Origin of the sequence: Microbacterium sp. OR16 (assembly GCF_047306725.1) — a bacterium.
In the GTDB taxonomy this organism is placed as follows: domain Bacteria; phylum Actinomycetota; class Actinomycetes; order Actinomycetales; family Microbacteriaceae; genus Microbacterium.
This window is the reverse complement of sequence record NZ_JAZEXK010000001.1, coordinates 1,586,953-2,044,907: the sequence shown is the minus strand read 5'-3', so window position 1 is coordinate 2,044,907 and position 457,955 is coordinate 1,586,953. Positions and strand designations below refer to the sequence as shown.

Annotated in this window: 429 protein-coding genes, 2 tRNA genes, 2 pseudogenes and 1 riboswitch (2 of these 434 only partly in view); of the genes and pseudogenes, 252 read left to right on the top strand and 181 right to left on the bottom strand. The window is 69.4% G+C overall.

Annotated features, from left to right (window positions below):
- The 4 genes from V2S05_RS09945 to dnaA all read right to left on the bottom strand — a co-directional run.
- A protein-coding gene (locus V2S05_RS09945; protein ID WP_413634992.1) for a DUF721 domain-containing protein crosses the window boundary here: on the bottom strand, positions 1–269 show its 5' portion. 244 nt of this gene lie to the left of the window's left edge; the window shows 269 of its 513 coding nt (coding positions 1–269); the start codon lies at positions 267–269; its stop codon lies off the left edge, out of view.
- Complete coding sequence (recF, locus tag V2S05_RS09940; RefSeq protein WP_413634991.1) at positions 247–1,422, bottom strand: DNA replication/repair protein RecF; 1,176 nt, start codon at positions 1,420–1,422, stop codon at positions 247–249. Before recF ends, V2S05_RS09945 begins: the two co-directional genes overlap by 23 nt.
- Before the next feature lie 895 nt (positions 1,423–2,317).
- Entirely contained in the window at positions 2,318–3,460 is a 1,143-nt protein-coding gene (dnaN, locus tag V2S05_RS09935) for a DNA polymerase III subunit beta (RefSeq protein ID WP_271639017.1), read from the bottom strand.
- Between the two features lie 417 nt (positions 3,461–3,877).
- Positions 3,878–5,272 (bottom strand): chromosomal replication initiator protein DnaA, encoded by a 1,395-nt coding sequence (gene dnaA / locus V2S05_RS09930; protein ID WP_271639018.1) that lies wholly within the window; start codon positions 5,270–5,272, stop codon positions 3,878–3,880.
- Between the two features lie 343 nt (positions 5,273–5,615).
- Here dnaA and rpmH point away from each other — a divergent pair, with 343 nt between their 5' ends.
- From rpmH to V2S05_RS09875, 11 genes are all read left to right on the top strand, one after another.
- Positions 5,616–5,753 carry a 50S ribosomal protein L34 gene (rpmH, locus tag V2S05_RS09925; RefSeq protein ID WP_022879826.1) on the top strand — a complete coding sequence of 46 codons (138 nt, stop codon included), beginning with the start codon at positions 5,616–5,618 and terminating at the stop codon, positions 5,751–5,753.
- A 7-nt stretch (positions 5,754–5,760) separates the two neighbouring features.
- Complete coding sequence (gene rnpA, locus V2S05_RS09920; protein WP_413634988.1) at positions 5,761–6,111, top strand: ribonuclease P protein component; 351 nt, start codon at positions 5,761–5,763, stop codon at positions 6,109–6,111.
- Positions 6,108–6,458, top strand: a complete 351-nt coding sequence (gene yidD / locus V2S05_RS09915; protein ID WP_413634986.1) for a membrane protein insertion efficiency factor YidD — start codon at positions 6,108–6,110, stop codon at positions 6,456–6,458. The genes rnpA and yidD overlap by 4 nt, the downstream gene beginning before the upstream one ends.
- A gap of 3 nt (positions 6,459–6,461) precedes the next feature.
- Positions 6,462–7,469: a membrane protein insertase YidC gene (gene yidC / locus V2S05_RS09910; RefSeq protein WP_271639027.1), complete on the top strand. Its 1,008-nt coding sequence runs from the start codon at positions 6,462–6,464 to the stop codon at positions 7,467–7,469.
- Complete coding sequence (locus V2S05_RS09905) at positions 7,469–7,957, top strand: protein jag (protein ID WP_413634985.1); 489 nt, start codon at positions 7,469–7,471, stop codon at positions 7,955–7,957. Before yidC ends, V2S05_RS09905 begins: the two co-directional genes overlap by 1 nt.
- A gap of 80 nt (positions 7,958–8,037) precedes the next feature.
- On the top strand, positions 8,038–8,664 hold the full coding sequence (rsmG, locus tag V2S05_RS09900) for a 16S rRNA (guanine(527)-N(7))-methyltransferase RsmG (RefSeq protein ID WP_413634983.1): 627 nt from the start codon (positions 8,038–8,040) through the stop codon (positions 8,662–8,664).
- Positions 8,665–9,660: 996 nt separating this feature from the next.
- The gene (locus tag V2S05_RS09895; protein WP_413634982.1) at positions 9,661–10,023 is read left to right on the top strand and encodes a GIY-YIG nuclease family protein; all 363 of its coding nucleotides are present in this window, start codon (positions 9,661–9,663) and stop codon (positions 10,021–10,023) included.
- A 1,851-nt stretch (positions 10,024–11,874) separates the two neighbouring features.
- Positions 11,875–12,756, top strand: a complete 882-nt coding sequence (locus tag V2S05_RS09890; protein ID WP_271639032.1) for a ParA family protein — start codon at positions 11,875–11,877, stop codon at positions 12,754–12,756.
- Entirely contained in the window at positions 12,756–13,739 is a 984-nt protein-coding gene (locus tag V2S05_RS09885) for a ParB/RepB/Spo0J family partition protein (RefSeq protein ID WP_413634980.1), read from the top strand. The genes V2S05_RS09890 and V2S05_RS09885 overlap by 1 nt, the downstream gene beginning before the upstream one ends.
- Before the next feature lie 269 nt (positions 13,740–14,008).
- On the top strand, positions 14,009–15,457 hold the full coding sequence (locus V2S05_RS09880) for a sugar porter family MFS transporter (RefSeq protein ID WP_413634979.1): 1,449 nt from the start codon (positions 14,009–14,011) through the stop codon (positions 15,455–15,457).
- 9 nt (positions 15,458–15,466) lie between these two features.
- Positions 15,467–15,757, top strand: coding sequence for a tryptophan synthase subunit alpha (locus V2S05_RS09875; RefSeq protein WP_177243789.1), 291 nt, complete (start codon positions 15,467–15,469; stop codon positions 15,755–15,757).
- Positions 15,758–15,852: 95 nt separating this feature from the next.
- Here V2S05_RS09875 and trxA read toward each other — a convergent pair whose 3' ends face one another.
- The 4 genes from trxA to V2S05_RS09855 all read right to left on the bottom strand — a co-directional run bounded on the left by trxA (position 15,853) and on the right by V2S05_RS09855 (position 21,104).
- Positions 15,853–16,176 carry a thioredoxin gene (trxA, locus tag V2S05_RS09870; RefSeq protein WP_204974995.1) on the bottom strand — a complete coding sequence of 108 codons (324 nt, stop codon included), beginning with the start codon at positions 16,174–16,176 and terminating at the stop codon, positions 15,853–15,855.
- A gap of 65 nt (positions 16,177–16,241) precedes the next feature.
- Positions 16,242–17,216: a thioredoxin-disulfide reductase gene (trxB, locus tag V2S05_RS09865; RefSeq protein WP_413634976.1), complete on the bottom strand. Its 975-nt coding sequence runs from the start codon at positions 17,214–17,216 to the stop codon at positions 16,242–16,244.
- 154 nt (positions 17,217–17,370) lie between these two features.
- Entirely contained in the window at positions 17,371–18,990 is a 1,620-nt protein-coding gene (gene murJ, locus V2S05_RS09860; protein ID WP_413634974.1) for a murein biosynthesis integral membrane protein MurJ, read from the bottom strand.
- Positions 18,987–21,104 (bottom strand): DUF6049 family protein, encoded by a 2,118-nt coding sequence (locus V2S05_RS09855; protein WP_413634972.1) that lies wholly within the window; start codon positions 21,102–21,104, stop codon positions 18,987–18,989. The genes murJ and V2S05_RS09855 overlap by 4 nt, the downstream gene beginning before the upstream one ends.
- Positions 21,105–21,186: 82 nt before the next feature.
- Between V2S05_RS09855 and V2S05_RS09850 the strand changes: the two genes are divergently transcribed.
- From V2S05_RS09850 to V2S05_RS09835, 4 genes are all read left to right on the top strand, one after another.
- The gene (locus V2S05_RS09850; protein ID WP_413634970.1) at positions 21,187–22,704 is read left to right on the top strand and encodes a methyltransferase; all 1,518 of its coding nucleotides are present in this window, start codon (positions 21,187–21,189) and stop codon (positions 22,702–22,704) included.
- Between the two features lie 29 nt (positions 22,705–22,733).
- A complete protein-coding gene (locus tag V2S05_RS09845) occupies positions 22,734–23,792 on the top strand; it encodes an LLM class flavin-dependent oxidoreductase (protein ID WP_413634968.1) in 1,059 nt (352 codons plus the stop codon).
- Positions 23,793–23,930: 138 nt separating this feature from the next.
- Positions 23,931–28,841, top strand: a complete 4,911-nt coding sequence (locus V2S05_RS09840; RefSeq protein ID WP_413634967.1) for a metallophosphoesterase — start codon at positions 23,931–23,933, stop codon at positions 28,839–28,841.
- Between the two features lie 81 nt (positions 28,842–28,922).
- Positions 28,923–30,350 carry a CCA tRNA nucleotidyltransferase gene (locus V2S05_RS09835; protein WP_413634965.1) on the top strand — a complete coding sequence of 476 codons (1,428 nt, stop codon included), beginning with the start codon at positions 28,923–28,925 and terminating at the stop codon, positions 30,348–30,350.
- Positions 30,351–30,490: 140 nt separating this feature from the next.
- On the opposite strand, the gene V2S05_RS09830 is transcribed toward V2S05_RS09835, so the two are convergent.
- Positions 30,491–31,126, bottom strand: coding sequence for a TetR/AcrR family transcriptional regulator (locus tag V2S05_RS09830; protein WP_413634964.1), 636 nt, complete (start codon positions 31,124–31,126; stop codon positions 30,491–30,493).
- A gap of 61 nt (positions 31,127–31,187) precedes the next feature.
- Here V2S05_RS09830 and V2S05_RS09825 point away from each other — a divergent pair, with 61 nt between their 5' ends.
- From V2S05_RS09825 to V2S05_RS09810, 4 genes are all read left to right on the top strand, one after another.
- Positions 31,188–32,486, top strand: a complete 1,299-nt coding sequence (locus V2S05_RS09825; RefSeq protein WP_413634963.1) for a glycosyltransferase — start codon at positions 31,188–31,190, stop codon at positions 32,484–32,486.
- Between the two features lie 81 nt (positions 32,487–32,567).
- On the top strand, positions 32,568–33,899 hold the full coding sequence (locus tag V2S05_RS09820; RefSeq protein ID WP_413634962.1) for a GAF domain-containing protein: 1,332 nt from the start codon (positions 32,568–32,570) through the stop codon (positions 33,897–33,899).
- A gap of 107 nt (positions 33,900–34,006) precedes the next feature.
- A complete protein-coding gene (locus tag V2S05_RS09815) occupies positions 34,007–35,554 on the top strand; it encodes an aldehyde dehydrogenase family protein (protein ID WP_413634961.1) in 1,548 nt (515 codons plus the stop codon).
- 73 nt (positions 35,555–35,627) lie between these two features.
- Positions 35,628–36,023, top strand: coding sequence for a DUF779 domain-containing protein (locus V2S05_RS09810; protein ID WP_413634960.1), 396 nt, complete (start codon positions 35,628–35,630; stop codon positions 36,021–36,023).
- A gap of 61 nt (positions 36,024–36,084) precedes the next feature.
- On the opposite strand, the gene V2S05_RS09805 is transcribed toward V2S05_RS09810, so the two are convergent.
- Together V2S05_RS09805 and V2S05_RS09800 are read right to left on the bottom strand one after the other, a co-directional pair.
- Positions 36,085–37,119 carry an NAD(P)-dependent alcohol dehydrogenase gene (locus V2S05_RS09805; RefSeq protein ID WP_413634959.1) on the bottom strand — a complete coding sequence of 345 codons (1,035 nt, stop codon included), beginning with the start codon at positions 37,117–37,119 and terminating at the stop codon, positions 36,085–36,087.
- A gap of 111 nt (positions 37,120–37,230) precedes the next feature.
- Positions 37,231–38,403, bottom strand: coding sequence for a hypothetical protein (locus V2S05_RS09800; protein WP_413634958.1), 1,173 nt, complete (start codon positions 38,401–38,403; stop codon positions 37,231–37,233).
- Positions 38,404–38,432: 29 nt separating this feature from the next.
- On the opposite strand from V2S05_RS09800, the gene V2S05_RS09795 reads away from it, so the two are divergent.
- A complete protein-coding gene (locus V2S05_RS09795) occupies positions 38,433–38,792 on the top strand; it encodes a hypothetical protein (protein WP_413634957.1) in 360 nt (119 codons plus the stop codon).
- 14 nt (positions 38,793–38,806) lie between these two features.
- On the opposite strand, the gene V2S05_RS09790 is transcribed toward V2S05_RS09795, so the two are convergent.
- Positions 38,807–39,394: an Lrp/AsnC family transcriptional regulator gene (locus V2S05_RS09790; protein ID WP_271639058.1), complete on the bottom strand. Its 588-nt coding sequence runs from the start codon at positions 39,392–39,394 to the stop codon at positions 38,807–38,809.
- Positions 39,395–39,543: 149 nt separating this feature from the next.
- Here V2S05_RS09790 and V2S05_RS09785 point away from each other — a divergent pair, with 149 nt between their 5' ends.
- The 14 genes from V2S05_RS09785 (at position 39,544) to rplI (ending at position 52,359) form a co-directional block, all read left to right on the top strand.
- A complete protein-coding gene (locus tag V2S05_RS09785; protein ID WP_413634956.1) occupies positions 39,544–41,130 on the top strand; it encodes an ABC transporter substrate-binding protein in 1,587 nt (528 codons plus the stop codon).
- 14 nt (positions 41,131–41,144) lie between these two features.
- Complete coding sequence (locus tag V2S05_RS09780) at positions 41,145–42,206, top strand: ABC transporter permease (protein WP_413634955.1); 1,062 nt, start codon at positions 41,145–41,147, stop codon at positions 42,204–42,206.
- Positions 42,203–43,108, top strand: a complete 906-nt coding sequence (locus V2S05_RS09775; protein ID WP_413634954.1) for an ABC transporter permease — start codon at positions 42,203–42,205, stop codon at positions 43,106–43,108. Before V2S05_RS09780 ends, V2S05_RS09775 begins: the two co-directional genes overlap by 4 nt.
- Positions 43,105–43,899, top strand: coding sequence for an ATP-binding cassette domain-containing protein (locus V2S05_RS09770; protein WP_271639063.1), 795 nt, complete (start codon positions 43,105–43,107; stop codon positions 43,897–43,899). Before V2S05_RS09775 ends, V2S05_RS09770 begins: the two co-directional genes overlap by 4 nt.
- On the top strand, positions 43,889–44,728 hold the full coding sequence (locus tag V2S05_RS09765; protein ID WP_413634953.1) for an ABC transporter ATP-binding protein: 840 nt from the start codon (positions 43,889–43,891) through the stop codon (positions 44,726–44,728). The genes V2S05_RS09770 and V2S05_RS09765 overlap by 11 nt, the downstream gene beginning before the upstream one ends.
- 64 nt (positions 44,729–44,792) lie before the next feature.
- Entirely contained in the window at positions 44,793–45,770 is a 978-nt protein-coding gene (locus tag V2S05_RS09760; protein WP_413634952.1) for a glycosyltransferase family 2 protein, read from the top strand.
- Positions 45,767–47,128 (top strand): polysialyltransferase family glycosyltransferase, encoded by a 1,362-nt coding sequence (locus tag V2S05_RS09755; protein WP_413634951.1) that lies wholly within the window; start codon positions 45,767–45,769, stop codon positions 47,126–47,128. The genes V2S05_RS09760 and V2S05_RS09755 overlap by 4 nt, the downstream gene beginning before the upstream one ends.
- Positions 47,125–48,288: a cytidylyltransferase domain-containing protein gene (locus V2S05_RS09750; RefSeq protein WP_413634950.1), complete on the top strand. Its 1,164-nt coding sequence runs from the start codon at positions 47,125–47,127 to the stop codon at positions 48,286–48,288. The genes V2S05_RS09755 and V2S05_RS09750 overlap by 4 nt, the downstream gene beginning before the upstream one ends.
- Before the next feature lie 114 nt (positions 48,289–48,402).
- Positions 48,403–49,275, top strand: a complete 873-nt coding sequence (locus V2S05_RS09745; RefSeq protein ID WP_413634949.1) for an N-acetylneuraminate synthase family protein — start codon at positions 48,403–48,405, stop codon at positions 49,273–49,275.
- On the top strand, positions 49,272–50,603 hold the full coding sequence (locus tag V2S05_RS09740) for a DUF6716 putative glycosyltransferase (protein WP_413634948.1): 1,332 nt from the start codon (positions 49,272–49,274) through the stop codon (positions 50,601–50,603). Before V2S05_RS09745 ends, V2S05_RS09740 begins: the two co-directional genes overlap by 4 nt.
- Before the next feature lie 120 nt (positions 50,604–50,723).
- On the top strand, positions 50,724–51,089 hold the full coding sequence (rpsF, locus tag V2S05_RS09735; RefSeq protein WP_413634947.1) for a 30S ribosomal protein S6: 366 nt from the start codon (positions 50,724–50,726) through the stop codon (positions 51,087–51,089).
- Positions 51,090–51,094: 5 nt separating this feature from the next.
- Positions 51,095–51,595 carry a single-stranded DNA-binding protein gene (locus tag V2S05_RS09730; protein ID WP_413634946.1) on the top strand — a complete coding sequence of 167 codons (501 nt, stop codon included), beginning with the start codon at positions 51,095–51,097 and terminating at the stop codon, positions 51,593–51,595.
- 45 nt (positions 51,596–51,640) lie between these two features.
- Positions 51,641–51,895, top strand: a complete 255-nt coding sequence (gene rpsR / locus V2S05_RS09725) for a 30S ribosomal protein S18 (RefSeq protein WP_071641238.1) — start codon at positions 51,641–51,643, stop codon at positions 51,893–51,895.
- Positions 51,896–51,906: 11 nt separating this feature from the next.
- Complete coding sequence (rplI, locus tag V2S05_RS09720) at positions 51,907–52,359, top strand: 50S ribosomal protein L9 (protein ID WP_271639075.1); 453 nt, start codon at positions 51,907–51,909, stop codon at positions 52,357–52,359.
- 236 nt (positions 52,360–52,595) lie between these two features.
- Here the strand turns inward: rplI and V2S05_RS09715 are convergent, their stop codons facing one another.
- Together V2S05_RS09715 and V2S05_RS09710 are read right to left on the bottom strand one after the other, a co-directional pair.
- Positions 52,596–53,972, bottom strand: a complete 1,377-nt coding sequence (locus V2S05_RS09715) for a chaplin family protein (RefSeq protein ID WP_413634945.1) — start codon at positions 53,970–53,972, stop codon at positions 52,596–52,598.
- 83 nt (positions 53,973–54,055) lie between these two features.
- Entirely contained in the window at positions 54,056–55,072 is a 1,017-nt protein-coding gene (locus V2S05_RS09710; protein WP_413634944.1) for a hypothetical protein, read from the bottom strand.
- Between the two features lie 132 nt (positions 55,073–55,204).
- Here V2S05_RS09710 and V2S05_RS09705 point away from each other — a divergent pair, with 132 nt between their 5' ends.
- The 8 genes from V2S05_RS09705 to V2S05_RS09670 all read left to right on the top strand — a co-directional run bounded on the left by V2S05_RS09705 (position 55,205) and on the right by V2S05_RS09670 (position 65,954).
- Positions 55,205–56,236, top strand: a complete 1,032-nt coding sequence (locus V2S05_RS09705) for a Gfo/Idh/MocA family protein (RefSeq protein ID WP_413634943.1) — start codon at positions 55,205–55,207, stop codon at positions 56,234–56,236.
- Between the two features lie 178 nt (positions 56,237–56,414).
- Positions 56,415–57,710 (top strand): extracellular solute-binding protein, encoded by a 1,296-nt coding sequence (locus V2S05_RS09700; RefSeq protein WP_340088672.1) that lies wholly within the window; start codon positions 56,415–56,417, stop codon positions 57,708–57,710.
- 82 nt (positions 57,711–57,792) lie between these two features.
- On the top strand, positions 57,793–58,794 hold the full coding sequence (locus V2S05_RS09695; RefSeq protein ID WP_413634942.1) for a carbohydrate ABC transporter permease: 1,002 nt from the start codon (positions 57,793–57,795) through the stop codon (positions 58,792–58,794).
- Positions 58,791–59,711 (top strand): carbohydrate ABC transporter permease, encoded by a 921-nt coding sequence (locus tag V2S05_RS09690; RefSeq protein WP_271639081.1) that lies wholly within the window; start codon positions 58,791–58,793, stop codon positions 59,709–59,711. The genes V2S05_RS09695 and V2S05_RS09690 overlap by 4 nt, the downstream gene beginning before the upstream one ends.
- Before the next feature lies 1 nt (position 59,712).
- A complete protein-coding gene (locus tag V2S05_RS09685) occupies positions 59,713–61,152 on the top strand; it encodes a GH1 family beta-glucosidase (RefSeq protein ID WP_413634941.1) in 1,440 nt (479 codons plus the stop codon).
- Positions 61,153–61,247: 95 nt separating this feature from the next.
- Positions 61,248–62,276 carry a LacI family DNA-binding transcriptional regulator gene (locus tag V2S05_RS09680; RefSeq protein ID WP_413634940.1) on the top strand — a complete coding sequence of 343 codons (1,029 nt, stop codon included), beginning with the start codon at positions 61,248–61,250 and terminating at the stop codon, positions 62,274–62,276.
- 293 nt (positions 62,277–62,569) lie between these two features.
- Positions 62,570–65,254: a replicative DNA helicase gene (dnaB, locus tag V2S05_RS09675; RefSeq protein ID WP_413634939.1), complete on the top strand. Its 2,685-nt coding sequence runs from the start codon at positions 62,570–62,572 to the stop codon at positions 65,252–65,254.
- Between the two features lie 49 nt (positions 65,255–65,303).
- Positions 65,304–65,954, top strand: a complete 651-nt coding sequence (locus tag V2S05_RS09670) for an LON peptidase substrate-binding domain-containing protein (protein WP_413634938.1) — start codon at positions 65,304–65,306, stop codon at positions 65,952–65,954.
- Positions 65,955–65,963: 9 nt separating this feature from the next.
- Here V2S05_RS09670 and V2S05_RS09665 read toward each other — a convergent pair whose 3' ends face one another.
- The 6 genes from V2S05_RS09665 to V2S05_RS09640 all read right to left on the bottom strand — a co-directional run bounded on the left by V2S05_RS09665 (position 65,964) and on the right by V2S05_RS09640 (position 71,543).
- Complete coding sequence (locus V2S05_RS09665) at positions 65,964–66,461, bottom strand: DUF427 domain-containing protein (RefSeq protein WP_413634937.1); 498 nt, start codon at positions 66,459–66,461, stop codon at positions 65,964–65,966.
- Between the two features lie 38 nt (positions 66,462–66,499).
- Positions 66,500–67,273 carry an alpha/beta fold hydrolase gene (locus V2S05_RS09660; protein ID WP_413634936.1) on the bottom strand — a complete coding sequence of 258 codons (774 nt, stop codon included), beginning with the start codon at positions 67,271–67,273 and terminating at the stop codon, positions 66,500–66,502.
- 52 nt (positions 67,274–67,325) lie between these two features.
- Complete coding sequence (locus V2S05_RS09655) at positions 67,326–68,513, bottom strand: AI-2E family transporter (protein ID WP_413634935.1); 1,188 nt, start codon at positions 68,511–68,513, stop codon at positions 67,326–67,328.
- A gap of 97 nt (positions 68,514–68,610) precedes the next feature.
- Positions 68,611–69,903 (bottom strand): FAD-dependent oxidoreductase, encoded by a 1,293-nt coding sequence (locus tag V2S05_RS09650; protein ID WP_413634934.1) that lies wholly within the window; start codon positions 69,901–69,903, stop codon positions 68,611–68,613.
- A 20-nt stretch (positions 69,904–69,923) separates the two neighbouring features.
- Positions 69,924–70,580, bottom strand: coding sequence for a histidine phosphatase family protein (locus tag V2S05_RS09645; protein WP_413634933.1), 657 nt, complete (start codon positions 70,578–70,580; stop codon positions 69,924–69,926).
- A 48-nt stretch (positions 70,581–70,628) separates the two neighbouring features.
- A complete protein-coding gene (locus tag V2S05_RS09640; protein WP_413634932.1) occupies positions 70,629–71,543 on the bottom strand; it encodes a J domain-containing protein in 915 nt (304 codons plus the stop codon).
- Positions 71,544–71,578: 35 nt separating this feature from the next.
- Here V2S05_RS09640 and V2S05_RS09635 point away from each other — a divergent pair, with 35 nt between their 5' ends.
- On the top strand, positions 71,579–71,767 hold the full coding sequence (locus V2S05_RS09635; RefSeq protein WP_271639093.1) for a hypothetical protein: 189 nt from the start codon (positions 71,579–71,581) through the stop codon (positions 71,765–71,767).
- A gap of 3 nt (positions 71,768–71,770) precedes the next feature.
- Here V2S05_RS09635 and V2S05_RS09630 read toward each other — a convergent pair whose 3' ends face one another.
- From V2S05_RS09630 to V2S05_RS09620, 3 genes are all read right to left on the bottom strand, one after another.
- Positions 71,771–72,568, bottom strand: a complete 798-nt coding sequence (locus tag V2S05_RS09630) for an alpha/beta fold hydrolase (protein ID WP_413634931.1) — start codon at positions 72,566–72,568, stop codon at positions 71,771–71,773.
- A gap of 84 nt (positions 72,569–72,652) precedes the next feature.
- On the bottom strand, positions 72,653–72,868 hold the full coding sequence (locus tag V2S05_RS09625) for a hypothetical protein (protein WP_413634930.1): 216 nt from the start codon (positions 72,866–72,868) through the stop codon (positions 72,653–72,655).
- 68 nt (positions 72,869–72,936) lie between these two features.
- Positions 72,937–73,911 (bottom strand): DNA topoisomerase IB, encoded by a 975-nt coding sequence (locus V2S05_RS09620; protein ID WP_413634929.1) that lies wholly within the window; start codon positions 73,909–73,911, stop codon positions 72,937–72,939.
- 184 nt (positions 73,912–74,095) lie between these two features.
- On the opposite strand from V2S05_RS09620, the gene V2S05_RS09615 reads away from it, so the two are divergent.
- The 5 genes from V2S05_RS09615 (at position 74,096) to V2S05_RS09595 (ending at position 79,368) form a co-directional block, all read left to right on the top strand.
- Positions 74,096–75,586 (top strand): MATE family efflux transporter, encoded by a 1,491-nt coding sequence (locus tag V2S05_RS09615; protein ID WP_413634928.1) that lies wholly within the window; start codon positions 74,096–74,098, stop codon positions 75,584–75,586.
- A gap of 198 nt (positions 75,587–75,784) precedes the next feature.
- Positions 75,785–76,231: a hypothetical protein gene (locus V2S05_RS09610; protein ID WP_413634927.1), complete on the top strand. Its 447-nt coding sequence runs from the start codon at positions 75,785–75,787 to the stop codon at positions 76,229–76,231.
- Positions 76,232–76,446: 215 nt separating this feature from the next.
- Positions 76,447–78,015, top strand: a complete 1,569-nt coding sequence (locus V2S05_RS09605) for a hypothetical protein (RefSeq protein WP_413634926.1) — start codon at positions 76,447–76,449, stop codon at positions 78,013–78,015.
- Between the two features lie 292 nt (positions 78,016–78,307).
- The gene (locus V2S05_RS09600) at positions 78,308–78,976 is read left to right on the top strand and encodes an acyl-CoA synthetase (protein ID WP_413634925.1); all 669 of its coding nucleotides are present in this window, start codon (positions 78,308–78,310) and stop codon (positions 78,974–78,976) included.
- Positions 78,973–79,368, top strand: coding sequence for a hypothetical protein (locus tag V2S05_RS09595; RefSeq protein WP_413634924.1), 396 nt, complete (start codon positions 78,973–78,975; stop codon positions 79,366–79,368). The genes V2S05_RS09600 and V2S05_RS09595 overlap by 4 nt, the downstream gene beginning before the upstream one ends.
- Before the next feature lie 6 nt (positions 79,369–79,374).
- Here the strand turns inward: V2S05_RS09595 and V2S05_RS09590 are convergent, their stop codons facing one another.
- Positions 79,375–80,457, bottom strand: a complete 1,083-nt coding sequence (locus V2S05_RS09590) for a PQQ-dependent sugar dehydrogenase (RefSeq protein ID WP_413634923.1) — start codon at positions 80,455–80,457, stop codon at positions 79,375–79,377.
- 102 nt (positions 80,458–80,559) lie between these two features.
- On the opposite strand from V2S05_RS09590, the gene V2S05_RS09585 reads away from it, so the two are divergent.
- Positions 80,560–81,984, top strand: coding sequence for an MFS transporter (locus V2S05_RS09585; RefSeq protein WP_413634922.1), 1,425 nt, complete (start codon positions 80,560–80,562; stop codon positions 81,982–81,984).
- A gap of 6 nt (positions 81,985–81,990) precedes the next feature.
- On the opposite strand, the gene purB is transcribed toward V2S05_RS09585, so the two are convergent.
- Both purB and V2S05_RS09575 read right to left on the bottom strand, forming a co-directional pair.
- Positions 81,991–83,364 (bottom strand): adenylosuccinate lyase, encoded by a 1,374-nt coding sequence (purB, locus tag V2S05_RS09580; protein WP_413635266.1) that lies wholly within the window; start codon positions 83,362–83,364, stop codon positions 81,991–81,993.
- Positions 83,365–83,401: 37 nt separating this feature from the next.
- A complete protein-coding gene (locus tag V2S05_RS09575; RefSeq protein ID WP_413634921.1) occupies positions 83,402–83,914 on the bottom strand; it encodes a low molecular weight protein-tyrosine-phosphatase in 513 nt (170 codons plus the stop codon).
- A gap of 112 nt (positions 83,915–84,026) precedes the next feature.
- Between V2S05_RS09575 and V2S05_RS09570 the strand changes: the two genes are divergently transcribed.
- Together V2S05_RS09570 and V2S05_RS09565 are read left to right on the top strand one after the other, a co-directional pair.
- Positions 84,027–84,287 carry a hypothetical protein gene (locus V2S05_RS09570; protein ID WP_413634920.1) on the top strand — a complete coding sequence of 87 codons (261 nt, stop codon included), beginning with the start codon at positions 84,027–84,029 and terminating at the stop codon, positions 84,285–84,287.
- Complete coding sequence (locus tag V2S05_RS09565) at positions 84,284–85,582, top strand: hypothetical protein (protein WP_413634919.1); 1,299 nt, start codon at positions 84,284–84,286, stop codon at positions 85,580–85,582. Before V2S05_RS09570 ends, V2S05_RS09565 begins: the two co-directional genes overlap by 4 nt.
- Before the next feature lie 34 nt (positions 85,583–85,616).
- On the opposite strand, the gene V2S05_RS09560 is transcribed toward V2S05_RS09565, so the two are convergent.
- Positions 85,617–86,018: a phage holin family protein gene (locus tag V2S05_RS09560; RefSeq protein WP_271639117.1), complete on the bottom strand. Its 402-nt coding sequence runs from the start codon at positions 86,016–86,018 to the stop codon at positions 85,617–85,619.
- Positions 86,019–86,079: 61 nt separating this feature from the next.
- On the opposite strand from V2S05_RS09560, the gene V2S05_RS09555 reads away from it, so the two are divergent.
- From V2S05_RS09555 to V2S05_RS09535, 5 genes are all read left to right on the top strand, one after another.
- Positions 86,080–87,135, top strand: a complete 1,056-nt coding sequence (locus V2S05_RS09555) for a histidinol-phosphate transaminase (protein WP_413635265.1) — start codon at positions 86,080–86,082, stop codon at positions 87,133–87,135.
- Positions 87,136–87,218: 83 nt separating this feature from the next.
- Positions 87,219–88,346: a thiamine pyrophosphate-dependent enzyme gene (locus V2S05_RS09550; protein WP_413634918.1), complete on the top strand. Its 1,128-nt coding sequence runs from the start codon at positions 87,219–87,221 to the stop codon at positions 88,344–88,346.
- Positions 88,346–89,326, top strand: coding sequence for an alpha-ketoacid dehydrogenase subunit beta (locus V2S05_RS09545; protein WP_413634917.1), 981 nt, complete (start codon positions 88,346–88,348; stop codon positions 89,324–89,326). Before V2S05_RS09550 ends, V2S05_RS09545 begins: the two co-directional genes overlap by 1 nt.
- Before the next feature lie 22 nt (positions 89,327–89,348).
- Positions 89,349–90,662 (top strand): dihydrolipoamide acetyltransferase family protein, encoded by a 1,314-nt coding sequence (locus V2S05_RS09540; RefSeq protein ID WP_413634916.1) that lies wholly within the window; start codon positions 89,349–89,351, stop codon positions 90,660–90,662.
- Between the two features lie 76 nt (positions 90,663–90,738).
- On the top strand, positions 90,739–91,074 hold the full coding sequence (locus V2S05_RS09535; protein ID WP_413634915.1) for a hypothetical protein: 336 nt from the start codon (positions 90,739–90,741) through the stop codon (positions 91,072–91,074).
- Positions 91,075–91,104: 30 nt separating this feature from the next.
- Here the strand turns inward: V2S05_RS09535 and V2S05_RS09530 are convergent, their stop codons facing one another.
- Positions 91,105–92,322: an ROK family protein gene (locus V2S05_RS09530; protein ID WP_413634914.1), complete on the bottom strand. Its 1,218-nt coding sequence runs from the start codon at positions 92,320–92,322 to the stop codon at positions 91,105–91,107.
- A gap of 100 nt (positions 92,323–92,422) precedes the next feature.
- Here V2S05_RS09530 and V2S05_RS09525 point away from each other — a divergent pair, with 100 nt between their 5' ends.
- The 12 genes from V2S05_RS09525 to V2S05_RS09470 all read left to right on the top strand — a co-directional run bounded on the left by V2S05_RS09525 (position 92,423) and on the right by V2S05_RS09470 (position 105,111).
- Positions 92,423–93,727, top strand: a complete 1,305-nt coding sequence (locus V2S05_RS09525; protein ID WP_413634913.1) for an ABC transporter substrate-binding protein — start codon at positions 92,423–92,425, stop codon at positions 93,725–93,727.
- Positions 93,724–94,635 (top strand): carbohydrate ABC transporter permease, encoded by a 912-nt coding sequence (locus V2S05_RS09520; protein ID WP_271639125.1) that lies wholly within the window; start codon positions 93,724–93,726, stop codon positions 94,633–94,635. The genes V2S05_RS09525 and V2S05_RS09520 overlap by 4 nt, the downstream gene beginning before the upstream one ends.
- Positions 94,635–95,537, top strand: a complete 903-nt coding sequence (locus tag V2S05_RS09515) for a carbohydrate ABC transporter permease (protein WP_413634912.1) — start codon at positions 94,635–94,637, stop codon at positions 95,535–95,537. Before V2S05_RS09520 ends, V2S05_RS09515 begins: the two co-directional genes overlap by 1 nt.
- 105 nt (positions 95,538–95,642) lie before the next feature.
- Entirely contained in the window at positions 95,643–97,316 is a 1,674-nt protein-coding gene (locus V2S05_RS09510) for a glycoside hydrolase family 13 protein (protein ID WP_413634911.1), read from the top strand.
- 145 nt (positions 97,317–97,461) lie between these two features.
- The gene (locus tag V2S05_RS09505; RefSeq protein ID WP_413634910.1) at positions 97,462–98,448 is read left to right on the top strand and encodes a metal ABC transporter solute-binding protein, Zn/Mn family; all 987 of its coding nucleotides are present in this window, start codon (positions 97,462–97,464) and stop codon (positions 98,446–98,448) included.
- On the top strand, positions 98,445–99,281 hold the full coding sequence (locus V2S05_RS09500; protein ID WP_413634909.1) for a metal ABC transporter ATP-binding protein: 837 nt from the start codon (positions 98,445–98,447) through the stop codon (positions 99,279–99,281). The genes V2S05_RS09505 and V2S05_RS09500 overlap by 4 nt, the downstream gene beginning before the upstream one ends.
- Complete coding sequence (locus V2S05_RS09495) at positions 99,278–100,141, top strand: metal ABC transporter permease (protein WP_413634908.1); 864 nt, start codon at positions 99,278–99,280, stop codon at positions 100,139–100,141. The genes V2S05_RS09500 and V2S05_RS09495 overlap by 4 nt, the downstream gene beginning before the upstream one ends.
- 80 nt (positions 100,142–100,221) lie before the next feature.
- On the top strand, positions 100,222–100,638 hold the full coding sequence (locus V2S05_RS09490; protein WP_413634907.1) for a Fur family transcriptional regulator: 417 nt from the start codon (positions 100,222–100,224) through the stop codon (positions 100,636–100,638).
- Positions 100,635–101,669: a permease gene (locus V2S05_RS09485; RefSeq protein ID WP_413634906.1), complete on the top strand. Its 1,035-nt coding sequence runs from the start codon at positions 100,635–100,637 to the stop codon at positions 101,667–101,669. Before V2S05_RS09490 ends, V2S05_RS09485 begins: the two co-directional genes overlap by 4 nt.
- Positions 101,662–102,516 carry a TIGR03943 family putative permease subunit gene (locus tag V2S05_RS09480; protein ID WP_413634905.1) on the top strand — a complete coding sequence of 285 codons (855 nt, stop codon included), beginning with the start codon at positions 101,662–101,664 and terminating at the stop codon, positions 102,514–102,516. Before V2S05_RS09485 ends, V2S05_RS09480 begins: the two co-directional genes overlap by 8 nt.
- Positions 102,506–104,443, top strand: coding sequence for a hypothetical protein (locus V2S05_RS09475; protein ID WP_413634904.1), 1,938 nt, complete (start codon positions 102,506–102,508; stop codon positions 104,441–104,443). Before V2S05_RS09480 ends, V2S05_RS09475 begins: the two co-directional genes overlap by 11 nt.
- Positions 104,440–105,111, top strand: coding sequence for a DNA-3-methyladenine glycosylase (locus V2S05_RS09470; protein WP_413634903.1), 672 nt, complete (start codon positions 104,440–104,442; stop codon positions 105,109–105,111). Before V2S05_RS09475 ends, V2S05_RS09470 begins: the two co-directional genes overlap by 4 nt.
- 63 nt (positions 105,112–105,174) lie before the next feature.
- On the opposite strand, the gene V2S05_RS09465 is transcribed toward V2S05_RS09470, so the two are convergent.
- Together V2S05_RS09465 and V2S05_RS09460 are read right to left on the bottom strand one after the other, a co-directional pair.
- On the bottom strand, positions 105,175–106,149 hold the full coding sequence (locus V2S05_RS09465) for a LacI family DNA-binding transcriptional regulator (protein ID WP_413634902.1): 975 nt from the start codon (positions 106,147–106,149) through the stop codon (positions 105,175–105,177).
- 16 nt (positions 106,150–106,165) lie between these two features.
- Positions 106,166–107,374 carry a Gfo/Idh/MocA family protein gene (locus V2S05_RS09460; RefSeq protein ID WP_413634901.1) on the bottom strand — a complete coding sequence of 403 codons (1,209 nt, stop codon included), beginning with the start codon at positions 107,372–107,374 and terminating at the stop codon, positions 106,166–106,168.
- Between V2S05_RS09460 and V2S05_RS09455 the strand changes: the two genes are divergently transcribed.
- The 6 genes from V2S05_RS09455 (at position 107,361) to V2S05_RS09430 (ending at position 111,109) form a co-directional block, all read left to right on the top strand.
- Positions 107,361–107,477: a hypothetical protein gene (locus tag V2S05_RS09455; protein WP_413634900.1), complete on the top strand. Its 117-nt coding sequence runs from the start codon at positions 107,361–107,363 to the stop codon at positions 107,475–107,477. The two genes, V2S05_RS09460 and V2S05_RS09455, sit on opposite strands and share 14 nt — an antisense overlap.
- Positions 107,478–107,735: 258 nt before the next feature.
- A complete protein-coding gene (gene rpmB / locus V2S05_RS09450) occupies positions 107,736–107,972 on the top strand; it encodes a 50S ribosomal protein L28 (protein ID WP_413634899.1) in 237 nt (78 codons plus the stop codon).
- Complete coding sequence (gene rpmG / locus V2S05_RS09445; RefSeq protein WP_045250846.1) at positions 107,972–108,142, top strand: 50S ribosomal protein L33; 171 nt, start codon at positions 107,972–107,974, stop codon at positions 108,140–108,142. Before rpmB ends, rpmG begins: the two co-directional genes overlap by 1 nt.
- A 2-nt stretch (positions 108,143–108,144) precedes the next feature.
- Positions 108,145–108,450 (top strand): 30S ribosomal protein S14, encoded by a 306-nt coding sequence (gene rpsN, locus V2S05_RS09440; protein WP_099195867.1) that lies wholly within the window; start codon positions 108,145–108,147, stop codon positions 108,448–108,450.
- 302 nt (positions 108,451–108,752) lie between these two features.
- Complete coding sequence (locus V2S05_RS09435; RefSeq protein ID WP_071645077.1) at positions 108,753–109,040, top strand: HU family DNA-binding protein; 288 nt, start codon at positions 108,753–108,755, stop codon at positions 109,038–109,040.
- Positions 109,041–109,111: 71 nt separating this feature from the next.
- Complete coding sequence (locus tag V2S05_RS09430) at positions 109,112–111,109, top strand: cytochrome c oxidase assembly protein (RefSeq protein WP_413634898.1); 1,998 nt, start codon at positions 109,112–109,114, stop codon at positions 111,107–111,109.
- 4 nt (positions 111,110–111,113) lie between these two features.
- Here V2S05_RS09430 and V2S05_RS09425 read toward each other — a convergent pair whose 3' ends face one another.
- A complete protein-coding gene (locus V2S05_RS09425) occupies positions 111,114–112,214 on the bottom strand; it encodes a hypothetical protein (RefSeq protein ID WP_413634897.1) in 1,101 nt (366 codons plus the stop codon).
- A 69-nt stretch (positions 112,215–112,283) separates the two neighbouring features.
- On the opposite strand from V2S05_RS09425, the gene V2S05_RS09420 reads away from it, so the two are divergent.
- The 6 genes from V2S05_RS09420 (at position 112,284) to V2S05_RS09395 (ending at position 118,801) form a co-directional block, all read left to right on the top strand.
- Entirely contained in the window at positions 112,284–113,702 is a 1,419-nt protein-coding gene (locus V2S05_RS09420) for an ATP-dependent DNA helicase (protein WP_271639138.1), read from the top strand.
- Positions 113,703–113,761: 59 nt separating this feature from the next.
- Complete coding sequence (locus V2S05_RS09415) at positions 113,762–115,048, top strand: serine hydrolase domain-containing protein (protein ID WP_413634896.1); 1,287 nt, start codon at positions 113,762–113,764, stop codon at positions 115,046–115,048.
- 122 nt (positions 115,049–115,170) lie between these two features.
- Positions 115,171–115,758: a hypothetical protein gene (locus tag V2S05_RS09410; RefSeq protein ID WP_413634895.1), complete on the top strand. Its 588-nt coding sequence runs from the start codon at positions 115,171–115,173 to the stop codon at positions 115,756–115,758.
- Between the two features lie 87 nt (positions 115,759–115,845).
- Positions 115,846–116,424 (top strand): copper resistance protein CopC, encoded by a 579-nt coding sequence (locus V2S05_RS09405; protein WP_413634894.1) that lies wholly within the window; start codon positions 115,846–115,848, stop codon positions 116,422–116,424.
- A 99-nt stretch (positions 116,425–116,523) separates the two neighbouring features.
- A complete protein-coding gene (gene corA, locus V2S05_RS09400) occupies positions 116,524–117,540 on the top strand; it encodes a magnesium/cobalt transporter CorA (protein WP_413634893.1) in 1,017 nt (338 codons plus the stop codon).
- A 64-nt stretch (positions 117,541–117,604) separates the two neighbouring features.
- Positions 117,605–118,801, top strand: coding sequence for a MalY/PatB family protein (locus tag V2S05_RS09395; RefSeq protein ID WP_413634892.1), 1,197 nt, complete (start codon positions 117,605–117,607; stop codon positions 118,799–118,801).
- Between the two features lie 15 nt (positions 118,802–118,816).
- Here V2S05_RS09395 and V2S05_RS09390 read toward each other — a convergent pair whose 3' ends face one another.
- A complete protein-coding gene (locus V2S05_RS09390; RefSeq protein ID WP_413634891.1) occupies positions 118,817–119,284 on the bottom strand; it encodes a MarR family winged helix-turn-helix transcriptional regulator in 468 nt (155 codons plus the stop codon).
- A 119-nt stretch (positions 119,285–119,403) separates the two neighbouring features.
- Here V2S05_RS09390 and V2S05_RS09385 point away from each other — a divergent pair, with 119 nt between their 5' ends.
- The gene (locus tag V2S05_RS09385; protein WP_413634890.1) at positions 119,404–119,763 is read left to right on the top strand and encodes a hypothetical protein; all 360 of its coding nucleotides are present in this window, start codon (positions 119,404–119,406) and stop codon (positions 119,761–119,763) included.
- Complete coding sequence (locus tag V2S05_RS09380; protein ID WP_413634889.1) at positions 119,760–120,170, top strand: hypothetical protein; 411 nt, start codon at positions 119,760–119,762, stop codon at positions 120,168–120,170. Before V2S05_RS09385 ends, V2S05_RS09380 begins: the two co-directional genes overlap by 4 nt.
- Positions 120,171–120,179: 9 nt before the next feature.
- On the opposite strand, the gene V2S05_RS09375 is transcribed toward V2S05_RS09380, so the two are convergent.
- The 3 genes from V2S05_RS09375 to V2S05_RS09365 all read right to left on the bottom strand — a co-directional run bounded on the left by V2S05_RS09375 (position 120,180) and on the right by V2S05_RS09365 (position 123,915).
- Complete coding sequence (locus V2S05_RS09375) at positions 120,180–120,521, bottom strand: protein-L-isoaspartate carboxylmethyltransferase (protein WP_413634888.1); 342 nt, start codon at positions 120,519–120,521, stop codon at positions 120,180–120,182.
- A gap of 143 nt (positions 120,522–120,664) precedes the next feature.
- Positions 120,665–123,052, bottom strand: a complete 2,388-nt coding sequence (gene ppsA, locus V2S05_RS09370; RefSeq protein ID WP_413635264.1) for a phosphoenolpyruvate synthase — start codon at positions 123,050–123,052, stop codon at positions 120,665–120,667.
- A 17-nt stretch (positions 123,053–123,069) separates the two neighbouring features.
- On the bottom strand, positions 123,070–123,915 hold the full coding sequence (locus V2S05_RS09365) for a pyruvate, water dikinase regulatory protein (RefSeq protein ID WP_271639148.1): 846 nt from the start codon (positions 123,913–123,915) through the stop codon (positions 123,070–123,072).
- Positions 123,916–124,046: 131 nt separating this feature from the next.
- Here V2S05_RS09365 and V2S05_RS09360 point away from each other — a divergent pair, with 131 nt between their 5' ends.
- Complete coding sequence (locus V2S05_RS09360) at positions 124,047–124,241, top strand: hypothetical protein (RefSeq protein ID WP_271639149.1); 195 nt, start codon at positions 124,047–124,049, stop codon at positions 124,239–124,241.
- A 19-nt stretch (positions 124,242–124,260) separates the two neighbouring features.
- Here the strand turns inward: V2S05_RS09360 and murQ are convergent, their stop codons facing one another.
- The 9 genes from murQ to V2S05_RS09315 form a co-directional block, all read right to left on the bottom strand.
- Positions 124,261–125,196: an N-acetylmuramic acid 6-phosphate etherase gene (gene murQ, locus V2S05_RS09355; protein WP_413634887.1), complete on the bottom strand. Its 936-nt coding sequence runs from the start codon at positions 125,194–125,196 to the stop codon at positions 124,261–124,263.
- Positions 125,186–126,085 (bottom strand): N-acetylglucosamine kinase, encoded by a 900-nt coding sequence (locus tag V2S05_RS09350; RefSeq protein ID WP_413634886.1) that lies wholly within the window; start codon positions 126,083–126,085, stop codon positions 125,186–125,188. The genes murQ and V2S05_RS09350 overlap by 11 nt, the downstream gene beginning before the upstream one ends.
- Before the next feature lie 42 nt (positions 126,086–126,127).
- A tRNA-Gly gene (locus V2S05_RS09345) sits at positions 126,128–126,201 on the bottom strand.
- A 91-nt stretch (positions 126,202–126,292) separates the two neighbouring features.
- On the bottom strand, positions 126,293–127,522 hold the full coding sequence (locus V2S05_RS09340) for a sensor histidine kinase (RefSeq protein ID WP_413634885.1): 1,230 nt from the start codon (positions 127,520–127,522) through the stop codon (positions 126,293–126,295).
- Positions 127,515–128,228, bottom strand: a complete 714-nt coding sequence (locus tag V2S05_RS09335; protein ID WP_271639153.1) for a response regulator transcription factor — start codon at positions 128,226–128,228, stop codon at positions 127,515–127,517. Before V2S05_RS09335 ends, V2S05_RS09340 begins: the two co-directional genes overlap by 8 nt.
- Before the next feature lie 56 nt (positions 128,229–128,284).
- Positions 128,285–130,123, bottom strand: coding sequence for an Ig-like domain-containing protein (locus V2S05_RS09330; RefSeq protein ID WP_413634884.1), 1,839 nt, complete (start codon positions 130,121–130,123; stop codon positions 128,285–128,287).
- 150 nt (positions 130,124–130,273) lie between these two features.
- A complete protein-coding gene (locus tag V2S05_RS09325; RefSeq protein ID WP_413634883.1) occupies positions 130,274–130,804 on the bottom strand; it encodes a signal peptidase I in 531 nt (176 codons plus the stop codon).
- 105 nt (positions 130,805–130,909) lie between these two features.
- A complete protein-coding gene (locus V2S05_RS09320) occupies positions 130,910–131,479 on the bottom strand; it encodes a TasA family protein (protein WP_413634882.1) in 570 nt (189 codons plus the stop codon).
- Positions 131,480–131,622: 143 nt separating this feature from the next.
- Positions 131,623–132,144: a 2'-5' RNA ligase family protein gene (locus tag V2S05_RS09315; RefSeq protein ID WP_413634881.1), complete on the bottom strand. Its 522-nt coding sequence runs from the start codon at positions 132,142–132,144 to the stop codon at positions 131,623–131,625.
- Positions 132,145–132,189: 45 nt separating this feature from the next.
- Here V2S05_RS09315 and dcd point away from each other — a divergent pair, with 45 nt between their 5' ends.
- The 3 genes from dcd (at position 132,190) to V2S05_RS09300 (ending at position 134,625) form a co-directional block, all read left to right on the top strand.
- Complete coding sequence (dcd, locus tag V2S05_RS09310) at positions 132,190–132,795, top strand: dCTP deaminase (RefSeq protein ID WP_413634880.1); 606 nt, start codon at positions 132,190–132,192, stop codon at positions 132,793–132,795.
- A gap of 1 nt (position 132,796) precedes the next feature.
- Positions 132,797–133,195: a hypothetical protein gene (locus tag V2S05_RS09305; RefSeq protein WP_413634879.1), complete on the top strand. Its 399-nt coding sequence runs from the start codon at positions 132,797–132,799 to the stop codon at positions 133,193–133,195.
- A gap of 215 nt (positions 133,196–133,410) precedes the next feature.
- Positions 133,411–134,625 carry an NAD(P)/FAD-dependent oxidoreductase gene (locus tag V2S05_RS09300; protein WP_413634878.1) on the top strand — a complete coding sequence of 405 codons (1,215 nt, stop codon included), beginning with the start codon at positions 133,411–133,413 and terminating at the stop codon, positions 134,623–134,625.
- 6 nt (positions 134,626–134,631) lie between these two features.
- Here V2S05_RS09300 and V2S05_RS09295 read toward each other — a convergent pair whose 3' ends face one another.
- Positions 134,632–137,010, bottom strand: coding sequence for a glycoside hydrolase family 65 protein (locus V2S05_RS09295; protein ID WP_413634877.1), 2,379 nt, complete (start codon positions 137,008–137,010; stop codon positions 134,632–134,634).
- 161 nt (positions 137,011–137,171) lie between these two features.
- Complete coding sequence (locus tag V2S05_RS09290; RefSeq protein WP_413634876.1) at positions 137,172–138,608, bottom strand: MFS transporter; 1,437 nt, start codon at positions 138,606–138,608, stop codon at positions 137,172–137,174.
- A gap of 261 nt (positions 138,609–138,869) precedes the next feature.
- On the opposite strand from V2S05_RS09290, the gene V2S05_RS09285 reads away from it, so the two are divergent.
- From V2S05_RS09285 to V2S05_RS09270, 4 genes are all read left to right on the top strand, one after another.
- Positions 138,870–140,237, top strand: coding sequence for a DUF222 domain-containing protein (locus V2S05_RS09285; RefSeq protein WP_413634875.1), 1,368 nt, complete (start codon positions 138,870–138,872; stop codon positions 140,235–140,237).
- 287 nt (positions 140,238–140,524) lie between these two features.
- A complete protein-coding gene (locus tag V2S05_RS09280) occupies positions 140,525–140,986 on the top strand; it encodes a DUF3817 domain-containing protein (protein ID WP_413634874.1) in 462 nt (153 codons plus the stop codon).
- A 125-nt stretch (positions 140,987–141,111) separates the two neighbouring features.
- Positions 141,112–142,872 carry a maltose alpha-D-glucosyltransferase gene (gene treS, locus V2S05_RS09275; protein ID WP_413634873.1) on the top strand — a complete coding sequence of 587 codons (1,761 nt, stop codon included), beginning with the start codon at positions 141,112–141,114 and terminating at the stop codon, positions 142,870–142,872.
- Positions 142,869–144,305 carry a maltokinase N-terminal cap-like domain-containing protein gene (locus tag V2S05_RS09270; protein WP_413634872.1) on the top strand — a complete coding sequence of 479 codons (1,437 nt, stop codon included), beginning with the start codon at positions 142,869–142,871 and terminating at the stop codon, positions 144,303–144,305. Before treS ends, V2S05_RS09270 begins: the two co-directional genes overlap by 4 nt.
- 10 nt (positions 144,306–144,315) lie before the next feature.
- Here V2S05_RS09270 and V2S05_RS09265 read toward each other — a convergent pair whose 3' ends face one another.
- The 12 genes from V2S05_RS09265 to V2S05_RS09210 form a co-directional block, all read right to left on the bottom strand.
- A complete protein-coding gene (locus tag V2S05_RS09265; protein ID WP_271639167.1) occupies positions 144,316–145,236 on the bottom strand; it encodes an NAD(P)/FAD-dependent oxidoreductase in 921 nt (306 codons plus the stop codon).
- Complete coding sequence (fdxA, locus tag V2S05_RS09260; protein ID WP_271639168.1) at positions 145,233–145,568, bottom strand: ferredoxin; 336 nt, start codon at positions 145,566–145,568, stop codon at positions 145,233–145,235. Before fdxA ends, V2S05_RS09265 begins: the two co-directional genes overlap by 4 nt.
- Complete coding sequence (locus V2S05_RS09255; RefSeq protein ID WP_413634871.1) at positions 145,565–147,127, bottom strand: FAD-dependent oxidoreductase; 1,563 nt, start codon at positions 147,125–147,127, stop codon at positions 145,565–145,567. The genes fdxA and V2S05_RS09255 overlap by 4 nt, the downstream gene beginning before the upstream one ends.
- Positions 147,124–148,053 carry a uroporphyrinogen-III C-methyltransferase gene (gene cobA / locus V2S05_RS09250; protein WP_413634870.1) on the bottom strand — a complete coding sequence of 310 codons (930 nt, stop codon included), beginning with the start codon at positions 148,051–148,053 and terminating at the stop codon, positions 147,124–147,126. The genes V2S05_RS09255 and cobA overlap by 4 nt, the downstream gene beginning before the upstream one ends.
- Positions 148,050–148,958: an ABC transporter permease gene (locus V2S05_RS09245; protein ID WP_413634869.1), complete on the bottom strand. Its 909-nt coding sequence runs from the start codon at positions 148,956–148,958 to the stop codon at positions 148,050–148,052. The genes cobA and V2S05_RS09245 overlap by 4 nt, the downstream gene beginning before the upstream one ends.
- Positions 148,948–149,784 (bottom strand): ABC transporter ATP-binding protein, encoded by an 837-nt coding sequence (locus tag V2S05_RS09240; RefSeq protein ID WP_413634868.1) that lies wholly within the window; start codon positions 149,782–149,784, stop codon positions 148,948–148,950. The genes V2S05_RS09245 and V2S05_RS09240 overlap by 11 nt, the downstream gene beginning before the upstream one ends.
- Positions 149,784–150,851, bottom strand: a complete 1,068-nt coding sequence (locus V2S05_RS09235) for an ABC transporter substrate-binding protein (RefSeq protein ID WP_413635263.1) — start codon at positions 150,849–150,851, stop codon at positions 149,784–149,786. The genes V2S05_RS09240 and V2S05_RS09235 overlap by 1 nt, the downstream gene beginning before the upstream one ends.
- A 55-nt stretch (positions 150,852–150,906) precedes the next feature.
- Positions 150,907–152,256, bottom strand: coding sequence for a sulfate adenylyltransferase subunit 1 (locus V2S05_RS09230; protein WP_413634867.1), 1,350 nt, complete (start codon positions 152,254–152,256; stop codon positions 150,907–150,909).
- Entirely contained in the window at positions 152,256–153,224 is a 969-nt protein-coding gene (cysD, locus tag V2S05_RS09225; RefSeq protein WP_413634866.1) for a sulfate adenylyltransferase subunit CysD, read from the bottom strand. Before cysD ends, V2S05_RS09230 begins: the two co-directional genes overlap by 1 nt.
- A complete protein-coding gene (locus V2S05_RS09220; protein WP_413634865.1) occupies positions 153,221–153,973 on the bottom strand; it encodes a phosphoadenylyl-sulfate reductase in 753 nt (250 codons plus the stop codon). Before V2S05_RS09220 ends, cysD begins: the two co-directional genes overlap by 4 nt.
- Positions 153,970–155,688, bottom strand: a complete 1,719-nt coding sequence (locus V2S05_RS09215) for a nitrite/sulfite reductase (RefSeq protein WP_413634864.1) — start codon at positions 155,686–155,688, stop codon at positions 153,970–153,972. The genes V2S05_RS09220 and V2S05_RS09215 overlap by 4 nt, the downstream gene beginning before the upstream one ends.
- Before the next feature lie 255 nt (positions 155,689–155,943).
- The gene (locus tag V2S05_RS09210; RefSeq protein WP_413634863.1) at positions 155,944–156,630 is read right to left on the bottom strand and encodes a sirohydrochlorin chelatase; all 687 of its coding nucleotides are present in this window, start codon (positions 156,628–156,630) and stop codon (positions 155,944–155,946) included.
- A 198-nt stretch (positions 156,631–156,828) separates the two neighbouring features.
- On the opposite strand from V2S05_RS09210, the gene dnaK reads away from it, so the two are divergent.
- The 4 genes from dnaK to V2S05_RS09190 are packed head-to-tail and all read left to right on the top strand — an operon-like array spanning position 156,829 to position 160,781.
- On the top strand, positions 156,829–158,688 hold the full coding sequence (gene dnaK, locus V2S05_RS09205; protein WP_413634862.1) for a molecular chaperone DnaK: 1,860 nt from the start codon (positions 156,829–156,831) through the stop codon (positions 158,686–158,688).
- 2 nt (positions 158,689–158,690) lie between these two features.
- Positions 158,691–159,329 carry a nucleotide exchange factor GrpE gene (locus V2S05_RS09200; protein ID WP_413634861.1) on the top strand — a complete coding sequence of 213 codons (639 nt, stop codon included), beginning with the start codon at positions 158,691–158,693 and terminating at the stop codon, positions 159,327–159,329.
- 13 nt (positions 159,330–159,342) lie between these two features.
- Positions 159,343–160,326, top strand: a complete 984-nt coding sequence (locus tag V2S05_RS09195) for a DnaJ C-terminal domain-containing protein (RefSeq protein WP_413634860.1) — start codon at positions 159,343–159,345, stop codon at positions 160,324–160,326.
- A gap of 2 nt (positions 160,327–160,328) precedes the next feature.
- Positions 160,329–160,781, top strand: a complete 453-nt coding sequence (locus V2S05_RS09190) for a heat shock protein transcriptional repressor HspR (protein WP_413634859.1) — start codon at positions 160,329–160,331, stop codon at positions 160,779–160,781.
- A gap of 3 nt (positions 160,782–160,784) precedes the next feature.
- Here V2S05_RS09190 and mgtE read toward each other — a convergent pair whose 3' ends face one another.
- Positions 160,785–162,140 (bottom strand): magnesium transporter, encoded by a 1,356-nt coding sequence (mgtE, locus tag V2S05_RS09185; protein ID WP_413634858.1) that lies wholly within the window; start codon positions 162,138–162,140, stop codon positions 160,785–160,787.
- 298 nt (positions 162,141–162,438) lie between these two features.
- Between mgtE and V2S05_RS09180 the strand changes: the two genes are divergently transcribed.
- Positions 162,439–162,915, top strand: coding sequence for a hypothetical protein (locus V2S05_RS09180; RefSeq protein ID WP_413634857.1), 477 nt, complete (start codon positions 162,439–162,441; stop codon positions 162,913–162,915).
- A 74-nt stretch (positions 162,916–162,989) separates the two neighbouring features.
- On the opposite strand, the gene V2S05_RS09175 is transcribed toward V2S05_RS09180, so the two are convergent.
- Genes V2S05_RS09175 through V2S05_RS09155 form a run of 5 tightly spaced genes read right to left on the bottom strand, consistent with a single transcriptional unit; the run spans position 162,990 to position 167,955 of the window.
- Positions 162,990–164,492, bottom strand: a complete 1,503-nt coding sequence (locus V2S05_RS09175) for an FGGY-family carbohydrate kinase (protein ID WP_413634856.1) — start codon at positions 164,490–164,492, stop codon at positions 162,990–162,992.
- 30 nt (positions 164,493–164,522) lie between these two features.
- Positions 164,523–165,536 carry an NAD(P)-dependent alcohol dehydrogenase gene (locus V2S05_RS09170; protein ID WP_413634855.1) on the bottom strand — a complete coding sequence of 338 codons (1,014 nt, stop codon included), beginning with the start codon at positions 165,534–165,536 and terminating at the stop codon, positions 164,523–164,525.
- Between the two features lie 30 nt (positions 165,537–165,566).
- Positions 165,567–166,622 (bottom strand): LacI family DNA-binding transcriptional regulator, encoded by a 1,056-nt coding sequence (locus V2S05_RS09165; protein WP_413634854.1) that lies wholly within the window; start codon positions 166,620–166,622, stop codon positions 165,567–165,569.
- Between the two features lie 29 nt (positions 166,623–166,651).
- Positions 166,652–166,984 (bottom strand): DUF6385 domain-containing protein, encoded by a 333-nt coding sequence (locus tag V2S05_RS09160; RefSeq protein WP_413634853.1) that lies wholly within the window; start codon positions 166,982–166,984, stop codon positions 166,652–166,654.
- Between the two features lie 5 nt (positions 166,985–166,989).
- Positions 166,990–167,955: a DUF6772 family protein gene (locus V2S05_RS09155; protein ID WP_413634852.1), complete on the bottom strand. Its 966-nt coding sequence runs from the start codon at positions 167,953–167,955 to the stop codon at positions 166,990–166,992.
- 276 nt (positions 167,956–168,231) lie between these two features.
- Between V2S05_RS09155 and V2S05_RS09150 the strand changes: the two genes are divergently transcribed.
- From V2S05_RS09150 to V2S05_RS09120, 7 genes are read left to right on the top strand one after another with little or no spacing between them, the layout of a single operon-like run.
- Positions 168,232–169,155 (top strand): ABC transporter permease, encoded by a 924-nt coding sequence (locus V2S05_RS09150; RefSeq protein WP_413634851.1) that lies wholly within the window; start codon positions 168,232–168,234, stop codon positions 169,153–169,155.
- Positions 169,152–170,030, top strand: coding sequence for an ABC transporter permease (locus V2S05_RS09145; protein ID WP_413634850.1), 879 nt, complete (start codon positions 169,152–169,154; stop codon positions 170,028–170,030). The genes V2S05_RS09150 and V2S05_RS09145 overlap by 4 nt, the downstream gene beginning before the upstream one ends.
- Positions 170,027–171,034, top strand: coding sequence for an ABC transporter ATP-binding protein (locus V2S05_RS09140; protein WP_413634849.1), 1,008 nt, complete (start codon positions 170,027–170,029; stop codon positions 171,032–171,034). The genes V2S05_RS09145 and V2S05_RS09140 overlap by 4 nt, the downstream gene beginning before the upstream one ends.
- Positions 171,027–171,848, top strand: a complete 822-nt coding sequence (locus V2S05_RS09135) for an ABC transporter ATP-binding protein (RefSeq protein ID WP_413634848.1) — start codon at positions 171,027–171,029, stop codon at positions 171,846–171,848. The genes V2S05_RS09140 and V2S05_RS09135 overlap by 8 nt, the downstream gene beginning before the upstream one ends.
- Positions 171,845–172,510 carry a histidine phosphatase family protein gene (locus V2S05_RS09130; RefSeq protein WP_413634847.1) on the top strand — a complete coding sequence of 222 codons (666 nt, stop codon included), beginning with the start codon at positions 171,845–171,847 and terminating at the stop codon, positions 172,508–172,510. Before V2S05_RS09135 ends, V2S05_RS09130 begins: the two co-directional genes overlap by 4 nt.
- Positions 172,510–173,292, top strand: a complete 783-nt coding sequence (locus V2S05_RS09125) for a hypothetical protein (RefSeq protein WP_413634846.1) — start codon at positions 172,510–172,512, stop codon at positions 173,290–173,292. Before V2S05_RS09130 ends, V2S05_RS09125 begins: the two co-directional genes overlap by 1 nt.
- A 53-nt stretch (positions 173,293–173,345) precedes the next feature.
- On the top strand, positions 173,346–174,878 hold the full coding sequence (locus V2S05_RS09120) for an ABC transporter substrate-binding protein (RefSeq protein WP_413634845.1): 1,533 nt from the start codon (positions 173,346–173,348) through the stop codon (positions 174,876–174,878).
- Between the two features lie 74 nt (positions 174,879–174,952).
- On the opposite strand, the gene V2S05_RS09115 is transcribed toward V2S05_RS09120, so the two are convergent.
- A complete protein-coding gene (locus V2S05_RS09115; protein WP_413634844.1) occupies positions 174,953–175,537 on the bottom strand; it encodes a hypothetical protein in 585 nt (194 codons plus the stop codon).
- 94 nt (positions 175,538–175,631) lie between these two features.
- Here V2S05_RS09115 and V2S05_RS09110 point away from each other — a divergent pair, with 94 nt between their 5' ends.
- Complete coding sequence (locus V2S05_RS09110) at positions 175,632–176,810, top strand: glycosyltransferase (RefSeq protein WP_413634843.1); 1,179 nt, start codon at positions 175,632–175,634, stop codon at positions 176,808–176,810.
- Positions 176,811–176,886: 76 nt separating this feature from the next.
- On the opposite strand, the gene allB is transcribed toward V2S05_RS09110, so the two are convergent.
- The gene (gene allB / locus V2S05_RS09105) at positions 176,887–178,233 is read right to left on the bottom strand and encodes an allantoinase AllB (RefSeq protein ID WP_413635262.1); all 1,347 of its coding nucleotides are present in this window, start codon (positions 178,231–178,233) and stop codon (positions 176,887–176,889) included.
- 254 nt (positions 178,234–178,487) lie between these two features.
- On the opposite strand from allB, the gene V2S05_RS09100 reads away from it, so the two are divergent.
- The 5 genes from V2S05_RS09100 (at position 178,488) to pucL (ending at position 181,816) form a co-directional block, all read left to right on the top strand.
- A complete protein-coding gene (locus tag V2S05_RS09100; RefSeq protein ID WP_271639191.1) occupies positions 178,488–179,345 on the top strand; it encodes an HpcH/HpaI aldolase/citrate lyase family protein in 858 nt (285 codons plus the stop codon).
- A gap of 79 nt (positions 179,346–179,424) precedes the next feature.
- A complete protein-coding gene (bcp, locus tag V2S05_RS09095) occupies positions 179,425–179,892 on the top strand; it encodes a thioredoxin-dependent thiol peroxidase (protein WP_413634842.1) in 468 nt (155 codons plus the stop codon).
- Positions 179,893–180,071: 179 nt separating this feature from the next.
- The gene (uraD, locus tag V2S05_RS09090; protein ID WP_413634841.1) at positions 180,072–180,560 is read left to right on the top strand and encodes a 2-oxo-4-hydroxy-4-carboxy-5-ureidoimidazoline decarboxylase; all 489 of its coding nucleotides are present in this window, start codon (positions 180,072–180,074) and stop codon (positions 180,558–180,560) included.
- Between the two features lie 11 nt (positions 180,561–180,571).
- Positions 180,572–180,913 carry a hydroxyisourate hydrolase gene (gene uraH, locus V2S05_RS09085; protein ID WP_271639194.1) on the top strand — a complete coding sequence of 114 codons (342 nt, stop codon included), beginning with the start codon at positions 180,572–180,574 and terminating at the stop codon, positions 180,911–180,913.
- Positions 180,914–180,922: 9 nt separating this feature from the next.
- Positions 180,923–181,816 (top strand): factor-independent urate hydroxylase, encoded by an 894-nt coding sequence (pucL, locus tag V2S05_RS09080; protein ID WP_413634840.1) that lies wholly within the window; start codon positions 180,923–180,925, stop codon positions 181,814–181,816.
- 38 nt (positions 181,817–181,854) lie between these two features.
- Here the strand turns inward: pucL and V2S05_RS09075 are convergent, their stop codons facing one another.
- The gene (locus tag V2S05_RS09075; protein ID WP_413634839.1) at positions 181,855–182,604 is read right to left on the bottom strand and encodes an SDR family oxidoreductase; all 750 of its coding nucleotides are present in this window, start codon (positions 182,602–182,604) and stop codon (positions 181,855–181,857) included.
- A gap of 21 nt (positions 182,605–182,625) precedes the next feature.
- Positions 182,626–183,393 carry an IclR family transcriptional regulator gene (locus V2S05_RS09070; RefSeq protein WP_413634838.1) on the bottom strand — a complete coding sequence of 256 codons (768 nt, stop codon included), beginning with the start codon at positions 183,391–183,393 and terminating at the stop codon, positions 182,626–182,628.
- Between the two features lie 195 nt (positions 183,394–183,588).
- Here V2S05_RS09070 and V2S05_RS09065 point away from each other — a divergent pair, with 195 nt between their 5' ends.
- The 7 genes and pseudogenes from V2S05_RS09065 to V2S05_RS09035 all read left to right on the top strand — a co-directional run bounded on the left by V2S05_RS09065 (position 183,589) and on the right by V2S05_RS09035 (position 191,893).
- A complete protein-coding gene (locus tag V2S05_RS09065; protein WP_413634837.1) occupies positions 183,589–184,986 on the top strand; it encodes an NAD-dependent malic enzyme in 1,398 nt (465 codons plus the stop codon).
- 5 nt (positions 184,987–184,991) lie between these two features.
- A complete protein-coding gene (locus V2S05_RS09060) occupies positions 184,992–186,257 on the top strand; it encodes a DUF6986 family protein (RefSeq protein ID WP_413634836.1) in 1,266 nt (421 codons plus the stop codon).
- Positions 186,254–187,066, top strand: coding sequence for a bifunctional allantoicase/(S)-ureidoglycine aminohydrolase (locus V2S05_RS09055; protein WP_413635261.1), 813 nt, complete (start codon positions 186,254–186,256; stop codon positions 187,064–187,066). The genes V2S05_RS09060 and V2S05_RS09055 overlap by 4 nt, the downstream gene beginning before the upstream one ends.
- Before the next feature lie 182 nt (positions 187,067–187,248).
- Positions 187,249–188,034, top strand: coding sequence for a hydroxypyruvate isomerase family protein (locus V2S05_RS09050; protein WP_413634835.1), 786 nt, complete (start codon positions 187,249–187,251; stop codon positions 188,032–188,034).
- 19 nt (positions 188,035–188,053) lie between these two features.
- A pseudogene (locus V2S05_RS09045) lies at positions 188,054–188,938 on the top strand (2-hydroxy-3-oxopropionate reductase); the annotation flags it as partial.
- Between the two features lie 19 nt (positions 188,939–188,957).
- Entirely contained in the window at positions 188,958–190,745 is a 1,788-nt protein-coding gene (gcl, locus tag V2S05_RS09040; protein ID WP_413634834.1) for a glyoxylate carboligase, read from the top strand.
- 17 nt (positions 190,746–190,762) lie between these two features.
- On the top strand, positions 190,763–191,893 hold the full coding sequence (locus tag V2S05_RS09035) for a glycerate kinase (protein WP_413634833.1): 1,131 nt from the start codon (positions 190,763–190,765) through the stop codon (positions 191,891–191,893).
- A 71-nt stretch (positions 191,894–191,964) separates the two neighbouring features.
- Here V2S05_RS09035 and V2S05_RS09030 read toward each other — a convergent pair whose 3' ends face one another.
- A complete protein-coding gene (locus V2S05_RS09030; protein WP_271639204.1) occupies positions 191,965–192,111 on the bottom strand; it encodes a hypothetical protein in 147 nt (48 codons plus the stop codon).
- 134 nt (positions 192,112–192,245) lie between these two features.
- Positions 192,246–192,959, bottom strand: coding sequence for an NRDE family protein (locus V2S05_RS09025; RefSeq protein ID WP_413634832.1), 714 nt, complete (start codon positions 192,957–192,959; stop codon positions 192,246–192,248).
- A 95-nt stretch (positions 192,960–193,054) separates the two neighbouring features.
- Between V2S05_RS09025 and coaBC the strand changes: the two genes are divergently transcribed.
- The gene (coaBC, locus tag V2S05_RS09020; protein ID WP_413634831.1) at positions 193,055–194,284 is read left to right on the top strand and encodes a bifunctional phosphopantothenoylcysteine decarboxylase/phosphopantothenate--cysteine ligase CoaBC; all 1,230 of its coding nucleotides are present in this window, start codon (positions 193,055–193,057) and stop codon (positions 194,282–194,284) included.
- A gap of 11 nt (positions 194,285–194,295) precedes the next feature.
- Here the strand turns inward: coaBC and moaA are convergent, their stop codons facing one another.
- On the bottom strand, positions 194,296–195,375 hold the full coding sequence (gene moaA / locus V2S05_RS09015; protein WP_271639207.1) for a GTP 3',8-cyclase MoaA: 1,080 nt from the start codon (positions 195,373–195,375) through the stop codon (positions 194,296–194,298).
- Between the two features lie 298 nt (positions 195,376–195,673).
- Between moaA and V2S05_RS09010 the strand changes: the two genes are divergently transcribed.
- Both V2S05_RS09010 and V2S05_RS09005 read left to right on the top strand, forming a co-directional pair.
- Positions 195,674–196,189 carry a nucleoside deaminase gene (locus V2S05_RS09010; RefSeq protein WP_271639599.1) on the top strand — a complete coding sequence of 172 codons (516 nt, stop codon included), beginning with the start codon at positions 195,674–195,676 and terminating at the stop codon, positions 196,187–196,189.
- A gap of 28 nt (positions 196,190–196,217) precedes the next feature.
- Positions 196,218–197,813: an NCS2 family permease gene (locus tag V2S05_RS09005; RefSeq protein WP_413634830.1), complete on the top strand. Its 1,596-nt coding sequence runs from the start codon at positions 196,218–196,220 to the stop codon at positions 197,811–197,813.
- A gap of 189 nt (positions 197,814–198,002) precedes the next feature.
- Here the strand turns inward: V2S05_RS09005 and xdhC are convergent, their stop codons facing one another.
- The 3 genes from xdhC to V2S05_RS08990 are packed head-to-tail and all read right to left on the bottom strand — an operon-like array spanning position 198,003 to position 202,670.
- Entirely contained in the window at positions 198,003–198,824 is an 822-nt protein-coding gene (gene xdhC / locus V2S05_RS09000; RefSeq protein WP_271639209.1) for a xanthine dehydrogenase accessory protein XdhC, read from the bottom strand.
- 1 nt (position 198,825) lies between these two features.
- Entirely contained in the window at positions 198,826–201,189 is a 2,364-nt protein-coding gene (gene xdhB, locus V2S05_RS08995; protein WP_413634829.1) for a xanthine dehydrogenase molybdopterin binding subunit, read from the bottom strand.
- A complete protein-coding gene (locus V2S05_RS08990) occupies positions 201,186–202,670 on the bottom strand; it encodes a xanthine dehydrogenase small subunit (RefSeq protein ID WP_413634828.1) in 1,485 nt (494 codons plus the stop codon). The genes xdhB and V2S05_RS08990 overlap by 4 nt, the downstream gene beginning before the upstream one ends.
- A 439-nt stretch (positions 202,671–203,109) precedes the next feature.
- On the opposite strand from V2S05_RS08990, the gene V2S05_RS08985 reads away from it, so the two are divergent.
- Positions 203,110–205,266 (top strand): ATP-dependent Clp protease ATP-binding subunit, encoded by a 2,157-nt coding sequence (locus V2S05_RS08985; protein ID WP_413634827.1) that lies wholly within the window; start codon positions 203,110–203,112, stop codon positions 205,264–205,266.
- Between the two features lie 248 nt (positions 205,267–205,514).
- Positions 205,515–206,981, top strand: a complete 1,467-nt coding sequence (locus V2S05_RS08980) for a nucleobase:cation symporter-2 family protein (protein WP_413634826.1) — start codon at positions 205,515–205,517, stop codon at positions 206,979–206,981.
- 129 nt (positions 206,982–207,110) lie between these two features.
- On the opposite strand, the gene V2S05_RS08975 is transcribed toward V2S05_RS08980, so the two are convergent.
- Positions 207,111–208,496, bottom strand: coding sequence for a glucose-6-phosphate dehydrogenase (locus V2S05_RS08975; protein WP_413634825.1), 1,386 nt, complete (start codon positions 208,494–208,496; stop codon positions 207,111–207,113).
- 76 nt (positions 208,497–208,572) lie between these two features.
- Between V2S05_RS08975 and V2S05_RS08970 the strand changes: the two genes are divergently transcribed.
- Together V2S05_RS08970 and V2S05_RS08965 are read left to right on the top strand one after the other, a co-directional pair.
- The gene (locus V2S05_RS08970; protein WP_413634824.1) at positions 208,573–210,369 is read left to right on the top strand and encodes a glycoside hydrolase family 15 protein; all 1,797 of its coding nucleotides are present in this window, start codon (positions 208,573–208,575) and stop codon (positions 210,367–210,369) included.
- Positions 210,370–210,455: 86 nt separating this feature from the next.
- Positions 210,456–211,355 carry a hypothetical protein gene (locus V2S05_RS08965; RefSeq protein ID WP_413634823.1) on the top strand — a complete coding sequence of 300 codons (900 nt, stop codon included), beginning with the start codon at positions 210,456–210,458 and terminating at the stop codon, positions 211,353–211,355.
- A gap of 63 nt (positions 211,356–211,418) precedes the next feature.
- Here V2S05_RS08965 and V2S05_RS08960 read toward each other — a convergent pair whose 3' ends face one another.
- From V2S05_RS08960 to V2S05_RS08930, 7 genes and pseudogenes are all read right to left on the bottom strand, one after another.
- The gene (locus V2S05_RS08960; RefSeq protein WP_413634822.1) at positions 211,419–212,006 is read right to left on the bottom strand and encodes a nitroreductase family protein; all 588 of its coding nucleotides are present in this window, start codon (positions 212,004–212,006) and stop codon (positions 211,419–211,421) included.
- Positions 212,007–212,126: 120 nt separating this feature from the next.
- Positions 212,127–213,194, bottom strand: coding sequence for an ABC transporter permease (locus V2S05_RS08955; RefSeq protein ID WP_413634821.1), 1,068 nt, complete (start codon positions 213,192–213,194; stop codon positions 212,127–212,129).
- The gene (locus V2S05_RS08950; RefSeq protein ID WP_413634820.1) at positions 213,191–214,081 is read right to left on the bottom strand and encodes an ABC transporter ATP-binding protein; all 891 of its coding nucleotides are present in this window, start codon (positions 214,079–214,081) and stop codon (positions 213,191–213,193) included. Before V2S05_RS08950 ends, V2S05_RS08955 begins: the two co-directional genes overlap by 4 nt.
- A gap of 104 nt (positions 214,082–214,185) precedes the next feature.
- Positions 214,186–214,554 (bottom strand): annotated as a pseudogene (locus V2S05_RS08945) (benzoate/H(+) symporter BenE family transporter); the annotation flags it as partial.
- A complete protein-coding gene (locus V2S05_RS08940; RefSeq protein ID WP_413634819.1) occupies positions 214,551–215,255 on the bottom strand; it encodes a response regulator in 705 nt (234 codons plus the stop codon). The gene V2S05_RS08940 and the pseudogene V2S05_RS08945, both read right to left, overlap by 4 nt.
- The gene (locus V2S05_RS08935; protein ID WP_413634818.1) at positions 215,252–216,586 is read right to left on the bottom strand and encodes a sensor histidine kinase; all 1,335 of its coding nucleotides are present in this window, start codon (positions 216,584–216,586) and stop codon (positions 215,252–215,254) included. Before V2S05_RS08935 ends, V2S05_RS08940 begins: the two co-directional genes overlap by 4 nt.
- A gap of 117 nt (positions 216,587–216,703) precedes the next feature.
- Positions 216,704–217,489 carry an HAD-IIA family hydrolase gene (locus tag V2S05_RS08930; protein ID WP_413634817.1) on the bottom strand — a complete coding sequence of 262 codons (786 nt, stop codon included), beginning with the start codon at positions 217,487–217,489 and terminating at the stop codon, positions 216,704–216,706.
- 89 nt (positions 217,490–217,578) lie between these two features.
- On the opposite strand from V2S05_RS08930, the gene V2S05_RS08925 reads away from it, so the two are divergent.
- Entirely contained in the window at positions 217,579–218,202 is a 624-nt protein-coding gene (locus V2S05_RS08925) for a dihydrofolate reductase family protein (protein WP_413634816.1), read from the top strand.
- On the opposite strand, the gene V2S05_RS08920 is transcribed toward V2S05_RS08925, so the two are convergent.
- From V2S05_RS08920 to V2S05_RS08910, 3 genes are read right to left on the bottom strand one after another with little or no spacing between them, the layout of a single operon-like run.
- Positions 218,154–219,086, bottom strand: coding sequence for a Cof-type HAD-IIB family hydrolase (locus V2S05_RS08920; RefSeq protein ID WP_413634815.1), 933 nt, complete (start codon positions 219,084–219,086; stop codon positions 218,154–218,156). The two genes, V2S05_RS08925 and V2S05_RS08920, sit on opposite strands and share 49 nt — an antisense overlap.
- A gap of 43 nt (positions 219,087–219,129) precedes the next feature.
- Entirely contained in the window at positions 219,130–219,975 is an 846-nt protein-coding gene (locus tag V2S05_RS08915; protein ID WP_413634814.1) for an exodeoxyribonuclease III, read from the bottom strand.
- Between the two features lie 42 nt (positions 219,976–220,017).
- On the bottom strand, positions 220,018–220,554 hold the full coding sequence (locus tag V2S05_RS08910) for a YbhB/YbcL family Raf kinase inhibitor-like protein (RefSeq protein WP_413634813.1): 537 nt from the start codon (positions 220,552–220,554) through the stop codon (positions 220,018–220,020).
- Positions 220,555–220,630: 76 nt separating this feature from the next.
- On the opposite strand from V2S05_RS08910, the gene pyrE reads away from it, so the two are divergent.
- The gene (pyrE, locus tag V2S05_RS08905) at positions 220,631–221,191 is read left to right on the top strand and encodes an orotate phosphoribosyltransferase (RefSeq protein ID WP_413634812.1); all 561 of its coding nucleotides are present in this window, start codon (positions 220,631–220,633) and stop codon (positions 221,189–221,191) included.
- Between the two features lie 31 nt (positions 221,192–221,222).
- On the opposite strand, the gene V2S05_RS08900 is transcribed toward pyrE, so the two are convergent.
- The 4 genes from V2S05_RS08900 to V2S05_RS08885 are packed head-to-tail and all read right to left on the bottom strand — an operon-like array spanning position 221,223 to position 223,623.
- A complete protein-coding gene (locus V2S05_RS08900) occupies positions 221,223–221,387 on the bottom strand; it encodes a hypothetical protein (RefSeq protein WP_413634811.1) in 165 nt (54 codons plus the stop codon).
- A gap of 17 nt (positions 221,388–221,404) precedes the next feature.
- A complete protein-coding gene (locus V2S05_RS08895; protein ID WP_413634810.1) occupies positions 221,405–222,010 on the bottom strand; it encodes a metal-dependent transcriptional regulator in 606 nt (201 codons plus the stop codon).
- Positions 222,011–222,012: 2 nt separating this feature from the next.
- On the bottom strand, positions 222,013–222,339 hold the full coding sequence (locus tag V2S05_RS08890) for a hypothetical protein (RefSeq protein ID WP_413634809.1): 327 nt from the start codon (positions 222,337–222,339) through the stop codon (positions 222,013–222,015).
- A gap of 48 nt (positions 222,340–222,387) precedes the next feature.
- Positions 222,388–223,623 carry an Nramp family divalent metal transporter gene (locus V2S05_RS08885; protein ID WP_413634808.1) on the bottom strand — a complete coding sequence of 412 codons (1,236 nt, stop codon included), beginning with the start codon at positions 223,621–223,623 and terminating at the stop codon, positions 222,388–222,390.
- Between the two features lie 135 nt (positions 223,624–223,758).
- Between V2S05_RS08885 and V2S05_RS08880 the strand changes: the two genes are divergently transcribed.
- The gene (locus V2S05_RS08880; RefSeq protein WP_413634807.1) at positions 223,759–224,379 is read left to right on the top strand and encodes a TrmH family RNA methyltransferase; all 621 of its coding nucleotides are present in this window, start codon (positions 223,759–223,761) and stop codon (positions 224,377–224,379) included.
- A 101-nt stretch (positions 224,380–224,480) separates the two neighbouring features.
- The gene (locus V2S05_RS08875) at positions 224,481–226,196 is read left to right on the top strand and encodes an acyl-CoA dehydrogenase (RefSeq protein ID WP_413634806.1); all 1,716 of its coding nucleotides are present in this window, start codon (positions 224,481–224,483) and stop codon (positions 226,194–226,196) included.
- Between the two features lie 112 nt (positions 226,197–226,308).
- On the opposite strand, the gene V2S05_RS08870 is transcribed toward V2S05_RS08875, so the two are convergent.
- Positions 226,309–227,229, bottom strand: coding sequence for a hypothetical protein (locus V2S05_RS08870; protein ID WP_413634805.1), 921 nt, complete (start codon positions 227,227–227,229; stop codon positions 226,309–226,311).
- Positions 227,226–228,560, bottom strand: coding sequence for an MATE family efflux transporter (locus V2S05_RS08865; protein ID WP_413634804.1), 1,335 nt, complete (start codon positions 228,558–228,560; stop codon positions 227,226–227,228). The genes V2S05_RS08870 and V2S05_RS08865 overlap by 4 nt, the downstream gene beginning before the upstream one ends.
- A gap of 143 nt (positions 228,561–228,703) precedes the next feature.
- Between V2S05_RS08865 and V2S05_RS08860 the strand changes: the two genes are divergently transcribed.
- Positions 228,704–229,264, top strand: a complete 561-nt coding sequence (locus tag V2S05_RS08860) for a DUF1992 domain-containing protein (RefSeq protein WP_413634803.1) — start codon at positions 228,704–228,706, stop codon at positions 229,262–229,264.
- Positions 229,265–229,267: 3 nt separating this feature from the next.
- On the opposite strand, the gene V2S05_RS08855 is transcribed toward V2S05_RS08860, so the two are convergent.
- On the bottom strand, positions 229,268–229,717 hold the full coding sequence (locus tag V2S05_RS08855) for a hypothetical protein (RefSeq protein ID WP_413634802.1): 450 nt from the start codon (positions 229,715–229,717) through the stop codon (positions 229,268–229,270).
- 107 nt (positions 229,718–229,824) lie between these two features.
- Here V2S05_RS08855 and V2S05_RS08850 point away from each other — a divergent pair, with 107 nt between their 5' ends.
- The gene (locus V2S05_RS08850) at positions 229,825–231,789 is read left to right on the top strand and encodes a M13 family metallopeptidase (RefSeq protein ID WP_413634801.1); all 1,965 of its coding nucleotides are present in this window, start codon (positions 229,825–229,827) and stop codon (positions 231,787–231,789) included.
- Positions 231,790–231,905: 116 nt separating this feature from the next.
- Positions 231,906–232,838, top strand: coding sequence for a serine hydrolase (locus V2S05_RS08845; protein WP_413634800.1), 933 nt, complete (start codon positions 231,906–231,908; stop codon positions 232,836–232,838).
- Between the two features lie 24 nt (positions 232,839–232,862).
- Here the strand turns inward: V2S05_RS08845 and V2S05_RS08840 are convergent, their stop codons facing one another.
- From V2S05_RS08840 to V2S05_RS08830, 3 genes are read right to left on the bottom strand one after another with little or no spacing between them, the layout of a single operon-like run.
- Positions 232,863–234,305 (bottom strand): MFS transporter, encoded by a 1,443-nt coding sequence (locus V2S05_RS08840; protein ID WP_413634799.1) that lies wholly within the window; start codon positions 234,303–234,305, stop codon positions 232,863–232,865.
- Between the two features lie 45 nt (positions 234,306–234,350).
- Entirely contained in the window at positions 234,351–235,820 is a 1,470-nt protein-coding gene (locus V2S05_RS08835) for a peptide MFS transporter (protein ID WP_413634798.1), read from the bottom strand.
- A gap of 42 nt (positions 235,821–235,862) precedes the next feature.
- Positions 235,863–236,651 (bottom strand): TspO/MBR family protein, encoded by a 789-nt coding sequence (locus tag V2S05_RS08830; RefSeq protein WP_413634797.1) that lies wholly within the window; start codon positions 236,649–236,651, stop codon positions 235,863–235,865.
- 106 nt (positions 236,652–236,757) lie between these two features.
- Here V2S05_RS08830 and V2S05_RS08825 point away from each other — a divergent pair, with 106 nt between their 5' ends.
- Complete coding sequence (locus tag V2S05_RS08825) at positions 236,758–237,447, top strand: GNAT family N-acetyltransferase (protein WP_413635260.1); 690 nt, start codon at positions 236,758–236,760, stop codon at positions 237,445–237,447.
- Between the two features lie 45 nt (positions 237,448–237,492).
- Here V2S05_RS08825 and V2S05_RS08820 read toward each other — a convergent pair whose 3' ends face one another.
- Entirely contained in the window at positions 237,493–237,912 is a 420-nt protein-coding gene (locus V2S05_RS08820) for a VOC family protein (RefSeq protein WP_413634796.1), read from the bottom strand.
- 110 nt (positions 237,913–238,022) lie between these two features.
- On the opposite strand from V2S05_RS08820, the gene V2S05_RS08815 reads away from it, so the two are divergent.
- The gene (locus tag V2S05_RS08815) at positions 238,023–239,408 is read left to right on the top strand and encodes a glycine--tRNA ligase (protein ID WP_413634795.1); all 1,386 of its coding nucleotides are present in this window, start codon (positions 238,023–238,025) and stop codon (positions 239,406–239,408) included.
- A gap of 123 nt (positions 239,409–239,531) precedes the next feature.
- Positions 239,532–240,212, top strand: a complete 681-nt coding sequence (locus V2S05_RS08810) for a hypothetical protein (protein ID WP_413634794.1) — start codon at positions 239,532–239,534, stop codon at positions 240,210–240,212.
- Between the two features lie 388 nt (positions 240,213–240,600).
- Here the strand turns inward: V2S05_RS08810 and V2S05_RS08805 are convergent, their stop codons facing one another.
- Positions 240,601–243,606 (bottom strand): alpha-mannosidase, encoded by a 3,006-nt coding sequence (locus V2S05_RS08805; protein WP_413634793.1) that lies wholly within the window; start codon positions 243,604–243,606, stop codon positions 240,601–240,603.
- A gap of 288 nt (positions 243,607–243,894) precedes the next feature.
- On the opposite strand from V2S05_RS08805, the gene V2S05_RS08800 reads away from it, so the two are divergent.
- Positions 243,895–244,368, top strand: a complete 474-nt coding sequence (locus V2S05_RS08800) for an adenylyltransferase/cytidyltransferase family protein (protein ID WP_271639243.1) — start codon at positions 243,895–243,897, stop codon at positions 244,366–244,368.
- Positions 244,369–244,525: 157 nt separating this feature from the next.
- Here the strand turns inward: V2S05_RS08800 and V2S05_RS08795 are convergent, their stop codons facing one another.
- Both V2S05_RS08795 and V2S05_RS08790 read right to left on the bottom strand, forming a co-directional pair.
- Positions 244,526–244,951, bottom strand: coding sequence for a DUF1801 domain-containing protein (locus V2S05_RS08795; RefSeq protein ID WP_271639244.1), 426 nt, complete (start codon positions 244,949–244,951; stop codon positions 244,526–244,528).
- Positions 244,948–245,520, bottom strand: a complete 573-nt coding sequence (locus V2S05_RS08790) for an HhH-GPD-type base excision DNA repair protein (protein ID WP_413634792.1) — start codon at positions 245,518–245,520, stop codon at positions 244,948–244,950. The genes V2S05_RS08795 and V2S05_RS08790 overlap by 4 nt, the downstream gene beginning before the upstream one ends.
- Positions 245,521–245,627: 107 nt before the next feature.
- Between V2S05_RS08790 and V2S05_RS08785 the strand changes: the two genes are divergently transcribed.
- The gene (locus V2S05_RS08785; RefSeq protein ID WP_271639246.1) at positions 245,628–246,290 is read left to right on the top strand and encodes a DUF3887 domain-containing protein; all 663 of its coding nucleotides are present in this window, start codon (positions 245,628–245,630) and stop codon (positions 246,288–246,290) included.
- Here the strand turns inward: V2S05_RS08785 and V2S05_RS08780 are convergent.
- Both V2S05_RS08780 and V2S05_RS08775 read right to left on the bottom strand, forming a co-directional pair.
- Positions 246,287–247,198, bottom strand: coding sequence for an oxygenase MpaB family protein (locus V2S05_RS08780; protein WP_413634791.1), 912 nt, complete (start codon positions 247,196–247,198; stop codon positions 246,287–246,289). The two genes, V2S05_RS08785 and V2S05_RS08780, sit on opposite strands and share 4 nt — an antisense overlap.
- Positions 247,199–247,247: 49 nt before the next feature.
- Positions 247,248–248,525: a glutamyl-tRNA reductase gene (locus tag V2S05_RS08775; RefSeq protein ID WP_413634790.1), complete on the bottom strand. Its 1,278-nt coding sequence runs from the start codon at positions 248,523–248,525 to the stop codon at positions 247,248–247,250.
- 102 nt (positions 248,526–248,627) lie between these two features.
- Between V2S05_RS08775 and hemE the strand changes: the two genes are divergently transcribed.
- The 11 genes from hemE (at position 248,628) to V2S05_RS08720 (ending at position 258,216) form a co-directional block, all read left to right on the top strand.
- Positions 248,628–249,641 carry a uroporphyrinogen decarboxylase gene (hemE, locus tag V2S05_RS08770; RefSeq protein WP_413634789.1) on the top strand — a complete coding sequence of 338 codons (1,014 nt, stop codon included), beginning with the start codon at positions 248,628–248,630 and terminating at the stop codon, positions 249,639–249,641.
- A gap of 272 nt (positions 249,642–249,913) precedes the next feature.
- Positions 249,914–251,380, top strand: a complete 1,467-nt coding sequence (locus V2S05_RS08765) for a protoporphyrinogen/coproporphyrinogen oxidase (protein WP_413634788.1) — start codon at positions 249,914–249,916, stop codon at positions 251,378–251,380.
- A 138-nt stretch (positions 251,381–251,518) separates the two neighbouring features.
- Positions 251,519–251,932, top strand: a complete 414-nt coding sequence (locus tag V2S05_RS08760; RefSeq protein WP_413634787.1) for a hypothetical protein — start codon at positions 251,519–251,521, stop codon at positions 251,930–251,932.
- A 3-nt stretch (positions 251,933–251,935) separates the two neighbouring features.
- Positions 251,936–252,346, top strand: coding sequence for a phage holin family protein (locus V2S05_RS08755; protein WP_271639252.1), 411 nt, complete (start codon positions 251,936–251,938; stop codon positions 252,344–252,346).
- The gene (locus tag V2S05_RS08750; RefSeq protein WP_271639253.1) at positions 252,333–252,641 is read left to right on the top strand and encodes a hypothetical protein; all 309 of its coding nucleotides are present in this window, start codon (positions 252,333–252,335) and stop codon (positions 252,639–252,641) included. Before V2S05_RS08755 ends, V2S05_RS08750 begins: the two co-directional genes overlap by 14 nt.
- A gap of 80 nt (positions 252,642–252,721) precedes the next feature.
- The gene (hemQ, locus tag V2S05_RS08745) at positions 252,722–253,399 is read left to right on the top strand and encodes a hydrogen peroxide-dependent heme synthase (protein WP_271639254.1); all 678 of its coding nucleotides are present in this window, start codon (positions 252,722–252,724) and stop codon (positions 253,397–253,399) included.
- Entirely contained in the window at positions 253,396–254,382 is a 987-nt protein-coding gene (hemC, locus tag V2S05_RS08740; protein WP_413634786.1) for a hydroxymethylbilane synthase, read from the top strand. Before hemQ ends, hemC begins: the two co-directional genes overlap by 4 nt.
- Positions 254,383–254,393: 11 nt before the next feature.
- Positions 254,394–255,191, top strand: a complete 798-nt coding sequence (locus V2S05_RS08735) for a uroporphyrinogen-III synthase (RefSeq protein ID WP_413634785.1) — start codon at positions 254,394–254,396, stop codon at positions 255,189–255,191.
- On the top strand, positions 255,188–256,168 hold the full coding sequence (hemB, locus tag V2S05_RS08730; RefSeq protein ID WP_271639257.1) for a porphobilinogen synthase: 981 nt from the start codon (positions 255,188–255,190) through the stop codon (positions 256,166–256,168). Before V2S05_RS08735 ends, hemB begins: the two co-directional genes overlap by 4 nt.
- Positions 256,169–256,207: 39 nt before the next feature.
- Positions 256,208–257,521, top strand: a complete 1,314-nt coding sequence (hemL, locus tag V2S05_RS08725; RefSeq protein ID WP_413634784.1) for a glutamate-1-semialdehyde 2,1-aminomutase — start codon at positions 256,208–256,210, stop codon at positions 257,519–257,521.
- A gap of 242 nt (positions 257,522–257,763) precedes the next feature.
- Positions 257,764–258,216 (top strand): hypothetical protein, encoded by a 453-nt coding sequence (locus V2S05_RS08720; protein ID WP_413634783.1) that lies wholly within the window; start codon positions 257,764–257,766, stop codon positions 258,214–258,216.
- 122 nt (positions 258,217–258,338) lie between these two features.
- Here V2S05_RS08720 and V2S05_RS08715 read toward each other — a convergent pair whose 3' ends face one another.
- Positions 258,339–260,672, bottom strand: coding sequence for an ATP-binding cassette domain-containing protein (locus V2S05_RS08715; protein WP_413634782.1), 2,334 nt, complete (start codon positions 260,670–260,672; stop codon positions 258,339–258,341).
- Positions 260,673–260,805: 133 nt separating this feature from the next.
- Here V2S05_RS08715 and V2S05_RS08710 point away from each other — a divergent pair, with 133 nt between their 5' ends.
- Positions 260,806–261,864: an enoyl-CoA hydratase/isomerase family protein gene (locus tag V2S05_RS08710; protein ID WP_413634781.1), complete on the top strand. Its 1,059-nt coding sequence runs from the start codon at positions 260,806–260,808 to the stop codon at positions 261,862–261,864.
- 180 nt (positions 261,865–262,044) lie between these two features.
- Here V2S05_RS08710 and V2S05_RS08705 read toward each other — a convergent pair whose 3' ends face one another.
- A complete protein-coding gene (locus tag V2S05_RS08705) occupies positions 262,045–263,208 on the bottom strand; it encodes a glycosyltransferase family 4 protein (protein WP_413634780.1) in 1,164 nt (387 codons plus the stop codon).
- 70 nt (positions 263,209–263,278) lie between these two features.
- Here V2S05_RS08705 and V2S05_RS08700 point away from each other — a divergent pair, with 70 nt between their 5' ends.
- The 3 genes from V2S05_RS08700 (at position 263,279) to V2S05_RS08690 (ending at position 267,674) form a co-directional block, all read left to right on the top strand.
- Positions 263,279–263,560 carry a hypothetical protein gene (locus V2S05_RS08700; RefSeq protein ID WP_413634779.1) on the top strand — a complete coding sequence of 94 codons (282 nt, stop codon included), beginning with the start codon at positions 263,279–263,281 and terminating at the stop codon, positions 263,558–263,560.
- Between the two features lie 140 nt (positions 263,561–263,700).
- A complete protein-coding gene (locus tag V2S05_RS08695) occupies positions 263,701–265,428 on the top strand; it encodes an ABC transporter ATP-binding protein (protein ID WP_413634778.1) in 1,728 nt (575 codons plus the stop codon).
- Positions 265,425–267,674, top strand: a complete 2,250-nt coding sequence (locus V2S05_RS08690; protein WP_413634777.1) for an ABC transporter ATP-binding protein — start codon at positions 265,425–265,427, stop codon at positions 267,672–267,674. The genes V2S05_RS08695 and V2S05_RS08690 overlap by 4 nt, the downstream gene beginning before the upstream one ends.
- Before the next feature lie 183 nt (positions 267,675–267,857).
- Here the strand turns inward: V2S05_RS08690 and V2S05_RS08685 are convergent, their stop codons facing one another.
- Complete coding sequence (locus tag V2S05_RS08685; protein ID WP_413634776.1) at positions 267,858–269,441, bottom strand: D-alanyl-D-alanine carboxypeptidase; 1,584 nt, start codon at positions 269,439–269,441, stop codon at positions 267,858–267,860.
- Positions 269,442–269,515: 74 nt separating this feature from the next.
- Positions 269,516–269,625: riboswitch (TPP riboswitch) on the top strand.
- On the opposite strand from V2S05_RS08685, the gene V2S05_RS08680 reads away from it, so the two are divergent.
- The 3 genes from V2S05_RS08680 to V2S05_RS08670 all read left to right on the top strand — a co-directional run bounded on the left by V2S05_RS08680 (position 269,618) and on the right by V2S05_RS08670 (position 272,630).
- A complete protein-coding gene (locus tag V2S05_RS08680; protein WP_413634775.1) occupies positions 269,618–270,262 on the top strand; it encodes an ECF transporter S component in 645 nt (214 codons plus the stop codon). Its footprint overlaps the riboswitch before it by 8 nt.
- A 2-nt stretch (positions 270,263–270,264) precedes the next feature.
- On the top strand, positions 270,265–271,815 hold the full coding sequence (locus tag V2S05_RS08675; protein WP_413634774.1) for an ABC transporter ATP-binding protein: 1,551 nt from the start codon (positions 270,265–270,267) through the stop codon (positions 271,813–271,815).
- Entirely contained in the window at positions 271,812–272,630 is an 819-nt protein-coding gene (locus V2S05_RS08670) for an energy-coupling factor transporter transmembrane component T family protein (protein ID WP_413634773.1), read from the top strand. Before V2S05_RS08675 ends, V2S05_RS08670 begins: the two co-directional genes overlap by 4 nt.
- 45 nt (positions 272,631–272,675) lie before the next feature.
- Here the strand turns inward: V2S05_RS08670 and V2S05_RS08665 are convergent, their stop codons facing one another.
- Complete coding sequence (locus V2S05_RS08665) at positions 272,676–272,822, bottom strand: hypothetical protein (protein WP_413634772.1); 147 nt, start codon at positions 272,820–272,822, stop codon at positions 272,676–272,678.
- A 63-nt stretch (positions 272,823–272,885) separates the two neighbouring features.
- On the opposite strand from V2S05_RS08665, the gene V2S05_RS08660 reads away from it, so the two are divergent.
- From V2S05_RS08660 to rlmN, 4 genes are all read left to right on the top strand, one after another.
- Positions 272,886–273,647, top strand: coding sequence for an SDR family NAD(P)-dependent oxidoreductase (locus V2S05_RS08660; protein WP_271639269.1), 762 nt, complete (start codon positions 272,886–272,888; stop codon positions 273,645–273,647).
- A gap of 94 nt (positions 273,648–273,741) precedes the next feature.
- Positions 273,742–274,572: an SDR family oxidoreductase gene (locus V2S05_RS08655; RefSeq protein WP_413634771.1), complete on the top strand. Its 831-nt coding sequence runs from the start codon at positions 273,742–273,744 to the stop codon at positions 274,570–274,572.
- Positions 274,573–274,593: 21 nt separating this feature from the next.
- A complete protein-coding gene (locus V2S05_RS08650; protein ID WP_413634770.1) occupies positions 274,594–275,130 on the top strand; it encodes a DUF1643 domain-containing protein in 537 nt (178 codons plus the stop codon).
- A gap of 79 nt (positions 275,131–275,209) precedes the next feature.
- Positions 275,210–276,481, top strand: a complete 1,272-nt coding sequence (gene rlmN, locus V2S05_RS08645; protein ID WP_413634769.1) for a 23S rRNA (adenine(2503)-C(2))-methyltransferase RlmN — start codon at positions 275,210–275,212, stop codon at positions 276,479–276,481.
- 9 nt (positions 276,482–276,490) lie between these two features.
- Here the strand turns inward: rlmN and V2S05_RS08640 are convergent, their stop codons facing one another.
- Positions 276,491–276,967, bottom strand: a complete 477-nt coding sequence (locus V2S05_RS08640; protein ID WP_413634768.1) for a SixA phosphatase family protein — start codon at positions 276,965–276,967, stop codon at positions 276,491–276,493.
- Between the two features lie 104 nt (positions 276,968–277,071).
- Here V2S05_RS08640 and V2S05_RS08635 point away from each other — a divergent pair, with 104 nt between their 5' ends.
- The 3 genes from V2S05_RS08635 to V2S05_RS08625 are packed head-to-tail and all read left to right on the top strand — an operon-like array spanning position 277,072 to position 280,237.
- Positions 277,072–278,676 (top strand): DUF4407 domain-containing protein, encoded by a 1,605-nt coding sequence (locus V2S05_RS08635; protein ID WP_413634767.1) that lies wholly within the window; start codon positions 277,072–277,074, stop codon positions 278,674–278,676.
- Between the two features lie 12 nt (positions 278,677–278,688).
- Complete coding sequence (locus tag V2S05_RS08630) at positions 278,689–279,180, top strand: hypothetical protein (protein ID WP_413634766.1); 492 nt, start codon at positions 278,689–278,691, stop codon at positions 279,178–279,180.
- 43 nt (positions 279,181–279,223) lie between these two features.
- The gene (locus V2S05_RS08625; protein ID WP_271639275.1) at positions 279,224–280,237 is read left to right on the top strand and encodes an aldo/keto reductase family protein; all 1,014 of its coding nucleotides are present in this window, start codon (positions 279,224–279,226) and stop codon (positions 280,235–280,237) included.
- Positions 280,238–280,312: 75 nt separating this feature from the next.
- Here V2S05_RS08625 and V2S05_RS08620 read toward each other — a convergent pair whose 3' ends face one another.
- Genes V2S05_RS08620 through V2S05_RS08610 form a run of 3 tightly spaced genes read right to left on the bottom strand, consistent with a single transcriptional unit; the run spans position 280,313 to position 283,874 of the window.
- A complete protein-coding gene (locus tag V2S05_RS08620) occupies positions 280,313–280,822 on the bottom strand; it encodes a glycine cleavage system protein R (RefSeq protein WP_271639276.1) in 510 nt (169 codons plus the stop codon).
- Positions 280,823–280,840: 18 nt separating this feature from the next.
- Positions 280,841–281,890, bottom strand: a complete 1,050-nt coding sequence (locus V2S05_RS08615; protein ID WP_413634765.1) for a PLP-dependent cysteine synthase family protein — start codon at positions 281,888–281,890, stop codon at positions 280,841–280,843.
- Positions 281,891–281,939: 49 nt separating this feature from the next.
- Positions 281,940–283,874: a DUF2264 domain-containing protein gene (locus tag V2S05_RS08610; protein ID WP_413634764.1), complete on the bottom strand. Its 1,935-nt coding sequence runs from the start codon at positions 283,872–283,874 to the stop codon at positions 281,940–281,942.
- A 106-nt stretch (positions 283,875–283,980) separates the two neighbouring features.
- On the opposite strand from V2S05_RS08610, the gene V2S05_RS08605 reads away from it, so the two are divergent.
- Positions 283,981–285,387, top strand: coding sequence for a sulfatase (locus V2S05_RS08605; protein WP_413634763.1), 1,407 nt, complete (start codon positions 283,981–283,983; stop codon positions 285,385–285,387).
- 56 nt (positions 285,388–285,443) lie between these two features.
- On the opposite strand, the gene V2S05_RS08600 is transcribed toward V2S05_RS08605, so the two are convergent.
- The 4 genes from V2S05_RS08600 to V2S05_RS08585 are packed head-to-tail and all read right to left on the bottom strand — an operon-like array spanning position 285,444 to position 290,424.
- Positions 285,444–286,880 carry a sulfatase gene (locus tag V2S05_RS08600; RefSeq protein WP_413634762.1) on the bottom strand — a complete coding sequence of 479 codons (1,437 nt, stop codon included), beginning with the start codon at positions 286,878–286,880 and terminating at the stop codon, positions 285,444–285,446.
- On the bottom strand, positions 286,877–288,292 hold the full coding sequence (locus V2S05_RS08595) for a sulfatase (RefSeq protein ID WP_413634761.1): 1,416 nt from the start codon (positions 288,290–288,292) through the stop codon (positions 286,877–286,879). The genes V2S05_RS08600 and V2S05_RS08595 overlap by 4 nt, the downstream gene beginning before the upstream one ends.
- Positions 288,289–289,284: a Gfo/Idh/MocA family protein gene (locus V2S05_RS08590; protein WP_413634760.1), complete on the bottom strand. Its 996-nt coding sequence runs from the start codon at positions 289,282–289,284 to the stop codon at positions 288,289–288,291. Before V2S05_RS08590 ends, V2S05_RS08595 begins: the two co-directional genes overlap by 4 nt.
- A 15-nt stretch (positions 289,285–289,299) precedes the next feature.
- On the bottom strand, positions 289,300–290,424 hold the full coding sequence (locus V2S05_RS08585) for a substrate-binding domain-containing protein (protein ID WP_413634759.1): 1,125 nt from the start codon (positions 290,422–290,424) through the stop codon (positions 289,300–289,302).
- 230 nt (positions 290,425–290,654) lie between these two features.
- Here V2S05_RS08585 and V2S05_RS08580 point away from each other — a divergent pair, with 230 nt between their 5' ends.
- The 9 genes from V2S05_RS08580 (at position 290,655) to V2S05_RS08540 (ending at position 300,102) form a co-directional block, all read left to right on the top strand.
- Complete coding sequence (locus tag V2S05_RS08580; protein ID WP_413634758.1) at positions 290,655–291,947, top strand: ABC transporter substrate-binding protein; 1,293 nt, start codon at positions 290,655–290,657, stop codon at positions 291,945–291,947.
- The gene (locus V2S05_RS08575) at positions 291,944–292,903 is read left to right on the top strand and encodes a carbohydrate ABC transporter permease (RefSeq protein ID WP_413634757.1); all 960 of its coding nucleotides are present in this window, start codon (positions 291,944–291,946) and stop codon (positions 292,901–292,903) included. Before V2S05_RS08580 ends, V2S05_RS08575 begins: the two co-directional genes overlap by 4 nt.
- 8 nt (positions 292,904–292,911) lie before the next feature.
- The gene (locus tag V2S05_RS08570) at positions 292,912–293,835 is read left to right on the top strand and encodes a carbohydrate ABC transporter permease (protein ID WP_271639286.1); all 924 of its coding nucleotides are present in this window, start codon (positions 292,912–292,914) and stop codon (positions 293,833–293,835) included.
- Entirely contained in the window at positions 293,832–295,181 is a 1,350-nt protein-coding gene (locus V2S05_RS08565) for a sulfatase (protein WP_413634756.1), read from the top strand. The genes V2S05_RS08570 and V2S05_RS08565 overlap by 4 nt, the downstream gene beginning before the upstream one ends.
- A 71-nt stretch (positions 295,182–295,252) precedes the next feature.
- On the top strand, positions 295,253–295,612 hold the full coding sequence (locus V2S05_RS08560; RefSeq protein ID WP_413634755.1) for a VOC family protein: 360 nt from the start codon (positions 295,253–295,255) through the stop codon (positions 295,610–295,612).
- A gap of 172 nt (positions 295,613–295,784) precedes the next feature.
- Positions 295,785–296,444: a GntR family transcriptional regulator gene (locus tag V2S05_RS08555; protein ID WP_413634754.1), complete on the top strand. Its 660-nt coding sequence runs from the start codon at positions 295,785–295,787 to the stop codon at positions 296,442–296,444.
- Positions 296,441–297,967, top strand: a complete 1,527-nt coding sequence (locus V2S05_RS08550; RefSeq protein WP_413634753.1) for an MmgE/PrpD family protein — start codon at positions 296,441–296,443, stop codon at positions 297,965–297,967. Before V2S05_RS08555 ends, V2S05_RS08550 begins: the two co-directional genes overlap by 4 nt.
- Positions 297,967–298,875, top strand: a complete 909-nt coding sequence (gene prpB, locus V2S05_RS08545) for a methylisocitrate lyase (RefSeq protein ID WP_271639291.1) — start codon at positions 297,967–297,969, stop codon at positions 298,873–298,875. Before V2S05_RS08550 ends, prpB begins: the two co-directional genes overlap by 1 nt.
- Positions 298,876–298,911: 36 nt before the next feature.
- Positions 298,912–300,102: a bifunctional 2-methylcitrate synthase/citrate synthase gene (locus V2S05_RS08540; RefSeq protein ID WP_413634752.1), complete on the top strand. Its 1,191-nt coding sequence runs from the start codon at positions 298,912–298,914 to the stop codon at positions 300,100–300,102.
- Between the two features lie 108 nt (positions 300,103–300,210).
- Here V2S05_RS08540 and V2S05_RS08535 read toward each other — a convergent pair whose 3' ends face one another.
- A complete protein-coding gene (locus V2S05_RS08535) occupies positions 300,211–301,056 on the bottom strand; it encodes an NAD-dependent epimerase/dehydratase family protein (protein WP_413634751.1) in 846 nt (281 codons plus the stop codon).
- 76 nt (positions 301,057–301,132) lie between these two features.
- On the bottom strand, positions 301,133–301,951 hold the full coding sequence (locus tag V2S05_RS08530) for an aldo/keto reductase (RefSeq protein ID WP_413634750.1): 819 nt from the start codon (positions 301,949–301,951) through the stop codon (positions 301,133–301,135).
- 100 nt (positions 301,952–302,051) lie between these two features.
- On the opposite strand from V2S05_RS08530, the gene V2S05_RS08525 reads away from it, so the two are divergent.
- The 5 genes from V2S05_RS08525 to V2S05_RS08505 all read left to right on the top strand — a co-directional run bounded on the left by V2S05_RS08525 (position 302,052) and on the right by V2S05_RS08505 (position 307,947).
- Positions 302,052–303,053 (top strand): LacI family DNA-binding transcriptional regulator, encoded by a 1,002-nt coding sequence (locus tag V2S05_RS08525; protein ID WP_413634749.1) that lies wholly within the window; start codon positions 302,052–302,054, stop codon positions 303,051–303,053.
- Between the two features lie 100 nt (positions 303,054–303,153).
- Positions 303,154–303,885, top strand: coding sequence for an L-ribulose-5-phosphate 4-epimerase (locus V2S05_RS08520; RefSeq protein ID WP_413634748.1), 732 nt, complete (start codon positions 303,154–303,156; stop codon positions 303,883–303,885).
- Complete coding sequence (locus V2S05_RS08515) at positions 303,882–305,450, top strand: xylulokinase (RefSeq protein ID WP_413634747.1); 1,569 nt, start codon at positions 303,882–303,884, stop codon at positions 305,448–305,450. The genes V2S05_RS08520 and V2S05_RS08515 overlap by 4 nt, the downstream gene beginning before the upstream one ends.
- Positions 305,451–305,500: 50 nt before the next feature.
- Positions 305,501–307,024, top strand: a complete 1,524-nt coding sequence (araA, locus tag V2S05_RS08510; protein ID WP_413634746.1) for an L-arabinose isomerase — start codon at positions 305,501–305,503, stop codon at positions 307,022–307,024.
- Positions 307,024–307,947, top strand: a complete 924-nt coding sequence (locus tag V2S05_RS08505) for an aldose 1-epimerase family protein (protein WP_413634745.1) — start codon at positions 307,024–307,026, stop codon at positions 307,945–307,947. The genes araA and V2S05_RS08505 overlap by 1 nt, the downstream gene beginning before the upstream one ends.
- Positions 307,948–308,055: 108 nt before the next feature.
- Here the strand turns inward: V2S05_RS08505 and xylB are convergent, their stop codons facing one another.
- From xylB to V2S05_RS08490, 3 genes are all read right to left on the bottom strand, one after another.
- Positions 308,056–309,453 carry a xylulokinase gene (gene xylB, locus V2S05_RS08500; protein ID WP_413634744.1) on the bottom strand — a complete coding sequence of 466 codons (1,398 nt, stop codon included), beginning with the start codon at positions 309,451–309,453 and terminating at the stop codon, positions 308,056–308,058.
- Positions 309,454–309,580: 127 nt separating this feature from the next.
- Entirely contained in the window at positions 309,581–310,771 is a 1,191-nt protein-coding gene (xylA, locus tag V2S05_RS08495; RefSeq protein ID WP_413634743.1) for a xylose isomerase, read from the bottom strand.
- A gap of 105 nt (positions 310,772–310,876) precedes the next feature.
- Entirely contained in the window at positions 310,877–311,875 is a 999-nt protein-coding gene (locus tag V2S05_RS08490) for a LacI family DNA-binding transcriptional regulator (RefSeq protein ID WP_413634742.1), read from the bottom strand.
- Between the two features lie 139 nt (positions 311,876–312,014).
- On the opposite strand from V2S05_RS08490, the gene V2S05_RS08485 reads away from it, so the two are divergent.
- The 9 genes from V2S05_RS08485 to pulA all read left to right on the top strand — a co-directional run bounded on the left by V2S05_RS08485 (position 312,015) and on the right by pulA (position 329,454).
- Positions 312,015–313,301: an extracellular solute-binding protein gene (locus V2S05_RS08485; protein WP_413634741.1), complete on the top strand. Its 1,287-nt coding sequence runs from the start codon at positions 312,015–312,017 to the stop codon at positions 313,299–313,301.
- 7 nt (positions 313,302–313,308) lie between these two features.
- A complete protein-coding gene (locus V2S05_RS08480; RefSeq protein ID WP_413634740.1) occupies positions 313,309–314,322 on the top strand; it encodes a carbohydrate ABC transporter permease in 1,014 nt (337 codons plus the stop codon).
- Positions 314,323–314,351: 29 nt separating this feature from the next.
- The gene (locus V2S05_RS08475) at positions 314,352–315,215 is read left to right on the top strand and encodes a carbohydrate ABC transporter permease (RefSeq protein WP_413635259.1); all 864 of its coding nucleotides are present in this window, start codon (positions 314,352–314,354) and stop codon (positions 315,213–315,215) included.
- Position 315,216: 1 nt separating this feature from the next.
- A complete protein-coding gene (locus V2S05_RS08470) occupies positions 315,217–317,649 on the top strand; it encodes a beta-glucosidase (RefSeq protein WP_413634739.1) in 2,433 nt (810 codons plus the stop codon).
- Complete coding sequence (locus tag V2S05_RS08465) at positions 317,646–319,202, top strand: family 43 glycosylhydrolase (protein WP_413634738.1); 1,557 nt, start codon at positions 317,646–317,648, stop codon at positions 319,200–319,202. The genes V2S05_RS08470 and V2S05_RS08465 overlap by 4 nt, the downstream gene beginning before the upstream one ends.
- Before the next feature lie 58 nt (positions 319,203–319,260).
- Positions 319,261–320,439 (top strand): ROK family transcriptional regulator, encoded by a 1,179-nt coding sequence (locus V2S05_RS08460; protein WP_413634737.1) that lies wholly within the window; start codon positions 319,261–319,263, stop codon positions 320,437–320,439.
- A gap of 46 nt (positions 320,440–320,485) precedes the next feature.
- On the top strand, positions 320,486–321,664 hold the full coding sequence (locus V2S05_RS08455) for a thiolase family protein (RefSeq protein WP_413634736.1): 1,179 nt from the start codon (positions 320,486–320,488) through the stop codon (positions 321,662–321,664).
- A 194-nt stretch (positions 321,665–321,858) separates the two neighbouring features.
- Positions 321,859–322,935, top strand: coding sequence for a ScyD/ScyE family protein (locus V2S05_RS08450; protein WP_413634735.1), 1,077 nt, complete (start codon positions 321,859–321,861; stop codon positions 322,933–322,935).
- A gap of 549 nt (positions 322,936–323,484) precedes the next feature.
- Entirely contained in the window at positions 323,485–329,454 is a 5,970-nt protein-coding gene (gene pulA / locus V2S05_RS08445; protein ID WP_413634734.1) for a pullulanase-type alpha-1,6-glucosidase, read from the top strand.
- Positions 329,455–329,549: 95 nt separating this feature from the next.
- Here pulA and V2S05_RS08440 read toward each other — a convergent pair whose 3' ends face one another.
- On the bottom strand, positions 329,550–332,327 hold the full coding sequence (locus V2S05_RS08440; RefSeq protein ID WP_413634733.1) for an immune inhibitor A domain-containing protein: 2,778 nt from the start codon (positions 332,325–332,327) through the stop codon (positions 329,550–329,552).
- Between the two features lie 284 nt (positions 332,328–332,611).
- On the opposite strand from V2S05_RS08440, the gene V2S05_RS08435 reads away from it, so the two are divergent.
- From V2S05_RS08435 to V2S05_RS08415, 5 genes are all read left to right on the top strand, one after another.
- Positions 332,612–334,114 carry a CoA-acylating methylmalonate-semialdehyde dehydrogenase gene (locus tag V2S05_RS08435; RefSeq protein ID WP_413634732.1) on the top strand — a complete coding sequence of 501 codons (1,503 nt, stop codon included), beginning with the start codon at positions 332,612–332,614 and terminating at the stop codon, positions 334,112–334,114.
- Between the two features lie 11 nt (positions 334,115–334,125).
- Positions 334,126–335,316, top strand: coding sequence for an acyl-CoA dehydrogenase family protein (locus V2S05_RS08430; RefSeq protein ID WP_413634731.1), 1,191 nt, complete (start codon positions 334,126–334,128; stop codon positions 335,314–335,316).
- Entirely contained in the window at positions 335,313–336,200 is an 888-nt protein-coding gene (mmsB, locus tag V2S05_RS08425; RefSeq protein WP_413634730.1) for a 3-hydroxyisobutyrate dehydrogenase, read from the top strand. Before V2S05_RS08430 ends, mmsB begins: the two co-directional genes overlap by 4 nt.
- Before the next feature lie 85 nt (positions 336,201–336,285).
- Positions 336,286–337,062 (top strand): enoyl-CoA hydratase-related protein, encoded by a 777-nt coding sequence (locus tag V2S05_RS08420; RefSeq protein WP_413634729.1) that lies wholly within the window; start codon positions 336,286–336,288, stop codon positions 337,060–337,062.
- An 8-nt stretch (positions 337,063–337,070) separates the two neighbouring features.
- Positions 337,071–337,508: a putative immunity protein gene (locus V2S05_RS08415; RefSeq protein WP_413634728.1), complete on the top strand. Its 438-nt coding sequence runs from the start codon at positions 337,071–337,073 to the stop codon at positions 337,506–337,508.
- A gap of 211 nt (positions 337,509–337,719) precedes the next feature.
- On the opposite strand, the gene V2S05_RS08410 is transcribed toward V2S05_RS08415, so the two are convergent.
- The gene (locus tag V2S05_RS08410; protein WP_413634727.1) at positions 337,720–338,256 is read right to left on the bottom strand and encodes a MarR family winged helix-turn-helix transcriptional regulator; all 537 of its coding nucleotides are present in this window, start codon (positions 338,254–338,256) and stop codon (positions 337,720–337,722) included.
- Positions 338,257–338,372: 116 nt separating this feature from the next.
- On the opposite strand from V2S05_RS08410, the gene V2S05_RS08405 reads away from it, so the two are divergent.
- From V2S05_RS08405 to pntB, 5 genes are all read left to right on the top strand, one after another.
- Positions 338,373–339,149 (top strand): electron transfer flavoprotein subunit beta/FixA family protein, encoded by a 777-nt coding sequence (locus tag V2S05_RS08405; RefSeq protein ID WP_413634726.1) that lies wholly within the window; start codon positions 338,373–338,375, stop codon positions 339,147–339,149.
- 1 nt (position 339,150) lies between these two features.
- Positions 339,151–340,122 carry an electron transfer flavoprotein subunit alpha/FixB family protein gene (locus tag V2S05_RS08400; RefSeq protein WP_413634725.1) on the top strand — a complete coding sequence of 324 codons (972 nt, stop codon included), beginning with the start codon at positions 339,151–339,153 and terminating at the stop codon, positions 340,120–340,122.
- A gap of 2 nt (positions 340,123–340,124) precedes the next feature.
- Positions 340,125–341,846 (top strand): cytochrome b/b6 domain-containing protein, encoded by a 1,722-nt coding sequence (locus V2S05_RS08395; RefSeq protein WP_413634724.1) that lies wholly within the window; start codon positions 340,125–340,127, stop codon positions 341,844–341,846.
- Positions 341,847–342,050: 204 nt separating this feature from the next.
- Positions 342,051–343,604 carry a Re/Si-specific NAD(P)(+) transhydrogenase subunit alpha gene (locus tag V2S05_RS08390; RefSeq protein WP_413634723.1) on the top strand — a complete coding sequence of 518 codons (1,554 nt, stop codon included), beginning with the start codon at positions 342,051–342,053 and terminating at the stop codon, positions 343,602–343,604.
- Complete coding sequence (pntB, locus tag V2S05_RS08385; RefSeq protein ID WP_413634722.1) at positions 343,601–345,001, top strand: Re/Si-specific NAD(P)(+) transhydrogenase subunit beta; 1,401 nt, start codon at positions 343,601–343,603, stop codon at positions 344,999–345,001. Before V2S05_RS08390 ends, pntB begins: the two co-directional genes overlap by 4 nt.
- A 132-nt stretch (positions 345,002–345,133) precedes the next feature.
- Here pntB and V2S05_RS08380 read toward each other — a convergent pair whose 3' ends face one another.
- A complete protein-coding gene (locus V2S05_RS08380; protein ID WP_413634721.1) occupies positions 345,134–345,643 on the bottom strand; it encodes an N-acetyltransferase family protein in 510 nt (169 codons plus the stop codon).
- Positions 345,644–345,763: 120 nt separating this feature from the next.
- Between V2S05_RS08380 and V2S05_RS08375 the strand changes: the two genes are divergently transcribed.
- From V2S05_RS08375 to rocD, 6 genes are all read left to right on the top strand, one after another.
- The gene (locus tag V2S05_RS08375) at positions 345,764–346,324 is read left to right on the top strand and encodes an acyl-CoA thioesterase (protein ID WP_413634720.1); all 561 of its coding nucleotides are present in this window, start codon (positions 345,764–345,766) and stop codon (positions 346,322–346,324) included.
- A gap of 91 nt (positions 346,325–346,415) precedes the next feature.
- Positions 346,416–346,850 carry a hypothetical protein gene (locus V2S05_RS08370; RefSeq protein ID WP_413634719.1) on the top strand — a complete coding sequence of 145 codons (435 nt, stop codon included), beginning with the start codon at positions 346,416–346,418 and terminating at the stop codon, positions 346,848–346,850.
- The gene (locus tag V2S05_RS08365) at positions 346,850–347,065 is read left to right on the top strand and encodes a helix-turn-helix transcriptional regulator (RefSeq protein WP_413634718.1); all 216 of its coding nucleotides are present in this window, start codon (positions 346,850–346,852) and stop codon (positions 347,063–347,065) included. Before V2S05_RS08370 ends, V2S05_RS08365 begins: the two co-directional genes overlap by 1 nt.
- Before the next feature lies 1 nt (position 347,066).
- Entirely contained in the window at positions 347,067–348,050 is a 984-nt protein-coding gene (locus tag V2S05_RS08360; protein WP_413634717.1) for an NAD(P)-dependent alcohol dehydrogenase, read from the top strand.
- Positions 348,051–348,220: 170 nt separating this feature from the next.
- Positions 348,221–349,099 carry a dimethylargininase gene (gene ddaH / locus V2S05_RS08355; RefSeq protein ID WP_413634716.1) on the top strand — a complete coding sequence of 293 codons (879 nt, stop codon included), beginning with the start codon at positions 348,221–348,223 and terminating at the stop codon, positions 349,097–349,099.
- A complete protein-coding gene (rocD, locus tag V2S05_RS08350; RefSeq protein WP_413634715.1) occupies positions 349,096–350,316 on the top strand; it encodes an ornithine--oxo-acid transaminase in 1,221 nt (406 codons plus the stop codon). Before ddaH ends, rocD begins: the two co-directional genes overlap by 4 nt.
- Before the next feature lie 121 nt (positions 350,317–350,437).
- On the opposite strand, the gene V2S05_RS08345 is transcribed toward rocD, so the two are convergent.
- The 4 genes from V2S05_RS08345 to V2S05_RS08330 all read right to left on the bottom strand — a co-directional run bounded on the left by V2S05_RS08345 (position 350,438) and on the right by V2S05_RS08330 (position 354,452).
- Positions 350,438–352,297, bottom strand: a complete 1,860-nt coding sequence (locus V2S05_RS08345) for a BCCT family transporter (protein ID WP_413634714.1) — start codon at positions 352,295–352,297, stop codon at positions 350,438–350,440.
- Between the two features lie 29 nt (positions 352,298–352,326).
- Complete coding sequence (locus tag V2S05_RS08340) at positions 352,327–352,593, bottom strand: hypothetical protein (RefSeq protein ID WP_413634713.1); 267 nt, start codon at positions 352,591–352,593, stop codon at positions 352,327–352,329.
- A gap of 75 nt (positions 352,594–352,668) precedes the next feature.
- Entirely contained in the window at positions 352,669–354,024 is a 1,356-nt protein-coding gene (locus tag V2S05_RS08335; RefSeq protein ID WP_413634712.1) for an MFS transporter, read from the bottom strand.
- Positions 354,021–354,452: a MarR family winged helix-turn-helix transcriptional regulator gene (locus V2S05_RS08330; protein ID WP_413634711.1), complete on the bottom strand. Its 432-nt coding sequence runs from the start codon at positions 354,450–354,452 to the stop codon at positions 354,021–354,023. Before V2S05_RS08330 ends, V2S05_RS08335 begins: the two co-directional genes overlap by 4 nt.
- Positions 354,453–354,549: 97 nt before the next feature.
- Here V2S05_RS08330 and V2S05_RS08325 point away from each other — a divergent pair, with 97 nt between their 5' ends.
- Genes V2S05_RS08325 through V2S05_RS08305 form a run of 5 tightly spaced genes read left to right on the top strand, consistent with a single transcriptional unit; the run spans position 354,550 to position 358,915 of the window.
- Positions 354,550–355,293, top strand: coding sequence for a copper homeostasis protein CutC (locus V2S05_RS08325; protein ID WP_413634710.1), 744 nt, complete (start codon positions 354,550–354,552; stop codon positions 355,291–355,293).
- Positions 355,294–355,340: 47 nt separating this feature from the next.
- A complete protein-coding gene (locus V2S05_RS08320) occupies positions 355,341–356,222 on the top strand; it encodes an alpha/beta fold hydrolase (RefSeq protein ID WP_413634709.1) in 882 nt (293 codons plus the stop codon).
- Position 356,223: 1 nt separating this feature from the next.
- Entirely contained in the window at positions 356,224–356,931 is a 708-nt protein-coding gene (pnuC, locus tag V2S05_RS08315; protein WP_413634708.1) for a nicotinamide riboside transporter PnuC, read from the top strand.
- Positions 356,932–356,975: 44 nt separating this feature from the next.
- Positions 356,976–358,025 carry a biotin/lipoate A/B protein ligase family protein gene (locus V2S05_RS08310; protein ID WP_413634707.1) on the top strand — a complete coding sequence of 350 codons (1,050 nt, stop codon included), beginning with the start codon at positions 356,976–356,978 and terminating at the stop codon, positions 358,023–358,025.
- Positions 358,004–358,915: a DNA-methyltransferase gene (locus tag V2S05_RS08305; RefSeq protein WP_413634706.1), complete on the top strand. Its 912-nt coding sequence runs from the start codon at positions 358,004–358,006 to the stop codon at positions 358,913–358,915. The genes V2S05_RS08310 and V2S05_RS08305 overlap by 22 nt, the downstream gene beginning before the upstream one ends.
- Before the next feature lies 1 nt (position 358,916).
- On the opposite strand, the gene V2S05_RS08300 is transcribed toward V2S05_RS08305, so the two are convergent.
- Both V2S05_RS08300 and V2S05_RS08295 read right to left on the bottom strand, forming a co-directional pair.
- On the bottom strand, positions 358,917–359,561 hold the full coding sequence (locus V2S05_RS08300; RefSeq protein ID WP_413634705.1) for a DUF6226 family protein: 645 nt from the start codon (positions 359,559–359,561) through the stop codon (positions 358,917–358,919).
- A 32-nt stretch (positions 359,562–359,593) separates the two neighbouring features.
- A complete protein-coding gene (locus tag V2S05_RS08295) occupies positions 359,594–360,487 on the bottom strand; it encodes a LysR family transcriptional regulator (RefSeq protein WP_413634704.1) in 894 nt (297 codons plus the stop codon).
- Between the two features lie 226 nt (positions 360,488–360,713).
- Here V2S05_RS08295 and V2S05_RS08290 point away from each other — a divergent pair, with 226 nt between their 5' ends.
- From V2S05_RS08290 to V2S05_RS08275, 4 genes are all read left to right on the top strand, one after another.
- Positions 360,714–361,088 carry a hypothetical protein gene (locus tag V2S05_RS08290; protein ID WP_413634703.1) on the top strand — a complete coding sequence of 125 codons (375 nt, stop codon included), beginning with the start codon at positions 360,714–360,716 and terminating at the stop codon, positions 361,086–361,088.
- On the top strand, positions 361,085–361,366 hold the full coding sequence (locus V2S05_RS08285) for a hypothetical protein (protein ID WP_413634702.1): 282 nt from the start codon (positions 361,085–361,087) through the stop codon (positions 361,364–361,366). The genes V2S05_RS08290 and V2S05_RS08285 overlap by 4 nt, the downstream gene beginning before the upstream one ends.
- Before the next feature lie 66 nt (positions 361,367–361,432).
- A complete protein-coding gene (locus V2S05_RS08280; RefSeq protein WP_413634701.1) occupies positions 361,433–361,729 on the top strand; it encodes a hypothetical protein in 297 nt (98 codons plus the stop codon).
- Positions 361,730–361,849: 120 nt separating this feature from the next.
- Positions 361,850–365,302: a bifunctional proline dehydrogenase/L-glutamate gamma-semialdehyde dehydrogenase gene (locus V2S05_RS08275; protein WP_413634700.1), complete on the top strand. Its 3,453-nt coding sequence runs from the start codon at positions 361,850–361,852 to the stop codon at positions 365,300–365,302.
- Between the two features lie 150 nt (positions 365,303–365,452).
- Here the strand turns inward: V2S05_RS08275 and V2S05_RS08270 are convergent, their stop codons facing one another.
- The 3 genes from V2S05_RS08270 to galT all read right to left on the bottom strand — a co-directional run bounded on the left by V2S05_RS08270 (position 365,453) and on the right by galT (position 369,402).
- Positions 365,453–366,952: a carboxylesterase/lipase family protein gene (locus tag V2S05_RS08270; RefSeq protein WP_413634699.1), complete on the bottom strand. Its 1,500-nt coding sequence runs from the start codon at positions 366,950–366,952 to the stop codon at positions 365,453–365,455.
- 87 nt (positions 366,953–367,039) lie between these two features.
- A complete protein-coding gene (gene galK / locus V2S05_RS08265) occupies positions 367,040–368,221 on the bottom strand; it encodes a galactokinase (protein ID WP_413634698.1) in 1,182 nt (393 codons plus the stop codon).
- Positions 368,218–369,402 carry a galactose-1-phosphate uridylyltransferase gene (gene galT, locus V2S05_RS08260; RefSeq protein ID WP_413634697.1) on the bottom strand — a complete coding sequence of 395 codons (1,185 nt, stop codon included), beginning with the start codon at positions 369,400–369,402 and terminating at the stop codon, positions 368,218–368,220. Before galT ends, galK begins: the two co-directional genes overlap by 4 nt.
- Positions 369,403–369,474: 72 nt before the next feature.
- Between galT and V2S05_RS08255 the strand changes: the two genes are divergently transcribed.
- Positions 369,475–370,449, top strand: a complete 975-nt coding sequence (locus V2S05_RS08255) for a LacI family DNA-binding transcriptional regulator (protein ID WP_413634696.1) — start codon at positions 369,475–369,477, stop codon at positions 370,447–370,449.
- 25 nt (positions 370,450–370,474) lie between these two features.
- Here V2S05_RS08255 and V2S05_RS08250 read toward each other — a convergent pair whose 3' ends face one another.
- The gene (locus V2S05_RS08250; RefSeq protein WP_413634695.1) at positions 370,475–371,497 is read right to left on the bottom strand and encodes a zinc-dependent alcohol dehydrogenase family protein; all 1,023 of its coding nucleotides are present in this window, start codon (positions 371,495–371,497) and stop codon (positions 370,475–370,477) included.
- Positions 371,498–371,559: 62 nt separating this feature from the next.
- Here V2S05_RS08250 and V2S05_RS08245 point away from each other — a divergent pair, with 62 nt between their 5' ends.
- Together V2S05_RS08245 and V2S05_RS08240 are read left to right on the top strand one after the other, a co-directional pair.
- Positions 371,560–371,928, top strand: a complete 369-nt coding sequence (locus V2S05_RS08245; protein WP_271639357.1) for a YidH family protein — start codon at positions 371,560–371,562, stop codon at positions 371,926–371,928.
- The gene (locus tag V2S05_RS08240) at positions 371,925–372,299 is read left to right on the top strand and encodes a DUF202 domain-containing protein (RefSeq protein WP_413634694.1); all 375 of its coding nucleotides are present in this window, start codon (positions 371,925–371,927) and stop codon (positions 372,297–372,299) included. Before V2S05_RS08245 ends, V2S05_RS08240 begins: the two co-directional genes overlap by 4 nt.
- A gap of 25 nt (positions 372,300–372,324) precedes the next feature.
- Here the strand turns inward: V2S05_RS08240 and V2S05_RS08235 are convergent, their stop codons facing one another.
- A complete protein-coding gene (locus tag V2S05_RS08235) occupies positions 372,325–373,278 on the bottom strand; it encodes a formylglycine-generating enzyme family protein (protein WP_413634693.1) in 954 nt (317 codons plus the stop codon).
- Positions 373,279–373,445: 167 nt separating this feature from the next.
- Between V2S05_RS08235 and V2S05_RS08230 the strand changes: the two genes are divergently transcribed.
- From V2S05_RS08230 to V2S05_RS08190, 9 genes are all read left to right on the top strand, one after another.
- Positions 373,446–375,113, top strand: coding sequence for an MDR family MFS transporter (locus tag V2S05_RS08230; RefSeq protein ID WP_413634692.1), 1,668 nt, complete (start codon positions 373,446–373,448; stop codon positions 375,111–375,113).
- A 1-nt stretch (position 375,114) separates the two neighbouring features.
- Positions 375,115–375,552: a MarR family winged helix-turn-helix transcriptional regulator gene (locus V2S05_RS08225; protein WP_413634691.1), complete on the top strand. Its 438-nt coding sequence runs from the start codon at positions 375,115–375,117 to the stop codon at positions 375,550–375,552.
- A 131-nt stretch (positions 375,553–375,683) separates the two neighbouring features.
- Positions 375,684–376,157, top strand: coding sequence for a MarR family winged helix-turn-helix transcriptional regulator (locus V2S05_RS08220; protein WP_413634690.1), 474 nt, complete (start codon positions 375,684–375,686; stop codon positions 376,155–376,157).
- Positions 376,158–376,266: 109 nt separating this feature from the next.
- Positions 376,267–377,421 (top strand): Gfo/Idh/MocA family protein, encoded by a 1,155-nt coding sequence (locus tag V2S05_RS08215; RefSeq protein ID WP_413634689.1) that lies wholly within the window; start codon positions 376,267–376,269, stop codon positions 377,419–377,421.
- Positions 377,418–378,587 carry a dihydrodipicolinate synthase family protein gene (locus V2S05_RS08210; protein WP_413634688.1) on the top strand — a complete coding sequence of 390 codons (1,170 nt, stop codon included), beginning with the start codon at positions 377,418–377,420 and terminating at the stop codon, positions 378,585–378,587. Before V2S05_RS08215 ends, V2S05_RS08210 begins: the two co-directional genes overlap by 4 nt.
- Before the next feature lie 92 nt (positions 378,588–378,679).
- A complete protein-coding gene (locus V2S05_RS08205) occupies positions 378,680–379,540 on the top strand; it encodes a sugar phosphate isomerase/epimerase family protein (protein ID WP_413635258.1) in 861 nt (286 codons plus the stop codon).
- Between the two features lie 49 nt (positions 379,541–379,589).
- Positions 379,590–380,390 (top strand): sugar phosphate isomerase/epimerase family protein, encoded by an 801-nt coding sequence (locus V2S05_RS08200; protein ID WP_413634687.1) that lies wholly within the window; start codon positions 379,590–379,592, stop codon positions 380,388–380,390.
- Positions 380,391–380,399: 9 nt separating this feature from the next.
- Positions 380,400–381,425, top strand: a complete 1,026-nt coding sequence (locus tag V2S05_RS08195; protein ID WP_413634686.1) for a LacI family DNA-binding transcriptional regulator — start codon at positions 380,400–380,402, stop codon at positions 381,423–381,425.
- Positions 381,422–382,534 carry a glycerate kinase gene (locus V2S05_RS08190; RefSeq protein ID WP_413634685.1) on the top strand — a complete coding sequence of 371 codons (1,113 nt, stop codon included), beginning with the start codon at positions 381,422–381,424 and terminating at the stop codon, positions 382,532–382,534. Before V2S05_RS08195 ends, V2S05_RS08190 begins: the two co-directional genes overlap by 4 nt.
- 106 nt (positions 382,535–382,640) lie before the next feature.
- Here V2S05_RS08190 and pgm read toward each other — a convergent pair whose 3' ends face one another.
- Positions 382,641–384,284 carry a phosphoglucomutase (alpha-D-glucose-1,6-bisphosphate-dependent) gene (pgm, locus tag V2S05_RS08185; protein WP_413634684.1) on the bottom strand — a complete coding sequence of 548 codons (1,644 nt, stop codon included), beginning with the start codon at positions 384,282–384,284 and terminating at the stop codon, positions 382,641–382,643.
- 123 nt (positions 384,285–384,407) lie between these two features.
- Between pgm and pheA the strand changes: the two genes are divergently transcribed.
- On the top strand, positions 384,408–385,349 hold the full coding sequence (gene pheA, locus V2S05_RS08180) for a prephenate dehydratase (RefSeq protein ID WP_413634683.1): 942 nt from the start codon (positions 384,408–384,410) through the stop codon (positions 385,347–385,349).
- Positions 385,350–385,663: 314 nt separating this feature from the next.
- Here the strand turns inward: pheA and V2S05_RS08175 are convergent, their stop codons facing one another.
- Positions 385,664–386,602, bottom strand: coding sequence for an endonuclease domain-containing protein (locus V2S05_RS08175; protein ID WP_413634682.1), 939 nt, complete (start codon positions 386,600–386,602; stop codon positions 385,664–385,666).
- Between the two features lie 501 nt (positions 386,603–387,103).
- Complete coding sequence (locus V2S05_RS08170; RefSeq protein WP_413634681.1) at positions 387,104–388,147, bottom strand: LLM class flavin-dependent oxidoreductase; 1,044 nt, start codon at positions 388,145–388,147, stop codon at positions 387,104–387,106.
- A gap of 71 nt (positions 388,148–388,218) precedes the next feature.
- Here V2S05_RS08170 and V2S05_RS08165 point away from each other — a divergent pair, with 71 nt between their 5' ends.
- The gene (locus tag V2S05_RS08165) at positions 388,219–389,913 is read left to right on the top strand and encodes a cation:proton antiporter (RefSeq protein WP_413634680.1); all 1,695 of its coding nucleotides are present in this window, start codon (positions 388,219–388,221) and stop codon (positions 389,911–389,913) included.
- 112 nt (positions 389,914–390,025) lie between these two features.
- Here the strand turns inward: V2S05_RS08165 and V2S05_RS08160 are convergent, their stop codons facing one another.
- The gene (locus tag V2S05_RS08160; protein ID WP_413634679.1) at positions 390,026–390,241 is read right to left on the bottom strand and encodes a DUF2795 domain-containing protein; all 216 of its coding nucleotides are present in this window, start codon (positions 390,239–390,241) and stop codon (positions 390,026–390,028) included.
- A 62-nt stretch (positions 390,242–390,303) separates the two neighbouring features.
- Positions 390,304–390,726 (bottom strand): Hsp20/alpha crystallin family protein, encoded by a 423-nt coding sequence (locus V2S05_RS08155; protein ID WP_271639373.1) that lies wholly within the window; start codon positions 390,724–390,726, stop codon positions 390,304–390,306.
- A 127-nt stretch (positions 390,727–390,853) separates the two neighbouring features.
- Between V2S05_RS08155 and V2S05_RS08150 the strand changes: the two genes are divergently transcribed.
- On the top strand, positions 390,854–391,144 hold the full coding sequence (locus V2S05_RS08150) for a MerR family transcriptional regulator (RefSeq protein WP_271639374.1): 291 nt from the start codon (positions 390,854–390,856) through the stop codon (positions 391,142–391,144).
- A 154-nt stretch (positions 391,145–391,298) separates the two neighbouring features.
- Here V2S05_RS08150 and V2S05_RS08145 read toward each other — a convergent pair whose 3' ends face one another.
- From V2S05_RS08145 to V2S05_RS08130, 4 genes are all read right to left on the bottom strand, one after another.
- The gene (locus tag V2S05_RS08145) at positions 391,299–392,726 is read right to left on the bottom strand and encodes a dicarboxylate/amino acid:cation symporter (protein ID WP_271639375.1); all 1,428 of its coding nucleotides are present in this window, start codon (positions 392,724–392,726) and stop codon (positions 391,299–391,301) included.
- A 241-nt stretch (positions 392,727–392,967) separates the two neighbouring features.
- On the bottom strand, positions 392,968–393,207 hold the full coding sequence (locus V2S05_RS08140; protein ID WP_340086089.1) for a helix-turn-helix transcriptional regulator: 240 nt from the start codon (positions 393,205–393,207) through the stop codon (positions 392,968–392,970).
- Complete coding sequence (locus V2S05_RS08135) at positions 393,204–393,950, bottom strand: hypothetical protein (protein WP_413634678.1); 747 nt, start codon at positions 393,948–393,950, stop codon at positions 393,204–393,206. Before V2S05_RS08135 ends, V2S05_RS08140 begins: the two co-directional genes overlap by 4 nt.
- On the bottom strand, positions 393,950–394,573 hold the full coding sequence (locus tag V2S05_RS08130) for a DUF2975 domain-containing protein (RefSeq protein ID WP_413634677.1): 624 nt from the start codon (positions 394,571–394,573) through the stop codon (positions 393,950–393,952). Before V2S05_RS08130 ends, V2S05_RS08135 begins: the two co-directional genes overlap by 1 nt.
- 211 nt (positions 394,574–394,784) lie before the next feature.
- On the opposite strand from V2S05_RS08130, the gene V2S05_RS08125 reads away from it, so the two are divergent.
- Complete coding sequence (locus tag V2S05_RS08125) at positions 394,785–397,304, top strand: ATP-dependent Clp protease ATP-binding subunit (RefSeq protein ID WP_271639379.1); 2,520 nt, start codon at positions 394,785–394,787, stop codon at positions 397,302–397,304.
- Positions 397,305–397,368: 64 nt separating this feature from the next.
- On the opposite strand, the gene V2S05_RS08120 is transcribed toward V2S05_RS08125, so the two are convergent.
- On the bottom strand, positions 397,369–398,169 hold the full coding sequence (locus tag V2S05_RS08120) for an SDR family oxidoreductase (protein ID WP_413634676.1): 801 nt from the start codon (positions 398,167–398,169) through the stop codon (positions 397,369–397,371).
- Positions 398,166–398,690: a MarR family winged helix-turn-helix transcriptional regulator gene (locus V2S05_RS08115; protein WP_413634675.1), complete on the bottom strand. Its 525-nt coding sequence runs from the start codon at positions 398,688–398,690 to the stop codon at positions 398,166–398,168. The genes V2S05_RS08120 and V2S05_RS08115 overlap by 4 nt, the downstream gene beginning before the upstream one ends.
- A 101-nt stretch (positions 398,691–398,791) precedes the next feature.
- On the opposite strand from V2S05_RS08115, the gene V2S05_RS08110 reads away from it, so the two are divergent.
- The 4 genes from V2S05_RS08110 (at position 398,792) to V2S05_RS08095 (ending at position 400,828) form a co-directional block, all read left to right on the top strand.
- Complete coding sequence (locus V2S05_RS08110; protein WP_271639380.1) at positions 398,792–399,295, top strand: amino-acid N-acetyltransferase; 504 nt, start codon at positions 398,792–398,794, stop codon at positions 399,293–399,295.
- A gap of 9 nt (positions 399,296–399,304) precedes the next feature.
- Positions 399,305–399,949 (top strand): hypothetical protein, encoded by a 645-nt coding sequence (locus V2S05_RS08105; RefSeq protein WP_413634674.1) that lies wholly within the window; start codon positions 399,305–399,307, stop codon positions 399,947–399,949.
- Between the two features lie 235 nt (positions 399,950–400,184).
- The gene (locus tag V2S05_RS08100) at positions 400,185–400,595 is read left to right on the top strand and encodes a dehydrogenase (RefSeq protein WP_413634673.1); all 411 of its coding nucleotides are present in this window, start codon (positions 400,185–400,187) and stop codon (positions 400,593–400,595) included.
- The gene (locus V2S05_RS08095; RefSeq protein ID WP_413634672.1) at positions 400,592–400,828 is read left to right on the top strand and encodes a hypothetical protein; all 237 of its coding nucleotides are present in this window, start codon (positions 400,592–400,594) and stop codon (positions 400,826–400,828) included. The genes V2S05_RS08100 and V2S05_RS08095 overlap by 4 nt, the downstream gene beginning before the upstream one ends.
- Before the next feature lie 6 nt (positions 400,829–400,834).
- Here the strand turns inward: V2S05_RS08095 and radA are convergent, their stop codons facing one another.
- The 5 genes from radA to V2S05_RS08070 form a co-directional block, all read right to left on the bottom strand.
- Positions 400,835–402,220, bottom strand: a complete 1,386-nt coding sequence (gene radA / locus V2S05_RS08090; RefSeq protein ID WP_413634671.1) for a DNA repair protein RadA — start codon at positions 402,218–402,220, stop codon at positions 400,835–400,837.
- Positions 402,221–402,286: 66 nt separating this feature from the next.
- Complete coding sequence (locus tag V2S05_RS08085) at positions 402,287–402,994, bottom strand: ATP-binding cassette domain-containing protein (protein WP_413634670.1); 708 nt, start codon at positions 402,992–402,994, stop codon at positions 402,287–402,289.
- Complete coding sequence (locus tag V2S05_RS08080) at positions 402,991–403,794, bottom strand: ABC transporter permease (RefSeq protein WP_413635256.1); 804 nt, start codon at positions 403,792–403,794, stop codon at positions 402,991–402,993. The genes V2S05_RS08085 and V2S05_RS08080 overlap by 4 nt, the downstream gene beginning before the upstream one ends.
- 53 nt (positions 403,795–403,847) lie before the next feature.
- The gene (gene modA, locus V2S05_RS08075) at positions 403,848–404,645 is read right to left on the bottom strand and encodes a molybdate ABC transporter substrate-binding protein (protein ID WP_413634669.1); all 798 of its coding nucleotides are present in this window, start codon (positions 404,643–404,645) and stop codon (positions 403,848–403,850) included.
- Entirely contained in the window at positions 404,642–405,046 is a 405-nt protein-coding gene (locus V2S05_RS08070; RefSeq protein ID WP_413634668.1) for a TOBE domain-containing protein, read from the bottom strand. Before V2S05_RS08070 ends, modA begins: the two co-directional genes overlap by 4 nt.
- A 145-nt stretch (positions 405,047–405,191) precedes the next feature.
- On the opposite strand from V2S05_RS08070, the gene V2S05_RS08065 reads away from it, so the two are divergent.
- From V2S05_RS08065 to V2S05_RS08045, 5 genes are read left to right on the top strand one after another with little or no spacing between them, the layout of a single operon-like run.
- On the top strand, positions 405,192–406,298 hold the full coding sequence (locus tag V2S05_RS08065; RefSeq protein WP_413634667.1) for a ThiF family adenylyltransferase: 1,107 nt from the start codon (positions 405,192–405,194) through the stop codon (positions 406,296–406,298).
- Complete coding sequence (gene glp / locus V2S05_RS08060; RefSeq protein ID WP_413634666.1) at positions 406,295–407,521, top strand: gephyrin-like molybdotransferase Glp; 1,227 nt, start codon at positions 406,295–406,297, stop codon at positions 407,519–407,521. The genes V2S05_RS08065 and glp overlap by 4 nt, the downstream gene beginning before the upstream one ends.
- On the top strand, positions 407,521–407,994 hold the full coding sequence (gene moaC / locus V2S05_RS08055) for a cyclic pyranopterin monophosphate synthase MoaC (RefSeq protein WP_413634665.1): 474 nt from the start codon (positions 407,521–407,523) through the stop codon (positions 407,992–407,994). The genes glp and moaC overlap by 1 nt, the downstream gene beginning before the upstream one ends.
- Entirely contained in the window at positions 407,991–408,875 is an 885-nt protein-coding gene (locus tag V2S05_RS08050; protein ID WP_413634664.1) for an NTP transferase domain-containing protein, read from the top strand. The genes moaC and V2S05_RS08050 overlap by 4 nt, the downstream gene beginning before the upstream one ends.
- A gap of 1 nt (position 408,876) precedes the next feature.
- A complete protein-coding gene (locus tag V2S05_RS08045) occupies positions 408,877–409,125 on the top strand; it encodes a MoaD/ThiS family protein (RefSeq protein WP_271639391.1) in 249 nt (82 codons plus the stop codon).
- A 65-nt stretch (positions 409,126–409,190) separates the two neighbouring features.
- Here the strand turns inward: V2S05_RS08045 and V2S05_RS08040 are convergent, their stop codons facing one another.
- Both V2S05_RS08040 and V2S05_RS08035 read right to left on the bottom strand, forming a co-directional pair.
- Positions 409,191–409,616, bottom strand: a complete 426-nt coding sequence (locus V2S05_RS08040; RefSeq protein WP_271639392.1) for a molybdenum cofactor biosynthesis protein MoaE — start codon at positions 409,614–409,616, stop codon at positions 409,191–409,193.
- Positions 409,613–410,089: a MogA/MoaB family molybdenum cofactor biosynthesis protein gene (locus V2S05_RS08035; RefSeq protein ID WP_413634663.1), complete on the bottom strand. Its 477-nt coding sequence runs from the start codon at positions 410,087–410,089 to the stop codon at positions 409,613–409,615. Before V2S05_RS08035 ends, V2S05_RS08040 begins: the two co-directional genes overlap by 4 nt.
- Before the next feature lie 98 nt (positions 410,090–410,187).
- On the opposite strand from V2S05_RS08035, the gene V2S05_RS08030 reads away from it, so the two are divergent.
- On the top strand, positions 410,188–410,802 hold the full coding sequence (locus V2S05_RS08030) for a helix-turn-helix transcriptional regulator (protein WP_413634662.1): 615 nt from the start codon (positions 410,188–410,190) through the stop codon (positions 410,800–410,802).
- On the opposite strand, the gene V2S05_RS08025 is transcribed toward V2S05_RS08030, so the two are convergent.
- Positions 410,799–411,575: a hypothetical protein gene (locus V2S05_RS08025; RefSeq protein WP_413634661.1), complete on the bottom strand. Its 777-nt coding sequence runs from the start codon at positions 411,573–411,575 to the stop codon at positions 410,799–410,801. The genes V2S05_RS08030 and V2S05_RS08025 overlap by 4 nt on opposite strands.
- 123 nt (positions 411,576–411,698) lie before the next feature.
- On the opposite strand from V2S05_RS08025, the gene V2S05_RS08020 reads away from it, so the two are divergent.
- From V2S05_RS08020 to V2S05_RS07965, 12 genes are all read left to right on the top strand, one after another.
- On the top strand, positions 411,699–412,382 hold the full coding sequence (locus V2S05_RS08020; RefSeq protein WP_413634660.1) for a GntR family transcriptional regulator: 684 nt from the start codon (positions 411,699–411,701) through the stop codon (positions 412,380–412,382).
- Between the two features lie 124 nt (positions 412,383–412,506).
- Positions 412,507–413,691 carry a branched-chain amino acid ABC transporter substrate-binding protein gene (locus V2S05_RS08015; RefSeq protein WP_413634659.1) on the top strand — a complete coding sequence of 395 codons (1,185 nt, stop codon included), beginning with the start codon at positions 412,507–412,509 and terminating at the stop codon, positions 413,689–413,691.
- Positions 413,692–413,806: 115 nt separating this feature from the next.
- Positions 413,807–414,694: a branched-chain amino acid ABC transporter permease gene (locus tag V2S05_RS08010; RefSeq protein ID WP_271639610.1), complete on the top strand. Its 888-nt coding sequence runs from the start codon at positions 413,807–413,809 to the stop codon at positions 414,692–414,694.
- Between the two features lies 1 nt (position 414,695).
- Positions 414,696–415,853 (top strand): branched-chain amino acid ABC transporter permease, encoded by a 1,158-nt coding sequence (locus V2S05_RS08005; RefSeq protein WP_413634658.1) that lies wholly within the window; start codon positions 414,696–414,698, stop codon positions 415,851–415,853.
- On the top strand, positions 415,850–416,776 hold the full coding sequence (locus tag V2S05_RS08000; protein WP_099195808.1) for an ABC transporter ATP-binding protein: 927 nt from the start codon (positions 415,850–415,852) through the stop codon (positions 416,774–416,776). The genes V2S05_RS08005 and V2S05_RS08000 overlap by 4 nt, the downstream gene beginning before the upstream one ends.
- Positions 416,773–417,483 carry an ABC transporter ATP-binding protein gene (locus tag V2S05_RS07995; RefSeq protein WP_413634657.1) on the top strand — a complete coding sequence of 237 codons (711 nt, stop codon included), beginning with the start codon at positions 416,773–416,775 and terminating at the stop codon, positions 417,481–417,483. The genes V2S05_RS08000 and V2S05_RS07995 overlap by 4 nt, the downstream gene beginning before the upstream one ends.
- A 53-nt stretch (positions 417,484–417,536) precedes the next feature.
- Positions 417,537–418,697: an NAD(P)/FAD-dependent oxidoreductase gene (locus V2S05_RS07990; protein WP_413634656.1), complete on the top strand. Its 1,161-nt coding sequence runs from the start codon at positions 417,537–417,539 to the stop codon at positions 418,695–418,697.
- Positions 418,694–418,939: a (2Fe-2S)-binding protein gene (locus V2S05_RS07985; RefSeq protein ID WP_271639402.1), complete on the top strand. Its 246-nt coding sequence runs from the start codon at positions 418,694–418,696 to the stop codon at positions 418,937–418,939. The genes V2S05_RS07990 and V2S05_RS07985 overlap by 4 nt, the downstream gene beginning before the upstream one ends.
- Complete coding sequence (locus tag V2S05_RS07980) at positions 418,936–420,345, top strand: FAD-dependent oxidoreductase (protein WP_413634655.1); 1,410 nt, start codon at positions 418,936–418,938, stop codon at positions 420,343–420,345. Before V2S05_RS07985 ends, V2S05_RS07980 begins: the two co-directional genes overlap by 4 nt.
- 100 nt (positions 420,346–420,445) lie before the next feature.
- Positions 420,446–421,762, top strand: a complete 1,317-nt coding sequence (locus tag V2S05_RS07975; protein ID WP_413634654.1) for an MFS transporter — start codon at positions 420,446–420,448, stop codon at positions 421,760–421,762.
- Between the two features lie 152 nt (positions 421,763–421,914).
- Complete coding sequence (locus V2S05_RS07970; protein ID WP_413634653.1) at positions 421,915–422,916, top strand: proline racemase family protein; 1,002 nt, start codon at positions 421,915–421,917, stop codon at positions 422,914–422,916.
- Positions 422,917–422,962: 46 nt separating this feature from the next.
- Positions 422,963–424,435, top strand: a complete 1,473-nt coding sequence (locus V2S05_RS07965; protein ID WP_413634652.1) for an aldehyde dehydrogenase (NADP(+)) — start codon at positions 422,963–422,965, stop codon at positions 424,433–424,435.
- Between the two features lie 132 nt (positions 424,436–424,567).
- On the opposite strand, the gene V2S05_RS07960 is transcribed toward V2S05_RS07965, so the two are convergent.
- From V2S05_RS07960 to V2S05_RS07950, 3 genes are read right to left on the bottom strand one after another with little or no spacing between them, the layout of a single operon-like run.
- Positions 424,568–425,755, bottom strand: coding sequence for an amidohydrolase family protein (locus V2S05_RS07960; protein WP_413634651.1), 1,188 nt, complete (start codon positions 425,753–425,755; stop codon positions 424,568–424,570).
- Between the two features lie 25 nt (positions 425,756–425,780).
- Complete coding sequence (locus V2S05_RS07955) at positions 425,781–426,764, bottom strand: proline racemase family protein (protein ID WP_413634650.1); 984 nt, start codon at positions 426,762–426,764, stop codon at positions 425,781–425,783.
- 41 nt (positions 426,765–426,805) lie between these two features.
- Positions 426,806–427,735, bottom strand: a complete 930-nt coding sequence (locus tag V2S05_RS07950) for an ornithine cyclodeaminase family protein (RefSeq protein ID WP_413634649.1) — start codon at positions 427,733–427,735, stop codon at positions 426,806–426,808.
- A gap of 107 nt (positions 427,736–427,842) precedes the next feature.
- Between V2S05_RS07950 and V2S05_RS07945 the strand changes: the two genes are divergently transcribed.
- Positions 427,843–427,933: transfer RNA gene (locus V2S05_RS07945), tRNA-Ser, on the top strand.
- Between the two features lie 89 nt (positions 427,934–428,022).
- Here V2S05_RS07945 and V2S05_RS07940 read toward each other — a convergent pair.
- From V2S05_RS07940 to V2S05_RS07900, 9 genes are all read right to left on the bottom strand, one after another.
- Positions 428,023–428,451 carry a hypothetical protein gene (locus V2S05_RS07940; RefSeq protein ID WP_413634648.1) on the bottom strand — a complete coding sequence of 143 codons (429 nt, stop codon included), beginning with the start codon at positions 428,449–428,451 and terminating at the stop codon, positions 428,023–428,025.
- A 93-nt stretch (positions 428,452–428,544) separates the two neighbouring features.
- Positions 428,545–429,222: a GntR family transcriptional regulator gene (locus tag V2S05_RS07935; RefSeq protein ID WP_413634647.1), complete on the bottom strand. Its 678-nt coding sequence runs from the start codon at positions 429,220–429,222 to the stop codon at positions 428,545–428,547.
- A gap of 117 nt (positions 429,223–429,339) precedes the next feature.
- Entirely contained in the window at positions 429,340–430,245 is a 906-nt protein-coding gene (locus tag V2S05_RS07930) for a dihydrodipicolinate synthase family protein (RefSeq protein ID WP_099195817.1), read from the bottom strand.
- 54 nt (positions 430,246–430,299) lie between these two features.
- Complete coding sequence (locus V2S05_RS07925) at positions 430,300–431,787, bottom strand: aminopeptidase P family protein (RefSeq protein ID WP_413634646.1); 1,488 nt, start codon at positions 431,785–431,787, stop codon at positions 430,300–430,302.
- A 56-nt stretch (positions 431,788–431,843) separates the two neighbouring features.
- Entirely contained in the window at positions 431,844–433,145 is a 1,302-nt protein-coding gene (locus V2S05_RS07920) for an alpha/beta fold hydrolase (protein WP_413634645.1), read from the bottom strand.
- A 117-nt stretch (positions 433,146–433,262) separates the two neighbouring features.
- Positions 433,263–434,228, bottom strand: coding sequence for an ABC transporter permease (locus V2S05_RS07915; protein ID WP_071641670.1), 966 nt, complete (start codon positions 434,226–434,228; stop codon positions 433,263–433,265).
- Positions 434,225–435,184: an ABC transporter permease gene (locus V2S05_RS07910; RefSeq protein ID WP_313480026.1), complete on the bottom strand. Its 960-nt coding sequence runs from the start codon at positions 435,182–435,184 to the stop codon at positions 434,225–434,227. Before V2S05_RS07910 ends, V2S05_RS07915 begins: the two co-directional genes overlap by 4 nt.
- Positions 435,181–436,851: an ABC transporter ATP-binding protein gene (locus tag V2S05_RS07905; protein WP_413634644.1), complete on the bottom strand. Its 1,671-nt coding sequence runs from the start codon at positions 436,849–436,851 to the stop codon at positions 435,181–435,183. The genes V2S05_RS07910 and V2S05_RS07905 overlap by 4 nt, the downstream gene beginning before the upstream one ends.
- Before the next feature lie 74 nt (positions 436,852–436,925).
- Positions 436,926–438,695 carry an ABC transporter substrate-binding protein gene (locus tag V2S05_RS07900; protein WP_413634643.1) on the bottom strand — a complete coding sequence of 590 codons (1,770 nt, stop codon included), beginning with the start codon at positions 438,693–438,695 and terminating at the stop codon, positions 436,926–436,928.
- 738 nt (positions 438,696–439,433) lie between these two features.
- On the opposite strand from V2S05_RS07900, the gene V2S05_RS07895 reads away from it, so the two are divergent.
- Genes V2S05_RS07895 through V2S05_RS07885 form a run of 3 tightly spaced genes read left to right on the top strand, consistent with a single transcriptional unit; the run spans position 439,434 to position 441,978 of the window.
- Positions 439,434–440,642 (top strand): fibronectin type III domain-containing protein, encoded by a 1,209-nt coding sequence (locus V2S05_RS07895; protein WP_413634642.1) that lies wholly within the window; start codon positions 439,434–439,436, stop codon positions 440,640–440,642.
- Positions 440,643–440,690: 48 nt separating this feature from the next.
- Positions 440,691–441,236 (top strand): YaeQ family protein, encoded by a 546-nt coding sequence (locus tag V2S05_RS07890; RefSeq protein ID WP_413634641.1) that lies wholly within the window; start codon positions 440,691–440,693, stop codon positions 441,234–441,236.
- Positions 441,237–441,273: 37 nt separating this feature from the next.
- Positions 441,274–441,978: a TetR/AcrR family transcriptional regulator C-terminal domain-containing protein gene (locus tag V2S05_RS07885; RefSeq protein ID WP_413634640.1), complete on the top strand. Its 705-nt coding sequence runs from the start codon at positions 441,274–441,276 to the stop codon at positions 441,976–441,978.
- A 56-nt stretch (positions 441,979–442,034) separates the two neighbouring features.
- On the opposite strand, the gene V2S05_RS07880 is transcribed toward V2S05_RS07885, so the two are convergent.
- The 12 genes from V2S05_RS07880 to V2S05_RS07825 form a co-directional block, all read right to left on the bottom strand.
- The gene (locus V2S05_RS07880) at positions 442,035–442,610 is read right to left on the bottom strand and encodes a DUF3618 domain-containing protein (RefSeq protein ID WP_413634639.1); all 576 of its coding nucleotides are present in this window, start codon (positions 442,608–442,610) and stop codon (positions 442,035–442,037) included.
- Positions 442,607–443,020 carry a phage holin family protein gene (locus V2S05_RS07875; protein WP_413634638.1) on the bottom strand — a complete coding sequence of 138 codons (414 nt, stop codon included), beginning with the start codon at positions 443,018–443,020 and terminating at the stop codon, positions 442,607–442,609. Before V2S05_RS07875 ends, V2S05_RS07880 begins: the two co-directional genes overlap by 4 nt.
- Entirely contained in the window at positions 442,998–443,819 is an 822-nt protein-coding gene (locus V2S05_RS07870; protein WP_413634637.1) for a hypothetical protein, read from the bottom strand. Before V2S05_RS07870 ends, V2S05_RS07875 begins: the two co-directional genes overlap by 23 nt.
- 103 nt (positions 443,820–443,922) lie before the next feature.
- Complete coding sequence (locus tag V2S05_RS07865) at positions 443,923–445,395, bottom strand: phytoene desaturase family protein (protein WP_413634636.1); 1,473 nt, start codon at positions 445,393–445,395, stop codon at positions 443,923–443,925.
- A complete protein-coding gene (locus V2S05_RS07860; RefSeq protein ID WP_413634635.1) occupies positions 445,392–445,940 on the bottom strand; it encodes an SRPBCC family protein in 549 nt (182 codons plus the stop codon). Before V2S05_RS07860 ends, V2S05_RS07865 begins: the two co-directional genes overlap by 4 nt.
- 115 nt (positions 445,941–446,055) lie before the next feature.
- Complete coding sequence (locus tag V2S05_RS07855; protein ID WP_413634634.1) at positions 446,056–446,901, bottom strand: transposase; 846 nt, start codon at positions 446,899–446,901, stop codon at positions 446,056–446,058.
- Between the two features lie 25 nt (positions 446,902–446,926).
- Complete coding sequence (locus tag V2S05_RS07850; protein WP_413634633.1) at positions 446,927–447,187, bottom strand: hypothetical protein; 261 nt, start codon at positions 447,185–447,187, stop codon at positions 446,927–446,929.
- A gap of 65 nt (positions 447,188–447,252) precedes the next feature.
- A complete protein-coding gene (locus tag V2S05_RS07845) occupies positions 447,253–447,876 on the bottom strand; it encodes a DUF2238 domain-containing protein (RefSeq protein WP_413634632.1) in 624 nt (207 codons plus the stop codon).
- Positions 447,873–448,727 carry an endonuclease/exonuclease/phosphatase family protein gene (locus tag V2S05_RS07840; RefSeq protein WP_413634631.1) on the bottom strand — a complete coding sequence of 285 codons (855 nt, stop codon included), beginning with the start codon at positions 448,725–448,727 and terminating at the stop codon, positions 447,873–447,875. The genes V2S05_RS07845 and V2S05_RS07840 overlap by 4 nt, the downstream gene beginning before the upstream one ends.
- A gap of 2 nt (positions 448,728–448,729) precedes the next feature.
- Entirely contained in the window at positions 448,730–449,521 is a 792-nt protein-coding gene (locus V2S05_RS07835) for a nitroreductase family protein (protein WP_413634630.1), read from the bottom strand.
- Positions 449,522–449,528: 7 nt separating this feature from the next.
- Positions 449,529–449,885: a hypothetical protein gene (locus V2S05_RS07830; protein WP_413634629.1), complete on the bottom strand. Its 357-nt coding sequence runs from the start codon at positions 449,883–449,885 to the stop codon at positions 449,529–449,531.
- 142 nt (positions 449,886–450,027) lie between these two features.
- The gene (locus V2S05_RS07825; protein WP_413634628.1) at positions 450,028–451,437 is read right to left on the bottom strand and encodes an MFS transporter; all 1,410 of its coding nucleotides are present in this window, start codon (positions 451,435–451,437) and stop codon (positions 450,028–450,030) included.
- 120 nt (positions 451,438–451,557) lie between these two features.
- On the opposite strand from V2S05_RS07825, the gene V2S05_RS07820 reads away from it, so the two are divergent.
- Positions 451,558–451,959, top strand: a complete 402-nt coding sequence (locus V2S05_RS07820) for a hypothetical protein (protein WP_413634627.1) — start codon at positions 451,558–451,560, stop codon at positions 451,957–451,959.
- Positions 451,960–452,047: 88 nt separating this feature from the next.
- On the opposite strand, the gene V2S05_RS07815 is transcribed toward V2S05_RS07820, so the two are convergent.
- From V2S05_RS07815 to kynA, 6 genes are all read right to left on the bottom strand, one after another.
- Positions 452,048–452,392, bottom strand: a complete 345-nt coding sequence (locus V2S05_RS07815) for a hypothetical protein (protein WP_413634626.1) — start codon at positions 452,390–452,392, stop codon at positions 452,048–452,050.
- A gap of 108 nt (positions 452,393–452,500) precedes the next feature.
- A complete protein-coding gene (locus V2S05_RS07810; protein ID WP_413634625.1) occupies positions 452,501–453,145 on the bottom strand; it encodes a DsbA family protein in 645 nt (214 codons plus the stop codon).
- Positions 453,146–453,163: 18 nt separating this feature from the next.
- On the bottom strand, positions 453,164–453,982 hold the full coding sequence (locus V2S05_RS07805; RefSeq protein ID WP_413634624.1) for a PaaX family transcriptional regulator C-terminal domain-containing protein: 819 nt from the start codon (positions 453,980–453,982) through the stop codon (positions 453,164–453,166).
- Positions 453,979–455,205 carry a kynureninase gene (locus V2S05_RS07800; protein ID WP_413634623.1) on the bottom strand — a complete coding sequence of 409 codons (1,227 nt, stop codon included), beginning with the start codon at positions 455,203–455,205 and terminating at the stop codon, positions 453,979–453,981. The genes V2S05_RS07805 and V2S05_RS07800 overlap by 4 nt, the downstream gene beginning before the upstream one ends.
- Position 455,206: 1 nt before the next feature.
- Entirely contained in the window at positions 455,207–456,115 is a 909-nt protein-coding gene (locus V2S05_RS07795) for a hydrolase (protein WP_413634622.1), read from the bottom strand.
- Between the two features lie 138 nt (positions 456,116–456,253).
- On the bottom strand, positions 456,254–457,108 hold the full coding sequence (gene kynA / locus V2S05_RS07790) for a tryptophan 2,3-dioxygenase (RefSeq protein WP_413634621.1): 855 nt from the start codon (positions 457,106–457,108) through the stop codon (positions 456,254–456,256).
- A 132-nt stretch (positions 457,109–457,240) separates the two neighbouring features.
- On the opposite strand from kynA, the gene V2S05_RS07785 reads away from it, so the two are divergent.
- Positions 457,241–457,955, top strand: partial view of a glutamate-cysteine ligase family protein gene (locus V2S05_RS07785; RefSeq protein WP_413634620.1) — the 5' end (the start) only. Its footprint extends 785 nt past the window's final position; only the first 715 of its 1,500 coding nucleotides appear in the window; its start codon is at positions 457,241–457,243; the stop codon falls past the right edge of the window.

Below are 457,955 nucleotides of genomic sequence, written 5' to 3'. Positions count from 1 at the left end.
CCGGCCAGCTCGGCCCACTGCCTGACGAGATCCTCGGCGGCGAGGGTCTTCTCCCATCCCGAGTCCTTGGTGAGCTTCGCCAGCACATCGCCGAGCATGCCCGGGTCGCGGCCCTTGGTGAACGGGGCGTTGTCGTCATCGACCTCGATGCGCTTCTTGCGCTTCCAGTTCTTCGCACTCGGCTTCAATCCGCGCAGGCGCAGGTAGGTCGCGATCGTCTCGGGAGGGTGCGGCCCGTCGACGGGCTCAGGGACCCGGCTCATCGGCATCCTCCCGCTCGTCGGTGATGGTGCCGGCGCTGATCCGCACGACGTGACGGTGCAGCGGCTCGGGGATGTCGGCCTCGACCGCGGCCGTGACGATCACCTGCTCGTATCCGGCGGTCAGCGCCGCCAGCCGCTGCCGGCGGTCGGCATCGAGCTCGGCGAAGACGTCGTCGAGGATCAGCACGGGGTCGCCGGCCGGTGATTCGGTGCGCAGCAGCTCGGCGGATGCCAGTCGCAGCGCCAGAGCGACCGACCACGATTCACCGTGGGAGGCATAGCCTTTCACGGGAAGGTCGCGCACGCGCAGGATCAGATCGTCGCGGTGTGGACCGACGAGAGTCAGGCCGCGCTCGATCTCCCTGACCCGCTTTGCCTGCAGTGCCGCGCGGAATTGGTCGGCGATCTCGCCGCGCGGATCGGCGTCGCCCTCGTCGTCGGTCTCGTCCTCCGGATCGGCACCACGCACCGACAGCGCCCAGTCGAGCTGCGGGCGATGGTCAGCACCGGCGATCGCCGCGTAGGCATCCGTCACCGGACCCTGCAGGTCCGCGGCGAGACGCAGCCTGGCGTGGATGATCTCCGACCCGAGTGCGATGAGCTTGTCGTCCCACACGTCGAGGGTCGACAGCCCCTCACCGCGCACGCCTCGCGCCCGCGCCGACTTCAACAGCGCGGTGCGCTGGCGCAGCACACGCTCGTAGTCGGCGATCACGCCGGCCATTCGGGGGGTGCGCTGAATCAGCATCTGATCAGCGAATCTTCTGCGCGCTGATGGGTCTCCGCGCACGATCTGCAGATCTTCCGGCGCGAACAGCACCACATGCGCGTAGCGCGGCAGCTCGTTGGTCTTCGACGGGGAGCCGTTGATCCGCGCCTTGTTCGACCCCTGCCGATTGAGCTGCACCTCCACGAGCACCTTGCGCTCACCGTGCGCGAGACGCGCCCGGATGACGGCGAAGTCCTTCGTGTCCTTCACCATGGGCGCATCGGATGACACGCGGTGCGAGCCGAGCGTGGCGAGGAAGACGATCGCCTCGGCGAGATTGGTCTTGCCCTGCCCGTTGCTGCCGACCAGCACGTTCGGGCCGCGGTGCAGGGCCAGGTCGGCGGTCGCGTAATTGCGGAAATCGACCAGGTTCAGGTGCTCCACAATCACCGCTACAGCCTACCTTCGGGCCCCGACATCGGCCCGCTCTCAGGGCTTGTGCCTGCCGGTCGTTGAGCGAGCCTCCGCGAACTGAGACCAAAAGAAAAACTCGGCCCCAGAGGGACCGAGTGGTATGTGTCATACGCTATCACGTTCTGTAAAGAACTCTCACCATCCTGAAGGCCGTACCAAGCGCCCGATATTGGCAGGCAACTGTGCGGATCTCAGTTCGGATTCTGCCAGCTGATGCCACCAATGTCCCCCGACCCCGTCAAGCGGAGTCCCGCCGAGGGCGCCCGCTCGATAGGCCGGAGTGGGGTTGATCGTGCCTACTGGAACGCGCTTACGAGCTTCGGCAATGGGGAGAGCAAGATCACTGTCGTTACTGATGACCATGGCACCGTCGATCCGACCCTCCAACACGTCGAGAAGGAGATGGGATGCGACGTTGACATCGGATCCCTTTTCCTCCCGACGAGCCACTGACACCATGAACGTCGAGCCTGGCATGTCGTTCCCCTGGGAATCTCTGGTCATGATCGGCCAGTGGGGCGTGGTCAGCACGGGACGTCCGCGTCTGTCGGGGGTAGCCAATGGAGCGGTAGCGACGCGGGAGACGTAGCTTCCCATCTCCATGACATCGATGGCGCCGTGCGCCGACAGGGCTCGCAGATATGTGTCCTGATCGCGCTGTCCTGCGGGGTTGTCCGCACCGCTGACCCTTGCCGAGCAGTACACGACTCGTTCGATCGAAGCTGAACTCCACCGAGCGCCGGGGCCGGCTAGTAGCCCCTGGGCGAGAGCCCTGAGGTCGAGCCACCGCCATCCAGAAGTTCCACGGCCGCACAGTCGGCGCGCTCCGTAGTACAGGTTGAAACCGTCGACATAGACCCCGACGCGCATTTCAGCGCAGCAGCAGGTTCGGCTGCAGCAGGTACTTGAACGAGTCGAGGCCGGCCTGATCGACCGAGGTCTGGCTGGTGATCAGCACCGGGCTGAGCTTGTTGGCGTTGTCGCTGGAGGTGAACGTCACCCGCGTGAACTCGCTGCGCACTGCGCCCAGCGCTTCGAGCAGGTACTGCGGGTTGAGCCCCAGGGTCACCTCGTCGCCGCCGTTGAGGTGGGCGTCGACCGATTCGGATGCCCGCGCCTGCTCGCTGCCGGAGGCATCCATCGTCACCCCGTCGGCGCCGAAGGTGAATCGCAGCGGCGCGGAGCGGTCGAGCACCAGCGCGACGCGACGGACGGCCTCGATGAGCTCAGCCGTGTTGACGACCGCGTAGTGGTCGGTCTGCTCGGGGAAGAGCCGGCGCACAGGCGGGAAATTTCCCTTGATCAGGAGAGATGTGACCGTCTTGTTGCCGGCGGTGAAGGCGATGATCTCGCGATCCCCTGCACCCGAGAAGGCGACCTCGATCGTGCCGGCGTGAGCGAACGTCTTGCCGACCTCGGTCAGGGTGCGCGCAGGCACCAGCGCGGACTGCTCGGCGACCTCGCCGTCCCACGGCACGTCACGCAGCGACACGCGGTAGCGGTCGGTGGCGACCAGGCTGAGGTTGTGATCCGCGACCTCGAGCTGCACACCAGTGAGCACAGGGGTGACGTCGTCGCGGGAAGCGGCGAACGCGACCTGTGCGATCGCGGTCGCGAAATCCTCGGCGGGAACGACGCCGGTCGCCCCGGTGACCTCAGGGATCGAGGGATATTCCTCGACCGGCATGGCGGCGAGGGTGAATCGGGCCGACCCGCACGTCACCGCGACGCCGCCGTCGTCCTCGACGGCGATCTCGATGGGCGCGTTGGGCAGGCGGCTCGCGATGTCGGAGAGCAGACGTCCGTGCACGAGGATCGTGCCGGGATCGTCGACCGTCGCCTCGATTGTCGTGCGTGCGGACGCTTCGTAGTCGAAGGCCGAGAGGGTCAGTCCCTCACCGGATGCCTCGATGAGCACACCCGCGAGGATGGGCTGCGGATTGCGCTGCGGGAGCAGCTTGACGACGAAGGACACAGCCTCGCTGAACACATCGCGGTTGACCTGGAACCTCACGGGCGCTCCCTCGTTGCCTCTGCTCACTGCAGCGGGCGCACTGCAGGCGATCCCATGCTAGCCGCAGGTGACGAGCCGTCCACCACCGGGAATCCGTCGACGAGGGCGGTTCGTCCACATCCGTCTGGTCATCGGATGAGCCCTGTCCTGATGGAGTTCTCTTAACGGTGTTAACAACTGTGGATTCTGTGGATAACTCGGTGGATATCAGCGGAGAGTAGGAAACTACAGACGTGTCACATGTGGAATCCCTGAGGAATCCGCGGGATGCGAGGGTGTGGGGGTCTCTAGCGCAGGTGCCGCTTATCCACAGGCAGGCGGTGTCGCGGGCATCCGGAGGCTGTTGTTTCCACAACTTATCCACAGGGCCTGCGGACAACCGTCGGGAATTCGCGTGGGATCAGGCGTGTCGTCCGATCAGCGGCGGCTGATCTGAGTGGTGATCTCGGTGACCTGGTTGTAGAGGGATCGACGCTGCTTCATGAGCTCGCTGATCTTCTTGCAGGCGTACATCACGGTGGTGTGATCGCGGTTGCCGAAGAGCTGGCCGATCTTCGGCAGCGACAGGCTCGTGCGCTCACGGCACAGGTACATCGCGATCTGACGCGCGGTCGCGATCTGCTGCGACCGGCTCGATCCGTACAGGTCGTCGACCGTGAGCTTGAAGTAGGCCGCCGTCGCCGTGATGATGTCGGTCGGCGAGATGATGTTGTCTTCGGTGGTGTCGACGATGTCGCGCAGAACCGTCTGGGCCAGCGAGATGTCGAGCATCGAGCGGTTCAGGCTGGCGAACGCCGACACGCGGATGAGAGCGCCCTCGAGTTCGCGGATGTTCGAGGACACGACGGTCGCGATGTATTCGAGCACCTCATCGGGGATGTGCAGCGACTCGCTCTGCGCCTTCTTGCGCAGGATCGCGATGCGGGTCTCCAGGTCGGGCGCCTGCACGTCGGTGATGAGGCCCCACTCGAACCGGCTGCGCATGCGATCCTCGAAACCGGTGAGCAGCTTGGGAGCCACGTCACTGGTGATCACGACCTGCTTGTTGTGATCGTGCAGCTGGTTGAAGGTGTGGAAGAACGCCTCCTGCGTCTCGGCGCGACCCTGCAGGAACTGGATGTCGTCGATCAGCAGGATGTCGACCTCGCGGTAGCGGCTCTGGAACGCGGCACCGCGGTTGTTGGCGATCGAGTTGATGAAGTCGTTCGTGAACTCCTCGCTCGAGACGTACCGCACCTTCACTCCGGCGTACAGCGACTGCGCGTAGTCGCCGATCGCGTGCAGCAGGTGCGTCTTGCCGAGACCGGAGTCGCCGTAGATGAACAGGGGGTTGTAGGCCTTCGCCGGCGCCTCGGCGACGGCGACGGCCGCTGCATGAGCGAACCGGTTGGACTGGCCGATGACGAAGTTGTCGAAGGTGTACTTGGGGTTCAGACGCGACTCGTGGCGGACGGGAGCGGGCTGCTGCTCCATGGGGGACTCGACGCGGGCCGGCTCGGCGAGCGGGAAATCAGAGACGGCGATCGGGGCGGTGGGCTGATCCACGAGTTCGTGATTCACGACGGTGCGGTACGAGGCGACCTCGTCGCCGATCGCGGAGAGCGCCTCCATCATGGGCACGCGCAGCCGCTTGTTGATCTGCGCTGCCGTGAGGTCGTTCGGGACGTCCAGGTACAGCACTCCGCCCATCACGCCGGCCGGCACGACCAGGCTCAGAAAGCCGTGCAGCTGAGGACTGACGCGATCATCCTCGGCGAGTCGTTCGAGCAGGGTCGACCAGATGGGCACATCGGGATGGGCGGCAGAGGTCATGGTGCTCCGGGCGAAGTTGTGGAAAACGCGCCGTGAAGCGTGATCTTCCCCTGTGGATAACGTCGGATGCCACGGTAGTCACCGGGCCGGTTAACAGCAAGCCGCCCCTGGAAACACGCGGGTGTGTCGTGTGTGACCGAGATCTTCACAGTTGTGGATAATGGGTGTGCGCAACTCGACAGCCGCGGCGTGGTGATCCGGTGGATTCGACCGCGGCATCCGGGCGCGGATTTGCCCTGCGTCGCGGCAGGTCGTACCCTTAATCGGTTGACTTATGCCATTCAGGCAGTACCCCCCGTCTCCGGTTGATTAGACCCGGTGACACCATTCCCGGAGTGATTCCATGAGCAAGCGCACTTTCCAGCCCAACAACCGTCGTCGCGCCAAGAAGCACGGCTTCCGCGCCCGTATGCGCACCCGCGCCGGCCGCGCCATCCTGTCGGCTCGCCGCGCGAAGGGCCGCACCGAGCTCTCGGCCTGACAGCCCAGTGCTCGCCCGGTCGAATCGACTGACCCGTGGCGTCGACTACCGACAGGTGGTCCGCCGGGGAACGCGATGCGGCGGCCCGCGCCTGATCACATCCGTGCTTCACGGCGCGGAAGACCGGGCTCCCCGATTCGGGTTCATCATCAGCAAGCAGGTAGGAACCGCAGTGGTTCGCAACACCGTTCGCCGACGCCTCAAGGCCGTGTGTGCGGAGTTCATCGACATGGTTCCTGAGGGCACGGATGTCGTCATCCGTGCCCTTCCTGCATCAGCCGAGGCCGACTTCTCGTCTCTGCGCACCGATGTCGAGCGCTGTCTGCGTCGCGTGCTCGTCGGATCGGCGCGCGCATGAGCGCGCTGCCCTCCTACTCCTGCGGAACGGCACGGTTTCGAGCATCCGATCTGCTGCGCGGCATCCTGCTCGTGCCGCGCAACGTCGTTCTCTCGATACTCACCCTCTACCGCGCGGTGATCTCCCCGCTCTATGGGGACGTGTGCAGGTATTACCCGTCCTGTTCCGCGTACGCTGTAGGAGCGGTTCAGCAGAACGGCGCCGTCTGGGGAGCAGTGCTCTCCGCCTGGCGCATCCTGCGATGCAATCCGTGGAGCAAGGGCGGCGTCGATGACGTCAAGCCCCACGCTCATTTCCGATACGACCTGACCCCCCGGGGGTTCGTCGTACCTGCTCGAAAGGACTGAACAGTGGACCTCCTGGGAACCATCCTGTGGCCGCTGAAGTGGGCTGTTGAGCTCATTCTCGTCGCCTGGCACTGGCTGTTCACGACGATCGGCATGGCGCCGGCCGATGGCCTGACCTGGGTGCTGTCTATCGTCGGTCTGGTGATCGTGGTGCGCGCGGCGGTGTTCCCGCTGTTCGTGAAGCAGATCAAGAGCCAGCGGAAGATGATGGAAATCGCTCCTGAGCTGCGAAAAGTTCAGGAGAAGTACCGCGGCAAGAAGGACCAGCTGTCTCGCGAGGCCATGAGCCGCGAGACGATGGCGCTGTACAAGAAGCACGGCACGACGCCGATGTCGAGCTGTCTGCCTCTGCTGGTGCAGATGCCCATCTTCTTCGCCTTGTTCAGCGTGCTGAACGATGTGACCAAGCACCACAACGACGGCATCGGCGGCGTGGGTCTGCTGAACGCCCGGCTCACCGAGCAGTTCTACGACGCGAAGGTGTTCGGGACCGTGTCTCTGCACGAGACCCTCGGTGAAGCATGGAGCGCCGGCAACACCCCGGCCATCGTGCTGCTCGCGATCCTCGTCGCGCTGATGATCGGCTCGCAGTTCTACACGCAGTTGCAGATCATCTCGAAGAACCTGTCGCCCGAGGCCAAGACCGGCCAGGCGTACCAGATGCAGAAGATCATGCTCTACGTGCTGCCGCTGGGCTTCATCTTCTCGGGAGTCTTCTTCCCCCTCGGTGTCGTCATGTACTGGTTCGTCTCGAACCTGTGGACCATGGCGCAGCAGTTCCTCGTCATCCGCGAGATGCCGACGCCTGGATCCGAGGCGGCCAAGGCCCGGGAGGAGCGCCTGGCTCGCAAGGGCAAGGCGGTCAACGCGCAGGGAAAGGTCGTACCGATGTCGGTGTTCGAGGCCGAGCAGCAGCGCAAGCTCGAGGAGATCGAGAAGGCCAAGGCCGAGGCTCCTAAGCGCGAGCAGCCGATGAGCAAGAAGCGCGCCAAGAAGAAGGGCTCGAACTGATGACCACCGAAGACGTGAAGACCGCTCCCTCTGTCGAGGAGCTGGAGCACGAGGGTGACGTCGCTGCGGACTTCATCGAAGAGCTGCTCGATATCGCCGACATCGACGGCGACCTGAACCTGGATGTCCGTCAGGGCCGTGCGTACGTCTCGGTCGAGGCGGAAGGCGATGGCCTGTCGGTGCTTTCGGAGCCCGACACCGTTCAGGCTCTTCAGGAGCTCACCCGCCTGGCCGTGCAGAGCCGCACCGGAAGCTTCTCGCGGCTGATCCTCGACATCGGAGGATCGCGTGACACGCGGCGGCGTCAGCTGGAGCAGCTGGTGGATGCCGCGGTCGCCAAGCTCGACGAAGGAGCAACTCAGGCATCACTGCCCTCGATGTCGAGTTATGAGCGCAAGCTCGTGCACGACATCGTGTCGGAGCGAGGCCTCACGTCGGAGTCGTACGGAGACGGTGCCGACCGTCACACGGTGATCTCGCGCGGCTGACGTATCTGCGCTGACGCATCTGTGCGCTTCGATCACGGCGAATTCAACGTCGTCACCCCCTTATCTCTAGGATTTGCCTCATGACCAGCTCTTTGGTTGAGACTGAACCCGCGGCGGCCGTGGATATCTTCGGTGATCGCATTGAATTGGCCCGATCGTTCACGAAAGCGCTAGTTGCCGAGGGCGAGCTTCGCGGGCTGATCGGGCCGCTCGAATTGCCTCGGATCTGGACGCGACACATCCTGAACTCCGCCATCGCCGCACCTCTGTTCTCAGGGTCGGTCGCGGACGTTGGGTCCGGCGCGGGGCTCCCCGGTGTCGTTCTCGCTATCAGCCGGCCGGATGTGCAGTGGACCCTGATCGAACCGATGGACCGGCGGGTCACCTGGCTGAACGAGCAGGTCGAGGCCCTGGGTCTCGACAACGTGAAAGTCATGCGGGCTCGGGCGGAGGACGTGGGTCTCGAGTTCGACGTCGTCACGGCGCGCGCCGTCAGCGCCATGCGCACACTGGTGCCGATCACCGCTCCCCTCGTCAGGGACGGCGGCGAGCTGATCCTGCTCAAGGGTCACAACGTGCCGGCGGAGATCGAGTCGGCGCAGAAGGTGCTGAAGAAGCACAAGGTGACGGACGTGTCGGTCGAGGTGCTGGGGGAGGGCGTACTGTCTGAGCCCACTCGAGTCGTCCGAGCCCGCGTCCGCGCCTGACGCGGCGTCCCGCTCCCCGGTCGTCGAGCGAGCGAAGCGAGTCGGAACGCGCGCGTCCCGCTCGGTCGAAGGCGTCTTTACCGTTTCGATGATGGTCCGCTTCCCGGTCGTTGAGCGAGCGAAGTGAGTCGAAACGCGCCCGTGATCTCGTGCATGTATTCTCCTTCCCTGTCGTCGAGAGAGACCAGCGAGTCGAAACGCCTGATGCCTGTTGACGATGTCCTCCTGCTGATTCGCCGTACCCGGAGACCGCCGGCGACGTTTCACGTGAAACGCTGCACCCCGTGGAGCACAAGGCCCCGGTTACGCAGAGCACGCATCCGCAGCCCCGCACTGACCGGCCCCCTAACCCAACGCCTGGTGTCGCGGTTCCCGACGCAACATGAGCGTTTCACGTGAAACGCTGCACGGGAGACGCCGGTGAGCAGCAGAGATCCACCTGCGTGCTCTGCGGTTCAGTCAGCAGCGCGTCGACGAGACTCGGAGAACCATGCCTAGAACCCGGGCCCGGCGATCAATCCGACTTTTGTTTGACGATGCGGCGCGGCAGACAAGAGAGTGATGTGTGACTGAGTGTGCGCCACGCATTCTGCAGCGAACAATCTGTCACCGGACCACGCAGAAGTGCCGCTCCATCTGAGTGAACCCATCGCAGGCGGCCCCCACGTTCGCGGCGGAGGTCTAGCCGCCGTGCGCCGCCTGAGCTGTGAGAGGGGTGTTGAGTGCTGGCCGAGGTCGCTCGCAGTGGATGCGACAACCGACGGTGCTTCTGCTGAATGATGTGCAGGTGCGGGCGTTGGAACCTATAGGTGTTCTCTCGAGATGTCGCTTACGCGGGTTGGACGCATGGGCATGCGATCGGTGCGCCTGCCCATCTGGCCGGCCCGCCGCCCTCGCGAGGTAAAGAGTTCCTGCACAGGTCCGCCCGGATGCAACTTCTCCACTAGCGCGGTTCAGCGCTCAACCACCAACGGCAGGGATCCGAAAAGTTCCTGGATGCATGGGTATATCCTGCGGTGTGCTGATGGAACGTTCTACGCGGGGAGCGCCAAGTATCTGGATGACCGCGTTGCGGCTCATCAACAAGGTCTGGGGAGCGCCTATACGACGAGCCGCCGGCCGGTGGAGTTGATCTGGTGGCTTGAGCTCGATTGTATCGACGAGGCCTTCGCTTTGGAGAAGCAGATCCAAGGATTGAGTCATGTCAGGCGCCTAGCCTTCGTGGAAGGTGGCTTCGATGCCATCAAGGGTGGACTGCTCGAGAGCGAGCCCTGCGAAAGAAGGTGTCAAGCCAGGATGACCGTTTCACGTGAAACATGTGGCGATCGCGGGCATGTGGGGGAGGTTGCCTCCACGTGATTGAGACCTCAGCGGGGCGCTCGCGGGATCGATCGAAGCAAGACGGTCGAATCAGGCTTGTCGTTGCGCTGCTTTGTGGCTGAATGTTGCTGCGGATGAGCATGACAGCCGCGCGCACATGTTTCACGTGGAACGGGAAGCGGACGTCACGCCGGAGACCAGGAGCGCTCGGCGGGCACCTAGCGCATCATTTCGAGGCGCCCTGAACGACGAGCTGATTTATGCCCAGCGCGGTGGTCTGTCCGTGAGCGGTGGGGCGCGAAGCGTCCCGCGAGGGTGATTTGGGGTGCCGCGAACCGACGACAACTGAGTACGTCGGGTGTCGCAACGCGGTCGCGCGTGTAAACGCTACCTTGCGGCAAGCGGGAGGGTACCGGCGGCAGCAGTGTTTCACGTGAAACGGTGACCGACGAGCGTGCGCACCGATGCCGACGGCGTTTGTGTGCCCCGCGACCCTCGGTGCCCTTCTCATTCAGCGACCGGCTTTGAGTGTCGCAGCGGGGGACCGGTCGAGTAGGACGTCGCGCGCGAGACGGTCGTGCGCGCGTCGGGCGGCGCAGAGTCGCAACGCAGCCATTGCGGGACCTCGCCTCTGTGAGGCGAGTAGGAAGGCGGCGCCCATCCGGCACCCGCTGGGGTGCGGCTCAGCCCGCAGTGTCGAGCCTGTCGGGAGCTTCTCGCAGTGGTCATGAGTGGATTCCGGTTGTGTCCAGGTGCAACGGTGTGCCCAAAGGGATCTAGGGTCAGGATCGGCTGTCTCTGCATCTGCTGACCCCGTCGAGCCAGTGCTCGTGCAACGCCCGACGATCGCACGCTCGCGGGAAAGTAGCGAAGCGCGTTTCACGTGAAACGGCAGTGAGCAGTGGCCGAAGCTTTCCCGGGCGGCCGCTACGGCGAGCACGTCTAGTATCCGCTCAACGACCGGTGGGTGGTGCTGCGTCCGTGAAGCTGCCTGGTCAGGGCGATCGAGAGCCGCGGGGGAATCTCGCGTCGTCGCTGCCCTCCTCGCTCAGTGACCCGGCTGTGGGTCGTCCACCGCGGACATCGTGCTTAGTGGTTGCGCATCTCGCTCTCATTGACCGCGGAGGAGCCTTCTTTGGTGCAGCTCGCATTTCGTCTCGTCGCTGCGCTCCTCCCTCAATGGCCAGAGGGGCTGGTTGCATGTTTCACGTGAAACGTGCGTTCTGGTTCGTGACTGAGCTCCTCGGTCGGCAACTGGGAGATGTTCCTGCATCCGTCAAGCTGGCTAGCCAGGCGGCGGATCGCTGCGGACCATTTCGTCTGGTCGCTGCGCTCTTCGCTCAATGACCGCGTCGGGGCGTCGGGGGTTGCGGAACTTGTTCGCCGCTTCGCTCTGCGATCAGTGACCTGCGGGGCGTCGTGGATCGGACCATTTCGTCTCATCGCTGCGCTCCTCGCCCAATGACCGGACCGTGGGTTGTCGACCGGGTACATCGTGCCGCGCGGCTGTGCGTTTCGCTCTCATTGACTCGCGAGGAATGCGCTGGAGTAGCGAACATTCGACTCGTCGCTGCGCTCCTCGCTCAATGACCGAGCGGGGGAGTGGGACGGCATGTTTCACGTGAAACAAGCATTTCGACTCGTCGCTGCGCTCCTCGCTCAATGACCGAGTTTGGGGCGTCGTGGGTGGGACATCTCGTCTCGACCCTTCGTTCTTCGCTCGATGACCGTGGCATTTCATCCCCTCGTTGCGCTCCCTGGTTTATGACCCGGGGGTGGCACGGACGGGGGAGTGGTGGAGGGATCACGTAGAGTGGATGGCGGTCCCGAAAGGAGTCGATGTTTCACGTGAAACCATCCGACAATGCATCGCCGAACCAGGATTTCGGGATGGATACCCCGCTCGCTCGGGAACTGGCCGACCTGTCCTCACGACGCAAGGCGCTCAAGACCGTCGAGGTCCGATTCACCGGAGATACGCGCGTCTTCACGGTGTCGAATCAGAAGGGTGGGGTTGGCAAGACCACGACCGCCGTCAATTTGGCATCCGCTCTTGCTGATCTAGGTGCCAAGGTGCTCGTGATCGACCTCGACCCGCAAGGAAACGCCTCGACGGCGCTCGGCGTGACGCATTCCGCTGACACGAAGAGCATCTACGACGTGCTGATCAACGACCTCCCGTTCGGAGAGATCGTGCAGGACAGCCCGGAATCCGAGAACCTGCGCTGCGCGCCCAGCACGATTCACCTTGCCGGCGCCGAGATCGAACTCGTGTCGCAGGTCGCGCGAGAATTCCGGCTGCGCCGTGCGCTCGAGGAGTATCTGCGCGACAACCCGGTCGACTTCGTCATCATCGACTGCCCGCCATCCCTCGGCCTGCTCACCATCAACGCGTTCACCGCGGCATCCGAGGTGCTCATCCCCATCCAGTGCGAGTATTACGCGCTCGAAGGCCTGAGTCAGTTGCTCGGCAGCATCCAGATGATCCAGAAACACCTCAACCCCGAGCTTCACCTGTCGACCATCCTGCTCACGATGTACGACGCGCGCACGCGCCTCGCCCAGCAAGTGGCCGACGAGGTGCGAACCCACTTCCCGCAGCAGGTGCTCAAGGCCGTGATCCCGCGCTCGGTGCGGGTATCCGAGGCCCCCAGCTTCGGACAGACCGTCATTTCGTACGACGGCACGTCGGCGGGGGCGGTCGCCTACCGGGAAGCAGCAGTCGAGATCGCGCAGCGCAAGGAATCCGCCGCGCAGAACAAGGGAGCATGATGGCCAAGCGCACTGGACTCGGTCGGGGAATCGGCGCACTCATTCCGACGACGGATCAGGCTGAGCGCCCGGTCGACGTCTTCTTCCCGGGCGCGGCGAAGGTGAAGACGGATGCCACACCCCCGCAGCCTGAGGAACTCACGCCCACCCCCGATGAGGCGGAGCTCTCGCAGGTGCCCGGGGTGCGTCTGATTCAGGTCGACCCGAACCGCATCGTCCCCAATCCCCGTCAGCCGCGCACGCATTTCGACGAGGACCACCTCGCTGAGCTCGTGCACAGCGTGAAGGAGTTCGGCGTCCTGCAGCCGGTGATCGTCCGGCAGAACTCCGATGGCGAGTACGAGCTGATCATGGGCGAGCGTCGTACCCGCGCCGCTCGCAAGGCCGGCCTCGCCACGATTCCCGCGATTCTGCGCGAGACGGCAGACGAGGACCTGCTGCGTGACGCGCTTCTTGAGAATCTGCACCGCTCCCAGCTGAACCCCCTCGAGGAGGCCTCCGCCTACCAGCAGCTGCTGGAAGACTTCGGCATCACGCAGGAAGAGCTCGCTGCCCGCATCGGTCGCTCGCGACCGCAGATCAGCAACACCATCCGACTTCTGCGTCTGCCGGTCCCGGTGCAGCAGCGCGTCGCTGCCGGAGTGCTTTCGGCCGGCCATGCGCGTGCCATTCTGTCGGTCGAGACGCCGGAGCAGATGCAGCGCCTCGCTGACAAGGTCGTGAACGAAGACCTCTCCGTCCGAGCCACCGAGGCCGCGGCCAAGTCCATGCCCACCGCGGCCGGCTCGTCGACAAAGCCCACTGCCGGCGCGCGCCGCGCCTACCTCGACGAGGTCTCCCACAAGCTCGGTGATCGCCTCAACACTCGGGTCAAGATCGACCTTGGCGCACGAAAAGGCCAGCTCAAGATCGAATTCGCGTCGATCCAGGACCTCAACCGCATTCTCGCCGAGATCGGTGAAGAGGAGTTCGGATCGCGCTGATCCGAGAAGATCGCGCTGATCCGAGAAGATCGCGCTGATCCGAGAAGATCGCGCTGATCCGAGACAGTCAGCACGACAGCAGATGAGCACCGGGTCCTCCCGGTGCTCATCTGCTGTTTCGGCGCAGCGCTCCCGGCGGATGAAGTCCGCCGCACCAGCCAACCAGACCCACCTCGCACCCCTACCTGTTTCTCCGCCCGTGCGCACGCCCCTTTCTGACCGCACTGCGCACCGGATAGCATCCGGAGCACCGGAAGAGGAGGGGCATCATGACACACGCAGCAGGCACAGGCCCGGCGAAAGGCATACGCGGACGCGTCATCGGGGTGAGCATCGCCGCGGCACTGGGAGGATTCCTCTTCGGCTTCGACACCGCGGTGATCAACGGAGCGGTCGACGCACTGGCGGGCGCATTCGATCTCGGCGTCGGGCTCAAGGGCTTCGCGGTGTCGTCGGCGCTCATCGGCTGCGCCGTCGGTGCGTGGTTCGCCGGCCCCCTGGCGAACCGGTTCGGGCGCATTCCGACCATGATCGTCGCGGCCGTGCTCTTCCTCGTCTCGGCAGTCGGCTCGGGGCTCGCCTTCGGGGTGATCGACCTGATCATCTGGCGTGTCGTCGGCGGTCTCGGTGTCGGTGCGGCCTCGGTGATCGCCCCGGCTTACATCGCCGAGGTGTCACCCGCACACGTCAGAGGGCGCCTCGGTTCACTGCAGCAGCTCGCCATCGTGACAGGAATCTTCGTCGCCCTGCTCTCGGATGCTCTGCTGGCGAACGTCGCGGGCGGCGCGGCGGAGCCGCTGTGGGGTCTGGATGCCTGGCGCTGGATGTTCATCGCCGAGGCGATCCCCGCGGTGGTCTACGGCATCATGGCGATGCGCCTGCCCGAGTCGCCACGGTACCTCGTGGCGCGCGGCGATGTCGACAAGGCGGCTGAGGTGCTGACCCTGGTCACCGGCACCATCGACGTGAAGACGAAGATCACCGAGATCACGGGCACGATCAACACCGAGCGCACCGAGTCGCTCAGCGACCTGCGCGGCCACCGCTTCGGGCTCAAGCCGATCGTCTGGGTCGGGATCCTGCTGAGCATCTTCCAGCAGTTCGTCGGCATCAACGTGATCTTCTACTATTCGACGACCCTGTGGCGTTCGGTCGGATTCGACGAATCGGATGCCCTGACGATCACCGTCATCACCTCGGTGACGAACATCGTCGTGACGATTATCGCGATCCTGCTGGTCGACCGCGTCGGGCGGCGCCTGATGCTCATGGTCGGATCGATCGGCATGACGGCTACGCTGGGACTGATGGCGGTCGCCTTCTCGTTCGGCACGCTGGATGCCGAGGGCGCGGTCACCCTGCCCGACCCGTGGTCGACCATCGCCCTGATCAGCGCCAACGCGTTCGTGGTCTTCTTCGGCGCGACCTGGGGGCCCCTGGTGTGGGTGCTGCTGGGGGAGATGTTCCCCAACTCGATCCGGGCCGGCGCTCTCGCGGTGGCCGCCGCGGCACAGTGGGCGGCCAACTTCTTCATCTCCACGACCTTCCCTGCGTTCGCCGAGATCGGTCTCACCTTCGCCTACGGCTTCTACGCGTTCTTCGCCCTGCTGTCGTTCTTCTTCGTGTACTTCAAGGTCGCCGAGACGAAGGGCAAGGAGCTCGAATCGATGACGGAGGATGTGACGATCGAGCGCCGTGCACGGGCTCCGCGCTCGTAGAATTGTCTGGTGATCCCCTCGTTCCCGCGCCGCGCCAGCCTCGAAGTGCTGCGTGCGGAGGCGGGCGACGAGCGCTCGGTGCTCGTGCACGAGCGTCTGCGCAGCGGAGAGGACCCCTGGGACTTCATGTCGGAGCTGCCGTCGGTCGACGAGCTCGTGGTGCTGCTGCTGCGCACCGACGTGTACGAAGACAGAGGCGGCAACCCGCGCGACCCCCGCTGGAACGACTCGGTGCTGCGCAGCATCGCGCACGAGTACCCCGAGCTCAGCACCACGGTCTGGCGGATGCTCGCGGCGTAGCGACTCGTTTCGACGCGCTTCGCCTGCTCAACGACCGGGGAGATGCAGAAGAGCCCGCCACCGCGATGGGGTGACGGGCTCAGGCCTCGGCGGGCTCAGCCGATGAACGGGGCGAGGTCCTGCTCGAGGGCGAACTTCGGCTTGGCGCCGATGATGGTCGTCTTGACCTCTCCGCCCTGGAACACCTTCATCGCCGGGATCGAGGTGATCTGGTACTTCATGGCCAGATCGGGGTTCTCGTCGACGTTGAGCTTGAGGATCGTGATCTTGTCGGGGTTCTCGGCCTGGATCTCGTCGAGCACGGGCGCGACCATGCGGCACGGTCCGCACCACGCGGCCCAGAAGTCGACCAGCACGGGTCCTTCGGCCTGCAGGACATCCTGCTCCCAGGTGGCCTGCGTGGTTGCCTTGGCAGTCATACGAATACTCCTTGTTCGGTGTCACCCGTACCAACGTCGAGTGAGCGGAAAGTGTTCCCGGTGTCTCAGCCGACGATGATCTCGGCTGCCAGCGCCGCCGGCTCTTCGACCGACGCGTCTTCGAGGTCGGCGATGAAGTGCTCGGCATCGAGCGCCGCGACGACGCCTGATCCGGCTGCGGTGGCGGCCTGACGGTACGTCGGGTCGATCACGTCGCCGGCGGCGAACACACCGGGAACCGAGGTGCGCGACGAGCGCCCGTCGACCCAGATCGTGCCGGCGTCGGTGAGCTGCAGCTTGTCGTGCACGAGGTGGGTGCGCGGGTCGTTGCCGATCGCGACGAACACGCCGTCGACGGCGAGCTCGCGGGTCGAGTCGTCGACGGTCGAGCGCAGACGCACGCCGCTGACCGAGTCGCCGCCGAGGATCTCGTCGACCGTGCTGTTCCAGATGAATTCGATCTTCTCGTTGGCGAACGCCCGCTCCTGCATGATCTTCGATGCGCGCAGGGTGTCCTTGCGGTGGATGACGTACACCTTCGAGGCGAAGCGGGTGAGGAAGGTCGCCTCTTCCATGGCCGAGTCGCCGCCGCCGACGACCGCGATCTCCTTCTCGCGGAAGAAGAAGCCGTCGCACGTCGCGCACCACGAGACGCCGTAGCCCGACAGACGCTCTTCGCCCTCGACCCCGAGCTTGCGGTAGGCCGAGCCGGTCGCGTAGATGATCGTCGACGCCTCGTGCACCGCACCGCTGCCCAGAACGACCTTCTTGACGGGTCCGTCGAGCTGAAGCTCGGTGACGTCGTCGTACAGCACCTCGGTGCCGAACTTCTCGGCCTGCGCCTGCAGCTTCGCCATCAGATCGGGGCCCTGGATGCCCTCGGGGAAGCCGGGGAAGTTCTCGACGTCGGTCGTGTTCATCAGCTCGCCGCCGACCTCGACGGTGCTGGCGACCAGCAGCGGCTCGAGGTTGGCGCGCGCCGCATAGATCGCGGCCGTGAATCCGGCCGGGCCGGAGCCGATGATGATGACCTGACGCATGTGCTCTCCTAAGGCTGCGGGTGTCCGGCAGGCGCGGGATGATCCGCGTCGTCTGCTTCAACCCATGGTAACCGCGCCGCATTCCCCCGCGTCGGGAGAGCCGCTTCGCGGAAGACGCGTCCGGATGCCCGGCGCGGGGCGTGCTCGATGAGGATCAGCGCTTGGGCAGGAAGCGGGTGACCAGTCCACGGGCAGCGCTGGTCTCGGGCGCTCGCAGCACGAGCAGCGCGAGCGCATAGACGAGGACGGCGACTAGGCCGATGACGCCCGTGCCGACCGCACCGAGCAGCTTGTCTATGAAGGTCGATCCGGTCTGCCCGACCGTCCATCCCCGATCGGCGCCGAGCAGCAGGTACGTTCCCCATCCGGCCAGGCCCGCCGGCACGGCGGCGACGACGAAGCGGCCGATGGAGAGAAGCGTCTGCGGCAGCTGGAGCCCGCCCAGCCTGCGGCGCAGGATGAGCACGGCGATCACCGTCTGCACGAGACCGGCGATCGACTGCCCGAGCGCCACGGCGGCGGCGAGCTGACTGAGCGGGGCGACCGCGGCGGCGAGATACGAGAAGCCGATGATCAGCCCGACCTGCACGAGTGTGAACACGAACGGTGTGCGGGTGTCGCCGAACGCGTAGAACGCTCGCTGCACGATGAACAGCACCGACAGGGGCAGCAGGCCGACGAGATAGCAGACCAGCACGGGGGCCGCAGCGACGGCATCCGCAGGGCTCTGGGTGAAGATGCGCGTGGCCGGCACCGCTGCGACGGCGAGGGCGATGCCCGAGCCGACGATGAACAGCGATACGACCCGGATGCAGCGGGCGACGTCGGCGCGCACCGCGTCGCGACGGTTCTCGTGCGCATGCTCGGCGATCTGCGTGAAGTACGGGGTGCCGATCGAGATCGCGAAGATCGAGTACGGCAGCATGAACACCAGCCAGGCGGCCTGCATCATGAACACCGAGGGGTAATCGCCTGATGAGTCGGTGACCACGCGCGTCTGGATGAGGCCGGCGATCTGGCCGGCGATCACCATCAGGAAGGTCCAGCCGGCGAGCGTGCCGATCTGGCCGAGGCCGACGCCCTTCCACCGGAAGTCGGGGCGCAGGCTCAGCCCGGTGCGTCGCCAGGCGAAGAGCAGCATGAGGGCCTGCACGACGATGCCGAGCGTCGCGGTGCCGCCGAGCACGGCGATCATGGTCGGATCCCAGACGTCCACGCGGCTCTGATCCCCGCCGAACAGGGCGATGAAGACCAGGAACCCCGCGATCGAGATGATGTTGTTCGCCACGGGGGTCCACGTGTACGGACCGAAGACGCGCTTGGCGTTGAGCGTCTCGCCGATGAGCGCGTACAGGCCGTAGAAGAAGATCTGCGGCAGGCACCAGTACGCGAACGCGGTGCCGAGAGCCAGCTGCTCGGGGGTGAAGTTCGGTCCGTACAGCGCGACGAGCCAGGGGGCGGCCAGCATGGCCAGCGCGGTCGCGCCGAGGAAGACCACGGTGCCCAGCGTGAACAGCTTCGAGATGTACGCGCCGCCGCCGTCGGCGTGACTGGCCGACTTCACGATCTGCGGGATGATCACCGCGGTGAGGATGCCCGTCTGGATGATCGTGAAGACGTTGTTGGGCAGCTGGTTCGCGACACCGAAGGCGTCACCGGCCTCTCCGATCGTGCCGATGGCTGCGACCAGCACGATCGTGCGGATGAGACCGGTGATGCGCGAGATGAGCGTCCCCGCCCCGAGGATGGCGCTGGCGCGGCCGAGACTTGTCACTGCTCTCCTTCTGCAGACCCGTTCGTGCCCTGAGCCTGGTGCAGGGCATCCGCTCTGCGTCGACGCACCATCCGCACGCTGCCGACGATCAGCAGCACGACGATCACCGCTCCGAGGATTCCGAGGCCGATGCCCTCCCAGTCGGCCCGCAGGGTGACATCGGCGACCTCGGGCTGCCCGATGGGCACGCCCGTGGGGCTCTCGAGCCGGAAGCGCACGTCGACCTGACCGCTCGCGACGCGGGCCTCGATCGGGACGTCCACTCGGGTCGAGCTCGAGGCGAGGGCGGTCACCTCGGTCGCGGGCTGGATGTCGAGACGGTTGTCGGACGGCGTGCTGTACAGGGTGACGGTGACCGGCCAGGGCAGGTCGTTGCGCACCCAGACCGGAAGCGGTGCGGCCGAGGTGAACAGCTGCACGGGCTTGGGCTTGACCACATTCACCGAACTGAGAGTGGTGGTGGCACGCTCGGCGTGTTCGGCGACACGCTCGGTGAACACGTCATCGTCCAGGCCGACTCCGATCACGCGCAGCATGCGGATGCGATCCGGGACGAGCAGCACGGCCGGCTCCTCGAGGATCGTCGCGAAAGCGGTGAGCCGGTCGGCCGCGGCGAGCATGCTGTTCAGCTCGCCGACGCGCGCACCGGCAGTGGTCGTCTCGGCGAGTGAGACGGATGCCGGTTCTGCGGCGCGCAGCGTGCTGAGGGTCGCGCCCGGATCGGCGAAGGCCAGCAGGGCCGCTCGCAGCGCGTCGGGGGAGCGGGTCTCGGATCGCTCCAGCGCGACCGCCGTGAGTGGGCTGCGCTGTTCGGCGAAGAAGAGATGCCCGGCGACTGCGGCCATCCCGGCTTCCGCGGCGGCGGAATCGGCGCGCTCCACCGCCGCAGACAGGCGCGCCGAGGCTGCGGCGTCGGTGATGAGCAGGTCGTGCGCGGCGACCCTGCTGTGCACGACCGCGCCGTCCTGCACAGAGGTGGAGGGCAGGATCGTCGTGGTCTTGTCGCCGAGGTACGCGCCGAAGGCCGCGAGGTCCTGCTCGGTCACCGACGGGCGGGGCCAGAGGATGCTGCCCTGCGCGCCCCGAACGGCCGTCAGCTCGCTGCTCTCGGGCAGCTCGGGTTCGGCGGTGGGAAGGGGAGTCGGTGTGGGCTCCGAGGTCGGCTCGAGCTTCGGGTCCACGGCGGGGAAGTCGGCAGGGTCGAGCAGCGGGGTCAGATCGGGCGTTCCGAGCAGCTCGGAACGCCCGCTCTGCGCCTGCACCGTGGCATCCGCATCGCCGAACTGCAGCGTGAACATGTCATTAGGCAGTGCCTCGAACCGCTCCAGCCATCGTGTGGCGCCGGCGGGCGCGCGATCGCCGAGCACACGGATCGACGCGGGGATCGCGGGGTCGATCGCCAGGATCGCTCCGGTGCCGGAGACGGCATCGATCAGCTCGGCGAGGTCGCCCCCGTCGGAGGTGAGGGCGGTGAGCTCGTCAGCGGTGAGCAGGGCGCCGTTCTCGGGCGTCGCCGTGACCGGAACGATCACAGCCGTGCGCGCGTCGGTCGGGGCGGGAACGACCAGCACCGACGCTGCCGTGATGCTCAACGGCACGGTCTTGCCGTCGGCATCGGTCGTGGTCGCCCCGGTGAGACGGGCCTTGAGCGGATAGACGCCGGGTGCCAGCTCGCCGAGCGCAGCGGGCTCGACGCTCAGTTCGATCGTCTCGTCGGACCCGTCGCCGACGGCTGGAGAGCTCTCGGCGGCCACGGTGCGGAAGGCGCCGCCTGCGGTGTCGTCATCAAGCCAGGCGTCGAGTGCGGTGCCGTCGGCGAGGGGTGTGGTGTTCAGCTCGACGCTGACGCTGCCGGAGGTGATGGTGCCGTCGGTGGGATTCTCGATCGTGACGCTGCTCAGCAGCGGCGCGCCGGGCGTGACCTCGCCGGCATCGCCGGCCGAGAGGAACATCTCGACGACCGCGTCGGTCTGCTGCTCGGCATCCGCATCATCGGCGGCCGTCGCCGGAGCGATGCCGAGACCGAGAGAGCCGACGACGAGCGCCGCGGCGAGGCGGCCCAGCAGCCGACGCGCGCGCGGACGTCGGCCTTCGCGATGCAGTGTCGAGATCATGAGTGCGGGTCGTCGGATGCCAGCACCGACGACGCCCCCGATTCTAGGGCGCAGAGCGCGGTGAACCCTGAAGGCGCGTAGAGTGACCGCCGTGCCAGATCGCGCTCAGCCTCGCCCGGACGCCCCTCTGACGCGGGCGCTCGCCGCCGATCTCGACTCCGCCGACTTCCGCTCCGACCCGCTGCGGTCGCTGTGGGGCGAGGAGGCCGACGACGCGCTGGGGCGCGGGCTGCGCGAGCCGATCCTGCGGGCCCTGCACGGGCGTAACGACGTGCTCTCGATGCTCGGCCGGCTGTGGGTGCTCGGGATGCCGCAGCCGCAGGCCGCCGTCGAGCGGGCGCTGCCGGGAGTCGGCGTCGCCGGAGTCGTCGCCCTGGGCCTCGCGCGCCTGCAGGGCGAGAGCGTGCATCCGCAGGCGCTGATCCGCCCGCAGTCCTTCGTGGATGCCGACGGTGTCGGGGAATGGTGGATCGCCAGCGACCTCGACGAGATCGCGCTCGGCACGGCGCTGCCCGCCGATCATGTGCTCGGCGTCGGCGGTGCATCTCGCACGCTGGCCGAGCTGGTCATCCCGGTGCCGGTGCAGCGGGCACTCGACCTCGGCACCGGATGCGGCATCCAGGCGCTGCTCGTGTCACGGCATGCCGGCGCGGTCGTGGCGACCGACATCTCGGCACGCGCGCTCGCCTATGCCGAGCTGAATGCGCAGCTGAACGGCGTGCACAACATCGAGTTCCGACTCGGCAGTCTCTTCGAACCCGTCGCGGGGGAGACGTTCAATCTGATCGTGTCGAACCCGCCGTTCGTGATCACGCCGCGCGCCACGGGCGTGCCCGAGTACGAGTACCGCGACGGCGGCCTTGTGGGCGACGCTCTCGTCGAGGAGTTCCTGCGCGGCGTTCCCGCGCATCTCGCTCCTGGCGGCATCGCTCAGCTGCTGGGCAACTGGGAGTCGCGCGCCGGAGTCCGCGGGCTCGATCGTGTGGGCTCTTGGGTGGACGCCGATCTGGATGCCTGGGTGATTCAGCGCGAAGAGCTCACGCCGCTCGGATACGCGGAACTCTGGATCCGGGATGGAGGCACGCTGCCGCGGGACGCCCAGTTCACCCGTCTGCTCACCGCGTGGCTCGACGATTTCGACCAGCGCGGGGTGACGGCGGTCGGCTTCGGGTACATCCTGCTGCGCCGATCCGGCTCGGGCGCCGGGGTGCTGCGTCGCTTCGAGACCGTCTCGCAGCCCGTGTCGAACCTCGGTCGCGCCCTCGGGGCGGGTCTTGCCGCACACGACGCGCTGGCTGACGGCATCCCGGATCGCCTCGTCGTCGCGCCCGACGTCACCGAGGCGCGGCACCACATGCCCGGGGAGGACGACCCGAGCGTCATCGAACTGCGCCAGGGCGGCGGGTTCGGGCGCACGATCGGCGTCGACAGTGCGCTCGCGGGGTTCGTCGGCGCGTGCGACGGCGAGCTGACCGTGGCTCAGATCGTGGGCGCGCTCGCCGACCTGTTCGACGTGCCGCTCGCCGACCTGTGGGCCGATATCGAACCGCGCATCCGTCGTCTGGTGCTCGACGGGCTGCTGCTGCCGGCTGCGGAATAGCCGGCGACTTTTATGCGTTTGCATACGACATGAAGGCATTCGGCTTCCTCTCCTTCGGGCACTACGCAGACGTGCCCGGATCCCTCACCCGCACCGCGGGCGACATGCTGCGCCAGACCATCGAGATCGCGGAAGGCGCCGACGAGATCGGTGTCAACGGCGCGTACGTGCGCGTGCACCACTGGGCACGCCAGGCCGCATCGCCCATGCCGCTGCTGTCGGCCATGGCCGCGCGGACGAAGCGCATCGAGGTGGGCACGGGCGTGATCGACATGCGCTATGAGAACCCGTTCCAGTTCGCCGAGGAGGCGGCTGCGCTCGACCTCATCGCCGACGGTCGCATCGCACTCGGAGTGAGCCGCGGGTCACCCGAGACGGCGCTGCGCGGCTACGAGACCTTCGGGTTCCACGATGAGGAGGACACCGAGCGCGGCAGCGTGCTGGCACGCGAGAAGTTCGACCTCTTCCTCCGCGCGATCGACGGGGAGCGGGTCGCTCCCGGTGATCCGCGCATAGTCGGCGAGGGTCACTACCTGGCCATCGAGCCGCAGTCGCCCACCTTGCGCGACCACATCTGGTGGGGTGCCGGCTCGCGGGCGACGGCCGAGACGACCGGGCGCATGGGCTTGAACATGATGAGCTCGACCCTGCTCACTGAGGCGACCGGTCAGCCGTTCCATGAGCTGCAGCGCGAGCAGATCGATCTCTTCCGCACGGCGTACCGGGAAGCGGGTCATACCGGCGCACCCCGGGTGTCGGTGAGCCGCAGCGTGTTCCCGCTGGTCAGCGACCGCGACCGGGCGTACTTCGGCCTGCGCTCGCGCGAGAACAGCGACCAGGTCGGCATCATCGACGGGTATCGCTCGACGTTCGGCAAGACGTACGCTGCCGAACCCGACGAGCTGATCGAGCAGCTGAAGGCCGACGAGGCCGTGATGGCGGCCGACACCCTCATGCTGACGATCCCGAACCAGCTCGGCCCCGAGTACAACCTGCACGTGCTGCAGGCTTTCGCCGAGCACGTCGCCCCGGCGCTGGGCTGGAAGCCGAACACAGAGGGCCCGGTGCAGGGCGACTCCATCGCCTGACCGGAGCGGTCACGAAGTTCACCGAGGGTTCACGAAACGGTCGAAGACGGGCGCGTTCGGACACCTGGGCGTCATGTGGGGTGACTACGAAGAGAAGCGGCACTCGCCGTTCCCCCTTCGTGAAGAGGTTCCCCTCCCATGCCCAATCCCTCACTTCGCCGTTCCGGAGCCGGAGCGCTCGCCGCGGTGATCGTGGCCACAGCGCTGGTGTCCGGCGGTGTACCGCAGGTCGCCTCGGCCGCCGATGTCGACGACTCGACCTCGACGATCCCGTCGACGCCTGCTCAGAGCACCGCCTCGCCGTCGCCGACGCCCGGCGTCCCGCAGCAGACTCCTGAGCCCGAAGTTCCTCCCACGCCGGAGGACACGACCAGGCCAGCTCCGGATGCCACGGCTCCGGCTTCCCCGGAACCGGTCCCCACCGATCCCACCCCGGCCGACACCGCCCCCGCAGACCCCGTTCCGAGCCCTGATGACGCGGCGTCCGAGGCATCCGATCTCGCTCCCATCACCGGCGAGAGCGGAAACGCCGCCGAGCACTGGCCTCTGGCGATCACCGAGATCAACGGCGACAACGCCGGCACCGACCACTACGAGTTCGTCGAGATCACGAACACGACCGCAGAGCCGATCGATCTCACCGCCGAGGGCCTGCAGATCCGCTATCACACGAGTCAGTGGAACGCGGGCGCCGTGCAGCCGCTCATCCACCTCGACGGCGAAGACGACAGCCCGGCGGTGATCCCTGCCGGCGGCACCGCCGTGCTCTGGATGAACTACGCCGATGGCGACGCGCGTCGCGGCCTCACGAAAGAGCAGTTCCGCGCCTTCTACGGGGTGGCCGAGACGGTGCAGGTGCTGCGCTTCGGTGCGCAGGGCGGGTTCGCGAACAGCGGTTCGCGCGGCTTCAGCCTCACGGATGCCGAGGGAAACGCCCTCGCGCGCGCATGGGTGCCCGCCGATGACGGGGTGAGCTCGACGCCGTGGAACGCTCAGTTCGCCGTGCCGAACCAGATCGGATCGGCCGACGCCCGCCTGCTCGGCTTCGACCCGACCGGAGCGACCGCCGCACCCACGCCTGGCACGATCACGGTCGAGCAGGTGACCAGCGAGCTGATCCCGGCACCCAAGCCGACCGACCCCGACGCCAAGGGTCCCATCCTGCAGATCACCGAGGTTGCCCCCGACACGGCGAACGTCGCGGGCTCCGACGCCTTCGAGTTCATCGAGGTGTACAACGCCTCGGACGCGCCCGTCGGCTTCGGTGACTACGCGCTGCACTACCTCACGACCGACAACGCCCTCAGCGGCCCGACGACGAACGCGTCGACACTGTGGCCCGCGGGCCCGGGAGAGCCGGCCATCGAGCCGGGCGAGACGCTCGTGCTGTGGATCCAGAATCCGGCCGTGCTGCGCGCGGGATACACGGTCGCCGACTTCAACGCCGCCTTCGGCACCGAGCTCGTGCTCGGCGAGAGCATCCTCACCATCGCGTCGGGCGGCATGGCCAACGGTGGCTCGCGCGGCCTGCAGCTGATGACGAAGAGCGGTCACGACATCTCGCGCGCCTACTACTTCGACGACGGCCAGACGACCGCATCCACGGCGATCCAGTACGGCTGGAACCCTGCTGATGCCAGCGGCGCACTGTGGGTGCCCGCCGACCCCGCCGGCACCAGCCAGAGCATGCTCGGTCTCGCGACCCCGACCCCGGGGGCCGTCAGCGCGGACCAGGTGGCCGACGCCTACGTGCCGCACCCGGAGGGGGGCACCGCTCCGAAGATCGTCGACCTGACGGGCGGCTCCGAGCTGCCGCAGGGTGACGATGTGGCGCTCGGGTTCGACGTCACCGACGACGTGCTCGTCCGCCGCGTCACCCTGACGCTGACCGACGACCTGGGCGCGACGGAGACGCGCGAGCTCGCGTTCACCTCTGCCGGGCGATACGAGTACAGCATCCCCTCGGTCGACGTCTTCGGCAAACGCTGGCTGGAGTACTCGGTCACGGCAGGCGACGGCCTCCAGACCACCACCCTCGGACCGGTGCGCCTCACTCTCGACAGCAGTCCCGACGACCCGGTACGGCTGAACGTCGCCGACGGCCAGTTCGTCGGCGGGCAGACGCCGCTCGTCGCGACGACCGACGGCGACCCGGCATCCCTCTCTCTGTCTGTCAACGGTGAGCCGGTGGGCGAGACCATCGCTTCTCTCGAGCGTGCGCCCCGTTTCGCCATCGAGGCGACCAGCACCGACGCGTTCTTCCGCAACGGGCTGAAGCTCGGCGACACGGTGCTGACAGTTTTCGACGAGGGCTACTACGACCGCGTCGTGACGGTCGACGCCGAGGTCCCCGTTCAGGAGGTCGTGCGCGGCGAACAGCTGACGCTCGGGGTCTACGCCGGGACGAAGGCGTGGCCGCAGCCCGATCCGAACGAGAACAACGACGATTTCACGGCGATGAACCCGCGCCTCGTTCTGCCCGATGGGCGGGTGCTGCGCCCGACCTCCTGCTCCGGTGCCGGAGAGGGCAAAGAGCCCACCGCACGCAGCTGTCCCACGACCTCGACCGAGCGGATCAACTTCAGCGACGCTGATCTGGTGTACTTCCTCGCGACGTTCACCATCCCCGACGATGCGTTCGACTCGGTGTCGACGCTGTGGGACACGACTGCCGTAGCCGACGGCCCGCACGTGGTCACCGCATCCGAGCACGCTGGGACGACTCGCGCCGGGGCTGCGGACGCACTCACGGCCACCCGCACGGTGGTCGTCGACAACACCGCTCCCCGGATCGACAGCACGCTCACCGATGGCCGGCAGTACCGCGGCGAGTTCACCATCGACGCGACGGTCACCGACGCCGGCTCCGGCTTCGAATCGGTCACGGCCACCCTCGACGAGAAGGAGATCGCGCTTCCGCTGACGACGTCATCGCTGACGCTGGCGCCCGGTGACCACACTCTGGTCGTCACTGCGAAGGACGCCGTCGGCAACGTCTCGACGAGCACGATCGCGTTCTCGACGGCCGACGAGAAGCCGCGCACACAGCTGATCAGCCCCGATCACGGCGCCGAGCTGACCGGCGACCAGGTCGACCTGGTCGCTCGACCCGGTTCGCAGATCGACGATCGTCTCGAACTGTGCTTCGCGGAGGGGTACTCGTACACCTCGCTCGATGCCGAGGTGCAGGTCGTCGCCGGAACCACGTCGAGCTCTCGCACGACCGACCGCGGCGATGCGAAGCCGCTCAGCGAGGACGAGCTGGCACGCATCGCGCGACTGGACGGAATCGAGGTCGCCGCGACCTCCGACACGGCCATGCCGTACCAGCTGTTCACCGTGCAGGTTCCGGCACGCGTCGGCACCGGCGCGCAGATGCGCGTCGGCTGGGAGGGGTCTGCCAACGCGGATGCCAAGGTGCTGCTGTACGTGCAGAAGACGAACGGCTCGTGGGAGGAGGTCGACCGCCACGTCACCACAGGAGGCGCGCCGACCAGCTTCGCGCTCGAGGCCGAGGTGCCCGTCGACGGGCACGCGAAGCGAGGGGAGCTGACCGTGCTCGTGCAGCACTCCGAAGGTTGGGCCGGGGCCGACTCGAGTTCGCGCGACTCGCAGGTCACACCGTTCAACGCCGGCGCCACACCTCGTGACCAGTATGACTTCACGCTCGGCTGGCTGTCTGACACGCAGTACTACAACCGCAACGAGGGAGCCCTCGCCGGTGCCGGCGGATCGGACGTCTGGTATCAGCACCAGGTGAAGATGAACGACTTCCTGGTGGCGCAGCGCGATGCGCTGAACCTGCAGTACGTGACGCACACCGGCGACATCGTCGACAACTACGACCAGCCGCACCAGTGGAAGAACGCAGACGCGGCGTACCGCAAGCTGGATGATGCGGGAATCCCGTACGGCGTGCTCGCGGGCAACCACGACGTCGGGCACTGGGACGGCGACTACACCGCGTATAGCGCCAGCTTCGGCGAGGCGCGCTTCGCCGAGAATCCCTGGTACGGCGGGTCGTATAAGGACAACCGCGGCCACTACGACCTGGTGACCGCCGGCGGGATCGACATGCTCATGATGTACATGGGCTGGCCGGACCCCAACGACGAGGCGTCGAATTCCGAGGACATCGCGTGGATGAACTCGGTGATCCGGCAGTACCCCGAGCGCAAGGTCATGATCAACCTGCACGAGTACATGCTCACCACCGGCGGGCTCGGGCCGTTCCCACAGCGGATCTACGACGAGGTCGTGGCGCCGAACGCGAACGTGATCTCTGTGGGTTCCGGCCACTACCACGACGCCTACACGCGCCTGGACGAGTTCGACGACGACGGTGACGGCACTGCTGATCGCACGGTGTACTCGATGCTGTTCGACTACCAGGGTCTGCCGGAGGGCGGTCAGGGGTATCTGCGCCTGCTGCACTTCGACAACGAGCAGGAGCGGATCATCGTGCGCACCTACTCGCCGTCGCTCGACGACTTCGATTCGGACGACGCGTCGTTGAACAGTCCGGCCGGCATGCAGGAGTTCGAGATCCCGTATGCAGCCGGCGGTATCGCCCCGGTGACGAAGGTGCTCTCGACGGATTCGTTCCGCGCTGACATCCTCACCACGAACGAGATCGACTGCGTGCAGGACGTCGTGAGCGGAGAGCAGACCGCAGTCGCGTGGACTGAACTGGATGCCGGTGAGCACGGCTGGTACGTGCGCACCACCGGTCCGTTCGGCGGTGTCGAGAGCACCGAGGTTCGCTCGTTCACGATCGATGGCAAGGGCACCACCGGGCCCGGCGAGGGCGGCCCGGGCGAGGGTGGTGCCGGCGACGGCGACCCCGGCGACGGCGGCACGGGTGGCGGCACGGGTCCGGCAGCCAGCGGATCCGACGCGGGAGAGCAGGAACCGAGCGTCGTGCGACCCGGTCACCCGCTGGCGACCACGGGCTCGTCGGCATCGTGGACGCTCGGCCTCGGGATCGTCGCGTTGCTCGCGCTCCTGGCCGGGGGCATCCTGCTGCGCGGCGGTCGACGCCGGACATGACATCGATCGCACGAGAACCCCACGGGCACCGCCTGTGGGGTTCTCCGCGTCGGCCCGCTTCGCCCCGGTACCCTTGAATCCATGCTCAATATGGCCGAGGGCCTGTCCCGACTCGGCGCGCTCGCCGCGAACCCCGTCGTCGCCACCCTCGCGACCGCCTTCGCTGAGGCGGGCTTCGACCTCGCCGTCGTCGGTGGTCCGGTGCGCGACGCGCTGCTCGGCCGCGAGACACATGACCTCGATTTCACGACGAACGCCCGCCCCGACGACATCCTCGCGATCGTCAAGCCGATCTCCAGCACCCAATGGGACATCGGCCGCGCCTTCGGCACCATCGGCGCACGCGTGCAGGGCGAACAGGTCGAGATCACCACCTACCGCGCCGACAGCTACGACGGCGTCACCCGCAAGCCCGTCGTCGAGTTCGGCGACACCATCGACGGAGACCTGCTGCGGCGCGACTTCACCGTCAATGCCATGGCGCTGCAGGTTCCCGCCGTCAAGCTGATCGATCCGACCAGCGGGGTCGAAGACCTCGTCTCGGGCATCCTGCGTACTCCCATCAACCCCGAGATCAGCTTCGGCGACGATCCGCTGCGGATGCTGCGGGCGGCGCGATTCAGCGCCCAGCTCGATTTCGCGATCGAAGATGCCACTTTCGCCGCCATCGAGAAGCTGCGCCAGACGCTGACGATCGTCAGCCCCGAGCGCGTGCAGGGTGAGCTCGTGCGGCTGATGCAGACCGATGACCCGATCCGGGGCATCCGGGTGCTGGTCGAGAGCGGACTGATCGACGAGTTCCTGCCCGAGGTGAGCGCGCTGCGACTCGAGGTCGATGAGCACCACCACCACAAGGACGTCTACGAGCACTCGCTCACCGTGGTGCGCCAGGCCATCGACCTCGAGAAGGCCCGAAACCCCGGTGCGGCTGCCGATGTGCCGCTGCGGCTGGCCGCGCTGCTGCACGACATCGGCAAGCCGCGCACACGCAAACTCGAGAACGGGGGAGGGGTCACCTTCCATCACCACGACGTGGTCGGCGCGCGCATGGCGCGCAAGCGCCTGCAGGCGCTGCGCTTCGACGGCGACACGATCGACGCGGTCGCGAAGCTCATCGAACTGCACCTGAGATTCTTCGGCTACGCCGAGGGCGCCTGGACCGACAGCGCCGTGAGGCGGTACGTGCGCGACGCCGGCGACGTCGTCGAGCGACTGCACATCCTCGTGCGTGCCGATGTCACCACGCGCAACAGGCGCAAGGCCGCTCGCCTCGCCTCGGCATACGACGACATCGAGCGGCGCATCGTCGAGCTGCGCGAGCAGGAGGAGCTCGACAGCATCCGCCCCGAGCTCGACGGCAATCAGATCCAGCAGATCCTCGGCATCAAGCCCGGTCGCGAGGTCGGCGAGGCGTACCGCTTCCTGCTCGAGGTGCGGCTGGATGAGGGTGTGATCGGCCCGGATGCCGCCGAGCAGCGCCTGCGCGAGTGGTGGGCCGCTCGCGGCTGAGCTGCGCGGTTTTGCCACGTTTTCGCAATCTCCGTCGCGAGACTTGGCTTGCAGCACGAGACAGGGCTTACACAGGCAGGTCTCGTGCTGGAACGGAAGTCTCGGCGCCGCCCGCACGCGCGGCGCTGCGCGGGCGGGGGTCAGCGGGCGAGCTCGGCCGCGACCGCCCCACGCAGCCACTGCATATAGGTGCCGGCGTCCCATCCCGACTGTGCGACAAGCTGCTGATAGCTCTCGGGCGAGAGCAGGAACGACAGCGTCGCAGCGGTCGCCTGGGGGTCGGCCTTCGGGGCGGCCAGACCGCGGGCGATGAGTTCGTCGACCAGGCGTCGGTAGTCGTCGGCGCGACGATGCAGGATCTGCGTGAGCACCTCGTCCACCCGCTCATCCGACAGGGCTGCGCCCAGCAGCACCGTCCACAGCCGATGCCCGCGTGCGTTCGCGTCGGTGATCTGAGCCAGCACGGAGTCGAGGAACACATCGTCGGGCAGCTCGAGCACGCCGGCGGCGACATCCGTGTCCGTGAGCGACTCGGCGCCCTCGTATCCCGAGAACGTCACCTCGAACGCCGCGATCAGCAGTTCGGCCTTCGAGGCGGCCGTCTTGACGGTCTCACCGGAGACGCCGGCCGCGCGCGCGATCGCGGCGATGGTGGTCGCCTGGTACCCCTGTCGGGCGAACAGCTCCCCGGCCGCGGCGATGATCCGGGCGCGCGTCTCACGTGCCTGGCGGGCACGGAGTTCGGAGCGGTAGACGCGAGCGGTCGATTCCGTCATTGACTTTCCTTGCAAGCAGATGAATACTGTCTCGGTATATCGATCTTAGAGAAGGAGTGCCATGTCCAGCCACCTCATCGCCTGCACACCGGCGCACGGGCATGTCATGCCGCTGCTGCAGATCGCTCGCCATCTCATCGAGCGCGGTGACGATGTGACGTTCCTCACCAGTTCCCGCTACGGCGAACGAGTCGCGAGCACGGGAGCCCGGTTCGTCGCTCTTCCTGCTGCGGCCGACATCGACCTCGACGACGCCGACGCCGCGTTCCCGGAGCGCGTGGGGCTGACCGGAGCGGCAGCTCTGCGCTTCGACATGAGCAATCTGTTCGTGAGGCCGGGAGTCGCTCAGCTCGCCGCTGTGCGCGCCGTGCTGGCAGAGCAGCGCATCGACACCGTGCTCGCCGAACCGCTCTTCCTCGGCGCCGCTCTGCTGCAGCAGCTGCCGCGGCACGACCGGCCGCCGGTGATCGCGCTCGGAATCTTCCCGCTCGGGGTCCGCAGTCGCGATACGGCGCCGTTCGGCCTCGGCGTCACGCCGATGGCCGGTTCCCTTGGGCGACTGCGCAACGCCGCGCTGCGGACCATCGCGGAGCGGCTGATCTTCCGCCGCGTGCAGCGGGAGGCCGATCGGCTCGCCGCTCGCGAGACAGGTCGTGGCCTCGGAGGGTTCGTCCTCGACTGGGCCGGGCGAGCCGACGCCTACATCCAGTTCACCGTTCCCGAGTTCGAATACCCCCGATCGGATCTGCCCCCGACGGTGCACTACGCCGGAGCGATTCCCGCCGTGATCTCCACTCCCGCTCTGCCGGAATGGTGGAGCGATCTCGACGCCGGCGCACCCGTCGTGCACGTGACCCAGGGAACCATCGCGAACCGCGACTTCTCGCAGCTCGTGTTGCCGACCCTCGAGGCGCTGCGCGACAGCGATGTGCTCGTCGTCGCATCCACCGGGGGGCGTGCCCTCGGAGACCTGGCATCCGATCTGCCGGCGAACGCCCGAGTAGCCGAGTACCTTCCGTACGATCAGCTGCTGCCCAAGGTCGACGCCATGGTGACCAACGGCGGCTATGGCGGTGTTCAGCAGGCGCTGCGGCACGGCATCCCACTGGTCGTAGCAGGACGAACCGAAGACAAGGTCGAGGTCTGCGCGAGGGTCGGCTGGTCGGGAGCGGGGATCGACCTGCGCACGCAGACGGCCGATGCGCCGAAGATCCGGGACGCCGTGCACCGCGTGCTGAACGAGCCCGCGTTCCGGGCGACCGCCGCGCAGATCGGTCACGCCCTGCGCGCCGCCGATCCCTGGCGGACGCTCGACGAGGTCATCGACGCGAGCATGATCCAGCGCACCGCCCTCACCTGATCCGGGTGCGGTGAAACGCGTGACCGAACAGGTCGCGCACACATACACTGGGCACACCCATCAGCGCCGATCGGAGCCAGCGTGCCGTCCCCCTGGTCGTCATCGCGTGACGCCTCCCCGGAGGTCTCGCGCCTTCTCATCGAGCGCGCACACGAAGAGCTCGTCGCCGGGAACCTCGACGATCGCCGCCTGCAGCAGGTGCGCCCGCTCGTGCGGGCGTCCTGGGAGCGCGCGTGGCAGAGACGCGTCGGCGCCGAGGGACTGCCGCCGCTCGACTTCAGTGAGGACGCTCTCGAGGCGTACCGCACCGGGCATCCGCTCGCCGGGGTGATGGACCTCATCCGCTCGCTGCTGCTGCCCGGCAGTGCCGAGGACTCGGGAGTCGTCGTCGCGGTCGGCGACCACGCCGGCCGGCTGCTGTGGGTCGAGGGCGACCTTCGACAGCGCGTGCTCTCGGGCGAGATGGGATTCGTCGCGGGCGCGAACTGGTCCGAGCAGACCGTCGGCACCTCCGCCCCCGGCACGGCGCTTGCCCTCGGCGAGTCGGTGCAGATCCACCACGCCGAGCACTACAACCGACTCGTGCAGCCGTGGTCGTGCACGGCGGCCCCCGTGTTCGACCCCGAGACCCGCCGCATCCTCGGGGTGATCGACGTGACCGGCGGGGCCGAGGCCGTCACACCGCAGGCCCGGATGCTGGTGGATGCCACGGCGCGAGCCGTCGAATCCGAACTGCTCGTCGCGCGTCTGCGGGCCCGCAGCGAGGCACCCCGCGGGTCGGAGCGCTCGCCGCGCCGCTCGCCGCGTGACACCAGGCATGCCCGCCTGCAGGTGCTGGCACGCGACCGTGCCCGCCTCGAGGTCGACTCCGCCGAGGGCGAGACGACGATCGAGCTCAGCGCCAGGCACGCCGAGATCCTGCTCATGCTCGCCGTGCACCGGCAGGGCCTGTCGGCCGAGCGGCTCAGCGAGCTCGTCTACGGCGAGGGCGCGTCCCCCGACACCCTGCGGCCCGAGATGGTGCGTCTGCGCAGGGTGCTCGAGCGGGTCTCGCCAGACCTCGCGCCGCAGTCCCGGCCGTATCGGCTGACCGCACCGCTCGAGACCGACGCGCAGAACGTGCTCTCGCTGCTCGACCGCGGTGCGCACCGCGTCGCGCTCAGCGCCTATCCGGGTGCGGTGCTGCCCGAGTCGGCATCACCCGGCGTCGAGGAGTTCCGCGAGACGGTGCGCGCGGCCCTGCACGAGGTGATGGTCAGCGAGGCCAGTCTCGACGTGCTGCTCGCGTACGCCGAGATCCCCGAGGGGCAGAATGACGCCGAGGCGCTGCGTCTCGCCCTCGAGATGCTTCCCGCCCGCTCGCCGAGACGCTCGGGTCTCGTCGCGCGGATCGAGCGTCTCGACGTCGAGTGACCGCAACCGACTGCAACGTTGCGCACGGGGGCGCAACCTGACGCCCCCTACCTTCGAACCCAACAGCCGCGCAGCATCGAGGCCGCGGCCCGTCGAAGGAGTCAACGATGACCATCGTCGAAGAAGACGTGTCCACCGCGTACGCCGCCCCCGGCCAGCCCGGCGCCGTCGCGAACTACCGCGCCCGGTACGGCCACTACATCGGCGGCGAGTTCGTCGAACCCGCCAAGGGCCAGTACTTCGAGAACATCAGCCCGGTCAACGGCAAGCCGTTCACCGAGGTCGCCCGTGGCACCGCCGAAGACATCGACCGCGCTGTTGACGTCGCCTGGAAGGCGTTCGAGTCGTGGAAGCGCACCTCACCCGCTGAGCGGTCGGTCATGCTCAACCGGATCGCCGATCGCATCGAGGAGAACCTCGAGGCGATCGCCGTCGCCGAGACGTGGGAGAACGGCAAGCCCGTGCGCGAGACGCTCGCCGCCGACATCCCGCTCGCCGTCGACCACTTCCGCTACTTCGCCGGCGTGCTGCGCGGACAGGAAGGCGGCATCAGCCAGCTCGACGAGAACACCGTCGCCTACCACTTCCAGGAGCCACTGGGCGTAGTCGGGCAGATCATCCCGTGGAACTTCCCGATCCTCATGGCGACCTGGAAACTGGCTCCTGCGCTCGCCGCGGGCAACTGCATCGTGATCAAGCCGGCCGAGCAGACCCCGGCATCCATCCTCTTCCTCTTCGAGATCATCGGCGACCTGCTGCCGGCCGGTGTCGTGAACATCGTCAACGGCTTCGGCATCGAAGCCGGCGCTCCCCTCGCGCAGCACAAGCGCATCCGCAAGGTCGCATTCACCGGCGAGACCACCACGGGCCGGCTGATCATGCAGTACGCCTCGCAGAACCTCATCCCGGTCACACTCGAGCTCGGAGGCAAGTCACCCAACGTCTTCTTCGAAGACGTGGCCCGCGCCGACGACCCGTTCTACGACAAGGCGCTCGAGGGCTTCACGATGTTCTCGCTCAACCAGGGAGAGGTGTGCACGTGCCCGTCCCGTGCGCTCATCCAGCGCTCGATCTACGACGGCTTCCTCGCCGACGGACTGGAACGTGTCGGCAAGGTCATCCAGGGCAATCCGCTCGACCCCGCCACGATGATCGGCGCGCAGGCGTCGAACGACCAGCTCGAGAAGATCCTCAGCTACATCGACATCGGCAAGCAGGAGGGCGCGAAGCTGCTCACCGGAGGCGGGAGGGCAGACCTCGGCGGCGACCTCAGCGAAGGCTTCTACGTCGAGCCGACAGTGTTCGAGGGCAGCAACAGCATGCGCATCTTCCAGGAGGAGATCTTCGGCCCCGTGCTGTCGGTGACAAGTTTCAGCGACTTCGACGACGCCATCTCGATCGCCAACGACACGCTCTACGGTCTCGGCGCCGGCGTGTGGAGCCGCAGCGGCGACACCGCGTACCGCGCAGGCCGTGCCATTCAGGCCGGTCGCGTATGGACGAACACGTACCACCAATACCCGGCCCACGCCGCGTTCGGCGGGTACAAGCAGTCGGGCGTCGGCCGCGAGAACCACAAGATGATGCTCGATCACTACCAGCAGACGAAGAACCTGCTGGTGTCGTACGCCGAAGGCCCGATGGGCTTCTTCTGATCGGCCTCCCCAGTGCCGGGCGGGCGTCGCGTGACGTCCGCCCGGCAACCGTTCCCGAGCGAAGGAGTCGCAGATGGTCAGCATCGGAAGGTACGAGCGGGTGGACGTGTCGGATGCCGCGGCCGAGCTGCTGCGCGAGCTGACGGCGCAGCACGGGCCGTTGATGTTCCATCAGTCGGGCGGATGCTGTGATGGCTCGTCGCCGATGTGCTACCCGATCGGCATGTTCATCACCGGACCGAGCGACGTGCGCCTCGGTGAGCTCGACATCGCGGGCCTCGAACCGATCGAGGTGTTCATGTCGGAGGCGCAGTTCGAGTACTGGAAGTACACGCACCTCACGATCGACGTCGTGCCCGGCCGCGGGGCGGGTTTCAGCGTCGAGGGTCCGACGGGCATGCGCTTCCTCATCCGGTCCCGGATGCTGAACGATGCCGAGCTGGAGTACTTCGGCCTCTCTCCGGCCTAGGCATCCGGATCAGAGCATCCGACCATCTCGGCGTACCGCGTGCCGACGCGTCATACCGCCGTCAGGGCACGACGACCGCGCGTCCCTGCACCCTCCCGTCGTGCAGCCGCGTGTACGCCTCCACCGCCTGGTCCATCGAATAGCGCTCGACGTGCACACCCACCGATCCGCCGCGGGCCAGTGCCAGCACCTCCATGAGTTCGCTGCGGGTGCCCCAGTACGGGGCACGAACCGATGCGCCGAACGGGGTGGAGAAGAAGCCGGTCGGCAGCAGGCCGCCGCCGATCCCGACGATCTGGATGTCGCCGTCGACGGCGACGACCTGGCGCGCGATGTCGAGAGTCGGCTGCACGCCTGTGAAGTCGAACACGGCTTCGGCTCCCCGACCCTCGGTGAGGCGGCGGATCTCATCGACGGCCGACTCGTCCGACATCAGCGCGTGATGGGCTCCGACATCCCGCGCCAGCGCGAGCTTCTCCTCGGCGATGTCGAGAGCGATGACGGTCGCGGATGAGATCGCGCGCAGCAGCTGGATGCCGACGTGGCCAAGTCCGCCGGTGCCGATGACGACGGCCGTCGACCCGGCGACGAGCTTCTCCCTCGCCGACATGATCGCGTGGTACGGAGTCAGACCGGCGTCGGTCAGCGACACCGTCTCGACCGGGTCGAGGTCGCCGATGGGAACGAGATGGCGCGCGTCGTCGACGATCAGGTACTCCGCCATCGCACCCGGCGAGCCGAGGCCCGGAGGCTGGATGCCGAGTTCCGCGGCCCTCGTGCAGTAATTCTCCGCACCCCGTGCGCAGGCGTGGCACTGCCCGCACCCCCATGGGCCGTAGACGGCGTACGAGGCCCCGAGCTCGATGCCCTCCACGCCGTCGCCGAGCTTCTCGGCCACACCCACTCCTTCGTGCCCGAGCGTGAGGGGAAGGCCGTACACATACTGCTCGGTCGGGAGGTTCATGACGAACCAGTCGGAGTGGCACAGGCCGGCGGCGGTGACCTTCAGACGGATCTGGCCCGGCCCGGGTTCCGGCGTCTCGATGTCGACGAGCTCCGGTCCTCTGCCGATCGTGCGGTACTGGATGGCCTTCATCGTGCAACCTCCTGATCGAGCTGCGGCGGCGGGCGCGGCCGCATGCTCGTCCAGCATCCTCCATCCGGGGATCGACCGAAAGCCCGCCGCCCCGGATATATTCCGGCCGTGTCAGCGGAAGAAGACGAAGGACAGCAGGCCGAGGAAGTGCGGCAGAAGCGTCACGCCGAACACGACGATGATGATCACGAGCGTCACCCACGAGAAGCCCTTACGCAGGCGGCGGCCCTGCGGTGCGACCCCTGCCGGCGGCCGCAGCATGGCAGCAGGCGGGGCGAAGGGCAGCGCCGCGGGCGAAGCCGGGGGCGGCGGCAGCCGGGTCGCCGGATGCGGCGCGGCAACGTGCTGCGCCGATCGCAGCCGGTCGTCGCGCCAGCGCGCCCATTGATCGAACTTGCCCAGCAGCGCACCGACCGTGCCGAACAGCCAGGCCCAGGTGCTGACGTCGGTGGTCGAGGCGGGCCGTCGCATGTAGAGGAACAGCCAGTCGTCCACGATCTCGACATCGAGCTGCGCCGCATGGTCGATGAAGCGCGCCATGATGTCCGGCGTGAACAGGTAGAGCGCGTCGGCCTCGTACCCGCTCGGGCAGTACAGCGTGAAGTGCCGGTCGAAGTCGCCCTCGAGTGAGAGGCGCTGGTCCTTCGAGAACGTCGACGGCAGATTCGACCCGAGCCCATTGTTGCCCAGGGCGTCGAGGACGATGTTCGGCAACGGCACATCGAGCTTCACGGCGACGTAGCCCCAGCTGTGCGTCGTCTTGTTCTTGCCCGACCCGGTCGTGTACCGGTAGTTGCCGAACTCGACGAAGCGCGGCTCCTGCCCGCGGACGAGCTGTGACGCGATGCGCGAGTGGCCGAGGTGGAAGATCATGCCCGGAAGCGGCGGGTCGCTGACGAACGGGCGGAACGTCATGCCGTTCGCCTGCGCGAACCGGGCTATCCGGTAGGTGCTCTCGCGTGTGCGGCGGCGAGAGATCACGAGAAGCGGGATGGCGATTGCGGCGATCACGAACGGGATCAGCGCCGGCAGGGAGAACAGCGCCCCGACCCCCGCGTCCCCGGAGGCGATGCCTGCGATCAGCCCGAACAGGGTGAAGCCGATGGTCGGCAGGAACACCAGGCCGAAGACGACCGCGACGATCACGCCGATGACGATCTGGGCACCCGACGTCGGATTCTGCGCCTTGACCGTCCGCCAGAACGCGCTCACGGCACGGGCGTCGACCGGTTCAGTGAGGGGGCGCGTCTCGAACGGGTGCTGCGGAGGCGGCGCCGGGATCATGGGTCAACGGTACCTGCCATGATCGATGGGTGACTCAGACCCGAACCCTCCCCAGTCTCAACGGCCGCACGTTCAAGATGGTGTCGTCGACGACGTCCGTCGTCGACCACGATGCCCCGAGCGTCTTCCACTATTTCGAGCAGGACGGTGTGATCTGGGGCGACTACACCGGTGACACGGTCACGATCGGCCGCTTCGTGGGAACCCGCACCGGCGACACCATCTGGGTCTCGTTCGTGCACGTGCTGGCCGCCACGGGCGAGGTCGTGACCGGCGACGGCGAGAGCGAGATCGAGATCGGCGACGACGGGATGCTGCGCCTGGTCGAGCATTACGAGATGCACGGCGCCGCGCAGCTCAGCGTGTGCGTCGAGACCGCCGCGGCCTGATCCGGTCGTCGCGGTCACCGCGGCGGCAGGGCGCCTCTTCCCGCCGTCGCCGGCGTCCACTGCGTCATGCCCAGCGGCACATCGAGGCTGCGCTCGGGCAGGTCGGGGGGAAGCACGAACGGCCGACGGATCACCTCGTCGAGTACGACGACGCTGACCACCGTGCGCACCTCGGGAAGCTGAGCGATGACCCCGGTCGAGAACTCGTGCACACCGCTGACGTCCGTCGCGCGGATCAGCAGCATGGCGTCGTGCTCTCCGGTCGTCACGGCGCAGTACTCGATGTCGGGCATCTCGGCGATCTGCGCCCGGAACGACGCCCACGCCTGCGGATACACCGTGACGAAGATCAACGCCCCGATCGAGAGTCCCGCCTTGGCGGGGTCGACCCGTGCGCTGAAGCCCGTGATGACACCGTCCGACACCAGCCCCTCCACTCGGGTGTACGCGTTGGCTCGCGAGATGCCGACTTTCTCGGCCAGCGCGGCGATCGAGATGCGCCCGTTCTCGCGAAGAAGATCGAGGATCCGATACGAGACCGGATCGAGGGCAGCGGCACTTCGTCCAGAATCCCGGGTATCTTCAGCGTCAGTGCTGGACATTCTGCATCCTAATCTCCATCGTCCGGACAGGTTTTGTCTACATGACGCAATGTCATTGGACAAATCGTCGCACACCATGGGAATCTGATCACGGTCGTCCAGCATTGGATGCCCAGGACTCCCGATCCACCCTGCCAATGGAGGTACCCATGCTGTCGACGCTGCGCACGCCGGCGATCGCCCTCGGAGCGATCGCGCTCCTCGCCCTGACCGGATGCTCGGGAGGAAACTCTGCGAACAACAACGGCGGGGCGAAGTCCGGTGGTTCCCTGGTCATCGACACCGCGTTCTCGGTCGAGACCGCCGACCCCGGGCACACCTACGACCCGACCGGCAACATGCTCGCCAAGGCGATGTACGAGACGCTCGTCGACTTCAAGGGCTCGGACGTCTCGACCCCGATCCCCGGGCTCGCCTCGTGGAAGGCCAACGACTCCGCCACCGAGTTCACCTTCACACTCGAAGACGGCCGCGTCTTCTCGGACGGCACCCCGATCGAGGCGAAGGACGTCGTCTTCTCGCTGCAGCGTATCCAGGGCATGGCCGACGCCAAGCCGAACTTCCTCCTCTCCGGCGTCACCATCACGGAGGTCGACGAGAAGACGATCCTCTTCACCACCGAGACGCCCCTGCTGCAGCTGCCCGCCATCCTCGCGAACCCCGCTCTCGGCATCGTCAACGCCGACGTGGTGATGAAGAACGGCGGCAGCACCGACGGCTCCGACTCCGCGCAGAAGTACTTCGACGGTGCCTCCGCAGGCTCCGGCCCCTTCGTGCTCGACACTCTCGACCTCAGCTCGCAGATCGTGCTGAAGAAGAACGACGAGTACAACGGCGACGAGAAGCCCGCCTACGACCGCGTCGTCATCCGCAACGTCTCCGAGAGCGCCACCCAGCTCGCCAACCTCAAGGGCGGCGACTCGATGGTCGCCATGGATCTCAACGGCGACCAGGTCAGCGGTCTCGGTGACGGCCTCAACGTCGACTCGGTGCCGTCCGGGCAGACCATCTTCCTGCTGCTGAACCAGTCGACCGGCGTCGCCGGCGACCTGGCCAACGTGAAGCTCGCCGAAGGCATCAGGTACGCACTCGACTACCCGGCTCTGCTCGAGCTCGCCGGCGCCGGTGCCGAGCAGGCCACCGGCGTGATCCCGCCCGGATTCGAAGGCGCCCTCGACGAGGGCGTCACCCAGGACCTCGGCAAGGCGAAGGCGGCCTTCGACGCCGCCGGCTACACCGGTCAGACGCTGAAGCTGCAGTTCCCGAACGACTACCCCGTCGGCGGGGTGGAGTTCACGCCGCTCGCGGAGCGCATCCAGGCGCAGCTGAAGGACGCCGGCGTCACGGTCGAGCTCGCCCCCGCTCCGTTCGCCACCGAGCTCGACGCGTACGTGAACGGCACCGAGGGCTTCGGCCTCTGGTTCTGGGGCCCTGACTACGCCGACTCCGCCAACTTCCTGCCCTTCGGACCCGGTCTGAAGGTCGGTCTGCGTGCGGGCTGGGAGCAGTCGGCCAACCCCGAGATCGCCGCCATCGCCGCGGATGCCGCCAGCGCGACCGATCCCGACGAGCGCACCGCCGCGTTCACGAAGTTCGCTGAGACGATGCAGGCGAGCGGCCCGTTCGTGCCTCTGATCGTGCCCGGCCGCAACATCGCCACCTCTGACAAGGTCGACGGCGCCGTCTACAACTCCGTGTGGGAGATGGACATCGCCGAGATCACGCCCGCCGGCTGAACGGAACGACCGTGATGACGACAGTGGCTGTGCAGACACAGGCGCAGCGCAAGAAGTCGCCCCTGGCGGGGTACCTGCTGCGCAGGGCCGGCACCTCGGTGCTGCTGCTGATCGGCGTCACGGTCGTGACGTTCCTGCTCACCAACCTGGTGCCAGGAGACCCCGTCTCCGCGGCGCTGGGTGAGGGGGCGTCTCAGAACCCCGCGACGCGTGAAGCCTTCATCAAGGCGCAGGGGCTCGACCAGCCCCTGTTCGTGCAGTACTTCATTTACATGGGCAAGCTGCTGCGCGGCGACCTCGGCACCTCCCTCGTCACCGGGCAGCCGGTGACCGCGGATCTCGCCACGGCCGTGCCCGCCACGATCGAGATCGCGCTCTGCGCGATCGTCCTGAGCCTCGCGGTCAGCCTCGTCCTCGGCACGCTCGCCGCGTACCGGCGCGGCATGGTCACAGACCAGATCGTGCGAGTGGTCACTCTGATCGGGCTCAGCGTGCCGACCTTCTGGCTCGCACTCGTGAGCTTCTACGTGTTCTTCCTCAACCTGCGCATCGCGCCCGGGTCCGGTCGCATCTCGCCGTCGATCATCCCGCCGCCCCGGGTGACCGGGCTGTACACGATCGACTACCTGCTGAACGGCGACGGCGTGGGCTGGGCCGACGCCATGGCGCACCTGGCGCTGCCGGTGATGGTGCTGTCGCTGGTGACGATCGGTCTGCTGACCCGGTTCATCCGCACGTCCGTGCTCGAGGTGCTCGACAGCGACTACGTGCGGGCGGCTCGCGCGAAGGGTCTGCCGGCCATGCGGGTGGTGCTCGACTACGTGCTGCGCGGAGCTGCTCTGCCGGTGCTGACCGTGGTCGGCGTCGCCTTCGGCTCACTGCTCTCGGGCACGGTGCTCGTCGAGTCGGTGTTCGCCTGGCCCGGCCTCGGCACGTACGCCTACAACTCGGCGGCCAACCTCGACCTGCCAGGGATCATGGGCGTCGGCCTCATCGTCGGCGTCATCTACCTGGTCATCAACTTCGTCGTCGACCTGCTGTACGGCGTGCTCGACCCGAGAGTGAGGATCGCATGACCCCTCGCGAACCCCGCATGCCGGGGCGGCTCAAGCTGCGCTGGCCGCGTGCCTGGCGCACGCCGCTCGGCGTCATCGGCAGCGTCGTCGCCGCAGCCTGGATCATCGTCGCCTTCACCGCGCAGTGGTGGGTGCCGTTCGAACCGAACGCCCAGGTGCTGCCCCGCCTGCAGGCCCCCGGCATCGACACGCTGCTGGGCACCGACGGCAACGGGCGCGACATCTTCTCGCGCCTGATGACCGGCGCGACCGTCACCATCCCGCTCGCGCTCACCCTCGTCGTCGCCGCCCTCGTCATCGGCGCCGTGATCGGCGCGCTCGCCGGGTACTTCGGCGGCTGGGTCGACGAGACGCTCATGCGCATCACCGATCTGTTCATGGCGTTCCCGACCGTGATCCTCGCGATGGTCGTCGCCGCGTCGCTCGGCCCCTCATTGTTCAACGCCGTGATCGCGGCGGTCGTCGTGTCGTGGCCGCAGTACTCGCGCGTCACCCGCAGCATCGTGCTGTCGCTGCGCAATCAGAACTACGTGATCGCCGGTCGTCTGCTCGGCCACTCACCGACACGCACCCTCGTCGTCGATATCCTTCCCAACGTCGCCGGTCCGCTGCTGGTGCTGGCGACGCTCGACATCGGTGCGGCGATCCTGCTGCTGTCGGGGCTGTCGTTCCTCGGTCTGGGCGCACAGCCCCCAACGCCGGAATGGGGCTCGATGATCTCCGCCGCAATGCAGAACTTCGATGCGTGGTGGCTCGGGGTCTTCCCCGGCCTCGCCATTCTCACGGTCGTGCTGGCATTCAACTTCCTCGGCGATGCGCTTCGCGACATCCTCGACCCGACCGCCGAGGTGACGCACGAGAAGCAGACCGAGCTGGTCGCATCGAGCGGAGGCGGCGCATGAGCATCCTCGACATTCGCGACCTCACGGTCGATATCGGTCGCCCACTCGTGAAGGGCCTGTCGGTTCAGCTCGATGCCGGGCGCATCCATGGGCTCGCCGGGGAATCGGGATCGGGCAAGACGCTCACCGCCATGTCGGTCCTCGGTCTGCTGCCGCGCCACGCGCGCACCGGTGGCTCGGTCCGGCTCGGCGACGCCGAGCTGCTCGGACTCGGCAGGCGGGCGATGAACCGCATCCGCGGCAAGCGCATCGCGATGGTCTTCCAGGATCCGTCGGCGTCTCTGCACCCGCAGATCCCCGTCGGTCGTCAACTCACCGACCACATGCGCGTGCACCTCGCGCTGCGCGGGACGGCAGCCAGACAGCGTGCAGTCGAGCTGCTCGAGCGGGTGCAGGTCCCGAACCCCGAAGAAGCACTGCGACGCTACCCGCACCAGTTCTCGGGCGGCCAGCGGCAGCGCATCGCGATCGCGTGCGCGCTCGCCTGCGATCCCGAGGTGCTGCTCGCCGACGAGCCGACGACGGCACTCGACGTGACCGTGCAGGCCGGCATCCTGAAGCTGCTGCGCGACCTCGCCGACGAGCGCCAGATCGCCGTTCTGCTCGTCACCCACGATCTCGGTGTGATGAGCGCGATCGCCGACGTCGTCACGGTGATGAAGGACGGCAGGGTCGTCGAGCACGCTGATCGAGCGACGCTGTTCCGTCACCCGCAGCACGAGTACACCAGGCAGCTGCTCGCGGCTCTGCCCGGATCACGCATCGAAGGAGGCGACGAACATGGCGCATGAGACCGTCCTCGACGCTCAGGGCATCGTCGTCCGCTACCCCGGCAACCCGCCCGTCGTCGCAGTCGACGACGTGTCGCTTCAGGTGCGCGCCGGTGAGACCGTCGCCCTCGTCGGAGAATCCGGCAGCGGCAAGTCGAGCCTCGCCCGCGCCGCCGTCGGCATCGAGAAGCTCGCGGGCGGCACGGCACGCTTCCTCGATGGGGAGGTGACCCCGCTGCGCGTGCGCCGCCGCCCGAAGCACCTCACCGGAATCCAGATGGTGTTCCAGGACCCGTCGACCTCGCTCAACCCGCGCCGTCGGATCGGCGACCAGATCGCCGACGGCATCGCCACCGCGCGAGCGCGCGGTGCGGAGGGCTCGACGGTCGAGGAGTGGCTCGAGAAGGTCGGCCTGCCCACGGCATCCGTCTCGAAGTTCCCGCACCAGTTCTCGGGCGGTCAGAAGCAGCGCATCGCGATCGCGCGGGCGCTCGCCGCCCGCCCGCAGCTGCTCGTCGCCGACGAGCCGATCTCGGCTCTCGACGCGTCGACCCAGACGAGCGTGGCCGCGCTCATGCGCGATCTCGTCAAAGAGGCGGGCGCCGGGATGCTGTTCATCTCGCACGACCTCGCCGTCGTGCAGCGCATCGCCGACCGGACATTCGTGATGTTCGGCGGGCGCGTGCTCGAGTCCGGGCCGACCGCGCAGCTCTGGGCCGACCCGCAGCACCCGTACACGCAGGCGCTGCTGGCGGCGATACCCGAGCCAGACGGCGCGGGCCGCATCCCCGCGGCGCCGTCGGGCGCCGAGCGTGCGATCTGGGCCGACGTGCCCGCCATCCAGCGCTGACGACGTCACCCGCTGTTCACCGGGCGGACCGACGCCCGTAAGAGCGGCCAGGCACGATGACACCGTGCCCGCACCGTCGATGACCGTGATCGTCCCCGCGAAGGACGCCGGCAGGTTCATCGGCACGGCTCTCGAGACCCTCGTCCGCCAGTTCCCCGACGATCATGCGCTGAAGCTCGTCGCGATCGACGACGGCTCGAGCGATGACACCGGGGTGATCATGCGCCGGTACGCCGAGCGGTTCGCGCATGCCGAGGTGATTCGCAACGGCACCCCCAGAGGGCTCGCCACCGCCCGAAATCAGGGCCTGGCGTACGTCGAGGGCGACTCCTTCTGCTTCCTCGACGGTGATGACTGGATGCAGCCCGGCCGGTTGCCTGCCCTGCAGAGCGCACTGCGCGACCTCGGCTGCGACTTCGTGCGCACCGATCACGTCACGGTTCAGGGTGCGCAGCGGCGGCTCGTGCGCGCCCCGTTCACCCATCGCGGGATCGTCGCCGATCCGCGAGAGGCGATCCTGCCCGTCGAGGACCGCACGATGGTCGACTATCCGTTCGCGTGGGCGGGTCTGCTGCACCGCCGGATGCTCGACAGCGGCGCCGCCGCGTTCAGCGATGGTCTGTTCACCGCCGAGGACCGCCCCTGGATCTGGCGGCTGCACCTGCACGCGCGGTCGTTCGCCGTCGTCGACGCCCCACACCTGCTGTACCGCCGGGGTCTCTCCGACTCGCTCTCCAAGACGCTCGATCGGCGCCAGTTGCACTTCTCCCGGGCTCTGAGCGAGGTACTCGATCTCGTCGAGGCGGATCGGGATGCCGATCACCTGCTGCCCAAGGCGGTGTTCAGCGTGCTCGCGCTCAGTTCGCATCACCTCGTGCGCGCTCGCCGCATGCGGCCTGCCGTGCGGAGAGAGCTGCGTGCCGGCATCCGGGATCTCCTCGCTCGCCTGCCTCGCGACCAGGCGCGGACGGCGATCGACCGCATCGGCGGCTCCCGTAGGCGGGTGCTCGCGCGGGTGCTCCGGGACGCGGATCACGCATGAGCGGGACGATTCAGCTGTTCGCCCTGCACAGCGCCTACGGGCTGATGACGGCAGTCGCCGCCATCGACGCAGGGCTGCTGGGAGATGACGATGTCGAGCGCATCCTCGTGCCGATGAACACCGCCGCGGTGCCCGAGACCGCACCCGATCTCGAGAGCGTGCCCCGGCTGGCCCCGCTGCGCGCACGATTCGACCGCATCGAGCCGCTGAACCCGCTGCTCGATCCGCTGCACCCGACCACCTGGCACCCCGATGAGCAGGATCTGCCGATGCTTGAGCGGCTGCTGAGACGTGCGTGGGCCCTCCACGACGCCCGGCTCGAGCTGTTCGTGCAGTCGCCGCAGGTCGCACCGGCGCGCACGCTGATGGCGCTGTTCTCGCAGGCGCAGCTGAATGTCATCGGCGACGGGCTCATGACGTACTCGCCGATCCGCAGCGCCATGCCACGGCAGGTCACCGAGCGCGTCGCCCGCGTCGTGCACCCCGATGTCGTGCCGGGCGTCGTACCGCTCGTCTTCGCCGAGACCGGCGCGATCCCGGTGTCGGTCGACCCTGCGGATCACGGGCGGGTGCTGTGCGAGGTGGGGCAGGCGCAGCCGGATGCCGCTCTAGATTCCCTCGTGTCGCCCGACGTCCCGACGGCGCTGGTCCTCGGGCAGTACCTGTCGGCTCTCGGGCTGATGAGTCAAGACGACGAGACCTCATTGCAGACGCGGATGATCGACCGGGCGGCGGATGCCGGCGCGCAGCGCGTCGTGTTCAAACCGCACCCCTCCGCGCCGCCTGCGCTCTCGGATGCGCTCGGGCAGCAGGCATCCGCTCGAGGGCTCGCCTTCGCCACCTACGCCGGCGACCAGCCGGCGGAGTACGTCGCGCACCGCCTGGGGGCAGCGGCGGTCATCGCCGGGTTCTCGACCGCCCTACCGACAGCGCGCACGGTGTTCGGCATCCCCGGACACGCCGTGGGCTCCGACACGGTGCTCGCACGACTCACACCGTACGAGAACAGCAACCGAGTGCCCGCCGCCATCGTCGACGCCCTCGAGCGCGGCGTCGCGACGGATGAGCTGCAGGGCATCGTCGACGCCGTCGGATACGCCATGCAGCCCCACATCGTCGGGCATCTTCGGCCGCGCGCGATCGCGGCGCTGGCGGCCATGACCGGCCGCGACCGTGAGCGATACGTGCCATCCGGCCGACTGCGCGCCCTCGACCTGCCCGGTGCGCCCGCGCGGGGTCGGTGGCAGCGGCCGGGTCGCCAGGCCGGGGGAGTCGGGCGCTGGGAGGAGCTGCAGCTCACCGCAGCCGGCGCGAAGCGCCGCGCCCGCAGAGTCTGGAAGGCGGCAACCGGCCGATGACCGAGAACGAGCTCACTGTCGCGATCATCCCCGCGCGCGGCGGGTCGAAGGGCGTGCCGGGCAAGAACCTGCGGCGGGTCGGCGGGATATCGCTGGTCGAACGCGCGGTTCGCGCTGCTGCAGAGGCTCGAGGCGTGGACCTGGTGGTCGTCAGCACCGACGACGCCGAGATCGCACGCGTCGCCGCCGCGGCGGGTGCACGGGTCATCACGCGCCCAGCCGGTCTGTCGAGCGACACCGCGACGTCGGAGAGCGCGGTGCTGCACGCCCTCGACGCGCTCGCCGCCGACGGCGTCCTGGTCGGCACCGTGGTCTTCGTGCAGGCGACGTCCCCCTTCATCCCGAGCGAGGGCATCGCCGAGGCCGCCGCGCACATCGCGACCGACCGCTACGACAGTGTTTTCTCCGCTCACGAGACCTATGGCTTCCTCTGGCGACGGGATGCCGATCAGCTGGCCACCGCGGTCAACCACGACGCGTCGAACAGACCGCGCCGGCAGGACCGCGAGCCGCACCACTTCGAGACCGGGGCGTTCTACGCCTTCACCGCCGATGGCTTCCGCGCGGCGGGTCACCGGTTCTTCGGCCGCATCGGCATCGTCGACGTGCCCGAGACCTCCGCCATCGAGATCGACGACGAGCACCAGCTCGCCGTCGCAGACGCTCTCGCGGCGCTCGACCCCGCACCGGATGCCCCGATCCCGGCATCCGTGCTCGTCACCGACTTCGACGGGGTGCACACCGACGACACGGCCACGGTCGACACCGAGGGCCGCGAGTCGGTGCGGGTGAGCCGGGAGGACGGTATGGGCGTCTCGCGGCTGCGCCGCGCGGGTATCCCGATGCTCATCCTCTCCACCGAACTGAACCCCGTCGTCGCTCGTCGGGCTGAGAAGCTGCAGGTGCCGGTGCTGCACGGCATCGAAGACAAGACCGCCGCTCTGGAGTCGTGGGCCGCCGAGAACGGCATCGCGCTCGCCGACATCGCCTACGTCGGCAACGACGTGAACGACCTCGCCGCCCTCGACATCGTCGGCTGGCCGATCGCCGTGGCGAACGCCCACCCCGCCGTGAGGGCGGCCGCGCGCGTCGTCCTGACTCGTCGCGGTGGCGAGGGAGCGGTGCGCGAGGTTGCCGAGCGCATGCTCGCCGCGCGCTGATTCCCGCCGCCCCGGTTCGCCGTACGAGCGTCGGCAGCCGGTCACCGGCTCGACGCCGCAGGTTCACCCGAGCCGCGTAGACCGGGAGGACACGACCGGAAACGGAGGGTCCTCATGACCGTCACCATCGCAGACCGCGTGATCGGCGGAGGCCGTCCCACGTACGTCATCGCCGAGATCGGCCTGAACCACAACGGCGATGTCGAGATCGCCAAGCAGCTCATCGACGTGGCCCGCGCCGCCGGCGCCGACGCCGTGAAGTTCCAGAAGCGCACTCCGGAGATCGCCACTCCCGAGCACATGCGCGACGTGTCCCGCGAGACGCCCTGGGGGACCATGAGCTACCTCGACTACCGCCGCAGGGTCGAGTTCGACCGTGAGCAGTACATCGAGATCGGCGACTACGCGACGATGGCAGGCCTGCACTGGTTCGCCTCGCCGTGGGATGTGCCGAGCGTCGAGTTCCTCGAGGACCTGAACGTGGTCGCCCACAAGGTGGCATCCGCCAGCCTCACCGACACCGAGCTGCTGCAGGCGCTGCGCGCGACCGGCAAGCCCGTCATCCTCTCCACCGGCATGTCGACGATCGAGCAGATCGACCGGGCGCTCGACACGCTGGGCACCGACCGCACGATCCTCATGCACGCCACGTCGACGTATCCGATGGAGTCGGGCGAGGCGAACCTGAAGATGATCGCCACGCTGCGCGACCGCTACGCGGGCGTGCCGGTGGGCTACTCCGGCCATGAGCGCGGCCTGCAGATCTCGCTCGCCGCCGTCGCGCTCGGCGCAGTGGCGGTCGAGCGCCACATCACACTCGACCGCGCCATGTGGGGCTCGGATCACGCCGCGTCCCTCGAACCGGCGGGTCTCGAGCGCCTGGTTCGCGACATCCGCGTCATCGAGGAAGCACTCGGTGACGGAGTCAAGCGCGTCTATCCGGGCGAGCTCGCTCCCATGGCCAAGCTGCGTCGCGTCGGGGCATGACTTTCCCCGGCAGCCGGCCGCCCCGCCTGCGGGTGGTCGCCATCGGCGACGCCGACTCGTTCGTGAAGTGGGCCGCCCACCTCATCGACCAGGTAGACGACATCAGTCAGCACCTGCTGCTGGTGCACACGCCGCTGGTCGTGAGCGATGCGCAGCGGGATGCCGCGGTCGCCGGCACCCGCTTCGCTGACCACCCCGCGTCGATCACGCGGATCGCCTTCGACGACGTCGCCGACTGGCTCGCCAGAGACACTCCCGACGTCGTCGTGCTCGCGGGTCGCGCCCCGTTCGTGCGTCTGCTCGGACGCGAGATCGACCGGCTCACCCGCCGCCCTGTCGTGGTCAGCGGTCTGCCGGGCATGTCGATCCCCGCGCTGCGCGGCGCACTCGAGTATCGCCGGCACTGCGACCTCGTCGTGGTGCACTCGCGCCGCGAGGTCACCGCGTACACGCGCCTCGGCCGTGCCCTCGGCGCCACGGTGCCCGTGGGGCTCGCGACGTTTCCGTTCGCAAAGCCGGATCGGGTGGCGAGCACAGGCACCGACCTCGTGTTCGCCGCGCAGGCGCTCGTGCCGGGTGATCGTGCCGAGCGGCGCCGCATCGCCGAGGTCCTGCGCCTCGCGGCGGTGGCCGACCCGTCGCGCCGCGTCGTCATCAAGCTGCGCTCGCGGCCAGGTGAAGTCGAAGCGCATCAGGAGCGCGACGGCTACACCGACCTGCTCGAGAACGCCCCCGAGAACCTCGTCTTCTCGTTCGCGCCGATGGCCGAGGCGCTGGCCACTGCCGAAGGCCTCGTCACGGTGAGTTCGACGGCGGCCGTGGAGGCGCTGGCCGCGGGCGTCCCGGTGATCGCACTCGACGACTTCGGCATCCGGCCCGACCTGCTCAACCGCGTCTTCGACCGCAGCGGGCTGCTCGGCGGCGGAGATGACGTGGTGGCGCGGCGCTTCCGGCATCCGGACCCGCAGTGGGCGGCGGCCAACTACTTCCACGATTCGCGCGAGTCGCGATGGTGGGAGCAGGTGCGCGCGCTGGTCGCGCAGCGACGCCGCGGCGCCCTGCCCGCGCGCACGGTGCCATTGCCGCGCGGCGGAGCCCTGCACGCAGCGTGGCACCGCCGGATGGTGCTCGGCGACGCCGACCGCACACCGTCGGGACGCATCGCGGCCGTGCTGGTGACGCCGGCGATCGCAGCGCTGGCCGCGCTGAAGCGCCGCCATAGCCGACCGGCTGTTCCGGATGCCCTGGCAGCGGACTTCACGCTCGCGCCGAGCCCGCTCGCAGAGCCGGTGCGACGACGGTCTGCGGCATACGCGTCGATCCGGTAGACTGTTGTGGTTGTCTGCCCGCCGGCATCCATTCGGGAAGCCGCGTCAGACGACGTGCTACACACCCTCCTGCTTCCGGGAAAGTCCCGGGAGCCGTTCTAGTCCGAAGGAGGTGGGTAAGTGACGCACCAGTACGAGCTCATGGTCATTCTGACCCCCGAGCTGGACGAGCGCCAGGTTGCCCCCAACCTCGACAAGTTCCTGAAGGTCATCACCAACGATGGTGGCTCGATTGACAAGGTCGACATCTGGGGCAAGCGTCGTTTCGCCTACGAGATCAACAAGAAGAACGAAGGCATCTACGCCGTCGTCAGCTTCACCGCCACCAGCGAGGCCACGCAGGAGCTCGACCGTCAGCTCGGTCTGAGCGAGCTCGTGTTCCGCACCAAGGTCCTGCGTGCCGAAGAGGCACAGGCCATGGTCGCCGCCGAGGCCAAGCGCGCAGCCGACAAGGCCGCTCGCAAGCCCAAGGTCGCAAAGGCCTAAGGCTCATGGCCGGCGAAACCGTCATCACCGTGGTGGGCAACCTCACGGCAGATCCCGAGCTGCGTTACACGCAGAACGGTCTGCCGGTGGCGAACTTCACCATCGCCTCGACCCCGCGCACGTTCGACCGTCAGGCCAACGAGTGGAAGGACGGCGAAGCGCTGTTCCTCCGCGCGTCGGTATGGCGCGAGTTCGCCGAGCACGTGGCAGGCTCGCTGACCAAGGGCATGCGCGTCATCGCGCAGGGCCGTCTGCGTCAGCGCTCCTACCAGGACCGCGAAGGCAACAACCGCACGGCTATCGAGCTGGAGGTTGACGAGATCGGTCCGTCGCTGCGATACGCGACGGCACAGGTCACGCGGGCCGCATCCAACGGCGGTGGGCAGTCGCGTCCGCAGCAGCAGCAGCAGCAGCAGGTCTCGGACGAGCCGTGGTCGACGCCCGGCTCCTCGAGCGCTGACGCCTGGAGCACTCCGGGCAGCTTCGGCGACGACACCCCGTTCTGAATTCCGGATGCCCAGGCATCCGATCTCATCTCTTAAGGAAGAAACATGGCTGGAAAGTCGAGCGGCGATCGCCGCAAGCCGCGGAAGGGTGGCAAGCCCACCGCTCCCGCGAAGTCCATCCGCGTTGGCGTCATCGACTACAAGGATGTCGCGACGCTTCGCAAGTTCATCTCGGAGCGCGGCAAGATCCGCGCCCGTCGTATCACCGGTGTCTCGGTGCAGGAGCAGCGTCTGATCGCCAAGGCGATCAAGAACGCTCGCGAGATGGCTCTCCTGCCCTACGCCGGCGCTGGCCGCTGAGGGGTACCGACATGGCAAAGCTGATTCTCACGAACGAGGTCGCCGGGCTGGGTAGCGCCGGTGACGTCATCGAGGTCAAGAACGGGTACGCCCGCAACTACCTCGTCCCCAAGGGCTACGCAGTGGCGTGGACCCGTGGTGGCCAGAAGCAGGTCGAGTCGATCCAGGCAGCCCGCAAGGCCCGCCAGATCCACGACCTCGACGAGGCGACCGCACTCAAGAACAAGCTCGAGGGCACCAAGGTGCGTCTGACTGTCAAGGCCGGCGCCGAGGGGCGCCTGTTCGGTTCGGTGAAGACCGCCGACGTGGCCGACGCCGTCGCCGCTGAGGGCCTCGGCTCGATCGACAAGCGCAAGGTTCACTTCACCGCTCCGATCAAGACGACGGGCGAGCACGAGGCGTCGGTTCGTCTGCACGACGACGTCACCGCCGTGATCACCCTCCAGGTCATCGCCGCGAAGTAATCTCACTGCACCAGCAGGCCCCCGACATCTCCGGATGCCGGGGGCCTTCTGCATGCCGCGACCGCGAAGCCGGGGCGATGAGGGGCGGTGCGGGGTCGACTATGCCCGCTTCGGGGCTGGATTTCGTACGTTTCTGACCCGGGGCGGGTGCGAGACGGATGCGGGAGATATCCCGTCAGGGCATGCCTCTGCGGCGGATGCGCCTGTCGAGGTCGCATCCGCCGCAAGGGCTGGTGTCAGGCCGCCGCGCGAGCGCGACCGATCAGCGCTACCCCGAGGAGCAGCATCAGACCGGCGAGCAGGGCGAATGCCGGAGCCATCTGTCCGCCGCCGGTCACGGCAAGCGCCGGAGCGCTGGTCATAGTCGACGTCATGGCTGCCACGCGAGGCGATGCCGTCGCCGCGGTGACGACGCCGAGAGTCGTCCCCCGGTCGCTGCCGGATGCGTCCGTTCCAGGCTCCGGGTCGGTCCCGGGCTCGGTTCCCGGATCGGTGCCGGGCTCGGTTCCCGGGTCGGTGCCGGGCTCGGTTCCCGGGTCGGTGCCGGGATCCGTGCCGGGGTCGGTGCCGGGGTTGGCGCCGGGAACCTCAACGGTGCTGTCGCCGATCAGCGAGATGCCGTTGCCGCCGATGGTGATGGGTGCGGTGATGGGTGCGAGCACCTGGGTGCCGCTGAGGATCCCGTTGTCTCCGCCGGTCGTGGCGTCGGTCGCGGGTGCTCCGGTCGTCGGAGCGTTCGCCGACCCCTGGAGCACGGTGGAGTCGCCCAGGAGGGAGATGCCGTTGCCGGTGACCGTGATGGGTGCGGTGATGGGTGCGAGCACCTGGGTGCCGCTGAGGATCCCGTTGTCTCCGCTGGTCGTGGCGTCGGTCGCGGGTGCTCCGGTCGTCGGAGCGTTCGCCGACCCCTGGAGCACGGTGGAGTCGCCCAGGAGGGAGATGCCGTTGCCGCCGATGGTGATGGGTGCGGTGATGGGTGCGAGCACCTGGGTGCCGCTGAGGATCCCGTTGTCTCCGCCGGTCGTGGCGTCGGTCGCGGGAGCCTGGGCTGCGTCGGCTCCCTGAGCGACGGTGGAATCGCCCAGGAGGGAGATGCCGTTGCCGGTGACCGTGATGGGTGCGGTCACCGACATGAGACCCTGCGTTCCCGCCAGGATGCCGTCAGACCCCGAGGTGCTGGTTGGTGCCGGGGCCGGTGCGGGCGCCGGCGCGGGAGCAGCCGTATCCGCCTGAGTCGCGGACGACCCGAGAACACTCACGGCGTTCCCCGACACGGTCACCGGAACGGCCACGTCGATGAGCGCCTGCGTGCCCGACGCCACGCCGTCGTCGCCGCTGGTCTCGGCCGGTGCCGGGGCCGGAGCCGGGGCCGGGTCGGGAGCCGGTGCCGGTGGAGCGGCATCCGGAATCGTCCCGACGACCCCATCGCCGAGTACCGACACCGCGTTGCCGACGACGTCGATGGGCGCGGTGATGGGTGCGAGAACCTGCGTCCCCGAGAGGAGACCTTCGTCTCCGTTCGTTTCAGCCGCATTCGCGGCCGTGGCGCCGAGCAGCGAGACGCCGCCGGCGATGAGCACGCCCCACATGGCGTGCTTGACGATAGTGCGCATGAGAATTTCTCCTGATCTGTACGAGGTGAAGATCACACGGTCGTGTGATCCGGCGTGCCGATGCAGAATCGGCCGCCCTCTCGTCAGTCAGGGGAGATGTCGGTGCTGCCCGCCGGAGACGCCGGCAGAGCGGCATCATCGGGGATGCCCGTTCGTGAATACGCCGCATCGTCGAGACGCGCGGAGGATGGAGCGTCAGAGCTCGTGCCCGGCGCGGGCCCCGTGCCGCCTACGGCAGCTGTCGGTGTCACGACGCCCGGGCCGCTCGCGGGCGCACCGTGCGGGTTGCCGGATGGTGCGGCCGGCTGAACGGCGGCGTCTCGCGCCGGCGGCGACGCGTCTGCGCTCGTGGAGACGGCGAAGGCGAAAGTCGATGGATGCGCCGAAGTCGCCTCAGCGGTGAGCGCCTCGGGCTCGGCATCGGGTTGGGCATCGGCCCCCACAGCGGGGCCGGCTTGCGAGGAGTCAGTGTCGAACGGAACCTCGGCATCGGGAAGCGCCGTGTCGCCCGTGGTCGGGATGCTCGGCTGCAGTCCGTCGATGACGGGCTTGATCGTGCTGTCGATCACAGGTGGCACGACCTCGAGAACGCCATCCACGCCTGTCGCGACTTCCCCGACGAGGTCGGTCGCGCCGAGTCCGTCGACGACCGCACCGACCACGGGAACGCTGCCGATGACATCGGTCACCGGAGTCACGATCGCGCTGACGGGAGTCGACCCGGCGACCGCTCCGACGGTCTGCGTAACACCCGAGACCGTGTCGCCCGCAGTGGCGATCACCTCGGCCGCCGGTGCTCCCACCACCGGCACGGATGCCACGGCGGCGGTCGTCTTCTCGACCGCCTTCTCGACGGTCGAGACCACGGGCGATGCGATCTGCTCGACGGTCGACGTCGCCGTCTTGGCGACCGGGGCCACGACATCGCCCAGCGTGTCGCCCACGAGTGACGTCAGCCCCGACAGAGGCGCCGGAGCTTCGTCATCCGCTCGGGCGTCGCCGCCGGAGAACACGGCGCTGAGCAGCGCCCAGGCGAGCACGAAGAGCGCGCCCCAGAGGTACACCGCAGATCTGCGGACCCCTGTCGTCTCCACGTTCACGCTCAGCCCCCCGTGCAATCTGAGAAGTCTCCGATCGTGCCCAGGACGATACCCGACGACCTCGAGATCGTCCACCCCCGCGTCAGGACTCGCGTGCGGGGCGGGCAGCTCGGTGCATTAGGTTCAGGACTCATGACCGCGCCCGTCCTGACCATGCCCGCTCCGCGCACGACACCGCTGAGGGGCGGTCCCGCTCTGCGATGGGGTGTCGTCGCGCCTGGCGGCATCGCGGCGGACTTCGTGCACGCCCTCCACGCGCACACCGACCAGCGCGTGATCGCGGTCGCCTCGCGATCGGTCGACCGAGCGCGTTCGTTCGCGCGGCGTCACGACATCGCCAGGGTGCACGACGACTACGCCGGGCTGTACGACGACGAGCAGGTGCAGATCGTGTACATCGCCGCACCGCACAGCGAGCATCGGCGACTCGCGATCGATGCGATCGCCGCCGGCAAGCACGTGCTCATCGAGAAGCCGATCGGGCTCTCCGCCGACGAGGCGCGCGAGGTCGCCGCCGCTGCCGGCGCCGCCGGGGTCTTCGCGATGGAGGCGATGTGGACCCGCTTTCTTCCGCAGACGGATGTCATGCTGCACCTGCTCGAAGACGGCATCATCGGGGATCCGCGACTTCTCCTCGCCGATCTCGGCTTCGCGGCCGACCCCGCCGACGGCGGCCGGCTCTTCGACCCGGCCCTGGGAGGCGGGGCGCTGCTCGACCTCGGCGTGTACCCCGTCTGGCTCAGCCACCTGTGGCTGGGAACGCCGACGGCCGTCACGGCCGTCGGCACTCTCACCGATTCGGGCGTCGATCAGCAGAGTGCGCTCGTGCTCGACTACGCGTCGGGCGCTCAGGCTCTGCTGAGCACGAGCATCCGGGTGACGTCGCCGGGCGCGGCATCCATCTCCGGATCCGACGGCTCTGTGCAGATCGACCCGTCGTTCGTGTTCCCGGGGGGTTTCTCCGCGCAGCGCGGGGATGCCCGAGGTCGGTTCGTCGACGAGTCCGGCCTGGGCCACCGCGAGGGGATGGCCTGGCAGGCCGTATCGGTGGCGGAGCACATCGATGACGGGCTCCTCGAGTCGCCGCTGCATCCGCTGCGGACGTCGATCGAGGTCGTGACGATCATCGACGAGGCGCGTCGGCAGCTGTCACGCACGCGCTGAGCCGCGTCGCTCGGTGAGGTGAAAGAACGTGACTTCGCCGTGGGAGCGCGCCCACAAAACTCTTGACAGGGCTCGACGCGCGAGCGTAACGTGAACGCCGAAGCCGCTGGGAGCGCTCCCACGTCGAGTCATGGGAGCGCTTGCATACTTCAGCCGAAGCGCACACAAGGGAGTGACCGTGAAATCAGCACGAAGCAAGATCGCCGCATCCGTCGCCGGCGTCGCAGCCGTGGCCCTCGTCGCCACCGGATGCTCGAGTGGAGGTGGTGCCGAAGCGAGTGACGACGAGATCACCCTGTCGATCACGACTTTCGGCACGATGGGCGTCGATGCGAAGTACGCCGAGTACATGAAGCAGAATCCGAACATCAAGATCGAGGCGACCAACCTCGAGGGCGGTGGAGCTGCGCGCGACGACGCCTACGCGAAGATCGCCGCCGGCACCGGCCTCAGCGACATCGTGGCGATCGAGGAGGGCTGGCTCGGCACGATCGCCGAGGTGTCCGACGCGTTCGTCGACCTGCGCGACTACGGCATCGAAGACGTCAAGGACTCCTGGCTCGACTGGAAGTACGAGCAGGGCACCACGGCCGACGGCAAGGTGATCGGCGCCGGCCTCGACATCGGCCCGCAGGGCCTCTGCTACCGCGGCGACCTCTTCGAGGCCGCGGGGCTGCCCAGCGACCGTGAGGAGGTGGCGGCCTACTTCGGCGGCGAGGATGCCACTTGGGATCGCTTCTTCGAGGTCGGCAAGGAGTACGTCGACAAGTCGGGCAAAGCGTTCTACCACAGCCCGCGATTCTTCTGGAACTCCTTCGTCAACCAGCAGAAGGAGGGCTACTACAAGAAAGACGGCGAGACCCTCAACATCGACGACAACGAGGTGCTGAAGGAGCACTTCGCCAAGATCGTCGAAGCCGAGAAGGACGGTCTCGGCGCAGGCCTTCCCGGCTGGGAGGTCGGTCCCGAGGCCAAGGCCGGCGACTTCGCCGTCTACATGTGCCCGAGCTGGATGCTCGGCATCGTGCAGGGCTACTACGACGAGGGCACGACCGACAGCGGCTGGGACTTCGCGAACGTGCTCCCCGGCGGCGCGGCCAACTGGGGTGGCGCATTCCTCGGTGTCGCAGAGTCGTCCGAGCACAAGGAGGAGGCGGCGAAGCTCGCGCTGTGGCTGGCATCGCCCGAGCAGCAGGCGTCGGCGTTCGAGAAGGCCGGCCCGTATCCCAGCACGATGGAGGGTCAGAAGCTGGTCGCCGACACCACCAGCCCGTTCTTCAACGACGCCCCGATCGGTCAGATCTTCGCTGAGCGCTCGAAGGGCGTCGTGGCGCAGGTGAAGGGACCGGAGGACTCCAACATCCAGGACAACGTCTTCGGCCCCATCTTCGACCGCGTCAGTCAGGGCGAGGTCACCGACGCCGACGAGGCCTGGGATGCCGCCATGGAGCTGCTCGACCAGTTCCGGAGCTGACTGCCCGGGCGGCTCGACGCGTCACGCCGTCGAGCCGCCCGTGCATCCATCTCTCCCCACCCATCTTGCGATTGGTTCAACGATGAGCATCACAACCAGCAGAGCGCCCCGGACGGAACTGACGTTCCGGCAGAAGGTGAGTCGCTTCGACCACACCTTCTCCCCTTACCTGTACATCGCGCCGTTCTTCATCCTCTTCGCGTTGATCGGCGTCTTCCCCATCGCCTACACCTTCAACGTCTCGCTGTACGACTGGCATCTGCTCAAGGGGCAGGGCGACTTCGTCGGATTGCAGAACTACGTCACGGTGCTGAGCGATCCGTTCTTCTGGAACGCCTTCCGCAACACGTTCAGCATCTTCCTGCTCTCGGCGATCCCGCAGCTCGTCATCGCCACAGGGGTGGCGGCGCTGCTGAACCAGGCGATCCGCGGCAAGACGTTCTGGCGCATGAGCATTCTGCTGCCGTACATCGTCGCTCCGGTGGCCGTGACCGTCATCTTCCTGCAGGTGTTCAACCAGTACCACGGACCCGTCGCCGGTCTGCTCGAGCTGCTGGGTCTCGACCCGATCCGCTGGACCTTCGACGTCTTCCCCTCGCACGTCGCGATCGCGACCATGGTCAACTGGCGTTGGACCGGCTACAACGCCCTGCTTCTGCTCGCCGCCATGCAGGCGGTGCCGCGCGACATGTACGAGTCGGCGACCATCGACGGGGCGAGCAGGCTGCGCCAGTTCTGGTCGATCACGATTCCGCTGATCCGCCCGACTCTCATCTTCGTCGTCATCACCGCGACCATCGGAGGGCTGCAGATCTTCGCCGAGCCGAGGTTGTTCGACAGCCGCACCTACGGCGGCAGCGACCGCCAGTTCCAGACGATCGTCCTGTACCTCTACCAGCTCGGCTTCCCGTTGCGCGACTTCGGCCGGGCGTCGGCGACGGCGTGGATCCTGTTCGTCATCATCATGCTCGTCGGCCTGCTCAGCTTCGCGGTCACCCGGGCCATCCGCTCGGCTGACGCGAAGACCGCGCGAATGCGCACTGCGCGCGCCCGTTCGGCCCGCGAGCAGCAGGGAGCATCATGACCGCCATCCTCACTCGTCCCGTCGCGCCCGGTTCGCCCGAGTTCGATCAGCGCCGCGCCGAGGCATCCGAACGCCGTGCCAGACGCCGCCGCGCGTACGAGCGCCCCGGCATGCTCACGTATGCGCTGCTCATCGCCTACTTCGTGGGATCGGCGTTCCCGCTGTGGTGGTCGTTCGTCATCGCCTCACGTCAGTCGTCCGACATCAACCTCGTGCCCCCGGCAGTGCTGCCGGGACCGAACTTCCTCACCAACGCCGGCAAGGCATTCGAGAGCGTGCCGTTCCTGCTCTCGCTGGTGAACAGCGCGGTGATCTCCGCCGCGATCACGATCTCGGTCGTCTTCTTCTCGACCCTGGCCGGATACGCGTTCGCCAAGCTGCGCTTTCGGGGGCGCACCGGCCTGCTCGTGACGGTGATCGCCACCATGGCCGTTCCGACTCAGCTGGGCATCATCCCGCTGTTCATGCTGATGGCCGAGTGGCGCTGGATCGGCACTCTGCAGGCGGTCATCATCCCCGGGATGGTGACCGCTTTCGGGGTGTTCTTCATGCGCCAGTACCTGGTCGACGTCATCCCCGATGAGCTCATCGAAGCGGCGCGCGTCGACGGCGCGAGCATGTGGGGCACGTTCTGGCACGTCGCCCTGCCTGCCGCGCGCCCCGCGATGGCCGTGCTCGGACTGTTCAGCTTCATGGCCGCCTGGACCGACTACCTGTGGCCGCTGCTGGCATTGAGCCCTCGCAATCCCAGCGTGCAGACCGCGCTGGCGGCGCTGAGCGCCGCCGGCGGGCAGAACCCCGACAATGCGATGGTGCTCGCCGGTGCGGTGCTCTCGGTGATCCCCCTCCTCATCCTCTTCTTCGTCGCGGGAAAGCAGCTCGTGACCGGAATCATGCAAGGCGCAGTGAAAGGCTGATATGACGATCCAGATGCAGGCCCACACCAGAGACAGCCCCGACTACCGGGACGCCGGACTCGACTTCCCCGCCGGATTCGTCATCGGCGCGGCTACTGCGGCGTATCAGATCGAGGGCGCCGCCACCGCCGACGGACGGGGGCCCTCCATCTGGGACACGTTCAGCGCCACGCCGGGCAGGGTCGTCGACGGGGACACGGGCGACGTCGCCGTCGATCACTACAACCGGCTCGAGCCCGACCTCGACCTGATGGCTCAGCTCGGCATCGAGGCGTACCGGTTCTCGATCTCGTGGCCGCGCATCCAGCCGACCGGATCCGGACCGGTGAACGTGGCGGGCCTGGCCTTCTACGGCCGCCTCGTCGATGGTCTGATCGCCCGCGGCATCCGTCCGATCGCGACTCTCTATCACTGGGACCTGCCGCAGGCGCTCGAGGATGCCGGCGGCTGGACCAACCGCGAGACCGCCTATCGCTTCGCCGAGTACACCCGCCATGTCGCCCGAGCGCTCGGCGACCGCGTGCCGGTGTGGACCACCCTGAACGAGCCCTGGTGCAGCGCTTTCCTCGGCTACGGCTCGGGCGCGCACGCTCCCGGCCGCACCGACGGTGCCGCGGCGCTTCAGGCGATGCACCACCTGAACCTCGCCCACGGCCTCGCCGTGCAGGTGCTTCGGGAGGTCGCGCCGCACGCACAGGTGTCGGTGACGCTGAACTTCCACGTCGTGCGGGGTGCAGACGGGCAGCGATCCGAGGCGGTGCGACGCATCGACGCCCTGGCCAACAGGTCGTTCACCCACCCGATGCTCGTCGGCGGCTACCCGGCGGATCTCATCGATGACACCGCGCAGGTCACCGACTGGCTGTTCGTGCGCCCGGGCGACGCCGAGATCATCCATCAGCCGATCGACTTCCTCGGCGTCAACTACTACTCGACCACGCGGGTGCGCATGTGGGACGGCTCCGCCCCGCGCGAGCGCGCCGACGGCCACAAGGACGTCGGCGGCTCGGCCTGGCCGGGCAGCGACATCGTCGAATTCCTCACGCAGGACGGCCCGTACACGGCGATGGGGTGGAACATCGCTCCCGACGGACTCGAGGAGCTGCTGCTGAGGCTCAGCCGCGAGCATCCGGGTCTGCCGCTCGTCATCACCGAGAACGGAGCCGCCTTCGACGACGAGCGCATCGGCGATCGAGTGCACGACGACGCCAGGCTGGACTATCTGCGCCGTCACTTCACTGCGGCGCATCGCGCTCTTCAGCAGGGCGTCGACCTGCGCGGCTATCTCGTGTGGTCGCTGTTCGACAACTTCGAGTGGGGCTACGGGTACAGCAAGCGATTCGGCATCGTGCACGTCGACTACGACACGCAGGAGCGCACGGTGAAGGACAGCGGACGGTGGCTGTCGCGACTGATCGAGGAGCACCGGATCCCGGAGTGATCACCGGGCCCGCGTGGCGTACGGTGAAGAGGTCCGCCCTCGAGTGGCGAGGTCCACGATCGCGCTGGATGCGCAGCAGGAGACGAAGAGTGACGATGAAGCCGTCTCACAGCGCGAAGCCGTGGATCCCGACCCTCGAAGAGGTCGCGGCGCTCGCAGGGGTGTCGAGCTCGACCGCGTCGCGGGTGATCAACGGGTCGCCGCGGGTCACCGAGAACACCGTCGCGCGAGTCAATGCGGCGATCGCGAAGGTGGGTTACGTGCCCAATCGTGCGGCGCGCAGCCTCGCCCGCCGCAGCACTCAGACGGTGGCCATGGTCATCCCCGAGCGCACGGCGGAGTTCTTCGCAGACCCGTACTTCGCCGAGGTGATCCAGGGCGCCGCGATGTATGCGTCGTCGACCGAGTATTCGCTCACGCTGCTCATCGAGTCGGAGAAGGACCCGCAGAAGACCCATCAGCTGCTGCGCCGCGGCAATGTGGACGGAGCGCTGATCCTCTCGCATCACAGCGCATCGTCGTCGTATCGAGAGCTGGCGCGCACGCTGCCGGTCGTCTTCGGGGTGCGCCCGCCGGGCGAGACCGGTGAAGAGATCCACATCGTCGACGTCGACAACACCGCCGTCGGCGCGCTCGCCACGCGGCATCTCATCGAGCGGGGGCGGCGGCGGATCGCCACGATCACCGGACCGCTCGACACGTCGGCTGGGCAGGAGCGTCTGCAGGGGTGGCGCGATGTGCTCAGAGCTGCGGGCCTCGACGAGGCCGGCAGCGAAGAGGGCGACTACACCCCGACCGGCGGAGCGGCGGCCGCGCGTCGGCTGCTCGATGCGGGGGTGGAGATGGATGCCCTGTTCGTCGCGTCGGCGCAGATGGCGGCCGGCGCGCTGGGCGTGCTGAAGGAGCGCGGAATCAGGGTTCCGGATGACGTCGCCGTCGCCACGGTCGACAACAACGTCTTCTCGACGAGCGCGTCTCCGCAGCTCACGACCGTCGATCTGCACACCGCGGACAAGGGCGCGGCGATGATGGCGGCGGTCGTGCGTCTGATTCGCGGCGAACAGCTCGGCGCCGATTCTCCGCTGCCGCTCGACCTCGTGATCCGCGAGTCCACGGGCGCGTGATCCGGCGCGGCGCGCCCGGGCGCGATTCCACTTGACTTTCCCCAGGTTCTGCACATCGGCGCCGACTCGCCGAAACCTTCAATCTCACGTTGAAGCGGAAATCCCTCCACAGGGTGGGGAACCGAAGAAAACCTGATCAAACGCAAGAAAATTCGACGACGTTGAAACTCTCCACCGAGTTGTCCACACCCGTTCTGCACAGACACTCCAGAGTTCTTCGCACACTCTCCACATAGTTATCCACAGCCCTGGTTGCATGGGGATAACCCGGCTTCTAGCTTGGGGGAGACCGGATGTCGGTGGCGCGTGTTCTGCTTGCGCCTGAGGCCGACGACCCGCCGGTCGCAAGCGCCGGTGACGTGTGTCGAGTCGCGCCGGCCGGGAGGAGCACGGTGTCGATCGCAGATATCTCTAACGAGCGTCTGGGTGGTTCGCGCACGCCCGAGCGCACCCCGCCGCACGACCTTCTGGCTGAGCAGAGCGCGCTGGGCGGCATGCTGCTGTCGAAGGATGCCGTCGCCGATGTCATCGAGATGCTCAAGGGCGCCGACTTCTACGTGCCCAAGCACGAGCTGATCTTCGAAGCGATCCTGTCGCTGTACTCGCACGGTGAGCCGACCGACGTCGTCGCGGTCACCGATGAGCTGATCAAGACCGGCGAGCTCGGGCGCGCCGGTGGTGCCGACTACCTGCACACGCTCACCTCGATCGTGCCGACCGCCGCGAACGCCGGCTACTACGCCGGGATCGTCGCAGAACGCGCGATCCTGCGCCGTCTGGTCGACGCGGGCACGCGCATCGTCCAGCTCGGCTACGCGGGCGAGGGCGACGCCACTGACATCGTCAACAACGCGCAGGCCGAGATCTACTCGGTGACCGGCTCCGAGACGGCTGAAGACTACGTGCCGCTGACGATCGCCGTCGACGCGGCTGTCGAAGAGATCGAGGCGGCAAACGGCCGTGACGGCACGATGACCGGCATCCCGACCGGATTCCGCGAGCTCGACGAGCTGACCAACGGTCTGCACGGCGGCCAGATGATCGTCGTGGCCGCGAGGCCGGCCATGGGCAAGGCGCTGGCGCTCGACACCCCACTGCCCACCCCGACCGGGTGGACCACGATGGGCGCGGTGCGGGTCGGCGACGAGCTCTACGATGCGCATGGTCGCCCCACTCGGGTGGTCGCGGCGACGGATGTCATGCTCGAGCGTCCTTGCTACGAGGTCGAATTCTCGGACGGATCGGTCATCATCGCTGACGCACAGCACCAGTGGGTGACCGAGACGCGCGCGACGCGTCGTTCACCGGCGGGCGGATCGGTGACGGTCACCACCGAGCAGATCCGCGACACCCTCACCGTCGGAGCCGACGCCCGCGCCAACCACTCGGTGCAGAACGCGGCGGCGCTGCGCGCACCGGATGCAGCGTTGCCGATCCCTCCGTATGCGCTGGGTGCCTGGCTCGGCGACGGACACAGCGACGGTGCGCGCATGACGAGCGAGACCGAGGAGATCCCTGGACTCATCGCAGCGACCGGGATCCGCGCCGAAGCACGCGGCAACATGCTCTACGCGCTGAAGCTCCCCACCCAGACCATCGTGCGCGACTGCGAGGTGTGCGGCACGTCATTCACTGCCCGTCATCCGCACGTGCGCACGTGCGGCCGCACCTGCGGACCGAAGAACAAGGGAGCTCACCCCGAGCGGCTGCGCTGCCCCGACTGCGGTTCGCCGTTCTCGGGGGAAGCGCAGCGGTGCGCGGACTGCTATCGCGATCACGGCTCGTTCACCGCCCTGCTGCGCGGTCTCGGTGTGCTCGGTGACAAGCACATTCCCACGCAGTATCTGCGCGCCTCGGTCAGCCAGCGTCGCGAACTGCTCGCGGGTCTGATGGATACCGACGGCACGGTCGTGCGCGGTGTCGGGTCATGCCAGTTCGCGGTGACGAACAAGCGGCTCGCCGACAGCGTGTATGAGCTGATCGTGAGCCTCGGATACAAGTGCGGGCGCACGTCCAAGCGGGTGGCCGGACGGTCCGAATCGTCGTCGACGTGCCACATCCTCAATTTCTCGACCGTCGACGACGTGTTCCGCCTCGAGCGCAAACGTCGCCTGCACGAGCAGGAGCGGCCGGTCAGCGTCGCCCGGATCGGCCGTCGCTATGTGAAGGCCGTGCGCCCGATCGCCAGCGTGCCGGTGCGGTGCGTTCAGGTCGACAACGCCGAGCATCTCTACCTCGCCGGCGACTCGATGATCCCGACCCACAACTCCACGCTGGCTCTGGATTTCGCCCGCGCGGCAGCCATCGGTCACAACGAGCCGTCGATCTTCTTCTCGCTCGAGATGGGCAAGAGCGAGATCGCGATGCGCCTGCTCAGCGCCGAGGGAGCGATCCCGCTGCAGAACATGCGCAAGGGAACGCTCGACCCTCGCGACTGGACCACCGTCGCTGCCACCCGCGGCCGCATCAACGACGCACCGCTGTACATCGACGACAGCCCGAACATGACGCTCGTCGAGATCCGGGCCAAGTGCCGCCGGCTCAAGCAGCGCGCCGGCCTGCGGCTGGTGGTCATCGACTACCTGCAGCTGATGACGAGCGGCAAGCGCGTCGAGTCGCGTCAGCAGGAGGTGTCGGAGTTCTCGCGTGCGCTCAAGCTGCTCGCGAAAGAGCTGCAGGTGCCGGTGATCGCGCTGTCGCAGCTGAACCGTGGTGCCGAGCAGAGATCCGACAAGAAACCCGCGATCAGCGACCTGCGCGAGTCCGGCTCGATCGAGCAGGATGCCGACATGGTGATCCTGCTGCACCGCGAGGCCGCCTACGACAAGGACATCCGTCCGGGCGAGGCCGACCTGATCGTCGCCAAGCACCGCAACGGTCCGACGGCGACGATCACCGTCGCCTTCCAGGGCCACTACTCGCGGTTCAAGGACATGGCGCCGGGTGACTTCGGCGGCGGCGGGGGCGACTTCAACTGACGCACGCGAGCCGGGTGACGCAGCGCGGCCATAGTGGTTTACTGGCGCGATGGCAGCCACTGCGATGTTCCCGCTCGAGACGGTGCTGTTCCCGTACACGCCGCTGGCCCTGCGCGTCTTCGAAGAGCGCTACCTGAAGATGCTCGGCGCAGCGCTCGAATCGCACGAGCCGTCGTTCGGCGTGGTGCTCATCGAGCGCGGATCCGAGGCCGGGGGAGGGGATACCCGGTTCCGCACCGGCACCATGGCTCGGATCGTCGAGGTCGCGGCGACCGAGCGCGACATCGAGCTGCTCGTCGTCGGCGGGGAGCGCATCGAAGTGGGCGCGTGGTGGAACGACGAGGCGTATCCGACCGCCGAGGTGCACGCCATCGGCGAGCTGAGGTGGGATCCGGCACTCGCGCCGCTGCGCGACGAGGCGGAGAAGCACGTTCGTCGCGTGCTCACGCGCGCAGCGATGACTTCCGGCAGCCGGTGGGATCCGAACATCGAGATCTCGGACGACCCCCTGGAGTCGTCATGGCAGCTCGCCGCGATAGCGCCGCTGGGGCCGATCGACCAGCTCGAGCTGCTGCGCGCCACCTCCCTCGGAGGGCTGCTCGCCCGCATCATCGATCTCACGCTCGAGGCCGAAGAGCTGCTCAAGGCCACGTTCGACCATGGCGGCGGTGCCGGCGACGAACCGGGCCTCACCGCCTGATCAGCGCATTCACCAGCCCATCGAGCCCGGCGCGCCCTTGAACGGACCGCGGATGCGGGACGTGATCCAGCCGCCGTAGAACCGGCCAGGCTGCGGTGTTACCTGCTCGTCGCCGACGGTGCATGCATCCATGTCGCCCGCGTAGACCGCCACGCGTCCGCTCAGAGACTCGAACCCTCGTGCCGGGCGCGGGTACGTCCAGGCTGCTCCAGGCACAACCCGCTCGCCGCCGTGCACGTCGAAGTACGCGGCCTCCCCCTTGAACTCGCAGAACGACGACCCCTCTGCCGGGATGAGCGCTCCGTCGACGAACGACGCGATCGGCAGGTAGTAGACCGGCGGATGACTCGTCTCGAGCACGCGGACCGCGTCAACGGTGTCGGCGATCAGCACACCTCCCAGGCGGATCGTGACTCGCTCTCGCACCGGCTCGGCACGCGGCGGCCGCGGATAGTCCCACACGGACTCCTCGCCTGGACGGATGGGATCGGGTACGGGCCGTCTCATACCCGCGAGGGTACTCGTTCACCGCGACGCGACTGCCGTCAGACCCGCTCGGCGATGACCCGTGCGGTCGCCGCGGGATCGGGACGGTGCATGACCGACTCCGGCACGATCACCAGGTCGGCGTTCTCGATCTCGGCGGCGAGCCGGTCAGACGACGCGACCAGGAAAGGGAAGGTCTGCGCCCCGCGCAGCACGGTCACCGGCACATCGACGTCGAGCAGCGCGGCATCCGGACGCCGATAGCGCAGCGTCAGCCGGGCGTCGTACACCGTCGACTGCGCGAGCGGGGCCAGCGCGGCGAGCTGGCCGCTCGCGCGGCCCGCCTCCACCATCTCCGCCGGCAGTCCCACGGCGTCGCGCTGGAACATCGCGACGGTCTCATCATGGCGGCCCGCGTCGACCAGCTCCTGCAGACGTCGCGGCAGCTCCTCGCCCCAGCCCTCGCCGTCGAAGTCGATCGGCGGCTCCGACAGGAACAGCGCACCGGTCGGCACGCCGCGCGACGCGGCGAACAGGGCGAGGATGGCCCCCGACGAGTGGCCGAGCACGGCATCCGCTCCACCGACGGCCGCGATCACGGCAGCCAGGTCGTCGGCTTCGTCGGCCGGCGCGGAACCCGGGCTGTCGCCGCTCGCACCCCGCGCGCGGCGATCCCAGGTGACCGCGCGGAAGCCGCTCTCGGCCAGCGCCTCGGCCAGCGGCCCGGCATCCGCCGCCGTCGACAGAGCGCCGTTCACGACGACGACGGCCGGCCCTGCCCCGGTCGTCGTGTAGGAGATCTCGGTTCCGTCTGCGGAGGTCGCGATGCTCATGACGCCATGCAACCACCTCGACGTCTTCGGCGCGACGGGTCGTCGATGATGCTCAGGCGACCTCGACGGCGGTGCTCTGCGACGCGCGGGGCTCTCGTGGCTTGCGCCGTGCCCACTTCGCGGGCAGGTTCTCGCCGTCCCACACCTGGATGATGCCCCACACGGCGGCGGTCGTCGGCACGGCCAGCACGGCGCCGACCAGGCCGCTCAGCGCCGTTCCCACGGCCAAAGCGACCAGGATCACGAAGGCGTGCAGTTTCATCGTGCGCCCCATCAGGAACGGCTGCAGGAGGTTGCCCTCGAGCTGGTTGACGAGCACGACGACGCCGACGACGAGCAGCGCGCTCACCCAGCCGTTCGCCACCAGGGCGACCAGCGCCGCGAGCACACCGGCCAGCGTTGCACCCACGATCGGGATGAACGCCAGAAGGAAGACGAGGACGGCCAGGGGAATCGCCAGCGGCACCTGCAGGATGAGCAGGCCGATGAGGATGCCGACGGCATCCACCAGCGCCACTGTCGCCGTTCCGCGCACGTACGACCCGAGCACGCCCACGGTCTTGTGGCCGATCCGGCGCACCCGGCGCTCGTTCTCACCGTGGAAGGGACGCAGCAGGAACTCCCACATCTGCGGGCCGTCCTTGAGGAAGAAGAAGAGGATGGTGACCAGCAGCACGAATCCGGTGACGAAGCTCGCGACCGCGCTGACGCCGGCGAGGGCGCCGGAGCCGAACTGCGAGCTCGTGACGAAGTCGGTGAGCGTCTTCGTCCACTCCTCGATCTGGTCGGGGGTGAACAGCTGGAACGGCAGCGTGTCGATCCAGTCGATCACGTGGTCGATGCCCTGCTGCGCCTGCGCGTACAGGTCGTCCCACTGATCGCGGACCGCCCACACGATCAGCCAGCTCAGTCCGCTGAGCACCGCGACGATCGTCAGAAGGGTGATGATCGTCGCCAGCAGATCCGGCACGTGGTGCCGGCGCAGCCAGTTCATCGCCGGAGCGAACGCGCACGCGAGGATGAGGGCGATCGCGAGCGGGATGGTGACCAGGGTGAGGTACTGGATGACGTACACGATGCCCGCCGCGACGGCCACCACCAGCAGGATCTGAACCGAGCGGATGCCAAGGCGTCCGAACGCGTCGGCCCAGAGACTCCACGGCGGGCGAGTCGCGCGGGGCTCCACCGTCGTCTGATCGAGCTGGATGCGACGGGGACGATCGCTGCGGAACAGGGTCATTCCGCGAGCCTAGGCTCCGGGGTGCATCCGCGGCGAGTGGTTGACCGCGAGCCGCGGATGTCGCACACTGCCCGCGACGTGCCCGCACCCACGCCGCTCACCGGCGTCGAGCCGCCCGATCGGCGAGCAGCATGCGCGCCGCGCGGTCACCCGAGACGAGCGCGCCTTCGATCGACGGGCTCGTGCGATGATCGCCGGCGAGGTAGACCACCTCACCGGCGCGCACCGGTGAGGGCCGCAGCGGGGGCGGCTGGTCCGGCAGGGCATGACGGATGTCGTCGCGGCGCAGCAACGGCCAGCTGCGGGCATCCGTGCGCCAGATCTCGCCGAGCTGGGTGCGCACCTCCGCCTCCGACCCGCCGCTGTCGGAGAGCAGGCAGGTGGCCTGCACCAGGTGGCGTCCGGCAGGAGCGTACGTCGGGGCGGTACGCGAGATGATCGCCGTGTTCACGATCGGCCCCCGCCGGCGTCCGTCGACGGCGAGCATGCCGGATGCGGAGGGCGCGGCATCGGGCGCGAACCACCACGTCTGCAGTCCGCGCATCGGCGGGGCGGCGACACCGGTCAATGGGGCCAGATGATGCGCGTCCACGGCGACGATGGCGGCGGCGGCGCTCGCCGGATCGGCACCCGAGATGTCGACCTCGACGTGCCCCCGCCCGGCGCGCACGCCGGTGACGCGATGGTGGAGTCGGATGTCCGCGCCCGCCGACCGTGCGCGTGCCGCCGATTGGGCGGGCAGCGCCTGGATACCCTCTGCCGGCAGCCCGGGCGCATCGCGAAGGAACAGCCCCACCAGCCACCGCACGAAGACGTCGGACGTGTCGAAGCGGCCATCGGCGAGCACACCCGAGAGGAACGGCTCGATGACCTCCGTGCGCAGCGCCCCGTGAAAGCCCGCCGCGTCCCAGCCCTCTCGCGCGGCGCGGTCATCACCCGCTGCGGCTCGCCTCAGCAGCCGTCGGGGCGTGAGCACCGACGGGGCGGTCCAGCGAGCCAGAGCGACCAGAGCGCCGGGGTCGAGCAGCCCGCTGCGCAGACTCGTGCGGATCGACAGCGGATGGCGGCGCGGATCTGCCAGCGTCGCCAGCCCGACGGGGTCGCCCGCGACGTCTTCCGCCCGGCGCACATGCACGCCGACCGGGAACGGCTGCAGGCGCAGCGCCGGCACGTCGGCCCACCGTCGGACGGAGCGGTAGGCGGGGTTGAGCACCTGGAATCCGCGATCCAGTCGGAACCCGTCCACGATGTCGGTGCGCTGGCGCCCGCCGACGTCGTCCGACGCCTCGAGCACCACGGTGTCGAGCCCCGCCTCGGCGAGAACCGTCGCCGCGCGGAGGCCGGCGAGGCCCGCGCCGATGACGATCACGTCGTGGTCCACTGCCCTCATGCGGCCTCTCCCGTCCCGTCTCAGGATTCCGCAGGCTGCATCGGCAGATGCGGGCCGTGGTTCCAGGCAAGGATCGCGGGCTGTTCGCGGGCGAACCCGAGAACAGACACCGATCCGGCATCAAGCGAGATCGATGCCCCGAATCGCGGCGCCTGCCGCAGGAAGACGGCGGTGAGGATGCGCAGGTAGTGGCCGTGCGCGACGAGCGCGACATCTCCGGATGCCATCGCCGGCAGCACCCTGGTGAGAACGCGGGATGCGCGTGCGGCGACCTCCTCGACCGTCTCGCCCGGTGTGTCGCCGCGGATCACCCCGTGCGCGAAGGTGGTCCAGTTGTAGCCGAGCTCGGCCCTGATCTCCTTCGTCGTGCGCCCCTCGTACCCGCCGTAGTCCCACTCCACGAGCAGCGGATCGATCTCGGCCTGCAGGCCGGCGAGTTCGGCCGTTCGACGCGCGCGCTGCAGCGGCGAGCTGAGCACGAGCCGGAAGTCGTAGCCTTTCACCAGCTCGCCCGCAGCTCGCGCGAGGTCTTCGCCGTGCGGGGTGAGCGGGATGTCGGTCAGCCCGGTGTGCCTGCCCGTTCGCGACCATTCCGTCTCGCCGTGGCGCAGCAGCACGAGCTTGCCTTCCGGGGCATCCGGAGCGGGGTGATCGGGCAGCGGGTCGACAGCATCCACGCTCTCACCGTAGCCCCCGCGGCAGCATCCCGGCCTCCCCGCGTTGCTTCACGGCGAGAGCACGCGTGCGCTGTGCGTCAGCCGGCTGCGCACGTCGAACGCCTCGTTGCCGCCGAGCGCCCGCGCTCCCGGCACGCCGCCGCGCAGCACCGTGCGCAGCGCGCTGCGGCGCACGACCACGACCGGCACGCCTCGGACGGAGCCCAGCGGCGCGATCGTGTCGTCGAGGTCATCGTCGGGAAGGATGAGGATCGCTCCTCCGAAGCGCACCCGCGCACGGCGCGCCACGGTGCGCATGCGGGCGAGCAGTTCGCGGATCGGAGCGGCGCCGCCGACGTGGGCGCCGATGACCTCGCCCTGACGGAATCTCACCGGCCCGCCGAAGTCCTCCGACATGAGGCCGTACAGTCCGGTCGGACTGAGCACGACGTGGTCGAGCTTCGCGTCGTCGGCCTCGCCGACGGCGACATCGTGCCAGGCGGTGAACCCGATGCCGAGCTCTTCGATCGCCTCGGCCGTGGCCTCTTCGGCCAGCGCGTCGGCGAGCATGCGACGCGCCTCCCACGGCGCCGCGCGCACGACCAGCGGGTCGTACGCCTCGGCATCCGTCACCTCGTGGCCGAGCTGGTCGGACAGCAGCTCGCGGTAGCGGCGACGGCGCCACGCGCCCGCCCGGCCGTACGAGCGTCCGCGCGGTCGGGTGCCGGTCGCGCCGGCAGTCGTCGGGCGCTCGGCCCAGGACGCCGTTCCCCGCCCGCGGTCGTACGCGGCGCGTGCCGCCGCAGTCCCGACGAGCTCCCAGGCCCGCTGCACACGGACGAAGACGGCGGCATCGCCCCCGGTGTCGGGATGCGTCTGGCGCAGCCGCAGGCGGTAGGCACGGCGCAGCTCGTCGTCCGAGACCGTGGACTCGACCCCGAGCAGCTCGTACGCGGATGCCGAGAGCGGGCCGTCGAAGGTCACCATCACACGTTAGACGCTTCTCCTAGGCTGAAGACATGAACAAGAGCACCATCTGGACCATCGTCGCCGTCGTCGTCTCGGTCGTCATCGCGTTCTGGATCGTGAACGCGCTGTTCTCGCTGATCTGGTTCATCGCCAAGCTCGCGATCGTCGCCGTCGTCGCCCTGATCGTCTTCGTGGTCATCCGCTCGCTGCTGGCGCGATCCGGCGGCGAGCGTCGCTGAGACTCAGCCCTTCAGAAACTGCAGGGCGGCCAGACGGAATGCCTTCGACCCGGGAGCGTTGAAGTGATGCCGACCCGGGATCTCGAAGAACGTCGCCTGTGCGGCCGCCTCGGCCAGCCGGCGTGAACCGTCGAGCACGGCATCCTGCGATCCGGTTGCGAACAGCACCGGCTGCTGTGGGGCGTGGGCGGGATCGGGGTCGATCGAGCGCGAGTCGCGCATGCCCTCGGCAAGCGCGAGCAGCGCGCGCATGTCGTTCCCCGCCACCCGCTCGGCCAGCGCGATGTAGCGCTGCGTCACCGGATCGGTGACCGCCGTGCCGTCCACGGCGTACCGGCGCACCTGGGCGGTGTCCAGCCGATCGAGCGGGATGCCGTCGGGCACCCCGCCGAGCACCGCCCGCGTGATGCGCTCGCCGAGATCGAGCGCCACCTGCCAGCCGACCCGCGCGCCCAGGGAGTACCCGACGTACAGCGCCTCGTCGACGAGGAAGGTGTCGAGCACCGATTCGATGTCGCGGGCGAGACTGCGCACGGTGTAGCCGGCGGAGTCGTGCGGCTTCTGGCTCGCGCCGTGCCCGCGCTGGTCGACACCGAGGATGCGGAAGCCCTCGCGCTCGAGCATCCGCACCCACCCCGTGTGCACCCAGGTGTCAGCGGTGCTCGACGCGAACCCGTGCGCGAGCACGACGGGGGGCCCGTCCGCCTCGCCCCAGGAGTATGTCGCGAGCGCGACGCCGTCACCCACCTCGACGTACTGGGGCTCGGGCATCGTCGAGAGTGCGGAGAGGATGTCGACCACACCTCCATCATGCTCCTGTCGGCGGTCGCAGGGTGGCTGCGCTCGTGCGCTTGCCTGCCGCACGCCTGCGTGCGGGCCCCGATCTCAGCCCTCGGCCTGGGAGGGGTGCCCCGTCGTGTCGGGGTCGGGCCGCGCGGGCGGGTTCTCCGGGTCCTCGCCCTCGGCCTGGCTCGGGTGATCGCCGCCGCCGGAGCGGCCGCTGGTGTCCGTCGCCTGCCCGGTGTCGGCGCCCTGCGGGGCCTCGTCCCGCCGTTCGCGGTCGTCGGCGCCGCGCTCGTCTGTCGTCATGTCGTCGTTCATCGCTCCTCCTCCATCGTTGCGGGCGACGCTAGCCCGTGCATCCGGTACTGCCCACCGGGTTGACAGAGTCAGGCCAACAGCGTCACCAGCTGCCCCTCGACCCGGCGCGTCGGGTCGACGACCACGCCTTCGTCGTAGAGGTCGAACACGCGCGGGTCGATGTAGCTCGCCCGGGCGACGGCGGGAGTGTTGCCGAGGGCGGATGCCGCAACGCGCACGGCCTGGGCGGCCGCCCGCGATCGTGCCGTCGCCGTCGGCTTGAGGCCGATCTGGGCCAGGGCGACGGCGGCCGAGATGGTGCCGTGCAGGGTGCGGAAGTCCTTGGCCGTGAAATCGCCGCCGGTGCGCAGTCTGACGTCGTCGTTGATGTCGGCCGCGCGAAGCGGATGCCATGCGGCGGCACGCGCCGTGTCGTCCTGCCAGCTCAGCAGCAGTGAGCGGCCGCCACGGCGTTTCAGGCCAGCGATCAGCCCGGCGAGATCGGCGTCGTCGACCTCGGACTCCCACGGCTGGCCGCTCTTGCCGGGAAAGCGCAGCTCGACGATCCTGCCGCCGCGCACGCGCGCGTGCGACCCGCGCAGGGTGACCAGCCCGATGCTGCCGTGCGCCCTCGCGTACTGCTCCGATCCGACGCGCAGCAGAGCGGAGTCCAGCATCCGGAACGCACCGGCGAGCAGCCGCGTGCGGCTGAACCCGTCGGTGCGCAGGTCGCGGGTCACGCCGCCACGGGCGGCGGGGAGCACCTCTGCGAGCTGCAGCATGCGATCGAACTTCTCGCGCGCCATCCGCTCGTGCCAGGCCGGGTGGTAGATGTACTGACGCCGGCCGGCCGCGTCGATGCCGGTCGCGAGGATGTGGCCGTTCGCGTACGGGCACATCCACACGTCGGACCAGGCGGGTGGCACGACCAGCTCGCGCAGTCGCCCGAGCACCTCGGGGTCGTCGACCGCGGCGCCGTCCGCGCCGAGGAACCTATAGCCGCGACCGTGACGCACGCGCCGGATTCCGGGGGCATGCGGGTCGCTTCGACGCAGGCGGGTCATGCATCCGGACTACCCAACGGTACGGGTCGCGGGCAAGCCCCTGGCGGCGTGCGGCGGAGTGGAATAGATCGCCGGGTGTCGACCTCTTCGAAACGATTCGATAGACTGTCGGAAGCGGCGCCGTGACGATCCACGGTGCCGCCGTCTTTTTTGCCGGCATCCCTTCTCCCGTCCCCGGATCATCATGGCCACCACACTCATCACCGGTCGCCCCTGGCGCGTCATCCTGCTCTTCTCCGTGCCGCTGCTCATCGGCAACGTCGTGCAGCAGCTCTATCAGTTCGTTGACACGATCGTCGTCGGACGCCAGCTCGGCGTCGATTCGCTCGCCGCGGTCGGCGCGACCGGCAGCCTGATCTTCCTCATCATCGGCTTCGCGTGGGGTCTGGCCAGCGGCTTCGCGATCCCGACCGCCCAGGCGTTCGGCGCGGGGGATGCCAGGGGCGTGAGCCGGTCGGTGGCCACCGGCACGCTGCTCACCGGTGTCACCAGCCTGATCCTGACGGTGCTCGGTCCGCTCATCGCACGCCCGTTCCTCGAGCTGCTGCAGACGCCGTCCGAGCTGCTCGCCGAGGCCACGACCTTCACTCAGGTCACATTCATCGGCGGCAGCACGATCATGTTCTTCAACTACCTGGCCGCCATCATCAGGGCGATCGGCGACTCGACCACTCCGCTGGTCTTCCTCACGATCTCGTGCGGGCTGAACGTCGGACTCGTGATCCTCATGGTCGGGCCGCTCGGCTGGGGCGTCGCAGGTGCGGCTCTGGCCACGGTGATCGCGCAGGCCATCTCGGTGCTGCTCTGCCTCGGATACCTGTGGCGGAAGCTGCCCGTGCTGCACGTGCACCGCGACGACTGGAGGGTGCGTCGTGCCGACGCCCTCGAGCACCTCAGGCTCGGCCTGCCGATGGGCTTCCAGGCATCGATCATCGCGATCGGCGCCCTCGCGGTGCAGGTGGCGCTGAATACGCTCGGCGCCGACGCGGTCGCCGCGTACACCGCCGCATCCCGTATCGACGGTCTCGCCGTCGCGCTGCTCGCCTCTCTGGGGCTCGCGTCGTCGATGTACGCCGCGCAGAACCTCGGTGCTCGCCGCCCCGACCGCATCCGCCGGGGAACGGTCCAGGCGCTGTGGATGTCGATCATCACCTCTGTGCTGCTCGGTGTGATCATGATCGCCTTCGGCGCCTCGGTTGTGCGGCTGTTCGTCGGTGACGAATCAGAGCGGGTGGTCGACCTCGCCCATCAGATGCTCATCATCAACGGCGTGAGCTACGCGGCCCTCGGTGTGCTGTTCGTGCTGCGTGGTGTGCTGCAGGGTGTCGGCCGGGTCGCCATCCCCACCATCACGGGCGTGGTCGAACTGGTCGCCCGCGTGATCGCCGCTGTCGCGCTGGGTGCCTTCTGGGGCTTCGGCGGCGTCGCGCTCAGCAACCCGCTGGCATGGATCGGCGCAGTCGCGATCCTCGTCCCCGCGTACGTCTCCGCGCATCGGGCGTTCGGCCGCATGCCGGTCGAGCCGGTCGAGACGACGCTCACGACGCCCATGCCGGTGATCGGTCCGACCGAGGGGTCGCGGATGGTGGATGCCGTGTTCACCGCCCCCGTGCCCGTCGTAGTCGGCCGGTTGAGCGCGCTGCGCCTGCCGCGGAAGGTGCGCCGCCCGCGCTGACCGCGCGCGGGCGCCCGTCCGGGAGGTCGGCAGGTCAGTATCCGGGTTCCAGCCGTTCACGTGTCATCCGTCAGGATGATGCCGAATCGTTCCCCTGGCTGACGCACAAGCCGGATCTCCCCGCGTAACGTGGCTGTCACGAGCACGCCGCGATGCGGTGTGCGGATGACCGGGGGGTCAGCGATGTCCAGTCTTGCAGTGGCCAACACGTTGGCAGCGGTGCTCGTGCCGATAGGCAACGCCGGTGCAGTTCTCGCGGTCGTCTGTGCGCTCGTGACCGCAGTCGCGCTCGCGCGCGGCGCGGCGGGGCTCGCGGGAGGCGGGGTGGGCGTGTGGATCCTCGGCGCGCTGCTGAGCCTGTGCGCCTCGTTCGCCGCGGAGTGGACGCCGGTGCTCGTGTCGCTGGGCGCGCTCGCGGCGGCCTTCGTGGTCGGAGCTCTCGCACGGGTGCTGCTCCGTGCCGTGCGCCGCCCGAACCCCGTGACGGCAGCGGCTGTGTCATCCGCAGAGCCCGCACGCGAGACGGCAACGGCTGCGTCATCGGCAGAGCCGGCACGCGAGACGGCGAAGACGGCCGCCCCGCGCCTGACCGGGCGCGGTACACCGGCGCGGACGGCGGGCGAGACTGTCCGCGTCGCCTCCTGATCCCCAGGCCGCGCTGGATGCCGTACACCGCGTGGCCGCCGTGTCTTTGTAGGCGATAAACAGAAACCGAGTGTCACCGAGTAGGGAACTTGGTGTCGGGATTCAAGGTACCGTCGCGGCTGAGCATCCGCCCATACGCTCACCGAGGGCGACGAGGCCCCCCGACCCTGGAGTGCTCAATGACGAGTGGTACCCCTCACGCGCACGGAATCGGCATGCGCGTCTTGGTCATCGTGCTCAGCATCATGCTGGCCGCGATGGTGTTCCTGTATTTCGCGACGACCGGCCGCATCGCCGCCGGTGCCGCCGAGCTCGCCGACGGATCGTCGGCCGCGCACGACGGCTCGACGCAGCTGGCGACCGGGGCGAGCACGCTCGCCGACGGCGCCGGTGAGCTCGCCGACGGCACCTCCGCTCTCGCGCAGGGCGCGACGGATGCCGACGCCGGCGCGACAAAGCTCAGCGAAGGAGCCGCGAGCGCCGCGACAGGCGCGCAGACCCTCGCCGAGGGAGCCACCTCGCTGAGCGCCGGTGCCTCGAGCGCCGCGGTCGGAGCCGCCAAGCTCGACGCCGGCGCCTCGTCGGCATACGGCGGTGCTCTCAAGCTCTCCGGCGGCGCGAGCAGCGCCCACGCGGGCGCTCAGAAGCTGGCGGACGGATCGCAGGAGCTGGCCGCGAAGTCCGCCGAACTCGCGAAGGGTGCGGCCGACGTGATGAACGGCGCCAGAACGCTGAACGCGGGTGCGAGCGAACTCGTTGCGGGAACCGCGGGCGCTCACACGATCGCAGGCGAGGTGCTCGGCGGGGCGAAGACGCTGAGCACCGAGCTCTCCAAGGGAGTGACCGCTGACGTGACCGCGCTCGCGGACCCCGCGACGCTGACGGCGCTCACCGGCCTCGCGACCTCCGCATCCGACAACTCCAAGACGCTCGCCGAGAAGCTCAAGGCGCTCTCGGACGCCACTCCCGCCGACGCCAACCTGAAGACGCTCGCAGCTCTCGCGGCCGGTGTCAACCAGCAGGTCACCGCGATGTCGGGTCCGACCGTTGCGGCTCCCAAGCTCGCGAAGGGTCTGACCGATGCATCCGCCGGCGCCACCCGGGTCCTCGGCGGGGCGAACCTCCTGGTGAACGGCGGAGAGGTCACGAGCGATGGAGCCACGATCCCGTGGCCGGGAACAGGCGTTGTCGCCGAGGGCGCCTCGAAGCTGAAGGCCGGGGGAGACCAGCTCGTCGCCGGTACCTCCGCCGTCGCATCTGGCGCTGCCCGGCTGTCGGCGGGCGCCGGAACACTGGCCGCGGGCGCGGGCGATCTGCGCGACGGCACGGGCAAGCTCTCGACCGGAGCGAACGATCTCACCACCGGACTCGGCACCCTGTCGTCCGGCGCCGACCGGTTGAACACCGGTGCACAGAGTCTCAGCGCCGGAGCCGCCAAGCTCGACGCCGGTGCGGGAGACCTCGCCGCGGGCACGTCGACTCTCAGCACCGGGGCATCCGACCTCAGTGCGGGCGTGAGCAAGCTCTCCGACGGCGCCGCCGCGGTCGACGAGGGAACCGCGAAGCTGGCCGCGGGTGGTGGCGAGCTGTCGGGCGGCGCGGCAGACCTCAGTGACGGGAACGGCAAGCTCGCGGCGGGCTCTGTGCAGCTCGCCTCGGCCACCGCGGGCGCGGCGCCGTCGATGCTGCCCTGGATGCTGGGTGTAGGCCTCGCCGGCCTCATCGCCATCGGCTTCTGGGTCGGGCATCGCATCAGCCACCGCCGCACCATCGCCGCGGCGTAGCGATCCGAGCCCGAGCGGATCCCGCTTCCACGGGCCGCGGTCGGAAGGCGCTCATTCACGAAGCGTCCGACGGTCGCGGCCCGCTTGCGTGCTGTCGCCCCCGCTCTCGGCAGCCCCGGCCGCTCGCGGCAGGCTCGGCCGCGCTGCGGGGTCGATTGCGTACGGCCTTGGGGCGTCGAACCGTACGGGAGTGACCCCGCACGCCGACCGACCCCTCCCGCGCCCACCCACGTCGAGGCGGCGCAAAGGCGGCGCGACGTAGACTGGTCGGGTCACCGATCTGAGGACTGTCATGCCCGCCGCTTCCCGCTCGCGCACCGCGCGTCCCGCTACGGGGCGCCCTTTCACCGTGCGCACCGTGCAGCTCGCGCGCGCCCTGATGGCGGCCGTGGCCGCCCTCATGATCACCTTCTCTCCCGATCACTCCGCCGCGATCGGCCTGTCGGTGTTCGGCGGCTTCGCGATCGTCACCTCTCTGGTGCTGATCGTCGCCGCGATCATCGTGCACCCTGCGGGGCAGCGTTGGCCATCGGTGCTGATGGGCGCGATCACGCTCGTTCTCGGCATGGCCGCGAGCATCCCAGCCTGGCGCACCGACGCGCTGTTCTTCGTGCTCGTGATCACGTGGGCGGCGCTGACGGGCGTCGTCGAGCTGGTCTCGGGCATCCGATCGCGCGGGCAGGATGGCTCTCGCGACGCCATCACCGTCGGCGCGCTGGGGCTGCTGCTCGCGGCGCTGCTGCTGATCGTCCCCGTCGGGTTCGTGCAGGACTACGCGGTCGAGGGGCACGCCATGTCGCTCACCGGCATCATCATCGGTGTGGGACTGTTCGGCGGCTACGCCGCGATCGTGGCGGTCTTCCTCGGCATCGCGGGACTAGCGCCCGCCGCGAAGGGAACCGCGACGAGCGAGACGACCGCCGGGGCCGACCGCCTGGCCGACCACCGAGGAGAGGCATGACCGACAACAAGCCGACGCGCAAGGAGATCCTGCGCCCGCTGCACCTCGTGGGCATCGCCCTCGCCGCCGGCGTCTTCGCCACCGTCGTGACCCTCGTCTCGACCGGGGCCTTCACCGAGCGCGTGAACCTCTCCATCGCCAAGGGCACCTACGAGGGACTCACCCCTCTGGGGCTGGGTCTCGTCATCGGCGGCGCCTCGTTCATCGTCACCCTGCTCGGGCTGGCGATGCTCATGCTCGCGGTCGATCCGGCCGACGTCACCAGGACCATTGATCGCCCCGTGCTCTTCGACCACGACCCGTCGTCGCCCGACTCCGGTCGTAGCTCGACCGGCGAGCCGAAGAGCGGTGAGCGTCCGGATGCCGGCGACGGGCCGGCCGCGGCATCCTGACCCGCCTCATCCCTCCGGCAGCGTGAGCTGCAACAGCCGGTCGTCGTCGCGCCCCGGTGATCCTCGCCCGTCGGTGTTGTTCGTCAGCACCCAGAGGGTGTCTCCGGGTCCCGGGGTCACGTCGCGGAGCCGGCCGAACTCGCCCGTGTGCACCGGCCAGGGTTCGATGCTCGGTGTCGTCGTGTCGTAGATCCAGAGCCGCTCACCGCGCAGACCGGCGACGTACACGACGTCGTCGATCACGGCGATGCCGCTGGGGCTCGCCTCGTCGGGCGCCCACACGGCGACCGGTTCGATCGCGTCATCGCGCGCGAACCCTTCATGGTCGGGCCAGCCGTAGTCGCCGCCCACCTCGATCCGGTTCAGCTCGTCCCACGTGTCCTGCCCGAACTCGCTCGCCCAGAGGGTGCCGTCGTCACCCCACGCGAGTCCCTGCACGTTACGGTGGCCGAGGCTGTACACGGCCGAGCCGAACGGGTTCCCTCGAGCCGGCTCTCCCTCAGGTGTCACCCGCAGGATCTTCCCGCCGAGGAAGTCGCGATCCCGAGCACGATCGCGCTGCCCCGCGTCGCCGGTGGCGATGTACAGCATCCCGTCCGGCCCGAAGGCGATCCGTCCGCCGTCGTGATTCGATGCCCGCGGGATGCCGGCGACCACCACCTCGGCCGCGTCGACGTCGAGCGTCAGCGAGCCGGGCTCGCCGGTCAGCCGCATCCGTACGACCCGGTTGTCGTCCGCCGCGCCGTGGTAGGCGTACAGCCAGCGCGTCTCGCCATCGGCGAGCAGCGCGAGGCCGTGCAGGCCCGACTCGCCACCCGAGACGACACCGGGCACGACGCCCGCCTCGCGCAGGTCTCCGGATGCCGTCAGCTCGAGCACTTCGCCGCCGTCGCGCTGCGAGATCAGCGCCCCGCCGCCGTCGAGGCGCACCACCGACCACGGCGCGGCCAGCCCCGACGCGAGGGTGACCGGCTCGGTGTTCGCCGTATCGGTCGGGTCGACCGCGGGCGGCGTCGGGATGCCGGGGGTCGAGCACCCCGCAAGAACGAGCGCGCCGAGCGCCAGCGCGGGTGCGATGCGTCGTCTCATCGGCCGCTCCTCTCAGGGCTGTGCCCTCAAGCATCCGTCACTTCACGCCGTCGATCCACCCGCAGCGGGAATACATCCGACCAGCAGCGCCTTGGCCCTGTCATGACCGTCTCCGTCGATCGCGCCTCTGTCGGCCTGCGATCGGAGCGCGGCCCCGTGCTCGGCGCGCTCATGCTCGCCACCGGACTCATCGCGATCGACACGACGATCCTCGCCACGGCCGTCCCGACGATCGTCCGGGATCTCGGCGACTATCAGCTGTTCCCGTGGCTGTTCTCGGTCTACCTCCTCGCGCAGGCGGTGAGCGTGCCGATCTACTCACGCTTCGCCGACACGATCGGCCGCAAGCCGATCATCCTGATCGGCATCGGTCTGTTCCTGGCCGGCTCCGTGCTGTGCGGCTTCGCATGGAGCATGCTCACGCTCATCCTGTTCCGTGTCGTGCAGGGGCTCGGCGCGGGTGCCGTGGGCCCCATGGCCATGACGATCGTGGGCGACATCTACACGGTCGCCGAGCGGGCCAAGGTGCAGGGCTACATGGCGAGCGTCTGGGCGATCTCGTCGGTCGTGGGACCGTCGCTCGGCGGGATCTTCGCGCAGCTGGATGCCTGGCGGTGGATCTTCTTCGTCAACGTGCCGCTGTGCCTGCTGGCCGGATGGATGCTGGTGACGAGATACCACGAGAACGTGGAGCGGAAGCGGCACCGGATCGACTACCTCGGCGCGGTGCTGCTGACGCTCGGACTGACGGGCATCATCCTCGGTCTGCTCGAGGGCGACAGCGCCTGGGCCTGGCTCTCGTGGCAGAGCGCGATCTGCTTCGGCGGAGGCGCGCTGCTGCTCGTCGTGTTCGGATTCGTCGAGAAGCAGGCCGACGAGCCGATCATCGACTTCGCCCTCATCACCCGCCGTCTCATCCTCACCTGCACCGCTGTCGCCTTCGGCATCGGGGCGCTCACGATCGGCGTGACGAGCTTCGGCCCCGCCTATCTCGAGGGCGCGGGCGGCGCCATTCCGCTGATCTCCGGGCTCGCTGTCGCGGCGCTGAGCATGGGCTGGCCGCTCGCGGCATCCCTCGTCGGCAGGCTGTACCTGCGCATCGGATTCCGGCGCACGGTGCTGATCGGCATGTCCATCACGACCATCGCGGCCGCGGGTCTGGTTTTCATCGCGCCCTGGCCGAACCCGCTGCTGTTCGCCGCCGTCGCGTTCGTGCTCGGATTCGGCCTCGGGTGGACGGCGGCGCCGACGCTGATCGGCGCTCAGTCCGCGGTCGGCTGGGGGGAACGCGGAGCCGTCACGGGAATGAACGGCTTCGCCCGATCGGCGGGAAGCGCCGTCGGTGTGGCCGTCCTCGGCGCCATCTCGAACTCCCTGCTCGACGCCGGAGAGGGCGCGGGCGACCCCGCGACCGTCGTGTGGGCCTCGACGTGGGTGTTCGTCGGTGCCGCCGTGTTCGCCGCGCTCACCCTGCTCGCCGCGGCGCTGATGCCGCGCGACGACGCGCCGGACCCCGACGCGCTCTGAGGCTCGTCATCGAGCCAGGCGCTCGGCGATTCCCGTGTAGGTCGCCGGCGTCAGCGCGAGCAGGCGCTGCTTCGCGGCGTCGCCGATCTCGAGCTTCTCGACGAACTCGGTCAGTTCCGCCGCTCCCACGCGATGACCGCGGGTGAGCTCCTTGAGCAGCGCGTACGGGTCGCTGATGCTCGAACGCCCGGCGACGACCTCCGCGCGGATCACGGTCTGGATCGCCTCGGCGAGCACCTCCCAGTTGTGGTCGAGGTCGTCGAGCAGCACCTCGCGGCGCAGCGAGATCGCGTTCAGGCCGCGACGCAGGTTGTCGAGCGCGAGCAGGGAGTGCCCGAATGCGACGCCGATGTTGCGCTGCGTGGTGGAGTCGGTGAGGTCGCGCTGCAGGCGCGAGGTCACCAGCGTCTGCGACAGCGAGCCCAGCAGCGCACCCGAGAGCTCGAGATTCGCCTCGGCGTTCTCGAAGCGGATCGGGTTGATCTTGTGCGGCATCGTCGACGAGCCGGTAGCTCCGGCGACGGGGATCTGCGCGAAATAGCCGAGCGAGATGTACGTCCAGATGTCGGTCGCGAGGTTGTGCAGGATGCCGCCGGCGTGACGCACCCGGTCGTACAGCTCGACCTGCCAGTCGTGCGACTCGATCTGCGTGGTGAGCAGGTTGAAACCGAGGCCCATTCCCTCGATGTACTCGCGCGCGATGGTCGGCCAGTCGGCATCCGGATCGGCCGACAGGTGCGCCGACCAGGTGCCGGTCGCGCCCGAGAACTTCGCCAGGTAGTCGGATGCCGCGATCTGACCGCGCACCCGCTCGAGACGCCACGCGAAGACGGCGAGCTCCTTGCCCATGGTCGAGGGCGTGGCGGGCTGCCCGTGCGTGCGGGAGAGCATGGCCGCGTCGGCGTGCTCGACGGCGAGCTCGCGCAGCTTCGCGATCACCTGGTCGAGGGCGGGCAGCCAGACCTTCTCCACCGCGCGCTTCACGGTGAGCGCGTATGAGGCCGAGTTGATGTCCTCGCTCGTGCAGGCGAAGTGGGTGAGTTCGGCGATGGCATCCAGGCCCAGCGCCTGAAGCCGATCGCGCACCAGGTACTCGATGGCCTTCACGTCGTGCTGGGTGACGGCCTCCTTCTCGGCCAGCCAGTCGATCTCCGCCTGACCGAAGTCGCGGTACAGCGCGCGCAGGCGCTCCTTATCGGCGTCCGCCAGCGGCGTCGTCTCGAACAGCGACCGGTCGGTGAGGGCGATCAGCCACTCCACCTCCACCTCGACGCGGGCACGGTTCAGGCCCGCCTCCGAGAGGTAGTCGGCGAGGCCGGACACGGCGGCCTGGTAGCGGCCGTCGAGAGGGCTGAGCGGCTGGGTCGGGAGCGAGGGCAGAGAAGTCAGGGCAGGTCCTCCTGCTCAGGGTCCCGCGTCACGCGAGACGGCGATGGGATGCCCGCACGGCCGGTTCGAGCTGCGCGAAGAGGCCGCGGGTGGCGGTCTCAATCATACCGAGCACCGAATCGAACATCTCAGGGCCGGCGTAGTACGGGTCGGGCACATCCATGCTCGACGCGTGCGGGTCGTACGCGCGCAGCAGCGTGACCTTGCCCTCGTCGTCCTCGTTGCGCGCCCAGGCACGCAGGATGCGCTCGTGGGTGCGGTCGAGGGCGACGATCAGGTCGTTGTCCGAGAAGGACGCCGCGCTGAACTGCTTGGCCCGGTGCGTCGACCCGTCGAGTCCGCGGCGGCTCAGCGCCTCGATGGTGCGCCCGTCCGCGCGCTCGCCGACGTGCCAGTCGCCCGTCCCCGCGCTGCGCGAGATGACTCGCGCGCCGAGGCCGTGCTGCGCGGAGAGCGCGCGAAGCACCACTTCGGCCATCGGGGAGCGACAGATGTTACCTGTGCAGACGAAGATGACGCGGAAGGGATCCGGGTCGGTCATCACACCATTGTGCCCGCAACCACTTCGGTCCCCAATCGCCGATCCCGTCGACTTATGCACAGCCGCCGGGTTCGGAGCGGGCCCGCGAGCCGTGGTCTCGCAGGCTGGAGGCATGCTCACGCTCACCCCGCCCGAGTCCGCGTCGGCCGACGAGCTGGCCGCGCTGCTCGTGGGCGTCCGCCTGCTGGACGATGCCCTCGACACTCTCACACAGGTGCGGGGCGAGCTGGATCGGCTCATCGACGACTCCCACTGGGAGGCGGCCGCGGTGCGGATGCTGCGTGCCGCATTGATCGGGCGTGCCGGCCGGGTCGACGTCGCCTGCGCAGACATCGCCTCGTACCGCGACGGATGCCTGGCGGCCCTCGCATGAGCGTCGAGATCACCGGCGGCGGGGCGATCGCCGTCGACCCATACGAGATGCGTGCGGTCGCCGATCGGATGGCGGCGACCGTCGCGCGGCTGAGTGCGGCAGCCGATGACCTGCGCCGCGCGCACCATTCCCTGTCATCGACGCGGGGCGCTGGCATCCGAGTCGTTGTCGACGGGCTGTGGGCCGCGGCTCAGCGCCTGACCGACGAGGCGAACGAGCTCGCCGACGACGCGCGCGGCACCGCCACCATGGCGGATGCCTTCGAACTGGCCGACCTGCGCTCCGAACAGCAGCTTCTCGCAGTGGAGCGCCCCGTCGAGGCGGCGCAGCTGCAGGATCGGATCGACGAGCTGGTCGCATCCCACCCCGCCCTCGACGCGATGGCGCTGCAGCTGACGGCCGCATGGGAACGCTCGTCGGTCGCGGGGATGCTGGACGCACCCGTCGACCGGCTGGTGGAGGTTCTTCTCGACAGCGCGATGGGGGTGCCGCTGTGGCTGCTCACTCCGCTGCTCGCACGCGTCACGACGAGTGCGGGCACGATCATGAACGGAACGCGGCTCAGCGGAGTGGCGCCGCCGGTGCTGGTGCGGCCGGTATCGACGAAGAGAATCGACGGCGCGGCGACGACCCTCGCTCAGCTCACGAAGCGTCTGCCGGGCGGAGACGCGCAGGTCGCGGTCGAGAAGCGCACCCACGCCGACGGCGCCGTGTCGTTCGTCGCGTACGTCGACGGCACCCGCACCCTCCGCAGCGGATTCGAGGAGCCCTGGGACTCCGGGTCGAACTGGGATCTCTACGTCGACCGCGAGCAGAGCGCCGCGTACGCGGCGACGATGGAGGCACTGCGGCAGGCGGGCGCCGAGCCGGGCTCGCACGTCGACCTGGTCGGATATTCGCAGGGCGGGGCGATCGCTGCAGCGGTGGCTGTGAGCGGTGTGTACAGCACCTCCCGGGTGATGACCGTGGGGAGCCCCACGGTGCCGGTGCTCGGCGCCGAGCAGACGCTCATCCGGGTCGTCCACCCCGACGATCCCGTCGGCGCCGGACTCACCTCGGGCGCTCCGGCCGCGAGCATCGGCTCGTCCGACAGCATGACCATCTCGCGCGGCGACGCGTCGGACTGGAAGCCGTCGACGTTCGGCGCGCACTTCCGCGATGCCTACGACGAGACGCTCGCGCGCGCCGACGCGTCGGGAGACGTCCGCGTCGAGCGCATGCACGAGACACTGCGCTCAGAGGCCGACGACATCGTCGCGGTCGAACGCACCGAGTTCCATGCGACCAGACCGTGACACCTCGCGGCCGGGCCCGCGCCTCCGCTCCGCGTCAGCGGCGCTTCTTCTTCTCCTGCGGCCGCAGGATGGCGCCGAGGATCGCGTTGATCACCGAGATGAGGAACGCGGCCACGACCGCCCACCAGAACGACTCCACCGTCAGCCCCCAGCTGAACGCGCCGGTGATCCACGCGGTGATCCACAGCAGCAGACCGTTGATGATGAACGAGATCAGCCCGAGCGTCAGGATGTACAGCGGGAACGCGACGATGCGGATCACCGTGCCGATGATCGAGTTGACCAGAGCGAACACCGCGCCGACGGCGAGCAGGGTCAGCGCGACCTGCAGGTCGCCCCCCGGGGCGAACGGCCGGATGCCCACGCCGAGAACCGGGATCAGCGTGACGATCCAGATGGCGAAGGCGTTGATGACGACGCGGATGAGGAATCGCATGTGCTGATCCTGTCACGTCAGGGGCCGATGCCGCTCTTAGACTGATGCCGTGACCGAGCCGATGCTGCCCCGAATCCGTCCTGAGATCGCCGCCCTGCCGCCGTACCGCCAGGGCAAGCAGGCCGGCCCCGAGGCGTTCAAGCTCTCGAGCAATGAGAACCCCTTCGAGCCGCTCCCGTCGGTACTGGAGGCGCTGCAGGCGACCACGCCGGTGAACCGCTATCCCGACGCCTCCGCGGCGGCGCTGCGCGCCCGCCTCGGCGAGAGGTTCGGCGTCGAGTCCGACGCCGTGCACGTCGCCGCCGGGTCGGTCTCGATCCTGCACCAGCTGGTGCTCGGCACCTCGTCGGTCGGCGACGAGGTCGTCTACGCCTGGCGCTCGTTCGAAGCGTATCCCAGCCTTCCGCTGGTGGCCGGCGCGACGGGCGTGCAGGTGCCCCTCGCCTCGGGCGCCAGGCACGATCTCGACGCGATGGCGGATGCCGTAACCGACCGCACCCGCGTGGTGATCGTCTGCACGCCGAACAACCCGACCGGCCCGATCGTCACGAGCGCCGAGTTCGCGGCATTCGTCGACCGAGTGCCGCGAGACGTGCTGATCATCCTCGACGAGGCGTACGCCGAGTTCGTCACCGCGCCTGACGCGGTCGACGGGCTCGCCGAGCGCCTCTTCGATCGGCATCCGAACGTCGTCGTGCTGCGCACCTTCTCCAAGGCCTACGGGCTCGCCGGTCTGCGCGTGGGCTATGCGATCGGGCATCCGCGGGTGCTCGACGCCGCCCGCACCACCGGCATCCCCCTGTCGGTGACCAGCGCGGCCGAGCGGGCGGCGATCGCCAGCCTCGACGCCGAGGCCGAGCTGCGCGAGCGCGTCTCGGTGATCGTCGAGCGGCGCACGCGCCTCGTCGGCGGCCTGCGCGCGCAGGGCTGGCAGGTGCCCGACTCGCAGGCGAACTTCGTCTGGCTGCCCGCCGGCCAGCGCACCGACGAGGTCGCCGCCGCATTCGACGCCGCCGACCTGATCGTGCGCCCCTTCCCGGGCGACGGGATCCGGATCTCGGTCGGTGAAGAGGAGTCGATCGACCGCGTGCTGGCCGTCGCCAAGTCGCTGCTCTGACACGAGAAGTCCAGGTGCCGGGCACTTACTAGGGGCCCCTAGGTATGCGTGACCTGGCATGCCGACGTGGGTAGCGTGGTTGGGTGACCCCGATCGAAGCACCCCTCGTTCGCGTCCTCGCCGACGACGGCAGCTACGCCCCCTCGGCTGCCGCCGAGCGCTATCTGCCGCTCATCGACGCGCTCACCGACGCCGAGCTCGAGCAGTTCTACCGAGACATGGTCGTCATCCGCGCGATCGACACGCAGGCGACCAACCTGCAGCGCCAGGGCCAGCTCGCCCTGTGGCCGCCGAGCCGCGGCCAGGAGGCAGCTCAAGTCGGATCCGCCCGCGCCGCGCGCGCGCAGGACACGCTGTTCCCCTCGTACCGCGAGCACGCGGTCACCCGCATCCGCGGCGTCGACCCCGTCGACATCCTCAAGGTCATGCGCGGCACCTCGCACGGGGGCTGGAACCCCACCGACGCCAAGAACGGCAACACTCGCATCTACACGCTGGTGCTCGGGTCGCAGACCCTGCACGCCGCCGGATACGCGATGGGTCTCACGTTCGACGGCCGCACCGGCACGGGTGATGTCGAGCGCGACGAGGCCGTGGTCGTCTACTACGGCGACGGCGCCTCCAGTCAGGGCGACGTGCACGAGGCGATGGTGTTCGCCGCCAGCTACGACGCCCCGGTGCTGTTCTTCCTGCAGAACAACCACTGGGCCATCTCGGTGCCCGTCGAGACGCAGTCGAAGGTGCCGCTGGTCGGCCGTGGCGCGGGGTACGGCATCCCGTCGGTGCGAGTCGACGGCAACGACGTGCTCGCCAGCTACGCCGTCTCGCGCGCGCTGCTCGACGAGACCCGCAGCGGCCTCGGCCCGCGCGCGATCGAGGCGGTGACGTACCGCATGGGCGCGCACACGACCAGTGATGACCCCACGAAGTACCGCGGCTCCGACGAGGAGCAGCGGTGGGCGCAGCGCGACCCGATCGCACGCATGCGCGTTTTCCTCGAGGGGCGGGGCGCGCCGGCATCCCTCTTCGAGCAGACGGATGCCGAGGCGGCGGACGCCGCCGAAGACCTGCGCAGCCGCGCCGTCACCCTCACCTCACCGGAGCGATCACTGATCTTCGACCATGTGTACAGCGACCCGCACCCGCTGATGGCGGAGCAGAAGGCATGGCTGAACGACTACGAGGCCTCGTTCGAGGGAGGGGCGCACTGATGACCATCGAATCGATGCCGATGTCGAAGGCGCTGAACGCGGGTCTCCGAAAGGCGATGGAGGACGACCCGCGGGTGCTGCTGATGGGGGAGGACATCGGTCGCCTGGGCGGCGTCTTCCGCATCACCGAGCACCTGCAGCGCGACTTCGGCGATCGCCGCGTGCTCGACACCCCGCTCGCCGAGTCCGGCATCGTCGGCACGGCGATCGGGCTGGCCATGGCCGGATTCCGTCCCGTGGTCGAGATCCAGTTCGACGGGTTCGTGTTCCCCGCCTTCGACCAGATCACGTCGCAGCTCGCCAAGCTCACGAACAGGCACGAGGGTGCGCTGTCGATGCCCGTCGTCATCCGGATCCCGTATGGCGGGCACATCGGCGCCGTCGAGCACCACCAGGAGAGCCCCGAGGCGTACTTCGCGCACACCCCGGGCCTGCGGGTGGTCTCGCCGTCGACGTCGAACGACGCGTACTGGATGATCCAGGAGGCGATCCGCTCGAACGATCCGGTGATCTTCCTCGAGCCGAAGAGCCGCTACTGGCAGAAGGGCGAGGTCGAGTTCGAGGCATCGGCTCTGCCGCTGCACGCGTCGCGCATCGTGCGCCGCGGCAGCGACGTGACCCTCGTCGGCCACGGTGCGATGGTCACGACGCTGCTGCAGGCGGCCGCGCTCGCCGAGGCCGAGGGCACGAGCTGCGAGGTCGTCGACGTGCGCTCGCTCTCACCCGTCGACTACGGGCCGATCCTCGATTCGGTGCGCTCCACCGGGCGCATGGTCTACGCGCAGGAAGCCCCGGGGCACACCAGCGTCGGCGGCGAGATCGCCGCGACGGTCATGGAGCGCGCGTTCTACGCGCTTGAGGCCCCGGTGCTGCGGGTGTCGGGCTTCGACGCGCCGTTCCCGCCCGCCAAGCTCGAGGGCACCTACCTGCCGGATGCCGATCGCATCCTCGACGCCGTCGACCGCTCGCTCGCCTACTGATCCCCGACGGAGGACATCTCTCATGACCACCGAAACCTTCACTCTTCCCGACGTCGGCGAGGGTCTCACCGAGGCCGAGCTCGTGGCATGGAAGGTCGCGCCCGGCGACGCCGTCGCGATCAACGACGTCATCTGCGAGATCGAGACGGCGAAGTCGCTGGTCGAGCTGCCCTCGCCGCACGCCGGTGTCGTCGGTGAGCTGCTGGTCGCCGAGGGCGTGACGGTCGAGGTCGGGTCGCCGATCATCACGTTCGTGTCGGAGGCCGAGGCGGCGGATGCCGGTATCGCGGCGAACCCCAAGGATCCCGCGGCTCCGCCGGCTACCGACGAGGGCGGCGGGTCGGTGCTCGTCGGCTACGGCACCGGGGGAGGGGCGACCTCGCGCCGCCGCAAGCCGGCCGAGCGTCCTGTGCGCTCGTCGGTCGGCGTGATCGCGAAGCCGCCGATCCGCAAGCTGGCACGCGACCTGAACGTCGAGCTCACCGAGGTGATACCGACAGGCGCCGACGGCGAGGTCACCCGTGACGATGTCGTGAAGCACGCCGAGCAGGCGAGCGTGTTCCGCAACATCGAGACGCCCGCGCGCAGCGCTGTCCGCGAGGAGAAGCTGCCGGTCGCACCGCAGATCGATGAGGGGCGCTCCGAATCGATCCCGGTCAAGGGCGTGCGCAAGGCGACGTCGTCGGCGATGGTGCAGAGCGCGTACTCCGCCCCGCACGTGACGGTGTGGAAGGAGATCGACGCGACCCGAACCATGGATCTCGTCAAGCGGCTGAAGGCCTCGCCCGACTACGCCGACATCCGCGTCTCACCGCTGCTGATCATGGCCCGTGCCGTGATCTGGGCCGCCCGCCGCACTCCGATGGTCAACGCCGCCTGGGTCGACACCGATTCTGGTGCCGAGATCGTCGTGCGCCACTACGTGAACCTGGGTATCGCGGCCGCGACTCCGCGCGGTCTGCTGGTGCCGAACATCAAGGATGCGCAGGACCTCAGCATGAAGGATCTCGCGCGCTCGCTGAACCGACTCACGCTCACGGCGCGCGAGGGCAAGACGAGCCCCGCCGACCAGCAAGGTGGCACCATCACGATCACCAACATCGGCGTCTTCGGCATGGACGCGGGCACCCCGATCATCAACCCCGGCGAGGCCGGCATCGTCGCCATGGGCACGATCGCCCAGAAGCCGTGGGTGGTCGACGGCGAGGTGCGCCCGCGCTGGGTCACGACGGTGTCGGGATCGTTCGATCACCGCGTCATCGACGGCGACGGCATGAGTCGGTTCATCGCCGATGTCGCCTCGATCCTCGAGGAGCCCGCACTGCTCGTCGACTGAGTGCGCCGGCTATCCCATCACAAGAGGAATATCAACCCAGGCGGCGCTCGGCGCATCGCTCTGGCAGTGTTTCGGCATGAAACTCGTCTCCTACGCCGGCCAGCAGCTGATCACCACCGATGATGTCGCAGACGCGCTGGTGGAGCTCGCGGCTGCCATCGCGCGGGAGGGCGAGACGGAGGCGCTGCACATCCCCGTCGTGATCAACGGCGTCAAAGACAGCGCCGACCTGCTCGTCGGTGTCGGCAACGATCTCCTCGTGGGCCCGCAGACGTCCGACGGAGCGGATCCGGACTTCTCGGTCGAGGCCGAGAAGCTGCGCTCGCACCGTCTCTATCCTCGGCCCAGGGACGAAGCGGACGACGACGAGTTCGACGCCGGCCTGAATGCGAGCTTCGATCCCGATCTCTGACGCGGCGCACTCGAGCGCGTCGACGCGCGATCACACCGTCGCGAGTCTGCGCTCGGCCAGCAGAGGCACGGCGCGCTCGCGCGCCGCCCGCCGTGCCGTGGCCACCGCGCCGAGCGAGACGACCTCGGCACCGAGCGATGAGGCGAGCAGATCGGGGGCCGGGAGGTGCATCTGAGCGGGCAGCATCGCACGAGCCGCTGTGATCACCGGTTGGATGCTCTCGGCGATCGCGCCGCACACGATCACGCGAGCCGGGTCGTACATGCTGCCGAGCACGCCCACGATGCGCGCGAGCTTCTCGCCGACCCGTGAGCAGACGAGCACGGCATCCGGGTCCCCCTCGGCAGCCGCGACGAGCACCACGCGGGGGTCGATGCGCGCCCCGTCCGAGAGGCGCCCCACCGGCCCACGCCAGTCGATCTCGTCGCTGGTGACGGCGGCGCGCACCTCGTCCTGCACCGCGTAGCTGAGGCCGAAGGCCGAGCCCACGCCGATGATGTGGTCGAACACCACGCCCTCGCCGACGCCGCCGTGCGCTCCGTGCAGCAGGTGACCGTCGACGACCACTCCGCCGCCGAAGCGTTCGCCGGCGAGCAGGGCGACGTAGTCGCGGCATCCGACCGCGGCGCCCAGCGAGCCCTCCGCGACGGCGGCGAGGAGGGCGTCGTTCTTGACCTCGACGACCGGCGCCCAGTCGCTGAGCGCCGTCGCGAGAGCCGGGTTGGTCCGCTCCCAGAACCCCTGGCGGTGCGGGGGAGAGGTGCCGTCCCGGTCGACGGGGGCGGCGACGCCCACGCAGATCGACAGCAGCGACTCGCGCGTGCGCCCGGCGTCGGCCAGGGACTGCTCGAGGTGCTGCAGGATCGTGGCGCGGCGCTCATCAGGCGTCTGCTCGGGATCGAGGTCGACGCGGCGATGCGCGAGGGAGGTGTCGAGCAGGTCGGCGATCGTGACAGCGAGGTGCGTGTCGCCGGCGTCGATGCCGGCGACCACGCCCAGATCGGGGCAGAGCGTGAAGCGGCGCGCCGGCCGGCCCGCCCGGTACGCGCCGGCCGCCCGCGCATTCGGCAGCTCGGTGAGGATCCCTGCGCCGACCAGCGTCGCGAGCGCCTCGATGGCGGTGGATCGGGTGATGGCGGTGGATGCCATGGCATCCGTCGCCGTGAACTCTCCCGCGGTCCAGGCGTAGTCGAGCACCGCTCCGACGCTGGCTCTGCCGGTGCCGAGATCTGCGGAGATATCGCTCACAGCTCTTGACCTCTTCCCTTCCCTCTGAGAGAGTACCGGGCAAGCGACTAAATCTAGTCACTAGATTTACTCTCCGGATATTCAGGTCGGAAGGACGACGGTGTCTGCCACATCTCCTCGCGCGGTGCGCATCGCGGCGAGCGCCGCGACGCTCGCGCTGCTCGGCTCGGCCCTGGTCGGGTGCTCGTCGGACGGCCGCGAGACCATCCGCTTCACCTTCAGCAAACGCGAGGCGATCGAGTTCATGACCAAGCTCGTCGCCGACTACAACGCCTCGCAGGACGACGTGCGCGTCGAGATCGACACATCCGGCGTCGACGTCGTCTCGGCCAGCTTCGTGCGCGGAAACCCGCCCGACATCATGCTCGCCAACTACAACTACGAGGTCGCGCGCTTCGTGCAGCGCTGCGCGCTGAGCGATCTCGGCGGCACCGACGCCGCGAAGAGCGTCCGCGAGGATCTGCAGCCGCTCATGGAGCAGTACGGGTCATGCGAAGGGCGCACCAGCGCACTGCCCTATTCGGTGATGGCCGCGTCGGTCATCTACAACAAGCAGATCTTCGCCGAGCAGGGCCTCGAGGTCCCGCGCACCTGGGACGAGCTGCTGCAGGTCGCCGATCAGCTGAAGCAGGCCGGCATCACTCCGTTCTACGGCACCTTCAAAGACGACTGGACGGTGGGTCAGGGCTGGTACGACTACTCGGTCGGAGGGTCGCTCGACGTGCTCGAGTTCTTCGACGCCCTCGCGAAGGAGGGCACCGAGGTGGGCCCCGAGTCGGAGGTCTCGTTCCAGAAGGACTTCGCTGAGCCGATGGACCGGATGCTGACGCTCGCGTCCGAGTACACCAACGACGACGCCCCCAGTCGCGGGTACGGCGACGGCAACCTCGCCTTCTCGAAGGGGGAGGCGGCCATGTACCTGCAGGGGCCGTGGGCGTTCAGCGAGATCGCCAAGACCGCCCCCGACCTCGAGCTCGGCACCTTCCCGCTGCCGATGACCGACGACCCCGACGACCTCGCCGTGCGCGTCAACGTGGACCTCGCGGCGATGATCCCCGAGGAGTCTCGCCACAAAGAGGCTGCTCGGGACTTCCTCGAGTACCTCTACCAGCCCGAGCACATCGAGGAGTACAACGCATCGCAGCTCGGCTTCACCCCCCTCGAAGACGCCGCCGCGCCGGATGATCCGCGCATCGAGGGGATGATCGAGTACTACGACGAAGGCCGCGTCTACCAGGGCCCCTCGGTTCTCGTTCCCAAGACGATCCCGGTGTTCAACTACGCGCAGGCCATGGTGCTCGGGGCCGATCCCGACGACATCCTGCGCACGATGGACGCCGACTGGGCGCGCATCGCCTTCCGCGCCCCTGCGCCCACCAGCCAGACGAAGGAGTCGGCAGAATGAGCACCACGTCCACGGTCATCACGCAGGGCGATCGCACCCGCCGACGCAGCAGTCGTCGGGTCGAGCCGATCTACTACTTCTTCCTCGTCCCCACCCTCGTGCTGTTCACCCTGGCGATCACCGTCCCCGGCGTGATCGGCATCTTCTTCAGCTTCACCGACTCGATCGGGCTCGGCGACTGGAGCTTCAACGGCCTGACGAACTACATCGCGATGTTCAGCGACCCGGCCATCCTCCAGAGCTACCTGTTCACGTTCGGGTTCTCGATCGCGACGGTGATCGTCGTGAACTTCGTCGCGTTCCTGCTCGCCGTGGGCCTCACCTCGCGCATCCGGTTCAAGACGGGCCTGCGCACGATCTTCGTCATCCCGATGGTGATCTCGGGCATCATCATCGCCTACGTCTTCAACTTCCTCTTCTCGAACTCGATCCCCGCCGCCGGCGCGGCGACGGGCATCGGCTGGCTGCAGACCAGCCTGCTGGCCAACCCCGACCTCGCCTGGGTCGCCATCGTCATCGTCACGGCGTGGCAGGCGATCCCCGGCACGATGCTCATCTACATCGCGGGACTGCTCTCTGTGCCCGGCGACGTGTACGAGGCCGCGTCGATCGACGGTGCGACCAAGACGCAGCAGCTCATGCGCATCACCGTCCCTCTCGTGGCCGGCTACGTGGTGATCAACGTCATCCTCGGGTTCAAGGGTTTCCTGAACGCCTACGACATCATCGTCGGCCTCACCAACGGCGGCCCGGGCACCGCCACCCGCAGCGTCGCGATGACGATCATCGCGGGCTTCAACGGCGGCGACTACGCCTACCAGATGGCGAACGCGACGATCTTCTTCATCGTCGCCGTGCTCATATCCCTGCTCCAGCTCTCGCTGACGCGCGGAAGGAATGCGCTCTGATGACCACCCAGCCCGCTCTCACCTCGGCCACCCCGGGCGCACTGACCGAGCGCACACCGACCACGCCGTCGCGCACGGCGATGGAGCGCGTCAACTGGTCGGGCACCATCATCCTCATCCTGTGTGCGGTCACCGTGCTGCTGCCTCTGTACGTCACCATCTCGATGGCGTTCAAGACCACCGGCCAGGCCGTCGACGGCAACGCGTTCTCGCTGCCGGCGCCGTTCAGCGTCGACGGCTTCGTGCAGGCGTGGACCCTGACGAAGTTCCCCGTCGGCGCGGCGATCTCGATGCTCGTCACGGCCGGGACGGTGATCGCGACGATCGTGCTCGCGGCCTTCGCGTCGTACGCGATCGTGCGCAACTGGGACCGGCGGTTCTTCCGGTACTCCTTCTTCTATCTGCTCGCGGCGATGTTCATCCCGTTTCCCGTCGTCGCGCTGCCGCAGATCCAGCTGACCGGCCGAGTCGGGCTCGACAACCCCATGGGCGTGATCATCCTCGCCACGATGTTCCAGCTCAGCTTCAGCGTGCTGCTGTTCACCGCGTTCCTGCGCTCGATCCCCATCGAGCTCGAAGAGAGCGCCCGCATCGACGGCGCGACGACATGGCAGACGTTCTGGAAGCTGATCTTCCCGCTGCTCGCGCCGATGAGCGCCACGGTCGGCATCTTCGCGTTCCTCTACGCGTGGAACGACTTCATGATGCCGTCGTTGATCATCTCCGATCCGAACCTGCAGACCCTTCCCGTGCGGCAGAACCTGTTCCAGAACCAGTTCAGCAACAACTACAACGTCGCCTTCGCCTCGTACCTCATGGCCATGGCGCCCGCGATCGTCGCCTACCTGTTCACGCAGCGCTGGGTGATGGAGGGCGTCACCCAGGGCGCCGTGAAGGGCTGATGCTTCGGCAGGCTCAGCTACCCAGGGGAGCAGGCTCAGCAATCCAGGGGAGCAGGCTCCGCAACCCACCAGAACACCGACCCAAACCCCCAGTCAAGGAGATTCATGACCGACCCGTCCCTCGCCGAGCAGAGCACCGTCGACCCCACCACGTGGTGGCGCCAGGCCGCCGTCTACCAGATCTATCCCCGCAGCTTCGCCGACGGCAACGGTGACGGCATCGGCGACATCGCCGGCATCCTCTCCCGCGTCGACTACCTCGCCGAGCTGGGCATCGACGCGGTGTGGCTCAGTCCCTTCTATCCCTCCGCGCTCGCCGACGGCGGCTACGACGTGGCCGACTATCGCGACGTCGACCCCCGCATCGGCACGCTCGAGGAGTTCGACCGGATGGTTCAGGCGCTGCACGAGCGCGGCATCCACGTCATCGTCGACATCGTCCCGAACCACTCGTCGAACCTGCACGAGTGGTTCCAGGAGGCGCTGGCCGCCGGGCGCGGGTCGGCAGCCCGGGAGCGGTACATCTTCCGCGAGGGCACCGGTCCCGACGGCAGCGAGCCGCCCACCGACTGGCTGTCGGTGTTCGGCGGCGGGGCCTGGGAGCGGGTGGAGGACGGGCAGTGGTACTTCCACCACTTCGCCGTCGAGCAGCCCGACCTCAACTGGTCGCACCCCGAGGTGCGCGCCGACTTCCTGAAGACCCTGCGGTTCTGGTCGGACCGCGGTGTCGACGGCTTCCGCATCGACGTCGCCCACATGCTCACCAAGGACCTCACCGAGCCGCTGCCCAGCCGCGCCGAGCTCGAGGCCATCGACAGCACCACCGGTCAGCACCCGATCACCGATCGCGACGACGTGCACGAGGTGTACGCCGAATGGCGCCAGGTGTTCAACGAGTACGACCCGCCGCGCACCGCCGTCGCCGAAGCCTGGGTTCAGACGCCAGAGCGGCGCGCCCGGTACGCGTCGGCCGAGGGGCTCGGCCAGGCGTTCAACTTCGATCTGCTCGAGGCCGACTTCGACGCCGAGCAGTTCCGCCGTCTCATCACGGTCAACCTCGCGCAGGCCGATGCAACGGGATCGTCGACGACGTGGGTGCTCTCGAACCACGACGTCACCCGGCATGCCACACGCTACGGGCTGCCGCCGCTGAACGGCCGGCCGGTCAAGCAGGGCACGGAGTGGGTGGCCGCCGGAGGTCCCGAGGACCAGCTCGATCGCGCGCAGGGGCGCCGGCGCGCGGAGGCGGCCACGATGCTGCTGCTCGGCCTGCCCGGCAGCACCTACCTGTATCAGGGCGAGGAGCTCGGGCTGCACGAGGTGGCCGACATCTCGCCCGAGCAGCGTCAGGATCCCGCGTTCTTCCGTGGCGCGGAGTTCGACGGACTCGGCCGCGACGGATGCCGAGTGCCGTTGCCCTGGAGCGCCGAGGGGTCGTCGTTCGGCTTCGGCTCCGACGGCGCGCATCTGCCCCAGCCGTCGTGGTTCGCCGAGTACGCGGTGGATGTCGAGGCGGCGGATCCGGCATCCACCCTCTCGCTCTACCGGAAGGCGCTGGGACTGCGCCGTCGCCTGCAGACGGAGGAGAGGCTCGAGTGGCGTGAGACCGGCCGGCCCGACGTGCTGCGCTTCGCTCGACCGAACGGCTGGCAGGTCGTGACGAACTTCGGCACCGAGCCGTTCGATCTCGGCGCGGATGCGGATGCCGTGCTGCTGAGCACCCAGCCGCTTCGCGGCGGCGCCCTGCCGGCGGAGGCGACGGCCTGGCTGAGGGCTTGACGCTCGCACTCGTATGAGGTCGGAGACGTTCGCGAATCGTGAATTCGCGTACGTCTCCGACCGCAGGTCGGTCTCGCCCTGTCTCATGTGTGGGAACTTCGTCGCCAAGTTGAGAATGGTTCTCATTAGCAATTAGCATGGGCACATGCACTCCTCACGCTTCGCCCTCGCAGTCGCCCTGTCCGCCGCCTCCGCCCTCGCCCTGACCGGATGCTCGGCGCCGGCGGAGACGAGCGATGACGGCGCGCTGCAGGTCGTCGCGTCGACCAACGTCTACGGTCAGCTGGCGGCCGAGATCGGCGGAGACCGCGTCGAGGTGACCAGCCTGATCGACTCGGCCGCGAAGGATCCGCACGGTTACGAGGCCACCGCCCGCGATCGCCTCGCCGTGCAGAAGGCCGACCTCGTCATCGCGAACGGCGGCGGCTACGACGCTTTCATGGACGAGCTGATCGACGGATCGGATGCCGTCGTGATCACTGCGGCGGAGTTCTCGCACGACTACCCGGACGCCGCGGTCGACGACCACGGCGACGCCGACGCCGAACACGCCGACCACGCCGACGCCGACCACGCCGACGAGCACGAGGGCCACTCGCACATCGAGGGCTTCAACGAGCACGTCTGGTTCGACGTGCACACGGTCTCGCACGTCGCCGAGCAGATCGCGGCCGATCTCGCCGAGCTCGACCCGGCGGGCAAGGCGGATTACTCGGCCGCCGCCGAGACGCTGGCCGGCGAACTCGAGGCGATCGAGGGTGAACTCGACGAGCTGCACGCGAAGCTCGAGGGCACACCGGTGTTCATCACCGAGCCGCTGCCCGGCGCGCTTGCCGCCGCGGCCGGTCTCGACGACGTCGCCCCCGAGGGGTTCGCCTCGGCGGTGGAAGAGGGCAACGAGGTCGCCCCCGCGATCCTGCTCGAGTCGCTGTCACTGGTCGAAGACGGCGGCGTGCGCGCGGTGCTCGCCAACGCGCAGACCGGCGGCACCGAGACGAGCCGCATCGAAGACGCCGCGCGCGGCGCGGGCATCCCCGTGATCACCTTCCATGAGCTGCTCAGCGCCGACCAGCCGTACGCTGAGTGGATGCGCTCTGCGATCTCCGACCTCGCCGCCGCACTCGACGGATGAGCGGCGCTCCATCCAGCGTGCTCGAGATCCGCGGTGCCGCGCTGCATCGCTCCCGCCGCGAGCTGTGGTCGGGACTCGATCTCGACGTCGCGCCGGGGGAGTTCCTTGCCGTGCTCGGGCCGTCCGGATCGGGCAAGACGACTCTGCTGCGCAGCATCCTGGGCCTGCAGCCGCTCTCGGCCGGCAGCATCCGGGTCGGCGGGCGGCCCGCTCGGCGCGGTGACCGCCGCATCGGCTACGTGCCGCAGCAGCGACCGCTGCCGCCCGACACGAGCATGCGCGCGCGAGACCTCGTCGCGCTCGGCGTGAACGGCACCCGTTTCGGCCTGCCCATCCCGCGCCGCGGCGATCGCGCCCGCGTCGACGCGTTGCTCGAGGGAGTGGGCGCGGCGCACTACGCCGAGCGGCCGGTCGGACTGCTCTCGGGCGGCGAGCAGCAGCGACTGCGGGTCGGCCAGGCTCTCGCCGACGATCCCGCGCTGCTGCTGTGCGACGAGCCGCTGTCGGGTCTCGACCTGGCCAACCAGCGCGGCATCACCGGCATCATCGACCGTCAGCGACGACAGGGCGCAGGAGTGCTGTTCGTCACCCACGACGTCAACCCGATCCTGGGACTCGTCGACCGCATCCTCTACATCGCCGGCGGCAGGTTCGTGCTCGGCACTCCCGACGAGGTGCTGCAGAGCCGAGTGCTCACCGATCTGTACGGCACGGCGGTGTTCGTGCTGCGCGCCGGCGACCGGCTGGTGGTCGTCGGTGCGCCGGATGCCGAGGGCACGCACGCGCACGAGCACTCCGAAGACGGCGACGCGCACCGGGGAGCGCACGCATGAGGCCGCTGCTCGAGTGGGGAGACGTCTTCTCGTTCCAGGACTACGGCGAGCTGCTGGCCCTGCTGTCGAACTCGCTGATCGCGGGCGCCGTGCTGGGCGTGGTCGGCGGGCTGATCGGCGTCTTCGTCATGCAGCGCGACCTCGCCTTCGCGGTGCACGGGGTGAGCGAGCTGTCGTTCGCCGGCGCCGCCGCCGCCCTGCTGTTCGGCGGCAGCGTCGTCATGGGGTCGTTGGGCGGGGCGCTGGTGGCCGCCGTCCTCATCGGCGTGCTCGGCGCGAGAGCGCGTGACCGCAACTCGATCGTGGGCGTGCTGATGCCGTTCGGACTGGGCCTGGGCATCCTGTTCCTCTCGCTCGTGGAGGGACGCACCGCGAACCGCTTCGGTCTGCTCACCGGCCAGATCGTGTCGGTCTCGAACCCCGACCTCGGCTGGCTTATCGGCATCTCGGCGGTCGTTCTGATCGGACTGCTGCTGATGTGGAATCCGCTGCGCTTCGACTCGCTCGACGCCGAATCGGCCGCCGCCCGCGGCGTGCCCGTGCGCGCGGTCAGTCTCATCTTCATGGTGCTGCTCGGGCTGATCGTCGCGGTCAGCGTGCACATCATCGGCGCCCTGCTCGTGATGGCGCTGCTGGTCACCCCGGCGGCCGCGGCGATGCGCCTGTCGAGCGGACCCGTCGCGGTGCCGCTGCTCGCGGCGCTGTTCGGCTTCACGGCCGCAGTGGGGGGCATCCTGCTCGCGCTCGCCGGAACGCTTCCGGTGAGTCCGTACATCACCACCATCTCGTTCCTGATCTACGCCGGATGCTGGACCCTGCAGCGGGTGCGGTCTAGGGTGCGTCGCGAGGCGCGCGGATGAGCCCAGATGCCGGCAGCAAGACCCCGCCGGGTGCTGTGCGCGCTGACCGTCCGCACAGGCTCCCGGCCTAGACTCGAGGCATGGCTCAGCGGAACACCTGGCAGCGCGAACGCGTGCGCGATGCGCTCGCCGACGCGCGCGGCTTCGTGAGCGCGCAGTCGCTGCACGCCGAGCTGCGCCAGGCGAACACCGGAATCGGTCTCGCCACGGTATACCGCGCGCTGGCCGGCCTCGCCGCCTCGGGTGAGGCGGACTCGCTGCAGAGCCCCGAGGGTGAGGCGCTGTACCGGGCCTGCTCGACCGAGGGCCACCACCACCACCTCATCTGCCGATCGTGCGGTCTGACGGTCGAGATCGAGGCGAAGGATGTCGAGCAGTGGGCTCAGCGCACGGCATCCCTGCACGGGTTCCGCGACGCCGAGCACGTCGTCGACATCTTCGGTCTCTGCGCCAGCTGCGCCAACAGGCAGGATGCCGCCTCCGAGGCGGCGCAGTGACATCCACGGCCCCGCCAAAGGTGCCGCACGCGCACCGGCAGCCGCCTTCCCGGGTGCCGACGGGCAGGGCCGTCGTGATCGGAGCGGGTGTCGTCGCCGTGCTGGTGCTCATCGACCTGTTCGCACCCGCGCTCTTCCCCGAGACGCTGCCCGCCCGTGCTCAGGACGGCCTGACCCTCGCGCTCAGCGTGCTGATCGAGGCGCTGCCCTGGGTGATCCTCGGCGTCGTGCTGTCGATCGTCGTGCAGGTCTGGCTGCCGTCAGACGCCGTGCAGCGCTGGCTGCCGCGCAACCCGTGGGCGCGGCGGGGCGTACTGTCGCTGCTGGGCATGTTCATCCCGGTCTGCGAGTGCGGCAACGTGCCCTTCGCCCGAGGGCTGATGATGCGCGGCCTCGCGCCGGCCGAGGCGATGACCTTCCTCATCGCCGCTCCGATCGTGAACCCCATCGTGATCCTCACCACCCACGCCGCGTTCGGCTGGGACGGCGGGATCCTCGTCGCGCGTCTGCTCGGCGGCTTCGTCATCGCGAACCTCATCGGGTGGATCTTCAGCCTGCGCCGCGATCAGCAGGCGCTGCTCACCGAGCGATTCGTCGACACCTGCGCGCACGTGGCGCACGAACCGGGCAGTCCCGCACGCCGCAGCCTCGTGCAGTTCCTCATCGAGCTGCGTGCCGTGATGCCGGCTCTCGTCATCGGCTCCGCTCTCGCCGGGGCCGTGCAGGTGCTCGTGCCGCGAGACGTGCTGCTGGCGATCGGGTCGAATCCCGTGCTGTCGATCCTCGCCATGGTCGCGCTCGCGATGACCGTCGCGATCTGCTCGAACGTCGACGCCTTCTTCGCCCTGTCGTTCGCCTCGACCTTCTCGTCGGGTGCGATCATCGCGTTCCTCATCGTCGGACCGCTGGTCGATGTGAAGATGCTCGCGCTGCTGCGCACCACCTTCACCGCCCGCGTACTGACCGCCGTCGTCGGCGTGGTCGTGCTGTCGGCCTGCGTGATCGGGATCGGGGTGAACGTCTTTGGCTGAGAGCGCGAACGCCCGACGCGACCTCTGGCGCGCCGTGGCGACCCGCTGGCTCGGGGTGGGCCTCGCCGTAGTCATCTCGGTGGTCACGCTGATGCTGGCACTGACCGGCCGCCTCACCCTGTACATCAGCCCCGAGACGGTCTGGTTCGCTGCGGCGGCTGCCGTGGTCACGCTCGTCTTCGCCGTCTGGTCATGCACCCTCCCGCCCGGCGCGGAGGGCGAGCACGACCACGCGCATACCGCGCCGGATGCCCGCGCGCACACTGCGTCGGATGCCGACGCGCACACTGCGCCGGATGCCGACGCGCACACTGCGCCGGATGCCCGGGGGGATCGTCGACGCCGGATGCAGACCGTCGCCGCCGTGAGCGGCGGGGTGATCGCCTCTGCTGTCGTGCTCGCAGGGCTCGTGCTGCCGCCGGCATCGCTCTCGGCGCAGCTCGCGCTGTCGCGTGCCGGGGAGTCGCCCACGCTGTTCGCCGGCGCCGACGACGTCGCGCTCGGCGTCGCCGACACCACGAGCTTCGGGGTCGGCGACTGGTCGATCGCGTTCGCCAACTCCACCCGGCCCGAGAAGTACGACGGTGCGGCGGTCACCCTCACCGGATTCGTCACCCCCGCCGAGGACGGCGACGTGAACCTCACCCGCATGGTGATCTCGCACTGCGTGATCGATGCGCAGCCGGCATCCGTCCTCGTGAGCGGCGGCGGGCTCGACGGCGACTACGAGACCGGACAGTGGGTCGAGGTCACCGGCACCGTCCGCGCCGGAGCCGACGGCGAGCTGAGCATCGAGTCGGCGACGGTGAAGCGGATCGACGAGCCGAAGGACCCGTATGAGTACTGACGGCCCGAAAGACGGCGGCACCGGCGAGCAGCCGCTCACCCGCGCGCAGCTGCGCGCTCTGCGCGCTGCGGAAACCCGCGACGAACACGCGGCGTCGCCCGGGGCATCCGCCGCGGCGCCGGATCCCGCGGTGCTCCCCACGCCGCAGCCCGGCCACGCCCCCGACGCCGCCGCCCCCGACCCCAACGCACCCGCCGCCTCCCCACCCGCCGCCGCCTCTGCACCCGACCCCAACGCACCCGACGCCGCCCCACCCGCCGCCGCAGCCTCCTCCGCATCCGATCCCGGCGCACCCGCCGCCGACGCCCCACCCGCCGCCGCCCCCGCACCCGATCCCGGCGCACCCGCCGCCGACGCCCCACCCGCCGCCGCAGCCTCCTCCGCATCCGATGTCCCTCAGGCACCCGGCGCCCCTCCCACCGTTGACGAAACGGGGGCCGACACTCCAGATGTCGGACCGATTGCGGGGAACCGTCCGACATCTGGCGTGTCGGCCCCCGAAGTGCAACCGCAACCGCACCCGCACCCGCAACCGCAACCGCACCAGGGCCCGGCACGCCGCGACCGCCGGTTCACACTCACGCTGCTGTCCGTCCTCGGTGTCCTGACGCTGGTCGCCGGCGTGCTCGCGGTGGTCAGTCTCGTGCAGGGCCCGCGCCTCAGTCAGGTGCAGGTCGACCCGGCGCAGGCGATCGAGGCATCCGGCAGCCGGCTCATCCTCACCGCCAACCAGGGCCTCGACGAGATCGATCCCGCCCAGGTCACCGTCGAGCCCGTCGTACCGTTCACGGTCGATGCGGGCGGGCGCAGCGTCGGCATCCGGTTCACCGTCCCGCTGCACGACGACACGACCTACCGGGTCTCCGTCGCCGGGGTCACCGCCGCCGGCGGGGGCACCGCAGCCGACCTCGAGACGAGCTTCCGCACGCCTGCCTCGAGCATCATGCTGCTGCAGCGCTCGACCGACGGCGTCGACAAGATCTTCCTCTCCGACCTGAGCGGCGAGAAGGCGGCGCCGGTCTTCGAGCATCCGCGCATCAGCGACTACCGCGCCACGACCGATGTGCTGGTCGTCGCCGTCGAGGAGGATGACGGGTCGCGGCTGCTCGTGATGAACCGCGACGGCTCCGACCAGCGCGAGCTCGAGCTGCCGGGCGAGGGGTACGTCTCATCGGTGCAGGTCTCCGACCGCGCCGGCCTGGTCGGCTACAGCTACTCCGACCGCGATCTCACCGAGACGACCGGTCGCGCCAGTGTGCTCGTGACCCAGTCGCTGAGCGGCGGGGACGAGCCGCGCATCGTGCGGATCGACGACAAGGAGGCGAACGTCGCCGAATGGCGCTTCGTGCCCGATTCGTCAGCGCTGCTGTTCATCGACTTCGACGGATCGCTGACCGTCGAGGACCCGACGGGTGACGCAGGCGCGCAGCCCATGGGCACTGCGGCGAGCATTCTCGGCGTGAACCGAGGCACCTACACGGCGCTCATCGAGCGCTCCGACGGCAGCTTCGTCGTGCTCGACCTCACCGACGGCACCGAGCAGCCGCTGCCCGCCTCCGATCCCTATTACGGCGACGCGGTGGGCATCGAGGCGTTCCCCGGCGGAACCCTGCGTCACGTGGTGCAGCGCGACGAGCTCGGCATGCCGACCGGCCAGGCGGTCGTGCGGGTCGATGACCAGGGCGCCGCGACCATGATCGCCGAGGTGAGCGGCGAGGACTCGATCCTGCAGACCTGCGTCTCGCCCAGCGGCCAGTACGCCGCCGTCACGATCGCCCCCGACCTCGCCACCAACGAGTACGACGACCTGCTGCTGCCGCTTCCTGTGACCCTGCACACCAGCCTGATCGATCTTGTCGGCGATCGCGAGCTGCCGACCCTGAGTGGCTTCGACATCTCCTGGTGCCGCACAGCCCCGCTGCCATGACGATCGACCGTCGAGATCTGCTCGGACTGCCGGTCGAGGTCGCTCCGCGCCTGCTCGGAGCCCAGCTGCGCACGGTCGTCGACGGCGTCGAGACAGCTCTGCGCATCACCGAGGTCGAGGCGTACCACGGACGCGGCACCGGAGACGTGCCCGACCCCGGCTCGCACGCGCGCATGGGGCCGACCGCACGCAACGCCACGATGTGGGGCCGGCCGGGGCACCTCTACGTGTATCTGAGCCACGGCATCCACTCGTGCATCAACGTCGTCTGCGGGCCGGAGGGAACGGCGGGGGGAGTGCTGCTTCGCGCCGGCGAGGTGGTCGACGGAGCGGATGCCGCGGCGCACCGTCGCGGGGTCTCGCCGCCGCTCTCGCGCATCGCGCTGCGCGACCTCGCGCGCGGACCGGGGCGGCTCGGGCAGGCGCTCGGCCTGCGGCACGCGCTGCACGACGGGATCGACTTCGTCACGGGCGAGGAGCAGAACGGAGCGATCGCGCAGCTGAGCTGGGGTGAGCCGGTGGGGGATGTCTCGGCCGGGCCACGCGTGGGTGTCGCCGGTCTCGCCGGGACCATGGCGTTCCCCTGGCGGTTCTGGATCACCGGCGACCCGACCGTGTCGCCGTTCCGCTGGGGGCGCGGCGCTCGGGAAGCCGCCGAGCAGGGCTGAACGCCGGGTCGTCACGCGAGCGCGGCGGTCACGGCTGACGTCTGCGCAGGATGGCGGGTCTGGTCAGGCGGCGGTGCACCCGCACGACTCGCGCACCCGCAGCTCGGTGGTGAACTCGTGGTGGCGGCGCTGGTCTCCCGGCTTGAGCAGAATGTTCACCGCCGCATGCGCCATCTCCTCCAGCGGCTGCACCGCGGTCGTGAGGCGCGGCCACACGAAGTCGGCGGCGACCGTGCCGTCGAACGACGCGATGGCGATGTCGTGCGGCACTCGCACGCCGTGCTGGCCGAAGGCGGCGAGCATGCCGATCGCGATCTGGTCGGATGCCGCGAGCACCGCCCGTGGCCGGTGAGGGGCCCTGATCAGCTGAATCGCCGCGTCGTAGCCGCCCTGGTGGGTGAACGGCACGTGCACGAGTGGCCCGAGCGGCAGGCCGGCGGCGCTCAGCGCATCGCGCCAGCCTCGTTCGCGCTCGTCGTATCGCGCAGCGCTTCCCACGAACGCGATGTCGCGGTAGCCGTGTCCGATGAGGTGCGCGGTCGCGGCGCGCGCGCCGACGGCGAAGTCGACGCCGACGCTGTGCAGGCCGTCCGTCTCGCCGAACTGGCCGATCACCACGGTGGTGATGCCGAGGGCTTCGACCAGCGACTGCTCGCGCGCGGTCAGCACGTCGGCGATGATCAGGCCGCCGATCTGGCGTGAGACGAGATCGCGGATCTGCTCCGAGGTCGGCACCTGCTCGCGGTCGGAGTTCACGATCAGGAGCGATCGCCCGTTGTCGGCGCTAGCCTGATCGAGGGCATGGCAGAGCTCGGCGAAGAACGGGCTGCGATTGTCGTGCACGAGCAGGCCGAACATGTCAGCCGAGCCCATCGACAGCGCTCGAGCGGCGGCATTGGGCCGATAGCCCAGCACCCGCACCGCATCGAGCACCCGTTCCCGGGTGAGGGGCGCCACGGCCTTCGGCCCGTCGTTGAGCACGTAGCTGACGACGGCCGTGCTGACGCCGGCATAACGGGCGACGTCGGCCCGGGTCACAGACCGCGGTCGGCGGTCAGCGTGCATTCGGCTGTCCCATATCGGGAATCATAAGCCGCTCGCCGCCCCGACGCGCGGACTCGTGCGCCATCACGCCCGGAAGCGTGAAGCGCGCCGCCTGCCACGCGTTCACCGGAGGCAGCGTCTGATGGGTCACCGCGCGCACGAAGTCGTCGACGAGGAAGTGGTGGCTGCCCTCGTGACCGTTGGGCAGCTTCTGCAGCTCAGCGGGGATGCGGGCGCGCTCCTGCTCGTGGATGGCCGCGTACCCCGAGACGAAGGCGTCGCGCAGCGCCGGCGCGATGCCCGACAGCGCGGGGTCGTCGATGGATGCCGAGGCGTCGGTGTCGATGAGATGCGAGATGTCTTCGATGCCCTGGCGGGTCTGCCACACCGTCGTGCGGGCGAGCTGCTCGAACGACCCCTCGGTGCCGAACCAGCGGAAGCGCGATTCGCGCAGATGCGTGGGGTAGCCTACGCGGCGGAACTCGTTGATCCGCATCGAGCCGCCGCCTGCGACCTCGAACAGGGCGGTGGCGTTGGAGAAGTCGTTGTCGAACTGACTTACCTCGCGCTCGAAGACCCCGTCACCGCGCCGGTCGGTCACCCCGATCGCCGAGACCGCGACGGCGTGGGTGGGCCACGCGCCCAGCACGCCCCCGATCGAATGCGTCGGGTACAGCAGAGGCGGATAGCTCGCCGTGCTCTTCCAGCCCTCGCCGCCGGAGTACTGGTACGCCTCGTAGAAGCCCAGATCCATGTCGTGGATGTAGTCGCCCTCGCCGTAGAAGAGCTGCCCGAATTCGCCGGAGGCGAGCTTCTGCCTGGCGTAGACCGTGGCCGGGTTGTAGAAGCTCGTCTCGCCCATCATGTAGGTGAGGCCCGTCTCGCGGACGGCATCGATGATCGCGCCGATCTCGTCGACGGTGATAGCCATGGGCACGGCCGAGTAGACGTGCTTGCCGGCGCGCAGCGCCTGGACGACGAGCGGTCCGTGCATCCACCGCTGCGTGAAGATCGCGATCGAGTCGATCGCGGGCGACGCGATCATGTCCTCGAAGGTCTCGAAGGTGCCGGCGAGGCCGGCGGATGCCACCAGCTCGCTCGCACGGGCCGGCACGACGTCTGTGACGTGGACGGCCGAGATCCCGGGATGGTGGTGGAAGAGGGTGGCGAACTGACCTGCGAACTGGCCCGCGCCGACGAGCCCCATGCTGAACGCCATGTGCCGCAGTCTTCCATCCGTCGTCAACGGGTGTCAACAAAGGGAAGGGGCCTCGGAACCGTGCCCCTCAGAACGGTTCCGAGACCCCTCGGTTCCCCAGTGATCTACGCGGGTAGAGTACCACGATACGAGAGTCTGCGCACTACCTCACTTCGGAGATCGCGGCGCGGAACGGCTCGGCGCCTCGGCCGTGCTAGACTGACTCCTTGTCTGTGCACACTCCTGTGCGCAGTTCGTATCCCGTTTCCCTCTTCTCGGTCTCGAGCCCTGTCATGGGGCCGGAGCCGTGCCTGCGGGTGGGATGCAGACAAGGGATCTTGGGTGAGGCCGTCCGGCCTCACGGTAATGAAGGAGTCACAACATGGCAGCAGTGTGCCAGGTGACCGGTGCTGTTCCCGGCTTCGGTCACAACATCTCGCACTCGCACCGCCGGACGAAGCGTCGCTTCGACCCGAACGTGCAGAAGAAGACCTACTACGTGCCGTCGCTCGGTCGTAAGGTCACCCTGAACGTGTCCGCCAAGGGCATCAAGGTGATCGACGCTCGCGGTATCGAGAAGGTCGTCGCGGGCCTCAAGGCGAAGGGTGTGAAGCTCTAATGGCCAAGAAGGCTCAGGACATCCGTCCGATCATCAAGCTGCGCTCGACGGCGGGCACCGGTTACACCTACGTGACCAAGAAGAACCGCCGCAACACCCCGGACCGCCTCGTGCTGAAGAAGTACGACCCGGTCGTTCGCAAGCACGTCGAATTCCGCGAGGAGCGTTAATCATGGCGAAGAAGAGCAAGATCGCTCGCAACGAGCAGCGCAAGGTCATCGTCGAGCGCTACGCCGAGCGTCGCGCCGAGCTGAAGAAGACCCTGGTCGACCCGAACGCCACCGACGAGGCCCGCGAGGCCGCACGCGTCGGCCTGCAGAAGCTGCCGCGCAACGCGTCGCCGATCCGCGTCCGCTCGCGCGACGCCATCGACGGCCGCCCCCGTGGCGTGCTCACGAAGTTCGGCATCTCGCGTGTCCGCTTCCGTGACATGGCTCACCGCGGCGAGCTGCCCGGCATCACCAAGTCGAGCTGGTAAGCATCCCCTGAGCTCGTCGAAGGGTTGTGAGGGGCGAGGATCTTCGGATCCTCGCCCCTTTCGCATCCCCGCCCCGCGCGCATCACGTGCATTTCGAGTCCGCCCGAGACGCCGCCGCAGGGCCGGATCTGTGACTGAAGTGACCAAAGTGACCGAAATCGCCGGGAAATCGCGCCAAAACCCGCGAAATGACGCGGAATGCCGTGCGCTGGTTGGTACATTCGAGGCGGTCGAACGACCGACGGGGGTCTCTCCCTCGAAATCAACACGATGCGACGGACCTTCGTCGCTGGAGGAGTGACATGGCTGACAAGTCCATCACCAAGACCGAGCTCGTCGCGAGCATCGCTTCCGCCACCGGCGAGAGCCAGGCCACCGTCTCGCGCGTGCTCGACTCGCTGTTCACCACCGTCTCGGACGCCGTTGCCAAGGGCAGCAAGGTCTCGATCCCGGGCTGGATCGCGTTCGAGCAGGTCGACACCGCCGCTCGCACCGGCCGCAACCCGCAGACCGGCGCCGAGATCAAGATCCCGGCCGGCAAGCGCGTCAAGGTCACCGCTGGCTCCAAGCTGAAGGCAGCCGTCAAGTAAGACCGCTCGCCGTACGTGAAGGCCGTCCCTCCGGGGGCGGCCTTCCGTCGTATCGGCCGTAGGCTGGAAGGGTGAACCCGTACCGTCTCGCTGGCCTGGCGATCCTCGTCGTCAGCGGGGCCGCCGGCCTCATCGCCGCCCTGCTCGTCGGCGGCGGCGCGGTGCCCCCCAAGCTGCTCGATCCGGGGCCCATCGTCATGTGGGGCCTGCCGGCCGTGAAGCTCGTCGCCAACCTCGGCGCCGCAGCGATGCTGGGCTCACTCGTGCTCGCGCTGTTCGGCCTGCGCGCGGGCACCCGCCCGTTCGAGCTCGCGATCGACACGGCATCCGTGGGAGCTGCCGTCTTCACGATCGGGTCGGGGATCACCGCCTTCCTCACGTTCATGGCGGCCTTCAACCCGAAGCTCACCGCCGATCGCGGCTTCGGTGAGCAGTTCGGCCGCTATCTGCTCGAGCTGCCCCTCGGGCAGGCCTGGCTGATCACCACGCTGATGGGCGCCGTGATCACCCTGCTGCTGTTCGGATGGCGCAGCTGGACCGGCACGATGCTCACGGCGGTGCTCGCCGCCGCATCGTTCCTGCCCATGGCCACGCAGGGTCACTCGGGTGACGTCGCCGGTCACACCGTCGCCGTGAACGCGATCCTGCTGCACACGATCGGCGCGGCGGTGTGGGTGGGCGGTCTGCTGCTGCTCGTGATCCTCCGGCAGGTCGACAGTGCCCCTCAGTCGAAGACGCCGAAGACGGATGCCCGGATCGACCTCCCCGTGCTCGTCGCGCGCTACTCGTCTCTCGCGCTCGCGGCGTTCGCTGTCGTGGCGTTCTCGGGCGTCGCGCGCACGGTCGTCGCGCTGGGGGAGTGGAGCGAGCTGCTCTCGCCGTACGGCCTGATCGTCATCGCCAAGGCGGTCGCCCTCGTCGGCCTCGGCCTGTTCGGCGCCTGGTACCGCCGCCGGCTCATCCCGAATCTCGCCGGCACGCGCCAGAAGCGCGCATTCTGGTCGCTGATCCTCGGCGAGCTCGCGCTGATGGGCATCGCCTCAGGTGCCGCCGCCGCCCTCGCCCGCACGCCTCCGCCGCTCGGCGAGCAGGCCCCGGCAGTGCAGACGCCGGCGCAGCGGCTCACCCGGGAGCCGCTGCCGCCCGAGCTGACCCTCGATCGCTGGTTCACCTCGTTCGACCTCGACGTGCTGTGGATCGCCGCCGTCGGCTTCGGAGTCTTCCTCTACATCGTCGGGATCGTCCGGCTGCGCCGCCGGGGGGATGCCTGGCCGGTGCACCGCACGATCTTCTGGATGCTCGGCCTGGCGCTGCTGCTGTGGGTGACGAGCGGTCCGATCAACGCGTACCAGGACTACCTGTTCAGCGTGCACATGGCGGGGCACATGCTGCTCAGCATGGCGATCCCGGTGCTGCTCGTCGCTGGCGCCCCGATCACACTGGCGCTGCGCAGCATCCACAAGCGCGACGACGGCACCCGCGGCGGTCGGGAGTGGATCCTCTGGGCGGTGCATTCGCCGTACTCGCGGTTCATCACGCATCCCTTCGTCGCCGCCGGGATCTTCGCCGTGTCGCTGTGGGCGTTCTACTTCACCGACCTCGTGCGCTGGGCGATGTACGACCACCTCGGTCACGAGTGGATGATCATCCACTTCCTCATCTCGGGCTACCTCTTCGCGATGACCCTGATCGGTGTGGATCCGATCCCGTACCGGCTGCCGTACGCGGGCCGGCTCATCACCCTGATCGCGGTGATGGCGACGCACGCGTTCTTCGGCATGGCGATCATGATGCAGTCGGGACTGTTCGTCGCCGAGTGGTTCGGAGCGATGGGTCGCACCTGGGGGCCGACGCCGATGGAGGATCAGTACATCGGCGGTGGCATCGCGTGGTCGGTCGGTGAGATCCCCACGCTGATCCTGGCGGTGACGGTCGCGATCCAGTGGTCGAGATCTGATGTCAGGCTGCAGCGTCGCCGTGACCGGCACGCCGACCGCACCGGGGACGCCGAGCTGGAGGAGTACAACGCGCGGCTCGCGCGCATGGCCGAGCGCGACAGCGTGCGCTGAGCGATCAGTCCTCGAGCGTCGGCTGACCGCCGTTCGGCGACCCGACCCGGATCGACACCGATCCGTCGGGCAGCACCGTCGCGGTGCCGTTGACCTGGAAGGGAACATCCTGCGACACCTTGCGCACGGTGCCGTCGAACAGCGACTGGATCTTCACCTCGATGTGCGCCATCGCGTCGGTGGGCGGCAGAGCCCAGGCGCCGCCGTCGGGCACGAGGCTGACCACGGGCTGCGTGGTGATCGACCACTTCGGCACGGTGTCCGGCGCCAGCCGGTTGTGCAGCTGCAGACCGAACGGGCACCGGGTGGGCTGCAGCACCTCCTGCGTGGCGCATTCGGTGAGGAACTGCTCGACCTGCTGCTGCACCACCTCGACGAACTTCTCGGTCGGCTGAGCCTGGACGTCGATGGGCGTGCGGGCCAGCGCCTTGTCGGCGAGCACGCTCACACCCGGCGTAGACGAGATCGCCGTGTCGACGGTCACCGAGTACCTGCCCGGCGTGAACACGAGCAGGTGGAGCGGGTCGAGGGGAGCGGCCTCGGCGCCGTCCACCGAGACCTGCCGCCGGTCGATCGCGAAGCCGTTGACGGCGAAGACATCGGCTCCGCGCACGGTGAGCTCGATCTCGGCCAGCGGGCTGGTGGTGAATCGCCAGTTCGGGGTGACGCCGACCCAGCCGTCCTGCGCGACGGTGAAAGCCGAGGTGCCGCTGACCCCGCCGGCACGGTAGTCGACGACGATCTCGTGCACGCCGTCCTTCGAGCCCTTCTCGGTGACCGTCACGTCGGTGAGCGGGGCGAGAGCCGCTCGGCGCAGCAGAGCCTCGGAGGCGGATGGGTCGATGTCGGCCTCCTGCAGCACAGCGAGGTCGAGCGAGACGCCGGGCACCCGCAGCGCCTCGACGGCGCGCCCGCTCGAGAGCAGATCCATGTACCGCTGCACGAAGGCGGAGGGGCTGTAGAACGACTGGTACAGCGACATGCCGCCGGCCGCGATCGCGGCGAACAGCAGCACGCCGATGACGGCGAGCAGGGTGAGATCGGATCGCAGGCGGGAACGCGCGCGCGGGCGCGCTCGCCCCGGTGACACCCGCCCCTGCATCATGGCGCAAGTCTAGGCAGTCGGCCCTGGGACGATGCCGTACGAAGCCGTGGTGCACTTAACATAGGGGGCGTGTCCGTCGCCCTCTCCGAAGAACAGCACGCGCTGTTCCGACTCATCGAGGACACCGACGAGCACGTCTTCGTGACGGGCCGCGCGGGCACGGGCAAGTCGACGCTGCTGCAGCACTTCGCGTGGAACACCAAGAAGCAGATCGCGATCTGCGCGCCGACCGGAGTCGCGGCACTGAATGTCGAGGGGCAGACGATCCACTCGCTGTTCCGCCTGCCGATCGGACTCATCGCCGAGAGCGAGATCGAGCAGTCCGACGCGACCCGGCGCCTGCTCAATGCCATCGAGACACTCGTCATCGATGAAATCTCGATGGTCAATGCCGACCTGATGGATGCCATCGACCGGTCTCTGCGGCAGGCGCGCGGCAAGCGCGGCATCCCGTTCGGAGGAGTGCAGATCGTCATGTTCGGCGATCCCTACCAGCTCGCGCCGGTGCCGCCCCGCGGCGACGAGCTGCGCTACATCCAGGATCACTACCGCTCGTTCTGGTTCTTCGACGCGAAGGTGTGGACCGGCGGACGGGACGACGGCGGCGGCATGCTCGACATCGGCACCTATGGCGCGAAGCTGCACGTGCACGAGCTGGTGCACATCCACCGTCAGTCCGACGACGGCTTCAAGGCGATGCTGAACGCCGTGCGCTACGGACGCGTCACCGCCGACATCGCCGGCGTGCTCAACGAGAAGGGCGCGCGAACCCCGCCCGAGCCCGAGCCGGGCGAAGTGCCCATCATCACGCTCGCGACGCGCAACGACATCGTGAACAGCATCAACCGGCGTCATCTCGCGGCGCTCCCCGGCCGCGAGCAGACCGCGCACGCCGAGGTCTCGGGCGACTTCGGGCGCGGCGAGGCGAACTATCCCGCTGACGCCGAGCTGAAGCTGAAGGTGGGCGCACAGGTGATGTTCCTGCGCAACGACGTCTCGATGCAGGGCGAGCCGCCACGGTGGGTGAACGGGTCGATCGGCACGGTGACGCGCATCCTCGGCGGCACCGTGCGGGTCGAGGTGGACGGCGACGAATTCGATGTCGAGCCGGCGGTGTGGGAGAGATTCCGCTACGCCTACAACCCGGGCACCAAGACCCTGACCCGCGAGGTCGCCGCGGAGTTCACGCAGTTCCCGCTGCGCCTGGCCTGGGCGGTCACCATCCACAAGTCCCAGGGCAAGACGTATGACCGCGCGGTCGTCGATCTCGGTTCGGGCGCCTTCGCGCCGGGGCAGACGTACGTCGCACTCTCCCGACTCACCTCGCTCGAGGGGCTCTACCTCTCGCGGCCGCTGCGGCCGAGCGACATCCGCGTCGACGAGGACGTGCGCCGGTTCATGCGCGAATCGTGGGAGGCCCGTCAGGCCGAGAGAGCCGGAAGCGCCGAGACGAACCCGAAGACCGAAAAGGGCATCCGGATGCCGTGACGGGCGGCCTTTCAGTCTCGTCGCCCTAGACTCGGAGAGTCCATCCCCGGGAGTGTCCTATGCATCTTCGTTCGTCGCGCCGCGTGCGCGCTGCCGTGGGCGGCGCGCTCGCCCTGGCCCTCGCACTGACCGGCTGCACCGGGTCGGATTCCGAGTTCAGCTACACGCCCCCCGCGCAGGTCGACGCGACACTGCCCGAAGACATGACCGGACAGCTGCAGGCCGCCGTCGAGCAGGCGATCGCCGCGAGCGGTTCGTCTGGCGCGATCGTCGGAGTCTGGGTGCCATGGAGCGGCCAGTGGGTCGCCGGCCTGGGCACGCAGGGCCCGGAGGGCGCCGAGGTGACCGCCGACATGTCGTTCCGAGTCGCCGACGTGACGCGGCTGATGACCTGCGACGTGCTCTACGGCATGGCCGACGCCGGCGAGGTCGAGCTCGACGCCCCGGTGCCCAAGTACGTCTCGGGTGTCGCCGACCTCGCCGACATCACGCTGCTCGACCTCTGTAACGGCACCAGCGGCGTCGGATCGTCCGAAGCCGTGGTGAAGCCCTACTGGCTGAACACCCCGGGTCGGGAATGGGCGCCCATGCAGCTGGCGAGCTTCGGGCTGGGCACCGGACGCACTCCGGCGCACACCGAGTACCGCGAGTCCGATGCCGGATACCTCATGCTGGGCATGGCTCTGGAGCGCATCTCCGGACGCAGCGCGGCAGAGCTGATCGCGAAGTACGTCACCACGCCCCTCGATCTCGCCTCCACCTCGCTTCCGTCGCGCGAGTCGGCCGAGCCCACCCCCTCGCCCGCGCTCAAGGGCACCTTCCTGCCCGCAGCCGAAGGCGGCGGCTACGACTGCGCCGCGCCCGTCGACATCACCAAGAGCTCGTCGAGCATCGGCTTCACCGACTCGGGCGTGGTGTCGACCATCACCGATCTCGGACGCTACGCACAGGCCGAGGCACGTCAGGCGCTGCGGCCGAAGAACGCAGAACCGGCGCGCTTCGGCGCTCCCCTTCCGGTCAGCGCCGATGCGCCCACCTGGTACCAGGCGACGGGCGGCGGCTACCTCGTGGGGTCGATGGTCGGACAGCACGGCTGGGTGCCCGGCTACGCGACGGCGGCGTACTCCGACCCGGCCACGGGGTTCACCGTGGCGGTCACACTCAACGGCTCGTCCGCCGGCGGATCGATGGCGGCGTACCTCGCCTGGCAGCTCGCGGCGATCGCCTCGAAGGCCCCCGCGGCCGAGGGGCAGACCGCGCCGGAGTTCGGGCTGCCCTTCACGGCTGAGCAGTACGCGCAGAGCATCGCGGATGCTGCGATCTGCGCGCCGCCCGCCGCGGAGTGAGCCGCGCCACCGTCCGAGGCGACCTGCTCGCCAGCGCCGGTGCGGTGTGGGCAGGGCGGCAGCGCCGGCCCCGCGGCATCATCGACGCCGACGTGCCACCCATTCCGTGAAAGGATCGACGGGTGCGCACGTCTGGTAGATCTCGGCTCCTCCGCGGCTTCGCGGGCGCGTCGATCTCGACCTTCGTCGCCCTCGTCTCCCACGTCTGGGTCGGCGGTCAGATGCCGGGGATGCTCGGCATCGGCGTACCGTGGCTGCTGTCGTTCATGGTGTGCACGCTGCTGAGCGGCATCCGGCTGTCGGCCATCCGGCTGACGTTCTCGGTGGTGGTGTCTCAGGCGCTGTTCCACGCCCTGTTCGTGCTCGGGGCGATCGCACCGCGCGGGGGCATCGCGCCGCACGTGCACGGTCCGCTGATGCTCCCCGCCGGGAGCAGCGCGGTCGTTCACGAAGACGCCGGCATGTGGCTCGCACACGGCATCGCCGCTCTGATCACCGTGGTCGCCCTGCACCGCGGTGAACGCCTGCTCCAGGCGCTCGCGGCGGTTGCCTCCTCCGTCACGCGGTGGCTGACGCGCATCGTCGCCGCCGCGCCGTTGCCTCCCGGCGCCCCGGCCCGGCCACGCTGGGCAGTGCTCTCGGCCCCGCGTCGCACCGAGCCGCGCCTGTCGACCCTTCGCCGTCGCGGCCCGCCTCTTCCCGTCATCTGATCCAGTGCGGCCCCCCCAGGGCCGCGTGGGCGCGGCGCGCCCGTCCCGATGACTCGCCGCTTCGCGGCATCCAGAAAGAGGTCTCCCATGTTCCGCATCCGCACCACCATCGCAGCCGTCGCCGTGGCGACGGTCGCCGCACTCGCCGTCGCCGCGCCGGCGTCGGCTCACGACACCATCGTCTCGAGCACACCGGCAGCCGACTCGCAGCTGACCGCCGCGCCGGCCGAGGTCGTCCTCACCTTCTCGAACACGCTGCTGTCGCTCGACGAGAACAGCGGCACCGCCATGACCGTCATCGACGAATCCGGTGAGGACTGGGTCGCAGGGCCCCCCGTGGTCGCCGCCGACACCGTCACGGTTCCGCTGGCCGAGGGGATGCCGGGCGGCGCCTACACGGTGACCTGGCAGGTCGTCTCCAGCGACGGGCACCCGACGTCGGGGGAGTACGGGTTCTCGCTCACCCTCCCCGAGGCATCCGCCGAGCCGAGCGCGACCCCGAGCGAGACGGCCGCGGCAGAGCCGACCGACCCGCCCTCCGACGCGGCGCAGCCGGCGCAGCAGTCCGATGACTCGATGCCGTGGCCGCTGCTGATCGGACTCGGCGTGGTTCTGCTCGCCGCCATCGTCACGGCCATCGTGATCGCGGTGCGGCGCAAGCGCTGACACCGACTGCCGGACCGGGCCCCGTCGTGCATCGGCGGGGCCCGCTCGCGGTGATACGTTCGGCGACAGCGCCCGACCGGGGCATACAGGAGGCATGGCATGGCGATCGTCGACAACGGCATCTACGTCGGCGGCACGCGCACGGCGAATCCCGACAGCATCGACGAGACGTTCGAGCTGATGCGCGAGCGCGGCGGGATGGGCTGGATCGGCCTCTACCGACCGGACGCCGACGAGCTGCAGGTCGTCGCCGCTGAATTCCGACTGCACGAGCTCGCGGTCGAAGACGCCCTCCGCGGCCACCAGCGGCCCAAGCTCGAGCACTACGAGGACCACCTCTTCGTCGTGCTCCGTCCCGCCAGATACCTCGACGCCGAGGAGGAGGTGGAGTTCGGCGAGGTGCACGTGTTCGTCGGACGCGACTTCGTCGTCACCGTCCGGCACGCCGAGGAGCCCGACCTGGGGCATGTGCGTCGGCGCCTGGAGAACGACCCCGAGCTGCTCGCGCATGGGCCTGAGGCGGTGCTGTACGCGATCCTCGACGAGGTCGTCGACAGGTACGCGCCGGTTCTCGTCGGGCTCGAGAACGACATCGACGAGATCGAGAATCAGCTGTTCGTCGATGACGTCGACGCCACGCAGCGCATCTACGAGCTCTCCCGTGAGGTGCTCGAGTTCCAGCGCGCGGCGCAGCCGCTGACGGACATCGTCGGCGGCCTGCTGCGCGAGGGTGAGAGGCGGGGAGCGGATGCCGAGCTGCAGCGTCGCCTCCGAGACGTGCACGACCACGCGATCAGGGTCGCCGACCGGGCGGCCACGTTCCGGGCGGTGCTCGAGAACGCGCTCACCGTCGAGTCGACGATCGTGGCGCGCAGGCAGAACGAGGAGATGCGGCGGATGACCGAGGAGAGCATCCGCCAGGGCGACCAGATGAAGCGGATCTCGGCCTGGGCGGCGATCCTGTTCGCGCCGACGCTGATCGGCTCGATCTACGGCATGAACTTCCGCGACATGCCCGAACTGGACTGGCCGTACGGCTACCCGCTGTCCATCGCGGCGATGGCGGCACTCGGCGGCGCCCTCTATCTCGCCTTCAAGCGCAAGGGCTGGCTGTAGCGTCGTGTGACGTCGCGCGGCGACGGCTGCCCACGGTGTCGCGGGAGCACAGCAGAATGGATGCATGAGCCTCGCCGATCCCGCCGCCATGCACCCGTACGACGCGATCACCGAGGCCGATCTGCGGCAGGCGGGAAGCGTGAAGTGGACCCGCTTCCCCGACACCATCGGCACGTTCATCGCCGAGATGGACTTCGGCGTGGCCCCGGCGATCTCGGACGCCGTCGTCGATGCGCTGCAGGCCGGGTTCACCGGGTACCTGCCCGTGCCCACCGCCCGCGCGCTGCAGCAGGCGGTCGCCGACTGGTACGCCGACCGGTACGGCTGGGCGGTGCCGAGCGACGACGTGCGGCTGGTCGCCGACGTGATCGCGGCATACGAGTTCGCGATCACCACGTACACCGAGCCGGGAGCCGCGGTCATCGTGCCGACGCCGGCGTACATGCCGTTCCTCGATGTGCCGCTGCGGCACGGACGCCGCGTGATCGAGGTGCCCAGCCTCGAGGTCGACGGGCGCTGGACGATGGATCTCGAGGCGGTCGCGTCCGCGTTCGCCGACGGTGGTGAGCTGCTCGTGCTCTGCAACCCGCACAACCCGCTGGGGACGGTGGCGACCAGGGAAGAGCTGCTCGCGATCGCTCAGACGGTGGCGGATGCCGGCGGCAGGGTGTTCTCCGACGAGATCCACGCTCCGCTGGTCTACGAGCCGGCTCGGCACATCCCGTACGCGTCGGTGTCGGATGCCGCGGCCGCGCACACGCTCACGGCGACTTCGGCGTCGAAGGCGTGGAACCTCGCCGGGTTCAAATGCGCGCAGCTGATCCTGTCGAACGACGAGACCCGCCAGGCGTGGGATGCCGACGGCGGCTGGGCCGGTCACGGCACGGCGACGATCGGAGTGATCGCGCAGCTCGCCGCCTACACCGGCGGTGCGCAGTGGCTGGCCGAGGTGACCGAGTACCTCGACGGCAGTCGCCGACTGCTCGCTGACCTGGTGGCCGAGCACCTTCCCGATGTGCGAGTCACGGTGCCCGAGGGCACGTACATCGCCCTGCTCGACTTCCGCGGCACCCGGCTCTCGGCCGAACTCGGCGCGGATGCCGACCTCGGCACGTGGTTCCGAGAGAACGCCGCGGTGTCGATGACAGATGGTGCGCTGTGCGGTCAGGCCGCGATCGGCTGCACGCGATTCGTGTTCGCCACCCCGCGCCCGATCATCCGCGAGGCCGTGCTGCGCATCGCCGAGGCGCTGAAGGCCTGACGCGGCTTATTGCTCTCAGCCGCCGACGGTGCGGCTCGCCTGGTCGACTGCGCTGGTGAGTCGGCGAAGGAAGCGGACGACGGCTGCCTGCTCGTCTTCGGTGAGGTCGGCCGCGATCTCCTGAGTGGCCTGCTGGAAGGCGACCACCGGCGCACCGACAGTCTGCTCTGCGAACGGCGTCGCGGTGATCACGAGGCTTCGTCGATCTGAGGGGTGCCGCACGCGCTCGATGGCGCCCGCCCGTTCGAGACGGTCGAGCAGCGCGGTCATCGACGCGGATGTCACGCCGAGGTGCTTCGACAGCGCGGTGGGGGTGACGGTGTGATTGTTGCCCGCGGCGGTCAGGAGGAACTGGATGATGCGGATCTCGTTGTCGGACATCGACGACGCCTGACGGGCACGCGCGTGCATCGCACTGTCGGCCTCTTGGTACTGCCGAAGGGCATCGATGATCTCCGTCGCGGCATCGATCTGAACGCTCATAGCCACCTCCTGAACTCGAGTATAACAAACCATGAAGCGTGGCAGATATGTAGTTTGACAAACTAGTTTTGACCTGAGTAAGTTTTCCTACATCGGATCCCCTGACCTGAGGAGTTGAAATGGGCACGCTGCACTACGGAGCCACCGGCGAAGCAATCGAGATGCCGGATCGCATCCTCGCTCACCTGAAGGTTCTCGTCTCGACCAAGCTGCGGCGCAACGAGAGCTTCTCGCTCTCGTGGGACCGCCTCACCGACGGCAGCGTCGAGCGGTCCAGCATCTGGCTGCACTGCTCCATCCCGCTGCAGTTCAAGATGGATGCCGAGGCCGCCAAGCAGCTGGATCGCAGCTACCTGCAGCAGCTCGCCGACCAGGCGAACTCGTCCGCAGGCGTCGTCATCGATCTCTGCGACCAGGTCGCCGAGCGCGAGATCTCCGAGCTCGACGTCCGCACCCCTGCACTGGCGCGTGTGGCATGACCATCGCAGATCACCCCGCCGGCCGCCTGTACAACCCGGTCGCCCCCGACGCTCCGCTCGCTTCCGCTCTGCCGCAGGCGCCGACCGCCACGATCGTGCCGCGATCGGTGACGTGGAGCAAGGTCGACACCGGTTTCTACGTCGCCTCGAAGGCCGGCGAGTACGTCGGATCCGTCGACACGACGCCGGACGGGCACTTCGTCGCGTTCGACGCGACGAGCGCCCCGATCGGCCGCTACGCCGAGCTCTCCGCAGCGAAGACGGCAGTGCTGTCGTGGAAGCCCGAGAATGCGCGCATGCGCGATCGTCGGGTCGGCCGCATCGTGCACCCCATCGCCGCATCGGCGGGCCTGGTGGCAGGCGTCACCGCCGCATTCGGCGCGCTGCTCACCGTCTTCCCGGCCTGATCGCCGCGGTCAGTGCGCGAGCACGACCGCGTCGGTCTTCTGCTGCAGGAACGTCCGCAGCTCGGTGAGCGCGGTGAGGTCTTCCGCGAGCTGGCGAAGCGCCACGTCGTCGAGATCGAGCGTCTCGTTGCGCTCCTCGAAGGTGACGATCCAGATCGGTGATCCCCGACGGATCTCGGGGTGCAGGAAGGTGATCGTGCTGGCCGTGCGCAGCGTGACGACCACTATCCCGGAATCGGGGCCCGCCTCGAAGTTCTTGTCGAGCACCGCGACGCCCAGCGAGTCAGCGCTGTGCGACTCGATGTACTCGTCGACCCAGCTCTCCACGGTGGTCCGATCGCGATATGGCATTGAGGCACCTGCATTCGTTCGAGGAGCGCGGACGCGCTCCTTCTGAACCGTAGTCGACTGTGCTGAGGGAGGGGCCGAAGGCCCCCCGGGGATACACAATACGCACCCTTGTTTCGCCGCATGTCACGCCCGGCGCGGTAGGATCACGCCTCCACGCTCTGCAGTCGTGCCAGCCGCAGCCAGGTCTCGACGACGGTGTCGGGGTTCAGTGAGACCGATTCGATGCCCTGTTCGACCAGCCACTCCGCGAGCTCGGGGTGATCACTCGGGCCCTGACCGCAGATCCCCACGTACTTGCCCTGCCGGCGGCACGCCTCGATCGCCATCGACAGCAGCTTGAGCACGGCGGGATCGCGCTCGTCGAAGGTGTCTGCGACCAGGGCGCTGTCGCGGTCGAGGCCGAGCGTCAGCTGGGTCATGTCGTTCGAGCCGATCGAGAATCCGTCGAAGTGCTCGAGGTAGTCGTCGGCCAGCAGCGCGTTGGTGGGCACCTCGCACATCATCACGACCTTCAGGCCGTTCTCTCCGCGGCGCAGACCGTTCTCGGCGAGCAGCTCGACGACCGCCTGCCCTTCGGCGACGGTGCGCACGAACGGCACCATCACCTGCACGTTGGTGAAGCCCATCTCGTCGCGCACGAACTTCAGCGCCTCGCATTCCATCTCGAAGCACTCACGGAAGTCGGGCGAGATGTACCGCGAAGCGCCGCGGTACCCGATCATCGGGTTCTCCTCGTGCGGCTCGTAGCGCTCGCCGCCGATGAGATTGGCGTACTCGTTCGACTTGAAATCGCTCATCCGCACGATGACCGGCTCCGGCGCGAACGCGGCGGCGAGCATCGAGACGCCTTCCGCGACCCGCTGTACGAAGTAGTCGCGCGGTGACGGGTAGGCGGCGATGCGGGCGTCCACCTGCCGACGAAGGTCGTCGGGTAGGGCGTCGTGCTCGAGCAGGGCGCGCGGGTGGATGCCGATCTGCCGGTTGATGATGAACTCCAGCCGCGCGAGGCCGACCCCGCGGTGCGGCAGTCGCGAGAACGAGAAGGCCTGATCGGGCGTTCCGACGTTCATCATGATCTTGACCGGCGCCTCCGGCATGCTGTCGAGAGCCGTCTCCTCCTCGGCGAAAGGCAGGATGCCCTCGTAGACGACACCCGTGTCGCCCTCGGCGCACGAGACGGTGACCGGCTGACCGTCGGTGAGTACCCGCGTCGCGCCGCCGGTTCCGACCACGGCGGGGATGCCGAGTTCGCGGGCGATGATCGCGGCATGGCAGGTGCGGCCGCCGCGGTTGGTCACGATGGCCGATGCGCGCTTCATGATCGGCTCCCAATCGGGATCGGTCATGTCGGCGACGAGCACATCGCCGGTCTGGAACTCGCTCATCTGCGTCGCATCACGCAGCACGCGCACCGGACCTGCGCCGATCCGCTGCCCGATCGCGCGACCCTCGACGGCTACCGGCCCCTTCTCCTGCAGGCGGAAGCGGCGCATGACCGTGGACGACGCCCGCGACACGACTGTCTCAGGACGCGCCTGCAGGATGTACAGCCGGCCGTCGACGCCGTCCTTGCCCCACTCGATGTCCATCGGGCGGCCGTAGTGCTCCTCGATCACGAGCGCGTGTCGGGCGAGCTCGGTGAGCTCGGTGTCGGTGATCGAGAACAGCGGGCGATCCGCGACGGGCACGTCGACGAATGCGGTGCTGGCCCCTGCCTCCCTGCTGTCGGTGTAGCGCATGGCGATCGCCTTCTCGCCGACCGATCGCTTGAGGATGGCGGGCCGCCCGGCGCGCAGCGCCGGCTTCGAGACGTAGAACTCGTCGGGGTTCACGGCGCCCTGCACGACGGCCTCCCCCAGACCGTACGAGCTGGTGACGAACACGGCGTCGTCGAAGCCGGATTCGGTGTCGATGGTGAACATCACGCCCGACGAGCCGATGTCCGAGCGCACCATGCGCTGCACGCCGGCCGAGAGGGCGACCTCGTCGTGATCGAAGCCATGGTGCACGCGGTACGCGATGGCACGGTCGTTGTACAGCGAGGCGTACACGCTGCGGATCGCGGTCAGCACGTTCTCGATCCCGCCGATGTTGAGGAAGGTCTCCTGCTGGCCGGCGAACGAAGCATCCGGAAGATCCTCCGCCGTCGCAGAGGAGCGGACGGCCCAGGTGACGCGGTCGGGCTCGGCATCCTTCGCCACGAGCTGGTCGTACGCGTCGCGGATGTCTCGCTCGAGGTCGCCGGGCAGCGGGTGCTCGATGATCCAGCCGCGGATCTCGGTGCCGACCAGCGCGAGCCGCGTCACGTCGTCGGCGTCGAGCCCGGCGATCGCGTCGCGGATGCGCTCGCGCAGCCCGTCGTGAGCGAGAAAGCGCCGGTAGGCGTCTGCGGTCGTCGCGAAGCCGCCGGGCACGCGCACGCCGAGTTCGGCGAGATTCGAGATCATCTCGCCGAGGGAGGCGTTCTTGCCGCCGACCTGGGGAAGATCGGCCATTCCGATCTGATCGAACCAGAGGATGTTGGTCACGATGAGCTCTTTCGTCTTGGTCAGCGGCGAAGGCCGAGGGTTTGCAGGATCACTGCGGACATCTCCTCGACGCTCTTCGTCGAGGAGTTGAGGAACGGGATGCCGTTGCGGGCGTACAGCTTCTCTGCCCGCCGCAGCTCGGTGGTGCACTGCGCGAGGCTCGAGTAGCGCGAGTCGGGTCGGCGCTCGTGCCGCACCTGGCTGAGCCGAAGTGGCGTGGTGGTGAGCCCGAAGCAGCGTGCGGAGTAGGGCGCGACGAGCGGCGGGAGGCCGTCGGTGGGGAAGTCGTCGTCGGTGAGCGGGTAGTTGGCGACGAGCAGGCCGTACTGCAGGGCGAGGTACATCGTCGTCGGCGTCTTGCCGCAGCGACTCGGGGCGACGATGATCACGTCGGCGAGGTCGAGTGCGCGGCTGCTCTGTCCGTCGTCGTGTTCGATCGCGTACTCGACGGCGCGCATGCGGGCGAAGTACTCGGTCGCGTCCCCCAGCGTGTGGAACTGGCCGAGCTGCTCGGACGGCAGGGTGCCCAGGGCCTCGGCGAGCTCGCTGAGATGGCCGCTGAGCAGGTCGATGTGCGTCGCGGGCACGTCGGTGAGCACGGTGCGCACAGCGAGGTTCTTCGCCGTGGTGAACACGAGCGGCTCGAGACCGTTCGCGGCATCCTGCGCGATCTGGCCGGCGACGGTGGTCGCGGTGTCGACCGAGTCGACGAACGGCACCGTGTGCTTGACGAAGACCATGCCCGGGAAGTTGGCCAGCAGGGCGTTGCCCAGGGTCTCGGCGGTGATGCCCGTGCTGTCGGAGACGAAGTACGCGGCGCGCACCGAACGCGTCGTCGCCTCAGTGGTGGTGACGGTCTCAACCATGAGGCGACTCTATGTGGAGGAAGGAGGGAACCTTCGTCGATTCGGTGGGCAAAGAACCGAGGAAATTATCTGTCGCGCAAGACTGCTCTTCTGCCCTCGGATTCGACCGAGGGCGTGACTAGAGTTCGGATATGAGCGAGCAGAACGCAGAAGACCTGAGCGGCCTCGACGAGGCGCTCGTCGAGCGGCTGCACGACGGCACCGCCACCCGAGCCGACGAGATCGCCAAGCTCCAGCATCTGAGACGTCTCGCCATCGAGCGCGAAGACGCGGATCGCATCGAGGAGCTCGACATGCGGCTGAGCGTGCTGCGGGTCGGCGAATAGCGCGTCCCTGCCGCCCCCTTCAGCCGAGAGCGGTGATGGCGTCTCGCAGGATGCCGTCGGTGCGCTGCAGTGCGTCGGCCGCAGCCGCGGCCGAAGCGCCGGTCGCGAGCATGAGCAGCGCCAGCTTCACGGAGCCGCCCGCCGCGTCGAGCGCGGTCATCGCCTCGTCGACCTCGACCCCGGCCAGGCGCGAGACCGTGCTGATCGACCTGGCGCGCAGCTTCTCGTTGGTTGCGACCAGGTCGACCATGACGCCCCGGTACGTCTTGCCCAGCTTGATCATCGAGAGCGTGCTGAGCATGTTGACCACGAGCTTCTGCGCCGTGCCGGCCTTCAGGCGGGTGGAGCCCGAGACGAACTCCGGCCCGGTGACGACCTCGATCGCGATCTCCGCCGCAGCGCCGATCGCCGAGTCGGCGTTCGAGGCGATCGCCACGGTGAGCGCGCCCATACCCCGAGCGAAGGTCAGGCCGCCGACGACATAGGGGGTGCGACCGGATGCCGAGATCCCGACGACCGTGTCGTCGGGGGAGAGGTTCAGGCCGCGCAGCGACGCCTCCGCGGCCTCATCGTCGTCTTCGGCGTCCTCCACGGCAGACCGGATGGCCGTCTCGCCTCCCGCGATCAGCCCGACCACCATCGACGGATCGGTGCCGAAGGTCGGCGGGCACTCGCTGGCGTCGAGCACGCCGATGCGCCCTGCCGTGCCCGCGCCGATGTAGATGAGGCGCCCGCCCCGACGGAAGCGATCGACGATGCCGTCGACGGCGGCGGCGATCTCGGTCGCCCGCACGGCGACCGCCTCGGGAACCCGGCGATCCTCGGCATTCATGCTGCGCACGAGCTCTTCGGTGCTGAGCACGTCGAGGTCGCCTCGTTCGGGCGCGGCTGCCTCGGTGGTGAGGGTCGAGAGCAGCCCGAGAAGCGCGGTGAGCGAGCTGTCATCATTCGGCACGGTGCACGAACCTTTCGTGGGGGAGATCGTGGCGGGTCGTCAGAAGTCGAGCGCCGGTCAGAGCATCCCCCATCGGCGACGCGACGCGGCGACCGGCGTCCGAGAGGGAGTCGTCGAGTCTCGCGCGGAACCACGGATGCCCGGTCAGTCCGCCGTGCAGCGCCACCTCGCGAGCCGACGCGGAGGCGGCCACGGCCGATGCAGTGAGCAGCCGCAGGGCCTCGGCGGCGATCTCGAAGGCGACCTGGTCGCCCTGCTCAGCGCAGTCGAGGACAAGAGGGGCCAGGGTGCCCAGCGCTCGCGCGAGCGGCTGCTGGGCGAGCGTCCACGAGAGCGGATCGGGGGCAGGTGCGATGTGCGCGGCGACGGCCCGTTCCAGGGCTGTCGCGGGGCCGAGGCCGACCGCGGCGCGCTGCACCGCGCGGACGGCTTCGCGTCCGAGCCACGACCCGCTGCCGAGGTCGCCGATTTCGGGTCCCCACCCGTCCACCAGGCGGATGCCGTCGGTGTCGACGCCGAGCGCGACGGCGCCCGTTCCGGCGATCAGCAGCACGCCCGGGGCGCCGTCGAGCGCGCCGATGTGCGCTGTGACCACATCGGATGCGACGGCGACTGCCGCGCCGGTCGAGGCGGCCAGGGTGCGGGCGAGGTCGAGGGCGGCGGCCGGGGCGGTCCATGCGCCTGCGGCGCCGACTCCGAGCGAGCGCGGCATCGGTCCGGGTTCGAGCAGCGCGAGGATCGCCGCCGCGGCGCTCGCGACCCCGCCTGGCGCGGCGAGACCCGGCGCGCCATCGCCCGTGCGGGTGACCTGGTGCGAATCGCCGCTGATCAGGAGGCGGCATGTGGTCTTGCCCAGGTCGATCGCTGCGATCGCGTCCGCCGTGCTCATCTTTCCCCTTGGCCCATGGCTCAGTCAGAAAGACTCTACAGATGGAGGGGCTGACGGGAATCGAACCCGCGCTGTCTGCTTGGGAAGCAGAAGTTCTGCCATTGAACTACAGCCCCGCACGCCTAGCGACGCGTCTGCAATCATACGCGTTCCGGGCCGCCCACCCGAACATCGCGGGCCTCCGGGGCGGGAAGACGACCTCGCTCGTCATCCGCGGGCAGGCAGCATCAGCGAGAACGTCGTGGTCGACGCCCCGTCGAGCAGCAGGTGGCCACCGAGGCTCTCGGCGAGTTCGACCGAGAGGGCAAGGCCGATGCCCTCTCCCGCGGTGGCGCTGCGCCGATGCGGCCGCCGCTGGAAGATCGCGTTGCCGCGCGGACGCGTGCCCTCATCTCCGACCCGCACGGTGACGTACTCCGCTCGCCGCTCCGCGTCGATCGTGATGTCGCCGCGACCGTGCGTGAGGGCGTTGTGCAGCAGCACGTCGATGATCTGCGACGCGGCGGCAGGGGCGTCCCCCAGATCGCCTGTCATCGGCGCGACGTGGATCGTGCGTCCCAGGGAATGGGCCTGCCCCTGCCAGCGCGCTGCGGACTCGTGCAGCGACTCAGCGAGCGGCTCGAAGGTGGTCGCGCCCGGTGCATCCCCGCGCGCCATCTCCAGCAGCTGGGATATCGCATCGGCCAGGCGGTCGATCTCGCGCACCGCGTGGTCGAGCTGGTCGCGTACGACCGGCGGCGTCTCGGGCCAGAGCGAGAGGTCCTCGAGCTCGAGGCGCAGCGCGGTGATCGGCGTACGCAGCTGGTGGGAGGCGTTGGAGGCGAACTCGTGCTCGCGGCGCAGGCGATCCTCGAGCGTCTGCGCGCTCTCCCGCAGCGCCGTGTCGATCGCGCGTGCCTCAGGCACTCCGAGGTGCTGCTTCGGCGGCCGCAGATTGCCTCTGCCGATCTCGCGCACGGTGTCGAGCAGGCGGAGGAACGGTCGAGACAGCGAACGCGCCAGCTGTATCGCTGCAATGATCGCGATGAGCAGCAGGCCTGCGCCGATCGCGATGACCGGTGTGACGGCTTTCGAGATGCGTTCGTTGACGATCTCGCCCGATCGGGTGAAGTCGACCGTGCCGCCGCTGCGGACGATCGAGGTGCCGGTGATGTCATCCGCATCGACGTCGCTTCCGGCGACGACGGTGGTGCCGTCTGAAGCCGTGTACACCACTCGCTCGCCGTAGATGATCAGCCCGCCGAGCAGCTTCTCGTTCACAGTCCCGGAGCCGCCGCCTTGGTCGATCACGGTGCCCACCATGCTGGCCATCCGCTTCGCGTACTGCTGCTCGGAGGCGTGCACGAGATCGGCCACCATCAGCACACGCGGCACGCCGTACAACGCGATGATCGCGACGGCGAGGGAGAGGAAGGCGACGATGAGCCGTCTACGCATCGGGCGCGCCCTCGTCGAGGCGGAATCCGACCCCGCGCAAGGTGGTGATCCGCGCGTCGGCACCCGATTCCTCGAGCTTCTGGCGCAGTCGGGCGACGGTGACGTCGAGGGTCTTGGTGGACCCGAACCAGTTCGCGTCCCATACCTCGTCCATCAGTCGCTCGCGCGTCACCACGGCGCCGCGCTGCATGTCGAGTTGGGCCAGCAGGTCGAACTCCTTCGTGCTCAGCGGCAGCTCGCGAGCCCCTGCGAGGGCGCGTCGCGAGGCGACGTCGACGACGAGTGCGGCTGGGGACACGGATGCCGAGGGCGTCCGCTCGCTGACGGGCTGCGACGCAGCCGCAGGACTGCGTCGCAGCAGAGCGCGCAGCCGGGCCAGCAGCTCGGCCAGAGCGAAGGGCTTGGCGATGTAGTCGTCCGCACCGACGTCGAGGCCGACGACGCGATCGAGCTCGCCGTCGCGCGCCGTGAGGATGACGATGCCGCCCGCGAAACCCTGCTCGCGCAGCCGGCGACACACGTCGAGGCCGTCCATGTCGGGCAGGCCGAGGTCGAGCACGACCAGATCGATATCGTCGCCCGCTCGCGCAAGGGCCGACGCTCCGTCGGCGACGCGCTCGACGTCGTAGCCCTCGCGATCGAGAGTGCGCAGCAGCGGCACCGCAATGCCGTCGTCGTCTTCCACCACAAGGATGTGTCGTCCCACATGCTCGAGGCTATCAACGTCATCGAAGGGCCCTTCGGGGCGCTCGTACCGTGTCATCAGAAGTCCTTGTCGAGAGGGCCGCTCTCGGTGACCGGAGTCGTCGAGCAGCGCAGACCGACGAGGTCGGTCGCATTGGCGGAAGGCGTCCAGGTCATCGCAGCAGCCGTGGTGACCGTGCGCGCCGAGCCCGACGTGAGGGCGCCGATGGTGACTCGGACGACGGTGGCGGGCACGCCGTTGATGGTCTCGGTCGTGGCGGTCATGGTGGCCGAGAACTGCGCCGTGCTCCACAAGCCGACGTGGTTGCCGCGCAGGTTGACGGAGCCGAGGTTGGTGTTCGGCACGTCGAGCAGGTCGTTGGACCCACTCGTGATGCCGCCGTCGCGCACCCGGGCGGTGACGGCGCGAGCCGAGCCGTCCCATCCGCTCGCGATGCTCGCCGGGCTGACGCGTCCGCTGTAGGTGAGCACCAGCACGTCGCCGGCGTCGATCACCCCGGCCTTGCCGCCGTTGACGGCCTGCACGTCGGCGCCGCGCAGCGGCGCATTGTCGACGCGTCGGGCAGCGAGCACGGTCGAGGTGGTCTGCTTGCCGTGGCTGTCGGTGAGGACGGCGCGCAGGTCGTACGAGCCGTCCGCGACGGTCTTGGTGTCCCACGCGCAGACGTAGGGCGCCGCGGCGAGGGTGCACACGGGTGACCACTTGCCGCTGCCCGCCGGGGAGTACTGGATCGCGACCGACGAGACCCCGGCCGAGGAGTTCGCGGTGGCCGTCAGCTGCACGGCTCCGGTGAGGTACGCGCCCGGGTCGTCGAGCGAGATCGACGAGACCGTGTTGTCGACCAGGCGGCCGGCGACCGCGGCCGACGTGGTGCTGTTGCCGGCGAGGTCGGTCGCGATGGCACGGAACGAGTATCGGCCATACGGCAGCGGCACGGTGTTGAAGCGGCACGACCACGGCTCGTCGGTGATGGTGCAGGCGGTCGTCCACGCGCCACCCGCACTCGGCTGGTGCTGGATGACGACGGATGCCACACCGGAGTGCGCATCGGCCGGCGAGGCGGCGAGGGTGACGGTGCCGGTGAGCACGCTGCCCGGGTCGGTCACGGTGACGGTGGGGGCGATGTTGTCGACGATGACGGCGGCGGTCTCCGAGACCATGACCACGGCCGGACGGGCCGTGGGCCACGCCACGACGCGCACGTCGTAGTCGCCGCTGGCCAGTGACGCCGTCGCCCAGTTGACGGTGCAGGACGCGGAGCCGGCGATGCTCGCGCAGCCGGCGACGCTCTTCCAGCTGTTCGCGTCAGCGACCGAGTACTCGAATCGCAGACCATAGGTGGCGCGCGGGTCGGCATCGCCGAGCGTCGCGCTCAGCGGAATGGTGCCGCGCACCGCGTCGCCGAGGTCGGCGAGCGCCACGGTGAAGGCGTTCGCCACGGCGACCCGCACCGGCGCCGATGTGGAGGCGTAGCCCGCGTTGTCGGTGGCGGTGGCTCGCACGTCGTATGCGCCGTCGACCACGGCGAAGGTGTCCCAGCTGCAGCGGTAGGGGGCGGATGCGGTGCTGCACAGCGTCGTCCAGCTCGAGGCGCCCGCGCTCTGCCACTGGACCATGACGTTCGCGATGCCGGTCTCGGCATCGGCGGCCGCGGCGGTGATGGCCGCGGATCCGCGCAGCGGTGCATCGGGGGCGACGATGCCGACCGTCGGCGGGGTCCAGTCGACGGAGGCGGAGGCCGTGCTCGTGGCGTTCGCGGACTGTGACATGAAGGCTGCGGAGGAGGTCTGCAGTCCGTTCAGGGCGAAGACGGCCGCAAGCAGGGCGCCCAGAGCGGCGAGTGCGCTGTTGCGCAGCGCCGTGCCGGTCATCGGGGTGCCCGTCCGTCTGGTCATGCTTCGACGTTACGGAGCGGCCGGTTACAGCCCGGCAACAACGGGGTCTCAGCCGGGACACGATCGGACCAGAAGAAGCGCTGCGCAGATACGGGGACGGGGCCGCGGCAGGAAGCCGCGGCCCCTTCGAGACCCGTGGAGAAGTGCGTGCTAGCCGCGTAGCGCGCGGACAAGGTCGCGCAGGAACATGAGACCGATCATCGCGGCGGGAAGGCCGATGGCCAGCATCCGCACCCCCGACATCGACAGCAGGATGAACACCCAGCCCACTGCCGGCACCCAGCCCTCGACGCGGGGCTGAACGGCGGATTCCAGGGTGAAGGTCCACGGGTCGGCACTGGCGTTCGCGTCGCCCTCGGTGCGCAGCACGCGCCGGCCGTCGGGGTCGGTCTCGTCGTCGATCGAGAGGATGCGGTGCGTGACCGGTTCGTTGATGCCGGAATCCTTCGGCGGCACGTAGGTGATGATGTCGCCGACTTTCAGATCCGCGACGGGAACCTGTCGCTCGTACACGACGGTGCCGCGCTCGAAGGTGCCGGACATCGATCCGCCTGTGATGACGTAGCGGTCGAGGCCGAACAGCGACGGGACGAGCATGAGCCCCACCAGCGCTATGGCGCAGGCGACGGCGACGCTGATCAGGGTGTTGCCGATCGCGCGGGTCGTCTTGATGGGGCTCATGCTCTTCTCCTCTGATCTCGGGTGATCAGTGCCGATCTCGGGTGATCAGCGGGGGTAGGACCTCCGGCGAATGGATGCCGGATGTCCCGGGTCAGGGGCGGGCGATCACTGCGCGACGGACGTGGCGGCCGTCTGCTTCGAGTCCCAGGTGTAGACGGCGGAGGCGTTCTTGCCCTGCTCGGTGTTGTCGGCGGTCTGCGCGAGGGTGGTGCTGAAGGTGTACTCGCGCGACTCGCCCACGGCGAATTCGCCGAGGTCCAGAGCGCCGGCCTTGGTCAGCTCGCCGAAGGTGCCGGTCCAGACCGGGGTGCCGCTGCCGGCGCGGGTGATGACGAGCTTGAGGTTCTCGGCCTTGAGGAAGCCGTTGGTGGCGTTCTCGGTGAGGGTGAATGAGGCGGGCAGCGAGCCGGAGTTGGTGATGGTCACCTTGCCGTTGACCGTGTCGCCCGGCTTGAGGTTGGAGGCGTTGAAGATCGCCTTCCCCGACTTGGAGTTCTGCTGGGCGAGCGTGCCGCTGCTGAAGGCGTTGGCCGAGTTGACCGAGTTGGCGACGAAGTCCGCACCCGAGCCCACTGCCACGGTGGCGGCGACGAGCAGGCCGGCCAGCGGCAGGATGATCAGGCGCTTGCGGGACTTCTTGGCGGTGGGGGCGGCGGTGGCGGTGATCTCGGTCATGATGTTTCCGTTCTTGAGGGCCGAGGCGGCTCTGGACTGTGGGGAAGCTTGTGATTCGAAGCTACGGAGGCGCCGGTTACACGCGTGCCACAGAGCGGCAACACCTCTGCCAGCGTTCGACCACAGAGTGCTTCGCGTCAGTGTCAGCGCAGCCGCGCGAGCTCGGTGATCGTGCGCGTGGCGGCATCCCAGCGGCGCAGCGCACGCGCGGTTCCGATGAGCTCCTCTCCGACGAGAGGGAGCGCCCGTTCGAGATCCTGCAACCGCACGCGCCGGGCGAGGGTGACGTGCGGTGTCCACCCGCCGGGTGCGGTGTGCAGGGCCTCGTCACCCGGTCCGGCCGCCGAGTGGACGTCATCATGCAGGGCGAGCAGCGCGGACGATGGGATGACGCTGCGCGCGAGCACGCGCCGGTCGCCGTCCCCGAACAGCACCGGCGCACCCAGGCGCACCTCGAACGCCGCGCGAGTGGCGAGGGCATCGACGTCGAGGTGCTCCAGCGCACTGCGCACGAGCAGGGTCACGTGCGGCCTGTTGCTCGGCGCGGTATGCGCGGCCAGACTCGACAGGCCGGCGGCGGCCAGGGCATCCCACTCCGCGCGCACGGCGTTTTCGCTGATCTCGTCGAGCAGCAGCTCGATGGAGATCATCGGGTCGCGCGTCATGCGACGAGAATAGTGCGGCTCTCCTGGCACCGTTACGCTGAACACGTGCTTCTCAGCGACCGCGACATCAAGGCAGAACTCGCAACGGGCCGCATCGGGCTGGCGCCGTACGACGCGCAGATGGTGCAGCCGTCGAGCGTCGACGTGCGCCTCGACCGGTACTTCCGGCTGTTCGACAACCACAAGTACCCGTTCATCGATCCCTCAGAGGATCAGCCCGAGCTGACCCGGCTGATCGAGGTCGCGCCCGACGAGCCGTTCATCCTGCACCCCGGCGAGTTCGCGCTCGGTGCGACCTTCGAGCAGGTGACCCTGCCCGACGATGTCGCGGCGCGGCTGGAGGGCAAGTCGTCGCTCGGACGCCTCGGGCTCATCACCCACTCGACGGCCGGGTTCATCGATCCTGGCTTCAGCGGGCACGTCACCCTCGAACTGGCGAACGTCGCGACCCTGCCGATCAAACTGTGGCCGGGGATGAAGATCGGCCAGTTCTGCTTCTTCCGCCTCACCTCGCCCACCGAGAACGCGTACGGCTCGGGTCCGTACGGCAATCGGTACCAGGGGCAGCGCGGGCCCACGGCATCCCGCTCGTTCCAGAGTTTCCACCGCACCGACGTCGGCACCACCGACGCGGGAGCTCAGGGCGGGTGACATGAGCGACCCGACGAGGGATGCCGATGACGCGGCGCGCGCTGAGTCGGAGCTCGCTGTGCCGGAGCCTGCTGTGCCGGAGCTCGCGGTGCCCGAGCCGACGATCCCCGATGCGGTGATCCCCGATGCGGCGCTCGCCGAGCCCGTCATCCCGCCCGCGCCTCCGGAAGAGGCGCCGACCCGAGCCGCTCGGCGCACGTCTGCCGCTGAAAAGCTTTCGGCAGCTCCGGCACCGGCATCCGATCCGCGTCTGACCGCACCGCCGCCGGACCCGACCGTCGTGCCGCCGCCGGCGGGAGCGACACCGAGCAGCTACCGGGGCTGGACGATCGCGATCTGCAGCTTCCTCGCGCTTCTCCTGAGCGGCGCCGTCGTCACGATAGGCGTGCTGCTGAGCTGACCCGCGCCCCGGGATGAAAAATGCCGGTGAGCCGCAGCCGCGACCAGCGTTCTCCATCCCGCGGCGGCGTGCGGGGTCAGCCGTGTACGCGAATCCGCGCTGAGGCGTACCCGAATGACCTCGCATCCGGCGACGCGCCGGCCCCGATCGACCACGCCGGCGGGGGCTGTCAAGGCCGTCGCCTCGGCCGCTGCAGCCGCCTATGGTCGGCTTTCATGAGCGCCGAGAACACATCCACAGCCGACAGTCACGAGCGCACGCATCGGGTCCTCGTCGTCGGAGGAGGCAACGGCGGGCTGTCGGTCGCCGGTCGCCTGCGCCGATCCGGAGTCACCGACATCGCCGTCGTCGAGCCATCGCAGACCCACTACTACAAGCCGCTCTTCTCGCACATAGCGGGCGGCACCGCCCGGGCGCGCGAGGCGGTGCGTCCGCAGGCCGACGTCTTCCCCGACGGGGTGGAGTGGATCCCGGATGCCGTCAGCGCGGTCGACCCCGAGAATCGGCGGGCGCACCTGGCATCCGGCGACACCGTCCGGTACGACCAGCTGATCCTCGCCCCGGGCATCCGGAACGACTGGGATGCCGTCCCCGGCCTCGATGAGGCGATGAACTCGCCGCACGGCGCCTCGAACTACGACTTCGCGCTGGCGCAGAAGGCGTCCCGGCTGCTGCGCTCGGTGCGCTCGGGCACGGTCGTCTTCGTGCAGGCGCCAGGGCCCGCCTCCTGCGCGGGCGCCGCGCAGAAGCCCATGTACCAGGCGTGCGCGTACTGGCGGGCGATGAACGTGCTGCACGACATCCATGTGGTGCTGCTCGTGCCGACGCCGACGATCTTCGGCATCCCCGAGATCGACGCCGAGCTGCAGCGCAGCATCGACGAGTACGACATCGACGTGCGCACCGGCGCGCACCTGCGCGAGGTCGACGCCGACGGTCGAACGGTCGTGTTCGATGCCGACGGTGCCGACGGGCAGTCGCTGCACTACGACCTGCTCGTCGCCGAACCGCCGCAGAAGGCGCCGGAATGGATCCGCGCCAGCGGCCTCGCCGACGACGGCGGCTTCGTGGCCGTCGATCCGCACACGCTGCGCTCCACCCGGCATCCCGAGATCTGGGCGCTCGGCGACGCGGCAGGCACGACGAACTCGAAGTCCGGCGGCGCGCTGCGCAAGCAGGCGAAGGTGGTGGCAGAGAACGTCGGCGCGGTGCTCGAGGGGCGCGAGGCGGCATCCGCCTACGACGGATACGGCGTCTGCCCCTTCACCGTCTCGCGCTCGACAGCCGTGTTCGCAGAGTTCGACGACCGGCTCCGCCTGATGCCGACGCTGTGGCGCAGCTCGTACCGGGAGAGTCGGATGAACTGGATCATCGACCGGCAGATCTTCCCGCAGGTCTACTGGCACATGATCCTGCAGGGCCGCGCCTGATGCGGCTCAGGTCTCGGCGCCCGCTCGCCGTGGCTCCCGTCCGCGGGGCTGCGAAGGGCGCGGGCCGGGGTCGGCGAGTGCAGGGATGCCGAGACGCCGCGCCACGCCCGCTTCCAGCGTGATCTCCTCGTCGAAGTGCCGGATGCCGAGCGCGGGGCCTCCCTCGAGCCGGTAGGTGACCGCGTCGTGCTGCACCTCCACCCGCAGGGTGTGGCCGCGCACGAGCATCCCGAACGAGAAGGCGGTCATCGGCGCCGCCACCCGCGGCGCGAACTGCAGCGCCTCGGCGTCGTCGCGCATGCCGCCGAAGCCGCAGACCAGCGCATTCCACACCCCGGCGTGCGCGGCCACGTGCAGGCCCTCGTCGACGTCCTCCTGCAGATCGTCGAGGTCGATGGTGCCGGCTTCGGCGAGGTAGTCCATCGCGAGGTCGAGCTGACCGACGCGAGCGGCGACGGTGGCCTGCACCGACGCCGACAGCGACGAGTCGCGCACGGTCAGCCCGTCGTAATACGCGAACGCGCGGGCGGTCTCGTCCGGCGTGAACGCGTCGGGGGCCGCCTGCAGCGCGAGCACGAGGTCGGCCTGCTTCACGACCTGCTTGCGGTACAGGTCGAAGTACGGGAAGTGCTTCTGCAGCGGGTACTGGTCGTCGGGGGTGCCCTCGAAGTCCCACCGCTCCTTCTCGTTGAACCCGGCGGACTGCTCCGGGATGCCCCGTGCGGCGTCGTACGGGAAGGCCACCGCGTCTGCGGTGGTCGTCCATCGCGCGATCTCCTCCGACGAGACGTCGAGAGCGGATGCCTGATCGCGGTGCCGCCTGCAGGCGTCCGCGGCGGCCCGCAGGTTGCGCTGCGCCATGAGGTTGGTGAAGAAGTTGTCGTCGACCATGGCCGAGTACTCGTCAGGTCCGGTCACGCCGTCGATGTGGAACGCACCCTCGTCGTCCCAGCGCCCGAGGGTGCACCACAGTCTCGCGGTCTCGACGAGGATCTCCACGCCCTTCTCGCGCTCGAAGTCGACATCCCCGGTCGCCTGGACGTAGCGCACGACGGCCGCCGCGATGTCGGCGTTGATGTGGAACGCGACGGTGCCCGCCGGCCAGTATCCCGAGCACTCCCGGCCGTCGATCGTGCGCCACGGGAAGGCGGCGCCTTCGAGGTGCAGCTGCTCGGCCCGCTCGCGCGCATGGACGAGCGTGGAGTGCCGCCACACCAGTGCGTCCCGCGCGGCGGACGGTGCGGTGTAGGTGAGCACCGGCAGCACGAACGTCTCGGCATCCCAGAAGGTGTGGCCTTCGTATCCGACGCCGGTGAGCCCTTTGCCTGGGATCGATCGCACCTCGGCGCGTGCGGCGGACTGCAGCACCTGGAACAGCGAGAACCGAGCGCTCTGCTGCAGTCTCTCGTCACCGTCGACCGTGACGTCGGCTCGGGTCCAGAACTCGTCGAGATACCGGCGCTGTTCGTCGACGAGCTCGTCCCAGCCGAGCTTCATGGCCGTCTCGACCGCCGCCTCGGCACGATCCTGCAGCGCGACATCGTCGAGATCGGGTGACCACTCATGGCCCACGCACTTCACCAGGGCGACGCTCTCGCCCGGCTCGATCCGGGCGCGCACGGCGGTTCGCGCGAGGTCTGCCGTGACCTCGGTGTGCGGCTCGGGCGCGGCACCCCGCGATGAGATGCTGACGCGATGATCGGCCGCGACGGCCACCGCGATCCGGCTGCGCCTGGTGCGCTGCACGAGGGTGGCCCGACCGCCGGCGCCGTGGTGGGCCACCGGCTCGAAGGGGTCGCGCAGGGCATCCATCACCCTCGGGTCGGAGTGCACCTCGGGCAGCGGCTCGTCGGCGACGATCTCCGAGAGGAGCGTCACGTCGACGGCGGCGTCTTCGGCGGTCACCTCGTACCTCACCGCGGCGATCGAGCGGTGGGTGAACGACACCATGCGCTGCGATGCGATGGTCACGGTGCGGCCGGCGGGCGACGTCCAGGTGGCCGTGCGGTGCAGGATGCCGGTGCGCACATCGAGCAGCTGCCGATGCTCGGCGAGCTCGCCGGTGCGGATGTCGAACGGCTCATCGTCGACGATCAGTCGGATGACCTTGCCGTCGGGCACGTGCATGACGGTCTGGCCGTGCTCGGGGTATCCGTAGCCGTCTTCGGCGTAGGGCATCGGATGCTCTTCGAAGACGCCGTTGAGGTAGCTGCCCGCCGCCGCGCTGGGATCCCCCTCGTCGAGGGTGCCGCGCCATCCGATGTGTCCGTTCGACAGTGAGAAGACCGACTCGCGGTGCGACTGGCCACGGTCCTCCCAGCCGGTGTTGCGCAGGCATGACCAGCCGACGCCCCACGGATGCACGTCGAATCGGTGCGTGGTCATATCGCTCCTGTCGGTGAGGGTCGGGATGACCATTCTGCGGACGGATGCCCCGGCCCGTGCGACCCTTGCGCCGCAGGCCGGCATCCGGCTAGGCGCCGGAGCGCCCGGGATCAGGACCTGTCGGCGGGCGTCCGGTCAGGCCCCGACGTCGGGGCGTCCGGTCAGGCCCCGACGTCCTTCGGGAACCGCACGCACAGCAGCAGCACCAGGCCGACCAGCAGCACCACGGCGATGCCGAGCACGCCGTAGACGATCCCGCCGAACCAGGCGAGGAAGAGCGACCACGCCAGCGGCGACAGGAACGACGCCACCCGGCCGGTGGTCGCGTAGAGACCGAAGATGGCGCCCTGCTGGCTCGGCGGGGTGAGGCGCGTGAGCAGGCTGCGGCTGGATGCCTGGGTCGGGCCGACGAAGGCGCACAGCAGCAGACCGCAGATCCAGAACACGATGGTGCCGTAGTCGCGCAGTGCGTAGACGACGAACGCCATCACGACCAGGCCGGAGAGGGCGAAGATGATGAGCCGTCGCGGACCGATGGCGTCGTCGATGCGCCCGGCGAGGAGTGTCGAGACGCCCGCGACGAGGTTCGCGGCGAGTCCGAACACGATCACCTCGAGGAACGAGAAGCCGAAGCCCTGTGCGGCGAGCACCGCGCCGAACGCGAACACCCCGGCGAGGCCGTCGCGGTAGACGGCCGCGGCGAGCATGAACCAGAACGTCGGGCGGTTGGTGCGGAACAGCTCGGCGATGCTGCGGCCCAGCACGACGTACGAGCGGAAGAAGCCCACCCTCTCGGCGGTGTCGTACGAAGGCGACTCGGGCACGTTGCGGAACATCGGGATCGAGAAGACGATCGTCCATACGGCGCAGATGACGGCGACGAGCTTGAACGACAGCGCGTTGTCCTGCCCGACGAGGAAGGGCACCGGGATGCACACGATCAGCGCGACGACGCCGCCGATGTAGCCGAGGCCCCAGCCGAGGCCGGACACGCGGCCGACGTTCTTCGGCGTCGACACCTCCGAGAGCATCGCGTAATAGCTGACGTTGCCGATCTCGCTGACCACGGCGGCGATCGCGACGGCGAATGCGCCGAACCAGAAGAACTTCGGATCGGCTTCGACGAAGAAGAGCGAGAACTGAACGAGAGCGATCGCGATCGTCGCCCCGATGACCCACTTCTTCTTGCTGCCGCGCGCGTCGGCCTGCTGCCCGAGCACCGGCGCGAGCAGCAGGATCAGGATGCCCGCGGCGAAGTTGGCCCATCCCCACCACTCCGACAGGTCGGTGAGCCCGTGGCAGTACTCGGACGCCGCGTACTGCGAGCTGTTGCAGTTCATGTACGAGCCGTCGGCCAGCAGACCGGATTCGCGCACCGACGGCTCGAGGAACATCCGCGAGGTCAGGTACAGCGCGATCCAGACGAAGGTGAGGATGACCGTGTTGAACGGCTGCATCGCCCAGTCCCACATCGCCCACGAGACGACCTGCTTGCGGGTGGCCGGTGCGGTGGCGCTCTCGTGGTCCCGGCCGAACGCCGCTACGGCTCCCGTCCTGGCGGTCGGCGGGGGTACGGCGGCGGCATCACGACCGGTCATGGCCGACACGCTACAGGATGCCGGTGTCGCGCCGACCTCGCGACGCGACGCGGTGGAGTGCGGTCCGACGTCGGCGGATACCGGGCGCTGACGCGGCGGCCGGGTCAGCCGAATGATGTGGAGGGGCGTCGGTGCGGCGACGTGCCTCTCCCATCCGCTCACGCCGGAAGAGATGGGTTCGTTATGCGTGCGTGATCAGGTGGGTGGTTCTCCCGGGCGATCACACGTTCGAATGTCGGTGGCCACATGGATACTCGAGATATGAACGGAATGACGGCGGCGACGAAGGAGGACATGGCGAACCTCAGCGCCGTGGTGTCGTCGCTGCAGGCCGTCGAGAAGACGCTGCAGGGCGTGCTGGCCGCAAGAGACGGACTGTTCGCCCTGGCGAATCGTCTGGCGATGTCGATCGCGGAGAAGGGCGCCGGCCTCGACGACTCCGATCTCACGCTGCGCACCGTGGCCGCCGAACTCGCGACGGCGCTGCGCGTGAGCGACCGCACTGTGCAGCGGCGCATGGTCGCGGCGGAGGTGCTGGTCGAGCGGTTCCCGCAGGTGTGGCACGCGCAGGGCGCTGGGCTGATCACGGCAGGGCACGCGCGAGTGATCGTCGACGCCGGCTCGCACATCGACGGCGACGATGCGCGTGCCGCCTACGCCGCGCGCGTGCTGGAGTTCGCGCAGGACGAGTCGCCGAACCGCGTGCGAGTGATCGCCGAGCGGATCGCCCAGCAGTATCAGTCGCGCACGCTCGATGAGCGACACGAGGATGCGCGCGGGCGTCGTGACGTATGGGTCACGGACGGCCCGGATGCCATGTCCGAGCTGCATGTGTACGGTCCGTCGGTTCTGATCCACGGCGCGCATGACCGGTTGACTCAGATGGCGAAGGAGCTCGCTTCTCGCGATGCCGGCTTCGCCCCGATGCAGTCGGCTTCGGAGGCGTCGGCTTCGGAGGCGTCGGCTTCGGAGGCGTCGGCTTCGGAGGCGTCGGCTTCGGAGGCGTCGGCTTCGGAGGCGTCGGCCGCGACCGACCCGCGCACGCTCGGGCAGCGACGCTTCGATCTCGCGGCGGATCTGCTGCTGACCGGCGCTCCCGCCGGTCATGACACCGTCGGCGCACTGCTCGCATCGATCAAGGCGCAGGTCGCGGTCACCGTGCCCGTCACGACGCTCATGAGCGCGGACGGACCCGCCGCAGAGCTCTCGGGCCGGGCTCCGATGGATCTCGCTTCCGCGAGGGCCCTGGCCGGAGCCGCCGCCGGCTGGGATCGGGTCCTCACGCACCCGGTGAACGGAGGAGTGCTGTCCGTCGACAGGTACCGGCCTCCGGAATCCCTGCGCCGCAGGCTGCGGTCGCGCGATGAGCGGTGCCGCTTCCCCGGATGCGGGATGCCGGCTCGCGACAGCGACCTCGATCACACCCTCGATGCCGCCTTCGGCGGCGAGACCAGCGAGGGGAATCTCGCCGCTCTATGCCGACGACATCATGTCTTGAAGCATCAGACGCCGTGGCATGTCGTTCAGCTCGGCGACGGGCTTCTGGAATGGACGAGTCCCACCGGGCGCACCTATGTCGACCGGCCGCCCCCTCCGAACACCGTCACCTTCACCGAGCCTCCCTTCTGAATGCGGTGGTGGCTGCTGAGTGCGGCGGCGAAGGGTCTGAGTGCGGTGGTGGGTGGTCCGAGTGCGGTGGTGAAGGGTCTGAATGCGGTGGTGAAGGGTCTGAGTGCGGTGGTGGCTGCTGAGAGTCGTGGGGTCTGAGGCGGTGGCTGCCGAGCGTCTGGGGGCGGTGGGCTGCGTATCAGCCTTTCGATTGATCTTTCGCCGTTCGCGCCCGCGATGGCGGGCATCTCGGGCATCCGCATAGCCGCGCTCACCTACCGTGGAAGCACAGCCACCCGAGGAGAACCGTGTTCACCACCCCCGCCCGCCTGTTCCGCGTGCTCGCGATCGCCGAGGCGATCACCTGGACCCTGCTCATCAGCGCCCTCATCCTGCGCGCCGTCGGGCAGCCGTCGGTGCTCGTCACGATCGGCGGCGGCATCCACGGCTTCGTCTTCCTCGCCTACGGCGCCACCGCGGTGCTGCTCGCATTCAACCAGCGCTGGCACCCCGGCGTCGCCGCCACCGCGATCGCCAGCGCGATCGTGCCCTACGCCACCATCCCTGCCGAGATCTGGCTGCACCGCAGCGGGCGCCTCGAGGGGCAGTGGCGTCTCACCGAGACAGACGACCCGCGCGACCGCACCTGGTACGACCGCACCATGCGCTGGTTCCTGCGCCGCCCCTGGGTGCTCGCCGTGCTGATCCTGGTCGCCATCGTCGCGATCTTCAGCATCCTGCTGCTGATCGGACCTCCCGGGGGCCGCTGAGTACTCAGCTCTCCTTGCACGTCGGCCGACGCAGGTCAAGAGGTGCACAAGACCCTAGCCAGCGCCGGTCTCGTGTGACAGGTTGGGCGCATGCTCGGACGCAATCCGATGGTGAGGGAGCCCGCATGACCGCCGAACCCGCCCCGTACACCGCCTCGATCCCTGTGCTCACACAGGAGCCGTTCCCCGACACCCCGGGCAGCCCCGCGCCCGAGTGGTTCAAGACAGCGGTGTTCTACGAGGTGCTCGTGCGCTCGTTCAAAGACGGCGACGGCGATGGCGTCGGCGATTTCCGCGGCCTCATCGACAAACTCGACTACCTGCAGTGGCTGGGCGTCGACTGCCTGTGGATCCCGCCGTTCTTCCCCTCACCGCTGCGCGACGGCGGCTACGACGTCGCCGACTACACCGGCGTGCAGTCCGATCTGGGCACCACCGACGACTTCCAGGAGTTCCTCGACGCCGCACACGCGCGCGACATCAAGGTGATCATCGACTTCGTCATGAATCACACGAGCGACGAGCATCCGTGGTTCCAGGCCAGCCGCAGCGACCCCGACGGCCCCTACGGCGACTTCTACGTGTGGAGCGACACCGACCAGCTCTACGAGGATGCGCGGATCATCTTCGTCGACACCGAGCCGAGCAACTGGACGTGGGACCCGGTGCGCAAGCAGTACTTCTGGCACCGCTTCTTCAGCCACCAGCCCGACCTCAACTTCGACAATCCGAAGGTGCACGAGGCGATGCTCGACGCCATGCGGTTCTGGCTCGACATGGGGCTGGACGGGTTCCGCCTCGACGCCGTTCCGTACCTCTACGAGCGGCCGGGCACCAACGGCGAGAACCTGCCCGAGACCCACGAGTTCCTCAAGAAGGTGCGCCGCTTCGTCGACGAGAACTACCCTGGCCGGGTGCTGCTGGCCGAGGCGAACCAGTGGCCGGCCGATGTGGTCGACTACTTCGGCGACCCCGAGGTGGGCGGCGACGAATGCCACATGTGCTTCCACTTCCCGGTGATGCCGCGCATCTTCATGGCCGTTCGCCGCGAATCGCGCTACCCGATCAGCGAGATCCTCGCCGACACCCCCACAATCCCCGCCGGATGCCAGTGGGGCATCTTCCTGCGCAACCACGACGAGCTGACGCTCGAGATGGTCACCGACGAAGACCGCGACTACATGTGGAACGAGTACGCGCAGGATCCGCGGATGAAGGCCAACATCGGCATCCGTCGACGACTCGCTCCGCTGCTCGAGAACGACATCGACCGCATCGAGCTGTTCACCGCCCTGCTGCTGTCGCTGCCCGGCTCGCCGGTGCTGTACTACGGCGACGAGATCGGCATGGGCGACAACATCTGGCTCGGTGACCGTGACGGGGTGCGGACCCCGATGCAGTGGACCAGCGACCGCAACGCCGGCTTCTCGTCCGCGAACCCCGGCAAGCTCAGCAAGCCTGTCGTGCAGGACCCCGTCTACGGCTACCTCGCGGTGAACGTCGAGGCGCAGCAGGAGGATCGCTCGTCGCTCCTGCACTGGACGCGGCAGATGGTGCACGCGCGCAAGCGGCATCCGGCATTCGGCCTGGGCAGCTTCAACGACCTCGGCGGCTCGAACCCGTCGGTGCTGTCGTACACGCGCGAGCACACCAACGATGACGGCTCGGTCGACGTCATCCTGTGCGTGAACAACCTGTCGCAGTTCCCGCAGCCGGTCGAGCTGGATCTGCGGCGTTTCGAGGGGATGGTCCCGGTCGAACTGGTCGGCGGGGTGCCGTTCCCGCGCATCGGCGAGTGGCCGTACCTGCTGACGCTGGCCGGGCACGGCTTCTACTGGTTCCAGCTGCATGCGCCGGCGGAGGAGTCTGAGGAGGGGCTGCTGTGAACCTGATCGATCATTCTCTTCTGGAGGGGTACCTGGTTCGCACGCGGTGGTTCGGCGGCAAGGGACGCCCGTTCCACGTCACGGCGGTGAGGCAGCTCGGCGAGCTGACGGATGCCGGGCGGGATCCCGCCGTGCGCGTGCTGCTCATCACCGTCGAGTACGCCGACGACGAGGGCGGCACCGAGCTGTACCAGGTGCCGCTGTCGGCATACGACGAATTCGACGACCGGCACAGCCACGCCTACGTCGGCGCCATCGAGTTCGAGGGGCGCGAGCGCCACCTCTACGACGCGGTTCACGACCGCGATGCCATGGCGCTCTGGCTGCGCGGCTTCATCGCCGCCGAGCCGAGCGGACGGGCGGACGTCGGGGGGCTGCGCTTCCGACGTGTGGCGGCCAGCCCGGCGCTCGACTCCGAGCTGCGCTCCTCGCCCCTCACCGGCGAGCAGTCGAACTCGTCGCTGCGCTTCGACGACACGGCGATCATGAAGCTGTTCCGCAAGGTCAACCCGGGACTGAACGCCGATATCGAGATCCATGACGTTCTCACCAACGCGGGTTCGGAGCACATCGCCGAGCTCTACGGCTGGATCGAGCTCGATCTCGACGGCGAGGTCCTGCAGCTCGCGATGCTGCAGGAGCTGCTGGGCACGGCAGCCGACGGCTTCGAGCTTGCCACCGCGAGTGTGCGCACCGCGCTGGCCGACCCCGAGCTGACCGTGGCCGAGTCCGGGGGCGACTTCGGCGGTGAGGCCGCGCGACTGGGTGAGGCGCTCGCCGAGGTGCACGCCGCGCTGCGCGAACGGTTCCCGTTGGAGCGTCGCGGCCCCGATGCGACCGCTCAGCTGGCCCGTACGATGACCGAACGGCTCGAAAGAGCGCTGCCGATCGTGCCCGAGATCGAACCGTACGCCGACCGACTGCGCGCGCTGTACGACTCGGTCGCGCGGCTGGACGGGCTCGACGTGCAGCGTGTGCACGGCGATCTGCACCTCGGCCAGACGCTGCGCACGTCGCACGGCTGGCGGATCGTCGACTTCGAGGGCGAGCCGGGCCGGCCGTTCGCCGAGCGGGCGCTGCCCGACTCGCCCTGGCGCGACGTGGCGGGCATGCTGCGCTCGTTCAGCTACGCGCCCGGCGTCGTCGAGATGTCTCTGGCGGGTCGCCCCACCGAAGACGAGGAGCAGGAGCTGCGTGGCGAACGCGCGAAGGAGTGGTCGGCGATTGCACGCGAGCACTTCCTGCACGGGTACGCGACGGCCTGCGATCCCGATGACGCGAAAGCGGCGACCGAACTGAGCCCACCGCTGCAGGCTCTGCTCGACGCCTACGAAGCCGACAAGGCGGTCTACGAGGCGATCTACGAGAAGCGCAACCGCCCGTCGTGGGTCAGGATCCCCCTCGACGCGCTGGAGCGCATCGCCGCGAGGTGACCCACGATGGTCAGTGCGCCGTGGCCACCCCGATCGCGTCGTGCGTGATCACCGCCGCGACGCGCGCTCCGGCCCCGGCCGCCACGATCAGCTGCTGAGGCCCGGGGGCGGCGACATCGCCCGCCGCGTACAGGCCCCGGATGCTGGTGCGACCCGACCTGTCGGTGAGCAGGTGCCCCTGCCCATCGCGCTCCGGCGTGATCCCGCCGAGGAACGACAGGTCGGCCTCCCACTCCGGGCGCACGAACCCCCCGTCGATCACGTGCTCCTCGCGGTCGGCGGTGCGCACGGCTTCGATCCGGCCCCGGTCACCGACCAGCTCGACGACGGGGGAGCGCACGACCGTCACGCCGGCGGCCACGAGCTCCGCCTCCTCGGCGGTGCCCACCGCGTCGGAGCCGTTCGTGAACACGGTCAGCCGAGCGGTCCAGTGCGCGATCAGCCTCGCCCGGTCGGCGAGGTCGTTCGATTCGCCGATGAGCGCCAGGCTGCGCCCGCGCAGCTCCCAGGCATCGCAGGCGGCGCAGCTGAAGAGGCTCATGCCGTAGAAGCCGCGCAGATTCGGCACGTCGGGCAGCGTCTCGCGCAGCCCGGTCGCGAGCAGCACCGAGCGAGCCGTCACCTGCTCTGCGGGCTCGCGCCGGCCGATGCCGGCCGCGAACCCGGCATCCGTCGCCGTCAGCGCGCCGACGCGCACCCGCGAGCGGATCTCGACGTTCGGGTACGCCGCCAGCTCTTCGCGGGCGATGCGCCGCAGCTCGAACGGCGGTACTCCGTCACGCGTGAGGAAGCCGTGCGAGTTGAGCGTCGCCGCGTTGCGCGGCCGATCGGCGTCGACGACCAGCACGCGGGCCAGCGAGCGTCCGAGGTTCAGCGCGGCCGACAGCCCGGCCGGCCCGCCGCCGACGATCAGCACGTCGTAGTCGGTCATCCGTGCGCCCCTGAAGGGCTTTGTGGGGCGAGCGCGGCCACGACCGGGTGGTCGAAGTCGTAGACGCCGACCTTGGATGCGCCGCCCGGAGAGCCGATCTCGTCGAAGAACTCGACGTTGGCCTTGTAGTAGTCGGCCCATTCCTCGGGGAGGTCGTCTTCGTAGTAGATCGCCTCGACGGGGCAGACCGGTTCGCAGGCGCCGCAGTCCACGCACTCGTCGGGGTGGATGTACAGCGAGCGCTCGCCCTCGTAGATGCAGTCGACCGGGCACTCGTCGATGCAGGCGCGATCCTTCACGTCCACGCAGGGCAGCGCGATCACATAGGTCATCGGGTCAGCACCCCCGGCTGCGAGATCTCGACCTGCTCTTCGCGGTCGACGACCTTGACGCGTTCGCGCACGTGCTCGTGATTCTCGCCGAGCGCGCGCTCGTGCGCGTCCAGCGCCAGCCAGCCGTCCCAGGTCGTGTAGGCCGTCCCGCGCTCGTCGAGCAGGTCGAGCACATCGCCCTTCGACAGGCGCAGGGGCCGAGATCCCGCGGGGCTCAGGGACCCGGGTTCCGCGGGGCTCAGGGGCCCGGGTTCCGCGGGGCTCAGGGACCCGGGTTCCGCGGGGCTCAGAGGCCCGGGTGCGGCGGGGTGGGTGAGCAGTCCCGCCCGTGCGTCGGCGACGAGGTGGCCGATCGTCTCGAGGGCGTCGGATTTCGTGTGCCCGATGAGCCCGACCGGGCCGCGCTTGATCCAGCCGGTCGCGTAGAGGCCGGTCTGGCCGAGCACCCTTCCCTCGACGTTGGGCACCACGCCGCGGCGCTCGTCGAAGTCCGCGCCCTCGACGCGCGTGCCGTAGTAGCCGATCGCGCGGTACACCGCCTGCACGTCGTACTCGCGCACCTCGCCCGTCGGCACCGGGGCGCCTGCCGCGTCGGGCGCGGTGCGGGCGAACCGGATGCCCGTGACGCGGTCGTCACCGGTGATCTCGACCGGCGCGTGCCAGAAGTGCAGGTGCAGACGCCGCGACGCCCCCGTCGACGGCTTTCCCCGCCACGAGTTCAGGGTGCGCAGCATGACCTTGAGCTGGTTGTTGGGCGCGGCCGCCGGATCGACGCCCTCGAAGTCCTCGTCGTACAGCACGATGTCGACGTCGCGCACCTCACCCAGCTCGCGCAGCTCGATCGGCGTGAACTTGATGTCGGCGGGTCCGCGGCGGCCGAACACGTGCACGTCGGTCACCGCCGACGACTCGAGGCCCGCGAGCACGTTGTCCGGCACCTCGGTGGTGCGCAGATCGACCGCGTGCTTGGCGAGCACGCGCGCCACGTCGAGCGCGACGTTGCCGTTGCCGATCACCGCGACCGACGACGCCTCGAGCGGCCAGGTGCGGGGCACGTCGGGATGCCCGTCGTACCAGGCCACGAAGTCGGCCGCGCCGTACGAGCCGGGCAGGTCGACGCCGGGGATGTCGAGCGTCGCATCGCGCAGCGCACCAGTGGCGAGGATCACCGCGTGGTACCGCTCGCGCAGCTCGTCGAGAGCGATGTCGCGACCCACCTCGACGTTGCCGATGAACCGGATGGTGCGGCGAGTGTCCGCCAGGCTCGAAGGCCCGGGCTGGGGAGCGTCGAGCATCTCGTGCAGCGAGCTGACGATGCCTTTGATCCGGGGGTGGTCCGGCGCGACGCCGTAGCGGATCAGCCCGTAAGGGGCGGGAAGCGACTCGAACAGGTCGATCTCGACCGCGTCGATCTCGACCGCGTCGGTCTCGACCGCGTCGAGCGAGTCGGCTCCCTGAGCCGGGCGGAGGGCGGCGACGGCCTGAGCGAGCAGGTTGCCCGCATAGATGCCGGCGGGTCCCGCACCGACGATCGCGACGCGCAGCGTGGAGAGAGTCATGACAGGGAGGCCTTTCGAGACGAAGCGGAATGAGAGGAGCGGAAGCTCGAGTCGATCGCCCGCACCAGCCCGGTGTCGACGGCGAGGCCGGCGTCGAGTGCGGCGGTCAGGCGCGAGCGCCCCCGCCGGCGTGCGGCGGCGGATGCCCGGGGCGCGGCGTCTTCGGCATCCGTCGATGCCGGGACCAGCGCCGCGGCGAACGGACTCAGCCGCACCACCTCGCCGACCACCACCACCGCGGGGGAGCGCACCTGCGCCGCGGCGGCGAGCTGCGCGATCGTGCCCAGCGTTCCGATCGTCACGCGCTCGCCGCTGCCGTAGCCGTCTTCGACGATCGCGACCGGGCAGTCGGTGCCGCGCGCGCCGGCGGCCAGCACGTGCGCTGAGTGCGCCAGCGTGCTGACGCCCATGAGCAGCACCAGCGTGTGGTCGGCACCCGACCTGCTCACCGACCCACCGGGTTCGATCTGGTCGTGCGCGCTGACGACGCTGAACGACGCGCTGACGCCGCGATGCGTGAGGGGGATGCCCGCGACGGCCGGCACCGAGACGGCGCTGGTCACGCCCGGCACGACGTCGACCCGGATGCCGGCGGCTTCGCAGAACAGCTGCTCTTCGCGACCGCGGCCGAAGACGAACGGATCGCCGCCCTTCAGCCGTACGACGTCGCGGCCGGCGAGGGCGAGCTCGACGAGCAGCTCGTTGATGCCGTCCTGCGGCACGGGATGGTGACCGGGCAGCTTGCCGACGTCGATCACCTCGGCGGCGATGACGGAGCCTTCCGCCTCGAGCTGGGCGAGCACACTGCGCGCGCCGAGCCGGTCGGCCACGATCACGTCGGCCTTCTCGAGCGCGCGCAGTCCGCGCAGCGTGAGCAGCCCGGCATCGCCGGGGCCGGCGCCGACGAGGGTCACTGTTCCGGTCATGAGGTGCCTCCCAGCAGCAGGCCGCGATCGCGCAGCATCCGGCGTTCGAGGGGCCCGAAGAGCACCAGCTCGATGACGATGCCGATCGCGAGGATCAGGATGATGGTGCCGAGCACGCTGGCGAGGTCCGCCAGCTCGCGCGACTGATTGAGCAGCGTTCCCAGACCGAAGCCCATCGAGCCGCCCATCGTGATGATCTCGGCGGCCATCAGCGAGCGCCACGAGAACGCCCAGCCCTGCTTCAGACCCGCGACGTACCCGGGCAGCGAGGCGGGCAGCACGACGGCGGTGGCGAGCTGCCAGCGGGTGGCGCCGAGCACGGTGCCGACCCGGCGCAGCTGCGGCGGCACCTGGTCGATGCCGGACAGCAGGCCGTTCACGATCGAGGGGATGGCGCCCATCAGGATCACGAAGTACGCCGTCGCATCTGTCAGCCCGAACCAGATGATCGCCGCGGGCACCCAGGCCACCGAGGGCAGCACGGTCAGCCCCGAGATCAGCGGGCCGGCGGCGCGACGCAGCAGCTTCCACTCGGCGAGGGCGAGACCGAGAGGGGTGCCGATGGCGATCGCGATGAGAAAACCCAGCCCGCCGCGTTCGAGGCTGGTGAGCACGGCCTGCTGCAGGCGACCCGACTCCCAGGCGTCGCCGAGGGCGGCCAGCACCGCGGTCGGGCTGGGCGCCTTGTCGGGGCGCGGGGCGGCCACGGTGATGTAGAGCTGCCAGAGCGCCACCAGCACGAGCAGCAGGGCGACCGGCGGCAGCGCCTTGGCGATGATGCCGCGCCAGCGCGGCGCGGCCTGAGCCGGATCGGACTGCAGCCGATCGAGACCGCTCGACAGGGTGCGCAGATCGTCGTGCTCGACGGGGGTGGGCGTCGTCGGCGCTGTCGACTCAGGAGGCATTGCGGGCCAGCTCCTTCCGCAGCTCGGCGGTGATCTCGCCGGCGAGAGCCGCGACCTCGGGCGATTCGATGCGCCGCGCGACCGTGTTGCGGATGCGCCACTCGCCGGCGATCCGGCCCGGCCTGCTCGAGAGCAGCACCACGCGCTGCCCCAGACGCGCGGCCTCGCGCACGTTGTGCGTGACGAACACGATCGTGCGGCTGGTGGCCCGCCACACGCGCTCGAGCTCTTCGTGCAGCAGGTCGCGGGTGATGGCGTCGAGGGCGGCGAACGGCTCGTCCATGAGCAGCACCGGCCGATCCTGAGCCAGCGCTCGCGCCAGAGCGACCCGCTGACGCATGCCGCCGGATAGCTCGTGCGGTCGCTTGTCTCCGGCTTCGGCGAGGTTCACAGTCGCGAGCAGCCGGTCGGCCTCGGCCGCGCGCTCGCCCCGCGGCACGCCGCGCAGCCGCAGCGCCAGCTCGACGTTGCGGCGGGCGGTGAGCCACGGCATCAGCGCCGAGTCCTGGAACATCACCGCAGACCCGCCGTCGGGCGTCTCGATGGCCCCGGAGGTCGTCGGCTCGAGACCGGCGATGAGGTTGAGCAGCGTCGACTTGCCGCAGCCGGACGCCCCGAGCAGGCACACGAACTCGCCGGGTGCGATGTCGAGCGAGATGTCGTCGAGCACGATCGGCCCGACGCCGTACCGCTTGGTGACGTGCGAGACGCGTACCGCCGGGTCGACGGGTGCTCGCTCGCCGGGCAGGGGGCTGACGCCGTCGAAGCTGGGGACGAGGTGGCCGTGCGTGACGGCGGGGCGTGCGAGGGTGTCGCGGCTCGCCATCACTGCTCCCCGAGTCCCGCGGCCGAGACGGCGTCGTCGCCGGCGTCCGAGAGCTGCGCGTTCAACGCGCGCAGGTCGAACAGCCCGTCGATCGAGCCCTTCTTCTGGGTGCCAGCGGCGAGCCCATCGGCGACGAGCGCCTGGAACGTCTCCGCGTGCGGATCGACCGTGAAGTCGACGTTCTCGAGCGCCCGAGCCAGCACGTCGTCGGCCAGCCGCTTGCCGGTCGCCTCATCGAGCTGGGCGTTGATCACGGCGCCGGCCTGGGCCTCGTTCTCGTCCAGCCATCGCACCGCGGCGATGTGACCTGCGAGCAGCTTGTCGACGAGCTGCGGATGCTCGTCGGCGAAGTCCTTGCGCACGAGCAGCACGGTGGTCGGGAAAGCCCCGTCGTCCCAGAGGTCGGCCTCGTCGACCAGCACGTGCGCACCGGCCTCGACGACCAGGCGCGACACCCACGGCTCGGGCAGCCATGCGCCGTCGAGCTGTCCGTCCTGGAAGAGCGTCAGCGTCTGGGCGTTCTCCGTCGGTGAGATGCTGACGTCGCCGCCGCCCGAGACCGAGGTCGCGTACCCCTCCTCGGCCAGCCAGCTGCGCAGCGCTACGTCCTGCGTGTTCCCGAGCTGCGGGCTGGCCAGGTTCGCGCCCTCCAGATCGGCGGGTGAGTCGATGCCGTCGCGCACGACGAGAGCGGCCCCTCCCGACGTCGCTCCGGCGATGATGCGGGCGGAGGCGCCTCCCGACTGGATGAACGTGTTGATCGAGGGGTTCGGCCCGATGTAGGCGGCGTCGATCGCGCCGGCCGACAGAGCCTCGATCGCGGCCGGGCCGGCGTTGAATATCTCGGTCGTCAGGTCGACGTCGCCGAGCGCCTCGTCGAACAGTCCCTCCGACAGCCCGACGAGCGCCGGCGCGTGGGTGACGTTGGCGAAGTAGCCGAGACGCAGCTCTGCCGCATCCCCTTCGGCGGCGGATCCGGATGCCGGGGCACAGCCTGCGAGCACCAGCGCGGTGAGGCCCATCGCCAGGGCCCCCAGTGCGGTGAATGTCCTGTTCGTGCGGGTGATGTTCACGGTTTCGCCTCCTTAGGCTCGTGCTGCGGTTCGGTGCTGCGCGGTCGGGTCAGTCGATGACGGTGCCGGCGGCCAGAGTGGCGCCGTCGGCGGGGTGGATGAGCAGCAGCGAGCCGCCTTCGCGGCTCTGCGCGTACGGCTCGAGTGGGAGATCGGATGCCAGGCGCAGCCGCACGCGGCCGATCTCGTTCTCGGCGAGCGAGGCATCCGCCGCCGCGTTCAGGTCGATGTGCGCGAGGGTCTCGAGGTCACGACGGGTGAGCACCTCGGCGACGAACGCCTGCACGGTCGTCGTGCCGTGCTTGACGAGCACGCGGGCGCCCGGCGCCGTGGAGCGGGGGTCGAGCTGGAAGAGCTCGACCACGGCATCCCGTCGCAACGGCGGAGCCGAGCCCTCGGCGACGACCAGGGCGCCGCGGGCCCCGTCGATCTCGTCGGCCAGCGTGAGCGTCACCGACTGACGCACCGAGGCCGCGCCGGTGTCGACGCCGGCGACGTGCACACCCGTGACCTCGCTGGAGAGGCCCGAGGGCAGCACCTGCACTCGGTCGCCGACCGAGACGGTGCCTGCGGTGATGCGCCCGGCGAGACCCCGGAAGTCGCGCAGCCGCTCGGCTTCGTCTGCGGTGATCTCGGGCGAGAGGCCGCCCTGCGGGCGGAGCACGAGCTGCACCGGCAGTCGCAGCGGAGCCTCGGCGTCGGTGCGCACTGGCAGCGTCTCGAGCAGCTCGAAGAGCGTCTCTGCGCCGTACCAGGGGGTGCGCTCGGACCTGTCGACGATGTTGTCGCCCTCCAGCGCCGAGACGGGCAGCACGCGCACGGCGCTGATGCCGAGCTCGTCGGCCACCCGCAGCGCCTCGAGTTCGATGTCGACATAGGTCTGCTCGTCGAATCCGATGAGGTCGATCTTGTTCACCGCGACGATCACGTGCGCGACTCTCAGCAGCGACGCCACGGCCAGGTGGCGTCTGGTCTGCTCGACGACGCCCTTGCGGGCATCCACCAGCACGATCACGGCGTCTGCCGTCGCCGCTCCGGTGACCATGTTGCGGGTGTACTGCACGTGCCCCGGGCAGTCGGCGAGGATGAAGCTGCGCCGGTCGGTGGCGAAGTATCGGTACGCGACGTCGATCGTGATGCCCTGCTCGCGCTCGGCGCGCAGCCCGTCGGTGAGCAGCGCGAAGTCGAACGCGCCATGTGCGAAGCCGCGGGCGCGCGAGGTCGCGGCCACCTGGTCGAGCTGGTCGGCGAGGATCGCCTTCGCATCGTGCAGCAGCCGGCCGACCAGGGTGGACTTGCCGTCGTCGACCGAGCCCGCGGTCGCGAACCGGAACAGCTCCCCGGTCGTCGAGCGAGCGAAGGGAGTCGGGACGCGTCGCGTCGTGCTGTCGGTGCTCATCAGAAATACCCGTCCTTCTTGCGGTCCTCCATGGCGGCCTCGCTGATTCGGTCGTCGGCCCGGGTCGCACCGCGCTCGGTGAGGGTGGTGCGGGCGACCTCGTCGACGATCGCCGCCGTGTCGGCGGCGTCCGACTCGACCGCACCGGTGCAGCTCATGTCGCCGACGGTGCGATAGCGCACCGTGCGGCGCACCACCTGCTCGTCGTCGCGCGGCTGCGAGAACTCGCCCACCGCCCACCACATGCCCGAGCGCTGGAACACCTCGCGCTCGTGGGCGTAGTACAGCGGCGGCAGCGCGATGTCCTCGCGCTCGATGTAGCGCCAGATGTCGAGTTCGGTCCAGTTCGAGACGGGGAAGGCGCGCACGTGCTGCCCGGGCAGGTGCCGGCCGTTATACAGGCTCCACAGCTCGGGGCGCTGGTTGCGCGGATCCCACTGGCCGAACTCGTCGCGCAGCGAGATGATGCGCTCCTTGGCCCGCGCCTTGTCCTCATCGCGGCGGGCGCCGCCGAAGACCGCGTCGTGGCGGCCGGCCGCGATGGCATCCAGCAGCGGCTGTGTCTGCAGCGGGTTGCGCGTGCCGTCCGGGCGCTCGAAGAGGCGGCCGTCGTCGATGTAGTCCTGCACGCGCGCGACCTCGAGGTCGATGCCGAGCCGGGCGACCGTCTCATCACGGAAGCGGATCACCTCGGGGAAGTTATGCCCCGTGTCGACGTGCAGCACGGGGAACGGCACCCGACCGGGGGCGAACGCCTTCGCGGCGAGGTGCAGCACCACGACCGAGTCCTTGCCGCCCGAGAACAGCAGCACGGGGCGCTCGAACTCGGCGACCACCTCGCGGATGATGTGGATGCCCTCGGCTTCGAGCAGGTCGAGCGTACTCAGGCCGGCGGGTTCGCCGTCCCGGTCGTCGAGCGAGCGGAGCGAGTCGACACGCGTGGTGGTGACTGGATTCGTGGAGTTCATACGTGCAGCCCGCATTCTGTCTTCGTCAGTCCGGCCCATCGGCCGGAGCGAGGGTCTTCGCCGGGGGCGACCGGCCGGGTGCACGGCGCGCAGCCGATCGAGGGGTACCCGCTCGCGATCAGGGGGTTCACCGGCACGTCGTGCACCGTGGCGTAGTCGATGAGGTCGTCGAAGCTCCACGCCGCGACCGGGTTCACCTTCACGAGCCCGTTGCGCTCGTCCCAGACGACCAGTTCGGTCGCCGCGCGGGTGGGCGCCTCGTCACGGCGCACACCGGTGAACCACACCTCGTAGCCGCCGAGTGCGCGCTGCAGCGGCTCGACCTTGCGTCGCGCGCAGCACAGGCCGGGATCCCGGGCGAACAGGTCGGCGCCGAACTCGGCATCCTGATCCCGCACGCTCTGCGCGGGCTTCACGTCGACGACGTTCACATCGAGCCGCGATGCGACCTCGTCTCTCGTGAACCTCGTCTCGAGGAAGTGGTAGCCGGTGTCGAGGAAGAGCACGTCGACTCCGGGAAGGCTCTGCGAGACCAGGTGGGGAAGCGCGGCATCCGCCATCGAGCAGGCGACGGCGGCCTGCGAGACAGCGAAGTTGGCGGCGACCCAGGCGACCACCTCGGCAGGGCTCGCCTCGTCAGGCTGTCGGCTGCGCAGCTCGGCGTTGCCGCGCTCGGCGAGCGCGCGCAGCTCGGACGCAGGGCGGCGCCCCTGCGGCAGGCTCAGCGACCCCCGTCGTGCGGTGCTCACTGCAGCGCCTCGTCGTCGGCGCGGTGCGCCCACGTGGCGAAGCTCTCGCCCTCGGACCGGTCGGCGAGGTAGCGGCGGATCACCCGCTCCGCGTAGTCGGCGATGCCGTCGGCCGGAACCTTCAGCCCGCGCACGGTGCGCCCGAGGCCTGCCTCGGCGCGCCCCTCGGTGGCCAGGCCACCCCCGAGATGCACCTGATAGCCGGGAACCTGCTGGCCGTCGATCATGACGAGCTGGCCCTTCAGCCCGATGTCGGCCGTCTGGATGCGCGCGCACGAGTTGGGGCACCCGTTCACGTGCAGCGTGATGGTCTGGCCGATCTCGGGTTCGAGCTCGGCCAGGCGCTGTTCCAGCTGGTCGATCGCCTGCGCGGCGTTCGCCTTCGTCTCGACGATCGCGAGCTTGCAGAATTCGATGCCCGTGCAGGCGATCGTCCCGCGGCGGAACAGGCTCGGGCGCGATGGCAGACCGAGCTCGTCGAGCCCGGCGACCACGTACGGCACGCGGTCCTCCGGCACGTCGAGCACGAGGATCTTCTGGAAGACCGTCGGGCGCACGCGCTGCGATCCGTTCGCCTCGGCGAGGTCGGCGAGACGCGTCAGAGTGGTGCCGGAGAGACGGCCGACCGTGGTCGCGGCGCCGATGTAGAACCGGCCGTCCTTCTGCCGGTGCACGCCGACGTGGTCGGGTGCGCCGACCGGCTCGGCGGGGGCCGGACCGTCGGGCAGTGGGGAGGCCAGGTACTCGCTCTCGAGCACGTCGCGCATCTTCTCGGTGCCCCAGTCGGCGAGTAGGAACTTCATCCGCGCCTTGTTGCGCAGCCGGCGGTAGCCGTAGTCGCGGAAGATGCTGGTGACGCCGTGCCACACCTCGGCCACCCGCTCCGGGGGCACGAAGGTGCCGAGCCGCTCGCCGAGGCGGGGCACCGCGGCGAGGGCGCCGCCGACCCACAGGTCGTAGCCGACACCGAGATCCGGGTGCTCGACGGCGACGAACGAGCAGTCGTTGATCTCGTGCACGACGTCCTGACTCGGATGCCCGGTGATCGCCGTCTTGTACTTGCGCGGGAGGTTCGAGAAGCTCGGGTCGCCGAGGTAGCGGTCGACGATCTCGCGCAGCTGCGGTGTCGGATCGATGAGCTCGTCCTCGGCGATGCCGGCCACGGCCGAGGCGAGGAAGGTGCGCGGCACGTCGCCGCAGGCCTCGGTGGTGTTCAGCCCGACCGCTTCGAGGCGACGCCAGATCTCGGGCACGTCCTCGATGCGCACCCAGTGCAGCTGCACGTTCTGCCGGTCGGTGATGTCGGCGATGTCGCGGCCGAACTCCGTCGAGATCTCGCCGATCACGCGCAGCTGCCGGGTGGTGAGCTGACCGCCGTCGATGCGCACCCGCATCATGAAGTACTCGTCTTCGAGTTCGTGCGGCTCGAGCTGAGCGGTGCGGCCCCCGTCGATGCCGGGCTTGCGCTGGGTGTACAGCCCCCACCAGCGGAAACGCCCGTGCAGGTCGGACGGATCGATGCTCGCGAACCCGCCCTGGGCGTAGATCGTCTCGATGCGCTCGCGCACGTTGAGTCCGTCGTCGGCGAGCTTGATCTCCTCGTTCGTGTTCAGCGGCTCGCGTCCGTCGACGGCCCACTGGCCGTGCGGCTTGGTCGGCGTGCGACTGGTGCGGGTGCGCGCGCCGCGAATCGTCGTCGGCTGCTGGATGGTCATCGAGGCCCCCCTTTGATGAATGGCTGGGGATCAAGGTACGTACTGCGATCCGGGCCGGAAACCTTCCGTGACACGGAAAGACCTGGAGGGAAACACGGCGTCATGTGAGGTGAAACATGACGCGGCGGGGGTGGCGCGGTCGTCGGATGTGTGCATCCGGTGGCGACGACCGCGCGAGCGCAGGCGATCCACCCGACGTAGGACGCAGCCGCGTGAATCCGTCCTGCCTCGGCTTGTTCGCCTGTCTCGGATGGGTCAGCCCTGGTGCGCCCCGGCGTATCGCGCGACGACGAGGTCGACCAGGGCATCCGGGATGCCCTGGTCGGGCAGAAGATCGTCGAGCAGCGGCGGCGTGATCGGATGCGCGCCGGCGTGGCGTGCGGCGAGATCGAAGAAGAACCCGCGTGCGAGCAGATAGGTCGCGACGACGGCATCCGGTGCGGCGGTCAGCGCCGTCGGCAGATCCGGATGCCGGGCGGCGAGGTACGCGAGATCGACGCGCCGGCCGGTGCGGGCGCGCAGCAGTGCGGCCATGCCCTCGGCATCCGGCACCGATCGCTCGTCGCGGGAGCCGGCGACGGCGAGTACGACGGGAGAGTCGGGGCTCGCGACGCCGCCGAGCCGTTCGGCAAGGGCCTCGGCGAGCAGGGCGTCGGGGCCGAGCGGGTCGGTGACGACGGCATCCGCCTTGTCCACCGCGATGCCGTGCAGATCGTGGTGGACGTGGAAGCCCTGCGAGAGCAGCAGCGGCACGATCACGACCGGTCCGTCGATCGCGGCCAGCGCGCTCGCCGCGTCGGGCTGCTGCACGTCGACGAAAGCCGCCCGCACGTCGACGTCGGGCAGGCGCTCGGCCACGCGCGCGACGAGAGCGGCGATCGAGCGCGCTCCGTCGGCGTCGGAGGTGCCGTGCGAGACGGCGAGCAGCGCAGGTCGGGCCATACGGGCGACTCTAGATCGCCCGGCCCGGATGCGTGGCGCGTGGCGTCAAACAGCGACATGCGACGCTATCGACACAAACCTGAGCCGTGTCATATCAAGTTTGTTTGACAGCATCCGGACCTGCGTCTACACTTGAGTCATCACGACTCAGGTTCACGTCTGATCGTCCGAGACTTCACCAATGCAAAGGAGAAACACATGGCACGTGCTGTCGGTATCGACCTCGGAACCACCAACTCCGTCGTCAGCGTCCTCGAGGGTGGCGAGCCCAAGGTCATCGCCAACGCCGAGGGCTTCCGCACCACCCCGTCGGTGGTCGCGTTCACCAAGGACGGCGAGGTGCTCGTCGGCGAGACCGCCAAGCGCCAGGCCGTCACCAACGTCGACCGCACGATCGCGTCGGTCAAGCGCCACATGGGCACCGACTGGACGTTCGACGTCGACGGCAAGAAGTGGACGCCGCAGGAGATCTCCGCGCGCATCCTCCAGAAGCTCAAGCGCGACGCCGAGTCGTACCTCGGCGACACCGTGACCGACGCCGTCATCACCGTTCCCGCCTACTTCAACGACGCCGAGCGTCAGGCCACGAAGGAGGCCGGTGAGGTCGCAGGTCTCAACGTGCTGCGCATCATCAACGAGCCCACCGCGGCCGCCCTCGCCTACGGTCTCGACAAGGGCAAGGAGGACGAGCTCATCCTCGTCTTCGACCTCGGTGGCGGAACCTTCGACGTCTCCCTGCTCGAGGTGGGCAAGGACGACGACTTCTCGACCATCCAGGTGCGCGCCACCGCCGGTGACAACCGCCTCGGCGGCGACGACTGGGACCAGCGCGTCGTGGACTACCTGATCAAGCAGTTCAAGGAGACCACGGGCGTCGACGTCTCGGGCGACAAGATCGCCCTGCAGCGCCTCAAGGAGGCCGCCGAGCAGGCCAAGAAGGAGCTCTCGAGCTCGACGAGCGCCTCGATCAACCTGCCGTACCTGTCGCTGACCGACTCGGGTCCCGTCTCGCTGAGCGAGAGCCTGACCCGCGCGAAGTTCGAGGACCTCACCAAGGACCTCCTCGACCGCACCAAGAAGCCCTTCGAGGACGTCATCCGCGAGGCGAACATCAAGGTGTCGGACATCGACCACATCGTGCTGGTCGGCGGCTCGACCCGTATGCCCGCCGTCGCCGAGCTCGTCAAGCGCGAGACGGGCAAGGATGCCAACAAGGGCGTCAACCCCGATGAGGTCGTCGCCGTCGGCGCCGCCCTGCAGGCCGGTGTCCTCAAGGGCGAGCGCAAGGACGTCCTCCTCATCGACGTCACCCCGCTGAGCCTCGGCATCGAGACCAAGGGCGGCATGATGACCAAGCTCATCGACCGCAACACCGCGATCCCGACCAAGCGCAGCGAGACCTTCACCACCGCCGACGACAACCAGCCGTCGGTCGCGATCCAGGTCTTCCAGGGCGAGCGCGAGTTCACCCGCGACAACAAGCCGCTCGGCACCTTCGAGCTCACCGGCATCGCCCCGGCCCCCCGTGGCATCCCGCAGATCGAGGTCACCTTCGACATCGACGCCAACGGCATCGTGCACGTGTCCGCCAAGGACAAGGGCACAGGCAAGGAGCAGTCGATGACCATCACCGGCGGCTCGTCGCTGTCGAAGGAGGACATCGACCGCATGGTGCGCGAGGCCGAGGAGCACGCCTCCGAAGACAAGAAGCGCCGTGAGGCCGCCGAGGTGCGCAACCAGGCCGAGACCCTCTCGTACTCGATCGAGAAGCTCATCAAGGAGAACGAGGACAAGCTCCCCGAGGACGTCAAGACCTCGGTGCAGGGCGATGTCGACGCGCTCAAGACGGCTCTCGCCAGCGACGACGACGAGGCGGTGAAGACCGCATTCGACAAGCTGAACGAGTCGCAGACGAAGCTGGGCGAGGCGATCTACGCCCAGTCCCAGGCGGACGCCGCAGCCGGCGCCCCCGCAGGTGACGAGACCCCGGCCGACGCCTCCTCCGACGAGGACGTCGTCGATGCCGAGGTCGTGGACGACGAGGACGAGAAGAAGTAATCATGACGGACAAGAACTTCGACGAGAACGAGGTTCCGGAGGGGTCGGATGCTCAGGCATCCGGCCCCGCGCCGCAGAACCAGGACGTTCCTGACAATCCCGACTCCGCCGAGGCCGCCGCGGCCGAGGGCTCCGACGACGACCTCACGGTCGACGACATCCTGAACGCCGAGCAGATCGACGAGGCGTCCAGCGAGGACGGCTCCGACGCGGGCATCGTCGACGCCGAGCACGCGCTGCTGACCGACCTGAAGCGCCTGACCGCCGAGTACGCGAATTACCGTCGCCGCACCGAAGAGCAGCGTCATGTCGAGATCGCCCGCGCCAAGGGCGAGGTCGCCAAGGGCCTGCTGCCCGTGCTCGACGACCTCGACCGTGCCCAGCAGCACGGCGACCTCACCGAGGGCTCGGCCTTCGCCGTGATCGCCGACAAGCTGCGCGCGGTGGTCGAGCGCCTCGGCGTCATCGCCTACGGCGCGCAGGGCGACGAGTTCGATCCGCAGCAGCACGAGGCGATCTTCCAGCAGCCGACACCAGGTGTCACCACCTCCACGATCCTCGAGGTCGTCGAGGTGGGCTACCGCCTCGGCGACGTCGAACTGCGCCCGGCCAAAGTCGTCGTCGCTGTTCCCGCCGAGTAGAAGCAGGTGATCGATGGCTAGCCAGGACTGGTTCGACAAGGACTTCTACAAGACGCTGGGCGTCTCGAAGGACGTCTCGGACGCCGATCTGAAGAAGACATATCGCAAGCTCGCCCGCAAGTACCACCCCGACTCCAACCAGGGCGATGCGGCGGCCGAGGCGAAGTTCAAGGAGATCAGCGAGGCGTACAGCGTGCTCAGCGATGCCGAGCAGCGTCGCGAGTACGACGAGATCCGCGCCATGGGCTCGGGCGCGCGGTTCACGGCGCCCGGTGCCGGCGGGGCAGGCGGCTTCGAAGACGTCTTCAGCCGGTTCGGGCAGGGCGGTCGCGCGAGCCAGGCCGACTTCGACGACATCTTCTCGATGTTCTCGCAGGGCGGCGGCTCGTTCGGCTCCGGCCGATTCGGCCAGCCGACAGGCGGGTACCGCGGCTTCGGCGGCCCGCAGAAGGGCGCCGACCTCACGGCCACGACCACGCTCGACTTCGCCACGGCGGTGCAGGGAGACACGATCACCCTGCAGGCCGGCGACGGCAAGCCGTTCAAGGTGAAGGTGCCCGCGGGCGTGAAGGACGGGCAGAAGATCCGTCTGCGCGGCCGCGGACGCCCGTCGCCCGACGGCGGCGAGCCAGGTGACATCGTCGTGCAGGTGAAGGTGCGCCCGCACCCGGTGTTCACCCGCGACGGACTGAACCTGCGCCTCACGGTGCCGGTGACGTTCACCGAGGCGACACTCGGCGCGACCATCGAGGTGCCCACGCTCGGCGGCGAGATCGTCAAGCTGCGTGTGGCGCCCGGCACGCCGTCCGGGCGCGTGCTGCGCGTCAAGGGTCGCGGCGTGACGACGGCGAAGGGCACCGGCGACCTGCTCGCCGAGCTGCAGATCGCCGTGCCCTCGCACCTCGACGAGGCCGCCAGGGAGGCGCTCGAGCGCTTCCGCGAGCTCGGCCCCAAGGAGAACCCGCGCGCCGAGATGATGGCCAAGGCGAAGGCCTGAGCATGGACGCCGATTCGCCCGTCTTCGCGATCGCGGTCGCCGCGGAGCTGGCCGGGATGCACCCCCAGACCCTGCGGCAGTACGACCGCATCGGCCTGGTGGTGCCCGGCCGCACCCGCGGCGGCTCGCGGCGCTACTCGATGCGCGACATCGAGCAGCTCCGCGAGGTCGCCCAGCTCTCGAGCGAGGGGATGAGCCTGCCGGCCATCGCCCGTCTGCTCGACCTGGAGGACGAGGTGCGGATGCTGCGTCGCCGCGTCACCGAGCTCGAGGGCGAGCTGCGCGCCGAGCGCGAGACCCGCCCCGGTGTGCGCGTTTTCGCCGCCGGGGCATCCGGGCAGGTCGTCACCCTGCCGTCCGGCCGGCGCATCCGCCGCTCGACCGAGGTCGTGCTGTGGCATCCGCGCCACGCCGCCGACGCGGACCGGGCCGCAACCGGCGACACCGCCCAGTAGCGCTCAGATGCCGAGCACGGCCCTCGCGATCAGGAAGTAGATGATCAGGCCCGTCGCGTCGACGAACGTCGTGATGAACGGGTTCGAGAACACCGCCGGGTCGACCTTCATGGCTCGAGCAGCGAGCGGCATGATGCCGCCGATCGATGCGGCCACCGTACAGACGGCCACGAGCGTCAGGCCGACGACCAGCCCGATGTGCCACTCGTAGACGAGCCCGGCGATCGCGAATCCGAGCGTGCCGAGCAGCAGCCCCAGACACAGCCCCACCCTGACCTCCCGCAAGAGCACCTTGCGCAGGTCTCGCGGGACGATCTCGCCCAGCGCCAGCGAGCGGGTCACGGTCGTCGCGGCCTGATTGCCGGTGTTGCCCCCGGTGCCGATCAGCAGCGGCACGAACAGCGCCAGCACGGTCATCTGCGCGAGGGTCGCCTCGAACGCGTCGAGCACCTGCACGGTCAGGGTCGCGCCGACGGCGAGCACGAGCAGCCACACCACGCGTGAGCGCACCAGGCGACGGATCGGCGTCGACAGGTACGAGCGGCGCAGGGGCTCTACACCGCCCTGGCGTGCGGCATCCTCGCTCTCCTCCTGCTTCAGGATGCGGGCGGCATCATCGATCGTGAGGATGCCGACGAGCCGCTGCTCGCCGTCCACCACGGGCAGCGCCAGCAGACCGTAGTCGGTGGTGCGCCGCGCGGCGACCTCGGCGTCTTCGGTGACCTCGGCGACGTGCGGGTCGCTCATGACGTCCGCGATCAGGGCCTCCTCGTCGGCCGACATCAGATCGCGCAGGCTCACGATCCCCACCACCCGGCGCGCGTCGGTCACCGGCAGCGTGTAGACGGTCTCTGCGCTGTCGAGCGCGGCGCGGATGCGCGCGAACGTGTCGCGCACCGTGAGACGGGGATGCGTGGTGACGAACTCCGGGCTCATGCGCCTGCCGACCGAGTGCTGCGGATAGCCGAGCATGCCCGCGGTCAGGTCGCGCTCCTGCCGGGTGAGCCCGCGCAGCAGCTGCGGGGCGACCGAGGCCGGCAGCTCGTCGAGCAGCCAGACCCGATCATCCGGATCCATCTCGGCGAACAGCGAGGTCACCTCTGCGCGGCGCAGCGCGCCGACCAGGTCGCCCCTGGTGCCGGGGGAGAGCGCTTCGAACACGTCGAGTGCCCGTGCCTTCGCGAGCAGCCGGTAGACGATCGCGGCGTCCTCGATGCCGAGCCGGTCGACGAGCTCGACCACCTCGGGAACGGACAGCGGGGTCAGCCTGGCTGATGCGCCGGCGAGATCCTGCTCGGAGATGAGACGGCGGATGTCGTCGGCGGCCTCGGAGACGGACTGGAGCTGGAAAGGAGTCATGGCGAGCCTTGATCAGGCACCGCGCGGGAGCGTTGCGGGGAACGCCGGGGCGTGCGTCGCAGCAGACGCCGCCGCTCAGCCGAGCGATGCGGAAGCGGAGGGGATGACGTGTCTGCGACTATGACTGTCACTCGACATGGTGAACCACCTCGCTTCCTGGTGCTCGGGGAGAGACGTACCCACCGATCGTACCGGGATGCGCTGGGTCGCCCGCCCAGCGGGGGTCGTGTGCAATAGGGTTCTCATAGTCGGGGGGCTGCGCAAGGCGGGCCTTCGGCCTGTCACCGGAGGAGAATCCATGCGCACCGCACCCAAGTCCGCCCTGTTCATCACCGCTCTCGTCCTCGCTGTCGGTCTCACCGGCTGCTCGGGGGCTTCGGCGGGCGACAGCGGCAGCGGCGAGAAGGCCGCTGACAAGCCGGCCGCGAGCAGCCAGAGCGTCGCCGACGCCTGCAAGCTCTTCGTCGACGAGGGCACCGAGATCAGCAACAAGGCGCAGGAGCTCTCGGCTTCCGCCGCCACCGACCCCGAGGCCGCCGCTTCCGCGCTCGCGGACGTGCAGGAGGAGTTCGAGGCGCTCGGTGAGAAGATCACCAACGAGGAGGTCTCGCCCGTCTACAACGAGTTCATGTCGGCGTACGGCGAGTTCTCGACGATCATCGGCGAGGTCTCGGCCGACCCCTCCCAGGCGAGCGACGCCATGGAGAAGGTCAACGACACCGTCTCGAAGGTCACCGACGCGAGCAAGGAGCTCGGCGAGATCTGCAACGGCTGATCCGACCACCGCTCACGCACGCCGGCGGGCCAGCTCGTCTGGCCCGCCGGCGTGGGTGTCCGTCGAGCTGCGTGTCAATCGAGCTGTGTCGCGGCGAGCTCGTGCACGACGTCCGCCGTCGCGTCGTACAGCGCCAGGTACCGCTGGAACAAAGCGTCGTAGGCCGACTTCGCCTCGGGATCGGGGATGACGCGCTCGGCGACGGGATTCCAGTGCTCGATACGCGGCATCGCGCCGTCGCGGGCTACCGCGGTCGCCGCGAGGAAAGCGGCGCCGTAGCTGGCGCCGATCGTCGTGGTGGGCACCTCTTGGACCAGTCCCGTGACATCCGAGACGATCTGCAGCCAGAGGCGGCCCTGCGTTCCACCACCCACGGCGACGACGCGGCGGATGTCGGCACCGGCCTGCCGCATCGTCTCCACGTTGTGGCGCACGCCGAAGGCGATGGCCTCCAGCGCGGCGCGGTAAAGGTCGCCCCTACCGTGTCGCAGCGTGAGGCCGGCGATCACCCCGCGGGCGTCCGGATCCTGGATGGGCGTGCGCTCGCCGGCGAAGTACGGCAGCATCAGCAGCCCCCGCGCGCCCGGTCCCGATCTGGCAGCCTCCGCGAGCAGCTCTGCGTATCCGGCGGCTGTCAGATCCTTGAGCCACGCGGTCAGGGCACCCGAGGTGGACATGCCGCCGGCCAGATTCCGCGTGCCGGGGAACGCGCCGGCGGTGGTCCACATCGACGGGGTGCGCAGCGTCTCGGATCCGGTGGCGACGAGAAACATGGTCGTTCCGTACATCAGCATCAGATCGCCCGGTCCGTGCGCGCCGACGCTGACCGCCTCCGTCCAGGCGTCGATCGTGCCGGTGATCACGGGCGTTCCGGCGGGGATTCCGGTGATGGCGGAGGCCTCCGGGGTGACGTGACCTGCGACATCGCCCGCCCATGTCAACGCGGGCGGTTCGATCGAGGCGGCGTACCGGCTCCACCACGGCTCGTGCCACTGCTCGCGCTCGATGTCGTACAGCGGTGATACCTGGCTGGCCGACTGGTGATCCAGCACGTACGCGCCGGTGAGTTTGCAGGCCAGCCACGACGCCGGCATGAAGAGCCGTCGCGCGCGCGCCCACGCCATCGGCTCCTCGTCCGCGACCCAGACGATCTTCGCCCCGGCGGCCTGCGAGGTCAGGACCGATCCCCCGACGCGCGTGATCTCGTCGACCCCGAGCTCTTCGGTCAGCCGGCGGATCTGCGCTGTCGAGCGGGTGTCCACGCCGTAAAGGATGCCCGGGCGAACGGGCTCGTCGTTCTGATCGGCGAGCAGGACGCACGGTCCCATACCGCTGACGCCCACGGCCACGACCGTCGGTGCGCCGGCGGGCTCGGACTCGTCGGTCGATGACAGCAGCTCGCGAAGGATGTCGATGAACTCCTGCCACCACACATTCGCGTCCATCTCGACCCAGCCGCTGCGGGGCCGCTCGACGGTGTGCGCCCGTGTCACGGTCCGCAGAATGGTGCCGTCCTCGGCCACGAGGACGCCTTTGCTGCTGGACGTCCCGACGTCGACGCCGACGGTGCAGCGCATGATCTTCCTCCTCGCGTCGGGAAGCGCGGCTCAGCTGCGACGCTGCGGCTCGACGATTGCCTTGATGGAAGCCGGCTCGTTTCGCGCGTTCATGATGGCGGCCTCCGTCTCGTCGAGGGTGAAGCGATGGGTGACGATGGAGGCCACGTCGACTCGTCCCGACGAGATCAGCGCGATGGCGGTCGGCCAGGTGTGGGCGTACCGGTTGACGAGCGAGATGGTCAACTCGTTCACGTTCAGGTTCGACAGCGGCAGCGACACGGCATCCTTCGGCATGCCGACCATCGCGGCTCTGCCGTCGGTACCCAGGCGGGCCAGACCCGCGGCCAGCGCGCCGGGGGCTCCGGAGCACTCGAGCAGCACGTCGAATCTCTCGTCGTCGGCAGGCTCGTCGGCGCGCTGCGTGCGGAAGCCCATCTGCGCGGCGAAGGAGAGCCGTTCGTCCGAGACATCCGTGACCGTGACGGATGCAGCGCCCTCGGCTCGTGCGACCTGGGCGGCGAGGATGCCCACCGGACCGGCGCCCGACACGAGCACGCCGTCTCCGGCGCGCAGTCCTGCGCGGCGGCATGCCCAGATCCCCACGGAGAGCGGCTCGCACATCGCCGCTTCTTCAAGGCTCATCGACTCGGGGACCGGGAAAAGATTCCGCTCGTCGAGGGCGATCGTCTGCACCAGGGCGCCGTCGTAGGGCGGCGTCGCCAGGAACTGCAGGTCGGGGCAGAGGTGGTAGCGCCCGGCCATGCAGTCGCGGCAGTCCCGGCACGGGGTCCCCGGCTCGATCGCCACGCGGTCGCCCACGCTGACCTGCGTGACCTCCGGCCCGACGGCCGTGACGACCCCGGCTGCTTCGTGGCCGAGGATGATGGGCTCGTCGACGACCCAGTCGCCGATGCGGCCGACGGTGAAGTACGCCGTGTCCGAGCCGCACACACCGACCGCTTCGACCCGTACAAGCGCCTGGCGAGGGCCGAGCTCGGGCGTGCCGACGTCCTGGATCACGATGCGGCCGAGTTCAGGCATGACAGCGGCGAAGTTTGACATGAGTGCTCCTTCTGAGGGCTGAGGGGAGGGTCACCGCTGCGTCGAAGCGCGAGCGACGAGCTGCGGTTTGATGAGAGTGCGAGTCGGGGTGACCGGTTCGTCGGACTCGAGCTGGGTCAGCAGCGATAGTGCTGCGATGCGACCCACCTCGCGGGCGGGGAGCCGGGCGGTGGAGAGCGGCGGGTTGAGGAACCGCGAGAACGGGTAGTCGCCGAAGCCGACGACGAGAGCGTCACCCGGAATCGACAGGCCGTACTCGCCCAGAGCGGTGTAAAGGCCGAGGGCGAAGTAGTCATTGCCCACGACGAAGGCCTCCGGCCGTCGCCCGCGGTCGAGCAGGTCACGGGACACGCGGTACGCGTCCTCCGCCTGCCAGGGCAGTGCGGCCCGAGCGCTGCGACGGGGAGGAATCGCCCCGATCATGTCGGGCTGGAAGTCGATGCCGTGCGCGCCCAATGCCCTCCGGAACCCGGCGATCCGATGATCGATGGTGGAGATCGGCAGATCCTCCTCCAGCAGCACGACATCACGAGCGCCCAGCGAGAGGACCAGGTCGGTGGTCGCGAAGGCCCCCGCCTCGTTGTCGGTCGAGACGAATTCGACGTCGAGATCGGGGACCTCGCGGCTGACCAGCACGAGGGGCAGGCCCGCGCGCTGTAGGCCGGTCCAGGGGCTCGGGCGCCCCTGAACCGGCACCGCGATGAGGCCGTCGACGCCGCTGCGCATCGCTGCGGCGACGACGTCGCGCTCGCGCTCCACCGACTCGTCCGAGAGCAGCAGCAGGATGGTGTATCCGTGCTCGCCGCAGTGCCACTCGATCTCGCTGATCATCTCGGCATAGAACGGGTTGGACGGGTTGGTGACGACCACACCGATGGTCTTGCGCGAGCCCAGGACGAGGGAGCGGGCGTTGGCATTCGGCACGTAGCCGATGCGCTCGGCCTCCTGCTTGATGCGAACGCGGGTCACCTCGCTCACTCCCGGCATGTCGTTCAGCGCGCGGGAGACGGTGTTGACGGACAAGCCGACGCTGTCGGCCACATCCTGCAGGGTGTGGCGTCGCCGTGTCGGGTTCTGTCGGGCCATGCTCGTCTCCTCCTCGTGGGGAAGGGGCCTCAGCCCTTCAGGGCGAGGTAGATCCTCACCTTCACGGCGGCACCGTCGGATACCTTGCCCGCGACGCGCAGCCAGTGGCCGAACTCGCGGGTGACCCACGTCCCCATCGACTCGTCGGCGACGGTCTGCACATCGTCGTCAATGTCGATCCAGTGCAGCCCGTCCGGGGACACCTGGGTGCGGAAGCTGACCGATGCGCCCGGAGCCGACTCGATGGTCTGGAAGAACCAGCGGGCCTCCTTCGCCCAGGCGCACTCGAACGGCTCGGTGGCGAACTCGCCGGAGAGGACGGTGTTCTTCTCCAGCACTGCGGTCTGAGAGTTGATCATCATGACGTTCACCAATCCGTGGAGATGAGGACGGAGTCGAGGTAGAGGAAGTTGCGGGCACCCGAGAGCGTGCGAACCGAGAAGTAGAAGTTGAGCAGGTTCTCGAGCGAGTCGTACTTCTCCTCGTACGGCGGCACCGGGACGTCGCTCATGTCGATGATGCGGTCGTTGATTTGCAACTCGACGTTCTTGCGCTTCTCGGTGTCGATCTGCCAGCGCAGGTAGTGCCAGTTCACCTTGGTGGGCACCTCGTTGAAGCACAGCTCGAGCGGCTCGCCGATCGAGTGCCAGTCCTCGGGGTTGGGCGCCGTGAAGTCGGCGGCGTACTCCAGCTTCACCTTGCCCTCGACGTGCTCGCGCGGGGTCGGCTCGGGAACGACTGGATACATGATCTTGCGGACGAAGTTGCCATCCTCGTCGGTGTTCTGATAGCGAGCCACCGTGTGGTAGCGCAGGCCGCCGTCCCCGCAGAGGTCGGTTGCCACGGTGAAGGCGCCGAACTGTGCCTCCGAGGGGTGCAGGTTGCCGTCGTACTCCACCTCGCCGTACGAGTCGGCCTCAGCGCCGCCGCCGATGTTGGTCTCGGCCTTGTAGGTGAAGTACGCCTCGATCTGCAGCAGGCCGCGGCCGCTCATCGTGAGGCGCCGGATCGCCGTGGACGTGTGGCCGGGGTAGGGGCGCGTCGCGAGCTTCAGGGAGTACGTGCCCGTCATGGCGCCGTGAGTGCCGGTGTCGAAGAACGTGGCGTTCGAGAGCTGCGGCGGGCGGAAGTCGCGCATGTGGTCGTCGACCGTGTCCAGGTCACCCTGGCCGTTGTAATTGCCGAGCAGTTCGGTCCAGCCATTGGTCCCCTCATTGAAATCGTCGAGCGTGAGGATGCGCTTGAGCGGGTTGAACTTGGACAGCCGCGGGTCCGAGGACCGGATCGCGTCCCGAAGGGCGCTCCCGAGTTCGGACGTATCGACGCTGGTCACCTATGACTCCTTGAATCGTTCCGCATCTCTTCGGTCTCGGATGCGGGAGTTGGGCCAACATTAGCGTTACCGAAGATCACTGTCAACTGAGTTCTGTCCAGAGGCTCATCGCCTCGAAGGCATGGTGCAGATAATGCCTCTTACCTGGGATTTAATTGCCCATGTTGACAACCTGGGTGAGCGGTGCTTCACTACATGAACGATAATGATCAACCGCGGAAACGTGGTTCGTCCGCCGCAGATGAAAGCGGACCTCATCACCAAAGGAGGTGGCCCGTGGGAGGATACGTCGCGAGACGACTCCTGTTCTCGATATTCGTGCTGTGGGGTGCGATCACCGTCGTCTTCGTCGTTCTTCGACTCGTCCCTGCCGATCCGGCGCAGATGATCCTCGGGTCTGACGCCACGCCGGCGGAACTGGCTGCACTGCGTGCAGAGCTCGGCCTCGATCAGTCGCTGCTCGTGCAATACGGCGCGTACCTCCTGGACATCGTCCGAGGCGACTTCGGGGATTCCTTCCGCCTCCAGCAGCCGGCGATGCAGCTGGTGCTCGAACGGTTCCCGGCCACGGCGACTCTGGCATCCAGCGCGCTCATCCTCGCCGTGCTCGTCGGTGTCCCGCTCGGCACGGCAGCTGCGCTGCGCGCACACCGGCTGCTCGACAGGATCATCTCGTTCGCGTCGCTGGTCATGCAGTCGCTGCCCGGGTTCTGGGTGGGCATCGTGCTCATCCTCATCTTCGCGCGCTCGCTGAAGCTTCTCCCCAGCGCCGGCAACGGCGGTTTTGAACACCTCATCCTGCCCACCACGATGCTCGCGCTTCCCTTCATCGCCGTCCTGACCCGCATGACCCGTTCGGGACTGCTCGAAGTCAGCCACGAAGGCTACATCCAGACCGCGCGAGCAAAGGGGCTCTCCGAGCGCGTGGTCATCATGCCGCACGCGATCCGCAACGCGCTGATCCCCATCGTCACCGTCGTCGGTCTGCAGTTCGGCGGCCTGCTCGGTGGAGCCGTCATCACCGAGACGGTGTTCGCCTGGCCGGGCGTCGGGCGGATGCTGGTCGATTCCATCAATCAGCGCGACTACAACATCGTTCAGGCGGCGATCCTGCTGATCACCGGCATCTTCGTGCTGGTGAACCTGCTCGTCGACGTGCTGTACGCGTATCTGGACCCGCGAGTGAGGCTGGCGCGATGACCACTACTGTGATGAACTCCGTCCGCCGGCGCCGCAAGGCACGTCTCGCGCCGCGCATCGTGATCCCTGTGACCATCCTCATCGTGATAGCCGTGGTAGCCCTCGTCGGCCCGCTGATCTCCGGTTTCGACGCGGTAGGCGCGAACACCGCCGACCGGCTCAAGGCGCCCGGTTCCGTTCTCTCCGACGGCTCCATCGCGTGGCTTGGAACAGACCAGGTCGGCCAGGACCTGCTCGGTCAGATGATGATGGGCGCCCGCGTCTCGCTCTCGGTGGGCATCTCGACCCTCCTGCTGGCGGGTTTGCTGGGCGTCGTGCTCGGGCTGCTCGCCGGGTACTACGGCGGGGTTCTCGACTCGATCATCATGCGCCTGGCCGACATCCAGCTGGCCTTCCCGTCCATCCTCTTCGCGATCCTCGTCGCCGCCGTCCTCGGCCCCGGTGTGGTGAACGTCGTGCTCGTGCTCGCGATCACCAACTGGGTCACCTTCGCGCGAGTGACGCGCTCGCAAGTGCTCAGTCTGAAGAACCGGGAGTACGTCGAAGCGGCGCGCACCCTCGGCGCCAACGACCTTCACCTCATCTTCCGCACCCTGCTGCCCGGCTGCATCGCCCCGGCGCTGGTCGTCGCCACCGTGGAGCTCGGCAGCGTAGTCCTCGCCGAAGCGGCCCTGTCCTTCCTCGGCCTCGGCGTGCCGATGTCGATCCCCAGCTGGGGCTCCACGATCGCCAACGGGCGGGACTACCTCATCGACGCCTGGTGGATATCCACGTTCCCAGGCATCGCCCTGGCCACGCTGGTGCTGTGCTTCGGCATCCTCGGCGACGCGCTGCGCGACCGTTTCGACCCGCGCCTGAAGGGAGCCTCCCGATGAGTGCCGATGAGGCATCCCCGCTGCTGTCCGTCCGAGACCTGCAAGTGCAGTTCGACACCGCCGCGGGCACCGTCCAAGCACTCGGCGGCGTAAGCTTCGACGTGCACGCTGGTCGGACCCTCGCCCTGCTCGGCGAGTCCGGCTCCGGCAAGTCGGTCACGGCGCAGGCCATCATGGCGCTTCTGCCGAAGCCCGCCGGGCGCATCAGCGGCGGCAGCATCCTTTACGCCGGCCGCGACCTCGCCAGCGCGAAGACCCGCGCGGTTCGTCGCCTCTGCGGCACCGAGATCGCCATGATCTTCCAGGATCCGCTGTCGTCTCTGAACCCGGTCTTCCGCGTCGGCGCCCAGCTCGCCGAGCCGTTCCGGCGGCGCCGGGGGATGGGGCGCAAACAGGCCTGGGCCCAAGCTCTGGAACTGCTCAACCGCGTCGGCATCCCCGACGCGGAGCACCGGATCTCCGATTACCCCCATCAGTTCTCCGGCGGCCAGCGGCAGCGCATCATGATCGCCATGGCGATCGCGCTGAACCCGCGGGTGCTGATCGCCGACGAGCCCACGACGGCTCTCGATGTGACGGTGCAGAAGCAGATCATGGATCTGCTCGCAGACCTTCAGGCCGAGCACGACATGGGGATGCTCCTGATCACGCACGACCTGGGCGTGGTGGCCGATGTCGCCGACCGTGCGGCGATCATGTACGCGGGGCGCATCGTGGAGCAGGGACGCATCCGCGACGTGTACGACCATCCGGCGCACCCCTACACCCGGGGCCTGCTCGACTCCATCCCGAGCATCGAGAGCAGTCAGGAACGACTCACGCCGATCCCCGGTGCTCCGCCGAACCTCCTGGCGATGCCGTCGGGCTGCGCTTTCGCGCCCCGCTGCGCGTTCGCACAGGCTCGCTGCCTGGAGGGTATCCCCGCGCTCCGGACGCCACGCGGCTGGCCGGACGACCACACCGCGGCCTGCTTCCGCACCGAGGAGGTTCTCGCTCATGACTGAGACGACGCAGGTTCTGCTGCGGGTGAACGATCTGCAGACGGTCTACCCGGTGCGATCCTCGGTGCTGCGCCGGCCGATCGGCGAGGTGCGCGCCGTCGATCACGTGAGCTTCGATGTGCACGCCGGCGAGACGGTCGGTCTGGTCGGCGAGTCCGGGTCCGGCAAGTCGACCATCGCCCGCACGATCGTGGGACTCACCCCGGCCACCGGCGGGTCGGTGAGCTTTGACGGCACAGAGCTGGTGGGACTTTCCACCGCCGGCTTTCGTCGCGTCAGACGGCGGATGCAGATGGTCTACCAGGACCCGTACTCGTCGCTGAACCCGCGCTTCACCGTTCAGGAGATCATCGAGGAGGGGTGGCGCATCCACGATGATGTCGTGCCGCGCCGGCTGTGGGGCAAGCGGGTGCGCGAGCTGCTCGAGCGGGTCGGGCTCAACCCCGACCACGCGACCCGCTACCCGCACCAGTTCTCGGGCGGGCAGCGCCAGCGCATCGGCATCGCTCGCGCCCTCGCCCTCGAAACCGACCTCATCATCTGCGACGAGGCCGTCTCGGCCCTCGACGTGTCAGTGCAGGCGCAGGTGCTCAATCTGCTCGAGGATCTGCAGCGCGATCTCGGTCTCGCCTACCTGTTCATCGCCCACGACCTGTCGGTGGTGCGGCATCTGTGCGACCGCGTGCTCGTGCTCAGCAAGGGACAGGTCGTGGAGCAGGGAGACACGGACACCGTGTTCGAGGCTCCGCAGCACGAGTACACGCGTCGGCTGCTCGACGCCGTTCCGGTCGTTAGGCCGTGGGAGGTCACCCGATGAGCGCGCTCATCAGAGTGCACCTCGTGCGCCACGGCGAAGCGGTCTTCAACGTCGAGCACAAGTACCAGGGGCAGGCCGACTCGGGACTCACCGAGCGCGGACGCGGCCAGGCGGCTGCGGTCGGAGCCGCGCTCGCGGAACTGATCCCCGCGCCGGCCGCGGTCATCACCAGCGACCTGCCGCGCACCGTGGCGACGTCGGAGCCGTACACCGGCATCATCGGGATGCCTGCGGAACCCGAAGAGGACTGGCGCGAGATCGACGTCGGAACCTGGGCCGGCCGCACTTTCGAGGAGATGAGCGTCGCAGAGCCCGACGTCTTCCAGGCGCTCGCTCGCGGGGAGGACGTCGCACGAGGCGGAGGCGAGACGTTCTCGGCCGCTCGCGTTCGCATCGAGCGCGCCCTCGCGAGAATCGAGAGAAGACTCGCCGGTGCAGCCGAAGGCGCGGACGTCGTCGTGTTCAGCCACGGCGGACCGATTCGGCTGGCCGCCGCCATCGTCGCAGGGCTTCCCTCGCCGGGACACAGCGGCATCGTCTCACCGGCGAACTGCTCGGTCACCACGCTGCATCTCGGATCGGCTCGCGGTATGCACAGGTACAACCATGATCCCGTCGGCCGCTCGAACGGCGCGGCGATAGACAGAGAGGAAGTCGTGTGATGACCACCTTCGTGGTGCAGACCCACAACCTGTGGGGGGACGCTTGGCAGCAGGAGCGCGCAGGCGCGCTGCGCGCACTGTACGAGGTGCGCCCGCCCGACCTTCTGGCCACGCAGGAACTGCGTGGCTGGAGCAGGGACGCCCTCGACGAAACCATGGCGCATCACGCGCGGGTGGTGGACGAGTTCGCCGGGTGGGAGCGCCAGAGCAACCTGTGGTGGGACTCGCGCCTGTTCGAGGAGGTCGAGCACGGCGCCGAGGACGTCGGCATCCTTGACGAGAACGCACGGCTGTTCTGGGTGCGACTTAGGGTGAAGCGCGGCGGAGCCACGCTCATTCTCTCCACGGCGCACCTCACCTGGCCCGGTCACGCCGTCGAGCAGGGTGACGGCGTCAACTTGCGGGTACCGCAGGCGCAGCGCATCGTCACGTGTCTGGACGCCATCGGCGATGAGGGCGAGGCCGTGTTCTTCACAGTCGACATCAACGACATCGCGGGTCCGCTGTGGGCGTTCGGCAACGCGGGATTCCTCGACAGCTTCTCGGCTCTCGGCCGCCACAGCCCGGTCACCCACCCGGTGATCCCGAGCGGCTTCTCCGACGGCGTCGGCACCCGCCTCTCTCCGCTCGCCTCGCCGGCGAAGGCCATCGATTGGGTCTACGCCCGAGGGCCCGTACGCCCGAGAGCGTCGGAGGTCGTCGAGTTCTTCCACCGTGGCGTCGCGCCGTCCGACCACTACCCCGTAGCAGCGACGTTCACACTCGACGACGGCCAGTTCTGATCACATCCCCTCATCATCACATCCCCTCATCATCACCACAGAAGGAGTCAGAGATGACACTCAAATCCCGCGGTCTCACCGCGCTCGCCGCGATCGTCGCGGTGGCCGGCCTGGTGCTGACCGGCTGTTCCGGCGGCTCAGCCGGATCCTCGAACGGGGAAGGTGAGCTGGCAGCCGACCAATCGCTGACCTTCGCCCCCGGACTCTTCCCCGTCTCGCTCGACATCGCGAACTTCCCGGCCGAGGAGGGTGTGCAGCTTGCGGTGCAGCAGACGCTGCAGACGCTCGTCACCTTCGACGGCGAAGAGGCGACCCCGCTGCTGGCCGAGTCGTGGGACTACGTCACCCCGACGGAGCTCACTTTCGCCCTGCGCGATGACGTCACCTTCAGCGATGGAACGCCGTTCACGGCGGAGGACGTCAAGGCGTCGCTGCAGCGCTACATCGACGCGGAGAAGGCGTTCAGCGTGCTGCTCGCCGCGATCACCGAGATCCGCGTCGACGACGAGCACACGGTGACTCTCGTCACCTCCGAGCCCGTCGGCACGCTTGTGGGAACCATGTCGCTCATCTGGATCGGCAAGGCGGATGCCATCAACGATGAGGCCTACTGGAAGGCGCCCGTGGGCACGGGGCCGTTCGTCGTCGACGAGTACGTCGCCGACGATCACATCTCCTTCTCGCGCAACGAGGAGTACTGGGGCGAGCAGCCCGCGCTGACCTCCATGGAGTTCGTCAACATCCCCGAGACCGCAGCGCAGATCACCGCGTTGGAGACGGGAGAGGTCGACGTCGTCGGCAGCATTCCGCCCGACCAGGTCTCGAACGTGAAGAGCCTGTCCGACGTCTCCTTCGACCAGGTCGACAGCCTCTCGTATTACTTCATCTGGTTCAACCAGAATCGCGAGCCGTTCGCCGACGTGCGGGTGCGCCAGGCCATGGTGCACGCACTGAACATCGGTCAGACGGTGCCCGACCTGTTCGGAGAGTCCGCCACCGTCGCCGGCGCCCCCGTCCCGCAGACCGTGTTCGGCGCGACGAAGCAGAAGCAGCTCGAATACGACCCCGACCGCGCCAAGGAGCTCCTCGCCGAGGCGGGCTACCCCGACGGCTTCACGGCCAGCATGCAGTGGCCCACCGCAGGTGGCCCGAACATCCAGCCGATGGCGAAAGCGTTCATCTCGGACTGGGCGAAGGTCGGCATCAAGATCGAGCCTCTCGAGAAGGAGCGGGCTCAGTGGCTGCAGGACTTCGGCTCGCTGAACTGGGACCTGAACCTGCAGACGAACGCGACCCCCACCGGTGATGCGGACTACACGCTCAACCGCCTCTACACCTGCGCCGCCGAGCGCATGGGCTACTGCAATCCGGCGCTGGACGCGACTCTCGCCCGGGCGCGGGCCTCGCTCGACCAGGACGAGCGCGCGAAACTGTACGAGCAGGCGAACGAGATCCTCTGGACCGACGTCCCTGGCATCTGGCCCGTCGATCTGCGGGCGAATATCGCCTACCGCGACACGGTGACGGGCTTGGAGCTCCCCTCCAGCAACCGTCCCGACTTCTCGGGAGTCGTCATCACCGAGTGACGCCCTGGAACATCAGGTGTCGCATCGCGCATGTGCTCTTCATGGCCGATCTGGCCGCTCAGCGCCTGCCGCCCTCACGCGGGCGGCAGGCGCAGCACGTCGCCCTCGCCGCCGGTGATGTCATCGGCGATCCGGATGCTGCGGGCGAGGTCGTCGAGGGCGGCCTCGAGGGTCCCGAACCGCCCCCGATCGCTGCACACCGCGGTCAGGGTGATCAGGTGCGTGCCGGTGTCCCACGTGTAGGTCGCCGACGCGGGGGACGCCGGATCGCGCGGCACGGGCATCATGAGCTTCTCGCCCTGGCCGAGCGCGGTGCGGAAGTCCTCGGTGTCGTCGTACTCCATGGGCATCATGGCGCGGGCGGTGCGCAGCTGCGGGGTGAGCGCCTGCACGGTCGCCATCGCCACCACGAGCTCCGGCTCGGCCTTCCACGTCCAGGCCAGCACCCGTCCGTCGGCCCTGCGCATCGCGAACGGGATGGCCTGACTCGCCAGCCAGCTGCCGAATCGGGCGCCGGGCAGTGTCTCGCGCCCGAGTCCCGAGCCCGCCTGCGCCATCAGCATCCGGATGGCGGCCTTCCGATGCCGACGGCCGCTGAAGCCCAGAGAGCCGGTGACGGGGATCCACAGAGCACGGTCGGCAGACGAGATCAGACGCATGAGCCCACGGTACGCGGCCCGCCTCCCGAGATGGCACAGTGCCCTCGGGTAGAGTGACGGGCGCCCAGAGCTAGAGATAGGCAGCAGACTTCCCGTGACCTCCGGACGCCCCCTGAAGATCCTCATCGGCTGCGACACGTTCGCCCCCGACATCAACGGAGCCGCGCGCTTCGCCGAGCGCCTCGCCGCCGGCCTCGTGCAGCGCGGCCACGACGTGCACGTCGTCGCGCCCAACACCGCGTACCGGCGCTCGCCCGCGCACACCGAGGTGATCGAGGGCGAGCCGATGACGATGCACCGGCTGCCCGCGCTGCGCTGGCTGCCCCACGACTGGGTGCGCTTCGTCTGGCCGTGGCGGTCGAAGCACTGGGCGCGTAAGGTGCTCGACGAGGTGCGTCCCGACATCGTGCACATCCAGTCGCACATCATCATCGGGCGCGGACTGACCCGCATCGCCCATCAGCGTGGCATCCCCGTCATCGCGACCAATCACGTGATGGCCGAGAACATCCTCGACCACACCGCGATGCCGAAGTTCATCGACGACATCGTGCTGCGCCTGGCCTGGGCCGACGCCAAGCGCACCTTCGACATGACCCGCGCGGTGACCACGCCCACCCGCAAGGCCGCCGACTTCCTCGAGCGCACGATCGACATGCCGGGCGTCGTGCCGATCAGCTGCGGCATCGACCGACGCAACTACGACCCGGTGATCGCCCCGCGCGAGCGCAACCGCATCCTCTTCGTGGGGCGGCTCACGGGCGAGAAGCAGGTCGACGTCGTGCTGCGCGCGGTGGCGGCGCTCGACCCAGCGCTCGACGTGCACTTCGACATCGCCGGCGGCGGCGACCAGCGCAAGGCCCTCGAGGCGCTCACCGCGCAGCTGGGCATCGAGGATCGGGTCACGTTCCACGGCCGGGTGACCGACGCGCAGCTGCGCGAGCTGTACTCGCGCTCGTCGGTGTTCGCGATCGCCTCGATCGCGGAGCTGCAGTCGATCGTGACGATGGAGGCCATGGCATCCGCCCTGCCGGTGGTCGGCGCCGACGCCGTCGCTCTGCCGCATCTCGTGCACGACGGCGAGAACGGCTACCTGTTCGAGCCCGGGAACGTCGACGATCTCGCCGACAAGCTGACCCGGGTGCTGACCGCGTCGCCGGGCGAGTACGAGCGGATGCAGCGCGCCTCGCTCGACGGCGTGGCCGTGCACGACATCAACCGCACGCTCGACACCTTCGAGGCGCTCTACCGCGACGAGCCGCTGCCCTCCTGAGGCCGCCCTGCCGGCGTCGCCCTCCTGGCGTGGTCGTCCCACTCACGGCGCGGTCGTCCGCGCTGCGAGGCTCGTCTCAGGCGTCGATCATGCCGCGGCGCAGCAGTCGTCCGCGCGGGTTCTCGAAGTCGACGACCTCGCCGTGCAGCCAGGTGCGGCGCACGACGCCGGCGAGAGCCTTGCCCTGGTATGGCGTGATGGGGTTCTTGTGGTGCAGCTTCTTCACGTCGACCACGTAGGCGTCATCGGCGGCGAAGATCGAGAAGTCGGCGTCGTAGCCCGGCGCGATGCGTCCCTTGCCGGTGAGGCCGGCGAACTGGGCGGGCCGCTCGCTCATCCATGCCACGACCTGCTCGAGCGAGAGCCCGCGCTGACGCGCCTCGGTCCAGATGAGCGAAAGCCCCAGCTGCAGCGAGGCCACGCCGCCCCAGGCGACGCCGAAGTCGCCGTTCTCGAGATCCTTCAGGTCGAGGGTCGAGGGGGAGTGGTCCGACACGATGAAGTCGATCGTGCCGTCCTCCAGGCCCTGCCAGAGCAGCTCGCGGTTGCCCGCCTCTCGGATCGGCGGGCAGCACTTGAACGCCGTCGCGCCGAGGGGGATCTCCTCGCTGACCAGAGTCAGGTAGTGCGGGCAGGTCTCGACGGTGATCTTGAGGCCGTCGTGCTTCGCGGTGCGCAGCATCGCCAGGGCATCCGACGACGACAGATGCAGGATGTGCGCCCGAGCGTTCGTCCAGCGGGCACGCTCGATGACCTCGGCGATGGCGAGGTTCTCGGCGCCGCGGGGGCGGGATGCGAGGAACTTCGAGTAGTCGTCCCCGTCGGGCTGCGGGGCGCGGTCGATGGCTCTGGAGTCCTCGGCATGCACGATCATCACGGAATCGAACGTGGCGAGCTCGCGCATGTCCTTCTCGAGCTCGTCCGGGTCGAGCGGCGGGAACTCGTCGACACCCGAGTGCAGCAGGAAGCTCTTGAAGCCGAACACGCCTGCGTCGTGCAGGGGGCGCAGGTCGGCGGTGTTGCCGGGGATCGCACCGCCCCAGAAGCCGACGTCGACGTGAGTCTGCCTCCGCGCGACCTCGCGCTTGATCTCGAGCGCTTCGACGCTGACGGTGGGAGGGATGCTGTTCAGCGGCATGTCGACGATCGTCGTCACGCCGCCGGCTGCGGCGGCGCGAGTGGCAGAGGCGAAGCCCTCCCACTCGGTGCGGCCCGGTTCGTTGACGTGCACGTGGGTGTCGACCAGGCCGGGGATGAGCGTCTCGTCCTCGGCGAGCTCGACGACCTCGGCGCCGTCGAGATCGTTGCCGAGCGGCTGCATCGCGACGATGACGCCGCCGCGCACGCCGACCTCTCGGGGGCGGATGCCTGAGCTGGTGAGGACGCGCTGACCACGGATCACGAGGTCGTAGTGCTCGCCCATGGGGTCGAGCGAGGTCCGTGCTGTCTCCTGGTGCTCGGCGTCCTGTGACACCCCGACCGCCCTTCCTGGTGCTTTCATGGTGCGAGAACAACTTTTCGCACTAAGGGATCTCACCATGCTGACGAAACGCTGTCAACACGGTGCGAGTGTACCCCGGCGTAGGCTGAGCGGTCGGTGGGTCTGCTGGCGGACGAAAGTGCTCCGCGGTAGACTTTTCGCATCGCAGAAACCGGATTTCATTGATCGGAACTCAGATGAACGCTCCTCTCCCGTCCGCCGCGCGACGCGAGATCGCTCCCGAACTCGCCCGCTCCTGGCTGCTGGTCGCGGCAACCCGCCCCGAGACCTTCGACGACGCGGCGGCCTCGCACGCCGATGCGGTGGTGCTCGACATCGAGGACGCCGTCGACGCCAGCAGGAAGGAGTCGGCTCGCGCCGACGTCGTGCGCTGGCTGAGCGAGGGTGGGCGCGCGTGGGTGCGCATCAACGACGCCGGCAGCGACTACTGGGCGGACGACATCGAAGAGCTCCGCCGCGCACCCGGCCTGCAGGGCGTGATGCTCGCGAAGACCGAGCTCGGCGGCCAGGCCATGGACACCTTCAATCGCCTGGGCGCCAGGGTTCCCATCGTCGCCCTCGTCGAATCGGCCGTCGGCATCGAGAACGCTAGCGAGATCGCCCGCGCCAAGGGTGTCTTCCGTCTGGCCTTCGGCAGCGGCGACTTCCGTCGCGACACCGGGATGTCGGCCGACCGGGAGGCGATGGCGTACCCGCGCGCCCGCCTTGTGATCTCGAGCCGCGTCGGCGGGCTCCCGGGCCCGATCGACGGGCCGACCGTCGGATCGAGCCACCCCATCCTGCGCGAGCAGTCGGCCACCACTGTGGCGATGGGCATGACCGGCAAGCTCTGCTTGCAGGCCGAGCAGACCCCCGTCGTCAACGAGGTCATCAGCCCCACGCGCACCGACGTCGAATGGGCCTCCGAGTTCCTCGCCGACTTCGACGCCCGCGGCCGCATCGTCCGCGACGGCAGCGACCTGCCCCGCCTGGGGCGTGCACGCAAGATCATGCATCTCGCCGAAGCCTTCGACGTGCTGCCCGTCGCCCGCTGACGACGCTGCCGGACGACAGCGCCGCAGCGGGGCATCCATCCCGCAACAGGCATCCATCCCGCAACAGAACGGAGTCATCATGACCGACAAGCTCACCGCCGGCGTCACCGCGCCCGACTTCGCCCTCGACGATGCGGAGGGCCGCGCCGTCGCGCTCGCCGACTACCGCGGCCGCAACGTCGTCGTCTACTTCTACCCGAAGGCGGCGACGCCCGGCTGTACCACCGAGGCCTGCGATTTCCGCGACAGCCTCTCGGCGCTGGATGCCGCGGGCTACGCGGTCATCGGCATCTCGCCCGACTCCGTCGACGAGATCCGCGCGTTCGCCGATGCCGAGAGCCTCACCTTCCCGCTGCTGGCCGACACCGACGCCGCCGTAGCGAAGGCATGGGGCGTGTGGGGCGAGAAGACCGTGGGTGATCGGACCTTCGACGGCGTCATCCGCTCGACGTTCGTGCTCGATGGCGACGGCGTCGTGCAGCGCGCGGAGTACGGTGTGGATGCAGACGGTCACGTGGCGCGTCTGCGCGCCGAACTGGGAGCCTGACTCCACGATGCGAAAAGGCGCCGCCGGGATGTTGACAAACCCTCCCGGCGGCGCGCACACTACTTACACATGCTGAAATAACAGTTCCGGCATACGGAAGTAACCTTCTCGTGAAGACTCCGTCAGGGGTTTCCGTATAGCCTTCACGCCGGATGCCAGCATCTGCTTGAGGATCGAAGATGTTACTCGAGAACTTCAACTCGGCTCCCCGTGAAGAAGCCGTCGCCGTCGTGAAGCCGGCTCTGGACATCGCCCGCTGGATCGACGCGATCGTCGACGGCCGACCGTACCAGAGCGTCGACCAGATCGTCGCAGCGGCCGCCACGGTCGCTGCCCCGCTCACCGAGGCCGAGATCGACGGCGCACTCGCGCATCACCCGCGCATCGGCGAGAAGCCGCAAGGCGACACGGCCGAGGCCGCGCACTCGCGCCGCGAGCAGCCGGGCGTCGATGCCGACGCCGCCGCTGCGCTGGCCGCGGGCAACAAGGCCTACGAGGAGAAGTTCGACCGCGTGTACCTCGTACGCGCTGCCGGACGCTCCGCCGAGGAGATCCTCGCCCTGCTGCAGGAGCGGCTGGGCAACACCCCCGAACAGGAATTCGCCGTCGTCGACCAGCAGCTGCGCGAGATCGCAGCGCTGCGTCTGACCGGAGCCCTCGAGAGCTGAAGGAGCGCGCCATGAGCGTTTCCCACGTGACCACCCACATCCTGGACACCTCGATCGGACGCCCCGCGCCCGACGTCGCCGTCGCACTCGAAGCCCGACAGGGCGACGAGTGGGTCGTGATCGGTTCAGGATCCACAGATGCTGACGGGCGGGTGAAAGAACTGGGCCCTTCGCTGTTGGAGAGCGGTGCATACCGCCTCCGGTTCGACACGGCGGCCTACTTCGCCGGCATCGACACGGACACCTTCTTCCCGGAGGTGGTGTTGACCTTCCAGGTCGACGCAGAGCAGGCGCACTATCACGTGCCGCTTCTGCTCAGCCCGTTCGCCTATTCCACTTACCGAGGAAGCTGAGTTGAAATCATGACCGACATCATTCTGGGCAAGAACCAGTACGGCAAGGCAGAGGTCCGCGTCGTGCGCGTCACTCGCGACTCCGACCGCCACGAGATCGAGGATCTCAACGTCACCTCGCAGCTGCGCGGCGACTTCGACAGCGCCCACTTCGAGGGCAACAACGAGCACGTCGTGCCGACCGACACGCAGAAGAACACGGTGTACGCCTTCGCCAAGGACGGCGTCGGCAGCCCCGAGGAGTTCCTGCTGCGCCTCGGCCGTCACTTCACCGGCGAGTTCGACTGGGTCACCGGCGGACGCTGGGAGGCCGAGCAGTACACCTGGCAGCGCATCCAGGGCGACGCCGGCGAGCACGACCACTCGTTCGTGCGCGGCGGCACCGAGACCCGCACCTCGGTGGTGCAGATCGACGGCGACGACACGGTCGTCATCACCGGTCTGCAGGATCTCAAGGTGCTGAAGTCGACGCAGAGCGGCTTCGTCGGGTACCCGAAAGACAAGTACACGACGCTCGCCGAGACCGAGGACCGCATCCTGGCCACCTCCGTCACCGCCAAGTGGCGCTACAACCGCAACGACATCGACTTCAACGAGGTCTTCGCGGACGTCCGCCGCCTGCTGCTGGCCGGCTTCTCACGCAACTACTCGTACGCCCTGCAGCACACGCTGAAGGAGATGGCCGAGGCCGTTCTCGAGGCGCACCCCGAGATCGACGAGATCCGCTTCTCGACCCCGAACAGCCACCACTTCGTGGTCGACCTGTCGCCGTTCGGCCTCGAGAACCCCAACGAGGTGTTCTACGCGGCCGACCGCCCCTACGGTCTGATCGAGGCGTCGTTCCTCCGTGAGGGCGCCGACACCGACCACTGGTCGTGGGACGGCATCGCCGGCTTTTGCTGATCCGGACCGGATGCCGTTCGGCGGCCGCCGCTGACTCGTCAGCCGCGACCGCCGAACGGCATCCCGGCCGCGGTGACGGTGAGCGAGGAGATGTTCGCCTCCGGCGGCAGCTGCGCCATGAACAGCACGGCGCGTGCGGCATCCGCCACGTCGAACGTCGGCTCGACCAGGCGCGAGCCATCGGCCTGCAAGGCTCCGGAGCCCACCCCGATCTCGGACATGATGCGGGTCGCGGCGTTGCCGATGTCGATCTGACCGCAGCTGATGCCGTGCGCTCGGCCGTCGAGATCGATCGATCGCGTCAAGCCGGTGATCGCATGCTTGCTCACGGCGTACGCGACCGAGAGCGGCCGGGGCACCTGGGCCGAGATCGAGCCGTTGTTGATGATGCGACCGCCGGACGGTCGCTGGGCGATCATCGCGCGCATCGCCGCTCCCGCGCAGAGCAGCGCGCCGGTGACGTTCACATCGATCGTGCGCTGCCATTCGACCGGGTCGACGTCGGCGGCGGATGCCACGGGCCCGAAGATCCCCGCGTTGTTGAACAGCACGTCCACGCGGCCCCACTCGGCCACCACGCGGTCGAACAGTGCGTCGACCTCGGCCGGCACGGTGATGTCGGTCGGCACGACGAGAGCGTCCGGATGCCCGTCCGCAGTCTGCTGCAGGGCATCCGCCCGCCGGCCGGCGAGAGCGACCCGGAAACCCGCCTCGAGCATCGCCACCGCGACGGCGCGCCCGATGCCGGAACCCGCACCGGTGACCACCGCGACGCATGCGCTCGTCATCTCGGTCCTCCCGACGCGCAGTCAGGACGCCAGCTCGGCGCTGATCGCCTGCGCCGCGTCGCGAAGCATAGGCACGGCGCGCTCGCCGAAGGCCTCGTCGACGCGCGAGATGGGGCCCGACACCGAGACCGCGGTGGGCGTCGGCGCGTCGGGCACGGCCATCGAGAAGCAGCGCACCCCGATCTCCTGCTCCTGGTCGTCGATCGCGTACCCGCGCTCTCGGATGCGGTCGAGCTCGGCGATGAGCGAGTCGACGTCGCCGATGCTGTGCTCAGTGGGAGTGGGCATCCCGGCTCGAGTGACGATGGAGCGCACGGTGTCATCCGGCAGCTGGGCGAGGATCGCCTTGCCGACGCCGGTGTCGTGGGTGTGCGCACGCCTGCCCACCTCGGTGAACATGCGCATCGAGTGCAGCGACGGCACCTGGGCGACGTAGACGACCATGTTGCCGTCGAGCACCGCCATGTTGGCGCTCTCGCCGAGCTGGTCGACGAGGGTCTTCAGCTGCGGGCGCGCAAGGGCTCCGAACTGGCGCGAGGCGCCCTCGCCGATGCGGATCAGCCGCGGCCCCAGCGCGTAGCGCCGGTTCGGCAGCTGGCGCGCATAGCCGAGCGACACCAGGGTGCGCAGCAGCCGGTGGATGGTCGGCAGCGGCAGGTCGGTCGACGACGCGAGCTCGCTGAGGGTGACGTCGCCGCCGGCGTCGGTGACCAGCTCGAGCAGCTCGAACACCCGCTCGACGGACTGCACTCCGGATCCGCTGCCGCGCGGGGTCTTGCTTTCGGCCATCAAGTCCTCCTAGGTACCGACATGATTCCATCATGCGAGAAGAGCGAGCGAAAATCCTGCGCGACCCATCATCGTTGATTGCATCGAACTTTCGTAAGATAGACAATAGTCTCCACGATGCGAAAGCACGAGGTAGTCCACCAACAAATGTGAGTCGGCGCTGCGGCGTACGGCGCACCTCAGGGAAGAGGAATCATGGCCAATCCGGGTCCCGGCAACTCGATCACACTGCGCATCGACGCCCCCTCCAACTTCAGCGTCACCAGCGAGCTCGCGGCTGCCGCGGCATCCGCCGGCGCTGCGATCACCGCACTCGACGTCGTCGAGTCGCACCCGACCTCGATCGTCGTCGATCTCACCTGCAACACGATCGACGACGACCACGCCACCCGCATCCGCGACGCCGTCGAGGCGCTCGACGGCGTGCACGTGCGCCAGGTGAGCGACCGCACCTTCCTCATGCACCTCGGCGGCAAGCTCGAGGTCGTGCCCAGCGTCCCGCTGCGCAATCGCGACGACCTCTCACGCGCCTACACCCCCGGTGTCGCGCGCGTGTGCATGGCCATCGCAGAAGACAAGAGCAAGGCGCGCAACCTCACGGTCAAGCGCAACACCGTCGCCGTCGTCACCGACGGCACCGCCGTGCTCGGTCTCGGCGACATCGGGCCCGAGGCCGCCCTGCCCGTCATGGAGGGCAAGGCCGCGCTGTTCAAGCAGTTCGCCGACGTCGACGCGTGGCCCGTCTGTCTAGACACCAAGGACACCGAGGAGATCATCAAGATCGTCAAGGCGATCGCGCCCGTCTACGGCGGCGTGAACCTCGAGGACATCGCGGCTCCCCGCTGCTTCGAGATAGAGGCCCGCCTGCGCGAAGAGCTCGACATCCCCGTCTTCCACGACGACCAGCACGGCACTGCGATCGTCACCCTCGCCGCCCTCGTGAACGCGCTGAAGGTCGTCGGCAAGAAGATCGAGGACGTGCGCATCGTGCTCTCCGGCGTCGGTGCCGCGGGCAACGCGATCGCGCAGCTGCTGCGCGAGCAGGGTGCGAAGGACATCGTGGCGTGCGGTCGCAACGGCGCCATCAACCGCGACGAGGACTACACCGACGCACACCGCGTCGAGCTCGCGGCCAACACGAACCCGCGCAACTTCACGGGCACCCTCAAGGAGGCCATGGTCGGCGCAGACGTGTTCATCGGCGTCAGCGCCCCGAACGTGCTCGACGAGAACGACATCGCGGCGATGGCCGACGGTGCGATCGTCTTCGCGATGGCCAACCCGACGCCCGAGATCGACCCGGTCGTGGCCTCCAAGCACGCCGCCGTCGTGGCGACCGGCCGCAGCGACTTCCCCAACCAGATCAACAACGTGCTGGCCTTCCCCGGCTTCTTCCGCGGTCTTCTCGACGCGGGCGTGTCCGACATCACCCCACCTATGCTGGTCGCAGCCGCCGAGGCGATCGCCGCACGCGTCGACGACGAGGAGCGCAACGCGAGCTTCATCATCCCCAGCGTCTTCGACCCCGAGGTCGCCGGTGCCGTGGCCGAGGCGATCGTCCGGGTCGTCAAGTCCGGCGCAGAGAAGGAGTGACCAGCGTGTCAGCCACCACATCCCTGCGCGAAGACGACTTCGCAGACATCGACGCGCGCCTGGCGCAGACCGACGCCCTTCTCGCGGGCTCGTACCCCGGCGATGACGGCAGCCGTCAGCCCGTGCACACCCTGTACGTGCCGGCCGACCGATTCGATCGCGACCTGCCGGCCCGCTTCGGCGCGGCCGCGATCGCGGCAGTCGAGGCGGCGGGAGGCACGGCCGCGCTCGCCGAATCGGTCGGGCTGGGGCACCTCGCCGGCGAGCTCGCTCCCCTGGTGGATGCCAAGCTGCGCCGCGAGCCCATCGAAGACCTTCGCCTCGATTTCGAGGACGGCTACGGCGCGCGTGACGACGACGAGGAGGACGCCGACGCGATCCTCGCCGCCGAACGCGTCGCCGAGGCCCTCGCCGCGGGCACGGCGACGCCGTTCATCGGCATCCGGTTCAAGTGCTTCGAGGCGCCGACCAGGCGTCGCGGCATCCGCACCCTCGACCGCTTCGTCACCACCCTCGCCGCCGCAGGCGCGCTGCCGGACGGGCTCGTCCTCACCCTGCCCAAGGTCACAACCGTGGCACAGGTCGAGGCCATGGTCGCGCTATGCGAGCGCTTCGAGGAGCGCCTGGGGCTGGCATCGGGGCGCCTGCGCTTCGAGGTGCAGATGGAGACGCCGCAGCTGATCGTCGCCGCCGACGGCACGATCCCCGTCGCGACGCTGCTGCACCGCGCCGAGGGGCGTGTCTCGGCTCTGCACTACGGCACATACGACTACAGCGCGTCGCTGCAGATCGCCGCGGCGTACCAGTCGATGGAGCACCCAGCCGCCGACTTCGCCAAGCAGGTCATGCAGGTGGCTGTGGCCGAGACCGGCGTGCGGCTCTCCGACGGGTCGACCAACGTCATCCCGGTCGGCGAGCAGGCGACGGATGCCTGGAAGCTGCACGCCCGCCTGGTGCGGCGCTCGCTCGAGCGCGGCTACTACCAGGGCTGGGACCTGCACGCCAACCAGCTGCCCACTCGGTACCTGGCGACCTACGCGTTCTACCGCGAGGGCTTCGAGGCCGCCGCCCGTCGCCTCGACAACTACCTGCACGGCAGCGACGCGACGATCATGGACGAGCCCGCCACCGCGCGAGCCCTCGCCCGTTTCGTCGTGCGCGGCCTGGAGTGCGGTGCGCTCACCGAAGACGAGGTGCGCTCGTCGACCGGCGCCTCGCCCGCCGAGCTGACGCGGCTCGCACATCCCAAACTCGCCACCAAGGAGGCCTGATGTCCTATTACACCCCGACCGGAGGGCTGCCGCCGCAGACCGACCTGCTCACCGACCGCGCGATCGTCAAGCTCGCCTACACGGTGATCCCGAAGGGCGTGCTGCGCGACATCGTCACCAGCAGCCTGCCGGGATTCAGCAACACCCGCGCCTGGATCATCGCCAAGCCCACCCCGAGCTCGGCCGAGACCTTCTCGCAGCTGATCGTCGAGATCTCGCCCGGCGGCGAGGCGGCCAAGCCCGAGCCCGAGGCCGGCGTCGAGGGCGTCGTCTTCGTCACCACCGGGAAGCTCACGCTGACCCTCGAGGGCGATACGCACGTGCTCGAAGAGGGCGGCTACGCCTTCCTCGCCCCCGGGGCGGACTGGTCGCTGAAGAACGAGGGCGACGAGGTCACCAGCTTCCACTGGATCCGCAAGGCGTACGAGTGGCTCGAGGGCGTCGACGCACCCGCCTCCTTCGTCACCCGTGACCAGGACGTCGAGCCGACCCCGATGGTCGGCACCGACGCGTGGCTGACCACGCGCTTCGCCGACTCGAGCGACATGGCGCACGACATGCAGGTGAACATCGTCACCTTCAAGCCGGGCGGCTCGATCCCGTTCGCCGAGACGCACGTCATGGAGCACGGCCTCTTCGTGCTCGAGGGTAAGGCGGTCTACCACCTCAACGGCGACTGGGTCGAGGTCGAGGCCGGCGACTACATGCTGCTTCGCGCGTTCTGCCCGCAGGCCTGCTACGCCGGCGGCCCCGGCGACTTCCGCTACCTGCTCTACAAGGACATGAACCGTCAGATCAAGCTCACCTGAGCCGGTCCCGCGCATCGCGCACCGGGCGAACGCACCCATCGGGCATCCGGTGGGTGCGTTCGGCTTTCCAGCCGGTTCCGGATGCTGGAATACCGGCGCCTCTCCGTTGACACCCCTCTGGCTCGTCCCTAGCCTTTCATTAGTAGAAACTTTTATTCCGTATCACGAAACCAAGGACGATCATGAGCTACACCGTCAACGCGTCGATCCTGCTGACCGACCTTCCCGTCAACGAGCGTCCCGCCGCAGTCAAGGCCGCCGGCTTCGACGCCGTCGAGTTCTGGTGGCCCTTCTCGTCGGCCGTGCCCGAGCAGCAGGAGGTCGACGCGTTCGTCGCCGCCATCGATGAGGCAGGCGTCCAGCTCACGGGACTCAACTTCTTCGCCGGCGACATGCCCGCAGGTGACCGCGGCCTCGTCTCGTGGGCCGGTCGCGAGGGCGAGTTCCGTGACAACGTCGAGGTCGTCGTCGGCATCGGCGAGCGCACGGGCACCAAGGCGTTCAACGCCCTCTACGGTCTGCGCCAGGATGGCGTCGACGAGAAGGCCCAGGACGACCTGGCGGTCGAGAACCTCGCGATCGCGGGCAAGGCGGTAGCCCGCATCGGCGGCATCGTGCTGCTCGAGCCCGTCTCGGGTGCCGACGCCTACCCGCTGAAGACCGCGGCAGACGCGCTCGCCGTCATCGCCCGCGTCAAGGACGAGCACGGCGTCGACAACGTCCGCCTGCTCGCCGACTTCTACCACCTCGCCGTCAACGGTGACGACGTCGCAGCCGTCATCGCCGACCACGCCGGCGAGTTCGGGCACATCCAGATCGCCGACGCCCCCGGTCGCGGCGAGCCCGGCACCGGCGAGCTGCCGCTGACCGAGTGGATCGACGCCGCTCGCGCCGGCGGCTACGACGGCGTGATCGGGCTCGAGTACAAGGCCACCCAGAGCGACCCGTTCGCCTGGACCAAGAACTGACCCACTTCCGCGAAGGAGCGTCGACATGACCAGCATCACCATCATCGGCCTCGGCATCATGGGGCTGCCCATGGCGAAGAACCTCGTCAAGGCCGGCTACACCGTCACCGGCGTCAACCGCAGTCCCGAAGCTGTGCAGAAGCTCGTCGATGCCGGCGGCAAGGGCGCAGCCAGCGTCGCCGAGGGCGTCAAGGACGCCGACGTGATCATCACGATGGTCCCCGACTCCCCGGATGTCGCCGGCGTCGTGCAGGGCCCCGAGGGCGTCTTCGCCAACGCGAAGAAGGGCGCCCTCTGGATCGACAACTCCTCGATCCGTCCCGACGTCGCGAAGGAGCTCGCCGAGGAGGCCATCGCCGCTGGCCTCGGCGCCGTCGACGCGCCCGTGTCCGGTGGCGAACAGGGCGCCATCGACGGCGTGCTGTCGATCATGACCGGCGGCTCTCCCGAGGACTTCGCGAAGGCCGAGCCCATCCTGCAGGCGATCGGCAAGACGATCGTGCACGTGGGGCCCGCCGGTGCGGGGCAGACGGTGAAGGCCGCCAACCAGCTCATCGTCGCCGTGAACATCCAGGCGCTCAGTGAGGCGATCGTCTTCCTCGAGGCGTACGGCGTAGACACGGACGCCGCGCTCAAGGTGCTCGGCGGCGGTCTCGCCGGCTCCAAGGTCCTCGACCAGAAGGGGCAGAAGATGCTCGACCGCGACTTCGCCCCCGGCTTCCGCCTGGCCCTGCACAACAAGGACCTGGGCATCGTCACCGCCGCAGCCCGCGGCGCCGGCGTCGCCGTGCCGCTCGGCTCGGCCGTCGCCCAGCTCGTCACCTCGCTCGTCGCCCGCGGTGACGGCGGCCTCGACCACTCCGGCCTCTTCACGCTCACCGCCGAGCTCTCCGGCCGCGAATAGGAATCAAGGACAGAACATCATGACCCGCATGCGCGCAGTGGACGCCATCGTCCAGATCCTGATCAAGGAGGGCGCCGACGAGGCGTTCGGCCTGCCCGGAGCCGCCATCAACCCCCTGTACTCCGCGATACGCGCCGGTGGCGGCATCCGGCACACTCTCGCCCGCCACGTCGAGGGCGCCTCGCACATGGCCGACGGCTACAGCCGCACCGGCGACGGCCGCATCGGAGTCTGCCTCGGCACCTCCGGCCCCGCAGGCACCGACATGATCACCGGGCTGTACGCGGCGATCGCCGACAGCATCCCTATGCTGTGCATCACCGGCCAGGCGCCGGTCGCCAAGCTCGATAAGGAGGACTTCCAGGCCGTCGACATCGCATCCATCGCGAAGCCCGTGACCAAGTTCGCCAAGACCGTGCTCGAGGGCGCCCAGGTTCCCGGCGTGTTCCAGAGCGCGTTCCAGATCATGCGCTCGGGCCGTCCCGGCCCCGTGCTGATCGACCTGCCGTTCGATGTGCAGATGACCGAGATCGAGTTCGACATCGACACGTACGAGCCGCTGCCGGTCGCGAAGCCCGTCGCCACCCGCGCGCAGGCCGAGAAGGTGCTCGACATGCTCACCGCGTCGACGCACCCCGTGATCGTCGCCGGCGGCGGCATCGTCAACTCCGGCGCCTCCGACAAGCTCGTCGAGCTGGCCGAGACCCTCGGCGTGCCGGTCGTGCCCACCCTGATGGGCTGGGGCGCCATCGCCGACGATCACCCGCTGGCAGCCGGCCTGGTCGGCATCCAGACCTCGCAGCGGTACGGCAACGCGAGCTTCCTCGAGAGCGACTTCGTGCTCGGCATCGGCAACCGCTGGGCCAACCGCCACACCGGCGGGCTCGACACGTACCGCAAGGGCCGCACGTTCGTGCACGTCGACATCGAGCCGAGCCAGATCGGCCGCGTGTTCGCGCCCGACTACGGGGTGGTCTCCGACGCCGGCGCGTTCATGGACGTGCTGCTCGAAGCCGCGCGAGACCGCGTCGCCGAGCTGCCCGATTACAACGGCTGGGCCGAGGAGTGCCGCGACCGCAAGGCGCGTCTGCAGCGCAAGACCAACTTCGACAACGTGCCGATGAAGCCGCACCGCGTGTATCAGGAGATGCTCACGGCGTTCGACCGCGACACCACCTTCGTCACCACGATCGGTCTGTCGCAGATCGCCGGCGCGCAGCTGCTGCACGTCTACGGCCCCCGCAAGTGGATCAACGCCGGCCAGGCCGGACCTCTGGGCTGGACGGGTCCCGCCGCCCTCGGCGTCGTGCGCGGCAAGCCGGGGGAGCAGGTCGTCGCGCTCTCGGGCGACTACGACTTCCAGTTCATGATCGAAGAGCTCGCGGTGGGCGCGCAGCACAAGCTGCCGTACATCCACGTCGTGGTCAACAACAGCTACCTCGGCTTGATCCGTCAGTCCCAGCGCGGCTTCGAGATGGACTACGAGGTCTCGCTGGCGTTCGACAACGTCAACACGCCGTACGACCCCGACAGCGTCGCCACCGGATACGGCGTCGACCACGTCAAGGTCGCCGAGGGGCTCGGCTGCAAGGCGATCCGCGTCGAGCGCCCGGAAGAGCTCGCCGCCGGCTTCGCCGAGGCCGCCCGCCTGCGCGACGAGTTCCAGGTTCCCGTCGTCGTCGAGGTCATCCTCGAGCGCGTCACGAACATCGCGATGGGTGCCGACCTCGACACCATGAACGAATTCGAAGACCTCGCGGCGTCGCCGGCCGACGCACCCGAGGCGATCTACGCCCTGCTCGACTGATCGATTCCGAGTACGACATGCGCATCCTCATCGCCTCTGACAAGTTCAAGGGCTCGGCGACGGGCTCCGAGGTGGCGGCGGCGCTCGCCGACGGCATCCGGGAGATCACCCCGGATGCCGTCGTCGACGCGGCTCCCGTCGCCGACGGCGGCGAGGGCACGGTCGACGCGGCTGTGGCGAGCGGCTTCACCCCCGTGACGTTGTCGGTGACCGGCCCCACCGGCGGGCCGGTGGATGCTGCCTTCGCCGTCCGCGGAGAGCAGGCGATCATCGAGATGGCCGCCGCGAGTGGGCTGGACCTGCTGCCGAACGGCGAGAAGGATGCCCTCGCAGCGACCAGCCGCGGCACCGGCGAGCTCATCGCGGCGGCGCTCGATCGCGGCGCGACCTCGATCGTGCTCGGCGTGGGCGGCAGCGCCTGCACCGACGGCGGCGCGGGGATGCTGCAGGCGCTGGGCGTGGCACTGCGCACCGAGGATCGACCCGTGCGACCCGGCGGCGCGGGCCTGGTCGATCTGGTCTCGGCCGACATCTCCGGCCTCGACCCTCGGCTCGACGGCGTCAGCTTCGTGCTGGCCGCCGACGTCGACAATCCTCTCCTGGGAGACCGGGGGGCCGCCGCGGTCTTCGCACCGCAGAAGGGGGCGAGCGCCGACGATGTCGCTGTCCTCGAGGCGGGCCTGTCGCGTCTCGCAGAGGTCGTCGACGTGCTGCCCGGCGTGCGGCCCTCGGCGACGGCCCCCGGTGCGGGCGCCGCGGGCGGGGTGGGGTACGCGGCTCTCGCGGTGCTCGGCGCGGTGCGCGAAGCGGGCATCGACGTCATCCTGCGCCTGATCTCACTCGACGAGCGCATCGCCGATGCCGACCTCGTGATCACAGGCGAGGGAAGCCTCGACGATCAGAGTCTCGGCGGCAAGACGCCACTGGGCGTCTCGGCGGCCGCGGCGAGGGCGGGCAAGCCCGTCGTTGCGGTGTGCGGTCGCACCACGCTGGACGCCGCGCAGGCCGCGTCCGCGGGCTTCGGGAAGGTCTACGCGCTGAGCGGCCTCGAGCCCGAGCCGGCGAAGAGCATGGCCAACGCGGTGCCGCTGCTGCGCGAAGTCGGCCGCGCCATCGCCGCAGACCTGCCCGCGCTCACCGCTCGCTGAGCCTGGCTGCACGCAGAAGGGGACCGGACCGCCGATGGGCGGAGCCGATCCCCTGTGTCGCGCGTTGGTCCTCAGGCCGCCTTCGGGAAGAGGACGCGGAATGCGCGGATGAAGCCATTGCCTTCGTCGGCAGGCAGGTGGAAATCCGGGTCGATGTTGACCGATGGGTTCTCTGCGAACGGGACGTACCCGCTCGTCTCAGTCGAATGCGAGCTCATGTCCCTCTCCGTTTTCATTTCCATAAAGCGAAAGAATCATTCTGTTCTATGAAAAGAGTAGGGCGGCGTCGCCGAGGAGTCAATACCTGCTTCCTGCGTGTGACGGCAGATTGCGCTGCAGCGCGGGCGCGGCGTCAGCCCCAGTGGCCCGGATCGGTCAGCACCCGGGAGCTCACCTGAAGCGACCCGGAGGCGACCTCTGCGGTGCAGAACAGCAGCGACATCGTGGGATACCCGTGAACCCGGTTGTCACGCACGATCGCCCTGTCGTCGTCGGGGGAGAGGCTCGCGCTCTCTGCGAGCACCGCGACCCAGCGCTCGTCCCACGCGGACGCGTGGTCTGCGGGTGCGTCGCCCGCAGACGCGGCGAAGCGGGGCAGCCACGCCTCGATGCGCGCCGTGCCGGGGTCGTCCAGATCGTCGTGGGCGATCATGTGCACCCCCGCCGGCACCGCGGTCTCCCGCAGCTGGACACCGTCCCACGACAGCACGCGGGATCCTTCCGGCGTCACCTCGAGCAGGTTGAATCCGTGCATCGGCAGCGGACCGTCCGGCGAGCGGCCGGCGACCGACTCGAGTGCCAGCGACCCGCGCGAGCGCGCACCGTCCTGTGACAGGTCGAGCACGTCGGCGCGGTTGAGCAGCACGGCCAGGCGTCCGGCGGCGGGGTCGGCGGCGAGCCACGCGCCACCGGCCCGGCGGTCGCGGATGCCGATCACCCCCGGGTGCGCGTCCGGCCACCACTCTCCGAGGTCGTCCCACGGGCGATCCGGATCCTCGTCGCGCACGGCCAGCAGCCGGGCGCCCGCGCCGGGGGAGGGGGCGACATCGATCACGACGGTGCACACGAGCACGAGTCTAGGTGCGCCTGCAGCAGGGGAGGGCGCACGGCAGGGGCGGTCGAATCGCCGACTGTCCTGCAGCCTGGGGCAGAATCGAACGCGTGAACATCGTCGTCGCCGTCACCGGCGGGATCGCCGCCTACAAGAGCGTGCACCTGGTGCGCCTGCTGATCACCGCGGGGCACGAGGTCACCGTCGTGCCGACCGAAGACGCGCTGCGCTTCGTCGGCCTGCCCACGTGGGAGGCGATCAGCCGCAGACCCGTGACGACGAGCGTGCACGAGGATGTCGCCCAGGTGCGCCACGTCGCTCTCGGGCAGGCCGCCGAACTCGTGATCGTCGCGCCGGCCACGGCGAACACGATCGCGAAGATGGCAGCGGGACTCGCCGACGACCTGCTCGGCACCACTCTGCTCGCCACGACCGCGCCGGTCGTGATCGCCCCGGCGATGCACACCGAGATGTGGCGCCACCCGGCGACGCAGGCGAACATCGCGACGCTGCGCGATCGCGGTGTCGCCATCCTCGGCCCGGGAGAGGGCGAGCTGACCGGCGGCGATTCCGGACGGGGGCGGATGCTCGAGCCCGAGCAGATCATGGCGGGGGCGCTCGCCCTGCTCGACGACGAAGAATCGGGACCGAACTCCGAGCAGGACCTCGACGGCCTGCGGGTCGCAGTGTCGGCCGGCGGCACCCGCGAGCCCCTCGATCCCGTGCGCTTCCTCGGCAACCGCTCCAGCGGGAGGCAGGGCACAGCCCTCGCCATCGCCGCCGCAGACCGCGGCGCGGAGGTGGTGCTCGTCGCCGCGCACGTCGACGGTGCGGTGCTGGCGGATGCCGAACGGCATCCGCTCATCCGCATCGAGCACGTCGGCACCGCAGCCGAACTCGGCGACGCGATGCGCCGGGCATCGGAGGAGGCCGCGGTGATCGTGATGGCCGCGGCCGTCGCCGACTACCGTCCGGCCGACGTGTCCGACCGCAAGCTCACCAAGGAGTCCGGCCCGCTCGAGAGCATCGAGCTGGTGCAGAACGAGGACATCGTGGCTCATCTGGCCGCTCGGCGGCATCCGGGTCAGGTGATCGTCGCGTTCGCGGCCGAGACCGCAGACGACGGCGACGAGCTGCTCGAGCGCGCGCGGCGCAAGCGCGAGCGCAAGGGCGTCGATCTGCTCGTGGTGAACGAGGTCGGCTGGGAGCGCGGTTTCGAGTCGGGGCAGAACACCGTGCACGTCATCGGCGACGGGGGTGCGGTTCTCGCCAGGGCATCCGGGACTAAGCGCTCAGTGGCCGACGACATCTGGGACGTCATCGCCGACGTGCTGGCCTGAGAGGCGGCGGCTCAGCCGCCGATGTACGACATCTCGATGCGCTTGCGCTGCGTGCGAAGCGCCGGGGTGAGCCCCGCGCGGATCTCGGAGTAGCGGTCGTCTCGTCCGCCCCAGATGGATGCCATGGCCGCCGCAAGCTCGACATCGTCGGCTCCGCCGCGCATGAGCGCGCGCAGGTCGTGGCCCTGGGAGGCGAACAGGCAGGTGAACAGCCTCCCCTCGGTCGAGATGCGCGCACGCGTGCAGGTGCCGCAGAACGCGTTGGTCACACTGGAGATGGCGCCGATCTCGCCGCCGCCGTCGGTGTAGCGCCAGCGTTTCGCGGTCTCGCCGAGCACCGCGGGGGCGACCGGCTCGAGCGGGAACACCGCGCCGATCCGCTCGATGATCTCGGCCGACGGCACCACCTCATCGAGAGACCAGCCGTTGGTGTTGCCGACGTCCATGTACTCGATGAAGCGCAGCGTGTAGGGGGTGCCCTTGAAGTGCCGCGCCATGTCGACGATCTCACCGTCGTTCACGCCGCGCTTGACGACCATGTTGAGCCGGATCGGCCCGAGGCCGGCCTCGTGCGCCGCGTCGATGCCGTCGAGCACTCGGCTGACCGGGAAGCGCACGTCGTTCATGCTCTGGAAGAGGGCGTCGTCGAGTGAATCGACCGACACCGTCACCCGCTTCAGGCCTGCGGCCTTCAGTGCCTGCGCCTTGACCGCGAGGGCGGAGCCGTTGGTGGTCAGGGCCAGGTCGAGCGGTCGGCCCTCCGGGGTGCGGATGGCGGCGAGCTGCTCGATCAGCTGCTCGATGCCGCGGCGCAGCAGCGGCTCGCCTCCGGTCAGGCGGAGCTTGTGCACCCCGTGCGCGGCGGCGACGGTGGCGATGCGGGTGATCTCTTCGAAGCTGAGCAGCTCGTCACGGTCGAGGAAGGCGTAGTCGCGCCCGAAGATCTCCTTGGGCATGCAGTAGACACAGCGGAAGTTGCAGCGGTCGGTCACCGAGATGCGCAGGTCGCGCAGGGGGCGCTCGAGCCGGTCGGTGAGCGCGGTCGACGGGCCGGCCAGACGGCCCTCGCCATCGATTCGCCTGCTCGCCATGATCTCGTCCTCTCGCGTTGAAACGCTAGCACCGGATGCCTGGGTGCGGACCCGCTGAAGCCCGTATCAATTGCCGCTGGAGTGCATTTGTCGCCGTAGCGTGAAATGCGCGCGGGAATTGTCTGGACGGGGCGAAATGGTGTTGCTATTCTTGGACAGCCGCAATATCCGAGATGCGGCTCAATTGAACAGTCAGCGGTTCGACGTATATCTCGCAGAACGATCCCATCCGGATCCGACTCGATAAGCCGTATCACTGCTACGACAGCAAGGAAGCTCTCGTATGAACAGCAGCGCTATGCCCAGACCCGAATCGCAGACCGACCCGACAGCCTCACCCGATCCCGCCGCGTACCTGGCCGAGGCTGTGCGCATCGCGGTCGAGAACGTTCGCAACGAGGGCGGGCCCTTCGGCGCCGTGGTCGTCACGGCCGACGGTCAGGTCTTCGAGGGCGTGAACCGGGTCACCGCCGATCTCGATCCCTCGGCGCACGCCGAGGTCACGGCGATTCGCAACGCGTGCCGAGGGCTCGGCACGTTCGACCTGTCGGGAGCCACGCTCTACACGAGCTGCGAGCCCTGCCCGATGTGCCTGGCCACGTCGCTGTGGGCGCGGATCGACCGCGTCTACTTCGCCGCCGACCGCCACGATGCCGCCGATGCCGGCTTCGACGACGCGGCGTTCTACCGCTACTTTGAAGGCGACGACGCCGATCGGGCCGTCATGCCCGTGACCGACATCGCGCTGCCGCCCGAGCAGCGCGTCGCCCCCTTCACCGAGTGGGCCGGTACGCCCACCCGCATCGAGTACTGAACCCCCTTCACCGTTTCCGGAGCCGATGATGTCTTCAGCTGTCCCTCCTTCCGCGCGCCCGACCGGGGCCGACTCGCCTACGACCGACGCATCCACCACCACCGACACATCCACCACGGGTGTGGTCGGCAACGACACCGCCGGGCTCTTCGCCCGCGACGATGAACAGCGGCCGCCGCTGGCCACCGGGGCGACGACCACCGTCGACGCCACGCCGAAGAACGGCCTCGTCCGGTTCTTCGAGATCACCCGTCGAGGGTCGACCATCGCACGCGAGATCCGCGGCGGCGTGGTCACGTTCGTGACGATGGCGTACATCGTCATCCTCAACCCGCTGATCCTCGGTGGCGTCACCGACGTGTCCGACGCAGCGCTGGATGCCGCGCAGATCGGTGCCGCGACGGGGCTCACAGCCGGCGTGATGACGATCCTGTTCGGCGTCGTGGCGAGGCTGCCGTTCGCGCTCGCCGCGGGACTGGGCATCAACTCCTTCCTCGCCGTCTCGGTCGTCGGTCAGGTCACCTGGCCCGAGGCGATGGGACTCGTCGTGATCAACGGCCTGCTCATCGTGCTCTTCGGCGCCACCGGCATCCGGACCGCCATCTTCAGGGCCGTGCCGCAGGCGCTCAAGGCGGCCATCACCGTCGGCATCGGCCTCTTCATCGCCTTCATCGGCTTCGTCGACTCGGGCTTCGTCAACCGCACCGCCGGCGGCCCGCCGGTGCAGCTCGGCGACAACGGATCGATCACCTCCGTGCCCACGCTCATCTTCCTGTTCGGGCTGGTGCTGATCGGCATCCTCGTGGCGCGCAAGGTGCCGGGCGGCATCCTGATCGGCATCGTGGTCAGCACGGTCGTGGCGCTGATCGCGCAATCGGTGCTGAAGCTCGGACCCTCCTTCGAAGACCCGAACGGCTGGCACATGACCATCCCCGAGCTCCCGGCCGCGTGGATCACCGTGCCGGACTTCGGTCTGATCGGCCAGTTCGACCTGTTCGGCGCCTTCGAGCGCGTCGGCATCCTCTCAGCCACCATGCTCGTCTTCACCCTCGTGTTCTCGAACTTCTTCGACGCGATGGGCACGATGACCGGACTCGCGAAGAACGCCGGCCTCGCCTACAAGGACGGCACGTTCCCGCGGCTGCGCTCGGCGTTCGTCGTAGAGGGCTTCGGCGCGGTGGCGGGCGGTGTGACCTCGACGTCGTCGAACACGGTGTACGTCGACAGCGCCTCCGGCATCGGCGAGGGCGCGCGCACGGGTCTCGCCTCGCTCGTCGTCGGCGTGCTGTTCCTGCTGTCGATGTTCGTCACCCCGCTCACCCTCGTCGTGCCGATCGAGGTCGGCTCGGCCGCGCTCGTGGTGGTCGGCGCGATGATGATGTCGCAGATCCGCGAGATCAAGTTCACGAAGTTCGCCGTCGCGCTGCCGGCGTTCCTCACCATCGTGACCATGCCGCTGACCTACTCGATCGCGAACGGCATCGGGGTGGGCTTCATCTCCTGGGCGCTTGTGAACGCCTTCTCGGGTCGCGCCCGCAAGGTGCACTGGCTGATGTGGATCGTGGCAGCCGGATTCGCGCTGTACTTCGTTCGCGGGCCGATCGAGGCGATGCTCGCCGGCTGATCGCCGCACAGGAAAGGCCCCGATTCTCATTCCGAGGATCGGGGTCTTTGCATTTCTGCGGAACGTCCTGCACCCGCCGCATGAATGCGGCGGGTGCAATTCATGTCGGGGCCAATGCGCGTTGCATTCGCTATGGTGCGTCGAGAAATTCCGGAATGCGTTTCGCGCATTCCGGAATCGATGTGAGCGTCATTCGGATGCCCGCGGCGCGGCCTCCTCGATGAGCTGCAGGATGCGAGCCGCCACGCTCACCGCGATGACGGCCGGCTGCTTGCCCGACACCTCGGGGACGCCGATGGGAGTGGTCACGCGGGCGAGCTCGTCGTCGGTGTGACCGAGCTCGTGCAGCTTCTTGCGGAACCGCGCCCATTTCGAAGCCGAGCCGATCAGCCCGATCGATCCGAGGCCGTCTGTGCGCAGCGACTGGTCGACGATCGCGAGATCCTCGACGTGATCGTGCGTCATGACCAGCACGTGGGTGCCCGCGGGGACGTCGAGCAGCGCTGCCTCGGGCACGGGCGCGTGGTGCGCCTCGACACGCGCGACCGCATCGCGGGTCACAGGCTCGAGACGGGCTGGGTCGAGCATCTCGGCTCGCGAATCGACCAGGTGCAGCGCCAGCTCGTGCCGAGTCAGGATGCGCGCCAGCTCGAGCCCCACATGGCCCATGCCGAACACAGCCACCGACGGCACGACGCGAACGGGCTCGAGCATGATCGTGACCTCTCCTCCGCAGCACTGCACGCCGTACTCGGTCGTGGCCTTGTCGCTCAGCGTCAGCGTGAGCAGCTCGGGTTCGGCGGTGCCCGAGGCGAGCATCTCATGGGCGCGATCGGCGGCGGTCGCCTCGAGGTTGCCGCCGCCGATCGTGCCGAACTGAGCGCCCGGCGAGATGACCATCTTCGCGCCGCCGTTGCGGGGCGCGTGACCGCGCACCATCGCCAGCGTCACGATCACCGCAGGAGTGCGGCTCTCGCGCAGCGCGCGCAGGGCATCCAGCCAGTCGACCATGTCAGACCGCGGCGAGCTCGGGCGCCGGCTCCGCCGCGCCCTGGGCAGCACGGGCGGTCTCGACCGCCCAGTACACCGCCTCGGGCGTCGCCGGCGAGGCGAGGTCGACCGAGTGGCCTGCCGGGCCGAATGCCGCGACCGCCTCGCGCAGCGCCTCGCGAGCGCTGAACGCGAGCATGAACGGCGGCTCGCCGACGGCCTTCGAGCCGTAGACCGCGCCGTCCTCCCTGGCGTTCCGGAACAGGCGCACCGTGAACTCCTCAGGCATCTCCGAGAAGCTCGGCAGCTTGTAGGTCGACGCCGACTGGGTCTGCAGGCGACCCCGGTGCGGGCCGTCGGTGGCATCCCACCTCAGGTCCTCCAGTGTCAGCCAGCCCATGCCCTGCACGTACGCGCCCTCGATCTGGCCGATGTCGAGCATCGGCGAGAGCGAGTCGCCCACGTCGTGCACAATGTCGACGCGACGGATCCGGTATGCGCCGGTGAAGCCGTCGATCTCGACCTCGGTGGCGGCCGCGCCGTACGCGAAGTACTTGAACGGCGAGCCCTGCATCGTCTCGGGGTTCCAGTGCAGACCGGCCGTGCGGTAGTACCCGGCCGCGAACAGCTGCACCCGCTGGAAGTACGCCGCCTTCGCCACCTCGGCGAAGGTCAGTCGCTCCGACTTGCCGAGGGCGGTCACGTGGCCGCCGCCGAAGCGCACGTCGCGCTCGTCGACGCCGAGCAGGCGCCCGGCGACAGCGGCCATGCGATCGCGGATCTGCTCGCAGGCGTTCTTCACCGCGCCGCCGTTGAGATCGGCGCCCGATGACGCGGCCGTGGCCGACGTGTTGGGCACCTTGTCGGTGCGAGTGGGGGCCAGGCGCACCTGGTGCAGTTCCAGTCCCAGCGCGGTGGCCGCGATCTGCAACATCTTGGTGTGCAGTCCCTGACCCATCTCGGTGCCGCCGTGGTTGACCAGCACCGAGCCGTCTTTGTAGACGTGCACGAGCGCGCCGGCCTGGTTGAACGCGGCGAAGTTGAACGAGATGCCGAACTTGATCGGCGTCATCGATATCGCGCGCTTCACGTCAGGGCTCGCGGCGTTGAACGCGTCGATCTCGGCGCGGCGCTGGGCGATCGACGCCTCGTCGGCGAGCTGGTTCCAGATGGTCGGCATCCGCTCGGCGTCCTTTACCAGCTGGCCGTACGGCGTGCTCTGGCCGGGCTGGTAGAAGTTGCGCCGGCGCAGCTCGAGCGGATCGATGCCGAGCGTCGGCGCGACCCGGCCGAGGATGTCTTCGATGAGGAACACGCCCTGCGGGCCGCCGAAACCGCGGTACGCGGTGTTCGACTGCTTGTTGGTCTTCGCGATCTGCCCGTAGGCGTGCACGTTCGGGATCCAGTACGCGTTGTCGAGGTGGCAGAGCGCGCGGCCGAGGACGGGCTCCGACAGGTCGATCGACCAGCCGCCGTCTGCGGTGAGCACAGCATCGAGGGCCTGCAGCATGCCGTTCTCGTCGAGACCGACCTTCCAGCGGATGTGGAACGGATGCCGCTTGCCGGTCATCGTGAGATCCTGCGTGCGGTTCAGGCGCACCCGAACCGGACGGCCGGTGAGCTTGGCGCCGAGCGCTGCGATCGCGGCGAAGCCGTGCGGCTGCATCTCCTTGCCGCCGAAGCCGCCGCCCATGCGCAGGCACTGCACCGTGACCTCGTTGGCGTGGATGCCCAGCACGTGCGAGACGAGGTCCTGCGTCTCGGTCGGATGCTGGGTCGAGCACTGGATGAAGTACTGCCCCTCCGAGTCGCGCACGGCGAACGATGCGTGCGTCTCGAGGTAGAAGTGCTCTTGACCCGCGAACTCGGTGACCCCTTCGAAGACGTGCGCCGAGGCGGCGAGTCCGGCCGCCGCGTCGCCGCGGGCGACGGTGCGCGGCGTGCCCATGAAGGATCCGGCCTCGATCGCATCGCGCACGGTGATCAGCGAGGGCAGCTCGTCGTACTCGACCTGCACGCGCTCGGCCCCGAGGCGTGCGGCCTCGGTCGTCTCGCCGAGCACCCACACCAGCGCATGCCCGTAGAACATGGCCTCGCTCGGGAACAGCGGCTCGTCGTTGCGGATGCCGGCGTCGTTCAGACCGGGCACGTCGTCGGCGGTGAGCACCCGCACGACGCCCGGCACCTCGTAGGCGCCCGAGACGTCGATGCTCACGCGCGCGTGCGCGCTGGTGGACTGCACCGGCCACGCGGTGAGCACACCATGGGTCTGCGCGGCGAGGTCGTCGGTGTACATCGCGGCTCCGGTCACGTGCAGCGCCGCGCTCTCGTGCACTGCAGGGCGCCCGACGACGGGGTTCTCGGGGCGGTCGGCGAGAGTGCTCATACCGACACCTCCTTCGACTGGATGACGGTCTGGCTGTAGAACTTCAGCAGGGCGGAGCCCAGCATGTGCGCGCGGTAGTCGCCGCTGGCGCGGTGGTCGGACATCGGGGTGCCCTCCGACTGGAGCACGGCGGATGCCGCCTTCACGGTGGCGATGTTCCACGGTTTGCCGATCAGCGCCTCCTCGGTCGCGGTGGCTCGCAGCGGCGTGGCTGCCACACCGCCCAGGCCGATGCGCGCAGATGACACGGTGCCGCCGGTGATGTCGAACGCGAAGCCGAGCGCGACGGAGGAGATGTCGTCGAAGCGGCGCTTGGAGATCTTGTGGAATGCCGTGTACTCCGCCAGCGGCAGCGGAATGCGCACAGCCGTGATCAGCTCGTCCTTCGCGCGCACGGTCTGCCGGTAGCCGATGAAGTACTCGGCCAGCGGCACCTCGCGCTCGCCGTCGACGGATGCCAGCACGAGCCGCGCGTCGAGGGCGAGCAGCGCCGGCGGGGTGTCTCCGATGGGGGAACCGGTGCCGAGGTTGCCACCGATGGTGCCGCGGTTGCGGATGAGGCGGGACGCGAACTGCGGGAACAGCTTGGCGAGCAGCGGCACGCGGCCGCCGAGACGCCGCTCGACATCGGATATCGGCAGAGCCGCACCGATCTCGACCATCTCGTCGGTGACGGAGAGGGCACGCAGCTCGTCGAGCTGATCGATCGCGACGACCAGGGGTGCGCGGCGGCCGCGGAGGTTGACCTCGACGCCCCAGTCCGTCGAGCCGGCGACGATCAGGGCATCCGGCTCATCGCGAAGCAGGCGCAGGGCGTCGGAGAGGGTGGCGGGTCGCACGAAGCGTGAGCCGGCGACCCGGGCATCCGTCGCCACCGCCGCAGGAGCAGCGTGCGACAGGCGCTGCTGCAGCGGATCGTCCTGCTCGGGCGAGCCGAGAGAGTAGGCCGCGTCGCGGATGGGGCGATATCCGGTGCAGCGGCAGAGGTTGCCGCTGAGAGCGTGCAGATCGAATCCGTTGGGGCCCGCCTCGAGACCATCGTCGTCGGGGCCCTCGCCGTGCTGCTGCTCGCCGTCGTGGGCAGGGCAGCCGTCGCCGCGCTCAGGGCGGTAGTACTCGGCAGCCATGCTGCAGGCGAAGCCGGGCGTGCAGTACCCGCACTGCGAGCCGCCGGCTTCGGCGAGCTTCTGCTGCACCGGATGCAGGTTCTCGACTCCGCCGAGCCCTTCGGCGGTGACGATCTCCTGGCCGTCGAGGGCGTAGACCGGCACGAGGCAGGCGTTGACCGGCGTCCAGCGGGTGGTGCCGTCGTCGTCGGGGGTCGCGATCATCATGGCGCACGCGCCGCACTCGCCCTCGGCGCAGCCCTCCTTGCTGCCGGGAAGCCCGCAGTCGCGCAGCCAGTCCAGCGCGGTCGTGTGGGTGGCCACACCGTCGAGCGGGCGGCTGCGCCCGTTCACGGTGACCGTGATGTCAGTCATTGTGTCTCCTCGGGTATGACGCGGCGGCGTCGGGTGCACGCTGTTCGCGTGCCGGCGGGGATTCCGAGGGGTGAGCGCCGTCGCGATCGCGTCGGACGATCGCATCGACGTCGCGCGGCTGCACTGCGCTCGGGCGAGCCGACGGCGAAGCCTCGGAATCGTCGGGAAGGGCGATTCCGTGGACGGCTGCTCAGGCGCCGTGGGCGTACCAGTTGCCCCAGGCGGTGGAGCTTTCGACGGGGGCGGTGGCGTGAACGTGAACGTACTGCAGCATCGCGGCCCCTCTCTGCGCTGAGTTGAGGAGAATCCTCATGGTGTCGGTCAGTGTATTCCGCCGCTTCGGCTTCGGTCAAGCGTAACGGGTTGCCCTCCGGCGATCCACGATCTAAACTTGAGTCACCACAACTCAACTTTGAAGGAGTCCCCCCAGGAGGAGCGAATGACCAACCCGGCACAGAGTGAAGAGCAGCAGAGCGCCCTCGAGCAGTTCGGCATCAATCTCACCGATCGCGCCCGGCAGGGCAAGCTCGATCCGGTGATCGGCCGCGACAGCGAGATCCGTCGTGTGAGCCAGGTGCTCACACGGCGCACGAAGAACAACCCCGTGCTCATCGGCGAGCCCGGCGTCGGCAAGACCGCCGTCGTAGAGGGGCTCGCGCAGCGCATCGTCGCGGGAGACGTCGCCGAATCCCTCAAAGACAAAGAGCTCGTCTCGCTCGACATCTCGGCGCTCGTCGCCGGCGCGATGTACCGGGGACAGTTCGAGGAGCGCCTCAAGAGCGTGCTCAAGGAGATCACCGAATCCGACGGCAAGGTCATCACATTCATCGACGAGCTGCACGTGCTGATGGGGGCCGGAGGCGGTGAGGGCTCGGTCGCGGCATCCAACATGCTCAAGCCGATGCTCGCCCGCGGGGAGCTGCGCATGATCGGCGCCACCACCCTCAACGAGTACCGCGAGTTCATCGAGAAGGACGCCGCGCTCGAGCGCCGCTTCCAGCAGGTGTATGTCGGCGAGCCGAGCGTCGAAGACACGGTCGCGATCCTGCGCGGCCTGAAGGGCCGGTACGAGGCGCACCACGGTGTCACGATCTCCGACACCGCACTGGTCGCTGCGGCCGCGCTGTCGAACCGATACCTGCCCAGCCGGCAGCTGCCCGACAAGGCGATCGACCTGATCGACGAGGCCATGTCCCGACTGAAGATGGAGATCGACTCCTCGCCCGTCGAGATCGACGAGCTCAAGCGCCAGGTCGACCGGATGAAGCTCGAAGAGCTCGCGCTGAAGAAGGAGAAGGACGCGGCGTCGAAAGAGCGCCTCGCGGCGCTGCGCGAGCAGATGGCGGGGCTCGAGAGCCAACTCGGCGAGCTCGAAGCGCGCTGGGCGCGCGAGCGTCAGGGTCTGAACCGCGTCGGCGAGCTGAAGAAGAAACTCGACGAGGCGACGACGCAGCGCGACCTGGCGATGCGCGAGGGCGACTACACGAAGGCGTCCAAGCTCGAGTACGAGACCATTCGCCGTCTGAACGCCGAGATCGCCGAGGCCGAGCAGGCCGAGCAGGCCGTGTCGGACGAGGGCCGCATGGTCAACGAGCAGGTCACCGAAGAGGACATCGCGGCGGTGATCGCCGCGTGGACCGGCATCCCGGTCGGCCGTCTGCTGCAGGGCGAGAGCGAGAAGTTGCTGCATCTCGAGAGCGAACTCGGCCGTCGTCTGATCGGCCAGAAGGACGCGGTCAAGGCGGTGTCGGATGCCGTGCGGCGCTCGCGCGCCGGCATCAGCGATCCCGGCCGCCCGACCGGATCGTTCCTGTTCCTCGGGCCGACCGGTGTCGGCAAGACCGAGCTGGCCAAGGCGCTCGCCGCGTTCCTGTTCGACGACGAGCACGCGATGGTGCGCATCGACATGAGCGAGTACGGCGAGAAGCACTCGGTCTCGCGTCTGGTCGGCGCCCCTCCCGGCTACGTCGGCTACGAGCAGGGCGGCCAGCTGACCGAGGCCGTGCGCCGGCGCCCCTACAGCGTGGTACTGCTCGATGAGGTCGAGAAGGCGCATCCCGAGGTGTTCGACGTGCTGCTGCAGGTGCTCGACGACGGGCGCCTGACCGATGGGCAGGGGCGCACGGTCGACTTCTCGAACGTCATCCTCATCCTCACCTCGAACATCGGCTCGCCGATTCTCATCGATCCGGTGATGTCGGCAGACGAGAAGCGCGAGGCGGTGATGACGCTCGTGCGGCAGTCGTTCCGCCCCGAGTTCCTGAACCGTCTCGACGACATCGTCATGTTCTCGGCGCTCTCGCACGACGATCTCGCGCAGATCGTCGAGCTCGCGGTCGACGGCCTGCAGCGTCGGCTCTCCGATCGCCGGCTCACGCTGGCGGTGACTCCGGATGCCAGGGCCTGGCTCGCCGAGCGCGGCTACGACCCGGTGTTCGGCGCGCGCCCGCTGCGCCGACTGATCCAGACCGAGGTGCAGAACCGCCTCGCGACGGCGCTGCTCTCGGGCGGCGTGCGCGACGGCGACACCGTGCGTGTCGACGTGGCGGCCGACGGCAGCGGGCTGGCGCTCACCGCGGACAGAGCCGACACCTGACCGCCATCCCGCCGAGGAACCGCATTCCGCAAGAGAAACCGCGTCTGAGGGGGTTTCTCTTGCGGGGTGTGGTTTCTCACGTTCGCGGTGACGAGCGGATTTCACAAAGTGAAAGAGTGTCTTCGATGCTCGGAAAACGTGCTGACCTATCTGAGGGTGCGTGAGTGACTCGCTGCTCGTGCGGCATCGCTGATCAGACACCATCCGACACCTGATAACCGATCACCCGACACGACGAAGAGGTCGACATGACGAAACAGAAGACACAGACAGCTCTCCGCCCCGAAGACGAACGCCTGCCCATCGGCGCCACCTTCGGGTACGGACTCCAGCACGTGCTGACGATGTACGGCGGCATCATCGCTCCACCGCTGATCATCGGACAGCTCGCCGGGCTCAGCCCCGCAGAGATCGGTGTGCTCATCGCGTCGTGCCTCTTCATGGGCGGCCTGGCGACCATCCTGCAGACGGTCGGCATCCCGTTCTTCGGCTCGCAGCTGCCGCTCGTGCAGGGCGTGTCGTTCGCCGGCGTCGCGACCATGGGCGCGATCGTGACGAACGGCGGCGGATTGCCCGCCGTGTTCGGATCGGTGATAGCGGCATCCGTCATCGGCCTGCTGATCGCGCCGATCTTCGCGATGGTGATCCGATTCTTCCCGCCGGTCGTCACCGGTGTCGTCATCACCACCATCGGCCTGACCCTGCTGCCGGTCGCCGCGCGCTGGGCGATGGGCGGCAACGCCAACGCAGACGACTTCGGCGCGCCGCAGAACCTGCTGCTCGCCTTCGTCACCCTGCTGTTCGTGCTGATCCTCAGCAAGGTGCCGATCGGGGCCGTCTCGCGTCTGTCGATCCTGCTCGCGATCGTCGCCGGCACGATCTTCGCCGCGTTCCTCGGCCGCGTCGACTTCTCGCAGGTCGGCGAGGGTGCCATCTTCGCCTTCCCGACGCCATTCGCCTTCGGCTGGCCGACGTTCGAGATCGCCGCGATCATCTCGATGTTCATCGTGATCCTCGTGACCCTCACCGAGACCACCGCCGACATTCTCGCGGTCGGTGAGATCGTGGGCACCAAGGTCGACAAGAAGCGCATCGCCGACGGCCTGCGCGCCGACATGCTCTCCAGCGCCGTCTCACCTGTGTTCGGCACCTTCACCCAGTCGGCGTTCGCGCAGAACGTCGGTCTTGTCGCCATCACCGGCGTGAAGAGCCGCTTCGTCGTGACCGCGGGCGGTGTGGTGCTGGTGATCCTCGGCCTGCTGCCGGTGCTGGGGCGCGTGGTCGGCGAGATCCCCTCGCCGGTGCTCGGCGGCGCGGGCATCGTGCTGTTCGGCTCGGTCGCGGCATCCGGTGTCCGCACCCTGGCCAAGGTCGACTATCGCGGCAACATGAATCTCATCATCGTGGCGTCGTCGCTCGGCATCGGCATGCTGCCGATCGCCGCGCCCACGATCTACGACCAGATGCCCGACTGGTTCAACACGATCTTCCACTCCGGCATCAGCTCGGCGGCGGTCGCCGCGATCTTCCTCAACCTGCTGTTCAACCACGTCGGCGCTCGCCGCTCGAAGGGCGCCAACAGCTTCGTCGCTGCTCCCACGCGCAGCATCCCGGTGCAGTACCTCGACGCGTTCGAGGACGGCGACTCGATCGTCGACGGGAAGATCGTCGATCGGGACGGCAAGGAGGTTCCGGTGCAGGTGCCTGAGCACTGACACCGGCCGCCCGACACCCTGACGTCCCCGCGAGACTTCACCTCCGGCACGAGACTTGCGCACCTGCGCCCGGTCTCATGCCTGAAGGGAAGTCTCGCGGCGTTGTGCGGGGAGGCGGGGGCGGGGGGCTCAGTCGTGTGTCGACGTCTCCCACGAGGTGGGGCCGGTCGAGCCGGCGGCGTACTCGTCGAGCGGCGTCTCGCCCCGTGCCCAGGCATCCCGCACCGGCTGGATGATCCGCCAGCACTGCTCGGCCTCATCCGCCCGCACCGACAGCGCGACGTCGCCGTCGAGCAGCTCGTCGAGCACCTCCTCGTACGACCGCTGCTGACCGGCGCCGAGGCCCGCCACCAGATCCTCGTCGCGAAGCGCGAACGGGTCGTCGCCGCCGGTCACGTGCAGCCTCAGATGCATCTCGTCGGGGCCGAGCGAGAAGGTGAGACGACCGCCGTCGGCGGGAGTGCCGTTGAGACCCGGCGGCACGTGCCGCACGGGCTTGAAGGTCACCACGATCTCGGAGCGTTTGCGTTCGAGCCCCTTGCCGGAGCGGAGCGTGAACGGCACCCCGGCCCAGCGGTCGCTGGACACCTCGAAGACGACTTCAGCCAGCGTCTCGGTCTGCCGCGAGACGTCGATGCCGTCCTCGTCGCGGTACGAGGGCAGCTCGCGCGATCCTCCATCGGCGAGCTGCTGCGTGCCGGCGGTGTACTGCGCGCGTCGTGAGAAGCGAGCCGGGTCGTCATCCATCACATGCGTGGCCCGCAGCACCTCCGCCTTGGCATCGCGCAGGTCGCGCTCGTGCAGGGTCGCCGGCGGATCCATCGCGAGCAGGGCGAGCACCTGCAGCAGGTGGCTCTGGATCATGTCGATCATCGCCCCGGCCTTGTCGTAGTACCGGGCGCGGCCCTCGAGCGCGACCGATTCGTCGAAGCGGATCAGCACCTTCTCGATGTGCTCGGCCGACCACACCGGCTCCCAGATGCGGTTGGCCAGGCGCACGCCGAGCAGGTTGAGCAGGGTCGATCGACCGAGGAAGTGATCGACCCGGAAGATCTGATTCTCGGGCACCAGCGCCAGCAGCTTGTCGTTGAGCGCGCGAGCGCTCGCCTCGTCCTGCCCGAACGGCTTCTCCATCGCGAGCACGGTGCCCTCGGGCAGAGTCAACCCGGTCATCGCATCGATCGCGGCGGCGGTGACAGCCGGCGGCAGGGCGAAGTAGAGAACGGTGTCGGGACCGAGAGTGCCGACGAGGGAGGCCACGGCCGAGGCATCCGTCACATCCGCCTGGATGTAGTCGGCGATCTCGACCCGGTCCAGCGCCCCCGGTGCGTGGGAGAACGCCTTCTCGACCGTCGCGTGCCAGGTCTCCGCATCCCAGTCCTCCGTCCCCGACCCGCGAAGGGTGACGCGGTCTGCGTGCCCCTTGCCGAGCAGGGAAGCCAGCGAGGGAAGCAGCAGCCGCGAGGTGAGATCGCCGCTGGCGCCGAGGATGAAGAGGGTTCTGGTCGTCGACATGGCACCGAGGGTAGTCGCCACCGAAGCGAGCGCAAGGGGGCTGGAGCGCGTGCGGCTCCGATGACAGACTGCGCTCGTGGTGACGCGAATCGAGGACTACGCCCTGCTCAGCAACTGCCGCACCGCGGCGCTCGTGTCGACGGAGGGCAGCATCGACTGGCTGTGTCTGCCGCGACTCGACTCGCCCAGCACCTTCGCGGCGCTGCTGGGCGACGAATCGCACGGACGGTGGATGGTGCGTCCCGACGATCCGGATGCCACCGCCTCCCGTCACTACGATCGCGACACGTTCGTGCTCATCACCCGATGGCAGAGCGGCGACGCCGTCGCCGAGGTGCACGACTTCATGCCCGTCGACCCGGACCCGGGTGTGCAGATCCGGCGGACGGACGTCGTGCGCCGGATCGTCGGGGTGACCGGCGAGATGACGTTCACGCAGAGCCTGCGCATCCGCTTCGACTACTCGCGCGCCATGCCGTGGGTGCGCCAGACCGGCAGCGACGACGAACCTCAGCTGGTCGCCATGGCCGGTCCCGACGCGCTGATCGTGCGCGGCGCGCGTCTGACGGCGGTCGACCACGAGCATCGCGGCGACATCCGCATCGCAGCAGGCGAGGTGCGCGACCTGCAGCTGGCGTGGTTCCCCTCGCACCGCCAGGCGCCCGACCCGCTCGACGTCGATCATGCCCTCGAGACGACCAAGAAGTGGTGGCAGAGCTGGGCCGACACCATCGAGCACTCCGGACCCCATCACGAGAAGGTGGTGCGCTCGCTGCTGATCCTGCGTGCCCTCACCAACCACGAGACCGGCGGCATCGCGGCCGCGGCGACGATGGCGCTTCCCGAGGAGATGGGCGGGGAGCGCAACTGGGACTACCGCTACGTCTGGCTGCGCGACGCGGCACTGACGCTCGAGGCGCTGCTCGGGCACGGTTTCCTCGGGCTCGCCGACAACTGGCGGGAGTGGCTGCTGCGGGCGGTGGCCGGTGACCCGGCCGACGTGCAGATCATGTACGGCCTGGCCGGTGAGCGCGATCTGACCGAGAGCGTGCTCACCGCGCTGCCGGGGTACGCAGGCTCGTCGCCGGTGCGCGTCGGCAACGGTGCGTGGGGGCAGTACCAGGCGGATGTCGTCGGCGAGGTGCTCGTGACCCTGTCGGCCGCCCGCAAGGCCGGTCTGGCCGAGAGCGCGTTCTCGTGGCCGCTCGAGCGCAGCCTGCTGCGCTTCGCGGCGGATCAGATCGACCACCCCGACCAGGGCCTCTGGGAGATCCGCGGGCCGGCGCGAATGTTCACCCATTCCCGGGTGATGATGTGGGCGGCGTTCGACCGCGGCGTTCGGGCGGTGGAAGACTACGGCCTGCCCGGATCGGTCAAGACCTGGCGCAGGCTGCGCGACCGGATGCGCGACGAGATCGACTCCCGAGGCGTGTGCGACGGGCACTTCACCCAGCACTACGACACCGACGAGGTGGATGCGTCGCTGCTGCTGCTTCCCCAGGTCGGCTACTGCCGGCCGGATGACGAGCGGATGCTGGCGACCGTCGCCCGCATCGAGCAGACGCTCATGCACGACGGGCTGCTGTACCGATACCGCACCTCAAGCGGTGTGGACGGGCTGTCTGGTGAGGAGAGCCCGTTCCTCGCATGCTCGTTCTGGCTGGTCGAGCAGTACGCGAGCACCGGCCGACGCGACGAGGCCGCGCAGCTGATGGACCGGCTCTGCTCGCTGACCAACGACGTGGGGATGCTCGCCGAGGAGTACGACCCGATCGCCGGGCGTCAGCTGGGCAACACCCCGCAGGCGTTCTCGCACCTCGCCCTCGTCCGCGCGGCGGATGCCCTCGTCGACAGCGAGTGCCTGCCCCGCTGACGCGGAGAGCGCCGCCCTTCGGGTCCTGTCCACAGGCGCGCCGGGTGTGACGCGACGGATGCGGTCGCCGTGCGAGCATGAGGGGCATGAGACCGCACCTGAAGTGGATCGTGCTCCTGGTATGCGCGCCGCTGTCGTTCTTCACGGCGATGCTGCTGTTCGTATGGGCGCAGCAAGATCACTCGAACGCCGAAGGCGGGGTCGCCCCAGGGATCCTGGTCATCCAGCTGCTGCTTCTGCTGCTCGCCGTAGGCGTCCCGATCTGGATGCTCGTGTGGTCGATCGTGGAGATGACCCGCGTGCACCGGCGCGCACAACGCGCGAAAGGCCGGTTCACCAGACTCGAGCAGGACCAGCTCGCCGCCGCCGGCAATTCCGCCGCGGCATGGGAGCACGCCCGGATGGTCCGATCCTCGATCATGGCGGGGCGAATGCCTCCGGCGCTGCCCGCGCAGTGGGATGTCGTGCCGTACCCGGGCGAGGTGTTCTTCGGGCATGTGCCCGTGACATATGCCCGGTACTACGGGCAGGACGTCACATATCAGCAGTCGTCGACCATGGCAGTGGGCAGGCCTGCGTTCATCGTCGGCGCGCTGGCCGTGACGGCGATCGCGAACGCGGCTGCTCGCTCGCAGGCGGCCCAGCAGGCAGCGATCCAGTGGCGGGAATGGCAGAACACCGGCGCGTACGTCACGTCGCACCGGATCGCAGTCCACGCGAACGGTGGGTGGCTGTCGTTCGACCACGCCGCGATGACGGCCGTGTACCCCGAGGTGGCGGCACGCACCTTGGTCTGCCAGTTCTCATCGACGTCGCCGCTGCTGCTCAGTGGCGACGGATCGGTGCTGGGCGCGGTGATCGCCGTCGCGCAGGCCTACGGACGGGATGCGGTCGGCGCTCACCCCGCGCTGGCCGCTCTCGACCATCCGGCGCCCGAGCCTGCGCTCCCGCCGATCGCGGGTCGCGCCCGCGCTGACGGATTGTGATGCCCGCTGACGCGGAGAGCGCCGCCCCCCGAAGGAACGGCGCTCTCGTCGGGAATGCTCGCGTCAGGCGCTGGCGATGATGGTCTCGTCGATCGGACGACGCATGCGCGGAGCCGTCTCGCCCTTCTGGATGCCCTCGGGCAGGGCGTCAGCGCTGCCGAGGTCGCCGACGGCGATGACCGTGGTCGGTGCGAAGCGCGCGTCGAGACGGGCGATCTCACGGACCTTCTCGGGGTCGAAGCCGCTCATCTGGTGCACGTGCAGACCGTCCGAGTGCGCCTGCACCGACAGGTGCGCGACGGCCTGACCCAGGTCGTAGATCGCGTGCGTGTTGGGCGTGCCGTCTTCGGCGGCCGTCTCGGCGATGGCGACCACGAGCACCGCGGCGTGCGCTGCCCACGCCTGGTTGAACTCCACCAGCGTCGACACGACCTCGCGGTGCAGCTCGGTCCCGCGTCGCGCGACGATGAAGCGCCACGGCTGCGAGTTGTACGCCGACGGCGACCAGCGAGCGGCCTCGAGTGCCGACGACAGCTTCGCCTCGTCGATCGCAGCGTCCGCATCATAGGCGCGGGGGCTCCAGCGGTCGGCGAGGACGTCGAGGACGGGGTGCTCGGTCTGGGCGGTGCGGTCGAGGACAGGGGTGCTCATGCGCGATGAGGTCCTTTCAAACAAGAGAACGGTGGACAGCGGACCTCATCGTCCATGGAACGCAACTCTTGCATGCGCACGCATATTCCCTGGTTTCCGGAGGCCGGCACGCGCCACGACTCAGCCGCGCAGTGCCTCGGCGAGCTTGACCCGAGCCCCCATTCGCAGCAGCGAGTTCTCGTAGATCTTCGACGCGACGACGATCGCCGCGACGCACGACGCCACGAGGATCACGAGCGACAGTGCGCCCTCCCACCACTGCGCTTCGCCGACGAACATCCGCACCGGCATCGCGACGGGCGCCGAGAACGGCACGTACGACATGATCGTCAGCACCAGCGGGTTGTCGTTGAAGAAGATCACCAGGAAGTACGGCGCCATCACCAGCATCATCAGCGGCATGGTCGTCGAGCCGATGTCCTCCTGACGCGACACCATCGCCGCCGCCGCAGCGTACAGCGCCGCGAGCAGCACGAAACCGAACAGGAAGAACACCGCGAACCACAGGATCGGCGCGCCGATGCCGCTGAGCACGTCCTCCTGCCCGGTCACGATCAGCCCGACGATGGCGATCACGGCCAGCGCGACGATCTGGCCCATCGCCAGCACGGTGTTGCCGAGCACCTTGCCCGCGAGCAGCGCCCGGGTCGGGATCGCCGAGATGAGCAGCTCGACCACGCGGGTCTGCTTCTCCTCCACGACGCTCTGGGCGATAGTGCCTCCGAACGTCGATGCGGCGATCAGGAACACCACTCCGAATCCGAGCGCCACCAGATAGCGCAGCAGCGGGTCGGTGTCGGCCGGCTCCAGCACCTCGACCGTCGGCGACTGCGACAGCATCATCATCAGGCTCGACGGTGCACCGTCCTTCGCGAGCACCACATACCCGAATCCGGTCGGGTCGCCGGGAACGAGAGCGGCTTCCACCTCGTCGCTCGTGACGAGCTCCTCGGCAGCCGCGCGGTCGGCGACCTCTCGCGCCTCGATGCCGGGCATCCCCTCGAGCACCGTAGCCGTCTCGGGTGTGACGGCGATGGCATCCGCGCTGGGGGCCTTGCTCATGAATCCGCCGAGGAGCACGCCGGCGAGGGCGATCAGCAGCAGGATGCCGGTGGCGATGAGGAACGCGCGGCTGCGCAGCTTCGCCATGATCTCCCGCTCGGCGACGAGCCAGACGGCATTGTTCATGAGATGACCTCCTTGAAGATCTGAGCGAGGGACGGATGCTGGGGCGCGAAGCTCGACACGGCCCCGCGGTCGATGGCCTGACGCAGCACCCGCTGCGCGGTGGCGGGGGCGTCGACGTCGAACAGCGCCGAGCCGCCCTCGAAGTCGAGCACTGCGACTCCCGGCTCGCCGCGAAGCCAGCCGGCGTCGTCTGCGGAGTGCAGCTGATACCGCAGCGTCGAATGCGCCGCTCGCAGCTCTTCGCGAGATCCGGCTGCGCGGATGGTGCCGCCGGCGATGATGATCAGGTCATCGCACAGCCGCTCGACGACGTCGAGCTGGTGCGATGAGAACAGGATGGCCGCGCCGGCCGCCGCACGGCGCTGCAGCACCTCGGCGACCACGTCGACGGCGAGGGGGTCGAGGCCCGAGAAGGGTTCGTCGAGGATGAGCACCTGCGGGTCGTGCACGAGCGCGGCGGCGATCTGCGCCCGCTGCTGGTTGCCCAGCGACAGGGCCTCGATCTTCTCGTCGAGCCGTTCGCCGAGCCCGAGCTCCTCGAGCAGCGCGGTGCCGCGCGCGGTGGCATCCGCCCTGCTGAAGCCGTGCAGCCGCGCGAGGTAGACGACCTGCTCGAGCACCTTCATCTTCGGGTACAGCCCGCGCTCCTCCGGCATGTATCCGAAGCTCTGCCGGTCGTGGGCTGTCGCCGGGCTGCCGTCGAGCGTCACGGTGCCGCCGTCGGGGGCGAGGACGCCGAGGATGATCCGCATCGTGGTGGTCTTGCCCGCGCCGTTGCCGCCGACGAATCCGGTCAGCCGCCCGGGGGCGACGTCGAACCGGATGCCGTCGAGCACTCTGCGCGAGCCGTAGCTCTTGGTGATGCCGTCGAGTCTGAGGAAGCTCATGACTTCACGCTAGGGAAGGGCGGTAGGGCCCGGCATCCCCCCTGAGGCGGATTCGGCGGATCCGCCTACCGGCCGAGGTGCAGGGCGGCGCGCACGACGAGTCCGGCGACGAGCGCCCAGAACGCGGCGCTGATGCCGAGCAGCGCGACGCCGGACCCCAGGAAGGCCCCGACGGCGGCCGGCCAGCCCCCGTCGACGACGCTGACCGCGGCGAGCAGGGCGGCGCCGGGGGTCGACCAGGCCGACGTTATCGGCATGCGGTAGGCGAGGACGATGCACGCGGCGCCCATCGTGAGGCTGAGCGCGAGCAGCCCGCTGGCGGCCTGCGCGGGTGTCGCGCCCACCGCGTCGAGCCCGGTGAGCACGACGGCGAACGAGCTGGTGAAGCCGACCAGGGCGGTCACGATCCCGGCGGTGATCGGACGGGTGGCGGATCCGCGCGGCCGCTCGGCGGCGGGGGAGGGAGTGCTCATCGGGTGAGCCCGTGGCGATGGGCCAGTACGATCGCCTGTACCCGGTCGCGGGCGCCGAGCTTCTGCAGCACGCGCGAGACGTGCGTCTTCACGGTCGCCTCGCCGATGAACAGCTCGCCGGCGATCTCGGCGTTGCTGCGCGCGTCGGCCATCAGCGCGAGTACCTCGGCTTCACGATCGGTCAGCGGTTCGGCGAGGATGCCGGGGGTCGCTGCGCCGCTCTCCCGGGTCGCTGCGCCGCTCTCCCGGGTCGCTGAGCCTGCCGAAGCGCCGCTCCCCGACACCGCGAACCTCGACAGCACTCGCCGAGTCACCTCCGGCGCGAGGATCCCGTCGCCGACGGCGAGCGCTCGCACTGCCGTGATCAGCTCTTCGGGGCCGGCGTTCTTCAGCAGGAAGCCACCGGCGCCGGCATCCAGCGCCTGGAAGAGGTAGTCGTCGCGATCGAAGGTGGTCACGATCGCCACCGACGCCGTGACCCGTGGATCGGCGACGATGAGCCGGGTGGCCTGGATGCCGTCCATGTCGGGCATCTGCACGTCCATCATGATGACGTCGGGCAGCAGGTCGGCGGCCAGCCGCACGCCCTCGGTGCCCGTGCCGGCCTCGCCGACGACCTCGATGTCGGGCTGGGTGCCGAGGATCGCCCGGAAGCCGGCCCGCAGCATCGCATGGTCATCGACGAGCAGCACCCGGATCATACGACGGCCCTTCTTCCTGCCTTCGGATCGTTCAACTGGTCGCCTCCCGGCCGCGGATGCCGCAGATCGGGCGATTCGAAATCGCCGGCCGCCGCGATAGGCACGGCGACCCGCACCCGGAAGCCGCCCTGTGGTCGTGGCTGCAGCTCGATCTCACCTCCGGACGCCAGCGCGCGCTCGCGCATGCCGAGCTGTCCGAGCCCCGGCCGCAGCACGCCGACCGTGCGGCCGGTGTTCACGACCTCGAGCTCGAGGGCATCCGCGTTCCATCGCAGTCGCACATCAGCCGTCGCATCCGCCCCGGCGTGCCGGCGGGCGTTGGTCAGCGCCTCCTGTGCGATGCGGTACAGATTCACCTCGACTGTCGACGGCACCGCGACGGGGTCGCCGATCTCGGTGTACGCGGTCGGCAGACCGGCATCCGTCGAGGCCCGCGCGAGCCGCTCGATGTCGGCGATCCCTACCGCCGACGGCTCGTCATCGCCGCTGTCACCCGGATCGCGAAGCGTCTCGAGCAGCTGGCGGAAGTCGCCGATCGCGGCTCGGGAGGCGTCTTCCACTGCAGACAGCATCCGCTTCGCCTCGTCGGGGTCGCGGTCGATCACAAGCCTCGCGGCCCCCGCCTGCACGCCCATCACCGACACGTGGTGCGCGACGACGTCGTGCAGTTCGCGGGCGATGCGCACCCGGTCGAGGGCCACCGCCTGCGCGGCGGTGATCTCGCGCTCGGCCTCTAGTTCGCGGGTGCGCTGCTCGAGCGCGGAGCGCTGGGCGGCGGCATGCCATGAGCGCTCGCCGAAGTAGTAGGCGCCACCGAAGTAGAGCACGTTGATCAGGAGGTTCAGCATCATGAACGCGACGAACGGCGAGAACAGCCCAGCGGCAACCTCGGCCTTGTCGGCCTCGTCGATCGCGTCGCGATACATCACGATGATCAGCCAGACGAACATGCCGAGGATGATGCCGGCGCGCACGAAGAACGCGCGGCGGCGGTCGTTCATCCAGGCGCCCACCGTGTAGAGCGCGATGAACATGGCGATGTTGGTCGCGTACACCTCGGGCACGCGCAGCGTGACGCTGATGAACATGACGAGCGCGATGACGACGGCCACCAATGCCGGATACCGCCGGCGCACGATGAGCGGAGCCGAGACGCCCACCGCGACCAGCAGCGCCCACGAGAGCGGCGCCTGCTCGTCGCGGTAGAGGCCGGAGATGCTCGACAGTGCCGCGCTGATGACCGCGCCGACCAGCATGACCACGGCGAGAAGCAGGTCCTGCCGGCGGTCGCGGGCGGTCGGCGTGCGGGTGAAGACGGCGGGCGCGGGCATCTCTCCAACATAGGGACGAGGGGGATGCCCGGGCATCCCCCGCAGGACGGATGGGCGGGCTGGGGCGGAGCGGGTCAGTTCCCCGCAGGACGGATGGGGCGGGCTGACGCCGGCTGGTCAGTGGTTGCGGTCGGGAAGCAGATCCGCGACGGACTGCACGATCTCGTCGGGGCGGAACGGGAACCGCTCGATGTCGGACGGGTCGCTGATGCCGGTCATCACCAGCACGGTGTGCAGGCCCGCCTCGATGCCGGCGACGATGTCGGTGTCCATGCGGTCGCCGATCATCCCGGTCGTCTCGGAGTGCGCCCCGATCTTGTTCAGTGCCGAGCGGAACATCATCGGGTTCGGCTTGCCCACCACGTACGGCTCGCGCCCGGTGGCCTTGGTGATCAGGGCGGCGATCGCACCGGTGGCCGGGAGCGGGCCCTCGGCGCTGGGCCCTGTGGCGTCGGGGTTGGTGACGATGAAGCGCGCGCCGGCTCCGATGAGCCGGATCGCCTTGGTGATCGCCTCGAACGAGTAGTTGCGGGTCTCGCCGACCACGACGAAGTCCGGACGCGTCTCGGTCATGATGAAGCCGGCATCGTGCAGGGCGGTGTGCAGGCCGGCCTCGCCGATCACGAAGGCCGAGCCGCCCGGCAGCTGCTGGGCGAGGAAGTCGGCGGTGGCGAGCGCCGAGGTCCAGATTCGCTCCTCGGGCACGTGCAGGCCGCTGGCCCGCAGGCGGGCCGAGAGGTCGCGCGCGGTGAAGATCGAGTTGTTCGTGAGCACGAGGTAGGGGATGCCGTCGCGTTCCCACCCGGCGAGCAGGTCGGCTGCACCGGGGATCGCGTCGTTCTCGTGCACGAGAACGCCGTCCATGTCGGTGAGCCAGCATTCGATCTCAGAGCGATCAGACATGGCCTCAGGGTATCGGCAGGCCGCGGGCGCCGCAGGCTGATCGCCGATCGGGGTTTCGCGCAGCCGCAGACGGGCGCATGATCAGCATCATGACCGGACGCATCATCATCGATCTGTTCACCACGCTCGACGGGGTGGCTCAGGCGCCGGGCGGGCCCGAGGAGGATCCGAGCGACGACTTCCCGTTCGGCGGGTGGCAGGCGGGATACCCGAGTGAGGCCGTCGGCGAGAGCGTCACGGCGGGGATGCAGACCCTCGACGCGCTGCTGCTGGGGCGCCGCACCTACGACATCTTCGCCGGGTACTGGCCGCAGCACACCGACGGTCCCGAGGGGTGGATCGGGCAGCTGTTCGACCGGGTGCCGAAGTACGTCGCGTCCCGCGACGCCGCCCTCAGGCTCGACTGGCAGGGCTCGACCCGCATCGGCGACGACCTGCCGGCAGAGATCGCGGCGCTGCGCGAGAGACATCGTGACGTGCATGTCATCGGCAGCGTCGATCTCGTGCAGACCCTGCTGGCCGAGCAGCTCTACGACGAGCTGCAGCTGTGGGTGTACCCGGTCGTGCTCGGGCGGGGCAAGAAGGTGTTCCCCGATGGTGCGACCCCGCACAACATACGCCTGCTCAGCGCCGAGGCCGGCGACGGCGGCGCCGTGCTGCTGCGCTATGCACCCGAGCCGGGCGCGGTGCACACCGGCACGATGGGGGTGTAGCCGCCGGCCGGTCGGCCGCGCAGCATCCGCTCGATCACGCGTGCGACGCCGTCGTCGGCGTTCGCCGCGGTGACCTCGTCGGCGGCATCGCGCACGACGTCGATCGCGTTGCCCATCGCGACGCCGTGCCCCGCCCACTGCAGCATCTCGAGGTCGTTGAGTGCGTCGCCGAACGCGAGCACCTCGTGCGCCTCGACGCCGAGCCGTTCGCACACCTGAGCGAGCCCGGTCGCCTTGGTCACGCCCTGCGCCATCACCTCGACGAACGGCGCACCCGACAGGGTCGCCGCGAAGCCGGTCAGCCCGAGCGCGTTCAGCGCGTCGAAGATCTCATCGATCGGCACGGAAGCGTGCCGGATCACGAGTTTGAGGCTGGGCGAGCCGACCACCTCGTCGAGTGCGACGCCGCCCATCGCTTCGGGGTCGCGCTTGTGGTCGCTCAGCTGGGCGAGCGCGGCGTACCCGTGCTGGGCGACGAACCCCTCGCCGGCGTCGCGCACGCTCGCGAAGACGAGATCCGGGATGCTCTCGAGCAGCGCCCGCGCCAGCTCGCCCTGCACGTCGGCGGGGATCTCCTCGGCGAACAGGTGCTCCTGCGTCGACAGGTGCAGGCCGTAGGCGCCGTTGCCGCACAGCGCCCAGGAGTCGAAGCCGGCCTGCTCGGCGATCGGCCGCAGCCCGACCGGCTGGCGGGCGGTGACCGGGATCGTCTCGATCCCGGCATCCCGAGCCGCCTGCAGGGCCGCGCGGGTGCGCGGTGAGACCGCGCCCGACTCGTCGAGCAGGGTGCCGTCGAGGTCGGTCGCGATCAGGCGGATGCCAGGCAGCGCGCTCACGCGAGAATCACCTGCCCGGTCACCCGGATGCCCGCGGGTGGCGCTCACGCGAGGATCCTGTCCCTGGTCAGCCTGCCGGCCGTCAACGCGCTCACGCGAAGATCATCGGCAGGTCGCCGTCATCGTCACCGCCGCCGAAGTCGAGGTCGACGACGACGGGAACGTGGTCGCTGGGCTGCTCGCCCTTGCGCTCGTTGCGATGGATCGACGCACCGGTGACCGCATCGGCGAACGGCTTCGAGCCGAGCACGAAATCGATGCGGATGCCCTCGTTGCGGGGGAACTTGAGGCGCTGATAGTCCCAGTAGGTGAATCCCTCGGGAATCAGCGGGCGGACCACATCGGTGACGCCCGCCGACTCGAGCGCGAAGAACGCCTCGCGCTCGGGCGGCGACACGTGCGTCGAGAAGCCCTGCACGATCGCCGGGTCGCCGTTGTCGTGATCGAATGGGATGATGTTGAAGTCGCCGACCAGGGCGAGCGGCAGGTTCGGGTCGGCGGCGAGCTCTGCTGCCGTCGCGGTGCGCAGCGCCTCGAGCCAGTGCAGCTTGTAGTTGTAGTGCTCATCGCCCAGGGAGCGGCCGTTGGGCACGTAGAGGCTCCACACCCGCACGCCGTCGACCATCACGCCCAGCGCGCGCGCCTCGAGCGGAGCGTCCGGACCCTCGTGCCCCTTGGCGAACCCGGGCTGGCCGGCGAACGAAGTGCGCACATCGGTCATGGGCAGGCGGCTCGCGATCGCCACACCGTTCCATTGGTTGAAGCCGTGCACCTCGACCTGGTAGCCGGCTTCTTCGAACGGTTCATAGGGGAACTGCTCGGGCTTGCACTTGATCTCCTGGAACGCGAGCACATCGACGTCCTCCCGCACGGCGAAGTCGACGGCGCGCGAGACGCGGGTGCGGATCGAGTTGATGTTCCAGGTGGCCAGACGCATGCATCCAGCCTATTCGGGGCGGCCGACAGGCGCCGCTGACGGCTACCGCTCGGCCGGGTCCCCCGTGCCGATCAGCACGCCGCGAGCGAGCGTGTGGAAATGCCGGTTGAAGCCCAGCACGGCGGGCGTCGAGCCGGGCTCGAGGTCGAGGTGATCGACGTCGAGCGCGTCGACGACGAAGAAGTAGCGGTGCACGCCCGTGCCGGCGGGCGGGGCCGCGCCGATGAAGCGCTCCTTGCGCGCTTCGTTGGGCAGCACGATGGCACCGCTCGGCAGGTCGGCGGTGGTGCCGTCGCCGCTGTCGAGGCGCCGCACGTCGGGAGCGATGTCGTAGGCGGCCCAGTGCCAGAAGCCCGACCCGGTGGGGGCGTCGGGGTCGAAGCACGAGATCGCGAAGCTGAGGGTTCCGGCCGGAGGATCCGACCATTCGAGGGTGGGGTGGCGGTCTTCTCCCGCGCGGTCCGACGACCAGGCGAAGCCGGGCAGCGGCCCTCCGGCGGTGAAGTCGGGGCTCGTCAGCTCGAGCGGGGCGACCGGGCGCAGCTCGGCGAGTTCGGCATAGGGATCGTACGAGAACATGTGTGACCTCCGCGTTCCACGGTAGGGGAGGAGCGCGCATCCGGCCAGGCGCCGGGCGGTGAATACACTGGATGCCGTGACCAACCTCGCCGAAGACCGCCAGGCCCTGCTCGACCTCATCAAGGACGAGGCCGTGTTCCACGGCGACTTCACCCTCTCGAGCGGCAAGAAGGCTACGTACTACGTCGACATGCGCAAACTGACGCTCGACCACCGCGCAGCTCCCGCGATCGGGCGCATCATGCTCGACCTCATCAAGGACTTCGACATCGCCGCGGTCGGCGGGCTCACGCTCGGCGCCGATCCCATCGCGAACTCCGTGATGCACGCGTCGGTGGCGACGGATCGCCCGCTCGACGCCTTCGTCGTGCGCAAGGAGCCGAAGGATCACGGTCGCGGGCGCCAGGTCGAGGGCGCCGACATCGCGGGCAAGCGGGTCATCGTGCTCGAAGACACCTCGACCACCGGGCAGTCGGCCCTCAAGGCCGTCGAAGTGCTGCGCCGGGAAGGCGCAGAGGTACTGGCTGTCGCCGTGATCGTCGACCGCAAGACCGGCGCTCAGGCCGCGATCGAGGCCGAGGGTCTGCAGTGGCTCGCAGCCTACGACCTCGACGACCTGGGCCTCGACCCGCAGTAGCCGGGTCTGACCTTGATCGGGCTTCGGCCCATCATCGCCTCCTGCGGGGCCGGTCGTCGTCGTCGTCCCAGGGGCCCTCGTACCACTCGCCGCGGTTGTCTCTGCGGCGCGGCTTAAGCAGCTGGATCGTGATGAGCGTCAACGACGCCAGGCCGATGCTGATCAGCACCAGGAACAGCATGTCGCTCTGATTCATCGTCGAGTCCTCTGTGGTCAGTCCAGGCTGAGCCAGACGGCGTCTGCGGCGCCGGCCGGCAGGGCGGCGGGGGTGGTGATCTCGGCGCCCACGCTCACGCCGGCGTCCTCCAGTCGCTGCAGCAGCTCGGGATCGCGGTCGCTCACCCGAAGCACGCGTCCGGAGTGTCCTTCTGGCGCGTCGCCGAGCAGCACGAACGGCTCGCGCTCGACCCGGCCGTCGGCGTCGGGGATCGCGTCGCCGTGCGGGTCGAAGCGCGGGCGCCCGAGACGCTCGTCGATGGCGTCCAGCAGTCGGTCGCTGATCGTGTGCTCGAGCACCTCGGCCTCGTCGTGCACCTCGTGCCATGCGTATCCGAACTCGCGCACCAGCCAGGTCTCGATCAGCCGGTGACGCCGCAGCATCTGCAGGGCACGGTGGCGCCCGGCATCCGTCAGTCTCACCGCGCCGTACGGCACGTGCGAGACGAGACCGGCGGCGGCGAGCTTCTTCACCATCTCGGTGACGCTCGAGGGGGCGATGCCGAGGGCGCCGGCGAGCTGCGACGGGGTGATCGGGGCGTCCTGCCACTCTGTGTGGGAGTAGACCGTCTTGAGGTAGTCGTCGAAGGCGGGGGATGCCATGATCAGCCGCCCAGCGAGACCAGCACGTTGAACGCCGCGTTGCCGGCGAAGAAAAGGATCGCGAACCCGGCGAGCGCGGCGAGCAGCGAGAGCCGCCCGTCGTAGTCGTTCACCCCTCGCGTGCCGATGGCGCGGGCGCGGAAGGCGAAGAACAGGGTCAGTGCGCCGAGTGCGAGCTGCACCCAGGGGCCGCCGGCCGGAAGCAGATCCGGCAGCGCGATGAGCAGCACGCCCAGGGCTCCGGCCCCCAGCGCGAACCAGGTGCTGAGCTGCATCGCCCGGCGCGCCTCGGAGTCGTCGCGATGCTTCTTGGCGGGGGAGGAGGGCATGATTCCGAGCCTACCCGGGGGAGTCCGCGCCTCCCTCGCGTGCCGGGGTCACGCGCCGGTCGCGACCAGCCAGAGCAGCACGGCGTTCAGGGCGATCAGCAGCACCGCGAACACGACGCCGAGCACGGTGGTGATGGTGCGGTTGGCGTGCTCGCCGAGGGTGCGGCGCTGGGCGGTGAGCGCGACGAGCGGCACGAGCGCGAACGGGATGCCGAATGACAGGACCACCTGACTGAGCACGAGCGCGAGAGTCGGGTCGAATCCGACGCCGAGCAGCACGAGCGCAGGAATCAGGGTGACCAGGCGCCGGGCGAGCACCGGGATGCGCACGGTCAGCAGTCCGTGCATGATCTCCGCTCCCGCGTAAGCGCCGACGGAGGTCGACGCGAGACCGGACGCCAGCAGCCCGACCGCGAACAGGGTGCCGATCACCGGGCCGAGGCTCGCGCTGATCGCGGCATGCGCGCCCTCGAGCGAGTCGGTGCCTTCGACGCCGGCGAGATTGGCTGCGGCCAGCAGCAGGATCGCGAGATTGACGGAGCCCGCGATGACCATCGCGATCGTCACATCCCAGCGGGTGACGGCGAGCAGCATCCGGATGCCCGGGCGGCCGACCTCGGTGGCGAACCGGTCGCGCGTGAGAGCACTGTGCGCGTAGATGGCGTGTGGCATGACGGTGGCGCCGAGGATCGAGGCGGCGAGAAGCACCGAGCCGCTGTCGGCGAAGCGCGGCAGCATGCCGCCGAGCACGCCCGCGGGGTCGGGCGGTGCGACGAAGAGTCCTGCGACGAACCCGATCACGATGACCGCCATCAGGCCGATGATGACGAACTCGAAGTGCCGTGGCCCGCGCCGGGTCTGGATGGTCAGCAGCACGATCGAGACGGCCCCGGTGATGGCTCCGCCGAGCAGCAGCGGAATACCGAAGAGCAGATGCAGGGCCACGGCTCCGCCAAGCACCTCGGCGATGTCGGTGGCCATGGCGACGAGTTCGGCCTGCAGCCAGTAGGCCCGGCGCGACCACCGATTGCGGATGCGGGTGCCGAGCACCTCGGGCAGGCTCTGCCCGGTGACGATGCCGAGCTTCGCCGACAGGTACTGGATCAGCCAAGCCATCACGTTGCCGACGACGACGACCCAGACGAGCAGGTACCCGTAGCGGGCGCCGGCGGTCATGTTGCTCGCCACGTTGCCGGGGTCGAGGTAGGCGACACCGGCGACGAGGGCGGGGCCGAGCAGCCAGGCGCTGCGCCACCATGACCATCGCGCTCTCGTACTCTCCATCAGATTTTTAGGCACGCCTAAAAATAGCACTACCCCTCCGGCTTTCGAATCGCTCAATTGGCGACGGCCGCGGCCCCAGACCGGCAAGGCGAGCGATTCGAACGCGGGGGTGGGGGCGCGGTTAGGCTGGGGACGATGGACGAGACCGGGTCAGAGACGCAGCCGGGATACGGCGTCGGCCCGTGGCCGGGCGAGTGGCCGACCGACGAGCACTACGACCCCGAGCTGCTCGCCCACGGCGACACCCGCAACGTCATCGACCGGTACCGGTACTGGCGGATGGATGCCATCGTCGCCGACCTCGACACGCATCGGCATCCGTTCCACGTTGCGATCGAGAACTGGCAGCACGACATGAACATCGGCTCGATCGTGCGCAGCGCCAACGCGTTCCTCGCCGACACCGTGCACATCATCGGCCGCCGTCGCTGGAACAAGCGCGGTGCGATGGTGACCGACCGGTACCAGCACGTCGTGCACCACCCCGACGTCGAGTCGTTCACCGCGTGGGCGACGGGGGAGGGCATCCCGATCGTCGCTGTCGACAACGTCGGTTCAGCCGTGCCCGTCGATCGCGCCGACCTGCCCGAGCGCTGCGTGCTGCTGTTCGGACAGGAGGGGCCGGGGCTCTCGGATGAGGCACTGGCGGCTGCCTCGGCGCACATCGAGATCACGCAGTACGGGTCCACCCGCTCGATCAACGCGAGCGCCGCCGCGGCTGTCGTGATGTACGAGTGGTGCCGGCGTCACGCCTGAGTGCATGCTCGCCCGTCGAGGCCGTCCTGAGAGCGCCCCGGTACCACTGAGACGCAGTCTCGCGTAGGATGGGCCTGAGTCTCACGCGAATGGAGTGCAGCATGGCATCCGACTACGTCGCCCCGGTCGACGACTACCGCTTCCTCTTCGGCGAGGCCTTCGGCCTCGACCTGCCGGCGCGCTCGACCGGCGGAGCGTTCACCGCCGAGGACGCGACCGAGATCATCGCCGGGGCCGGCGAGTTCGCGGCGTCCGTCCTGGCGCCGCTCGAGACCAGCGGCGATCGCGAGGGCGCGCGCCTCGAAGACGGGCAGGTTCGACTTCCCGCCGGGTTCGCCGAGGCCTACCAGGCATTCGTTGAGGCCGGCTGGGTGAGCGCCGAGGCGCCGGAATCGGCCGGCGGCGACGGGCTCCCCGGATCGATCCGTGCGGGACTGGGCGAGATCTGGAACGGCTCCAACGCGGCGTTCGCGCTGTGCTGGCTGCTGACCGCGGGTCAGATCCATGCGCTGGATGCCGCGGCATCCGACGAGCTGCGCCAGACCTACCTCACCAAGCTCGTCTCGGGTGAGTGGACAGGGACGATGAACCTCACCGAGCCCGACGCCGGCACCGACCTCGGCGCGATCCGCACGATCGCGACGCCGCGATCCGACGGGTCGTGGGGCGTCAGCGGACAGAAGATCTTCATCACCTGGGGCGACCACGACGTCGCCGAGAACATCGTGCACCTCGTGCTCGCGCGCACGCCCGACGCCCCGGCCGGCGCCAAGGGGCTGTCGCTGTTCGTCGTGCCGAAGTTCCTGCCAGACGCCTCGGGCGCCCCCGGTGAGCGGAACGCTGTCACCACGGTCGCGCTCGAGCACAAGCTCGGCATCCACGGCAGCCCGACCTGCGTGCTCGCCTACGAGGATGCCACCGGCTACCTCGTCGGCGAGGTGGGCGGCGGGCTCGCGGGCATGTTCGTGATGATGAACTCGGCTCGTGCGGGCATGGGCTTCCAGGCCACGGGCATCTCCGACCGCGCCTACCAGCAGGCCGTCGCGTACACGAACGACCGTCGCCAGGGCGCGGTGCTCGACCGCCCGGCGGGTGCGCCGATCGCCGAGCATCCCGACGTGCGTCGTCTGCTGCTGTCGATGCAGAGCCGTCTGTTCGCCATGCGCGCGCTCGGCGTGTACGTGGGCGACCTGTTCGACCGCGCCGATGCCGACGGCACCCGGGCGCTCGCCGAGTTCTTCGTGCCGATTCTGAAGGGGTGGGCGACGGAGGACGCCGTGGCGCTGACCAGCGACGCCATCCAGGTGCACGGTGGCATGGGCTTCATCGAGGAGACCGGAGTCGCGCAGCACTATCGCGATGCGCGCATCATGCCGATCTACGAGGGCACCACGGCCATCCAGTCCAACGACCTGATCGGCCGTAAGGTGATCCGCGACGGCGGCGCGACCGCTGCGGCGCTGTTCTCGCTCATCGGCGAGAACGTCGAGACGCTGCGGGGGCTGGAGCACGAGGTTGCCGCGCGCACGGCCGATCGCCTCGAGCGGGCGGTCGATGCGGCTCGCCGCGCCACGGCGTCGCTGCTCGGCTTCGGCATGACGCGCGACGCGTTCGGCGTCAGCGTGCCGTACCTGATGCTGCTCGGAACCCTCGCCGGCGGCTGGATGCACGGCCTGGCGGTCGCTGCTGTGCTGGCGCACGCGACTCCGGACGCCGCAGACGCCGCGCGCCTGGTGTCGGCCGACTTCTACGGCGCCCACCACCTGCCGCGCGTGCACATGCTCGCCGAGACGGTCGCGGCGGGTGAGGTCGCCTGACCGCACTCGGCGTCTTCGCCGACACCCCAGTCATCACCGAGCCCCATGGCTGTGCACGTCCGCAGCCCGGGGCCTCGGCGGCAGGTAGGGGTGTCGGTGAGAGGACGCGGGCTCAGCCGATGCGGCCGGAAATCTCGATGTCCTCCGCGACGCGGACGCGCAGGTCGTGCACGCGCAGCGTGCGGCTCGCGCCGTCGGCGGCCGCCTCGGCGTTGAGATCGAGCCGCCGACCCTCGGCCTCGCGCAGCTCTTCGCGCATGAGGCGCAGGGCCAGGGCGATCAGCGGATTGCGGCTGCTCAAGCGCACGGTCTTCACGGCGATGATCGCATCGCGGGCGACGTGCAACTCTACGTGGGCGCGCACGGTCGCGTAGAAGACCTTCCACCGCACCGCAGCCACCGCGTCGATCGTGACGTTCTGATCGTCGTCCGCGGTGACATCCGTGTCGAGGCGGCGCAGCCGCATGCCCGATTCCTTCATCAGGGGGCGTGCGACCGACTCGATCATCGGACCCAGGTCATCGGCGCGCATGCGCACGGAGAAGGCGCCGCTCGGGGCGCCGGAGTCGTCGGCATCCGCGATCCCGAATGCCGTCGCCGGTCGGTCCGCGCGAACGGGCGTCTCGTAGCGAGCCCAGTCGAAGGCGACGTTCTGCAGGGTCGCGTCGATGCGGATGTCATATCCCTGGATGCTTGCCGGGTCGGCGGTGATTCGGGCGAAGCGCAACGCTCCGGGGATGCGGTCGAGGATGGCCGGCTCGGTCTCCGCCTTCGCCTGCGGCTCAGGAGTCGCACCGTTCCCGGGCTTCATCTTCAGTTTCACGCCAGTGGCGTCGATGAGCAGGTGGGTGATCTCGGCGCCGTCGAGGTCGACTGTGGTGCGGACGTCGTCGAAGCCACTGATGCGCATGTCCGCGCTGCTCGCGATCTCGGCGAAGAGCTCGTCGCGCAGGCGGCGTTCGACGGTCGCGGAGTCGCCGGGCCAGGCATCCGGAACCCAGCTCTTGTCGTCGTGTCGGTTCCAGGGCCTCATGCTCCCACCTTCGTCCATGCGTCGGTGCGCACCCGCCAGCCGAGGGTGCCGAGACGCGCGAGCAGGTACACGCCGAAGAACGCGACGGCGAGCCAGACGAGTCCGGCGGCGCCGGCGACACCGGTGGCGGCGATGATCCACAGCGCGGGCAGAAACGGCACGAGGTTCAGCACACCCGCGATCGCGAGGTAGCGGGCGTCGTTCGCGCCCATGAGCACGCCGTCGAGCACGAACACGATCCCCGCGACCGGCTGCGCGACCGCGAGCACGAGGAACGCGGGCTGCACGAGCGCACCGATCTCGGCATCCCCCGTGAAGACGACGCCGATCACACCCGACAGGGCGGCGATGGCGGCGCCGACGATCACTCCGAACCACGCTCCCCACGCCACCGTGCGGCGCAGCACGCGGTGCACCTGCGCGAGATCGCCCGACCCGAGACCCCTGCCGATCATCGCCTGCGCGGCGATGGCGAGGGCGTCGAGGGCGAACGCGGCGGTCGAGAAGATGGTGAAGGCGATCTGCCAGCCGGCGAGCTCGCGCGTGCCGAGGCCCGTCGCGACGGCCACGGTGGCGAGCAGCGCGACGCGCAGACTGACGGTGCGCAGGAACAGCCATCCGCCCGAGCGGGCGGTGCCCCGGATGCCGCTGCGCTGCGCCTTCATCGACGCGCCGTGCCTGAGCGCGAGGCGGCGGATGACGACGACGTAGGCGGCGACCATGCCCCACTGCGCGGTGACGGTGCCGAAGGCGGAGCCGGCGATGCCCCAGCCGAATCCGTAGATGAAGATCCAGTTCAGCAGGGCGTTGGCACCGAAGCCGAGGCCGGCGATCCACAGCGGGGTCATGGTGTCCTGCATCCCCCGCAGCAGCCCGGTGGCGGCGAAGACGATGAGCATCGCCGGCAGGCCCCACATCGAGATGGTGAGGTACGTCTGCGCCTCGGTGGAGACCGCGTCGGATGCCCCGAATGCGGCGACCAGCGCCGGGCTCGCCAGTGCCCCGACAGCGGCGAGCACGGCACCCAGCCCCAGGGCGAGCCACATGCCGTCGATGCCGACCGAGACGGCATCGCCGGGGCGGCCGGCTCCGTACCGGCGTGCGACGGCGGGTGTGGTGGAGTACGCGAGGAAGATCATCAGCCCGACGATCGTCTGCAGGACCGCGCTGGCGATGCCGAGGCCCGCGAGTGGTGAGGTGCCGAGGTGGCCGACCATCACCGAGTCGAGGATGAGGAATGCCGGCTCGGCGACGAGGGCGCCGAGGGCGGGCACGGCGAGTCGCAGGATCTCGCGGTTGAGCGCGGGGGACGGGGATGCGGTGGATGCCACCTCACGAGCCTAGGCCGTGGCGCCGACACAGCACGCGGGGGCACGCTCGCTCGTGCACGCTCAGGCGATGCCTCCGCGATGCGCCGAGAATCCGTGCCGCGTCGCCGACAGCCGCGTACCCTGGATCGCACGGAGGTGCCGCCATGTCCGACGCGATGAGCAACGCCGCCCACTACCGCGCGCGCCGCGATGCCGGTGACAGCACGGACGCCGACTCCGAGAACGACGCGCCGATGGTGCTCAACGCGCAGAACAAGGCGGAGTTCGTCGAGACCGCGATCCAGCTCGCGATCCGTCGCGGCGAGTTCGACGATCTGCCCGGCGCCGGCAAGCCGCTCGAGGGACTCGGCACGCATCACGACCCGGATTGGTGGATCCGCCGCAAGATCGAGAACGAAAACCTGTCGGGGCTGGGACCGCCCGCCCTCATGCTGCGCGTCGAGGACCGCGGGCTCGACGGCGAACTCGACCAAATCGGCCGCGAGGACGACGTGCGCGGCGTGCTCGAGGACTTCAACCGCCGCGTGATCGAGGCTCGCCGCCAGTTGCGCGGCGGGCCGCCGGTCGTCACGCGGCCGCGCGACGTCGAGGCCGAGGTGGCGGCATGGCGAGAGCGCCGCGCGACGCGGCAGGCGGATGCCCGTGCCGAGAGCCCGCCTGAGGCCGGAGTCTCCGGCCGTCGGGGGTGGTGGCGGCGTCGCTGAGCGTCAGCCGATGACGGTGATCTGCTCGGGCGAGCGTGCCTCGATCTGCACGAAGTCCTCGTGCGGACGGATCTCGCCGGACACGCAGATCTCCCTCTGGTCGTACTCGAGCGCCGGATCGAACGGGAACGCGCTGCGATGGTCGTCGAAGATGACCGCGGTGAACCCGGTCGTGTCGGGGTAGTCGCGTCCGAGGTTGAGGAACGTCGGCTGGCCCGCACTCCTTGTCGCCGTGAAGGTGCTGACGACCGCGCCGCAGACAGTGGCGGTGCGGCCGATGTTCGCTCGTGCCTCAGACCAGTCGAGCGCACCGTCCGGTCGTTCGGGCGGTGCGGCCTGCTCGACGTCGGATTCGATCGCCGCGGATCCCGAAGGCGCATCTGCAGCCACGGGCACGGTGCACGCGCACAGCGGCAGAGCGAACAGGAGGATCGCGAGGAGGCGGAGCTTCACAATCTGTGAGAGTAGCGGGGTTCCGTCCCCTTCTCGGCGCGTGAATCGCCGTCACACATCCCGGCCCCGGCAGCCGGGTCTGTCGGTGGCCGGATTAGGCTGGGCGCATGACTGACGTTCTGCCCTCCGGCCTTGCCATCAGCGAGTTCAGCTCCGACATCCGTCCGCAGGACGACCTCTACCGCCACGTCAACGGCGCGTGGCTCGAGGCCGCCGAGATCCCCTCCGACAAGGCGCGCTGGGGGTCGTTCCACATGCTGGCCGAGCAGGCCGAGAAGGACGTCCGCGAGATCATCGTCGAATCGCAGGATGCCGCTGAGGGAACCCTCGAGCGCAAGGTCGGCGACCTGTTCCGCAGCTTCATGGACACCGACCGCATCGCCGAGCTCGGCCTCGCCCCGCTGCAATCCGAGCTGGCGAAGGTCGACGCGATCGACGGCATCCCGTCGTTCCTGCGCACCGTCGGCGCGTTCGACCGCGAGGGCATCGCCGCACTGATCGGCGTCTTCATCGAGCCCGATCCCGGCAACCCTGAGCGCTACGTCCCGTTCGCCGTGCAGGCCGGGCTCTCGCTGCCAGACGAGAGCTACTACCGTCTCGACAACTTCACGGGCACCCGCGCTGCGTATCGCGAGCACCTCGAGCGCCTGCTGAACCTCGCGGCGATCGCCGACGCCGCCGAACAGGCCGACCGCGCCTTCGGTCTCGAGCACGAGATCGCGGGCCACCACTGGGACAACGTCGCCTCCCGCGACGCGGTGAAGACGTACAACCTGAAGACGTGGGACGAGTTCCAGGCGCTGGCCGGGGTAGACCTGACGCCGTGGCGGGATGCCGTGGCCCCTGCCAACCCGAGCGCATTCGACGAGCTCGTCGTCTACCAGCCCAGCTTCTTCGAGGGGCTCGGCACGCTGCTCGTCGAGGAGCGCCTCGAAGACTGGAAGGCCTGGCTGCGCGCCAAGGTCGTGCACGGTCTTGCGGCCTACCTCACCGACGACTTCGTCGACGAGAACTTCTCGTTCTACGGCACCGAGCTCACGGGCACGCCGTCGATCCGCGAGCGCTGGAAGCGCGGGGTATCCCTCGTCGAGGGCTCGCTGGGCGACGCCGTGGGTCGCATCTACGTCGAGCGGCACTTCCCGGCAGAGTCCAAGGCCGCCATGGACGAGCTCGTCGCGAACCTCATTGAGGCGTACCGGCAGAGCATCCAGAAGCTGGACTGGATGAGCCCCGAGACGCGGGAGAAGGCGCTCGCCAAGCTCGACACGTTCCGCCCGAAGATCGGCCACCCGGATGTGTGGCGCGACTACGACGGAGTCGACATCGACCCCGGCGACCTCATCGGCAACGCCCGCCGCGCAACGGTCTTCGAGCACGATCGTCAGGTATCGAAGGTCGGCAAGCCGATCGACCGGGACGAGTGGTTCATGCCGCCGCAGATGGTGAACGCCTACTACAACCCGCTGATGAACGAGATCGTCTTCCCCGCGGCGATCCTGCAGTACCCGTTCTTCGATCCGAAGCGCGACGCGGCAGCGAACTACGGCGGCATCGGTGCGGTGATCGGTCACGAGATCGGGCACGGCTTCGACGATCAGGGCAGCCGCTACGACGGCGACGGCCGGCTGCAGGACTGGTGGACGGATGCCGATCGCGAAGCGTTCGAAGAGCGCACCAAGGCGCTCATCGCCCAATACGACGCCCTCGTGCCGCTCGGCCTGAGCGAAGAGAACCGCGTCAACGGAGCGCTGACCATCGGTGAGAACATCGGCGACCTCGGCGGTCTCGGCATCGCGCTGAAGGCGTACGAGCTCTCGCTCGGCGGCGAGGAGGCGCCCGTGATCGACGGATACACCGGCATCCAGCGCCTGCTGCTGTCATGGGCGCAGGTCTGGCAGCAGAAGAGCCGCGAGGCCGAGACGATCCGCCTGCTCACGATCGATCCGCACTCTCCTAACGAGTTCCGCTGCAACCAGATCCTCAGCAACATCGATGCGTTCTACGAGGCGTTCGATGTGAACGACGGCGACCGGCTGCACCTTCCGGCCGAGCAGCGGGTCACCATCTGGTGAGGCCTGGTTGCGCGCTCAGCGCGCGGGGCTAGGATGACGGCGGCATACGGGGATTCGCGAGAGCAGCGGATCCTCGCAGCCGTCGCCTCCGCTTCTCCCTGTTAGGACAACCGCGCGTGGTTTCGTCGTCCGCATCCGGCTCCGAGTCGCCTTCCGGCGCGCCCGCGGCTCGTCGACGCGGGGCTCGCGGCGGCCGACGCATCCCGCGGCGCGCGGCCGCCGGACGTCGCTCGTTCGCATCGAGCCTGCGCCGTCTCGAAGAGGTGGCGCAGAGCGGAGCGCAGGTCTCGGTGCACGTCGTCGAACTCGACGCGGGTCGCGTCGTGCTGAGTGGCGACGACCACGTGCCGCTGCCGATCGCGGGTTTGGGACTGGTGCCCGTGCTGGTCGAGACCGCGGCGGGCTTCGCGTCGCGCGTGCTCGACCCGCTGCAGATCATCGATCGGCCGGACGAGTTCGTGGCGGGCTCAGGGCTGTGGCGACACCTTCGGGTGCCGGCTCTGCCGCTCGTCGATCTGGCCGTGCTGGCCGCGGCTGCCGGAGATCCGAACGCAGCCAACGCGCTGCTCGACGCCGTCGGCCACGAGCGGGTGCAGGCCCGGATGGTGGCGCTCGGGATGCCGCGCAGCGCCGTGCTCGATCTGTTCCGCGACGTGCGCGGTCCCGACGACGCCCCGCACGTCGCCGTGGGAACGACGCGCGAGTTCGCCCGACTGTTCGCGGCACTCGTCGACTCGCGCACCATGGACGCCACCGTCAGCGCCCAGGTCGCCGAGTGGCTCAGCCTGAATCAGGACCTGAGCCTCGTGGCATCCGCCACCGGACTCGACCCGTTCGCGCACGACGACGACGCCCACGGGTTGCTCTTCATCAACAAGACCGGTCGTGATCGCGGCGTGCGCGCTGAGGCGGGCGTGCTGGCAGGGCCTCGTGCCGGAGTCGCGTATGCGCTCACGATCTGCTTCGACGACCTGTCGATCAGCCATCGACTGCGCGCTCACGACGCGTTCCGGGTGCTCGGCACCGACCTCATGGAGTACACGCACTGACGCCGAGGTCAGGTGCTGCGCGGGTCAGCCGGGCAGCGACGGATGCGCTTCCGCGGCCGGATGCTTCGGGATCAGGAAGGTCAGCGCGAAGCCGATCGCGCCGGCGACGATCGACAGCCAGAAGCACACCTCGAAGGCCTCACGGGTGGGGATCGCCCGCCCATCGACCTCGATGCTCATCGCGGCGAGGACCGCGCCCATCACTGCCGATGCGGTGGAGGTGCCGACCGAGCGGAACAGGGCGTTCAGCCCGTTCGATGCGCCCGTCTCGTGCGCGGGGACGGCGCGCATGATGATCATCGGCATGGCGGCGAAGGCGAATCCGATGCCGATGCCGATGAGCACGTTCGCGACAACGAAATGCCAGATCTCGGTCGACCAGATCAGCACGAACGCATATGACAGCACGATCGCGGCCGTTCCCACGGTGAAGAGCGGGCGCGGCCCGACGGTTCGCTCCAGCCATCCCGACAGCGGCGAGATGATCATCATCATGACCCCCGAGACGGCGACGATCATCGCGGCGGTGAACATGTCCAGGCCCAGCCCCGACCCGGTCTCGCGCGGCAGCTCGAGCATCTGGGGGAACGTGACGTTCGACGAGAAAAGCGCGAAGCCCATGCCGATCGCGGCGATGTTCGTGAAGAGCACCGCCGGTCGTGCTGCGACGCGCAGGTCGAGCAGAGGCTCCTTCGTCTTGAGCTGATACCAGCCCCATATGGCGAGCACCATGATGCCGGCGATCAGGCAGGCCAGCGCGAGGGGAGAGGTCCAGCCCCACTCCGCTCCGCGCGAAACGTACAGCAGCAAGCCGGTGAGGCCGGCGGCGAGGCCCAGCGCCCCGATGATGTCGAGGCGTCCGGGCGCGAGCAGCACGTCATCCGGAATCACGAGCGCCACCAGCACCAGCCCGACGACGCCGAGGGCGGCGGCGAGCCAGAACAGCCCGTGCCAGTCGGCGTTCTCGGCGACGAACGCCGCGACGGGCATCCCGACCGCCCCGCCGACACCCATGGTCGCGCTCATCAGGGCGACCGCGGTGCCGAGCCGTTGCGGCGGCAGCACGTCGCGCATGATGGCGATGCCCAACGGCACCACCCCGGTCGTCGCGCCCTGCAGAGCCCGACCGATGATCACACCGACGATCGACGATGACAGTGCGGCCACCACCGAGCCGATCGCGAGCAGCGCGAGCAGGGCGATCACGACACGGCGCTTGCCGTACATGTCGCCGAGCCGCCCGGATATCGGCGTCGCGACCGCGGCGACCAGCAGCGTGATCGTGACCACCCAGCTGGTGTCCTCGCGCGAGGCGTTCAGCAGGCTGGGCAGTTCGGCCTGCAGCGGCACGACGAGGGTGAACATGAACGCCGAGCACAGGCCCGCGAAGGCCAGCACCGCGATGATCGCCCCGCGGGGAGAGGTGCGGGAGAGCCGCTTTCTCGCCCTGTCATCCGCACCGCCCACCGAAGAAGGCTACCGGCTCGCACAGACACCCGGACCGGATGCCGGTCAGCTGACGCCCTTCATGAGCTTCAGCACCGGCTTCACCGACACGAACAGCCCGACGCCGACCGCGATGGCGATCAGGCCGAGAACGGTGAAGTAGGGCACCTCGTTCGCCGGATCGTAGAACTGCACGAGCCATCCCGAGATCGCCGTGCCCAGCGAGATCGAGAGGAAGAACAGCGCCACCATCTGGGTTTTGAACCGCGCGGGTGCGAGCTTGGTCGCCGCCGAGAGGCCGATGGGCGACAGCAGCAGCTCGGCGACGGTGAAGACGAACAGGATGCCGACGATCGCCAGCAGCGGGGTCGAGCCTTCGCCGCCGTTCGCGAACGGCAGGAACAGCAGGAAGGCACCGCCCATGAGCGCGGTGCCCAGGGCGAACTTCACCGGGGTCGACGGCTGCCGGGTGCCGAGGCGGGTCCACAGCGCGGCGAAGACCCCCGAGAAGATGATGATGAACACCGGGTTGATCGACTGCACCCACGACACCGGCATCTCCAGCCCGAAGATCGAGCGGTCGAGGCGCTTGTCGCTGTACACCGTCAGCACGGTGAACTGCTGCTGGTAGAGCGACCAGAAGGCCACGCTCGTGATGAACAGCGGAACGAATGCCCACACCCGCGAGCGCTCTGTGGCATTGACGTGCCGGCTCGCGAGGATCACCGCGAAATAGGCGACCGTCGCTCCCAGAGCGCACAGGATCACGATGCCCGCGAGATTGTCGGCGCGGATCACGCCGGTGAGCACGAGCACGGCGATCACGACGATGGCGCCGACTGCGATGCCGCCGAACAGCGGGTAGCGGCTGCGGGGGAGAGGATTCGGCACCTCGTGTGCGGCGGCCGGCAGCTCCTTGCGGCCGAAGCTGTACTGGATGAGGCCGGCGGTCATGCCGACCGCGGCGAGCCCGAAGCCCCAGTGGAATCCGACCGACTTCTGCAGCAGGCCGGTGAGCAGCGGACCGAAGAACGAGCCGAGGTTGATGCCGAGGTAGAAGAGCGAGAACCCGGCATCGCGCCGGGTGTCGTCCTCCGAGTACAGTGTGCCGACGACCGCCGTCGCGTTCGCCTTCAGTCCGCCGGAGCCGAGGGCGACGAGCACCAGGCCGACCGCCACCCCGGCGATGCCGGGGATGAGCGCCAGCGCCAGGTGCCCCGCGACGATCACGATCGCACTGCCGAACAGCACGCGCTCCGAGCCGAACAGGCGGTCGGCGAGCCACGCCCCCAGAATGGTCGAGAGATAGACCGAGCCGCCGTAAGCGCCCACGATGCCGCCGGCGACCGCCTCGTCGAGTCCCAGCCCGCCCTTGGTGACGCTGAAGTACAGGTAGATCAGCAGGATGCCCTGCATGCCGTAGAAGCTGAACCGCTCCCACATCTCGACGCCGAACAGGTGGGCCAGGGCCCGTGGCTGACCGAGGAACTGCTTCTGGGGCGAGCTGCTGTCGGTCGCGGATTCTGGGGAAGGCATCCACCCAGATTACGCTCGCGCCGGTTCGGGCACCGGGGCTCCTCAGCGCACTGTGCGCCGTGCTCGCAGCAGTCCTACCATTCCGGAGACGAGGATCGCCGCGGCCACGACCAGAGCAGTGACCCCGATCGGCGTGCTCTCCGGCTCGCCGCTCAGCCGTCCGATCGCCGCCCACACCAGACCCCACGAGGTGGCCAGAGCGGGAGCGAGGCGGCGAGTGACGAGTGCGCTCGCCGCACCGATGACGGCGACCACGACGAGGACGCCGATGCCCCAGGCATCCGCCTGCTCGGCCAGATCGGCGGGAAGCGTCTGCGTCAGCCATGCTGCGGTGTTCGCGACCGTCGCGATCGTCACCCAGCCGAAGTGCAGGCCCTGCACGCCGTCGAACAGGGTCAGCTCGAGCGGTCCGGATGGCCGGTCGCGGCCGAGCAGGACGATGATGCGCGCCAGCACGGCGAGCAGCGCGGCGATGACGATCACGGTGGCCACGAGGTTCAGGTAGCGGGCGGTCACCAGCCAGAGGCCGTTGAGCACCATCGAACCCGCCACCCACCAGCCGACCGTGCGCTGGCGGATGCTGTCGCGCTGAGCGGGCAGGGCCTGCCAGATCGTGTACGCCGCGAGACCGAGGTAGATGACCGACCAGATCGCGAACGCCGGCCCCGCCGGGGCGAGGTACGAGCCCTCAGCCGACAGCGCTCCGTTCTGCAGCTCCGCCACCGACTCTCCGCCGAATGCGCCACCGCCGACGGCCGCTCCGATCAGCATGAACACCGCCGCGGCGATGACGGTCGTCTGCCTCACGATGTCGCGTCCGGTGCTGTTCATGGCCACGACCATAGTCGTCGTAGGCGAGCAGCTCGCCAGGGTTGACAAGTCCGAGGGCGGCGGCGACGCCTTCCCGGCCCGTCGAGCGCCCCGGTACGCTGGCATCGTGCGCACGATTCGAGATCTCGACACCGTTGAACTGATCATCGACGCCCAGGAACTGCTGGACTCGATCCGTGGCGAGAACCGCGTCATCGACGCCGGCACCCTGCGGGCCCTGCAGCACTCGGGCAACTACGTCGTCGGGCTCTTCGACGACAGCGAGGGCGAGGAGCGCATGGTGGGCGCATCGATCGCCTTCTTCGGTGAGCCCGCACGGCGCACCATGCACTCGCACATCACCGCGCTGCTGCCCGAGTATCGGGGACGCGGCTGGGGGCGCGAGCTCAAGGAGCACCAGCGGCAGTGGGCGTTCTCGCGGGAGGTCGGGCGCATCACCTGGACCTACGATCCGCTCGTCGCCCGCAACGCGCACTTCTTCCTCACTGTGCTCGGAGCGCGGGTCAGCGGCTACTCGGTGAACCGCTACGGCATCTTCGGCGGCGGTGACGCGGGAGATGAGAGCGACCGGCTCGACGTGGAGTGGGCGCTGGCCGACATCGCCAAGCCGCCGGCATCCGACGCCGTGGTCGCCACTCTCGAGATCCCCTCCGACGTCGAGGCGATGCGGGTCAGCGATCCCGACGCCGCACACGAATGGCGTCTGCGCCTGCGTGGCGGGATGGAGGAGCTGCTGGGCCGGGGGCTGCGCATCGCCGGCTTCGACGACGAGCGCGGCTACCTGTTCACCGAGTAGGCCTCGCCACCTCGAGCCCGCCTTCTCTCGACGTCGGGGAAGGATTCAAGCAGAGGCGGGCGGCAGCACGAAGGCGCCGGTCTCGCCCGGGTTGACCGCGACCTCCCAGCGGAACCCGTCTGGGTCGCAGAAGTAGCCCGAGTACCCGCCCCATTCGCGCCTGATGGCTTGCGAGACGGTGGCGCCGAGCGCCGCCGCTTCGGCCAGCACCGCGTCGACCTCGGCCTCGGTGGCGAGGTTGTGCGCGAGCGTGATCGGTGGGATTCCGGATGCCGGCGCCTGCCCGATCTCGGCGGCGAAGCCGTCGACGCTCCACAGCGACAGGATGACGCGGTCGGCGACAGGGAGCATGATCACCTCGTCGCCCTCGAAGATTGGGCGCCACCCCAGACCGTCGACGTAGAACGCCCTCGTCCTGACGACATCGGCCACTGCGAGGGTGATGAAGCTCACGCGCTGATCCATGGTCTCAGAATGGCACCGGCCGCAGACATGCCGGAAGAGCGGCGCGGGTAGGATTGGGATGCCCGTGTTCACGGGCTCCTCACCCGCAGCATCCGACCATTGGAGCCACCGTGGCCGAACAGTCCCGTCTTGACAAGGTCATCGCCCTCGCCCGCCATCGCGGGTTCGTGTTCCAGGCGGGTGAGATCTACGGCGGTTCGCGTTCGGCATGGGACTACGGCCCTCTCGGAACCGAGCTGAAGGAGAACATCCGCCGGCAGTGGTGGCAGACGTTCGTGCGCGGCCGCGGCGACATGGTGGGCCTCGACTCGTCGATCATCCTGCCCAAGCGCGTGTGGGAGGCGTCGGGTCACGTCGCCACCTTCAGCGACCCGCTGGTCGAGTGCCTGCAGTGCCACAAGCGGCACCGCGAAGACCATCTCGTCGAGGCGTTCGTTGCGAAGAAGGGTCGTCAGCCCGAGAACGGCATGGCCGACATCGTCTGCCCCGACTGCGGCACGCGCGGCAAGTGGACCGAGCCGAAGTCCTTCTCGGGTCTGGTCAAGACGTACCTCGGCGTCGTCGACGACGAGTCGGGCCTGCACTACATGCGTCCCGAGACGGCGCAGGGCATCTTCGTGAACTTCTCGAACGTGCTCACCGCCTCGCGCAAGAAGCCGCCCTTCGGCATCGGTCAGGTCGGCAAGGCATTCCGCAACGAGATCACCCCGGGCAACTTCATCTTCCGCACCCGCGAGTTCGAGCAGATGGAGATCGAGTACTTCGTGCCGCCGGCTGAGGCGAATGAGTGGTTCGAGCACTGGGTCGAAGCGTGCTGGAACTGGTTCATCGACCTCGGCATCGACGCCGACAACATCCGCCGGTTCGACGTGCCCGAAGACGACCGCGCTCACTACTCCGCCGGCACCATCGACGTCGAGTACCGCTTCGGCTTCCAGGGCTCGGAGTGGGGCGAGCTGATGGGTGTCGCGAACCGCACCGACTACGACCTCTCCAGCCACTCCGAGGCCTCCGGTCAGTCGCTGACCTACTTCGACCAGGCATCCGGAGAGCGCTACACGCCCTACGTGATCGAGCCGTCCTTCGGCCTCACCCGAGCGATGATGGCGTTCCTCGTCGACGCGTACGAGGAGGAGGAGGTGCCGAACGCCAAGGGCGGCACCGACACCCGCACGGTACTCAAGCTCGACCCCCGCCTGGCGCCCGTCAAGGTCGCCGTGCTGCCGCTGTCGCGCAACGAGCGTCTGTCGCCGCTGGCGCGCGAAGTTGCCGACACCCTGCGCGGCAACTGGACCGTCGACTTCGATGACGCCGGCGCCATCGGCCGCCGCTACCGGCGTCAGGACGAGATCGGCACCCCGTTCTGCGTCACCGTCGACTTCGACTCGCTCGATGACAACGCCGTGACGGTTCGCGACCGCGACACCATGGGTCAGGAGCGCGTGCCGCTGCAGAACCTCGAGGCGTACCTCGCGGAGCGCCTGCGCGGCGCCTGATGCGACGGTGACCTGAGCCCCGATTCCGACGACCGGAATCGGGGCTTCGTCGTGAGGGAGGGCTGCTCGTCACCTGTGGATAACGTGCACGAGGTGCGGGGTCGACGCCGTAGCGTCGCGTCCATGGTTCACGGATCGCAGAAGACGAGGGATGCCCGATTCGATGCCGCTCGGCTGCGGACGGTCATCGGGCTGGGGCTCATCCTGCTCGTCTGCGGCACGGTGGCCCTGTTCCTCGAGATCGACATGCAGGACTTCCTGCTGGGAATCGGAGCGCTCACGGCGGCGATCGTCGTCGCCGCGGGGGTGGGTCCTCATGCGTCGCTCATCGGCACGCGCTCGCTGCCACGGGTCTCGCTCGTCGTGGTGGGCGCATCATTCCTCCTGCTGACACCCGTGGTCTTCCTGCTGTCGGGCATCGTGATGACGATCTCCATGGCGACGGGAGCGAGCAGCGCGGTGGCCTCGCAGGTCGTGCTGCTGGGTGGAGCCGCCATCGCAGCGGCCCCGGTGCTGCTGTGCGCCGTCTTCGCCGGCATGGATCTCGCCGTGGGCGGGCGCATCCCCGCGCCGTGGGGATGGCTGGCGTTGCCCGCACTGGTGCTGAGCGTCGTGGCGATCGCGATCAAAGCGGGCATCGCGGCAGCCTCGCTGATGGCCTGGATGGCACCCTGGACCGATCTGTACCGCACGCTCACCGCGCTGCAGGCGATCGGTGCGATCGTGCTGGGCAGCGTGAGTCTCATCTTCGCCGCGTGGGCGTCGTCGGTGAGCGCCGCGGACGGTGATCTTCGCGCCGGCTGACCGGGCCGGTGACTGCGCGGCAGAGTCACAGGCCCGGCGCGCAAACGGGTCCCTCCGGATGATCCGGAGGGACCCGTTGTCGATCAGCGTGTGATCAGAAGTCTTCGCCTTCGGCCTGCGACGGGTGGCGGTCGAACCAGTACGGGCGGCCGATATGCAGCAGGGCGTCGGTGTCGATGAGGTCGTTCTCGCGGTCCATTGTGCGGCTCCTTCGCGCGTGACGGATGGGATCTGCATCCAGCATCCGGCATGGTTCGACACTCTTTAATGAGAACGCAGGAGAAAGAAGCAGCAAAATTACGCCGCTCGTTAAGGCTCCAGGGGGAGGAGCCTCTTCGACGATCTCTGCTCGGCGGCGTGCGAACGCCTCCGATCGGGTGCGCGCTCGTCAGGCCCGGGCGATCCGCAGCGTGCGCACCTCGAACGGCTTGAGCGCCAGCTCGCCGCTGGTGCGGGCGCCGTCGAGCTCATCTTCGATCAGAGAGACCTCGCGGATGCCCGAATACTCGAATGCCACGGACAGGGCACCGGTCGTACGGCGGCCGAGTGACTCGTAGACCCGCACGATCACATCGCCCGAGCGGTCGTCGGCGAGCTTCACCGCCGAGATGACGATGCCTCTGCCGGTCACCGCGACCAGCGGCTCGACCTCGTTCGCGCCGCGCACGAGGGTCGCCGGAGCGTTGAGTTCGATGCCCTTGGCGGTGGCGATCTCGGCATCCGCTTCGATCACCAAGCCCACCTCGATCTGGTGGTGACCGTGGTCGGTGTCGGGATCGGGGAAGCGCGGGGCGCGCAGCAGCGACAGCCGAACGGTCGTCGTGACGTCGTCGCCCTCGACCTCGCGGGACGTGTCGTAGCCGTAGATCGAGTCGTTCACCAGGGCGACGCCGAATCCGTCGTCCTCCTGGGCGAGCACGAAGCGGTGCATCGACGTCTCGAACCTCGCCGCCTCCCAGCTCGTGTTCACGTGCGTGACTCGGCGCTGGAATCCGAACTGGGTCTCGGCGAGCGTCTCGCGGGCGAAGATGTCGAGTGGGAAGGCGAGCTTGAGGAGCTTCTCGGTCTCGTTCCAGTCGATGTCGTTGCGCAGGTGCACCGTGCGCGACCCGGCGGGCAGGATGATCGTCTGCGCGATGGTCGACTGCGAGAACTCGCGGGTGACCTTCACGACCGCGGCGCCATCGACGACGGATGCCGAGAGCGACGAGACGGCCGTCAGGTCGTCGACGCGGTTCTTGTAGTACCGGTCGATGTCCCAGGCGTCCCACATGTTCGGGAAGTCCTGGTGCAGCTGGAACAGGTTCGCAGGCTTGCCTGCGGCGATCACCTCGCGCCCGGTGGCCTTGTCGATGGCCGAGGTGATCAGACCCTCGGGCGAGATGATGACGACGACGAGGTCGTTCGACAGTGCGAATGAGCCATCGGCGCGCTCGGTCAGCTGCGTTTCGACGCGCTTCGCCTGCTCGACGACCGGGGTGTGCGTCGCGCCGAGGGCGCGCCCACCGCCGACCGAGGTCGGGGTGAACACGAGCGTGCGATCGCCGTCGCCCGCGAGCGCCTGGCGGGCCGCAGCCGACAGCTCCTCGGCATCCGCCAGCACCTGCGAGAGCACCTCGACTGCTTCGCGGTGCACCCACGCGATCGACGTGCCGGGCAGGATGTCGTGGAACTCGTGCAGCAGCACGAGCTGCCACAGCCGGTCGAACTCGTCGTAGTCGTACTCGGCGCCCAGCCGCACGGCGGCGGTCGCCGCCCACAGCTCGGCCTCGATGAGCGCCTGCTCGGCCCGGCGGTGCAGCGCCTTGGTGGCGTGCTGGCTGGTGAGCGTGCCGCGGTGCAGCTCGAGGTACAGCTCGCCGACCCAGACGGCCGGGTCGGTCAGCTCGGCCTTGGCGTCGTCGAAGAAGGCATCCGGACGCTTCCATTCCACCTTCGCCGAGCCCTCGAGATCGGCCAGGCGTGCGGCCTTGCCGGTCATCTCGCGGGTCGTTCCGCCGCCGCCGTCGCCCCAGCCGACCGGGGCGATCGACATGGTCGCGACCCGATTCTCTTTGAACTGGCGGGAGGCCTTCGCCACCTCCATGCCCGAGAGCTGGGAGCTGTAGGTGTCCATCGGCGGGAAGTGCGTGAAGACGCGCGAACCGTCGATGCCCTCCCACAGGAAGCTGTGGTGTGGGAAGACGTTGCGCTGGTTCCACGAGATCTTCTGCGTGAAGAACCATTCGAAGCCCGCACGGCGCATCAGCTGCGGCAGCGCGGGGGAGTAGCCGAAGCTGTCGGGCAGCCAGACGCCCTTCGATCGGATGCCGAACTCGCGCTCGAAGAACCGCTGGCCGTACGAGAACTGGCGCACGAGCGATTCGCCGGTCGGCATCACCGTGTCGGACTCGACCCACATCCCGCCGAGCGGCAGGAAGCGGCCGTCGGCGACCGCGGCGCGCACGCGTGCGAAGACCTCGGGACGGTGCTGCTTGATCCACGCGTACTGCTGTGCGCTCGACATGCCGTAGAGGAAGTCGGGCTGCTCGTCGATGAGCGCGGTCATCGACGAGGTGGTGCGGGCCACCTTGCGGATCGTCTCGCGCACCGGCCACAGCCACGCCGAGTCGATGTGCGCATGACCGATCGCGGCGATGCGGTGCGCACTCGCGTCGGCGGGGGAGGCGAGCACCTCGGCCAGCTGCGCGCGGGCGTCACCCGCGGTCTCGACGATGCGCTGCAGGTCGAGCACGTCGAGCGCGTTGTCGAGGGCCTGCAGAATGCGCATGCGCCGTGGGCTCGTCTCGGGCAGCTCGGCCTGCAGCTCGATCAGCACCTCGAGGTCGAGCGAGAGGTCGAACACCTCGGGCTCGAACACCGCGAGGTCCATGTGGCGCACCCGGTACAGCGGCTCGGGCGAGGAGGTGCGGATGTCTCCCTCCTGAGTGGGCAGGAAGGGGTGGTAGTCGAGCAGCACGGGGTTGGCGGCGGCTTCGAGGAAGAGCTCGACCGGATGCCCGGCGACGGCCTCGACCGGGACCCACTGGTTGCGGGGGTTGATGCTCTTCACCGGTGTGCCGTCGGGGCGGTAGACGAGAGCCTCGCACTGGAACCCCGGCATGTTGATGTCGAAGCCGAGATCGATGAGCGCTTCGACCCTCTTGCCGCTCCATTCGGCGGGAACCTCCCCGCGCAGACGGAACCAGGTGGTGCCCCAGGCCGGCCCCCACATGCTGCTCGCGGTGAACGGCTGGAAGTCGAGGGCGAGTCCCTCGGCGGGCGCGATCGGCTCGCCGGGCAGCTGGTGCGCGGCGATCTCGAGCGGCATCCGGGCCGAATGGACGGCCGGGCGGACGCGCTCGGCGAGCACCCGGTTGACGCGTCCTACGGTGAGGGAACTGTCATCGTGCATCGGGGTCCTTGCGGTGGGATCGTCTCGCTCAGGTGCGAGAGCCAGGGATGCATCCAGTTCGTGGATGGCGTGTGGTTCGCCCCGAAGCGGAGCGGCGCCGAAGCCGCAGCGGTGGCGGACATCGCTGTCCTTCCTTCATGGCGGTTCAGGGGGTGGGCGCCGTGTCGGCGCTCGCCTGACGAGCGTATCCCACAGCCGAACGGCGCCCAGGGGCGACGAGGGGCGTGCGTGCGCGTTTACCCGTGTCGCGTCGCAATAGAATCTTCTGAAGCCATACGGAAGGACGCCATGAGCGAGACCGTCAAGAAGCACCAGGACTACAACCCCGGGCCGCGGGTGGGGATCACCTTCTCCACCTTCGATCTGCTGCACGCCGGGCACATCATGATGCTGGCCGAGGCGAAGCGGCAGTGCGACTACCTCATCTGCGGGCTGCAGATGGACCCGACGCTCGACCGCCCCGAGAAGAACGCTCCGACGCAGACGGTCGTCGAGCGGTACATCCAGCTTCGCGGCTGCGAGTACGTCGACGAGATCGTCCCGTATTCCACCGAGCAGGACCTCGAAGACATCCTCCGCTCGTTCAAGATCGACGTGCGCATCGTCGGCGACGAGTACGAGGAACGCGACTTCACCGGCCGCAGCTACTGCGAAGAGGCCGGGATCGAGCTGTACTTCAACAGCCGCGAGCACCGCTTCTCGAGCTCGGGCCTGCGCAAGATCGTCGCCGCTAAGGAAGCCGAGCGCCTCGCGCGCGGCTGAAGGAACCCGACCGGCGCTCACCCCGATAAGGTGACCGCATGATCGAAGTGACCGAGGCCGCTGATGCGACCCGGTCGCGCCGACGCACCTGGATGACCGGCGGCGCGCTGTTCTTGGTCTCCGACGGCCACGGGCGCTTCGCGCGGCGGGCTTGCCGTCAGCTCACAACGGTGAGCTGCATCCCCTCGCTGCCCCCGGACTCCGCCCAGGCGAGCGAGCGGGTCAAGATTTCGCGCAGAACATCGAGGTCGATCTGCTCGAGGTCTTTGATGTACAGGCATCCGGCGCCCGTCGTGTGCGGGCCGAGCTGCGCCAGTGCGTCGGCGTGAGCGTCGACGCCGTCGAGCAGGTAGATGGTCGTCGCCGCCTTGCGTGGGGCGAAGGCGAGCAGACCGGTGTCGCCCTCGGTACCGGTGGGGTAGTGGTAGTGCACTTGGCCGAATCCGATGATCGTGCCCCAGGTGGCGGGAGTGCGGCCGGAGATCTCCTGCATCAGAGCAGTCAGGGTCTCGGCATCCCGTCGTCGGATCGCCGGAGCAGAACGCGCGATCAGGGCCGCGACGTCGTCGCCGGTCGGCTTCACTTCGCCGCCTTCGCGGCCGCCTTCATGGCCTTCTTGTGCTCGCGCACCTTCGTTAGCGACTCGGGCGAGACGATGTCGGCGACGCTGCGGAATGCATCCGGTTCACCGTAGGGAGCGGATGCCTCGCGCCAGCCCGCACCGGTGAAGCCGTACTGCTTGCCGAGCAGTGCGAGGAAGATCTTCGCCTTCTGCTCGCCGAATCCGGGCAGCTTCTTCAGCCGCTTCAGCACCTCGGCGCCATCCGGGTCGCCTTCGGTCCAGAGCGCCGCGGCGTTCCCGCCCCACTCGTCGACGAGCGTCTGGCAGAGCGTCTGCACCCGGGCTGCCATCGAGCCCGGGAAGCGGTGCACGGCCGGCGTCTGCTTGAACGCCTCGAGAAAGGCATCCGGATCCATCCCCGCGATCGCGGCGGCGTCAGCAGCTCCGGTGCGCTGCTCGATCTTGAGCGGGCCGGCGAACGCCGTCTCCATCGGCACCTGCTGGTCGAGCAGCATACCGATCAGCAGCGCCAGCGGGTTGTTCGTGAGCAGCTCGTCGGCGGCGGTGTCTCCGGTGATGTGAAGGGCCATGCCTCCAGTGTGGCATTCCCGCACTGCCCGCATGGATCGGCTGTCCCAGCCTTGTGCATGTAAACCATGGGTTGACGAGCATGCCAACTGTCTCTATGGTTTGAGAGATGGTCGATCAGTTCCCGGGTGATGGGATTCCGTTGTCCGCACTCGCGGCAATGGTCGAGGAGGCACGAGCGGTTGGCGTCCCGGTCGATGACGCCGCTGCGATCCGGCAAGCCGATCAACTGGTGCGTCGGTCGCAGGCACGGCTCGTCGACCTCGTCGTCGCGACGCGTGCCGCCGGGGTCTCGTGGCAGGCGATCGGCGATGCGCTCGGCGTGAGCCGACAAGCCGCGTTCAAGCGGTTCGGAGGTGCGGTTGCGCGCCCCCAGAAGGAGACGGAAATGGGTGAGCAGATGATCGACCTCATGGATCGAACTCGCGCGGTGTTCGAACGCCTGGATGCGGGCGACTACGAAGCAGTGCGAACGCAGATGACCTATACCTGCGCTCGCATGCTCAGCAAGCGGAAGATCGAGGGAGTGTGGAATCAGGTCGTCGCCGAGACAGGACGGCTCGAGTCGTCCAGTGACCTCACGGTGCAGACTCCCGACGGCGCGAACGCGCTCAACAAGTTCGCCAACAGGGTGCTCGCGAGCGGCGCCATCGTACAGGCGACACTGCGTCACGAGGCGGGCGAATGGATCGGCCGGGTCGCCTACAACGGTTCTGGCAAGATCACCGGTCTCTTGATCGCGCCTCCGGGATCCCGCGACCTGCCGTTCTAGGCGGCCTCGCCGGCACGACGCGCGGCGGTCAGGCGGGTGAGCCGGCGCCGCGCGAAGTCCTGCGCGCGAGGCCCTGAGCCGAGCGATCTCTCGGCCACGGCGAGCACGATTCGAGTCGCGGTGACGACCGGGAGAACACTGCGATGAACACCCAGCATGCGGCGGTAGGGACGGGGGATCGTGGCCACGGCCGCCGCGAACAGCACGCGGTAGGCGATGCCCATGGTGCCGGTGAACGGCGGGCGTCGCAGGAACGCCACGACGTCGCGGGTGCGTTCGTCTGCGCGCAGCTCGCCGCGCTCGAGGAATCCGCGCAGTCGCTTCCGCAGCTCCGCCTCGCTCGTGGGCGGATCCGGCACCCGCATCAGGCGCCCGGCGATCGCCCATTCGGCGACATACGCGTCTGCCCCGCCCGGAATCGGCCCTCCCCACACCTCATGCGCCGTCAGGAACGCGTCGGCGAAGGCGAGGTGCACCCATTCGACGAGGTCCGCGGAGGAGGCGCTGTACTCTCGCTCCGTCCCGTCTCCGGCGGTGTACTCGCCGGTGACTCTGCGGTGCAGTCGAGCCACTCGCCCCGTCTCGCGCTCCGCCTGCTCGCGCGACCCGTAGGTCACGCTCAGCACCCACCGCACCGTGCCGTTGAGGCGGGAGATGGGGTCTTCGCGGTAGCGCGAGAAGTCGTGCACGCCCGCCATCGCGCCGGGATGCAGAGCTTGGATCAGCAGTGCCCGGATGCCGGCGACCAGCGTGCCCATGCCCGCGTGCACCGTCCAGGCCGCGCCGCCGTCGACGAACCAGCCGACGTCATCGCCTTCGGCGAGGTCGCGCACCCACCTCGGCGTCCCCTCCGGGTCGCCACTGAGCGCGGTGAGCAGTCGCGCTCGCAGGGGTGTGCGCTGCGTCATGCTCCCAGCGTCGCATGCCTGGCGCGATCCGGCGCCGGTGAAGGCGTGATCAGGCGGATGCTGCGTCTGAGGCGGTGCTCGACTCGGCCGACAGGCCGTACAGCGCCTCGAGCGCCGCATGGAACTCGTCCGCGCGACCCTCGGCGGCGAGCTCGTGGGCACGGGTGGTCGGAGTGTGCAGCAGAACCCCGGCGAGGTGGCGCATGGCCTGCTCGACGCGGCCGTTCTCGTCGCCGCGCCGTCGCGCGCGTTCGATCTCCGCCTCCAGCAGACCGAAGATGTGCGTGCGCAGCGCCACGACCGCGGGGGTCACGCTCTGACGCGAGCCGTCGAGATGGAAGCTCTCCGCCGCTTCGCGTACGACATGACGGGCGGCGTCGGTGGCATGCAGCTCCTCGAGCGGGGCGTGCAGGCGGATGGTCTCGAGGTCGAGCAGTGCGACGCCCTCGAGCTGGGCGACGGCGGGATCGACGTTGCGCGGCATCCCGAGGTCGATGACGAGCTGCGACTGGGGGTGGGCCCCTGAGGTCGTCGACAGGCATCCCTCGGCGGCGCCGGGCTGGCGGTCGAACTGGGCCGGCCCCAGCACCATCTCGGCGGAGGTGCAGGTGATCAGCAGCGACGCGTGCTGCGCGATGCTCGCGTAATCGGCGATGGCGACCGGACGGATGCCGTGCTTCTGGGCGAACGGCACAGCGCGGCCCGACGGCGAGTAGACCGAGATGTCGACGGCGCCGCGCTCGCGCAGCGACGCGAGAGTGACGGCGGCGTACGAACCGGTGCCGACGAGCAGCACGCGCTCGGCGCTCCAGTCGGCGATGCGGCTGTCGGCGAGCTCGAGCGACAGGCGCACGAGCGAGCGACCGGCGCGGTGCAGCGCGGTGACGTTCTTGACCTTCCGCTGCGCCTGGCTCGCGCGCTGGAACAGACGCTCGAGCTGCGGCGAGGTGGTGCCCTGCTCGCGGGCGCCGCTGAGAGCGCGGCGGACCTGTCCGGCGATCTCGCCCTCACCCGACACGACCGACTCCAGGCCCGATGCGACGGCGAACAGGTGCTCGGCGACATGCGGGTCGTCGACGACCTGGTATGAGCCGTCGAGGTCGGCGGAGGGGATGCCGGTGGCCTGCGCGACCGTCTCGATCACCGCCTCCGAGTCCACCTCCTCGGCCTCGACGTAGGCTTCGAATCGGTTGCAGGTGGCGAGCACGACGGCTCCCTGCACGCCGGCAGCCATCAGGCTGGGGGCGACGGTCTCGGGCTGGCGGCTGAGGCGTTCGAGCAGTTCGAAAGAGGCGGTCTTGTGACTCGCCGTCACGCAGAGCAGCACGAGTCGAGTGTACGCCGCGCAGCTGTGGGTGGCATCCAAGGAGGACCTAACCCGAGTTCCAGCCCCGGCGCACGCATAGGCGCGCGGTGCGAGGATGGCGGCATGAGTGATCTGCTGCGCGCGCTCGCCGGCGAGACCCCCGAGCGCACCCCTGTCTGGTTCATGCGTCAGGCCGGGCGGTCGCTGCCCGAGTACCGCGAGCTGCGCGTCGGCACGCGGATGCTGGACGCCTGTCTCACCCCCGACATGGCATCCGAGATCACCCTGCAGCCGGTGCGCCGGCACAAGGTCGACGCGGCGGTGTTCTTCAGTGACATCGTCATCCCGCTACGCCTGGCCGGGGTCGACGTCGAGATCGAGCCCGGCCGCGGCCCGGTCTTCGCCGACCCCGTGCGCACCGCCGACGACGTCGCCCGCATCACGCAGATCGACCCCGCCGACCTCGACGGCACCGCGGTCGCCGAGGCCGTGCGTATGACCGTCGCCGAGCTGGGCGAGACGCCGCTGATCGGCTTCGCCGGGGCGCCGTTCACCCTGGCCGCCTACCTGATCGAGGGCGGCCCTTCGAAGGAGCACCTGCGTGCCCGGGCCATGATGCACGCCGACCCCGAGGCGTGGAACGCGCTGGCCGGCTGGCTCTCGCGCATCTCGCGTCGCTTCCTCGAGATCCAGCGCGACGCCGGAGCCTCGGTCGTGCAGCTCTTCGACTCGTGGGCCGGCTCCCTCAGCACAGCCGACTACCGAACGCACATCGCCCGGCACTCGAAGGCGGCGCTCGAGGGGATCGGCCTGCCGAGCATCCACTTCGGCGTCGGCACCGGACCGTTCCTCGCCGACATGCGCCTGGACGGCGTTGCTGACGCCGTCGGCGTCGACTGGCGGATGCCGCTCGACGAGGCGATCGGCATCGTCGGATCCGACACCGCCGTGCAGGGCAACATCGACCCCGCGATGCTTCAGGCCCCGTGGCCGGTGCTCGAGGCCCGCGTGCGCGACGTGATCGCCCGCGGCCGCGGCGCGAAGGGGCACATCCTCAACCTCGGTCACGGCGTGCCGCCCGAGACCGACCCCGACCAGCTCACGCGGATCGTGCAGCTCGCCCACGGCGAGCTCTGACTCCGGCGCGCAGGACTCTCCCACCGATGGGTCCGGCGCGAGGAGCCAGATGTCGGCGTACGGCAGCGGATGAGCGGCATTCGGCTCCCCGACACCGGGATGGTCGCCGCCCGGGCTGCAGGCCGGCGACGTGCAGCCTGTCCAGGAGCCAGATGCCGCTGAAGTCGCGCAGATGACGGACGTTCGGCTCCTCGGCAGGAGCAGCCGAACGTCTCCGGGTCTCGTGGAGTCACCGGCATCCGGCGCATAGGTCCCGGTGGAAGAATCGAGGCATGAGCTCCGAGCACTCCCCGGCCCTCGCCGCGCGCGCCGCGCAGCAGCACATCGTCATCATCGGCGGCGGCATCGGCGGTCTGGTCGCCGCTCGGGAGTGCGCGAAGGTGGGCATGCGGGTGACGCTGCTGGAGGCATCCGGGGCGCTGGGCGGAAGCATCCGCTCCGTCGAACTCGACGGCATCACCGTCGACGCGGGAGCCGAGAGCTTCGCGACGCGCGGCGGTCACGTGAAGGCGCTCGTCGACGAGCTGGGCCTCGCCGACGCGGTGGTTCCCCCGCAGGGCGGTGGCGCGTGGCTGAGCGGCATCCCGGATGCCCCCGACGCGCCCCTTCCCAAGGGCAGCCTGCTGGGCATCCCGGCCAACCCGTTCCAAGACGACGTGCGCCGCATCATCGGCTGGCGCGGCGCCTGGCGGGCGTATCTCGACCGCCTCCGCCCGCCGCTGACCATCGGGCACGAGCGCAGCCTCGGCAAGCTGGTCGGCTCGCGTATGGGTGCGCGTGTGCGCGACAGGCTCGTGGCCCCTGTCACTGCGGGCGTCTACTCCGCCGACCCCGACGACGTCGACACCGACGTCGCCGCGCCAGGGCTCAACGCCGCGCTCACGCGCATCGGATCGCTGACCGGAGCGGTCGGCCTGCTCGCGGCCGAGCGCAAGGGCACAGCGCCCGGGTCGGCGGTGCTCGGGCTCGTCGGCGGCATGGGCCGGCTCGTCGAGGCGCTGCGCGCCGACCTCCTCGCGTACGGGGTCGAGATCCGCACCGGCGCCCGCGTCACCCATCTCGAGCGCGAGGGTGCGGAATGGAGTGTCGAGATCGCTCCGTCGCTCGAAGAGGGGGCGGATGCCGATGCCGCGGCCCCACTGCGCGCCACCGGAGTCATCGTCGCGACAGCCGAGCCGTCGGCACGCCCCCTCATCGACGCGCACGTCTCGGGCCTCGGCGAGGTCGGGGACGCACCTGAGATCGAGATCGTGACGCTGCTGCTCGACGCACCCGAACTCGACGCCGGGCCCCGCGGCAGCGGCGTGCTCACGGTGCCGGGCCGCCACGTCGCCAAGGCCCTCACCCACTCCACGGTCAAATGGGGCTGGCTGCGCGACGCGGCGGCGGGCCGCCACGTCGTGCGCGTGTCGTTCGGCAGCCAGGGCGAGGCTGCGGCGACGGCCGCCCTCGATGACGACGCGGCTGCCGCGCTCGCGCTGTCGGAGGCATCCGCCCTGCTCGGCGTTCCGCTGCGCCCGGCGCAGCTGGTCGCCGCGCACCGCGCCCGGTACGTGCAGGCTCAGCCCACCTCGCTCATCGGCGCGACCGAGCGGCGGGCGGCCGTACGCGCTGCCGTGGTCGCCGCCCCGGGCCTCGGCATCGTGGGCGCGTGGGTCGCCGGCACCGGGCTCGCCCAGGTGATTCCGGATGCGGTCGCCGAAGCCGATCGGCTGCGTGCGAGCCTGCTCTGGGACTGAGCGGACGCTGCGCGGCGACTGTTCGGGCGCCGTGCTGATACATCGAACCGGGCCGCGGCGCAAGGGCAGATGCCGAACGAGGAATATGTGGTTACGCTGGAGCGCGGAAGTGGCCGCAACCAACGTCAGGAGGCCCTCATGAAGGGGAAGATCGGACTCGTCATCGGACTCGGCGCAGGCTACGTCCTCGGCAGTCGAGCAGGACGCGAGCGCTACGAGCAGATCAAGACGCAGTGGCTCAAGGTGTGGAACCTCGATCCCGTGCAGGAGCAGGTCTCCCGCGTGCAGGACTTCGCCAAGTCGCAGGCCGCCGCGGTTCCCGGTGCCGTCTGGACCGGTGCGGTCAAGGTCGTCAAGGCCGTCTCGAAGTCGGGCACCACCCCCGGGGAGAAGCTCGACGGTGCGATCGACGCGACCAAGGACGCCGCCGAGAAGGTCGCCGACGCCAAGGAATCGCACGACTCGACGTCGCACGACTCGTCCTCGGGCGGCACGATGCCTCCCGCCAAGCCGGTCGGCTCCGAGGGCACCACGCCCAAGAACAAGGGGTGACGGATGCTCCGCGGATACCGGGACCGCGCCGATGACAGCCTGCTGACCCTGCTCGGGGATCTTCCCGAGCTGGTGCGCAACCTCGTCACGGCCGAGATCAACGCCGCGAAGGCGTGGATCTCTCGCACGGCGAAGGATGCCGGCATGGGCAGCCTGTGGTTCGTCATCGTGCTGTTCCTGCTGTTCTGGGCGATCCCGGTGCTGCTGGCATTCGGCATCATCGGGCTGAGCTCATGGTGGCCCGCCTGGCTCTCCGCCCTCGCCGTGTTCGGTTTCCTGCTCGTCTTCATCGTCATCTTCGCCCTGCTCGGACTGGCACGCTTCCGCAAGGTGATGAAGCGCGAGAATCCGGGCCAGGCCGTCGCCACCGATGTGCGCATCATCAAGGGAGACCCCGCCAATGAGCGATCTTGAGAAGACGTCGCTGCCCAACGCTGCCCTCACCACCACCGAGGTTCCCCGCACGGTCGTGCCGGCGGGGATCACCGATCCGGTGGCCTCTGCCCGCGCCGAGCTGCGAGCAGCGCTCGCCGCGATCGAGATCAGGGGCAACTTCCCCCGCCGTATCGAGAAGGCGACGGACCGTGGCATCGTGCGTGCACGGGCATTCGCCCATCGCAACCCGGCGGGCGCCGGGGCTGTCGTCGTGGTGGCTGCGGCGGCGGTCGGCAGCCTCGTGTGGGTGATCGCCCGCGCGATCTCGCGCTGAGACCCGCCAGGCCGCTCTGAGAACGCGCGCCGGCGCCGCCCGGTTCGCCGCCTTCGCTGAGAAGGGGGCAGACTGGAGGCATGCCCGAAACGCGCGATGACAACCCGTCCGGATTCACCCTGTGGGCCGTCTGGGGCAGAAACCCCGACGCGCCGGCGATCGAGACCGACGAGAGCGAGCTCGAAGTGCTCGTCGGCCACATCGAGAGCTCTGGGGTCAGCGTCCGAGGGTTCTACGACGTCAGCGGCCTCAAGGCCGACGCCGACCTCATGGTGTGGCTGCACGGCGACACCGTCGAAGAGCTGCAGCGCGCGCTGCGCCGCCTGCGTCGCACCGACCTGCTGCGCAACCTGCTGCCGGTGTGGAACGTCATGGGCGTGCATCGCGACGCGGAGTTCAACCGCGCGCACGTACCCGGCTTCCTCCGCGGAGTCGAGCCGAAGCAGTGGCTGTGCCTCTACCCGTTCGTGCGCACCCCGGAGTGGTACCTGATCGAGGAGTCCGAGCGTCGCAAGATGCTCGCCGATCACGGGCGCAAGGGGGCCGCTTTCACCGGCGTGATCGCGAACACGGTCGCGGCCTTCGCGCTTGGCGACTACGAGTGGCTGCTGCCCCTCGAGTCCGATTCGCCGACCGAGCTCGTCGACCTCATGCGCGACCTGCGCTACACCGAGGCCCGTCGCTACGTGAAGGAGGAGGTGCCCTTCTACACCGGGCGCCGCCTGCGTCTCGACGAGATCGCCGAAGTGCTTCAGTGAGCACGCAGGCACCCATCCGGCTCGGCACCCGGCGCAGCGCGCTCGCCCAGGCGCAGTCCGGTCACGTCGCCGACGCGCTCGCCGCCGTCGCCGGCCGTCCGGTCGAGCTCGTGCCGATCGTCTCGGAGGGCGACACGAACCGCGCATCCCTGTCGGAGATCGGCGGCACCGGCATCTTCGCCAACCGTCTGCGCGAGGCGCTGATCGCGGGGGAGTGCGACATCCTCGTGCACTCCCTGAAAGATCTGCCCACTGCCATGCCCGCCGAACTGGTCATCGCGGCGACGCCGCGTCGGGCGGATGCCAGGGACGTGGTCATCACGCGCGGCGGCACGCCCCTGCACGAGCTGCGCCACGGCAGCACCGTGGGCACCGGCTCGCCGCGCCGCATCGCGCAGGTGCGCCGCCGCGCGCCGCACGCCGAGGTCGTCGACATCCGCGGCAACGTCGACTCCCGTCTCGAACGGGTCTCGTCGGGTGAGCTGGACGCCGTGATCCTCGCCGCTGCCGGTCTCACCCGCCTCGGCTCGGAGACGGCGCTGGGCCGCGAGGAGCTGGGCCTGACCGAATGGCCGACCGCGCCCGGGCAGGGGGCGCTGGCTGTGGAGACCACGGCCGATGCCCCGGCAGAACTGCTCGATGCGCTCGCACGACTCGATGATCTCGACACCCGCATCGCGGTGACGGTCGAGCGAGCCGTGCTCGCTGGACTCGACGCCGGATGCCAGGCGCCCATGGCAGCCCACGCGGTCGTCACGGGAGACAGCATCCGTCTGCGCGCCGTCGTGTACGAACCCGGCGGCGGACGCCGAATCGGGTTGGACGTCTCCGAGTCCCTGAACAGGGGGTATATTCGACGGAACGGCAGCGGCAACGGAGCGGATGCTGCCGATGGTGCAGACCCGATGCGCACGGCTCGTGAGCTCGGCGAATCTGCGGCCCATCGGCTGCTCGAACAGGGAGCGGCCGACCTCCTCCCCTGAGAGTGATCGAGATGACTGCTTCCGAAACCAAGACCGCCAAGCCGCTCGACGGCTGGCGCGTCCTCGTGCCGCGGGGTGGCCCCTGGGGTGACAGCGTCGCCGCCAGCCTGCGCGCGATGGGTGCGGTGCCCGTGGTGGCGCCTCTCATCAACTTCGCCCCGACCACCGACCAGGACGCCCTGGATGCGGCCCTCGCCCGCCTGCAGGCCGGCGAGTACGACTGGCTGACCATCACCAGCGCCACGACGGTCGACGTGCTGTACGCGCATCGCATCGTGATCCCGGCGACGACCAAGGTCGCCGCCGTCGGCGAGACGACCGCTGCGGCTCTGCAGGCCGTCGGCTACGACGTCGCGCTCATGCCCGAGCTCGACAACTCGGCGGCCGGGATGGCCGAGAAGATCATCTCGATCGAGCCCGACGCGCAGCGCATCCTCTCGCTGCGCAGCGAGATCGCCAAGCCTGTCCTCTCGGTCATGCTCACCGAGGCGGGGCACGACGTCGACAGCGTGGTGGCCTACCGCACCGTCGGGGTGCCGGTCACCGAGCGGATCCGCCGCGACGTCGAGAACGGCCGCATCAACGCGATTCTGATCACCAGCGGTTCGGTGGCCAAACAGGTGCGCGAGCAGTTCCCCGAGATCCCCGACACGACGATGCTCGCGGCGATCGGCCCCCGCACCGCGAAGGACGCCGAGAAGGCGGGCCTGCCGGTCACGGCCATCGCCGACAAGCAGACGGTGGATGCGCTGATCGACACGGTCTCGCGCTTCACCCTCCCGCACGCGGCAGACGAGTTCGCGCCGTGAGCCGCTTCCCCGACGCGCGGCTGCGCCGCCTTCGCCAGTCCGCTCCCGTTCGTGAGCTCGTGCGCGAGACGTCGCTCGAGCCGCGCCAGCTGGTGTTGCCGATGTTCGTGCGCGAGGGTCTCGCCGACCCCGCGCCGATCGGCTCGATGCCGGGTGTCGTCCAGCACTCGCTGGATTCGCTGAAGGCAGCCGCGGTGGATGCCGCCGAGGCCGGACTCGGCGGAGTGATGCTGTTCGGCGTGCCGGCCGTGCGAGACGCGATCGGATCGGGCGCCGACGACCCCGACGGCATCCTGAATGTCGCCACGACCGCGCTGGCTGCGGAGGTGGGCGACGCGCTCGTCGTGCAGACCGACCTCTGCCTCGACGAGTTCACGGACCACGGTCACTGCGGTGTGCTGACGCCTGCAGGTGGCGTCGACAACGACGCCACGCTCGAGCGCTACGCCTCGATGGCCCTCGCGCAGGCCCGCGCCGGCTCTCAGCTGCTGGGCCTCAGCGGAATGATGGACGGGCAGGTGGCCGTCATCCGCGAGGCGCTCGACGACGAGGGATTCCACGACACGCTGATTCTCGCCTACTCGGCTAAGTACGCGAGCGCCTTCTACGGCCCGTTCCGCGAGGCCGTCGACTCGCAGCTGCAGGGCGACCGTCGCAGTTACCAGATGGACCCCGGCAACCGCCGCGAGGGCGTGCGCGAGGCGCTGTTCGATCAGGACGAAGGCGCCGACATCGTCATGGTCAAGCCCGCGATGGCCTTCCTGGATGTGCTGCGCGAGGTGCGCGACGCGGTCGACGTGCCGGTGTGGGCGTACCAGGTCTCGGGCGAGTACGCGATGATCGAGGCCGCCGCCGCGAACGGATGGATCGACCGCCGCGCGGCCGTGCTCGAGTCGCTCATGTCGATCCGCCGTGCCGGTGCCGATGCCGTGCTGACGTACTGGGCGGTCGAGGCTGCGCGCTGGCTGCGCCCCTGACTCGGAGCCGCTCATAGCCGGCATCCGTAGGCTGGATGCATGGACCGCAACGACTCCCTGTTCGACACCGCCCGTTCCGTGATCCCCGGCGGAGTCAACTCGCCGGTGCGCGCGTACGGCTCGGTCGGCGGTACGCCGCGGTTCCTGGCATCCGCCTCCGGCGCCCGGGTGACCGACGCGGCCGGCCGCGAGTACATCGACCTCGTCGCATCATGGGGTCCGGCGCTGCTCGGGCATGCGCATCCCGAGGTCGTGCAGGCGGTTCAGGATGCCGCGACCCGCGGCCTCTCGTTCGGCGCTCCCACCGAGGGCGAGGTCGAGCTCGCCCAGCTGATCGCCGACCGGGTGCGCCACGGCGACGTGCGACCGATCGAGCGCGTGCGCCTGGTCTCCACCGGCACCGAGGCGACCATGACCGCCATCCGCCTCGCTCGCGGCGTCACAGGACGCGATCTGCTGGTGAAGTTCGCCGGTCACTACCACGGGCACTCCGACGGACTGCTCGCCGCCGCCGGCTCGGGCGTCGCCACCCTCGCGCTGCCCGGCTCGGCCGGGGTGCCGGCTCCGATCGCCGCGCAGACGCTGGTCATCGACTACAACGACCCGGATGCCCTGGCCGCGGTGTTCGCCGAGCACGGTGAGCGCATCGCCGCGGTGATCGTAGAGGCGGCGTCGGCGAACATGGGCGTCGTCGCCCCGCTGCCCGGCTTCAACAAGCTCATCGCCGACACCGCCCACGCGCACGGTGCGCTGATGATCCTCGACGAGGTGCTCACCGGATTCCGCGTGCACCCTGCCGGCTTCTGGGGGCTGCAGCAGGAGGCGGGCGAGCAGTACGTGCCCGACATCATCACGTTCGGCAAGGTGGTCGGCGGAGGGATGCCCCTTGCCGCCCTGGGCGGCAGCGCCGCGGTGATGGACATGCTCGCCCCCGTCGGCCCCGTCTATCAGGCGGGAACGCTGTCGGGCAATCCGCTCTCGGTCGCGGCGGGGATCGCGACCCTGCGGCTCGCGACGCCGGAAATCTATGCACGAATCGACGCCGCCGCTTCGCGGTTGTCTGCGGCGCTCGACGCTGCGCTTACCGACGCGGGCGTGGTGCACGCCGTGCCGCATGCGGGCAACCTGTTCGGGGTCGCTTTCCTGCCCGAGGCGCCGCGCGACTACGCGATCGCTCAGACGCAGGAGTCGTTCCGGTACGCCCCGTTCTTCCACTCCATGCGCGAGCAGGGGGTGGCGCTGCCGCCCAGCGTGTTCGAGGCGTGGTTCCTCACGGCTGCGCACGGGGAAGACGAGCTCGCCGCCATCGAGGCGGCACTGCCTGCGGCGGCTGCAGCCGCGGCATCCGCCTGACCCGGCGACCTGTCGATGGGGTGCCGCACCCTGTCATCTGCCGGGCGCTGCCGGCGCACCTCCTGCCGAAGATCTCAGCCCGTTCAGTCCACTGACGGGGTGTCATCATGCGACGCGCCGCCGCCGCGCCGTTCGGCCTGAGGATTCCCGCGCGCGGATTGCCGGTTTGACACAACAGGATCGTTGTCGACCTGTCAGCAAGTCGTGTGCGTGTCGGTCGTGCGCTTTGGCAGACTGGTCGCATGGTGACCCTGCTGCTGGATCAGACGCGACTTGAGATCGTTCTCTCGCCGATCGAGCGGGCATCGACCTTCCACCGTGAGAACGTGCGGGTAGAGCGTGAGCACATCACCAAGGTGCAGCTGACGCAGGATGCCTGGACGTGGCTGCGCGGAGTGCCGGGACCCGGCACGCACATCCCCGGTATCCTCGCCGCCGGGACGTGGAAGGCTGCCGAGACCACGGACTTCGTGCTCATCCGGCGACGCAAGCCCAGCGTGGTGATCGACCTCGACGGCGACCCCCAGTTCCAGCGACTCATCCTCACCACGCGGCACGGACTCGCTCTGACACAGGCGCTGCGCCTCGAGGTCAGCGATCAGCCTGAAGACGTCGCCGACATCGCGACCGGCGCGGTGCCGGTGCAGAAGCCGCGCCAGCGGCCGGTGATCCGGCCGCGGCCGCGGACGGTCTGACGTCGCGCCAGGATGAGCTGGTGGCCGACGGTGCCGCCGCCCGGCTCGGCCAGTGCCTGGCCGGGTGTGGCGCGCGGGCTCGTGGCCGGCTCGACCGGTGCCTGGTGGACCCGAGCCGAGTCTCAGCGCTGCTGCTGGCCCTGGTCTCCGTCGTGGTGGGCATCGTGGCCCGAGGTGCCGTCGGGGCGTTCGGATGCCTCGTCGGCATCCGCGTCGGCCGACTCCTCGCGCCGCTGAGCGCGTGAGCTGTAGGGGTAATCCGGAGCAGGACCGTCGAAGAAGCGGCTGGCCGCTGCCGAGAGCGAGGTGCGCATCGCGGCGAGTCGCGGGTCGTCATCTCCGTCGTCGACGGAGTCATCGTCGTCGTCGCTCGACAGGGTGGGCGTCACGATCGAGATGGCCTCGGTCGCCGGGGCCGGGTTGTCGGATCCGTCGGTGGTGACGGAGGCGGGAAGGCCCGTGATCAGCTCGGTGAACGTCGGTTCGACCGCCGCAGACGGCAGAGTGACCGCATCGGTCGCGAGGGGCAGGAGCAGCGGTCGCGTCTCGTCCGACGATTCGTCGGCGCGGTGCTCGTCGTCGTCGTGCTCGTCGTCGTGTTCCGGCTGCGCATCCGACGCCCGCTGGGCGTCGGCCTCAGGGCGGGCGTCCGGCTCAGCGTGGGCGTCCGGCTCACGCGTCTCGCCGACGGTGGCACCGTCGGTCACGTCGTCGATCAAGTCACCATCGCTCTGCTCGGCTGCGCGAGCCTCGTCCGATGACGGAGAGTCCATTTCCACGTCGGAGGTGTCCGAGTTCGCGGCGTCGAGGTCGGCGTCGGCATTGGTGTCCGTGCCCTCGCTCGTCTCGTCTCCTGGCGCGTTCTCGGGTCCGCCATCGACGGTCTTTGCGCCCTCGCTCGTCTCGTTCGCGGGCGCCGTCTCCGGATCGCCATCGACGGCCTGCCCGCCGTCCTCTGGTGCATCGGACGCCGACGGTGCGCCCGCCTCGGCATCCGCGGCCGTCTCGACGCCGGCCATCTGCGCACCCGCCGCGGGGTCGTCCAGCGTCGTCGCGTTCGCGTCGCCGCCACTTTCCGCGGCGGCGCTTTCCGTTCCGGCGCTGTCCGTCGCCTTTCCGTCCGTCGCGTCGCTGTCACTTTCCGTCGCGTCGATGTCCGATGCGTCGCCGTCCGTCGCGCCTTCGTCGGTCGGGGCGCTGTCCGACGCGCCTTCAGCCGTCGCGTCGCTGTCCGTATCATCAGTGTCCGGCGCGTGCTCGTCCACGGCGATCGTGTCGGTGGGTGCGGCCCCGTATCCGGTGCCGGCTGCAGCCACCGCGCCTCCGTCGGCGACGACCGCAGCCGCGCCCGAAAGGGGCACACCTCCGGCGACCAGGGCCGCGTCGGCAGCACCGGCCTCAGCGTCGTCGAGGACGCGGTCCACGTCGTCGCGGGCGTCGACCTCCGAAGCATCCGTAGCATCCGACTTCGCCGCGTCGGCGCTGGCGACGCCCGCCCCGCTCATCGGGTCGGACGCGTGCGCGACCCGATTCGCCGACGTGTCGAGGCGCGGGCTGTCGGCACGGCGCCCGTAGACGAGGTCGAGGAAGACCTCCTCGAGGCTGGGCCCGCGCTGCTGCAGCATGGTGAGGGCGACGCCGGCCTGGGCGGCGACGGCGCCGACCGCAGCCGAATCGGAGTCGCGCACGGTGACGCCCGAGCGCAGCACGTCGAAGTCGAGCTTCGCGGCCGAGAGCGCGGTGATCAGGGGTGCGCGGTTCTCGGCGTCCACCACGACGGCACCGCCGGAGGCATCCGCGAGTTCGGAGATGGGGCCGGCGTGCACCGCACGGCCCTTCGACAGCACCACGACGTCGTCGGCCACCTGCTCGATCTCGCTCAGCACGTGAGACGAGACGAGCACCGTGCGTCCTTCGTCGGCGAGGCGACGCATCAGCAGCCGCATCCAGCGGATGCCCTCGGGGTCGAGACCGTTGGCCGGCTCGTCGAGCACGAGAACGCCGGGGTCGCCGAGCAGCGCCGATGCGACGGCCAGACGCTGCCGCATTCCCAGTGAGTAGCTGCCCAGGCGGGTGTCGCCGTCGTCCTGCAGGCCGACCAGGTGCAGCACCTCATCGACACGAGCGGACGGAATGCCGTTGGCCTTCGCGGCGAGCATCAGCTGACGACTTGCCGTGCGGCGCGGGCGGTACGCCGACTCCTCCAGCACGGCACCGATCGTGCGCAGCGGGTGACGCAGCTCGGAGTAGTTCGCTCCGCCGATGGTCGCGGAGCCCGAGGTGGGGCGGATCTGCCCGAGCAGGATGCGCAGTGACGTGGTCTTGCCTGCGCCGTTCGGGCCGAGGAATCCGGTGACGGCGCCGGGCTCGACACGGACGGAGAGGTCGGAAACGGCGGTCAGCGCGCCGAAGCGCTTTGTGACCTGGGTGAACTCGAGCACCTGTCCTTCGGGCATGGCGACCTCTCCTGTTCGGGACAATCTCTTCCATCTTCTCGGAAATCTGGGAGAATCTGCGCTTCACCTGCCGAAACGGGCGATCCTCGTCGACAGATCAGTGCAGATCGCGAAGCGGAGTAGCCTGGCAGGCGTGACCGACACCGAAGCCGCCACCGTCATCGCCCGCACCGACAGCTCGCTCGGACGCGTCACGCTGAACCGTCCGCGGGCGATCAACGCCCTGGATCTCGGCATGATCGAGCAGATCACCGCAGCCCTCACGACATGGGCCGACGACACCGACGTGCAGACCGTGCTGATCGACGGCGCCGGCGAGCGGGGTCTGTGCGCCGGCGGTGACGTGCGCGCGCTCTACGACTCGATCACGAGCGGTCACCCCGACCACATCGCCGACTTCTTCCGCGCCGAGTACGCGATGAACGCGCTTATCGCCGAGTATCCCAAGCCCGTCGTCGTGTTCGCCGACGGGATCACGATGGGCGGTGGCATCGGCCTCGCCGGTCACGCCGCCGTGCGCATCGTGACCGAGCGCTCGCGCCTCGCGATGCCCGAGACGCGCATCGGCTTCACACCCGACGTCGGGGGCACCTGGCTGCTCGGCCGCGCGCCGGGCCGGCTGGGGGAGTACTTCGGTCTCACGGGCCAGAGCATGAGCGCGGCGGACGCCCTGTACCTGGGCTTCGCTGATCACTTCGTGCCGTCTGAGAACCTCGACGGGCTGCGCGATGCTCTCGCCACCCGTGCCGACCCCGGCACGCCGAACGAGCTGACCCTGCTGTTCGACGAGACGCCGGAGCCGTCGCAGCTGCCGGCCGCTCGGGCGTGGATCGACGAGGCCTTCTCCGGCGACACCGTGGGAGAGATCATGCAGCGGCTGCGGGAATCGGATGCCCCGGATGCAGCGACTGCCCTCGCGACGCTTGAAGAGCTCTCGCCCACCGCCCTCACCGTCACCCTCGACGCCGTGCGCGAGGCACGCGCGATGAGCGGTGTGCGCGAAGCGCTGGAGGGGGAGTACCGCCGGGTCATGTGGTTCGGGCACAACCATCCCGATCTGGTCGAGGGCATCCGGGCTCAGCTGGTCGACAAGGACCGCGACCCGAAGTGGCAGCCTGCGACCGTCGCCGAGCTGCCCGCGGATGCCGGTGCGCCGGCGCGCGCGTACGTGCCCGAGCCGCCGCTCTTCTGAGGCGCCGCTTCGCAGGTGCCGGCGCTCGCAGGTGCCGGCGCCCGCTGGGACGGCGCCCGCTGGGGCCGGCGCTCGCTGGGAGTAGGCGAACAGTCCGACGTAGGCGATTCTGCGCGAGATTCGCCTGTGTTCGCGTGTTCCCCTACCTGCGGTGAGCGCGCAGACGGAGGCGTTGAGCGGTCAGACCGAGGCGGCGAGCTCCAGCAGTCGCGCGACGTGGGCGGCGGCCACCCGCTCGCTCGCATACGCCACGGCGGCTTCGCGCGGAGCCGCGAGCAGCGAGCGGTCGGCCGCGAGCCGGATGATCAGGTCGGCCAGGCCCTCAGCATCCGGACTGGGGGTGCCGAGCGCGGCGTCGCCGAACTCCGTCGCGAGCACGGGGTCGCTGACGATCACCGGGCGTCCGTGCGCGAACGCCTCGAGCGCGACCATCGGCTGATTGTCGAAGCCGAGCGAGGTGATGAGGGCGGCATCCGCGGCATCCATCAGCTCGCCGACTCGTTCACCCGGTACCGGTCCGTGGAAGGTCACGCCCGGCACGGGGCGGTGCGTGCCGCCGGCGACGTCGAGGTGCACCCGGCCCTCACCGAGACGCTCGACAACGAGGCGCATCGCGTCGATTGCGACGTCGACGCGCTTCTCGGGCGCGAAGCGCGCCACCCACAGCAGGCGCAGCGGTTCTCCCTCCGGCGCGGGGGCCACCCGAAGCGGCTGGGCGACGTTCGAGAACGCCTCGACCCGCCCCGCGCCCGCATCGCGCAGCGCCACAGCTTGGTGCTTCGAGGGCGAGAGAACGATGTCGGCGCGCTCCGCGACGCGCAGCGTCATGGTCCGCAGAGAATTGTTCAGCGGGTGGCTGCCGGTGAAACGGCCGCCATTCCGGATGCCGGTGAGCGAGCGGTGCACGCGCGAGACCACCGGCGCGAACGGGGCCAGCGCTGCCGGAGCGCGCCAGAAGAAGGTGTGCACGGTGTGCAGTGAGGGGATCCCCAGCTGGCGCGCCACGTCGATCGCGGCCGCCGCGACTGCGAATTCAGAGTGCAGGACGACCGCACCGACACCGTGCCGACGGATCGTCGCGGCGACCAGCGGCTCGAGATCGCGGGCCCGTCCGAGCAGCGGCAGGTCGAGCACCGGGATCGTGCCGCGCTTCGGCGGGGAGACCGTGGTGATGCCGTCTGACGTCAGAGCGTCCGCATCCGGTGCCAGGACGACAACCCTCACACCTTCGCCGGCGAGAGCCTGCGCCTGACGGATGAAAGCCGTCTGCGCACCGCCGAGGTACTTCAGCGAGTAGTCGCACACCAACAGCACGGCTGGGCGGGCGGCGTTCTCGGAGGGCATGACAGCGAGTCTATTCAGGGTCGTGCGGCCCGACGCTGTGCGCTACCGTCAGCTGCGACGAGGAGGTCTCATGAACACGTCGATCGAGCGTCGAGATGGGCGCATGGCCGTGGCCGGTGCATTGCTCGCGGGCGCGGGCGTCGTCAGCGCGGCCATCGCTGCTGTGTTGATGTTCGCCGTCGATGATGCGGATGCGGCACGCGGGTTCGCGTTCGTCGGTATGGTCGGCGTCATCGGCGCCGTCACTGCGGCTGTGAATTCGACCACGAGCGAGCGCAAGGCCGTGTTCGCCACCGGAGGAGTGCTGCTGTTCGTCGCGTCATCCACGATGTTCGGGATGAGCTTCTCCTGAAGCGCACTCGGGCCGCCGGCTGATCGTTTTCCGCTGACAGCGAAGGTCAGCCTTCAGGGGGATACGGATGTCGGCGGTTGGTGGCACCATGTGTGATGGCCGCGTTTCGGCCCTCCGAATTCTCACAAGGAAGTCCACCTGTGCTCGGAAAAATCCTCACCCGCTATCTGGCCAGATACTGGCCGCTGCTCATCACGATCGTCGTGCTGCAGTTCGCCAGCGTCATGGCATCCCTCAACCTGCCCGAGATCAACGCCGACATCGTCAACAACGGCGTGGCGAAGGCAGACATCGGCTACATCTGGAACCGCGGCGGCTTCATGCTGCTCGTGTCGCTGGGGCAGATCCTCGCCTCGATCCTCGCCACCTACTTCGCCGCCCGCATGGCCATGAGCGCCGGCCGCGACATCCGCGCCGACGTCTTCGCCCGGGTGAGCGGATTCTCCGAGCGTGAGGTGTCGCAGTTCGGCGCCGGCTCGCTGATCACCCGCAACACCAACGACGTGCAGCAGGTGCAGATGCTCGCGATGATGGGCGCGACGATGTTCGTCACCGCCCCGCTGCTCGCGATCGGGGGCATCATCAAGGCCATCCAGACCGACGTCGGCCTCAGCTGGCTGATCGCCGTGTCGGTGCCGCTGCTGCTGGTCATCGCCGTCGTGATCATCGGCCGGATGGTGCCGCTGTTCCGGCGCAACCAGGCCAAGCTCGACGACGTCAACCGCATCATGCGCGAACAGCTGACCGGTGTGCGCGTCGTGCGCGCCTTCGTGCGCGAGCGCATCGAAGAGCGTCGGTTCCGCACCGTCAACACCGACCTCATGGTGCTCGGGCGCAACATCGGCTCGCTGTTCGTGCTGATGTTCCCGCTCTTCATGCTCGTGCTCAACGTCACCATCGTCGCGGTGGTGTGGTTCGGCGGCGTGGAGATCAATGCCGGCAACGCCGAGATCGGCACGATCTTCGCGTTCATGCAGTACATCGGCCAGATCATGATGGGCGTCATCATGTCGAGCTTCATGGCGATGATGATCCCGCGCGCCGCCGTCTCGGCCGAGCGCGTCACCGAGGTGCTCGACGCCGAATCGTCGATGACCCGCCCCGAGAACGGCGTCACCGACTTCCCCGAGCCGGGCGCGGTGGCCTTCCGGAACGTCGAGTTCACGTATCCGGGTGCGGAGGTGCCGGTTCTCTCCGACATCACCTTCGACGCCCGGCCGGGCGAGACGGTGGCGATCATCGGATCCACCGGATCGGGTAAGACGACTCTGGTCTCGCTGATCCCGCGCCTGTTCGACGCGACCGGCGGCGCGGTGCACGTGGGCGGCGTCGACGTGCGTAAGGCCGATCTCGACACGCTCTGGCAGGGCATCGGGCTCGTGCCGCAGCGCCCCTTCCTGTTCTCCGGCACGGTGGCATCCAACCTCCGCTACGGGCGGAAGGATGCCACCGACGACGAGCTGTGGGCGGCGCTCGAGATCGCCCAGGGGCGCGACTTCGTCGAGGCGATGCCCGACGGACTCGACTCGCGCATCGCCCAGGGCGGCACGAACGTCTCCGGCGGCCAGCGGCAGCGTCTGGCGATCGCCCGGGCGATCGTGCACCGGCCGCGCATCCTCGTGTTCGACGACTCGTTCTCGGCCCTCGATCTGACGACGGATGCCCGATTGCGCCAGGCCCTGTGGCGAGAGCTGCCCGACGTCACCAAGATCGTCGTCGCGCAGCGCGTCTCGACGATCACCGACGCCGACCGCATCGTCGTCCTCGACGACGGCGCCGTGGTGGGCGTGGGCACGCACGATGAGCTGCTCGTCACCAGCCCGACCTACCGCGAGATCGTCGAGTCGCAGCTGGGGGTGGACGCATGAGCGAGCAGGAGCAGAACAAGATGTCACGCCGCGAACGCGCACTCGCCGCACGGGCATCCGCCACCGCTGTCGCAGAGCCGGAGCTGACCGCCGCCGAGAAGGAGGAGGCCGAGCTCGCCGAGAAGGCTCGCCTCGAAGGCGGCGGCATGTTCGACGGCCCCGCGCCCGGCAAGGCCGACAACTTCGGGCCCAGCTTCAAGAGGATGATCGGGCTGCTCAAGCCCTCTGCCTGGTGGTTCGCGCTGGTGTCGTTCTTCGGCGCCGTCGGTGTCGTGCTCGCCGTCGCTGCGCCGAAGGTGCTCGGCGAGGCGACCAACGTCGTCTACGAGGGATTCATCTCGAGCGTGCTCGGCCAGGGCTTCGGCGGATCACCGGGGTTCCCGCAGGGCACCAGCCGCGACCAGGTCGTCGAGGCGCTGCGCGGCGCGGGCCAGGACGAGTTCGCCAACATGATCTCGGCCATGGACGACTTCGCGGTCGGCGACGGTGTCGACTTCGAGCGCCTGCGCTGGATCATCGTCGCGGTGCTGGCCATCTACGTCGTCTCGGCAATCCTCAGCTGGCTGCAGGGGTACGTGATCAACGTGATCATGGTGCGCACCATGTGGCGCCTGCGTGAAGACGTCGAGGCGAAGATCAACCGTCTGCCGCTGTCGTACTTCGACAAGGTGCAGCGCGGCGAGCTGATCTCGCGCGTCACGAACGACATCGACAACATCACCCAGACCATGCAGCAGTCGCTCTCGGGTGCGCTCACCAGCGTGCTCACGGTGGTCGGCGTGCTGGTCATGATGTTCTCGATCTCGTGGCAGCTCGCTCTGGTCGCGCTCATCTCCCTGCCCCTTATGGGCGTGATCTTCGGCATCATCGGACCGCGCTCGCAGAAGGCCTTCGGCACGCAGTGGCGCAAGGTGGGCCGTCTGAACGCGCGCGTCGAGGAGGCCTTCTCCGGTCACGCGCTGGTGAAGGTGTTCGGCCGTGAGAAGGACGCCCTCGAGAGCTTCCAGGTCGAGAACGAGGAGCTGTTCCAGGCGGCGTTCAAGGCGCAGTTCCTCTCGGGCATCATCATGCCCGCGATGATGTTCGTCGGAAACCTGCAGTACGTCGGCATCGCTGTGCTCGGCGGTCTGCTCGTCGCAGGAGGCAACCTGCGCCTCGGCGACGTGCAGGCGTTCATCCAGTACTCGCAGCAGTTCAGCCAGCCGCTCAGCGAGCTGGGCGGCATGGCCGCGGTCGTGCAGTCGGGCACCGCCTCGGCCGAGCGGGTCTTCGACCTGCTCGACGCGGAGGAGCAGGATCCGGATGCAGATGACGCGCCCTCCGCGCCGGAGGGCAAGGGTGTCATCGAGTTCGAGCACGTCGCGTTCTCGTACAGCGAGGATCGCCCGCTGATCACCGACCTCTCGTTCCGGGTGGAGCCCGGGCAGACCGTCGCGATCGTGGGGCCGACCGGTGCCGGCAAGACGACGCTCGTGAACCTCATCATGCGGTTCTACGAGCTCGACTCGGGTCGCATCCTGCTCGACGGGCAGGACATCTCCGAGATGCGCCGCGACGACCTGCGTGCGCGCACCGGCATGGTGCTGCAGGATCCGTGGCTGTTCGCCGGCAGCATCCGCGAGAACATCCGCTACGGCAACGACGTGGCCACAGACGAGCAGATCATCGCCGCGGCCGAGGCGACGTACGTCGACCGCTTCGTGCACTCCCTGCCCGAGGGCTACGAGACCGTGCTCGACGAGGACGCCTCGAACGTCTCGGCCGGAGAGCGCCAGCTGATCACGATCGCCCGGGCATTCGTGTCACGACCGTCGATCCTCATCCTCGATGAGGCGACGAGCGCCGTCGACACCCGCACCGAGCTGCTGCTGCAGCAGGCCATGGCAGCACTTCGCGAGGGGCGCACGTCGTTCGTGATCGCCCACCGCCTGTCGACGATCCGCGACGCCGACCTCATCCTCGTGATGGAGCACGGCGACATCGTCGAGCAGGGTGACCATGACGAGCTGATCGCTCGGCAGGGCGCGTACTGGCGGCTCTACCAGTCGCAGTTCGAGCAGGCCGCAACCGATCTCGACGCCGAGGAGGCCCTCACTGGATCGGTGCCGGTGATCGTCACCGGAGAGGCCGTGGACGAGCGCGAGGCGGTCGCCGAGCAGAAGGTCGTCGCCGCCCCCGACGCTCACCAGCTCGGCGAAGCGGTCAAAGAGGCCGAGACCACGGCATCCGACCCGAAGCGCGACTGATCTCGCAAGCCCTGCACTCGACGCACGCCCGCCCCGTCACTCGGGGCGGGCGTTGTGCTTGTACACGCCGCACCCGAGCATCCGCCCGCCCCGAGCCCGCGAGACTTGTCTTCCAGCACGAGACGTGCGCCAGCGAGCGCCGTCTGGTGCTGGAACGGAAGTCTCGCGGCGTCGGAGAGCGGGTCAGTCGTTGTCGAGGCCGAAGAGGGCGAGCGGGTGGGTCAGGCGCCACCACGCGCTGGGGGCGGTGATGTCGTCTGCGAGCGATACCGACGCGGTGTCTCCGCCGAGCGGTCCCTCGACGGTGAGGGTGCCGACCTCGGCGCCGGCTTCGGTCTTCTCGCCGAGCGAGAACGCGGTGGTCGCCGCCGCCTCGGAGCCGTTCCAGAGCAGGACGCGCGCGTCGGCGTCCGTCACCACCTCGACACGGTCGCCCCACTCCGTGCTGACATGGCCGACCACCGTCCCCGACGGAACCGACGGCGGCTGCTCGGCGAGCGTGGTCTCCATCTCGGTGAGCAGCTGACGGGTCACGGCCAGGCGCTCGGTGTTGTCGGCCTGCCCGAGCACCGACGTGTACAGACGCACGGTGGTCTCGCCGAACGCGACGTCCTTCGCGGTGAGCAGATTCCAGTGGTTCAGGGTTCCGGTCTTCACTCCGACGACGCCGGGGTCGTCGAGCATCTGGTTGGTGTTCGTGACCGCTCCGACGCCCGGGATGTCAGCCGAGCGGGTGCCGACGATCTCGGCGAAGACGGGGTTCGCCATCGCGAGCTCGGCGATCTGGATCAAGGCGGCGGGTGGAGCCACATTCGCTTCGCTGAACCCCGACGGAGACTGGACGGTGACGCCCTCGATTCCGCGATCGCTGAGCCACTTCGCGGATGCCTCCGCGAAACCGCGCGGCGATCCCCAGATCTCTCTCGCGAGCCGGTCGATGTAGTTGTTGGCCGATCCGAGCATGATGCCCTGCAGCATCTGATACTCGGTCAAGCTGCCCCCGACCGGCACGTCGAGCGATGACTGATCCGACCGTCGGTACTGCCAGTATTCGCGGGAGTCCGCGAGGGTGAAATCGAAGCTCGGCCCCTGCTCGCCGACCTTCAGCGGCAGCTCGTCGAGCACCATCATCACGCTGACCACCTTCGAGATGCTGGCGATCTCGTCGGCCGCTGCGGTGGATGCCACCGGGGCCATGCCCTGGATTCCGACGGCCGCGCTGCCCGTGGCAGGCCACGTGACGGTGGCCGCCGGCGCGGGAGCGATCTCGACGGTTGCCGCCTCCACTACCGGGACGACCTCGTGCAGCGGCCACAGCAGCGTGGTCGAGACGTAGGCTCCGCAGAGAGCGAGGACGAACCCGAGGGGCACGAGCACCCGGGGGCGACGCCATTCGGGAGTGAGCCGTGCTCCGGCGAAGAGGTCGCGTGGCTGCGCGGCGGGCACAGGATCGGCGAGCAGGTCGACCGGTTCGAGCCAGGTCAGAGCCGTGGGCGGACGGGTGGCATCGGCCCACTCCGGCGTCGGTGCACCGGCGCGGGCATCCGCCGTCGGCGCGTCCGCCGATGCGGTGGCGTCGCGGGTGGCATCCGCAGCCGACGCGTCCGCGGTCCCAGCATCCTCGAGCGCAGCCCGTTCCGGTCCGAGGCTGTCGCCGAAGGCGGGGAGCGCAATCGGGCCGGCGGAGGGATGCTCGGCGCGCGCGCGAGTGCGCTCGCGCGCGGCACGGCGCGTCACCGGCGGCGCCGACTCGGGGGGAGGTGTCACGCGACCACGCTACAGCCCGGTGTTTCACGGGGCGAAACGCCGGCGCGTGACCGCCGCGACCGGCGCTATGATCGATCAATCACCACGGGAGTCCGGGCAGCCGGGCTGAGAGGAAGCGATCCGCGCTTCGACCGTCGAACCTGATCCGGATCATGCCGGCGCAGGGAGGAGTTCAGATGAGTGCATCCATGTCCGCGTCCACCGCGCAGACCGTCCCCGCACCCGCCGCGCGCAACCTGCGCTGGCGCGTCGTCGACATCGTCGTCGCCGCAGTGCTCGGCGTCGCGATCGGCCTGCTGTTCTGGGGGTGGAACATCATCGGCGGCGCCTGGTTCGGAGCCGCTGACGCGCTGACCCCGGGCTTCGGCGGCATCGCCGTCGGCATCTGGCTGATCGGCGGTGTCATCGGCGGCCTGGTCATCCGCAAGCCCGGCGCCGCGCTCGTCGTCGAGCTGATCGCCGCGATCATCTCGATGCTCATCGGCAACGTGTGGGGCGTCTCGACCGTGCTCTCCGGGCTGGTGCAGGGCCTCGGCGCAGAGCTGATCTTCGCGCTGTTCCTCTACCGGCGCTTCGGCATCGCCGTCGCCGCCCTCTCGGGTGTGGGCGCGGCCGTGGCCGCGTGGGTCTTCGAGATGTTCTACGGCTCGTCGCCGAACTTCCTGAAGAGCATCGAGTTCAACGCCATCTACCTCGGCGCGCTCGTCGTCTCGGGTGCCCTGCTGGCCGGTGTGGTCGGGTGGCTGCTCGTGCGCGCGCTCGCGACGACAGGCGCGCTGAGTCGCTTCGCGGCCGGCCGGGAAGTGCGCCAGGAGGTCTGAGCGTGTCGTCTCCGGCTCGCGTCACCGCCGACGGGTGGGGCTGGCGCTACGCCGGTCGTCGTCTGCCCGCCGTCGCCGACGTCTCGTTCTCGATCGAACCCGGTGAGAGGGTGCTGCTGCTCGGCGCGTCGGGTGCGGGCAAGTCGACGCTGCTCGCCGGCCTCGCCGGTGTGCTCGGCGACGCCGATGAGGGCGAGCGCACCGGCGCTCTGCTCGTCGACGGGGCGGCGCCGGAGTCGCAACGAGGCCGGATCGGTCTCGTGCTGCAGGATCCGGATGCCGGTGTCGTCCTGTCGAAGGTCGGCGATGACGTGGCCTTCGGCTGCGAGAACCTGGGCGTGCCGGCAGACGAGATCCCCGCACGGGTGGCGTCGGCACTGGATTCCGTCGGACTCGACGTTCCGCTCGACCGACCGACGAAGGCCCTGTCGGGCGGGCAGAAGCAGCGCCTCGCTCTCGCCGGAGTCCTCGCCATGCGCCCGGGCCTGCTGCTGCTCGACGAGCCCACCGCGAATCTCGATCCGGCGGGAGTGCGGGAGGTGCGCGACAGCGTGGGCAGAGCGCTGGATGCCACCGGCGCGACGTTCATCGTCGTCGAGCATCGCACCGAGGTCTGGCTCGATCTGCTCACCCGCGTCATCGTGCTCGCCGCCGACGGCGGTCTGCTCGCAGACGGCCCGCCCGCCTCCGTGTTCGCCCAGCACGGTGACGCGCTCGCCGCGGCGGGAGTGTGGGTGCCTCACGCCGAGGTCGATGTGCCGGTGCTGCCGACCGCCGATCGCGCGACGCGCACGGTGCTCGAGACGAGCTCGCTCGCCGTCTCCCGCGACGCTCGCACCGCCGTGCAGAGCGGGCTGGAGCTGCGGATCCCACGCGGATCGGCGACGGTCGTCACCGGGCCCAACGGGGCGGGCAAGTCGACGCTCGCGCTCACCCTCGCGGGGCTCCTACCCGAGCTCGAGGGGCAGGTGCTCGCCGCATCCGACCTCGCCGCCCGCTCCGGCCGTCGCCCCTCGCGGTGGAAGTCGCGTGAACTGCTGACCCGCATCGGTACCGTGTTCCAAGAGCCGGAGCATCAGTTCCTCGCCCGCACGCTTCGTGACGAACTCGCCGTCGGGCCGAGAGCGCTCCGGCTGCCCGAGACGCAGGTGCAGGCGATCGTCGACGACCTTCTCGAGCGGCTGCATCTCGCGCCGCTCGCGCTCGCGAATCCCTTCACCCTCAGCGGCGGCCAGAAACGACGCCTCTCGGTGGCGACGGTGCTCGCCGCCGCTCCCGAGGTGCTCGTGCTCGACGAGCCCACTTTCGGTCAGGACCGCCGGGGCTGGATCGGCCTCATCGAGCTGCTGCAGGCCGAGGTCACGGCCGGCCGCACAGTGATCGCCGTCAGCCACGACGAGGCGGTGGTCCGGCACCTCGGCGGGCATCGCATCGAGCTCGAACCGGTGGCGTCACCCGACGGCCCGGCGACGTCACCCGCACCCTCGGCACCCGCAGCATCGGAGCCCGCCCGTCCGGCCCCCCTCGTCGGCATCGATCGGGGGCGGCCATGACGAGCACGTCGAACCGACCGGCGACGACACAGTCGATGCATCCTGCCGCCCGGCCCCGTCCGGCATGGCTCGACGGAGTCAACCCCGTCACGAAGATCGCTCTCGCACTGCTGCTGTCGGTGCCGCTGTTCGCGTCCATCGATCCGGTCAGCGCCCTCGTGGCGATCGCACTGCAGCTGGTCTGCCTGCCGCTGACCGGGCTGCCGGTGCGCACCGTGCTGCTGCGCCTGCTGCCCATCGCGCTGTTCTCGCCGATCGCCGGACTCAGCATGCTGCTGTACGCCGAGCCCGAGGGGGAGGTGTTCTTCAGCTTCGGCTTCGCGGCCATCAGCGAGGGGTCCATCGCTCTGGCCGTCGCGGTGACGCTGCGAGTGATCGCGCTCGGGCTGCCGACCATCCTGCTGTTCGGTCGCACCGACCCCACCGAACTCGGCGATGCGCTGGCCCAGGTCGCGCACCTGCCCAGTCGATTCGTTCTCGGCGCGCTCGCCGGGGCGCGGATGCTGGGGCTGTTCCTCGACGACTGGCGCACCATGTCGCTGGCGCGACGGGCCCGTGGTGTGGGCGACCACGGCGCGCTGCGCCGATTCTTCTCGATGGCGTTCGTGCTGCTCGTCTTCGCGGTGCGCCGCGGCACCAAGCTCGCCATGGCGATGGAAGCGCGTGGGTTCGGATCGGGCATCGAGCGCACGTGGTCGCGTCCGTCGCGCCTCCGTCTGCGCGACGGTGTGGCGCTGCTCGGCGGTGCTGCGATCATGGCGCTCGCCATCGCCGGGGCGGTCGCGGCCGGCGTCTTCCGGTTCGTCTGGAGCTGACCGGTCGGCCTCGAGTCGACCAGGCCGTCCGGTGCCGGCCGGGGCTCAGCCGATCATCCCCCGCAGCACGCTCTCCAGCACGCGGTAGCCATCGCCCGCGGAGGCGCTGTCGTAGGCTCGTTTGCGACGAAGGTCCATGCCCTCAGCATCCACCCGCTCGCGGCCACCCGCCACCCAGGCACTCAGAGCCACGTATGCTGAGACTCAGTCGCATTCGGCGTCCGACCGGCGCCGAGTCGTTCGAAGGAGAACACGATGCAGATCACGGGACAGGGCGCGCTCATCACGGGCGGCGCAAGCGGACTCGGCCTCGCCACCGCGCGCAGGCTGTCCGCCGCGGGAGCACGGGTCGCGATCATCGACCTGCCGACATCCTCGGGCGAGGAGATCGCCGCCGAGCTCGGCGGGCTGTTCCTGCCCGCCGACGTGACCAGCTCCGAGCAGGTCGCCGCCGCCGTGGCATCCGCCCACGCCGTCGCACCGCTCCGCGTCGTCGTCAACTGCGCCGGCATCGCCCCGCCCGCCAAGGTGCTCGACCGCGACGGCAACCCCGCCGACCTCGCCGCCTTCGAGCGCGTCATCCGCATCAACCTCGTCGGCACATTCAACGTGATCTCCCAGGCGGCGGCCGTGATCGCGCAGACCGAGCCCACCGAGGGTGGCGACCGCGGCGTCATCGTGAACACCGCGAGCGTCGCCGCGTTCGACGGTCAGATCGGCCAGCCCGCCTACTCGGCTTCCAAGGGCGGAGTGCACGCGATGACCCTGCCGATCGCACGCGAGCTCGCGCGGCACGGCATCCGGGTCTGCACGATCGCTCCCGGCATCATGGAGACCCCGATGCTCGCGGGTCTTCCGCAGGCCGCGCAGGACTCGCTCGGCCAGCAGGTGCCCTACCCGTCGCGGCTCGGCAGGCCAGACGAGTACGCCGCGCTCGTCGAGCACATCGTGGCCAACGGCTACCTCAACGGCGAGACCATCCGACTCGACGGCGCCATCCGCATGGCGCCGAAGTGAGCCCGCTCCCTTCGAATCGCCCACTTCGCCTCGAAACCGTCCGGGAATGCGCACTATGAGCGATCCCAAGCCAGACAGCCCAAGGAGAGAGACCATGTCACTGGCCGGAAAGACCATCCTCATGTCGGGCGGCAGCCGCGGCATCGGCCTCGCGATCGCCCTGCGTGCCGCGGCCGACGGCGCGAACATCGCGATGCTCGCGAAGACCGACACCCCGCATCCGAAGCTCGAGGGCACGGTGCACTCCGCAGCCGAGGCGATCCGTGCTGCCGGCGGGCAGGCGCTGCCCATCGTCGGCGACGTGCGCGACGACGGCCAGGTGACCGAGGCGGTCATGAAGACGCAGGGCGAGTTCGGCGGCATCGACGTCGTCATCAACAACGCCAGCGTCATCGACCTGTCACGTTCGCTGGATCTCGCGGCGAAGAAGTACGACCTGATGCAGGACGTCAACGTGCGCGGCACGTTCATGCTGTCCCGCGCCGCCGTTCCGGTGCTGCGCGAGTCGGCGAACCCGCACATCCTGTCGCTGTCGCCGCCGCTGAACCTGTCGCCGAAGTGGCTGGGTGCGCACACCGGATACACCCTCGCGAAGTACGGCATGACGATGGCGACGCTGGGCCTTGCGGCTGAATTCGCGGATGCCGGGATCGCGGCCAACACGCTGTGGCCGCGCACCACGATCGCCACCGCGGCCGTGCAGAACCTCCTCGGCGGCGACAGGGTGATGGCCGCCAGCCGCACCGCTGACATCTACGCCGACGCGGCGTACTCGGTGATCACCAAGCCCGCGCGCGAGTACTCCGGACAGACTCTGATCGTGGAGGACGTGCTCGAGGCCGACGGCGTCACCGACTTCTCGAAGTACGCCGCCGTCCCCGGCACCCCCGACGACCGGCTGTTCCCCGACATCTTCCTCGACTGACCGGTTCAATCGGGCATCTCTATGGCTCAGAGATATACACGAGGCAGCGAACCAACCTTCACCCGACCAAAGATTGAGAACAATGAATATCGGTTCGCGATCGGTCGAGTCGATAAGCGCTGTGCTGACCCCCTGGTGGTTCTCGGGATGAACCCGTCTCACGCCACGATGAAGCGATCCGATCGAACCGTGAACCGGGTCATCCGCGCGAGTGAGGAGCTGGGACACGACGGCTGGGTGATGCTGAACCTCTACCCGGAGCGGAACCCTGATCAGCAGAGCCTGGGTAAGTACAGCAAGAAGCTTTCCAAGAAGAATGCTCGCGCCATCGTCAAGCGAGTGCGCAAGCTCGGTGTGAAGCGCATCCTGGGTGCATGGGGTGATCTGAAGCACCCCGCGTTGAAGCGCGCGAGAAGCGACGTTCTCAAGCGGCTGAAGAAAGCGGGGATTGAGGTCTACTACTTCGGTAGCCTCACGAAGAACGGCAACCCGCGTCACCCGAATCCCCGCAGTGGAGAGTGGAAGACTGTTGCGCCGCGTAAGCGGTTGAAGATCTGATTTGGGTTCTCTGGCGCCTCCACTAACCGGCAGGTCCACGCCCTCCAGTCTCCCAGCCGTGACGCCGTACCCTGGAGGTATGCCTGCATCCGATCAGACGCCGCCCTCTCGCAGCACGCCGGTGCGCAAGACGGGACCCGCCCGCGGCACGCAGGTGCGCCCCGCCACCGAGGGCTGGACGCAGCAGAAGGATGCCGAAGGGCGGCCGCTCCTGCAGTTCGCCAGCCCCAAGCGCGGCAAGCCGCCGGTGCACCTGGCCGACCTCACCCCCGCCGAGCGTGTCGAGAAGGTGAAGGAGCTGGGCCTGCCCGGCTTCCGCGCAAAGCAGCTGTCGACCCACTACTTCACGCACTACACCTCTGACCCGGCGCACATGACCGATCTCCCGGCCGCGCAGCGCGACGAGCTCGTCGCCGGCATGCTGCCGCCGCTGATGACCGAGGTGAAGCGACTCGAGACCGACCGGGGGGACACGATCAAGTTCCTCTGGCGCCTGCACGACGGCGCGCTCGTCGAGTCGGTGCTCATGCGCTACCCCGGCCGCATCACGCTGTGCGTCTCGTCGCAGGCCGGCTGCGGCATGAACTGCCCGTTCTGCGCCACCGGCCAGGCGGGGCTCACCCGCAACATGTCGACCGCTGAGATCATCGAGCAGATCGTGCGCGCCAATCGGGCCATCGCGAACGGCGAGCTCGGCGGTAAGAAGGCGAACGACCACTCGATGGAGCGTGTGTCGAACATCGTCTTCATGGGCATGGGCGAGCCGCTGGCGAACTACAGGCGTGTGATGGACGCGGTGCGCATCATGGTCGCACCGCAGCCCGACGGCCTGGGCATGAGCGCCCGCGGCATCACGGTGTCGACCGTGGGCCTCGTGCCTGCCATCAGGAAGCTCGCGGATGAGGACATCCCGGTCACCTTCGCGCTGTCACTGCACGCCCCCGACGACGAGCTGCGCGACGAGCTGATCCCGGTCAACTCCCGCTGGAAGGTGGGCGAGGCGCTGGATGCCGCCCGCGAGTACTTCGACAAGACCGGCCGCCGCGTGTCGATCGAGTATGCCCTGATCAAGAACATGAACGACCACCCGTGGCGCGCCGACCTGCTCGCTTCGAAGCTGAACTCCCGCGGGCGCGGCTGGGTGCACGTGAACCCCATTCCGCTCAACCCGACGCCGGGGTCGATCTGGACGGCGTCCGACGTCGACGTGCAGAACGAGTTCGTGCGCCGGCTCAACGACGCTGGCATCCCGACCACCCTGCGCGACACCCGTGGCAAGGAGATCGACGGGGCCTGCGGCCAGCTCGTCGCCACCAGCGAAGACGAGGCCGAGGCCGCCGCGCTGGTCTGACCTCCTCGACTAGCGGCGAGGGGTGCGGAGAGACACGAGACGTCCGGACCCCTCGATCAGCTCCGACCACGTCGCGACATCGACCGCGCATTCGGCGACGGCGCAGGTGGGGAACTCGACGACCTGGCCGGTGAGTTCGGCCACAGCATCCGCCATCCCCGGGTTGTGGCCGACAAGCATCGCGACGTCGACGTCATGCGCAAGCCCGGCCGCCACCGACAGGATCGTGCGGGCTGTCGCTGCGTACAGCGCCGGCTCGTCGCCCACCTCGAGGCGGAAAGCCGTGGCGTACGCGTCGGCGGTGCTGCGGGCGCGCAGCGCCGTGCTCGACACGATGTGCTGCAGCGGCACCCCCTCGTCACGCAGCCGGCCGGCCATCGCCGGTGCGTCTCGCCGTCCGCGCGCGTCGAGCACCCGGTCGTGATCCCGCGCCGACGGGTCGTCCCAGCCGGACTTCGCGTGGCGGGCGAGCAGCAGCGTCTTCATGTGCTCCAGCCTGGCATCCGAACGCCGACGACGCACGCTTGTCTGTGAACGGCTCGCAGGCGGCATCCGGCACTCGCACAGCCGGGTCTTCCTACTCTGGAGGGATGTCCTATTCCGCACATCGCCCTGGACGGATGGATTCCCAGGGGCGGATCTCGTTCGAGTCCGACGCGCCAGAGGGTTCGGTCACCGACGAAGACCTCGACTTCCTCCGCCAGTACGAGCCGACCGGTGGCGACACTGCGACCCTTGACACTGCGACCCTTCCGCAGGCTCAGGGGCCCAGTGAGGGAGCGGCTCAGGAAGCCGATGATGAAGCTGTGCCTGCGCCGGCGGCACCCGACGACCGTTCGCGCGAGCCGCGCCGCGTGAAGCGAGCGCCGCGCCCGAAGCGCGAGCGCACGCCCGGCTCGCGTCTGCGCACCCTCGCGATCCTCGGCGGCGCGGAGGGAGAGATCCTCGACCGCGTACCCGGTGAGACGCCTCGCTTCGTGCAGATGTTCTTCGTGCTCATCGGCACGGCTCTCGTCTCGGCGATCTCGATGATGTTCGCACTGACCACCGGGGTGCAGGTGGCGATCTGGGTGGCCGTTCCGCTCGCACTCGTCTGGGCCGCCATCATCTTCAACCTCGACCGCTTCCTCACGTCGACCATGACGTCGACCCGCAGCGTGGGCAAGATGCTCGCTCTCGCCCTGCCCCGCGTGGCGATGGCCGCCCTGATCGGATTCCTGGTCGCCGAGCCACTCGTGCTGCAGGTGTTCCACAACGACATCGCACGCGAAGTGGCGTCGACCAACATCACCCAGTCGCAGTCCGACCAGGACGCGCTCGAGGACGGGCCAGAGAAGAAGGCGCTGGACGCGGCGACCGAGCGCGTCGCCGCCCTCGAGAACCAGGCGGCGACAGGCGTGGTCGCCGGCACCGAATCCGGTTCGGCCACCACGGCCGCGGCCCAGGCCACCGTCGACGAGCTGAACGGCAAGATCGCCGAGCAGCAGAAGGTCATCGACTCGGCCCGCGCGCTGTACCAGTGCGAGCTGACCGGAGAGGGCGCCGGCACCGTGCCCGGCTGCACGGGCGTGAACGGGCAGGGCTCGAGTTCCGATGCGGCCAAGGCGCAGCTCGCTCAGGCCCAGCAGACCTACGACGCGCTCTCCGCTCAGCTGCGCTCGGCCAACGACGACCTCGCAGCGGCCGAGTCCGGCGCGCAGGCGAACACCGCGGCATCCGAGACGACCAACCGGGAACAGGCGAAGGATCAGCTTCCGGCTGCCAAGAAGACCTACCAGCAGGCGCTCGACGCATACAACGCGCGTGCCGACTCGGTCGCGCAGGGCAATGCCGGCGCGGTCGGCCTGCTCAGCCAGATCACCGGGCTCAACCGCCTCGGCGAGAAGGAGCCCACGATCTTCTGGGCTCACTGGCTGATCGCGGCGCTGTTCTTCATGATCGAGCTGCTGCCCGTGCTCGTGAAGGTGCTCACGAGCTGGGGCGACCCGTCGCTGTACGAGAAGGCTCGCGACATCCGCAGACAGGTCGACCTCGACAGGGTGACCGCGGAGGGCTTCCGCGATCGCGCGGCGATCGTCACCTCGGCGGATGCTGCGGCGGCTGCGCCCGCGAGAGCGGCGGCCGCGGCGGCGGCCGACCCCTCGCCGACCGAGCCGCTCACACGGGCCGACATCCGCGAGACCGCGTCTGTCTGACATCATGGCGTCATGAGCGGGATGCAGACATCCACGGCGCAGGTCGCCGTCATCGGCGTGACCACGGTGACCGCGTACGCCGGACTCGCCGCACTTCAGATCCTGGTGCTCAACCCGCTGGCTGCCGCGCCAGGCTCATCCCTCGGCGCCATCTACGCCGAGATGGATGCCGCCGGCGAGACCATGCCGGTGACGATGCCGCTGCTGATGCTCGGGGCGGGTGTCGCGGCGGCGATCGCGGTGGCGGTGCTCAGCATCCGGTCGCGGCTGGCGCCGGCGCTCAGCGCACTGCTGTTTCTGCTTCTGCTGGTCTTCGGCACCCCGGGGTATTTCGTCGCCTCGTTCGGCCCCGGGATGAACCTCGCTGACACGTTCATGATCAGCGGTGGCGATCACAGCCGGTGGTCGCTGGTGCTCCACGCGGTGAGCCTGGGCGCCGCAGCCGCGGCAGTGGTGCTCGCGCTGCGGATGAGACGCCGGCCCCCGCTCGCTGTCAAGGCCTGACCTCATGGTCGGCGACCGCGCCGATCCCGGATAGCGTGTGATCATGGTCAACTATCGCTACCTCGGAAACAGCGGACTCAAGGTCTCGGAGATCACCTACGGCAACTGGGTGACGCACGCGTCGCAGGTCGACGACAGCGCCGCGATCGCCACCGTGCACGCCGCGCTGGATGCCGGGATCACCACCTTCGACACGGCCGACACCTATGCGAACACCGCCGCAGAGGTCGTGCTCGGCAAGGCGCTCGCAGGCCAGCGTCGCGCCGGACTCGAGATCTTCACCAAGGTCTACTTCCCGACCGGCCCGAAGGGGCCCAACGACACGGGCCTCAGCCGCAAGCACATCTTCGAGTCGATCGACGGCTCGCTGCAGCGGCTCGGCACTGACTACGTCGACCTGTACCAGGCGCACCGCTACGACTACGAGACTCCGCTGGAAGAGACGATGCAGGCCTTCGCCGACGTCGTCCGTCAGGGCAAGGCGCTGTACATCGGCGTCTCGGAGTGGACCGCAGAGCAGCTGCGCGAAGGGCACGCGCTGTCGCGTCAGCTCGGATTCCAGCTGATCTCGAACCAGCCGCAGTACTCGATGCTGCACCGCGTCATCGAGGGCAAGGTCGTGCCCACCTCGGAGAGCCTCGGCATCTCGCAGATCGTGTGGTCGCCGATGGCTCAGGGCGTGCTCAGCGGCAAGTACCTGCCCGGCCAGCCGGTGCCCGACGGCTCGCGTGCCACCGACCCGCACTCGGGTTCGGACTTCATCAAGGGCCTGCTGCGCGACGAGATCCTCGAGGCGGTGCAGAAGCTCAAGCCGATCGCCGCCGACGCGGGCCTGACGATGCCGCAGCTCGCGATCGCCTGGGTGCTGCAGAACCCGAACGTGGCCGCCGCGCTGGTGGGCGCCTCGCGTCCCGAGCAGCTCGCGGAGACGGTGAAGGCTTCGGGCGTGCGCCTCGGTCCCGACGTGATGTCGGCCATCGACGAGGCCCTGGGCGACGTCGCGAACACCGACCCGCAAGACACCTACGACGTGTCGCCGAAGACCCGCCTGGTCTGAGACCGCGCCGCGGGCGGTGTCCACATCAGCTGTGAGCACCTCCCGCCCAGCGTGATCGCCTGTCCGGCAGGCGGATCAGAGCGCGGTGATGTCGACCTGCAGATCGTGGGTGAGCCGTTCGATGTCGGCGCGCAGAGCGCCGAGGTCGGCGGATGCCGGCAGCGTCGCAGTGACCGACGACTCGAACAGCCGCCCGCCGGCCATCGCGGCGTCCCTGGTGTGCGTGGTCATGCTCTCGATGCTCAGCGCGTGAGCATTCAGCACGCCCGAGATCTCACGCACGATGCCTGCCCGGTCGTTGCCGAGCACGCTGATTGAGATGCGCTGCGCGGCGTCGGATGCCGAGGTGTCGGCGCCCGCGTGCACCGTGATCGAGAGCATCCCGTCGAGTGCATCGAGATCTTCTCGCAGCGCGTCGACGCGATCGGCGGCGATCGAGATCTCGATCACTCCGGCGAAGGTGCCGGCGAGCTCTGCGAGCTGGCTGTTCTCCCAGTTGCCGCCGTGCGCCGCGACGACGTCGGCGACGCTCGAGACGAGTCCAGGGCGGTCCGCTCCCGCGACGGTGAGGATGAGCGTTGTCATGCGCTCAGCGTAGCCCGCTCACCACGCGCCGCCGTCGAGGAAGCGCTGCATCCTCGCCCGGTGCGGGGCGAGGTCCCATCCTTGGGCGGCGACCCAGGCGTCGTCGTAGTAGGTCTGCGTGTAGCGAATCCCGCTGTCGCAGATCAGCGTGACGACGCTGCCCGTCTCTCCGGCGTCGCGCATGCGCGAGATCAGCTCGAACGCGCCGTACAGGTTGGTGCCCGTCGATCCGCCCGCGAGGTGCAGGGTGCGGTCGCGCAGCAGGCGAATCGCGGCGACCGACGCGGCATCGGGCACCGAGATCATCTCGTCGATCACGCTCGGCACGAATGAGGGCTCCGCGCCGGGCCGGCCGATGCCCTCGATCATCGAGGGCCTGCCTGCGGCGCCCGGATCGCCCTGCCAGACGGCGTAGAACGCCGAGCCCTCGGGGTCGGCGACGGCGACCTGGGTGGCGTGGCGCCGGTAGCGAACGTAGCGCCCGAAGGTGGCGCTGGTGCCGCCGGTGCCGGCGCCGACGACGATCCATCGGGGGATCGGATGCCGCTCCTGGGAGAGCTGGCTGAACACGCTCTCGGCGATGTTGTTGTTGCCTCGCCAGTCGGTGGCGCGCTCGGCGAAGGTGAACTGGTCGAGGTAGTGGCCATGACAGCCGGCGGCGAGGCGGCGGGCCTCCGGCGAGATCTCCTCGGCGTGGTCGACGAAGTGGCAGCGTCCGCCGTAGAACTCGATGAGGTCGATCTTCTCCTGGCTCGTCGATCGCGGCACGACGGTGATGAACTTCAGCCCGAGCATCCGGGCGAAGTACGCCTCTGAGACCGCCGTCGATCCGCTCGACGATTCGACGAGCGTGGTGTCTTCGTCGATCAGCCCGTTGACGAGCCCGTAGAGGATGAGCGAGCGCGCGAGGCGGTGCTTGAGCGAGCCGGTCGGATGCACCGACTCGTCTTTCAGATACAGGTCGATGCCCCAACCCGCGGGCAGCGGGAAGAGGTGCAGGTGCGTGTCTGCCGAGCGGTTGGCGTCCGCCTCGAGCACCTGGATGGCGGAACTGACCCAATGGCTCATGGTTCGAGGGTAGCGGTGCTCTCGGCGGCGAGAAGAGCGCGCAACCCGGTCACGGTCGACGGATGCGCTGCGCCTCGGCGTCGGCGGGGAACGGCTCCGACAGCGACCAGCGGAACACCCCGCGCTGGCCGTCGATGCTGAGAGCGACATGGTCGTCATGCACGACGACGTCTTCGACGTCGAGAGCGGGAACGGATGCCCGTGACAGGCCGGTCTGCCAGACGACGATCGCCTCGGCAGGCAGCGGCCCGAGACGGACGGCCGGGCAGAGCAGCGTGTCGGCGCCGTCGACGACCTGCTCGACCACCCCGTCGGATGTCAGCGGCACCGCCGCCGGCTCGGAAGACGGCGACGCCGCCCAGGCGCCGAGCAGATGCACGGCGCTGACCAGGTCTCCGCAGTGCGCCCGCGCGGAGCGCGCCGCGTGCGAGGTGGTGTGGCCGGCATCCGGAGCGTCGCCGTCGACCACGAGGGCGGCGCCGCTCACCCGCCCGGAGAGCCCCACGCATCCCGACAGACGCGCCACGTGCACGACGCTGCTCCCGACGATCTTCGTCGCCACCTCGCTCAGCACGTGCCGGCCGCCTGCGTCGAGCGCGCGGGTGACCGCGCCGCCTCGGGCACCGACGCTCGCGCGGAGGGCGGGGCGGTGCACGGCGCCCTCGATGGTGATGTCGCTGTCGCGCACGGCATCGCCCGTGACGGGGCGTGTCGCGGAGGTGAACTGCAGCCGGCGGTACAGGGGGTCGTCGCGCCTCGGATGCCCGTCGCTGCCGAAGTTGTGCAGCCGCACGATGCCGTCATCACGGCGGGCGTCGATCAGCCACCTCGGGCCGTCGAGCACCCGGCGCACGTCTTCGCGCTCGATCTGCAGCGGGCTCTCGGCCGTCGTCCAGACGGCATCGTCCGCGGGAAGCGCGAGCCCGAGGAAGCCCTTCGCCGCCCAGTAGGGCGACCCCGGCCCGCTGTACGACTGCACCATGCTCGGGATCGGACGGCGCTGCCAGCCCAGCGACAGCGCGCCGGTGTCGAGGCTGCCGCCGTCGACGAAGTGCTTCAGGATGCCGCTCGTCAGTCGCCGCGTGCGCGCGGCGTCGAGCACGTCGACGCCCTCGCGTCGCGCCATCCAGAACGGAGCGGCCGTCGCCCAACGATAGATCAGCGAGCGTCCCTGGAACACGGGGGCGCAGCGCGCATCGAACAGGTGCTGATAGCCGTCGACGAACGCCGCCAGGCGCGCACGGTGCAGCGCGCGCCGATCGGCGAATCCGGCGCCCATCAGCTCGTCGATGAAGAACGGATACCAGTGGAAGGCGAAGGCGTTGTAGTGATCGAACCGGCGACCGTCGCCGTCGGTGTACCAGCCGTCGGCGCGATGCCAGTCATCCATCCGGTCGAGGGCGTTCTCGACCGTGTCGCGTCCGTCGGCGAAGCCATCGGCGTGGGTGAACGCCGCCAGGGTGGCTCCCAGCAGCACGTGGTTGTTGTCGGCGCACCACGTGCCGCGAGCCTGCGCGAACCAGGCATGCACGCCCTCGCGGGTGGCGCTGTCGAGCGCGGCCCACACCGTGTCGCGCGTGAGGTGCAGGGCGATCGCGATCGATGCCGCCTCGACGGTCGCCTGGCTGTGATCGGTGAGCGAGGGCCAGACCCTCGTGGCGACGGCATGCCGCACGGCTTCTGCGTAGTGCTCGATCAGCTGCGGCGTGCCGCCCGCGCCGGCGGGATCGCCGGCGATGCGCAGCGCCGCGAGCAGGAAGGTGCGCGCGAAGCCCTCGAGCCGGTCCAGCGGCGAGCCCGTCGTGGCATCTGCGGCCATGCCGGGGCGCGCGGCGAAGTCCACCATCGCACCACCGTGCGTCGAGCGCTGCCGCGCCGCGTCGAGGATCCGGTCGGCTGCCGTCACCCAGTGCGCGCGGGTGTACCCGGTGTGCGCAGCGGCGATCGGGTCGGCGGGTGGCATCCAGGCGGCGGTGGTGGACATGACTCGATCGTCGCGATGGGGGAGAAGAGGATTCAAGACGAGAAGGTGTTGAATCCTCTTCTCCGCACCGCGTTGACTGGCGGCATCTCGAGCCCAGGAGGCCGTCTTGCCGCATCGCCCGAACATCCTCGTCGTCATGGCCGATCAGTTCCGCGCCGCCTCCCTCGGCGTCGCCGGAGAGGACCCGGTGCACACCCCGCACCTCGACGCGCTCGCCGAGAACGGACGCGTCATGCGCCAGGCGGTGAGCGGCTACCCCGTGTGCAGCCCGCACCGCGCGATGTTCCTCACCGGCATGCGCCCGCAGGCGAACGGCGTCACCGTGAACGTCAACTCCGAGAGCGCCGAGGACGGCGTCGGACTGCGCGACGGCCTGCCCACCTGGGCCAGCGCCTTGCGCGATCGCGGATGGCGGACCGGGTACATCGGAAAGTGGCATCTCGAACCGCCGGTCGCCGATGACGAGCGATACGGCGAGGGGCGCCGCGACGACGGCAAGGTCTGGGATGCCTGGTCGCCGCCGCACCGGCGATTCGGCTTCGAGTACTGGTACTCGTACGGTGCAGCCGACCGGCACCTCGCGCCGCACTACTGGACGACAGACGCCGGCCGTGAGGAGCGGGTGGACGTCGACCAGTGGTCGGCCGAGCATGAGGTGGATGTCGCGATCGACTTCCTGAGCGACGCCGGAGACGACCCGTGGGCCCTGATGGTCTCGCTCAACCCGCCGCACCAGCCCTTCGACCAGGTGCCCGACCGCTATCGCGCCCGCTACGCCGATCTCGACGAGCCCACCCTGCTGAACCGCCCGAACGTGCCGCACGGCAACGCCTTCGCTACCGAGGCTGCGAAGGTCGCCCGCGACTACTTCGCCGCGATCACCGGGGTGGACGAGCAGGTCGGCCGGCTGGTCGACGCCGTCGCCGCCAGGCGGACTCGACGGCCGACCGTGACCCTGTTCACCTCCGATCACGGAATGCAGCTCGGCAGTCACGGCCTGATGTACAAGAACGTCCCCTACGAGGAGTCGATGCGCCTGCCGCTCATCGTGCACGCGCCCGGCATGATCCCCGCGGGGGAGTCGCACACCGTGCTGGACTCGCTCGATTTCGCGCCGACGATCCTCGGCCTCGCCGGGGTCACGCTGAGCGACGAGCGGATGGCCGGGCGCGATCGATCTGATGTCCTGCGCGGCGCGCCGGGCGCCCCGGCGCTCGAGGGCGAGGACGACGACGCGACGCTCTACACCCGCTTCGCCTCCCGGTCGGATGCGAGCAGCGTGCGCGGACTGCGCACGCGCGCGTCGAAGATCGTCGCCACCTGGCATCCGGAATCCGGGTTGGCGGTGCAGTTCTTCGACCTTGCCGCCGATCCCTACGAGCTGCACGACCGCCCCGACGATCCGCGAGCGCTCGCGCTGGCGGACCGGTTGCGCGAAGAACTGCAGCGCGCGGACGACCCATGGGAGGGCGCCGCAGCGCTCGCCGCGGTCACGGCGCAGCTCGCGCATTGACGCCGGAGCCGAGGGGCCGCTGCGCCAACGGTGGCGCCGGCCCGGGCTCCGGCGGGTCAGTCGTCGGTGGTCACCGCGGCCGGCAGCCCGACCTGCTCCCGCCAGCGCTCGTGCGCCCGCGTGAGCTGGGCGACCAGTCGCGGACGGCGGGCGGCGAGATTGTCGCGCTCGCCGGGGTCGCCGAGGAGGTCGGTGAGGATCAGCCCGTCGCCGGTGCTCGTGTGCTCCACCGCGCGCACATACTGCGCGGTCGGACTGTCGCCGGCCACCGAGAGCAGCTTCCAGTCGCCGCGACGCACGGCCCACTGCCAACCGCAGTCCCAGTGCAGCTCGCGATCGCCGGTCGCGCGATTCTCGCGTCTGTCCTGAGCGCCGGGGGTGTCGTCGTCGACGTCGCCCTCGAGCAGGGGGCGCAGGTCGCGTCCGTCGTCGTCCGCGTTCTCGGCGAGCCCCGCTGCCGCCGCGAACGTGGCCGTGAGGTCCAGCGCGCTCACCGGTTCGCTCACCACGGTGCGGGCGGCGGCGACGCCGGGCCAGCGTACGAGGAACGGCACGCGGATGCCGCCCTCCCACAGCGTGTACTTCGTGCCGCGCAGCGCACCGTTATCGCCGTAGTTGCACTGTGATCCGCCGTTGTCGGTGAGGTAGACCACGATCGTGTCGTCGGCGATGCCGGAGGCGTCGAGGCGGTCGAGCAGGCGCCCGATCGCACGGTCCATCAGCTCGAGCTGCGCGAGGTAGAAGGCGCGCCCGTCGGGCAGATTCGGGCTGATGGCGCCGTCGTACCAGTCGAGGTACTCGGAGGCGCCCGGATGCCAGTCACCCGGGCTCTGCAGGCCGCGCGCGGCCAGCTCGTCATCTGGCAGCTGCCAGCAGAAGTTGTGCACGGCGTTGAAGGCGACCATGGCGAAGAACGGCTGCTCGCCGTCCTGGCGTTCGATGAACGCCTCCGCCCGGTCGGCGATCTCGTCGGTCGTGAAGCCGTTGAACTCCACCGGCTCCTCACCCGACCAGAACGGCTGCACGCCCATCGCCTCGGCGGCCTCGCCGTACTCGGCGACCGCGTCTGCACTGTGATGCAGGTAGTGCAGGCGCCCCATCGACTGGCCGGCCAGGCCGTAGAACGACTCGTCGAAGCCGTGGTGCGGCGGTGCGCCACGATCGGCGGCCGTCTCGTCGCCGTAGTGCACCTTGCCGAAGTACCCGGTCGCGTAGCCGGCGTCGCGAAGGCGCTCGGCGATGGTGGGGACGCTGCCGATGTGCGCCGAGTCGAACCACAGGCCGCCCCAGCGCTGCTGGTACTGCCCGGTGATGAGTCCGGCGCGTGAGGGCGAGCAGATCGGCGCGGTGACGTACGCGTCGGTGCAGGTCGCGCCCTCCGCAGCCAGACGGTCGAGCACCGGAGTGCGCACGCCGGGCGTGCCTTCGGCCGACCGGTCGGCATAGCCGTGGTCGTCCGAGACGATCAGCAGGATGTTCGGGCGGCGGGTCATGAGGCTCCGTCCCATCCGGGCGGCGCGAACGCGCCGAGGGGGTCGTCGTCGAGGGTGCGGGTCTGTCCGGCGCCGAACACCGGCAGCCCGCGGCCGTCCGCGCGCGGGTCCGCGTGCTCCGTAAACCATGCGTCGAGCATCCGGCGCATCCGCGCCACCTCGCCGGCGTACGCGGGATCGTCGGCGAGGTTGCTGCGCTCCCGCGGATCGGCGGTTAGGTCGTACATCTCGTGCGGGCCGTACGGATGCCGGTGCACGTACTTGCGCTCTGCGGTGCGGATCATCCGGACGGGGCCGTACTCGCTGTGCACGACGACCGGACGATCCGGTTTCTCGGCGCGCCCACCGCGCAGCACCGCGGCGAAGCTGCGCCCCGGCCCGTGCTCGAACGGCTCGGGGTCGAGTCCGAGCAGCTCGAGCAGGGTCGCCGGCAGGTCGTAGGCGCTGAGCAGCTCGTCACGCACCTCGCCCTCGGGTCGCACGCCGGGCCCGGCGACGATGAAGGGCACCATGACCGACTCGTCATACATGTTCATCGGGAAGGTGCCGTTGCCCTTGCCCCAGAAACCGTGCTGCCCGCAGCTGAACCCGTTGTCGCTGAGGAAGACCACGATGGTGTCGTCGGCGATGCGGTGCGTCTCCAGCCGGTCGAGCACGCGGCCGATGGCAGCATCCATCGCCGTCACGGCCGCGAAGTAGCCGATCAGCGCCTCGCGGGTGTCGGCCTCGCCGCCGATCGGCGCGCCGTCGAGGGTCTGCAGCCAGGGGTGACTCTGCTCCTGAGGGCAGGTCTCGAACGCGCAGTCGCGATAGAGCTCGGTGAACTCGGCGGGATGCTGACCGGCGAACGGCTTGTGCGGCGCGGTGAAGTTCAGGGCCAGGAAGAACGGGGCGTCGTGCTGCTGCTCGGCGTCGAGGAACGCGATCGCATCGTCGGCGATCACATCGGTGAGGTAGTCGGTGACGTGCTCGGTGCGGCCGTCGCCGGTGTGCATCACCGCATCGTGGTACGGACTGCCGCCTCCATCGAGTGCGTACCAGTGCACGAAGCCGCGGCGCGGCACGTCGCTGGCGCCGAGGTGCCACTTGCCCGAGAGGCCCAGCCGGTAGCCGGCGTCGGCGAGTGCATCGGTGAGCGTCGGCATCCCGGCGAGATGATCGCGGCCGGCAGCGCCGGAGTGCGCGCCGTCGAGGTAATCGTGCACGCCGTGAGTGGACGGAACCTGACCGGTGAGCAGACTGGCGCGGGCCGGTGAGCAGACGGGTGACGCGCAGAAGAACCGGTCGAGACGGATGCCGCGCGCGGCCAGCTCGTCGAGGACGGGGGTGCGGATCTCGCGGTTGCCCGCGGCGCCGAGCGCCCAGGGGCCCTGGTCGTCGCTGACGATGAGGATGAGGTTCGGCCGCGTCATGTCAGCGCGTCCGCGTCGGCCAGCAGCAGAGCTGAGCCCTCCTCAGCGGAGCGGTATGCCGCGAGGACGAGCTCGACCACGTGCCTGGCGTGCTCCAACGGCACGGTGGGCGCCCCGCCCTGCACCACGCGTTGGAAGTCGGCGAGCTGCGCGGTGAAGGCGCTCTGGATGTCATCCGGGTGGGTGCGGTGGATCAGCTGCGAGCGGCCGTCAGCGTGCACGGTGGTGCCGTGCCGAGGATCGATCTCGATGATGCCGCCCTCGCACACGACGGTGACCAGGTCACCACGCGTGGCCGGGTCGCTGACGACGACGATGCTGACCGCGACCCCGTTGTCGAGGCGCAGCATCATCGCACCGTCGGTCTCGACAGTCGAGCCGAAGCGGTTGACGGTGGTGGCGAGCATCTCGGCGGCTCGGCCGCCGCCGAACCACAGCGAGCGGTCGATGCAGTGTCCGCCGATGTTCATCAGCGCGCCGCCACCGGCGATCTCAGGGGAGAAGAACCAGGGTGAGCGGGTGCCGGGGCGATAGTCGGTGCTGCGGTTGTCGCGCACCATGCGCACCGCCCCCAGGCGGCCCGAGGCGAGCACCCGGTGAGCCTCGACCTTCTCGGGCAGGTAGTGCTGGATGTGTCCCACGGTCAGGGCGACGCCCGCGGTGTCGCACGCGGCGACCAGGCGGTCGCAGTCCTCGAGCGTGGTGGCCATGGGCTTCTCCACCAGCACATGCGCGCCGGCGGCAGCCGCGTCGACACCGATCGGCAGGTGCGTCGCGTGCGGCGTGTTCACGATCACGGCATCCACCGTTCCCGACTCCAGCATTGCCCGGTGGTCGGTGAAGACCGCGGCATCCGGGCATCCGGAGGCCACCCTGCGAGCCGCCGTCTCGTCGATGTCGCAGACGGCGGCGAGCCGCATGCCGTCCAGCGTCGCAGCTGCGGCGCAGTGGTACGGGGCGACGGCCCCGGCTCCGATCAATCCGATCCGCACGTGTATCTCCCTCGATCAGTCCTGGTGAAGTGCGCTCGCCCCGCACGAGCGGCGTATGACGATGCGCGGCCGCAGCCGGATCTGGTGCAGCGGGCATTCGTCGCCCTCCACCAGCCGGCGCAGCATGACGTCAGCGGCCATGCGGCCGATGCGGTACTTGGGCGGCGCCACTGCGGTCAGCGGCACCTCGGCCAGATCCGCGACCTCGTCGTCGTACGAGACGAGCGCGACGTCATCGGGGATTCGCACTCCGGCCCGGCGGGCGGCGCCCTGCAGGAGGGCCGCCTCCCGATCGCCGAAGACGAGGGCGGCGGTGGCCTCGAACTCCCGCAGCGCGGTGAAGGCGGAAGAGCCGGAATCGGCTTCCCACTCCTGCTTCGTCTGCGCGAACTCGAGCCCCGATGGGAGCCCCAGATCGGCGATGGCGCGACCGAAGCCTCGCACGATGCCGAACTCGGTGACCGTGGCCGAACGCGTGAGAAGAGCGATGCGCGAGTGGCCCAGCCGCGCGAGGTGCGCGATCGCGTCGTAGGCACCACCGGCATGGTCGGAGCACACGTGCTCGGTGGTGTCGGCGGGGCCGACATCGGCGAGGCTGCGCTCGACGAGGACCACCGGGGCGGGTAGCGCCATCAGCTGCTGGGCACGGGCGAGCGGGTCGTCGAGTCCGGTGAGCGTCGGTGCCAGGATCAGGCCGTCGACGCCCGCATCCAGCAGCGACGCGATCGCGTCATCCTCGCGCTCGGGCTGGTATCGGTAGGTGGCCAGCTGCAGCGAGGCGCCCGCCGCCTGCAGCGACTCGTCGATGCCCTGCAGAACGCGCGGGTAGTAGAGCTGTGTGTCGGGCAGCAGCACGCCGATGCGCCGACGGGTGCGCTCCTCGCGCGGGCGCGTGTGCGCGACGAAGCTGCCGGCTCCCTGACGCCGCACGACGATGCGTTCGGCCACCAGCTCGTCGAACGCGCGGCGCACCGTGGTCAGCGACAGACCGGTCTCCTTCGAGAGCTCCTGCTCTGTGGGCAGCTTCTGGCCCGCCGTCCAGGTGCCGGCGAGGATCCCGCGACGAAGCTGATCGGCGAGGAGCTCGAACTTCAATCCCCGCGATTCTGCGTCGCGCACCGTTGCGCGCTTTCCGGCCATGCCGATCCCCTCCGTCGTTCTTCCTTTGATTCTTCGGTCCTCGAGAGAAGGAATAAAGACGTAATCAACGATTACTTCCGTATATCAGGCGCCTTGCGGAAGCGTGAAGCGAGGAGCCGTCGCAACAGAACGATCACGGATATCGGAATACTCCTTGAATGCTCTTCTATCGAGGGGCGAAAGTCGACCCACGCAGGCGACGATGCCGCGCACAGACGAAAGGAAATCCGATGGCGAAGATCCGAAAGGTCTCAGCACTTGCCCTCATCGGCGCGGTCGCGCTCACCGCCGCCGGATGCTCGTCCGCATCAGGCGGCGGGTCCAGCGACTCCGGAGAGTTCACCTACTGGGCGATGTGGAAAGAGGGCGAGGCGCAGCAGAAGGTCGTCGCCCAGGCCATCGCCGACTTCGAGGAGGAGACCGGCATCGAGGTGAACGTCCAGTGGCAGGGGCGCGACAATCTCAAGAAGACCGTCCCCACTCTCAACACGAACAAGGTCCCCGACCTCGTCGACGGCTCGTTCGCGAAGACCGCGCCCGTGCTGGCTGAGACCGGACAGGCGAAGCCCCTCACCGAGGCGTATGCCGCAGAGGTCGACGGCGAGAAGGTGTCGTCGCTGATCCCCGAGGCGTACCTCGAAGACGACGTGCTCACCGTCGAGGGCGAGGATGCGCCGTGGATGCTGCCCTACTCGCTCACCAGTGACGCGATCTGGTTCAACAAGGCGGCGCATCCCGAGCTCGCCGAGAACGCGCCCGAGACCTGGGACGACTTCCTCACGACCATGGATGAGATGAAGGCCGCGGGCGAGACGCCGATCGCCATCGACGGCGACGTCGCCGGCTACAACGCCTACTGGTACACCTCGGCGATGGTCGGACTCGCCGGGCCCGGCTCGCTTCGCAAGATGGCCGCCGACAAGACCGGCGAGGCATGGGACGACCCGGAGGCGCTCGAGGCCGCGCAGATGATCGAGGAGCTCGTCGAGGGCGACTACTTCATCGACGGATACAACGCCAGCAAGTGGCCCGCGCAGCAGCAGGTCTGGGCGGACGACAAGGCCGTGATGCTCTTCAACGGCACGTGGATCCCCACCGAGACCGGCCCGTACGCCGCCGACGGCTTCGAGTACTCGTCGTTCCCGTTCCCGTCGCTGGGAGACACCGCGCGGGCCGACTTCGTCGGATTCTCCGTGCCGGCTCGCGCGAAGAACTCCGAGAACGCGCAGAAGTTCGCGGCGTTCTTCCTGAACAAGAAGTACCAGGACGCCCTCGGCACCGACGCCAAGATCATCCCGATCAGGTCCGACGCGGCTGTCAGCGAGGAGATGTCGACCGTCAAGGATGCTCTGGACGCTGCGGACTCGTACTACATGCAGAACGACGGCATCAGCTTCCCCGGCTACACCGAGAAGCTGCTGTGGCCCGCGCTGAGCGACCTCGTGCTCGGCAAGACCGACGCGAAGACGTTCGTCGAGACGATGAAGACCGGACAGGTCGACTATTGGAAGCAGAACTCGTGACCGACGTCGCTCTGGCGCCCGCCGCTCCCCTCCCCGCCGCCCCTCGCGGGCGGCGGGGAGGGGGCAGCACGATCGACCAGGCCCGCCGCCGCCTGTTCGTGCCGTTCGTCGGCCCCGCGTTCGTGCTGTACACGATCCTTTTCGTGGTGCCCTCGGTGTACGCGATCTGGATCAGCTTCAACAAGTGGGCCGGTGCCGGCCCCATGGAGTTCGTCGGCCTGGGCAACTACGTCCGGCTGTTCAGCGACAAGCTCTTCGTGCGATCGTTCGGCAACACGCTGCTGCTGCTGTTCGTCGTCGGGCTGGCGATCTTCGTGATCGCCTTCGCCCTCACGCTCGTGCTGCGCGATATGACGGGCAAGAAAATCGCGCGGTCGGTGATCTTCTTCCCGCATCTGGTCAACGCGATGATCTTCGGCGTCCTCGCCGGATTCATCTTCAACCCGGGCGGCCTGGTCAACACGCTGCTCGGCGCCTTCGGCGTGACCGATCCGCCCGCCTGGCTCTCTCAGGACAACCTGTTCCCCCTGATCATGGTGATGATGACGTGGATCACCACGGGCTACTTCACCACGATCCTCATGGCCGGCGTCGACCGCATCCCGCCGTACTACTACGAGGACTGCGCCCTCGCCGGTGCGAACGCCTGGCAGCGGCTGCGCCACGTCATCCTGCCCCTGACCTGGGACGTGTTCGGCACGTGCGCCGTGCTGTGGACGATCTCGTCGGTCAAGATCTTCGAGATCATCTGGATCTTCGGCGGATCGACCGGCGCGGGCATGCCGCCGACGCAGACCTGGACCACCGCGGTGTACACCTACGTCACCGCCTTCTCCGGCGAATCCGTGCCCGCCTACGGCGCGGCATCCGCCTCGGCCGTGCTCTCGCTTGCGCTCGTGTCGGTGCTGGTGCTGCTGCTGCGCCGCGTGATGAAGCGCGAAGCGATCGAGTTCTAGGAGACATCGTGACTGCGACCCTCACCGAAGACACCACCCGCACCATCGTGGTGCCCCCCGAGCGCCGTCGTCCGCGCCGCCGGACCCGCGCCGCCATCGGCAACGACCGCAGCGTGATCCGTGCGATCGGGATCGTGCTGCTGTGGGCCTTCGTCGTGCTCAACGTCGCGTGGATGGTGTGGATGGTCATCCAGGCCTTCCGCGACACCCGCTCGATTCTCGCCGACCCGTGGGGGCTGCCCACCTCGCTCGACCCGGTGAACTTCGTCACCGCCTGGACGGTCGGCGACTTCGCGACGGCGACGATGAACAGCGTCGTGACCACGCTGGTCTCGTCGTTCCTGACCGTCGCACTCGCGGCCCCTGCGGCGTACTACCTGAGCCGCGTCGAGAACCGGCTCACCAACTCGTTGACGATGTACTTCGTGCTCGGGCTCGGCATCCCCGCCCAGGTGATCGTCATCCCGCTGTTCGTCATGCTGAACGAGGTCTACCTCACCGACAGCCTCATCGGGCTCAACCTCGTGTACATCGGCGTCTCGATGCCGTTCACCGTCTTCCTGCTCACGGCGTTCTTCCGGTCCCTGCCGCTGGAGATGGAGGAGGCCGCGGCACTCGACGGCACCACAGCTTTCGGCACCTTCTGGCGCATCACGCTGCCGCTGGCCAAGGGCGGCATCCTCACCGCGTTCGTGCTGCAGGTCATCTCGCATTGGAACGAGACCCTCCTCGCTCTCACGCTGCTGCAGTCCACCGAGAAGTACACGCTGCCCGTGGCGTTGATCTCGTTCATCCAGCAGCAGACCTACTCCGGCGCCGACTGGGGCGGGCTGTTCGCAGGACTGTGCATCGTCGTGCTGCCGATGCTGGCGATCTATCTGTGGCTGGGCCGCCGGCTCACCGAGGGTCTCACCCTCGGCATGGGCAAATGACTTCGGTGGCGGTGCGGCCGAACCTGCTCGTGGTGATGGCAGACCAGCTCGGCGCGCACGTCATCGACCGCGATGAGGGATGGGTCGACACTCCGCACCTCGATCGGCTGCGCCGGTCGGGGGCGGAGTTCACGCGCGCCGCCGTGACCTTCCCGCTGTGCGTGCCCTCGCGGGCGTCGCTGCTGATCGGACGGATGCCGCACGAACTCGGCGTCGGCGGGAACCGGCACGGTTCGGCGGTGGCGGAGCCGGGGGCGCGCCCCGACAGCATGGGGCACCTGCTCACGGCCGCCGGGTACGACTGCGCGTATGCGGGCAAGTGGCATGCGATCTCGCCCAGCGCGCCGCCGGATGCGGGGTTCGAGGTGCTGCATCCCTTCGGCGATCGCGGTCTCGCCGACGCGGCTGTGCGGTGGCTGCGCAGCCGCGCGGAGGCCTCGCGACCCTTCCTGCTGTTCGCCTCGTTCGACGATCCGCACAGCATCTGCGAGTACGCGCGGCGCCAGCCGATGCCTTACGGCGACGTCGATCCCGGTGCGGCACGGGACGCCCCGCCGCTGCCGGCGAACTTCGAGCCGGCCCCGTTCGAGGCCGAGGCGGTGCGCTTCGAGAAGGGCGCCGCCCAGCAGACCTACGGCACAGCCGAGTACACACCCGAGGAGTGGCGGCAGTACCGCGCCGCCTACCGACGACTCGTCGAGCGCACGGATGCCCAGCTGGGGCGGATCCTCGAGGCGCTCGACGAGTCGGGCCTCACGGACTCGACCCTGGTGGTGTTCACGAGCGATCACGGCGACGGCGACGGCGCGCACCGGTGGAATCAGAAGACGGCGCTGTTCGAGGAGTGCGTGCGAGTGCCGCTGATCGTGTCAGGGCCCGGCGTGCTGCCCGGGCTGCGGACCGATCCGGTATCGGCCGGACTCGACGTGCTGCCCACCCTGCTCGAGGCCGCCGGAGCGCCTGAGCCCGCAGGGCTGCTCGGCCGCCCGCTGCCACTCGTGAACGATGCGGATGGGGCATCCGATCGCGTCGTCGGAGTCGAGACCCGCTTCGAGCGCGCCGACCCGCCCCTCACCCGTGGCCGCGCGGTCTATCGAGGCCGGTACAAGTACGCGGTCTACAGCTGGGGCAGGCACCGGGAGCAGCTGCACGACGTGGTCGCCGATCCGGGCGAGCGCCGCAACCTCGCCGTCGAGTCGGCGTTCGACGCAGTGCGGGAGGACATGCGGGCGACTCTGCTGCAGTGGTGCATCGACACCGATGACCACGAGTTCCTCAAACTGGTCCCGCTGCCGGCGGATGCCACGGAGGGCACGCAGGAGCGGATCTGCGCCGTGCCCTACTGACCCGCCGTGACCTTGCGCGCTCGGCGGAGCAGGCGCACAATGACCGCGTCAGGCGAGGAGAGGACGAGACGATGGCACACGGTGACATCACGCACATCGACATCCCGGTGAGCGACATGGCGAATGCGAGCGGGTTCTACAGCAGGCTGTTCGGCTGGAACATCGCCGAGCTGCCCGGTTTCGAGGGGTACCCGATGTGGCAGGCCCCGAATGGGATCTCGGGCGGCGGACTCGCACCGCGCGACGAGGGCTTCACCCAACCTCGGTCGTACGTCGAGGTCGACTCGATCGATGAGACGATCGCCGCGGCGAAGGAGGCCGGCGGCAGCGTGCTGATGGAGAAGATGCCCATCACCGACACGAGCGCGTGGGCGGTGATCAGCGACCTCGACGGCAACAGCATCGGTCTGTACGAGGGCACCGTCGGCTGACCCGGCTGCGGCCGGCCGGGGGCGGGCGTGGCCGACGTCGGTGCACTGATCGCGCGCACGGCCCTTGCGTCCGTGCGCGCGCCGGTTGATAGAACAGATGAGTGTGTATGCAAAAACGGGGCGACGATCGGGATGCACTCTTCTGTGACCCCTTTGTGTATACACTGACGCAATGAGCACCGTCGTCGATCGCAGCCGCGCAAGCCACCGCGCCTACGAGACGCTGCTTGAAGAGATCCAGTCGGGCGCTCTCGCCGCCGGCGCCGTGCTCGGCGAGGTCGAACAGGCCGCGCGGCTCGGCGTCAGCCGCACGCCGCTGCGTGAGGCCTTGCGCCGCCTCGCCGCCGAAGGCCTGGTCGTTCAGCAGTCGCCGCGCGTCACGGTCGTCGCGGCGCTCGACGCCGACGACATCCGTGCGCTGTTCGAGATCCGCCGGGCTCTCGAAGAGACCTCCGCCCGCCTCGCCTCGCAACGGGGTGACGCCGGCGCCTTCTCCGCTCTGGCCGACGCGTTCGAGCACGTCGATCTGGCGCGCGATGAGGGACGGGATGCCTATTACGCCCTCATCGCACGGCTCGACGCCGAACTCGACGCGGCCGTCGCCAACGACTACCTCAGCTCCGCCCTGCGCACCGTCCGTGCCCACCTGGTGCGCGTCAGGCGCATGGCGCGCGACAAGCCGGAGCGGCTCGCAGCCTCAGCGCGCGAGCACCTGCTGATCGCGCGCTCCCTGGCTTCCCGCGACGCCGACCTCGCTGCGCACGCCACCCACATCCACCTCCACAACGCTCTCGAGAGCATCCTGCAGTCCCTCAGGGAAGGAACGCCATGACCGTCACCCACCACGTCCGCGTCTACCGCTCCGAAGAGGAGCTGCCGCGCGAAGAGCAGCTCGCCTGGAAGATCGCCCAGGTCGCCGTCGACCCCGTCGAGGTCGAACCCGAGGTCGTCGACATGATCATCAACCGCGTCATCGACAACGCGGCGGTCGGCGCGGCATCGCTCACCCGCGCGCCCATCAATGCGGCCCGTGCACAGGCGTTCAGCCACCCCGTCTCGACCGGCGGCCGGGGCGCCACCGTGTTCGGCTGCCCGCTCGACCAGCGCACCAGCCCCGAGTGGGCGGCGTGGGCGAACGGTGTCGCCGTGCGCGAGCTCGACTATCACGACACCTTCCTCGCGGCCGAGTACTCCCACCCCGGTGACAACATCCCGCCCATCGTCGCGGTCGCGCAGCACGTCGGATCCGACGGGCATGCGCTGGTGCGCGCCCTCGCCACCGGCTACGAAATCCAGGTCGACCTCGTGAAGGCGATCTCGCTGCACAAGCACAAGATCGACCACGTCGCGCACCTCGGCCCGTCGGCCGCCGCCGGCATCGGCACGCTGCTCGGGCTCGACGCCGAGACCATCTACCAGGCGATCGGGCAGGCGCTGCACACCACCACCGCGACCCGTCAGAGCCGCAAGGGCGAGATCTCGACCTGGAAGGCGCACGCCCCCGCGTTCGCCGGGAAGATGGCCGTCGAGGCGGTCGACCGGGCCATGCGCGGCCAGACCTCTCCGTCGCCGATCTACGAAGGCGAAGACGGCGTGATCGCCTGGATGCTCGACGGCAAGGACGCCTCGTACGACGTGCCGCTGCCAGCCCAGGGCGAGCCCAAGCGAGCGATCCTGGACACCTACACGAAGGAGCACTCCGCCGAGTACCAGGCCCAGGCGATCATCGACCTCGCTCGTCGGCTCGGCACCGACAACACGGCTCTGCGCGACCCGGCGAACATCGAGTCGATCGTGCTGCACACCAGCCACCACACCCACAACGTGATCGGCTCGGGGGCGAACGACCCGCAGAAATACGACCCCACAGCCTCGCGTGAGACGCTCGACCACTCGGTGCCGTACATCTTCGCCGTCGCACTGCAGGACGGCACCTGGCACCACGTCGACTCGTACACCCCCGAGCGTGCTCAGCGCCCCGACACCGTCGAGCTGTGGCACAAGATCACCACGGTCGAAGACCCGGAGTGGACCCGCCGCTATCACTCCACCGACATCACCGAGAAGGCGTTCGGGGGCCGGGTCGAGATCACGCTGAAGGACGGCACGAAGATCGTCGAAGAGATCGCGGTTGCCGACGCGCACCCGCTCGGTGCCCGTCCGTTCGCACGCGAGAACTACATCCGCAAGTTCCGCGTGCTCGCCCAGCCCGTGCTCGACGCCGCAGAGATCGATCGGTTCCTCGAGCTCGTCCAGCGCCTGCCCGAGCTCACGGCCGACGAGGTTCAGGAGCTCTCGATCGTCGCGAAGAAGGGCGTCCTGGCATCCGCCGACGCCCCGAAGGGCCTGTTCTGATGCTGTACGCCACCACGCCGGCGCACGAGAAGCGCCGCGCTTTCCGCGCCCGCCTCGCGAGCGGCGAGCTGCTGCGCTTCCCCGGCGCGTTCAACCCGCTCAGCGCCCGGCTCATCGAGCAGAAGGGCTTCGAGGGCGTCTATGTCTCGGGTGCCGTGCTGTCGGCCGACCTCGGCCTGCCCGACATCGGCCTGACCACGCTCACCGAGGTCGCCGGACGCGGTCAGCAGATCGCCCGCATGACCGATCTGCCCGCGATCATCGACGCCGACACCGGGTTCGGTGAGCCGATGAACGTCGCCCGCACGATTCAGACGCTGGAGGATGCCGGTCTCGCCGGCGCCCACATCGAAGACCAGATCAACCCCAAGCGCTGCGGTCATCTCGATGGGAAGGCGGTGGTCGACTCGGATACGGCGGTCAAGCGCATCCGGGCCGCCGTCGACGCGCGCCGCGACGAGAACTTCCTCATCATGGCGCGCACCGACATCGCCGCCGTCGACGGGCTCGAGGCGGCGAAGGATCGGGCCAGGGCGCTCGTTGATGCCGGCGCCGACGCGATCTTCCCCGAGGCGATGCGGTCGCTCGAGGAGTTCGCCGCGATCCGGGATGCCGTCGACGTGCCGATCCTCGCGAACATGACCGAGTTCGGAAAGTCCGACCTGTTCTCGGTGGATCAGCTGCAGGGCGTCGGCGTGAACATCGTGATCTGGCCGGTGTCGCTGCTGCGGATCGCCATGGGTGCCGCCGGGCGCGCGCTCGATACTCTGAACGCCGAGGGGCATCTGACCTCGAAGCTCGGCGAGATGCAGCACCGCGCCGATCTCTATGATCTGATCGACTACGAGTCGTACAACCACTTCGACTCCGGAGTGTTCAACTTCACCATCGACCACCCCGGTCGTTGAGCAGGCGAAGCGCGCCGAAACGCAAAGGAGCACAGCATGACTGATGCAGAGATCAGGAAGGGCCTCGCAGGGGTCGTCGCCGATGTGACGGCGATCAGCAAGGTCAACCCCGAGACCAACAGCCTGCTCTACCGCGGCTACCCCGTGCAGGAGCTCGCGGCGACGCAGTCGTTCGAGGCGGTCGCGTACCTGCTGTGGCACGGTGAGCTGCCGACCGACGAGCAGCTCGCCGAGTTCCGCACGACCGAGCGGGCGCACCGCGCCCTGTCGCCCGAGGTCAAGGCCGCCATCGATGCGCTGCCGCTCGATTCGCACCCGATGGACGAGGTGCGCACCGCCGTCAGTGTGATCGGCGCCTTCGAGACCGCGGGCAGCGGCAACGTGCTCGATGCGGTCGGCACCCCCGAGCAGAACCTGCAGCGCAGCCTTCAGCTGTTCGCGGTGCTGCCGGCCGTCGTCTCGTACGGTCAGCGCCGACGCCGCGGCCAGGAGCTCGTCGAGTCGCGCGACGACCTCGACTACGCCGCGAACTTCCTGTGGCTGACGTTCGGCGAAGAGCCGCACGAGGCCGTCGTCGACGCGTTCAACCGCTCGATGATCCTGTACGCCGAGCACTCGTTCAACGCATCCACCTTCACCGCGCGGGTGATCACGTCGACGCTCAGCGACATGTACTCGGCGGTCGTCGGAGCCATCGGCGCGCTCAAGGGCCCGCTGCACGGCGGAGCCAACGAGGCCGTCATGCACATCTTCGACGAGATCGGCTCGGCCGACCACGTCGAGGAATGGCTCGACGCGGCGCTCGCCGAGAAGCGCAAGATCATGGGCTTCGGACACCGGGTGTACAAGCGCGGCGACTCGCGTGTGCCGACGATGAAGGCCGCGCTCGACACCCTCGTCGAGCACTACGACCGGCCCGACGTCGCAGAGCTGTACGAGAAGCTCGAGAACGAGTTCGTCGAGCGCAAGGGCATCTACCCGAACCTCGACTATCCCTCGGGCCCGGCGTACAACCTCATCGGCTACGACACGCTGACGTTCACCCCGCTGTTCATCGCCGCGCGCATCGTCGGCTGGACGGCGCACATCCTCGAGCAGCAGGCCTCGAACGCGCTGATCCGCCCGCTGTCGGCGTACAACGGCGTCGACGAGCGGCACATCGAGGCGTACGTGCCCGACACCGCCGCGATCGACGTGCAGGAGCGTCCGGAGGAAGCCGCCGGCTGACGGCATCCGCCCTCGGCTCTTCCTGCGAGAAACCACATCCCGCACGAGAAATCACGTCAGAACGTCGATCTCATGTGGGATGTGGCTTTTCGCGCGCGATCGCCGGGCTCAGACGTGGTCGCGCCAGGAATGCTGCGGCGCGAACCCGAGCACGTCCCGGGCATGGTCGATCGAGAGCAGCGTCTCGTTCGCGCCGACCTCGCGGGTCACCGGGACATCGGGGAAGACCTCGGCGATCAGCTCGGCGTTGGGCCGCGACATGACGGTGTCGGCAGCGGCGATGATGAAGCGGTCGAACCCGGGCTTCGCCACCTGCAGTGCGCGCTCGACAGCCTGGGCGCCGTCGCGCGCGTCGATATAGCCCCACAGGTTCCACTTCCGCTTCAGGGCATCATCGTCGAAGGAGGGGAACTCGGCGTAGTCCCCGGGCACCATCACGTTCGAGAAGCGCAGCGCGGTGATCGACAGCTCCGGATGCCAGCGCACGAGCTCCCGCGCCAGCTGCTCTTCGAGCGTCTTCACCAGCGAGTACACCGACTCGGGGCGGGCCGGATACTCCTCGTCGACGGGGATGTAGGGCGGCGGCACGTCGAACGGCAGACCGAGCACCGTCTCGCTTGACGCATAGACGATGCGGCGGATGCCCAGGCGCACGGCGGCCCAGAAGACGTTGAACGTCGCCGGCATGTTGTTGTGGAATGTGGCGATGTCGCTGCGGACGCCCGGAGCCGGGATCGCCCCGAGATGCACGACGGCGTCGACGCCGTCGTGCCGATCGCCCACTGCGGTGAGCGCGTCGATGACCTGTCCATAATCGGTGAGGTCGACCTGCACGAAGTCGTCGGCGCGTGTGCCGACGACGTCCATGCTGATGACGTCCCAGCCGTTCGCGCGCAGTTCGCGTGCGACGACCGTGCCGAGTTTGCCGGATGCTCCGGTCAGTGCGACGCGCATGCTCGCGGTCCCTCCGTCGGGTGTCCTGCAACGCTATACGCGCGAAACCGACCGGTCTCGCGCGGCGCGCCCCAGCCTATTGCCGGTCGCGCGGGTGGGTGCCGGTGCGCTCGCCGCTCTCCATACCGGCGATGGTCGCCATGTCGCGGTCGTCGAGCTCGAAGTCGTCGAGATCGAGATTCTGGCGCAGGCGCTCAGGATGGGTCGACTTCACGACGGCGGCCCCGCCGAGCTGCAGATGCCAGCGCAGCACCACCTGCGCCACCGAGACCGAGTGCTTCGCGGCGATGGTCAACAGGGTCGGGTCATCGAGCAGCCGCCCGCGGCCGAGCGGGCTCCACGCCTGCGTGACGACGCCGAGCTCGGCGTGCAGAGCACGCAGTTCGTGCTGCGGCAGCCACGGATGCGACTCGACCTGGTTCAGCGCGGGTGCGACGCCGGTCTCGTCGACGAGGCGGTGCAGATCGTCCGGTTCGAAGTTGGCGACGCCGATCGTGCGCACGCGTCCCTCCTGCTGCAGCTCGATGAGCCCGCGCCACACGTCGACGAAGGCGCCTCGCGATGAGCGCGGCCAGTGGATCATGTAGAGATCGAGCGGACCCACACCCAGCTCGCGTTCGGAATCCGCGAAGTCGGCGATGGCCTGCTGGCGGCTCTGCACCGGATCGCCCCAGAACTTCGAGGCCACCATCAGATCGTCGCGTCGCCCCGACGATCGGATCGCCTCGCCGAGCTCGCGCTCGTTGCCGTAGAAACGGGCGCCGTCCACAAGCCGGTAGCCCGCGTCGATGCCGGCTAGCGTCACCTCGGCCGTCTGCTCGACCGGCACCTTGTAGAGACCGAACCCGAGCGCCGGCAGCCGGCTTCCGTCGTTGAGAGCGAGCGTTCCTGGCATGCCGACATCCTGACACGGTGCCGGTGCCGGTGCCGGTGCCGGTGGGAGCGAGCATCGGCGGCGAGTACGCGGCCATCAACTCCACCGTAGACTCAGCGCCGTGGATGAGCCTGTCACGCCGAAGCGCCCGGTCGGCGTGCGGGACGTCGCCGCCCGCGCCGGCGTCTCCCGGCAGACCGTGTCGCGGGTGCTCAACGAGCATCCGGAGGTCGCCGGCGACACGCGCGAGCGCGTGCTCGCCGCGATGGCGGAGCTCGGCTACCGCGTCAACAACGCGGCCAGGGCACTGGGCACCAGGCGCTCGCGCACCCTCGGCGTGCTCGCATCCGACGCGCTGCAGTACGGACCGTCGCGCAGCCTGGCGGCGATCGAGTCCCGAGCGCGCGGGGCTGGATACTGGGTCAGCGCCGCCTTCGCAGATGCCGGAGACGCCGGCTCCGTCGTCGCTGCGGTGCAGCACCTCGTGTCGCAGGGGGTCGAGGGCATCGTCGTGGTCGCCCCGCACGCCCAGACGCTGGATGCGCTGGACGCCCTGCAGATCGGGGTGCCGATCGTGACGCTGCACTCCGCGGGGCGGGGCGCGCGCGGGCTCTCGGTCGACCAGGCTGCCGGAGCTCGGCTCGCCGTCGCGGAGCTCGCCGACTCGGGACACACGCGAATCGCGCACCTGGCAGGGCCCGCGGACTGGCTCGAGGCCGAGTCCCGAGCCGAGGGATATGGGCGGGAGCTCGCCGCGCGCGGCATGCAGCCAGGACCGGTGATCGTGGGGGACTGGTCCGCCGCGTCCGGGCACGCCGCAGCGGCGGCCGTTCGAGAGCTCGGCGTCACCGCAGTGTTCAGTGCGAACGACCAGATGGCCCTCGGTCTGATCACCGGGCTGCGGGAGGCGGGTCTCGATGTTCCGCAGGACGTGAGCGTGGTCGGCTTCGACGACGTGCCGGACGCCGCGCACTACTGGCCGCCGCTGACGACCGTCCGGCAGGACTTCGACGAGCTGGCTCGCCGCGCCGTCGCCACGGTGATCGGCGAGGCCGCGGCGCCGCAGCATCCGGTTCAGCCCGAGCTGATCGCTCGCGCGTCGGTCGTGCCGCCCCGCCGCTGACGAGTCGCCCAGTGCAGCGCGGTTGATCCGGCGGTCCTCACGTGTCAGACTTCTGTGACCGGTCACAGTGGCCGCCTCCCCGTCGAACCACGAGGTACCCGTGAGCAATGAAGCCCCCTTCGCCCCCGAGGTGGAAGCCGCGATCCAGGCCGTGCGCATCGACGTCGCGCGCCTGCACGCAGAACTCGTCCGTTACGGTCTCGTCGTCTGGACGGGCGGCAACGTGTCCGCCCGCGTCCGCCTCTCCGACGACGGGGGCGGGGATCTGTTCGTGATCAAGCCGAGCGGTGTCTCGTACGACGACCTGGCACCCGAGAACATGATCCTCTGCGACCTCGACGGCAACGTCGTCCCGGGCAGCGCGGGCAGCGACCGCTCGCCGTCCAGCGACACCGCCGCGCACGCCTACGTGTACCGCAACATGGCGGACGTGGGCGGCGTGGTGCACACCCACTCGACCTACGCGGTCGCGTGGGCGGCGCGCGGCGAGGAGATCCCCTGCGTGATCACCGCGATGGCCGACGAGTTCGGCGGGCCGATCCCGGTCGGCCCCTTCGCGATCATCGGCGACGACTCGATCGGGCGCGGCATCGTCGACACCCTCACCGGTCACCGCTCGCGTGCCGTGCTGATGCAGAACCACGGTCCGTTCACGATCGGGGTGGATGCGAAGGATGCGGTGAAGGCGGCGGTCATGGTCGAGGACGTGGCTCGCACCGTGCACCACGCGCGCGAGGCGGGGCCGCTCATCCCCATTCCGCAGGAGGCGATCGATGCCCTCTTCGACCGGTACCAGAACGTGTACGGCCAGAACTCGGATGCCCGCCGATGAGCGCCACAGCAGAGACGATCCGATCGGGTCGCACGGCTCTCGGCATCGAACTCGGGTCGACGCGCATCAAGGCGTGCCTCATCGACGCCGACACCCACGAGGTGCTCGCCACAGGCTTCCACGACTGGGAGAACCGGTTCGAGAACCGTCTGTGGACCTACTCGCTCGACGCCGTGTGGACGGGCCTGCAGGAGGCCTACGCTGGGCTCGTCGCCGATGCGCACGACCGCTACGGCATCCGTCCGGCGACATTCGGGGCGATCGGCGTCTCGGCGATGATGCACGGCTACCTGCCGTTCGACCGCTCCGGTGAGCTTCTCGTGCCGTTCCGCACCTGGCGCAACACCAACACGGGCGCCGCCGCCGCGGAGCTGACCGACCTGCTCGGAGTGAACATCCCGCTGCGCTGGTCGATCGCCCATCTGCGCCAGGCACAGCTCGACGCCGAGCCGCACGTCGACGAGGTGCGATTCTTCACCACACTCGCCGGATACGTGCACTGGCAGCTCACCGGTCGTCGCGTGCTCGGCGTCGGCGACGCATCCGGCATGTTCCCGATCGACTCCGCGACCCGCGACTACGACCAGACGCTCATCGGACGGTACGACGCGCACACCGGCGGCGACCTGCGGGCCATGCTGCCCGAGGCGCTCGTCGCCGGCCGCGGGGCAGGGGCACTGACCGCCGCGGGGGCAGCGCTGCTCGATCCGACCGGCGCGCTGCAGCCGGGCATCCCGTTCTGTCCGCCCGAAGGCGACGCCGGCACGGGCATGGTGGCGACCAACGCCGTCTCACCCCGCACCGGGAACGTCAGCGCCGGCACCAGCATCTTCGCGATGGTCGTGCTCGAACGGCCGCTCGCCGAGGTGCACCACGAGCTCGACCTCGTGACCACGCCCGCCGGCGACGCGGTCGCCATGGTGCACTGCAACAACGGCGCCAGCGAGCTGGCGGCGTGGGTGGGCATGTTCGCCCGCTTCGCGGAGGCATCCGGCGCTCCGCAGCCGGCGGACGCCGTCTTCGAGACGCTGTTCCGTGAGGCGCTCGGGGGCGAGCCGGACGCGGGCGGCCTGCTCGCCTACAACCATCTCGCGGGCGAGCCCATCGCCGGCACCGACGAAGGACGACCGCTGTTCGTCCGCACGCCCGACAGCCGGTTCACCCTCGCGAACGTCATGCGCGCCCAGCTGTACGGCGTCTTCGGCACGCTCGCCCTCGGCATGCAGGTGCTCGCCGGCGAGGGTGTCGCGATCGAGCGGATGTTCGCACACGGCGGTGTATTCCGCACCGCCGGCGTCGCGCAGCGCTTCCTCGCCGGGGCGCTGAACGCGCCTGTCGCGGTCGGTGACACGGCATCCGAGGGCGGCGCCTGGGGCATCGCGGTGCTCGCCGCGTTCCTGGGCTCCGACCGTCCGCTGGGCGCCCACCTCGCCGAGCGGGTCTTCGCCGACGCCGACGTCAGCGTCGCAGATCCCCTGCCCGAGGACGTCGCCGGGTACACCGCCTACCTCGACCGCTACCGTGCCGGCATTGCCGTCGAAGCCGCCGCGGTCGCCGCGCTCTGAACCCATTCAGCATGAACCGCCCGACCGGGCCGACAGCACAAGGAACACCCATGACCCGCACCCCGCTCACCACCTCTCTCGACGAGTACGAGGTCTGGTTCCTCACCGGCAGCCAGCACCTCTACGGTCCCGAGACCCTCGCCCAGGTCGCCGATCAGTCGCAGCAGATCGCACGGACGCTCGACGAGGCGAGCGAGGTGCCCGTGCGGATCGTCTGGAAGCCGGTGCTCACCGACTCGGCATCCATCCGCCGCATCGCACTTGAGGCCAACGCCGATGACCGCGTGATCGGCCTGATCGCCTGGATGCACACGTTCAGCCCGGCCAAGATGTGGATCGCCGGGCTCGACGCGCTGCAGAAGCCGCTCGCGCACCTGCACACGCAGGCGAACGTCGAGCTGCCCTGGGCAGACATCGACTTCGACTTCATGAACCTCAACCAGGCCGCGCACGGCGACCGCGAGTTCGGGTACATCCAGACCCGTCTCGGAGTGCCGCGCAAGACCATCGTCGGTCACGCATCCGACCCGCGCGTGCGCCAGGAGCTCGCGACCTGGCAGCGCGCCGCCGCCGGTCTCGCCGCCGCCCGTTCGCTGAAGCTCGCCCGCTTCGGCGACAACATGCGCTTCGTCGCGGTCACCGAGGGCGACAAGACGGAGGCCGAGCTGCGCTTCGGCGTGCAGGTGAACACGTGGGGCGTGAACGACCTGGCGGATGCCGTGGCCGCCGCCTCGTCAAGCGACATCGACGCCCTCGTCGCCGAGTACGAGGAGCTGTACGAGGTAGCGCCCGAGCTGCGTCGCGGCGGCGACCGCCACCAGTCACTGCGCGACGGCGCCGCCATTGAGATCGGGCTGCGCTCGTTCCTCGAGGAGGGCGGGTTCGGCGCCTTCACCACCTCGTTCGAAGACCTCGGCGAGCTGAAGCAGCTGCCGGGCCTGGCCGTGCAGCGCCTGATGGCCGAGGGCTACGGGTTCGGCGCCGAGGGCGACTGGAAGACGGCGATCCTCGTGCGCGTGGCGAACGTGATGGGTGCGGGCCTGCGCGGCGGCGCCAGCCTCATGGAGGACTACACCTACGACATGACTCCCGGCGACGAGCTGATCCTCGGCGCGCACATGCTCGAGGTCTCTCCGTCGCTCACGTCGCACAAGCCGACCCTCGAGATCCACCCGCTCGGCATCGGCGGCAAGGACGACCCGGTGCGCCTGGTCTTCACAGCCGACCCGGGGCCGGCCGTCGTCGTCGCGCTGAGCGACATGCGCGACCGGTTCCGTCTCACGGCGAACGTCGTCGAGAACGTCGAGCCACGGGCGGCGCTGCCGAAGCTGCCGGTGGGACGTGCGGTGTGGAAGCCCGCGCCGGACTTCAACACCAGCGCAGCCGCGTGGCTGACCGCCGGCGCCGCGCACCACACGGTCATGTCGACCGCGGTGGGCATCGACGCATTCCGCGACTTCGCCGAGATGGCCGAAGTCGAGCTGCTCGTCATCGACGAGTCGACGACCCTGCCCGAGTTCCAGAAGCAGGTCCGCTGGAACGCGGCGTACCACCGCCTGGCTCAGGGGCTGTGATGCTGCCGGCATCCGGCCGTCAGCTCTCGATCGCCGGGCACGGCTATGCGGCGGTGATTGCCAGCGTCGGGGCCTCGCTGCGCACGCTCACGCACGAGGGGCGCGACCTCGTCGTGCCGTTCGACGCCGACGAGGTGCGGCCGAACTACCGTGGCGCCACGCTGGCGCCGTGGCCGAACCGCGTCGTCGACGGCCGCTACGCGTTCGCCGGCGCTCAGCACCGGCTCGCGCTCACCGAGCCGTCGCGGGGGCACGCCCTGCACGGACTGGCGGCCTGGCTGGAGTTCGCCGATCAGGTCGTCGAGCCCGACCGGGTCGTGCTCACGGCGGTGATCGAGCCGCAGGCGGGATACCCGTTCCGCGTCGAGGTCGAGGTGGAGTACCGCCTCGGCGCCGACGGTCTGACGCAGGTCGTGACCGGGCGCAACCTCGGGACCGACGCTGCGCCGTGGGGTACAGGCCCCCATCCGTATCTGGTCGCTTCCCCGTCCCTGCCGGGAGCCGTGGACGCGTGGACGCTGTCGCTGCCGGCATCCGAGGTGCTCACCGTGACCGACGACCGGCTGAGTCCCGTCGCGGTAGAGCCGGTCGACCGGCATCCGGAGTGGGACTTCCGCACGGCCCGCATGATCGGGGAGACCTTCATCGACCACGCCTTCACCGCGCTCGAGCGGATCGGCGGCATCGCCGAGGTGCAGGTGACTGCCGCAGACGGCACCGGCACGGCCATCAGCTGGGACGAGGTGTGCCCGTGGGTGCAGATCCACACCGCCGACACCCCCGAGGCGCACGCGACGCACCGGGTCGGGCTGGCGGTAGAGCCGATGACCTGCGCGCCGGACGCCTTCAACTCCGGCGCCGGTCTTGTGGTTCTCGAGCCAGGCGCCTCACACGCGGCCTCCTGGACGATCCGCGCCCTCTGATCTGCAGCTCGCGCGTCGAGAAACCACATCCGGCATGAGACATCGCGTGTGAACGCGCTTCTCATGCCGGAAGTGGTTCTCGGGCATCGGCCGGATCGGCCGCGGCGGCTAGGGCAGTCGAGCGGCGTACTGGGAGCGGATGCTCGAGACCGGCGCGCCCGTGGCCGCGGGCGCGTCGGCGTCGGCCGCCCACGCCGGACGCGAGCCGGTCAGGGCCCACGCGGCCTGCGCGCACGCGCCGAGGGCGACGTACTCCTGGGGCTGAGGCACGACGACAGGCACGTCGAAGACCTCGGAGGCGATCCGCTGCACCGCGGGATTCTGCGCTGCACCGCCGGTCAGCAGAACGCGGCCGACCTCGACGCCCTGCCGGCGGATCGCGTCGAGCCCTTCCGCCAGACCGCACAGCACGCCCTCGATCGCCGCACGCGCGAGGTTCTCGCGAGTCGTGCTGGCCAGCGTCATGCCGAAGAGAGTGGCGGTGGCATCCGGACGGTTGGGGGTGCGCTCACCCTCGAACCACGGCTGCAGCACCAATCCGCCCGCACCCGGCTCGGCGGCGAGAGCCAGGTCGCTGAGGGCGTGGTGGTCGACTCCGAGCAGGGCCGCCGTGGCATCCATCACCCGCGCCGCGTTCAGCGTCGCGATCAGCGGCAGCCACCCGCCCGCGGCGTCGGCGAACCCGGCCACCGTGCCCGACGCATCACGCACCGGGGCGTCGGTCACGGCGAAGACCGTGCCCGACGTGCCGATCGAGACGACCGCATCGCCCTGCCGTGCACCGAGCCCGAGGGCCGCCCCCGCGTTGTCGCCGGCTCCGGGCGCGACACGGCGTCCGTCGGGGTCGGAGACGTGCTCGTGCGGGTGCAGCACGCGGGGGAGCACCACCCGCGCAGCATCGCGGCGCAGCGCGTGCGACAGGATGTCGCGGTCGTAGCCGTCCGCTCCCCAGTACCCCGTCCCGCTGGCGTCGGAGCGGTCGGTGATCAGCTCGTCGAGCCGAGCGTCCTGCCTCTCCGACACCGGGCCGAAGCCCCGCAGCCGCCAGGTCAGCCAGTCGTGTGGCAGAGCGACGGCAGCGATGCGCGCCGCGTCGCTCGGCTCGTGGTCGGCCATCCAGCGCAGCTTCGTCACGGTGAACGACGCCACGGGCACGACTCCCGTGCGCTCGGCGAGATGGTCGGCGCCGAGCTCGGCGGTCAGGCACGCGGCGGCTCCTGCCGATCTCGTGTCGTTCCACAGCAGCGCGGGGCGGATGACTTCGCCACGCGAGTCGAGGGCGACGAGGCCATGCTGCTGACCGGCGATCGACCACGCGGCGACGTCGTCCATCCCGCCCGCGTCGGCGATCGCCCGCTGCAGGGCATCCCACCACGCCTCGGGGTCGACCTCCGTTCCCTCCGGATGCGGGGCGCGTCCGGTGCGCACGACGGCGCCGGTCGCCGCATCCCTCACGACGACCTTGCACGACTGGGTCGACGAGTCGACCCCCATCACGAGTGCCATATCAGCATCCTCTCCTCTGCGCTCGGCTGCGCCGACACCCCGAGCTCTCGCCGACATCCCGCCGTGTCGACGTCGGCAGGGCGGGGTCTCGGCGGCAGGGCGCGGTGTCGGCGAAGGGGCGACCGGGTCAGCGGGCGCCCATGAGGTGCTCGGTGGCCAGCTGCTGCAGGCGCACGAAGCCGAAGCCGTGTCCGCCCAGGTACGAGTCGGCGTCGAACTCCTCGTAGGCGCTGCGGTCGGCGAGCAGGTCGTCGTACGACTCGCCCTCGCCGAGGGTGGGCTGCGCGAGCTCGGCGACCTTCGCGGCGGCAAGGGCCTCCTGCACCTCCGGGTCGGCGCGGAACGCCTCTGCACGCTGCTTGAGCAGCAGATACATGCGCATGTTCGCGGCGGCCGAATCCCACACGCCCGTCTCGTCTTCGGTGCGGCTCGGCTTGTAGTCGAAGTGGCGGGGGCCGTCGTAGGCGGCACCGCCGTTCGGACCGCCGTGCTCGAGCAGGTCGACGAGCGAGAACGCGTTGTTCAGGTCGCCGTGCCCGAAGACGAGGTCCTGGTCGTACTTGATGCCGCGCTGGCCGTTCAGGTCGATGTGGAAGAGCTTGCCGTGGTACAGCGCCTGGGCGATACCGGCCGTGAAGTTCAGGCCCGCCATCTGCTCGTGACCCACCTCGGGGTTCAGGCCGACCAGCTCGGGGTGCTCGAGCGAGTCGATGAACGCGATCGCGTGGCCGAGGGTGGGCAGCAGGATGTCGCCGCGGGGCTCATTGGGTTTGGGCTCGATGGCGAAGCGGATGTCGTAGCCCTTGTCGGTGACGTAGTCGCCGAGCAGGTTGACCGCCTCGCGGTAGCGCTCGAGGGCGGCCTGGATGTCTTTCGCCGAGTCGTACTCGGCGCCCTCGCGGCCTCCCCACATGACGAACGTCTTGGCCCCCAGCTCGGCCGCGAGGTCGAGGTTGCGCAGCACCTTGCGCAGCGCGAAGCGACGCACCTGCCGGTCGTTCGAGGTGAAGCCGCCGTCCTTGAAGACCGGCGCGCTGAACAGGTTGGTCGTGACCATCGGCACGACGAGGCCGGTGGCGTCGAGTGCCCCCTTCAGCCGGTCGATCTGCTTCTGCCGCTCGGTGTCGGTCGACCCGAAGGCGAACAGATCGTCGTCGTGGAAGGTGAGGCCGTATGCGCCGAGCTCATCGAGCTTCTCGACGGCGTGCACGACGTCGAGCGCGGGCCGGGTCGGACCCCCGAACGGGTCGGTGCCGTTGTAGCCGATGGTCCAGAGCCCGAACGAGAATCGGTCGGCCTTGGTGGGGGTGAGAGACATGTGATCCGCCTTCAGCGACGTCGATGAAATGTTGTAGAGCCGAACATATCAATCGGATGCCGAAGGCGCAACGTCCCGACCTGGGCACGCGGGGGGCCGCGGGCCTCACCGCGCGGGGGCAGCGGTCGACGAGCGCACGACGAGCTCGGCGGGCAGCCGCACGTGCTCGGGGGCACCATCGTCGAGCATGCCCAGCAGCACGCGCACGGCGATCCTGCCCATCTCGTGCAGCGGCTGACGCACCGTGGTGAGCTGCGGATCGTGCGAGGCGGCCTCGGGCACATCGTCGAATCCGACAACCGACAGATCGTGCGGAACCCGCAGCCCCCGCTCGGCGGCGATGCGCATCATCTCGATGGCCGACTGGTCGTTCGCGGCGAAGATCGCGGTGGGGCGAGCGGGGAGGGCGAGCAGGTGGTGGGCTCCGGCAGTGGAGTCGGCGGCGCGGTAGCCGCCGTCGACGACGAGGGCGGGGTCGAAGGCGATGCCGGCATCGCGCAGAGCGCGCCGGTACCCCTCCTCGCGCTGGTGCGCGGACTCGAGGTCGGTACGACCGCGCAGATGCCCGATGCGCCGGTGCCCGAGGCTGATCAGGTGCTCGACGGCCGCCCGTGCGCCGTCGTGGTTGTGCACGCTCACGGTGGAGGTGCCCTTCGGCCCGGCATGCGGGTCGACGGCGACGATCGGCACCGTGGCGTGAGCAGGCGTCGTGGTCGGCGTGACGATGATCGCCCCGTCGATGAGTGTCCCGCCGAGGCGGGACAGGGAGCGCCGCTCCCAGCCGAGGTGCTCTCCGGCTGAGACGCTGCCGGCGTATGCGAGAACGTCGTAGCGGGTGTTCTGCAGGGCGGTCGACACCCCCTGCAGCAGCTGCACCGCGAACGGCTCGAACTCGGCGACGAGAACACCGATCACGTTGGTCTGCCGGCGGCGCATCGATGTCGCCACCAGCGAACTGGCATATCCCAGCTCCTCGACGACGTTCATCACCTGCGTGAGTGTGGCGGGCGCGACGCCGTCGCGACCGTTGATCGCCTTCGAGACGGTGGCGACCGAGACGCCGGCGGCCTTCGCGACGTCATGGATGGTGGGGCGGGCGACCATACACCCAGCCTAATGAGCGAAAACGTTATCGATAACGATTGACATGATCCGGGTCAGGTGCCAAAGTGGTGGCGACGAGATTGGGTGTCGTTGACAACAAATAGCCTCGCCCAGCCACTCAACGATGAGGAGACACAGCATGAAGATCCGGAAGACCTGGCTCGCGGCGGCTGCCGTCGTGGCCGTGGGAGCACTCGGCCTGAGCGGCTGCTCGAGCTCGAGCGGCGGAGACGGCGGCGGCGAGACGCTGACCATGTGGCACAACTCCACCACCGGCGAGGGCAAGCAGTACTGGGAAGACGCTGCGGCCGCGTTCCAGAAGGAGAACAAGGACGTCACGATCAAGGTCACGTCCATCCAGAACGAAGACATGGACGGCAAGCTGCAGACCGCCGTCAACTCCGGTGACATGCCCGACATCTTCATGGCGCGCGGTGGCGGCAAGCTTGCCGACATCGTCAGCGCCGACAAGGTGAAGGACCTCACCGACCTCATCGACGACGACGTCAAGGAGGCCATGGGGGACGCGCCGTTCGGTGCGTTCACCGTCGACGGCAAGATCTACGGCATGCCCAGCGCCGTGCTTCCCGGCGGCATGTTCTACAGCAAAGATCTCTTCGAGCAGGCGGGCATCACCTCCGAGCCCACCACGTTCGACGAGCTCAACGACGCCGTCTCGAAGCTCAAGGGTGCCGGCGTCGCGCCGATCGCCCTCGGCGCCAAGGCGGCATGGCCGGCAGCGCACTGGTACTACTTCTTCGCGGTGCGCGCCTGCGACCAGGACGTCATCGAGAACCTCGTCACCGACGCCGACTTCACCAACCCGTGCTGGCTCGAAGCCGCGAAGAACTTCCAGGAGTTCGCCGCCACCGAGCCGTTCCACAAGGGCTTCCTGACCACCGATCCGCAGGAGGGCGCCAACTCGTCCGCCGGCCTCATCGCCAATCACAAGGCGGCCATGGAGCTCATGGGCGCCTGGGACGTGGGTGTGATCGCCAGCCTGACGCCTGACGAGAAGCCGCTGCCCGACCTCGGCTGGTTCCCCTTCCCCGAGGTCGAAGGCGGAGACGGCGGAGCGGGCGCCATGATGGGCGGCGTCGACGGATACTCCTGTGCCAAGGACTCGCCTGCATCGTGCGAGGAATTCCTCAACTTCGTCTCGTCGAAGGAGTGGCAGGAGAAGTACGCGGTCGCGTTCCAGACCGTCCCCGCCTCGCAGGAGGCCACCGGCGCGGTCACCGACCCCTCGCTGAAGCCGCTGATGGAGGCGTACCAGAAGGCGCCGTACGTCGCTCTGTGGCTCGACACCGCTCTCGGCCAGAACGTCGGAAACGCGCTGAACACCAGCGTCGTCGAGATGCTCGCTGGTCAGGGCAGCCCGGAGAAGCTCGTCGACACCGTCGCCAAGGCGCAGGCGCGAGGCTGACCGAACCATGCACGACATCCAGGCACTGCAGCGCACCACGGTGCCTGAGAAGGACGCCGTCTCCGGGGCGGGCGCGACGCCCGCCCCGGAGCGGCGACCGCGGCGGGCCGACTGGCGCAAGCGCGCAGAGATAGCGCTCCTCTCGGGACCCGCCCTGATCATGTTCGTCGGCTTCGTCATCCTGCCGGTGGCGATGGCCGCGTTCTACGGCTTCTTCAAGTGGAACGGCTTCGGCTGGCCGACCGAGTTCATCGGTCTCGACAACTACGTGATGATCTGGCAGGACGACACGTTCCGCCAGGCCGTCACGCACAACGGCATCATCGTGGTGCTGTCGCTGCTGTTGCAGGGCCCGGTCGCGATCCTGTTCGCTCTGCTGATGAACCAGAAGATCCGCGGGCGCTCGATCATCCGCATCCTGATCTTCGCCCCGTACGTCATCTCCGAGGTGATCGTCGGCATCGGCTGGAGCCTGATGCTGCAGGATGCCGGGGCGCTGAACTCCCTGCTCGAGAAGTGGGGCCTCGGCGACTTCCAGCAGTCGTGGATCGCCGATCCGTCGATCGCCATGACGTCGCTGATGATCATCATCACCTGGAAGTACCTCGGCTTCGCCGTCATCCTCATGCTGGCGGGGATGCAGTCCATCCCCGAGGAGCTCTACGAAGCCGCGGCCATCGACGGCGCCGGCTTCTGGAAGATGCAGTGGGCGATCACCGTACCGCTGCTGGGACCCACCATCCGCATCTGGGCGTTCCTGTCGATCATCGGGTCGCTGCAGCTGTTCGACCTGGTCAACATCATCTGGGGTCAGTACATCGCCGCCACGGCAGGCACCTCGACGATGGCGACCTACATGTACCAGAACGGCCACCTGGCCGGCAGCTACGGATTCGGCAACGCCGTCGCCGTGATGCTGTTCATCATCACGCTCATCGTCGCGCTCCTCTACCAGCGCTTCGTCCTGCGCCGCGACACCGAGGGCGCACTGACCGGCGACGGCGGAAGGAAGCGCAAGTGAGTGCCGACAGCCTGAACACCCGGGTCGCCATCCAGGCGATCACCCCGAAGGGGCCGCGCCGCGTGCGCGAGTCCGGCGTCAAGTGGGGCAGCCCCGCGGTCTACCTGGTCGCGCTGGTGCTGATCGCCATCTGCATCACCCCGGTGCTCTACATCATCATCGGCGGGTTCCGCACGAACTCGCAGATCACCCTCGACCCGTCCGGGTTCCCGGCGCCCTGGCAGTTCGCCAACTACGGTGACGTGCTGGCCAGCTCGGAGTTCTGGGTCGCCATGATGAACTCCACGATCTCGGCGGTGGGCACCACCGTGGGCGCGGTTCTGCTCGGTCTCATGGCCAGCTACGTGATCGCCCGCTACGACTTCGGCGGGCGCGGCCTGATGTACTCGCTGTTCGCGGCCGGTCTGATGTTCCCCGTCACGGTCGCCATCACCCCGCTGTACATCCTCATCCGCAACCTCGGTCTGGTGAACAGCCTCGCCGGCATCATCCTCCCGCAGATCGCCTTCGCCCTGCCGATGACGATCATCATCCTCGTCCCGTTCCTGCGGGCGATCCCCAGGGAACTGGAGGAGGCGGCGTCGATCGACGGAGCCTCCCGACTGGGGTTCTTCTGGCGGATGGTGCTGCCGCTGAGCCTCCCGGGCGTCATCACGGTCGGCATCCTCGCGTTCGTGGGCGCGTGGAACGGCTACATGCTGCCGCTGTTCATCCTGAGCGATCAGAGCCTGTTCACCCTGCCGCTGGGTGTGCAGAACTTCGCCTTCCAGTACTCGGTCGACACCGCCCGCGTGCTGGCCTACACCTCGCTGTCGATGCTGCCCGCACTGGTCTTCTTCAGCCTGTTCGAGCGCCGCATCGTCGGCGGACTGACCGGAGCCGTGAAGGGCTGACATGTTCGATCGCACCTCATCCCCGGCCGCACCGCACGGTGTGCCCGCCTTCCCGACCCCCTCGGCTCGCGTCGCCGAGATCCTCGCGCGGATGACCCTCGACGAGAAGGCCGCCCAGCTCGTCGGCTACTGGCTCGACCAGGGCGGCGACGTGGTCGCCCCGATGCAGAACGAGATGGCCTCGGCGGGAGCGTCGAGCGCCCTGAGCGATATCACGCGCGACGGCATCGGCCACTACACGCGCGTGTACGGCACCCGCCCCGTCGACCCGGCCGAGCGGGCGGCGTGGCTGTGGAACGAGCAGCGCCGGCTGCGGCGCGAGACGCGCCTGGGCATCCCCGCGATCGTGCACGAGGAGTGCCTCACGGGCCTTGCGGCGTGGAAGGCTGCGACGTTCCCCACGCCGCTCGCCTGGGGCGCCGCCTTCGATCCGGATCTCGTCGCACAGATGGGCGCGCTGATCGGGCAGTCGATGCGCGAGCTCGGCATCCATCAGGGCCTCGCCCCGGTGCTCGACGTCGTCCGCGATCCGCGCTGGGGGCGCGTCGACGAGTGCATCGGCGAGGATCCGTACCTGGTCGGAACGATCGGCACCGCTTACGTGCAGGGCTTGCAGTCGCAGGGCGTGCACGCGACCCTCAAGCACTTCCTCGGCTACTCCGGGTCGCGCGCGGGGCGCAACCACGCCCCGGTCTCGGCCGGCCCGCGCGAGGTCGCCGACGTCTTCCTGCCGCCGTTCGAGATGGCCATCCGCGACGGCGGTGCGCGCGGGGTCATGAACAGCTACTCCGAGATCGACGGGCTGCCCGTGGCAGCCGACCCGTCGTTGCTCACCGACCTGCTGCGCGACGGGCTCGGCTTCGACGGGGTCGTCGTCGCCGACTACTTCGCCGTAGCCTTCCTCGAGGTCATGCACGCCGTCGCGCGTGATCGCGGTGAGGCCGCCGAACTCGCGCTGAAGGCCGGGATCGACGTCGAACTGCCGTCCGGCGACGCCTACCTCGCGCCGCTCACCGAGCGCGTGCGCGCAGGAGAGCTCGACGAGGCCTACCTCGATCGCGCCGTGATCCGCGTGCTTACGCAGAAAGAGGAGCTCGGACTGCTCGAGGCGGAGGCCTTCCAGGACGAGCCGCCGGCGGTCGTCGACCTCGACACCGCCGAGCACCGAGCGGTCGCGCTGCGCCTGGCCGCCGAGTCGGTCGTGCTGCTCGCGAACGACGGGGTGCTGCCTCTATCCGACCGTCGCGCGCGCATCGCCCTGGTCGGGCCGAACGCCGACCGCGCGGCTGCGCTGCAGGGCTGCTATTCCTTCGCCAACCACGTGCTCGCCCATCACCCCGACCACGAGATCGGATTCGAGATCCCCACGGTCCGCGAGGCGCTCGTCGCGGCGATGCCGGATGCCGAGATCGTGCACCTGAGCGGATGCGACGTCGAGGGCACCGACCGGTCCGGGTTCGACGCCGCGGCTCAGGCGGCAGCGGACGCCGACCTGGCCGTCGTGGTCGTCGGCGATCAGGCGGGTCTGTTCGGCCGGGGCACGGTCGGCGAGGGCAACGACGTGCAGTCGCTCGATCTGCCCGGTGTGCAGCGCGAGCTCGTCGAGCGGATCGTCGAGACCGGCACGCCGGTCATCATGATCCTGCTGACCGGCCGCCCGTACGCGATCGGGTGGGCGCTGGAGGGCGCCGCGCGACCGGCCGCGGTGCTGCAGTCGTTCTTCCCCGGCGAGGCGGGCGGCACGGCGATCGCCCAGGTGCTGACCGGAGAGGTCGTGCCGTCGGGCCGGATGCCGGTCAGCCTGCCCCGCTTCTCGGGCGCGCAGCCGTACAGCTACCTGCATCCCATCCTCGGCGGCCCCTCGGAGGTGACCGCCACCGACCCCACGCCGCTGCGGCCGTTCGGGTTCGGCCTGTCGTACACGACCTTCGCCTACGACGACCTGGAGGTGCCCGCCGAGGCGAGTACCGACGGCCGCTTCACCGCGTCGGTCACCGTGACCAACACGGGCGACCTGCCCGGAGACGAGATCGTTCAGCTGTACGGCCGAGACGTCGCGGCATCCGTCACCCGCCCTGTCACGCAGCTGCTCGGCTACGCGCGGGTGGCGGTCGATCCGGGCGAGAGCCGTCGGGTGAGCTTCGACGTGCCCGCCGGTCGCTTCGCCTTCACCGACCGCACCCTCACCCGCGTCGTCGAACCGGGGGAGGTGCTGGTCTGGGCGGCGGCCCATGCCGCGGCATCCGCTCCCGCAGCCGATCTCGCCGGCACGACCGGCGGCGCGATCTCGAACGAGCGCATCCGTGAGCGGGTGGTGCTGCCCGGCGCGGCCACGACGCCGCGCCGCATGGTGCTCACCGGGGACGTGCACCGGGTGACCGGCGGCGACGGTCGTGTCGTGACCGTCGAGGTGTCGCAGGGGGTGCCGGCATGACCGCCACCAACCCCGTGCTGCCCGGCTGTCATCCCGACCCGTCGGTGTGCCGGGTGGGGGAGTGGTATTACCTCGTGACCTCGACGTTCGAGTATCTTCCCGGCCTGCCGGTGATGCGCTCGCGCGATCTGGTGCGGTGGGAGACGATCGGCCACGTCATCGACCGCTCAGGGATGCTCGACTTCGATGGGATCCGTTCGTCGGGTGGTCTGTACGCGCCCACGATCCGTCACGGTCTCGGCCTGTTCTGGGTGGTGTGCACACTCGTCGACCCTGCCGATCCGAGCCGAGGAGGCAACTTCGTCGTCACCGCCGAGCAGCCGGAGGGTCCGTGGAGCGACCCGGTGATGCTGGACGTCGACGGGATCGACCCGTCGCTGGCCTTCGACGACGACGGACGCGTGTGGATGCACGGCACGCGCCTCGCGCGCGATCCGGAGTGGTACCACCAGACCGAGGTCTGGGTGCGGGAGTACTCTCCCGCGCAGCACGCGCTGATCGGCGACGAGCACGTGATCTGGCGAGGGGCCGTGCACGGTGCGGTGTGGGCGGAGGGCCCGCACCTGTACCCGATCGACGGCGAATGGTATCTCGTCGCAGCCGAGGGCGGCACCGAATTCCACCACGCCGTGAGCGTGGCCAGGGCCGCCGCGGTGACCGGTCCCTATCAGGGCAATAGGGCGAATCCCGTCTTCACGCACCGTCATCTCGGCCGCCGTACGGACGTGATCGGGGCGGGGCACGCCGACCTCGTGCAGGCGCCGGACGGCTCGTGGCAGGCGCTGATGCTCGCGATGCGCGCGGCCGACGGGCACCACTACCCGCTGGGACGCGAGACGTTCCTCTGCCCGATCGAATGGCAGAACGGGTGGCCCGTCTTCGCTCCCGGCGAGGGGGTGCTGCCGCACGAGATCGCGGCGCCATGGGCGACGCAGGCCGCTCCGGCCGGAAGCTGGCAGCCCGACGATCGCCGGGCGGGCGCCGTGCTCCCGCAGGATGCGCGGTGGACGGCGCTGCGCGCGCTCCCGGCGGAGATCGGCTCGGCGGACGGCGAGACCTGGCGGATGCCGGTGCGATCGGCGACGCTGCGGGATGCCACGACCGTGGCGTTCCTGGGCATCCGGCAGCAGCACTCCGACGCCGACGTGCGCTGCGTGCTGGACATCGGCGGGCTGGCCGAGGGCGAGAGCGGTGCGCTGGTCGTGCGCCAGTCGGAGCAGGACCACGCCGCGGCCGTCGTGACGCGAACGGCTGCGGGCGCGGTGCTGAGCGTCGTGCACGTGCGCGCTGGCGACGAGGCTCAGCTCGCCTCGCGCACTCTGCCCGACCACGCGCGGATCGAGCTGCACCTGCACGCCCGCGGGTACGAGCTCGAGTTCTTGCACGACGGGCTCTCGCTCGCGACGGTCGACGCGCGGCAGCTCGACGCGTCGTCGACGGGCGGGTTCCTGGGTCTGTGGCTCGGGGTGTGCGCGAGCAGCTCGGGGCGCGTCGCCCAGGGGCAGCTGGCGATCGAGACGTTCGAATACGCACCGGTCGGCGTCGAGCAGTGACCGAGCGGCCCGCTCCTCGGTAGCCTGGGGATCGACGGCGGCAGAAAGCGGACCAAGCATGAGCGAACGCGCCACGACGGTCGAGGGCGTACGGCGCACCAACCTCGGCGAGGTGCTGCGACTGGTGCACCACAGCGGACCGCGCTCGCGCGCGGTGATCACCGCCGAGACGGGGCTGAACCGATCGACGGTCAGCGACCTCGTCTCCCGTCTCGCCGAGGCGGGTCTCGTCGACGAGCACGACCCCGATCCCACCCGGCGGGTCGGTCGGCCCTCGCCGATCGTCGCGCCGAGCCGTGACGTGGTCGCCATCGGCATCAACCCCGAGATCGATGCGGTCGAGGTCGGCGCGGTATCGCTGGGCGGCGTGGTGCGCCGTCGCGCGCGCGTCGCGGTCACCCGGCCCGACGTCGATGAGGTGATCGACGTGGTCGCGCGGGTGGTCGACGGGTGGAGCGGTGATCTGCAGGGGTGCCGGGTGATCGGCGCCGGCGTGGCGGTGCCGGGCCTGGTGCGCATGGCCGACGGCATCGTGCGATTGGCCCCTCACCTCGGCTGGCGGGATGCCGAGATCGGCGGTCCTCTATCCGCGGCGCTGGGGCTGCCGGTCGCGGTCGGAAACGACGCATCGTACGGGGCGCGCGCCGAGCGGCTGTTCGGGGCGGCGCGGGAGCACGCCGACGTGGTGTACCTCAACGGCGGCGCCAGCGGCATCGGCGGCGGACTGATCCTGCACGGTCAGCTCATCGGCGGGGCGGGCGGGTACGCCGGCGAATGGGGGCAGACGGCGGCGTGCATCGCGGATGCCAGGGATCGACGTGTCGATGACGGGGTGCTGGAAGACGAGGTCAACCGCGCCCGGCTGCTGGCGTCGGCGGGTCTGGGAGGGGCGGACGACGACGAGCTCGCCCTCGCCCTGGCCGACAGCTCCGCTGTGCAGGCGAGTGAGGAGGCCGCGCGGCAGCGCCGGATCCTCGCCGCGACTCTGCGCAACGCCGTCAATGTGCTCAACCCCTCGATGATCGTGCTCGGCGGTTTCCTCGCGGTGCTCCGCGACCTGGACCGCAAGTCGTTCGATGAGGCCGTGCGCGCTCAGGCGCTCGCCGCGCCCTCGGAGGGCCTGCAGCTGGCATCCGCCGCTCTCGGCGCCGATCGCCTGCTGATCGGCGCCGCGGACGCCGCCTTCGATCGACTACTCGCCGACCCTCTCGCACCTGCCCCGTTCCTGACCGCCTGATCGCCGCCCGGCGACGGCCAGCATCTGATCGGGGCAGGATGGAGCCATGAGCAGCGAAGCCGTGATCGTCGACGTCGTCCGCACCCCGGTGGGTCGGGGCAAGCCCGGGGGGATGCTGTCGGGCGTGCATCCCGTCGATCTCGCCGCCGGTGTGCTGCAGAGCCTGCTCGAGCGCAATGGGATCGAGTCGGGGCAGGTCGACGACGTGCTGCTCGGCTGCGTCAGCCAGGTGGGCGATCAGGCCATGAATATCGCCAGGCAGGCCGTGCTCGCGGCGGGCTTCGACGAGACGGTGCCGGCGACGACGATCGACCGGCAGTGCGGTTCGAGTCAGCAGGCCGTGCACTTCGCCGCCGCGGGGATCGCGGCCGGGGAGAGCGACATCGTCATCGTCGGTGGAGTGGAGTCGATGAGCCGCGTGCCGCTCGGTGCCTCCGCAGCGGGCGGCACGCCGATGTCGCCGCGGCTCCGGGCGCGCTATCCGGACGGGCTGGTGAATCAGGGTGTGAGCGCTGAGCTCATCGCGCAGCGCTGGGGTCTCGACCGCGACCGGCTCGACGCGTACGCGGCCCGGTCGCACGCCCGCGCTGCACAGGCCTGGCGGGACGGATTCTTCGACCGCACCGTTGTCGCGGTGCCTGAGGCTCCGGATGTCAGAGCCGACGAGACCGTGCGCGAGGGGACGACGGCCGAGAAGCTGGCGGGGCTGCCGGTGTCCTTCCGCACGGATGCGCTCGCCGAACGATTCCCCGATCTGAAGTGGTCGATCACGCCGGGAAACTCCTCGCCGCTCACCGACGGGGCATCCGCCGCGCTGATGATGAGCGCCGACCGCGCCGAGCAGCTCGGTCTCACCCCGCGTGCCCGCTTCCGCGCGTTCGACGTGATCGGCGACGACCCGATGCTGATGCTCACCGGGCCGATCCCCGCCACGCGTCGCGTGCTCGAGCGCGCGGGTCTGACGATCGACGATCTCGACGCCTACGAGGTCAACGAGGCCTTCGCTTCGGTGCCGCTCGCCTGGGCCAGTGAGCTCGGTGCCGACCCGGCGAAGCTCAACCCGCGCGGCGGTGCCATCGCGCTCGGCCACGCCCTCGGTTCCTCGGGCACCCGCCTGCTCGGCACTCTTCTCGATCACCTCGAGGCGACCGGCGGCCGTCTCGGTCTGCAGACGATGTGCGAGGGCGGCGGCATGGCCAACGCCCTCGTCCTCGAGCGGCTCTGACGCCGTCGCACCACGCGGTCGACCCTGTCTCCGAGGCGTCGGACGGAGGCTCTTGAACTTCGACGAAGCGCGGAGGAGGATGTCGGCGAACCGACATCGAGGTCGGTTCATCGGCATCCGGACGTCTGCTGGGGAGGCTCCGCCCGGTTTGAACACGGTCCGGCGTGGAAACCGGACCGGGAATCGGAGGCATCATGCGCGTTCGTCGTGCACTCATCGCAGTGAGCGCCCTCTCGGCTCTCGCTCTCACAACGCCGGCGCTCGCGTCGGCAGCCGACCGGACGCCGGTGGTGAAGGAATGGTCGACGCAGCTCGCGGCGCCGTTCAGTCTCGCCGTGGAAGGTCACCGCCTGCTCGTCGCCGACGGCGGGACGGGCACCGTCGGACAGCTGCAGCCGGACGGCAGCATCGCTCCCATCGTCGAGGGCGTTCCGGGGCTCGCCGGCCTCGCGACGCGCGGCTCGTGGATGGCCTACGGATCCTCGGTCGAGGACGGCGGCGCGGAGCCGCCCGTCATCACCGAGAGCGGCCTGAACATCCGCGACCCGCGCAGCGGGACCCGATACGTCGATCTGCGGGCGTACGAGGATGCGAACAACCCCGATGCGGGCAATGCGTACGGCGTCACGGACCCGACGAGCTGCGCTGCGGGCACGGCCTACACCGGCCTGTACGACTCTCATGTCTACGGCGTCGCCGCCTGGCACAGGGGCTGGCTGGTCGCCGATGCCGCCTCCAACGCGGTGTACCAGGTCAGCGACAAGGGAGAGATCAGCACGCTCGCGGTGCTGCCACCGGTTCCGGTCACCCTCACCGCAGAGACGGCCGGGATGCTGGGGCTCGGGGACTGCGCGATCGGAGACGTCTACTACGCCGAACCGGTCCCGACCGGCGTCGCCGTCGGCCCGGGAGGCGCGATCTACGTGACCACGCTGCCCGGCTTTCCGGGGGAGTCGGCGTCTCTCGGCGCGCTCTGGCGGATCGACAGCCGCACCGGTGCGCTCAGCCAGGTCGCATCCGGCTTCTCCGGGCCGACCAGCCTCTCCATCGCCGCGAACCGGGTCTACGTCGCCGAGCTGTTCGGCGATGGGATCTCGATCGTCAAGGACGGCCAGGTGTCGCCGTTCGCCGCTCTGCCGGGGGCGGTGGGCGTGGCCGCATCCTCGAACGGCACGGTCTGGGCTTCGACGCTCGATTTCGCCGGGGGACCGGGCAAACTGGTGAGCATCGCCAACGGCGAGGTGAAGGTGCAGGCGCACCTTCGTCGCTGAGCGCCTCGCACGCGCGGCACCCGCACTGATGGGAGAGACCCCCGCCGACCCGATTCGGCGGGGGTCTCGCGGTCTGCGACCGCGGTGGGAGCGAGGTGCTCACCACGGCGCGGCCGAGGCAGGCACCCGATCCGGTCTCGCTCTGTCGCCGCGCACAGACTTTTCTACGCGGCCCAGGTGACATCGGGGTGAACGGCGCCCCAATCCTCGGGGCGCACCCGCCCTCTCGCCCTGCCCCCGCTCTTTTGTCCCCGCCCCCTTGCCCCCGCCCCCCGGCGAGACTTGCGTTCCCGCACGAGACAGGGCTCCAGAACGCCGGTCTCATGCTGGAAGACAAGTCTCGCGGGGTGGGTCGGGTGACCGGGAGGCGTCGGGTACCGGCACCAGGTCGCCGCTGGAAGCGCTTGCGCATCGAACTGGAGGCGGCGGTCGAGCGCGCCGGATTCCCGACATCCGGATGCTGGAAGCGCTTGCACAACGACGCGGAGGGCTGTTACCTTCGCAGCACAGCCACCGGCGCGCCGCCGCGCCCTTCCTGACGGAGTCCCTGTGTCGAAGAAGACCTCCCTACGCCGTACCGCCCTGCTCGCGACCGCCGCTCTCGTGGCATCCGGTCTGTCCTCCTTCGGTGCGCTCGCGGCGCCGGCCGTGGCAGCCGACCGCACCGTCGCCCTCGTCGGCGACCTGCAGTCGGAGCTCGGCTGCGCAGCCGACTGGGCGCCCGACTGCGCGGCGACCGAGCTCACCCCGACCGGCGCCGAGGGCATCTACTCGGCGTCGTTCGAGGTGCCCGCCGGCAGCTATGAGTACAAGGTCGCGCTCGATGACGCGTGGGACGAGGCGTACGGGCTCGACGGTACCGGCGACAACATCCCGCTCACCGTGGGCGGCCCCTCGACGCTGCGTTTCACGTTCGACGACAACATCAAGCGTGTCGGCGTCGAGGTCGAGAGCCTGAAGAAGGGCTACACGGCAGACGACGACGCCCTGATTTCGAAGCCCGTGCGCCAGGCAGGCGCCGACGAGCAGTTCTACTTCGTGATGACCGACCGCTTCGCGAACGGCGACACCTCGAACGACACCGGATCGATCGATGGCGACCGTCTCGCCACCGGCTTCGACCCGACCAACAAGGGCTTCTACCAGGGCGGCGACATCGCAGGCCTTCGCGAGAACCTCGACTACATCGATGGCCTCGGCACCACCGCCATCTGGCTGACCCCCAGCTTCGCCAACAAGCCGGTGCAGGGCACCGGGGCCGACGCCAGCGCCGGCTACCACGGCTACTGGATCACCGATTTCACGCGCATCGACCCGCACCTGGGCACGAACGCCGAGCTCGAGTCGCTCATCGCCGAGGCGCACGACCGCGGCATCAAGGTGTACTTCGACATCATCACCAACCACACCGCCGACGTCATCGACTACAGCGAGAAGCAGTACTCATACATCGATCAGGCGACCAAGCCCTACAAGACGGCAGACGGCACGGCGTTCGACCCCGCCGAGTACGCAGGCACCGACGACTTCCCGACCCTCGACGCCAAGACGAGCTTCCCGTACACGCCGGTCGTCGCCGACGCCGAGAAGGACGCGAAGACGCCCTCCTGGCTCAACGACCCGACTCTGTACCACAACCGCGGAAACTCGACCTGGTCTGGCGAATCCGTCACCTACGGCGACTTCGACGGCCTCGACGACCTGATGACCGAGCACCCGACCGTGGTTAACGGATTCGTGAAGGTCTACCAGGACTGGATCGACCTCGGCATCGACGGCTTCCGCATCGACACCGTCAAGCACGTCAACTTTGAGTTCTGGCAGAAGTGGACGAAGGGCGTGCTCGACTACGCCCACGGCAAGGGCAAGGACGACTTCTTCATGTTCGGCGAGGTCTACGACGCCGACCCGGTCAAGCTCGCGCCCTACGTGCGCGACACCGACATGAACTCGGTGCTCGACTTCACCTTCCAGTCGTCGGCTGTCAGCTACGCCTCGGGCAACTCCGCCAAGGGCCTGCAGACGCTGTTCGCGGGCGACGACCGCTACACGACCCCCGACACCAGCGCGAGTGCGTTGCCGACGTTCCTCGGCAACCACGACATGGGCCGTGTCGGATCGTTCCTGCGCAACACCGACGCCCCGCAGAAGCGCGTCGAGCTCGCCAACGAGCTGATGTTCCTCACCCGCGGACAGCCGGTGATCTACTACGGCGACGAGCAGGGCTTCGCCGGCACCGGCGGCGACAAGGACGCACGTCAGACGCTGTTCGCGACCAAGGTGGCCGAGTACGCCGACCAGAAGCTCGTGACCGGCGAGCGGGCGGGCTCTGTCGACCGCTACAGCACGACGGCTCCGCTCTACACGCAGATCGCCAAGCTGTCGAAGCTTCGCGAGGCGCACCCGGCGCTCAGCGACGGTGCGCAGATCGAGCGCCACGCGGCCTCGGGCGCCGGCGTCTATGCGTTCTCCCGCGTCGACGCGAGCGACAAGGTCGAGTACCTGGTCGCAGTGAACAACGCCACCTCCGCGCAGACGGTCGACCTCACGACCCTCACCGCCGACGCCTCGTACACGGTGCTGCACGGTGACGCGAAGGCGATCTCGACCGACGCGGGCGCCGCGACCTCGATCACGGTGCCGGCCCTGTCGGCGGTCGTGTGGAAGGCCGACGCCACGGTGACGGCTCCGGCCGAGGCCGCCGCGATCACCGTCGCCGCACCCGCCGCGGGCGCCGCGCTGAAGGACCAGGCGCCCGTGCAGGCCGACATCGCCGACCAGTGGGCGCAGACGAGCTTCTCGTGGCGCGTCGCCGGATCCGACGAGTGGCACGCACTCGGCACGGCCGAAGACACCGAGCCGCGCGTCTACCACGACATCCGCGGCCTGAAGAAGGGCACGCTGGTCGAGTACCGCGCCGTCACGACGGATGCCGCAGGCAACCACTCCGCAGCATCCACCTACGCCTCGGTCGGCAACCAGGTGTCGCTCGCGGTGGAGGAGAAGCCCGAGTCGCCGATCGAGATGGTCACGGTGCCCGGCAGCCTGAACTCCGAGATGGGCTGCGCCGGCGATTGGGACCCGGCGTGCGAGAAGGCGAAGCTGACGCTGCGCTCCGACGGTATCTGGGCCGGCACGTTCGACCTGCCTGCCGGTGACTACGAGTACAAGGCCGCGATCGACGGCAGCTGGGCGGTCAACTACGGCGCGAACGGCGTGCTCGACGGCCCCAACGTCGCCGTCTCGCACAAGGGCGGCAAGATCTCGTTCTACTTCGACCCGCGCACGAACATCGTGCAGTCCAGCGCCGAGGGCCCGATCGTGACCCTGCCCGGCTCGCTGCAGGATGAGCTCGGCTGCTCGGGCGACTGGATGCCCGACTGCCTGGCCACCCTCATGGCCGACGGCGACCGCGACGGCGTGTACGAGTTCTCGAGCTCCGAGCTGCCCACCGGCGCCTACGAGCTGAAGGTCGCGCACGGTCTCAGCTGGGACGAGAACTACGGTGCCGACGGCGCTGCGGGCGGTGCGAACATCTCGTTCAGCGCCACCGAGGGCAAGGTCACATCGTTCCGCTACACCCTCGACACGCACGTGCTCGAGGTGACCAGCGACGACTCGCCGCTCCCCGGCACCGGCGAGCAGCGCGCGCAGTGGATCGACGAGCGCACCATCGCCTGGCCGGCGAAGCTCGGCTCGCCCGACCGTGCCGCCTACCAGCTGTACGCGTCGGCTGACGCTTCGGTGAAGGTCGCCGACGGCGACGTGACCGGCGCCGAGCCGATCGCGCTGAACGTGATCGACGGCGGACTCACCGACGCGCAGAAGAAGCGCTTCCCCGCGCTGGCCGGCTATCTCGCGCTTCAGGTTCCGGATGCTGATGCAGCCACCCTTCTGAAGGGCCAGCTGGCCGTCGCGCAGCGCGACACCTCTGGTGCTCTCACCGCGTTCACCGGTGTGCAGATCGCCGGCGTGCTCGACGACCTCTACGCCGACGAGGTCGACGACCAGCGCCTCGGCGTGACCTTCAAGGGAGTCAACCCGACCTTCCGCCTGTGGGCGCCGACCGCGCAGAGCGCGACGCTGCTCACGTGGGACGCGGGGGCGGGCGCCGACGTGCAGCCCACCCGTCACACGGCCGCGTACGACCGGGCATCCGGCGTCTGGACGGTCAAGGGCAAGAAGGCGCTGAAGAACGACGAGTACCTGTGGGAGGTCGTCGTGTACGCGCCGACCACCGGCAAGGTCGAGACCAACCGGGTCACCGACCCGTACTCGGTCGCGCTCACCGAGAACTCCGAGCGCTCCGTCGCCATCAGCCTCGACGACAAGGCGTTCCAGCCGAAGGCGTGGAGCAAGACGAAGGCCCCGGTCGTCGCCCGCTCGGTCGACCGCGCGATCTACGAGCTGCACATCCGCGACTTCTCGGTCGGCGACAAGAGCGTGCCCGAGGCGGAGCGCGGCACCTACCTCGCGTTCACGCGCGACGGAGCCGGTGCGAAGCAGCTGCGCCAGCTCGCGGACGCGGGCATCAACACCGTGCACCTGCTGCCGTCGTTCGACATCGCGACGATCGAAGAGAACCGGACGAAGCAGGCTCAGCCTGACTGCGACCTGCGCTCGTACGGTCCGGCCGACCCCGCGCAGCAGGAGTGCGTGGCGGCGGTCGCCGCCAAGGACGGCTTCAACTGGGGGTACGACCCGTACCACTACTCGACTCCCGAGGGCTCGTACGCGGTCAACCCCGACGGCGGCGCGCGCGTGGCGGAGTTCCGCTCGATGGTCGGTGCCCTGCACGGCATGGGCCTGCAGGTCGTGCTCGACCAGGTGTTCAACCACACCGCCGAGTCGGGCCAGGCAGACCGCTCGGTGCTCGACCGAGTCGTTCCCGGCTACTTCCACCGCCTGAACGCGGCGGGTGCGGTCGAGACCTCCACGTGCTGCGAGAACGTCGCCACCGAGCACTCGGTCGCGCAGAAGCTGATGGTCGACTCGGTTGTCACCTGGGCGCGTGACTACAAGGTCGACGGCTTCCGCTTCGACCTGATGGGGCACCACTCGACGGCCAACATGCGCGCTGTGCGCAAGGCGCTCGACGCCCTCACCGTGAAGGAAGACGGGGTCGACGGCAAGTCGATCCTCCTCTACGGCGAAGGCTGGAACTTCGGCGAGGTCGCTGACAACGCGCTGTTCGAGCAGGCCACGCAGGGGCAGCTCGGCGGCACGGGAATCGGCACGTTCAACGACCGGCTGCGCGACGCCGTGCATGGCGGCAGCCCGGTCGACGGCTCGTCGACCTTCCGTCAGGGCTTCGGCACCGGTCTCGGCACCGACCCGAACGGCAACGCCATCAACGGCAGCGCCGAGCAGGCGCTCGCCGACCTCGGCCACGAGACCGACCTGGTCAAGCTGGGCCTGGTCGGGAACCTGCGCGACTTCGCTTTCACGACCAGCGATGGCAAGGTCACCTCGGGCGACGACATCGACTACCGCGGCTCCCGCGCCGGGTACGCCGACGAGCCCGACGAGGTCATCAACTACGTCGACGCGCACGACAACGAGACGCTGTACGACCTGTCGGTCTTCAAGCTGCCGGTCGGCACCTCGATGGCAGACCGGGTGCGCATGAACACGCTGTCGCTCGCCACGGTGACGCTGTCGCAGTCGCCGTCGTTCTGGCATGCGGGCACCGAGCTGCTGCGCTCGAAGTCGCTCGACCGCAACAGCTACGACTCCGGCGACTGGTTCAACCGCATCGACTGGACGGGCAAGGAGTCGACGTTCGGATCCGGTCTGCCGATGGCCGCCGACAACGAAGAGAAGTGGGGCATCATGCGCCCGCTGCTCGAGAACGCGGCGCTCAAGCCGAAGCCTGCCGACATCGCCGCTGCAGAGGCGAGTGCCCTCGACCTGCTGCGCGTGCGCGGCGAGGTCGGCCTGCTGCGCCTCGGGTCGGCGAAGCTGATCGAGCAGAAGGTCTCCTTCCCCAACGGGGGAGCGGATGCCACTCCCGGCGTCATCACGATGCAGATCGACGACCTCGTGGGTGCTGACGTCGATCCGGCTCTCGACGGCGCCCTGGTGATCTTCAACGCCTCGCCGAAGGCCGTCACCCAGACGGTCGCAGATCTGGCCGGCCGCTCGTTCGGCCTCACGCCGGCACAGGCCAAGGGCTCGGACGCGGTCGTGAAGACGACGACGTGGGATGCCAAGGCCGGCAAGGTCACGGTGCCCGCACGCACGGTGGCGGTGCTCGTCGACACGCAGGACGAGCCGACGGAGCCGACCGAGCCGACGGAGCCGACCGAGCCGAGCCAGCCCAGCGCCGGCGGCGACTCCGGTCAGCCCAGTGCGGGCGGATCGGGCTCGGCCGCCGACGGCGAGCTCGCGATCACGGGCGCCGAGGCGCCGTGGGCGGCGGTCGTCGGTGCGACGCTGCTGCTGGTGCTCGGGGCCGGGCTGGTGCTCCTGCGCCGCCGCGCAGTCGCCGCGGTCGCCGCCGACGCCGAGGTCGACTAAGTCGGCGGGACGGATCACAGCATCCGGATCAACAGAGAAGCGCCGGTCACCCGAGGGGGTGACCGGCGCTTCCTGGTGCGGTCAGTGGATGATGATCACTTGACCTGGGGAGGCGTGACCGAGATGAGGGCTGCGGTGTCGTGCTGCATCGACTTCTTCACGGTGATCACCGTGCCGTAGCCGACGCCCGCGTCAGCCGGGTTGCCGCTGCCCAGCACGGTGCCGCCCAGATCGAGACCGTAGAGGTCTGTCGCCGGGGAGCCGTCCGCGTTCACCACGCGAGTGGTGTACGGGGCGTCGCCGACCGACGGCACGACGACCGAGGCGTCGCGCAGCCGGTAGTAGAGGTCCTCGCCGCGGACCTCGATGCCGGGCACCCAGCCCTTGTCGTCGGTGAACGTGCTCACCGCCGGCTGTGGGGCGAGCGTGGTGCACGCCTCGTTGTAGTTCCCATCGACCGAGCAGTCCTTGAACGAGTACGTCGGCTGGGTGCCGAACGCCGCATTCGAGCTCTGTGCACGGCTGGAGATGTTCTTCAACGGCGACGGGTCCATCGCGGCCTGTGCGCCGGTGCGGCGCAGCGGGTCGAAGTGGCTGTCGACGAGAAGCAGGCCGCCCTTGGCGCCCCAGCTGGGCAGGGCCGTGTGGTTGGCGGCGACATGGTTGGTGTCGCCGTAGGTGGTGTCGCGGTACCAGACCAGCGCGCCCGGTGCGTTGTACGGCACCTTCTCGACCTTCCATGCCTCGTCGCTGTACACGGTGGTGTAGCCGTACTTCAGGCCCTCGTCGAAGCCGTCGAGGTTGCGCCACTCGACCAGGTAGTACTGCGCCTTGATCTGCGTGCCGCTGTCGTGGTGCCAGCCGGTCCCGGTCGTGTCGGTCCAGGTGCCGACGGTGGCGGTCCATCCGTTGTCGCCGTTCTCGACGTCGTCCGTCCAGACCGCGGTGTCACCGCTGGTCAGGGCGAAGTCGTCGGCGAACCAACCGCGCTCTTCGAACGCCGCGTCGGTCGCCTGGCGCAGACGCACCTGGATGTCCTGACCGGCGAACGCGGTCAGATCGATGTAGTCGTGGCGCCATCCGTCGGTGGATCCGGTGAGACCGTACTTCTTGCCGCCGAAGTCCTTCAGGCGACCATTCGGGTCGGAGTAGCCGTCGTCGGTCGAGACCAGGTTGCCGGCCTCGTCGTAGACCTTCTGCTCGCCCCACGTCTTGCCGCCGTCGGTCGACACCTCGACGAAGCCGAAGTCCCAGTCCTCTTCGATGACGTAGTCGTTCCACATCCAGAACTGTGCGTCTGCCGGCACGTCGTCGATCGAGCGGCTGAGCGTCACGTCGGCCCAGCTCTGGTCGGCGCCGGAGTACCACATGTCCGCACCGCTGTGCGGGGTCGTCAGCACGATCTTCTTGTCGGGCAGATTCACCTTGATGCCGTCCTCGGTGCCCTTCTTCGGGCGCGAGGTCTGGCCGACCTTGATCGTGCGCGAGCGCTCGCCGGGGTTCACGACCTCCGGCTCGACCCAGCCGAGGATCCACTTGTCCCAGAGTCCCATGTGCGTGGGCATCGACTGGAAGATCGGACCCGAGTGGGAGCCCGAGCTCATCAGATCCCAGAAGTCGATGTCGGAGTTGCCGGCGTTCGACGTGTCGTACAGGTCGGGCAGACCCAGGTCGTGGCCGTACTCGTGGGCGAACACGCCCACCCCCGAGTCCTCGGGCTGCACGATGTAGTTGGAGATCTTCAGATCGGTGCCGGGGATCGTCGCACCGCCGGCCACAGCCGAGGAGTGCGCCCAGATGGCGTAGGTGCCCTCGGCCCCGCCGCCGCCGGACTTGTCGGCGCCGGCGTGCACGAGCACGACGTGGTCGATCACGCCGTCCGGCTCGAGCACGTTGCCGTCGCCGTCACGGTCGCCCTGGTCTTCGATGTCGTAGTCGGCCCAGGGGAAGTCCGGGTTCTGAGCCGCCACGGCGGCGACGGCGTCGATCGGCAGCTGACCCGGTCCGAGCGGGTTGTCGGGGTGCCCCTGCATGTCCTGCATCGCCCCGGCCTCCCATTCGCCGGCGTCGTTCTTGTGGCAGACGGTGGCGCCGTAGTAGCCCTCGGAGTGCGGCACCGTGACCCACTCGGTCGCGGATCCGCTGAGCGAGTATCCGCCCCGGGACATCTCCTCGTACATGTTCTTCATGGTGTAGCCCGAGATGTCGAAGCCGGGCTTGCCGTCGGGACCCGTCAGATCTGTGCGCACTCGCTCGGTGATGCCCTCCTCGGTGAACAGCATCTTGTTGAAGTGCTCACTCGAGAAGTCCGGCACCCACATCGAGTTGTTGTCGAGGTGCTCGCTGTCGGCCGGGTTCGGGATGTTGTTGTGCAGCGTCGGACCCTGCACGCTGCCCGGCTTGCAGTCGGTGGCACCGAACTCGGTGGGCACGTACTGGTCGCTGAAGTCGTCGGTGCCATCGAACTCGACGAGGATGGTGAGCAGCTTCGCCTGCTGCGTGGTCTTCGCCTTCTTCAGCTGCTTGGGGCTCTTTCCCGTCTTCAGGGACTTCGCCTCGGTCTTGGCCAGCTGCGCTGCTGCCTTGGGGTTGCCGGAAGCGAACTTCTGGTCGTGGGCTTCGGCCCGCTCGAGTGCCTTTCCGCTCACCGAGCGCTTCTGCCGACCACTCGTGTCGGCGATCGGCGTGTCGGCGGGCACCTCGACGATGCTGTCGGTGCGCGGAGCGACGTAGTTCATGTAGTACTCGCCGGCTCCGATCTCGGGCGCCGCCAGTGGCGCCCTGCTGTCGGGCGACGGGGCCGCCGTCGCGGTCGCGCTGCCGAGGGCCGTGAGGCCCGCGGCTGCGATCACGAAGGCGGACGTTGCAGCCACCGCGCGTCGTCGCGCTGGGGCAGTCCGTTGTGACATTGCTTCTCCCTCCGGACACCGTCGCGCAGGGGTCTCGCAACGGTGCGAAATGAACCACCCCGATCGGGGCGGACCTATACGGGTTTACCTGGAGAAACGCTGAGAGGGAAGAGGGAACCCAAGAAAAGTTGAACTGGTGAGCGGACGAGGCCGCGCCGCTGCACTGCTAGTAGGGGTCCCTAGTAATTACTCGGGATGCCGCGTATCGTGGTCACTGTGCCAAAGACGGCGCAGAGGAGTGTCACACAATGACTCGTACGATCCCCCATTTCATAGGCGGAACGCACGTCGAAGCCACCGGCGGACGCATGGCCGACGTCTTCGAACCGAGCACGGGAGCCGTGCAGGCACGTGTTCCCCTCGCCACGACCGACGAGGTCCGCGCCGCGATCGACGTCGCCGAGGCGGCGCAGCCCGACTGGGCCGCGACCAACCCGCAGAAGCGCGCCCGCGTGCTCATGCGCTTCGTCGACCTTGTGAACCGCGACATGGACGAGATCGCCCGCCTGCTCTCGAGCGAACACGGCAAGACCTTCGAAGACGCCAAGGGTGACGTGCAGCGCGGCCTCGAGGTCATCGAGTTCTGCATCGGAGCCCCGCACCTGCTCAAGGGGGAGTACTCCACCGGCGTCGGCACCGGCATCGACGTCTACTCGATGCGCCAGCCGCTGGGGGTGGTGGCGGGCATCACGCCATTCAACTTCCCCGCCATGATCCCGCTGTGGAAGGCCGGGCCTGCCATCGCTTGCGGCAACACCTACGTGCTCAAGCCCAGCGAGCGCGACCCCTCCGTGCCGGTCAAGCTCGCCGAGCTCTTCGTCGAGGCGGGTCTTCCCGCCGGCGTCTTCAACGTCGTGCACGGCGACAAGGAGGCGGTGGATGCCCTGATCACCGACCCGCGCATCCAGGCGGTCGGCTTCGTCGGCTCCACCCCGATCGCCGAGTACATCTACACGACCGCGACCGCCAACGGCAAGCGCGCCCAGTGCTTCGGCGGGGCGAAGAACCACCTCATCGTGATGCCTGACGCCGACCTCGATCAGGTAGCCGACGCCCTGATGGGCGCCGGATTCGGCTCGGCGGGCGAGCGCTGCATGGCGATCTCGGTCGCGGTGCCGGTGGGGGAGGAGACAGCGGATGCCCTGGCGGCCAAGCTCACCGAGCGCGTCGCCGAGCTGAAGGTCGGCCCATCGCTCGAGGCGGGGGTGGACTACGGCCCGCTCGTCACACGGGATGCCGTGAACCGGGTCACCGGCTACATCCAGCAGGGCGTCGACGAGGGCGCCACTCTGCTCGCCGACGGCCGCGGCTTCTCCGTCGACGGCCATGAGGAGGGCTTCTACCTCGGACCCACCCTGTTCGATCACGTCACCACCGACATGGCGATCTACCGCGAGGAGATCTTCGGCCCGGTGCTCGTCATCGCGCGTGCCGCCGATTACGAAGAGGCCCTGACGATGGCATCCGACCACGAGTACGGCAACGGCGTGTCGATCTTCACCCGCGACGGCGACGCCGCGCGCGATTTCACCGCCCGCGTGAACGTCGGCATGGTCGGCGTGAACGTGCCGATCCCGGTGCCGATCGCGTACTTCACCTTCGGCGGATGGAAGCGCAGCGGATTCGGCGATCTGAACCAGCACGGCACCGACGCCTTCCGGTTCTACACGAAGACCAAGACGGTGACGAGCCGCTGGCCCTCGCATGGGGTGCGCGACGGCGCGAGCTTCGTCATCCCCACGATGTCCTAGGAGCCGCAGCCATGACCATGATCGAACCCACCACCGTCACCGCCGAAGAGCGCGAGGCGATCCTCGGCGCCGTGCGTGAGTTCGCCGAGACCGAACTCGCACCTTTCGCCGCTGAGCGCGACGAGAAGCACATCTTCCCGCGAGAGTCGCTGCACCGAGCCGGCGAACTGGGCCTGGGCGGCATCTACGTCGGCGAGGAGTTCGGCGGAACCGCGCTGAGCCGCACCGACACCGTCGCCATCTTCGAGGAGCTCGCCAAGGGCGACCCGGCGGTCGCCGCGTACATCTCCATCCACAACATGGTGGCGTGGATGATCGACACCTACGGCGACGACGATCAGCGCTCGCAGTGGCTGCCGGCGCTGACTGCGATGCAGGAGTTCGGCGGCTACTGCCTGACCGAGCCGGGTGTCGGATCGGATGCCGCGAACCTCGCCACCAGCGCCGTTCGCGACGGCGACGGCTACCTGATCACGGGTGTGAAGCAGTTCATCTCGGGTGCGGGCGAGGCCGGGGTCTACGTCGTCATGGCGCGCACCGGCGATCAGGGCTCCGGCGCGAAGGGCATCTCGGCGTTCCTCGTGCCCGGTGATGCCGAGAACCTCAGCTTCGGCGCCAACGAGAAGAAGATGGGCTGGCACGCCCAGCCCACCCGCCAGGTCATCTTCGACGGAGTTCGGGTTCCGGCATCCGCCCTGCTCGGGGAGGAGGGGCGCGGCTTCGCGATCGCCATGTCGGCGCTCAACGGGGGCCGGCTGAACATCGCCGCCTGCTCGCTGGGCGGCGCGCAGTGGGCGATCGAGAAGGCGGTGCAGTACGTGCACGAGCGGGTCGCGTTCGGCGAGCCACTCGCCGAGAAGCAGTCGATCCTGTTCGCGATCGCCGACATGCGCACCGAGCTGCAGGCCGCGCGCCTGATGGTGCGCGACGGTGCGCAGGCGGTCGACGAGAGGACTCCGGATGCCACGATGCGCTGCGCCATGGCCAAGCGCTTCGCCACCGATGCGGGCTTCGAGGTCGCCAACCGGGCGCTTCAGCTGCACGGCGGCTACGGCTATCTGCAGGACTACGGCATCGAGCGGGTGGTGCGCGATCTGCGCGTGCACCAGATCCTGGAGGGGACGAACGAGATCATGCGGCTCATCGTCGGACGCGAGATGCTGCGCCCGGCGGGCTCGGCGTCTATGCGGAGCGCATCATGACCCGCATCGCCTTCCTCGGGCTCGGGCACATGGGACTGCCCATGGCCGTGAATCTCGTGCAGGCGGGGCACGACGTGCACGGGTTCGACCTCGTGCCCGCCGCGATCGACGCCGCGCGCGAGGCGGGCATCCCGGTCGCCGCCAGCGGCGCCCAGGCGGTGGCGGATGCCGAGGTCGTGATCACGATGTTCCCGGCCGGCAGGCACGTGATCGCCGCATACCAGGACGAGCTGCTCGCGGCGGCGCCGCCGGGGACCCTGTTCATCGAATCGTCGACCATCGCCGTAGACGAGGCGCGCACCGCGCACGAACTGGCGATCGCCGCGGGACACCGCAATGTCGACGCACCCGTCTCGGGCGGAGTGGTGGGCGCCGAGAACGGCACACTCGCTTTCATGGTCGGCGGCTCCGACGAGGACTTCGCCTCGGCGCTGCCGCTGCTCGAGGCGATGGGCAAGCGCATTGTGCACTGCGGCGGGCCGGGCCTCGGTCAGGCGGCGAAGGTGTGCAACAACATGATCCTCGCGGTGTCGCAGATCGCGGTCGCCGAGGCGTTCGTGCTCGGCGAGCGACTCGGTCTCGAGCATCAGGCGCTGTTCGACGTGGTCTCACAGGCATCCGGTCAGTGCTGGTCGATCACGACCAACTGCCCGGTCCCTGGGCCGGTGCCGACCAGCCCGGCCAACCGCGACTACCAGCCCGGCTTCGCCGGAGCGCTGATGGCGAAGGATCTCGGCCTCGCCCTGCAGGCGATAGACCAGACCGGAACGGATGCCAGGATGGGCCGTCTCGCGCAGCAGCTGTACGCCGCATTCGCGGAGGGCGAGGGTGCGGGTCGTGACTTCTCGGGCATCATCACCGACATCCGCGAGGGCACGGTCTAACGCAGCCTCAGGTGGGAACGGCTGCGACGCCGTGGCGACCTGAGATACTGGAGGCGCCGCGATGTGGCGGCGGGAGGGGAGCGACATGTCCGAGTACGAGACGATCCTTGTCGAACAGCGAGGACGGGTGGGCTGGATCACCCTCAACCGGCCGGAGGCGCTGAACGCGCTGAACGGCCAGGTCTCCGAGGAGGTCGCGGCTGCGGCATCCGCCTTCGATGCCGACGACAGCGTCGGCGCGATCGTGGTGACCGGCTCGGAGCGCGCGTTCGCCGCGGGCGCCGACATCAAGGAGATGGAGTCGAAGACCGGCGCCGAGATGCTCGACACCGACCACTTCGGCGCATGGACCCGCTTCGCCGCGGTCAGGACTCCCGTGATCGCCGCCGTGTCGGGATACGCGCTCGGCGGCGGCTGCGAGCTGGCGATGATGTGCGACATCATCCTCGCCGCCGACACCGCCACCTTCGGCCAGCCCGAGATCAACCTCGGCGTCGTGCCCGGGATGGGCGGCACGCAACGCCTGATCCGTGCGGTCGGCTACTACAAGGCGGCCGAGCTCATCCTGTCGGGCCGGCTGATCAAGGCCGACGAGGCCGAGCGGATCGGACTGGTCTCGCGCATTGTGCCAGCGGCCGACCTGCTCGCCGAGGCGAGCTCGCTCGCCGAGACGATCGCATCCAAGTCGCTGCCGTCGCTGTACGCGGCCAAGGCGACTCTCGATGCCGCGATGGAGACCACCCTCGAAGCAGGCCTCGACGTCGAGAAGCGCCAGTTCGCCGCACTCTTCGATACGGCGGACCAGAAGGAGGGGATGGCCGCGTTCCGTGAGAAGCGCCCCCCTCATTTCCAGCACCGATGAGAATCGCCATGCACGCACTGCCTGACGACGACGACCTGACCCTCTCAGAGGGCGACCGCCGCGAGCTCGTGCAGTGGACGGTGGCCTGCGCCGAGCGGATGCTGCCGCTGTTCCTTGCCGAACGACCGAACGACAGCCGTCCCCGGGATGCCCTCGACGCCGCGCAGGCGTTCCTGCGCGGCGAACTCGGCATCGACGAGGTGCGAGAGCGCGCCTTCGCCTGCCACGCCGCAGCCCGCGAATCGAGGGATCCGAACGCCATCGCCGCCGCTCGCGTGTGCGGGCAGGCGGCGGCCGTCGCGCACATGGCCGGGCACGCCAGGCAGGTGCCCCGCTACACGGCCAAGGCGTTCCCGGGCGACCGCTCACGCCGCGACGAGGAGCTCGCCTGGCAGCGGATGCGCGTGCCCGAGCGCTTCGACCACTACGTCTACGAGGGCGACTGAGCGCACGCATCGCGCGCCGGGCGATCCTCGCGAGACTTGCTTTCCAGCACGAGACGGCGCCTCTGGAGCACTGTTTCGTGCTGGAACCCAAGTCTCGCGGGCTGGGGCCGGCGCGGCTGCGGGGTGCGGCTGCGGGGCGCGGCCGGGCACGAGCAGCCTCAGTTCGCTCATGCCGGTGACCCTAGATGCCCGGTCGTCGTCGCGACAGGGGTCAGAGCGGGTCGGGCAGCGGCCGCGGGTCGGTGAAATCGCCGGCGTTCTTGCGCAGGCGCGCGACGATTCCGACGAGCGACGCCGCGTCGTCGGCGTCGAGCCCGGGGGAGGAGAACACCTCGGTGTTGAGTGCGGCGGTGGCGCGCTCGACGAGGTCTCGGCCCGAGTCGGTCAGAGTCAGCAATGCGGCGCGGCCGTCGTGCGGGTGCGGGTCGCGGCGAACGAGACCGTCGCGCACCAGACGCTCGGCGGTGCTGGTCACGCTGGTGGCGTGCACCTGCAGGCGAGCGACGACGCTCGACAGCGGCAGCGTGCCGGTGCGGCTGAACGCGAGCAGACGCAGCACCTCGTAGCGGGCGAACGTCACCTCGAAGGGCTTGAGAGCGGCATCCACCCGGGCCAGCAGAAGCTGCTGCGCCCGCATGACCGAGGTCACCACGGCCATGCCCTCCGCCGCATCGGTCCAGCCATGCGCGAGCCATTGCCGCTTCGCCTCGGCGAGAGGGTCGATGGGAAGCGGGCGGGGACGAGCCATGGGTCAACGGTATCGGCAAGCCGGCCCGCCTGCGTGCGACACTCAGTATCATTGGTAGTGACACCTGATTCCAGATGATCACGCGGGTAGGATCGAACCTGCGTGAGGGAGGTTCGATGAAGATCTACGTCCTGGTGAAGGAAGTGCCCGACACCTACGGAGACCGCAAGCTCGATCTCGAGACCGGTCTGGCTGATCGATCGGCGGGTGATGTCGTGCTCGATGAGATCACCGAGCGGGCGCTCGAGGTGGCGCTGTCGTACGCCGACAAGAACCCGGGAACCGAGGTGGTGAGCCTGTCGATGGCTCCCGAATCCGCCACGGCATCCGTCCGCCGGTCGCTGGCCATCGGCGCAGGCTCCGCCGTCCACGTCGTGGACGAGCAGCTGCGCGGCGCCGACCTCACTCTCACCGCAGAGGTGCTCGCCGCCGCGATCCCCCGCGGCGAGCCCGACCTGGTCATCACCGGCAACCTGTCGACCGACGGAGTCGGCGGCGTCATCCCCGCGATGCTCGCCGAGCACCTCGGCTGGGCGCAGGCGACCGCACTCAGCGCGGTAGAGATCGGCGACGGGCAGCTGACCGGCACCCGCGCCGGCGACGCGGGCACACAAGATGTGACGGTGCCGCTGCCGGCGGTCATCTCCATCACCGAGGCGCTTCCGGATGCCCGATTCCCCAACTTCAAGGGCATCATGGCCGCGAAGAAGAAGCCCCTCGAGGTGCTCTCGCTGGCGGACCTCGGCGTCTCGGCCGACCCGGCCGTTGCTCCCCGCACGATCATGACGAGCGTCGCGGAGAAGCCGGCGCGAGCCGCCGGAGTCAAGATCACCGACGAGGGCGACGCCGCAGCGCAGCTCGTCGAGTTCCTCGCGCAGAACAGGCTGGTGTGACATGGCGTACCCCGAGAAGTCGATCCTCGTCCTCGTCGACGTCGACCCGTCCGGCGATGCCGCCAGCAGCACGGCGGCGCTGATCGGCGCCGCCTCGGCGATAGGAGCGCCGGTGGCGCTGATCGTCGGGGGCGGCCAGGCGGCCACCGACGCGGCGGCTCAAGCCGGCGCGCAGGTCGTGCTCACTGCTGCCGGTGACGCATCGTCGCTGACCGTGCCCGCCGTCGACGCTCTGCAGGCGGCCTACCGACAGGTGCAGCCGGACGCTGTGCTCATCTCCAATTCGATCGCCGGTCGCGATGTCGCAGGCCGCTTCGCCGTGCGCGAGAAGCTCGCTCTCTCGGTCGACGTGGTCGGCGTCTCCCGCGACGACGAGGGTGTGACCGCGCAGCACTCCGTGTACGGCGGCTCGTACCTCACCGAGTCGGCGCCCACCTTCGGCGTGCCCGTGATCACTGTGCGGCAGGGAGCGGTCGACGCACGCGCCGAGGCCGTCGCCTCGCCCGTGGTCGAAGAGCTGGCGGTCACGCCGTCCGGCGCCGCGACCGCCGCCGCCGGCGAGATCGCAGCCGAGGAGAAGACGTCGTCGCGCCCCGAGCTGCGCGGTGCCACCCGGGTCGTCTCGGGCGGGCGCGGCCTGGGCTCGAAGGAGAAGTTCGTTCTCGTCGAGCAGCTCGCCGACGCGCTCGGTGCCGCCGTCGGCGCGTCGCGCGCGGCGGTGGATGCCGGGTACATCCCGTACGCACACCAGGTCGGTCAGACCGGTGTCTCGGTGTCGCCGCAGCTGTACGTCGCGCTCGGCATCTCGGGCGCGATCCAGCACCGTGCCGGCATGCAGACCGCGAAGACCATCGTGGCGATCAACAAGGACGGCGACGCTCCGATCTTCGACGTCGCCGACTTCGGCATCGTCGGTGACGTGTTCACCGTGGTGCCGCAGCTGATCGAGGCGCTCGAAGCCCGGAAGAAGTGACCATGGCCGGATCGATCCGCCGCGGACTCCCGCGAGTGAAGGGCGGCGAGCCGTGGCCTCCCGCGACCGAGGTTGAGGCCGCCGACGCTGTCGAATCCGCCCAGCCCGCCGAGCTCCCCACCTCGCCGACGACAGCGCGGGACCTCGCCGAGAGCACGGCTCCTTCGCGTGAACAGCCCGTGCAGTCGTCGACGTCCGGTGCTCTCGACGAGCGGCTTTCGGATGCCCCTGCGCCGACCGGCGTGAGCCTGCGGCGCGGACTTCCGCGCGTGCCGGGCGGGGAGCCCTGGCCCCCCGCGGAGGCCGCAGTCGTGGCATCCGTCGCCGCTGCCACCACCGAGCCCGTGGCCGGCGCGTCCAGTGAACGCGATCTCGCCGAGAACACGGGTCCTTCACGCGAACAGGCCGTGCCGTCGGCGACATCCCGTGCTGTCGACGCAAAGGCGAGCCCGGCGATTGCGCACGCAGCGGCAGGGGCGGATGCCGGAGTCGCGGTGCGACGCGGGCTTCCGCGCGTCGCAGGAGGGGAGCCGTGGCCTCCGGCCGGCACCGTGCCCGTGACCGCACACGTCGGGGCAGCGGCTGCGACCCAGGAGGCTGCGACCCTCGAGGAGACGACTGCCGCGACCGTCGCGAGAGAGTCCGCTCCGGTGACAGAGATCGCCGCGCCCGTAGACGCTCCGGCCGGCCAGGAAGTCGTCGCCTTGGCGTCCAGGCCCGACGTCTCGACCCCGCTGCCGTATCCGCGCACGGTGTGGCAAGGTCGCGCTCCGCGGCACGCGGCCGCTCCGTTGCCCGAGCCCTCGCCTCTGCGGCCGGGGTGGCCGCGGGCCATCGGAGGGCTGTTGGGACTGGCATCCCTCGGCCTGGTGGCGGTCGCGGCGGTCTTCCTCGTCCGCGCATTCCTCAGCCTCCCGCTGATGCAGGACTTCCTGGCGGCCTACCCGGGCGAGTACCACCCGGCCGTCGACGTCGAGCCGGGCTTCGCGCCGTGGGCGAACTGGGCGCACTTCTTCAACATGTTCCTCATGGTGCTGATCATCCGCTCGGGCCTGCGCGTGCGCAGCGAGAAGCGGCCGACGGTGTTCTGGACGCCGCGACGCAACGCCAAGGGCAAGATCAGCCTCACACTCTGGTTCCACCAGGCACTCGACCTGCTGTGGATCATCAACGGCGTCGTCTTCGTCGCGCTGCTGTTCACCACCGGCCACTGGGCGCGCATCGTGCCGACGAGCTGGGATGTCTTCCCGAACGCGCTGTCGGCGGGGCTGCAGTACCTCTCGTTCGACTGGCCGACCGACAACGGCTGGGTGAACTACAACAGCCTGCAACAGCTGGCCTACTTCGTCACGGTGTTCGTCGCCGCTCCGCTCGCGATCGTCACCGGGTTCCGGATGTCGGGTCTGTGGCCGAAGAAGGCCGAGGGGCTGTCGAAGGCGTACCCGGTCGAGTGGGCGCGTGCGCTGCACTTCCCGGTGATGCTGTACTTCGTCGCGTTCATCATCGTGCACGTCGCGCTCGTGTTCCTCACCGGGGCGCTGCGCAACCTCAACCACATGTTCGCCGCTCAGGGATCGGTCGACGGCGCCGCGTATGCCGCGAACTGGACGGGATTCTGGGTGTTCGTGCTCGCGATGGCCGTGATCGCCGGTGGCTGGTTCGCCGCGCGTCCGCTGGTGCTCGCTCCGATCGCGAAGCTGTTCGGGCAGGTGTCCGGCCGCTGAGCCAGCCCCTCCACCACCCCTGCCGTCTTCGCCCCCTCTGAATCGCGCGATTCAGAGGGGGCGATAGCGTTCGGAGGGCGCTGATTTCGCTGGAAGGTAAGAAGGCGTGTTCTTGAGGTGTCATCTGAACCGGATGCCGTCGTATCCTTCCGCCCGCTCAGTAGTCTGAGCCCACCGGCGAAGACGCCAGTGGGAGGGAACGCGATGACGCGGATAGGAATCGTGCGGGAAGGGCCGGAGGAGGCGCGCGTCGCCGCGACCCCGGACACCGCACACAGGCTCAGCACGCTCGGCTACGAGGTGGTCGTCGAGATCGGGGCGGGGGAGCGCTCGGCGTACCCGGATGCCGCGTACGCGGCATCCGGCGCCCGCCTGGTCTCTCAGGCGGAGGCGTGGGCGAGCCCGGTCGTGCTCAAGGTGAACCCGCCCACGGATGCCGAGATCGCCCGCCTCGCTGACAACGCCACCCTCATCGGGCTGCTCTCTCCGGCACTGCGCCCGGACCTGATCCAGAAGCTCGCGCAGCGGGGGATCACGGCGATCGCGCTCGACGCGGTGCCGCGCATATCACGGGCGCAGTCGATGGACGTGCTCAGCTCGATGGCGAACATCGCCGGGTACCGCGCGGTGGTCGAGGCGGCGAACGAGTTCGGGCGCTTCTTCACCGGTCAGGTGACAGCCGCCGGCAAGGTGCCCCCGGCGAAGGTGCTCGTCGCCGGAGCCGGTGTCGCCGGGCTCGCGGCGATCGGGGCGGCGTCGAGTCTGGGCGCGATCGTGCGCGCCACCGATCCGCGCCCCGAGGTGGCCGACCAGGTCTCATCGATCGGCGGCACCTACCTGCCCGTCGACGTGGAGGTCGAGAAGTCCTCCGACGGGTACGCCAAAGCCACCAGCGCGGACTACGACCGCCGCGCCGCGGAGATCTACACCGAGCAGGCTGCCGACGTCGACGTCATCATCACGACGGCGCTGATCCCCGGGCGCGCCGCCCCTCGGCTGATCACCGCCTCCGACGTCGCACAGATGAAGCCGGGCAGCGTGATCGTCGACATGGCGGCCGCCCAGGGCGGAAACGTCGAGGGGTCGGTGGCCGGGAAGCGCGTCGTCACCGATAACGGCGTGATCATCCTCGGGTACACCGACCTGGCCTCGCGCCTGGCGACCCAGGCATCCCAGCTCTACGGCACGAACGTCGCCAACCTCGTCGCCCTGCTCACTCCGAACGACGACGGGGCGATCACGATCGACTTCGACGACATCGTGCAGCGCTCGGTCACCGTCGTGCGCGACGGTGAGATCACCTGGCCGCCACCGCCCGTGCAGGTCGCCGCCGCGCCCCAGGCATCCGCTCCGGAGACTGCATCCGCGTCGATACCCGAGAAGAAGCCGATGTCGGCCGGCAAGAGGGCCGGTCTGATCGTCGCGGGCATCGCCGCGCTGTTCCTCGTGAACGCGTTCGCGCCCGCTCCGCTGCCGCAGCACTTCACTGTGCTGATGCTCTCGGTCGTGATCGGCTTCTACGTGATCGGCCAGGTGCACCATGCGCTGCACACGCCGCTCATGTCGGTGACGAACGCCATCTCCGGCGTGATCATCGTCGGCGCGATGCTGCAGATCACCGACGCGAACCCCGTGGTGCAGGTGATCGCCGCCGTCGCCGTGCTCGTGGCCAGCATCAACATCTTCGGCGGCTTCGCGGTGACCCGACGGATGCTCGGCATGTTCACCCTCGGGCCGGCGAGGGGAGCCGACAAGTGAGCGTCGACGCCCTCGCGGCCGCGGCGTACATCGTCGCGGCCCTGCTCTTCATCCTCAGCCTGGCCGGTCTCAGCCGGCACGAGTCGGCCCGGGCGGGAGTGATCTACGGGATCACAGGGATGGTGATCGCGCTGGGGGCGACTCTGACGCTCACCATCGCGGACGCCTGGGGGACGGCCGGTGCGACGCTCGGCCTGAGCCTGTTCGGCGCCGGCGTGCTGATCGGCGCCGCGATCGGACTCTGGCGGGCACGGGTCGTGCAGATGACGCAGATGCCCGAGCTGATCGCCCTGCTGCACAGCTTCGTCGGTCTCGCCGCCGTGCTGGTCGGCTGGAACGGGCACCTGGCCCACGCGCCCATCCCGGCTGAGCTGGTCGGCATCCACAACGCCGAGGTCTTCATCGGCATCTTCATCGGCGGCGTCACCTTCACCGGCTCGATCGTCGCCTACCTGAAACTGTCGGCGAAGATGTCGTCGCGTCCGCTGATGCTGCCCGGCAAGAACGTGCTCAATGTCGGCGCGCTCGCCGCGTTCGTCGCGCTGACCGTCTGGTTCGTCGTGGATCAGCAGCTGTGGCTGCTCATCGCGGTGACAACGCTGGCCTTCGCGCTGGGGTGGCACCTCGTGGCATCCATCGGCGGCGGCGACATGCCCGTCGTCGTGTCGATGCTCAACAGCTACTCCGGATGGGCGGCGGCCGCCGCCGGCTTCCTGCTCAACAACGATCTGCTGATCGTCACCGGCGCGCTCGTCGGCTCGTCCGGTGCGTACCTGTCGTACATCATGTGCAGGGCGATGAACCGGTCGTTCCTGTCGGTGATCGCCGGCGGCTTCGGCATCACGGCAGCCGCGTCTTCGGATGGCGAGCATGGCGAGCATCGCGAGGTCAGTGCGGAGGGGGCCGCGGCCATGCTGTCCCAGGCGCAGACGGTGATCATCACACCCGGCTACGGCATGGCCGTCGCGCAAGCGCAGTACCCCGTCGCAGACCTCGTCGCGCGGCTGCGCGAGCGCGGCGTCGAGGTGCGCTTCGGCATCCATCCCGTCGCAGGCCGCCTGCCCGGGCACATGAATGTGCTGCTCGCCGAGGCGAAGGTGCCGTACGACATCGTGCTGGGCATGGACGAGATCAACGACGACTTCGCGTCGACCTCGGTCGTGCTCGTGATCGGCGCGAACGACACGGTCAACCCCGCCGCCGCCGAGGACCCCGGCAGTCCCATCGCCGGGATGCCCGTGCTGCGCGTCTGGGAGGCCGAGAACGTCATCGTCTTCAAGCGCTCGATGGCCGCCGGCTATGCGGGCGTGCAGAACCCGCTGTTCTTCCGCGACAACGCGCAGATGCTGTTCGGCGATGCGAAGGAGCGGGTAGAGGACATCATCCGCGCGCTCTGACCCGGCCGCCCCCGCCCGGACGCCCCTACGCCGACACCCCCGGTTGTAGCCGAGGCCCCCAGCTGTGAACGTCCACAGCCAGGGGTCTCGGCACGAACCCGGGGTCTCGGTGAAGAAAAGGCAGGCGCCGCGTCAGGCGCGCACGAACCGCACCTCGGTGAGCGTCTCGCCCAGGAACGGCTCGGTGTGGCTCTCGCCGTCGAGGGTGAACCCGTTGCGCTGGTAGAACCGGTGCGCGCGGGGGTTGTCTTCGGCCACCCACAGGTAGCACGGCTCGTTCTCGTAGACGGCGGCATCGAACAGCTTCTGGCCGATGCCCGTGCCGTGGTGCTCGTCGAGCAGGTAGATGAAGTACAGCTCGCGCAGCGCCGGGGCGTCCTTGTCGCGGGCCGGACCCGAGCCGACGAAGCCGACGATCTCGCCATCGACCAGAGCCGCGCTCATGCGGAAGTCGTCGCCCTGGCGAGCCCAGTTCGTCCACAGCTCGGCCATGCGGCGAGGGGAGATGCGCTCGAGGGCGGCCTTGCTGATCAGGTGGTCGTAGGTCTCGTGCCAGCACTGCGCGTGGACGCGACCCAGGGCCTCCGCATCGACATCGCGGACGGGTCGGACGATGATCTCGGTATGGGCTTCGGTGCTCATGTGCGTGACTCTACGCGCCGCCGTCGCGGAGGTGAAATCGGTGACCGACACATGCGCCGCCCTGTGGTGTTCAGCCAATGAAGTTGGGCGAACCATCGTGGATCACTACTATCGCCCCTTGTGAACGTGATCTGGCGCACCGTCCTCGTCATCCTCCAGGCGCGACGGCGCACGCGGCGCAGCGGTGCCCTCGAGCCGTCCGCCGTCAGCCGCATCCGGCTCACCACGCTGCCGACCGACATCGACATCCTGCGGCACATGAACAACGGCCGCTATCTGTCGCTGTTCGACCTGGGGCGCTGGGATCTGCTGATCCGCACCGGCCTGTTCGACGCGATGAAGGATCGCGGCTGGTACGCGGTCGTCTCGAGCGAGACGGTCACCTTCCGCAAGTCGCTGCAGCTGTGGCAGCGCTTCGACGTCGAGTCGCGCTTCGTCGGTCACGACGACAAGGCGGTCTTCCTCGAGCACCGCGCCGTCGTCGACGGCGAGGTGTACGCGCGGGTGATCGTGAGATCGCGGATGCTGCGCCGCGGCGGCGGCACCGTCAGCAACGAGGAGCTGTTCGCCGCCGTAGGCAAGCCCGCCGGCCTGCCCGAGGTCGAGCCGTGGATCCACGACTGGGCATCGGCCTCGGCGCTGCCGTCGACGAGGAAGCCCGCGCCCAGCATCTGGCGCTGACCAATCCCCGCGGCAATGTAAAGAATTCTTGACATCGCGGCCGTTCGGGTCTTACTCTCCATGTAAAGAATCTTTGACATGGAGGTCTGTCATGGTCTATCACGAACGCGTGGCGTGGGCGCAGCTCATCGCGTCGGTCATCACGATCACGGGCTACGTCGTCATCGTGCTCGTGCAGGCCGGCGGCGGCGACATCAGCACGGTTGACTGGTTGCCACTGATGCTGTGGACGATCGGCGCGGGCATCGCGCTGAGCATCCTGATCAGTGTCGCGTGGGGTATCGTCGCCGGAGTCCGCGATCCGCAGTCGGCGACCGCCTCCGACATCCGCGACCGCGACATCAGCCGGCTCGGCGGTCGTGTCGAGCACGCCTTTCTCGTGATCGACGGACTCGGCGTGATCGCGCTGTGCGCCGTCGGCGCCGAGCTGTTCTGGGTCGCGCAGACGATGTTCGCCGGGTTCGCCGTCTCGGCATTCGTCGGCGGCATCGCACGGGTGACCGCCTACCGTCGCGGGCTGGTCTGATGGTCAAGCCCACGCTCGTCACCAACACGATCCGTGCGTGGCGTGAGCAGACCGGGATGACCCAGGCCGAGCTCGCCGCTCTGATCGGCGTCACCAGGCAGACGCTCATCGCGATCGAGCAGGGGAAGTACTCGCCCACGCTCGAACTCGCCTTCCAGATCGCCCACGCGTTCGACGTGGGAATCGACGACGTCTTCCAGTATCCGGAGGCATGACATGACCGAGACGATGAACGCGTGGGAGCAGGGCCAGTACGGGCCCGCGTCGGGGGTGCGCCCCGCGCAGCGCCCGATGCCGCAACCCGGCAGGAACGAGGTGCTGCTGGCAGTGCGGGAGACCGCCCTCAATGCGGCAGACGTGCACCTCATGGCCGGCGAACCGCTGCTGCTGCGGCTCGTGTACGGCATCCGTCGCCCGCGCAACCCCGTGCGCGGCATGGACGTCGCGGGCACAGTCGTCGCCGTGGGCGCGGGGGTCGCCTCGGCGCGCGTCGGCGACGAGGTCGTGGTCGAGCTGCCCGGCGGGGGAGGACTCGCCGAGTACGCGGTCGCCCCCGTCTCGCGGCTCGCGCACCGGCCGCCGACGGTGAGCGCGGTCGACGCCGCCACCCTGCCGATGGCCGGCGGGACGGCGTGGCAGGCGCTGGATGCCGCGGCGGTCGGCGACGGCCATCGCGTGCTCGTGCTCGGAGCATCCGGCGGTGTCGGCACCTTCGCCGTGCAGCTCGCGGCCATACGCGGAGCGCGGGTCGACGCGACCTGCGCTGCGCGCAATCGCGACGTGCTCGAGAAGCTCGGCGCCACCGTGATCGACCGCAGCACACCCGCGGTGCAGCTGCCAGCCGACACCTACGACGCCGTGATCGAGATCGCCGGCCGGGCTCCGCTGCGAGCGCTGCGCCGGCTCGTGCGCGACGACGGGACGGTGGTGCTGGTCGGGGGTGACGACGGACGGGTGCTCGGCCCCGTGCCCCGGATGCTGAGGGCGGCGCTGCTCTCACTCGGCCCGCGCCGGCGCATCCGGTCGCTGGCCGCGACGGCCCGGCCGGAGATCGTGCGGCGGCTTCTCGAGCTGGCCGCCGCCGGCAGGCTGCATGCCGTGATCGAGCGCGGGTTCCCGTTCTCGGATGCCGGCTGCGCGCTCGCCCACGCCGAGGCGGGCCACACGGTCGGGAAGGTCGTCGTGCACGGCGGGGAGTGACGGCGTCGGTCGCGGCGGTCGGGCACGGAGGGTGGCGGCATCCAGCATCCGGATGCAAAAATGGTGGTGGCGTGCCTGTGTCGCATCTTCCCCGTGCTCCCACCGAGGAGCGGGTCGAACTTCCGCCAGGCCCCTGGACAGCGTCCGCCGCACCTTCCCGAGGAGCACTCATGTCCACGCCTGAAACCGCGACGGTGACCAACACCGCGACCCGCACCGCTCACCACCGCCGCTACCTGATGTGCCGTCCCGAGCACTTCACGGTCAACTACTCCATCAACCCGTGGATGGAGCCCACCCGGCCCACCGACACCGCCAGGGCAGTCGCGCAGTGGCAGAAGCTGTACGACCTGTACCTCGAGCTGGGCCACGAGGTCGAGCTCATCGAGCCGCTCGCCGGGTACCCCGACATGGTCTACACCGCCAACGGCGGGTTCGTCATCGGCGGGCGCGCCTACGTGCCCGAGTTCCGCTTCGTCGAGCGCCAGGGCGAGGCGCCCGCCTTCGCCGACTGGTTCCGTGCCAACGGCTTCGACACCGTCATGCCCGCCGAGGTCAACGAGGGCGAGGGCGACTTCCTGCTCGTCGGCGACGTCATCCTGGCCGGCACCGGCTTCCGCTCCACCGGCGACAGCCACCGCGAGGTCGGTGAGGTCTTCGGCCGCGAGGTCGTCTCACTCAACCTCGTCGACCCGCGCTTCTACCACCTCGACACCGCCATCGCGGTGCTCGATCCGGTGCAGGGCGTCGAGAACGGCGGTCCCGAGCGCGCCAACATCGCCTACCTGCCCGGTGCGTTCGACGACGCCAGCCGCGCGATCCTCGAGGAGCGCTTCCCGGATGCGATCCTCGTCTCCGATGAGGACGGCGCGGTGTTCGGTCTGAACTCTGCGAGCGACGGCTACAACGTGATCATCTCGCCGCGCGCGAAGGGCTTCGAGCGGCAGCTGCGCGAGCGCGGCTACAACCCGATCACTGTCGACCTGTCGGAGCTGCTGCTCGGCGGCGGCGGCATCAAGTGCTGCACGCTCGAACTGCGGGGTGCATGATGTCGACGATCGAGACTGAGGCCGTGCTGCACGAGGGGGCGAACCCCGAGCCGCACGTCGCCGAGAACTACCACCCGCTGCCCGTCGTCGTCGCCGAGGGTGACGGGGTGTGGGTGACGGATGCCGACGGCAAGCGCTACCTCGACTTGCTCGCGGCGTACTCGGCCGTGAACTTCGGCCACCGGCATCCCGCCATCGTCGAAGCGCTCGTCGCGCAGCTGGGCCGCGTCACGCTCACCAGCCGGGCGTTCATGAACGACCAGCTCGAGCCGTTCGCCGCCGCGCTCGCCGAACTGTGCGGCAAAGACCTCGTGCTGCCGATGAACACCGGCGCCGAGGCGGTCGAGACGGGCATCAAGGTCGCCCGTGCGTGGGGCTACCGGGTCAAGGGCATCGCCGAGGGGCGGGCGCGCATCATCGTCGCGGCCGGCAACTTCCACGGCCGCACGACCACGATCATCAGCTTCAGCGACGACGAGCAGGCGCGCGACGACTTCGGCCCGTACACGCCGGGTTTCGACACGGTGCCGTACGGGGATGCGGATGCGATCGCCGCCGCGATCACCGATGACACCGCTGCGGTGCTCATCGAGCCGATCCAGGGTGAGGGTGGCGTGATCATCCCGCCCGAGGGCTACCTGCGCCGGGTGCGCGAGATCTGCGACGAGAAGAACGTGCTGTTCATCGCCGACGAGATCCAGTCGGGACTCGGCCGGGTCGGCGAGACCTTCGCGTGCGACCGCGAGGGCGTCGTGCCCGACCTCTACCTGCTCGGCAAGGCGCTCGGCGGGGGCATCCTGCCCGTCTCGGCCGTCGTCGGCGACCGCGACGTGCTGGGCGTCATCCGTCCGGGCGAGCACGGCTCGACCTTCGGCGGCAACCCGCTTGCCGCCGCGGTCGGCCGCAAGGTCGTGGAGATGCTCAGCACGGGCGAGTTCCAGGAGCGGGCTCGTCAGCTGGGCGCTCACCTCGCGGCCGCCCTCGAGTCGCTCGTCGGTCACGGCGTCACCTCGGTGCGCATCGCCGGGCTGTGGGCGGGCGTCGACATCGACCCGGCGTACGGCACCGGCCGCGAGGTCGCCGAGAAGCTGCGCGAGCGGGGCGTGCTCGTCAAGGACACGCACGGTCAGACGATCCGCATCGCGCCGCCGCTGGTGATCCGGTCGACCGAGCTCGACTGGGCGGTCGAGCAGCTGCGCCTCGTGCTCGAGGGCTGACCGCGCGGGGCGCTACGCGCGCCGAGCCGCGCCGCACGCGCCGCGAGACTTCCGTTCCAGCACGAGACCGAGCGCACAGCGCCATGTCTCGTGCTGGAAGCGAAGTCTCGCGGGAAGGGAGTCAGTCCTTCAGGAAGGGCCCGGTGTCCTGCTGGCGGGCATCCGGATCGTCGAGGCCGGACAGCTCGTCTTCGGCAATCAGCTGGTCGACGTCGAGTGTCGACGGCGTGGCGTCGACGTGGCTCTCGGCCGACAGAGCTCCCGGCGTCGCCCGCGCGGGGTCGGCCGGTGCGACGGGCAGCCGGAAGGTGCGCTGCACACGGCGCATCCATCGCGGCTGGGCGCCGAACACCCCGGTCGCGTCGTGCGCCTCGACCTCGAGCCCGTAGTAGTCGCCGATCTTGTCGATGAACTGGGCGCGCTCGGCCTTCGCGTACGCGCGCCGCTCACGGCTGAACGCGACCACCGTCGACCAGCACATCAGCAGCATGACGACGCTGAACGGCAGCGCGATCGTGATGGCCGCCGTCTGCAGCGCGGTCAGACCGCCCGAGAGTAGCAGCGCGATGGCGAGCAGCGCGGTCACCGCGACGAAGAAGACCCGGATCCAGCGCTTGGGCTCGGGCTGGCCGCCCGTGGCGATCATCCCCATCACCAGCGCGCCGGAGTCGGCCGACGTGATGAAGAAGATCGCGAGCAGCAGGATCGCGCCGATGCTCACGATCGTCGAGCCGGGAACGTTCTGCAGCAGCGCGAACAGGGCGCCCTGCAGGTCGACCGTGCCGTCGGCGCCTGTGAGCGTGCCGGGCTCCCTGAGCTCGAGTGCGAGCGCTGATCCGCCGAGCACGGCGAACCACAGGATGCCGAGCAGCGTCGGCACCAGGATCACCCCGACGACGAACTCCCGCACGGAGCGGCCCTTCGACACCCGAGCGATGAAGATGCCGACGAACGGCGCCCACGAGATCCACCAACCCCAGTAGAACGAGGTCCACGATGCCTGCCATTCCTCGCCGGCGGCGCCCTGGAAGGCGCTGACGTTGAACGACAGCCCGACGAAGTTCTGGATGTAGTAGCCGATCGACTGCACGAAGTCGCGCAGCAGGAACTCGGTGGGCCCCATCACCAGCAGGTAGACGACCAGGATGCCGGCGAGTACGAGGTTCGCGTTCGAGAGCCACTTCATGCCCTTGGTCACGCCCGACAGCACCGACATCAGCACGAACACCGAGATGACCAGGATGAGGATGACCTGGGTCGTCTCGTCGGGATCGGCGATGCCGGCCGAGTGCAGACCGGCGCTCATCTGCAGCACGCCGAGACCCAGCGAGGTGGCGACGCCGAACAGCGTGCCGACGAGTGCGATCACATCGATCGCGTGGCCCCAGCCGCCCTCGACCTTCTTGCCGAGCAGCGGCTCGAGCGTCCAGCGGATCGAGATCGGGCGCCGCCGGCGGTGGATCGCGTAGGCGAGTGCGAGACCGATCACCACGTAGATCGACCAGGCGTGCACGCCCCAGTGCAGGTAGGTCTGGCCGAGCGCCGCCTGGGCGAGCTGCTCGGGCGTGCCCTCGACGCCGGGGCGAGGATTCGTGAAGTGCGACAGCGGCTCGCTGACGCCGTAGAACACCAGGCCGATGCCCATACCCGCGGCGAACAGCAGCGCGAACCAGCTCATCGCCGAGAATTCGGGCTCTTCATCATCGCGCCCGAGCTTGATGTCTCCGAAGCGGCTGAACCCGAGGAACAGGCAGAAGATCACGAAGAACGCGGCGATCAGCACGTAATACCAGTTGAACGCGTTGACGATGCTCGTCTGCACCGCGTCGAACGCCGACTCGGCGACGCCGGGCAGCAGGAGGGCGAACAGCGCGAACGCCACGACGACGATCGCGGCCGGCCAGAAGACCCACCGAAGCACCTGCGGGGTGCGCTGGGTGGACACCGTGCCCGGATCCGTCGTGTCTCTGCTCTCGCTCATGCCGCCTACGGTACCGGGATCAGGCGCGCTCACGCGGGAGTGTCATCGGGGTCGAGCGACTTGAGCGCGTCGCGCTCCACGGCCGTGTCTGCCGTCAGCTGGTCTTCGGTGTTATCGTCGCCGCCCAGGGGGGCGTCGTCGTCGAGGGGTTCGGCCGGGGCGCCGTCGGCGGATGCCGCGGGCTGGGCCTGCCTGGCCTCACGCTGACGCGGCATGCCGGTGCCCAGCGGGTCGTGCCCGGGCACGTGGGGGTGCTGACCGTCGGGGGAGCCGTACGTCGGGGTCTGCTCGTTCATGCCCGAGAATGTATGCGCCCGGCGGCGCCCGGTCATACCCCCTTGACAGTGCGCGGCTGGCGGAGGAGCGGCAGCTCAGTCCTCGTCCGCGCGGGTGTCGGTCAGCCGGATGGGCGTGGCGGTGGTGGGCCGATCGTCGAACGAGCCGGGGTCCATGGCCCGGATCACCGACAGCGGCCGCGTCTCGTCGAGAGTCAGTCGGAAGCGCTGCCCGTCGCGACGGTGCAGTCGGCCCGACCACAGCATCCAGCCCACCCCGATTCCGAACGCGACGATGCCGGCTATGCCGCCGACGGTGATCGCCGTTCGCGCCGAGAAGGTGTCGACTATCCATCCGGCGATCGGCGCGCCGATCGGAGTGGACCCCATGATGACCGCCATGTAGAGCGCCAGAACGCGCCCGCGCAGCGCCGCGTCTGTCGTGGTCTGCACGTACCCGTTGGCGGTCGTGAGCATCGACACGGTCGAGAAGCCGACGAGAACCAGCACCGTCGCGTACGTCAGGTAGGTGGGCATGGCGGCCGAGACGACGGATGCCACCCCGAACCCTCCCGCGGCCATCACCAGCACCCGCACCCGTGCCCGATCGCGCCGCGCCGCCAGCAGGGCTCCCGTCAGCGAGCCGATCGCGAGCACCGAGCTGAGCAGGCCGTAGCCGTCTGCGTCGCGTCCGAACTCGAGCGCCATGGTCGACGCGAAGATGGGGAAGTTCATGCCGAACGCGCCGATGAGGAAGACCATCACGAACACGACCATGAGGTCGGGTCGGCCCCACACGTACCGGAAGCCTTCGCCGAGGCCGCCGCCGCGTCTGCTCTTCACACGCGGTGTCAGCTCGTTCACCCGGATCAGGGTCAGGGCGATGATCATCGCGAGGAACGTGACCGCATTGGCGACGAATACCCAGCCCGACCCGAGCAGCACGATGAGGATGCCGCCGACCGCCGGTCCGACCAGACGTGCCATGTTGAAGGCCGCCGAGTTCAGCGCTACGGCGTTCGAGGTGTCTTCGAGGCTCACCATGTCGGAGACGAACGCCTGCCTGGCAGGAGCATCGAATGCGTTCGCGACGCCGAACGCGGCGGCGAAGACGAACATCAGCGGCAGGGTCATCGCCCCGGTGAGCAGCAGCGCCGCCACGCCGAGAGCGAGCATCATGAGTGCGGTCTGGGTGCACAGCAGCACCTTGCGTCGATCGAAGCGATCGGCCACCCAGCCCGTCAGGCTCACGAGCACGAGGGGAGGGCCGAACTGCAGGGCCATGGTGACGCCCATGGCGGTGGCGTCGTTGTCGGTGAGCTCGGTCAGCACCACCCAGTCCTGAGCGGTGGCCTGCATCCACCCGCCGATGTTCGAGATGACACCGCCGAGGAACCAGGTGCGGTAGTTGAAGCTGCGGAACGAGCGGAACATGCCGGAGGAGGCGCTCATGCGTCGGCCATCCTCTTCAGCAGGGCCGACGCGGCATCCAGCACCGCGAGCTCATCGTCGTCGAACTGCTGCGCGTCGATGAGGTCGGCCAGCAGACGGTTGCGCTTGCGGATCGTCTCGATCACGACGCTTTCACCCTGCGGGGTGAGCTCGACGTATACCCGACGCCGGTCGTGCTCGTCGGGCACGCGGACCACGAGGCCGAGCTCGGCGAGTCCGTTCACCGTGGCGCTCATGGTCGGCGCGGTCACGTGCTCGTGCTCGGCGAGACCGGAGAGGGTGCGCCGTCCGTGCACGCGCAGCGCACCGAGGGTGGCCAGCTGCGCATCGCTCATCGCGTCGAGTGCGCGGGCGGATCGAAGCCGGCGGGTGAGGCGGAACAGTGCATAGCGCAGCTCGGCGGCGGAATCGTCGGAATCGGCAGTCATTACTTAGATAGTCTAACTAATATTCAGCGCGCGAGGGCCGGATGAAAATCTTGTTCTCCACTGTGCTCGAACCGCGCGGAATGCGAGAATAATTCTCGTGTCTGTCGATCTCGAAGTGGCCGTCCAGAACACCGCCGGCATGCGCATCGCGCTCGAGATCGGGGCAGCCCGGGTCGAGTTGACCCAGGCGCTCAGCCTCGGCGGGCTCACCCCGTCTCGTGGCACGATCGAACTGGTGCGTGAAGCGGGCGGCGAGAGCGGCCCCGAGGTGCACGTGCTCATCCGCCCCCGTGCGGGCGGCTTCCACTACGACCGCGAGGAGTTCGCCGTCATGGAGCGTGACGTGCGCGGCGCGCTCGCCGCAGGAGCGCATGGCGTGGTGGTCGGATGCCAGGACGCGACCGGCGCACTCGACCGTGACGGTCTCGAGCGGCTGCGCGATGCGGCCGGGGGCGCATCGGTCACCCTGCACCGCGTGATCGACACCACGCCCGATCCGCTCGGGGCGCTGCGCACCGTGCGCGAGCTCGGCCTTCACCGCGTGCTCACCTCGGGAGGCGCCTCGCGTGCGATCGATGGCCTCGACGTGCTGCGCGCCCTCGTGCGCGAAGCGGCCGGCGAGATCGAGGTGATGGCAGGCAGCGGCATCACCGCGGCCGACGTCGCCACCGTCGTCGGCGCCGGCGTCGACGCTGTGCACTTCTCGGCCAAGCGCACCGTGACCGTCGACGGCGGCGTGCGGCTGGGCTCGGCCAGCGACGGCGTCGGGGGGCACGAGGTCACCGACCTCGACGCGGCACGCTCGATCGTCGACGCGCTGGCGAAGGCGCACGCGGCCTGAGAGCCGGGCGGCCAGAGCGCAGTGCGCCGCTCCGTAGACTCGACGGTATGCCTTCCCCTCGCACAGCTGAGTTCGCCGATGCATACGGCATCGCCATCGTCTACGACGTATACGAGGCCGCAGGCACCCCGAGGGGAGTGGTCCAGCTGCTGCACGGCGTGGGCGAGCACGCCGGTCGGTACGCCCGCACCATCGAGGTGCTCGTCGAGGCGGGGTTCCACGTCTACGCCGACGACCACCGCGGGCACGGGCGCACGGGCATCCGGCAGCACGGCGATCCGGCGAAGCTCGGGCGCCTCGGCCGTGGCGGCATGCGCGCCGCCGTCGACGCGTGCTGGCAGCTGACCGAGATCATCCGCTCCGAGCGTGGTGACCTGCCGCTCGTGCTGCTGGGTCATTCGTGGGGGTCGTTCCTGGCGCAGAAGCTGCTGAATCAGCATCCCGAAGCGTACGACGCGGTCGTGCTCACCGGATCCGCCCTGCGGACCCCGACGGATCTCAACCCGCGCCCGCTCAACGCGCGGTGGAAGGCGCCCGATGCGCACGGGCTCGAATGGCTCTCGCGTGACGAGGCGGTCTGGGCGGCGTTCCGTGACGACCCGCTGACGACCGAGGTGCCGCTGCTCACCCTCTTCGGCCCAATCGAGGCGGCCCGGCTGTACGGACTGCCGAAGAAGAACCTGCTCGGGTCGCTGAGCTCGTCGAAGGGCATCCCGGTGCTGCTGATGGTCGGCGGCGACGACCCGGTCGGCGGCCCGCGCAGCGTGCACAAGCTCGCCGACGCGTACAAGAAACGGTCCGGCCTGACCGACGTGACGACGCTCGTCTACCCCGACGCGCGCCACGAGCTGTTCAACGAGCTGCAGCAGGACGACGTGCGCGCCGACCTGGTGGCCTGGCTCGACGCGCACATCCCCGCGCAGGGCTGAGGTGGCCGCCGTTCTGCAGTGGCTGATCGACGCATTCAACGCGCAGATCTCCGTCGGCTCGTCGTCGCTGCTCGTGCGCGAGGTGGTCGGCAACGTCTTCGGCCTCGCCAGCGCTCTCGGCGCGATGCGGCGGAGGCTGTGGGCGTGGCCGGTCGGCATCGTCGGCAACGTGCTGCTGCTCACCGTCTTCGTCGGCAGCGTGTTCGGCACCGAGCATGCGGCCAACCTGCTCGGGCAGGCCGGCCGTCAGGTGATGTTCATCGCCGTCTCGGTGTACGGCTGGGTGCGCTGGCGTCAGGCCCGCGACAGCGAGGGCCACGCCGTCACCCCGCGATGGGCGTCGGGTCGCACGCGCGTTCTGCTGATCGCGGCCCTGCTGATCGGAACGGCGGCGATCACGCCGCTGTTCCGGATGCTCGGATCGTACGAGCCGGTGTGGAGTGATGCGTGGACCTTCGTCGGGTCGCTGCTGGCGACCTGGGCGATGGCCAAGGGGTGGGTCGAGTTCTGGCTGATCTGGGTGGCGGTGGATGCCGTGGGCGTGCCGCTGCTGTTCTCGGCCGGCTACTACGCCACCGCGTTCATGTACCTGTTCTACGGTGCGTTCACGGTCGTCGGCTTCCTCGTGTGGATGCGCGCCTCGCGCGGTGCCAAACCGCGCATCGACACCGACCTGCCCGACCCGACCGTGCGCGGCGGGCGGGGTTGAGGCGGACCCGGCGGTGCCGCTGTCTACGCGGTTAAGATCGAAGAGTGCATGGTGAGTACAAGGTTCCCGGTGGAAAGCTCGTCGTCGTCGACCTCGAGGTCGCAGACGGACTGATCCGCGACTTCCGCCTCGCGGGCGACTTCTTCCTCGAGCCCGATACGGCTCTCGAGGCCATCAACAGCGCTGTCGAGGGCATGCCGGTCGAGGCCGATGCCGCCACGATCGCCGCCGCGGTGCGCGCGGCCCTGCCCGAGGGCGCCCAGCTGCTGGGGTTCTCTCCGGAGGCCGTGGGCACAGTGGTGCGCCGCGCGCTGGTGACCGCACCGGGATGGCGCGACTTCGACTGGGAGATCGTGCACGAGAAGGCGGTCTCGCCGCGAATGAACCTCGCCCTCGACGAGGTGCTCACCTCGCGCGTCGGCGAGGGTCGCCGTCGCCCGACCCTGCGCATCTGGGAGTGGGACGAGTCGGCGGTCGTGATCGGGTCGTTCCAGTCGTACCGCAACGAGGTCGATCCGGAAGGCGCCGCCCGGCACGGGTTCGACGTCGTGCGGCGCATCTCGGGCGGTGGCGCGATGATGATGGCCGCCGGGCAGATCATCACCTACTCGCTGTACGTGCCCGCCTCGCTCGTGCAGGGCATGACCTTCGCCGATTCGTACGCCTTCCTCGACGACTGGGTGCTGCAGGCGCTGCGCTCGGTGGGCATCGAGGCCACTTACCAGCCGCTCAACGACATCGCCTCGCCCACCGGCAAGATCGGCGGCGCCGCGCAGAAGCGCCTCGCCAACGGTGGCGTGCTGCATCACGCGACGATCTCGTACGACATCGATGGCAAGACGATGACCGAGGTGCTGCGCATCGGCCGCGAGAAGCTCAGCGACAAGGGCACCACCTCGGCCGCAAAGCGCGTCGACCCGCTGCGCACCCAGACCGGAATGGAGCGCAGCGAGATCATCGAGCGCTTCAAAGGCACCTTCCGCGCCCTCACGGGTGCTGAGGACGGGGCGATCAGCGCCGACGAGTACGAGGCCGCCCAGGCCCTGGTCGAGAGCAAGTTCGCGACCGACGCGTGGCTGCACCGCGTGCCGTGACCGGCGCGCCGCGCCCTGGCTCCGTCGAGATCATCGAGGGCGACAATCTCGAGGTCGCCGCGTCGCTGGCATCCGGATCCTTCACCCTCATCTACCTCGACCCGCCCTTCAACACCGGCCGCACCCGCGGCCGTGAGGTCGTGACCGCTCGCCGCACCGTGCCCTCCGACACGCAGCTGCCGGAGAGGGAACCGCTCGAGGTGGCGAAGGAGATCCGCTACGGGTTCCACGGGCACTCGTACGAGCGGGTGCGCGGCATGCTGCGCACGTTCGATGACCGCTTCGACGACTACGGCGAGTTCCTCATGCCGCGGCTCGAGGAGGCGTGGCGGCTGCTCGCCGACGACGGCACGCTGTACCTGCACCTCGACTACCGTGAGGCGCACTACGCCAAGGTGATGATGGATGCCGTGTTCGGGCGCGACTGCTTCCTCAACGAGCTCATCTGGGCGTACGACTACGGCGCGAAATCACGCAGCCGCTGGCCCACCAAGCACGACACGATCCTGGTGTACGCGAAGGACCCCGGACGGCACGTGTTCAACGCCGACGACATCGACCGCGAGCCGTACATGGCCCCGGGCCTGGTCACCGCCGAGAAGGCCGCGCGCGGAAAGCTGCCGACCGACGTGTGGTGGCACACGATCGTGCCGACCACCGGGCGCGAGAAGACCGGCTATCCGACCCAGAAGCCGGAGGGCATCCTGCGCCGCATCGTGCAGGCCTCCTCGCGACCCGGCGACCGGGTGCTCGATCTGTTCGCCGGCTCCGGCACGACAGGCGCGGTCGCCTCGGCGCTGGGCCGGGATGCCGTGCTCGTCGACGACAACCCCGAAGCGATCCGGGTGATGCGAGAGCGGATGCCGCAGGCCGTCGTCCGCGCTGTGTGAGTCAGGGTCGCGGCGGCCACGGCGCCCACGCGCCCGTCCGGCCGGCGAGCACCGGCATCGCCGCGGCGAGCCTGTCGGCCGGGAAGTCCTCGGCGCGGGACTCGCCGTACGACGAGCCGTTCGGGTAGGTCGTCGACACCTCGACCCGCGGCCGGACGCCGCGGGTGATGCCCTCCCGGTACTCGCCGCCGGCGACGGCGAGCACCTGCTGCTCGAGCCCGACGGCCTCGGTCGTCCACTCCGAGTCGCAGGCCTCGCATCCGCAGGAAGGGTAGGCGAAGTCGTGCAGCAGGCCGGCGTGCAGCAGGATGCCCGGGTAGTCCGTGAACACGAAGGTCAGCGCGGCGCACTCCGGGTCGTTCGGCCGCACCCGCACCGCGCGCACCACCTGCGGGTGCGGGTGCGGGTGCATCAGATCGTCGGCGACCTCGATGCCCTCCTGCACGGTGACGTCGAATGCCGCGCGCAGATGGGCGACGAGCGCGTCGGCGACCCGGTGCAGGGGCGCGAAGCGCTCGGGATGGCGATCGACGGAGTAGGCGTCGTCTGGCGGTGAGTCCGGCCACCGGCATCCGTAGTCGATCACCTGGTTGTCGTCGTCGCGGAACACGGGGGAGTCGATCGCGGGTCGCAGGTACGAGGACATGTGCTCATCCTCGCGCAGCGGCAGCCGATCGGCTACGGGGCGACGCGTCGGTGGGCGGTGAACGCGTCGTGCAGCGCGGTGCGTACGAGATCGACCGCCTCATGGCTGCGCGACGCCGCGCGCACCGCGGTGAACACCTCGCGCACGGGCGATCCGGGCAGGTCTGCCACGGTGAGCGGGCTCGGCTCGTCACCCCAGATCAGGTCGGGCAGCATGCCGACGGCATGGCCGGATGCCACCAGGCGCACGTGCGCGGTGAGATCGGCGGCCTCGAATCGCACGTCGGGCTCGAACCCTGCGGCCCGGCACTGCTGCACCGTCCACTGCCGCACGGCCGTTCCCTCGGGCTCCATCACCCAGGCGCGATCGCGCAGCTCGTGCAGGGGTGCCGGATGCTCGGCGGGCGGCAGCACGATGCGGATCGGATCCTGGCCCAGCAGCTCGTGCACGACACCGTCGCGCTGCTCGCGCGTGTGGCCCGGATACTGCTCGGCGATCACCAGGTCGAAGCGGCGCGCCCACAGCTCGAACAGGCTCTCCTCCGGCGGCAGCTCGGCGAGCTCGACCCGCAGCTCGGGCTGGCGCCGAGCCAGCAGGGTCAGTGCCGCGGGGACGATGGTCTGCGCGGCGGTGGGCATCGCCGCGATGCGCACAGGCTCCCATCCCGCGTGGGCGGTCAGCGCCGCGCGGGCCTCTTCGTCGAGCTCGAGCGCCCTCGCGGCGTGCTCGGCGAGCATCCGGCCCTGGGGCGTCAGCCGCACCCGGCGGCCGTCGGGCTCGAGCAGCGACACTCCGGCCTCCTTCTCGAGCGCTGCCAGCTGCTGCGAGACGGTGGAGGGGGAGTAGGAGAGGGATGCCGCGACCTCGGCGATCGTGCCACGCAGCGCCAGCTCGTGCAGCAGCCGGAGGCGACGCAGTTCGAACACCTGAGCCTGCTTTCTGCGGGGGACGCGACAGGTTCATCCTAGGTTCGGCACCTGCGACGACGCGGCCGCATGGGCAGTCCTCCTCATCGCAGCATCCACACGGCACCCCCTAGGGTCTCTGCAGGAGGTGTGCCGTCGGGATGATGTTGCCGAACGAGCTCGCTTCCTCAGGGCACTGTCGTCTTCCAGCTGGGCGAGGGCGGCGTGTGGGATATTCTCGGCACCTATGGTTGAGCCGAGTGGGTCCGGGCCCCTGCTGATCGACGCTCTCGCCGCCAAAGCGGCCGCGGGCGGGCAGGCGGAGCACGATGCTCTGATCAACGGCTTTCTCGAGACCGTGGTGGTGGTTCCGAGTGGCAGCGATCCTGCCAAGGGACCGCTGCAGCCCGTGCTCATCGACGTCGACGGCGTATCTCACATGCTGGTCTGCGACTCGCTCGTCGCGGTGCGGGTCGCCACGGATCTCGCCCAGTACGCCGTCTCGATGAAGGGCATCGACGTCGTTCGCGGCGTCGCTCCCGGTCACGCACTTGTCGTGCGGACCCCGACGACGGGCTTCGCGATCGACGAGGCACTGCTGAACGAGATCCGATCGCGATGACGGCGAGCGGTCGCTATCCCGGCTCGTGCGAGGTGTGCTCGGGCTATTGGGCCACCTACGCCCCGGCAGCGAAGCCGATCGCGATCGGCGAGAGCATGGAATACATGGCCGAGGTGCGGCGCTGCCGATTCTGCGGCGCGTACTGGGAGGTCGGCGCATTCAGCTTCCCCCAAGTGATCTCCCATGACCACGCTCGCAAGGAGCTGCCCGATCTGGACGCCCTCGAGGCGACGCTGGGAATCGACTTTCCTGATCCGCCGGAGATCCCGGCGGCCTGATCGGCCTCGCCGGGCCGCACAGTCGGCCGCTGGCGTCGGCCTGCTCGACGCGGAAAGAGGGATGGTGTGACAGACGAGACGCTGAGCTGGGCGATCATCGACTACCTCGGCAGGGGGCGTTCGCGCTTTCCGAAGGCCGACGAGGGCGCTGTCGTCGCGTCGGCGGGCGGTGACGCCGCCGACGTGCTGGTGCGCGTGCGGGCCGCCGTCGCCGAGATGATGGCGATCGAGGTCGACTGGTCTGCGACCACTCGCGCCGAAGGCGGCCGAAAGGCGAATGCCGTGATGGCAGCCAGGCACCCCGAACTCGGTGACGATGCGCTCGCCGCGCTGTATTGGGCGTTCACCTACAACTGGCGCTGAGGCGGTCGAAGCTCAGCATGATCCCCGCAGCCGCCCGGCCGGGACTCTTCGCCGAAACCGAATGGTCATCATCGTGAATGATCGCTTTTCTTGCAGATTGGAGACGGGCATCCTGTAGGAATGAGCACCCCTGCGCCCGCCTACGAAGCATCCATCGACGAACTCGCCGCACTCGGCGATGACGCCGTCGCCCTCGTCAAGAAGTGGCTCGTCGAGAGCCGCGACGTGCCGACCGACGCGGCAGGCCAGCGCCTGGCCGGCGTGCTGCGCGACCCGAAGGGCCTCGACTTCACCGTCGGCTTCGTCGACGGCGTGGTGCGCCCCGAAGACCTCAAGGTCGCCGCGGCCAAGCTCAAGGAGCTCGTGCCGCTGACCCCCGGCTTCCTTCCCGCGCCGATGCGCGCCGCGATCGGCCTGGGTGGCGCGACCGCGGGCATCGTGCCCGGCGTCGTCGTGCCGTCGGCGCGAGCCGTGCTGCGCCAGATGGTGCGCCACCTCATCGTCGACGCGCGCGACGAGAAGCTGGGCGCCGCGATCAAGCACATCCGCGACAAGCAGGGCGTGAAGCTCAACATCAATCTGCTGGGTGAGGCGATCCTCGGCCGCGAAGAGGCGAAGCGCCGCCTCGAGGGCACTCGCCGCCTGCTCGAGCGCGACGACGTCGATTACGTCTCGATCAAGGTCTCCTCCACCGTCGCCCCGCACAGCCCGTGGGCGTTCGACGAGGCCGTCGCCGACGCCGCCGAGGCGCTGCTGCCCCTGTACCGCATCGCCGCGAAGGGCGGCCCTGCGGGTGCGAAGTTCATCAACCTCGACATGGAGGAGTACAAGGACCTCGACCTCACCATCGCGGTCTTCACGCACATCCTCGACCGCCCCGAGTTCAAGAACCTCGAGGCCGGCATCGTGCTGCAGGCCTACCTGCCCGACGCGCTCTCGGCCATGATGCGCCTGCAGGAGTGGGCCGCCGCCCGCGTCGCCTCGGGCGGTGCGCCGATCAAGGTGCGCGTCGTCAAGGGTGCCAACCTGCCGATGGAGACGGTCGACGCCGAGACGCACGGCTGGCCGCTCGCGACCTGGTCGAGCAAGCAGGAGTCCGACTCGTCGTACAAGGCGGTGCTCGAGTACTCGCTACGCCCCGAGCACATCGGCAACGTGCGCGTCGGCGTAGCCGGCCACAACCTGTTCGACATCGCTCTGGCATGGCTGCTCGCGAACAAGCGCGGCGTCGCCGAGGGGGTCGAGTTCGAGATGCTGCTCGGCATGGCCACTGCTCAGGCCGAGGTCGTCAAGCGCACCGTCGGCTCGCTGCTGCTCTACACACCCGTCGTGCACCCCGACGAGTTCGACGTGGCTATCGCCTACCTGATCCGCCGCCTCGAAGAGGGCGCGTCGCACGAGAACTTCATGTCGGCGGTCTTCGACCTCGACTCCGACCCGGCGCTGTTCGAACGCGAGAAGCAGCGCTTCCTGGCATCCATCCAGACCATCCCCACCGAGGTCCCCGCCGCCAACCGCGTGCAGAACCGCCAGCTGCCGGCCGAGCCCGCGCCGCGCGACGGCTTCGTGAACACCCCCGACACCGACCCGTCGCTCGCCGGCAACCGCGCGTGGGCCGATGCGATCCGCTCGCGCATGGTCGGCTCGACCCTCGGCATCGACACCGTCGCCGCGAACACGCTCAGCACCTCCGAGCAGGTCTCCGAGCGCATCGCCACGGCCGTGGCATCCGGTGAGGCGTGGCGCGCGCTGGGCGCCGCCGGCCGCGCCGAGATCCTGCACCGCGCCGGTGACATCCTCGAGGCGCGTCGCGCCGAGCTGCTCGAGGTGATGGGCTCCGAGGCCGGCAAGATCATCGAGCAGGGCGACCCCGAGGTCTCCGAGGCGATCGACTTCGCGCACTACTACGCCGAGAGCGCCAAGAAGCTCGCCGATGTGGACGGCGCGGTCATGCAGCCCGTCGGCCTGACCGTCGTCACCCCGCCGTGGAACTTCCCGGTCGCGATCCCGGCCGGCTCCACCCTGTCGGCCCTCGCCACCGGCTCGCCGGTGATCATCAAGCCCGCCCGCCAGGCGCGCCGCTCGGGCGCGGTCATGGTCGAGGCGCTGTGGGAAGCGGGCGTTCCCCGCGACGTGCTGCAGTACGTGCAGCTCGAGGGTCGGTCGCTGGGCGAGCAGCTCGTCAGCGACCCGGCGGTCGGCCGGGTCATCCTCACGGGCGGGTTCGAGACGGCCGAGCTGTTCCGCGGCTTCCGCGCCGACCTGCCGCTGCTCGCCGAGACCAGCGGCAAGAACGCCATCATCGTCACCCCGTCGGCCGACCTCGACCTCGCCGCGAAGGACGTCGCCTACTCTGCGTTCGGCCACGCCGGCCAGAAGTGCTCGGCAGCCTCGCTCGTCGTGCTCGTCGGCTCGGTCGCGAAGTCGGAGCGCTTCCGCCGCCAGCTCGTCGACGCCGTGCGCGCGTACGAGGTCGGCACGCCGGAAGACGGCTCGAACCGCATCGGCCCGCTGATCGGGCCGGCCGAGGGCAAGCTGCTCGGCGCACTGACCGAGCTGCACCCTGGGCAGTCCTGGATGCTGGAGCCGAAGAAGCTCGACGACGCGGGCCAGCTCTGGACTCCCGGCATCCGTGACGGCGTGCAGCGCGGCAGCGAGTTCCACAGGGTCGAGTACTTCGGCCCCGTGCTCGGCGTGATGACCGCCGAGTCGCTGACCGAGGCGATCGACATCGTCAACGACATCGACTACGGCCTCACCAGCGGCATCCACTCCCTCGACGTGGACGAGGTGCAGCAGTGGCTGGCTTCGATCGAAGCCGGAAACGTGTACGTCAATCGCGGCACCACAGGCGCGATCGTGCAGCGCCAGCCCTTCGGCGGCTGGAAGAAGGCGGCCGTCGGTGCCGGATCCAAGGCAGGCGGCCCGAACTACCTCGTCGGCCTCTCGGACTGGACGGATGCCCCGGTGCAGACCAGCACCTCGCTGGACGCCCTCGCGTCGTCGGCGGTCGCGCTCGTCGAGGGTGCCGACGCCGAGTGGCTGCGCGGTGCGCTGGCCACAGACATCGACGCTCTTGCGGCCGAGTTCGGCGTGGTGCGCGATGCTACCGGCCTCGTCACCGAGCAGAACGCGCTGCGCTACCAGGCGCTGCCCGTCACGATCCGCTTCGAGGGTGCCCGCGTGGCCGAGCTGCTGCGCGTCGCCGCTGCCGGAGCGCGGCTGCGCGCCCGGGTGACGGTGAGCACGGCATCCGCTCTGCCCGCGCCGGTCGTCACCTGGCTCGGCTCGCACGACGTCGTCGTGGTGACCGAGGGCGCTCAGGCGTGGGCATCCCACGCTCGTCGTCTCGCCGCTGCGGGCGGACGCGTGCGTCTGATCGGTGCTGACGCGCTCGAGACCGCGACTGCTGTGGACGGCTCGCCGAGCCTCGCGATCTACGCGAACCCGGTCGTCGCCGCGGGCCGGGTGGAGATGCTGACCTTCGTGCGCGAGCAGGCCGTGTCGATCACCGCGCACCGCTTCGGCACCCCGCACCGGTACGAGGTTCCGCTGCTCGAGCCCGTGCGCTGAGTCGCGGGTCGGCTCTCTCGCTTCGCGCCCGCTGGCCCGTATGGTCGCCTCCTCTTGGGAGAGGCGACCATTGGGGCCTAGGGCTGGCGTGAATCCAAGGCCATTCGGGTCCAGGCCCCGGCGCCCGGGGCCTTGGGCGCGAGCGGCCGCTCAGATCAGCGGCAGCGCGTCGTCGTAGGCCGAGCGCGAGAGCGCGGGTCTGTCGCCGAACACGCGGGTGATGCCCGGATCGGTGCGCCAGGCCGGCCAGCCGGGGTCGGCGTCGCGGATGAACGCGACCGCAGCGGCGTGCATCTCGTCTGCGAGGTGCTGCGGGGGCCTCCTGCCCGCGATGCGTGCCACGTGCGGGTCGTCGAGGCAGTCGAACCAGAACGGCACATCGAGGCAGTGGTACGACCATCCGTTCGTGGGTGAAGCCCAGGCGAACCGGTACGTCCAGGTGCGGGCATCCTGCCGCGTCTCGGCGATGCGCACCACGAGCGAGCGGAACACCCGGTCGGTGACGAAGCGACCCAGCGCCGCACCCGCACCACGTCTTCCGCGGTTCGCTCGCCGCCAGCCGTGCCGCAGCGCGTGAGTCTTCTCGACGATCAACAGGGCGAGCGGCACGGGCACCCAGCGCAGGATGCGCGGTGCGCGGTCGAACACCATCGTGAACTCGTCATCGGTCGCGCCGAGCAGCAGCGGCTTGTCGGCGCCGACACCCGCGGCGTACGAGTCGACAGTCGGGCGAGTGAGCAGCTCGCCGTCGATCACCGGCCCCCAGGGCAGGCCATCGGTGAGGGTGGCGGTCGTGGCTGCGAGGCCGGTCTTGCCGAGCAGGGATGCCTCGTACTGGCGTCGCGTGAGCTCCCGCTCCTTCACGGCGCGGAAGCCTGTGAGCGTGGGTTCGCAGCCGACCATCGACGCCAGTCGCTCGCTGCGTCTGCGCGCGCGGTCGCGGGGCAGATCGCCCAGGGCGCCGCTGATCGAGATGGCGGAACGGAACAGGTGCTGCGCCTCGGGCATCCCGAGCATCGTCAGCACCGCACCGCCACCGGCGGACTGCCCGGCGATCGTCACGCGCGACGGGTCGCCGCCGAAGACGCTGATGTTGCGCTGCACCCATTCGAGCGCGGCGAGCCAGTCGCGCACCCCGCGGTTGTCGGGCGCGCCGTCGATCACCCCGAAGCCGTCGAAGCCCAGGCGGTACGAGATCGCGACTACGACGATCCCGTCGCGCACGAAGGCGCGGCCGTCGTACCAGGGGCTGGCTGAGGAGCCGGAGGAGTATCCGCCGCCGTGGATCCACACCAGCACCGGGAGTCCTTCTCCGCCGGCACTCGGATCCTGTTCCACGGGACCCTGAGCCCGTCGAAGGGCGGGGGTGAACACGTTGAGATTCAAGGTCGCCGCACCGGGGATGCTCGGCTCGGGGATGATCGCGTTCGGCTCCTCCCGGCGTTGCGGAGTAGGGCCGTACTGGGTCGCGTCGAGCGGCTCGGTCCACGGCGTGACCGGCTGCGGAGGCTGGAAGCGCCGGCCGCCGGTGGGCGGCGCCGCATACGGGATGCCGAGGAACGCCAGCGACCCGTCCGGCCGGCGGATGCCGCGCACCGGCCCCTCGGCTGTCTGCGCGATCTCTGCCTGCGACTGGTCGTCCACGGCCATCAGCGTATCGTCCCGGCACCTGGCCCAGCGCTCTTGCCTCGCTCGCCTGCGAGGTCAGTTCGGCACGGAAAACGGGGCCGCCGGGCGTCAGGCGTCGCGGCGGGGTCCGTCGGCGGGGTGCACGGTGAAGACGTGTGGTGCGCCGAATCCGGCATCCGCGAACGCCCTCGTGACTGCATCCGTGATCCTGTCGACGGCGTCGCGCTCGACCAGTGCGATCGCGGCGCCGCCGAAGCCGCCGCCGGTCATCCGCGCTCCGACCGCGCCCTGCGCGAGCGCCGTCTCGACGGCGAGGTCGAGCTCGGGCACCGAGATCTCGAAGTCGTCGCGCATCGACGCGTGCGAGGCGACCAGCAGGTCACCGATCGCGCGCGGGCCGTCTGCGCCGAGCACCCGCACGGTGTCGAGCACGCGCTGATTCTCGGTGATCACGTGGCGCACTCGCCGGAAGGTGACGTCGTCCATCAACTCGGCTGCACGCGGCAGGTCGGCTTCGGACGCGTCGCGCAGCGTGGCGATGCCCAGCAGCGCCGCCCCGCGCTCGCACGCGTCACGGCGCTCGCGGTACCCTCCGGTGGAGTGCGCGTGGGACACCCGCGTGTCGATGACGAGCACTTCGAGCCCCTCGCCGGTGAACCCGGTGGGCACCGATTCGGTCTCAAGCGAACGGCAGTCGATGAACGTCGCGGCGTCGGCACGGCCGAGCATCGACGCCATCTGATCCATGATCCCGGTGGGCGCCCCGACAGCCTCGTTCTCAGCGCGGCGGCCCACTTGCGCGAGAGTCACCGGGTCGAGCCCGAGGCTCCAGAGGTCGTTCAGGGCGGACGCCACCGACCCCTCGATCGCCGCCGACGACGACAGGCCCGCGCCGACCGGCACATCGGACGCGATCGCGATGTCGACGCCGAGCAGCGCGGTTTCGGGTGCGGCGAGCTGCAGAGCCCACGCGACGCCGAGCACGTACGCCGACCATTCCGGCACCGCAGGTTCGGCACCGGTGGCCGTCGGGAACAGCGCGTCGAGGTCGTGGAGCGCCACCTCGACCGGGTCGGCCGCAAAGGTCGATGCCACCCGGATGCGATCGTCGTCGCGAAGGCTCGCGGCGGCGAAGGTGCGATGCGGGATCGCGAACGGCAGCACGAACCCCTCGTTGTAGTCGGTGTGCTCTCCGATCAGGTTCACACGCCCCGGGGCAGACCAGATGCCCTCGGGATCGCGTCCGGTGAGCCGGGTGAAAAGGTCACGCGCGTCGACGAGGGCGCTCATGCCGTCACCTCCGGAACCGACGCGATGGCCTCGCGCAGACGCTCCGCCGCGACCTCGGGAAGGATCTCCGCGGTCCAGGCGCCCATGGCGGCCTCGGAGCCGGCGAGGAACTTCAGCTTGTCGGCGGCACGGCGCGGGCTGGTCAGCTCCAGACGCATCCGCACGGTGTCGCGGGCGACGTTCACGGGGGCCTGGTGCCACCCGGCGATGTACGCCGTGGGGGTCGGGTAGAGCGCATCCACGCCGCGCAGCAGGCGCAGGTAGAGCGGCGCGAGCTCGTCGCGCTCGGCGTCGGTGAGCGACGCGAAGTCGGGTGCGTGGCGGTGCGGCATGAGCTGCACTTCGAGCGGCCAGCGGGCCGCGAACGGCACGAAGGCGGTCCAGTGCTCGCCCTGCAGCACGACGCGGTCGGAGCCGCACTCGGAGTCGAGCACGCGCGTCATGAGATCAGGGGCGGTGCGGCGGATGCTGTCGAGCAGCCGCTGCGTGCGCGGCGTGACGTACGGGTAGGCGTAGATCTGCCCATGCGGGTGGGGCAGTGTGACGCCGATCGCCTCGCCGCGATTCTCGAACGGGAACACCTGCTGGATGCCGGGCAGCATCGACAGAGCGGCTGTGCGATCGGCCCACGCCTCGATCACCGTGCGCGCGCGGGTGACCGACTGGGTGCCGAACGATCCCTCGTGGTCGGGGCTGAAGCACACGACTTCGCAGCGGCCGATGCTCGTGCGGGTGCGGCCGAGGCCCAGCTCGGCGAGATCGTCGAGTCCGCGCGGGGAGTTGCGCGCTTCGGGCGCGTCGCCGACGGCCTCGGCCAGCGCCGGACCGAAGGCGGGCGAGCGGTTCTCGAAGACCGCGACATCGTAGTTCGCCGGCACTTCGGACGGATTCGTCGGCGACTGCGGAGCCAGCGGATCGGCGTCGGCGCCCGGCATCATGACGCGGTTCTGACGCGCTGTGGCGAAGCTGACCCAGTCGCCGGTGAGAATGTCCTGGCGCATCGTCGCGGTCTCGGGCCGCGCGTCGAGCGGGCGGGCATCGACCGCCCGGTCGGCGCCGAGGGTCGTGCCGGGGTCGTCGTAGTAGAACAGCTCGCGGCCGTCGGCGAGACGGGTGGAGCGCTTGACGACGCCGGCGCCGAGTTCGGACGTGCGCAGCTCAGGAGATTCTGACGTGTTCACGTCAACACGGTAGCGCGCGAGGCGTGGTAACGTCAACACTCCGGAGTTGTGACCACTCGAGAGGGAGACCGGATGCCGACATCCGCACGCGTGTCGATGGCGATGGTCGCCCAGCGGGCCGGTGTGTCGGGCCAGACCGTCTCCCGCGTCGCGAACGGCAGCCCGAGAGTCGACCCCGAGACGCGGGCGCGCGTCGAACAGGCCATGGCCGAACTCGGCTACCGCCCCAACCGCGCGGCGCGCGAGCTGCGCACCGGCCGCAGCCAGACGCTCGGTCTCGTCGCGCAGACCCTCGCCACGGTGGGCAACTCCCGCATGCTGCAGGCCGTCGCCGATGCGGCGGCATCCCGCGGCTACGCATTGACCGTGCTCACCCTCGGCGCGGATGCCGACATCGCCGATGCCTTCGACCGGCTGCGCGATCAGGGCGTCGACGGCGCCGTCGTGCTGAACGAGGCCACGGCGCTGGCGCGAGACGCCGCCTCGGCGGGCCTGCGCCTCGTGGTCGTCGATTCGCCGCCCGACGACCGTTTCACCGTGATCGGCACGGACCATGCCGCGGGCGCTCGTCTGGCGACCGAGCACCTCCTGGCCGCAGGGCACCGCACGGTGCGCCATCTGGCAGGGCCGGCCGGATCATTCGCAGCAGCGGAGCGAGAGCGGGGCTGGCGTGAAGCGCTCGCCGACGCCGGCGCCGAGCAGCCCGACCTCGTGCGGGGGGACTGGAGCGCGGCATCCGGATTCGATGCGGTGATGCGGATGCCGGCATCCGGGGTCTCGGCGATCTTCGCCGCGAACGATCAGATGGCCCTCGGTGCGCTGCGCGCGCTCGCGGGGTCCGGGCGCCGGGTGCCCGACGACGTCGCGGTGATCGGCTTCGACGACATCGCCGACGCCGCGAACTTCCAGCCTCCCCTGACCACCGTGCGGCAGGACTTCGATGCGCTCGGCGAGCGCGCCGTGTCGGCCCTGGTCGAGTGGATCGAGGGTGCGCGCCCCGCCGATCTGCTGCTCGAACCTGCGCTCATCCGACGCGCGAGCTCCTGAGCCCGCGCCCGAGCGCGGGCCCGACTCAGAACTCGAGCATCACCTTGATGGCGCGGCGCTCGTCCATCGCCCGATAGCCCTCTGCCGCTTCGTCGATCGACAGCGTCTGATCGAACACGACGCCCGGGTCGATCTGATCGGTCATGATCCGCTCGATCAGGTCGGGCAGGAAGTGGCGCACCGGTGCGGGCCCGCCGTGCAGGTGGATGCCCGAGAGGAACAGCTCCTGCCCGTCCAGGCTCACCCCGTGCGAGACGCCGACGAACCCCACATGGCCGCCGGCACGGGTGGAGCGGATGGCCTGCTGCATCGCCTCCTGTGTGCCGACCGCCTCGATGGTGGAGTGAGCGCCGTAGCCGCCCGTCATCTCCTTGATCGCCGCGACGCCGGCATCCCCTCGCGCCTCGACGATGTCGGTCGCGCCGAAGCGACGGGCGAGCTGCTGGCGGTCGGCGTGCCGCGACATCGCGATGATGCGCTCGGCCCCAAGCTGCGACGCCGCGAGGATGCCGAGCAGGCCGACCGCCCCGTCGCCGACCACCGCGACCGTCTTGCCGGGACCGGCCTCGGCGGCGACCGCCGCGAACCACCCCGTGCCGAGCACGTCGGATGCGGCGAGCAGGCTGCGACGACGCTCGGGCGTGATCTCCCCGGTGACCTTGACGAGCGTGCCGTCGGCCCAGGGGATCCGGGCGTACTCGGCCTGCGTGCCGATCGAGCCCATCCCGACGACGTGGATGCACCGCGACTGGTAGCCGGCCCGGCAGATCTCGCAGGTGTTGTCGGATGCCATGAACGAGCCGACCACGAAGTCGCCGACCTCGATGTCGCGCACCCCCGACCCGATCCGCTCGACGACGCCGATGTACTCGTGCCCCATCCGCGACGGCCGCTTCACCGGCGAGATGCCGCGGTAGGGCCACAGATCCGAGCCGCAGATGCAGGCGGCATCGACGCGGATGATCGCATCGGTCGGCTCGACGAGCTCGGGGGTCGGGACATCCTCGACCCGGACGTCGCCGGGTCCGTGCATGATGACTGCGCGCATGCGTCTACTCCACCACTCCGCGGCGCGGATTGCGAGGGCTTCGACGCCGGTATCCTGAACGGGTGAGTGCGCAGCCCGATCGTCGTTTCCCGCGTTCGGTGTTCCGGCAGGGCAGTGAGCCCGACGTGCGCTTCTCCCTCGCCAACGAGCGCACCTTCCTCGCCTGGACCCGCACCGCGCTGGCGCTGATCGCGGGTGGCGTCGCACTCGAAGCCCTCGCGCTCGACATGTACGCCCCGCTGCGGCTGGCCGCCTCGCTCGTGCTCATCATCACTGGCATCGTGCTGCCGGTCATCGCCTGGGTGGAGTGGTCGCGGGTGGAGCGCGCCATGCGCCTCGGCAGACCCCTGCCGCAGCCTCCCACGGGGATCGTGCTCGCCGTCGCGGTGGTCGCCTCGGGCGTGCTCGTGCTGCTCGCCGTGCTGCGATGAGCGATCGCTCCGACGGATCGTCGGCCGGCTCGTCGCGGTCGGGGCCGTTCGATGCCGGGCTGCAGCTCGAGCGCACCTCGCTGTCGTGGCGGCGCACCGCGCTGTCGATCGCGGTCGGCTCGCTGGTCTCGCTGCGGCTGCTCCCGCTGTGGCTCGGCGGCGCGCAGTGGGTGCTGCCTGGAATGGTGGGCCTGGTGGCGGCATCCCTCCTCTGGCGGGTGTCGCGGCGGCGTCACCACGCATTCATGGTCGACGTCGAGTCCGACCGCGTGCCGTGTGCGGCCGGAGCGGGGGCTCTGCTCGCGCTCACCACCGGCGTCGCGGCGGTCGGGATGCTGGGGCTGGCCGCCGTCCTGACCGTGTCGATCTGACGGCGGACGCCCGCTGCGACGCCCGCTACAGGCCGACGGTGCGGAACCCGGCGTTGCCCATCGAGGAGTCGGGCGTGTTCTGCGAGCGCGCCGAATTGCGGTAGCGGTTGCAGTACGACGAGTGGCAGAGGTAGCTTCCGCCGCGCAGCACGCGCGACTGCCCGCGTTCCGGTCCGGTCGGAGCGTGTTCGGGAGAGACGCGGTAGTACCCGGGCGAGAACCAGTCCGACGCCCACTCCCACACGTTGCCGACCATCTGCCACAGCCCGTACCCGTTGGGCTCGAACGAGCGCACCGGGGCGGTGGTCAGCCAGCCGTCCTCGAGGGTGTTCGCCCGGGGGAACTCGCCCTGCCAGATGTTCGTGCGCCAGCCGCCCTCGTCGACCTCGGCATCGCCCCAGGGGTACTTCCGCTGCTCGAGCCCGCCGCGAGCGGCGTACTCCCACTCGGCCTCGGTCGGCAGCCGGCGTCCCGCCCATTCGCAGTACGCCTGGGCGTCGTTCCAGCTGATGTGCACCGCGGGGTGATCGCCCATGCCCTCGATGCTCGAACGCTGACCGCCGGGATGCCGCCAGTCGGCGCCGCGCACGCCGATCCACCATGGCGTCTGCGGCGGCCGGCCCAGCACGTCGGCCTCGTCGGCCGCGAGCGCGAGATGGAACACCGCCGAGAAGCCGAACTCCTCGGCCTCGGTGCGGTACCCGGTGTCGTCCACGAAGCGTGCGAAGTCGTCGTTGGTCACGCTCGTGGCATCCATCGAGAAGGCATCGAGCGTCACGCGGTGCAGGGGCACCTCGCCGTCGGCGGCGTTGCGGTCGCCAGAGGAATCGCCCATCACGAACGACCCGGCCGGCACGGCCACCTGCGGCACGGCGTGCTGGGACCCTCCCGCGGTCGGGGCGGCGCCCGGACGCAGCGAGACCGTCGCGAAGGCCGACCGCGCGGGCGTGCCGCAGCCGCATGAGCATCCAGCGTCCACAGCTCATCCTTCCGGCGGCACGGGAGGGGGGCGGGTGCCGCCCATCGAGCCTAACCGGCACGCAGCGTTCGGCGCTCCGGAATAGTTGATGTCCAGCAATAGTTGATGACTGTCAACGATCCGTGATAAGGTTGAGAAAGATCAACCATCTTCAGGAGCTGCACCTTTTGACCTCTCTTCCGTCCTCTCACGCGCCGACCACCCGCTCGGCGCGTGAGGTCTTCACCGCCATCTCGGGCCTCATCGTCGGCATGTTCGTCGCCGTGCTCTCGGGCACCGTCGTCTCGACGTCGCTGCCGGTCATCATCGCCGACCTCGGCGGCACCCAGGCGCAGTACACCTGGGTCATCACCGCCAGCCTGCTGGCCACCGCCGTCTCGACCCCGATCTGGGGCAAGCTCGCCGACCTGCTCGATCGCAAGGTGCTCGTGCAGCTCTCGCTCGTGCTGTTCACCGTCGGCACCGTGATCTCGGGCTTCTCCACCGACACGAACATGCTCATCGCCGTGCGCGTCGTGCAGGGCATCGGCGTCGGCGGACTCATGTCGCTGGTCATGGTGGCCGTGGCCCTGATCATCTCGCCGCGCGAGCGCGGCAAGTACATGGGCGTCGTCGGCGGCATCATGGCCTTCGCCACGATCGGCGGACCGCTGCTGGGCGGATTCATCACCGACGTGTGGGGCTGGCGCGCGAACTTCTTCGTCGGCGTGCCCTTCGCCGTGCTCGCGCTCGTGCTGCTGCAGCTCACCCTGCACCTGCCGAAGCCCCAGAACATCAAAGTCTCGATCGACTACCTCGGCATCGTGCTGCTCGCCGTCGGCGTCTCCGCGCTGCTCATCTGGGTCTCGATGGGCGGCTCGCAGTTCGACTGGGACTCGTCGACCAGCTACGTGCTCGGCATCGGCGCAGCCGTCGTGATCGTCGCGTTCATCGTCGTCGAGTTCTTCGTCGCCGAGCCGATCGTGCCGATGTCGCTGTTCAAGAACCGCACCTTCACGCTCTCGGTGATCGCCTCGATCGCGATCGGCGTGTCGATGTTCGCCACCTCGGTCTTCCTCGCGCAGTACTTCCAGCTCGCCCGCGGCGCCACGCCCACCGAGTCGGGCCTGATGACGATCCCGATGATCATCGGCCAGATGGGAGCGTCGATCATCATCGGTCAGCTCGTGAGCCGCTTCGGCAAGTGGAAGGGCTGGATGATGCTGGGGTCGGTGCTCGCCCTCGTCGGCGTGTCGCTGATGTCGACCCTGCGCTGGGACACCCCGTTCATCCTCGTCGCGACCTACATGTTCGTGCTGGGCGCCGGGCTCGGCATGGTCATGCAGAACCTCACCCTGATCGTGCAGAACGACACCCCGCCGCGGCAGCTGGGCGCGGCCTCCTCGGGCGTCAACTTCTTCCGCACCATCGCCGGCACCATCGGTGTGACGATCATGGGCTCGATCCTCGCCACCAACGTCGGCTCGTACATCAAGGACGACCTCAGCACATTCGTGCCGAAGTCGCCCGAAGAGGTGAGCGCTCTGAGATCGCTCGGCTCGGGCAACGTGCCGGACATGTCGTCGCTGCCCGAGAGCATCCGTCGCGTGGTCGAGTCGGCCTACGGCCTGGGAATCGCCGACGCGTTCATCGTCGCCGTGCCGCTCGCGGTGATCGGCGTGATCGCGATCGCCTTCATCCGCAACAAGCCGCTGTCGACGAAGAACTCCGCCGAGCAGCTGCGCGAGCAGGCCGAGGGATCGGCGATCGAGGTCGCCGAGGCCGAGGTCGGCGGGTCGACCGGCAGCATCCGCGTCGTCGAGAACGACGGGCGCGTGCGCGAGCAGGTGCGCTGAGGTGCACACGCAGAGCGTCGACGACGCGCTCGCCGACTTCCAGGGGCATCTGAACCTGATCTTCGCGCGGGCGAAGACGCTGTGGCGGGAGTCGGCGGCGCGGATGCACCCCGATCTGCAGCCCTCGGGATACAAGCTGCTGTCGTACATCGCCCGCACCGGCGGGTCGAACGCCCACCAGCTGGCCGAGCTGTTCGAGATGGACAAGTCGATGGTGAGCCGTCAGATCCGGATGCTCGAGGACTTCGGCCTCCTCGAATCGCGCCCTGACGAGCGCGACGGCCGGCTGCGGGTGCTCACCGCGACCGCCGGCGCGCAGGAGACGCTCGCCCGGCTGCGGGCGGAGAACGCCGAGCGCATGCGGGCGGTGCTCGCCGAGCTGACCCCGGACGAGGTGCAGGCCGCGTCGAAGGCGTTCCGCCTGCTCGCGGAGGTCTGAGCCGGGCTCGTCCCCCGCTCGCGTGCGGGGTCAGTTGTGCGCGGTTCCGTCCGCGGATGCGTACCCAGATGACCTCGCACGGTGATTGCACCGCGACTGCCGGCCGACGGGGCGCGGTTTAGGCTGGCGATGTGAGCGAAACGCCGGCAGATCCGCCTGCCCCCGAGGTGCCCCTCGACGGCGCGGCACTCGACGCGGCCGTTCATCGGGTGGAACGCGATCTCGGCCGGCTGTTCGCGCGGATCCGCGTCGGATGGCGCGAGGCCGCCGCGACCGTGCATCCCGACCTGCAGCCGCTGGGGTATCAGGTGCTCGTGTCGATCGTGAACGGCCTCGGCAGCGCGGGCGAGATCATCGAGCGCCTGCACACCGACAAATCGGCGGTGAGTCGTCAGGTCAGTCGTCTCACCGAGCTCGGGCTGGTCGAGAGCATCCGGGATGCCGATGACCGGCGGGCACGCCGCCTGGTCGCCACCCCTCTGGCGGTGGAGCGCGTCACGGCCGCGCGGGCGGCCTATGAGAGCCGCCTCGGAGAGCGCCTGCGACGCTGGTCGGCCGAGGATCTCGACCACTTCGCCGACCTGCTCGACGGCCTCGCCGGCTGAGCCCGGTTGCGGTGACGTCGAGAAGGTGCTTCTATGTCGGAAAGCGTTTACCCACTCTTTCTCGGACGCCATCTCCGCCGAGATTCAGACTTCGACAGAACGGACCACCATGACCGACGTGCGTGAGATCGGCATCATCATGAACGGCGTCTCCGGGCGCATGGGCTACCGGCAGCACCTGGTGCGCTCGATCCTCGCGATCCGCGACCAGGGCGGCGTGGAACTGCCTGACGGATCGAAGGTCACCGTCAAGCCGATGCTCGTCGGCCGCAGCGAGGCCAAGCTCGCCGAGCTCGCCGCGAAGCACGGCATCGATGACTACACCACCGACCTCGACGCGGCACTCGCCGACCCGCAGTGGGAGATCTACGCCGACTTCCTCGTGACCAAGGCGCGCGCCACCGCGATCCGCAAGGCCATCGCCGCGGGCAAGGCGATCTACACCGAGAAGCCCACCGCCGAGTCGCTCGAGGAAGCTCTCGAACTCGCGAAGCTCGCCGAGGGCGCCGGCGTGAAGACCGGAGTCGTGCACGACAAGCTGTACCTGCCCGGCCTGCAGAAGCTCAAGCGCCTGATCGACTCCGGCTTCTTCGGCCGCATCCTGTCGGTGCGCGGCGAGTTCGGCTACTGGGTGTTCGAGGGAGACTGGCAGCCCGCGCAGCGGCCGAGCTGGAACTACCGCACCGAAGACGGCGGCGGCATCATCACCGACATGTTCCCGCACTGGAACTACGTGCTCGAGAACCTCTTCGGCGAGGTCAAGAGCGTCTACGCCCAGGCCGCCGTGCACATCGCCGACCGCTGGGACGAGAAGGGCGAGCACTACACCGCCACGGCCGAGGATGCCGCGTACGGCATCTTCGAGCTCGCGGGCGGCGTGATCGCCGAGATCAACTCGTCGTGGACCGTGCGCGTGAACCGCGACGAGCTCGTCGAATTCCAGGTCGACGGCACACATGGCTCGGCCGTGGTCGGACTGTTCGGCTGCAAGATCCAGCCGCGCAACGCCACCCCGAAGCCGGTCTGGAACCCCGACCTCGAAGACACTCACGACTACGACGCCGACTGGCAGAACGTGCCCACGAACGACGTGTTCCTCAACGGGTTCCGTCAGCAGTGGGAGGAGTACCTCGCCTCCTACGTGCTGGGCACGGAGTACCCGTTCGACCTGCTCGCGGGTGCTCGCGGTGTGCAGTTCGCCGAGGCGGGGCTGACCTCGAGCGCCGAGGGCCGCAAGGTCGCCATCGAGAAGCTGTCGCTGTGAGCACGCTGCGCCTGCTCTCGGCATCCGGAGCGCTCTCCGAGACCGCTCTCAACGACTCGGGTGCGTACGCGCGCCCGATCGCACCGCTGCGCTCCCGCGTCGCGTACGCGGCGGCCCACGTCGTGCCGAAGGTGCACGGCGACAACACCCCCGGCCGCCCGGCCGACATCGACTGGGACGCCACGCTCGCGTTCCGCCGCAATGTCTACTCATGGGGGCTGGGCGTGGCGGATGCCATGGACACCGCTCAGCGCAACATGGGCCTCGACGCGGCCGCGACGCGCGAGCTGATCGCCCGCAGCGCCGAGGTGGCGCGCGAAGAAGGCGGCTCGGTCGTGGTCGGGGTGAACACCGACCACGTCGACGAGACGCACATCTCCCTACAGCAGGTCATCGACGCCTACATCTCTCAGCTCGAATACACCGAGCAGCAGGGCGCGGGGCCGGTGCTCATGGCATCCCGCCACCTCGCCCGCGTCGCCGAGTCGGCCGACGACTACCGTCGGGTGTACCGGACTGTGCTCGAGCGCGCCACCACCCCAGTCGTGCTGCACTGGCTGGGCACGGCGTTCGACCCCGAACTGGAGGGGTACTTCGGATCGACCGAGTGGCCCGAAGCGGCCGAGGTGCTGCTCGACATCATCAACGAGAACCCGGCGAAGATCGCCGGCGTGAAGATGAGCCTGCTCGACGCGGAGAGCGAGATCTCGGTGCGCGAGCGCCTGCCCGAGGGCGTGCGGATGTTCACCGGCGACGACTTCAACTACGTCTCGCTGATCGGCGACTCGCAGGTGGGGCGGCGTTCCTACTCCGACGCGCTGCTGGGCGCCTTCGCCGCCATCACCCCGGTCGCCTCCGCAGCGATCCAGGCGCTCGACGCCGGCGATGACGCGGCCTATCGCCGCATTCTCGGTCCCACCGAAGAGCTCAGCCGCCAGATCTTCGCCGCGCCGACGTTCTACTACAAGACCGGGGTTGCGTTCCTGTCGTGGCTGAACGGCCACCAGCCCGCGTTCCAGATGGTCGGAGGGCTGCACTCCGCCCGCAGCCTGCCGCACCTCTCGCGCATCGTCGAGCTGGCCAACGCCTCGCTCGCCCTCGAGAATCCCGAGCTGGCCCGCGAACGCTGGCACGGGATGCTGACGCTGAACGGATTCGAGCTGTGAGCGCCGCGGACTCCGCACAGATGTCGGCGCAGAACACGGATGTCGGTCCGGATGCCGTGGTTTCCCCCGGCATCCGTGATTCGCGCCGACATGTGTCCGCCGACCCCCGCCTGTCGATCAATCAGGCGACCATCAAGTACGCCGATCTCGCCACCGCCCTGCGGGTGACGACGGACGCCGGCGTGCAGTCCATCGGTCTGTGGCGCGAGCCCGTGAACGAGGTCGGCCTCGACACGGCGACGAAGATGCTCGCCGACTCGGGCCTGCGCTTCTCGACGCACTGCCGTGGCGGGTTCTTCACACTCCCTGCCGGGCCGGATCGCGACGCCGCCCTCGACGACAACCGTCGGGCGATCGACGAGACAGCGGCCCTGGCCGCCGCCGGAGCCGACGGATCGACCGCCGTGCTCGTGCTCGTCGCGGGCGGCCTGCCCGAGGGATCGCGAGACCTGACCGGCGCGCGCGAGCGGGTGCGGGATGCCATCGGCTCGCTCGCCCCGTACGCGCAGAGCGCCGGGGTCACCCTGGCGATCGAGCCCCTGCATCCGATGTTCGGATCGGACCGCTGCGTGGTGACCACGCTCGGCCAGGCGCTCGACATCGCGGGCGACTTCGACGCCGACGTGGTCGGAGCCGCGGTCGACACCTTCCACATCTGGTGGGATCCGCAGGTGCTGGGGCAGATCGCCCGAGCCGGGCGTGAGGGACGCATCTCGACGTACCAGGTGTGCGACTGGAAGACGCCGTTCCCCGCCGACGTGCTGCTCTCGCGGCACTACATGGGCGACGGGATCATCGACTTCGCCTCGCTCACCCGCGCGGTCGTCGAGACCGGCTACGACCGTGACATCGAGGTGGAGATCTTCAATGTCGACATCTGGTCGGATGCGCCCGAGAAGGTCGTCGCGCGCACCGCGGAGTCGTTCGCGGCGACCGTCTCGCCGTACCTGTGATCGTTCGATGTGATTTCGTAGGGATGTCGGCATCGTCGGGGAGGCGCGCATGATCAGACCGGGACTGTGCTCGGTGACCTTCCGTCAGCTCGCCGCGGAGGAGGTCGTCGCCCGGGCGGCTTCCGCCGGCCTCGAGGTGATCGAGTGGGGCGGCGACGTGCACGTGCCGCCGGGCGATGCCGAGCGAGCGGCCGAGGTCGCGGCGGCGACGACGGATGCCGGTCTTGCGGTGTGCTCGTACGGCTCCTATTTCAGAGCGGAAGCCGATGAGGCGCTCACGCCGATCCTCGACAGCGCCACCGCGCTGGCCGCCGACCGGGTGCGCATCTGGGCCGGGAGGACGGGTTCGGCCGAAGCGAGTCCGCAGCACTACGCGCAGATCGTCGCCAGGCTGAGGGATGCCGTCGCCGAGGCGTCGGAGTGCGGCATAGCGCTGGCGCTCGAGTTCCACCGTCGCACGCTCGCCGACACCCCGGCCGCCACCCTGCGGCTGCTGGCCGACGTGCCGGGGCTCTCGACGTACTGGCAGCCCAGTGTGGACGCCCCGGATGAGGTCGCACTCGCCGAGTACGAGCAGGTCGCGGCGCACACCAGCGCCGTGCACGTGTTCTCGTGGTGGCCGTTCGACACGCGCCTGCGTCTCGCTGAGCGGGCGACCCTCTGGCATCCGCTCTTCGCCACGGCGTCGGCGCAGCCGGCGCCGCCGCGTGACGCCCTGCTCGAGTTCGTCGTCGACGACGACCCCGCGCTACTGCCTGCGGAGGCCGCCGCCCTCCTCGCCCTCCTCGGGCGCGACCCCTCGGTCGAGTCGTCCGATCGGGCGACGGGCCGGGATGCCGGGCGTCGCTAGGCTGTGGCCATGACCGCCGACCCCGCGTCTGGGCGCACCTCGCCGCCCACGCTGCACGACGTCGCACGCGCGGCGGGCGTCTCGCTCGCGACCGCTTCCCGGGTGCTGAACGGCTCGGAGCGCAAGGTCGCCGAGTCGTTCCGGGAGCGCGTCGAGAAGGCCGCTGACGAGCTCGGCTACACCGCCAACGCCTCCGCACAGGCCACCGCGCGCGGCACGTCGGCGGCCATCGCGCTGCTCGTCGCCGACATCGCCGACCCGTACTTCGGGCTGATCGCCTCGGGCGTGGCCCGCTCGGCTGACGCCGAGGGGCTCATCGTCACCGTGGCGATCACCGAACGCGACCCCGACCGCGAGGTGCGCATCCTGCGGGCTCTGCGCGGTCAGCGCCCGCGCGGCGTGATTCTTGCCGCGTCACGGGCCGAGAACCAGGGTGCGTCGAGCATCGCCGAGCTGGCAGCGTTCCGCACGCTGGGCGCGCGGACGGTGACGTTCGGCGAGGGCGGGGATCGTCGCATCGGGATCGATAACCGCGGCGGTGCGGAGCGGCTCGGCGTTCAGATGGCGCGGCTCGGCTACCGTCGAGCGATCGCCCTCGCCGCGGCGCCGGGGGTGCGCGCCTCCGACGACCGTCTCGCCGGATTCACGGCTGGTTTCGCCGCAGGGGGCGGCGAGGTCGGCCGCGTGCACCGGGGCTCCTTCGAGCGCGAGTCGGGAGCTGCGGCGATGGCGCAGGCCCTGGCCGAGGGGGTGGATGCCGGCACCCTCGTCTTCGCGCTCAGCGACGTGATCGCCGTCGGGGCGATGACGGCCATTCGCGACGCCGGCCGCCGCGTCGGGGAGGACATCGCCGTGTGCGGGTTCGACGACGTGCCGGTCAGCAGCGACGTCACCCCGCGCCTGACCACCGTGCGCGTGCCGCTGAGCGACCTCGGTGAGCAGGCGTTCCGCGCGATCGTCGATCCCGAGTGGGCCCAGCCGCCCGCCGCCCTCGAGGTGATCGTGCGCGAGAGCACGCCCGGAGTCGCGCGGTGACACGCGTCGTCTTCGCCCCCGACAGCTTCAAGGGCACGATCGCAGCAGCGGATGCGGCCCGCGTGCTGGCGGACGCGTGGCGGTCGGTCGATCCGAGCGCCGATGCGGTGCTGCGCCCCATGGCCGACGGGGGAGAGGGCACCGTCGCCGCCTTCGCCGCGGCGGTTTCGGGCGCCGAGCGGATGCCGATCATCGTCGACGGCCCTGCCGGGCATTTCGTCGAGACAACCTGGCTGCTGCTGCCGGCGTCCGCCGGGACACCCGGCGGCACGGCCGTGATCGATCTGGCCTCGACCTCGGGCATCGAGCTGCTCGACGAGCTGCGGCCCTGGGATGCCGATTCGCGCGGCTTCGGGCAGGCGATCGCGGCGGCACTCGACCACGGCGTCTCACGCCTGGTGCTCGGTATCGGATCGAGCGCGTCGACCGACGGCGGCACCGGAATGCTGCGCGCGCTCGGCGCGCGCTTCCTCTCCGCGGACGGCACGGAGATCGCGCCGGGCGCGCGCGGTCTGCGCGATATTGCCTCGGTCGACCTGGCTCGCCTGCGCCCCGCTCCGGAGGTGCGAGTGCTCACCGATGTCACCAACCCGCTCACCGACCCCCGCGGCGCGGCGACCGTGTTCGGTCCGCAGAAGGGCTTGACCGACACCGCCGATCAGCAGCGGGTGGATGCCGGTCTCGCTCGCCTCGCCGAACTGCTCGACCTCGACCCGCGGACCCCGGGCGCCGGTGCCGCGGGCGGAGTGGGCGCCGCGCTGCTCGCCTGGGGCGGCGCGCTGCTGCCGGGGGCTGCGGAGGTCGCGCACCTGATCGGCCTCGCCGACGCCATCGCCGGGGCCGACGTCGTCGTGACCGGCGAGGGCGCCTACGACGGGCAGTCAGGAGAAGGCAAGGTGCCCTCGTTCGTGGCATCCCTCGCCGCAGCCTCCGGCGTCGAAGCGCTGCTCGTCGCCGGCCGGATCGCACCGGATGCCGATCTCGCGCCGTTCACGCACACTCGCTCGCTCACCGCGCTCGCCGGGTCGAGCGCGGCCGCGCTGGCCAGCACCGCGCGTTGGCTGCACGAGGCCGGCCGGCAGCTGGCGCTCGCGGCGAGCGACGCCTGACGGGCATCCGGCTCGCGCGCGGGCGCTGACGGGCATCCGGCTCGCGCGCGGGCGCTGACGGGCATCCGAACCGCGCGGGAGCGCCGCAGCGCGACGGAGGTCGGCTTCAGCCCTCCAGCGCCGCGCTGACGACCGCGCGAGCCTCCTCCTGCACCTGCGCGAGGTGATCCGGACCCTTGAGGCTCTCGGCGTACAGCTTGTAGACGTCCTCGGTGCCCGAGGGGCGCGCGGCGAACCACGCGTGCTCGGTCTGCACCTTCAGGCCGCCGATCGCCGCGCCGTTGCCCGGCGCGTGCGACAGCTTCGCCGTGATGGGCTCGCCGGCCAGGTCGGTCGCGGTCACGGCATCCGGCGCCAGCTTGCCGAGCGTCGCCTTCTGCTCCGGCGTCGCCGGGGCGTCCACCCGCTGGTAGGCGGACGATCCGAAGGCCTGCTCGAGCTCGCGGTAGCGCTCCGACGGCGTCTTGCCGGTCACCGCGACGATCTCGGCGGCGAGCAGGCAGAGCAGGATGCCGTCCTTGTCGGTCGACCACACGGTGCCGTCCATGCGCAGGAACGACGCGCCGGCCGACTCCTCGCCGCCGAACGCGACCGAGCCGTCAAGCAGACCGGGCACGAACCACTTGAACCCGACCGGAACCTCGAGCAGGCGGCGGCCGAGCGACTCGGCGACACGGTCGATGATCATCGACGACACGAGCGTCTTGCCGATCGCGGCGTCGCGCGGCCACTCGGTGCGATGCGAGAACAGGTAGTCGATCGCGACAGCGAGGTAGTGGTTCGGGTTCATCAGCCCCTCGTCGGGGGTGACGATGCCGTGGCGATCGGCGTCGGCGTCGTTCCCGGTGAGCACGTCGTAGTCGCCGCGCTTCGCCACGAGCGATGCCATCGCGCTGGGCGATGACGGATCCATGCGGATCTTCTCGTCCCAGTCGAGGGTCATGAAACGCCAGGTCGGGTCGACCTCGGGGTTCACCACGGTGAGGTCGATGCCGTGCATCTCCTTGATCAGCTGCCAGTACTCGACCGAAGCGCCGCCCATCGGGTCGGCGCCGATCCGCACGCCCGCCCGCTTGATGGCCTCGATGTCGATGATCGAGGGGAGATCGCGCACGTACGCGTCGCGGAAGTCGTACTGGCCGATCGAGTCGTCGTCGATGTCGGCGTGCGGAACCCGCTCGACGCCCTCCAGACCGGCCTCGATCAGGGCGTTCGCGCGCTGCGCGATCCACGTCGTCGCGTCGGTGTCGGCGGGTCCGCCGTGCGGCGGGTTGTACTTGAAGCCGCCGTCGCGGGGCGGGTTGTGGCTCGGGGTGATGACGATCCCGTCGGCGCGGTCGGGGTCGTCGGCCGCGCGCCCCCGGTTGTGGGTGAGGATGGCATGGCTGAGCGCGGGCGTGGGCACCCACGAGTCGCGGGAGTCGACGCGCACGTCGACGCCGTTGCCGATCAGCACCTCGATCGCGGTGCGCTCTGCCGGAAGCGACAGCGCATGCGTGTCGCGGCCGAGGAACAGCGGCCCCCGGATGCCCTGCTCGCGGCGGTAGTCGACGATGGCCTGCGTGGTGGCCACGATGTGCTGCTCGTTGAAGCTCGTCGTGAGCGAGGAGCCGCGGTGCCCGCTCGTGCCGAACGCGACCCGCTGCGCGGCCACGGAGGGGTCGGGGATGCGGTCGTAGTAGGCGGCGATCAGCTCGTCGACGTCGATGAGGTCTTGTTCCTCCGCAGGGAGGCCGGCTCGGCTCGTCATGGGAACAGTCTGCCCCTCCTCGGGCGGTCGCGCACCTCGGCCGGGGGCGGATGCCGTGAGCCGAGCGTTCGTGGTAATGAAACGGCTCGAGGGCCCGGTGACCTGCGGGGCTAGGCTGACCAGGTGACCGAACGCCGCACCTACAGCTATCTGGGCCCCGCAGGAACCTTCACCGAAGCAGCGCTCGACCAGGTGCCCGAGGCCCGCGGTCACGAGTGGAAGCCCGTGCACAACGTCGGCGAGGCGCTCGCCGACGTGCTCGAGGGCCGCAGCCACGCGGCGATGATCGCGATCGAGAACTCCGTCGAGGGCGGGGTGTCCACCACGCTCGATGCGCTCGCCACGCTGCCGGGGCTGCGCATCATCGGCGAGTACCTGGTGAAGGTGAACTTCGTGCTCGTGGGCAAGCCCGGCGTGCGGCTGGAGGACGTCGAGGTCATCGCCGCGCATCCCGTCGCCTACGCGCAGTGCCACAGCTGGCTCGGCGAGCACCTGCCCCGGCACGCACATGTTCCGGCGGCGAGCAACGTGGCATCCATCCTCGGCGTGCTCGACGGATCGTCGCCCGCTCAGGCCGCTATCGCCGCCCCCGGGATCGTGCAGCACCACGACGTCGAGGTGCTCGCCGAGCAGATCGGCGACAACGACAACGCCGTGACGCGCTTCGTGCTCGTGTCGAAGCCCACCCCGCCGGGCGAGCCGACCGGGGCCGACAAGACCTCGCTGATCGTCGAGCTGCCCGACGACCGCCCCGGCGCGCTGCTCGACATGCTCGAGCAGTTCTCGACCCGCGGCATCAACCTGTCGCTGCTGCAGTCGCGGCCGGTCGGCGACGCGCTCGGCCGGTACCGATTCGTGGTGGATGCCGACGGGCACGCCTACGACGAGCGCATGGCCGACGCTCTGCTGGGCATCCGCCGGTTCAGCCCGCGCGTCGTCTTCCTCGGCTCGTACCCCCGCGCCGACCGCCGGATCGTGCACTACCCCGAGCGGTACGCCGACGGCGTGTTCGTCGAGGCCCGCGACTGGCTGCGCGCCCTGCTGCACGGCGAGCCCGAGGCGTAGGTCGCCGCGGCCTGGCCGACGGCCTCGCTCGCTCGGCGGCCCGAGGGCCGGTGTCGCGCGGCGCTGCGGCTTCGCGGCATCGGCTGGGATGCAAAAGTGGGGCGTGGTCTCGCCCGCACCGCACTTTCCCATCCCCAGCTCGGCGCGTGTCCCGGGCTGGGACGGATCTGCCCCGCCTGGGATGGGTAAGTCTGGCGTAGCACCGCTTGCACCGCACTTTCACATATCCGCCTCAGCACCCGCGACAGCCGGGATGCATAAGTGCGGCGGCGGACATCCCGAACCGACCGAAAGCAGCCCAGGGCGTCTGATGTTCAGCGGCGGGATGCCAGCGCGGAGCGGACGCGGGTGATCAACGCATCCGGATCATCGAGATCCACCTGGGTCAGGCGCATGACGATCCAGCCGAGGGCTTCGAGTTCGCGCTGTCGCTGGATGTCGCGACGCCACTGCTCCTGGCTCGTGCGGTGCCCATCGCCTTCGTACTCGATCGCGATCTTCGCCTCGGGATAGGCCAGGTCGACCCGAGCGATCCGCCTGTGCCCGTCGAACACGTCGTGCTGAACGTGCGGCTCCGGCAAGCCGTGGCGCACGAGCATGAGTCGAGTCTCCGTCTCTTTCGGCGACTCGACGCCGTCTCGGGCGAGTGCAAGCGCCGTGCGCACCGTGTCGCGCCCTGTGAACCACCCCCAGCAGTCGACCCGTATCGCGATCTCACTGCGAGTGACGCGAGGGCGTCCTGGTTCCAGACCCGGGTAATTGAGAGAGCGGGTGATGATCGCATCGATGGCGATCACCGCAGCCTCGAGGCTCAGCTCGTGCGCTGTCGTGATCAGCGCAGCGACGGGATCGACCGTCCGCACGCCGCGAACCGTCCAGGTCGAGGCGCGATCCTCAGTCAGTCGGCGTCCCGCGACGCCGGCGGTTCTGGGTGGAGTCGCATTCCGCGGAACCGCGATCTCTATCGGTTCCCGCGGCTTCTTCTCGGTCTTCGGCTGCCAGGGGTCCGGGTGCGGGATGCCCCACACCCGCATGGCGGACCTGCCCACGAGGCGATGGTGCGGGCGCATCCGCGGGCGGTAGCACGCGACGTTCTGCAGAAAGGTCTCCGGCTCGGCGGGCGCGCGCACGCCGTTGAAGGGGCGGGCGAGGTCGGGCGCACTGGCGCGCCACTTGCCGACGCCCGCGGCCGTGGCGTCGCGCAACGCGAAGTGGACACCGAGCGCGGCGGGCAGTGTCTTCCGGTGGTGCATCCGGCCATGATGGCCGAGCGCGCCCCCGGGGCGAGCGACGATCTCCGCTCCCTGTGGGCGAGAGAGCCCCCGCGATCTGCTGTGCAGGAGCAGTCGTGTCGACGGTATGTGCCTGCCGACGCGAACGCCGTCGCCACCGCAGGGTCGGGGTGGGATGGAAAAGTGCGTTGCCAGCCCGTGCGGGCCAGACGAATCCATCCCCGGTGCCGGGTGATCACGAGCCGGGGATGGAAAAGTGCGTTGCCAGCCCGTGCGGGCCAGACGAATCCATCCCCGGTGCCGCGTGACCACGAGCCGGAGATGGAAAAGTGCGTTGCCAGCCCGTGCGGGCCAGACGAATCCATCTCCGGTGGCGCGTGACCAGGAGCCGGGGATGGAGAAGTGCGTTGCCAGCCCGTGCGGGCCAGACAAATCCATCCCCGGTGCCACGAGCCCGGGATGGATTATGCCGGCGCGAACGTGTCCGTGCCGGAGGAATGCATCTCTGACTGGGTGGCGCGCCTACGCCACCAGCAGGTCGAGGGTCTGCGCTCGGCCGGCGGCCGAGTCGAGCGGCTCGCCGTCGTAGGCTCCCGCCACCGGCGAGACCATGATCTCGTCGACGCCGTGCTGCGTGGCGAACGCGGCCAGAGCCGCGCGCACCTCGCCGCCCTCGCCGATCAGCCAGCGCTGACGCATCGCGTCGATGAGGGTCTGCTCCTGGGCATCCGGATGCTCGGCGAGACCGCGCTGGGCCTCTTCGACCGTCTCGAGCGGCCTCATCGGCTTGTTGCCGCGCAGTCGTGCCATCGCGCGCAGCTGCGGCAGGGCGCGGGCCTCGGCCTCTTCTGCCGAGGGCGCGGCGACCACGTTGGCGGTGAGGAAGGTGAGTGGGGCGTCGAGGGTCTCGGAGGGGCGGAACTGCGAGCGGTACAGGTCGAGGGCGCGCTCGAGCCCCACTCCCGCGAAGTGGTTCGCGAACACGTACGGCAGGCCCTGCGCGGCGGCCAGCTGAGCGGAGTAGTCGCTCGAGCCCAGCAGCCAGATCGTCGGGGATCCGGATGCCGCGGGCGTCGCCTTCACGCCGTATTCGCCGCCGCTGGTGAAGCGCACCGTCGCGCCGTCGGACTGCAGCATGGCGGCGATGTCCTGTACGTGGGAGGGGAAGCGCTCGACGTCTCCGGTGGTGCCCGACTGGCGCAGCAGATGCGTGATCACGGGGTCGCTGCCCGGCGCACGCCCGATGCCGAGATCGATGCGACCCGGGGCGAGCGCTTCGAGCGCGGCGAACTGCTCGGCGACGATCAGCGGCGCGTGGTTGGGCAGCATGACGCCGCCCGAGCCGACGCGAATGCGCTGCGTGCGCGCCGCGGCGGCGGCGATCAGAACGGGCGGGCTGGTCGAGGCCACCGACGGCATGTTGTGATGCTCGGCGAACCAGAAGCGGGTGAGTCCGAGCTCGTCGGCGTGCTGCGCGAGTGCCATTGACGATGCGACGGCCTGCGCGCTGGTCTGGCCGGTGCGGACAGGTACGAGATCGAGGACGGAGAGCGCGGGAGTAGTCATCATCAGACGACAACGTCGGTGGGCGCGCCCGCATTCCTCCGCTCGCGCATCGCAGGCGTACTCTTCCTGGAATGGAGTCCAGCATCTTCTTCATCGTCGTCGGCGCCGTCGCGGTCGCAGCAGTGGCCCGTCGCCGCGGATGGCCGGCGCCTCTGCTCGTCACGGTGGTCGCGCTGCTGGCATCCTTCCTGCCCTTCGTGCCGGATGTCGCGATCGACGGGCACGTGCTGCTCAACGTCGTCCTGCCGCCGCTGCTCTACTCGGCGGCGCTCGACGTATCGTTCCTGAGCTTCCGCCGGGCGATACCGCAGATCCGGCGGCTGGGGGTCGGTCTCGTCGTCGTCACCGCTGTCGTGGTCGGCGTGCTGGCGTGGTGGATCATGCCCGCACTGACTCTGCCGGGAGCGCTGCTGCTGGGTGCGGTCGTCGCACCACCGGATGCCGTGTCGGCAGCCTCCATCGGGCGGCGTCTTGGCCTGCCGCGTCGCGTGATGACCGTGCTTTCTGGGGAGAGCCTGATCAACGACGCCACGTCGCTGACGATGTTCCGGGTGTTCGCGGCGATCGTCGCCGGAGCGACGGTATCGCTCTGGGACGGCATCTGGCAGTTCGCGCTCGCCGTGATGGTCGGAATAGCTGTCGGGCTGGTGTTCGGGATCGTGCTGCACCAGCTGCGGATGCGCGTGGACGATCCGGTCGTCAACGGCACGTTCGGCCTGCTCGCCCCGTTCGGCGCCTACGCGATCGCGGAGCAGCTGCTCGGATCGGGAGTGCTGGCCGTGGTCGCGATGGGCCTGTTCGTCGGGTTCAACGCGCCCAAGACGAGCTACGCCACCAGGCAGCAGGAGGCACCGCTGTGGCTCTCGGCCGACTTCCTTCTGGAGTCGTTCGTGTTCGCGTACATCGGGCTGCAGCTGCCGCGGGTGGTCGGAGAGCTGAAAGACGGTGAGGGCGACACGATCGTGCTGCTCGCGGTGGTCGTGCTGGTCGCGGTGCTTCTCGTGCGGCCGCTCTTCGTGTATCCGGCGGGCGCATGGGGGCAGCGCTGGACGAAGTTCCGGCTGCGCCGATGGGAGAAGATGTCCGCCGCGAAGGAGGTGCTCCCCATCGCCGACGGCCGGGGCCACCGGCATCCGCTCACCGAGGATCAGCTGCGCCGCCGACTTGTCGAGAGCCGACTCTCGTGGCGTGATAACGCCGTGATCTCATGGGCGGGCATGCGCGGGGTGGTGACGTTGGCGACGGCCCTCGCCGCCGCCGATCTCGCGGGTCTCGACGCCGTGGCGTCCCACGCCATCGTCGTGGTCGCGTTCGTCGTCACCGTCGGCACGCTGCTGCTGCAGGGGCTGACGCTGCCCTGGCTGATCCGGGTGCTGGGTGTCGTCGATGACGAGGAGGCGCGGGAGGATGCCAGGCAGCTGGAGTCCGTGCGCGAACGCAGCCGCGAGGTCGGCAAGGCCTACCTGCGCGAAGCGAGGCGCGCGTGGGCGCAGGAGTACGGCGAGGATCAGCTGCCGCCGTTCGACGCGTACGCCGAGCGCCTGGTGCGCATGCAGGCCGGACCCGGCCGGGCGGGCGAGGGGCCCGCACGCCCCTCGCCCGAGCAGTTCGCGGCGATGGCCAAGGGGTGGCTGTCGGCGCGTCGCGACCTGCTGCTCGAAGAGCGACGCGCCGGCAACCTCAGCGAAGAGGTCATGCACGAGCTGATCGCCGCAATGGATGCCGAAGAACTCGCGCTCGACACCCGGATGGCGCTGCGCACCTGAAACGGGCGTCGAGCGGCGTCGCCGACGAGGCAGCGGACGAGCGAGCGCTGCGCGGCGAACGAGCGGCGTCAGGCCGAACGGCGGCGACCGAACGGGGTGAGGCCGCTCGTGGTCAGGCCGCCACGAGCGCGTCGGCCGGCGGCCATGCCAGGCGCAGAGCGCCGACGACCTGCCAGCGGGCGCTGAAGCTGTGGTCGCGGAGTCGCTCGAGAGCGGCGATGTCGGCGCTGTCGAGTCCGTCGCGGACGGCTTCGCGCAGCAGGTCGTCCTTCGTGGCGGGGAATTCCATCTCGGCGAGGAACCGTCGGAGGGCGGGGGACGGGGACATGACACATTCCTTTCCGGATCGGAGTGGGGAGCGCCCTCGCCGGGCGCTCCCCACTGTGCGAATCAGGCGCTGATCGCCTCGGGGGTGTCGGTCGACTCGACCCGGATGCGGCGCGGCTTGGCACGCTCGCTGACCGGGATGATCACCGTGAGCACGCCGCTGTCGTACGATGCGCTGATGCGCTCGAGGTCGACGCCGTCGCCGAGTGTGAACTGGCGGAAGTAGGTTCCGGTGCCGCGCTCGCGGGCGATCCAGCGCATGCCTTCGCCGGTGTCGGCGGTGCGCTGCGCGCGGATCGACAGCTGCGAGCCATCGAGATCGACGTCGATCGAGCCGGGGTCGGCGCCCGGGATGTCGGCATGCAAGACATAGCGGTCGCCGTCGCGGCAGAGGTCGACGGGCATCACGCGCGGGGCGCGCACGGAGTCCAGCACGCTCGCGGCGAATCGATCGAGCTGACTGATCGGATCGAGGGTCATGGCCATGGTGTTCTCCTCTCACTATGGGCCGCCGGTCGACGGCTCTGATCTCTGATGCAGGGAATCTGCATCCGTTGCTGTATATTTATAGCGCCCAGTTCGACAGATTTCAAGTACCCGGAACGGATGCCAGATGACCGAGCGTGACGCCGCAACTCCGCTGTACGGGATCGCCGTGGCGGCCGATCTCGCCGACGTCCCCGAGGCGACGCTGCGGCTGTACGAGCGGCGCGGACTGCTCACCCCGTTCCGCAGCGACGGCGGCACGAGGCGGTACAGCGACGACGACATCGATCGCCTTCGCCGGGTGGCCGAGCTGCGCGATGCCGGGGTGAACCTCGCCGGCATCGGGCGCGTCCTCGATCTGGAGGACGAGAACGGCGAGCTGCGTCGCGAGCTCGAGCAGGAGCGTCGGGAACGCTGACCTCGGCTGGCGCGAGAACGATGCCTCGCCGGATGCGCGCAGCCGTTGGAGCTGGCTGCGCCCGGGCATCCGGGTCGCCTGTTTTTCGGCATCCGGATGCCGAAAGCGCTCCGCCCCGGAGAAAGGGGTGGAGCGCTCTCGTCGATGCAGCGGGTCAGCGTGCGCCTGCCGGCTCCTTCGTGGTGTCCGGCTCCGGGGCATCCGCGTCGTCGATGTCTTCCGCGAACGGCAGGCCGTTGCGGGGGGCGTTGTAGAGCTCCTCGTCGAGGATGCCCTCGCGCTTGGCGACGATGGCCGGCACGAGGGCCTGGCCCGCGACGTTCACCGCGGTGCGGCCCATGTCGAGGATCGGGTCGATGGCGAGCAGCAGTCCGACGCCCTCGAGCGGCAGGCCCAGGGTGGACAGGGTGAGGGTGAGCATCACGACCGCGCCTGTGGTGCCGGCGGTGGCGGCCGAGCCGACGACCGAGACGATCACGATCAGCAGGTACTGGATGAAGCTCAGCTGAATGTCGAAGAACTGGGCCACGAAGATCGCCGAGATCGCCGGGTAGATGGCGGCGCAGCCGTCCATCTTGGTGGTCGCACCGAGCGGCACGGCGAACGACGCGTAGCCGCGGGGCACGCCGAGGTTGCGCTCGGTGACGCGCTGCGTGAGCGGCAGGGTGCCGATCGACGAGCGGCTGACGAAGGCCAGCTGCACGGCGGGCCAAACGCCCGAGAAGTACTGCTTGATCGACAGGCCGTGGGTCTTCACGAGGATCGGGTAGACCACGAAGATCACCAGGGCGAGGCCGATGTAGATCGCCGCGGCGAACCATGCGAGCGAGGTCAGCTTGTCCCAGCCGTACTTGACGACGGCCGAGCCGATGAGGCCGAAGGTACCGATCGGGGCGATACGGATGATCCACCACAGCACGCGCTGGATGACCTTGAGCAGCGACTCGGTGAAGGCGAGGAACGGCTCGGCCTTGCGGCCGGCCCTGAGGGCGGCGATTCCCACGACCGCGGCCACCACGATGACCTGCAGGATGTTGAAGTTCACGCTCGACACGAGTGTGCCCTCGACGGGACCGGGGCCCGTCGACACGGACAGGCCGAGGAAGTTCTGCGGGATCAGACCGAGCAGGAAGTTCCACCAGGTGCCGACCGTGTACGGGTCGCCCGTCTCTAGGCCCGCCCCCGCCTTCGCGCCGGGCTGGATGACCAGGCCGAGCGTGATGCCGATGATCACGGCGATGAACGCGGTGATGCCGAACCAGAGGATCGTCTGACCCGCGAGGCGCGCGGCGTTCTGCACGCGGCGCAGGTTGGAGATGCTCGCGACGATCGCCGTGAAGATCAGCGGCACCACGGCCGCCTTCAGCAGCGTGACGTACGAGCTGCCGATGCGGTCGAGCGTGTCGGACAGTACCGTCGGGTTGGTGCCGCTCGCGCCGAGCGAGACGGCGATCAGGCCGACGCCGATGCCCAGGATGAGGGCGGCGATGATCTGGAACCCGAAGGATGTCAGCAGCTTGCGGACCGGGCCCCGGGTGTCGGGCGCCTTCTGGGCGCGCGCGGTGGAAGATGAGGTGCTCAAGGGAACTCCAATTGTCTGCGCGGAGTGCGCGTCGTGTGGGGTAAACGCTAAGCGGATCGCTGTATTCCCGCGAATATGTGTGACGAAGCATGACGGCGCGGGGTTCCCCGGCCCGGGCCGCGGTCGCTCCGCCCACACCGCCCGGTCGCAGAGCGGACACCCTCCCGGTCGTTCAGCGAGCGAAGCGAGTCGAAACGCCGACGCACCCGCCGGACGCAACCCCGGATGAGCCAGCACCCACTCATCCGCGCGGCGCCAGCACCAGCAGGTCTCCCACCTCGCACTCGAGCGCGTCGCACACCGCCCGCAGCGTCGAATACCTGATCGCCCGCGCCCGATCGTTCTTCAGCACCGACAGGTTCACGATGCTCACCCCCACCCGAGCGCTCAACTCGGTCAGCGTCATCCCGCGCTCGGCGAGCAGCTCGTCGAGACGGCAGTGAATGCCCGTAAACTCGTCATCCGCCTCCGCCGGCGTCATACCAGCCCCTCCGTCTCGCGCTGCAGTCGAGTTCCGTTGCGCAGGATCACCGCGAGGGCGGCGAACGCCAGCCCGGCCGCGATCGGCCAGAACGGAAGCGTGACGCTGAATACAGGGTCGGGCCACCAGGCATCCAGCACGTCGTCGATGCCGGCGACCTTCTCGTAGCCACCGCCGGAGTACTCGAGAAGCTCGGACGACGCCATGCTTCCCGCGATATCCGACAGCACCTGCGCGCCGATGCCGCCGAGGCTGACCACGACCGCCGTCACCATAGACATCCGAGACAGCACCGGCGCGAAAGCGCGTCCCCGCAGCAGCTGGAAGCACGACAGGGCCACCATGGCCGCGACGGCGCCCGGCGCCAGCCACCACAGCGCCTGACCGATCGCCCAGCACACCCGCGCACCTACGCTCAGGCCCTCGACCACCACGTCGGCAGCGGTGAAGCCGCCGCTGATTCGCGTCGCGCTCGCGCCCTCGACGAACGCACCCTCCGGCAGCGTCGGCCAGTACGCGGCCGTGGGTACGGTGATCTGCACGGCGCTCTGCACCAGCGTCGAGACGGCGGTCACGAGCGCGCCGATGATCGCGATACCCGCCCACAGCAGTGCGACCCAGAAGGTCACGCGAATGACCGAAGACTCACCGCGCCCACGCCCGCCGGCGCGGGCGAAGGCGACGACGGCGACGCCCAGCACGACGACGAGCGCCGCCGCCAGCATCCACAGTGCGACGCCCATCAGACCAGCCCCTCGGCCTCGCGCTGCAGCCGGTCGCCGACCACGAACACCGAGCCGACCACGGCCAGTGCGAAGGCGGCGAGCACGAAGGTGAACGGCTCGACCGAGATCACCGCCGTGTCGAACGGGCCGTCGATCGCGTGAGCCATCGCGGCGTTCGCGAGCATGTTGTCGAAGAAGTGCGATGCCGCGGCTCCGATCAACCCCACTCCGCCGCCGATCGCGGCGAGCCGCGTGTTGGCCTTCCCGAACACCCGCCCGCGCAGGATGTTGCGGCTCAGCGCGATCAGGCAGGCTACAACGACGACCACCGTCGTGGCGAAGGCGATCTGCCCCAGCACCCCGGGAACCACGCCGATTGCCCCGAGCCCCTCCACGGTGATGACACCCTGGTCGAGCTCGACGGGAATGGTCGTGGCGCCGATCCGCGCATCCGCCGTGGTGTCGAGGAACTGCACGAGAACCTCGATCGGGCCGCCGCGCACCAGGTCGCCGATGCGGACGCTGACGTTCCACACCGTCCACGCGGCGATCGCCACGCCGGCGATGACGAACAGCGCCAGGCTGACGGTGTCGCCCTTGCTGAGTGTGCGCTCCGCCGGAGCGCCGTCGGTGATCTTCATTTCTGCTCCATATCGACATTCGTTGTTATCGGCTTTCGTTAACATAACGACTCTCGATATGGGTGTCAATGCGGGATGGCATTTCGACGCGCTGCGCTTGCTCACTCACGTATGCCGACGGCGAACACGACCGTTCCACCCCGCCGCGGTGGTTACTCTCGATGTACACGGCGCCACCGCCGCTTCGCCCCGCGCGAAAAGGAGTCACAGCATGTTCGAGAGATTCACCGACCGAGCCCGCCGAGTCGTCGTCCTCGCCCAAGAAGAGGCGAAGATGCTCAACCACAACTACATCGGCACCGAGCACATCCTGCTCGGCCTCATCCACGAGGGTGAGGGTGTCGCCGCCAAGGCCCTCGAAAGCCTCGGCATCTCCCTCGACGCCGTGCGCGAGCAGGTGCAGGACATCATCGGCCAGGGTCAGCAGCAGCCGACCGGCCACATCCCCTTCACCCCGCGCGCCAAGAAGGTGCTCGAGCTGAGCCTGCGCGAAGCGCTGCAGCTCGGCCACAACTACATCGGCACCGAGCACATCCTCCTCGGCCTCATCCGCGAGGGCGAGGGTGTCGCCGCCCAGGTGCTCGTCAAGCTCGGCGCCGACCTCAACAAGGTCCGCCAGCAGGTCATCCAGCTGCTCTCCGGAGCGCCCGGCCGCGAGACGGCCTCGGTCGGCGCGACCACCAACGAGAACCAGCAGGCCGCCCAGGGCGGCTCGCAGGTGCTCGACCAGTTCGGCCGCAACCTCACCCAGGCTGCCCGCGACGGCAAGCTCGACCCGGTGATCGGCCGTGAGAAGGAGGCCGAGCGGGTCATGCAGATCCTCTCGCGCCGCTCGAAGAACAACCCCGTCCTCATCGGCGAGCCGGGCGTCGGCAAGACCGCCGTCGTCGAGGGCCTCGCCCAGGCGATCGTCAAGGGCAACGTGCCCGAGACGCTCAAGGACAAGCAGCTCTACTCGCTCGACCTCGGCTCGCTCATCGCCGGCTCCCGCTACCGCGGAGACTTCGAGGAGCGCCTGAAGAAGGTCACCAAGGAGATCCGCACCCGCGGCGACATCATCGTCTTCATCGACGAGATCCACACCCTCGTCGGCGCGGGCGCCGCGGAGGGCGCGATCGACGCGGCATCCATCCTCAAGCCGCTCCTCGCGCGCGGCGAGCTGCAGACGATCGGCGCCACGACCCTCGACGAGTACCGCAAGTACTTCGAGAAGGATGCCGCGCTCGAGCGTCGTTTCCAGCCCGTTCAGGTGAACGAGCCGACGCTGCCGCACGCGATCAACATCCTCAAGGGGCTGCGCGACCGCTACGAGGCGCACCACAAGGTGCAGATCACCGACGGCGCGATCGTCGCCGCGGCGAACCTCGCCGACCGCTACGTCTCCGACCGCTTCCTGCCCGACAAGGCGATCGACCTGATCGATGAGGCGGGCGCCCGCCTGCGCCTCAGCATCCTGTCGTCGCCGCCCGAGCTGCGCGAGTTCGACGAGAAGATCGCCAAGGTCCGTCAGGACAAGGAGGCAGCCTCCGAGGAGCAGGACTTCGAGAAGGCCGCGTCGCTGCGCGACCAGGAGAAGGAGCTGCTCGGTGAGCGGCTGCGCCTCGAGAAGCAGTGGCGCTCGGGCGACGTCGCCACTCAGGCCGTCGTCGACGAGGGCCTGATCGCCGAGGTGCTCGCCCAGGCCACCGGCATCCCGGTCTTCAAGCTCACCGAGGAGGAGTCGAGCCGACTCGTCTTCATGGAGAAGGCGCTGCACCAGCGCGTCATCGGCCAGGAAGAGGCGATCGCCGCGCTCAGCCGCACGATCCGCCGCCAGCGCGCCGGCCTCAAGGACCCGAAGCGCCCCAGCGGCTCGTTCATCTTCGCCGGCCCCACCGGCGTCGGAAAGACCGAGCTCGCCAAGGCCCTCGCCGAGTTCCTCTTCGACGACGAGGCAGCTCTCATCTCGCTCGACATGAGCGAGTTCGGTGAGAAGCACACCGTGTCGCGTCTGTTCGGCGCCCCTCCCGGATTCGTCGGATTCGAAGAGGGCGGCCAGCTCACCGAGAAGGTGCGCCGCAAGCCGTTCTCGGTCGTGCTGTTCGACGAGATCGAGAAGGCCCACCCCGACATCTTCAACTCGCTGCTGCAAATCCTCGAAGAGGGTCGCCTGACCGACGGTCAGGGACGCATCGTCGACTTCAAGAACACCGTGATCATCATGACGACCAACCTCGGCTCGTCGGCGATCGCCGGTGGCCCGGTCGGGTTCCAGATCGAGGGCAACTCGCAGACGACGTACGAGCGGATGAAGGGCAAGGTCGACGAAGAGCTCAAGCGCCACTTCAAGCCCGAGTTCCTCAACCGCCTCGACGACATCATCGTCTTCCCGCAGCTGAACAAGGACGAGCTGCGCCAGATCGTGGGCCTGTTCACCAAGCAGCTCGGCGACCGCCTGCTCGACCGCGACATGACCGTCGAGCTGTCGGATGCCGCGAAGGACAAGCTCATCGACATCGGATTCGACCCCGCCCTCGGTGCGCGTCCGCTGCGTCGCGCCATGCAGCGCGAAATCGAGGACCAGCTCTCCGAGCGCATCCTGCACGGCCAGCTGAACACCGGCGACCACGTGAAGGTCGACGTCGTCGACGGCAAGTTCGCGTTCGAGCACGCGCCGCGCGGCGAAAAGGTGTCGGTCGGCGTCAACACCGGCGGCGGCATCTCCACCACCCCGGAGATCGCTGCGGGCTGACGACAGCTGAGACGAGAAAGGGGGCGGATGCCGATGGCATCCGCCCCCTTTCTGCGTGAACAGATCAGCGTGCGTCGTTCCACGACCAGATGTCGTCGCCGCGCAGCGTGGCATCCGCCCCGCCGTCGTCGTAGATGACCTGTCCGGCCACGTGCGTGTTCTCCACCCCGGTCAGCCAGATCAGCAGGTTCGCGATCGACTCCGGCGGCTGGTGGCTGTTCAGCGGCATCGGCACGGCGGCGTCCACCATCGCACGGCCCTCTTCGGTGGCGAGCAGCTGCTCGGTCATCGGGGTGAGGACGGTTCCGGGAGCCACCGCGTTCAGCGGGATGCCGGCGCCCGCCCACTCGGGCGAGATGGAACGGCGGCGCACCCAGCGCGACAGCGCGCGCTTCGACGCCGGGTACACCTGGTACGCCTCACGCGGCCCCTGGGCGGTCAGCTGCTCGGCGATCGCCAGCGTCGCCGCCTCGTCGCCCGACAGCGCCGCGTCGACCAGCTCGGGCGGGCTCGGCTGCAGCGATGCCATCGACGAGACCACGGCGGCGCGCGGGGCGTCCGAGCGCTCTAGTGCTGGGCGCAGCGCCTCGAGCAGCTCGGTCACACCGAAGTAGTTGACCGACAGCGTCTTCGGGATCGGGGCCGAGATGCCTGCGCACGCGATCACGGCGTCGACGGTGCCGCCCGCCAGCTCGCTCGCCGCGGCGGCGGCCGACTGGCGGCCCTCGGCCGTGCTGAGATCGGCCTCGACGTCGGCGTCGCGCAGGTCGATGCCGATCACCCGGGCGCCGCGTTCGCGCAGCAGTCGGGCGGTGGTCTCGCCGATGCCGGACGCCGAGCCGGTGACGACATAGGTGCGGTTCATGATCGATCCTCCTGAGATCTGCGCTCCGGGACGGAGCGCGGCGGGTCCGCGGCAGAGTCGCCGGGGGAGTCGGTGATGCCGAGCCGTGCGACGAGGTCGGCCACCTCGCCGGCGAGGGCGGAGGCGTCGGCGCGCGTGCGATCGCGCAGAGCGTGACGCACCATCCGGATGCCCTGCTCGAGAAGTCGCGCGTGCGCGGCCGAGCCTTCGGCGGAGAGGCCGACGATGGTCGCCCGGCCGTCGTGCGGATCGGATTCGCGACTGATCATCCCGGCGCGCTCGAGGCGATTCAGCTGCTTGCTGACCGTCGGACGGCTGATGTGCATCGCCTCGGCGAGATCACCGGCCCGCAGAGGGCCGTGCAGGCCCAGGATGTACAGCGCCGACACGTCTGCCGCGTCGACGGTCACCCCAGCGCTGTGCGCGACGGAACGCTGCACGTTCGGCGACGACCATCGCGCGACGAGGAGAGTGAGCGCCTGCAGCAGCACGCTCTCGGGGGACGGCGCATCAGCAGGCATGCTCTCACTCTACATCTAGTTGCCTCAAGCAACCATATGCAGATCCCGACTCCCAGCGGTCATGCGGATTACCTGCAGGGGGCTCGCTCTAGTGTGGAGCCGTGCCAGACTTCCTCGTCCGCCCTGCCCGCAGCACCGATGTGATCGGCATCCACTCTCTGCTGGAGCCGATGGTCGACCAGCGCATCCTGCTCGGCAAGGACCTCGCCGTGCTCTACGGGGCCGTGCAGGAGTTCGTCGTCGCCGAAGCCGATGGTCAGCTGATCGGCTGCGGTGCCCTGCACGTGATGTGGGAGGACCTGGGCGAGGTGCGCACCCTTCTCGTGCGCGACGATTACCTGCGCCACGGCGTCGGTCGCGCGATCGTCACCGACCTCGAGCACCGCGCCCGCCAGCTCGGGCTCACCCGGCTGTTCTGCCTGACCTTCGAGACCGAGTTCTTCTCGCGACGCGGCTTCGAGCCCATCGGCGAACAGGTGGTCGATGCCGACGTGTACTCGCAGCTGCTGCGCAGCGGCGATGCGGGCGTGGAGGAGTTTCTGGATCTGGCCCACGTCAAGCCGAACACTCTCGGCAACACGAGGATGATCAAGCACCTGAATTAGCCTGGACTCATGCCCCGCCAGTCTGCCGCCGTCTACCGTCGCCGCCGGCTCGCGGTGCTGCTGCTGCTCGTTCTCGTGCTCGTCGCAGTCGGCGGGGGTGTGTGGCTCGCGATCACGCAGCCGTGGTCGGCCTCGGCTCCGGCCGACCGGACCCCCACTCCGGATGCCGCGGCGCCGGCGACCCCGACCGAGAGCCCCGGCGCGTCTCCCGATGCGAGCCCCGACCCCTCCGAGACCCCCGGCATCGCGGCGTGCACCGCGGAGGACGTGACCGTCACCGCCGTCACCGACGCCGACGCATACCCCGCCGAAGCACTGCCGCAGCTGTCGATCCTGCTCGCCAACACCGGCACGCGGGACTGCACGCTGAATGTGGGCTCGAGCACGCAGATCTTCACGGTGAGCAGCGGAGACGACGTGTGGTGGCGTTCTACGGACTGCCAGTCGGAGTCGAGCGACATGATCGTGACGCTCGCGGCCGGGTCTTCGGTACCCAGTGCATCGCCGGTCGTGTGGGATCGCACGCGCTCATCGACCGACACCTGTGAAGAGCAGAACCGCCCGCGCGCACCGGGCGGTGGAGCCTCGTATCATGTCGCCGTGTCAATCGGCGGTTTCGCCAGCGAGACGCCCAAGCAGATCCTGTTGCGCTGAGCGAAAAGTCGTTGCGGCCTCGAACTTATCCCCGATGAGTGGCTGACATGGACGATATTTTGGGATACCATAGAGGCCAGGTTCTCAGTTCTGTTGCGGCAAGCCATCCCCAGTGGTGTCGACACCAGCGTCCCCAGCGCTTCGACAATCGCCGCGACCGAGAGCCGGAGGGCCCTCTCGAGTTCCCCAGTCCCCAATGGAGGACTCGAGAGGGCCCCACTCTTAGGCTGGTGTCATGGCGAAGAAGAAGTCAGGCAGCAAGCGCCCCGCACCCGAGGACTTCCGCTCTGAGGCTCTGGCTCAGGCGCTCGAGAAGCAGGACATGGCGGCCGTCGCCCTCGCGCTCCGCAACGGCAACACGGTCGTTCCGCTGATCAAGCCCGGTGCCCGCGACAACCCGCTCGACAGCGGCGAGGTGTGGACGTACCGCGACGCGAGCACCGGCGACGTCGCGCTTCTGCTGTTCAGCGACGCCAAGCACAAGCCCGCCAACCTGCCGCCCGGGGTGGGCATCTACTCGCCCACCTGGCTGAAGTCGTTCCTCAGCACGCACCGCGACACCATCACGACCGTCTTCCTCGACATCGCAGGCCCGCACCCGATGCAGGCGCCGCCGGCTGAGCTGCTCAAGGCGCTGGACGCATGAGCTGGCGCGCCGTCTTCGACGCCAAGGTCACCTTCTCCAACGAGGGCGGTCTGCAGGCGCAGGGGTTCCGGGTGGATGTGCCTGGTCCGGACGTGACGGATGCCGAGATCGGGCATCTCTTCATCACCTCTCTCGACCTGCTGATGGCAGACAGCGTCGTCGTGCGCAACGTGCGCATCATCGAGGAGGAGCACAAGGGCACCCGCGGCGGGCCGAGCGACCCGCGGCGCTGACACCGCTCAGAAGGGCGCCTCGGCCGAGGAGCGCTGCGCGGGCGTCCGGTCGCGCCGCCCCGTCGCGCGCGAGCGGATGTCACTCAGTGCCGATCGCAGAGTCTTCGAGCGGTCGTCCACCACCTGCTGGTATCCGAGCCGTGCCGCCTCGCTGCGCCGCTGCGCCGCCTGCGTCACCGGGCGGATCTCACCCGCCAGCGACAGCTCACCCACCGCCGAGATCGTGCGGGGCACGGACAGCTGCTGGATCGACCCGGCCACGGCCACCGCGATCGCCAGATCGGCCGCAGGCTCGGTGAACCGCACCCCGCCGACGGTCGACACGTAGACATCGAGCTTGGACGTGGCGATGCCCGCACGTCGCTCGAGGATCGCCAGCACCATCGCCACGCGCGACGAGTCCAGGCCGTGCACGACCCGTCGCGGATTCGGGGCGTTCGCCTCGATCGTCAGCGCCTGCACCTCCACCGGAAGCGCGCGCCGCCCCTCCAGGGCGATCGCGACACAGGTGCCAGGCTCCGCAGCACCCTGAGACAGGAACAATCCGCTCGGATCGGGCACCTCGGCGATACCCGCACCGGTCATCTCGAAGCAGCCGACCTCGTCCGTGGGTCCGAACCGGTTCTTCAGCGCCCGGATGAACCGCAGCGACGTCTGCCGATCGCCCTCGAAATGACACACCACGTCGACCAGGTGCTCGAGCACCCGGGGGCCCGCGACCTGACCGTCTTTGGTCACGTGTCCGACGATGATCACCGGCAGCCCGCGATCTTTCGCGACCCTGATGAGGGTCGCCGCGACCTCGCGCACCTGACTCGGCTGACCGGCTGCGCCGTCGATGAGACCCGACGCCACCGTCTGCACCGAGTCGACGATCACCAGGTCGGGCTTCACGTCGTCGATGTGACCGAGGATCGTGGCGAGGTCGGTCTCGCTGGCGAGGTACAGCTCGTCGTGCAGCGCATTCGTGCGCTCGGCGCGCAGGCGCACCTGGGCCGGTGACTCCTCCGCGCTCGCATACAGCACGCGACGGCCGGTGCGCGCGGTCGACGCCGCCACCTCCAGCAGCAGAGTCGACTTGCCGACACCCGGCTCGCCGCTCAGCAGAATGGCCGCACCCGGCACGATCCCGCCGCCCAGCACGCGATCGAACTCGCCGACCCCGCTGCTGCGCCGCGGCGCGTCGGCGGTCGTGATCTGGGTGATCGGCCGTGCGGCCCGACCCGCGAGCGGGGCGGTCGCCTCGGTCTGGCGCACCAGACCCGTCTTCGCGCCCTGCTCCTGCACCGTGCCCCACTGCTGGCACTCGCCGCAGCGGCCGACCCACTTCGCCGTCGTCCAGCCGCATTCCGAGCACACGAAAGCGGGAGGGGCGGGTCTGCGGGTGGCCATGCAGCAAGGGTATCCTCGGCATCCGACACCACGGCCTTCGACCGTGCCCGACCGGTATGCCCGGGCTCACTGCGAGGCGGCGACCGCCTGGGCGAACGGGGTGCCCGGGGCCGCCAGCACCTCGCGAAGTTCGCCCTCTTGGGAGATGCGCCCGTGCTCGAGGATGAGCAGGCGGTCGGCGAGGGCGTGCGCATCGGCGACGGTGTGCGAGACGACGATCGTCGTGGTGCCGTGCAGCTGGTCGCGGACGACCTCGCGCAGCTGCGCGGCGGCGAGCACGTCGAGCGAGCTGAACGGCTCATCCAGCAGCAGCAGCCGCGGGCGCGCCGCGAGGGCGCGGGCCAGCGCGACGCGCTGACGCTGACCGCCGGAGAGCTGGTCGGGTCGGCGGCCGCCCAGGTCGGGCAGGCCGATGCGCGGCATCCACTCCTCGGCGAGTGCGAGCGCATCGGCGCGCGACGAGCCGGCCGAACGGGCGGCGAACGCGATGTTGCCCACGGCGGTCATGTGCGGGAACAGCAGCGGGTCCTGGCCGAGCAGACCGATCGCGCGCCGCGACGGGGGAGTGTGCCGCGAAGCATCCGCCAGCCGATCGCCGCCGATGTCGACGTGCCCGCCGTCAAGACGGGTGAGGCCGGCGACGGCATCCAGCAGCGTAGTCTTGCCGGCCCCGCTCGGACCCATCACCGCCAGCACCTCACCTGGGCGCAGCGTCAGCCGCACGTCGAGGCCGGCGTGGTCGACGACCACATGGGCGTCGAGCGTGCCGGTCACTTCAGCGCCCCCGGTCGCCAGGCGCGCACGAGCAGCAGCACCACGACCGCGGTCGCGAGCAGCAGGATCGACAGCGCGACCGCCGTCTCGCGGCCGGTGCCCGCGCCGTTGAACGCCGTGTAGATCGCCAGTGGCATCGTCTGGGTCACGCCGGGGGCGTTGCCGGCGAACAGCGCCGTGGCACCGAACTCGCCGATGGCCCGCGCGAAGCACAGGATCACGCCGACCACGATCCCGGGCGCCGCGAGCGGCAGCGTCACCCGCCACAGCACTCGCCACGGGCGGGCGCCCAGTGTCGCCGCGGTGCGCTCGTACCGGCCGCCGACGCTGCGGATGGTGCCCTCCACCGCGAGCACGAGGAACGGCAGGGCGACGAACGCCTGCGCGAGCACCACCGCCGCCGGGGTGAACGGCAGAGTCACGTCGAAGGCATCCGACAGCATCCGTCCGACCGGACTCGTCCTGCCGAACAGGAACAGCAGCGCCACGCCGCCGACCATCGGCGGCAGCACGAGGGGCACGGCGACGAGCGCGCGCAGCAGCGCCGACGTGCGAGGGCCCGACCTCGCCATCAGCAGCGCCAGCGGAAGGCCGAGCACCAGGCACACGGCCGTGGCCGCCAGGCCGCTGACGAGCGACAGCCGCAGCGCGTCGACGGCGACAGGTGAGGTGATGTCCTGCCACAGCGTCGCCCAAGACGCTCTGGTGATCAGTGCCAGCAGCGGCAGGATCAGCAGCGCCACCCCGAGCACCGCCGGGGCGATCACTGTGAACGGCGTGCCCGAGCCGGTGTCGCGGATGCCGCTGCGCCGAACGGCAGCGCGACGGGAGGCCGCGGGACCGGCGTCGACGGTCACGGCGCCCCGAACCCGAGCCGCTGCAGGATCCGCTGCCCGTCCGGCCCGCGCACGAAGTCGGCGAAGAGCTCGCCGGTCTCGTCGGCGTCGTCGAGCGCGACGATCGGGTAGCGGTTGACGACCTCGTCGGCGCCCTGGGGCACGAAGCTCTGCACGGCGTCGTCGCCGATCACATCGGTGGCGTAGACGAGCCCGGCATCCGCCTCGCCGGCGGCGATCTTCTGCAGCACGGCGGTGACGTTCTGCTCCTGGCTCGCCGGCGTCACCGCTACTCCGGCCGCCTCGAGAAGCGTCTGGCTCGCCACTCCGCACGGCACCTGCGGCGCGCAGAGCACGGTCACGGCATCTGCGAGATCGGCCAGTGTCTCGACACCCCCCGGGTCGCCGGCGGGAACCGCCACGACCAGCGTGTTGGTGGCGAAGAGCTGCGGGTCGGCGGCGAGGCCGCTGTCGACCAGCGCGGTCATGCTGCGCTCGTCGGCGGTGGCGAGCACGTCGGCCTGTGCGCCCTCTTGCAGCTGGGTCACGAGTGTGCTCGAGCCGTCGTACACGATGGGGTTCACGGTGACGCCCGGGTACTGCTGCTCGAACGACTCGGCGATCTCGTCGAACGCGGTGCGCAGCGACGCGGCGGCGAACACCGTCACCTCGCCGGTGGGGCCCTGCTGCCCATCGCTCGAGCCGGAGCTCTTCCCGTTCGAGTCATTCCCGTCGGAGCAGGATGCGGTTGACGTGCACCCGGTGAGCACCAGCGTCGCGACCAGAACGGCGACGCCGACCCATCGCAGCCTCACCGCAGCGCCTCCTTCGGCGGCGTCTCGACGATCACGTTGGTCGCCTTGATCACTGCCGAGGCGAGCGAGCCGGGCTGCAGGTCGAGCTGCCTTGCAGCCTCAGCCGACAGCAGCGAGACGACCCGGTGGGGACCTGCCTGGATGTCGACCTGAGCCATCACGCCGTCGATCTGCACGCGCGTGACGAGACCGGTGAAGCGGTTGCGCGCGCTGGAGAGCAGGTCGGCGCCGTTGCCGGGGGCGTCGGCCAGGCGCTGGGCGTGATCGGCGAGGGCGGCGCCAGGGATGCGGGCGGGGGAATCCCCTGTGACTGGCAGTGCGCCGTGGTCGATCCAGCGCCGCACCGTGTCGTCGCTCACGCCGAGCAGGCGGGCGGCGTCAGCGATTCGATACGAGGTCATGGCCTGAGCCTAGATGTCGGATGACCGCAGATCCAGACGAAATATCCGCGAACCTCCGCATCTGCGGGAATCGGCAGGTGTCTTGGCCGCCTTTTCCCGGCGAGCGATGCTGGCCGGTCACGCGAGAGAACCGTACGCTCGGAGTATGCCTCTGCCGCCTCTCGTCGAGCCAGTCGACGCTCTGAGTGACGCCGAGCGTCTGCGCACCGCGCGCCATCAGGTGCTGTCCGGTCTCGGCGAGATCGGACAGCGTCGCCTGCGTGCCGCCCACGTCGCCGTCGTCGGGGCGGGCGGACTCGGCGCTCCGGTCGTGCTCGCACTCGCCGCGGCCGGAGTCGGAACGCTCACGATCATCGACGACGACGACGTCGAGATCTCCAATCTGCAGCGCCAGATCATGCACCGCCGCAGCGACGTCGGCCGGCCGAAAGTCGACAGCGCCGTTCGCGTCGCCGCCGACCTGTCACCCGAGACCGAGGTCAGACCGCTGCGGGCGCGGCTGGCATCCGACAACGCCGCAGACCTGCTCGCCGGAGCCGACCTGGTGATCGACGGCACCGACACGTTCGCCACGCGCCTCGACGTCGCCGCGGCGACCGAACGACTCGGCATCCCGCTCGTGTGGGGCGTAATCCAGGAGTTCGCCGCGCAGATCACCGTCTTCTGGTCGTCGCCGCCGGAGGGCACCGACGCCGTCGTGCTGAGTGATCTCTACCCCGAGGGGAGCGTGGGTGAACTGCCCACGTGCGCCGCGGTCGGCGTCTTCGGCGCGCTCTGCCTGCAGGCCGGATCGATCCTCGCGATGGAGGCGATCAAGCTGATCACCGGAATCGGCGACCCGCTGCTGGGGCGGGTGCTCGTCATCGACGCGCTGCGCGCCAAGAGCAGCGAGGTGCCGCTGCGCTCATCGCGGGTGCAGGCTTCTGCCGGACCCGAGCCACAGCCCTCGCCGCCGCACATCGCCGTCGCCGACCTCGGGCACGAGTCGGCCGCCGGTGCGCTGCTGCTCGACGTGCGGGAGGAAGCCGAGGTCGCCGCCGGCATGATCCCCGGTGCCACGCACGTGCCGCTGGCGCGGGTGCTCGCCGATCCGTCGGCGGTCGCCCAGGGCCGCATCGTCGTGATCTGCCAGGCCGGTGTTCGCGCACGCCGTGCCGCCGAGACGCTGCGCGCCGTCGGTGCCGACGCCGTCGTGCTGGCCGGGGGCATGGATGCCTGGAACGAGGCGTCACAGAGCGAGGCGACCGCATGAGAACCGTCGAAGAGCAGCTCGAGATCGTCCTCGCTGAAGTTCGCCGGCGTCCGCCCCTCACCGTGCCGCTCGACGAGGCGCACGGGCTGACCCTGGCATCCGACGCGCGCGCGGCCAGCGCCGTACCCGTCTTCGACAACTCCGCCATGGACGGCTTCGCGGTGCGCTGGGCCGATGTCGCGGGCGCCGCACCCGAGCATCCGGTCACCCTGCGGGTCGTCGCCGACATTCCGGCCGGCAGCGCGCTCGACCCCGCGATCGCGCCGGGCGAGGCCGCGCGGATCATGACCGGGGCCCCGACCCCGACCGTGGCCGACGCGATCGTGCCCTTCGAAGACACCGCCGGCGGGCTGGCCGACTCGCTTGCGACCGTGGTCGTGCAGCGAGCGCCCAGCGCTCAGCACGCGCACATCCGCCGGGCCGGCGCCGACATCGCCGCCGACGCGGTCGTGCTAGCCGCGGGTACGCTGCTCGGGGCACGGCAGCTGGCAGCGCTGGCATCCGCCGGCATCGCGCACGTCGACGTCGCCCCGCGACCACGCATCGCGATCGTCTCGACCGGATCCGAGCTCGTCGCCCCCGGCACGCCGCTGCAGCGCGGCCAGATCCCCGAGTCGAACGGCATCCTGCTTGCGGGGCTCGCCGCCGAAGCCGGCGCCGAGATCGTGCTGCGCCGGGTCGTCGACGACGAGGGCGACGGTCCGGCCGAGGCCGTCGCCGACGCGAGGGAACGCGGTGCCGATGCCATCGTCTTCTCGGGCGGAGTCAGCGCCGGCGCCTACGAGGTCGTCAAGCAGAGCCTCGAAGACGCCATGGAGTTCACGAAGGTCGCGATGCAGCCCGGCAAGCCGCAGGGCTTCGGCGCGACCGCCGACGGGATGCTGCTGTTCGGCCTTCCCGGCAACCCCGTCAGCGCCGCCGTGTCGTTCGAGGTCTTCGTGCGACCGGCCCTGCTGCGCATGCAGGGACGCGACACCATCCACCGACCTCGCCGGCACGTGCCCGCAGCGGTCGAGTGGCGCACCCCGCCCGGGCGCCGTCAGTACCTTCCTGCCGTGATCGACCGCACCGACCCGGCCCGGCCGACCGTGCGCCCCGCGACCGCCGGCGGATCGGGCTCGCACCTCAGCGTGGGCCTCGGCGGCGCCGACGCCTACGCCATCGTCCCCGCCGAGACGGAGCGCGTCTCCGCCGGCGACCTCATCGAAGTCATGGAGCTGTGATGACCTTCACCCACCTGGATTCCGCCGGCCACGCACGCATGGTCGACGTGACCGAGAAGAAGCCGACCGTTCGCGCCGCCACCGCGCGCGGGTTCGTGCGCTGCGCTGCTGAGACAGTGGCTCAGCTGCGCGACGGGTCGGTGCCCAAGGGCGACGTGCTCGCGGTGTCGCGCATCGCCGGCATCCAGGCGGCCAAGCGCACCCCCGAGCTGCTGCCGCTCGCGCACGTCATCGGCGTGCACGGTGCGGTCGTCGATCTCGAGATCGAAGACGAGGGCGTCGCCATCGAGGCGACAGTGCGCACCGCCGACCGCACCGGCGTCGAGATGGAGGCGCTCACGGCCGTCTCGGTGGCCGCGCTGTCGGTGATCGACATGATCAAGGGCGTCGACAAGTCTGCCTCGATCGAGAATCTGCGCATCACCGCGAAGGAGGGCGGCCGCAGCGGATCATGGCGGCGGCCCGGAGAATGACCGCAACGACCCTCGGCGCGATCCTGCTCGTCGGCGGGCGCTCGACGCGCATGGGCGGCGGTGCCAAGCCCCTGCTCGAGGTGGGCGGTCGGACGCTGCTCTCGCGCGCGATCGGCGCGATGACGGATGCCGGATGCGCGCCGATCATCGCCGTCGGGCCGCAGCTCGACTCCGACGCCCCGGTGCGGTGGGCGCGCGAGGATCCGCCGTTCTCGGGCCCGGCGGCAGGCATCGCCGCGGGGGTGTCTGCGCAGAGCGGCCACGGTGACGGCGATGCGCCGGAATGGACGCTCGTGCTCGCCGGTGACCTGCCGCACGTCGAGCGTGTGACCGCGCAGCTGACCGAGGCGGCGACCTCCGCACCGTCGGCCGCAGAGGCGGTCGTGCTGAGCGCCGGTGGGCATCCGCAATGGCTCGCCGGCATCTACCGCACCGCGGCTCTGCGCGCTGCGGTGCGCGCCGCAGGCGATGAGCTCGCCGGCCTGGCGTGCCGCGCCCTGCTCGGCGGCCTCGATATAACGTGGCTGGCAGACGAAGATGGGATCACCGCCGACATCGACACCCCGGCGGACCTGGCGCGCATGCGCGCGGCATTCGAGGAGGAGACCGTGAGCGAATCATCCCGCACCCTGCCCCCCGAGGCGCTCGACGAGTGGGCGCTCGCCCTGCGCGAGCGGTTCGACCTCGATGCCGAAGACGTGCCGATCGGTCTCATCCTCGACCTCGCACGCGACGTCGCCAATGGCGTCGCGCGGCCGGCTGCCCCGTTCAGCGCCTTCGTCGCCGGGCTGGTCGCGGGTCGTGCCGGCGGCACGCCGGAACAGGTTCGTGAGGCCGTCGCCGCCGTGGTCGAGCTGGCCGGCGACTGGAAGGAGCGCTGAGATGACGACGACGCAGACCACCACTGTGCGCTTCTTCGCCGCCGCCCAGGAGGCCGTCGGTCAGGATGCGCTGACGACGGATGCCGGAACGCTGGGGGCCCTCAGGCAGCAGCTGCTCGCCGAGCACCCGGCGCTCACGGGCATCCTGTCGCGCTGCGCGGTGCTCGTCGACGGCGCCCGAGTCGACGACGACTTCGCGCTCGCCGAGGCGAAGACCATCGACGTGCTGCCGCCGTTCGCGGGCGGGTGAACCGCGCGTCGGTCGCGCGCCGGTCGCGGTCGGCAGCGCCGGTCGCGGTCGGCAGCGCCGGGAGGTCAGCCGCCGATGCCCTTCCACGCGGTCGTGCCGTCGGCCTCGACCTGACGCTTCCATACCGGCAGCTCGCGCTTGATCGCCTCGATCACCTCGCGGCACACCGTGAACGCCGCATCCCGGTGCGATGAGGCCACAGCTATGACGACCGCCGCCTCTCCGACATCGAGACGCCCGATCCGGTGGCTGACGGCGACGACGGCATCCGTTCCCTCCGAGGCGACCTCGGCGATGCGGTGCAGGGTCTGCTCGGCATCCGGGTGGGAGGTGTACTCCAGCGCGACGACGGCATCCGCGGCATCCGGATCGTGGTCGCGCACTCGGCCGACGAACGTCGTGACGGCGCCGGAGGTGGTGCTGTCGACGGCGGCGATGTGCTCGTCGAGCGACAGCGGCTGGTCTGAGATGCGCGCCAGGCGGACGGTCATCGGTGGTCCTCTCCATCGAGTTGGCTGAGCACGTGCCCGGCGACCGAGAGCACGACGGGCATGCCCTCGGCGACGGCCTTCGGCGAGCCGGGCAGGTTGACGATCAGCGTGTCGCCGACGACGCCGGCGAGGCCGCGGGTCAGCATCGATGCGGGGGTGGCGGCGAGGCCGGCGCGACGCAGCTCTTCCGCGATGCCGGGCAGCTGCCTCTCGATCACGCGCGCGGTGCCTTCGGGCGTCTCGTCGCGCGGTGCGACCCCCGTGCCGCCGCTGGTGATGATGAGCCGGATGCCCGAATCGCGAAGCGTCCGCAGGGCCCGCTCGACGGCATCCGCCCCGTCGGGCACCACCGTCGCGTCTGCGCACGCGTATCCCGCCTCGCGCAGCGCGAGCACGGCCACCGGGCCTGCGGAGTCCGGCCGCACGCCGGCCGCCGAGCGATCGGAGACGGTCAGCACAGCGGCGGAGATCATGCCATCCACACTATCCGCGCCGCAGGCCGCCGCGCGGTCCGGGATTATTCACGGCCCGCGCTCACTCCCGCGCTGGCCCGTTCTGGGAGCATGGGAGCATGACCACCACTGCGGTCGCATACGGGCCGATCTCCAGCTACTCGCGGGTGCGCATCCTGCATCTCGTGCAGACGAGGGCCGAGCGCACCATCGGCGAGCTCTGCGAGGCGACCGGTCTGCACGCGAACACCGTGCGCGAGCATCTGCAGCGGCTCATCGAGGGCGGCTACGTCATCCAGGCGACCGAGCACCGCACCACCCGCGGGCGGCCCCGCACTCTCTACAGCGCGGCGACCGGAGCGCCCGATGCGTCGAGTCCGATCGCCCGCGACAAGGTCGCCGAGGCCGCCAGGCGCGGTGACCTGATGCGCCGTATCCTGTCGGAGCCGGACTCCGAGCTCGGACGCGACGCGACCTACCAGCTCGACGCGCTGGTCGAGCATCTCGAGGAGAGCGGCTTCGAGCCGATCGTCGACGAGAGCCGCATGACGGTGGACCTCACGCCGTGCCCGCACGCCGCAAGTTCTCCCGAGCACCGGCCGATGCTGTGCCAGGTGCACCTCGGGCTGATGCAGGGCGTGCTGACGCAGGCCGGCGGACCCATCGCCGCGGAGTGCGTGCAGGCGGCCAGGCGTCCCGCCGAGTGCACGGTTCAGCTGCGCGTCGTCGCCTAGCTGTACAGCGACTCGGTCGGCTCCATCACGATCCCGTGCGCCTCGAACGCCTGACGGCGCTCTTCGATGCGCCGGTGCATCTCGGCCTGAGCGTCGGCGACGAGGTCGGCCGGAAGCGGAACGGATGCCGGATGCGGGTTCGCGTTGCCCGCGGAGAGGTACGTGTCGAGCTCGGGGCCCGACGTCCATGAGCAGATCAACGAGTAGCGCGGCGCCGATCCCTGGTGCCAGACGGCGTGCCAGAAGCGCTGCGTGTCGACGATGATGCGCGAGCCGGCGTGCAGTGGAAGGCGGATCTCGGTCGAGGGATCGAAGCGATCGGAGCGCAGGATGAGCAGCGAGTCGGGGTCGTCGGTCAGGTTGAGCCACGCCCGCACGACCCAGCCGGTGCCCTCGGCGTTGAGTCGGTTGTTGTCGTCCTGATGCAGGTTGTAGATGGCATCGGCATACGTGTTCGGCTGCAGCTCGATGACGCGGCAGCGACCCACGTTGGCGCCGGGCTCGAGCGCGCGCGCCTGCAGCGTCGGCGCCTTCGCGACCTGGGAGGGGATCCACACGCCGTCCTTGTCGGTGCGCGGGGGAGTGTGGTTCCAGAAGCCGTTGCACTCGACATCGCCGGCGTGGCTCGCGAGCGGCGCGAAGCGGGTGATGCCCGACGAGCGCCACCCGACGTACTCGAGGTCGCGCCACTCGACGGGATCGGCCGATTGGTCGTGGCGGTCGAGCACGACGTAGCCCGTCTCGCTAAGGGCAGGGGAGGTGATGTATCCCATCGCGCGTCTCCGTTCCGGCATCCGCTCTCAGATCGATCCTATTGCGAGCGGTCATCCGGCGACTCGGGGACGGCCGGGCAAAAGCGCCGTCGCAGCCGATTCGGCTGCGGGTAGGGTGTCGCCATGATGCTGCAGGATGCTCTGAGCGACTTCGCCGCCCCCCTCGCTCCCTCCGAGAGCCTGCGCGAGCAGATCGAGAACCAGCTGTCGGCGCGCATCGTCGCCGGGGAGATCCCGCCGGGACATGTGCTGACCGTGCCACGTCTGGCGACTGACTTCGGAGTCAGCGCCACCCCGGTTCGCGAGGCGATGCTCAATCTCACGCGCCGCGGTTTTCTCAATCCCATCCGCAACCGCGGATTCGCGGTGACCGAGGTCTCTCAGGATGAGCTCAACGAGCTGTGCGAGGTGCGGATGCTGCTCGAGGCGCCGCCCATGCGTCGCATCGCAGGCACACTCGACGACGGCGTAGTCGCTGAGCTGCGTGCGCTGGCCGACCGCATCGTCGAGGCGGGCCGAGCGGGGCTGTTCGCGGAATTCCTGGCCGCGGACACCGCATTCCACCTGCGAGTCCTCGCGCAGGCGGGCAACCGCGCACTGCTCGACCTGGTGCGGGAGCTTCGCCAGCAGACGCGTCTGGTGGGGCTCGCCCACCTGGTGGAGTCCGACGCACTGATGCCCACCGCTCTCGAACACGCGCAGCTGGTGGACCTGCTGGTCGCCGGAGACGGCGAGGGGGCGGAGGCGCTCATGCGCCGGCATATCGGTCACGTCGGAGGCGTATGGAGCGGACGCGACGAGCGCTGATCGACTGTTCCACGCGACGCCGGTCACAGATTGATCTCGGGGATTCCTTTCCGGCCGCCTCAGCAGTAATGTGTCACGTACTATCCGATGGCACATGCAATGAGGCATCCAGGAGGACCATCACATGAACACCCGCAATCCGCGTCTGCGACGCACGCTGTCCCTCGCCGCCGCCCTAGGCGCGATCATCATCACCGCCGGCTGCTCGGGCGGCCTCGGCGCCGGCGACGACGGTGGCGGTGGCTCCGACGGGCCGATCAAGCTTGGAATGCTGGCGCCGTTCTCGGGCAGCGAATCAGCTTTCGGGGATTACATGAAGAACGGCGCGCAGCTCGCGATCGACGAGATCAACGCCGACGGCGGCATCGACGACCGAAAGCTCGAACTGGTGGTGGAGGACGACGCCTGCGACGCCACCGCCTCGGTCGCGGCCGCGAACAAGCTCGTCACCAACGGCGTGGTCGCCTCGGTCGGCGGCTACTGCTCGGGAGCCACCCTTCCCACGCTGCCGATCTTCGACGAGGCCGGCATCCCCATGGTCATCCCGGCAGCCAACTCGAACGAGCTCGTGAAGCAGCAGCTGCCCGGTGTATTCCTCATCAACGGCACCGGCACACAGCAGGCCAAAGCCGCAGTGACGTACGCCCAGAAGATCGGCGCGAAGACCGTTGCGGCGATCGACGATGCAACGGCGTACTCCGCCGATCTCGCGGGATCGTTCGTCCAGCAGGCTGAAGAGGCGGGACTCACCGTCGCATTCGAGGCGACCGTGACTCCCGGCGAGAACGACTACTCGGCAGTGGCGACACAGCTCGCTTCGGCCAAGCCGGACCTCGTGTACTGGACGGGGTACTACCAGGAGGGTGGTCTGATCGTCCGCCAGGCCACCGACGCCGGCTACGAGGGTGCGTTCCTGGTGGGCGACGGATCGGTCGACGCGAAGTTCGCCGAGATCGCCGGCAAGGGCTACACCGACAAGGTCGTGGGAACGTTCACGCAGACGCCCGACATGATCCAGGGCGCCGACAAGTGGATCGCAGACTACGAGAAGCTCGCCGGCGGCAAGCCCGGCCCGTACTCCACCCAGTCGTACGATGCCGTGCGCGTGGTCGCCGAGGCGATCGACGAAGCCGACAGCACCGACTTCGACAAGGTCGTCGCGGCGCTCGAGGGGCTGAAGGACTTCAAGACCTTCGCGGGCCCGCTGACGTTCACCAAGGATCACACCCTCTCGGGCGGCGGCTTCGTGATCGTGGGCATCGATCCCGCGAGCGGCAGCTTCGTGCTCGAGGACGACCTCCAGGGATGAGATCGGCCGAGCGGGGCGGTGCGAGCCGCCCCGCTCGGCGGCGCCGACCCGCTCCCACCCGGCATCCGACCGGGACGCTTCCTCCCGCCCCTGACGAGCAAGGACATCCGCAGTGATGCAACTCATCTGGAACGGCCTCATCGTCGGCTCGTTCTACGCCCTCGTCGCGCTCGGCTACAGCATGGTCTACGGGATCATCAAGCTGCTGAACTTCGCGCACGGCGACATCTACATGCTCGGCGCATTCGCCGGCTTCGCGACCATGTCGGCATTCGGGATCTCGAACGAGTCGTCGATCCCGCTGCTGCTGGTCATCATGCTGCTGTCGATGGTGACCACGGGTCTCATCGGGGTCGGCATCGAGCGCATCGCCTACCGGCCGCTGCGCAAGAGCCCGAGACTGGCAGTGCTGATCACGGCCATCGGCGTCTCGTTCACTCTCGAGTACGCCGTGCGGCAGATCTTCGGCCCCAACCCCGAGGCCTTCCCGGTGCGGCTGGAGTCCTCGGGCTTCGATTTCGCGGGCATGCGGATCACGGCCGCGCAGATCGTGCTCGTGGTGATCGCGGCGGCGCTGATGCTCGTGCTCGCGCACATCGTCGAGCGCACCCGGCAGGGACGCGCGATGCGCGCGATCGCACTCGACCCGCAGGGTGCGCAGCTGATGGGCATCAACGTCAACCGCGTGATCGCCACGGTCTTCTTCATCGGCTCGGCACTCGCCGGGGCGGCGGGCGTGATGGCCGGCGCCTACTACGGCTCGATCGACTTCCTGATGGGTTTCATCATCGGCCTGAAGGCGTTCACCGCGGCCGTCATCGGCGGCATCGGCAACCTCTACGGCGCCATGCTCGGCGGCCTGCTGCTCGGGCTGCTCGAGTCGTTCGGCTCGGCCTGGTTCGGCGGCGAATGGCGCGACGTCTTCTCGTTCGCCTTCCTCATCCTGTTCCTCACCTTCAAACCGACCGGGCTGCTCGGCGCCCGCGTCGTCGAGAGGATGTGACATGTCCCGCTCCGCATTCAGAGACGACGCCGCACTGCGCGCCCCGTCGCCGCTGTTCGACCGCCCGGCTGCGCCGGCCGGCATCCTCTCATCCAACACCGGCTTCCTGCGCGCGCTCGGCACGATCAGCGTCGTGCTGCTGCTCGTGCTGCCGTTCCTCGACGCGTCGCGGTACACGATGTCGATCGCGACGAGCGCGCTGATCTACATCATGCTGTGCATGGGCCTGAACGTCGTCGTCGGCTACGCCGGACTACTCGACCTGGGCTACATCGCCTTCTTCGCCGTGGGCGCCTACACCTCCGGCATCTTCACTACGGTGCTCGGCTGGCCGATGTGGGCGGCGCTTCCGGCCACGGTGCTGGCGTGCATCATCGCCGGCATCATCATCGGCGCACCCACGCTGCGGCTGCGCAGCGACTACCTCGCCATCGTCACGCTCGGGTTCGGTGAGATCATCCGGATCACCGCGAACAACCTCGACATCACCGGCGGGCCCTCCGGCATCCACGGCATCCCCACCTGGCGGTTCGGCGACTGGAGCTTCGCCGACGGCTTCACCCTGTTCGGACTGGAGTTCCCGCAGCGCGTGGTGTTCTACTACTTCGTGGCCGCTGTGGTCGTGCTGGTGGGCGTGATCGGCGCCGGTCGCCTCGCCCGCGGCCGGCTCGGCAGGGCGTGGAAGGCCGTGCGCGACGATGAGGATGCCGCTGAGGCGATGGGCATCAACACCTACATCGCGAAGATCATGGCGTACATCATCGGCGCGGTCTGGGCGGGCGTCGCCGGGCAGCTCATGGCGACGCACCTGTCGGCGATCAGCCCGAACAGCTTCATGTTCCTGTACTCGGCGCTCATCCTCATGGCGGTCGTGCTCGGCGGCATGGGCTCGACGCCCGGTGTGATCATCGGCGCGCTGTTCGTCTCGCTCGCCCCCGAGCTGCTGCGCGACTTCGCCGAGTGGCGCTTCCTCATCTTCGGTGTGCTGCTGGTGGTGGTCATGCTGTTCCGCCCCTCCGGGCTGTGGCCGGCGACCGCGGTGCTGCCCTGGCTGAAGAAGCGCAGGCCGGTGCCGCCCGCGACGGCCGGGTTCATGGCGGTGCCGCCGCCGACCGCCAACGAGGACCTCGAGACCGTGGAAGGCGAGGAGAGCCGATGAGCGCGCTGCTGGAGGTCAAGGACCTGCGCCTGCAGTTCGGCGGCGTGAAGGCCGTCGACGGGCTGAGCTTCTCGGTCGAAGCGGGGGAGATCCTCGCGGTGATCGGGCCCAACGGCGCCGGCAAGACCAGTGCGTTCAACTGCATCTCGGCGTTCTACCTGCCCACATCCGGATCGGTGGTCTTCGACGGCAAGGACATCGTGCGTGAGGCGCCTGGGATCTTCCGCACCCTGCGCCTGGTCGACCTGCTGCAGAGTTTCGGTTTCTACCGCGTCCTGCCCTCGCGGGTGACGAAGTGGGGGATGGCGCGCACGTTCCAGAACCTGCGGCTGTTCCGCGAGCTCAGCGTGCTCGACAACGTCAAGACGGCCATGCACGCCAACCTGCGCGAAGGGTTCTGGGCGACGCTGCTGCACACGCCCGGGTACCGGCGTGCCGAGGCGGAGTGCGCCGAGCAGGCCCGAGGATGGCTGGACTTCGTCGGGTTCACCGGCGACGAGAACCTCTACGTCACGCAGCTGCCCTACGGCGAGCAGCGCCGCGTCGAGATCGCTCGCGCCCTCGCCACCGGGCCGAAGCTGCTGCTGCTGGACGAACCGGCCGCCGGACTGAACTTCAACGAGAAGCAGGGCCTGATGCAGCTGATCCGCCGCATCCGCGACCTCGGCGTCGCCGTCGTGCTGATCGAGCACGACATGGGCCTGATCATGGAGCTCGCCGAGCGCATCGTGGTGCTCAACTACGGCAAGGAGATCGCGGTGGGCACGCCCGAGCAGATCAAGCACGATCCGGTGGTCATCGAGGCGTACCTCGGCGTCGAAGACGAGGCACTCGACGACACCAAGCTGCAGACCGGCACCGTGAACCTTTCATCGCTCGATCCTGCCCGACCGGGCCGCACCCGCAAGGGGGGCCGGTCGTGAGCACGCTGACAGTCGATGCGGCCGACGTCTACTACGGTCGCGTGCATGCCCTGCGAGGTCTGAGCTTCGAGGTGCAGGAGGGTGAGATCGTCTGCCTGCTGGGCAACAACGGCGCCGGCAAGTCGACGACGATGAACATGCTCTCGGGGCTCGTGCGCCCGAAGTCGGGCGCCGTGCGCTGGGGCGAGATGGATCTCGCCACAGCAAAGCCCTGGGACATCGTCGCGGCCGGGCTCATCCACGTGCCGGAGGGTCGGCGCATCTTCTCGACCATGACCGTGCACGAGAACCTGCTGCTCGGCGGATACACCGTGCGCGACACGAAGCTCATCGCCCAGCGCGTCGAGCAGGTGTACGCCCTGATGCCGCGGCTGGCCGAGCGGCGCCGTCAGCAGGGCGGCACCCTCTCCGGCGGCGAGCAGCAGATGGTGGCCATCGGACGCGCGATCATCGGCGGACCGAAGCTGCTGCTGCTCGACGAGCCGTCGATGGGGCTCGCGCCCCTGGTGGTCAAGCAGGTCATGGAGACGATCCAGGCGGTCAACGCCCAGGGCACCACGGTGCTGCTGGTCGAGCAGAACGCCCGCGCGGCGCTGAGGATCGCCGACCGCGCGTACGTCGTCGAAAGCGGTCAGACCACGCTGTCGGGTCCGGCGGCGGAACTCGCGGCGGATGCCCGGGTGATCGACGCCTATCTCGGCGGCTGATCAGCGCTGTGAGCATGTGACATTGCACTAAGCTGGTCGAGGAGGTGTGATCGATGCGGATCATCGTGATCGGAGCCGGCGCCGTTGGCGCCGCGTGCGCGCTGAGCCTGACCGAGGCCGGCGCCGAGGTGACGGTGCTCGACCGCACCGGGGTGGCCGGTGAGACTTCGAGTCGCTGCGAGGGCAACATCCTCGTCTCTGACAAGCAGCCGGGAGCCGAAGCGGTCATGGCCGTCGAAGCCAACCGGGCGTGGCGCGAGCTCGCCGAACGGCTCGACGCGGAGCGCGTGCCCGGTCAGCCGGCGACCGAGTTCGAGGCGAAGGGCGGGATCGTCGTCGCATTCGCCCCCGGGGCGGAGGCGCTGCAGGGCTTCGCCGCCGCGCAGCGCGAGATGGGCATCCGGGCCGACGTGCTCGATGCCGCGGCGCTGCGCGCCGCCGAGCCGCATCTCGCCCCCGAGGTCGCCGTCGGCGTGCACTACCCCGACGACGCCCAGGTGCAGCCCAGTCTCGCCGCGCAGGCCATGCTCGCCCGGGCACGCCACCTCGGGGCGCAGCTTCACGTGACAGAGGTCACCGGCGCGGTCGTCGAAGCCGGACGGGTGCGTGGTGTGCGCACTCTGACCGGGCGCATCGACGCTGACGCCGTGGTGAACTGCGCGGGGCCGTGGGCAGGGGAGATCGCCGCGCTGTTCGGCGCCGAGCTCGACATCCGCCCGCGTCGCGGCACGATCCTGGTGACCACCGCGATGCCGCAGCGCGTGTTCCATAAGGTGTACGACGCCGACTATGTGGGCGCGGTCGGGTCTGCGGATGCCGCGCTGCAGACGTCGACCGTGGTCGAATCCACCCCCGCCGGCACGGTGCTGATCGGCTCGAGCCGCGAGCGCGTCGGATTCTCCGAGGACGGGCTGCTCGCGCCGCTCGCCGAGATCGCCGCGAAGGCGAGCCGGCTGTTCCCCTTCCTGCGCGACACCATGCTGCTGCGCACCTACTTCGGCTTCCGCCCGTACGCACCCGACCACCTGCCGGCGATCGGTGCGGACGCGCGCGTGCAGGGACTGTTCCACGCGGCCGGTCACGAGGGCGCCGGCATCGGCCTGGCGCCCACGACCGGGGCGCTCATCGCGCACGCCGTGCTCGGCGTCCCGGCGCCCTTGGACCCGACGCCCTTCCTGCCCTCGCGCACCACTCTGCAGGGAGCCGCGGCATGACCGTACAGATCCGATTCGACGGGGAGTCGCTCGAAGGACGCGACGGCCAGAGCATCGCAGGCGTGCTGCTTGCGCACGGGCACCGCACCTGGCGCACCGCCGAGGGCGGCGAACGCGGCATCTTCTGCGGCATCGGCGTCTGCCAGGACTGCGTGCTCACCGTCAACGGCGTCGAGGGCGTCCGCGCCTGTCAGCGCACCGCCTGCGACGGCGACGTGATCGAGAGGGAGATTCGCGCATGAGCGCCAGCGCACCCCGGGTGATGGTCATCGGTGCCGGCCCAGCCGGTCTGGCAGCAGCGGCCGCCGCCGCGGATGCCGGCGCCGACGTGGTGATCGTCGACGAGGGCGAGCGCGTGGGCGGCCAGTTCTGGCGTCATCATCCCGCCCTCACCGACCAGCGCCTCCAGCATCAGCGCCGTCGCTTCACCGATCTGCGTGATCGCCTGCGCGATGTTCGGGTGATCTCGTCGGCGAGCGTGTGGCGCGTCGAGACGGGCCCGCCGCTGCGCGCGCACGTGCTGATCGGCCCTGCCGACGCGGCGGACCGACGCGCGGAGACCATCGAGGCTGATTCGGTCATCGTCGCCACCGGCGCGCACGATCGCGTCCTGCCCGTGCCGGGGTGGACGCTTCCCGGCGTCACCTCCGCCGGCGCCGCGCAGGCACTGGCCAAACGCGACGGGCTCGCACCGGGTGCGCGCACCGTGGTCGCCGGCGCCGGCCCGTTCCTGCTGCCGGTCGCGCAGAGCGTCGCGCTGATGGGCGGCGAGGTCGCCGAGGTCGTCGAGGCGACCGAGGCAGGACGGATGCTGCGCGGCTGGGGCGCTCGTGCATGGGAGCTCACCGCCGCCACCGCCAAGGCCGGAGAGCTCGGCTCGTATCTTGTCTCGCTGGCGCGGCACCGCACGCCGTACCGCTTCGGCAGCGCGGTCACCCGCATCCATGGGGGCGCCGCGGTGGAGGCGGTCACCGTGCAGCGGATCGACGCGGACTGGCATCCGATCGCGGGGACCGAGCGGATCGTCGAGTGCGACTCGGTCGCCCTCGGACACGGATTCACCCCGCGGCTCGAGGCGGCGATCCAGTTCGGCTGTGAGATCGGCGCCGACCGCTTCGTGCGCGTCGGCGACGACCAGGGCACCAGCGTCGCCGGCGTCTACGCCGCGGGCGAGATCACCGGGATCGGCGGTGCAGATGCCGCGCTCGCCGAGGGCGAGATCGCCGGACTCGCCGCCGCCGGGGTGCCCGACACGGACGCCCGCTGGCGGGCACCTCTCGCCGCTCGGAGACGGATGCGGGCGTTCGCCGCCCGCCTGGACGTGCACCGCATCGGACGGGGATGGACGAGCTGGCTCGAGGGCGACACCATCATCTGTCGCTGCGAAAGTGTGCCGAAGGCGCGCATCGACGAGTACTCGGCGGCTTCGTCGCGCGCGATGCGCCTGTCCACCCGCGCCGGACTGGGCGCCTGCCAGGGCCGCACCTGCGGTCGCAGCGTGGAGGATGTGCTGGGGACGCGCTTCGACATCGATCGACGTCCCGTGCTGTCGTCGGTGCGGATCGGCGAACTCGCCGCCATCACTGAGTCGGACGGCGTTTTGGGCGGGCGGGACGATGCGACGCCGACGTCCACTTCCCGCGGCTGAGTCGACGGAGCGAGTGGGCGAGCAGCAAGCGAAGAAGCGTCTCGCGCCTCGGGTGTAACGTGTAACATGTTACACGCCAGAACGCGACAAAGGAGACGCTATGAGCAGCACCGCCACGGAGAACCCGATCGCCTCACCCGCATCCGCTGACGAACGTCGTGTCCGGAAGGTCATGACGTCGTCGGCGATAGGACACTTCGTCGAGTGGTTCGACTTCGCGGTGTACGCCTACGCGGCGCCGGTCATCGCCGTCCTGTTCTTCCCGCAGACCGACCCCGCAGCAGCTCTGATGGCGGTGTTCGCGATCTACGCGGTCGGATTCGTCGCGCGTCCTGTCGGCGCGTTCCTGCTCGGCTACCTCGGCGACCGGCTGGGCCGCAAGCGCGTGCTGGCCGGTGTGATCCTCGTGATGGGCATCTCCACCACGCTCATCGGCCTCCTGCCGACGTACGCGGTCATCGGCGTCGCCGCACCGGTGCTGCTGGTCGTGCTCCGCATGGTGCAGGGCCTCTCCGCCGCGGGCGAGACCATCGGCTCGAACTCCTTCGTCGCCGAGCACTCGCCGACCGCCCGGCGTGGTTTCAACGTGGGCATGGTCTACACGTGGTCGAACCTCCCGCCGGTCATCGCGGCCCTGCTCGTGCTGGCTCTCACCACGATCCTCCCACCCGAGGCGTACCAGGCCTGGGGCTGGCGGGTGCCTTTCCTGCTCGGTGCGCCGCTCGCCGTCGTCGGTCTGTACATCCGCACCCGTGTCGACGAGTCGCCCGCGTTCCTCGAGATGCGCGAGAACCGCCAGGTGGAATCGGCTCCGATCCGCACCGTGTTCCGCGAGCAGTGGCGCAACATGCTCGTGTGCTTCAGCATCGCCGCCGTCGCCAGCCTCGGCTACTACTCGCTGACCGGCTACTTCTTCTCTTACATGACGGTGACGATCGGGCTCGAGTCATCGGCCGCACTGATCTCCAACAGCATCGCCCTGCTCATCACCTTCTTCACCGTGCCGCTCGCCGCCCTCGTCTCGGACCGCATCGGCCGCCGCCGGATGCTGCTCATCGCCGGCCTGTTCGGTGCGGTCGTCGCCGTGCCGGCGTACCTGCTCGTCGGCGTCGGCACGCTCGGCGCGGCGATCGTCAGCCAGGGACTGCTCGGTCTCGCACTCGGGCTGTTCTTCGGGCCGGCCGGACCCGCATTCGTCGAGCTGTTCCCCGCCCGGGTGCGCTACACCGGCGCTTCGATCAGCTACAACCTGGCTTTCACGATCTTCGGCGGCACTGCGCCGCTGCTCGCGACCTGGCTGATCGGCGTGACCGGTTCCACCGTCGCGCCCGCCTGGTACGTCGTGATCATCACGGTGCTGGCGCTCCTCGTCGTCGCCACGATGCCCGAGACTCGTCACCGCTCGATGCGCGACTGATAAGGAGAAGCCATGATCCACACCCATTCGCGTCCGAGCACCGCAATCTCGCACAGCGGCGGCGCGCCCCGACGTGCGAGTATTCTCGCCGTGGGCGCGGTGCTGCGGCATCCGGATGCGTCCCTCGTAGCCCATCTCGCAGGAGGTATCTGATGCGCGCGCGTCGAACGATCCAGGCCGTGGACTCGCACACCGAGGGGATGCCGACACGCGTCGTCACCGGCGGGGTGGGACGCATCCCCGGCGCGACGATGAACGACCGCCGCCTGTACGCGATGGAGCACCTCGACGGGCTGCGCGGCTTCCTCATGAATGAGCCGCGCGGTCACGCCGCCATGTCCGGTGTGCTGCTGCAGCCGCCGGCGCGGGACGACGCCGACTGGGGCATCGTGTTCATCGAGGCATCCGGGTTCCTGCCGATGTGCGGCCACGGCACCATCGGGGCGGCGACGGTGCTCGTCGAGACGGGCATGGTCGAGGTCACCGAGCCGGTCACCGAGATCCGCCTCGACGTCCCCGCCGGCCTGGTCATCGCGCGGGTGCGCGTGGAGGACGGCCGGGCCGTCGACGTCACGATCGAGAACGTGCCGAGCTTCGTCGACCGCCTCGACGAGCGCATCGACGTGCCGGGCATCGGCGAGATCAGCTACTCGGTCGCGTTCGGCGGCAACTACTACGCGCTCGTCGACCTCGAGCAGATGGGGCTGCCCTTCGACCGCGCCCGGCAGGACGACATCCTCGGCGCTGGTCTCGCGATCATGGATGCCATCAACACCCAGGCCCCGCCCGTGCATCCGGTGCTGCGCGGCGCCGACCACGTGCACCACGTCGAGTTCATCGCCCCCGGCTCGGATGCCGTGCGATCTCGTCATGCGATGGCGATCCACCCGGGCTGGTTCGACCGCTCGCCCTGCGGCACCGGCACCAGCGCCCGCATGGCCGAGCTGCACGCGAGAGGCGAGCTCGACCTGAACGTGCCGTTCGTGAACGAGTCGTTCATCGGCACCGAGTTCACCGGCACGCTGGTGGCCGAGACGCGCGTGGGAGACCGCCCCGCGGTGGTGCCCACCATCACCGGACGCGCATGGGTGACCGGACTCGGGCAGTACCTGCTCGATCCCGACGACCCGTTCCCCGAGGGGTTCGTGTTCTGACCGCAGCGCGGACACCGCAGACAGACATCGAAACGAGGAGAGAACAGTGACAGATAAGCCCATCGACGCCGTCGCCGCCGCCGCGGCCGCCGCCGCCCGCCCGTTCGCCCGCACCAGCCCCCGCGAGCGCGGTGCAGCCCTGGTCGCGGTCGCCGAGGCGCTCGAGGCCGCAGCGCCCGAACTCATCGAGATCGCGATGCGCGAGACCGGCCTCACCGAGGCGCGGCTGGCCGGCGAGCTGCGACGCACGGCCTGGCAGCTGCGCCTGTTCGCCGACACCATCGTCGACGGCGGCTACCTCGACGTGCGCATCGACGCAGCCGACCCCGACTACGTCATCGGTCCGCGACCGGACCTGCGCCGGATGCTGGAGCCGGTCGGCCCGGTGCTGAACTTCGCCGCATCGAACTTCCCGTTCGCGTTCTCGGTCGCGGGCGGCGACTCGGCCGCCGGACTCGCGGCGGGATGCCCCGTGGTGGTGAAGGCGCATTCCGGGCATCCTGAGCTGTCGCGGCGCACCGCCGAGATCGTCGCCGCGGCCCTCGAGGGCGCGGGGATGCCCGAGGCGACCTTCCAGCTGATCAGCGGACAGGAGAACGGCGTCGCGCTGCTGAAGGACGAGCGCATCCGCGCCGGGGCGTTCACCGGATCGACGCACGTGGGCCGCATGCTGGCCGACATCGCCGCATCCCGGCCCGTGCCGATCCCTTTCTACGGCGAGCTGGGCAGCGTGAACCCGGTCTACGCGACCTACGCTGATTCCGCGCTGCTCGAGGCATTCGTCACCTCGGTGTCGGGCTCGGCGGGGCAGCTGTGCACCAAGCCCGGCTTCCTGTTCGTGCCGGAGGGGTCGGATCTGGGTGCGGTGACGGATGCCGCGGGCGCCGTCGACGAGCACCGGCTGCTGAACCCGGGCATCGGGCGCGCGTTCTCGCAGCGTCGTGACGACGTGCTGGGCGCAGACGGGGTGACCGTGCTGTCCGAGGGGGAGGTGCGCACGGATGACGCCGGGCAGACCTACGCGACCCCGACCGTGGTGATCGTCGGCGTCGACACCCTGATGGCGAATCGCGAGGCTCTGCTCGAGGAGTCGTTCGGACCGCTGTCGGTGATCGTGCAGTACAGCGACCGGGATGCGCTGCCGCAGCTGCACGTCGAGCTGTTCCCCGGCAACCTCACCTCGACCCTGCACGCCCGCGCCGACGAGCTCTCCGACGGCTCGCTCGCCCCGCTGGTCGACGTGCTCGCACAGACGAGCGGACGCGTGCTGTTCGGCGGGTGGCCCACCGGCGTCTCGGTGACGCCCGCCATGCAGCACGGCGGCCCGTACCCGGCGACCACGACCGATGCCACCAGCGTCGGCACCGCGGCGATCACCCGCTTCCTGCGCGGCGTGGCCTACCAGGGCGCCCCGCAGGAGCTGCTGCCCGCACCGCTGCGCGACGACAACCCGTGGAATGTGCCGCAGCAGCGCAGCGAGGCCGGTCGCTCGCACGAGTGGGGCTCATTCGCCCGCTGACCCGACCGGCTGGTCTCGCCTCTCAGCTGAGACCCGCCTTACGCCTAGACCCCCACGTGTGCGCAGGCGCACGTGGGGGTCTCGGCCTTGGATGGGGGTGTCGCTGAACCGTGGCTGTCGTCGGCTGCGTGGTCAGACGCGGACGCCGGAGCGGATGACGCCGAGGCGTGCGTCCTCGCGCCACAGCGTCGAGGGGTCGGCGAGCGGGTCGGACGCCAGCAGCACGGCGTCCCCGTGCGCGCCGGGTCGCAGGTGTCCCAGCGCGGCATCCCCGATCAGCTCGGCGTTCACGACGGTCATCGACTGCAGGGTCCGCGCGGCGCCGCTGGCCTCGACCTGCAGACGCACCCCGGCGAGCTGGTCGTCTTCCAGATCACCCATCAGGTCGCTGCCGAAGCCGACCCGCACGCCGGCGGCGTGGGCGAGCCGTACGGCGTCCTGCCCCTTCGTGAGCACCTCGGCGTTCTTCGCGAGGGAGACGGCGTTCAGCCCGATCTCGGCGCCGCGGCGGTCCATCGCGTCGTACGCGGCCAGGGTGGGCACGAGGAAAGCGCCCGCCTCGGCCATCATCACGGCAGTCGCCTCATCGATGAGGTTGCCATGCTCGATCGAGCGGATGCCGGCGCGCACGGCATGCTGCACGGCCTCCGACGAGTACGCGTGCGCGGCGACGTAGCTGCCCCGGCGGGTCGCCTCCTCGACAACGGCGGTCAGCTCTTCCGGTGAGTACTGCGGGACCCGGATCGGGTCGGTCAGCGAGAACACCCCGCCAGAGGCCATCACCTTGATCGCGTGCGCGCCGGTGCGCAGCCGCTCGCGTACGGCGACGCGCAGGGCGTCGACGCCGTCGACGACCTCGCACATGTGCCCGTGCGAGAAGCACACGTCCACGTGCGCGGTGCGCGGATCGCCGTGCCCGCCGGTCTGGCTGAGGGCGGGGCCGGTGAAGTGGTACCGCGGAGACGGGAACAGTCCGGCATCGATCGCCTGAGCGAGCCCGATGTCGCCGCCCGCGACGTCGCGTACCGTGGTGAAGCCCCGCTGCAGCGCCCGCGCGAGCCGGCGCGCGCCGTTGAGTGCGGCATAGCTGAGCGGGCCGCGCTCGTTCTCGAAGCCGTCCATGCTCGTGGCGTAGGCGTGGAAGTGCGCGTCGATGAGTCCGGGCACGACCCAGAGGTCGACGCCGTCGACCACGTCGGCGTCGGGTTGCGGGTGCTCGCACACCCTGCCCTCGGCGATGTGCAGGTCGCGGCGCTCGAAGCGCTCGCCGTCCCAGACCTGGGCGCCGGAGACCGTCAGGGGTGCTGCGGGTGCGGACATGCTCATGTCTCCTCGGTTCTCTCGGTCAGCGCAGGCTGAAGCCGTCGGCGACGGGGTCGTTCTCGTCGAGCTCGAACGTGCAGGTGCCGACCCGGTGCGCCATGCCGCGCACTTCGGGGATGACCCCCTCCGTCGTGCGCTCGGCGACGCGCGCGAGGAAGCGGGTGCCGATGATCGAGTCGTGGGTCAGCGTCTCGCCGTCGGCGAGCTCGCCGGTCGCCGCGAGCAGCGCCACCCGTGCCGCGGTGCCGGATCCGCACGGGCTGCGGTCGACCTCGCCGTCGGCGAACACCGTCACGTTGCGCTGGTGGGGACCCGCGTCGGTGCGCCCGAGATCGTCGAACAGGATGGTGCCGTAGACCCCCGAGAGACGGTCGTCCTCGAGTTGCGCGGCCGGATGCTCGTTGAGCGCCCACTTGATCTCGCGGCCGATCGCGATGAGATCGGTGGTGTGCTGCGGGGTGACCGCGAGCCCGACGGCCGAGGCGGGCAGCGTCGCGTAGACCGCGCCGCCGAAGACGAGGTCGACCTCGACGTCGCCGCGCGACGTGCGCAGCGGGATGCCGCAGGCGAGCACCCGGGATTCGACGTTGCGGAAAACGATCTCGTCGATGCGCCCTGCGCTCTGGCGCACCAGCGCCTGCACGCGTCCGCTCGGAACGTCGATCGTCACCGTCGTCTCGCCGTCGGGGTCGGACGGGACTCGGCCGGTGCGCACCGCCCATGCGCCGAGGGCGATCGTCCCGTGCCCGCACGCCGTCGAGAAGCCGTCCTTGTGCCAGAACAGCACCCCGAAGTCGGCGCCCGCGTCGTCGGGCGGGGTGATGAACCCGCCGTACATGTCGTCGTGGCCGCGCGGCTCGAGGCAGAGGAACCGCCGGATGGCATCCGCTTCACCGCTGATCGCCTCGACGCGGCGCTCGGCGACCGTGTCGCCGTGCGTGGGCGCGCCCTCGACGATGCGGAACGGCTCCCCGGCGGTGTGCCAGTCCTCGGTGCTCCACTGCATGCGTTCTCCTTCGATGCTCGGGTGGTTCCGTGGTCCGGCGCTCAGACGGCCAGTCGGGCGACGGCGAGGTCCTGCCAGCCCATGCCGCAGGTCTTCACGATCCGCGGGCGGTCAGCCGCAGGTGCGATCGCGCCGGTGAACAGTTCGTGCATGGTCACGACGTCCTCGAGGCGCAGCATCCCTGCCTCGACCGCGACGATCACGTCACCGGCTTCAGATGCCGCGACCCGGCGGCTCTCCACGACGACCTGCGATCGGCCTACGAGCGCAGGGTCGAGTTCGGTGCGGTCGGGCTCATGCGAGCCGATCGCGACGATCGTCGCGTCGTCGCGCACCGACGCGGAGGGGAACAGGGGAGCGGATGCCGTGGTTGCGCACACGATGAGGTCAGCGGCCGCGATGTCGTCGAAGGTGCCTGCGCGCATGTCGGCGTCGGGTGCGTAGGAGCGGGAGGCCTCGACGGCGGATGCCGCGCGCCCCGCATCCCGCCCGATGATGCGCACCGAGCGCAGCGGGCGGATCGCCGCGAACGCCTCGACATGACGGATCGACTGCGGACCGGTGCCGATGACGACGAGGTCGCCGGCGGTCTCGCCGGCGAGCACGTCCGCGCATGCGGCGGAGACCGCTGGGGTGCGCAGGCTCGTCAGCGCGGTGCCGTCGAGGATGGCGGTGGGGGCGAGGGTCTGGCCGTGGACGAGGATGTAGACGCCCTGGATGCGCTCGAGACCCCGCTCGGGATTCCCGGGCGCGACCGTGGCGAACTTCTGCCCCACGGCGCCGCCCGCTGCGGCGGGCATGAGCAGCAGCTGCCCGTTGGGGACGTCGAGGATCTGCCGAGCGAGGTCGTGCTCGGGGTCGAAACCGTCTCGCAGCGTGCTCTGCACGGCCGCGATGGCGGCGGACATGCTCACCCGCTCGGCGAGCAGCTGTGCGTTGACCAGGGCGAGATCGGCGATGACGTCGGGCATGTTCCCAATCTAGGTTCAAAACAGTAATATGTCACGCGCTATCACCGCGTTCTCTGGTGCTCGTCTCGATTGGCGAAGCGGGGGAGGGATGTCGTAAGCTGGACGACGGTGACGTGTCCGAGCGGCCGAAGGTGCAACTCTCGAAAAGTTGTGTAGGGTAACCCCCTACCGTGGGTTCAAATCCCACCGTCACCGCCATGAAAACCCCCGAGAAATCGGGGGTTTTCCCGTATCGGGGAGCGGTGCGTGACCGGACGATGCGCGTCTGCCGGCGGTCACTTCCCCCGTCACCCCGCGCGCTCCGTGTCGGAGTTCGGCGTCCAGCCGAACCAGCCGTCGTCGGCGGGAATCACGCTCCAGTCGCCGCAGGCGAAGACGGTCTTGGCCGCGTACGGGTCGGGCGCGCCGTCGAGCGTCCACACCGGAGCCGAGCGCCGCTCCACATCCGCGCAGTCGCCGGCGAGAGCGAAGTCACCGGTGAGCAGGATGACGGCGTCGTCGGAGCTCTCCGACGTCGACGTGCGCACAGTGATGTCGGTGGCGTCGGCGGGGATCCACGGCGCGTCGACGTCCGCCTCGGCACCGAAAGCCGCGAGATCGTCGAAGGTGTGCGTGGACTGGTGGTGGACGAGCTCCTCGTACACCGCGCATCCGGTCAGGGAGAACCCCGCTGCGCCGATCAGAGCGGAAGCGGCGAGGGCTGTGCGTGCGTTCATGCTTCCAGCCTCGCCGCAGCGGATCCGCGCCGCGTCGTGCGTGCGAGGTATCCGCGTACCTCGCACGGATGATCCGCCACGCGGCGAGCGGCGTCAGCTGCCGGCTTCGGGCCGCCCGGCCCACCAGCCGATGACGTGACCGATGTGCTGGTGCATGAGTCGCTCAGCGCGCTCGCCCTCACCTCGGGCGAGCAGATCCAGCAGCTCGTGGTGCTCAGCCGCCGAGCGCGACAGCTGCTCGGTGGCCAGCAGGCCGGCGAGGCCAGGAAGACGGGTCTCCTTGCGCAGCTGCGAGATGAGCGCGGCCAGGCGCGGGTTGCCGCTGTGCACGTTAATGGCCTCGTGGAAGGCGCGATCGGCCTCGAGGTAGGTGGTGAGGTCTCCGCTGGAAGCGCCCTCGACGATGGCATCCGCCGTCGCGCGCAGCTTCTCGATGGCATCCGCCGGGATCTTTCCCGCCAGCTCGCGCATCACCGGCGGCTCGAGCAGCCGCCGCACCGCGACGATGTTCGCCACCTCGTCATCGCGCACCTCGGTCACGCGGAATCCCTTGTTGCGCACCGCCTCGACGAAGCCGAGCTTCTCGAGGTTCAGCATCGCTTCGCGCACCGGCGTGGCCGAGACGTTGAATCGCGCGGCGAGCGCGGGCGCCGAGAAGAGCTCGCCGGGGGCCATCTCGCCGGCGCGGATCGCCGCCTCGAGCGCCACCTCCACGCGCTCTCGCAGGTTCATCACCGGCTGCAGGGGAGTGACGACGGAGGGGAGTGTCATGAACGACCACCGATCAAGAAGCGTAGGCAGTGCCATGCGGCATGGCACTGCCTACGAAACTATCGGATGCCGTGGATGCGCGGCGACAGCACGCCGCCTGCGCATCCACGGCGCGGATCACTTGCCGTAGCCCTTGGCGGCGGCCTCTTCGGTGTCGGCGACGATGCGGTCGGCGACGTCCTTCGGAAGGGGCAGGCGCGGCGGTCGGCAGGGGCCGCCGTACAGCCCGAGCACGTCCATCGAGAGCTTGATGGACTCGACGAACTCCGTCTTGGTGTCCCAGCGCAGCAGCTTGTGCAGGTCGCGGTAGATCACCTTGGCGCGCTCGAGGTCGCGCACGTCTCCCGAGGTGGAGAGGCGGAACAGCTCGACGGTGGCCTGCGGGATGGCGTTGGGGTAGCCGGCCACCCAGCCGACGGCTCCCGCGATGCCGACCTCGAGAACGCTGTCGTCGGTGCCGATGAGGATGTCGATGTCGGGAGCGAGCTCCTTGATCTCGTAGATGCGCCGGGGGTCGCCGGTGAACTCCTTCACGCCCACCATGTGACCGGCCTCGTGGATCTCGGCGATCAGGTCGGGCACGAGGTCGACCTTGGTGTCGATGGGGTTGTTGTAGCCCACGATGGGCAGGCCCACCGCCGCGACGGTGGCGTAGTGGTGCTTGACCTGCTCACGGTTCGCCCGGTACGTGTTCGGGGGCAGCAGCATGACGCAGTCCGCGCCGGCCTTCGCGGCCTGCTCGGCCCAGTGCGCCGACTGCAGCGCACCGTACGCGCCGACGCCCGCCATCACCGAGAAGCCCTCGGGGGCGGCGTCGACAGCAACCTCGATCACCTTCGCGCGCTCCTGCTCGCTGAGGTTCTGGTATTCACCCAGCGAGCCGTTCGGCGCGATCCCGTCGCAGCCGTTGTCGGCGAGGAAGCGCACGTGATCGGCGAATCGGTCGTAGTCGACCGAGAGGTCGTCCTTGAACGGCAGGGCGGATGCGACGATCACGCCATGCCAGGGAGCCTTCTGAGACATCTTTGTTCCTTTCCAGCTTTCGCGGCGCTGAAGCCGTTGGTCATATGTAACATATTACAGTACGGAAGCCATCCAGCGCTCCAACCCGGCGGAATCGATCGGCAGGGCGTCGCTGAGCACCTCGATCCCGCTGTCGGTCACCACGACGTCGTCTTCGATGCGCACGCCGATGCCCCGCAGCTCCGGCGGGACGGTCTCGTCCCAGGTGTGGAAGTAGAGTCCGGGCTCGACAGTGAGCGCCATGCCCGGCTGCATGCTTGCCTCGAAGTACTGCGCGTACGATGACGCCCCGCAGTCGTGCACGTCGAGTCCGAGGTGGTGCCCGACGCCGCACACGATGTAGCGGCGGTGGTGCTGACCATCCGCCGCGAGCGCTTCGTCGACCGAGACCGGCAGCAGGCCCCAGTCGGAGAGCCCCTGTGCGAGCACCTCCATGCAGGCCACGTGGAAATCGCGCCAGTCGCGACCGGGTGCCACCGCGGCGAGCCCGGCGCGGTGCGAGCGCTCGACCAGATCGTGCACCTCGCGCTGCGCCGTGGTGAAGCGTCCGCTCGCCGGGAGCGTTCGCGTCACATCGGCGGTGTATCCACTGCGGTTCTCCACTCCCATGTCCAGCAGCAGCAGCGCTTCGGGATCGACCGGGCTGTCGGCTCGCACCCAGTGCAGGATGGGCGCATTGGCTCCTGAGCCGACGATGCTCGCGTACCCGGGTGCCTGGCCGACCGTGCGGGCGTGCCGGTCGAAGGTCCCCTGCAGCCAGCGCTCGCCGCCGTGCTGCACGGCGTGGGGGATCTCTCGGCGCACCTGGGCGAATCCCTCGACGGTGTGCTGCACGGCCGCGCGCAGCTCGGCGAGCTCCCACGCGTCCTTCTGCATTCGCAGCGCGGAGAGCGTCTGGGCGAGCTCGGCTGAGCGTGCCCGGCCGCCCAGCTGCCGGCCGGGCACGGCGCCCACGACCGCACTGCCCGCGATGAGCGCGTCGTCGGGCACAGCGAGCTCGTCCAGCTCGCGTACGCGCACGTCCAGGGCCTCGGCCAGCTCAGCGGTGCCGGCGAGCGGACCGACCCACAGCTCGCCGTGGGTGGGGTCGGCGTGGAAGGCGGCGGCGCCGGGACGCGCGGGCGGGATGATGTACAGCGTCGCGTCATGTCCTCCGGCACGGGGGGTGAGCACGAGCACCCCGTCCTCCACACCGAAGCCCACCAGCCAGAGGAAGTCGCTGTGTGCGCGGAACTCGAAGAAAAAGTCGTTCAGCCGCGCGTGTGCGCGCCCCGCGGCGACGACGAGGGTGCGACCCGGCAGGGCGGTCGAGAGGCGCTCGCGGTGACGGGCGGCCGCCTGCGCGGCGCCGGGCTCCACCCGGGGCGTGCGGTCAGCATCACCCCAGCCGGTCCTCATCCAGTCGGTGAAGCCCGAGGCGGCCGCGAGTGACGGCATCCGTGGATCTTGCGAGTCGGAACGGGCGTTCGGGATGCCGCTCTCCCAGTCGACGACGTGCACCTCGGCGCCGTAGCCGGCCGGCTGGTGGTGGTGATTGCTCATGCTGTCTCCAGAGGGTCTTCGGGCGGGGGACAGGTGCGGATGGCGCACCGGCCGGGTCAGGATCGTTCGCCGCCGCGCCCGCCGAGGCGCCATTCGAGTGCGGTGAACAGCCGCTCGGCGACGCCGTCCATGACGATGCCGTCGTGCTCGTGCTCGTTGGTGACCCAGGCATGCAGTCCGCCCACGCGGGCCGCGGTGTCGAGGGAGAGTCCGGCGTCGACGTACATGTCGTCGAAGTACACCACCGCCTCGACGGGTACCTGGTTCGCGCCGAGCCGCGCGGTGTCGTACAGCTCGATCGGCCATTCCCGTGCGGCGAGCAGCTCGACTCCGGCTCGGAAGCCGCGCAGCGCACGGACCTCGTCGAACATCCAGGGGAACACCATCTCGCCGGTGAACAGCACCGGCCGCGCATCCTCGTCGAACTCCGGGTGCCGTTCCCGCTCGCGCTGCGCCGCCCAGCCCGTCGGCCCTGCGCCGTAGATGCTCTCCTGCAGGGCGATGAACAGCGGGTTGCCGGCGAACGCGGTGGCCGCGCCCACCGAGGCGAGGAAGGTGTCGCTCAAGCGTGTCTCGGCCCGATCGGCGAACGCCTCGTCGAGGAGCCAGTGCACCCGATCGAAGCCCGGGCCCATGCCGAAGTCGAAGCCCAGCGTCTGCAGGCGGCGCACGGTGAGGCGGTCGCCGTCGGCGAGGCGGACGTCCTGCGCCTGTAGGGTGTCCGCGACCCGCGCGATGCGCTCGGCGAGGTGCGGGGCGCGCTCACGGAACTGCCGGTTCTTCTCCACCACGCGCGGGAACGTGCGCCGGTAGACCTCCGCCGGGTCGGGATCGAGCGAGGGGAGCCCGCCCGCGACCGCGGAGGCGACGATCGCCTCGGGGAAGGCGGAGAGGCAGTGCAGTGTGAGGAAGCCGCCGTAGCTCTGGCCGATCGTCCACCAACGGCGCCCGCCGTAGTGTGCGGCGCGCAGCGCCTCGAAGTCGCGCACGATCGAGTCCGCCCGGTGCAGCGACAGCCGTCGCGCGGCCTCCTCGGCCGGCATCTCGGCGAACCGCGACCCCGACAGTGGCGTCGACCGGCCGGTGCCGCGCTGGTCGGGCACGATGAGCCGGAAGCGCGACAGAGCGGCGGCGACCCAGTCGCCCCGACCGACCGGTCGCACACCCTTGCCGCCGGGACCGCCCTGCAGGTGCAGCAGCAGCGGCAGGTCGTCGTGGCGGCGCTCGGCGGCGACGAACTCACGGGCGAAGATCTCGATCGTCTCGCCGTCGGGGTCGTTCCAGTCCAGGGGCACGGTGGTCCACACGTCGCGGGCCACGATGTCCTTACCGACGAAGTACGCGCTGTCAGAGGTCACGCAGGTCACCTTGCCTTCCGATGGGGGATGCCGGCTGTTCGCAGGCACCGATCCCGTCTGCCCGGAGCCGCCGGGTCCGGTGGCGCGGCGCCCGCGCCCACCGCGCCCTCTCCCGTGTCACTGCGCCCGGGTGCGGACCCGGGAGTCGAGCAGCGCGTAGAAGAGGTCGACGATGAGATTCGAGAGCACGACGAACAGCCCGCCGAGCAGCACGATGGCGATCACGACCGGCCGATCCTGCATGGCGACGCTGGTCACCGCGAGGGCACCGACGCCCTGCAGGCCGAAGACCTGCTCGATCACGATCACACCGCCCAGCAGCAGCCCGATGTCGATGCCGAGCTGGGTGACCAGCGGCGGCATGGCGCTGCGGAAGGCGTGCACGTAGATCACGCGCCGCTCGGTGAGTCCCTTCGCGCGTGCCGTGCGCACATAGTCCTCGCCGAGCACGTCGAGCATCTGCCCGCGGGTGAGTCGCGCGTACACCGCCGCGGTGACCATCGCGAGGGTCAGCCACGGCAGCGCCAGATGCCACGCCCACTGCAGCGGGTCGGTCGCGAAGGGCACGTACCCCGACGGCGGGAACAGGTTCACCCCGAAGCGGGTGGGCAGGTAGTACAGCAGGTACAGGGCCAGCATGCCCAGCACGAAGGTGGGGAAGCTGATGCCGACCAGCGCGAACCCCTGACCCAGACGGTCGCGGACGCTGCCCGGGCGCTTGGCCGAGGCGATGCCGATCGGGATGCCGATCGCGAGCCACAGGACCACCGCGCCGAAGACCAGCGACATGGTCGCGGGGATCCGTGCCAGTACGAGATCGGCGACGGGCAGGCTCGAGCGGTACGAGAAGCCGAGATCGCCCTGCAGCAGGTTGCCGATGAAGATGAGGTACTGCTCCCAGATCGGCTTGTCGAGGCCGAGGTTCGCCCGGATCTGCGCCATGAGCGCCTCGGTCGCCTTGTCGCCGGCGATGATTCGCGCCGGGTCGGAGGGCGTCACGTAGAACAGCACGAAGATGAACACGCTGAGCAGGAACAGCACCAGCAGGCCGAACCCGATGCGCGACAGCAGAAAGCGGATCATGCCCGAGCTCCCTTCGCAGAGGACGGATCGAGCGCGTCGCGAAGACCGTCGCCGACGAGGTTGAACGTGAGGGTCAGCGCCAGCAGGGCGAGGCCGGGCACGAGCACCATCCATGGAGCGACGATGTACATCGATCCGTTGGAGGCGTCGGCGAGCATGTTGCCCCAGCTGGGGGTGGGCGGCACGGTGCCGAGGCCCAGGAACGACAGCGTGGCCTCGAACACGATGGCGGCGGGGATCATCAGCGTCGTGTACACCACGATCGGCACGACCAGGTTCGGCAGCACATCGCGGAACATCGTGGCGATGGGGGACTGACCGAGCGAGCGGGCCGTCTCGATGAACTCCCGCTCACGCAGGGCGAGCACCTGCCCGCGGATGACGCGGGCCAGGCCCGCCCAGCTGAAGAACACGATCACCGAGATCGACAGCTGCAGGCTGGGCCCGAGCACCGACACCGTGGCGATCGCGACGAGCAGGAACGGCACGCTCATCACCAGATCGATGACGCGGCTGAGCACCGTGTCGACCACCCCGCCGAAGAAGCCGGCGGTCATCCCGATCAGGATGCCGATCGCCGAGGCCGCCAGTGACGCGACCACGCCGACCAGCAGCGACACCTGGGCGCCGTAGGCGAGCCGCACCAGCAGGTCGCGGCCGAGCTGGTCGGTGCCGAGCAGGAACTCGCCGTTCGGTGGCACGGGCATGCCGACGGGCGACAGCCCGGTTTCGCGGAACTGCTCGGTGGGACCGTGTCCGGTCCACTGCGCGATCAGGGGCGCGGCAAGGGCGAAGATGACGATGAGCACGATGACGACCGCCGAGCCCACGCTGGCCGGGTCGCGGCGCAGCCGGCGGAGGGTGAGCTGCCACGAGCTCTTCACCCCGGATGCCGCGTCGGCGGCGCCCTTCGCCGGGATGAGCAGGGTCAGGGTCTCTTTCGAGAACGGGCTCATGCGTGCGCCTCCGACGGGGTGGGGTCACCGGCATCGCTGAGCGCGCCGAGGAACGCCGCGGCCAGCAGCTTCTTCGTGAACGGCTGCTGCGGCGCGTCGTAGATGGTCTCTGCCTCGCCGAGCTCGATGATGCGCCCGTGCTCCATCACGGCGATGCGGTCGCACATGTGGCGTACGACGGCGAGGTCGTGCGAGATGAACAGATAGGTCAGCCCGAGCTCGCGCTGCAGGTCGTCAAGCAGCTGCAACACCTGGGCCTGCACCGTGACATCGAGCGCCGAGACCGGCTCGTCGAGGATGATCAGATCGGGGTTGAGCGCGATGGCGCGCGCGATCCCGATCCGCTGACGCTGCCCGCCTGAGAACTGGGCCGGGAAGCGGTTGTAGTGGTCGGGGTCGAGGCCGACCTGCTCGAGCAGCTCGAGGACGCGGCGTTCGCGTTCGCGTGGGGTGCCCACGCCGTGGATGCGCAGCGGGTCGCCGATGATCGATCCGACGCGGCGTTTGGGGTTGAGCGATGAGAAGGGGTCCTGGAAGACCACCTGTACGCGCTGGCGCATCCGCCGCCACTGCGCACCGTTGAGGGTGCGCAGGTCGGTGCCGTCGAAGCGCACGGTGCCCTCTGACGGCGGTACGAGGCCGGCGATCGTGCGAGCGAGCGTGGTCTTGCCGCATCCGCTCTCGCCCACCAGGCCCAGCGTCTCGCCTCGGCGCACCTCGAGGCTGATGCCGTCAAGAACCTTGCGCTCGACGCCGCGCCGCGCCGAGAACGAGACGCTGACATCCGACACTTCGGCGATCGGTGCAGCCGTGACCGGACCGCCCGCGGCGGGGGCGGCATCGCCAGGGGCGGCCTCGGCGAGCTGACCGAGTGGAGCCCGACGCTCGCTCTGCGTGAAGGCGGACGACGCGATCAGGTCGCGCGTGTACGGCTCTCGTGGGCGGCGCAACACCTCGTCACTCGTGCCGACCTCGACCTGCTCGCCGCGGTACATGACCATGACGCGGTCGGCGACACTCGCCATCACGCTGAGGTCGTGGCTGATCATCAGCACCGTCGCCCCGAAGTCCTGCTTCATCTCACCGAGGAGCTGCAGGATCTGCGCCTGCACGGTCGAGTCGAGTGCGGTGGTCGGCTCATCCGCGATGATCAGCGCCGGGTCGAGCGAGAGGCTCATGGCGATCATCACGCGCTGACGCATGCCGCCGGAGAACTGGTGCGGGTAGGCGTCGAACCGCGACGCCGCATCGCTGATGTGCACCTTGTCGAGCAGCTGGATCGCCCGCGCCTTGGCCGCTTGGCGGGAGACGCTCTCGTGTGCGCGGATCTGCTCGACGATCTGCCATCCCACGGTGTACTGCGGATGCAGGCTGGACAGCGGGTCCTGGAAGATCATGCTGATCTCGCGCCCGCGCTTGCGGCGCAGCCGCTCGGGATCGAGTGTCAGCAGGTCCTCGCCCTGGAAGCGCACCGCACCGGAGGTGCGTGCCTGCGGGATGAGACCCATCACCGACTGCACGAGCACCGATTTGCCCGAGCCGGATTCGCCGACGATGCCGAAGAACTCGCCCTCGGCGACGTCGAACGAGACGTCCTTCACAGCGTGCACGTCGCCGCCCTCGGTGGGGATGTCGACCTTCAGATGGGACACCTCGAGAATGGGCATTCGTTCTCTTCTCTTCCGAGTGGGGGCTGCTGCGGCGCGAGCGGGTCGCGCCGCAGCAGCAGGTCGAGCAGCGGCTACTTCGTCAGCCAGACGTTGGCCCAGTCGCCGTTCTGCGCGAGAGCGTAGATCGAGAAGTTCTGCACACGCGCCGAGTGGTAGTTGGCCTTCTTCTTCGCCGCGATGCTGACGATGGGCGAGTCCTTCATGACCGTCTGGTCGACCTGGTGCCACAGCTTGGCGGCCTCTTCGGGCGTGCTGGCCGCCAGAGCCTGGTCGGCCAGGGCGTTCGCCTCGTCGTTGTTGTAGTCGACGTAGTTGTACGCCTGCGGCGTCCCGTCGAAGGTGAACTGCGGCTGGTACACGCTGCGCGCGGCACCGCCGACCCAGTCCGGCGACCAGCCGACCAGCGCGATGTCCCACTCGCCGCCGGACGCGTTCTCGCGGTTGGTCATGAAGTTGGCGTAGTAGTCGGTGGGCGGTACGGGGAAGAGCTCGACGGTGATGCCGGCCTTCTCGAGGCTCGCCTGCACGGTCTGGGCGATGTCGGGCTGCGAGCCGAGGTTGCGGTAGGGGAACTTCAGGGTGAGGTTCTGCACGCCGGCCTTCGCGAGCAGCTCCTTCGCCTTCTCGGGGTCAGCCTTCCCGCTCCCGTCGCCGTACGGGGAGTACTCCTCGTACCCGTTGATCCCGGGTCCGAAGATGCCGTTCGTGACCGTGGCGATATCGGCACCGCCCATGACCTGCACGACGGCGCTCTTGTCGATCGCGTACTGCAGGGCCTGGCGAACCTCGAGCTTCTGCAGCGCGCCGCCGTTGTTGTCGGACATCGTGTTGATCCACATGAACTGGTCGACCCCGCCGTTCTCGAGCGTCGAGAACTTCTCGTCGTTCGCGGCGGTGAGCTGCTGGATGTTCGCAGGTCCCGGCTGGATGTCGAACAGCATGTCGGCGGAACCTGCCTGGAGCTGCTGCATGGCGGCATCCACCTCCACACCCATCGTCATCTCGATGCTGTCGACGTACGCCTTGCGCAGCGGGTCGCTCTTCGCGTTCCACGACGGGTTGCGCGTGAGGGTGAGCTTCACGTCGGGCTTGTGCTCGTCGATCGTGTACGGGCCCGACGAGATGAAGTTGTTGCGGTACTCCGGGGAGTCGGGAAGGTAGTCGAGCACCTCGACGGGGGCCGGGTTGGCGGTCGTCAGGCTGAGCATGGATGTGAAGTCGGATGCCGGCTCGGTGAGGCGGAACACGACGGTCTTGTCGTCGGGCGTCTCGATTCCGGTGATGTCGTTGGCCTCGATGTACTCCTTCATCGCGCCGGCCTCGGGAGCGACATCGGCGAAGCCGTCGCAGAACTGCGCCATGCCGTCGATGAGCGTGATGAAGTAGCTGCCAAGGGCGGCACCGATGTGCGGGTTGCAGATGCGCTTGATGCCGCGCTCGACGTCTTCCGAGACGATCGGGCGGGCGCCGTCGGGCGCATCCCAGGTGGCGCCGTCGCGCAGGGTGATGGTGTAGGTCAGCCCGTCATCGGTCGGCTTGGGCACCTCGGTGGCGAGGTCGCCGACGAGCTTCGAGCGCGTCTCGGCGTCGTTGGATGCCTCGTAGCTGAGCAGCGAGCGGGAGATGACGCGCGTGATGCTGTTCGAGGGCACGTACGCGATCAGCTGCGGATCGATGCGATCGGTGTCGCCGTTGGACAGCACCTTAAGGGTGCCGCCGGTCTGCGGTTCGTCGCCGCCGCCGCCGCCACCGCCACCGGCGGACGAGCAGCCGCTGAGCACGAGCGCGAAGGCTGAGGCGACGATGAGGGGAGCCAGGGGGGACAGCTTCTTGCGGGCCATAGAGTCGTCCTTGATTCTCGGTCGGGTGCCCGCATCTTCGACGGGCGAGCGGTCACGGTCGGGCCGTGGCACGCCTGTAACATAGCACATGTCAGATTGCTACTCGAGAGCCGATCTACCTCCAGCTGTCGCGGAAAGGGATCCTGAAAGCAGATGCGGGCCGAGCGCCATTCGACGTATGAACGATTCGGCATGAACCGTCGAACGGAGGCCCTCACGGCGTTGCTCGTCGATTCATCACAGGCCCCGTCCGTCCGGAGCCGTGCGGGAATCCGGCTGAGGCTCTCCTTCGCAAGGGGTCGATGAGAAGGTGGTATCAGGTCTCGCACCTGCTCAGCCGAGACCGAAGCGGGAGGAATGCGGCTCGCCACCCGAGGCGCCGCGACGGAGTTCGGGCTCATCGTCGCGATGGTCGATGTGGGGACAACGACCATCCGATCGCTCACCCCCGGTCGGTCCGACTGCGACCGGAGGGCGCCTGCCGCCGTGGTGTTCGACGCGTGAGCTCGAACCATGGCGGCAGGCGTGACGGTCTCCACGAGGAGCTCGTGACGCTGCCCCGAGGGCTGCGCCGACGGCAAGGTGCGACTGAGTCGCATGCGGCCATCGCAGGTGTGCGGGGCCGTGCGGGAAAGCGCTCGTGGGCGTTCTCCGCACTCGGCCGGTGGGATGGTGAATCTGAACTTCGTGCCCGCTCGTCGCGCGGCACGGCGAGAGAAAGAGGGACAAATGAGGCGAGTGCCCACCGTGATCGTCAGCGGCATTCTTACCGTGGGGATGATGCTGCTCGGCGCTGGATCCAGTGCCGCGGCCGATGTGCAAGGACCCGCGACGCCGACGATCACCAACGTCGAAGTGAAGCCGACGTCCATCCAACTCGACTTCGGCGCTGATGACGGCGGCTTGCCCGTTGAATCCTTCGAGGTGTACGCCACCGAGCTGTCGACGAACGAGCAGGTCTATCAGGCGTCGAGTGACCGGCCCGGCAGGGCTGGCATCCAGAATCTCACGCCGAACACGGCGTACGAGATCGAGGTGAGGGCGCAGGCCGCCGGCACGACGGCAACAGTCGCTGCAACGATCACTACTCCGCATCACGCACCTGGGCACCCGTTCATCTTCGCCAAAGCCATCCATGCGACTGCTGTCGAGCTGCGGCTGAACGAGCCTGTGGCTGACTTCATCCCAGCTGGTCAAGAGGGCATCGGGCCGATAAGCCAGTACGTTCTCGATATCGCTGCGCGCGATGGGAGCACGTTCGAGCGTCGAACGGTCGATGTGCCGCAGGAGAGCTACTGGGTGGACGGCCTCACGCCCAACACTCGTTACCTCTTCATTCTCACAGCAGTCGGCCCAGGCGGCGATACGTCGAACGAACACTCTTTCCAGACTCCACCTGCGTCGCCGTCGGTATCGATCGAGACCGTGACGCGCGACTCGATCACCGTGCGGGTCACGGACGGCAGCGCGACCGCTCCTGGTCGCGTGCGCCTGGCTGCAGCCCCCGCCGCCGCAGTCGATGAGATCACATACACCCTCAGCCTCACCACGGGTGGCGTCACCGTACAGACGACGCAGCTTGCGCGGCCGGGCCTGCACACCTTCGCGGGACTGCAGCCGGGCACCGCGTATTCGGTCAGCGTCCGCGCATCCAACCAGACGGCGTCGAGTGAATCCACTGCGCTCGCTGTCTCGACAGATGCTGCACCGGTCGACTCAGACAGCACTCCGGGAGCATCGACGAATGTCGACACGGGCAGCGGATCTGTGTCGACTGCATCGCCAGTCGTCGATGCGAGCACCCCGTCGGCGAACCAGAAGCGGACTGACGTGCTCGCGGCGACAGGTTCGGAGGCACCGATGTCGCTGCTTGCGATCGCCTTCGCGCTGGTCGGGGTGGGAGCTTCGACCATCGTGCTCGCTCGCCGCCGGCTCCTCCGGTCCTGATGAGGAGGGCGCCTGCCGCCGTGGTTTTCGACGCGTAAGCTCGAACCCATGGCGGCAGGCGCAACGATCCACACGTTCGATGTGCAGCTCGCCGACGTCGACCGCGGCGTCTACGACGAGCTGAGCCTGCGACTCGCGCGGCATCCGTCCGAGACCGACGCGTACATGCTCACCCGGCTGCTGGCGTACTGCCTCGAGTATGCAGACGGCATCGCGTTCACCGAGGGCGTCGCCGCGACCGACGAGCCGGCGGTGCTCGTGCGAGACAGCACCGGCCGCGTCACGGGGTGGATCGAGGTCGGTGCACCAGACGCCACCCGCCTTCACTACGGCAGCAAGCTCGCCGATCGCGCGGTCGTGTACACCTACCGCGACCCGGCGAAGGTGATCGCCAACTGGGCGGGCAAGACGATCCACAAGGCCGACGCCATCGTGCTGCACAGCTTCGACGCGGGGTTCCTCGATGATGCCGCGTCGGCGCTCGCCCGTCGCAACACCATGACCGTCTCGGTGACCGAGCGTCAGATCTATCTCGAGCTCAACGGCGTGCACCTGAGCACCACCGTGCACGAGCGGCCGATCCGCGCGCTCTGACCAGCGGGCGCCGACTCGCCGAAGGTAGGATCGGGGCGTGGTCGAGCATCCGGAAGACCCATCGCGAAACGGCTCGCGCGGGCGAGGCCTCACCCGCGAGTCGATCGTCACCGCAGCGCTCGCGCAGATCGACGAGGCCGGCGTGAGCGCCCTCTCGATGCGCTCGCTCGCCGAGCGACTCGGCGTCGAGGCCATGTCGCTCTACCGGTACGTGCGTGGCCGGGAAGACCTGCTCGAGGGAGTCGTCGACGTGCTCACCGGCCACCTGATGGACTCCCTCGATGACGAGGTCGCCGAGCACTGGCAGGGGTTCCTGCAGGCGATGGCCCACGAGATGCGCAGGATCGCGATCGAGCATCCTCGCGCCTTTCCGCTCGTCGCATCGCAGAACCCCGCGGCCCCCTGGCTGCGTCCACCCCTGCGCAGCGTCGAGGTGGTCGACGCTTTCCTCGCCGCACTTCTCGACCGTGGCTTCAGCGACGCCCAGGCAGTCGCGACGTATCGCTCGTTCTCGAGCTTCCTGCTCGGCCAGCTGCTGCTCGAAGCCGCCGCGCACGAGACGGCCGATGAGCCCGCGCCCGGCACTACCGCCGAGCAGGGCGGACCGGATGTCGAGGCACGCGCCCCCCAGGTCTTCCGCCTGCGCGAGAGGCTGAGCGAGGACCACAGCCGGGAGGAGTTCGAGGCCGCGCTGGAGTCGCTGCTCGACCGGCTGGAGAACAGCCTCGCGCTGCATCGCTGACAGCGAAGAGCGGGTGGGCTCCGCGTTCGGAACCCACCCGCTCGTGCGAGAACGCGTCAGCTGTTCGTGACGTTGTCGCGGGCATCCTGAGCGTCGTGCTTCACCTCGTTCGCGGCATACTGCGCCTCGTCCTTGACGGCGGCGACGGAGTCCTGTGAGGACGCCTTGACCGAGTCGACCGACGCGGCCAGCGGCTCCTTCAGGTGCTCGCCGACCTCCTTGGCGACGTCGGAGGCCTCATCGATCAGGGGCTGCGCCTGCTCCTTCACGGTCGAGGCGAGCTCCTTCTCCTTCGTCGATGAGGGAAAAAGCGACGCGAGCACGAGGCCCGCGCCGAACGCGATCAGCCCCACGGCCAGCGGGTTGCCCTCCGCCTTCGCCACGACGCGGTCTTTCACGTCGCCGGCGACGTCGCCCGCGTGCGCCCCGGCGCCGGTCACCGACGAGCTGGCATCGTCGGCGGCGCCCATCACCCGGTCGCGCACCGACCCGAACGCGCCCCGCACCTTGCCCATCTGACGGTCGACGATCTTCGACGGCGTGACCTTGTCTGCCAGCGCGTCGACGTCCATACCGAGGTCCTGACGTGTCCGCTCGATGTCCGAGCGGATCTCATCGGCTGAATTGCTCATCGGTTCTCCTCATTTCTCTTCAGCGTGTCCGGGATCTCCTTGAGGGTCTCCACGGTCTGCGGTGCTCCTTCGACCTCCTGCAGCTGGCCACGTCCGACCAGGAAGAGGACCAGGGCGATCAGCGCCCAGATGACCGCGACGATGACGCCCGACCATCCGCCGCCGATGAGGGTGCCCAGCGCCCACCAGAGCGCCATCGACAGGAAGAACACGGCCATCAGCGCGCCGTATCCGGCGGCGCCCATCAGGCCTGCTCCCTTGGCGGACTTCGCCGCCGACTCCTTCAGCTCTGCCTTCGCGAGCGCGACCTCCTGGCGCATCAGGGTCGAGATGTCGCGCGACACCTCCCCGAGAAGCTCGCCGAGAGAGGCCGAGGCGGCTCTCTGCTCAGACGGTGTGGGGTCGGTCATAGCCGTCCTCCCCGCTGGCATCCGCCCTGGTCGAGCGGGTCTGGCTGTACAGCGGCGTCTCCGCAGCCGAGGTCGAGCTGTCGCTCACGGGGGTGGGCACCGAGTGATCCGGATGCACCTGGGGGACCGGGGGCACCGGCGGGGCCGGCGGGGCCGGCGGCACCGCCGGCGCCTGCGTGACCGCGTGTCCCTCGCCCGTCGCGCGCCCCTGGCCGGTCGGGTGCCCCTGGCCGGTGGCGTGCTTCTGGTCGGCCGCGTCGGATGCCAGTGCACGCGTCAGCCGTCCGATGATGACCCCGCCGATCGCCGCGGCGAGGATGAAGGTTCCGGGCTTGCGGCGCGCGTAACGCTTGACCTCGGTCAGCACAGCGCCCGGATCCCGGTCGCCGAGCCAGTTCGCCGCTGCCGACACCCGCCCGGATGCCTGCTGAACCAGGTCGACGGCGATCCCACTGCCGTCTGAGTTGGAGGCCATGGATCCCAGCTCGTCACCGACCGAGCGAAGGCCCGTCGCCAGCCGCTGCTGCTGCGTGTTCGCCTGGTCGCGCAACTCGCGCTGCGTCTGCGCGTACAGGTCCTTCGCCTGCATCCTGGCTTCGCCGACGACGCCTGAGGCTTCGTCCTTGGCGGCACCCAGCACATCCTTCGCGTGCCCGGTCGCGCTGTCCTTGAGATCGGATGCCTCGTGCTTCGCGGCATCGACCTTGCCCTGCGAGCCCGAATCGTACGGCTGCGTGCCCGCGCCGTACGCGGGCGTTCCCGAACCGCTCGGGCTGGTCGTCTCGAAATTGTCCGACATGAGTGCTCCTTTTCGCGGACCGATCGGAGGATCGGTGCCCCATGTCTAGCCCCGGGGGAGCGGGGCGCCAGGCCCCTTGCACACGACTGACTTACGGTGTAAGTCAAGTCGCCAGGTCGGGGAGCTCGCGGATGCCGAACTCGTGCCGCAGCGCACTCACCGCCGCCAGCCAGCCCGGCATGCCCGTGACGCCAGGCCCTGGCGAGGCGGAGGCGGAGGCGAGGTAGACGCCGGGGATCGGAGTGCGCCACGGGTCGGGGCTGAGCACGGGCCTGCGGAACAGCTGCCAGAGGTTGGGAGCGCCCGCCGCGATGTCTCCGCCCGGGTAGTTCGGATTGTGCTGCTCGACCTGCTGAGCGCTGCGCGAGCTCGTTGCAAGGATCGTGTCGCGAAAGCCGGGGGCGAAACGTTCGATCTGGCTGATCACCGCCTCCTTGCGATCCGCCGTGCTTCCCGCCGGCACATGCGTATACGTCCACAGGGTGTGCTGCCCCGCGGGGGCACGACTCGGATCGAACAGCGTCGGCTGCGAGACCAGCACGTAGGGATTCTCGGGGAGCCGTCCGCGGTGCACCTGATTCTCGGCATCGGCCACCTCGGCCCGTGTGCCGCCGACGTGCAGCGTGCCGGCACGATGCAGCTCGGAATTCGTCCACGGCACCGGCTCGCTCAGCGCGAAGTCGACCTTCGCGACGCCGTCGCCGTAGCGGAAGCGCTGCAGCGCCCGCCGGTAGCCCGACGGGATGACGTCGGCTGCGAGGCGCACGAGCGCTCTCGGCGTGACGTCCAGAAGCGTGGCCCACGCAGCCGGCAGATCGCGCAGCGACTCGACCTCATGATCGAGCACCAGCTCACCGCCGTGGCGGCGGAGGTCGTCGACCATGGCATCCGCGATCGCCTGACTGCCGCCGACCGGTATCGGCCAGCCCTGCGCGTGCGCGTAGGTGGTGAGGGCCAGGCCGGCGCCGGCACCGGCGATGCTGGGCTGGGCGAGGATCGTGTGTGCCGCGACGCCGGTGAGCATGGCGGGCGCGACATCGTCGCGGAAGCGCGCATTCCAGGCAGGGGTGCCCTGCTCGAGAGAGCGCAGACCGAAGAGGATGGCCGTGAGCAGGTCGCGCGGAATGCGCAACAGGGAGGAACCGGTGAAGTCCGCCACCCGGGTGGCCCGTTCGACAAGCGGTCGGAGAAGTCTCGCGTACGCTCCGCCGTCGACGCCGAGTGCGTCGGCGGTGCGGTCGAGGTCTCGATAGGCGATGCCGGCCCGACCGCCGTCCATCGGGTGGCCGAATGACACATCAGGGGTCACGAACTCCACACGATCGCGCAGCCCGAAGTCGCGGAAGAAGCGCGACTCGAACGCCAGCGGATGCACGGCCGAGCAGACGTCATGCTGGAAGCCGGGCAGCGTGAGCTCGCGAGTGGCGGCCCCGCCACCGGGCCGGCTCCCGCGCTCGTAGACGCGCACGCGGAGCCCCGCCCGGGCGAGCGTCACAGCAGCGGCGAGACCGTTCGGTCCGGCCCCGACCACGACGACGTCGAGGTCGTCCCCGCCGGTGCGACGCCGGTCGGTCACGATTCCCGCGCCTCTGCATCCGGAGCCGGCGACGGAGCCGGTCCCGGTGACGGAGATGGCGCCGGAGCCGGTCCCGGTGACGGTGACGGAGAGCCGCGCCGGGCTCGCACGGCCGCCCTGCCCTCGGAGAGGTAGGCCAGCCGGTGCAGGGTCTCGGCGTTCCGCCAGCGCACCAGCGCGTCCATGATCGGACGCGGCACGAACCGGCCGGGTCCGGCGACGGGCTCCTCCTGGATGCGAACGATGCAGTCCTCGCTGTGAGGTCGCAGCTCCAGCGTCACCCGGGCCTCGCCCATCGGCCATCCGCGCGCCCGCACCACCATCGTGCGCGGCGGGTCGTACTGCTCGACGATGGTTCGATCGTTGATGAGCATCGGCCACACGCCGAACGAGTGGTGCAGCTCAGACCCCTGGGCGGGCCAGGTCGAAGCCACCGCGCGCATGCGTGACGCGCCGACCACCCACGCGGGGTACAGCCATCCGTCGCTCAGAACCTCGAACACGTCCTCCGGTGTGCAGTGCAGCACCCTCACGTTGCGTGCCATCAGTCGCTCCTCACAGGTATGTCCAGATGACAGCGCACCGCAGCGTCGGGATATCCGGCAGGGCCGTGACGTCAGGCATCGTCGCGGGTATCATCTGCACACCGACCGATCCGCCTCACAGCTCGGCGAGCGCCTGCCGCGCCTTTTCGACACCGTCAGCCGCCGCCGTCGTCTCCGCACCGGTCTGCCGTCTTCGCTCGGCGGCGGCACAGGCATCCGTCCTCGCCTGAGTCGCCTCCTGACGCGTGCGTTCGAGCTCCTTCTCGAGCTCGGAGATCCGCTCGGTGAGCTCGTCGACCCGCTCCTCGGCTGCGTGCAGGTCGTCCTCTGCACGCCGCGCCGCGCGCTCTGCGCCGGCATGAGCCTGCTCCGCCTCCCGCAGGACGCGTTCGGCATCCCGTCGGGCTCGCCGGGCCGCCACCTCGTCGGCCGCGGGCTTGGGGGCGACCGGGGCGTCGGGCGGTCCGGCGGCGACGACCGCCCCGGGGTCGAACGACCCGGTCGGCTCGATGTCGCGCACCAGACGACCGGATGCCACGGCCGCGGCCGCCCGCGGATCGAAGAACGCCGCCGAGATCGTCTGCCGCACCGCCTCGAGCGTGGCATCCGTCACTCGCCCGCCCCGCGCGGTGGCGAGTGACGCCGCCTCGGCTGCCAGCTGGCCGGTCAGCGCCCGTCGCTGACGCCCGAGCTGCGAGAGAGTCGCGGCGTCGAGGTCGTCCTGGGCTTCGCGCAGCTCGGAAGCGAGCTGCAGCGCCTGGCCGAGCCGCGCGCTGCGCTCGCGGGCGAAGAGGTTGACCACCCATGCGGCGACGCTCGGCTTGCGCAGAGCGCGGACCGCCGCCGCGAGTGCGGGATCGCCGACGTCCTTCGCGTGCGCGTTGCGCGAAGCGATGAACTCATCCGGCGACCCTGCGTACAGCTCGGCGGCGATTCTTTCGAGGTCACCCGCTTCGCCCATGCGAGCGACCCTATCGCCTGAGGGTTCAGTCGTTCTTCGTCGCCTCTTCAGCCGCGCGCATGGCGGCATCGCCCTCCTCGGGCGATTCCGCGCCGGCGCTCGCCGCAGGGTCGTCGCCGGAGGCCGGCTCGCCGTCGGTGGTCGGCATGTTCTGGCTGTCGAACTGGCCGTCGGGCAGCGCCGCGTCAGCGGGCTGGGGGTCGCCGTGCGAGCCGTTCTGCACCTGGGCGGAGTCCGCCGCAGCGTCGTCGTGCAGGTCGTCGGGTTTTCCGTTGTGGTGAGTCATGTCACGAGTATCAGCCGACCTCGGCGATCGAGGCAGGGCCGTGACGGCGCAAACTTCGCGGGGTATCATCTGCGCGGACCCGACAGCATCGCCTCGGGCGCCGGGAGCGGCGGAGCGGGAGCACGACGCACATCGATCAGCACCAGCAGCACGCCGGCCACGGCGCCGCCGATCCCGCCGAGCACCATGTCGCCGATCGTGTCCTGGTAGTCGACATGGATCTGATCGCTGATGTACTCGACCCCGAACCACTCGATCATCTCCCAGACCGCGCTGAGCGCGAGCGCGATCAGCGGCACGAGCACCAGCGGGGTCCGCGCTCGGGGACTCGCCGATGCGGTGATGCCGACGACATCGGTGCGCGTCAGCACCTCTGCGGCGATGATCGCCAGCACCGCCGTGCAGGCGAAGTGCACCACCAGATCCCACCACGAGACGGCGGCATACAGATCGAGCACGTTGCTCCACGCGGCGGCGAGGATGGTCCCGCCGGCGGCGACGTCGAACCAGGCCCGCATGCCGAGCATCCGCGGCAGCATGAGAGCGGGCAGCGCCAGGGCCGCTATCCCGGCATCCGTCGGCTTGAGCCAGGCGGCGGCCGCGATGACACCCAGGATGCCGATGACCCGCAGTGCATCGGCCGCCCATTCCGCCGCCGTGCGCGGCGGCCGCAGGAAGTCCTCTTTCATGAGGCGCCCTCTCCGAAGCGCAGGACCGCCTGCACCGGCAGGTGATCCGACGGCCTGCGGCCGTTCGGTGCATGGTCATTCACGCCGACCGCGTGCACACGCACATCCGGTGTCGTCATGATCCAGTCGAGCCGGCGTCCGCCGGGGCGCGGACGCCCGTAGCGCGAGTACGTGCCCCGGCGCGCTCCGACCTGCCGCTCGGCGACGTCTGCGCTGTCGAGCAGCGCGCGGCCCGACTGCAGCGCGTGCACGGGCGTCGAATCGGCGCCGGCGTTGAAGTCGCCGGTCACGACCGCAGGCAGCGCACGCTCGGCCACGAGCCGGCGGATGCTGAGGGCCGAACGTCGCCGCGACGACGCGGAGAGATGGTCGAGATGGGTGTTGGCGGCGAGGAATCGCGTGCCGGTGCTGCGCTCGACGAACTCGGCCCACACCAGGATCCGGGGGATGAGGTTCCCCCAGCCGATCGATCCCGCCCGCTCGGGCTGATCGGACAGCGCGCGCTGGCCCCAATCACGCAGCTCGAGGCGAGCGCTGTCGTACACGATCGGCGTGCCCTCACCGCGACCTCCGGCACCCCGTCCCGCGCCGATCGCGCGATGGCCGGCGCCGAGCGCGTCGCGCACGACGGGCATGGCGCGCGGCAGCACCTCCTGCAGGCCGAGGAGCGTCGGCCGCTCCGCGGCGAGCAGCTGCCCGACAGCCGGAGCACGCCGCGACCACCGGTCGGCGGGCCGCTGCAGCATGCCGTCCGCCGCGCGACGGATGTTGAACGTCATGACGTGCACGTCGGGCGCGGCGATCGGCCCGATCAGGGCATCCGCGGGCACATCCGGTTCGGGTGCCGCCATCGCTACCCGTCCCACCCCTGCTGCGGCGTCTCGCACGTCTCGCGGAAGACGAACTGCGACGGCAGCTTGCGCTGCGAGCTCGACCAGTCGATGGCCGGCCGACGCTGCTCGGGGGGCAGGTAGCCCAGGCGGTACACGGCCATCAGCTCGAGATCGTCGGGCACGTGCAGCAGCTCGATGATCTCGTCCCAGCGTCCCGGCGCCTCCATCGGGAACGAGATGAACTGGATGCCCATGCCCAGCTCCACCGTCGTCAGCCAGATGTTCTCCATCGCCGCACCCATGCTGAACACCGAATAGAACGACGAAAGCTCGCCGGGGCGGTACTCGCTGCGATCGAGCATCACGCCCAGCAGCAGCGGGGAGCCGGCCACCAGTTTTGCGTTCTCGGCGCCCAGCGTCTTCGGCACGCCGAGCGAGTTCATCAGCTTCTGGCCGCGCGAGGTGAACACCTGGCTGGTGAACGGCCGCAGCACCGCGGGCAGTTTGTCGAACAGCATCCCGCTGCGCTTCTGCTCCATCTCGGCCTCGCTGAAGCGGAAGTACGGCTTGTACCGCTCGAAGAAGGTGCCGTTCGACATCACCTCGGTCATGCTCTCGCCCGAGATCTTCGCGATCCGCTCGATCGTCTCGCGCTGCTCGATGACGACGAAGCGCCACGGCTGGCTGTTCAGCTGCGACGGTGCGCGGCTGGCCGCCTCGATCAGCAGCCGCTGGTGCTCGTCGCTCACGGCATCGGGCAGGAACGGCCCGTTCGTGGTCTTGCGGCGGCGGATGACGTCGAGGAATTCCATGGTGCTCCTATCGGCGGGAGGTGATCACGCCGGCGGCGATGAACGGTGCGGCGGTGAGGGCGATGGCGGGATGCCGGCGAGTGTGTGTGCCCGCGTAGGGGATGACGGCGAGCGGAGCCAGCGCGGGGGCGATGGCGAGGGAGGCCCGGCGGTCGCGGCGGAGGCCGGCGACCAGGGCGAGCAGCGTCGTCGAGACGGTCGCGATGTACAGCGCGTGATGCACCCAGCGGAAGCGCCGGGTGTCGATCAGCCTGGTCGCGACGGCGGTGCCGAGGGCGCAGTTGGCGGCATAGCAGATCCCGGATGCCAGGAACGCGGGCGACGCAGGACCTCGGTGCCGCGATGCTCGCCGTCTGCGTCTCATGGGTTCAGCACATCATGTCGCGGGCATTCGGCGCGAGGGGTTGCGCGCGGGTCGTGAAGGGCCCACCTGTCCGAGGCAGGAGAACACGCCAGAGCAGGACATCTCGGTCGAATTCGACCTGCGCTCGCGCGTTCTCCTTTCCTCAGAGAGTCGGATCGGCGGCGGAGGCCGGCTCGACCGGCTCGGCAGGACTGCGGCGGATGCCGATCCACGACACCACTCCGCCTGCGGCGAACAGGGCGGCGGTGACGATCGCGGCGCTGTGAAAGCCCCCGAGATCGAGCGATCCGCCGACGATGGTCGACAGCAGTGCGACCACCAGCAGCCCGGCGACGCGGGAGACCGCGTTGTTCACGGCCGACGCGATGCCGCTGCGGCGCTCGTCGATCGCACCCAGGATCGCCGAGGTCAACGGGGCGACGGTCAGGGCGAGGCCCAGCCCGAGCACGATCATCGAGGGCAGCACCTGCCACCAGTAGTCGAAGTCCCGCCCGACCGTGAGCAGCAGCAGCGCGCCCACCGCCATCAGAAGCGGACCGACGGTCATGAACAGCCTCGGACCGAGGCGCCCCGCCCACGCTCCGGCGCGCGACGACAGCAGGATCATCAGCACCGTGACCGGCAGGCTCGCCAGCCCTGCCGCCGTCGCGCTGAGCCCCGGACCCTGCTGCAAGTAGACGCCGATCACGAAACCGTTCAGCGACAGCGCGGCGTACACGAACAGCGTCGAGACGTTTCCCCACCCGAAGTTGCGCACGGTGAACATCGACAGCGGCAGCAGGGCGTGCGCCGACCGGGCCTGGCGCCACAAGAAGACGGCGAGCAGTACGAGCCCGGCGGCTCCTGGCATCCAGATTCCCGGATCAGACCAGCCGAGCCGCTGCTGCTCGATCAGCGCGAAGACGACAGCCCCCAGACCGAGCGCGCACAGGATGCCGCTCACCCAGTCGACCCGCACATCGCGCTCGTGCTCGGGCAGGTCGAGTCGGCCGAGCAGCACGAGAGTCACCGCGATCGGCAGCACGTTGATGAGAAAGACGAACCGCCACGAGAGCAGATCGACGAACAGGCCTCCCATGAGCGGCCCGACCAGTTGAGCGGCGGTGGTGAACGCCGTCCACACGCCGATCGCGCGCGACTGCAGCTCGCCGCGCATCGTCGCCGTGATCAGCGCGAGAGAACTCGGCACGAGCAGCGCACCCGCGGCTCCCTGCACCGCGCGGGCGATGATCAGCACCAGCGGGTCAGGAGCCGCCGCCACGGCGATCGAGGCGACGCCGAAGGCGATGAGTCCGATCCGCATCACGCGCACGCGCCCGTAGGCGTCCGACAGCGACCCCGCCAGCAGGATCAGCGCGCTCAGCGTGATCAGGTACGCGTCGACCACCCACTGCTGCGTGGCGATGCCGCCGCCCAGCTCGCGGCTGATCGCCGGCAGTGCCACGGTGACCACGGTGCCGTCGAGGAAGGTGACGAACGAGGCCAGCACGGCCACTGAGACGACGAGTCGCTGCACGGTGTCGAATCCGGGCACAGGGGTGAACGTGGGCACAGGCCGACACTACTCCCGCCATCGACCTGCGGCCCGAGCAGGCGTAGCCTGGCCGCAGGCGGGACGACCTGCCCCGTCCGAGACCCCGGCGTGAAGCCGAAGACGAAGGCGGTGCGAACCATGGATTCCATGATGATGGACGCGATGGCGTCCGAGATGAAGACCTCCGGCATGGAGATGATGGACATGTCGGTCATGCAGGCCTGCATCGACGCCTGCGCAGCGTGCGAGCAGGCCTGCACGGTCTGCACGACGCAGATGATGGACTGCAGCGTCGCGTGCATGAACTGCGCCGACATGTGCGGCACCATGATGCGCTCGATGCTGCGCATGCAGGGCATGACCGCGCAGGTGATGATGTCGATGCTCGACGCGTGCATCGCGATGTGCCGGATGTGCATGGACGAATGCCAGGCGCACGCCGAGCACAGCGACGTCTGCCGGATGTGCGCTCAGGCCTGCAAGGCGTGCATGGATGCTTGCATGGCGATGCGCGACGCCATGACGAAGATGGCGTCCTGACGAGGCAGGTCAGCCACGTTCAAATCGCTCAACTGGTCGCATCCGGCCGCCGTGCGCGGCCATTTGAGCGATTCGAAAGCGCTCCGGGTCAGCGAGCGACATTGTAGAGCACGCGGCCGACGGCCAGCACGTCGTAGGCGGCGTGCAGGGCGACCGGTGTGCCGGCGGGCGCCTCGAGTGCCGCGCCGCCGGCGCTCCAGACCGAGAGCACGTCGCCGCCGAGGGTGCGCAGGCGCAGAACGCCGGATGCCGCATCCGCAACCTCGACGATGGCATCCGCCCAGCCCAGCGGCGTCGCCGACGCCATCCGCGCCTGGATCAGGTGCAGGGCGTGACCGGGTGCGTAGGAGGAGCAGACGTCGCCGTGGTCGCACATGCACGCCGCACGCTCACGCACCTCGGAGGGCGAAAGGCGGATCGGCTGCGTGCTCACGGTGGGTCTCCTCGTCATCGGGTCCACCGAGAATACGTCCGGCTTCGGCGAGGTGTCGATGAGATCCGACACAGGGCGACACATTGCCCCCGATCATCCCCCGGCGCGTCAGCGCGACTGCGCCTCGACGATCGCCCTCTCGAGATCATCCGGCCCGGTGAGCGTGACCATGCGCCCGTCGACGAAGAACGTCGGCGTCCCCTCCACACCGAGGAAGGTGCCCTCCGACCTGTCGCGCCGCACGCGTTCGGTCGTGGCAGGGTCGGCGACGGCCTCGTCGTAGGCCGCCATGTCGAGGCCGATCTCCTCGGCCAGGGTGCGGAACGCCTGGGGGGTCGGCTCGGCGGCTCCGCCCCACTCGGCATGCGTCTCGAGCAGCCGCTGGTACATCGCCTCGAAATCGCCCTGCTGTGCGGCTGCCTCGGCAGCGAGCGCCGCCGGCATCGAGTTCACATGACTGGGCAGCGGGAAGTACCGCACCGCGTAGGTGATCTGCCCGTCGTATTCCTGCCGCAGATCCTCCATCACCGGATGAAACGCCGCACACGCCTCGCACTCGAAGTCGAGGAACTCCACCACGGTCACCGCGTCGGGTCCGCCGTCGTCGAGCACGTGCGACTCCTCGCGCAGCACCTGCGGCTTCGGGTCGTTCTCGGACTCGGCGCGCTGCGCCACCGCCCACACGAGCACGCCGATCAGCAGCAGCATGACCAGGCCGCCGGTGACGATGACGGCCTTGACGGAGTTCTTCATGGTTCGATCCTGTCAGCTTCACCGGACGGCGCCGCGCGCATGGGCGAGTGCGCGGGGCGCGAGCTCGGACGACATGCGAGCGAACTCCTGCACGCTGCGCTCGCCGGGCCAGTCGTCGGGCAGCAGTGACCTGGGCAGCCCCGGATCGATGTACGGCAGCACCCGCCAGCTGTCGATGAGCCGCACATAGGCGTCGAACGGCTGAGTCTCATCGAGGTCGCCGAGGGACGCCTGGAACCGCTCGTGCTCCGCGCGTAGCGCGGCGAGATCCCACCACCGTGCCGCTGCGGCCGGAAGCGGGTCGGCGGGTTTCGGGTCGGTCGTGCGGAACAGCGTGGTGAAGGCGCGGGCATCCAGCTCGGCCAGCAGCTGCTCGACCTCCTCCGCCAGGTGCCCGGGCAGGATCCACAGCCCTGCCGAGACCGCACCCGCGCCGACGAACTGCAGCCGGCGGCGCAGCTGGTGCCTGAGGTCGCGGCGGGTCTCGGGGACGGTCGCCGAGACGAGCATCCACTCATCGGCCTCGGTCATCGTCCGCACCGCGAAGATGCGCCGGTCGCCGCGCTCGAGCATCGGCAGCGCGGCGGGGTTCAGCACATAGTCGCCGTCGGGCGCCGCCACCAGCAGACCTCGCTGCTTGAGCCGTGTGATCGCCGTGCGCGCCCGCGCCGCCGGTATCCCGAGGTCGCCGGCCAGCCGCACGAGCGCCGCCGGGGTGATGCGCCCGCCGAGCGGGCGCAGATACAGGCCGATCAGGGTGCGCAGCAGCGAGGTGGTGCTGCCGGGACGCGCGTCGATGTCGTCGAGCACGAGGCCCGCGCTCGGACGGGCGGTCATGACTGCAGGGCGTCGCGCACGGCGATCACCCCGCGCAGCGTCTCTTCATGCGAGGTGCTCAGCGGCGACAGGCCGAGGCGGATGCCGTCGGGGAAGCGGAAGTCCGGGATGACGCCCTCGGTCCACAGCTGCCGCGTGACCTCCTGGAACGAGTCGTGGCCGATCGTCACGTGCCCGCCGCGGTGCGACGCCTCGCGCGGCGACAGCAGTCGAACGCCCAGCGGCGCGAGCAGCGCGTCGTAGGCGCGGATCGCGAACTCGGTGAGCGTGATCGACTTCGCTCGGAGGGCGGTGACGCCCTCGAGCTCGATCAGGTCGAGCATGCCCTGCATCGCGAGCATCGACAGCACCGGCGGGGTGCCGCTGAGCAGCTGTCGGATGCCAGACACCGGGGCGTACTCCGGCCCCATCGCGAAGATGTCGGCGGCGCCCCACCAGCCGTGGATCGGCTGCAGGACCTTGCCGTGGTGCTCGGCGCGCAGATAGCCGAATGCCGGCGAGCCCGGGCCGCCGTTCAGGTACTTGTAGGTGCACCCGACGGCCATGTCGACCTCCCACTCGTCGAGTTTCATGGGCACCACACCCGCCGAGTGGCACAGATCCCACAGCATCAGCGCGCCGGCGCTCTTCACCACCTCGGTGATCTCCGGCATCGCCGCCAGTGAGCCGGAGCGGTAGTCGACGTGGCTGAGCACGACGAGCGCGGTGCGCTCGGAGACGACCGAGGCCACCTGCTCGGCCGTCACCCCGAGGATCGGATCCGGTTCCACCCAGCGCAGCGTCGTGCCTGTCTCGTTCGCGACGCCCGCGGCGATGAAGCGGTCGGTGGGGAAGTTGCCGGCCTCGATGACGATCTCGTCGCGACCGGGGCGCGCGGCGACGCCGGCGCGCATGAGCTTGTACAGCAGCACGCTGGTGGAATCAGCGACGACGGTCTGCCCCGGCGCGGCACCGAGGGTGATGGCGCCGATGCGATCGCCGAGGTGCATCGGCAGCTGCATCCACTGCTCATCCCAGGAGCGGATGAGGCGCGTGCCCCAGTCATCGCGGATGAACGCGGCGGCCTTCTCGGGCAGATCGCGCAGCGGGCGACCCAGCGAGTTCCCGTCGAGGTAGGCGATGACGCCGGGGGCGTCGGCGAACTCGGCGAGGTGATGGGCGAGCGGATCCGCCTGGTCGAGCTTGCGGGCCTCGGCGAGCAGGTCGTCGGTGATATCGGTCATGTCACGGCTCCGTGATGTCGGTGTCGATGTCGGTGTGGTGAAGGCGGCGCGCCCGGATCGGGTCGCCGCCGGGCAGAAGCAGCAGGGAGCCGCCCGCGAGCGGGTCGGCGGGGGAAAGGGATGCCAGCAGCTCGAGCCTGTCGACGCCGGCAGCGCGCAGCGCATCGATCTCCGTCTCGCGGAGGTCGACCGGAGTGTCGCCGTTGCCCATGTCTGTGCCGTACAGGATCTCGCCTCCCGCGGCGATGAAGCGACGCACGTTGTCGATCGCGAGGGTGAGCGTGTCGCCGTCGTGGATCGCCAGGGTGGAGATCCACGATGCGGATGCCGCCTGCCGGGCGATCTCGGCATCGCTCAGCCGCTCGCTGAACGGCGCGTGCGCGAGGCGGGTGGCGCCGAGACGCACCACGCGCTGCGCCTGGCCTGCTCCTTCGGCGTGGGCGACGACGGGCAGGTGGTGCACGGCCGCCTGGTGCACCACCGCTCGGAACGAATCATCGTCGAGCACGGGGCCGGCGTCGCTGTTGGCGACGATCTTGATGACCGAGACACCGGCAGCGGCGAGCTCATCGACCGCGCGCGCGGCGTGCTCGGCGTCCGGGATCTCCCGCACCGAACCCGGCGAAGCCCACGCACGATCCGACGGGTACCCGCCCGGTGCCGTAAGGAAAGGCCCGGCGTACGCGACTACCGGGCGTCGCAACTCCGGAGAAGCAGCGCTGTCGGAACCGAGAACGCCGGTCTCGTCATCATTCCGCTGCGGATCTGCGGAGTCGCAACGCGACATCTCGGCGACCCAGGCCGGATCCGCGCCCAGATCGATCACGCGGCCAAGCCGCGACTCCGGCAGCAGCGAGTGGTCGACGAGCTGCAGATGCACGTGGTGATCGGTGAACAGGCCCGTGATCACGCCGTCGAGGCGTGGAGTTCCAGCCGGCGGCGGCCCTTCGACAAGCTCAGGGACCCAGGAGGGGAGAGAGCCAGGGGTCTGGGAGCTGAGGGTGCCCTCGCGCGTCCCCTCGCCGTCGAAGAAGGTGACCGCCCGCATTCAGCGGCCGATCTCGGTGCGCACGCTGTACAGCTCGGGGAAGAAGGTGAGATCGAGCGCGCGCTGCAGAAAGCTCACGCCGCTCGAGCCGCCCGTGCCGACCTTCATGCCGATCGTGCGGGTCACGGTGCGCAGATGCCGGAAGCGCCAGAACTGGAAGTTGTCCTCCACGTCGACGAGCTCTTCGCACGCCTCGTAGAGGTCCCAGTGCTCGTGCGGGTTCTCGTAGATCTCGCGGATCGCGGCGACGAGCTCGGGATGCTCTCGGTAGGGCTGGCGCACGTCGCGCTCGAGCACCTCGGCCGGGATCGGCAGGCCGCGTCGGGACGCGTATCGCAGGAACTCGTCGTACAGCGTGGGACGCTCCCACTCGGCGGTGAGCATCGCCAGGTTCCCGGGGTGGTCGCGGAACACGCTGAGCATCCGCTCGTTCTTGTTGCCGAGTGCGAACTCGACCGCACGGTACTGCACGGACTGGAACCCGGACGAGTTGCCGAGGTCGCCGCGGAACTGCGCGTACTCGGTGGGGGTGAGCGTTGCCAGCACCGACCACTGCTGGGTCAGCACCTCCTGGATGTGTTTCACCCGGGCGATGTGCTTGAGCGCAGAGCGCAGGTCGTCGTCAGCGAGACGATCGCGGGCGGTGCCCAGCTCGTGCTGCACGAGCTTGAGCCACAGCTCGGTGGTCTGGTGCTGGATGATGAACAGCATCTCGTCGTGATGCTCGGGCTGCGAGACCGGATGCTGCGCACTCAGCAGCCGATCCAGATCGAGATACGAGCCGTACGTCATCCGGTCTTCGAGGTCGGTGACGATGCCGTCTTCGAGCGTGCGTTCATTGTCGGCGGGGGCCATCCCGGAACGGTATCAGTTTCGTGGCGGCCGTCACAATGATGAAACCGCCGTCGCTAGCATGCCGCCGCCTCGATCGACAAGGGGTGCCCACCCAGGGGAGGCGATCGAATCGCAGCGGATATTCTTCCCAGCATGGGAGACAGCATCAGCTCACAGCGGTTCACACGGCAGGATCGGGCACGATTCCGCGAACAGGTGCAGCGCGGACTGGAGGCGCTTGAGCTCATGCTCGGCGACGGCTGGTTCGAGGAGGCGTCTCAGCCGCAGCTGGGTCTGGAGATCGAGCTGAACCTCGTCGACGGTGACCGCAACCCCGCGATGACCAACGAGCAGGTGCTGGATGCCATCGCCAATCCGGCCTTTCAGACCGAGCTCGGGCGATTCAACGTCGAGATCAACGTGGCACCGCGCCCGCTGGGCGACGACAGCCTCGTCGAGCTCGAGAAGGTGCTGAGCTCGGCGTTCGCCGCGGCCGATGACCGCGCCCACGGTGCGGGCAGCGACCTCGCGATGGTCGGCATGCTGCCCACTCTCGACGAGACGCACTTCACCGAGCGCTGGCTGTCGAGAGAGCCGCGCTACAAGATGCTCGGGCAGCAGATCCTCGCGGCGCGCGGCGAAGACATCGAGCTGCGACTGGAGGGGGTTCCTCTCACCGACACCGCCGAACCGGAAGACCTCGACATCATCTGCGACACCATCGTGCCCGAGGCCGCGTGCACCTCGATGCAGCTTCACCTGCAGGTGAAGCCCGAGGGGTTCGCCGCGCACTGGAACGCAGCGCAGGCGATCGCCGGCGTGCAGGTGGCGCTCGCTGCCAACTCGCCCTTCTTCGCCGGCCGTGCGC

Coding starts and splice junctions, on each gene's coding strand:
- V2S05_RS09680 (WP_413634940.1), top strand. CDS start 61,248: ATGAAGCCGTCTCACAGCGCGAAGCCGTGGATCCCGACCCTCGAAGAG.
- V2S05_RS09315 (WP_413634881.1), bottom strand. CDS start 132,144: ATGACGCGCGACCCGATGATCTCCATCGAGCTGCTGCTCGACGAGATC.
- V2S05_RS09590 (WP_413634923.1), bottom strand. CDS start 80,457: ATGAGACGACGCATCGCACCCGCGCTGGCGCTCGGCGCGCTCGTTCTT.
- xdhC (WP_271639209.1), bottom strand. CDS start 198,824: ATGGTCGACTGGCTGGATGCCCTGCGCGCGCTGCGCGAGAGCCGCACT.
- V2S05_RS08120 (WP_413634676.1), bottom strand. CDS start 398,169: ATGAACCGCACCTATGTCGTCACCGGCTCGGCGTCCGGCATCGGCGAG.
- V2S05_RS08000 (WP_099195808.1), top strand. CDS start 415,850: ATGAGCGCGCTGCTGGAGGTCAAGGACCTGCGCCTGCAGTTCGGCGGC.
- V2S05_RS09115 (WP_413634844.1), bottom strand. CDS start 175,537: ATGCGTCTGATCTCGTCTGCCGACCGTGCTCTGTGGATCCCCGTCACC.
- V2S05_RS08215 (WP_413634689.1), top strand. CDS start 376,267: ATGACCGACGTGCGTGAGATCGGCATCATCATGAACGGCGTCTCCGGG.
- dnaB (WP_413634939.1), top strand. CDS start 62,570: ATGTCGGTGGCGCGTGTTCTGCTTGCGCCTGAGGCCGACGACCCGCCG.
- rplI (WP_271639075.1), top strand. CDS start 51,907: ATGGCAAAGCTGATTCTCACGAACGAGGTCGCCGGGCTGGGTAGCGCC.
- radA (WP_413634671.1), bottom strand. CDS start 402,220: ATGGCCACCCGCAGACCCGCCCCTCCCGCTTTCGTGTGCTCGGAATGC.
- V2S05_RS09770 (WP_271639063.1), top strand. CDS start 43,105: ATGAGCATCCTCGACATTCGCGACCTCACGGTCGATATCGGTCGCCCA.
- rpmG (WP_045250846.1), top strand. CDS start 107,972: ATGGCCAAGAAGGCTCAGGACATCCGTCCGATCATCAAGCTGCGCTCG.
- V2S05_RS09600 (WP_413634925.1), top strand. CDS start 78,308: ATGCCCGCCGCTTCCCGCTCGCGCACCGCGCGTCCCGCTACGGGGCGC.
- V2S05_RS09805 (WP_413634959.1), bottom strand. CDS start 37,119: ATGAAGGCCATCCAGTACCGCACGATCGGCAGAGGACCGGAGCTCGTC.
- V2S05_RS08390 (WP_413634723.1), top strand. CDS start 342,051: ATGACGCGGATAGGAATCGTGCGGGAAGGGCCGGAGGAGGCGCGCGTC.
- V2S05_RS09885 (WP_413634980.1), top strand. CDS start 12,756: ATGGCCAAGCGCACTGGACTCGGTCGGGGAATCGGCGCACTCATTCCG.
- V2S05_RS07985 (WP_271639402.1), top strand. CDS start 418,694: ATGACCGTACAGATCCGATTCGACGGGGAGTCGCTCGAAGGACGCGAC.
- V2S05_RS08125 (WP_271639379.1), top strand. CDS start 394,785: ATGTTCGAGAGATTCACCGACCGAGCCCGCCGAGTCGTCGTCCTCGCC.
- V2S05_RS08765 (WP_413634788.1), top strand. CDS start 249,914: ATGAGCTCCGAGCACTCCCCGGCCCTCGCCGCGCGCGCCGCGCAGCAG.
- V2S05_RS08010 (WP_271639610.1), top strand. CDS start 413,807: ATGCAACTCATCTGGAACGGCCTCATCGTCGGCTCGTTCTACGCCCTC.
- V2S05_RS07955 (WP_413634650.1), bottom strand. CDS start 426,764: ATGCAGTGGAGCACCGAGGACTGGCACACCGCCGGGGAGCCGTTCCGC.
- V2S05_RS09810 (WP_413634960.1), top strand. CDS start 35,628: ATGGTCAGCATCGGAAGGTACGAGCGGGTGGACGTGTCGGATGCCGCG.
- V2S05_RS08790 (WP_413634792.1), bottom strand. CDS start 245,520: ATGGCCCTTCACATCACCGGAGACACCGCCGCCGACGAGCTGCTCACG.
- V2S05_RS08150 (WP_271639374.1), top strand. CDS start 390,854: ATGACCGAGCGTGACGCCGCAACTCCGCTGTACGGGATCGCCGTGGCG.
- trxB (WP_413634976.1), bottom strand. CDS start 17,216: ATGCGTCAGGTCATCATCATCGGCTCCGGCCCGGCCGGATTCACGGCC.
- V2S05_RS08870 (WP_413634805.1), bottom strand. CDS start 227,229: ATGAGGCCCTGGAACCGACACGACGACAAGAGCTGGGTTCCGGATGCC.
- V2S05_RS08095 (WP_413634672.1), top strand. CDS start 400,592: ATGAGCTGGCGCGCCGTCTTCGACGCCAAGGTCACCTTCTCCAACGAG.
- V2S05_RS07970 (WP_413634653.1), top strand. CDS start 421,915: ATGCGCGCGCGTCGAACGATCCAGGCCGTGGACTCGCACACCGAGGGG.
- V2S05_RS09050 (WP_413634835.1), top strand. CDS start 187,249: ATGAGCTACACCGTCAACGCGTCGATCCTGCTGACCGACCTTCCCGTC.
- V2S05_RS09195 (WP_413634860.1), top strand. CDS start 159,343: ATGGCTAGCCAGGACTGGTTCGACAAGGACTTCTACAAGACGCTGGGC.
- rpmH (WP_022879826.1), top strand. CDS start 5,616: ATGAGCAAGCGCACTTTCCAGCCCAACAACCGTCGTCGCGCCAAGAAG.
- V2S05_RS08720 (WP_413634783.1), top strand. CDS start 257,764: ATGGTGACCCTGCTGCTGGATCAGACGCGACTTGAGATCGTTCTCTCG.
- V2S05_RS09325 (WP_413634883.1), bottom strand. CDS start 130,804: ATGAGCCCCATCAAGACGACCCGCGCGATCGGCAACACCCTGATCAGC.
- V2S05_RS08365 (WP_413634718.1), top strand. CDS start 346,850: ATGGTCAAGCCCACGCTCGTCACCAACACGATCCGTGCGTGGCGTGAG.
- V2S05_RS09570 (WP_413634920.1), top strand. CDS start 84,027: ATGCTCACGCTCACCCCGCCCGAGTCCGCGTCGGCCGACGAGCTGGCC.
- cobA (WP_413634870.1), bottom strand. CDS start 148,053: ATGACCGGAACAGTGACCCTCGTCGGCGCCGGCCCCGGCGATGCCGGG.
- V2S05_RS08290 (WP_413634703.1), top strand. CDS start 360,714: ATGGTTGAGCCGAGTGGGTCCGGGCCCCTGCTGATCGACGCTCTCGCC.
- V2S05_RS09425 (WP_413634897.1), bottom strand. CDS start 112,214: ATGATGCAGGGGCGGGTGTCACCGGGGCGAGCGCGCCCGCGCGCGCGT.
- V2S05_RS09165 (WP_413634854.1), bottom strand. CDS start 166,622: ATGGCCCGACAGAACCCGACACGGCGACGCCACACCCTGCAGGATGTG.
- dnaA (WP_271639018.1), bottom strand. CDS start 5,272: ATGACCTCTGCCGCCCATCCCGATGTGCCCATCTGGTCGACCCTGCTC.
- V2S05_RS09470 (WP_413634903.1), top strand. CDS start 104,440: ATGACGATCGACCGTCGAGATCTGCTCGGACTGCCGGTCGAGGTCGCT.
- uraH (WP_271639194.1), top strand. CDS start 180,572: ATGAGCGTTTCCCACGTGACCACCCACATCCTGGACACCTCGATCGGA.
- V2S05_RS09765 (WP_413634953.1), top strand. CDS start 43,889: ATGGCGCATGAGACCGTCCTCGACGCTCAGGGCATCGTCGTCCGCTAC.
- V2S05_RS08850 (WP_413634801.1), top strand. CDS start 229,825: ATGACTGACGTTCTGCCCTCCGGCCTTGCCATCAGCGAGTTCAGCTCC.
- V2S05_RS08165 (WP_413634680.1), top strand. CDS start 388,219: ATGGAGTCCAGCATCTTCTTCATCGTCGTCGGCGCCGTCGCGGTCGCA.
- V2S05_RS08830 (WP_413634797.1), bottom strand. CDS start 236,651: ATGAACAGCACCGGACGCGACATCGTGAGGCAGACGACCGTCATCGCC.
- V2S05_RS09285 (WP_413634875.1), top strand. CDS start 138,870: ATGAACGGAATGACGGCGGCGACGAAGGAGGACATGGCGAACCTCAGC.
- V2S05_RS08035 (WP_413634663.1), bottom strand. CDS start 410,089: ATGATCTCCGCCGCTGTGCTGACCGTCTCCGATCGCTCGGCGGCCGGC.
- yidD (WP_413634986.1), top strand. CDS start 6,108: ATGAGCGCGCTGCCCTCCTACTCCTGCGGAACGGCACGGTTTCGAGCA.
- dnaK (WP_413634862.1), top strand. CDS start 156,829: ATGGCACGTGCTGTCGGTATCGACCTCGGAACCACCAACTCCGTCGTC.
- allB (WP_413635262.1), bottom strand. CDS start 178,233: ATGGGCGAGCACTACGACCTCGTGATCCGTGGTCAGCGCGTCCTCACC.
- V2S05_RS07990 (WP_413634656.1), top strand. CDS start 417,537: ATGCGGATCATCGTGATCGGAGCCGGCGCCGTTGGCGCCGCGTGCGCG.
- V2S05_RS08835 (WP_413634798.1), bottom strand. CDS start 235,820: ATGCCTTCCCCAGAATCCGCGACCGACAGCAGCTCGCCCCAGAAGCAG.
- V2S05_RS07980 (WP_413634655.1), top strand. CDS start 418,936: ATGAGCGCCAGCGCACCCCGGGTGATGGTCATCGGTGCCGGCCCAGCC.
- rpmB (WP_413634899.1), top strand. CDS start 107,736: ATGGCAGCAGTGTGCCAGGTGACCGGTGCTGTTCCCGGCTTCGGTCAC.
- V2S05_RS08465 (WP_413634738.1), top strand. CDS start 317,646: ATGACCGCCACCAACCCCGTGCTGCCCGGCTGTCATCCCGACCCGTCG.
- V2S05_RS08555 (WP_413634754.1), top strand. CDS start 295,785: ATGAGCACCGTCGTCGATCGCAGCCGCGCAAGCCACCGCGCCTACGAG.
- V2S05_RS09215 (WP_413634864.1), bottom strand. CDS start 155,688: ATGACCATCCAGCAGCCGACGACGATTCGCGGCGCGCGCACCCGCACC.
- V2S05_RS09340 (WP_413634885.1), bottom strand. CDS start 127,522: ATGCGTAGACGGCTCATCGTCGCCTTCCTCTCCCTCGCCGTCGCGATC.
- V2S05_RS08640 (WP_413634768.1), bottom strand. CDS start 276,967: ATGAAGACGCTGCTGCTCGCCCGCCACGCGAAGTCCGGCTGGGACGAC.
- xylB (WP_413634744.1), bottom strand. CDS start 309,453: ATGGCACTCGTGATGGGGGTCGACTCGTCGACCCAGTCGTGCAAGGTC.
- xdhB (WP_413634829.1), bottom strand. CDS start 201,189: ATGAGCACTCTCGCCGACCGCCCCGAGAACCCCGTCGTCGGGCGCCCT.
- V2S05_RS09510 (WP_413634911.1), top strand. CDS start 95,643: ATGACCGACCCGTCCCTCGCCGAGCAGAGCACCGTCGACCCCACCACG.
- V2S05_RS09670 (WP_413634938.1), top strand. CDS start 65,304: ATGGCAGCCACTGCGATGTTCCCGCTCGAGACGGTGCTGTTCCCGTAC.
- V2S05_RS08370 (WP_413634719.1), top strand. CDS start 346,416: ATGGTCTATCACGAACGCGTGGCGTGGGCGCAGCTCATCGCGTCGGTC.
- V2S05_RS08880 (WP_413634807.1), top strand. CDS start 223,759: ATGGACGAGACCGGGTCAGAGACGCAGCCGGGATACGGCGTCGGCCCG.
- V2S05_RS09545 (WP_413634917.1), top strand. CDS start 88,346: ATGACCATCGAATCGATGCCGATGTCGAAGGCGCTGAACGCGGGTCTC.
- V2S05_RS08760 (WP_413634787.1), top strand. CDS start 251,519: ATGAAGGGGAAGATCGGACTCGTCATCGGACTCGGCGCAGGCTACGTC.
- V2S05_RS09175 (WP_413634856.1), bottom strand. CDS start 164,492: ATGCGCTGCACCGTCGGCGTCGACGTCGGGACGTCCAGCAGCAAAGGC.
- V2S05_RS09300 (WP_413634878.1), top strand. CDS start 133,411: ATGAGCGCCGAGAACACATCCACAGCCGACAGTCACGAGCGCACGCAT.
- rpsR (WP_071641238.1), top strand. CDS start 51,641: ATGGCTGGAAAGTCGAGCGGCGATCGCCGCAAGCCGCGGAAGGGTGGC.
- xylA (WP_413634743.1), bottom strand. CDS start 310,771: ATGTCTCTCACCCCCACCAAGGCCGACCGATTCTCGTTCGGGCTCTGG.
- V2S05_RS08485 (WP_413634741.1), top strand. CDS start 312,015: ATGAAGATCCGGAAGACCTGGCTCGCGGCGGCTGCCGTCGTGGCCGTG.
- V2S05_RS09130 (WP_413634847.1), top strand. CDS start 171,845: ATGAGCGCGCTCATCAGAGTGCACCTCGTGCGCCACGGCGAAGCGGTC.
- V2S05_RS09180 (WP_413634857.1), top strand. CDS start 162,439: ATGCGCACCGCACCCAAGTCCGCCCTGTTCATCACCGCTCTCGTCCTC.
- V2S05_RS08660 (WP_271639269.1), top strand. CDS start 272,886: ATGCAGATCACGGGACAGGGCGCGCTCATCACGGGCGGCGCAAGCGGA.
- galK (WP_413634698.1), bottom strand. CDS start 368,221: ATGAGCGCCCTCGTCGACGCGCGTGACCTTTTCACCCGGCTCACCGGA.
- V2S05_RS08455 (WP_413634736.1), top strand. CDS start 320,486: ATGAGCAGCGAAGCCGTGATCGTCGACGTCGTCCGCACCCCGGTGGGT.
- V2S05_RS09650 (WP_413634934.1), bottom strand. CDS start 69,903: ATGAGGGCAGTGGACCACGACGTGATCGTCATCGGCGCGGGCCTCGCC.
- V2S05_RS09415 (WP_413634896.1), top strand. CDS start 113,762: ATGCATCTTCGTTCGTCGCGCCGCGTGCGCGCTGCCGTGGGCGGCGCG.
- V2S05_RS08785 (WP_271639246.1), top strand. CDS start 245,628: ATGGTCGATCAGTTCCCGGGTGATGGGATTCCGTTGTCCGCACTCGCG.
- V2S05_RS09635 (WP_271639093.1), top strand. CDS start 71,579: ATGAACAAGAGCACCATCTGGACCATCGTCGCCGTCGTCGTCTCGGTC.
- ddaH (WP_413634716.1), top strand. CDS start 348,221: ATGTCCACGCCTGAAACCGCGACGGTGACCAACACCGCGACCCGCACC.
- V2S05_RS09785 (WP_413634956.1), top strand. CDS start 39,544: ATGCTGTCGACGCTGCGCACGCCGGCGATCGCCCTCGGAGCGATCGCG.
- V2S05_RS08255 (WP_413634696.1), top strand. CDS start 369,475: ATGCCGACATCCGCACGCGTGTCGATGGCGATGGTCGCCCAGCGGGCC.
- V2S05_RS09305 (WP_413634879.1), top strand. CDS start 132,797: ATGAGCGACCCGACGAGGGATGCCGATGACGCGGCGCGCGCTGAGTCG.
- V2S05_RS08580 (WP_413634758.1), top strand. CDS start 290,655: ATGGCGAAGATCCGAAAGGTCTCAGCACTTGCCCTCATCGGCGCGGTC.
- V2S05_RS08410 (WP_413634727.1), bottom strand. CDS start 338,256: ATGGCTCGTCCCCGCCCGCTTCCCATCGACCCTCTCGCCGAGGCGAAG.
- V2S05_RS09365 (WP_271639148.1), bottom strand. CDS start 123,915: ATGGTTGAGACCGTCACCACCACTGAGGCGACGACGCGTTCGGTGCGC.
- V2S05_RS09695 (WP_413634942.1), top strand. CDS start 57,793: ATGAGCATCACAACCAGCAGAGCGCCCCGGACGGAACTGACGTTCCGG.
- V2S05_RS08615 (WP_413634765.1), bottom strand. CDS start 281,890: ATGAGCCATTGGGTCAGTTCCGCCATCCAGGTGCTCGAGGCGGACGCC.
- V2S05_RS07845 (WP_413634632.1), bottom strand. CDS start 447,876: ATGAAAGAGGACTTCCTGCGGCCGCCGCGCACGGCGGCGGAATGGGCG.
- V2S05_RS09560 (WP_271639117.1), bottom strand. CDS start 86,018: ATGCGATTCCTCATCCGCGTCGTCATCAACGCCTTCGCCATCTGGATC.
- V2S05_RS09230 (WP_413634867.1), bottom strand. CDS start 152,256: ATGAGCACCGACAGCACGACGCGACGCGTCCCGACTCCCTTCGCTCGC.
- V2S05_RS09120 (WP_413634845.1), top strand. CDS start 173,346: ATGACACTCAAATCCCGCGGTCTCACCGCGCTCGCCGCGATCGTCGCG.
- gcl (WP_413634834.1), top strand. CDS start 188,958: ATGACCCGCATGCGCGCAGTGGACGCCATCGTCCAGATCCTGATCAAG.
- fdxA (WP_271639168.1), bottom strand. CDS start 145,568: ATGACCTATGTGATCGCGCTGCCCTGCGTGGACGTGAAGGATCGCGCC.
- V2S05_RS07900 (WP_413634643.1), bottom strand. CDS start 438,695: ATGGCCCGCAAGAAGCTGTCCCCCCTGGCTCCCCTCATCGTCGCCTCA.
- V2S05_RS08250 (WP_413634695.1), bottom strand. CDS start 371,497: ATGCGCGCAGTCATCATGCACGGACCCGGCGACGTCCGGGTCGAGGAT.
- hemL (WP_413634784.1), top strand. CDS start 256,208: ATGGACCGCAACGACTCCCTGTTCGACACCGCCCGTTCCGTGATCCCC.
- V2S05_RS09520 (WP_271639125.1), top strand. CDS start 93,724: ATGAGCACCACGTCCACGGTCATCACGCAGGGCGATCGCACCCGCCGA.
- V2S05_RS09320 (WP_413634882.1), bottom strand. CDS start 131,479: ATGACCGAGATCACCGCCACCGCCGCCCCCACCGCCAAGAAGTCCCGC.
- V2S05_RS08810 (WP_413634794.1), top strand. CDS start 239,532: ATGGTTCACGGATCGCAGAAGACGAGGGATGCCCGATTCGATGCCGCT.
- V2S05_RS07820 (WP_413634627.1), top strand. CDS start 451,558: ATGGATTCCATGATGATGGACGCGATGGCGTCCGAGATGAAGACCTCC.
- V2S05_RS08005 (WP_413634658.1), top strand. CDS start 414,696: ATGTCCCGCTCCGCATTCAGAGACGACGCCGCACTGCGCGCCCCGTCG.
- V2S05_RS09190 (WP_413634859.1), top strand. CDS start 160,329: ATGGACGCCGATTCGCCCGTCTTCGCGATCGCGGTCGCCGCGGAGCTG.
- V2S05_RS07890 (WP_413634641.1), top strand. CDS start 440,691: ATGGCGGCAGGCGCAACGATCCACACGTTCGATGTGCAGCTCGCCGAC.
- V2S05_RS08620 (WP_271639276.1), bottom strand. CDS start 280,822: ATGACAACGCTCATCCTCACCGTCGCGGGAGCGGACCGCCCTGGACTC.
- V2S05_RS07930 (WP_099195817.1), bottom strand. CDS start 430,245: ATGTCTCAGAAGGCTCCCTGGCATGGCGTGATCGTCGCATCCGCCCTG.
- V2S05_RS08890 (WP_413634809.1), bottom strand. CDS start 222,339: ATGCCCTCCTCCCCCGCCAAGAAGCATCGCGACGACTCCGAGGCGCGC.
- V2S05_RS08955 (WP_413634821.1), bottom strand. CDS start 213,194: ATGAACAATGCCGTCTGGCTCGTCGCCGAGCGGGAGATCATGGCGAAG.
- V2S05_RS08405 (WP_413634726.1), top strand. CDS start 338,373: ATGAAGATCTACGTCCTGGTGAAGGAAGTGCCCGACACCTACGGAGAC.
- V2S05_RS09455 (WP_413634900.1), top strand. CDS start 107,361: ATGCTGAACGCCATGTGCCGCAGTCTTCCATCCGTCGTCAACGGGTGT.
- trxA (WP_204974995.1), bottom strand. CDS start 16,176: ATGACTGCCAAGGCAACCACGCAGGCCACCTGGGAGCAGGATGTCCTG.
- V2S05_RS09655 (WP_413634935.1), bottom strand. CDS start 68,513: ATGACCCTGTTCCGCAGCGATCGTCCCCGTCGCATCCAGCTCGATCAG.
- V2S05_RS07800 (WP_413634623.1), bottom strand. CDS start 455,205: ATGACCGATATCACCGACGACCTGCTCGCCGAGGCCCGCAAGCTCGAC.
- V2S05_RS07805 (WP_413634624.1), bottom strand. CDS start 453,982: ATGACCGCCCGTCCGAGCGCGGGCCTCGTGCTCGACGACATCGACGCG.
- V2S05_RS08975 (WP_413634825.1), bottom strand. CDS start 208,496: ATGTCGACGACCAGAACCCTCTTCATCCTCGGCGCCAGCGGCGATCTC.
- cysD (WP_413634866.1), bottom strand. CDS start 153,224: ATGAACTCCACGAATCCAGTCACCACCACGCGTGTCGACTCGCTCCGC.
- V2S05_RS09360 (WP_271639149.1), top strand. CDS start 124,047: ATGAGCGAGCAGAACGCAGAAGACCTGAGCGGCCTCGACGAGGCGCTC.
- V2S05_RS09210 (WP_413634863.1), bottom strand. CDS start 156,630: ATGGCCCGACCTGCGCTGCTCGCCGTCTCGCACGGCACCTCCGACGCC.
- V2S05_RS09385 (WP_413634890.1), top strand. CDS start 119,404: ATGGGCACGCTGCACTACGGAGCCACCGGCGAAGCAATCGAGATGCCG.
- V2S05_RS09380 (WP_413634889.1), top strand. CDS start 119,760: ATGACCATCGCAGATCACCCCGCCGGCCGCCTGTACAACCCGGTCGCC.
- V2S05_RS08935 (WP_413634818.1), bottom strand. CDS start 216,586: ATGCCCGCGCCCGCCGTCTTCACCCGCACGCCGACCGCCCGCGACCGC.
- V2S05_RS08655 (WP_413634771.1), top strand. CDS start 273,742: ATGTCACTGGCCGGAAAGACCATCCTCATGTCGGGCGGCAGCCGCGGC.
- V2S05_RS08345 (WP_413634714.1), bottom strand. CDS start 352,297: ATGAGCGAGAGCAGAGACACGACGGATCCGGGCACGGTGTCCACCCAG.
- V2S05_RS09740 (WP_413634948.1), top strand. CDS start 49,272: ATGACTTTCCCCGGCAGCCGGCCGCCCCGCCTGCGGGTGGTCGCCATC.
- V2S05_RS09625 (WP_413634930.1), bottom strand. CDS start 72,868: ATGAACGACGACATGACGACAGACGAGCGCGGCGCCGACGACCGCGAA.
- V2S05_RS09010 (WP_271639599.1), top strand. CDS start 195,674: ATGCCCAGACCCGAATCGCAGACCGACCCGACAGCCTCACCCGATCCC.
- V2S05_RS09780 (WP_413634955.1), top strand. CDS start 41,145: ATGACGACAGTGGCTGTGCAGACACAGGCGCAGCGCAAGAAGTCGCCC.
- V2S05_RS08340 (WP_413634713.1), bottom strand. CDS start 352,593: ATGAACGAGCAGACCCCGACGTACGGCTCCCCCGACGGTCAGCACCCC.
- V2S05_RS09660 (WP_413634936.1), bottom strand. CDS start 67,273: ATGAGCATCGCGACCTCCGCAGACGGAACCGAGATCTCCTACACGACG.
- V2S05_RS08065 (WP_413634667.1), top strand. CDS start 405,192: ATGCCTCTGCCGCCTCTCGTCGAGCCAGTCGACGCTCTGAGTGACGCC.
- V2S05_RS08015 (WP_413634659.1), top strand. CDS start 412,507: ATGAACACCCGCAATCCGCGTCTGCGACGCACGCTGTCCCTCGCCGCC.
- V2S05_RS08535 (WP_413634751.1), bottom strand. CDS start 301,056: ATGCGCGTCGCACTGACCGGAGCATCCGGCAAACTCGGCACGGTCGTC.
- mmsB (WP_413634730.1), top strand. CDS start 335,313: ATGACCCGCATCGCCTTCCTCGGGCTCGGGCACATGGGACTGCCCATG.
- V2S05_RS08070 (WP_413634668.1), bottom strand. CDS start 405,046: ATGACCTCGTATCGAATCGCTGACGCCGCCCGCCTGCTCGGCGTGAGC.
- V2S05_RS08990 (WP_413634828.1), bottom strand. CDS start 202,670: ATGACTGACATCACGGTCACCGTGAACGGGCGCAGCCGCCCGCTCGAC.
- V2S05_RS07975 (WP_413634654.1), top strand. CDS start 420,446: ATGAGCAGCACCGCCACGGAGAACCCGATCGCCTCACCCGCATCCGCT.
- V2S05_RS09895 (WP_413634982.1), top strand. CDS start 9,661: ATGCATGGGTATATCCTGCGGTGTGCTGATGGAACGTTCTACGCGGGG.
- araA (WP_413634746.1), top strand. CDS start 305,501: ATGACCCGCACCCCGCTCACCACCTCTCTCGACGAGTACGAGGTCTGG.
- V2S05_RS08050 (WP_413634664.1), top strand. CDS start 407,991: ATGACCGCAACGACCCTCGGCGCGATCCTGCTCGTCGGCGGGCGCTCG.
- hemE (WP_413634789.1), top strand. CDS start 248,628: ATGAGTGATCTGCTGCGCGCGCTCGCCGGCGAGACCCCCGAGCGCACC.
- V2S05_RS08130 (WP_413634677.1), bottom strand. CDS start 394,573: ATGAAGATCACCGACGGCGCTCCGGCGGAGCGCACACTCAGCAAGGGC.
- kynA (WP_413634621.1), bottom strand. CDS start 457,108: ATGGCCCCCGCCGACAATGAACGCACGCTCGAAGACGGCATCGTCACC.
- uraD (WP_413634841.1), top strand. CDS start 180,072: ATGTTACTCGAGAACTTCAACTCGGCTCCCCGTGAAGAAGCCGTCGCC.
- V2S05_RS08415 (WP_413634728.1), top strand. CDS start 337,071: ATGCACGCACTGCCTGACGACGACGACCTGACCCTCTCAGAGGGCGAC.
- V2S05_RS09540 (WP_413634916.1), top strand. CDS start 89,349: ATGACCACCGAAACCTTCACTCTTCCCGACGTCGGCGAGGGTCTCACC.
- V2S05_RS07880 (WP_413634639.1), bottom strand. CDS start 442,610: ATGAGCAATTCAGCCGATGAGATCCGCTCGGACATCGAGCGGACACGT.
- rsmG (WP_413634983.1), top strand. CDS start 8,038: ATGACCAGCTCTTTGGTTGAGACTGAACCCGCGGCGGCCGTGGATATC.
- V2S05_RS08750 (WP_271639253.1), top strand. CDS start 252,333: ATGAGCGATCTTGAGAAGACGTCGCTGCCCAACGCTGCCCTCACCACC.
- V2S05_RS08690 (WP_413634777.1), top strand. CDS start 265,425: ATGAGCGAGCAGGAGCAGAACAAGATGTCACGCCGCGAACGCGCACTC.
- V2S05_RS09290 (WP_413634876.1), bottom strand. CDS start 138,608: ATGACCGGTCGTGATGCCGCCGCCGTACCCCCGCCGACCGCCAGGACG.
- V2S05_RS09605 (WP_413634926.1), top strand. CDS start 76,447: ATGCGCGTCTTGGTCATCGTGCTCAGCATCATGCTGGCCGCGATGGTG.
- V2S05_RS08960 (WP_413634822.1), bottom strand. CDS start 212,006: ATGAGCACCCCTGTCCTCGACCGCACCGCCCAGACCGAGCACCCCGTC.
- corA (WP_413634893.1), top strand. CDS start 116,524: ATGGCGATCGTCGACAACGGCATCTACGTCGGCGGCACGCGCACGGCG.
- V2S05_RS08940 (WP_413634819.1), bottom strand. CDS start 215,255: ATGATCCGGGTGCTGCTCGTCGATGACCATGCGATGCTGCGGGCCGGC.
- V2S05_RS08560 (WP_413634755.1), top strand. CDS start 295,253: ATGGCACACGGTGACATCACGCACATCGACATCCCGGTGAGCGACATG.
- V2S05_RS08900 (WP_413634811.1), bottom strand. CDS start 221,387: ATGAATCAGAGCGACATGCTGTTCCTGGTGCTGATCAGCATCGGCCTG.
- V2S05_RS08045 (WP_271639391.1), top strand. CDS start 408,877: ATGACGACGACGCAGACCACCACTGTGCGCTTCTTCGCCGCCGCCCAG.
- V2S05_RS08930 (WP_413634817.1), bottom strand. CDS start 217,489: ATGTCTGATCGCTCTGAGATCGAATGCTGGCTCACCGACATGGACGGC.
- V2S05_RS08395 (WP_413634724.1), top strand. CDS start 340,125: ATGGCCGGATCGATCCGCCGCGGACTCCCGCGAGTGAAGGGCGGCGAG.
- V2S05_RS09135 (WP_413634848.1), top strand. CDS start 171,027: ATGACTGAGACGACGCAGGTTCTGCTGCGGGTGAACGATCTGCAGACG.
- V2S05_RS08200 (WP_413634687.1), top strand. CDS start 379,590: ATGATCAGACCGGGACTGTGCTCGGTGACCTTCCGTCAGCTCGCCGCG.
- V2S05_RS09775 (WP_413634954.1), top strand. CDS start 42,203: ATGACCCCTCGCGAACCCCGCATGCCGGGGCGGCTCAAGCTGCGCTGG.
- V2S05_RS08600 (WP_413634762.1), bottom strand. CDS start 286,880: ATGACCCGCCGCCCGAACATCCTGCTGATCGTCTCGGACGACCACGGC.
- V2S05_RS07855 (WP_413634634.1), bottom strand. CDS start 446,901: ATGGGCGAAGCGGGTGACCTCGAAAGAATCGCCGCCGAGCTGTACGCA.
- V2S05_RS08985 (WP_413634827.1), top strand. CDS start 203,110: ATGACCAACCCGGCACAGAGTGAAGAGCAGCAGAGCGCCCTCGAGCAG.
- V2S05_RS09125 (WP_413634846.1), top strand. CDS start 172,510: ATGACCACCTTCGTGGTGCAGACCCACAACCTGTGGGGGGACGCTTGG.
- V2S05_RS08885 (WP_413634808.1), bottom strand. CDS start 223,623: ATGGAGAGTACGAGAGCGCGATGGTCATGGTGGCGCAGCGCCTGGCTG.
- V2S05_RS09685 (WP_413634941.1), top strand. CDS start 59,713: ATGACGATCCAGATGCAGGCCCACACCAGAGACAGCCCCGACTACCGG.
- V2S05_RS08160 (WP_413634679.1), bottom strand. CDS start 390,241: ATGTCCCCGTCCCCCGCCCTCCGACGGTTCCTCGCCGAGATGGAATTC.
- bcp (WP_413634842.1), top strand. CDS start 179,425: ATGACCGACAAGCTCACCGCCGGCGTCACCGCGCCCGACTTCGCCCTC.
- V2S05_RS09585 (WP_413634922.1), top strand. CDS start 80,560: ATGACCGTCTCCGTCGATCGCGCCTCTGTCGGCCTGCGATCGGAGCGC.
- V2S05_RS09030 (WP_271639204.1), bottom strand. CDS start 192,111: ATGAGCTCGCATTCGACTGAGACGAGCGGGTACGTCCCGTTCGCAGAG.
- V2S05_RS07835 (WP_413634630.1), bottom strand. CDS start 449,521: ATGGAATTCCTCGACGTCATCCGCCGCCGCAAGACCACGAACGGGCCG.
- V2S05_RS08540 (WP_413634752.1), top strand. CDS start 298,912: ATGACTGATGCAGAGATCAGGAAGGGCCTCGCAGGGGTCGTCGCCGAT.
- V2S05_RS08780 (WP_413634791.1), bottom strand. CDS start 247,198: ATGACGCAGCGCACACCCCTGCGAGCGCGACTGCTCACCGCGCTCAGT.
- V2S05_RS08490 (WP_413634742.1), bottom strand. CDS start 311,875: ATGGTCGCCCGCCCCACCATCCATGACGTCGCGAAGGCCGCCGGCGTC.
- V2S05_RS09245 (WP_413634869.1), bottom strand. CDS start 148,958: ATGCCTCCTGAGTCGACAGCGCCGACGACGCCCACCCCCGTCGAGCAC.
- V2S05_RS09460 (WP_413634901.1), bottom strand. CDS start 107,374: ATGGCGTTCAGCATGGGGCTCGTCGGCGCGGGCCAGTTCGCAGGTCAG.
- V2S05_RS08020 (WP_413634660.1), top strand. CDS start 411,699: ATGATGCTGCAGGATGCTCTGAGCGACTTCGCCGCCCCCCTCGCTCCC.
- V2S05_RS09075 (WP_413634839.1), bottom strand. CDS start 182,604: ATGACGAGCGCATGCGTCGCGGTGGTCACCGGTGCGGGTTCCGGCATC.
- V2S05_RS09745 (WP_413634949.1), top strand. CDS start 48,403: ATGACCGTCACCATCGCAGACCGCGTGATCGGCGGAGGCCGTCCCACG.
- V2S05_RS08335 (WP_413634712.1), bottom strand. CDS start 354,024: ATGAGCGCCTCCTCCGGCATGTTCCGCTCGTTCCGCAGCTTCAACTAC.
- V2S05_RS07875 (WP_413634638.1), bottom strand. CDS start 443,020: ATGACCGACCCCACACCGTCTGAGCAGAGAGCCGCCTCGGCCTCTCTC.
- V2S05_RS08860 (WP_413634803.1), top strand. CDS start 228,704: ATGTCCGACGCGATGAGCAACGCCGCCCACTACCGCGCGCGCCGCGAT.
- V2S05_RS08805 (WP_413634793.1), bottom strand. CDS start 243,606: ATGCACGATGACAGTTCCCTCACCGTAGGACGCGTCAACCGGGTGCTC.
- V2S05_RS09160 (WP_413634853.1), bottom strand. CDS start 166,984: ATGATGATCAACTCTCAGACCGCAGTGCTGGAGAAGAACACCGTCCTC.
- V2S05_RS09070 (WP_413634838.1), bottom strand. CDS start 183,393: ATGGCCGAAAGCAAGACCCCGCGCGGCAGCGGATCCGGAGTGCAGTCC.
- V2S05_RS09845 (WP_413634968.1), top strand. CDS start 22,734: ATGAAGGCATTCGGCTTCCTCTCCTTCGGGCACTACGCAGACGTGCCC.
- V2S05_RS08735 (WP_413634785.1), top strand. CDS start 254,394: ATGACTGCTTCCGAAACCAAGACCGCCAAGCCGCTCGACGGCTGGCGC.
- V2S05_RS08115 (WP_413634675.1), bottom strand. CDS start 398,690: ATGCCTGCTGATGCGCCGTCCCCCGAGAGCGTGCTGCTGCAGGCGCTC.
- V2S05_RS09665 (WP_413634937.1), bottom strand. CDS start 66,461: ATGAGACGGCCCGTACCCGATCCCATCCGTCCAGGCGAGGAGTCCGTG.
- V2S05_RS08380 (WP_413634721.1), bottom strand. CDS start 345,643: ATGAGCACCGAAGCCCATACCGAGATCATCGTCCGACCCGTCCGCGAT.
- V2S05_RS08625 (WP_271639275.1), top strand. CDS start 279,224: ATGGTCAACTATCGCTACCTCGGAAACAGCGGACTCAAGGTCTCGGAG.
- V2S05_RS09825 (WP_413634963.1), top strand. CDS start 31,188: ATGTCCAGCCACCTCATCGCCTGCACACCGGCGCACGGGCATGTCATG.
- V2S05_RS07915 (WP_071641670.1), bottom strand. CDS start 434,228: ATGATCCGCTTTCTGCTGTCGCGCATCGGGTTCGGCCTGCTGGTGCTG.
- V2S05_RS09295 (WP_413634877.1), bottom strand. CDS start 137,010: ATGACCACGCACCGATTCGACGTGCATCCGTGGGGCGTCGGCTGGTCA.
- V2S05_RS07830 (WP_413634629.1), bottom strand. CDS start 449,885: ATGAGACGCAGACGGCGAGCATCGCGGCACCGAGGTCCTGCGTCGCCC.
- V2S05_RS07840 (WP_413634631.1), bottom strand. CDS start 448,727: ATGGCGGCACCCGAACCGGATGTGCCCGCGGATGCCCTGATCGGGCCG.
- V2S05_RS09100 (WP_271639191.1), top strand. CDS start 178,488: ATGAACGCTCCTCTCCCGTCCGCCGCGCGACGCGAGATCGCTCCCGAA.
- V2S05_RS08195 (WP_413634686.1), top strand. CDS start 380,400: ATGACCGCCGACCCCGCGTCTGGGCGCACCTCGCCGCCCACGCTGCAC.
- V2S05_RS08950 (WP_413634820.1), bottom strand. CDS start 214,081: ATGAGCTTCCTCAGACTCGACGGCATCACCAAGAGCTACGGCTCGCGC.
- V2S05_RS08170 (WP_413634681.1), bottom strand. CDS start 388,147: ATGACTACTCCCGCGCTCTCCGTCCTCGATCTCGTACCTGTCCGCACC.
- V2S05_RS09840 (WP_413634967.1), top strand. CDS start 23,931: ATGCCCAATCCCTCACTTCGCCGTTCCGGAGCCGGAGCGCTCGCCGCG.
- V2S05_RS07960 (WP_413634651.1), bottom strand. CDS start 425,755: ATGTCCGCACCCGCAGCACCCCTGACGGTCTCCGGCGCCCAGGTCTGG.
- V2S05_RS08515 (WP_413634747.1), top strand. CDS start 303,882: ATGAGCGCCACAGCAGAGACGATCCGATCGGGTCGCACGGCTCTCGGC.
- V2S05_RS08700 (WP_413634779.1), top strand. CDS start 263,279: ATGAACACGTCGATCGAGCGTCGAGATGGGCGCATGGCCGTGGCCGGT.
- V2S05_RS07940 (WP_413634648.1), bottom strand. CDS start 428,451: ATGAACGCACGCACAGCCCTCGCCGCTTCCGCTCTGATCGGCGCAGCG.
- V2S05_RS08135 (WP_413634678.1), bottom strand. CDS start 393,950: ATGGGCGTCGCACTGTGGATGCTGGCGGCGGCGCTCGTCGTCGTGCTG.
- rlmN (WP_413634769.1), top strand. CDS start 275,210: ATGCCTGCATCCGATCAGACGCCGCCCTCTCGCAGCACGCCGGTGCGC.
- V2S05_RS09715 (WP_413634945.1), bottom strand. CDS start 53,972: ATGCGCACTATCGTCAAGCACGCCATGTGGGGCGTGCTCATCGCCGGC.
- V2S05_RS08460 (WP_413634737.1), top strand. CDS start 319,261: ATGAGCGAACGCGCCACGACGGTCGAGGGCGTACGGCGCACCAACCTC.
- V2S05_RS08565 (WP_413634756.1), top strand. CDS start 293,832: ATGACTTCGGTGGCGGTGCGGCCGAACCTGCTCGTGGTGATGGCAGAC.
- V2S05_RS09815 (WP_413634961.1), top strand. CDS start 34,007: ATGACCATCGTCGAAGAAGACGTGTCCACCGCGTACGCCGCCCCCGGC.
- V2S05_RS09690 (WP_271639081.1), top strand. CDS start 58,791: ATGACCGCCATCCTCACTCGTCCCGTCGCGCCCGGTTCGCCCGAGTTC.
- moaA (WP_271639207.1), bottom strand. CDS start 195,375: ATGGCGAGCAGGCGAATCGATGGCGAGGGCCGTCTGGCCGGCCCGTCG.
- V2S05_RS09880 (WP_413634979.1), top strand. CDS start 14,009: ATGACACACGCAGCAGGCACAGGCCCGGCGAAAGGCATACGCGGACGC.
- V2S05_RS09620 (WP_413634929.1), bottom strand. CDS start 73,911: ATGACCCGCCTGCGTCGAAGCGACCCGCATGCCCCCGGAATCCGGCGC.
- V2S05_RS08360 (WP_413634717.1), top strand. CDS start 347,067: ATGACCGAGACGATGAACGCGTGGGAGCAGGGCCAGTACGGGCCCGCG.
- V2S05_RS08585 (WP_413634759.1), bottom strand. CDS start 290,424: ATGGCCGGAAAGCGCGCAACGGTGCGCGACGCAGAATCGCGGGGATTG.
- V2S05_RS07870 (WP_413634637.1), bottom strand. CDS start 443,819: ATGTCGGACAATTTCGAGACGACCAGCCCGAGCGGTTCGGGAACGCCC.
- V2S05_RS08330 (WP_413634711.1), bottom strand. CDS start 354,452: ATGACTGCCGATTCCGACGATTCCGCCGCCGAGCTGCGCTATGCACTG.
- V2S05_RS09830 (WP_413634964.1), bottom strand. CDS start 31,126: ATGACGGAATCGACCGCTCGCGTCTACCGCTCCGAACTCCGTGCCCGC.
- V2S05_RS08430 (WP_413634731.1), top strand. CDS start 334,126: ATGACCATGATCGAACCCACCACCGTCACCGCCGAAGAGCGCGAGGCG.
- V2S05_RS08595 (WP_413634761.1), bottom strand. CDS start 288,292: ATGACGCGGCCGAACCTCATCCTCATCGTCAGCGACGACCAGGGCCCC.
- rpsN (WP_099195867.1), top strand. CDS start 108,145: ATGGCGAAGAAGAGCAAGATCGCTCGCAACGAGCAGCGCAAGGTCATC.
- V2S05_RS08285 (WP_413634702.1), top strand. CDS start 361,085: ATGACGGCGAGCGGTCGCTATCCCGGCTCGTGCGAGGTGTGCTCGGGC.
- V2S05_RS09515 (WP_413634912.1), top strand. CDS start 94,635: ATGACCACCCAGCCCGCTCTCACCTCGGCCACCCCGGGCGCACTGACC.
- prpB (WP_271639291.1), top strand. CDS start 297,967: ATGCTGTACGCCACCACGCCGGCGCACGAGAAGCGCCGCGCTTTCCGC.
- V2S05_RS08240 (WP_413634694.1), top strand. CDS start 371,925: ATGAGCGATCGCTCCGACGGATCGTCGGCCGGCTCGTCGCGGTCGGGG.
- V2S05_RS08300 (WP_413634705.1), bottom strand. CDS start 359,561: ATGTCCTCGTACCTGCGACCCGCGATCGACTCCCCCGTGTTCCGCGAC.
- V2S05_RS07910 (WP_313480026.1), bottom strand. CDS start 435,184: ATGAGCCCGTTCTCGAAAGAGACCCTGACCCTGCTCATCCCGGCGAAG.
- V2S05_RS08030 (WP_413634662.1), top strand. CDS start 410,188: ATGACCACCACTGCGGTCGCATACGGGCCGATCTCCAGCTACTCGCGG.
- V2S05_RS08480 (WP_413634740.1), top strand. CDS start 313,309: ATGCACGACATCCAGGCACTGCAGCGCACCACGGTGCCTGAGAAGGAC.
- V2S05_RS08705 (WP_413634780.1), bottom strand. CDS start 263,208: ATGCCCTCCGAGAACGCCGCCCGCCCAGCCGTGCTGTTGGTGTGCGAC.
- V2S05_RS08925 (WP_413634816.1), top strand. CDS start 217,579: ATGACCGGACGCATCATCATCGATCTGTTCACCACGCTCGACGGGGTG.
- V2S05_RS08630 (WP_413634766.1), top strand. CDS start 278,689: ATGAGCGGGATGCAGACATCCACGGCGCAGGTCGCCGTCATCGGCGTG.
- V2S05_RS09755 (WP_413634951.1), top strand. CDS start 45,767: ATGAGCGGGACGATTCAGCTGTTCGCCCTGCACAGCGCCTACGGGCTG.
- V2S05_RS08650 (WP_413634770.1), top strand. CDS start 274,594: ATGGCTCAGAGATATACACGAGGCAGCGAACCAACCTTCACCCGACCA.
- V2S05_RS09790 (WP_271639058.1), bottom strand. CDS start 39,394: ATGTCCAGCACTGACGCTGAAGATACCCGGGATTCTGGACGAAGTGCC.
- V2S05_RS09395 (WP_413634892.1), top strand. CDS start 117,605: ATGAGCCTCGCCGATCCCGCCGCCATGCACCCGTACGACGCGATCACC.
- V2S05_RS08550 (WP_413634753.1), top strand. CDS start 296,441: ATGACCGTCACCCACCACGTCCGCGTCTACCGCTCCGAAGAGGAGCTG.
- V2S05_RS09490 (WP_413634907.1), top strand. CDS start 100,222: ATGGCTCAGCGGAACACCTGGCAGCGCGAACGCGTGCGCGATGCGCTC.
- V2S05_RS09595 (WP_413634924.1), top strand. CDS start 78,973: ATGACCGACAACAAGCCGACGCGCAAGGAGATCCTGCGCCCGCTGCAC.
- V2S05_RS08105 (WP_413634674.1), top strand. CDS start 399,305: ATGCCCCGCCAGTCTGCCGCCGTCTACCGTCGCCGCCGGCTCGCGGTG.
- V2S05_RS09145 (WP_413634850.1), top strand. CDS start 169,152: ATGACCACTACTGTGATGAACTCCGTCCGCCGGCGCCGCAAGGCACGT.
- V2S05_RS09835 (WP_413634965.1), top strand. CDS start 28,923: ATGCTCAATATGGCCGAGGGCCTGTCCCGACTCGGCGCGCTCGCCGCG.
- V2S05_RS08915 (WP_413634814.1), bottom strand. CDS start 219,975: ATGCGTCTGGCCACCTGGAACATCAACTCGATCCGCACCCGCGTCTCG.
- rocD (WP_413634715.1), top strand. CDS start 349,096: ATGATGTCGACGATCGAGACTGAGGCCGTGCTGCACGAGGGGGCGAAC.
- V2S05_RS09500 (WP_413634909.1), top strand. CDS start 98,445: ATGAGCGGCGCTCCATCCAGCGTGCTCGAGATCCGCGGTGCCGCGCTG.
- V2S05_RS08270 (WP_413634699.1), bottom strand. CDS start 366,952: ATGGCCGTGGACGACCAGTCGCAGGCAGAGATCGCGCAGACAGCCGAG.
- V2S05_RS09555 (WP_413635265.1), top strand. CDS start 86,080: ATGCTGCCCCGAATCCGTCCTGAGATCGCCGCCCTGCCGCCGTACCGC.
- V2S05_RS09705 (WP_413634943.1), top strand. CDS start 55,205: ATGACCGCGCCCGTCCTGACCATGCCCGCTCCGCGCACGACACCGCTG.
- V2S05_RS08755 (WP_271639252.1), top strand. CDS start 251,936: ATGCTCCGCGGATACCGGGACCGCGCCGATGACAGCCTGCTGACCCTG.
- glp (WP_413634666.1), top strand. CDS start 406,295: ATGAGAACCGTCGAAGAGCAGCTCGAGATCGTCCTCGCTGAAGTTCGC.
- V2S05_RS07935 (WP_413634647.1), bottom strand. CDS start 429,222: ATGACACTCCCCTCCGTCGTCACTCCCCTGCAGCCGGTGATGAACCTG.
- V2S05_RS09170 (WP_413634855.1), bottom strand. CDS start 165,536: ATGTCAAACTTCGCCGCTGTCATGCCTGAACTCGGCCGCATCGTGATC.
- V2S05_RS08800 (WP_271639243.1), top strand. CDS start 243,895: ATGAGCGAGACCGTCAAGAAGCACCAGGACTACAACCCCGGGCCGCGG.
- V2S05_RS09575 (WP_413634921.1), bottom strand. CDS start 83,914: ATGACCGACCCGGATCCCTTCCGCGTCATCTTCGTCTGCACAGGTAAC.
- V2S05_RS08435 (WP_413634732.1), top strand. CDS start 332,612: ATGACTCGTACGATCCCCCATTTCATAGGCGGAACGCACGTCGAAGCC.
- V2S05_RS09405 (WP_413634894.1), top strand. CDS start 115,846: ATGTTCCGCATCCGCACCACCATCGCAGCCGTCGCCGTGGCGACGGTC.
- V2S05_RS08670 (WP_413634773.1), top strand. CDS start 271,812: ATGACGAGCACGTCGAACCGACCGGCGACGACACAGTCGATGCATCCT.
- V2S05_RS07905 (WP_413634644.1), bottom strand. CDS start 436,851: ATGCCCATTCTCGAGGTGTCCCATCTGAAGGTCGACATCCCCACCGAG.
- V2S05_RS09065 (WP_413634837.1), top strand. CDS start 183,589: ATGGCCAATCCGGGTCCCGGCAACTCGATCACACTGCGCATCGACGCC.
- V2S05_RS08040 (WP_271639392.1), bottom strand. CDS start 409,616: ATGACCGTCCGCCTGGCGCGCATCTCAGACCAGCCGCTGTCGCTCGAC.
- V2S05_RS07950 (WP_413634649.1), bottom strand. CDS start 427,735: ATGCCCGACGTCATCGCCGATCTCGCCCTGGTCAACGCACAGCTGCTC.
- V2S05_RS08400 (WP_413634725.1), top strand. CDS start 339,151: ATGGCGTACCCCGAGAAGTCGATCCTCGTCCTCGTCGACGTCGACCCG.
- V2S05_RS07810 (WP_413634625.1), bottom strand. CDS start 453,145: ATGAAGAACTCCGTCAAGGCCGTCATCGTCACCGGCGGCCTGGTCATG.
- V2S05_RS08680 (WP_413634775.1), top strand. CDS start 269,618: ATGAGTGCATCCATGTCCGCGTCCACCGCGCAGACCGTCCCCGCACCC.
- hemQ (WP_271639254.1), top strand. CDS start 252,722: ATGCCCGAAACGCGCGATGACAACCCGTCCGGATTCACCCTGTGGGCC.
- V2S05_RS09435 (WP_071645077.1), top strand. CDS start 108,753: ATGGCTGACAAGTCCATCACCAAGACCGAGCTCGTCGCGAGCATCGCT.
- V2S05_RS09035 (WP_413634833.1), top strand. CDS start 190,763: ATGCGCATCCTCATCGCCTCTGACAAGTTCAAGGGCTCGGCGACGGGC.
- pgm (WP_413634684.1), bottom strand. CDS start 384,284: ATGACGAGCCGAGCCGGCCTCCCTGCGGAGGAACAAGACCTCATCGAC.
- V2S05_RS08025 (WP_413634661.1), bottom strand. CDS start 411,575: ATGGGATACATCACCTCCCCTGCCCTTAGCGAGACGGGCTACGTCGTG.
- V2S05_RS08910 (WP_413634813.1), bottom strand. CDS start 220,554: ATGTTCTCGTACGATCCCTATGCCGAACTCGCCGAGCTGCGCCCGGTC.
- V2S05_RS09535 (WP_413634915.1), top strand. CDS start 90,739: ATGAAACTCGTCTCCTACGCCGGCCAGCAGCTGATCACCACCGATGAT.
- V2S05_RS09330 (WP_413634884.1), bottom strand. CDS start 130,123: ATGACCAGACGGACGGGCACCCCGATGACCGGCACGGCGCTGCGCAAC.
- treS (WP_413634873.1), top strand. CDS start 141,112: ATGACCGCCGAACCCGCCCCGTACACCGCCTCGATCCCTGTGCTCACA.
- V2S05_RS09005 (WP_413634830.1), top strand. CDS start 196,218: ATGTCTTCAGCTGTCCCTCCTTCCGCGCGCCCGACCGGGGCCGACTCG.
- V2S05_RS07860 (WP_413634635.1), bottom strand. CDS start 445,940: ATGGCACGCAACGTGAGGGTGCTGCACTGCACACCGGAGGACGTGTTC.
- V2S05_RS08100 (WP_413634673.1), top strand. CDS start 400,185: ATGGCGAAGAAGAAGTCAGGCAGCAAGCGCCCCGCACCCGAGGACTTC.
- V2S05_RS08530 (WP_413634750.1), bottom strand. CDS start 301,951: ATGCCAGGAACGCTCGCTCTCAACGACGGAAGCCGGCTGCCGGCGCTC.
- V2S05_RS09905 (WP_413634985.1), top strand. CDS start 7,469: ATGACCACCGAAGACGTGAAGACCGCTCCCTCTGTCGAGGAGCTGGAG.
- V2S05_RS07925 (WP_413634646.1), bottom strand. CDS start 431,787: ATGAGCAATCACCACCACCAGCCGGCCGGCTACGGCGCCGAGGTGCAC.
- pucL (WP_413634840.1), top strand. CDS start 180,923: ATGACCGACATCATTCTGGGCAAGAACCAGTACGGCAAGGCAGAGGTC.
- V2S05_RS08470 (WP_413634739.1), top strand. CDS start 315,217: ATGTTCGATCGCACCTCATCCCCGGCCGCACCGCACGGTGTGCCCGCC.
- V2S05_RS08875 (WP_413634806.1), top strand. CDS start 224,481: ATGGCATCCGACTACGTCGCCCCGGTCGACGACTACCGCTTCCTCTTC.
- V2S05_RS08320 (WP_413634709.1), top strand. CDS start 355,341: ATGCCTTCCCCTCGCACAGCTGAGTTCGCCGATGCATACGGCATCGCC.
- V2S05_RS09730 (WP_413634946.1), top strand. CDS start 51,095: ATGGCCGGCGAAACCGTCATCACCGTGGTGGGCAACCTCACGGCAGAT.
- V2S05_RS08505 (WP_413634745.1), top strand. CDS start 307,024: ATGCTGCCGGCATCCGGCCGTCAGCTCTCGATCGCCGGGCACGGCTAT.
- moaC (WP_413634665.1), top strand. CDS start 407,521: ATGACCTTCACCCACCTGGATTCCGCCGGCCACGCACGCATGGTCGAC.
- V2S05_RS08715 (WP_413634782.1), bottom strand. CDS start 260,672: ATGCCCGAAGGACAGGTGCTCGAGTTCACCCAGGTCACAAAGCGCTTC.
- V2S05_RS09750 (WP_413634950.1), top strand. CDS start 47,125: ATGACCGAGAACGAGCTCACTGTCGCGATCATCCCCGCGCGCGGCGGG.
- V2S05_RS07850 (WP_413634633.1), bottom strand. CDS start 447,187: ATGACTCACCACAACGGAAAACCCGACGACCTGCACGACGACGCTGCG.
- V2S05_RS09475 (WP_413634904.1), top strand. CDS start 102,506: ATGAGTACTGACGGCCCGAAAGACGGCGGCACCGGCGAGCAGCCGCTC.
- V2S05_RS08450 (WP_413634735.1), top strand. CDS start 321,859: ATGCGCGTTCGTCGTGCACTCATCGCAGTGAGCGCCCTCTCGGCTCTC.
- V2S05_RS08275 (WP_413634700.1), top strand. CDS start 361,850: ATGAGCACCCCTGCGCCCGCCTACGAAGCATCCATCGACGAACTCGCC.
- V2S05_RS08980 (WP_413634826.1), top strand. CDS start 205,515: ATGACGAAACAGAAGACACAGACAGCTCTCCGCCCCGAAGACGAACGC.
- V2S05_RS08610 (WP_413634764.1), bottom strand. CDS start 283,874: ATGTCCACCACCGCCGCCTGGATGCCACCCGCCGACCCGATCGCCGCT.
- V2S05_RS09390 (WP_413634891.1), bottom strand. CDS start 119,284: ATGAGCGTTCAGATCGATGCCGCGACGGAGATCATCGATGCCCTTCGG.
- V2S05_RS09240 (WP_413634868.1), bottom strand. CDS start 149,784: ATGGCGAGCCGCGACACCCTCGCACGCCCCGCCGTCACGCACGGCCAC.
- V2S05_RS09265 (WP_271639167.1), bottom strand. CDS start 145,236: ATGACCGACTACGACGTGCTGATCGTCGGCGGCGGGCCGGCCGGGCTG.
- V2S05_RS09350 (WP_413634886.1), bottom strand. CDS start 126,085: ATGAGCACGGCGGACGCGATCGCAGCGATCGACCTGGGCAAGACCACA.
- V2S05_RS09200 (WP_413634861.1), top strand. CDS start 158,691: ATGACGGACAAGAACTTCGACGAGAACGAGGTTCCGGAGGGGTCGGAT.
- V2S05_RS09255 (WP_413634871.1), bottom strand. CDS start 147,127: ATGACTCTCTCCACGCTGCGCGTCGCGATCGTCGGTGCGGGACCCGCC.
- V2S05_RS09505 (WP_413634910.1), top strand. CDS start 97,462: ATGCACTCCTCACGCTTCGCCCTCGCAGTCGCCCTGTCCGCCGCCTCC.
- V2S05_RS09495 (WP_413634908.1), top strand. CDS start 99,278: ATGAGGCCGCTGCTCGAGTGGGGAGACGTCTTCTCGTTCCAGGACTAC.
- V2S05_RS08820 (WP_413634796.1), bottom strand. CDS start 237,912: ATGGATCAGCGCGTGAGCTTCATCACCCTCGCAGTGGCCGATGTCGTC.
- V2S05_RS09615 (WP_413634928.1), top strand. CDS start 74,096: ATGGCCACCACACTCATCACCGGTCGCCCCTGGCGCGTCATCCTGCTC.
- mgtE (WP_413634858.1), bottom strand. CDS start 162,140: ATGACTCCTTTCCAGCTCCAGTCCGTCTCCGAGGCCGCCGACGACATC.
- V2S05_RS08175 (WP_413634682.1), bottom strand. CDS start 386,602: ATGCACCACCGGAAGACACTGCCCGCCGCGCTCGGTGTCCACTTCGCG.
- V2S05_RS08965 (WP_413634823.1), top strand. CDS start 210,456: ATGAGACCGCACCTGAAGTGGATCGTGCTCCTGGTATGCGCGCCGCTG.
- V2S05_RS08140 (WP_340086089.1), bottom strand. CDS start 393,207: ATGACGCCGGCGGAGGCGGATGACGAGTTTACGGGCATTCACTGCCGT.
- V2S05_RS09800 (WP_413634958.1), bottom strand. CDS start 38,403: ATGATCCCGGCGCCGCCTCCGCAGCACCCGTTCGAGACGCGCCCCCTC.
- V2S05_RS08155 (WP_271639373.1), bottom strand. CDS start 390,726: ATGGCCATGACCCTCGATCCGATCAGTCAGCTCGATCGATTCGCCGCG.
- V2S05_RS09890 (WP_271639032.1), top strand. CDS start 11,875: ATGGATACCCCGCTCGCTCGGGAACTGGCCGACCTGTCCTCACGACGC.
- V2S05_RS09375 (WP_413634888.1), bottom strand. CDS start 120,521: ATGCCATATCGCGATCGGACCACCGTGGAGAGCTGGGTCGACGAGTAC.
- V2S05_RS08895 (WP_413634810.1), bottom strand. CDS start 222,010: ATGGCATCCCCCGCCTTCGACGACTACCTCAAGACGGTCTACTCCCAC.
- V2S05_RS08420 (WP_413634729.1), top strand. CDS start 336,286: ATGTCCGAGTACGAGACGATCCTTGTCGAACAGCGAGGACGGGTGGGC.
- V2S05_RS09855 (WP_413634972.1), bottom strand. CDS start 21,104: ATGATCTCGACACTGCATCGCGAAGGCCGACGTCCGCGCGCGCGTCGG.
- V2S05_RS09565 (WP_413634919.1), top strand. CDS start 84,284: ATGAGCGTCGAGATCACCGGCGGCGGGGCGATCGCCGTCGACCCATAC.
- V2S05_RS09140 (WP_413634849.1), top strand. CDS start 170,027: ATGAGTGCCGATGAGGCATCCCCGCTGCTGTCCGTCCGAGACCTGCAA.
- V2S05_RS08635 (WP_413634767.1), top strand. CDS start 277,072: ATGTCCTATTCCGCACATCGCCCTGGACGGATGGATTCCCAGGGGCGG.